Below are 461,373 nucleotides of genomic sequence, written 5' to 3'. Positions count from 1 at the left end.
AAAATTGATTTATTTAAATAACTTATCTATTTTAACAAAAAATATGAAAAAAAACCAATACCCATCAATTTTTTAATAATTTTCTATTTTTGAGGCTTATTTTTGATACGTAAATTGCGATGAATTGAATTGCTGACAATAATAAAATAGACATTAATAAAGTATCAAACCAACTTAAATCTCCAATTATATATTTAAAATTAATTGACTTAAACGTAATATAATTAAAAATTTCTCCCTGAACTAGACCAATTGTTATATAACGAATTTTGTCATAATAGGATTTACTTAAAAAGAAAGTAAGTAGTAATACTAAAAATGAACTAATTATTCTCTCATCAATAAAAAAGCTTGCAGGATCATAAATCGATAGCAGTGTAACTACACTATATGTCATTCCTATAATCAAGCCTTTAAAGAAATGAACTATTTGATCAATTAATTTTAATAAACTAATAAAGTAGCTTATGATAAAAATTATAATGATATATGAAAGATTTATTTCAATTGAAAATAGATCAATTGTATAAGCTGAACAACTAATTAATATAAGCACTCCAGATAAATACAAGAAATTCTTCTTAGTTCGATCCCGATTAAGCAAAAGAAATAAAACAATAATCCAAGAAGTAATGATAAATAAACTACCTTGCACACGAAAACCTCCTAATAGTACTAGTATGAACAATTCATATGCAAAAATAAGCAAATAGAAAAGAAAGTGTATAAGAAGTTGCATTTAAAACGAATCTATAAATGAGATTTTTTTGGAGGTGAAACGAGTGGGAAAAGATCGTCAAGAAAAGAAACTTAAACAATCTAGAAGAGTTGAATCTGATCGAGATCAAAGCATACATTACAAAGGTGCTACACGTTTGGACACGCCTGAAGAAGCAAGAGCAGAAAATCAGCATAACTAAAGTGTTCTAAATAAAAATCCTTCAGCAAATGGCTGAAGGATTTTTTATTATTTTTTAAATTTATTTAACTTATCACCAAGAAGTTCGCTTAATTGGAAACCACTTTCACTTGGTTGAACGTATTTAGCAATATCCTCTTGAAGTTCAGCTTCACCAGCTTCTTTAATGCTTAATGATAAGCGTTTTTCAGTAGGATTAATATCTAAAACTTTAACTTTAACTTTTTGACCAACTGTTAGGACTTCGTTTGGATTTTTAATATGTTTATCAGCAATTTGGGAAACATGAACTAATCCTTCAATTCCATTTTGTACTTCTACAAATGCACCAAAGTTTGTAAGACGTTTTACAGTCCCCTCAACAACTGCCTCTGCTTTAATGCTTGGATTTAATTGATCCCATGGTCCTGGCTGTATTGCTTTCATTGATAAAGCAATACGGTTTGTATCTGAGTCAATTGAAAGAACTTGAACTTTCACAGTATCTCCCACAGATACAATCTCTTCAGGTTTTGTAACTCGTTTATGAGACATTTGAGATACATGGACTAGCCCATCGACTCCACCAATATTTACAAAAGCACCGAAATTTGTTAATCGTTCTACTTTACCTTCAACGATTTGCCCAACTTTAATAGAAGAGTATGCTTGACGGCGATTTTCAACTTCATTTAATTGCTCAACTGCTTTATGAGATAAGATTACTCGATTTTTTTCGCGATCTAGTTCTTCTATCACTACTTCAAGCGATTGACCAACAAAGCTTCCTAAATCTTCAACGAATTTTTTTGAAACAAGTGAAGCCGGAATAAATCCACGAACGCCTACGTCTGCAATTAGTCCACCATTTACTTGCTCTGTAACGATCACTTCAAAAACTTCTTTACTAGCTAATTTCCCTTCTAATTGTTCCCAAGCTTTAACTGAATCTACGGCACGTTTAGAAAAAACAACTGCATCTTCCTCAACTTTAATAACCTTTAATTCAATTTCTTGTCCAACAGTTAGCGCGTCATTTACATTTTCAATATGTACGTTTGAAATTTCTTTTATTGGAAGAATACCATCTGTTTTTCCACCGAAACCTACGATTGCTTGCTTATCTTCAATTTGTTCTACTACACATGAGATAATTTCCCCAACTTCTGGCATTACTTTTTCAACCATGTCATATTCCTCCTTATGTTTTAAAAATGGATAGACCAATTATGTATTATCCTCTTTTACCTTCTAATAAATAAGCAAAAAAGTCAAGAAATCTGATGACTAATTCTTCTAAATATTTTTTATTTTCCCTTCGACAATCGTTAATATTTCATTTACGACATCATCAATGTTTTTTGAAGTAGTATCTAATGAGATTGCATCATCAGCTTTTTTCAATGGTGAAACTTCTCTTTCCGAGTCAATTCTGTCTCTTGTTGCTATTTCTATTTTTAATTGCTCTAAATCACTTTCAAAACCGTTTTTGACATTTTCGATATGTCTTCTTTGAGCTCGTTCATCTACAGAAGCAATCATGAAGATCTTAACTTCTGCACCAACTAATACATGAGTTCCAATATCTCTTCCATCCATTACAACCCCACCATTTACGGCATATTGACGTTGTAAATCGACCATTTTTTCACGAACTAAACTATGTTTTGCAACATATGATACGTTTCTAGTTACTTCTGGTGTTCTTATTGGCTCTGAAACATCTACATCATCAATGAAAACTTTTTGAGTCCCTTCTTCCGGGATTAACTTGATCGTAATATTTGAAAGTAAGTTACTTAAATCCATCTCGTTATTGACATCAATATTGTTTTGGATTGCTTTAAAGGTTAGAGCACGGTACATTGCACCAGTATCTATATATACATATCCTAATTTTTTTGCAACAATCTTTGCAACTGTACTTTTACCAGCAGCTGCCGGTCCATCTATTGCTATACTAATTTTTTTACTCATAAGTCCTCCTACATAAAAAAAGTGCTACTTCAATAGCAACCTTTAATCTTATCATGTCCTAAAAAAATAAAAACAAATAAAAATAAAGCAGGCTAGCCTGCTTTAATTAATATTACCATATGATTCCGACGAATTCACCTATTTACCAATATGATTAGATACTTCTCTCGTTACGTCCTTAGCTTTTTGCGTAACGCCTTCATACAATTCAATTTTCGTTAAATAGACAGAAAGACTAGGGAATGATAAGACGTATTGACTTATGACTAAACAAAATAATTGAATAATAATTAATTTAAATAAAATTCGCTCGATTCTTTTCATTTAAGATCATACCTTTTTTATTACCAGTATGATTAGATTCAAATAATTTTATACACAATTTTGAATTTAATTTTTAATTCATCTATCTTTTAACAGTGTTAAATTAAAAAAAACGTGCTAAGCACGTTTTTGAGAAATGTATAAACAAATAAAAATTATTTAGAAAATCCCTCAAGAATATGATCCTCTTCGGATGCTAACATTACAGTTAATTTAATTCTTGCCTTTTTACTATCATAATCTTTACCTAAAATAACACCTTTATTAACTAAATCATAGGCACTTCCGTAATAATCATACGTCGGATATACTTCGCCTTCTTCAGAACTTGTTGTGATGACTACTTTAATGCCATCTATAACAGCTTTTTCAATTTCTTCGGTCATATGTGGAGAAACTTGTCCTCTTCCAACGCCTTCAAGGACAATTCCTTTAGCACCATTTTCTACAGCTGCTTTAATTAAATATCCTTTTGCCTCAATATAACATTTAATTATATCAACTTGAGGTAACTCACTTGTAATTTTGTATTTATCCTTTAATACCGGTTTTTGATAGATATGTACTTTATCGTTATCGATAATCCCTAGGTATCCGAATCCAAATACGTTAAACCCTTGAATATTAGATGCATGTTCTTTTTTAACATATTTTGCAGTAAAAATACGTTCATTAAAGACAACAACTGTACCAATATTTCGAGCAGATTCGTCAGATGCAGTATAAATAGCATGTCTTAAATTGATAAATGCATCAGTACCTAATTCACCTGGTGATCTTTGAGAGCCAGTAATAACAACTGGACGATCATCGTCAATTGTTAAATCTAAAAAATAAGCCGTTTCTTCTAACGTATCAGTTCCATGGGTAACGACAACCCCATCTATTGTTTCATCTTGATAATATTCTTCAATTTTATTCTTTAACAACATCCAATGTTCGAAGCCAATGTGCATACTTGGAACTTGGAAAAAAGAATCAACAATTACATTTATATCTTTTGGTAAATTGAGCATTTCTGCAATTTCTTGACCTGACAATGCCCCAGAATCTAACTTACCTGATTCTGCATTTGGTTTACTAGCAATCGTTCCACCCGTTGTTATTAATACTACTTTTTTCATTTTCAGCACCTCATTTCACAAGAAATTATAACATTTTAAAATTCTTTAAGTAAACAGAAAACGGCTTGAAAATATTTAATAAAAAAAACGTAGCATCGCTACGTTTTTAGTTTATTTAAAATTATTCATTACTAGCTAAGTGGGAAACTATTAAGTCACCGTGAAAGCGACCATTTTCTATAAAAATTTCGTTTGCATTGTTTCCTGCGGCAATTACCCCAGCAATATATATGCCTTCAATATTTGTTTCCATCGTTTCTGGATTAAATAACGGTCTTCCTGTTGTATCATCAACTTTTACGCCCATACTTTTAATTAGTGTATGATCAGGATGGTAACCTGTCATGGCATAGACAAAGTCATTCTCAATCTCAGCTATTTGCCCTTCTTTTTCGTATACTACTGATGATTCTTTTATTTCAAGTAGATTTGCGTTAAATTCCATTTTAATTGTTTCAGAACGGACAAGTGCCTCGAATTCTGGTAGAACCCATGGTTTAATACTTGGTGAATAAGAGCTACCTCTATAAAGTACAGTTACATCCGCTCCACACTTTTCTAATTCTAGTGCTGCGTCAACACTTGAGTTTTTACCACCAATAACGACAACCTTCTGATTAAAATGTTTATGACCTTCAAAAAAGTAATGTGAAACTTTATTAAGCTGTTCACCAGGCGTTGATAAATAGTTTGGTTGGTCATAATACCCAGTTGCTACAATAACTGCTTTTGCTTCATAGCGTTTTTCTTCACCGTTTATTGTAACTGATTCGATGATAAAACCATTTTTCTTACTAACCGTTTTTACCTCTTCATATGCATTAATTTTAATTTTATTTCGTTTAACAACGTCACGGTAATATGCTAGAGCCTGGTGTTTTTTTGGTTTTCTACCTTCAATTATAAATGGAATATTTCCCACTTCTAATTTTTCACTTGTACTAAAAAATGTTTGATGCGTTGGAAAACGACTGAGGGTATGAACTATATTTCCTTTTTCAATTATTAATGCAGATATCCCCTTATTTTTTAAAGCTAGATAAGCTGCAATACCACAGGGTCCTCCGCCAATGATCAGAACTTCAACTTTTTCCATTTGAAACATCTCCAATAAACTAGAGTCTTAGATTTATTTACTATTTCTATTTTACGTAAAATATTCAATTTGTCTAATAATAGCTAATCAAAAAAAACAAGATGGATATTTTCCACCTTGTTTTTAACCCCGAATATAATCTTATACCCAACCTCTAAATCGGCTAGCTTCAGCCATTTTACGCGCACCAACCATATAAGCAGCTAATCGCATATTTACTTTTCTATTTAAACTTGTTTCATAAATATTATTAAATGAACGTACCATAACTTTTTCTAATCGATCTTCTACTTCTTCTTCAGTCCAGTAGTAACCTTGGTTATTCTGTACCCATTCAAAGTAAGAAACAGTTACGCCACCTGCACTAGCTAATACGTCTGGAACTAATAAAATACCGCGCTCTGTTAAAATCTTAGTAGCTTCAAGAGTTGTTGGTCCGTTAGCAGCTTCAACTACAATATTTGCTTTAATATTATGAGCATTATCTTTTGTAATTTGATTTTCAATCGCTGCTGGAACTAAGATATCACAATCTAATTCTAATAATTCTTTATTTGAAATTGTATTATTAAATAGTTTAGTAATTGTACCAAAGCTATCTCTACGATCTAATAAATAATCAATGTCTAAGCCGTTTGGATCATGAAGTGCACCATAAGCATCTGAAATACCAATAACTTTAGCACCAGCATCATGCATAAATTTCGCTAAGAAGCTACCTGCATTACCAAATCCTTGGATAACAACTCGTGCACCTTCTATGTTAATACCTCTACGCTTTGCTGCTTCACGAATGACAATCGTTACACCTTTAGCAGTAGCTGTTTCACGGCCGTGAGATCCACCTAGTACTAATGGTTTACCAGTAATAAAACCAGGTGAGTTAAATTCATCTATTCTAGAATATTCATCCATCATCCAAGCCATAATTTGTGAGTTTGTAAATACGTCTGGAGCTGGAATATCTTTAGTTGGTCCTACGATTTGGCTAATTGCACGAACATAACCGCGGCTAAGTCTTTCTAACTCACGGAATGACATATCACGTGGATCACAAACGATTCCACCTTTACCTCCACCATATGGTAAATCTACAATTCCACATTTTAAGCTCATCCAGATTGAAAGGGCTTTTACTTCATTTTCTGTTACATTTGGATGGAAACGGATACCACCTTTAGTTGGTCCTACTGCATCATTATGTTGAGCTCTGTAACCAGTGAAAATTTTCACTTGTCCATCATCCATGCGAACCGGAATTTTTACAGTCATCATACGAACTGGTTCTTTTAAAAGTTCATACATTTCATTTGAATATCCTAATTTTTCTAACGCTTCTTTAATAACTACTTGTGTAGGCGCTAGTACATCTAACTGTTCTTCTGTGTTGCTATTTTTCTCTGTAGATTTCTCGGCAACCATTGTAAACCCCCTAGAAATTTGAACTATGAAAAGATTCATTCATTCTGAAATTAGTATACAACTTTCCATCCCATTTTGAAAGTTATAAACACATAGAAAACAAAATATAATATCCGTTTAATGTAAGCGTTTTCTAAGGTCATTATACTCCTATTTCCAAAATTTGAAAAGAAAAGAATATGAAGAAATACAATATATTAATAAAAATTTACAAAAGTAAAACCTCTCGTAATAAATTACTGAGAGGCTTTATTTTTAACGAAATAAAAATGCAGTTGTTCAATAGCATTTTCCGAGATAAGTTCTTTACCATATTCAATAATACGGTAAATTGTTCTTGTGGAAGGATTACCATATTCAGCTAATATCGCATAAAATGTTTCACGATCTAGTCTTCCTATTTCATTCTCTTCGAACTTTAAGTAAAACGTATTTTCAAAAGAGAATAATCTCCCACCTAAAGCATCACATGAAACCAACTTTTCAGAAAGTAGGATTAGATCATCTAAAGTAGAAAACTCGTACAATATATGTTCACTTTCATCTAGGATTACTTCCATCGAGATAAAATCGTCTTGAAATTCATCTTCCTCTTCTTCAATATCATCGGATTTTGTTACAATAACAACCATTCCTTGAGCTTGAAGAGAGAAAACTTCAACGGATACTTTTCCATCTACTTCGAAACCTAGTTCTACGCTAGCTTCATGCATCATATCTTGAAAAAGCTGTTGAACTTTTGGTGCATTGTACCATAAGTCTTCTTTTGTCAGACCACGTTCAGATAAATCATCAGATGTAAGAAAAACTTTTATTTTATTGTAGTTCAACCGTTCCAACCTCATGAACTAGCCTCCTTGCTGCATTTACCATAGTACAGTTTATGTTTTTATATAATTTTGGTGATTCTAAAGTCAAAATTCATTTATAATTAAAATTCTGCTTTAACCATTCATCCCAGTTCGATTGCTGACTACCTATATAAAATTCCTGAAGGGAATCCATAATTGGGCTCTCACAAGTTGAAACTGCGTGACCACCAATTCCAATAATGATATCAGGTTTAAATTTTTTGATTATGATGGCTAGATCAATTGTTTTCTTTAAATTTTCTCTTAAAGTACAAGTCATGATAAATCCAGCAGGGTTCACTTCATTAATTACTTGTTCAACATCATTTGAATCGATTGATGCGCCTAAATAAATAACTTGAAAACCAATTCTTCTTAAGTAGATCGTAAATATTAATAAACCTAGTTCGTGCTTTTCTTCTGGTCCACAAACCGCGATTAACTTTGGCAAATGTTTATTGTTAGGTAAATTTTGATAAATCATCCCTAATCTCGTTCTCAAAAAAGATGTTGCAAAATGTTCATGGGCACTTGTAATTTCACCATTACGACATTTATCACCAATTAATATGAAAACCTTAGAAATAATTTTAAATAATACTTTATCAATAGAAAAAAGACTAAAAGCGTCATTCACATAATTGTGGGCTTCACTTTCTTCAAAAGATAATAATGAAGAAACAATTCGATTTACTAGAGCATCTGATTGTAAATTTTCAGTAAGAGAGCTGTCATTAGACGACTTATGCTCTTTTGCTTCATATAAATTAATTGCTTGTCCAATTGTAAACCCTTCATTAACTTTTTGAACGAGCCATTTTAAAATATAAACATGTTCTTCTGTATATAGTCGATGGCCAGCATCATTTCGTACAGGACTAATGATATTATATCTTCTTTCCCATGCTCTTAATGTGCCTGGTAATATCCCAACAATGTTAGAAATTGCTTTAATATTGTACTTTCCTATTTGGGCCAATTTTCTTTCCTCCTGCATGTAAACAAGAAACACTTATTTCATAACTTCAAAATTTAAAACAGTTATTGTGTTTTGTTTTCGAATTCCTTTATTGTTATGTAGCTCCAAATATACCGTTTTCTGATTTCGATTTACATTTAATTGACTTCTTTCAAACAGATAAACTTGAATACTTTCAAAATTACTACTTTTACTATCCATGACTTCAGTATAGCTTGTTAAAATACTAAGATCGTCTTCATATCGCTCTTCAAGCGCAAAGTTTAAATCATCTCTTTTTGTTTTCACATCATCTAAACCAACAATTGAAAACTTAGTCCCATTTTCAGTCTCAAATGAAGCACTTTTATTTTCTAAAATTGTAACTTTACAATCTAGTAATAATGCATTTAGATCTCTATAGTTGCCACTATAATCAAGATCATTCCACAAAAAATAGACTGGAGCCAAAGATGATAAATAGTGGATGTTTTCATTATTATATTTCTTTGATTTCTTTTTTGAGTAACCGCTTAAGAGAATTAATGTATTATGATTGCAAATTTTTTCAATCTCACTCAATTTAAAAGAAATATCGCCTATATTTGGAATCCATATAAGCTGAATTGACTGTAATGAATTATCTAAATGCTTAATTTTAATTTTTTTATTAATAATTTCGAGTTTACTTTTTCGATTAAGCAATAGAATAATTGCTACTATTAATACGAATCCGATCAATGATAATAATTTTATTTTAATTTCCCCCTTGTAACTTAACCCATCAACAAAGTAAATGTCAGCTTGTTTCTCTGATTTTACTTCATTCTAAAATATCAACTTTATTTAGTTCTTTTTGTTACAGTTCAAAGTGCCTTTATTTATTATACAAAAACTAGTAGAAATTGAAAAATTTTAAACAACAAAAAAACTTATATCCATTGATACAAAATGGGCATAAGTTTTTAATTTCAGTGAAATATCGTTTAATTGTCTATTTTCGTATACGTAAAAAACTATAATTTATCAATTTTTAGTTCCGAGAAACTGCGAAACTAAAATAATATTATTTGTGTTTAACTGTAGAATTTTCTTATTCATTTGTAACAGATACGATTCTTAGACCAAGTTCTTCAAATTTACGTAAAATTTTATCGACATTTTTATTATCATCTATTTTCAAGACAATTCTTCTTAATAAATGATCTTTTGAATCAAAAGTTACAAGCGAAATAATATTAATCTTTAAATGGTGAAGATAGTCAAGTAATCTTGCTAATTGCCCTTCCTTCTCCATACTTGTCATTGAAATTCTTATTCCTCGACAGTCCTTTCCAAGTACTTCTTGAAAAATCTCAATTACGTCATATCTTATAACTAGTCCAACAAAATTTCTCTCATCATCAACTACCGCAATTGATGGATATTTTTTTAACGAGTTCATTGTATCTTCAAACGGCTCTTCCGATTTAACACAGATTGTTTGATGTGTTGCGATTTCACCTACTTTTAGATTCTTAATGTATTCGTCTTTTTGTAATTCACTAAAAAAGCATCTTCTAAAAATCTCTGCTTGCGAAATCATTCCAACATATTTATTTCCTGATAATACAGGTACACTATCAATTTGCTTTTCCAATAAGAGATTAATTGCACACTCTACAGTATCACTAGATTGGATCGTAATTACTTGATGGTTTTGAAGCATTCTATGCTTTGCTAACATACTATAACACTCCCCTTCCCTCTATTTATAACATAGATAGGAAGCATCAAATCAAAGCGAATTTGTCTAGATTTTGAATTTCAATTTCATTGCCTTTTATGTATTTCTTAACCTTATTTATCCACATCGACATTTAATGGGATTTTTAATATCTGGCCGGGCGTCACTTCGATCCCATTTAAATGATTTGCATCTTGAATAATTTCTTCGCCATCACGATTACCGTAATATTTCATTGAAATAGTAAATAATGTTTCTCCTCTTTTGACTTCGTGATTAATTTCTTTCACTCCAATAGTTTCACTTGAATCTGTTGGAGGTTTAACTACATTTTTTATCTCTTTTTTGATTGGAGCTTTTCTCTGAGTTTCATTCTTTTTTTGTTTTTTAACATGATTGGTAGTAGCTAATTCAACTTTTTCAAATTTATTTGAAGGAATGATTAAACTTCCCTTTTCAGTAAAAATCTTATCGTATTTACTATGTACAAACTTAACTACTCCAAATGGTAGCAAGATAAAAATTATGACTAAAGCAGTGATTAAAGGATATTTTATTTTCCACCAAGGTCTTCGTTGATCCTCTTTTATTTTCATTGTTTCACTTCTTGGTGGTAAATTTAACAGATCAACAGCTTTTTTATGATTATTTATTTTTTTATTTTTTAATTTCTTATTTTTTTTCTTTCGACTTAAGTCGGCAATACTATTATTCTGAAGCTCATTTTTCATTCTTTGTCTTCACTTTCCAAACTTAATTTCATATACATTCCTAAAACATAATCTAAGATAAAATGTGCGATAAATACTATTACTATATTATTTGTTTTCAAATATAAGTAACCTAAGAAAAAACTTTCAATTAATACAATCGTAAGTAAAATCGGTTTTTTCACATAGCGAAAATGAACTAAAGCGAAAACAACTGATGCAATAATTAGTCCAAATTTAGCTTGAAGAAATCCTCTAAAAAATAATTCTTCTGATAATGCGATCAAAATACAAAGTATTGTCATTTCAGGAACTGAAAGTGACGTAAAGAATCTTTTATTAAATCCGCCATCATCCAACAAACGCTCCGGAATCGTATAATTTAATAAAATATTAAATAGGACGAGTGAAAATCCAGCACCGAATCCATATAAATATGTTTTATAACTTTTAAATAAATATAAATCATCTATAAATTTTTCTGTACCAATAAAAAAGGCAATACATAAAATAGCGATCACTAAAATGATTAACTGCGTACCATACACGCTTTTCTTCAAATAGTTAACAGGAATTTCTTGTCGGTTTAATTCGCTTTCCATATAGATTCCTCACAGCCCCAATTTATTTCTTAATTCTTGTTCCCATGAAAGTACGGTAGTATTTTCATAATTATCATGATCATTTGAACAATACTCATCAAACGATATACCACAAATGTTACAGCAATTTATTGGTCTCTGTACTATCATTTCATCAAAAAGTAAAAGATATTTTTCGCGATAACAAGTGGATGAAGATAGAAAATCAATCATCGCTTTGAGTTTTAAATATTTTACTTTTTTTCTCTCGGAAATTAACTCTTTAATCGATTCTAATAAGCCATAATTTATTTTTTCTAAATACAAGTGTTCATTTTCGATTACATTAAATTTGACCATTTCAGAATGAAGCGTTGTCCACTGTATTTCACTAAATTGAAATACTGATTTCCAATTAGACACAAGCGTTTCAGTCAATTTGATCGGATTTTCTTCTAATCTTTTTAAATACGCTAGAAAAGACTCAACTTGATTTACAGAAAGGATTTCGTCATCAATTAGCCTTAATGGTAACTCATGATCTTCTTCACATATGATTAGTATTGCTATACTTGGCTCACCATCTCGTCCTGCACGTCCAATTTCTTGAAGATAATTCTCAATGTTTGACGGATACTGATAATGAATCACAAACCTTACATTTGGCTTATTAATTCCCATACCGAAAGCACTTGTACAAACGATGATATCTATTTGATTTTGAATAAATTGTTGTTGAATTAAAATTCTTTGTTCATGCTCCATTCCACCATGATAATAAGCAACTTTGCAATTTAACTTTTCTCTTATGGTATGTGAAATTTTCTCGCAAGTAGCTCTTGTACCACAATAGACAATGCCTGGACCTGTTAATTTAGAAAGATGGTCAGTTAATGACTTGAGCTTTTCTATTTCCGAATCTACTTTTTCAACTTGAATTGCTATATTCTCTCTATTAACTGAATTGATATATTTTTGAACATTTTTTAATTGTAAAGTTTCGATTATTTCTTCCCGCACATTTTTGCTAGCTGTAGCGGTTAAAGCTAAAACCGTTGGATTATTTAATTTCCGTTTTATTTCCCCTAAAGTTTTATATTCTGGCCTAAAATCATGCCCCCACTGTGATATACAATGTGCTTCATCAACAACAAATAAAGAAATCCTAGACGAAGAAAGCTTTTGAATTAAAAATTGATTTTGTAACATTTCTGGCGAAACAAAAATAAACTTATAGCTGCTAATATTATTAAATAAATATTTTTTTTGCTCAAAACTTCTAAAGCTATTTAGTGCAATGACTCGTTTATCTCCAAATGCTTTAATTTGTTCTACCTGATCTTCCATAAGGGAAAGTAATGGTGAAACAATTACAACAACGCCAGGCAATAGTAGCCCTGTTAATTGGTATAATAATGACTTCCCCCCACCTGTAGGGAGCATTGCTAAAACGTCTTTCGAGTTTAACAAGTCATTTATAATTTCTTTTTGGTTATTTCGAAAACTTGAATAACCAAATTTTTCGTATAGAACTTTATTTAGGTCCATGTAAATCACCCATTCTTGCAAGAGTAATACGAATTTGAAAATATGTTACCTCATTTAATAAAGCTTCTTTAATAATTTTTAATTTCCTTGTATTTAGTTCGATAATTTTATTTTTTATTAAAGTAAATTGTTTTGACGTAATAAACTGATTAATCGGAATTAAATTATCACCTAATACACACTCAACAATATGATCCTCTATTGTACTAATCTTTAAATTACGAATCGCAGCAATTTCTTGAATTGTTTTACCTTCAGTAAATAATCTCTTCGTTTCAATAGAAGTATTCGTAATATTAGTACTTTTATCTCCTTTAACAAATTTACTTAAAAAAGGATAATTATTTTTAGGTTCAACTAAAATGGTGATCATATGATGCAAAGTATTTATCGATTTGAGATAAATTTTTTCAACACTCAATTTTTGTTCAGATGCAATCTGTTCTAAAGTCATGCCATAAGCATTTGCTCCAGATAATCTTTTCACAAATAGTAATGCGTCTTCGTCACTTAAATTTTCTAAAATTGTATGTAATTCATTGTAAAACTGATTAACTAATTCGTTTTTATTCCCAGTAAAATTTAGAATCTCATTTTTTACCCATTCTTGTATATCTTGCTCTTGAATTACTGCCCTAAAATATTTTAAATTCATATTCAGATTGGAAACTGTTTGAAAGAACAATGAAAATCTTTTCCAAAATATCTTTTGAATACTAGAAAATCTTAGACCGTTTATATATGTAAATTCCACAAACTGTAATTTTTGATTTGCTAGATAAGCATGACCATTTTTATTTAACAAATAGATATTTTTATTTTCAGTTTGACTAATATACCCTTTAACCTCTAACCCATTTATAATTTCTTGCATAATCTGATGAGTGAGGAAATGAAAAAGTCCGAAAAATGATGTGACATGATAAAAATGAGAATCTTGAATAATTTGAGCACTTTGTTTACCTTTTAATAAATACATTATACCTTGGATCGTTCGTTCACCTTTATATCGATGAAGTAAAAAAAGGAAGATTTCTTCCAATATTGATAGTTTAGACATCATAAACCTCTCAAATAAAATTATTCCATTAATATATTTGAATATTTTTTCGAATAATAATTAGTAGTACAAAAATATTTGTGCATTTTTTCTAAATAGTTTTTATTTCTTCTAGCTTATCATATGTATCAATAACCAAACCATTTTAAACATATAAAAATCATTATTTATTTTATTTGAGATTTCATCATTTCTCGTTTTTTTCAAAACCTTGTACAATTATATTGAAAAGTTTTGGAAACCGTTTTAAAATGTTTACAGGTACATTACAAAAATAGTATCTGTAACATAAACAGGGAATAATTTGGGAGGTCAATACAATGGCAAAATATACAATCGTTGATAAAGACACTTGTATCGCATGTGGCGCTTGTGGCGCAGCTGCACCTGATATCTATGACTATGATGATGAAGGGATCGCATACGTTACTCTAGATGATAACCAAGGAATCGTTGAAATTCCAGACGTTTTAGTTGATGACATGATGGATGCATTTGAAGGATGCCCTACAGACTCAATCAAAGTTGCTGACGAATCATTCGATGGCGACGCTTTAAAATTCGAATAGTAAAAACTGCGGCGAAGTTATTTCGTCGCTTTTTTTATTTTTTCAAATTAAAAACACGAGCTATCCGTATCTCCCCTTATATTTGTTCATAAGAAAGAAAAATAAGCCATAGAAACATCCCGTTTTATCTTCTGTTTCGAATGAATGAATCAGCTAAAGGATGAACTATTTCTATTTAGTTGACGATATCCCCTTTTAAAACATCCCTATTTTTACTGTTCTGGGCTTCCCTTTCAAAGTCACTCACTATACAAAAATCTGGATCTAACCTTCTTTATTTTATTCAAACAATGGTCATCGTATATAATCAATACTCCTTTCTTAATTATTTCCTTATTTTACATATTCAGAATAATCTAATAACTTGTTATAATAAACAAAACATCAAGAGAGGATGAACAGCATGGAACAGATGACTATTACCGAGAAAAAAACATTTTTAAACAAGTTCTTAGAGAAAAATCAGGTAAAAAAAGACATCGAATTGATTTTACAATATCTCCTTGCTGTTGATGAAGTACTAACAAACATCTCGTTTGTAGAAGATGCAAAGAGTACACCAAATGGCATTGTAATTAATTTTCGAAAGGATAACGACTCTAACTACTCGTACCCTCAGGTTTCGTATTACGAATTTAGTAAGAAGGTCGAAATGTCGCCGGAATCGATTTACCATAAACTTCGATTACACGGGAAGGAAACAACGTTTTATCTTGAGTTGTTATTTGATGTAATGCCGATCGAGTACGCTTTGATTTTAGATACCAATCCATTTTCGACAACTAATTTTGAAGCAAACGAAGAAGTGCAAGCAGAAATCGATGCGTTTCTTTCGTCGCTTATAGCTCAAACTTCACACACACTTCTTCTTCGTCAAATTGACAAAGCATTAGATGAGAGGAATGAACAACAATTTCTTTTGCTATCTTCTCAGCTGATAATCTAACAAATAAACCATCTATCGTTCGATAGATGGTTCTCTTTTTTAATATATCGATCAAAATCTAACGCCGTTTTTCATTAGAAATTAATCTGCTAATTAATTTAAATAGAGTTTAAAAAAACAAAAAAGTGTCTACCAAAATTTAGTAGACACTTTCATTTATTTATACGTTATGGACATTCATTCTTTGAGTTAACCAAACCTTTAATTTAGGGTAGATTACTAAGAATAGGATCATGATTAAAAGACCTTTAATTGCATTAAATGGCATAATTGATGCAACAATTACTTCATTTGGCAGGTTAAAATTCATGAAATGTGCATATGCAGGTAATAACACAAAATAATTTAAAAGACTTAATATTCCAGTCATCACTACTGTACCAGCGATTAATCCAAGAGTTAAACCTTTTACTGAACGATATTTTCTAAAGAAATACGACGCAGGTAAAATGTATAATACTCCCGCACTAAAATTAGCAAATTCTCCAATTGGTACACCAGTCATACTACCATTAATAACATAATGAAGGATGTTTTTTATTAACTCTATTCCTACTCCTGCTACAGGACCAAAAACAATCGCTCCTATTAACGCTGGTACGTCACTAAAATCAATTGTAAGCCATACTGGAAATGCAGGTAGTGGAAAGTACAGCATCATCAGTACGTAAGAAATACTGCTAAGCATTGCTACTACTACCATTTTATTTACTTTGTTGCGTTGTTGCATAATACCTCTCTCCTTTTTCCCGATCATATCAAGAAAAATGAAAGGTTCGCTTAAGTAGCGATATTATTTGCACATATTATAATAAGTCCGATTTAAAAAATGAAAAATAGTATAAAATTATGCAAATAAAATAAAATCCCCTATTTTTTGAAATAGGGGAGAATTTTCAGCACGCCAAATAAGCGTTCAAAAAGAAAAATTTTTTGAACTTGCGAACCTCCATCTTCTCCCATCCAGACTATACTGTCGGCTCTAGAATCGCACTAGATCCTGCCCAAAAAATCAGGCTCGCGGGCTTATAAGCAATGCTTAATTACCGCCGGTGGGGAATTTCGCCCCGCCCCGAAGATAGATCGTTTATTAAATTACAGTTTAATGTTACTAAATTAAATACAGTTTGTAAATAAAAATCTCCCATTAATCATTTAGAGCATTACTTAAGTTTTCTTGACAAAAACTTACTAACGAATCATCCTTTTGATCGTTCGCATATAACAACAGCACAACTGTTGTAAAGACTGCTTTAAATTGTGCTAATTTCTTTGACGCTTCCGATACATTACCATAAATCTCAAAAAATGCACCTCTCATATCGTTCGGAATTAGACTATAAATTATAGACAAATCTAATTCACGATTGCCGATATGAGCATCACCCCAATCAATAATACCTTCAAGTTTGTTTTGTTCATTAACAATCATATTCTTAAAATGTAAATCACCATGAACAAGAACTAATGGTGTCTCACTTTTAATTTCAACTAAGCTTTCAATATAATGATTAATTTTCTGTTCATCTTCAATGAGTTTCTTCTGTATTGCTTGTTGTATATATTTTTTAGCCTGAGGTTTACGGAAGTTTATATCTAATCTCCTCAACTCATCAAACGGTAATTTAATCCCCTTTAATTCATGGAATTTTATTGAATGCAAATTTTTCAAGAAATTTGCGATTGGTTCAATCATTAAAATCCTCTCAGTTCTATTTAAATAAATTGGAGGCTTTCCCGCAATAAAATTATATCCTAAAAATGGCCAAGGAAATAATTCAGATGGTTTTCCATCAATTATTGGTACCGTTGTCTTTAATTCAAAATGATTGTAAATAATTGGGAGTAAATTTCTTTCAACGTTTAAAATTGCTACAGCTATTTCTCTTCGCGGAAATCTTAGTAAAATTTCATCATTTAAACAAAAAACAGTATTGTCAAATCCTTCACCAATTTTTTTAATTACGTTTATATTTATTTCAGGGAATTGTATCCTCACTATTTCTTTCACTAGTCCCTCTTCCATTACAATTGCTGGATCCCATATATTAGACATTTCTTTCTCCTTAAAATCAAAAAATAGAACTTCACATATAAATGTACTTTACCAAATTTAGAAGTAAATTACATTTAATATGGAAGTTCTTAAAACAGTCGGTCTTTTCGACACAAATTATTAAACTAATAGTCCAAATATACGGCTAAGGATTTGAAACTATTTTTAATTCATGAAAATTTTTATCTAATATTATTTCCTTTAATTTCTCTCGATTCCCTCCGATAAATAAAAGACCAATCGTTAAAACAAAAACAACAATCAACAAACATCTCCTAAGAAAATCAAACATTATTTTCCTCCTACTAAAGAAATGTGGAAAGTGTTTAATCAGCCCAAAGGCTCGTGGACTGACAACTGGTAATTCATTAAAAAATAGACGAGACGCTTAAATCACTTCAAATCCTTAACTCTTTTTTTATGTATATTACTTAAGAAGTATTGAGCAAATGGATATTGTAAACGCCAAGAAGTAGTTTTACTAAAACATACGCTCAATCATTCTATGATAGAAAAAAATTATTTATACAAAAAAATAGCGATTGATAGAAAAATTTAACTATTCAACCGCTACTTTTCTTATTTATTTTTTATCAGTTCGAAATACGATTGAACCTCGTTCGTATTCAACATCCTTAATATTTAAACGTGTGTTGATTACCCTTGCAAGTGCAAAGAAGTAATCAGATAATCGATTCAAATATAAAAATACAGGAAGATGAATGTTTTCTTGCTTCATTAATGTTACGACCGTTCTTTCTGCACGTCTCGTTACCGCTCTTGCTTGATGAATGATTGCAGCAGGTTTTGACCCACCAGGTAAAATAAAACGCTGTAATGGGGGAGTTGCTTCCATATATTCATCAATTAATGTTTCAAGCTCTTCAACCATTTTCTCTGTCGTTTTAAAAGGGATGCTATCTTTTACTACTGCCAAATCTCCACCACAGTCAAATAGTTCATGTTGGATCTTTTGAAGTGCATTGTAAATATCTCTCGTATCCTCTTGATCTAAATATGTCATTGCGTACCCAACGATTGTATTTACTTCGTCAATTGTACCGTATGACTCTACTCTTAAATCATCTTTATCTACTCGTTTACCTACTAAACTAGTCTGACCTTTATCCCCAGTTTTTGTATAAATTTTCATGAAAAACCTCTCCTTTTTTCAATTTTAATTTACAATACATTACTTTTATAAATAATGACCTTTTTATTTGTTTCGGGATTATCTAAAATTTGAAAAGATGTGTCATATAAACCTTTTAATAAATTTTCACTCAAAACTGAGTCTGTTTTTCCTTCGATATAAATTTTCCCGTCCTTTAATCCTAATAATCGATCACAGTAAAGACTTGCTAAATTTAGGTCATGAAAAACAGTTACAATTGTTTTATTCTCTTCTTTTTGTAATTCCTTTAAAACGTCTAAAATTTTAATTGTGTGCATTAAATCTAAATGGTTACTTGGTTCGTCTAAAAAAATATATGGTGTTTCCTGAGCGAAGCATTGAGCAAGGAAGACTCTTTGACGCTCACCACCACTAATTTCATTAATGAAACTTTTTTCCATCTTCTTAGTACCAGTCATCATCATTGCATTATTGACCGCAGTTTCATCGATTGTGGACCAGCTAGGAAAAAAGGAAGACGAATGAGCAAGACGTCCAAGTTTAACTGTTTCTTTTACCTCATAAGAATATGTATAGGAATTTTGTTGTGATAAAACAGCAATCTTTTTTGCTATTTGTTTATTTGACATACTAGAAACTAATTCTCCATCCAACATTACATTTCCTTTAGACGGCTTAAAAAGTCCACAAAGAATATTTAAAAACGTTGACTTGCCACTCCCATTTGGACCGATAATTCCTAGCCATTCTCCTTGATTAATAGAATAAGACAGTTCATCCAAATCAGTATGAATTCCATCATAAGAATATGAGATATCTTGACATTTGATCATACTTTTCCCCTATTTCTTTTCAAAGATAGTAATATAAAAGCAAATATTGGAGCACCAATTAGTGAAGTAATTACCCCTATTGGTAACTCTCTTGGGGCTAAAACAACTCTCGATAATATGTCAGACCCGATTAAAAAAATTGCTCCATTGATCATCGATAAAGGAAGTAATTTTTTATGTAATGGCCCTACAAGTATTCTAGTATAATGCGGAACAACTAAGCCTACAAATCCAATTGTTCCAGAAACGGCTACTGCTGCACCAGATAAAATACTTCCTGTTAACAAAATTAAATAAGTAGATTTTTTCACATCAATTCCGATATGTTTTGCATTTGTGCTACCAAATGTCATCGCATCTAACTGCCTATTTTGACTAAATAATATTAAGAAAGAAATGATTAAAAACGGTAATAAACTTAGAGAGTACTGAATGCCTCTCCCACCAATATTACCCATTAACCATCCAATTACTGCACGTAATTCATTATTTGAAAAAGTTATAAATAATGACAACAATGCAGAACAAAATGAACTTATGATAATTCCACCTAAAATAATTGTCTCTACATTAAGTGATCGATCCAGTTTTCTAACAAATAGTAATAATAAAATAAGTGTACCAAATCCAAATAAGATACTAACTACTGGTAATGTAAAATAAGTAACAAAAGGTAAGCTTATTTGAAAAAACAATACAAACACTGCACCTACAGAGGCGCCTGAAGAAACACCTAATGTAAAAGGATCAGCTAAAGGATTTTTAAGTATTCCTTGAAACGCAACACCTGCCAATGAAAGGCATGCACCGACTAATCCAGCTAACATAATCCTTGGCACTCGTATATTCATGACAATTGTTTGAATATCAGCTGGAACATAATCTGTTTTAAATAGAGCATCTGAAAAGCTAGAAATAATAGAAGAAAAGGGAATCGATGTAGACCCTATCGAAACCCCTAAAATAAATAAAAAAATTAATAAGATAATTGGAATGAAAAAGATTAAATATGTATTATTTATAAAGCTCTGGGTAAACCGCCTTTGCAATTGCTTCGACTCCCTCTGCAAGTCTTGGACCAGGTCTAGATGTTGTATCTGAATTAACATCATATACACGGTGATTTTTAATTGCGTTTACTGTTTGCCAGTTTTTCCTAGCCATTACAGTTTTTTCTAAATTTGGAACATAATATCCATAAGTTGTTAAAATCACATCAGGATTCGCTTTAATTGCTGATTCCTCACTATACTTTACCCAACCTTTTTCACTTTCAGCTACGTTTTTAGCATTAACAATCGAAAGCATTTCATCTAAGAAAGTACCTTTACCTGCTGTATATATTTCTGGCGGACCTGATATTTCAAGCCAAACCTTTGGATTTGTAGTTGCTTTAGCTGTTTTTTTGCTAATTTCATCTAATTTTGTTTTCATACCAGTTACAACTTTTTTCGATTGCTCGGTTTTTCCAGTTATTTCTCCAACTTGTTGAATTGTATCATACACATCATTAATAGTTGCAGCATTTTTTACGACAAAAACATTAATCCCAGCTTGTTTTATCTGTTCTAAACCGTCAGCAGAAATACCTAAACTAGATTCATGTGCTAAAACTAAATCAGGTTTCAATGAAATAATTTTTTCAACATTATATGTCATATCGGCATTACTTCCGCCAACTTTATCAATTGATTTTACTTCTTTTGGATAATTGTCAAAATCTGTTACCCCTACTACATCCTTGCCATCACCAATAGAAAACAAGATTTCAGTATTACTTGGAATAAGTGATACTATTCTTTTAGGTGCCTCTTTAAAACTAATTTCTTTGTTCGTAGCATCTTTAACCGTCATTGGAAAAGTTGCTTGTTCTGTTTTACTTACATTCGATTTTTTTTGTGTCGTATCATTATTACAACCAAATAATCCTAAACACAATAACATAATAATAAAACTTGATAAAAACTTCTTCATTTAAATCCTCCTAAATAATTGAAATGCATAAAAAAAACCCCATCCATTTTGAACGGGGCTGAAACAACATATAAATACAAGAAGTCTTGCAACTGCTGCTTCAAATCCTTACTCCCCGAAGAATTGAACAAGGATGAATTTAGCAGGTCTACTGACTTTGTTTCAACCTACTCCGACCTTCCCATTCTTTCGAACAGTGGCTATTCGTTTCGTCCACATTACAGTTGCGGGGACAGTTCTGGATTATACCAGATTCCCTTTTAAGCAATACTTGCACTAAACTCATCAATATTTCATTAATTCAATCGTAAGATAAATTGGGTAAGAATTCAATTATTTTATTTATAAGTTTATGATTTTACTAACATTTTATCTGTTTTTTGTGTGTTTTGTAGAAATTTCTTCTCTAAATAGATGGGAAATATGTTTTATATGAAACAAGATTACTCTACATCTTTTTCGTTCATTCGTAAATTATGCGGTATTTTAACTTTAAATGTCGTTCCCTGTCCTACTTCACTATAGACCTGGATAGATCCACCATGTGCTGTAACAATATTTTTAACGATGGATAATCCTAAACCGGTTCCACTTCTACCTCTTGTACGAGCTTTATCTGCCTTATAAAAACGTTCAAAAACAAATGGTAAATCTTCATTTGAAATCCCTGCACCTGAATCAATAAAATTAAATGTAGTTGATCTTTCATTTTGATTTACTGAAACAATTATTCTTCCATTTTCATTCGTATGTCTTATTGCATTATCAATTAAATTTGTAAAAACCTGTTCCATTCGATCCTCATCTATGTAGATATTCAAATGCGAAACATTGTCGATTTCACCAAATAGCTTAATATTTTTATCCTTTGCTAGACCTTTAAACTTACGTAAAATTCGATCCACAAATTGTACTAGAGGAACGAACTCTCTATTTAATTCAGTAAAACCGTTCTCCATTCTTGCTAAATCTAACAGATCATTTACTAAACGCCCCATTCTAAGAGACTCATCATAAATGATTTGTGACAATTCTTGCATTTCTTCTTTGGATTCTGCTACCCCATCAACAATCGCTTCGCTATAACCTTGTAATAAAGAAATAGGCGTACGTAGTTCATGAGAAACATGCGCTATAAAATCTTTTCGCATTTTTTCTAAACGTCTTTGTTCTGTAACATCCCGAATCACCGCTACAACGCCTCTTATATTTGTTTGATTATAAAGGGGCGACATTAAAACTTGCCAATTGCCTTGATCGAAATGTAATTCAATAAATTGCTTTTTCTCACTTTCGACTACTAATACAAATAAATCTAATAATTCCTTCGTTAAAACTAGTGAAGTGGGTTCTTCATACTGATCATCATTAAGCATTTTCAAAAAGCGTTCAGCTGGTGGATTTGATGTCACGATTTGACCTTCTTTATCAATCGAAATTACACCATCTACCATACTTGTAATAATGTTAGAAACTTTCTCCTTCTCTTGCTTTAATGCATTCATATTAAAATTTAATTGTTTACTCATCTTGTTAAATGAATACGCAAGCTCTCCAATTTCATCACTTGAATGGATCGGTACTTTCACATTAAAATTTCCTGAAGTCATACTACTTACAACTTCTTTCATTTTTCTAAGAGGTGCTGTAATTTTAGAAGAAAGAAAGAATGAGAAAAATGTTGTTAATACGATTCCGATTGATGCTGCGAGCAAAACAAAATTAGTCGTTTGATGAATCATCACTTTTACAGGTTGTAATGTTTGGTATATAAATACAGCTCCATTATTTGTGGTTGTATGTAATGGAACACCCACTACTAATTTTTCTCTCTCACTATTTTCACCATAAACAAGTCTTTTACTGACCTCTTTATGATCAGTTAACGTTTTATTTAAGATTTCATCATTTTTTATTTCTTTAAAAGGTAGATCCTGTATTCCATAAGTATTATTTGAATACCATGGCTCTTGATCGTCAATAGAAATGATTACTCTTGAATATCGACTAACAATATTATTTGACAAATACTCAATATTTGAGAGTGGTTGACCATTATCTATTAATTGTGCAATTTTCGTTGCATCATCTTTCATATTTTGTACTTGAAGGTCAATGTAAAATTTTTCAAAAAAACCTATTAAGACAAAGGTCAAAAATGATAATACAAGAGAGACTAGTAAGATAATTGTCAGCCAAAGCTTTCCAACTAAACTTCTTACGATCATTACTCCTGACCTACTTCAAATTTATAACCTACACCCCAAACGGTGACAATCATTTTCGCAGCATCCTCAGAGCTTTTACTTAGTTTTTCACGCAGTCGTTTTACATGTGTGTCTACGGTACGTAAATCTCCGAAAAAATCATATTGCCAAACTGATTTTAATAATGTTTCACGATCAAATACTTTGTCAGGAGCCTTAGCTAAAAACAACAGTAGTTCGTATTCTTTTGGTGTTAAACTGATCTCTTCCCCTTCAACAATTACTTTATGAGCGTCATTATCAATCGTTAGATGCGGAAACACAACGATATCCTTTGCTGAAGAATTGTCTGAAGTAAATACTGGTACAGGTGAAGAACGTCTTAATAGAGCTTTAACTCGAAGAACTACTTCACGCGGACTAAATGGCTTAACGATATAATCATCGGTACCTACTTCAAAACCTTGAACTCGGTTTGTTTCTTCACCTTTTGCCGTTAACATAATCACTGGCGTTGTTTTTGTTTTTCGTAATTCCCTACAAACTTCAATTCCATCAATTTTAGGCATCATCAAATCTAGTACGATTAAGGAATATTCATTCTTCAATGCTAAATTTAAAGCATCCTCACCATTCTCAGCTTCGTCAATACTATAACCATCACGTTCCAAATACATTTTTAATAATCGTCTAATACGATCTTCATCATCTGCTATTAATATTTTTATATTTTGATCCATAATTTCGACCCCCTCTTCATAATTTTACATAATAAAAATTGGATATTCTAGTATAATTTGTGAACATTTTTACATAATTCTTAGAATTTATTATTTCCATAAAATAGTGAAAAAAAACTAGGAAGCAAGAGTCCGATTTCTAGGAAACCAAATTTAAGTAAATGTGGACAGAAATAAAAATTAGAAAAAAAAAAGCCCTGTAAAGGTTTATTCCTTTACAAGGCTAATTATTAATTACGCATATGAGTGTAAACCAGCAATGATTAAGTTAACTGCAATTAAGTTAAACATAATAATTGCAAATCCTAGTACGGCTAACCAAGCAGAATTTTCACCTTGCCAATTTCGTTTGAAACGAAGATGTAAAAACACTGCATAGAATAACCATGTTATTAATGCCCAATCTTCTTTTGGATCCCAGCTCCAGAACTTTGTCCAAGCAATTTGAGCCCAAATCATCGCAAAGATTAGTCCACCAAGTGTAAATACCGGAAAACCAATTGCTACAGCACGGTATCCGATTTCGTCTAATAATTCACTATCGACTTTTTGTACAAATGGTTGTAAAAATGCGCCAATTCTTTTTCTTATAATTAAACGAATGATTGCATATAATGCTGCTCCAGCAAAAACTGACCAAATTACAGTGTTCAATTTTTTAGCATTAACCATTGCTGGCATTTCTGCAAGGGCTTCAAATTTATCTTTTGTTGTCAATTCGCCTTTATGTGGACCAACAATTGATGGAAGATTATAGACCATTTCTTCTTGTAATTTATCTTTATTAATCCAATTATATTTTGCTTCGTATCCAGATGCATTAAATGCTGTAGAAATAATAACGAAACCAACAACAGTTACTAAGAAATATAAAACTGCTTCTAGCCAAAAAGTTTTCTTTGTTGATACTTTTTGATCGATATTTTTAATTAAATAAATTAGTCCTGTAATAAAGCTAATCGCTAAAATAGCTTCCCCTAAAGCTGCTGTTGTTACATGGATATGTAACCAATAGCTTTTTAAAGATGGAACTAATGGTTTGATTTCATGTGGAAATACTGATGCATAAGCAATGATGATTATTGACAACGGTAATGCGAATAAACCAATTATATTTAAGCGATACATAAAATAAATCATAATAAACGCAAAAATTAACATCATTCCAAAGAAAGTAATAAATTCAAATAGATTACTTACAGGTGCATGTCCAGCAGCAATCCATCTTAAAATAAAATAAGTAATTTGCGATAAGAATCCAATTAATGTAATCGAAATACCAATAGTACCCCATCTATTAGGACCATTATCATTTGTTTTCATCGAGCCGCCAAAAAAGAAAGTAGCTACTATATAACAAATAAACGCGATAAATAAAAAATTACTACTTAGCTCGTACATATTTTCCCCCTAGTTAAACGCTATTCTTTAGCTTGTTGATCGATCGGCAATTCAATTTTTGTGTCTACAAACACTTTCTTTAATTCCATCTTTAAACCATAATAGTTTTTATTTGTAAATGCCGCAACCCAAACTTCCCCATCTTGATTCTGTATCCAAACGCGTCGGTGATACCAATACATACCTTGAATTACACCGATCATAAAGATTGCTCCTCCAAGTCCTAGTAACCAAAGAGTTAAATCTTTACGTACTGTTAAACCTGTTGAATCTTTTGTTTCAATCCCTGCAAATGACATTTTATATTTGTTTTCACCATTTGGTTCAATATTTTGTTTAATTGCAACAAATGCTACTTCCCCTTTTGGTGTTTTTGGTGTAGTCATTTTAAATACAAACGCTGGATTGTTTGGTTTTCTTGTTTTTGTATCAGGTTGACCATCAGAGTTAAAATAGAAATCTGGAAAATAATTTTTTAGTTCTACTTTATATCCATTTTTCAAGTCATATACTTCTTTAGGATTTTGTAAATCTACTGTGATTGGCCCTAATTTTTCACCCGTTTGTTTATTTTGTAATGTAAATAAGAATGCACTAAATTCACCAATTCGGTAATCTACTTGATATAGAGCGAAGTTTTGGAACTTTAAAGGTTCATTAACTTTAATACTATAATCTTTTACTTTTTTAAGTTTTGGATCTTCTCCTGGTATTAAATTTCCTTCGCGTTTATACAACGTCACATCGGCTTGATAGTTTTTAGGTATTTTATCATTTCCAAAGCGCTCAATCGCTTTTTTATAAACTTTACCCTCTTTATCTTTATCATACGTTTCCATATGGAAATCATTTAATTTAATATAATAGTTTTGGTTTGTACCAACGACAGGTTTTAATTCGCCTTCTTGAACCCAAAGAGCCTTATCCATATACATTCCTGGTACATATCTCATCATTACCCCAATAAGGAAGATAATTAACCCTATATGGTTTACATATGGACCCCAACGAGAGAAACGACCTTTTTCTGCTAAGATATTGCCGTTTTCTTCACGAATCTTATAACCTCTTTTACGTAAATTAACTTTAGCTTTTTCTATTTCGTCTGGAATATGATCAACTCTACTAATTCCGAACATTTTTTGTCTTTTTAAAAAGTTTGGATGTCTAGTAACAGTTTGTTTGTTTAGAGCTTTATAGAGTGGTAAAATTCGATCTAAACTACAAATTACTAGTGAGATCCCAATCGATGAAACAAGTAACATGAACCACCAAGAGTTAAACGTATTATCTAAACCGATTGCATCGTATATTTTACCAAAGATTCCATATTCATCTTGATAAAACGTTGCAGGATTCGCAGTAGGCGGTAGTAAATCTCTTTGCGGAAAAATAGTACCTAATGCTGCTGCTACTAGCGTAATTAGAATGATTACAACAGCTACTTTTACAGATGAAAAAAACGTCCATATTTTATCTATATAAGTTTGATTATTAACGATTGATCTTCTAGCAGTCCCTTCATAGCGCATATCAAGTATTTCTGTTGCTTTTTCATCTTGAGGTTTACCACATGACTCACATATTTCAGTACCTACATGATTAAGATGACCACATTCACATTTAAAAGTCTCCATTTTATTTCCCCTTACTAATGTACACTCATCATTTTGGTAATATTTCTTTAATATAACTTTCAAAAGAATCTGGTGTCATTTGACCTGTTACGATTCTCTTTATTGTTCCATCCGGACTTACAAAAAACGTAGTTGGTAAAGGGTTAACACCATACGTATTTAAAACCTCTTGATCTTTATCTATTCCGACTGGAAATTTAAGTTTATAATCGCTTACAAATCTTTCTACTGAAAATTTCGATTCATCTGCATTCATTGCAAGTAACTCGATTCCTTTTCCCTTATATTTCGAATAGATTTCATTCATAAAAGGCATTTCTCGCTTACATGGTTCACACCAAGTACCCCAAAAATTAACAATTACGCCTTTTCCCTTTTCACCTGAAAGAGTATATTTTTTACCAGTATTCAGCTCCGTCATAGCAAAGTTTGGCGCTTTACTTCCTTTAGTAATAACTTCATCTTTCTTAAAGAAATTTATGTAAAAAGTATAACCAATTGCACAAACCAAAACTAATAGGATAATTGTTCGAATTAACGTTCTATTTTTCTTCATATATGCAGTTCCTCCCATATGATAGAATATCATTATTTCCTATTCTTGAATAGAATTTTGATACGTTTCAAAAAAGACTAAATTTTCAATCTTTTATCCTGGAATATTAAATGTTTAATGCAAAGAAAAAACTCGGTATTTACCGAGTCGTAGTGAAAAAATAGGATATCAGACTGCATTAAAACACATTTTCTAAAAATGTTAACCGGATTATAAAAAAGTACTGAATATAGGTTAGGTAACTAAGTAAGAAAGCAGTGATCAACAGTCTGACTTATCATTAGCGTGGCTTTGCTGTAGCCATTGCTCTCAGTTTTTTCACTTCATGAGGTGATAGTTCTCTTGCATCACCAGGAGTTAAACCACTCAAATCTAAAAACGCATATCGTTCACGTTTTAACTTCACAACTGGAGTACCAATCGCCTCAAGCATTCTCTTAACTTGACGGTTTCTCCCTTCATGAATGATTAGTCTTATAATTGCAGTATTTTTGCTTTTATCAAGTGAAATCATTTTAACTTGAGCTGGAGCCGTTTTCCCATCCTCAAGCACAATTCCTCTTTCTAATTTACGTAACTGCTCTTTAGTTGGAATCCCTTTTACTTTTGCGATATATTCTTTATCTATTTCATATTTTGGATGTTGAAGTTGATTTGAAAATTCGCCATCATTTGTTAGTAGAATAATACCCGATGTATCAAAATCCAATCTACCAATTGGATAAATACGTTGTTTAATCATTGGAAAAAAGTCTGTTACAACTTTTCTACCTTTATCATCTGAAACACTTGAAATTACACCTGATGGTTTATATAAAAGGAAGTAAACTGGTTCTTCTTTATCAATCGGAATCTCTTCCACTTCAACACGATCGTTACCACTTACTTTAACACCTAACTCAGTAACAACCTGACCATTTACTTTCACTTTTCCTTCTTTAATTAACTCTTCTGCTTTACGACGAGAAGCAATTCCCGCTCTAGCAATAACTTTCTGTAATCTTTCCATTCGATCATTTCACCTCTTCAACCATCATACAGATTTATACAATTGAAAACAAGTAGCAGCTACAAGGTTTTTATGAATAAAGTGAGTTAATCACCAAATCTAAACTTTAATTTCATTTTTCAAGTCGTGCCCATCGCCATTCTTCCACTTAATCCCTTGTCCCTTAATCCCTCTCTCAATATCATATTTTTAAAAATCTATCATATAATTTACTAGATTTGCAGAAATGAGGTAATAGATATGAATTTAACTTTAAAACACTCCTCAGCCTTTGACCGTTCTAAAATTATTACGCCAGGTAGTGTGCTTATTTCTAAAAAGAATGAAACAATCTATATGCTTGTTTATGAAGAAAATGAAGATGATTTCCCATATGTACTTGTCTCATTAACCGATGCAAGACTAGTCCAAAATTATGATATTATGCCAACCCTAGGAGATATTGAAGATTGGATTGGTGAAGTCACGATGGTAACTCAGAAAAACAAATTATCTATTACAATTCAAGCAAATTACTAGTTTGCTGTTTAATCTATTAAGAACCCGTCAATAATATAATAAGTAAAATGAAAAAGGAGCTTACTATATGAATTATTCTTTTAATCCAGCAGTAAAATATAATTCAGTTGGTTCGTTTAAATTAGGCGATGTATTTTTCACTTCCGATAAACCTTCAAAAGCATACAAATTAATCTATGACTCTACAGAAACTAATTTCCCCTATATTTTATTATGCTTAGATGATGCCATTTCAATTCAAAGCTTTGATGATATTCCAACAATTGAAGATATTGAAGAAAATATCGGAGAAATTAAATTCACCGTTCCAAAAGAGAAATTACTTCTTGTAATCAATTAAGCTTTTTTAAATTTTGTTGCTTTAAAACGCCATCAAAATTAGGATGACGTTTTTTTCATTCTGTTGAAAAACGATTTTGCCAATTTAGGAGCCTGCATGAGCTTGATTTCCACTACGAGATGTCCACCTTCCTTAGGGCGAGATTGATTTATTTTTTATCTTTTTTAATTGATATTATTTTGATTTGTTGAATTCTCAATCCATTTTACAATTAGTCCTCGAGATTCATATGGGTTTCGCTCAAATTTATGAATGATTCGTGGTCTTATTTGCAGTTTACTTAATTTTAATTGTAGTTTTGACTTTTTTATTTGCAGTTTTGACTTATTTAATTGCAGATTTGCTCTTTTTATTTGCAGTTCCCCATTTTCTATATTCCTACAAAATATAAAAAACGTCATCCATTAAGATGACGTTTTTCAATATTAAGCAAATACACTTTCTAACGTTTCGTCTGTTTGCTCGCTCCAATATTTTAACCATTTTTTTGCGCCTTCAAGGTCGTGAAGTTTTGCTTGGCCGCATTGAAGCTCATTTGCAGCAGGTACTACTTCAACTTGCAGTCCAAGTTCAGCTGTTTTACGTAATAATGTGATTACTTCTGAAATAGAAGGTGTGCCAGCGATTATTAAATAAAATCCTGTTTGGCATCCCATTGGTGATAAATCAATAATTTTAAAAGGATCACCAGCAGGTACTGCTTCACGAACGTTCAAAGCCAATAAATGTTCTAAAGTGTGAATTGTATCCGGCTTCAATGCTTGCTTATTTGGTTGGCAAAAACGAATATCATATTTTGTAACAACTCCGTCTGTACCAACTGCATGAGTACCACAATGTCTAACGTAAGGAGCAACAACTTTTGTGTGATCTAATTCAAAACTTTCAACTGATGGCATATTTAATTTCCTCCTAAATTACTTCTCTCTATTTTTTTGTAGCTACAACGATCCATACAAAATCATTATATTGTTCGAATTTCACATCAAAACCATTTTTTTCAAAATGTGATTGAACAACTGGAATTAATGGATAATATTCTCTAATTAAATCATCTCTTAGATTGATATAATTTGCATTTTCAGCTTTTGTAATTTCATTCTTATATTCGTTTTCTGTTAAAAACATTGTATCTGCAAATACGATTTTCCCATGTGAGTTCAATAATGAGCTATATATTTTAATAGCTTCATATTTTTCTTGATCAGTTAAATGATGAAAAACGTATGAACTTACAATTGTATCGATCTCGGCCTGTGGTTTTGGAAAATCAATTAAATCTCCGTCGTGAATCGTAATATTCTCGCCCAATTTCTTTGAGGCAATCATTCTCATCTCAGGAGATGGCTCGATTGGAAATACAGTTTTTCCTTTATCAAGAAGTAACTTTGTTAAATTCCCTGTACCAATTCCAAATTCAAGGACGCTGTTTCCACTTCTATTAACAATTTCTTTTAGAATTTCATCATAACGTCGAAATGCTTCTTTATATTCTGGGTCATGGCCTTGAACAAAAGAATCGTAACTTTCTGCCCAACCAGTAAAAACGTCTAAAAACTCTCTACCCATTTATCTCACCTTTGATGTTTGAAATATTAATGCTTGTTCTAGGTCTTCGATTAAATCTTCTAAATCTTCTAGACCGACCGATAATCGAATTAATTCATCAGAAATTCCGGATGCAATTCGTTTTTCCCTTGGAATCGAAGCATGCGTCATTTTTGAAGGGATCCCTACAAGACTTTCAACTGCTCCTAAACTTTCAGCTAATGTGAACCACTTTAATTTGCCTACAAATTCTTCTGGATCTAATCCTTCTTTTAATTCAAAAGATAACATGCCACCAAATCCACTGCTTTGTTGTTTTGCTAATTCATGATTTGGGTGTGTCGATAATCCAGGATAGAAAACTTTATTTACATTTGGATGATTCGATAAGAATGTTACAATTTCATGCGTATTTCTTTCATGCTCTTCCATTCTTATCCCAAGTGTTTTAATACCACGTTGTAATAACCAACTATCGTTTGGTCCTAAAACTCCACCAATCGAGTTTTGATAAAACGCTAAATCTTCAGCTAACTCTTCTTTATTCGTTACAACAATTCCAGCTACTACGTCACTATGTCCTCCAAGGTATTTAGTTCCACTATGAACGACGATATCAGCACCTAGTGTAAGAGGTTGTTGCCAGTATGGAGTAGCAAAAGTATTATCAACAATCGTTAATAAGTCATATTCATTTGCTAGTTTTGCAATTGCTTTAATATTAGTAATTTTTAATAATGGATTACTAGGTGACTCAATAAAAATTGCTTTTGTATTTGGTGAAATAACATTTTCAACTAATGTAATATTACTTGTATCAACAAATGTAGTTGTTATGCCTAAATTTGATAACACTCTTGTAAGTAATCTGTAAGTACCACCATAAACATCATCGCCGACTACGATATGGTCACCAGTCTTGAATAAACTAAAAACAGTATGAATAGCTGCCATTCCAGATGCAAATGCAAATCCTGCAACACCGTGTTCAATATCTTTCATTAACTCTTCAAGAGCATGTCGTGTCGGATTGCCTGTTCTGGAATATTCAAATCCCCTATGTTTGCCAACAGCATCTTGTTTATACGTACTAGTTTGATAAATTGGGACACTAACCGCACCAGTTGTTTCATCTCTACTAATTCCCCCGTGTATTAACGCCGTCTTTTTCTTCATATTTTATCCCTCACTATATATGTTTTTACTTAAGTATCTTTCACTACTATCTGGGAAAATCGTTACGATTGTACTCCCTGGTTTTGCTTTTTTTGCTTCTAATAAACTTGCATATAACGCAGCTCCTGAGGAACTCCCTACTAAAAGTCCTTCTTTCGTTGCTAGCTCTTTGACTAAACGAAATGCGTCTGAATCAAGTACTGTATGAATATCATCAAATAAGTTTGTATCTACAAAGGCAGGAATGAATTCCATTCCAATTCCTTCTGTATCATGTGAACCTGGCTTTCCGCCATTTAATATTGATCCTTCTGGTTCAACTATCACTGTTTTTACATTTTGTAATTTATCTTTTAAATACTGAGCTGTTCCAGTAAATGTTCCTCCACTACCAGCTCCAGCAACAAATACATCTATTTTTCCATCGAGTTGGTCAACTAACTCTGGACCTAATGTTTTGTAATACGTTCTTGGATTCGCTTCATTACTAAATTGTGAAGGTACAAATGAATTCGGTATTTCTTTTGATAGCTCATTCGCTTTTTTAATTGCACCTGTCATGCCATCTTCGGTAGGTGTGTTCACAATTTTTGCTCCAAGTGCTTTCATCAATGTTTGTTTTTCAATACTGAATTTTTCAGGAACAACAAATAGAACATTTACGCCATATTTTATAGCTGCTAGTGCTAAACCAATTCCTGTATTTCCGGCGGTTGGTTCAATCACTGTTCCACCTTTTTCTAATTTACCTTCGTTAAGTGCAGTTTCTAATAATTCCATTCCAAGTCGATCTTTTACACTTCCACCCGGGTTACAGAATTCTAATTTTGCAAATAGTCTTGTTCCTTTTGGTAAAGGGAATGTTGTAATTTCAAGCAATGGTGTTGATCCGATCAGCTCGTGTACTGATTTTACAACTTTCATAATTTCAAGCTCCTTTATGTCACAAAAAGGTTAGTTTCTTCCAATCCATTATATGCAACATGGGTAAAATTGAATGTTGTCTTAATACCAACTATTCTTATTGGTATTATAAGATATTAATTTTAAATGCGCAATAAAAAAGTACTTTTATCCTAAAATAAAAGTACTTTTTCAATGATTCAAATCATATGGGTTGAGTTAAGAAAAGAACATCGTTACAAAAATGATTGAAAAAATAATACTGATTGCATCTGCAATTAAACCTACTTTTAATGCATCACCCATTTTACGAATACCTACCGCTCCAAAATACACCGTTAAAACATATAGCGTTGTATCTGTACTACCTTGCATAGTTGAAGCTAGCCTTCCGATAAACGAATCAGGTCCATATGTTTTAATTAAATCCGAAGTAATCCCTAAAGCAGCCGAACCAGAAATAGGTCGAATAATTGCCAGCGGAAAAACTTCTGCAGGTATACCTAGCGAACTTAATAATGGTCGCATAAGTTCTACACAAAACTCTAGTGCACCTGACGCTCTAAAGATCGAGATGGATACTAGCATACCAACTAAAAATGGAATTAATTGCACTGCAATTGTTACACCCTCTTTTCCACCTTCTACAAATGATTCATACGTCGGCACCTTTTTCCAAGTTCCATGTATTAATATGACAGCGATAATAAATGGAATGATATAAAGTGATATAGTATTCATATATCCCATTTATTTTCTCCCCTTTCGATTTCGCCTACTTGCAAAAAAACTATTTACCGCGAGTCCCCCAATGAATGAAACGATCTGTGCAAGAATTGTAACACCTACTATTTCAGTCGGATTGGAAGAATGATAAGACATTCTAACTCCTATCACTGTTGTAGGAATTAAAGTGATTGCACTTGTATTTAAAGTTAAAAATGTAATCATGTCATCACTTGCTTCAATACTATTTCTATTTAATACTTTTAGTTGTTCCATAGCCTTTATACCTAATGGTGTTGCAGCATTTCCTAAACCGAATAAATTGGCAACCATATTTGACATAATATAACCAAGTGCTGGATGGTCTTTAGGGATTCTCGGAAATAAGAAAGAAAGGAATGGTTGAAATAATTTCGAAAGAATTTTTAATAATCCAGATTCTTCTGCTATTCGCATTAAACCTAACCAAAAAACAAGAACACTAACTAGTCCAATAATAATGGTAATTGCTTGCTTTCCTCCGTCAAATACTGCTTTATTTACTTCATCCATGGTGCCATTAATCATCGCAAAAACAAAACCAATTATTGTAAGAGCAACCCAAATGATATTAACCACCAGAGTGCTCTCCCATTAAGTTTAATAGAACTTGTTTTCCATTTTGGATTATTTCTTTCGTAAATACTTTGACCTTACTTTCGCTATAAAAAATATTTCTAAATCCAATTTGTTCACCTTCTAGTTCGATAATCGCTTTACCAACAATTGCATCATTAGCGATTTTTTTCTTGGTCGGCTTTTGCATTTCAATCGTGATTCTTACTTGATCACGCTCTTTTTTATCTAATGGATAAGAGAAGTCATTTTTCATATAAACATGTCCTTTATATTTTTTATCTGTGACCTCTTTAATTCCTCCTTTACTTAAAACTTTCGTTAAAGGATAGTTACTGAAACCATATTCGAATAGTGACATATGATCTTGCCAATCTTGCCCATCATTTAGTGTTACAACAATTAAATCCATTCCATTTTTCGAAGCTGTTGATACAAGCGTTCTTTTTGCTTTTTTAGTGAATCCAGTTTTACCTCCAGTACTATACTTGTACATGAAAGTAAGCAATTTGTTTTTATTCTTCCACACATAATCCCAAGATTCTGCCGTATTGGGGGCACGATGTACTTTTGTCCCTGCAATTTTTGCATATTTAGGATTTTCCATAGCGTATCTCGTTAATAACGCCATATCATAAGCAGATGAGTAATGCTCTTTTCCTTGCTGATCAAGTCCTGATGGATTGCTAAAATATGTATTACTCATTCCGATTTCTTTTGCTTTTTCGTTCATCATATAAACAAAACCTTCGATGCTACCACCTACTGCCTCGGCAATTGCATTAGCCGCATCATTCCCAGACCTAAGCATTAAACCATAAACTAAATCTTCCAGCTTAATTTTTTGTCCAGGTTTTAAATAAATGGATGACCCTTCTGTTTGTACTGCTCTTGAACTAATTGTTATCGTGTTTTGCATTTTACCAGATTCTACAGCAAGTATTGCAGTCATTATTTTTGTAATGCTGGCGATTCTTTCAGAGTCATGCATTGCTTTACCATACAAGATTCGTCCAGTTTTTTGATCCATCAAAACTGCATTTCTAGCACTAACTCCTCCAAATGCTTCAACATTATTCGTCGGAATAATAATTCCGATTAAAAATAAGCCAATGATTCCGATTACTAGCCATTTTTTCATCTTTCGCATCAACTCCACAGTTAGTCCTAATTAGTACAAGTTTACGAAATACATTATAAAAAAATGACTTTTTTTAAGAAAAAAAGTGCTGAAATTGTTCAGATATACAACCTGAGCAATTCCAGCACCTACTATTTTTCGCTAATTAATAAAATGGTTGCCATTTTAATTGACTAGCATAATTATATCGATAATTTACATCCGGCCAATTAACTATGTTCCAAAAATTTGTAATATACGCGTCTTTATCAAATTTATACTGTAAATAATAAGCGTGCTCCCAAACATCCAAAACTAGCAATGGAATTGTATCCCATTGCGTAAAGAATTGATGTTTTTCAGTTTGAAGAATCTCCAAACGATTCGCTCTTGGAACCCAAACTAAGATCGCCCAACCGACACCTTCCACTTTTTTAGCAGCTTGTGTAAAATGCTCTTTAAAGTCTTCATAACTTCCGAAGTCGTCTTCAATTTGTTTTAAAAGAGCCCCATGAGGTTGCCCTCCACCTGATTTACTTAAATTATTCCAAAATATAGTATGCAAATAATGACCCGACCCATGAAATGCAAGCTCTCTTTCCCAATGTTTTAATAAATCGTATGCCTTATTCTTTCTTGCCTTTTCTAATTCAATCTCAGCTTTATTTAAACCATCTACATAACTTTTATGGTGCTTATCATGATGTAGCATCATAATTTCTTTTGATATATATGGCTCGAGTGCATTATAGGGGTAAGGTAAAGGTGGAAGCTCATGTTTACCAATCCCAACTCTCTCTTCGACTTCTATTACCCGATACGCATAGCTATCATCATATTCCTCTTCATTTAAAATTGAAATTAATCGTTCTTGGATATCATCCACATCCATACTAATTTCATCTAAAAAGGAATTTTGATCTACATAATGACCTTTTGTCCCCATTCTGTTTAATAATAGTTTAACTTTATATTCTAATAGTTCTTTTTCTTGAATATGGTCAAATCTTTCAGACAGCAACTGTAATACATTCGCACACCAGATTTCTACCTCCTGAAAGTAAGTGACGAGTTCAGATTGATTTAACATCATACACCTCCATCAGAGAAAATAAATTTCTCATCTACTTTCTATTGTATGATATTAAATTTATAGCTATTACCGGTATTCATCTGATTCACGCGATTAATGGAATTAACCTATTTAAGATGTTAATTCCACATGCTCTTATATAAAATGATTAGGTAAGTTTCTCTAAAACGGTCTGATTTTCTGAGTAAAACTCCATTTTTAATGAGATCACTTTTTCCAATTCGTAAACAATCATCATTAAACTAGCTCTAGTCTCAAATTCATCTCTTGATTCAGGCAATGGCATCTTTCTAAAATCATTCATCATATGACTAAATTCCCCTAATAATTCAATCCCCGTAGATTTTTCTTTTAAGTAAACACCTGTATCCTCAAAGAATTCTGCAATAATTTTTGAATGCGGATAATTTAACGCAACTTTTTTTAATAAAGGGATGATTTGATTCGATATGATTTCAAATTGACGTTCTCTCATTTCAAAATAATTAATATAATATAAATTTGATTTTATAAAACTATTTTCAACTTGCCTGTAAGCTAATGTTTTCGCCGTTTGTAAAAGTATTTTTGTTTCATAAATTAAATCAATTTGTGAATCTTCATCCTTACCCTTCATTTTTAAAGCAATACCTAGAAGTAGCATTTTAAAATTTTGCTCGATTTTCTTTTGAGATTCAATCATCTTCTTCTCAATACTTGGCATATATGTATTCATTATTAATGCAATTAAGATTCCAACCGCCAAAATTTCAACTTGATTAAATAAGAAAGATATTGATTTATTGTTACTAACATAGATTTGTAAAACAATCACTGAGCTTGGAATGATTCCCTCTTGTAACTTCAATGTGACTAATAAGGGTATAGTTAAAAGAAAGTAAATGACAACTGTTAATGGGGTATAGCTTAAAAATTCAAACATCATCCATCCAATTAACATTGCAATAACTGATGCAACAAATCTTTGAATTGCAACAATAAATGATCTGCGTTTTGTATTTTGAATACTTAATAGCGTAACGACAGCAGCAGTACTATAATTTTGTAAATGTAGAGCTTCTGCGATTAATAGGGATATACCACTTCCGATTGCTGTTTTGATTGTCCTTTGTCCAATCGAATACATTTGTTTCATTTTTTATCCTCTTCTCTTACAAAGAAATTTCTATAGTATTGTAACGTATCTTAGATAAAAATTACTAGATATATCCAATTTTTTTTGGTTTTGTACAAAATGAAAAGACTAGATATTTTCTAGTCTTTTTCTCTTAACCTTACTATTTACATTTAACTATTTTCTAATTACTGTTTGTATTGTTGCATAAGTTTTGTTGAATAATCTGTTTCATAATACTCAAGTTCTTCTCGCATTTGTTGAAAAACTTTTTCTAATGACGAAAATAGGTCTTGGATAGTACCTGGTACAACTTTATAGAATGTAATTGCTTGATTACCTGTGTATGCTGCACGACTATTTTCATACCATGCATCGTTTTTAGGAGAGAAGAATTCAGCGATACATCTGTGATAAATTTTATGTAAAGTATCTTCAGCTGTTGCTTTATGGAACTGTCCACTTAAAATTTTCTCACAAACTTCTTTAGCATCCTCACAATATACTGTAATTCTACGTAATGAAGAAAGTATTTTTTCTAAGTAGTTAGTATCCACTGCTTGGTTTTCATGTTGAAATGACGGTAAAGAATTCTTATTTAAAAACAAATTACACTCTAGACCAACAATCCCTAATTGATTACCAACAATTTTTAATTGATGCTCTACCATCTTATTCGACATTTTTTTCCCTCCGTTAAATTAGATCGATATTTCTATTTTATTTGAATTTTGTTTAATACTTCTCGCATATCCTACCAATTTATCAAAATCAACACCTTGAAGCTCTTTTACAAATTGATCTAATTCATTAATATATATTCGCTTTCTTCCACGATAATCAGGATTTTTAATAATTAGCGCAAGTGCCACTAGATCACGAAAATCTACTGATTGATCGCCATTTTCATATAATTTAGTTGTTTTTAAATCACTTACTTCAGAAAGTTGTTCTTCAAAAAAACGAACATATAAGACAGAAGTTACAATTTTATGACCATTATATTCATATTCAACTTCAGAACGATTAAAAAAATCTTCCGAAGTATTTGGTTGAGCCTTTACTAATTCATACCCGTGACAATTATAAATTAACAATTCTTTCACCCTCCAAGATTTCCATAGTATTAGTTTAACATAGGATACATACAGATTTGCAGAATTTTTTAACTAATCTTATTTTTCAAATTTGCTAAAAAATAAATCTGCTTCTTCTTCAACTTCTTCCATTTTTAAATCTTGTGGTAGTGGAGGTAATTCTTTAATGTTTTTTAGACCAAAATAATCTAAAAACTCAGAAGTAGTACCATATAAAATTGCACGTCCAGTCCCTTCAGCCCGCCCAACTTCTTTAATTAAATATTTCGAGACAAGAGTTTGGATTGGTTTTTCAGTCTTAACTCCACGAATATCTTCAATTTCTGTCCTCGTAATTGGTTGTTGGTATGCAACAATCGCTAAAGTTTCTAATGCTGCTTGTGACAACGAAGAGTTCGATGGGCTTTCAACTAATTTTTTGAAAAACTCACCATGTTCCCTCTTTGAAGTAAGTTTATATCTGTTAGCTAGAATTCTAATTTGTAAGCCTCTGTTAGGATTTTCATATTCTTTTTTTAGATTCTCAATTAATTCTAGAACATCGGTTTGACTTAGTTCTAAAGCCTCAGATAGCTCGACAATTGATATTCCTTCATCGCCAGCTACAAATAAAAGTCCTTCTAGAACTCCTACTAAATTTTTTTCCTGTTCCATTACAAGTACACCTCAGCTTGCTTATCTTCAAAAACCTCCCGTGATGTAAGAAAAATTTCTGAAAAGTTTTGTTCCTGTTCTACTACAATGTCTTTTGTTTTCATTAATTCCAAAATCGCTAAAAAAGTAACTACAATACTTTCTTTATCACTATATGGAAATAAACTGATAAAATTAGTTCTCTTTTTTATACTTTTTAAGTAGGTAATAATTTCACCCATTCTTTTTTCGATCGATATTTCTTCACGAACAATTTTAGTTTGAAGTGGTTCTTGTAGCTTTTTACGTTTAAATAGCTTTTGAAGTGCACCAAACATATCGTAAATTGTAACATCAGTCGGCATGACAATATCTTCTGGTCTCGGTCCATATTCGGACAAATCAACAGGATTTCGAGTAAAAATCATCGCACGTTCAGATTCTTTTTCCTGAAATAATATCGCCGCTTCCTTAAATTGCTTATATATAATTAATCGATTCATTAATTCTTCTCTAGGGTCTTCTTCAAGAATTGCATCCCAATCAGCTTGTTCTTCATGGTTAGGTAAAATACTTTTACTTTTCATCGCAAGTAATTCAGCTGCCATCACTAAATATTCACTTGCAATATCCAATTCTAATTCTTTCATTGTATGAATAAATGAAACATATTGATCTGTTATTTCAGATACAGGTATATCATAAATATCAATTTCAAATCGTTGAATTAAATGAAGTAATAAATCTAATGGCCCTTCAAATGCATCAATTTTAACTTCATATTGCTTCACAAACTACTCACCAACTTACTTTAAAATAAAAATATACTCTATAACAGTATAAAGTATTATTTCATAAAACTATATAACAGAAAAGGATTTTTCATCGATGAAGTTACTTTGTTCCTAAATTTTTAGTTTTACGCCTATACCATTTTCTAAAATTTTTCATAAGATATCAGTGCAAGAGTAATTTTTTTTTGGGTAAGGAGGTTATTTCATGAGTAAAGGTGCTGTTTCTCCAGAGTTCGGCGGTTTCGGCCACGGCAGAGGCTTTGCTTTAATCGTAGTATTATTTATTTTATTAATCATCGTTGGATGTGCTTTCGTCTGTTAATTTAACCCCGTGAATAAACAAAACGTGAAAGTCTAGACATTGCTCTAGGCTTTCTTCTTTTTAAATTATTCCATTTCTGATAAAATTTTAGTAATAAAGAGGTGAAAAACTTGGTCCATTACAATAAAAACGAGCGATACATAAAATATTTATGTCATTTCCATTTTGATCAAGATTTTTTTGAATGTCATGAAATTCTTGAGGAACAATGGAAACTTGAATTAAATCATCATTATAAAAAGGTCTGGTTAGGTTTAATAAGATTATCGGTAGTGTTATATCATTATAGAAGAAGAAACTTTACTGGTGCTAAAAAATTATTTCGACACGTCATTACCTTTTCAAATGATTCTAATTTATTGGAAATGGCTGGAATTGATCATTTGCGCTTTCATCAAATCATATCAGATTTACAGTTAAAACTTCAAAATGAAACGGAATATCACCATTTCGACCTCCCATTAAATGACCAAGAATTGATTGAAAGATATCAAAATCAAAAAGAATATTACTCGTCATTTACGGAAGATTTAATTAATAAACATTCTACAAGAGATCGAACAGATGTCATTTCGGAAAGATTAAAGCAATTAGAATTACGAAGAAAAATATAGAGGAAAGGTGCTCAATAAATTGGGCACCTTTTTCATGTTATTGAAAAATTGAGATTGGCAACTAATCCGTTACTTCTCTGTTTTTTTATAGTTCAATTTACTAAGGTTATACATTACTAAAAAAGTATCTGTAAGTTGATTTCCACTACAGGATGCTCGCTTTCCATGGATCATGAACTGAGCCTCCTCGTTCCTGCGGGGACTCAGCCTTCCTACATATCCCATAGGAGTCGAGCACCCTTCCGTTCAAATCAACATATCTATCAAAAGAAGGTTACATTTAAAAATTTAGAATATGTGGTCATAATAAGTTAAATCATAAAAGTTCAAACTGCAAATAAATCTGTGCAAGTGCAAATAAAAAGTCCAAACTACAAATAAATCACCGACCATCCAATAAAAAAAGCCAAATCTAATCCAACTTTATCCATATAGTTCACTTAATTATTTCTCAATATTGGCTACTAGATATTTCAATTACGCAAAAAAAAGTGCTCAAAAATAGAGCACTTTTTTTCTATAATACTTTCAAACTAACATGACAATGTTCAATAAATGAAGCTACTTCTTGCGTTGTTACGATTGTATAGTCTGTATACTGAGATCTAATAGCATCGTAAAGTGAAGTTGCAATACCTTGATTTCGGAATGAAGGGTTTACACTTAAATGTTTAATCATAATAACCTTATCTGGTAGTAGTTGTATTCCAATAATCCCAACAATATCGTCTAATTTCCAAAGGAATAAATGATTATCATCTTTAGTTTCATAATCTTTAATCGTATTTACTAAGCTCTTCACATTCTTTTCATTCGGCATAAACGAAAGCAGGCCCATTGCAATTTTCTCATATGTTTTCTTATACCTAATTAACATGTTAACCCCTCTTAAAAATTATTAAAACTCTAATTAGCTTCTAAACCAATACATAATATATGATTGATTTTCCCTCTATAGTACGATAAATATAAAAATACGTTCCAAATATATCAATATTTCAAATATATAATTCTCACATTTTTCTGTCAAGTCAGAAAACCAGGGAGATGGAAAAACGGGATATATGATATAGGTGAGAATTTAAAATGATTTAATGTACTAGTCATGTATTCTTCTTGCCCATCCAACCTTATAGGCTTTTGTCACCAATTAGATAAATTTGAATACAGTAAATTTTAGTTAGAGTTATATAAAAGGGTGATCATTATGAGGTTGGATTTAGATTATACATCGCCAAATATTCAATTTACTTATGATATAAATAAAAATCATGCATTTGTAAAGGATCGTCAAAACTTTATCAATCAATTAAGTGTTAATGATTTGAATACTTTAGATAATTTGTCTTTATTGGATATTTTTTTAAGTATAAATAATGTTGTAGAGCCACATTATCATCAAAACTCATCAGAATTAGTATATTGTATTTCTGGTGCGGCAGTTGTATCAATCTTAAATCCTTATACAAAGCAACTATTAAATTTCCCAATTACTCCTGGTCAAGTTGCAAACGTACCACAAGGCTGGTGGCATTATGAAATTGCAACTGTTGACAATACTCATTTATTAGCAATATTTAATGCACCTTCCCCAGACGTAATATTATTCTCTGATTTAATGAAATTTACACCTTCAAATATTGTCTCACATACTTACTGTCTTGATGAAAACCAATGGAAAAATGCAAAAGCAAATTTACAACCTTCTATATTTTTAGGACCACCAAAAAACTGTAATCGTCAAGTTCAAAACGAGCTTGAATTTGCAAATCAGCAGAATCAAAATTATTATCAAAATTCCTATTACAACCAGAATTATTATCAACAGCGTTTTTAATTGCAAGATTCAAGGTGAAATAGTATGTGCAATTAAAAAAGTCAAAACTGCAATTAAATTTGGCAAATCTGCAATTAAAAAAGTCTTAGCTGCAATAAAAACTAATAAAGCAGCAAATAAGACTATGAATTATGTGGAAAGAGATTATGAGAATCAAGAATATAGAAGAAATAACATGAATAGACTCTGAAACAATTAAAACTAAACATATTTCAATAAAAAACAAAATAAATCTTCTAATTTAACCTTAAATAAATAGTCCGGACTATTAACAAATAATTTCACTGTTTAATTAACCAAGAACATGTTAAAAAACCACAAGGAAAAATTTTTCCCTTGTGGCTTTTTTCATTTGAAGTCTAATTAGAATGACCTCTTAATGGTTTGACTATTCTTCGTCCCAAACCTTAACTTCTTGCATAACATCGCCATTACGCATTCTTAAAACTGTATCCATACCTTCGATTACTTGACCAAATACTGTATGTACTCCATCTAAATGTGGTTGTGGCTCGTGAACGATAAAGAATTGGCTACCACCAGTATCTTTTCCAGCATGTGCCATTGATAAAGATCCAGCTTTATGTTTTAATGGGTTACCAACAGTTTCACATTTAATTTTGTATCCTGGGCCACCTGTTCCATTACCGTTTGGATCTCCACCTTGAGATACGAATCCAGGAATTACACGGTGGAATGTTAATCCATTGTAGAAACCTTCACGAATTAATTTTTCAAAGTTTTCAACTGTTCCTGGTGCATGCTCTGGGAATAATTCGATTAAGATTTGTTCGCCATTTTCAAATGTAATACTTGCTTTTTTCATAATAAAAATCCTCCTTATGTATGTACAACTTTATAAGACTTAATTGTCCTATATTTTTTCATTACTGAATAAATTAGTAACGCTGATATTATCATACAAAAAACAAAAAGTAATGACAAGTTTTCGAAAAGTACTATAATAGTTTTGTAAGATGTAAAATTTGGATTATTGTAAAGGGAGTGTCTCTTTGTTAAAACGAAAGTTATTAGCGTTCACCTTATCAATGGGATTAGTAGCTATGCCTTTATCGGTATTTGCTGATGCTGTTCCAGGTGAAACGATTGTTACTCTTGGGCAAAATTTATCTGAAACGCAAAAGAAATCATTATTAGCTGAAATGGGTGCGCCATCTGATGCTAAAATTGTGACTGTTTCAAATCAAGAGGAACATAAATATTTAGATGGTACAGTACCTAGTGCTCAAATCGGTACTCGAGCTCTTTCATCTGCTATGATTACAATCGGTGAAAAAAATACTGGCATCGTCGTTCAATCAAATAATATTTCATGGGTTACTAACTCAATGTATACAAATGCTTTAATCACGGCTGGATTAAAGGATGCAAATATTGTAATTACCGCTCCATTTGAAGTATCAGGTACTGCTGCTTTAACTGGAATTATGAAGGCATATGAGCTAAGTTCAGGTCAAGTTATACCTGACGATGTTAAAAAAGTAGCAAATGAAGAAATGGTTAAAACTGCCGAACTTGGTGATTCAGTAGGTAATGAAAAAGCTGTACAACTTGTCACTAAAGTGAAAGAAGAGCTAGCTAAAAATCCAAACATGTCAACCGATGAATTAAAATCATTAATTGATCGATTAGCAAAGGATCTTGGTATTACATTAACTGCTGATCAAAAGGCTAGTTTGATGTCTTTATTTGAAAAAATGAAAGATTTAAATATTAATTGGGATCAAGTAGGAAACCAATTAACTAAAGCTAAAAATAAAATCTCGGAATATCTAAATTCTAAAGAAGGTCAATCTTTTATTCAAAAACTTAAAGATTTCTTCTCCGCATTATTTGATGCGATTGTTTCATTCTTTAAATAATTATGAAAGAAACCCGGTTACTAAAAAAAGTAACCGGGTTTCTTTCTGTTAAAAGGAAGTTGTCAATTAAGAAAACGTATTCCTGGTTGATTTCATGTAGTATACTCGTTTTCCATGGGGTGTGATCTGATCCCTCGCATATTAAGTCAAGCATCAAGCTGCAAATAAGGATTCGGTCTATGCAAATAAACGATGAAATGTTGCAATTAAATCGTGGGGTGCAAATAAAATCTGAAAATCGAAATTAAAATTGGTAAAACTGCAATTAAAATTTGAGAATCGCAAATAAATTTAACAAAACTGCAATTAAATTCGATAGAATCGCAATTAAAAACAAAAGTTACCCATACCAGTAAAGGTATTATGAGCGAAAAAAATTGTACAATATCAGACCCTTATATATGGAGCGCTCTAATTCTTTTCTATTTCCAATAAAAACTTGATAAAAATTTGGTTAATTTCATAAAAAAGTTCTATTCTATTAACTACAAATGAAAAGCGCTGTTGAGATTCCTCCCTTGAGCTAGTACATTTTTTAAAATTAAAATGAGGGCGCCTATTTGTCAGTTAATCTGACTCTTAGGACAGCCCCCTTCATTTATTTCATCAGCAATATGAGACCTACCAGATTAAATGGTAGCGTCACCGATTGTTTTTCCACCTTTTTTATGTTGACTTTCACTAGCTTTTGTTCGGACAACTAAGTGCCAGAAGGCTCTACCATCGAATGGAATAAATGGCCAGAAATAAGGTGTATTTAATGTGTTTAAGCTTGCTAAGAAGAGAATTAAAAATGTTGATCCAATCATAAAGCCTTTAATTCCTAATATGGCTGTTAATATTAATATGAAAAATTTGGCCATTTTATTTGCAAGTGCTAGCTCATAACTTGGAGTAGCATAGGATCCAATCATTGACACAGCCGTATATAATACTACTTCCGGTTGGAATAGACCAACGTCAATTGCGACTTGTCCAATTAATACGGCTGCAATAATCCCCATCGAGGTTGATACGGCATTTGGTGTATGTATACTTGCCATTCTGAGGAATTCAATCCCCGTGTCAGCAATAATTAATTGTAAATAAATTGGAATGTTGCTTGTTTCCTTTGGACCAATATAACTTAAAGATTTTGGTAAGATCTCTGGAAAATTACATAAGAGCAACCAAAATGGAAGCATGAATACTGACAAAAAAATCCCAATAAATCGAACCCATCGAAAAAATGTTCCGATTGCAGGCGTTTGTCTGAACTCTTCGGCATGTTGAATATGATGATAATATGTTGCAGGCGTAATGATTACACTTGGAGATGTATCGACAATAATACAAACATGTCCTTCTAAAATATGGTTTGCAATTACATCAGGTCTTTCTGAATATCTAACTAAAGGAAATGGATTATACCCTTGCTTTAATATAAATTCCTCTAATTTCTTATCTGTCATTGTAAGACCATCAACGTGAATACCTGTAATTCGATCGCGAATTTCTTTAACAAGTTCCGCGTGTGCTAAACCTTCTATATACGATAAACAAACATCTGTCTTTGAACTTTCACCTACTTGAAGAATTTCATTTCTTAAATTTTCATCGCGAATACGTCTTCTTATTAGGCCAGTATTATTAATGATGTTTTCAGTAAAACCATCTCGTGAACCACGTACTACTCGCTCGGTATCTGGTTCAGTTGGACCACGTCCAGGATAACTCCTAACATCGACTGCGAGTCCTTTATCTTCTCCATCAACTAATACTACAATCAAACCAGATAATACTTTCTTTATCACATCTTCAAATGTTAAAACGATTTCTACAGATTGATGAACTATCGTATCTTCAATATTTTTAAACATTGACTTATTTTTCTCGACTTTTTCTAGTCCAATTAAGTCATCTAAGAATCTTTGAATAAAACTTGTATCCGTTAATCCGTTAACATAATAAAGATTAACTTCAACTTTTTTTACAAAAATCACACGTTTTCCAATATCAAAACTTACTCCATAACCTATTCGTTCACTTATTGTATGAGCATTTGTAACTAGTTTATTTGTTAGTTTTGTTGGCTCTTTTTTCGTGGTCATTGGAGTTCACTCCTCTCGAGGATATATTCAATTGCTTTTCGTGTAATGGGTGAGCCGATCTCAATATCATCTCTTCCACCCATTTTTCCAATATCTCCTATTCCTAATATGAAGGGGATATTTAGTTGATCTAAATTATATACGGTGTCTCCATTTATTCTTCCTATTTCAATATCAGGTACCCCATACTTATCAACACCGTATTCAGTTAAATTCCCTTCGTTATCAATGCTTACATCTACATTTGTCCATTCTTGATGATGTGTATTTGATGCTACTGCTAATGCAGCAATCACTTCAATATGTTTATCACTCGCTACATATTTTAAAGCCTTTTCTCCAGGACCTTCTCCCATAAAGCCACTGTCATCAAACAATACAAATACCGGTTCTTTTTGTGCTTGCATAATGATTTCAACCATTCTCTTTCCAGAGAACTTAGTGGGATTACCTTGCGATTGTGATATTGTGCATCCGCCAAATTGTTTTGCCAAATACTCAATACTCCGATGTGCATAAACATCTCCGTCGGTTACGATAATGATCCTTTTCTTTTTCATAAGTTAACCTTTTGGCTTAAAAATTAGAGCAATTATAAATGAGAATAAAATTGCTGCCGAAATTCCAGATGAAGTTAGTGAAAAGATCCCCATTCCAATACCAATGAAGCCGTGGTCATTTGCTTCTGCCATCGCTCCGTGTAATAAAGAATGGCCAAAACTAGTAATTGGAACGGTTGCACCCGCACCAGCAAATTTTATAAGCTTATCGTAAATGCCAAACCCATCTAAAATTGACCCAATTACAACAAAAATACACATTACATGACCTGGTGTTAATTTTGTGAAATCAAAAAGTAACTGGCCAACTACACAAATTAGACCCCCTACTATAAAAGCATTAACAAAATCCATCTGAACACCTCCTAACAGCTTTCGAAAACGACAGCATGTGAAATAGTTGGAATTGATTCTTTCTGTTGAATCATTGTTGGGCTTAAAAGAGCGCCGGTTGCCGCTACTAAAATTCGTTTATAAGTACCTTTATTTAACTCTTGAAATAAATGACCGTATGTTACGACCGCTGAACAAGCACATCCACTTCCACCAGCAAAAACTTCCTGATTTTCTCGATCATAGATTAGCAATCCACAATCATTGTATTTTCCTGCCATATCATATCCTTCTTCTCTAACAAGTTGTTCACAAATTGGTGCACCAACAGCTGAGAGATCACCAGTTACGATAAAATCATAATCATTAGGTGTCGTATTTGTGTCTTTAAAGTGTTGCACGATTGTATAAGCTGCTGCTGGTGCCATCGCAGAACCCATGTCAAATGGATCTGTCAAACCTAAATCCTGAACTGTACCAATTGTGGCGCATTTTACTTTTATTCTGCTTTTTTTATTTGAAAGGAGAACACTTCCCGCTCCAGTTACTGTAAAAGTTGCAGAATCAGGTTTTTGTCCACCGTATTCTGTAGGATATCTATATTGTCTTTCAGCAGTAGCATTATGGCTACTTGTTGCTGCCAATGCCATTTTTGCATAACCACTATCGATTAACTGTGCACCAAGTGCAGCCGTTTCCATTGAAGTTGAGCACGCTCCAAACATACATAAAAAAGGAAGTTGCAATTCTCTTGCCATAAAGTTTGCAGTAACATTTTGATTTAATAAATCACCTGCTAAAAATACATCGATATCTTCTACAGTTTTGTTTGCTTTTTTTAGTACAACTGAAATTGCATTTCTCATTAATGCTCTTTCCGCTAATTCCCAATTATCTTCATTACAATGAAGATCTTCATATGCATAATCAAATTTGCCAGCTAACAGTCCCAAGTTTTCTCTTGGTCCAACAGCGGTTCCAGATGCTTGGACATATACACCATTTTGAAATTCCCAAGTTTGTTTACCGACTAAAGCCATAAATACTCACCTCCTATAAGAATACTTTAAATGCGTATCGTATCATTCCAACGACGTATGCCGAAACAACTCCATAAACAATTACACAGCCAGCTAGTTTAAACATATTTGTTGCAACTCCTAGAACTAGACCTTCACTTCTATGTTCCATAGCAGCACTCGTCATAGAGTTGGCAAAACCTGTTACAGGAACAGCAGATCCTGCACCTGCAAATTGTCCAATTTTGTCATATATACCTAACCCTGTAAGTAAGCTAGAAATTAAAACAAGTGTAGCTACTGTTGGATCACCTACATTTTTATCAGTAAAGTTAAAATAGTTAATATAGATTTTTGTAATACACTCACCTAAAAAACAGATAAATCCCCCAACTAAAAATGCTTTGATACAATTTTTTAATACTGGCTTTTTCGGTTGGTATGGTTTTATATTTTCTTTATAATTAGCTTTTAATTTCCCGCTCATTTCATCCATCCTTTACTCTATAAAATAAATCCAATGAAATAACGACCCAAAAACTTTACCTAGTGCGATTGCCATTAATAAGTACACAATTTTCTTTTGAATGCCTATTCGTTTTGCTAAAATTGGAAAAACGTTTAAAACCTCGGTTAGTGCGGCAGCTAACATTCCAATAAAAATACCTGCTAACAGCCCAATAAAAACTGAAAATATATTTGGCAAATTAAATACGGTATTTCGCAAACTAATCCAGCAACCAAAAATTGCTCCTAAAATAACTGAAAACTCATAAGCACGAATCTTTTTAATCGTTTTTGTTAACTGTGTTAGTCTCGGAATAATTCCAATAACCGATAAAAATGCTACAAAGCCCGTACCAACAGCAATACCTCCTGAAAACCCTACAAACACTATGAACAAATCTCTAATCATCGGTATTTACACTTTTGTTTGGCTTTTTATTTTCGTTTACTAACACATATTCATCCATTGAGCGTTGATACTGAAACATTTCTACTTCAAGAGGACTCGGCTCTTCGTTTAATCTAGTCTTAAACCATTGATTAAAAAATAAAATCATCCCAATTCCTAGTCCAAAAGAATATGGTACTTGAAGTAATAAAGGTTTATGATTATGTTCTCCTGTAATCATATAGTAAATTCGTTGTTGAACCTGCTGCATGCTAACATCTTCATGGAAATAAATGATTGCTAATGAAGAACCCGTAAATAACAAGATCCAAACGAAACAAAACAGAAAGAAACGATCCTTTGAAACTTCATTTTTAAGTTCTATTATGCACATCGTCACTCCAACGAGCTCAAACGAAATATCAGGTTCAATTTCTTGAATTAATGGCAAAAGATCGAGAATATCAATAACTGTATGTGTACCATCCTCCTTTTTTGATTCATGTACAATGATTTTTTTAATTTGGGCTAAATCAACATTACTCCCTTGTAATCGTGCAATCTCTTCTAGATGTACACGTTTACCTACTTGTACAACAATCCGATTAAGTAATTTAATATATAACACCTTATTCATACTTTCCCCTCAGTTTCAAAGCTTTATGAATTCAATTACAACTAGTATGTGAAAACTTCCCAAAAATATAAGTCCAGGAAGCTTGAACTAAGTAGTTCGGTAAGTAAAAATAGGAAATGTTAGGCGTCATCCCTATCGAAAAATGCAGCTGGTAGATGAATTCGAAGATGATTCATCTATTTTGAAACGGTATTTTCAGCAAAAGACAAAATAAAAAAGCTGAAAAATCGTTTTGTATTCACTACGATTCTTCAGCTTTTTCAGCTCATGATTTTATTTAATTTTGTCTTTCATTTGTTGGAGAATTTTTTTCTCTAGCCTTGAAACTTGTACTTGAGAAATTCCTAATCGTTCAGCAACTTCTGATTGAGTTTGATCTTTATAATATCTTAAATAGACAATTAATCGCTCTCGATCATCTAGTTGTTTTATCGCTTCTTTTAATGCAAATTTTTCAAACCAATTCGTTTCATGGTTATCAGCAATTTGATCTAACAATGTAATTGGATCACCATCATTTTCGTACACCGTTTCATGAATTGATGAAGGAGCTCTACTAGCTTCTTGCGCAAGTACAACATCCTCTGGTGTAATTTCCATATGAGTAGCAATCTCGTTAATTGTAGGCATTCTTCCAAGCGTTTTACTTAATTCTTCTTTTGCTTTTCGAATCTTATTATTCGTTTCCTTTAATGAACGACTCACTTTAACTGTTCCGTCGTCTCGAATAAATCGTTGGATTTCTCCGATAATCATTGGAACAGCGTATGTAGAAAATCGTACATCATAAGAGAGATCAAATTTATCTACCGATTTCAATAAACCGATACATCCAATCTGAAATAAATCATCTGGTTCATATCCACGGTTAATAAAGCGCTGAACAACTGACCATACCAGTCTCATGTTGTGCCCGACGATGCTGTCTCTAGCCAATTGATCTCCAGCCTGACTACGCTTAATTAACTCTTTTAATTCATGATCCTTTAACTGCGCACGGGGTTGATCTTGCTTGACTTCTACGTCCATAGGCGATTCTCCTTAATTACTTAAAACATTGCTATTTGATAAGTACTTTTTAACCGTGATCGTTGTACCAACATTAATAGTGGACACAACTTCACATTGATCCATGAAATTCTCCATAATCGTAAATCCCATGCCGGATCTTTCTAAATCTGGTTTTGAAGTATATAAAGGTTGCATTGCTTCATCTAAATCAGCAATACCAATCCCTTCATCTCGAATTGTTAAAGTTACTGTTTGATCTTCAAGTAAAACTGAAATGAATACGATCCCTTCAGGATTATTTTCATAACCATGAATAATCGCATTTGTAACAGCCTCAGATACTACAGTTTTAATTTCAGTTAATTCATCTAAAGTAGGATCTAGCTGGGTAATAAATGCAGCTACAGTTACACGAGCGAATGATTCATTTTGACTTAATGCAGAAAATTGAAGGTTCATCTCATTTCGCATTATGCCACCCCCAATACATTAAGTCCATTTGACTCATCATCAGCTAAATGAACGATCTTAAATAAACCAGACATATCAAATAACCGTTTAATTGATGGAGAAATTGAACAGACAACCATTTCCCCACCTTTATTTCGAATAACTTTATATCTACCTAAAATGACACCTAAACCAGAACTATCCATAAATGTTAAATGCTCAAGATTTAATAAAATATGTTTGATAGTCCGTGACTCTAATACCTCATTTACTTGTAAACGTAAATCCTCAGCAGTGTGATGATCTAATTCCCCTGCAAGTCTTACACAAAGGATTGCATTTTTCACTTCAAGTTCAATATTAAGACTCACTACAATAACCTCCTTATTTGACGGTTACTGAAAGTTTCGTTAAAACTAAACCGAATTCCTTCACGCATGACAAAACTAGTGGTAAAACGCCAAATCTTTTAGGAATACTCGAAATTAGTCGGAAAAAATCAGTTGAATCCACCAACAGTACGCTTAAATAAATCATACCAATTAGCTTTACTTACCGATTTATTCGCCACTAAGTCTGTTTTAGATAAAACTTTACTACCTTGTTTTAAGACTAAAACTCCGACAACTTCCCCTTTTTTAATTGGTGCTTGAATATTTTTGTTAAGCTTAATATCTTTCGTAATTTTATTCAGCGCCTCACCCTTCTTCAATACAACTGAAACTGGGCTTTTTGTGATAACATTTACACCTTTAGACTTACCTTTGCTAATACTAAGTCTTTCGATATTCTCACCTTGTTTAATTAATTGCTTTACTTGATATTGATTAAATGCATAATCAAGCATATTTGTCATTTGTGCATTTCTTTCTTTAGAAGTAGGCGCACCCATAATTACGCTAACTACTCTCATGTTGTTCTTCTTAGCAGTTGCTGTTAAACAATATTTTGCTTCTGCAGTAAATCCAGTTTTCAATCCATCCGCTCCTGGATAAAAACGAACTAGTTTATTCGTATTTACTAACCAAAATTGTTTTTCAGTATCTTTTCTCAAGTAATCTTCATAAGTACCAGTAAACTTTGTGATTAATGGATATTTTAAAAGCTCTCTTCCCATGATTGCCATATCATACGCCGATGAATAATGACCAGGTGCAGGTAGCCCAGTTGGATTTTCAAAATGTGTATTTTTTAATCCTAACTGTTTTACTTTTTTATTCATTAAAGCGACAAATGCCTCTTCTGTACCCGCAATTTTCTCTGCCATTGCAACTGATGCATCATTTCCCGATGCGATTGCAATCCCTTTTAGCATTTCTTTTACTGTCATCTCTTCGCCAGGTTCTAAAAAGATTTGTGATCCACCCATTGACGCAGCATGTTCACTAGTCATTACTTTATCATCTAGCCTAAGTTTTCCTTTATTGATTTCTTCCATAATAATAAGCATTGTCATGATCTTAGTCATACTTGCTGGTGGAAGCTCTTTTCTAGCATCTTTTTCATATAAGATTTTCCCAGTATCTTGTTCAATAATTACGGAAGATAATGCATTTTTTGCCAAACTTACATCATTATTTTGTGTCTCTCTTGCATTTACTTTAGGTAGTGATAAAGAAAAGATCATAACACTACTTAAAAGAGTTAGTAATACCCTTTTCATCTATAACCCTCCATTCTTTTCATACATATTTTTTCCAAATATAAGTAGTTTAAACAAGCACAGAAGAAAATATTAGAAAGAATGGAACTATTTACATACATGAGAACATATGATATAAGTAAAGTGTATTAATTATACTCATACACTTAATACACTCCATACACTAAAGAAAACATTTGAGGTGGTGATCTCTTGATTATTATTTTAGACCCAAGAAGCCATTTACCCCTTTGGGAGCAAATTGTTCTACAAACAAAAGAACAAATGCTAAGAAAGATATTGGTAAATGGAGATAAACTTCCGTCCGTACGTGAATTAGCAACTACATTAGTAATCAATCCAAATACTGTTAGTAGAGCCTATCAAGAACTAGAGCGCACTGGAGTCATCGAAACAATAAGGGGTAAAGGAACATTTGTAATTGGTTTAACAAAAGAGACTGTTTCAACAGATACCCTTTTAAAATATAAAAATAAACTTTCCAATTTATTAATTGATTGTTTAACAGATGGCGTAAAAGAGGAAGAAATAATGAATTGGGTTAAAGAGTTTTATTCTAATAAAGGAGCTGAATAGTTTGCTGAAAATCCATCATTTAAGTAAAAAACTCGATGAACAAGAAGTTTTAAAAAATCTAAACTTTCAAATAGAAAAAGGTAAAATCACAGGCTTAATCGGTAGAAATGGAGCTGGTAAAACGACTCTTTTAAGGACGATCGTTGGCATTCTATCTCCAGACGAAGGCTCAATACTAATTGACGATGAAGAGATTAACGAGTCACCTCTTACTAGAAGACAAATTGCATATATGAGTGATTCTACAAATTTCATTAATCAATATAGTGTAAAAGAACTGATTACGATCTATGAAAATTCATATCCAAACTTCAATAAACACAAATTTTTAGAAGCATTAAATAAATATAAATTACCTAATACATCTCTACGTAAATACTCAAAAGGGATGAAAACTCTTATCTATTTATTATTAACCTTTTCGACAGATGCAAAATATGTCATTTTAGACGAACCAACTAACGGTTTAGACCCAGTCGTTAAACGGACTGTTTTGCAATTAATAATTGAATATGCAAGCACAAACTCAGTTGGAGTTATTATTTCATCACATCATCTTGCTGAGCTCGAAAAAATAATTGATCAATATTTATTTATTAAGGATGGGAGAATTAATTCAATCTCTACAATGGAAGAAAGTACGAATCAATTTTATAAATTACAAGTAGCATTTGAAAATGGTTTACCTAAACTATTTGAAGATGACCCGTCTATTTCTGTCTTCTCAAAAACCGGCAAGGTAGCAATTATCATTATTAATGGAAATAAGGACGAGTATATAAAACGAATGGAAAATGATAATCCGCTTCTTTTAGAAGAACTTCCATTGACATTAGAGGATTTATTTTTCATAAACGATGGAGGGGACTTGTATGTTTAGTAAAGCATTGTGGCTAATAAATTCTAAACAATCTAGGCTTGCACTTATTTTATTATATCTTGTCTATCTAATTATTCTTCCATTTAGCTATTACAATAACACTGATGAATTAAATCGAGCATTACTAACTAACCCTAGTGCGTACCTTTATATATCTGATTTTAGTATGCTAGCATTTATTTCACCGATTATTGTATTAATATTAAGTATTTTATTAATAGGAATTGGACGAAATACAGGAGGAATTGATTTCCAATTTTCGCTTCCTTACTCACCTAGACAACTTTATTTATCAAAATGGCTGTTTGGAATTGCTCATATTTTTATGGCGACTGTTGGATTAATTATTTTAACTCTATTAATCCATTACAATACTAATCTACACAAATATATTGATGCTTCATCATTTGTAACCATTTTTACTGTCATATTCTTATTTACGATTGCTTTTTTTACAATTGGTCTATCGATTGGAACAATTACAGGTCATTATTTTTCTCAAACACTTTTCACTATTTTTACGATTTTCTCACCTAGTATTATCTATTTTAGTATTTATTCAAACTTAAATGGGATCTTTAACTATAAATTACCTGACAATAGCTTTGAAAAAATGATTACTAGTTGGTCTATTCCATATCAAACAGGCCCACTATCAATTTCAAAGGAGTTTAATGAACAAATCGTTCATTATCCAACTGTAGACTATGGAAATTTAACGATCATTATCCTTTATATCGTTGCATTTTTAATAATTGGTTTATTATGTTATAACAGACATGCAAATGTCAATAATGGCAAATTATTCGTATATAAAAAATTCGGGTTGTTCGTAAACGTCTTATTTGTATATCTTGCAGCGACATTAATCGCTTTATTAACATCTACAATTGCAAATGGAAATAACACGATTATTTACTTGATTGGATTAATAATAGGTACCGTTGTTGGCTATTTCTTCTATAAACGATTAAATAAATTTTTTGATTAATGTTTTTTAAAATCTAAATTTCATAGAACAACAAAAAAAAGCGCTGGTTCTCAGTAGAGAAATCAGCGCTTTTTTTTATGTGATAAAGTTCAATGCAAAACGTACAAAGAATAATGCTGAAATTGCCACCATATATGGTGTGATTTCAGTTTTCTTACCTGCTGCCATTTTAACTAATGGATAAGCAATAAAACCGAATGCAATTCCGTCAATAATACTATATGTTAAAGGGATGAATGCTAAAATTAAGAAGGCTGGTATTGCCTCAGTAGGATCATCCAATTGAATATCTGTAATGTGTTTAACCATTAACGAACCGATTATGATTAAAATTGGTGCAATCGCAGATGTTGGAATATATGCTATTAATGGCATAAAGAGTAAACATCCTAAAAATAAAAACCCAGTTACAACAGAAGTAAGACCTGTTCTACCACCAGAACTAATACCTGCACTACCTTCAACAGCAATAACTGTTGGACTAGTTCCAAGTAAACCGGATAAAATAATACCAAACGCAGTTCCTTGTATAACCTTTTGTTGCTTGTGCTCTTGGTTCATCATGCTTAATTGACCATGAATAATACCGATTGATTCAAATAATACAACCATCGTTAACGAAAATACTGCAATCCAAAATGGAAAACTCAATATATGAGTAAAGGTCAGTTGTCCGACAACTTCACTAGCAGATTTCATCGTAATTTTTGATGTATCATGTGCTTTTTCTATTCCACCATGTAAAATGAATGAAATGATTGTACCTAAAATAACCGTAATTAAAAAGTTTGCAGGTACATTTTTAATAAAAAGATAAATCGCAATACCTAGTGTAATAACTGTTGCTAAAACATCAACGTTTGTAAAATTTGCGATCGATACAAACGTACTTTCATTTTTTACAACAATCCCACCAGCTTGAAGACCGATAAATGTTAAGAAAAATCCAATTCCAACTGTAATTGCACTTTTTAGTGATAATGGAATTGCAGTTGTTAATTTCTTAATTAATTTTGTGAATGATAAAATTGATAATAAGATTCCACTTACAGTTACAACAGCAAGTGCTTCTTTCCAATTCATTCCCATTTCTCCAACCATTGTATAAGTAAACAATGCGTTGATGCCCATTCCTGGAACTAATACTAAAGGTGAATTACTCCATAATCCCATCATAACGCTTCCAAAGAAAGCTGACAGAATTGTAGCAATCATTGCACCTTGGAACGGTATACCTGCATCATGCAAAATTGTACTATTAACGGACAAAATATAGACAAGTGTTAAAAAAGAAACTGCACCTGCAATCAACTCCGTTTTAATGGTCGTACCGCTACCTTCAAGATTAAATTGTTTGTTCAATAAATTTTTCAAAGAAATTCCTCTCTTTTAGTGTCTCCCTCTCCCACCCATGCAACAAGGCACGATTACAATTATACTAAATTTTATCAAATAATTAAACAAGAAAATAATTTTCTTTAGAGTTTCATTTATTTAAACTTTTTTTGATGAATCAGTTGATCGGAACGAAAACAGTGCCGGGACCTCATGTTGTTGGGCAAGAGCTCGGGTCCCTGCTGCCTTAAATGAATGCGAACAAGTTTAGTGGAAATCCCCGTATTGTAAACAATAATCATTAGGCATTTCCATAATAATCAGCTACATAGATGAAACCTTTTTTTCGTAGTATATAATTTTCTTCATTTAAAGAAAAACACTTTGCGTGTTCTTTTTTTAGGAATCCCTTGTCCCCCTGATTATGTTCTTGGTCATCTACAATTGCAGACTTTACAGCTAAAATAGGATGACCATTAAAAAAAACATGAGTCCTAAGTGCAATTGATGGTGAAGAATGTAACACAAAAAATAAAATTATAGGTATTACTATTACCGGACTAAACATCAGAATTATTTCTTTCCACGTCGTTTGCCTCATCTTTACACCTCTTATTTCAAAAATAATACCTAAGCATCATTCTTTTTGCTTATTTAATAAACTTACTTTATGAGATAATTCCATTTGCTTATGTAGACTTGTTTTCAAGAACTTCAACTAATTTGTCTAATTTCATTTCAATATTTTGTAGTAATTGTCTGTCTTTAGCTTGTTTTTCAATTCTTCTTTTAAAAAGTAATCCTAAAGCAGCTATAATAGCAATCAGTATGATCCAAAAAGCAATTGGAGCAAAAGAAAGCAAGGGATTGTAAATTTCTTTTGTTTCTGTAATTGTGCTATTTCCTGATAAGAAATACATATTTTCCTCCTATTAATTTTTCTTGATAATGTGATAATTCGCTAAAAGCTTTTTAACTCCTTTTGTTCGACAATCACCCTCTATTTGATGAAAACCGATTATGAATGATCATATAAGGATTCAATAATTTCTCCTATATATTTTTTTAGTTTCATTTCGTAAGATAAAACAAGAGAATTAAATTAGGAGTGTTTATTTTAAAAGAACTATTTAAGAAAGTGTCTGCAGCAATTGGTTTTACACTGCTAGTTACAAGTCCCATCATCTTTCCAATGTTGTTTTTTTTATTTGGAATGTCTGCTGACGCTGATGGTACTGAGGCTGGTAGGGAATTATCAGGATCCTTTTATTTTACAATTTATTTGTTAGGATATTTTATTGCCATCATACTGATTACATCTATTATTACTAAATTAATAATCAATAAAAGTACAGTATTTAAGCTTATTAGCTGTATTGGCTTATTGTTTTTACCCTTTATTTTACAGAGATTTTCATTCACTGACATGTATGGCTTTCTATTCATTCCAATAGGGGTTATCTTAATAATCACTATAGCAATCTATGACAAACTCGATAAATGGAAAAAGCCTTTTGTATGGTTTTTAATCCTGTTTCCATATTTCATTTTCGTACTTATGTTATTTGGAAGTTTAAGTATTTAAAAGAGATATAAATTTTACAATAAACAAAATCAAACAACCCCTTCCATAATATGGTGGGGTTCATTTTTTTCTTTTCATTCCTAGAAAACAAACATCATTACTTGTTATCCTACTGAGGAATTGAAATTATGTAGCTGTTACAGTCAACTTACCATAGATAGTAAAAAGAGATCGTCCCAAGAGTAGGCCTCCAATAGCAAATATTATTGACAACCATATTCCACTTTCGCTCAATGCTAAATACGATGGAATCAAAATATTTAAAGAAACTTTAAGTGAAATTAATATAATGATTGATCCAATCACCCAGAGCTTCCTTTTTCCAGAACCGATTTCCCCTCGTTTTTCTCGAGCGATTGCCCACCCTTGAATGATTCCTGTTAAGATACCGAAAATGATACCTGAGAGTAATAACAACCATTCAATTGCACCAATTTTATTCATCTTATAAGCCCATATTACGCCTAAAATCAGCATTAAGATCCCAATGAAAAAGAGCGTATTAAACTTTTTCAACTCTCTTCCCTCCTTTGCGAGATTTAAATTACGTTAAATTAATTATACTGACATTTAAAATTTATTTAATACGTCCTCAGGCTGAATTATAGAGAGAAATAAGTTTTTTTATAATGAAAATTACTTTTGTTTATTTAAAAATCTTAATGAAAAACTACCATTTACCTCAAACTAAAAAAAACTGCATTTATGCAGTTTATGAACTTCGACGATCCTATGTCGAACCTCTAAAGTTCGAATCAAATAAAAAATAAATATTCTCTTTTAAATTTTCGATTTAGAATTTCTCCCCAGTCATAACCGACATAAAATCCTTATAAAACCCTTCATAATCTAAACCTACTGCGATATGTTGTTGCGGCCTTCCATCAAATTTCTCAGGCGTATCTGTTACTCGAAAATCCGCAATACTTTGACCTCTAGCCACATCGGTTGAATCAATTACAACAGCAGATTGATAGAATTTAAATAGATCGCTACGTATGACTGCCATGAGAGTTACTGCATCATGAACTGGACTCCCCTTTATGCCAGGTACCTTCTTTTGATAAAAGTTAAAATAATAGAAATCTAGTAATGGTTTTACAAGTTCAGTTTTCCCTTTAGAATGAATATAATTGGCCATTGCAGGAGTAACTATGGCATTTTGCGTTACATTTAATGGAAAAATATATGCACCTTTTACATACTTCATAACGATATTAGCTGCGATCGGATCTCCATGAAAATTCGCTTCTGCAATTGGTGTAACATTTCCAGGATATAGAAATGCGCCACCCATGATATAGTAAGAATTCACCGTTTTCATCAGATCTTCGTATAAGATAAATAAGGTGGCTAGCGAGGTTAACCTTCCAGTATTCACAATAATTAGTTCATGCTTATACTGCTCAATCAACTTGATAACTTCATAAAAGTTTTCTAAGTTCTCGAACTTTAAACCTGGATCGATTGGACCTAAACCGAACGGACCATGTATATCAAGGTAATAGGTTGGGATTTCTCCCGTCATTGGTTTCTCAGCACCACCATAGACTTTAACATATTCTTTTCCTGACCTTTTAAGTAAAAACCGAACATTCCTAGTCGTTTCTTTTTTAGATACATTGCCATAATCCGCCACAATCCCAATTATATCAATGTCTTCTTTAAATCTTGCATAAACCAAAGCGATCGCATCATCAATTCCTACATCACCGAAGAATAACACTTTCTTTCCCATCAACTTAGCTCCCTTTATATCAAAACTTCGGAACATTTCTTTTATTATTTATTCCTTTGATATAATGGTATGTTGTTATCGATTTGAAAAGTATAAAAAACATCCTATATATTTCAATCATCGGGATTTATATATTTTCATTTTTTAACAGTTCAATTTTTCATGATAGTCATAACACTTTTTTATTTAAGTGAGTTTATCTACTTCTAATAAAACCTTGATATCTTGTGTCTTGAAATGTAAGCTCTCCATCATCACCTTCAACAATCATTCCGTATTCAGTATCCTTTACCTTGAATTCTAACCGATCTCCACTTTCTACTTCGAACGTCACAAAATAATTACTATATGACGAATGTTCCCTACTCCCATAAGGATAATTATACAATATAGAACTACTACTGTAATTTGGGGTAATTTCGCCTTTTTGACACAAAAATTGAACTATTCTTATTCAAACTAATCTGCCATTTACTTGAATGTCTATCAAACAAGTAAGCAATCTTGGTCTTTTCGAATCGAGGTTGGTACGATCCTTAGACTGGTAAAGTAAACAGCTTTATCGAGGTAGATTTAATTCTAAACTCAGGGCACCAGAAGAAATGATAAAGGTAAAGAATAAAATAGTGATCCCTTCCATTCAATTAACATCTATTAAAGTGAGGATTAATTGATCAAATCCGATGAAAGAATCAACTCCACTAAAAGTTTCTAAAACAAAAAAACAAACTTGGACAGTTGAAGAAGTAAAATTTTTTTTAGAAGTTAGATTACTAGAAGATTATTTAATTCCTTTTCAATTAGTTATTTTTACTGGAATGCGACGCGGAGAAATTTTAGCTCTATGATGGCGAAATGTTGATCATTTAGCATTAAATTAAGGTGTATGGTATTTTTGATTTTAAAATACGACGAATCTCTGTCGAGAAGATTCTCCACAAATTAGGCGCGATGATCGAAGATGAACGCGCGTGCCTATTCCAAGGTTTAGGGCAGGTTGTAGAGAAAAAATAATATGCGATGCACATCTTGTCAAATGGTTCAATTAATGTTAGGATTGTGTTGCTGTAAAAATAAATCGTAATGAGGTGAGGATAACAATGAAAACAAAAAAATATATGTCTTATCCTCATATTGCTATTTAGTTTGTTAGTTTTATATAAATACATTAATTAAGCTCTGAGGGTAGGATTCACTCTCAGGGCTTTTATATTTTTAGGCAGAAGGACCGTTCAAGCTTTCTTGCCGATCTATTCTATGACAGCCACTTACTGAGTGGCTGTTATTTTTTTACGCGAAAAGGTTGTTCAAGGTAACAATATTGGTTTTATTTTGAAATTGGTTAGGATTTAATCGTTTGTCATACAAATTGATCTGAACTCTATTAGGGGGATATTTATTGAATTACTCAGGATGGAATTCATTTTCCACGGAAAATTTCAAAAAGTGCTGGTTTATGTTTGAACAGGCTATTTGGAGATTAGGAGCCGAACCGATTAGTTATTACCTTGTTCCAAAGGATAAGGGACCACCTAATTGAGATATCGTTTCAACCTAGAAAATTAATTTTCTTTATTCACAGCTTTCCAAAAATGAAAGGATGATGCTTTATTAAAAGACTCGCTCAATTTTTTCGTTCATTACAATCCGGACAATCATCTTACAGTATGATTTATGAAGACCCAACCTACTGGAATAATGATGTTGCTTACTACATTGAAAGAACACATAAACTCACACTGGATAAACCATGTATCACCATAAAAATACCTTTTGACCGTCTCGACTTAGATGAAAATATGAATCAAATTGTTCTCTCGGATTTTGCATTAAGAGAATGGGTTGATCATATTGAGGCATTAAATGAAGTGATTTATAACCGGTCACGTTCTGATAAAGAAAACGGTGCTTTTTATTGTTTTCGACCAACCAATGTGTTGATGCAACGTAATGCATCCTTTGTCGAATTCATCTCAGGAAAATGGTATTTATGTATAATGATCACAGTTCAACTTCCATTCAAGGATAATAATAAAGCAATGCGGATGCTCTGCAAAATGCTTCCAAAAGAAGTGGAGAAATTTATTGCCAAGTTTGATCTCATCAGATTAAATGCTGCTTTTGAATTGGCAAAAAAACAAAATATGATTCGCGAATGGCTAAAATCCAATGGTTATTGTGCGTTTATTGGGAATGGCAGCATTTTGCCAAGAAATAAAGACAATAGCGGCCCGCTAGAGGGTGCCTTGCCTTTTACATCCCCGAAAGATGTTGAAGTAGAAATTTGTGGTATGCGCGGTATGGGAATAAAACATGGTGTGACGGTCATCACCGGCGGTGGTTATTCGGGTAAAAGCACATTGCTGGATGCACTGAATTCGGGGATTTACAATCACATCAAAGGCGACGGACGAGAATTTGTGATTACAGATCAAAGTGCAATGGAAATATCTGCAGAGGAAGGCCGTTCCATAAAAAATATCAATATTACGCCTTTCATAAAATGGATACCCCATAGTTCGGCCGAACAGTTTTCGACTGACTACGCCTCTGGTTCCACATCTCAAGCTGCAAATATTATGGAGGCAATCAACTACGGGTGTAAGCTTCTTCTTATTGATGAAGACAGAAGTGCGACCAATTTTATGATTCAAGACATCAAAATGCGTTCATTAATCAAGCGTGAACCCATTACACCTTTTACGGAACGTGTCAGGGAGCTTCATGAGACTGTTGGCGTATCTTCCATTCTTGTTATTGGTGGTAGCAGTGAATTTTTAGCTGTAGCCGATCAAATCATCCTGATGGACAATTTTGTACCAAAAAACGTAACCCAGGAAGCAAATAATTTATGTGAACTCGAAAAACCTCGAGAGCGTATCCCACATACAAAATGGGAGATAGAAAGAAATATAACTACCGATCACTTTTCGAGCTATCCACAGGGCAGTGGTACAGAGAAGCTGATCGTTTCAAACTTGGGATACATGATGATAGGTGATGAACAAATTGATATCAGAGGGCTTTACAATATCACATCACACGCACAGCTTGCAGCGATTGCTTTTTTAATTCGAAAAATAGCTATAAGAAATCAGGATCGCACCATCTTTCTTCATGAAAAAATCAAAAAAGCTCTCGAAGAAATGGAGAGAGATGGAGTGGATATTGTATTTTCTTCCTTTTTTCCTGGTTTCGAAAGATGGCTTGAATTACCTAGAATTAATGAAGTACTTTCTGTCATAAACCGAATGAAACATTTGAATTTTATTCAAACAGAGCCATCTGAAAATCTCTAATTACGACATAAATATTAATTATCTTGATAATCAAATAGTTAAATTAATAAATTGTATTGAAGAGTCTCAGATCTCGCCTCTTTAAAAGCAACAAGTGAACAAAATAAAAAAGCTATTCTCATCTCTTGAGAATAGCTTTAAAAAATATTTAAGCTTCCATAATTAAATCATAAACTAATGTAGGTTCTTCTACTTTTTCAGCAGAAATTTTAATGTTTTCTAGTAAGTCTTTTTCAACTTCACTAATATCTTCTGTGTTTGAATAAACAGTAACTAAAGAATCGCCTTTTTTAACTGCTTCGCCTACTTTTTTGTTTAGCATTAATCCAACAGCTAAGTCAATAACTGATTCTTTTGTTGCACGTCCTGCGCCTAATTTCATAGCAGCCGTTCCAACAGCATCAGCAACGATTTGTGATACATAACCGTCTTTTTCAGCAACTACTTCTTTTACATATTTAGCTTGAGGCATTTTTGATGGATCATCTACTATTGAACCGTCTCCACCTTGAGCTACTAAAAATGCTTTAAATACTTCTAAAGCTTTTCCGTTTTTCATATTTTCTAGAAGTTTAGCTCTAGCTTCTTCTAATGTTTCAGCTTTTTTAGCTAATACAACCATTTGGCTACCTAATACTAAGCATAATTCTTCTAAATCTTTTGGCCCTTCACCTTTAAGTGTGTCAATTGCTTCTTTCACTTCTAATGCGTTTCCAATCGCAAAACCTAATGGCTGGCTCATATCAGAAATTACTGCAACTGTTTGTCTTCCAACGTTGTTTCCAATCTTAACCATCGCTTTAGCTAAATCGCGTGCATCATCAATATTTTTCATAAATGCACCGGCACCAGTTTTAACATCTAAAACAATTGCGTCTGCACCAGCGGCGATTTTTTTACTCATAATTGAACTTGAAATTAATGGGATTGAGTTAACAGTTGCTGTTACATCACGTAGTGCATATAACTTTTTGTCAGCAGGTGTTAAATCTCCTGTTTGTCCGATAACGGCTAATTTAATATCATTTACTTGTTTAGTAAATTCTTCTTCTGTTAATTCAACATGGAAACCTTCTACAGCTTCTAATTTATCAATTGTACCTCCAGTGTGACCTAAACCACGTCCGCTCATTTTGGCTACTGGAATATCTAAAGAAGCTACTAATGGACCTAATACAAGTGTAGTTGTATCACCTACTCCACCAGTTGAATGCTTATCAACTTTGATTCCTTCAATATTTGAAAGATCAATTGTATCACCCGAGTGTACCATAGCCATTGTTAAATCACTGTATTCTTTCTCAGTCATTCCCTTTAAGAAAACTGCCATTGCAAAAGCACTCATTTGATAATCAGGTACACTACCATCTGTGAAACCTTTGATTACAAAATTAACTTCTTCAGTTGTTAATGTTTTTCCGTCACGTTTTTTTTCTATTAAATCTACCATTCTCATTTTGGAACGCCTCTTTCTAATTTGTGTATATTATTTCTAATGAAAAGTGACTTCCACATAATGTAGAAGTCCTTTATATTTTCGTTAAGTTTTGAATTAACCGATTTTACGAATAATCTCTTTTACTAAAGATAAAAAGGAAGCTCTTACTCTTTGTGTTGTTTCAATAACTTCTTCATGGTTTAGAGGTTGATCTAAAATTCCCGCTGCCATGTTTGAAATACATGAAATACCAAGTACTCTTATTTCAGCATGACGTGCCACAATTACTTCAGATACAGTTGACATCCCTACTGCATCAGCACCTAATGTTCTAAACATGCGAATTTCAGCTGGTGTTTCATAAGATGGTCCTGTTAGCGCAGCGTAAACTCCTTCTTGAAGTTTTACATCTACTTCACTAGCGGCATTTTTTGCAAGTTCTCTTAATTCACGGTCATACGGATAAGACATATCTACAAAACGAACGCCTAGCTCAGGGTTATTTGGTCCAATTAGTGGACTAGTACCAGTAAAATTAATATGGTCTGTAATTAACATTAAATCACCAGGTTCGTATGAAGTATTAACTCCACCTGCTGCATTCGTTACAATTAATTTTTCAACACCTAATTCTTTCATGATACGGACAGGGAATGTCACTTTTTCCATGCTATAACCTTCGTAGTAATGTACTCTTCCTTGCATTGCTACTACTTCAATACCATGAATCGTTCCAAAAACTAGCTGTCCTTCATGTCCTTCAACTGTTGATGTTGGATACTCAGGAATTGTATGATACGGAATTTTTTCTTGGTTTTCAATTTCATCAACAAGAATTCCTAAGCCAGATCCTAAAATCAATCCAATTTTAGGCTGTCTGTCAACTTTACTTTTAATAAAATCAGCGGCTTTATCGATATTTTCCTTATTCATATGTAACTCCACCTTATTTCAATTTTTCAAAAAAACTTGATCCATGTGATGGCATTGTAACTTTAAAGTTTTCTGCAATGGTTGCTCCAATATCAGCAAACGTTTTTGGAATTTCTAATTCTTTACCTTCTGAAAACTGTTTACTATAAACTAGTAACGGAACATATTCTCTTGTATGATCTGTACCTGTATAAGTCGGATCATTTCCATGATCGGCAGTAATCATCAATAAATCGTCTTCTTTTAATAAATCAAACACTTCAGGTAATCGTGCATCGTATTCCTCTAATGCTTTTCCGTAACCAAGTGGATCTCTTCTATGACCGTATACAGCATCAAAATCAACCAGATTTAGGAAGCTTATACCTGTGAAGTCCATTTTTAATGTTTCAACTAATTTGTCCATACCATCCATATTAGAAACAGTACGTAGTGCTTTCGTAATTCCTTCACCATCAAAGATATCAGCAATTTTACCGATCGAAATCACATCAAAATTCGCATCTTTTAACTCATTCATAACAGTACGTCCAAATGGTTTTAATGCATAGTCATGACGATTCGGTGTGCGTTTAAAGTTTCCAGGCTCACCTACAAATGGTCTCGCGATTACACGACCAATCATGTATGGATCATCTAATGTTAATTTACGTGCAATTTCACAATAACGATATAAATCTTCTAAAGGAACAACTTCTTCATGAGCTGCAATTTGTAAAACAGAATCAGCAGACGTATAAACAATTAGATCGCCTGTTTTCATATGCTGCTCACCAAGTTCAACTAATATTTCAGTTCCAGAAGCAGGTTTATTTCCAATTATTTTGCGATCAAAATGGGTTTCTAATTCGCTTATTAATTCTTTAGGGAATCCATCTGCAAAAACTTTAAATGGCTTATCAATGTGAAGACCCATGATTTCCCAATGTCCGGTCATCGTATCTTTTCCAACTGATGACTCTTCCATTTTTGTATAATAAGCAAGTGGCTTATCGGCCTTTGGAACCCCTTTCAATTCTCTTATATTACTTAAACCTAGTTTTGCCATGTTCGGCATATGTAATCCATTCATTTCTTCAGCAATATGGCCTAGTGTATCTGAACCAACATCATTAAATTTTTCTGCATCAGGAGCTTCTCCGATCCCTACAGAATCCATAACAACGAGGAACACTCTATTAAATTTTCTATTCATTTGTTTTCCTCCTAACTCAATCGAAACAAACTGAAACTTAAGATAGCGTCAGATGTCTGACAACTAAAGTATACTTATTGTCCTAATTCTTTTCAAGAAATATATTTTCCAATTTGTGTCTATTGATACTATATTTCCCCAGAATCATAATAAATTGACATAAATAATTCATAAATACATTCTTTTTTATCAAGTTGCTAATAATGATGATATGTAAAATCACACTCTTCCATACATAATGCAAAAAGAAAAAGCCCAAGCTTTTTTAGCTGGGCCTTTTAAAGTATTATGCTGTTTGATTTTGTGAATTTGCAACTTGATGTTTTTGTGCTTTTCTTCTAGCAACAATTGTACCAGCTCCAATTACGATTGCAGTCATGACAATTTTGAACGCTAAAGCAATATATTGATTTTCAAAAGCATCGTGAATCATCTTTTCATGAGTAATCATACCAGCTGCCGTCCAAGCTAAAATACCTGAACCAATTGTTGTAATAATTGGGAATTTGTTCATAACTTTCATTAATAATGAGCTTCCACCAACAATAATTGGGATTGAAATTAAAATACCAATTACGATTGCAATTAAGTTACCGTGTGATACACCAGCTAGAGCTAAAACATTATCAAGGCTCATTAACGCATCAGCAATGATGATCGTTCTAACTGCTCCCCATAATGTTGCACCACTTTTAACTTCGCCGTGTCCAGAGTCATCGACTAATAATTTAAAGGCAATCCATAATAACATTAAACCACCGATTGCATAAATAAAAGGAATTTTTAATAAATACACGATTACTGCTGCAAATACGACACGAAGTACAATTGCACCCATTGTACCGAAAAATACTGCTTTTTTCTTTTGTTCTGCTGGTAAATTTTTCGCTGCTAATGCGATTAAAATAGCATTGTCACCACTTAATAACAGGTCGATAAAAATTACATTCAATAGTACGCCAATACTTAATCCACCTAATAAATCCATGACTCTTCCCCCTTTTAGATCTAAGATTAATTAAACAACCTGTACCCGTGACTACAAAATAAAAAGACCTTTGCCTATAGTTGTAGTACTACGGCAAAGGTCTTGCTGAGCATACAAAAGTATGCCAACAAAGCCGATGAGAATTTCTCCTCATGTAATGACGACTTTGTTTCAGGATCTCTCCTGACGCTACTCCCCTTTGGAGTATTCGATTGTTTATTAATAATATAATAGTATTCTAGCTAGTCCATTATGTCAATAGATTTTTAAGAGGTTTTTAATTATTAGCTTTATCTTTTTATAGGTAAATTATTATTTTTTATACTTTCATTATCAATGTTATTAATTTACTGCACAATTATTGCTTCGTCAAAATTTTAGGTCCATTACTTGTGATTGCTAATGTATGTTCATATTGCGCAGAGTTTTTTCGATCTCTTGTTCTTGCGGTCCAGCCATTTGAATCCATTGCTGAATGCCATGACCCTAAATTAATCATCGGTTCGATCGTAATAACCATACCTTCACGCAGTCTTAATCCTTTTCCTGCCAAACCGAAATGAGGAACATATGGTTCTTCATGAAGTGTTGGTCCAATTCCATGACCTGTGAAATCGCGTACTACAGAATAACCTAATGATTCAGCATAAGATTGAATCGCAAAACCAATATCACCTATACGATTTCCTACTACAGCCTGTTCTATGCCTTTATAAAGGCATTCTTCAGTTACTTTTAATAAGTCTTTATTTTCTTTTGAAATATTTCCTACACCGTATGTCCAAGCTGAATCAGCAAGTGCGCCATTTAAATTTACAACCATATCAATCGTTACAATATCTCCATCTTTTAATGGTTTTTTACGAGGAAATCCGTGGCAAATCTCATCATTAATTGATGCGCATGTTGCATATTCATATCCTCGGTAACCTTTTTGCTCCGGTTTCGCACCATTTTCTGCTAAAAATTTTTCAACAAATTGATCGATTTCCCAAGTTGTAATCCCTGGCTTAATCATTTTTGCAATTTCCTTATGTGTAGCAGCTAATAATGTACCTGCCTCATTCATTAAGTTAATCTCACGTTCAGTCTTAATCGTAATCATTTTTTTCATCCTCTCAAGTCAACTTAGTTCATATATGATTAATTTAATATATTATGCTTTTCACATTATAACAATAATTTCCCAAGAAAAAAGAGCTTAATTTAAGCTCTTTAGTGTGTAGACAAAGTTCTAAAAATCTGAAATTCAGACTCATTGCAAGCGTTTGGCAGGCAGTTTGAAATTAAGCTCTTGGATGAAACTCTTTATAAACATCCTTAAGTCTATTTTTCGTAACATGCGTATAAATTTGAGTTGTAGATATATCTGCATGTCCTAGCATTTCTTGAACTGATCTTAAATCAGCGCCATTTTCTAATAAGTGCGTTGCAAATGAATGACGTAAAGTATGCGGTGTTAATTCATGTTGAATATTTGCTTTTTCAGCTTGTTTTTTTAAGTTTTTCCAAAATCCTTGTCTAGACATTCTATTTCCATGATGATTTAAGAAAAATGCATCATTATTTTTTTTACCCTTTAATTCGTTTCTTGCTAATTTTAAATAATTTTCAATTGATTCAATCGCAAGTTTACCTAAAGGAATAATTCTTTCTTTGCTACCTTTACCTAAACATCGTACAAATCCCATTGTTAAATTAATGTCAGATAGATTTAATGATAATAACTCTGTCACCCGCATGCCAGTAGCATATAGCAATTCTAACATTGCCTTATCTCTTAAACCAAATGTAGAATGATCAGGTACTTCTAATAAAGCCTCTACTTCCTGTAGTGATAAAACCTTAGGAAGTACTTTTGGGGCTTTTGGAATTTCTATTAATAGTGAAGGATCGTCTTTCATCCCATCAACCTCACGAATTAAAAATTGATGAAATGAGCGAATTGTTGCTAATTGACGAGCCATTGTTCGTGCCGTTAAATCTCTTTCTTTTAAATATTTTAAATAACTAATAATATGTAACCTAGTTATATTTGCGAGACCATTTATATTTTCAACAACGTCCAAATATTTTCCGTAGCTTTCTAAATCCTTACCATATGATAGAATTGTATTTTTAGATAAACCTTTTTCAACTTGGATAAAATGGATAAAATCCTCAGTTGCAAAATCAAATTCTTTTTTAAAAGGTGTTTTATCAGTCGTTGTCACATTTCATTACTCCCCGTTTTGATAAAACCGTACCAATTGGTTAAAAGCACCATCCTTTTGATGAGTGTCCACCTTTAACATTGAGCCTTCTGGTCGGTCATATCGATGCATATTTTCATATTCAGAATGAATCCATTGAATAGCAAAATAAAATAAAATTGTACATGTAATGAATAAAATTGTAACTTTTATTACATTAAAAACAATACTTGCTCTTTTTTTCATATGACCACCACCTTTTGCTAGAAGTAAAGACATCATTACTACATACTATGCAAAAATAGGACAAATCATACTTCAAAAAATCAACATTAATCATTACCAGTGTTATTTTTAGGACATGAAAAAGAGCAGACTCTTTTTATTGAACTGCTCCGTCTTTTAAGAATCAAAAATAAAATGATTTTAATTAAATTAAAATCATTTTACTACTCTTCGTTTTGATCATGGCAACGATGACATACACCATGAAATGATAATCGATGATCTTTAATTTTAAAATTCCAACGTTCTTCAACTGTTTTTTCAACTTCACTTAATAGATTTTCATGAATTTCATCTACTGCTCCGCAAACCGTGCAAATTAAATGATGGTGAAAATGTTGTGCACCTTCATGTCTTAAGTCGTATCTTGAAACCCCATCACCAAAATTTATTTTATCAACAATTGTTAACTCAGTTAGTAATTCTAACGTACGATAAACAGTAGCAAGTCCAATTTCTGGCGATTTTTCTTTCACTAGGAGGTAAACATCTTCTGCACTTAGGTGATCTTCTTCGTTTTCTAATAAAACACGAACAGTGGATTCCCGTTGTGGTGTTAATTTGTATCCTGCTAAATGTAGTTGTTTCTTTATTCGTTCAACTCGTTCTTCCATTCTTTTCACTCCCTCGCCACTTGATAATAATTATAACAAAGAAAGAGAAAGTGTCAAAAATTATTTGTTAATTTTTTGAAACAATTATTTCTGAGATGGCTTTTAAAAAATAAGTTGAACCATATGCCTCAATAATACTTGCCATACTTAAGCAAATAGCAACAATTCCAAAAACAATAGAATACGAGACTAACTGTTTCATAATTGGTTCATTATCATTTTTAATAAATTGCTTTCGAATCATTCGAATGGACAGCTGAACTGCTAAAACTGTTAATAGGATATATAATGGTAGAACGATAACATTTTGTGGAAAGACAGAAGAAAATGCTAATAAAATACCATGCCAACCTAATTGATTGACTAAAAATCCAACTGTAAATCCAACTACCAATCCTTTCATAAATAATAAAATAAGGATGATTGGTAATCCGATGATTGAGATCCCTAAAACCCAAATCAATGCTAAAAACTTTAAATGAGAAGAATAGCTGGAAAGGAACACTTCATTTCCGCTTATATAATCCCCATTATTAACTTGTCCAAAAAAATGTGTAATGAAGGATAGAATATCCTGCTTTTGACTCACATTCATACTATTTACGATGACTGCTCCAAATACTACACCAAAAAGTAAAATCACACTAACAAAAATATAGAGTGACAAATAATCTTTAACATGTTTTTTCATCGTTGATTTGACTGAGCTTCTTGTCATGATATCATCTCCTGCACTATATTCTCTCTTCATTTTATGAATGGACAAGTAATTTATTCTATTAATTTATAAAAGTTGGAAAATTAGTCATAAAGTATTCATGAACATTTGAATGCCAATTTGAATTATTTCAACAAAAATTTTGAAATAATATTAAAAGCTGTTAAAGTCAGGCACGACTTCAACAGCTTTTTTTAATTTAATAATTCAATTTGTTTTTTTATGATTTGACCGATCGATTTAGCGTTTTCTTCATTATTTCCATAAATAGTAGAATGTGTGTAGCCTTCTAATGTTTGACGGTTACCTTGATTCGTTGTTTCACAATATTCATTATGATATTTTTCAACTTTATGTAGTAATTCCTTTTTTTTCTTCAGGTTAAGCTGTAAGCCACTTTGATTAGAAGCTGTTAATACTAGTAAAGGAATATTCATTTTTATTTTCAATGCGTCCTTTATACGTAAGTTACTATAATGTAGGTTTTTCCACTCACTGACAACTGTCTTCCAATGCTTATAGCTCTTAATTGCGCTAATCATCTCGAACTGATTATCGGGGGCAGTTTTCATTATTTTATTAATTAGTTTATTTGGAATTGCCTTAGTAAGATGAAATTGGTTCGCTTTCTTCATCATTAACGCAAATTGATATAGTAACTTATCATATAATTTCTGCTCATGTTCCTCTAGAGTCGGATGTGTGGGATCGAGTAAAATCATTGATTGGAAAGCATTTGGAAAAAGCCGAGACAATTGGAATACAATATATGCTCCTAGAGAATGTCCGACAGCAATTAATGGACTTTTAATATTTAATGCTAATAAAATATCATAACATTCAAAAGCTTGTTGCTCAGTTGATCGTTCTGTCGTCCATATTCCACTTTTTCCATAACCTAAGCGATCGTACGTTATAACTTTGGCATATTTACTCAACTCTTCTTGTAAATACTTCCATTGATGAAGAGTATGCATCATTCCACATTCTAAAAGAACTGTGACTTTGCCATCCCCTTTTACTCGAACGTGATATGTGCCAAGCTCACCATTAACTAACAATATTCTCACCTTCATTGTATTTGATTAGTTTTCTTATTGTATTCATTTTTCCTGTTTTCTATTTTATCTTTAATTCTTTAATTTTTGCTTAATAAAAATGCTGTTTTTCGATATAGACAGTAGTAAGTCATAAAAAAAAGACGTTAAAAAATTAACGTCTTTAGTCTTAAGATTTTTAAATCGTTTCATTTTTTGCTTCGTAAGCTTCTTTTACTACTGCATAAAATTGAGCCTGAGAAGTATAAAAGTATGGTGCTACATAAAACAAAGCAAGCCCAAAAGTGATGACAACTAATAGACCCCAACCGATGAATGAAAGCCCTAGTAAAAAGAATTTCCATTTATACCCATCCATCATTCTTCTACTTAAAGTAATTGCATCTAGAGCATTCATTTCTGGATAATCTTTTAAAATATACCCAACTTGTGAATAAGCGATCGATTTGATAATTCCAGGAATGATTAATAAAAGAGTCCATAATACTGTAAATAAAGTTACTAAAAATCCAACGATTATTCCTCTTATAAATTGGTGCCCACTTTTAAAATAGAAAAATATGTCCGATATGCTTTTTTCCTCATCACGAATCAACTTTAAAAAGTAAACAAGTAATCCATAACCTAGTAGAGTATTTAAGATTGCAGTAATAATTTCGATTACGGTTTGGATTCCACCAGGGACTAAATCTTGTTGATCCAAATCTAAAAATATACTCCCTGTATAATGATAGTTGACTGGCCCATTAAGTAACATATAAATAAGTCCTTGTAATACACCAAAAACTACGAGTGTTAAAATCGCTTTACCCCAATTACCAGATAGACGACTTTTAGCTGTTTTTTTAATTGACGAAATTCTCATCTACTCATCCTCTCAAAAAATGTCACTTTATTTTACCATGTTTATTACCATAATTTGAGATTAATTTTTAATTTCATTTTAATTTTTTTGTAATAATTGTAAATATTGGACTGCAAAACATGTTTTCGCATCATGGATCGAACCTTTTTTAAGCTCTTCTAGACACTCGTCTAATGTTAGCTCAAAAATTTCGACAAATTCATCTTCGTCTAAAGCAGCACTATTTTCTAATTTCTTTAAACCTTTTGCTACATATATATGTATGTATTCGTCTGCAAACCCTGGTGAAGTATAAAAAGATTGTATATGCTCCCACTCGGCTGCTTCATAACCAGTCTCTTCTTCTAGCTCTCGTTTAGCCGTTACAAGAGGCTCTTCGCCTTTTTCTAATTTTCCTGCTGGAATTTCTAAAAGACTTCTTTCTAGCGCTTTTCGATACTGCTCTACAAATACTATTTTGCCTTCGCTTGTAATCGGAATTACAGCTACTGCGCCGGGATGCTTTACGATTTCACGCGTACTTGTATTTCCATTCGGTAATTCTACTTTTTGATGATAAAGAGAGATAACTCTTCCTGTGAATATTTTTTCTTCTGCTAGTGTTTTTTCTTCAAATTTTTTCATTTTTTTCATCACCTTGTTCTAATTTATATGGTTGTCACATACATTTTATCATTTATTTCATTAAAATACTTTCTGAAATGAGGTAGTCTGATGAAAATGTGTATGACGGAAAATTCTGTTGTCCTTGTAGGCTCTAAAACAGAAATTTTAAAAACCCTCGAAGTTATTGGTATGCAATATAAAACCGTTCAAGAATGGATTCAAAACTCGAATGGCAAGCTTCTCTATGTTGTAAAATAATTCTATTTTCCCTACAATTAAATTTGGAGGGATTTAGATGAAAAAACGTAAGCTTGGTTCTACTTTATTAGAAATATCCGAAATTGGTTTAGGTTGTATGTCTCTTGGGACAGAAGAAAATGAGGCGTTTTCTACAATTCATGCTGCAATCGATGCTGGTATTAATTACTTTGATACTGCTGATTTATATGATTTCGGTAAAAATGAAGAAATCGTTGGAAAAGCTTTAAAAGGTCGTAGAGATCAAGTGGTTATTGCAACGAAGGTCGGAAACCGTTGGAATAATTCAAATGATAATAAGTGGTATTGGGATCCATCTAGAACATATATTAAAGAAGCTGTAAAAGACAGTTTGCGTAGACTAAATACAGATTATATCGATTATTATCAACTTCACGGCGGTACAATCGAGGATCAATATGAAGAAACTATTTTTACTTTTGATGAACTAGTAAATGAAGGCTTAATTCGCCATTATGGAATCTCTTCAATTCGTCCGAATGTTATTAATCGATTTGTAAATCATTCATCTATACAAGGTGTTATGATGCAATATAATGTACTAGAGCGTAGACCTGAAGAATTTTTTCCGCTTTTCGAAAAAAATAATATTTCCGTCATTGCACGTGGTTCCGTAGCAAAAGGGCTATTAACAAGTAAATGGGAAAAGAAACTATCTAACAAGGGCTATATGTCATATTCGGAACAAGAATGTAATGAAACAATCCAAAAACTTCTCCCACTTCTCGATGAAGAACAATCCTTACATAGCTTAGCTTTACAATATGTTCTTTCTCATAAAGCAGTTTCATCATTAGCTGTTGGAGCTAGAAATAAAGAACAATTACTAGAAAATATTAACGCTTACTTTGCAAAACCATTAAATTCACAACAAATCGCCCAAATAAAAGAAATTTCACTACTTACGAATTATGAGGAACATCGTTAAGCCACTCCTTCCTTCTATGGAAGGAGTGTTATTTCTTCCATTTACTTGCTTTTCTATCGATTTCATCTAAAAATTCTTCTTTTCGTCCTCTTTTATATTCTGATTTGTTTGTAGCAAGTTCTTTTTTTAATTTTATATATTCCATTGCTTGATCAGTATGTGCGATCATATATTCCCTAAATGCAATATTTCGTTCAACAGCAGCATTTCCTTTTGCGTATACTTGAATATGGAAACTACAATTATCATCACATTTTATAAAAAATCTTCTGTCTTGTTTAGATTGATCCCCCAATTGTTCGTAACCTAAGGTTTTTAGAACATCACTAAATTCATCAAACTTTTTTAAGCATGTTACCACGATCATTAAGTCAATGATTGGCATCGCAAACATATTCGGAATTGAAGTACTCCCTATATGATAAATCGCTGCTTTTTCTGGTAATAATTGATCAATTGCCTTTTTTTCAGACTGAAAATCTTCTTCCCAGGAAGTACGATAAGGTACAATATCAATATTCTTTTTCATTTAGAACACCTACACTTTTTTCATTAACTTCCTTTTATAGCATTCGTTAAAGGACACTTAATTATTGAAAAAATAAATTGGAGAAGTAAGTGCATAAAAAGATCTTATACCCTTATGACTTTTTACCTATCTCCTAATCCCTATAATTAAACTATTTCAATTTATATTACCTAATCCCTTTTACCCTTAGTCATACTTAAAAAATGTTCAAAAATCATAATTTAATACTAGATTAAATTTTGGTTAAAATACTCACAATTTCTACTTTAATTGGTTTCTTTGAATTATAATTATTTTAGTTACTAAGATATTTAGTTACGTTAACTTTTTTGTACTTCCTATATTTTAAGGAGAGAATGAAATGTCAGAAAACCCAATTATTCGAAGTGAATTTATTCCGTCTCTAATAATGGAATTTAGAAAATTTAGCACTTCAATCGTTCTTTTTAACGAAGGTCTTGCCTCAAACCTTCATTTAAATGCGACCGATTTACGATGTCGAGAGTTACTTTGCCATACTGGTCCAATAACAGCTGGAAAGTTATCTCAATTAACACATCTTACTACTGGTGCTATAACAGGCGTTATTGACCGACTTGAAAAAGTTAACCTTGTTGAACGAATTCAAGATCCTAATGACCGTAGACGAGTAATTATTCAACCCGTGTATGAACGTGAAGATGAATTAGCAAAACTTTTTAAACCATTATCTGACTCTCTTTCTAATATTTTTAACCAGTATGATGACAAAGAGTTAACACTATTATTTAAATTTTGGAATGATATTAATGAGTTGATTCCAAAAGAGACTAAAGAATTAAATAAGGGGGAAACTTAATGGTTTCAAAAGACAGCAAGGTTGGCTTTGTCGTAGCAGGTCTATTATTAGGAATGCTAATGGCGGCTATGGATAACACAATTGTTTCAGCTTCAATGCCGACAATTGTTGGAGAACTAGGTGGATTAGACCAATTTATTTGGGTAACCTCTGCATATTTGGTAGCTACTATGGCAAGTATGCCGATTTTTGGTAAGTTATCAGATATGTATGGACGTAAACGATTTTATTTATTAGGACTTATCATTTTCTTAATTGGTTCCGCATTATGTGGAACAGCAAATAGCATTGTTCAATTAAGTATTTATCGTGCGATTCAAGGAATTGGTGGAGGTTCACTAATGCCAATCGCTTTTACAATTATTTTCGATATTTTCCCTCCAGAAAAACGAGGAAAAATGACAGGTTTATTTGGTGCAGTTTTTGGTCTTTCTAGTGTATTTGGACCACTTTTAGGAGCCTATATTACTGATCAAATTGATTGGCGCTGGATTTTCTACATCAACTTACCATTAGGTATTATTTCTTTATATTTAATTTCACAATTTTATAAAGAAAATCTGCAGCTTAGAAAACTTAAAATCGACTGGTTTGGTGCGATTACACTTGTTGGTTCAGTTGTCAGTTTAATGTTTGCGCTTGAACTAGGTGGAAATGAGTACGATTGGAATTCTGCTCCAATTATTTCCTTATTTGCAATCTTTGCAGTATTGTTTATCGCATTTATTCTAATCGAAAGAAAAGTTGAAGAGCCAATTATTTCATTTAGCTTATTTAAAAAGCAACTATTTGCGGCAACCCAAGGTGTTGCATTTTTCTACGGTTCTGCTTTCATTATTACGACTGTATTAATTCCACTCTTTGTTCAATCAGTTTTTGGTGGTACAGCTACAAATTCTGGTATCATTCTAATTCCGATGATGCTTGGTTCAGTTGTAGGTAGCCAAGTAGCAGGTCAATCAGTACGTAAATTTAGTTATCGAGGCATCATGTTAGTTTCAGTTGTTTTATTCTTTATTGGAATGTATTTATTAAGTACTTTAGGTACTGATACAGCTCGCTCAACAGTAACTTTCTACATGATTATCGCTGGTCTTGGAATGGGTTGTTCATTCTCTTTACTAAGTATGGCAACTCAACACAAAATCGAACCTCAAAAACGAGGCATCGCTACATCAACAAATACTTTCTTTAGAACATTAGGTATGACCATTGGTGTAACGATTTTTGGTACAATTCAAAACCACGTATTTAAAAATAAATTAAGTGATTTACTAGGTAATATGGGTGCATTTGGCGGAAAAGTTGATTCACGTGCACTATTATCCGCTGATGCAAGAGCTAAAATTCCACCAGAAGTACTTCACAAAATCTCAGAAGCAATGGCACATTCAGTTGCAACTACTTTCAAATGGACACTAATACCGATTACTTTAGGTTTTATCGCGATTATCTTAATGGGTAAAGAAAAATTAACATTTGAAGTAAAAGAAAATAGAGCGAAAAAAGCTCAATAAAAATAAAGCCAAATCCGATTTAATATGGATTTGGCTTATTTTTTTCTCTAAAAAACTAATTATTTTTACATTTTTCAACATTTATTTACTTTTATTTATTATTTTAATCATTTGAACTTTAAATTTGTCATCTATTCTTATAGAGTAATAGATTTATTTGAGGAGATGATTAAAATTGAATAGGAAAAAGTTAATTTTAGCAGCAATGACAACACTAATGGTATATTCAGGATTTAGCCAAGTTTCAGCACAAACAACTTCTGCGAACCAGAATACGTTTAAGTCATTTGGACCAAAAGGATTTGACCTTCAAGCACACCGTGGAGGACTGGGACTTACAGTTGAGTCAACTATAGCTTCATTCTCTCATGCACTTGAACTCGGTGTAAGTACCCTTGAGCTTGACGTACAAATAACTAAGGATCATCAAGCTGTAATTACGCACGATCGTAAGATTACAGGTACAAAATGCTCTGACACGAAACCAGCATTCGTTGGTGATTCGGAGTACCCATACGTTGGGAAATACATAAAAGACTTAACGCTAGCTCAAGTAAGAACGCTCGATTGTGGTTCAAAAAGTCTACCCCAATTCCCTGGCCAGCAACTAAGTCCTGGTGCTCGTATGCCATTGTTATCTGAGGTATTTGATCTTGTAAAGAAATACAAAGCTAAAAAAGTATGGATGAATATCGAAACGAAAGTTGAAGCTGGAGCACCAGAACAAACAGCTCCTCGCGAAGAATTTGTTCAAATCGTTGCCAAACAAGTACGTGAAGCTGGCATGTTGAACCAAGTGTCTATTCAAAGTTTTGACTGGGGTTCACTCAAGCTTATGAATGAAGTTGAACCACGATTGCCCCTTGTTGCGCTAACGAACGGCCCTGAATTTCTACAACCTGGCAAACCTGGTAAATCACCTTGGTTAGGTGGAATCGATATTGATGATTTTGATGGGAATCTCGTTGCTGCGGCTCATTCATTAGGTGTAGATGCAATTTCCCCAGTCCATGGGTTCCCACAGGATGGCAAAATTACTGATGCGAATTACACGCCTTATATTACTAAAGGTATGGTTCAAGAAGCTCACCAGTACGGTATGAAAGTTATTCCATGGACAGTTGACGACCAACCAACAATGCAAAAGCTTATTGATGATGGTGTTGATGGAATCATAACAGATTACCCTGACCGACTACGTGATGTGATGAATCAGAATCATTTTAAGTTACCTAAAAGCTATTCTGCTAAGTAGTCATTAATTTAAATTTACTCTAGTATTCTCTCACTATATAAATTTTTTAAAATCAATCATATGCTTTGTTAAATCTACATGTTGATTTTTGAAAAAAAAAAGGCTGTCTATTTAGACACCCTTTTTTTAATTAGAAGTGATATTTATTCCCAACTCTCTACTTTGTTTTTCTATGAATCTTATTTAATTTTATCTTTTTTTTATTTGAAATAATTTATTTATTAGATTAAGGATTTCATGTGATTTAAGTCACAAACAATGATTATATCCCGCCATATAATAAGTTTATTCAAATTGTTAGGGGGATGAATGATGTTTTGTAACCAATGTGAACAAACTCCAGTTGGTGGTTGTAAGATTGTAGGTGTATGTGGAAAAGATGAAACAATTGCAAGTTTACAAGATACGATGGTTTATGGGTTAAAAGGAATTGCAGCTTATCGAACACATGCAGCTCAATTAGGGTATACTGATCCATTTGTTGACCAAGTAACTCATGAAGCTCTATATATGACTTTAACAAATTCTAATTTTAACTTACACGAACACATTGATATGGCTATGAAAGTAGGTAAAGCCGCAATTCGTGTAATGGAGCTATTAGATGAAGCTCATACAAAACATTTTGGAATTCCTGAACCTGTTCAAGTTTCTTCTAATAAAATCGAAGGAAAATGCATTGTTGTAACTGGACACAATTTATTTGCATTAGAAGAATTGTTAAAGCAAACAGAGGGTATAGGTATAAATATTTACACTCACTCTGAAATGCTACCGGCACACGGTTATCCAGCATTGAAAAAATATACACATTTAAAGGGTAACATTGGAAAAGCTTGGTTTGACCAACGTCGTTTATTTGAAAAGTTCCCTGGAGCGATTTTAGCAACCACAAACTGTGTGATGCCAATAAAGGGAAGTTATGCAGATCGCTTCTTCTCATATGAAGTGGCGGGATTAGAAGGAGTAACAAAGATTATAGAGGAAGATTTTTCGCCATTAATTCAACGTGCATTAGAACTACCAGAAGCAAATATAGAATCAGAAGAAGTAATGACTACTGGTTACCATCACGAAACAGTTTTGTCTATTGCGCCTGAAATTGTAGAAGCTGTAAAAAATGGTAAGATTCAACGCTTCTTTGTTGTAGCAGGTTGTGACGCCCCAGGAAAAGGTGGAGAATATTATCGTGAGCTTGTAACTTCTTTACCAAATGATACAGTAGTTTTAACAACATCTTGCGGTAAATTTCGCTTTAATGATGTAGACTACGGTACTGTAACTGGTACAAACATTCCTAGATTTATAGATTTAGGGCAATGCAATAATTCAATTTCAACAATAAAAATTGCGGCTGCATTAGCCGATGCATTTAATTGTAGTGTCAATGAATTGCCAGTCAGTATTATACTTTCTTGGTTTGAGCAAAAAGCCGTGGCCATTTTATTAGGATTATTTAGCCTTGGAATCCAAGATATTCGAATCGGACCAAAAGCACCTGACTTTATTAATGAAGGCGTATTAAATGTATTAGTTGATACATTTGGCTTAAAATTAATTACAAATGCACAAGATGATTTGAAAACAATTTTACAAGGAACAATATTACAAGGATAAAACCCTAAATGAACAAAAAACTTCTCTTAAATGAGAAGTTTTTTATTATGTTTGTTTCGGCAGAGCCGCAATACACAATTAATGGATTATCCCTTAATTTTCTTCCTCTTCCACATAATCTACATAACAATTAATTTTAATATAAATAAATTGAGTAATCCTTCTCTACTATATCTACGTCAAATTTTTACAAAATTAGCGGATTCTAATATAAATGGATGAATCAGAGACGAACAATAAAAAAACAACTATAAAATAATAGTTGTTTTTTTATCCACCAATATAAGACATTTCAATTTTGCGATATTTATGACTTTCTTCTGTACGGATCTCAGAGTATCTGTCATCTCTTTTTTCCCATATTGATTGAATTGTTGCTGAAATGTATTTATCTGTATCCCCAGTGCGCAACATTTTCCTTAAGTCATACCCTTCTGAAGCGAATAAACAGGTGTATAGCTTTCCATCTGTAGATAGGCGGGCTCTCGTACATGAACCGCAGAAAGTTTCTGTAACTGATGAGATAAATCCGACCTCAGTATTCGTTCCTTTATATCGATAGCGTTTTGCTACCTCGCCAATGAAATCCTGCCCTACTGGCTCCAACTTATATTGTTCATGGATCATATCGTATAATTGCTTCTTCGAGATAACGTCTTTAAAATTCCATCCATTTGTACATCCTACATCCATATATTCTATAAATCGTAATGTAATATTTTTCTCTTTAAAAAAACGCACCATTGGTAATACTTCAGTATCATTTAAACCTTTCTTTACTACCATATTTACTTTGACTTCTAGTCCTGCTTCCCTAGCTGCAAAAATTCCGTTTAAAACTGTGGCAACACTCGTATTCATATTATTTATCTTCATGAAAACTTTATCATCCAGTGAATCTAAGCTCACATTTACACGGCAAATTCCGGCTTCTTTAAGTGCTTTGGCGTTTTTTGCCAAAAATACACCATTTGTTGTTAACGTCACATATTTAATTCCTTCAATTTTTGAAAGACGCTTAACTAGAATTGGTAGATCTTTTCTTAAAAGAGGTTCCCCCCCTGTTAAACGAATTTTTTCCACACCTATTTTTGCAAATAAATTTGCTAATCGAACAATTTCCTCAAAGGAAAGGATTTCATCTTTACTCATAAAGGGATAGTCAACTCCAAATATCTCTTTAGGCATACAGTAGCTGCATCTAAAGTTACAACGGTCGGTTACGGATATTCTTAAATCACGTAATGGTCGATTGCGGGTATCGAGAATATTCGTCATTTTTTTCGCCCCCCTTCATCTTTTGTACGATTTTTAGTTTATATTAGCATACAAAATTATTTCACCGTATGATGTATGTCACAAACTTGTTGTTTAAACTAATCAGTATTTATGTTCCAGAATAATTTTTTGGAGGAGTTACTTATCCATTTGCCACATGCAAATTTAACCTACTAACGTCAATCTTTTCAAATTCTATCTCCTTAGAGTTCTATGCTATTCAATAGAATGGTATTATAATAATAAATGTAATACATAAAATACTTGTTTTCTTGATAAATACATAAAAACATGGTGTTCAACTTTAACGGAGCGGAGATACTTTAATGGAAAAAAATAATAATAGAAAAAGTGACCTTTCAATCGTTTCTGAAGATTTGGCTTCCTTATTACAGTCAATCGGATCAACTCGTCCAGTAAAAAAAGGCACCTTCTTATTTCAAGAAGGTGAAGATGCTAAAGAATTGTATCTAATTAAATCAGGAATGATCCAAATAAGTAAGCTGACTCTATATGGTGATGAATTAAATCTTCGCATTTGTAAAAAAGATGACTTAATTGGTGAATTGACTCTCTTTTCAGAGGATGCAAATTATATGCTTAGCGCTTACGCATTAGAAGCAGCAGAAGTGCAGGTCATTCCGAAAGATATTTTGGAGGAAAAACTAATTAACCATGCTCCATTGACATTTGAATTTATGAAATGGATTTCTACTCATCTCAGAAAAAATCAAACAAAGATTCGAGACTTAGTATTAAGTGGTAAAAAAGGCGCACTTTACTCTACACTCATCCGTATATCGAACTCTTACGGGGAATTAATAGAAAACGGAATTCTTCTTAATATTCATCTTACCAATCAAGAATTAGCTAAGTTTTGTGCCGCTACTAGAGAAAGTGTTAATCGGATGTTAAGTGATTTAAAGAAAAAAAATGTTATTAGTTATTCGCCTGATGGAAAAATTATCATCAAAGACTTACAATTTCTTAAAAATGAAATCGGCTGTGATAACTGCCCAAAAGATATATGTAACATAGATTAGTTCTCTATAAGACTATTTAAGTATTAAGCTGATTAAATTTGTCTTTACATAACATAATTAAATGCTTGATATTAAGTAACCTTAACTTAGGCACTAAATAGTTAAGGTTATTTATTTTTTATTTACTTGTATTTCTCTTTAAGATAGTTTGATCCGCAAAATCCCCCCTTTCCCATCTATCTTACTGATTTCACAACATCTGATTGCTATTATTTTAGCTATATGTGTGAAAAGAGTCACAGTTTGGTTCAAATCGTTTTTATATAATGATGAAAATATACGTTCTTGTAATATAGGGAGAGAAAAAAATGTATAAATCTGATTATTTACTTTATTTGAAAAGCCTCTGTTTGTTTCAAGATATCAATCATAAACTCTTAAGAAAAATAGTTGATGCTTCCCATCTATACTTTAGAGAAACAAATGAAAATATACCTATTCGCAGTGAACAGAATATGATTATCATTTTAACCGGAAAGGTAAATGTTCATATGAGAGAATCGAGTGGCCTTCAATATAAAATTGGTTACTTAAAATCAAGTGATGTTTGCTTACCTAGTATTTTTCTGCATACTCATGTTAACAATTCTATTATTCTTGAAGTTACCCAGTCTTCGACATATTTAGAAGTCCCATATTTATTTATAAAAAGCTTGTCTATTAAAGAGCCTGTTTTAAAACGTAATATTTTGCGCTCTTTACATAAAAACCTTCAAAGTACTTACGAAGAAATTTTCAATATGATGAGTTAACGAATAATTTAAAATATCTTCTTCATCCTTGCCTCATTTGTGTGATATACTTCACAACGTTTCTTTCGATTGATTGGTAATATTTAGTTAGTAAATTTTATTATTGATCCATTGAAAGGGGCATCATTATATGAAAAGTTCTAAAATCCAATTACCTCTTCAAACATCAAGTCTCATCGTAGGGTTCATGGTATGGGTAATCATTTCTTCACTCATGCCAAATATTCGCCAAGATATTGAATTAACAAATGGTCAAGTCTCTTTAGTCACTGCTATCCCTGTAATTTTAGGAAGCATCCTCCGTATTCCAATCGGGTATTACACAAATCGATTTGGAGCTAGACCTATTTTCACCATCTGTTTTCTTGCACTTTTATTTCCTGTATTTTTCATTAGTCATGCTGATTCACTTTTAGATTTAGTTATTGGAGGATTGTTTGTTGGTATAGGTGGTGCAATCTTTTCAATCGGAGTAACTTCACTACCAAAGTATTACTCTTCAAATAAACATGGTTTTGTGAATGGAATCTACGGATCTGGTAATATCGGTACAGCCATTACTGCATTTTCCGCACCTGTTTTAGCTAAATCATTTGGTTGGGAAACAACAGTCAGATTTTATTTAGTATTACTAATTGCGTTTGCCCTATTAAATTTTATCTTTGGTGATAAAAATGAGAAGAAAGTAAATGTTCCGATTGTAAAGCAGGTAAAAGAGGTTTATCGTAATTCTACTTTATGGTCACTTAATTTATTCTATTTCATTACTTTCGGGTCGTTTGTTGCATTTACAATCTATTTACCAAATTTCTTAGTTAATAATTTTAATTTAAGTCCTGTTGATGCTGGTATACGTACGGCTGGATTCATTGCTCTAGCAACATTTTTCCGACCAATCGGTGGTCTTCTTTCAGATAAATTCAATCCTTTCAATATTTTATTATTTGTCTTTGGTGGACTAACATTCTCAGGCGTTCTATTATCTTTTTCTCCTACTATTAAACTATACACAGTTGGGGTTTTATTAGTAGCAGTTTGTGCAGGGATCGGAAACGGTACAATCTTTAAATTAGTGCCACTTTATTTTACAAAACAAGCTGGAATTGTAAATGGCTTAGTTGCTGCTATGGGAGGTTTGGGAGGCTTCTTCCCACCATTAATTTTAACAACTGTGTTTAGCTTGACAGGACATTATGCGATTGGATTTATGGCATTATCTGAGTTTGCGCTTCTTAGTTTTGTTATTGTCGTATGGATGACTTTCCGTGAAAAATTAAAAACGGAATATAAAATATTAGAAAATACAGCCCAAGCAATGATGGTTACAAATGAACAAGGCATAATTCAAAAAGTAAATCCTTTCTTCACTAAAGTAACAGGCTACAAAAAAGAAGAAGTCTTTGGGAAAAAGCCAAGTATCCTTCAATCTGGACATCACAACAAAGCATTTTATTCACAACTTTGGAAACAGCTCAAAGATCAAGGTAATTGGCAAGGTGAAATTTGGAACAAGCGTAAAAATGGTGAAGTTTATTTAGAATGGCTGACGATCACTCAAGTGTGTAACGATAATGGGAAAGTGATTTATTATATTGGTCAATTTAGTGATCTATCTACAAGTAAGAGTAAAATAAACTAACTTAAAATGTAGTTTATCCTATATCTATAACTTGTCAAAAACATCACTGAAGCAGATAAAAGAAACCGTCTATTTAGTTTTCCAAAAATCCATCCCCATTTCAAATGTGAGTAGAATCACATTACTGTTAGTCAATATTTTATATTATTAAGTTAGTGAATTACTCTATTTGGAGGAAAAAAATATGTTTGAATGTCATAATATGATTGGAAATAATAATCAAGTAGAATTATGTGAAGCCTTACAGTTACTTAAGGATGAACATGCTGGATTAAATGTTTAGAAGTTGGATTTATTTGAAAGCTCAAATGCATTGATAAATGAAAGTTTGCTAGAAAATAAATTAAAAAAACTAGAAGAACTACGCTCCAAAGTCATGACATTTATAGCCAAACTAGATCTTCACTCACAAAAAGAAGAAAATCATTTATTTGAACTAATAGCTAAACATATTGGAAGGGAAATGGCCCTATTGCAGTAATGGAAATGGAACATGATCAGGCGAAATATTTAATCAGACAGTTCCTCGCTAAAACTGAGGACATAAGTATTAACATTAACTTTGATGAAATTTGTAATCTAGTAATTGAAGCTTATCATGTTTTAACTTCACATTTTATGAAAGAAGAACAGGTGTTGTTTCCTATGTCTCAAAACATTCTATCTGAAAGTGAAAAAAATAATTTAGTAGGCGTTATAAAAGACTGAATCTAATGGTTTGGTGCGACCTGATGCTTTAATAATAAACACATAAGGTGGTCCTAGTAATTGGGACCACTTTCTTTTTATGTGATTAACTATGTTTATCATACGTATCCCCCACTTACCTGTAATAAATGTCACAGGAGCTTTCTTCGTTATCTTCTATAATAAGAAATGAATCGAACGTAAGAGATAAAGTCACAGGAGGAGATATTCATCATGTTAACTGTTGAATTACACGCTATTAGCCCCGATAAATCTATAGAGCATACTCTACATATGGAAGGGTTTAGAATACAAGATGGAACGTATTTTTACACTAACAGTAACATTAAATTAGAAGGAGTCATAGAATCAAATAAAAGATCTTTAAATATCAATTTCTCCCCACAATTAAATCTAAAACAATATACAATCGTACACCACATTATTAAGAATCTTATTCTAGTGCTTAAAGCTGAATATAATGATTCTCAAAGTTTATTAGGCTACTTAACAAATGGAGAAGGAGCATATATCATTACAAATTGGGACTATTGGGTCGCCTTTCTTCAAAAGGCTAAACTACGTACTTTAGAAGGAAAAAAAGTACGAGTATTCGATGAAACAAACAAAGAAATTGCCTCTGGTATGTTTATTAGCTACAAGATGGTTGATCAGTTATCAAATATTACAGAATGTACATTGATTACACATTTTGGTGAGAGATCCATTAAAGGAAGCAATTTATTAATTGAAGCAACAAACGAGTGGTAACTGAAAATACTTAATATATTTTAAAGCCCAAACTCTATTATTGATTTGTTTTTTGTATATCGTAAAATCCACAAAAATAATCCCCCAGTTATTTTTAACCGGGGGATTTTTATTACTACTTTCCTGCATACACTCGATCTGTTAACCTTGATTATTTTCGATATTCTTTCTTTCTCCATTCTAAGTAAGTAAGAAAGCAAACGATAGCAGAAAGAACTCCTATAACAGAAAATAACCTAACATGTTCATAATTTTCACCATAAAAAGACTCAATCGTCCATTGAAGCATCACTACATTAACAATTAAAGTTATAAATATGATTATCCAATATTTTTTATGAACCATGACGGACTTTCCTTCCGACTGCATAAACAACTCCATTTTTTACTTCTAACTCAATCAGTGGTAATTCACGCTGAGGTGGACCAGCTAGAGGCTGACCATTGTCCACGCTAAAGAATCCTCGGTGACAAGGGCACAATAGCTTGGATTCTTCCTTATCATAAAAAACAGGGCATTGTAAATGAGTGCATTTATTATTATAGGCCTTTAGATTACCATCTTTTGTGTATACTAGTATCGCAGGTTCATCTACTGTTGGATAATGAAAGTTTATTGAACTATCTTTTGGTAAGTCTTTCAAACTGATAATCTTTTGTCTGTTTAAATCTTCTTTCTTGTTATTAAGGGCAATAGCTGAAAATGGAACAGTTGCTAATCCAAGAGCCATAGAAGCACCTACAACGGACTTTAGAAAAGATCTTCTGTTTAATTTTAAATCATCATCCCTGTTCAAGTTATCGATTAAGTTAATCATATCATCATTTGATTCTCTTACATTTCGTTTACTTTTATTTTCTTGAGACATATGTACGTCTCCTTTCGCCTTATTGTTCTTATTTACGTATAGACTCCAAAGAATTCTGGAACGTATTCCCACTTATTTCCTTCCTGTGGTTTTTTACCTTCAACGAGATTCATCTGAGTTCTTTTTCTACGTAGCTGCTGCATTTCATCAAAGTCAATAAAACGAATCGCATCACTAGGACATACAGAAGCACACATTGGTGCAATATCGTATTTTGAGCGATCGTAGCACATGTCACATTTGTACATTTTATTTTCTTCAAAATCGAACTTAGGAATACCGAACGGACAGCCAAAAGTACAATTTCTGCATCCTATACATTTCTCTTCCATAGCTGAAAGAACTACACCTTCTTCTGTTATTTGAATGGCATTCGCGGGACAAACACGTGCACAGGCTGGATCTTTACATTGCATACAAAGCATCGGATAGGTTTGACGACTTTCCATGAAATCAACATATTCTACATAGTTTCTTTCTTTGGCGTCATGATCACCGCATTCTCGGCAAGCTGCTTGACAAGAACGACATCCAATACATCGCTCAAATTCTAAATACATGATTTTATTCATCGATCCCGACCCCTTTCAAAAGTTATTTATATTTCTCAATCTTCAGTGAGCATACTTTAAATTCTGGCATTCTCGAAATTGGATCTAAACATGGATTGGTTAACTGATTGACCGCTAATTCTTTTCCCCAATGATATGGAACAAACACCGTATCTCTTCTCGTTGCTTTTGTTAATTTCGTTTTAACAAGCATATGGGAACGCGGTGTGATCAACTTTACAAGGTCTCCATTTTCTAATCCATATTGGCTTGCAAGTGCTGGATGCATCTCAGCAAATGGCTCAGGACATTGTTCCATAAGAAACTTGACTCTTCTTGTTTGAGCTCCAGATAAATAGTGAAACACTACCCTTCCTGTTGTTAAGAACAAAGGATATTCCTTCGTTGGAGTTTCACCTGCTTCTTTCCATTCAACACTTGGGAGGTTAGCTTTACCATCTGGCGTTCCAAACTTGTCTATAAACATCGTTGGAGTTCCTGGATGGTCTTCAGAAGGACAAGGCCAAAACACTCCGTCTTCTTTATCAATTCGATCCCATGTTATTCCGTAGTAGTCTGCCTTCCCACCTTTTGTGGCTAAGCGAAACTCTTCAAAAACTTCTTCAGCATTTTTATATGGAAAATATTTACCTTTGCCCATTCGTTCTGCAATTAAGCTAACAATCTCCCAATCTGGCTTTGATTCACCTAAAGGTTCACGTACTTTACGGATTCGGATCACTCGGCCTTCAAGGTTTGTTGTTGTTCCTTCATCCTCTGCCCAAGTAGTGGCTGGTAATACTACATCAGCAAACTCTGCTGTTTCAGATAAGAAGAAATCACTGACAACTAAGAAATCAAGCTTCCTAAACCCGTTCCAAATATGTTCGAGATTCGGTGCAGAGACTGCAGGATTACTACAAATAACATGCATACCACGAATGTTACCATTTTGAATTTCATCGAACATTTCATAAGCAGAAACACCTGGCTTTGGCATTTCGCTTGGATCAATCCCCCATACTTTTGATACATACTTCACCGCTTCTGGATCTGTTAGCTTTCTATATCCTGGTAAAAGGTCGGCTTTTTGCCCGTGCTCTCTTCCTCCTTGACCATTTCCCTGACCCGTAAAAGTAGCAACACCAGAAGCAAATTTACCTATTTGTCCCCTAAGCAGTGCCATCGATGTATAAAGTGAAACGTTATCTACACCTTTTGACTGTTGCTCTACACCTCTCGCAAACATAACAACTGATTTTTGAGATAGTCCATAAATATGAGCAGCTTTTAAGATTTTTCCAATCGACACGCCTGTTATCTTTGAAGTATATTCGGGTGTAAACTTTTCAACTGTTTTCTTCAGTTCTTCAAAATTATTACATCTTTCATTTACATAGTCTTGATCTACATAGTCATTTTTAATGAGTAGATGAAGCATTCCGTTCGCCAATGCAGAATCTGTACCCGGCTTAAGATCCAAGTGTACATCTGCAACACGCGCTGTTGGAGTCTCTCGCGGATCTGCCACAATCAGTTTAGCTCCCTTGTCCTTTGCTCTCCACAACCATTGAATGCTCGTAGGATGACATTCCGCTGTATTTGAACCAGCGATAAAGAAACAATCCGTATGTTCTAATTCAGGCCACGGAAGGGTTGAACCTCTGTCAGTTCCGAGTGTCTTAAGGAATCCACCAGCAGCAGAGCTCATACAGAATCGACCATTGTAATCGATAAACCTTGTACCAATACCAACTCTCGCATATTTACCTACTAAATAGCATTTTTCATTCGTCATAGATACGCCACCAAAAACAGATAAAGCGTCTTTTCCATTTTCTTTTTGGATCCGTTTAAAGTTTTCTTCTATAAGGTCTAGCGCTTCTTTCCAAGTGGCTTTAACAAATTCGCCGTTTTTCTTAATAAGTGGAGTAAGAATTCTTTCTTCGTGCTCAACAGTTTGGTAGGCGGTTACTCCTTTTGGACACATTTTCCCTCTTGTAACTGGCCAATCATACCTTGGCTCTACCCCAACTACCTTTCCCGACTTCTCATTCACACGTATATGCATACCACACTGCATTCCACAGTAACAGCAATGGGTAGTAATTAATTTTTCTCCTGGTTTATGAAGGTTCTTAACACCTTCTTTGACAATGTATTGGCTCATTTTTCACGATCCCCTTTGTTAGATTGATTAATATCTCTTTGTACTTCCTCTGGAAAATGATAATAGTCATCAGATCTCTTTTTGCTAAATCCAGACATTTGAATTCCATTTAGAGTAGATATTGGATTATTGCTCTTAAGATGTGGCTCTGAATTTAGCTGTTTCATGACTCTAATTCTTCTTCGACACGGTAAACAATAGTCTGAGAGATAACTTCTATCTTCTAGTTGTAGATCAAAACTTTGAGCAGCTAATATATCTTTTACATCGCTAATTTGATCATCAGAACTATATAGTGTCCCACATCTTTTACATGGCCTCGTATCTACCCTAATTTCTTGTTGATAGTTCATTGGAACTGCTGTTGCTAATGGACGGATCGGTAAATGAAATAACTTTCCGAATGGAAAATAGATTAGTAAAATTACGACTGTCAATTGGTGAATAAGTGTTAAGTAATGATGCATCCAACCGTCTAAAAGTACATATGAAACAGTTAATAGAAGTCCTGTCACTGTTACAGCTAGTAGTAAATATAAAGGTAATAAATCAAATTCTGCTCGTTGTGTCACCTTCACATCTTGACTCACAATTCTTCTTACGATTGCCATGATTACACCAATAAGTACCATACAAGCTGTAATGTTTAACCCGTTGTAAACCATTTCAGCGAATATACCATGTGCTGCCATTGTAATGGTATCTACACCCATAACGACAATCGTGTAAGTATTGGGATCAACAAGCTCAAAGTGCATCCAGCCAAATGTCAAACCAAAAGTGATTGCAAAGGAACCAATGCATCCCCAAGAAATTAGTAAATGTTGTACACCTCTGTAAATACCCCTTTTAAAGATAAATTTTTGTAAAAAAATATTTTCAAGTGCTGTTTTGATGATCGATACTAAATTACGTTTTTTTCTAGAATTTTCTTTTAAATTTTTCAAACTACGCTTTATGACCTGGTGTGTTGCCGGCCTGATCAGCCACGCAGACATCCTGATTGTTAAGCCTACTGCAAAAATGAGCGAAGAAATAAAATAACCCATTAATGCCATATCGAAGTGTAAAAACCGGTCCGTTCCAACCCACGTTGTAAAGAGTAGAAGCAAAATAATAAAAAATGAATACATACTGCTTTTTGAGTAAAATGAGCGTTCGAAGGATTTTCTCATCTCATGTTCAACCTCCATGTGACTTTTTTAACATCGAAGTGCCTGATAAATTGATAAAATTGGGTACATGATGAAGTCTTCTTCTTTGTCATAATTGTACAGAAAGACTATTTCCAAGACTGTGAAGTACATCACACAAATGACACTTAAAATTTAAAAGAGGTGTGAACATGTTATCAGGTAATGTAATCGCTATAACAAGTGGAAAAGGTGGGGTAGGTAAGTCAACCGTAGCGACAAATCTTGCAGTTTCACTTGCAAGACAAGGAAAAAGAGTTGCTTTAATTGACTTAGATATTTATGGATTTAGCATTCCTAAAATGATGGAAATCGACATCATGCCAAAAACCTTTAACGGAAAAATCATCCCTGTGGAGTCACACGGAGTAAAAATTATATCGATGGGTTTTTTTATCAAAAATAACGATCCGGTTGTTTGGAGAGGACCTATGCTAGGAAAAATGGTTGAGCATTTCAGTAAAGATGTCATTTGGGGAGAATTAGACTATTGCATTCTAGACATGCCACCAGGGACTGGTGATATTGCACTCGATATGCATCACACCATTCCTCAATGTAAAGAAATTATTGTCACTACCCCTCATCAAACAGCATCAATTGTTGCACAGAGAGCAGGAACGATGGCCATAAAAGCAAATCATGATATTCTTGGTGTGGTTGAAAATATGTCTTACTTCCAACCTAAAGGCACCAACGAAAAGTACTTCATTTTTGGAAAAGGTGGAGGCGATTTGTTAGCCGATCGATTAGAAACGAAGGTACTTGCCAAACTTCCGATTGAGGAAGTGATCGAGAATTCAGACACTCCGTCCATTTATGATGAGGATACTAGTTTGTTTCACCATTATAATGAGTTAGCTACTACAATTAATCTGAAATTTAACGCATTAAATGCTGTTATAAGGAATTGAACTATACTAAAATAGCGACTTCACTTATCTGAAGTCGCTTTTGTATATTGATACTTTGCAGTAAAAATGAGCAGTATCTACTAAAACAGAAAACTAGTTACCACTAAGAATATGACAGAATTGATAATCTCAATGATTCCCAATTGCATAATAGTAAGTTTTTTATTGTACAAGGAAATTGCTCTTATCAAACTAGGAGCAAAAGGGAGAATCCAAAGCCAAGACTCTTTTAAAGTAAAAATAAATAATAGAACAATAAAATGGTATCCCCACGAATACCAACGGAATCTCTTATTCTTTTTTTCTCGAATCATTGATTTCACAAAAAATGTACTACCTAAAAAGAACAAAAAACCGAAGAGTGCTACACTCCAGCCTTCGCTTGTAAGTCCCCCCTTCCCTATATAAAAACTAGCCAATCCACCTATACAAAAAACGCCAATCGCAACAATGTCATTCGTAAAGGCTCGTTCATTTTTTCTCTTAACGAAGTATATGTTTAATAAAAATAATGGAATCATAGCTAAACCGAAGTAAATCAATCTCCACTCAGCAATCAACACGGGTGTTAAAAATACGAATGAAATAAAAAAATAACCTAACGCCCAATTAATATAAAATGACACTTGTTTCCCTTTAATTACCATAATTAAAGGATAGGTTGCAAGGTATAGAAAAAACCAACCTATAAATAAAGGGATATGTATGAAACGAAATGAACTCGCGGCAACTCCAAGTATATATGGAATTAAAAGCTGTGATCAGTGTTGAATGTTCGAACCTATTCTGTTCATTCGTCTTTCTTCAGCAATCAAAAGATGTGTCCAATCAAAGGAGTAACTCTAAGTAATCAAGATAAACCTCTTGTTCTGGAGTAACAGTTTTTAATGTAAAAACATGAATAAGTCCATTAATCATATCCATTGACTCTCCTATGTTTTCTTCATTAAATACATATAGAAAATTTGTTACGCCCTGTTGGATCTTAATTTAAATCGTTGCTAGTAAAATTCCTGTGATTGGTACGGACAGTAAAAATAATCATAAATAAAGTTACGCTTTTTGGAATTCTGTAGTTTGATCGGAATAGTGGCGGAGGGTACAGGATTCGAACCTGTGTGGCACTTCAATGCCAACTTCTTTAGCAAAGAAGCACAATAGACCGCTCTGACACCCTCCAATAATCACGGTTTTTTTTAAGCAGAGACCCATGAATCTCCCTTCCCTTCAATTTTAAAGTCTTAGGGAACCGGACTCAGCGATCTAAAACAAGTATCTATAAACGCAGAAGATAAATACTTGCCCTCCTTCATGAAATGGAGGTTAGTGGGAATAGACTTCGCAGATCCCTTTGGTTGTATCCCTTCAAGTCGCGTTCTTGACTTGTGTAACGGCTTAATCCAGCGCATAAATAATAATAAAATTGATAGTTATTGTTGTTTACTAATGACAGTCTGACTAGTAATGGTTAATTTGGTCAAGCATCCAGTATGCAAAACTCTTATCGGGGGTGGCGACTAATAACTATTACAGTCAGACAGAATTTAGTACCAGAAAGCAAGTATCCTATTAAGTGTCTGTATCCGATGAACGCTGAATATATCGTTTTTCACAATACGGCTAATGACGCTTCAAGCAATGCTGAAGTACGTTATATGGTAGGAAAAAACAATTCAGTATCATTTCAATAAAGCACCCACTTTCCTTATTATTCTTACATCATACTGAAACAATTGTGGGTTTTCTGTGATTAAGTTCACAATCCTTTTTATGTTTGAGAATTTCATAAAGCCCCATTTACTTTAATAGAGCCTAAAATATAAAACTATTCTCAACAAAAAAAAAGCCCCTTAAAAAAGGGACTTTTATTACTCATCCTTTGCAACTCCACCAACAGACCAATTTTCTTTTTCGAATTCGTTTATTAAAATTCTTACCTGTGCTGGCTGTACATCCAATGTACGACAAACAACTTCATTCATTTCTCTCATTAATTGTTTTTTTAATTCTGGACTTCTTCCTTCAATCAATTGAATTTGAATGATTGGCATATTGTATTACCTCGTTACCTGTAGTTCCATTGTCTCGATTCCATCAAAACGTGCTTCTACAATATCGCCCTCTTCAACATGGATCGCTTCTGTAATACCACCCGTTAAGATAATCATCCCTGGTTCAATTTGTTCGCCGTTTTTACTTAGCATCTGCACCAACTTTACGACGGATTCTACAGGATGATCTAGTACATCAGAACTTATACCACTTTGTACTTTTACGCCATTTTTATATAATTCAACATTAATTTCATCCCAAGAAGTATATGTAGGTGAATATTGTTGTTTACCAATGATAAATTTTGATGAAGATGCATTATCTGCTACTACATCTGTTAGCGTAAATGAGAAATTTTTATATCGACTATCAATTACTTCTAATGCAGGTACAATATACTCAGTTGCTTCCCATACATCTTTTGCTGTTACATCATGTCCAAATAATGGCTTGTTAATCATAAATGCAATTTCTGGCTCAACCCTTGGATGGATTAAACCTTCCATCTTTAAATCATTTTCTTCTAATTCCATCGATTTTGTTAAGCGTCCATAAATCGGCTCATCAACATTAACAGATTTTTGTTTAGCAATACTTGTTAGTCCCATTTTCCAGCCAATTAATGGATCACCATTTTTAATTGCATTATCAATACTTAATTTTTGAATTTCATAAGCATTATTAACGTTTAATTCTGGATGTTCAATCGTAATTTTATCCATTTCTAGGCCGTTTTTTTGGTGCATATATATTTTATTCGCGATTTCAGTTATCATAAAACTCGTCTCCTCTCAAAAAACAGATAATTTTTTATTTGCTAACATACAAGCAACTTCTTGAATCATGTCCTCTTGCCCACCGACTACTTTTTGTTTTCCTAATTCAATTAAGATATCTCTTGCATCAACATTCCATTTTTTAGCTGCTCGATTTGCATGTAATAGAAAACTAGAATACACTCCTGCATAGCCTAAAATTAGACTACCTTTTGTAATCTCTTGTGGTGTTTGAAGAATTGGTGCAACGATTTCTTCTGCTAAGTCCATCATTTTATAGAAATCAATTCCTGTCTTGATTCCTAATCGTTCTAATACACCAATTAACACTTCAGTTTGTGTATTTCCCGCTCCAGCACCTAAGCAACGTGCACTGCCATCAATTCTAGTAGCGCCTTCTTCAATCGCTACTAATGTATTTGCCATCGCTAGAGAAAGATTATTATGTGCATGGAATCCAACTTCAATATCAAGGGACCCTCGTAAAGCAGCAATACGTTCTTTTACTTCATGAGGAAGAAACGCTCCTGCAGAGTCAACCATATATACGACATCCGCACCATAACTTTCCATCAATTTAGCTTGTTCTAGTAATTTTTCAACAGGTGCCATATGGGACATCATTAAAAATCCGACAGTTTCTAATCCAAGCTCTTTAGACATAGAAATATGTTGTTTCGAAACATCAGCTTCAGTAACATGTGTAGCTATTCTAGCCATTTTTGCTCCGATTTTTGCTGCCGTTTTTAATTCTTTTACTGTTCCAATACCAGGTAATAGTAAGACAGCAATCTTTGAATGATTACATGAATTTACCGCTGCTTCGATCAATTCAAATTCATTTGTTGTTGATAAACCATATTGTAGTGAAGAACCCCCTAAACCATCTCCATGTGATACTTCAATAAAAGGCATTTTTGCATCATCAAGAGCCTTCGCAATTCGAACGACTTGATCTACTGTATAAGAATGAGCAATTGCATGACTTCCATCTCGAAGTGCTACTTCAGTTACAATGACTTCTTTTCCGAACATTGCACTCCCTCACTTTCTTTAGGTACTTTTTTAAACAGTTTTTACAACTTCATATTGTGCAATCTCTTCTGCTACTTTTACTGCTGATGCAGTCATAATATCTAAGTTTCCTGCATAGCTAGGTAAGTAGTCCCCTGATCCTTGAACTTCTAAATAAACAGTTATAGTTGAACCATCTATGATTGGATCCATTCTTAATCGGTATCCTGGAACATACGCTTGAACCTTTTTCACCATTTGCTTAATGGAATGAATCATGCTTTCATGGCTAAAATCTTCATTCGTAACTTTACAATAAACTGTATCTCTCATCATAATTGGCGGTTCTGCAGGATTTAAAATAATGATCGCTTTTCCTTTTTTAGCTCCACCAATTTCTTCAAGTCCTCGAGCCGTTGTTACAGTAAACTCATCGATATTAGCACGTGTACCAGGACCGGCACTTCTTGAGCTAATTGTTGCAACGATTTCTGCGTATTCAACTTCTACAATTTGACCTACCGCATGAACGATTGGGATCGTTGCTTGCCCACCACATGTTATTAAATTGACATTGCTTTCGACTATATGTGAACCTAAATTTACAGGTGGTACGACAAATGGCCCAATTGCCGCTGGCGTTAAATCAATCACACGCTTCTTTAATTCACCAAGTACTTTTGCATGATGAAAATGAGCTTTTGCGGAAGTCGCATCAAACAATAAATCAGCCAGTTCTTTTCGTTCAATTAATCCTTGAATACCATTATCGATTACTTCAATTCCTAATTCCTTAGCACGGTTTAACCCATCAGATTCTGGATCAATTCCGATCATCGTTGTTAATTCTAGAAACGGATTATTCTGTAATTTCATCATTAAATCTGTTCCAATATTCCCCGAACCAATGATTCCGACTTTTAATTTATTCATAATTTCCACCTCATTTATTTAAATGAAATCGAGACTTCACCTAATAATGGAAACTTCGCAGTAAATAAGTCCCCAGCATTTGCATTAATTGCAGCTGATAAAGCTCCTGATAAAATAATTTCTCCTGCATTTAGCGAGATTCCAAATTCACTTAATTTATTGGCTAACCATGCTACACAATGAATTGGGTTTCCTAACACTGCTTCTCCCTTACCCGAATTCATCAATTCTTCGTTACGATATAATTCCATCGTTACATTCGGTAAGTCAATTTCCTTTACATCGAAACGCTCATTGCCAAGAACAAATAAGCATGATGAAGCGTTATCGGCTACTGTATCCTCTAATCGAATTTTCCAATTTTCGATTCTACTATCAACTACCTCTAATGCAGGCACAATATAATCTGTTGCATTAACTACATCCTCAAATGTAATATTTGGCCCAATTAAATCCTTTTTTAACACAAATGCAATTTCAGCTTCTACTTTTGGTAAAATCATATTTGCAACTTGAACTTCACCGAAATTAGGAATATTCATATCTGTTAGTAAGTGACCGTAATCTGGTTCATCTACCCCTAATAACTCCTGCATAGCAATCGAAGTTAATCCAATTTTTTTACCGATAATTTTCTGCCCTTTTTTCAATTTTTCTTCGACATTTGTTAATTGAATTTGATAGGCTTCCTTTTCAGTTAATCCAGGAAAAATCTCAGTTAAAGCTTTTATACTAACTCCACTCTCTTCTGCTTCTTGTAGCAGAATCGTAAGCTCGTCTACACTAGTAATCTTCACTTTCTTTAGCCCCCTTTTTAATTCTTATAATTTGATCGTGATATTCGATAATTCACTATAAAACTCAAAGCTATGAATTCCACCTTCACGACCTAAACCGCTTTGCTTCATTCCTCCAAATGGTGTACGTAAATCTCTTAAATACCAAGTGTTTACCCAAATAATTCCAGCCTCAATTTGATGAGCAACACGGTGAGCTCTGCGTAAATCATTTGTCCAAATTGTAGCTCCTAAACCATAATGAGTATCATTTGCCCATTCAATCACTTCTTCTTCCGAATCAAAAGGCATAACTGTTACGACTGGACCAAATATTTCTTCTCTTACACATCTAGAATCACGGTTTAATCCTGTAATGATTGTCGGTGAGATAAAGCATCCTTTTTCAATTGATGCTGGTCTACTGCCACCCGTTAAAATAGTTCCGCCTTCTTCTTTTGCAATCTCGATATAAGATAATACTTTTTCGTAATGTTCTTTACTAATTACCGCACCTACTTTTGTGCCTTCTTCAAACGGATCGCCAATTTTTAATTCCTTTGTTTTCGCGACAAATTTATCAATAAATTCATCGAAGATTGATCTCTGAACATAAATTCTAGATCCACATAAACAAACTTCTCCTTGATTCATAAAAGATGATTTTAAAGTTGTTTCAATCACTTCGTCTAAATCAGAATCAGCAAAGATAATGTTTGGATTTTTTCCTCCAAGCTCAAACGATAATTTTTTTAACGTTGGAGCTGCTGCCTTCATAATTGCTGTACCTGTTTTTGTTTCACCAGTAAATGTGATGGCATCAACATCGCTGTGTTCTGTTAATGCTGAGCCTGCTGCATTTGCTCCAAATCCGTGTACAACATTCACAACTCCGTCAGGTACGCCTGCATCTTTACAAATTTCAGCTAAAACTGTAGCTGTCATTGGTGTCCATTCTGCTGGCTTCATAACTGCTGTATTGCCAGCCGCTAAACAAGGTGCAAGCTTCCATGTTAATAGTAATAAAGGTAGATTCCATGGGTTAATCATTCCGACTACACCAACTGGCCTACGATATGTATAATGTAAGGCAGTTTGATCTTGCATATGAGATTCAGAGCTTAAAGTTGTAATATAATCAGCGAAAAAATAAAAATTGTGAGCCGATCTAGTAATATCAACCTCTAAAGCAAGATCATATGGCTTTCCAGTATCCATTGCCTCTAAAGCCGCTAATTCTTCTTTTCGAGCTAATATTCCGTCGCCGATATTTCTTAATACTGCCGCTCTTTGATTGCTAGTTAATTGTTTCCAATCACCTTTTAGCGCTCGTTTTGCTGCTTTTACTGCTAAATCAATTTCTAACTCGCCACCTTCAGAAACAGAACCTAACACTTCTTCAGTCGCAGGATTAATATTTAAAAATGTTTTTTGATTAAAAGAAGGAATAGATTGTCCATCAATAAAGTGCTTACAATCGATCGGTAATGTTTTATTTTTCTTCTCTGTAACTTGCATAATAGGCACCTACCATTCTAATAGAATAAAAGGTGACACGAGTGCCACCAAATTTTTCAATCCTCTATTTCTACTACCATTTCAATTTCGATCGCTGTATTATGTGGAAGCTGTGCCATCCCAACAGCTGACCTAGCATGTTTTCCTCTTTCACCAAACACTTCTACTAAAAGGTCAGAAGCTCCATTCATCACTTTCGGATGATCATAGAAATCTTCTGTACTATTTACGAAGCCTAATATTTTTACAATTCGTTTTACTTTCGAAAGTTCACCTAATTCGTACTTTAATACACTAATTAAATTTAACATTGACTCTCTAGAAGCAGCATACCCTTCCTCGAGCGTTAATTCTCGTCCAACTTTACCATGGTATTCATCTACACCTTGACCAGATGTAAATAGTAGATTACCAGTACGAACAGCTTTCACATAATTACCTGAAGCCGGTCTTATTGGTTTAAGTGCATAACCTAAACTTATTAATCTATCTTCTGGAGTCAATACTTTGTTTTCCATGAAGTAAATCAGCCTCCTTAATATTTAAAAATTTCAGGGCATTTTTGCCTAAAATAGCATCTTTCATTTCTTTATTAATATCCATTTGGTTAATGACTCTTCCAGGTGGCGTTTCTCTTAATAAGAAAGGATAATCCGAGCCCATTACAATTTTGTCATAGCCAAATCGGTTAATTAAAAATTGAATATTGATAGGATCATAGTGAAGAGAATCAAAATAGAAATTACTTACATAATGACTTGGTGGATAGGCAGTTTTCCGCAAATGCGGCCATACCTTCCATCCTTGATCTAATCTAGGTAGAATAAATGGGAATGAACCACCGCCATGTGCAAAACAAATCTTTAATTTTGGATATTTTTCAATCACTCCACCAAATGTTAAGCTAGCAGCAGCTAAAGCTGTTTCACTCGGCATTCCAACCGTGTACATAAAGTTATGATCCGGTGTACGATCCTTCGCTAATGTTTCCCACGGATGAATAAACAATGGGACATTCCATTTTTCAGCCATTTCAAAAAATGGACTAAATTCATCACTGTCTAAATTTGTTCCATTTACATTTGTACCAATTTCCAGTCCACTTAATCCAAGTGTATGAATACAGCGATCCATTTCTTGAATAGCTATTTCAGCGTTCTGCATTGGTACTGTCCCTAATCCAATAAACTTTGTAGGGTTCTTTTTAACTGTATTTGCAATGAAATCATTTTGAATTTGAGCCATTTCCAATGCAGCTGGAGCTGGTGCCCAATACGAAAATGTAACTGGAATTGGCGACAGCACTTGCATTGTTACATCTTCATTATTCATGTCCTCAATTCTCTTTTCAGGACTCCAAACTTGATCAGTTACTTCCCTAAATACTTTTCCAGCAACCATAATATTGGCACCACATGAACATGTCGGTTGTAAAATTGGCCATCTTTCATGACCATATTTTTCAAAAAAATTCGGTAAATCCTCAGGAATGATGTGTGTATGAAAGTCTATACGCATACCCATTCATCCGCTTCCTCTTTCATGACATGACCACAGTTTTTACATGTTCTTAATTCAAGGCTTGCATTGAATTGTTCAATCGCTTCTTTTACTTGCGTACCAATATCCGTTAATTGAACTGTCTTTTTATGCATTTCTTCATTACACTCATCACAGAACCAAACAAAGCTTTCTAATTCACCTTCTGCTCTTTTTCGTTCAAGCACAATTCCATATGAATCTTTTACTCTATGAGGTGAATGTGGAACAAAGGAAGGAAGCATAAAAATTTCACCTTCTCCAACTGTTACAACTTCACGCTTACCATCTGGCGTAATACACTCAACATAGCAATTGCCTTTAATTTGATAGAAAAATTCATCTGCAGGATCGATATGGAAGTCTCTACGTTTATTTGGTCCTCCAATGATCATTGCAGCATACTCCGAATCTTCCCAAATAACTTTATTATTAACTGGTGGTTTTAATAGCTCTTTATTATCCTCAATCAATTTGAAAATATTAAAAACTCGACTTTTAAGATTCATCTCTACTCCTCCAATTAATTCATTTTTATTTGAACTTAAGTAAGCGCTATCATTACGCATTAATATAACCAAGCTGATTTGAGACTGTTTTAGCACTTTTCACAACATCCTGAATCATTCGACCAATGTCTTGGCTCATCATATACGAAACTGGTCCAACCATATTTAATGCTGCAAAAGTTTGACCAGTATATGTTTGAATTGGAGCTGCAATTCCGAATAATCCTAGATCATTTTCATTGTTGCTAATGCTATATCCATTCTCTTTAATCGCAGTCATTTCTTTTTTTAATGCATCAATATTCGTAATTGTATTTGTTGTATAAGCTTTAAAGCCTTTTTCAATCGTTGTTTTTAAGTATGCTGGATTATATGATAGTAGAATTTTACCAGTACTCGTACAATATGCAGGTCGTTTAGCACCTATAAATGTCGGGACAGGTATCGAATGTTTAGAGGAAACTTTTAAGACAAATCTGACGTCCCCTTTATCAAACATTCCGATATGAACGGTACTATCATAATTTTTTAGTAAATTTTCTAATAACGGAATGGCTTCACTATATATGTCTTGTTGATACATAACGTGATTACTCCATTCAAGCAGCTTCCAACCAAGTCGATACTTTTTCTTACTATCCTGAATTAAAATCCCTTCAGCACAAAGAGTTCGAACTAAATGATGGACCGAGCTTGCATTCATATTTAACTTTTCAGCTATTTCTAAATTTCCTAGGACTGGTTCTTCTTCTGTAAAGCAATCTAATATTCTAGAAATCTTTTGAACTGAAGAGATCACTAGATCCCTCCTCTTTGATGCTAAAAAATTTCATAAAACCCCTGCTTTCTAAAATTAATCAGTTAACTTTAGAATTCGCTAGATTAGTCGATACTCCTTTTAAGTTTTTTGCACCGTTTAATGCATCGTCCACCATACTAAATGTTTTCTTACGTTTCATTTGGTTATAATAAATTGCTCTTTTTCGAATTGGATCACCAGTATAATATCTTTCATATTGAAGTGCTCTTTGTCCAAAAGCTTCTCCACATAAATCCCATGCAAGTTTGAATAATTGAACTCGTTCTAAAGAGGATACACCTTCACGTCCAACATAGTATTTATCCATTGCATCTCTTAGCTCAGGATGTTCAAAGTCTGCTTCTGTTGGTGACATTAATAAGCCGCCTGCACCAATTGTTTGAATCACTTCAATTGCTCTTGGGTACATAGTTGGGAGCAAGCCACGAATTGTCTCAAGTGGTTCCCATGCCGGTCTTACTTCGCCTGAAGGTAATGTCTCATACTCTGTTTCAGAAACTCGAAGTAAAGCACGAATTGTTTCAACTGATTGTAGTAGTTCACCTAAGTCATTTTGGACATTTAAATAAACATCTACTCCAATTGAATCAGCTAATTTGCAAGCTACCTCTACTGCAAAAGCTAATTTTACATAGCCTCTTACGCCAGACTGGTGAGCAGGCTGTTGTGCAATACCTGTTTTTGGATATAGATTATTTGCAGCTTCAACATTATTATGAATAAATACACGATTCCAAGGAATTAACACATCCTCAAATACAAGGACAGCATCCATCTCTTCGAATCTAGATGCTAATGGATGATCAAAAAATGATCTTTTACCATCTTGCATTTGCTCTCTACATAAAACTTTTAATCCCGGCGTATCAATCGGAAGTGCAAATGCTAAAGCATATCGCTCATCGCCTTGGTGGAATCCAGGGAATGAATAAATAATGACTTCATCTGTAATTGGTGCTAATGTTGCAAGCATTTTAGCCCCTCTAACGACTAATCCATCAACCGTTTCTTCAACAGCACCTAAATGAGTAAATAGATCTTTTTGTTCATAAGATGGCTTGCTACGATCATTTTGTGGATTAATAATTGCGTGCGTTAAGAAGATGTCGTTATCACGAACAAATTTGAAATAATTTTGGACATTTTTTGACCACTCTGGATTATATTTATCTAAAAACCATGAATTACTTGCCATTGAAGTTAAGACAATGTTCAAGAAATCTGGTGTTCTTCCCATTAAACCAAATGTTGACTTTGCATATGCTTCGAACAAATCTCCACGTTTTTTAATATCTTCAGATGACTTAGGCACTAAAAATGCATTTGAAATTCGCTCACCAGTTTCTTCACAAATATGTGTGATTTTATCTTGATAAGCTGGATCGAACTGCATATCATATAGTTTTGCAATCTCTAGAATCGGTTGTTTGAAAACTGGATGGTTTACGATATCTTCTACCTTTTCACCACCTAGCCATACCTCTGGCTTTCTAGATTTTAGTCCATCAATATATTGCGCTCCTGTACGAATACCCATTTAATAATTCCTCCACTCCGATATTTAATTTTTTATCATTTGTTTTTTAAATCGAATTCGGAAATTTTTTAAAGCGCTTTCAAAAAGATCAATTTCACTATCTTAAATTATTTACACCACCTACTACCTTTTAATTAACTTAATTTCACTATAAAAAATTATAAAATTTTGAACAATCAAAAAATTTCATAATGTGAAATCTCTTATAAAAAAATGATTAAATTAATTCTTTACACGTGAAAAAAAAAATAAGACACCATTTGGGGCTGTTGACAAATTAAATAGGAATATGTAAACCTGTGTAGAAATTAGTCTATACAGGTTTTTTTATTGGGGGAATTCTTATGATGGGTCGAAAAAAAGATAGTCAAAATAAATTAGAGTTTATCGATTTAAATGATTTTGTACCTAATAACCATATTTTACGTCAAATTAAAGACAAAATAGATTTCACTTTTATCTACGAGAAAATGGAAAAGTACTATTCAAAATTAGGAAGAAAATCATTAGATCCTGTCCTTTTATTTAAAATGTTATTACTTGGCTACCTATTTAATATCGAATCAGAACGTGAACTGGAACAGGAAGTCATTTTAAATATCGCTTATCGCTGGTTTTTAGGTTTAGACTTATCTGATCCAGTGCCAGACCATTCAACATTTAGCCAAAATAGACGTAGAAGATTCAAAGATAGTATGGTATTTCAAGAAATTTTTGACCATATTATTAAACTTTGTATTGAAAAAGGATTCGTTACTGGTGATGTGATCGTGACAGATTCAACTCATATAAAAGCTGTAATAAATTAAGTAAAATATCGGGATGAGACTAGGCAGAAAATGATGAAATAGTCCAAAAAAGACAAAATGGGAAAGGAGATTTAGCTCCTTTCCCATTTTGTCAACAGCCCCATTTGGCGTCTTATTTAAAGTCCTTCCAAGAGATATTACTCTCGTTTAATAACTCTTCGAATGATTTATTTTTCTCACGTAATCTCTTTTCTTCACGAATACGTGCTTCTTCTTCCTCTTTTTGCTGCGTTTCATTTTCTTGCAATTGTTTTTTTGTATTTTTTAATTTTTGAAGAATTTCTTCATTCATTAATGATCCTAATGATATTTTTTCTTTCTGTTCGTACGTCGGTTTTACAGGCTGCTGTGGTTTTCTTTTTTTCATTTTATATCACCTTCCATTTCCATTATTTTATCATTTATTTATAGTAGAAAGAGAAGTATTTCATCTTTGCTTATATTATAAAACTACTATTTCATTTTTTTCAAATGCTAAAACTTATATTCTTTTATCGTTTTAAAATGTTGATCTGAATGATCGTGCTTCATAAAAACAATAGGATGCCGCAGCATCCTATTGTCCATTTTTATATTTAAAAATCTGCATTTCCTGGTGTACGTGGGAATGGTATTACATCACGGATGTTCTTCATTCCTGTTAAATACATAACAAGTCGTTCAAATCCAATTCCATAACCAGAATGTTTTGTACCGCCGTATTTTCTAAGCTCCAAATACCACCAGTAATCTTCTTCATTCATACCAAGTTCTTTGATTCGCTCTACAAGGACGTCTTCTCTTTCTTCACGTTGACTTCCTCCGATTAACTCGCCAATACCAGGAACTAGTAAGTCTGTCGCAGCTACTGTCTTGCCATCCTCATTTGCTCTCATATAAAATGCTTTAATTTCTTTCGGATAGTCAGTTACGTATACAGGACGCTTGTAAATTTCCTCACTTAGGTAACGTTCATGTTCAGTTTGTAAATCTGTTCCCCATTCAACAGGGTAATCAAACTTTTTACCAGAGTTCTGTAATAATTCAACAGCTTCAGTATAAGAAACTCTACCAAAGTCAGATTCTAATGCATTCTTTAATCTTTCAATAAGTGTTTTATCAATAAAGCTATTAAAGAAGTCCATTTCTTCAGGTGCTTGTTCAAATATGTAATTAATGACATATTTGATCATATCTTCACCCAGGTCCATGATATCCGGTAATTCTGCAAAGGCAACTTCTGGCTCGACCATCCAGAATTCAGCGGCATGACGTGCAGTATTTGAATTTTCTGCTCTAAATGTTGGACCAAATGTATACACATTACGGAAAGCAAGGGCATAAGCTTCTCCATTTAATTGGCCACTTACTGTTAAGTTAGATTCTTTACCGAAGAAATCTGCACTTTCATCAACTTTTCCGTCTTGAGTTTTTGGAAGTTGGTTTAAATCCATTGTTGTAACACGGAACATTTCTCCTGCGCCTTCTGTATCACTTCCCGTAATAATCGGTGTATGTACATAGACAAAACCTTTTTCTTGGAAGAATTTATGAATTGCATATGATGCAAGAGATCTTACTCTGAAAACCGCTGAGTAAGCATTCGTTCTTGGACGTAAATGAGCAATTGTTCTTAAATATTCAAGAGAATGTCTCTTTTTTTGTAATGGAAAATCTGCATCTGATAATCCTTCAACAACTATTTTAGTCGCTTTAATTTCAAAAGGTTGTTTCATTTCCGGAGTTGGAATAAATTCACCTTCTATTAAAACAGTAGAGCTAATCGGTAACTTTGTAATTTCTTTGAAGTTATCAAGATTGTCCTCAAATACTATTTGTACACTCTTAAAGAATGTACCGTCGTTTAACTCCATAAAACCAATTGTTTTAGAATCACGAAGAGTGCGAATCCATCCTGAAATTTGAACGGTTTTGTCTTTAAAATTTTCTTGATTTCTGTATAAATCTTTTACTACAGTCTTTATCATAATTAGCCTCCTTATGTTAATTTCCCAATAAAAAAAGCCTTCTATCCCTATAAAAGGGACGAAAGACTAACTTCCGCGGTACCACCCAAATTGTCATAATATGACCAACTTTAAAGCTAACACTGCTTATCCCAGTTAATAACGTGCTGGTAACGTCTAAGCCTACTTAAGGGATCCCTTTCGGTTAGAACTCAAAGGTGTTCTTCATTCATGCTTCATCACTAGGCTTCCACCGTCCCTAGCTCGCTATCGAATATAGCAAAAACTACTTTCCTTTTCATCGATTTAAAATATGTAGTTTTTAAAGGAATTTTTCTTGTATAATTTATCATAAATCATAATCTCTTGTCTAGTTGTCCACCAAAATATATTCATTGGTATCTCTACTTTTAAACACTTTAACTTAATTGAATCTATTTGATACACAAACATTTTCCACTTAGAGGCTTTACAAACCCTTTTTACTTACTCATAAACACCTTATGGGTAATCAAACTCCATTACTCATGAATCTTGTTATATCATAGGAGGTTTATTTATGAACATTAAGCGACAATGTTCAATTTTCAAACTTGTCATTCTTGATTTAATTGTCAAAATCCCTTTATTAAATTTTCTTTTTCCTATGATACACTTTACTAAAAAGGAGGGTTTTTATTTATGGCTAGAGCAGAAGAATTGTTAAAGGATAAATTTGTTTGTTCGAAATGTAAACATACACACGCTAAAACTAAAGAAGTATCAATGTCCGGCTCAGGTTTAAGTAAGTTACTAGATATTGATTATAATCATTTTTTATTTGTTTCTTGTTTAAATTGCGGTTTTGTTGAAGTTTATAATCCTTCAATTTTAGAAGGTAAAACCCGTGGTGAGTTAACTACAATTCTTGATATTCTTTTTGGATAGAGAGTGATGGTTCTATTATGATGATTTGGCTTGTTGTAGCTGTACTTTTTCTCATTTATTTTATTGGAGTTGGCTACTATTTTACGCAGCAAGTTTTGTTTATGAAAACAAATTCACTTGAGTTTATTTATCAGCGCGAGTTGGAAAATTTCCGATTTGATGAAGGATTGTATCGATCTGTTCAAAAACAACCCTTTTCTATTCAATCTCGTTATGGATATGAATTAAAGGGATACTTGTTTGAGGCCTTTGATACAAATAATTGGGTCATTATTACCCATGGTGTAACGGTTAATAAGAATAACTCAATTAAATATGCTGAGCTATTTTTAAGGCTTGGCTTTAATGTACTTACTTACGATCATAGGCGACATGGGGAGTCAGGTGGTCATACAACTAGCTATGGATATTATGAGAAATATGACTTACAATCTGTTGTTCAATATTTAAAAGATTTAAAAGGTGAGATTGTTCTTGGCATTCATGGAGAGTCAATGGGAGCATGTACAATGCTACAATATGCTGGTTTTGTTGAGGATTCTGCAGCTTTCTATATTTCAGACTGCGCGTTCTCTACATTTGAGGAACAGCTTACATATCGTTTGAAAATGGATTATAAACTTCCTAAATGGGCAATCCTTCCAGTCTCTAGCATTTGGTTAAAGCTTCGGAATGGATTTTTTATTAAAGATATTTCCCCTTTACTGGCAACACATAATATTAAAAATCCTGTTTTATTTGTTCATAGTAAACTAGACCCTTATATTCCATTTACACATACACTTAAATTATTTGAAGCAAAAAATCAAAATAAGAGAGAACTATTCATTGCCGAAAATGGTGCCCACGCTATGAGTTTGAATGAAAACAAAGATGATTACTATTCAATTGTTTCTTCTTTTTTAACTAATATTGGCGTTAACCATCATTCAATATAAAAACTGGACAGAGTTTTTCTCTGCCCAGTTTTGGTTCTATTAAAGAGCTGCCTCTAAAATTTTCAATGCATCTTCTTGGTCTAATTTTTTAAAGTTACCAAACGGACCATATTTAACCGTTTTAGCAGCCATTTCAGGTAGTTGTTCTTTTGTAATACCGTACTCACTTAAACGACTTGGTGCACCTACCTGATTCCAGAATGTGCGTAATGCTTTAATACCAGCTAATGCCCATTCTTCTTTTGACATTGATTCTTGCCTAATATCAAATACTCTAGCTGCAAATTGACAGAAACGATCAACATTTTCGCTCATTACATATTCCATCCAATGTGGGAAAATAATTGCTAATCCTCCGCCGTGTGGAATATCTGTTACTGCAGAAACTGCATGCTCTATATTATGTGTAGCCCAATCACCTTGGACACCCATACTTAAGATTCCATTTAATGCCATCGTTCCACTATATAATAGCGTTTCACGCGCTTCATAATCATCCAATTTCTCTACTGCGATCGGAGCAGTTTCAATAACTGTTTTTAAGATCCCTTCACAGAAACGATCTTGAATTTTTGTATTCGTTCCATGGTGGAAATATGACTCAATAACATGTGACATTATATCCACTGATCCATAAACTGTTTGATCACGAGGAACTGTAAATGTATTTTGAGGATCTAGTATTGAAAACGTTGGGTAACTAAATTTACTTCCCCAACCTAATTTTTCATTTGTTTCCCAATTTGTAATAACTGACCCAGCGTTCATTTCTGAACCAGTTGCTGCAAGCGTTAATACTGTTCCAAATTTTAATGCATCTGTTGGGAATGCTTTACGTGTAATAATATCCCAAATCTCACCATCAAATTTCGCACCAACTGCAATAGCTTTTGTACAGTCGATTACAGAACCACCACCAACAGCTAAAACAAAGTCAATATTTTCGTCTTTACAAATCTGTATACCTTTATGAACTGTTGATAATTTCGGATTTGGTTCAACCCCGCTAAGTTCATAAACTGTTTTATCGGCTTCTTTAAGAATACCTACTATTTGATCGTATAGGCCATTTCTCTTAATACTTCCACCACCGTATACAAGTAAAACATTCTTTCCAAAGCTAGCAGCTTTTTCTTTTAACTTTTGTACACTATCTTTACCAAATATTAATTCTGTTGGATTTGCGAATGTAAAAAAATTCATATGTATCCCTCCTATTGTTCAAACTTAATTTTAACTTAAACAATCGAAAGGATGCATCTTAAACGACTTTTGTTTCGAATATTTTTTTATTTATTGGGAACACTAAATAATCGTACGAATGATTCATTATAAATCTAACTTTCTCATATTTAAATCCCACTTTTTCATATAATCGGCGAGCAGTAGGTTTGTCTTGATCAACATTTAATGAAACACGTGCAATTCCTTTGTTTTTGGCAAAAGAAAGTAATCCTTCTAATAATTCAGTTCCAATTCCTTTGCCTTGATAATCTGGATGCACTGACAATGTATCAATATAAAAATCTTCATCATCTGCTTCCTTATCTACTTTAACATGTTGGATATTTAAATTACGACTTATTATTTCAAGCATTTCACGATCAAGTACTGATAATTCCAAGGAATGGTAGGCTATAATCACCCCTACAATTTTTCCTTCAATTTCTTTAACTAAACAATTATGGTAACTTAGTCGATTTTGTTCAGATTGAACATAATATTCTAAAATTGGGGTTGCTTGTTCGTATGATGTTGTCCCTGTTAACATAAATACAATATCTTCAATCGCTTGTACAATTAGAGGGACAATTTGTTTGGCATCTTCTTTTTTTGCTATTCGAATCATGAATTGTCACTCCTTAACTTAAATTTTCACTTAGTTATCTTTAACATTTTTTTAGTAAAAAAAAATAACCTTTTCATTTTATACTAAATTCATGTTAATTTCATGTTAAAAATTAATACTTTATTAAAACACCCCATTTATTTTAACATAAATTTAATATATAATAACTTTAAGATGTGTAGGAGGAAATTTAATATGTCTGATGTTCAAATTAAGGTTTTAGATAATGGTCCTTTACGTGTCACTGGAACTGTTGATTTAGTTGATGCTGAAGGGAATACATATCCGCAAAAAGCAGCTTTCTCATTATGTCGATGCGGTATGTCAAGTAAATTACCATATTGTGACGGTACTCATAAAGGAAAATTCGAATCTGTCGTTCGAGCTCCTAAAGAATCAGAATAATTTTATTTTTCTGGCGCCGATTATTGAGCAATTCTAAATAATCGGCTTTCTTATGCCCTCATACCTTTATTATATTTGAATCATTCATAAAACTGATCTAATCACATTTTATATTTAGGGAATGCACTATTTAGGGGGAAACAATATGAAAAAGGTATTAGCTTCAGTCGTTTTATCTGCAGCATTAGTAGTACCAGGGGTAACTGCATATGCAGCGCCAAATGCAAATGAATTAAAATCTTATTTAGTTAGTATCAACCTAACTCAAAAACAATTAGAGGATTATTTAAATTCTTACTACGATGAGTCGATCTCGGATTTCGATTCAGTTGATGAGTTAAAAGATACTTTAGGTGAAAGACTTACACAAAAAACTTTAGACGCTCTTCTAGATGAGTACGGTTACACTGAAGATGAAATTATCGATCTAGCAGTCAACTATGATGATATGGACAAAAATGCATCATTACTAGATACGTATTATTTTACTTCTGATATCGAAAACTTAATTTATTTAGATGAAGATGAGTCAGGTAGTGTAGAAGATGAATTCCCTTCTATGGAAGATATTTCTTCTGCTCTTTCAGAGTTTGGAATTACTGAAGCAGAGATTAATAAACTATCTGCATACTTAGAAAAAGTTGTAAATGATGACCCTGCTGTTGAAGCTAAATTAGAAGCATTAGGAGAACGTGCATCTGCTTTAGAAGAAAATTATCCTGAAATTTTCTCAATGGATTCTGAGGCTGCTCCAAAAGAATTACCTGCTGAATTAAAAGTAGAATTAATGAATATCGTAAAAGAGCTTCAATCTACTTTAAAAATTGATATTAAAGTTGCAATTGAACAAAATGGCGTTAAAACTCCTTTAACTTTTGCTAAATTACTTACTATGGATGATTCTATGGATTCTATGGAAAATATAAAAGTATATTTAGAGATTTATGATAATGCTGGTAATCTATTATTAGACGCTGTATTTTCACCAGATGAACTTTTAGGTGATGATCAGTTAGTAGATATCGTTAAAGATACTCAAAAAGCAATTAAAAACCCAAAACCAACTGTTACAGTAAGAACGGAAAATGGCGGTAAACTTCCTACTACTGCAACTCATACAACTGAATGGACAATGGTTGGTATGTTAATGATGTTAGCTGCTGTTGTTTTACGTAAAAAGGTAATTGTTAAACGATAAGCTATGAATCGTAAACGAAAAGTTCTACTTATTTTTTCAGCACTCCTTTTTATTGTCGGATTATTTTTTGCTACAACAAATGCTTATTCTTTAATTAAAACCTATGTACTGTATAAACAGTCTAAGGATGATTTCAAAAAAGAAATCAAAACAGAAACAGCAACTAAATTGAAGCAAATTAAAAGAGATGAACCGCTTTACAAGACTTATCCTAAATTTGGCGATGAAATGGGTACATTAACGATTCCTCGACTTCAAGCAACTCTACCAATCTTCCACGGGACAGATGAGGATGAGCTTGCAAAAGGAATAGGTCATTACGCTAAATCTGTGATGCCAGGGGAAAGAGATAATAGTGTTCTTGCTGGACATCGAGATACTGTATTTCGTGGGCTCGGTAAAGTAAAAGTGGGCGATCCGTTAATTGTTAAAACTTCGGCTGGCACATTTACTTACAAGGTTCATAAAATTCGTATCGTTGATAAAGATGATCGCACTGTTATTATCCCAAAACTAAGACCAACTTTAACGGTAAGCACTTGTTATCCGTTTAATTTTATTGGACATGCGCCACAGCGTTATATACTTGTAGCTGGTTTAGTCAAATCAGAAGTAAATAAATAAACAAAAAAATGCTTACTATTCAATAGTGAGCATTTTTTAATTAGTAGTTTTATATTTTTCATTAATTTTCTAGTGCAGCCCAAAATTTTTCGTTATTTAAATTGCGCACACTCCATTGGTAGTGTCCATCACTGCAAGTTTCCGAAAAGAAATTTGCCGAATAAATACTATAAAATAGAACGTATAAATGGATTGTACTTCTAACCTCTTCTCCTAATCGATCAACTACTTTATTTAAATATTTTGCTAGCTTTATTTCACCCAATTCATCATATAAATCAAATAAAATCCAGCTTAATGCAACATCAAATAACGGGTCTCCATATAACGTCATTAATCCGAAATCAATTACACCATTAATTTGTCCATCTGAATTTACTAATAGATTTGATGGATAATAATCACCATGTACTAATGCATATTCCCCTTCATACCCAACTGAAAATGCATCTATTAATCGTTTTAATTTCACTTCGTAATCTGATACATCCCTTTTCAAATAATAATCTACTTCTATATTCTTTCTTAGTAACGATTGCTTTAAAAAATCGTTCCAATCCTTTGAAGAAACTTCTTCATAATCACTTAATAATTTAATGCCTTTAAATTGCTTTTCTAATTCAATCCTTTGAATACTTAATATTGTAGATAGATAGTTTTCAAAGAAAGAATCTAATACTCGCTCATCATAATTTGATAAATCCTTTTGGATATTTCTGCCTTCAATTCGTTTTTCAATTGTTAAAACAACGTCTTTCTCTTTTATAATCTCGTGAATTTTAGGTAATTCAAAATTTGCATCACTAGAATTCATTGATTCATAAAATTGCTTTAATATTTCTAGCTTTGAATAGGCTGTTGGTTTATATAATTTTAAGACTCTCTTTTGATCATATGAGTAAACTTCTGCTTCTTGTCCCTTTCCTAAAAAACCCGCTTCGCTTATATTGTACTTTTTCAAAATGTAATCCCTAACATTTTGTGTGATCATCTTTTGTTCCCCATTTTCCCTTATTTATCTTTTTTTCAATTCTATTTCCATCTATTCCTACTTCTTCCAAAATAGCTTACTCTTTCTTATACGGCAATACAAATTATTTAATGATTTTTCTGTTTATATCCGTATTATCTTTCTACTCTTCTTTTGATACCCATGAACCTTGTGCTTTTCGTATGTAGAGGATTTGCCCGATATGATAAGCATTATGAGTACATAAATTAGATAATGCTCCCCACCAGACTGCATCTACTGGAAAATTTGGAATTTGTTCATTAAGCCTTGATTCATCTGCTTCTTTTACAGCTTGCTGCCAATTCGCTAAATTCTCATCTAACTGTTCAACTAGCTCCTGCCAATCTTCCCTCGTTAAATTTTCCAACTCTCGAAAAGTTGAAGCATTACTTTCGATCACTTCAGTTGGTGTCTCTCCTTTAAATCTTTTCAACCACCGTTCATTATAGAAATACAGGTGGTATACGATTTCACCGATCGTATGAGTAAAATCATTTTGTCTCCAACTTATATCCTCTAAACTTAAATTTTCCAATGCTACATTTAAAGGTTGAATCCAACTTTCAACATTACGACAGACTTCCAATTGATCTAATAGAAGCTCTTTTTTACTCATAGATCATTCTCCCTTGTTAATTTTATACTTTACGATATGTACTTTCGTGGTTATTACTAGATTCCCCTTTACTACTTTATGATTTTAACTTATAAAAAAATGCACTACTTTTTAAAAAGCAGTGCATTCTTGTAACGGAATAGGGAATCTTTTGAAGCGTAACGATAAAATCTTATATTAATGAACTCTGAATATATTAATTGTTGCTCCAGCACCTTGTAACAGCTTAACATCTCCAACAAAGTCAAACAATTGAAGTGAAATTGTATCTCCAGCCTCTAATGGTAAGATCATTTGACTACCGTAAATGGATCTATTCACTTCATTTACGATTGCTGATGCATTAATAGGTCTACCATTTATTAATATTCTTGTAGATACAGCTAAAAGTGCATTTAAATTCACAGTGTAAGTAATAAAATAATTACCTGGTGCCTCAACTGTTAGTCGATCATTTGCTCGATCAATTATAACTCCTTCACCTAAAAACTGAAATGATGGAAAAGTTGCAATTGTACCTTCTTTTATTACTGAAATTGTTCCACCACTATTTGTAACAAATGCAAAGCTTTCGCCAGGAGGCACTGGTGGAAAATGATGTCTTGGCGGTCTTGAATGTCTCATACTATCACCTTTTCTTATTATTAGACATAAATCCTCTTAGGAGTAACATATTAAAGGCTTGTCTATATTGTTGATATATTTTATTAATATGAAAGTTTTTTCTTTTCGTTACAGCATGTCCACTAGTTTTTTTATTTTTTTTCAATTTTAATAGAATAAAAAAACTTAGTCATCATCGGACTAAGTTCTTTTAAATCATATAGTATTGCGAAAGTCTATGACCTCTCTAGTACATTTACAATCCGATTTAATAGTTCATTTTGCTTCTTTAATTCCTCGTTTCGAATTTTAAATAATTTATAGAAGTAGGAGATTACTACTATAAGACCTACAGGAATTGCAATGTAAAAAAGCATAATAATGATTGGAAATATACCTAAGGCTACATCCATTTTAACACTCCACATCCTTTATAGTTTATATTTAGATTATGTTAGCCTATACAATCTTTATGTCTTCAAATTAGGTCAAAGGAATAAGAAGTGTCTACAAAGTATAGAAAGAATGCAAAAAGGAACTATTTTAAATATTAGAAAATCAGCAACACTTTCCATAAAAAAAGAGAGTCTCAAAAGTACTTTGACTTTTGAGACTCCCTTTTGCCGGTCTACAAACTGAATTTAATTAACTTTGCTTCAATTTTTGTTTTTGATCTAAAAAATGATAGATTGCATGGGCTACGCCTGCTTCTTCATTTGTTTTTGTAACAAATGTACAGTAGCCTTTTAGTTCTTCTTTCGCATTTCCCATAGCTACTGGAAAACCTACTCGATTAAACATAGAGATATCATTAAAACTATCTCCAATTGCCATGCTCTCATTTAAATCTACTCCAAGGATTGGTGCAAGCTTTAATAATGCCGCTCCTTTACTTACATTTGCTGCATTAATTTCAACGTTATTTGAGCCTGACGAAGTAATTAGTAGTCCCTCTTCTTGCATTAGTTTTAGACGAATGCGACTAATAACCTCTTCATTCTTGGAAAGAAATAATATTTTATATACATCAAGATCATTAAAATCTTCAATAGAAGAGTAAGTTCGAACCTTTCTTAAAGTAGCTGTCACTTTGTGTGTCTTGCCAGTTTGCTTATCAGTAAAAAATTCATCATATAATGTATCTCGACATTTTGTAAATGAACCTTCACTAGTACTAATAATAAATGTTTTATTTTCTGCTTCACATATGCTTAAGGCTTTCGCAAAAATTTCTTTATCCATTGAATCATTGTGCAAAATTTTTGCCTCATAGTCATATATTTGAGAGCCATTTAAACAGACAATCGGACAAGTTAGACCCGCTTCATCTAATACTTCCTTTGCACTTTCATACATTCTACCTGTAGAAATGACAACATGGATTCCTTCCTTTTGTGCTGCCCGGATGCTTTCAATATTTTCCATTGGTATTCCATTCTTACCATTTACCAGTGTACCATCCATATCAATTGCAATTAATGCCATGTCGTTCTCTCCTTTTCTACTATTCTCTTATAATCTGAATGCTAACTATTCACTAATTCTATTAAAGCATTCTTATTACAATTTAACTATTTTCTATTTTATGATTTCATTCTTTATTATTATAACGCAAAAAAAGACCTTCTGCATTTCAGAAGGTCTTTAGAGACTGTCAGAAAAAGAAGTCGTCAATAAAATAAGTAATATCATGTTGATTTCCACTACAGGATGCTCGCTTTCCGTGGGGCGAGACCTGAGCCTCCTCGTCACGTCCGTTCCTGCGGGGTCTCAGCCTTCCCGCTAATCCCACAGGAGTCGAGCCCCCTTTCGTTCCAATCAACTTATTCATTAAAAGAAGAATACATAAAAAATCTCTAAAATATCCACTTGTTTTTAAAATTCTTCATATTTAACAATTTACAAGCCAAAATTCGTTCGAACACCGGCTACACATCCTAAAAAGTCTTGTAGTCTTCATTAAATTTAAACACAAAAAAGAGTAAGTAATTAATTGATGGAAAAAAGATTTATGCTTGGGGAGTACCAGGTGACATAAAAAAAGCCCCTCTAATAGGGGATTATACTTTGCCTTTTCTTTCAACTGCTGCTCTGATAGGTAAACATAGAAACCATCTAAATCAGATTTATGTACTGCACTAAATCTAATTTTTATATTTTCTTCTTTTGATTCAATTACAAGTTCAGTTGAAAGCGTACCTGAGTTTACTTCGATATTTTCTATCTTATTATGTGGTATTGTTTTCATTTTAGTTTTGGTTAATTTACTACCTATGTGAAGTGTTCTTTTATTTGTTACAAGATAGAGATTTGCATCGTATCCATCTATTCGTGCGATAAAATAAGAATGGATCACTTTTTCATCTGGTAACAATCTTTTTTCCGCTATATCCCTTGTTATGACTACTCCTGAATAATCACCAGGATAAGCATCGTGGGCCCCTTTGTATTTAATATATAATTCTGGATTATTTACCTTAAATTGTTGTAACTCGCTCCTATCAGCTTGCCCCATTATAACAAGAACTGCGATAATAAGAGCCGCAATACCAAGTAGTGAAAGAATTACCATTACCATCCTCTCCAATCTATAAATCTATTAATATTATTTTAACATCTATTTTATTAAAAAATTATCGTTTTTCTTAATAAAGAACGAAAAGGATCGCCGATATTGGCAGTCCTCATAAATTTCTTTCTTTCAATTCTTCAAGCCATTTGCTTTTTGCTTGTTAAACAGCAACTTTCATAAGATCACATAACTCTTCATATGCGACATTAATATTTGTCATTAGTTCTTCTGTTCCTTTGTTTAAATCTGGGTGATATTTTTTAGCAAGTTTCTTATATTGATTCTTGATCGCATTCATATCTCTTGTATCAGTTTGCTAATTAATTTTACATCAGCTAAATTCACACTTTTATCAAATAAATAGAAGCGTTCACAGTATTCCGGTATTGACTCATGTATATTTCACACTATAAAAGACCTTCTGCAATTTCAGAAGGTCTTTGGACTGACTGCCTACAAAACTCATTTTCTAACCTTAATAAATCCTATAACTCTATCTCAATAATCTCTTTACCAACCAAGCGTGCTCCTTGTTTTGCTACGACAATTCCACTTGTAGAAGTGAATACGTTGTTTACTACAATTTTATCCATTACTTGATTGATTAATGTTGGATTAACTGGAATGGTTGGATTGTCTACTGTTAGCGTAACGACCTTTTCGTTTTCATTTAAAAATTTAAGTTCTAATGTTTGAATCATATCGCTTTCCTCCTTTTTTATAGACTGTTTAAAAGTAGTCCATTGCTTAATACTTCTAGCTCTACTAATGGTAGATCTTGCAATGATGCTAAAGCATTGCCAATTTCACTTAGCTTCACTAAATCAACATCAACTCGGACATTTTTATATGCCTTCCTTTTGATAATGATTTTTCCTTGTGCATCTTTTCCTGCATGTAAATTTACATACAATGTTAGTTGTTGAGTAGCAATTTGTGCCATTTTCAACTCCCCCTTTCGATGTATATGTACTTAAAAAAGGGGGAGTTTTCGTTAATGGTTCATTATTTTTTTTTGATTTTCAAAATCCAATTTTCACGTCTACAATATCACTTAATAACAGCTCCATATATCCAGCTTGTTCTTCATAAATGGATAGCCTATTTTGGTGTAAATTAATTTTCCCTATTTTTCCTTTTACATTATGGTGATAGTGATCTTTATAATAAGTAATTTGTACACTTTCATCTTCGTGAATTGCCTGTTGAAGATGACGGTTCATTTCCTCTAATAGTTGTTCATCTACATCTTTTTGTTGTTCATAATTTTGTGATACTTTCCAATCACGAAGCATTTTTACATGTTCTGGTAACATCATTGACGTCCATTTAATCGTGCCACGGTCACGAATCATCGGCATTCTTCTCCTTTTCTTCTCTTTTTACCTTAGGTAGAACTAGTGGCTTTCACTTGCAGGGCGGAAAAGGTCAAAAGGAAATTTTTTAACATAATCAGGCAAGAAGTCTCCTTCCTCAAGCGTGTGAAGGACTTTAGTCCAACGGTAGGTGGGAGATGAATTGCCTTTTTTCGACAGAAAAAACATATGGTTATATGCTATGATTTTCTTATGAATTGCTCTTTGATAAGTAGTTATATAAGGTTGAGTGGACAAATAAGACATAGTGCGAAAACCAAGCCCGTCACCCTTCCACTCGTAAAATAACTAAGGTAACGAAAGAACCTCCATTCGTTGGACATCTACCGCAGGAACTGTGGAAAGTAACGCTCGTGGAGATGAAAGGTTGCTTTCGTCATGGAATCGAGAAGCCCCCACTTCAAGCGTTAGCTATGTGGTGGGAGTGGTTCACCCTTTATGTCCACCTACTAGCTTGCTTCGGGCAAGTGCTGTTCCTCCTTCCGCATAAGAAACAGCCCAGAGGAGCGAAGATGATCCGTATTTTTTTCGGACTGCGTCCATCACATATCCTAAGTTACGCTTTTGAGGTTTTTTCTGGTCAAACAAATTTAACTGCATGATTTCGTCACTTACAATATTCGAAAGAGAAATGAGAATTTGCCGAACTGTCTTCCCTTCATAATATCGATCAAATAATTTTGTACAGATTTCATACAAATCCGAAGTAATATTTGTAGGTTCATCCATTGTAAAAGCATGGGAAAATCCTCCGCCGAATTCTTCACGACTATATCCAATTCCTAATGTAATCGTACGTCCTGCCTTCTTAGCATTACGAGTTCGACGTGCAACCTCTTCACACATTTCACGAATAACAAACTTAATTTCTTCGACTTTCGTATAATCTCTCATTAATATTTGGCTTTTACCAAAACTAATCTGTCCATTCATTATTGGCGCACCTAGCTCAGACAAATCTACTCCCCACGCATGATGATATAGTTGATTTCCCATCACTCCGAATTTCTTCTCCAGCAAATGAAGAGGATATTTGGCTAGCTGTCCTACTGTAAAAATACCCATTGTATTTAAAGTTCGTTCGGTTCTTTTACCAATTCCCCACATTTCACTAAGAGGACTCACCTGCCATAGTTTTTTTTCTACATCCTCATATGTCCACTCCGCTATCCCATCTTTTTTTCCTTCTAAATCTAAGCAGAGCTTCGACAAAAGCATGTTCGGTCCAATCCCAATCGAACAAGGTAATTGAAATCGCGCCATAATCTCAGTACGAATTTTTTCGGCAATCTCCCATGCATCACCCCATAATCTCTTCACTCCATCCACCTTTAAAAAACATTCATCAACACTGTATACATGTAAATCCTCTAAGGGTGCAAATTCATTTAATAACTTTACTATGTTTGTTGAGATTTCTAGATATTTTGACATTGAAGGATTTACAATTTTAATTCGCGGATCTTTTGGTATTTCAAAAACCCTTGATCCTGTTTTAATCCCAAATTCCTTTTTTAATCGTGGGGAAGCTGCAAGTACGATACTTCCTTCTCTCTCCACATCTCCAACAACTGCTAAATAACATTCTAATGGATCTAATTCGAGCATGACCGCAGAACAACTTGCATAAAAGCTCTTCATATCGATGCATAATATCCGATGATGTGGTAACTCTTCATAACAAATGCTCATACATATCACTCCGATTTTCCAAAAAATAGCAGAACTAATGTTCTTATTTTTATTATAAACATATATTAAACGAATATACGTTCGATTTCAATAAAATTTTTTCATTAGGAACAATACAAAATTTTAGCTATACTAAAATTAGCTTAAGGGAGGAAACTAAAAGTGGATGGACAGTTTGTAAAGCAGATGATTAAACGAGCGTTAATGCAATATAGAGGAGAACACGAACAGTGGATTACAGCTGATATGCTAGATAAACTGTACGATCAAATCGTTACCGAACAATTAAATGATGATCGTGAATTATATGAATTAGTACAAGATATTGTTTACGAATACGTATCGAATTATGCCTAAGCAATCGAAAAAACCCGAGAAAGAACGTCTAGTTCTCTCTCGGGTTTTATGAATAGATAAATGATATTTCACTCGTAATTCCATCTTCTTCATCAAAACCAATAATGATTTCCATTGCATAGGATGAAAAACGATGAATCTCTTCTAAGTAAAAACCAATTGCGTCTGATATTTGTTGCTCATCATACAATACGTTCCGATGATTGGCCGAAACTTGACAGCTTACCCCAGCATCTTCATCAAATTGAAACTCAATTTGCACACTTTCTGGGCGTATTCCTTCTAAATCAGCCGCATATACACAAATTGCATTGGCAACATCTTGTTCAGCAAAATAGATTTTCACAAGTCACCTCGAGGGGAAAATTAATATCGGTTTCTACGAAAGATTTTCTTAATAAACCAAATAATCACGACTATTACTAAAAAATCTAATAGTAATCCAAAAAATGAAAAACCAAAGTGCTGACCACCATAGTAGCCACCAAACGGGTTTAGCATCGAGCCAAAAAGAGAGCCTAACCCAAATGCACCTGCATACCCTAAAAAATTCCTTCCAGGACTTCTATAAGATCGATAACTAGACCTAGGTGCTGTTGGTCGATAACTTCTATTAGAACGATACGATCTCCTAATTGCAAGATGCGTTGATGGTTGTTTGCTAGAAACAAAGGAATTAGTATTCACCTTAATACGTTGATGGCTATATGAATGACTACTTGCATCAACCGGGATTGACAAAGCAAGCATAAAAAACAAAATCCACATTGATATTAGAGAATTTATTTTTTTCAATATTGACCCCTCTTTCATCATCACATCTTTCTTAGTATGGATTATTTTAATAAAAAAATGTGATAATTAAAGAGGTCTATAACCACTTAATACTTTGTTTTGTAAACAACTGATCCGCTAATAGGTGAGAAAAATAACCGACTGTACCAGCTAACCATAATCCATTTATCATTAAGTCTTTTTGCAGCAAATAACAAATTCCACACCAAAAAGCTAAAAAGTAAAGGGAATGAGTTGGTCCACGATGCTTTAATCTCGAAGAAACAGCGACAAATAATCCAAGCGCAAAGATTGACCAATAACCATAAAAGAAAAACCAACCAATAACCGCAATTAATATGCCTGTTAACATTAATATTGTTTTTAAATTCCGTAACCAGCTAACACAAACTATAAATAATATGAGAATACCTACTGCATAAATCCATGATCCAGAATAAATTAACTTCCCCGTTTTCACAACAATAAATAATGTAACTGCTAAAAATAACAAGCTGAAAAGAACTTTTAGCGGCATTGAAACTTTTTTTGTTAATGAACTATTATGATGATCTAAATCAGGAGCCAAACTACTGATTGCACCAACTATAAGTGGGACGGTCATAGAATCATTTTTTGTTGCATACATTGTGACACCAGTTGCAAATAATCCTACTATTACATGACTTTTTCCATCCAAAACACATACCTTCCTTATCCTTCATACTCATACTTTTATTATAGTCGGATAAGGTTAGTTTTCATATGAATATATTAGCAAATGATGGTAATTTAAGAATAATTAATGTCTTTATATTCATTGACGATTGTTCTTTTTTCTGACAAAATATAGGAAGCTCAATATTATAGAAAACTAGTCGATTTGCGAGCCTTTTAGGCGAAGACTAAAGACGTAGTTTCACTTACACTTTATACCTAGAATTGGCTACTACATCAGGTAATCGACATCGCTAGCCATTTTATACTTTTTAAAGTGTAATAAAATACTTTCACAGTTTGCTTTGGGGGAAATTATGCAAGAAAAAGAAATGAGTGTCATTGACCATTTAGATGAGCTTCGAAATCGAATAATAAAAGTTATTGTTGCATTCGTTATTTTTTTAGGGATTGGATTATATTATACGAAAGCCATATTCAATTTCCTTGTTCAAGATTTGCATGGAAAGCTTCTAGCGCTTGGTCCAAGTGATGTCCTTTGGATTTATCTAATGATTGGTGGAGTGTTCGCAATCGCGTGTAGTATCCCTGTCATAGCTTACCAAATATGGGCGTTTGTAAAGCCAGCCTTGCATGTAAAAGAACGAAAAAGCACAATGCTTTACATACCAGCTTTATTCATATTGTTCGTTTGTGGATTAGCATTTGGCTATTATTTCATCTTTCCAAACGTTTTAAAATTTTTACAGGACATCGGAGAAGACTTAGTAACAGTTACATTCACAGCTGAACGCTATTTTAGCTTCTTATTTAACTTAGTTGTTCCTTTTGCGTTTTTCTTTGATTTACCAGTCATAATACTATTTTTAACAAGTATCGGAATCGTATCACCAGCATTTTTAAGAAAATCTCGACGATTTGCATATTTTATCCTTATTATTATCGGAACAGCAATTTCACCGCCTGATTTTGTATCTGATATGATGACAAGCTTACCACTGTTAGTTATATACGAATTAAGTATTCTTGTTTCATCAATTGCATATAGAAGACGTATTAAACGCCTACAACATGAATCAGAATAAAAAACAAAAAATGGACAGCAATTAGCATGCTTGTCCATTTTTTTTCGACTATTCCTCATAATAAAATATGTGATGTATACAAAGTAACAACCAAACCTGAAAAACTATAAATTAACGATGCTTTAATAGCAATTTTTCTTTGAAAATCTTTATGTAAATCATTAAATTCTAATCCAGCAGCACGCAACCATTGATACTGCTGCAGGGGAGTATAACTTACTTTTTTAGCTGTTTTCCAATAAAGGAAGACCGTCGTAACGAATCCTACCATAATAGCAATATTACTAGCCGATGAATCCGAGAGAACACTAACAAGGAACGTCAAAATTACTTGTACAATTAAAATAGCAAAAACGTAAATGAACTTTTTCATGTTAATCCTCCTTATTTAAGCTTATTTAAATTATATCAAAGATGCATTTTTCAGAATAGTAAAAATTTTGTAGAAATCATGGGTAATTAGAACTAAATAGACAACAAAAGGATAAGAGAATGAGTCTGTTTATAAGAGAAACATTTAAAAGATACTAAAAATCCCTATTCCCTTCTTCCTATTTAAGTTCGTACGTTCGAATTTAAACTTGAATAAAACGAACATTAGTTCTATAATGAATCTAGAAAAAAGATTCCCACATATATGAGAATCTTTTAGTTTAATTAGTTGTTAGTTTGAGCTGATATCATCTTTCGATTTCGGCACGATGATGATTGTTTCTCCTTTTTTAGAGAACATGTATTGATCACGAGCATAGTTTGCTATGAAATCCGGATCATTTAATAGTCTAATCTGTCTGTTTAAATCTTTTTCAGTTTTAGCCACTTTCTTTTGTTCGACATGTAATGTTGAAAGTTCATGTTGCTTTTCCGAAGCGATCTTGTTTTGACTAAACATATATATTCCAGACACGACAATGAAAGACAAAAATAATATTGTCAAAATGATTCGATGGATTCTTATTGTTTTTCTTTTTTGAGTTTGCGGAAATTGATTACGAGAAGGCTTGTTTAATTCTTCTCTTTGTGGATTATATAATTTTCGCGCTTCTGCCTTCACGTTAAAAACCTCCCTTTAAAAATATTATTCTACTCTAGTTTAACAATTAATATCTTTTTAGAAAAGAAAAAAAAGGTAAAACAAGTAAAAATTTGACTATTTTACACAAAAACTCGTCTTTTTTGTCGAGTTCTCGTCAAGTATATTACCAATAAAAAGATACCATTAATTACCTTAATTTCTTATTTTTTGAATATTTTAAATTTTTTTAACAAAAGTGGTTGACGAATATTTTCCCATCATGTATATTAAATATAAATTAACTGAATATTTAAACAGTTAAATTTTAGTAATCATGTTATACACATCCCCCCAATCCCTATCACCCAATTAGATAGGGATCTTTTTATGTTCAAAATCACAAGCCAACAAATTACCAATTTAGGGAAAGTTGGATTATAATACTTTTTAAAGGAGGTACGAGAAAATGCAAAAATTAGAAATTGGTGCTGCCCAAGACGCACTTCAAAATTATATAAATCAAACAGTCTATTTACATTTAGAAACTACAAATGGTGCATATGCTAATCACTTTAATGAAAAAGTAATGACAGTAAATGCCTTTATCAGAAATACAAAAGTAGTCATTAGCCGTGCTACAATCACAGGCAAATACCCATACCGTGTCGGATTAAAGCTTGAAGAAGGCTGGGTTGTAGCAGAAGGATTAACGGATTTTGAAGTTGATGACCAAGGTCGCCTCCTACTAGCAGGTCATAATGAGGATGGAAAGCTAGCAATCGCAATACATTTAAGCTATACGCCATTTTAAGAGAGGAGCACTAAAAATGAGTCAAAAACAAGAAAAAGTATTACTTGTGTTCCCTCACCCTGATGATGAAGCTTTTGGGGCTGCTGGAACGATTTCTAAATTTACAAATAAGGGGATTCCGGTTACATACGCTTGTTTAACTTTAGGAGAAATGGGACGAAATATGGGAAATCCATTTTTCGCAACAAGAGAATCACTTCCTACAATACGTAAAAACGAATTAATCGACGCTTGTAGAGAAATGGGAATCCAAGATTTAAGAATGCTAGGATTCCATGATAAAACAATTGAATTCGAAAACCCTGAGGATGTAATTAATCCAATAAAGGAAATCATCGACGAGATTCAGCCAACATTATTAATTACTTTTTATCCAGAACATGGTGTCCACCCAGACCATGATGCAACTGCAAGAGCAGCTGTTGAAGCAGTTCGACGAATGGATGAAGAAGATCGTCCAACAGTATGGTGTATTGCAATTACAAAAGAACGCTTTGAAGTTTTAGGGAAACCAGATATCGTGAATGATGTAATGGATGTAGCAACCCAGAAACTAAGAACAATGAAAGCACATCGTTCTCAAACAGAAGCGATGCTAAAAGACGTTGTAAAAATCGAAAAATTTGAGGATATACCTGATGATCGATTAAAATCATTTTTTGCGAAGGAATCGTTCTATACTTATCAGTTTGAATAAGAACTTGTCAAAACCAATGTAAGAAGGTAAAAACCATATACATGTAGAAAGAAAAAAATAGAGATTAAACTATTCTGGAGGTTAATGAAATGTTGAAAATGAGGTATTTAATTTTATATGTTTCAAGTCTTGAAAAATCTCTTACTTTCTATACCGAGTCTTTAGGCCTTCCTATTCGTGGAAATCATGGTACGTATGTAGAATTAGATACTGGCAATACTGTACTTGCTATGATTGAACGTGGCAATGTTCAAGAGCTTACTGGATTAAATTATAAACATACTGAGGCATCCTCTCAAACTTTTGAAATCGGATTTGTAACTGATGATGTGAATTCTACAATAGAAGATTTACGAACAAAAGGTGTAAACATCATCAAAGAACCAATTACAAAGCCATGGGGTCAAACAGTAGCATATGTGGCTGATCCAGATGGTCATTTTATTGAAATTTGTAGTTCAATGGACTAATAAAATAGCTAAAAAATCCATCTCTTAAAAAGAGATGGATTTTTTATTGATTACACAAAATTTCTAGTAGAGCTATTACGACTAAACTTATAAATAGCAATTAAGAAAAATGCAGCCGCAAAAACTAGAAGGATTAAAATGTTTAAATATAAGCTTCCTAAACTACTTCCTTGTTGCAACTTCGCCAATGTCTCTAACGTCCATCTTTGAGGAAGAAAATCCGCAATTCTTTGTACTGATGATGGCATAATCTCAATTGGCCAGAAACAACCGGAGATCATGACAGTTGGAACAACGATTAAGTTCTGCAATGCTCCAGATGATTTTGAACTATTAGAGAACGCCACAATCATTAATGAGATCCCTACTGAGATCAAAGCAAAAAGCATCATAACAATTGCCGCTTCCCAAAACGGAATATGAATATCGATATGAAACACTTTAGTCATAAAGAGGAGCGTAATAATTACTTGAATAGTCATTACAATCATATTTACTACAACATTTGAGAAAATATATTTTCTAGCATTAATAGGTGCTGACAAAAGTCTGTAGTAAATTCGATTTTCTTTTTCCTTTAAAATAATTTCAGAAAGATTCCCTGCAGACATTAACATAATCATAATCAAAAAGCCTAAACTATATGTCGTCATATTTTCAGACTGAGATGAATCTGATAATGTTTTTGTTGCTACCTTGAAGCTTGCGTTTTGGTAGTTGGAATACATTTGATCAAATTTATTTTGGTCTGTTTTTGCCACTTTACTAATTGCTGAAACATTGTCGATATAATTGTATAAATAAGATTTTACAAAGCTCGTAATTTGAGCACCTTTTATAGAAGATATTTGAATATGATCTGGATTACCAGAGCGTACACTATCTGTAAAACCATCATGGAACGAAATAACACAATCAAGTGATCCTGAAGCGAGCTTATCATTGGCACCAGTAGTATTTATTATTTCAATACGAACGTTATCTAAGTGTTCTAAAAACTTAATCGTATCATTTGCAATATATTGATGATCCTCATTGACAACTCCAACGTGAACAATCGTTTTATTTGAACCACCATAAGCTAGAAAGGAAATAAAAATACCAATTAGAGGTACTAAAATATACATAATAACATTTTTCTTATTTTTAAAAGTAGCTCTTAAAGTATTCGAAATTAGCCAAAAAACTGTCTGCATCCTACAGTCCCTCCCTTCTTTGTAGAGAAATAGATGCAAGAAATAGGAATAGCAAAGAAAAACCTATATTAAAGACAAGCGCAGGGATCGCAGCTGACAAGTCGTTTGCATAAATAATTTTTGTAATTGCAGTATTAACCCATGTAAGTGGGGAAAAATGTGTAATGATTTTTAAAAACCCGCTAGTATCGTCCAATTTAAAGTAAGCTCCACCAAAGAATGAAGATAACTGCACAACAATCATGATGATTGCTCTAGATGATGCATTTGATTTCGTTATATAGCTTACAACCAATCCTAAACTAATTGATAGAAGGACTTCCGTTAGTAAAACAATAAAAACTAGTAATAGATGGCTACCCCAGTTGGCTTTAAAAAAGAATTTACTGAAATAGACAACTACAATAATGCACAGAAAGTTAGCAACTAAACTTCCAAGTATTTTTCCTATAAAAATCTCAAATTTAGAAATAGGAGAAACGATTAATCGATCAGCAGTTTTTCTCATTCTTTCTCCAGTAATCAACTTACTTGCAGACATTGCTGCATAAAGAGCAATCATAGTCGTCATTGCAATCGCATAATAATCCATCGAACCTGGCTGTTTATTTGAGGCAATCGACGTATCCTTAATATAATCATCATGAGAATTAGCTAAAAAGACTTCTTTAACTTGAGTTGGGTCAATTTTTGCAACTTCAACTCCAACATTATATTTATCTACAAATGAAGTTAACATTCCTTGAATAACGCTACCTTCAACACTGTTTCCTTCATTTATATAAAGCTTAATTCCGTTATCTTGAATAGAAATATAGCCATCATAATGATTTCGTTTAACTTCTTTCTCACCATTTGTATTACTCGCAGCTTTTTTAAAATGAATGCCAGACTTTTTCGTACCTTTAATTAATCCGTTAAAATACTTCGAAAACTCACCAGTTGTCGATTGATCTTTATATAAAACATGCACATCCTTAATCGGGACGGATGTTGTAAAAGCATTTGAAAGTGAAGTACCTAAAACAAGCATTAAAATGATTGGAAAAGCTAACATAAAAAATAAGGTCCTTACATCTCGAAAGTCGCGCTTAATTTCCATGAAAGCAATATTAAAAATGTTCAAGTCAATTGCCTCCTTGTTAAATAATTTTTCATGAAGTTAATCACGCAAATTTCGACCAGTTAATGTAAGGAAAACAGTTTCTAAGTTAGGAGCATTTTCCTGTAATGAACTGATTTCAATTTCATTATTTATAAAATGCTGAATGATTTTATTTAGATTATTCACACCATTATCTGAAGTAATCGTAATAACATTATCTAAAATATGAACATTCTCTACGCCATTAATCGCTTTTAGCTCAGTAACATCAATGTTTTCAGTCGTTTTAACTTCAATTCGAATATCCTTTGTATTCGTAATAATCGATTTAAGCTGTTCTTTCGTTCCTTCAGCGATGATTTTCCCATGGTCAATAATCGAAATTCGTGAGCATATTTCTTCAACTTCTTCCATATAATGGCTCGTATAAATGATTGTACAGCCCATTTCATTAAGCTTACGTACACTATTAAGAATATAATTTCGGGAATGTGGATCAATCCCAACAGTTGGTTCATCCATAATAATAAGCTTAGGTCGGTGTGCAATCGCACAAGCAATATTTAATCTTCTCTTCATTCCACCAGAGAAATTTTTTGGATATTCCTTAAATTTATCTTCTAATCCTACAAATTGTAATGCTTCTTCTACTCTTTCATTTAATTCCGAACCTCTTAAACCATAAAGTCCAGCGAAAAATCTAACATTTTCATAGGCAGTTAAATCTTCATAAATTGCTAAGTCCTGAGGTACCATTCCAATATTCATTTTTGCGAACTTACTATTCTTCTTACTGTTTTTACCTAGGATTTCTACAGTACCTTGATTACTTCGAAGTAGCCCTGAAATAATATTAATTGTCGTACTTTTTCCCGCTCCATTTGCTCCAAGAAATCCAAAAATTTCTCCTTCTTCAATTGATAAAGACATATTATCTACTGCTATAAAATCCCCAAACTTTTTAGTTAAATTTTTTATCTCTAAAACTTTCATCCTCTCACCTCTTAAGCTTTGTGTATGATGCTATTATAAGCAAAAGGGTGAACTAATATCAGTGTATTAGTTCACCCTTTTCACATGAGATTATTCATGTTTTTATTTAGGCAAAATCATGATGGACTTAATAGAAATTCATATCACATGATGAAATTATTGGATTGGAAGCAAAGTTGTAACTGAAAAACCATCATGACCATCAACTATTATTTTCCCGTTTATAGCCGCTGTTCTCTCTTCCATTCCAATGATGCCTAAACCTTTTTTAATTTTCACTTTCCCTTTACCATTGTCTTTTACATTTGTTTTTATCATTTTATTCATGACATGTATTTCAATGGAAACCTCTGTAGCATCTGCATATTTCATCGTATTTGTTAAAGCCTCTACTACATTTTCTTGAATTACTTTCCATTGAATTGGTGTAATAAGGTCGAGGTTTCCTTTATAGACAAACAATGTTTTTAAATCATGCTTAGCAGAAAATTCATCTATGAATAATTTCATATGATGAATCCCCATTTGTTCAGTTGGGGGTTTCATATTTTTTAAAGTGAGTCTTATGTTTTCAATTCCATCCTTTGAAATATTAATCGAATTTTGAAGCAATTCTAATGCTTTATCTTGATTAGTACTCATTAAATGTTTAGCTGCTTCCATTTGATATAGCGCACCTGTCATTGAATGCCCTATTTTATCATGTATTTCTTGAGAAATACGATTTCTCTCCTCTAATTTAAAGGTATATTCGGATTGCTCAATAAACTCATTATGGTTATTTATCTTTTTTGAAAGCTTTTGAATTGTACCCCTCATCTTGTCAATTTGATCTTCTTTAAACTGTAATCTGGTGTTATACAAATTAACAATCGAAAAGACGATAAAACTAAATAATGAAATTAATCCATAAATAGGCTGTAAAGAATTTGGTAAGTAGAAAATTGGCAGTAGTGCAAGAAAACAACCAATCCATTTTTTCGAAGTAAAAAAAGAAACGAGCTCTAAGATTGACACTGGCAGTAGTAAAAGAAATAATGGCTGAATCTTTAAATTGGAATAGACAATTAAACAAATTGATAAGATTAATAAAAATTTTATCAACGATCTATTTTTTATTAAATAAAGACTAATATTTAAACAAAAATAAACAAGTAATGCAAAAAGTACCCAAGAGAAATTAGGAATTTCATTTTGAATACAAATTAAAGCTATATATAAGATAACAGAGAGCTTATTTAAAATAATCCAACGCTCCATATGTAACTCCTTCGCGTTAGTCTACTTTCCCAGTAATATAGAAAATAGCAATTTGTGTTCGATGTTCTAGCCCTGTTTTTCCGAGAATTGAAGTAATATAATTAGCAACTGTTCCTTCAGAAATAAAAATTTGCTTAGAAATTTCCTTATTCGAAAACCCTTTTGCAATTAAAGCCATTACATCTAACTCTCTTTGGGTAAAGAAACTCGTATCTATTTTCGTATCTGCTGTATTCACATTGCTTGATAAATTCGTTCTAATTTTATCTAGTACTAAATCTTGCATGACTGTATTTCCATGATAAACACTTTTGATCGCTTCTCGAATTCGTTCTGGTTCATTATTTTTTAATAAATAGCCCTTTGCGCCATTTTTCACAGCATCAATAATGTACTCATCATCATCAAAAGTCGTTAAAATAAGTGGCTTCGTTTTAGTTTGCTCGGAAATATGCTTCGTAGCTTCTACACCATTCATATTTGGCATTCGAACATCTAAAAGCGCAACATCTACTTCATTATTTTGACAATATTTTAACGCTTCATTCCCATCATTTACGGTTTCTAATACTTCAAACTCTTCATAAGAACTCAATATGATTTTAAGCCCTTCTCTAATAAATGAATTATCATCAGCAATAATTAATTTTATTTTCATCTGAATAGAGGGAGAAAATTTCTACCTCGTTTTCACATCCTTTATTCCACGAATTATATTTCCATTATATACCACTATTGACTAAATACCATGAGAAGAAAAAGATTAACTCATTGATTTCAAAAATAAATGCCTTCATTACATAAGTTTATTGTTTTAAAACGATCAGCTTTCCGTATTCATTAATAAAAAGGTAAAGTAAAACACATGAACTCTATTTTTGTGATAAGGTTTCACACTTTATTCAATTGTTGAAGTAAAATTTCTCAAAATATTTAGTAAAATTTAAGTGAGCGCTCTGTTAAATTTTGCTAAAAAATATTTACCCTTTAACTTATTTGTTTATACTTCTACTGTTTCCAAAAAAGTCCAAATAAGTTAACACTTTAATTAACGCCGGCAAAATGAAAAGGTAACTTATTCCCTTATTAAGTTAGTAAATAGTAAACATTACAAATCTTATTACAGGAGAAAAATAAGTACATGAAAAAATTTAATACGATAAAAATACTCATTACATTTATATTGGTGTTTCTAACTAGTAGTTGTAATTCCTCTAATAAAACATTTTTATTGAGAGGTACATTTGCATGCAAAGAACTGCCTTTTGAATCAATCGTCTTTGATCCAGAAAATGATTATACATTTTATTATTATTACGAAGATTTACAAGGTAATGGAAAATTAGATAAAGGAACATTTTTAAGAAAATCTGAATCCCAATATATTATAAAAAGTTCGATTTTTAAGAACATAGAAGTCACTTATAAAAATAGTGGTTTCCATATTATGATAAATGAAAAGACGTATTACTTTAAACAAATTGAAGCAAACCCAAGTATCCAAACAAATTATGAAAGTAGGGAGTTTGATTATGAAAAAAATAGTAAGTTTACTAGTCTTTTTAAGCATCTTAATACCTTCAACCTCAATTAATGCACAAGAAATTAGAAGCTTTTGTAATACCTGTACCTCAAGAAGAAATTGACAGAGAAGAACAACAACAATTAAAACAACAAAATAGTAAAGGAAGAACTCCTTTGTATGAGTATAAAAATGAACTAGCGGGAACTCAAATAGCAAAAAAGGTCAAAATTGGTTATGCTGAAGGTCAACCAGCAAAGGGGACTATATTTCATTCACCAGGAAGTTTTTATTGGTCAGATGGTGGAAGTAAAGTTACAGTTACAATAACAGTTGCATATGGTGCTTACTCCCTTGGAGTAACTCCGGGAACTGTTAATGGAACTGGGGTTGTAGTAAAATCTCCATATACGGGACAAGCCGTTAAACTGTTAATTCATAAAGATATCGAAGTTAAAAAATATAAGCAATATAGAAAAGCTGTTATAGGTAGCGGACCATGGGAATATGTAGGTGACGTATATACAAAGGTACCTGTATTAAATCATTTTACAGTCGTAAAAGTATAAATCATAATTAAAACTAATCTCCACAATAAAGATAAAAATATAGCTCTAAAAACTAGAATGCTCAGAAATCTGGGCTTTTTTTAATTAATTGGTGCGATTCTGTGTGCAAAATCCAAAAATATCTAAATTGCTATTTGAGATTTGAACAAAATAACTTAAATACTTAGTCACATTACTAAGACCTGCAATCATTCAAAAATTATTTTTAAAAAAATCCCCATGCATATGCAAAAGGGATTTAGGTAACATTACTTATTTTCAATTAATACTTTACCAAATTGCACTTCATTATTTTCAAAGTAATCATGAGCGTCCTTCACTTGATCAAATGTAAAAGATTTTGGATTAATCAACGGTTTTAGCTTTCCTTCTTCAACTAAAGTAGCAATTTTATTTAAAATAGCACTATGTTCTTTACGCCCTTCCTCAGTTTTTTGAGTAAGCAGAATAAAAATTACATGTAAAGATAATGATTTGCTATGTAAAAGTGTTAAATCATGCGTCGAACGTGCTGCGATTGCTAAAACAGTACCTTTTGGTTTAACTGCAATAAATGATTTATCTAGGTTTTCTTTGCCGACAGTATCAAAAACAAGATCAAAGCCTTGCCCATCCGTTAGGCGGTTAACATATTCTTGGACGGTCTCTTCCTTGTAATTAATGACGTGGTCTGCACCTAGATTTTTAACTAAATCAGCCTTTTCTTTCGATGAAACTGTTGTCGTAACAGTAGCTCCAAAAGCTTTCGCCAACTGGATAGCTAGATGACCAACACCACCTGCCCCGCCATGAATTAAAATATGATCACCTTGTTTTAAATTACCTCTTTCAAAAAGTGCCTCCCATGCAGTAATAGCTGTTAAGGGTAAACTTGCTGCTTCTTGAACTGGTAAATTCTTTGGAGCTTTAGCAATTACTGATTCTTCTATTAAAAAATAATCTGAAAGAGTACCAGTAAAGACATTTAAACCGAAAACAAAATCTCCAACTGAAAAACGTGAAACATTTTCACCAACTTCAACAACTTCACCAGAAAAATCACTATGTAAAATCATCGGAAAATTAGGATGGAACGCATTTGGTACAATCCCTTTTCTAATCTTTGTATCAATTGGATTGATACTAGTCGCAGAAACCTTAACTAAAACTTGATGACCAGATGGCTTCGGTATTGAAAGTTCAACATTTTTAAACTCAGTGCTATCTCCATATTGATGAATGACAATTGCTTTCATAATAGCCTCCTATACAAAATAGAAAATATTTTTAAGTCATTGTAGCATAGATCAGATCGAAAACAATACAATTTTAACCTCAAATTAAATCATAAGGTTTTGATTATAATGGTTAAAAATTTATAATTTATATTGTTTTTTCACGTTGATTCAGTATAATCAATATTAATCTTTTAATCTTAATTCATGGAGGAAAATGACTATGGTAAACAAATTAGAGGAATTAAATGAGAGAAATACGTTAAACCATAGAAATATTGTAAAGTATGTAAAACACGTCTTTGATGAGTTAGACTTAAAAGTTAAAAAATTTCGCGATGAAACAGCAATCAAGGCAGCCCATCATGCAAAACCAGATTTAGAAGAAGAAAAAGTATTTTATAACAATATTCACCATATGAAGACGTTACTAATTGACGTATTAGAACGTACTACTGAAGATCTTGAACATATGGGAGATAAAAACTGGAATAAAAACTTTAAAGACGGCGTAAACGCATAATTTTAAATAAAAACGTATTTTCTCTATAAATAAGGATAGGAGGGTAATTAAACCTTCCTATCCTTTTAATTATCGCTTTATATCCGGCTTCAAATTTCTTACATAATTTTTCAATACAAAAAGTACACTTTCATCAATTGGAATATTTATACCAAATCCATCACTTTTTTCAAGCGAAACAAAGCCATGTAGCAAACTTCTTAAACCTCTTACTGCATGAATAAGTTCAATATCAGTTAAATTATACGGCTTCAGTACTTCGTATATTAAGTTCAATATTTTATTACCAGTTAAACGATACTCATCTCCTGGTGTTTGATACGGAGATAAGGTAGCTTTATATAAACCTGGATGAATTCTAGCATAATCAAGATAAGCAAAAGCTAATGCAAAAATTGCTTTCTCATTATTCTTACCTTCAACTGATTCACGAAGTTTTTCATAAAGTTGTGTAATCCCATGTAATGCAACACTATTTTTTAGTTCATCCAAATTCTTAATATGATTATAAATCGATGGTGGTTGAATCGTTAGCTTCTTTGCAAGATAACTAATCGTTAAAGCCTCCCACCCTTCTGTATCAACAATTTTAATTGAAGTTCTCAGTAATTCATTAAAATTCAATCCAATTCTTGGTGACATTACGAATTCCCCTTCACTTACTGCTTTTTAAGAGCACGGTCAATTGCTTCTTGTGGATGACTTAACATCGTACCATGACCGACTGCTAATAATGCAGGTTTTAATTCACTAATTTTCTTAGCACTATTTAAAGCAGTATCTTTATTCCATGTTGCCATTGATGGAAAAGGAAATAAAATTCTTAATTGACCAGAAATCGCAAAACCACCTCTTAATGAAAAAGCATCACCAGCGATAATGGCATTTGTACGTTGATCTAAAAATGCCATTGAACCAGGTGTATGACCGGGAACCTCAACTGCTATTAAAGACCCAATAGTGTCTCCTTCCTGTAATAACCGATCCGGAATTGTTTGGATATTTTTAGGAACGCCACCTTTTATAGGAGTATTTGGCTCACTAGCTTCTAAACTAGTGTCTCCTTTTAATAATTTTGAATCTCGTTTTGAAATGGAAACAACTGCATCAGGAAGTAGTGATTTTAATTGATCAAGCGATCCTACGTGGTCGCCGTGAGCATGTGTTAAAACGATATTCGTTATTTTTTTGCCTATATGATTAGCTGTTTCAATAATTTTAGTCGCACTAAAGGATAGTGCTGTATCAATTAACGTAAGTTCATTTTCTTCTTCAACTAAAAAACAATTTACAGGAAAGAAATTGGGTAAAAAGCTCAACTCATAAAGATAATTTTTTTTCGTAATCTTCATTTTATACCCTCCTAATAATAAAAACTAATACCTTTAGTTTTATAATACTAAAGGTATTAGTTTTTGTGAACAAAAATTCCAAATTTATATAAAAATCGTTAAAATAACTAAAAAACCCTTCCATCAAAGATGAAAGGGTTATATTTTATACTTATTTTCTAGATAAGTCCATCTCTTTATAAGAAACAACTTTCGTTTTATGTTTAAATTTATAACCTAGCCAAACAATTAAAAACACAGGAATTCCAATGTATGAAACAAGTACACTTTGCCAATCAATTGCATTCCCGGTGAAAGCTTGCCAGTTTTGAGCTAGTACAATAAATAAACAAGCTAAAAATGCTAAGATTGGACCTAGTGGGAACCATTTTGCGCGATAAGGTAAATCTTTTAAATCCTTCCCTTGAGCAACATAAGCCTTACGGAAACGGTAGTGAGAAATCGCAATACCTAACCAAGCAAGGAAACCTGATAATCCTGATAAGTTTAATAACCAAGTATACACTTGACCTTCACCGAAGAATGAAGATAAACAAGCTAATGAACCAACTGCAAGTGTTACATATAAAGCATTTGTAGGAACACCATTTTTATTTACTTTTGTTAAGAATTTAGGAGCTTTTCCTTCTATTGCTAGAGTATATAACATACGAGTCGAAGCGTAAGTTCCACTATTACCTGCAGATAAAACTGATGTTAATATAACTGCATTCATAACAGAGGCTGCAAATGCAACACCTAATTTTTCAAATACTAGAGTAAATGGACTAACAGCCACGTCATTTTTTATTAGACCAGGATCTGTATAAGGAATTAATAAACCAATTACGATAATAGCTAAAACATAAAATAAAAGGATACGCCAGAAAATTTGACGGATAGCTTTTGGAACATTTTTTTCTGGATGTTCTGTCTCACCTGCTGCAACACCGATTAACTCTGTACCTTGGAATGAGAAACCTGCAACAATAAAGATTGATAATACACCTAAAAATCCATTATGAAACGGAGCATCTCCAACAGTAAAGTTTTTGAAACCTGCATGATGTCCACTGATAATGCCAAAAATCATTGCAATACCAACAACTAAAAAGACAATTACAGTTACAACTTTAATTAATGAAAACCAAAACTCTGATTCACCGTAACCTTTAACTGAAAGTAAATTTAAACCTAATATAATCACTAAAAAGATTCCGCTCCATAATACTGCTGGAGAATGAGGGAACCAATATTTCATCAGCATTGCTGAAGCTAATAATTCAAATGCTAAAGTGATTGCCCAGTTATACCAATAATTCCAACCCATAGCAAAACCAAATGCTGGATCAACATAGCGAGATCCATAAGTACTAAATGAACCAGAAACTGGCAAATAAGTCGCCATTTCACCTAAACTAGTCATTAAGAAATAAACCATAATACCAATTAGTCCGTAAGCTAAAACAGATCCACCAGGACCAGCTTCACTAATTGAAGTTCCACTAGCTAAAAACAAACCTGTCCCAATTGAACCACCAATTGAAATCATCGTTAAATGTCTTGCTTTAAGGCCCCTTTTTAAAGAACCATCGTGAGTATTCGATACTACTTTATCATTTTTAGGGTTTTTTTGTCCCATCTTATTGCCTCCTCTTGATTCTTGCAATCTTATCTTCACGCGAGAAAATGGGACGGTATAAAAGTGTTGTATGATGTTTATTTTACTCAGTATTTTCGTCAATATGTAAAGAATGGAAAATCTGGTAAAATACAAAAAAACACGTGAAGCAATGTTCACGTGTTTAAGACTCAATTATATGTGTCAAACAGCATCAACATCTCTTCAATAGCCCTCCACAAGAAATCTTGTGACAGTCCTATGCTTATTCAGCAATAGGCCCAATAATAAATTTAAATGGTAAATTTATTACTTCGGCAGTTTCACCTTTTATTACTTTTCACAGGTACCATAAACCTCAAAGTAACGACTAATCAAAACTGCGCCTCTATCCAGACGAGATAAAGATCATATTAAATTAATTTTTATAAACTCAATATACAATCTATTAATCTAGTTTGTCAATAGATTTTTCGACAAAAATAGACTCTACTTAAAAGATGTATTTCTTTATTTTCGCTTCAGGATACTCATGTCTTGTACGTAGCACATATGTTTTTGTATAATAATTCTATGTAATTCAAAGGAGGAATTTTTCACATGACAATTTATAAAGCATTGACACTTGCGGGATCTGACAGTAGTGGTGGAGCTGGATTACAAGCTGATATTAAAACATTTCAGGAACGTAATGTTTATGGCATGAGTGCAATTACAACTCTAGTAGCGATGGATCCACATAATCATTGGCATCATCAAGTATTTCCAATTGATATAGATACAATTGCAGCACAATTAGAAACAATCGTTGTTGGCGTTGGTATTCAAGCAATGAAAACAGGTATGCTTGGTTCAACTGAAATAATTGAGTTAGCTGCAAAAACAATAAAAAAACATAATATAGATCGAGTTGTTGTAGATCCAGTTATGATTTGTAAAGGAAATGACGAGGCTCTACATCCTGAGACGAATGATGCATTAAGAGAAGTTTTAGTGCCACTTTCAACAGTTGTAACACCAAATTTATTTGAGGCAGCTCAATTAGCTAAAATGCCGCCAATCTGCACTGTTGAACAAATGGAAGAAGCAGCACGCATAATCCATGAATTAGGGGCTAAATATGTTTTAGTTAAAGGTGGAAGCAAAATTCAGCATGAAAATGCAATAGATGTATTATTCGACGGTGAAAAAATAGAGCACCTAGAATCTGACAGAATTGAAACTACATATACACACGGTGCAGGCTGTACTTACTCTGCAGCGATTTGTGCAGAGCTTGCTAAAGGAGCAGAACCAAGAGAAGCAATCTACACTGCAAAGAAATTCATTACTGAAGCAATTCGTCATTCATTCCCACTTAATCAATACGTTGGTCCAACAAACCACATGGCTTATCGATTACATGGTGAAGGCTAATAACAAATAATGGGGCTGTCTCATAAGTCAGATTAACTGACGAATGGGGCGCCCTTTTTTTACATTGTAAAAAAGGGAATGTACTGACGCTGGTGGGGGATATCTCAACAGTGCTTTAGCTTGAAGCTGATATGATTGATCTTTTTAGATAAATAGCAGATTTTTACCAAGTTTTTATTCGATTTGGAACAGAAATATGAAAAAGGGCAATGGTTTCCCAATCCCCTATGTTCATACTTTTCACTTGGCGATTCCCTTAATTGCCTTAAATACAGTTCTTCCTTTGAAATAAATGAATCTTTCCCATTTAGCTAATAAGCCATTTCCATTTTCACCATTTTCAATCTGAAGCGCGTGCTGTTTATGAAACTCAGCAACTCGTTCATTATGTTTTGTATGCAAAGTGTTTAAACGCTTATGAAGATGTAGTGCATGTTTGTTTTGTCCCATGTGATTCCCTCCTCCTTTATAGTTAATTCCAGCTTAAATAACTCATAAATAACTAGAGCATACACGTTTAATTTTTTCTATTAATTTCTATTCTACTTCCTATATACTTTTACCTTTCGATAATTTAGAACACCAAGCTAAAATACCATGATTTAACATTTTTTTATGTATTGCATGTTATTATATATAGTAAGGGAGTGGATTTTATGAGAAAAATTTTTTTCATATTAATGATAACATTTATGCTTCTTTCTGTAATTGGTTGTGAAAAAATAATGACGAAAATATCCAAGGGATTGCATATGCTAGCCTAACAAGAACTGAACAGGCAGCGTTAAGTGATAAACATGGGGTCGTTAAAAAAGTGGAATCAATACCTAATAATGCTACAATATTTAATAAAAACTATCATAAAGATAAGCTATATTCTGTTACTTTTAATGGAGATCATCCTGAAGAGAAGATCGTTATCTATATAGATACAGAGACAAACAAAAAAGTCGGCATGATTGGTGAGAATTAATTTTTTGATCCATTCAGACTGTTGACAAACGCTCGCTTTCTTCGTTGCTTCGCCTGCTGAGCGGTGCTCATTACCGTCTAGGGTAATTCCGCTCCTCAGGCTTCGCGCCTCGAAAGACAAGCGCTTGCAATCAGTCTGAAAATCAAGTTTTTTGTACTTGTCTACACTCTGAAAGAGCCATATTAATCGCTCTTTATTTTTTTTATTGTTTTTAATAAAACTAATCATTTAATCCTTTTCCATCGAGAATTTGAACAATGTATTTTTCAACCCTAGACGTACGAGTTTTCGATTGTTTTGGTTGAGAAAAATAATAAATATAAGCTCTTTGACGTCCTGGTGTTAATGCTTCAAAAGCTGTTTTTAAGGCCGGGTTTTCATCTAATTTAAGTTGTAATTCTTCAGGAACTTCATAATCTGAAGTCTTTTTTAATTCTACTTGCAAACCTGCTTTTTCCACTTCAATTGCTTCTTTAATATAGTCCTTCAAAACGCTTTCCATTTCAATTATTTCCTGAATATTGGTGAACCGTATCTGACGTGCTGATTGTACATTTTCTGTTTGTTGAATCAGAATGCCTTTTGGATCTTTTAACAACGCACCTTTGTGAAATAGAAGTGCACAATATTCTTTAAAACCATGAATTAAAACGATATTTTTATTATCAAGTGTGTAGCAAGGATGCATCCATTTAAAATCTTCAGTCAGTTCACAGTCAATGACGATTTCTCTTAACTTATAAAATTCCTCTTGCCACTTTTTAGCTCTCAATAAAAATGCTTCAACTTTAGGATGCATATTACTATTTGTCATCGATAAACACCTCACATTAATTCTTCCAGACACTTTTTTTGCGTTTACTTAAATATAAATTAACTTAAGAATTTTCTTCTCAATACTATTATTTTAGTAAATTTTACTATACATGTTTTTATAATACCACTCGGATTGTCTCATTCACTTTATTGTTGTACAGTCATCCCACTTGTTCAACTTATTTATAGCTAGTTTGATGGAGAATTAGTTCTCTCCAAAAATTTATTCTTTAAACGGATGCAAATTTCCTTCATACAAAAAAAGAACAGGTCCAAGGTTTCCCTTATCCCTGCTCTTCATACTCTTCTAAGTAATTAGTACTGCTCCCAAGCAACAACTTCATCTAAAGTTAAACGAACTTTTTCGAAGCCTGCTTTGATTCCTTTACCAACTGAGATTAACATAACTGGTTTGAAGTTTGCTGGTACATTGAATACTTCCACGAACTTTGCTTGGTCAAATCCACCCATTGGAACTGTATCTAAACCTTTTGCTTTTGCTGCAAGCATAAATTGCATTGAAACTAATCCACCATCAACCATAGCAATTTTTGTTGCAATTTCTTCTGGTAAACCACCGTAGTTTTTCACGATTGATCCTACGTAGAAGTCTTTCACTTCCTGAGTCATCATACCTTTTTCAACTAATTCATCATAAATACGATCGGCATTTTTGTATGCTTCTGTATCACCTAAAACAGCGATTACGGCAGAAGCATCTACAACTTGTTGTTGATTATTCGCGATTGATAATAATTTTTGTTTAGTATCTTGGTCCTTAATAACAAGGAATCTCCATGGTTGTAAATTTGAAGAAGATGGAGCTTGAACTGCAATTTCTAGTAATTCCTTAATTTCATCATCAGACATTTGAAAGCTTGGATCGTAGTGACGAACTGATCTTCTTTCCTTTGCTACAGTGAAGAAATCCGTACTATCAAGTTCTTTTGGCGCTTCTTTACCAAAATCAATTTCATTTACTTTATTTAAATACTCTTCTTTTTCAGATTTAACTTTAGACATTTTAATCTCTCCTTAATTAACTGTATTCTATACAAATACAGTATATGGCTTTAACTGTATAAAAGTCAACTACAGTTTATAAAAAAATAAAATCGAAACAACTTAGTTTCGATTTTATTTTACCCATTATCCTTTGGTAATAAGTCTGAAATTGTTTTCTTTGCAAGACCTTCTACAAGCCAGCTTTCCATCTCATCTTTTAAATCATACAAAGCAGATCGTGTAGATGGTGTAAAACATTCCTTACTATTTACATCTAAGAAGCCTTTTGAATATGGATCTGATCTCATCGCATCATAAACATCTTTTAAAGTAATTTCATTAGCACCTCTGGCTAAATAATATCCACCATCTCGTCCTTCTTTAGCTGAAATAATGCCTGCCTTAACTAAATTAGCAAGAATTTTTCTTAAAAAAGTAGATTGTGCTTCAAGTTTTTGAGCTAATACTGCGCTTGGACAGATTCCGTCTTGCTCCGCTAAAACTAGTAGAGATTGCAGTGCTAGTCCAAACCATTTCGTACTAGAAACCTTATCTTTCAAGATCATTCACCTCAGTTACTAGTCTAAACTATTTTTAGAAAAAGACAACCTTATCTAAATTATTAAGAGATAATGTTATAGCGTGATGAAAAAAATAAAGCGAAAATAGAAAAGCCCTACGTCTTTCCTAAATTCACTTTTAATAAATGTAATAATCATTTCTTTTGACATTTCACCATCGTAAATTTAAACGGAGGTTTATTTTCCATATTCTTATGTGGCTCAAGAATTTCAGAAACTTCGATCAGTCCATAGCCTCCAAATTCTTGTTTGATTGAGTCAGAATCATAAAAGAACATTTTTATCCCTTCCATTATTTCGAAGTAATCTTTATCCAGCTGTTTGCCCTTTCCGAACATTGGTGCATCTTTTGAAATCGTAGTAAATACCATATAGCCATTCGGTTTTAACTGATTATAGCAATCTTTAATAAACTTATCTCTCTCATGTTTATTCAATAAGTGAATAAGTGCGTAACAAAATATACCGTCATACAGTTTTTGATCAAAAGGCATGTCGGTTACTGAACCATGAAAAATAGGAAAATTAATCCCATTTTGTCTTGCCAATTCAATCGCTGTTTTTGATATTTCAATACCTGTAACGTTTATTCCGTTGTCAGTAAAAATCTTTGCGTTTCTACCATATCCAATCCCTGGAATCAATACATCCTTAACATTCTTTTCAAGGAAATAGTCCTTTGTTAAAATTGCGGAGTCTGAAGGTTCATATCCCCACATCGCTTGATGATCTATAAAACTCGATTCCCAAAATTCTGTCATATCTAAATCCCCTTTCAAAATCTTCAATCTACTTACCACTTGAGCTATATTATTGTGTTCAAAAAAAGAAAGACCAAAGGTCTTTCTTTTTTATTTCTATTTATGACGCATTGCTCTTAGCCATTTCTTTATCTGATAAACGCTCGTTACCCATTAAGAAAATTGAAATCAATGCTAATCCTACAGGAACTAATGTCCAAAGGAATGTATGAGCAATTGATGTTGAAAACACGTCAGTAATTTTTGTCAGTATTGGTGCAGGAATCAATTTGGCAGCTTCAGGAGTAAAGGCTTGATTAATATTAGAGAAATTCTGTGGTGCGCCACTTTTCGCAAATGCATCAGCAATTTTATCTGTAAATACATTTCGTTGAATAACACCAAAAACAGTAATACCAACCGTCATTCCTAAAGCACGAAGGAATGCGTTAGTTGAACTTGCTGAACCACGATTTTCATTATCAAAATGATGCATCGCAGACATACCAAGAACTGAGAACGATGCCCCTACACCAAATCCAACAATGATCATATAAACGATCACTTGGAATTTAGACGTATCAGGTGTTAAAGTACCTAGACAAATAATACCTGCTAATAAAAGTACAACCGAACCAACCATGATATTACGATAACTAGTTTTATTTGCTAAAGCTCCACCAAATGCGGCAGAAATACTTACACTCACCATCATTGGTAATAAAACTAAACCAGAATTCGTAGCTGTTCCACCTTGAACAAACTGGATAAAGATTGGAATATAAATTGTTGCAGCGATGAATGCCGCTCCATAAAATAATCCAACAAAGTTACTTGCAGCAAAAAGACGATATTTAAACATGCTAAACGAAATAATCGGTTCAGCTGCTTTACGTTCAATAATTAAAAAGACAATAAGGAAAACAGCAAATCCAGCAAATAAACCTAAAGTTTGAACTGAATCCCAAGCATATTCTTTTCCACCTAGCTCAAGTGCAAACATTAAACAGATGATACTAATAACAAATGTTGTAGCACCCCACCAGTCGATTTGTTGCTTTGTGTGGTTTTTTGACTCGACATAAAAATAACTAATTAGTCCAAGTGTTAAAAGTCCAAAAGGAATATTAATATAGAAAATATATCTCCAGTTAATATAATCCGTAATATAAGCACCAATTAAAGGTCCAAGAACACTTGATAACCCAAAAACAGCACCGAAAATACCACTCATTTTACCACGCTTTTCAACAGGAAACACATCCCATATAATTGAAAAAGCAATTGGCATTAAAGCACTTCCACCAATACCTTGAATCGCACGGTAAATACTAAGCTGAATAATAGAATTCGCTGTTCCACAAAGAACTGAACCTAAAATGAATAATATAATTCCTAACATAAAAAATCTTTTTCTACCGTACATATCAGAAAGTTTACCAAAAATTGGCATCCCAGCCATTTCTGTAACTAAGTAAGCAGAGGTTACCCAAACAAATTTATCATAACCTCCTAAATCCTTTAAAATTGTAGGCATCGCCGTAGAAACGATTGTGTTATCAAGGGAAGCGAAAAATATCCCAAGTAATAACGCAATCATAACAGGAACCAATTTAGTTTCCCTTTTTTGCATGACCATCTCTCCTTTAACATTTCAAGCATAAAATTTAATTTCAATTTGGTATTCATGACCTAACTTAAGGATCTGACTGACTAAAAAATCGGGGCACTTAGCCTGATGACAAGCTAAAGTAACCTTGGCGATCATTAGAATAGCAGTCAAAATCAGTCTTTATTAATGTATAAAATAGCATTACTTAATAGACCAAAACCTATTCCAATTCCAAAACCAAGAAATCCTCCTACGATTAAATGTGAAGTAAAATAACCGACACCTAAACCAATCGTTAATCCTAAAATTACAAAAGCAGCATAAAAAATCCCTACAGCTTCCTCATGTCTCATAATATATAATCATTCCTTCCATACAATTTAACTTCACATAAAGTATGAATGTCTCCATAAATACTTTATTTAATTTAAAGTTAATATAACATTGTTTCGTTACTTAGACAATATATAAATTTAAATTTATTGTTTTATTTTTAATAAAAACAGTACTTTATATGTAAAGGAAGCCACTTGTTCATTAACTTTACTGTATAAAAAGGAATATAACAACGTTACGCACAAAAACAATCAACAAAAAACAAAACATTGTTGTGTTACCCTGGATTTAAATAATAAACTTCATAACTTAGAATCAGACAATACTTTTAAAAAACATTCAACTAGTCTGCCCCTTGCTCATTATCATTTTATAACAAAGACCGAGTGCACTTATAAAGAAAAGCCAAGCCGCTAAATGAAACATAAATTGAATGTCAATTGATTCAAGTAAAGTTCCTACACCTATAATACAAATAGCTGTTACAAAAGATGTCCAAAATAAGTAACTTCTATAAAAATCAGATGAAGCGTTCATAAATAATTTCTTTTCAGCGATCTTGAATAACGCAGTAAATCCACCAAATAAAACTTGCCCAATATAGACAATTTTTATATTATCAATCAAAGGCAGTGAAAAAAACAATAAACAGCAAAATAATGAATGGAATATCATTAATAAAAATGGTGAAACTCGGTCAACAAATCGACCACCAAAGTATACGACCACACTCAAACTTAATGAAAAGAGTCCATATAATAAGCTAAATACATCATACGCATCTCCTATATTCCTTAAGAAGAGGACATAATATGGAAATACTAAGGAGCTACTAAATCCAATAATACTAAGTAATGCAATTAAAAAACGGTTCATAGGATTACTCCCCATAATTTTCATAAAAAGTATTCATAAATACACCATTTGGATCAAACTCTCTTTTCTTATTGAAAAAATCTTGCGTTTTTGGATATGCAGTTACCATTTGTTGCTTCGACTGATATGGATAATAAGGTAAATAATAAGTTCCGCGATGCTCCAAAGTTATATCAGTCCACTTTTGAATTACCTCTTTTGCATATTGAACCGAATCTTTATCTTTACCATGTTGAATCAAAACAACGAATGCAAACATATCATCTTTCGCATAATTCATGACTGTTTCATCATCTTTTTCAACGTAACGAATCGTTATATTTAATATATTTAAATTTTCATATTGTAAATAGTCTCTAACATCATCAATGTAACGAGCAAATTCATTTACAGGTACAAAAAATTCCTGTAAAACTTGTGTATCTTGGCGGTCATCGAATTCCATAAACTTACTTTCAGAACGCATGACATTATTACGAGTTTCATAGTTTCCATTTAAGGAGTGAATAAAGCGATATTGAAAATCCCAAAAAAGATCTTTACCAATGTCCGAAGTTCTGGACATACCTAGTGCAAACTTCGGTAAAAAAGCGGAATGATCTTCCTTCAGCTCTTGATCTGAATCGGACATTTTACGGGATGTTGCCATATAATTAATTGCATAAACCTTATCTAAAAAGCTATCTGGTGCTACAGAAATTCTAGCAATATGCATTCTTGCATTTTCGTTTTCTAAAACGTTCTTGTTAAAATAATTTGGATACTTCTTATAGTCCATCGTTTTTGTTTCTATTCGATATAATTCATTATCTGTTAGTTGAAACTCTACTTCTAAAATAATTCCAAATAATCCATATCCACCTAATACATAAGGGAATAATTCTTTATTCTCTGTGCGGCTTACTTTAATTACTTTCCCTTCAGGTGTTAATAATGTAAACCAATTAACCGTACTAGCTAATGAGTGATTCCGAATATCACGACCATGTGCGTTCACACTTAATGAACCACCTACCGAGAAAATCTCTTGTGACTGAGTTACCTTTAGTGCAAGATGATAAGGATTAATCGCTTTTTGTATATCTCCCCATGTTGCACCACTTTGAACAATCACTGTCTTCTGAACGGGATCCACTTTTTCAACCTTATTAAATGTTTTTAAATCGATCACCACACCATCTTTATAATATGTATGACCACCTTGACTATGACGCTCCCCTGCAATTGAAACTGTCTTCCCTTGTTTTTTTGCATCGATTACAATTTTCTTTAATTGATCTACTTCCTTTCCTTTGACAATCCGATCAATTTTAGTAGGAAGAAGATGGCCAACATCATCAATTACTCCATGCCTTAATGGTGCAGGTTTATTCCACAGCGTATGTAAAACTGTAACAAACACGGTTAAGAGGAGTATTCCTACAAATATTCGTTTCCCCAAGTTCTTTTCCTCCTAATAGAAAAAATAAATTTAAGCGTTAAAAAAAGACGTGCTTACACTAATGTATACACGTCTTCATTTAAAAATAATGTACAATATGTTAATACTAAAATATTTATTAACTAAACCAACCAATCATTCGATTAACGTCTTTTTCATCTAAATGTCTTACTTGATAAGTACGGCCAAATTGGCTTGAAAGAATCGTAATGTAGATCGATTTTAGTTTTACTCTTTTTTGAAGGAAACTTTGTTCACCGATCAATACTTGTATTCGCTCTTTTGGTAAAATCGCAGTTGTTCTTGAGAAATAACCAGACTGAATGATCACAGTTCGATCTAATAATGTATAGCCTGCATTTCTAAATCCTAATTCCCCAATAAATATACCGATTAAAACAATGCCATAAGCCCAGAAATGAACAAATGGAAGTAATACAATTCCACTTGCTATTAGAAGAAAAGTAATAATCATTCTTGAATAATACGTTTTTCGAGCTCTTTTTGGTGCTCGGTTTGATATTTCATCATAGTTAATAGAAGGAATAAAATTTTTTAGGAATAAGTGGACATCCTTCGTTTTAATAAATGGATGTAGAACATGTCTACCTTGTTCCTGCTTATCCCCCATGCCAACAGCTTCGACGTAAACTGTAGAATAGCCAAATAATTGACGAAGGATCCCTTCTTTTACAACTACTCCTTGAATTCGTTTTAACGACACCGTAAATTCATTTTTTTCGAATAACCCTCTTGTAATAATAATTCGATCATCTCTTCTTTGGACAGTAAAGTTTGCAAATTTTAATATGTATCGAATGGTTGAAAAAATTAGGGAAAGTAATAAACTAGCCAAAAATACAATAAAAAACATCATGTAAGTGAATGTTTGTATTTGATTATATATTGCCACATAAATACTATGTGGGAGTAAATCCTCAATTTGAGAAAATAATGATGCTAAAACGGCAAAAGCTAGTCCAACTTCAAAAGAAGTGATTCCAGCTAAAAAAAGTTTTCTCGTTTCAATTGTTAAACTTATATCAACTAATGGCACTGCTTGTACACTATTTTCCTCAGCTACAACCAAACCTACTTTTTTCTTTTTAGAGTTTAATACTTCATTTTTTAATGAAAGTGCCACTTCCTTAGGTATTGCATTTAATATACCTTCAGCTTTTTTTCCACCAGCTGTTTCAATTCGTACGCTCACCACATTAAAAAGCTGTTGAATAAATCCAGCATTAATTGAAAAAGACTGAATACGTTCTTTTTGGATAAATGTATTTTCGATTACAAATAATCCCGAACGAATTCTAAATTCATCTTCAGTTATATAGTAGGTAAATCGATACCATTTTATGATTGCTGAAGCAACTGGAAAAACAATCAGAACAGCAGCAAACAAATATTGAAACATAGACCCTTTACCACCTGAAACTAAAAGTATAATAAGTGGTATTAGTACGTTTTTAATTTGCTCTAAAAATACGGTAAGTATATAAGCTGGATGTTGTCTTTTTGGCTCATACATCTTCATCACTTATCCTTGCTAAGTAGATAATTTTATCTCTAAGCCTCTCAGCGATATGGTGTTCTAAGCCTTCAATTTCATGTGTGGTGGCTGCCGTGGAAATATTCACTGTAGATAAACCGTATCGACGCAGTATTGGTCCTACTTCTGTCGTAACGTGTTGAACTCTGACCATAGGAATTACAATTCGTTTAATTACAAATATTCCTTTTTGAATTTCTAACTCATTTTCATAAATCTCATATGCGGTATATTTCAATTTAAGTGTTGGTAAAAATAAAGTTAAAAAAATAATTAACGCTATAACGACACCTATAATAATCATCAGAACAAAGAAGGGAAGTGAAAAATATCTCATAAGAAAATAATAGATAATTGGTAATGCAACTAAAGAGATACTACTAAATAGTGATGTAATTCTCCATACTGACCTCATTTTAGGTGATGGTCTTTGTGATGGATTTGCTCTCATTTAATCACCTTTTCTATCTCATTAATCTATCACTTACTATATCATACCATGAGACAAACTATTCACAAACCTCCTATTTATCGACAAAGTTAAAAAAAGGTAATTTTCCCCATGGCAAAAGAATAAATTAATCATTTAACTAAGCAATATAAAGCAATTTCGTTATAGATCGAATGTCTTTAAGCTGATTAATCAATAAAAAAAAGGTTATCTCATAAAGTCTAACGTACAAAGACTTATGAGAAACCCCTCATTCAATCGTTATAAATAGTCTCTGATTCTCTAAAATTTACAATTACTTTAGCTTGTCCTTCTACAAGCTTAGTAAATTCATCCATTGTAGTGTCATATTTAATATAGATTCTAGGTAAAAGATAGACTTCATTATTAGTACCTTTTTCTACAAAATATTTCGGATCTGTCGCCACTGCAAAAGTATAGTACTTTTTTGTATCCTCAATAACTTTATCATTATGATAACCATAAGGATACGAGAGAGCGATCACGGCTTTTCCAGTAATTGATTGGATCTTATCTTTTGAATCTTTCAATTCATGCTTATAGTCATCTATCTTCCTTAAATCTGGATGGGTTGCAGTGTGCGATTGGATTGAAAACATCCCTGAATCAGACATCTTTTTTAAATCCGTGCTTGAAAGACGATCCGGCCATCCAATATAGTCGGAAATCGCAAATATAGTTGCTTTTGGTGTAAACGTATCCGATTTCAATTTTTGAAAGATTTTTACTACATTTAAATTATTTTTATAACCGTCATCAATCGTAATAAAGATCGGTTTCTTTACTTTATTACGGTCTCCCCATTGTTCAAAAGTTAAAAGCATGAATCCATGATCACGTAAATAAATCATTTGTTTTTCGAAATTCTCTGGTGAAACAAATAAATCCCTTACTCCATGACCTGTAAACTCATCAATATTATGATAAATTAAAATTGGAATTTTCTCTGAAGCATGTGTCTTGCCTGGAAACTGCATCCACAAAAATAGACATAGAAAAAATAAAGTTATTTTTCGCATAAAAATCCTCCCTTTATCTTTTTTCTATTAGTGTTCCAAATTCACTCCCTTGTATAATAAATTCTCTTACAAAATAAAAAAGACTCGTAAATAACCGAGTCCTCATCCATTTATTATTATAATGTCAACATCTTGATCATGGCAGTACTTAAGATTTTAACGCCGTTTGACAGAGAATCTAGATTAAAACTCATATTCGGGTGATGCAAGCCTGGCTTCAAATCTGTTCCTAAGCCAACCATTGTTGTTTGTATATGAGGGAAATTTGTTTTGTAAAAATGAAAGTCCTCTCCTCCAGGAGTAATAACCGCTGGTGCCAAGCTTTCATCTCCGATCGCTTCCACGATCGCCGCTTTTACAACCTCTTCCATAAGGTGACTCTTTTCTGCAGCCACCATTTCTGCAATGGTATCCATAGAAACTTCTGCATGATTGGCTGTTCCAGCTGCAAAAACCGCTTGTTCAATATCTTTAATTAGCTCTTTCATGATATCATTTCGTTCTGCTCGAACATCAATTCCGAACTCAGCAAAGTCTGGGATGATATTTACAAAATCTCCACCGGCCTTAACCATAGTCACCTTTGCAGATGCAGAAACAGATGGGTCTACCTTTACCGCATTGACTGCTTGAATGATTGCTCCAAGTGAATCGACTACATTTATACCAAGATTGGGTCTAGCGGCGTGAGCCTGTAGTCCTTTAATGGTCCCTTTTAATAAAGTAGTAGCCCCATGATAGATAGCAGGTGCCGCTTCTCCAAATTTCAATTCTTGAACAGGACGTACATGAAGACCGAGTAAGAGCTTCACGTCATTTAGAACCCCTTTTTCGATTATTGCTTTTGCACCTTTCCCAGTTTCCTCTGCTGGTTGAAAGATTATTTTTATTAATCCTTTAGGTTCATAACCAATTTCCTTCAAACAAGTAATGGCATAAAGGACCATGGTCATATGAGCATCATGGCCACAAGAATGATTCGCTTTCCATTCTCCATCCACTAGCTGCCACAAAGCATCCATATCTGATCTAATCCCGATTGTTGGTCCTTCATTTTTATTTCCCCAGTATCCAACGACACCCGTTATGTCCTCAAACGTTTCGTAGGGAATATCCAATTTTTCTAATTGTTTACATAAGTACTTAGTTGTCTCAACCTCTTTCCAGCTAATTTCAGCCTGTTTATGAAGGTAATGATAAGTGGATTTTATGGATTCTTCATGCTTAGAAACCCATGTATTTATCTTATTCATAATTAGCCAATCTCCCTTTTGCAATTTATTCTGGTAAATGTGAGGTTACAAAATCTAGAATGGCTTCTAACCTTTCAATTCGCAGCGCAGGTTTCCCTGTTTGAAGGAGTGAATGGCTTGAGTTCGGTATCCGAGTAAATTGAACCTCTCCTCCCCTACGCTTTATTTGTGAGTAAAACTGTTCAGCCTGTTCTATAGGACACCTCAAATCGCTCTCATTATGAAGAAGCAAAAGTGGCGTATTCACATTTTCCACATAAGCAAGTGGAGAACGTTTCCAAAGTGATTCCACATCCGTTTTCCCAAGAAATTCTACATCAACAAATTCAGGGGCGATGTCACTAGTCCCATACATTGACACCCAGTTAGAAATACAGCCTTCTGATACGGCAGCAAAAAATTGATCGGTATGGGTAATTAGCCAATTCACCATAAATCCACCATAACTAATGCCATTGACTGCTACCTTGTTTTTATCAAGAAAATCAAAACGACGTAAGGCCTCGTTTAACCCATGAAAAAGGTCCTTCATATCCTTCCCGCCAAAATCACCACACACTGCATTCGTAAAATCTTCACCAAACCCAGAAGTCCCTCGAGGATTAAGGTAGACAACAGCAAAACCCTTTGCAGATAATAGTTGCATTTGGTGAAAATAAGTATAGCCAAACGAGGAATGGGGACCACCATGAATATCTAATAATACGGGGTATTTTTTCCCTTCTTCAAAATTAGCTGGCTTAAGAACAAATCCTTGAATCTGCCAATCATCCTCTGAAAGATACGAAAAGACTTCTGGTTTAACAACCTTTATCTCAGATAATAAGGCATCATTACAGTGATCTAAACGTACTTCGTTTGTCGAAAAGGATGGTACTTCTGAAATAGAAAGATCTTCAATTGGTTCTCTCTTTTTATAATGATATCCTGTATCTTTCTCAACATTAACCACAGCAATTTTCCCAGGGTGTTCAACAGACGAATAGGCTACAACAAACGTTTGATCCCCATTGTAAGAGAAATGAAAAATAGTTCTGTCCCCACCAGCTACAATCAGCCCTCTTCCATCTGAATCTACCACAGCAAATCGGACAATTTCATTTCTCCCTTCACGTGTTCCAAGGGCAAAAACGTACTTTCCATTTTGGGACCACTGAGGTTTTAAAGGACTTTTCAAAAAGCGCATATCAGTAAAAATCATATCATTTAGCGTATCATGATATTGTTTGCTTAAACATCTTACATCTCCTCCATCAGCTGGAATAAGGAATAATTGAATTTGATTATGACGGTATGAAAAAAACGCAATCCACTTTCCATCAGGTGAATACGATGGCGTATGCGCATTTGCTTTTGGATACACTAACTTTTCTTCTCCACCACAAGTGGGTATAGAGTAGATTCTTCCCCCATAAAGACCACTATCTCCATCATTTAAGGAAGTAAAAGAAATATATTGCCCATCCGATGAAATAGCAGGATTTGATATATGATTTTGCCTATTCGTTAATTGTTTGAACTCACCAGTTTTAACATTGATCGAAACAAGTTGGCGAATGAATAGCGTTTGTAGTCCAATCCCATCATTTTTGTAATAGAGCTTATTGAAATGTTTTGAACCTTCTAGCCACAGCTTTTTTCGAGCATTGATTTCATCACTGGCTTGGGTTTCACTTATATTTTCATCAAACACTTCTACTTCTCCGTCTTGCGCTACTGGCACTAAACCATAAATTAGATCACTATTTGGTGACCAAACAATTGAGCTAATGCCATGTTTAAATTTAGTTAGACAGGTCTCCTGCCTATTGTCTAAAGATAAAACCCAAATTTGCGAACCATAACTACAATTAGATAGATATGCAATGGTGTTTCCTTTTGGCGACCATATAGGATACGTATTACTTGTCCCGTTAGTCGTTAGTTGCTGATCCGTTTTTCCATCTATATTAGATAAGAACAAATGGGTTTCATAATCATTTTCATTATGACGTGCTTTCGTTTTTTCATAGATTACTTGTTTCCCATCAGGTGAAATCACGGGATTACTAGGCCATTCAAAGCGATAAATATCTTCTGGTATAGTCAGTCTTAAACTCATTTACATCTCCTCCAAAATGAAGATAGTGAATCCAAATAATTGGCTTCACTATCCGTTAATCATCCTTAATTCTCTTCATTATATAAATGACAAGCAACTCTTATTCCTTCTACTTCTTTCATTTGAGGCTTAACCGTTTTACAGGAATCCATGGCATGGATGCATCGTTGATGAAAAGAACATCCACTTGGAGGGTTGTCTAGGGATGGTAACTCCCCATTAAGAATGACACGCTCTTTCTGTTCGTCTGGATCCGTCTTTGGTATAGCAGAGATTAATGCTTGCGTATATGGGTGCAGAGGCTTTTTAAATAATTGTTCCTTATCTGCAATTTCTACGATTTCCCCTAGATACATCACACCAACTCGATGTGCGATATGTTCTACTACACTCAAATCATGTGAAATGAATAAATATGAAAGACCTAGTTCTTCTTGTAAATCTTGTAACAAATTAAGAATTTGAGACTGAACTGAAACATCCAATGCTGAAACGGGTTCATCAAGAATTACTACCTTTGGTCTTATAATAATCGCTCTTGCAATCCCAATACGTTGGCGTTGTCCACCAGAAAGTTCATGTGGATATCTTGATAAATAGCTTTCAGATAGTTCTACTAAACTAAGAGTATCTTTAATTAAATCATCATGTTCTTTCCTTGGAACACGATTGGCTATTAATGGTTCAGATAAAACTTCTCTCACTGTCAGTTTTGGATTTAAGGAAGCCATTGGATCTTGAAATACCATCTGAATATCCTTACGAAATTTATTCATTTCTTTTTTACTAAGTTTAGTGATATCTGTTCCTTGAAAAATTACTTCCCCACTTGTGGGTTCAATAAGGCGTAATAAGCATCTGCCAGTTGTTGATTTTCCACAACCGGATTCTCCAACGATCCCGAGGGTTTCCTCCTGATTTAGATTCAAGCTAACACCATTTACTGCACGTACATATTGAGGAGGCTTAAACAAGGATTTATTGGTCTTAAACTTTTTTTCTAACTGCTTCACTTGTAAGAGGGGGGCTGTCATACGAACGTCTCCTTTTGTTGTAACAACCAACATCTACAAGATGTTTGATCATCAACTTCGATAAGTGGTGGAAGGCTATTTCTGCATATTCCTAACACCTTTGGACATCTGTCAGCAAAACGACAACCTTTTGGATAGTTGTCAGGAGTTGGAACTTGACCTGGAATCGATTTAAGACGTTTCTCGCCTTTAGATTGATGAGGAGTGGATTGAATCAAACCGATTGTATAAGGATGCCTAGGATTACGCAAAAGTGTTCTTGTATCCGTTGTTTCCACAACCTGTCCAGCGTACATAACCACTACTCGATCACACATCTCTGCTACTACTCCAAGATCATGTGTAATAAGCAAAATCGACATATGTAAGTCATCTTTTAGGGATTTAAGTAAAGCTAATATTTGAGCTTGAATTGTTACATCAAGTGCAGTGGTTGGTTCATCAGCAATTAAAAGTGATGGATTACAAGATATAGCCATGGCAATCATGACACGTTGCTTCATTCCTCCCGATAAACGGTGTGGGTATTCGTGATAGATGGCTTCTGGACGTGGTATTCCAACTAATTGTAATAAATGTACAACCTTTTCCTTCAAATTTGATCCAGTTAATTTTTGATGCTTTTGAATCACTTCGCCTATTTGGATTCCAATCGTTAAAACAGGATTAAGAGATGTCATAGGATCTTGAAAAATCATAGATATTTCGTTACCTCTTATTTTCCTCATATCTTTTTCAGTTTTATCTACTAAGTTACTATTATTAAATGTAACGCTGCCACTAGCAATTTTAGCCTTTTTATCTAATAGCTGAAGGATCGAAAGTGAAGTCACACTCTTTCCACAGCCCGATTCCCCAACTATACCTAGTATCTCGCCTTTTTTTACAGTAAGGTCAATGTTTTCAATAATCTTAAGCGAACCATGCTCACTTTTAAATTCCGTGGTAAGGCCTCTTACTTCTAGTACATTAGACATAATCGCCCGCTCCTTCTCGTTACCTTGATGCTTTTGGATCAAATACATCTCTCAAAACATCACCTAAAAAATTAACAGAAAACACAACTGCTGTAATCGCTAGACCAGGAAATGTAGCTAACCACCAAGCGTCATTAATATATTGTTTCCCCTCACTGAGCATGGTTCCCCATTCAGGAGTCGGCGGTTGGGCACCGAGTCCAATGAAACTAAGTCCAGCTGTATCTAAAATGGCAACTCCGATAAATAAAGTTGTATAAACAAGTAGAACCCCAAAAATATTGGGTAAAATTTGTCTTCTCAAAATCCAGCTATTTGAGCTTCCTATCGAACGACTTGCTTCGACAAAATCAGAAAATTTCACTGTCAATACAGCACCTCTAGTTAATCTAGCAAAGCCCGGTATTGAAGCGATTCCAACAGCAATCATAGCATTTGTAAGGCTTGGGCCTAATATCGCAACGATGGCAAGAGCTAAAACAATACTCGGCAAAGCTAACAATACATCCATGATCCGCATTAAAATATTATCAACAAGCCCTCCAATATATGCACTAATTAACCCTATAAACGTACCAGCCACTAAAGTGATACCTAAAGCCAGTGTGGATACAGTTAAAGTAACGCGAACTCCATAAACTAGCCGCGAAAATACATCCCTTCCTAAAGAATCCGTTCCAAAAATGTGCTCCTTATTTGGGGCTTGTAAAATGGCATCATAGAAAGGCTTCTCAGGATTAAACGGTGCAATGAATGGAGCAAAAATGCCAATTAAAACAATTAATAGTAAGAAAATTAGACAGTATTTGGCCCGCTTATAGCTAAGAACTTTATGGAAAGTTGTGAGTTTAATAAGTTTAGGTTTCCTACGTAGAGTGGGAGCCTCAATTGGTTTATATGCCTCACTCAATTTCGCCATTACCCTTCACCCTTTTCATTCAATTTAACACGTGGATCGATTAAACTGTAAACGATGTCTACTAATATATTAACGCTAACGTAAACAGCTCCCATAAATAAGACAGTCCCCTGAATCATCGGAAAATCCCTCGACATAATCGCACCAATGGAAAGTGTACCTAAACCTGGCCAATTAAAGACTTGTTCGATAATCACCGTACCACCAAGCAGTGCTGCTATTTGCAATCCAATGACAGTAATGATTGGAATAAGCACATTTCTAAAGGCATGGCGAAATAATATATGACGTTCCTCTAGACCTTTCGATCGTGCAGTACGAATAAAGTCATTTGATAAAACCTCCACCATGCCATTTCTAGTTAATCTACTAATCATAGTAGACATGACTACTCCTAAAGTAATAGCAGGTAGAATGAGTGATCTGAGTCCAGTTCCATCAGCTATAGGAAACCAGCTTAATTTCACCGAAAATACTAAAATTAATAAGATTCCTAACCAAAAGCTCGGAATAGATACGCCTAATGTTGCTAGGCCGGTACAAAATGTATCGATTATCGTATCTTTGTATTTCGCTGCTAAAATACCCAACGCGATTCCAATAATGATGGCAAATCCCATCCCAGTTGCTGCTAACTTTAATGTTTCAGGGAAACGATCTAAGATTTCAGTCAATACCGGTCTACCGGTTTTCAAGGATGTCCCAAAATCGCCGTGAAAAACATTACTAATGTATTGTAAATATTGAACCAAAAGGGGCTTATCCAGCCCCAAATGGTGTGTTAGTTTTGCTACTTGTTCCGGTGATGCATTTAAACCGAGCATTATTTTGACTGGATCTCCAGGTATCAAGTGTATTAGAAAAAATGAGAGGATCGAGATACCAAAAATAACAATGATGGCTGAAATGATCCGGTTTAGAATGTATTGAGTCATTACTTACTCACCCAACTGTCATTTAAAAGTATATTCGTTGACTGAAGTTTTATATCATGTACTCTCTTATTGACAATATAAAACAATTTAGGAGAATAGACTGGCACCCAGTAGGCATTTTCAACAATCAACTTTTGAGCGTCAGCATAAATTTGCTTTCTTTCCTCAGCATTGGTAGTTGTTCTGCCTTTTTCTAATAAAGCATCAAGCTCTGGATTTTTCACTCGAATGTGATTTAATCCACCAATTTGACTTGAATGGAATAGCATATACAGAATGTCAGGATCAGAATAAGAATAACTTAAGAAAGAAAGATCAAATTCACCTTTAGATGCTTTTTGGATTAGGGTTGCTGTTTCCATTTGCTTAATATTAATGTTAACGCCTATATCCTTTAACATCGCTTGAACGATTTGTGCAGCTTGACTTTGTGTACTGTAGACTGAAAGGTCAAACTCTAGTTTCTTTCCGTTTTTCTCCATAATACCTTGACTATTTTTACTCCAGCCTGAGCTTTCTAATAGTTTGATAGCTTCGTCTTTATTGTATTTAATGCCATATTCTTTCACATTCGGATCATATCCAAAAATAGAAGATGAAAGTGGTCCATATGCTGCTGTTCCTTCACCATTAAGGGCTGCTTTAATGATGGCATCTTTGTTAATTGCCATATTCAATGCTGTTCTCACATTTTTATCCTTTAACAATTCGTTATCAAGATTCATCTCTAAGAATAATCCTAGCCCTTGTTGATCAGCATCGAGGACTTGGAACTTATCATTCTTGCGATATCTTTCAGCATCTTTTGGAGCTGCATTTACTAGGACATCAATCGAGCCACTATCAAGAGCAGCAAGCATCGTTTGTGGATCCGTAATAAATTTATAAACTAATTTATCTGGGTAAGCCTTTCCTTTATTTGCAAAAAAGGATGGCGCCCAATTATAATCACTATTTCGATCTAATGTAACAGATTGTCCCGTTGTCCATTTCTCAAACTTCCAAGGACCAACTCCGACAGGGTTCCTTCCATAATTAGCTCCATCCTTATTGATAGCGGATACAGATAATGGCTGTAAAAACCCAGTTGTTAAGTTATTTAAAAAAGGTGCCGATGGTTGTGTCAAATCAACGACTAGTGTTTGATCGTCTGGAGTCGAAACTGATTTTACTCCTGCTAAAAAGCTAACTAATGGTGCACCAGTGGCAGGATTTAACATACGGTCAAATGTTTCTTTAAATGACTTTGATGTTAAAGGCGACCCATCATGGAATGTAACACCTTGACGAATTTTAAACGAAATCGTTTTACCACCATTTGATACTTGGTAGCTTTCTGCAAGACCTGGAGCTATTTCATTGGTTTTTGGGTCAAGAGTTAAAAGTGTATTTCCTAAACGATTTGAAATTTCATCTGCTGTACTCATTGCTGTTTTTTGAATATCAAGAGTATCTGGTTCTTGCGAAAGCCCCACTGTAATCGTTCCACCTGTTTGTGGTGCAACTGAAGTGTTTGTCGTATTTTTCTTATTATTCGTTGATGCTTGGTCAGTAGAATTACATGCAGTCATTGCAAAAATAGTAAGAACGCTCACTGATAACAGTGCGAATCTTGGGAATATTTTACGTGCAGTTTTTGTACGCAATCGACTAGCCTCCTTATTCCGTTTTTACTAATTGTCTGAATCCAAATACACAACGAATAATTTTTCCTTCTTCGTCTCTTTTAAATTGAATAGAATATTCATCTTCTCTCATTTCAAATAAGAACCAATCTTCCTCAATCGGTTTTACGAGCGAGTCTACCATCCCTTCCATTTGAGCGCAAAGTTTTCCTTCATCATTGATAGAAAACTCAACCTTACCTCCCTCACCTGAAACATATTTCCCTACATATTCTTGTAATTGATCTACATTTAAATGTATTTCCGACATGTTTAAGTGTGAAGATCTTAATGGTTTTTCCAAATAATCTGCAAAGGCACTATTTAAAAGTTTCTTAGAAGGAACGCCTATTAAATTAGCATTAGAAAAACCAGTTAAACCTAACTCAGGGATAATATTCAGTTGAGCTGATACCCCTTTAATAGAACCACCATGTTCAACAAGTTTATATCCATAGAAATCTGGATGAATCATTACTCCGTAACCATAGAATTCAGTATATCCGCATTGGATATAAGGAGTAGTCATGGCTTCAACACTCTCAGGAGTCAAAATTTGAGCATCTCCTACTTTGCCTTCATTTCGGAAGATTTCTGCATATTTCAGCATATCGTTCACGGTTGATTTTAAGAATCCTGCTGCACGCATCGATGGTGCATCCCATGGGTTATTTGACTCAAATACAATCGTCTCATCATCTTTTTTTCTAGAAGCATATAAATTTGAAATATCTTCGTGCCCTTCCAATTCATGAAGATGGAAGACACTATTCTTCATACCAGCAGGATCTAATATAAAATCCTTCATGTACTGCTCATAAGTTAATCCGCTGACTCTTTCCACAACAGCTCCGAGTAAAGCATAACAGTCATTAGAATAACTAAATTCAGTACCTGGAGCACCAAGCAGTGTATATTCTCCCTTAGCAATCGATTCCATTAATTCCTCGTATGTAGCAATGAATGGAACTTCAGGAGACTTTTCTTCCGTTTTCTCGTCATCAAATTTCGGATCTAATGCTAGCGTTTTACTCATAGCACCATAAAGACTTGGAATTGGAGGAAGCCCTGCTGAATGCGTCATAAAATGGTGGAGAGTCATCTGTTTTGTATATTCATCATTGCTTGTTTTAAACTCTGGTAAATATTTAATAATAGGATCCTGAACTGATAATTTCCCTGCCTCTTGTAATTGGAGAATTGCTACACAAGTAAAAGATTTAGTTACAGAGCCAATTCCAAGTACTGTGTCAGAGGAAAGGGCTAATTCATTTTCTTTATCACGGTAACCGAAACCGCTTTCATAGAAAAGTTCACCATTTTTTGCTAGACCAATAGCATACCCAGGAATTTGATACTTCTCTACTATTTCATTACAATAACCTTCAAATTCTTTTACTTTTTTCAAAACATTGTGTCCCATTACAGCACTCTCCCTTAATATTTTATTAAACCTAAAATTGGTTAACTTTAGGTGTGACTACTAGAATTTAAGTTACTCTATGCTGGTGATCGATTTTCAAATGAAAGGGTAGGAACATTACATTTACTAAAGTAAGATTTTTTAGGGGGTGGATTAGTTGATATGTTAGATTAGATGATTAGTTGAAGATTCAAGTTGTATGATCAAAAGCTGATTAAACCTGTAAGTATTTCTTTAAAAAAGTAAACACTTCATTTTTACAAATTATAAAGTATTTCCTTTTGACCTATTATATAATTACTTAGAATTTCTAGTCAATTATATTTTCTGACTTTTCGAAATTTTAAGTTTCCACTTTATAATTCGATTCTTGAAATACATTTTTTTCGACGCAATAGTAATCTAACGCCTCTCGATTAATGTCATAACCGATACCAAATTTCTGTGGTATATGAATAACTCCCTTGTCTACGATTACCTCAGGATCAATAATATCTCGCTCCCAGTAACTTGCTGAAGCAGCCGTATCTCCTGGTAAAATAAACTGATTTAATGAGGTTAAGGCAATATTATGGGCACGTCCAATGCCTGCTTCAAGCATACCTCCACACCAAACGGGAATTCCTTTCATTAAACAATAATCGTGTATCCTTTTGGCTTCAGTCAGTCCGCCAACACGCCCAATTTTAATATTAATAATTCGGCAGCTACCTAATTCTATTGCTTTTCTAGCATCTTCCAGTGAATGGATACTTTCATCCAAACAAATTGGCGTTCCTAGTTGTTGCTGCAATTTGGCATGGTCAATAATATCATCATGACTTAACGGCTGTTCAATCATCGTTAAATTAAATTCATCAAGTTTTTTTAATGTCTCTATATCAGATAAAGTATAAGCAGAATTTGCATCAGCCATCATTGGAATATTTGGAAATTCCCTTCTTACTTCTTTTAACATATCGTAATCGGAACCCGGTTTTATTTTTAATTTTATCCGTTTGTAACCAGACTCGACATGAGACTCCACCAATTGAAGAAGCCCTTTTACTGTTGGCTGTAGACCGATACTAATTCCAACATCGATTTGCTCCTTATTTCCACCAAGTGCTTTATAGAGCGGTAATTTTTGTCGTTTAGCATATAGATCCCAAACTGCTCCTTCTAATCCAGCCTTTGCCATATTATTTTTTCTAATGGGTTGGAAACGTTCAGATACTTCATCAGGATGATGAATAGGTGCCTCAAATAATAATGGAATGAGAAAATCTTCCATAATATGTTTATTCGTTTTAACCGTTTCCTCACTGTACCAAGGACTCGAAAAGGCCACAGATTCTCCAAATCCAATGTTCCCTTCCTCATCCTCCACTTCAATGATATAAAACTCTTTATCCTGAAAGGTACCAAAGCTCGTGGTGAATGGAGCATTTAACTTCATGTTTAATCGGTTCAGCGTAATTTGCCGAATTGAAATTGGACTATAAGTCATTCTAAAACCTCCTATGAAAGTGAACTGGTTTGTAAAACCCTTTCACTTTGTTAATAAATTCTTCTAAAATTACCTCCTAATATCGCTTTGATTTCGACTTCCTTATACCCTCGATTCATTAGCTCTTCGATAAAAAGAGGTAATTGGTCATGTCCATCGATCACATCAAAGGGCACTCTTGGCAAACTTGCTAAATCATCTGGTGATAGGTATTTCATAAAGTCATTACAAAGGTCTAACCCTATTCCAACATGTTCAATTCCGGCTACATCCACAAGATGATCTAAATGATTAACGAGCTGCACAATGTTACTCTTAGAATCTTCTTCCGAAACTAGCATACTAGCAGCATTAAGCCCAATTACGCCATTTGTGGAAGCAATTGCCATCATTTGTTCATCCGTCAAATTTCTCATTGTTGAACAAACCGAACGTGCGTTGGAATGGGAAGCAATAACTGGCGTTTCACAAATTTCAATGACATCCCAAAAGCCTTCATCATTTAAGTGCGATACATCAATTGATATACCTAGTCTTTCTGCCTCTTTAATCACCTTAACTCCAAAGCTTGAAATCCCCCCCTTTCTTCCTTCAGGGACCGGCTGAAAGAAACTCCCATCCCCTACTGCATTTCTCCTGCTCCAAACCAGTCCCAGATTGCGAACCCCTAATTCATAAAAAACTCGTAATAAACTAAGATCTGTTCCGATTGGTTCTGCTCCTTCAAGGGAAAGTAAGAAACCAATCTTTCCTTGTTCCTTTGCACGATCCATGTCAGCTCCGTTATAACAGATCATTAATTTATCAGGAGACTCTTTCACTTCTTCATAAAGCGCACTTACTTGACTTAGTGCTTTGCGAAGTGCCATTTCTGGTAAAAATACACTGTCTATAAAAATGGAAGCGATAATGACATTGATCCCGCCTTTTACAAATCTAGGGTAATAATCTGTTTCAATTACTTTCTTTCTTCCCTTTTCCCGTTGGATCTGAACATCCATTAAAATATCAAAGTGCCCATCAATTGTTAATGCACTATTTCGAAAATTAACCACAAAAAATCTCTCCTTCTGAAAAGAGTTTGAAAGCTTAAATTGATAAATTTCCACGTTTTTCAAAAATATAATAACTTACTCTTGCGTCTGGATTTCGGATAACATCACTAGCAGCAAAGTCATTTTCACACAAGATTTGGAACCATTTTCTTGTTTTATACCGCCACTCCTTCGCAAGCTCAGGTTGTTTATTTTTTATTTGTTGAAAGTCTTCAGGTATTGGAACAACATAAATATCTTCCGTTAAATTGATTTCATATTCCCTACTAATTGTCGGAAAACCAAAGTTATCAAGCTTTGTTTCTACTAATGGTTTGTACCCTTGTACGTCCACCCTACTTGGGGCCTTACATACATGATCACTACGAATCCACCACTCTACTAAAAAACGATCAGTAGGCAGTCCTTTGTTTAGTGAGTCAGTCATCTCGCCATAATGATTTTCGATGTAGGTAGCACCAATCCCCTTTAGCTTATTTAGGTTTAAGTAGGCATTAACACTCTCTAATGGATCAAATGTCCAAACAATCAATGAATAGCCCATTTCTAAGGCATACTTCCGCTGTGCCTCTTTCAATTTTTTACCTAATCCACTTTTTTGATAGGTAGGTAAAACCCCTAGCATATGGGAGCATAAATAGGATCTACCATCCATATACCCTGGAAAGCTATATTGAAACCCTATTAATTGATTTTCATGAAAAGCTCCTAAAATCAACCCACCATTATGAGATGCTGTGTACGTTTGATGGATGGGTATTGGTGACATATTCCACACTTCTTTTTCAATTTGTTGAATGGATTCTATTTCAGTAATATCCTCCAATCGTTTAATTTGAAACATTTTCATACCCACTTTCTTTATAAAATTAAGAGGAAGGTGAAGGTACATCTAATAAAAAGATAGCCTTTATTCCCCAAAGAAATGGTGCAAATGAAAATTCTCATATTCCTTTGTACGCTTCATAAACTGATCAGAATTTTTCACTACTACTCCTCCAAGTAAGGAATTCATAAGAGAAAAAACAGCCGGACTAACATCCAGAGTTGACTTGATCGGTAGCTGCACTGTAAATAATACATCAGTATACTCTCGAATTGGTGCAACCTCTGAATCCGTAAAACTAATCACAAACGCACCTCGCAACTTCGCCTCCCTAGCCATATTAATTGTTTCTAATGCGTACCGATGGAAAGAAAATGCCACGAATGTACTATTTTCATTCATTTCACCCATGCGTAAAACAATATCATCCGTATCTGGTCTAAACATCCTAACATTCCCTCGAATGAGTTCAAGCGCAAACGAAAACCAATGTGCCATTGCATGGGAAGAACGGGTACCAGAAACAAGGATTCTTTCAGCTTGACTTAATCGTCCTACTGCCAAATTAAAATCCTCTTCGTTTAGTCCTTCTGCAGTTTGCAAGATTAATTCTGCGTCCTTATGCATCATTTTCCTAGAAAAATCTCGATCCATATCCATCTTGTTTTTCACGGAATGATATTCGACTAAACTGCTTTTACGATTCAACAGTCGGCTCTGGATATCCCTTTGTAATGGACTAAAGCCACTATAGCCTAGAGCATGACAAAATCGAATAACAGTTGTTTCACTTACATTAATCTTCTGCCCAACTTGAACACCTGAGTCCATCGCGAAGTCTTCTGGGTTTGCTAAGAAATATTTCGCGACCTTTTTTAATCCCTTCGAAAAGTTATCAAACTCATCTTGAACTTTTTGTTTTAATTCTTCCATTACTAATCTCCCATTCATTTATGAAGGATATCCTTTTTTTTTATTATATTAAAGCTTATTCTTTTATTCAAGATAAAATTCTAAATTTTCAAATAAATATACCATTGCTATCTTTGGAACAATTCTAGTTGTCTACGATAGGTTAAAATAATCCATTTAATTTATTACTCTAGTGAAGTTCTATCAACAATTACCTATCATTTTGTTAAATCTCAAAAAAGCTCAACTCTTTTTGGTTAGAAATGAGCGTTTAACAATTTCTGATTATATAACAGTATGATTAGAACAAAAAAGGACTAACCAAAAGTTAGCCCTCAACATTATATTGCTATTTTTACAGCCAGATCATCCATAATATTTAGTATAAAAACTCATATTATTTCCGTGAAAATATTTTGAGACTTGTTTTGATAAAATACTTCATTTTTCATCTACTCCACACCAATCTAGTAAAGTGTGGGCAATTACCTCCGCACAACGAAATAATTCATCTAAATCAATGTATTCATTTGGATAATGTGCAACCTTCGTTTCCCCTGGTCCAAACACAATAGTAGGTATTTGTTTTATTTGTGTAAATAATCCGCCGTCCGTCCCCCATGGAGAGGCTTCAATAATCGGTTCATTTTTATAAACATTTTGATAGGATTTCTTCAGCGATTCCATAAATGGATGACCAAGATCGATACTACCTGGTAACCATCTTGCTCCGAAAAATTCAATCTCAACCGGATTTTCAATAAACCAATCATCCATTAATGAGAGTGTTTTAAGCCACCTCGTTATTTCAAGTTTAGCTTCTTCGATTGTTTCATTTGGTGAAACACCTAGCCTGCCCTCAAGAGTAACTAAATCTGAGACAGAGGAGGGCCAAGTACCCCCATTTATTTTTCCGATATTAATTGGAATTGGAATTGGCACATTTTTGTATAGTGGATCATCTAGTAATCTTGTATTTCGAACTTTTTCTAATTGATTTATATGATTAATAACCATTATACTTTTTTCAATTGCACTAACACCTTCATACCTCGTTCCACCGTGGGCAACTTTACCTTTTACTTTTACTCGAAACCAAACACTGCCTTGTTGTTTCGGAAATATTTTCATTTTAGTTGGTTCTGGAATAAGGACAGCATCTGCTTCGTATCCTCGTAATATTGTTGCTAGCGTACCTGCCCCTCCACTTTCTTCCTCAATAACACTTTCAAAATAGAGATCGCCTTTAAGTGGAATATTACATTTTTTTATTGCCTCAATCGCAAATAATGCAGCAACATTTCCGCCCTTCATATCTGTAGTTCCCCTACCATATAATCGGTTGCCTATGATTTCACCGCTATACGGATGGCGCTCCCAACTACTTATTTCACCTTCAGGAACTACATCAATATGTCCATTTAATATAATCGATCTTCCATTTCCTGTTCCCTTTAAAATTGCAACTATATTCGGACTGTCTTCAAATGAAGTTCGTTCTGAAATAAAATAGGATGATTTAGTTAATTCCTCAATTGACGGCTCAAAGCGATCAATCACTAATCCAAGATTCTGTAAATAATTTGTGATAATTTTTTGTGCACCAGCTTCATTTCCTGAAACACTTTTTTCCCGAACAAGATTCTGAAGTAATTCAATTGCTTTGTTCTTATTTTTATGAATGTAGTCATTAATTTTAGTTTTCAAATCCAATTTTGATCACTCCCAACGATGAACAATAACATTTGGGTTCACAAATAGTGGGGCACCAGTTTTCTCAATCACATCGCTGACTAAATATGGAGACATTACTTCATTTAACCAAAGTTCTCCACTTTCTTTTTTAACTTCAATTACGGCCATTTCAGTAATGATTAAATCTACGCAACTTGGAGATGTAAGAGGAAGTGTACATTCAGAGACTATTTTAGGGTCACCATTTTTATTAGTATGGTTCATTAAAACAATTACTTTTTTTGATTTTTGGGCTAAGTCCATTGCTCCACCAATTCCTGGCACTCTTTTACCAGGAACAATCCAATTTGCTAAATCACCACTTTTACTGACTTCGAGAGCACCCAGTACAGTTAAATCTAATAAACCTTTTCGAATAATTGCAAAGGCTATGCTACTATCAAAATAACTGGAACCTGGAATTAGTGTTACAGGTAATCCTGCAGCATTACATAAATTCTCGTCTTCTTCACCTTTTTGTGGAGTTGGCCCTAAACCTAACACGCCATTTTCTGCATGAAACATTACTTGGCAATCATCTGGTAAGTAATTTGGGATCAGTGAAGGAATTCCAATCCCAAGATTCACAATCATACCGCTCTTTACTTCTTTTGCTGCACGTTTTGCCATCATTTCCCTAGGATTTATTTTTCCCAAACCCACTTCCAATTCACCCCTTCCGATTGAACGATGTGGTTAACGAAAGCGCCAGATACGATAATTTCTTCAGGTTCTAATGCGCCTAAAGGAACAATTTCATCAACTTCTGCAATTGTAATTTTCCCGGCCATTGCTACATAAGGATTCGTATTGCGAGCACTTTTATCAAAAACTAAATTCCCAAAAGGATCTGCTTTCTTCGCATATACAATTGAAACATCTGAAATGAGAGGAGTTTCAACTAAATACTCTTTTCCAAATACATTCACTCTCTGTTTATCAACATCTATTACACTATCAATCCCAATATCTACTAAAACGCCACCTAATCCAACTCCACCCGCTCGAATTCGTTCGATAAATGTACCTTGAGGACTAAACTCTATTTCTAACGTACCATCAGTCATTTGCTTTCCAGCATTCGGATTTGATCCAATATGCGTTGTAATCATTTTTTTTACTCTTTTAGCCGTCACTAATTGTCCGATCCCAACATCAGGAAAACCCGTATCATTTCCAATTAGAGTAAGATCTTTCACACCTTTTTCTAAAATGCTCCTTATTAATGTTGGTGGGTTACCGATTCCTCCAAACCCACCGAACATTAACACCATATCATCTTTAAAATAAAGCAAAGCTTCTTCAATACTAATGATTTTCCCGAAAGTATTGATTGCCATTATTCGATCTCCTTCGCTTCTTGATTTAGCTCATTAAATACTTCCTTTAATAAAGTTAGCAATTCATTTACTTGCGCATCAGTAATGACTAAAGGTGGAGAAAGCAAGAAACTATTTTCAGATCTTCCATACGGACCACTAACAGATGGATAGAGTAATAATCCATGATTTTTAGCGATCTCAATTACACGATTTGTTACACTTTTACAATCAAAGAAATCTTCATTTATTTCTATACCGATCAGTAGTCCTTCACCCCTGATATCGAATAGAAAAGGATACTCTTTCTGCCATTCTCGTAATTTTAATTTAATCTTTTCACCTTGTATTTTAGAATTTTGTACTAATCCATTTTTTTCGACATAGTTTAAAACAGCTAAAGCTATACTTGCAGAGAGAGGATTCGCACTAAACGTATGTCCACTCATAACAAGTCGACTGCCTTCTAAAATAGGTTGCATTACACGATCACTTGCGATTGCTGCAGCAATTGGCGTATAACCAGCAGCTAATCCCTTACCGAGGACTAATAAATCGGGCACACAATTCCAATGATTCATTCCAAACATTTCTCCAGTTCTACCTATTCCCGTCATTACTTCGTCGGCAATAAGTAGCACATCGTGTTTATCACAAATTTCTCTAATTTTTTCATAATATCCTTTTGGAGGAGTTAACCCAGCACCTGCCGCACCAACAATCGGTTCAGCTATAAACGCCGCTACATTTTCAGAACCTAATTTCTGAATTGTACGATCAAGTGCAGTCGCACAAAGTAAACCACAATTTCCAGACTCTAATTCAAATGGGCACCTTTTACAATACGGCGCTTCAACCATTGGGTAATCCTCTAGTAAACTAGTAAAACGTTTCCTCCTAAAAGGATGCCCTGACATAGATAAGGCTCCGATGGTGATGCCATGATAGCTCATGCTTCTTGATATAATCTTCGTTTTCGTATGAATGCCTCTTTCTTGAAAATGCTGTATTGCCATTTTCATAGCTGTTTCAGTTGCTTCAGTCCCACTATTAACAAAAAAACTCCAGTTTAAATCTCCAGGTGCTAGCTGACCTATTTTTTCAGCTAATTGTTCTGCTGCCTCACTCGTAAACTGTGATCTATAAACAAACGCCACTTTAGACGCTTGCTTTACCATTTCATCAATTATTTCCTTTACACCATGACCAATACTTGCCGCAACTGCACCCGAAGAACCATCAATATATTTCTTTCCTTGCTTGTCCCATAGGTAGATAGTTTCTCCTCGATCAATTGTTGGATAACGATCGCCTACAAGCGGTTTTATTAAATAATCTCTTTTAGTCATACTACCCCACCATCTTTCACTTAAATCTCATTACTATATATATAGTTGAAAGCCCATGAAGTTAGACTAATGAAAAAACAATAGGGTTTACTTCGAATAAAAGAATGAGCTGTATGGATGAAAGATTGAATAGAATAAGGGGCGCAAAAACAGGTTAGTATGACGTTTTAAATTGACTAGCAAAATGTTGATTGCAACTGAAAAAGACCACAAAAATGTGGTCTTAATTTTTCTTTATGCAGCGAACGAATACATTAGTTTACAACGAAGCTATTAATCTATGTTAAAGGATTAAAAATTACAGGAACATCTAATTCAATTTGAACTTTTTTTGCCAATAATGCTCCCGTTTGATTATGTTTAAGTTTCTTATCCTCTGGTAGTGAAGGTGCCTTAAATAAATCTACTGAATTTTGATATTCAAGTACCCATGATCTTAATTCTCTAGCTAACTCTTCAGAAATTTGGAAGTCATCAATATCAAAATTCCAATTACACTTTGCACACCAAATAGGGTCAGCAAAATCTGCTTCTACTCTATATAATTCATTATGACTACATTTACTTTTACAAATAAGAAATATCTCCTTTTATCTTTAACTTTAAAATTTCTATTTATATTCGATTCTTTGTAATATTTAGTGCTGAAATTATCGCTTTTTTATAGCTTTGATCATCGAAGTAAAATGGACCTAAATCTATCTTTCTTTCATAATCATTAAGACAATCACCCAAATAAAAATCTTTCCAAATAACTTTGTTATCAAGTAAATCTATTTATCCACAGTCTAAGTCCCCACAATCTGGACAAATTAAGATTGGAATGCGATACCATAAAAGTTGATGTGGTTTTTCAAGTAAAAAGTACTTGATCATATCTCTTTGAAATTCAACTCACTCCCCAACCTAAACTTGGTATGAATTTATATTTAATTAATTTTTGATAAAAAGAAATACCATCAATGATTAGATCATTAAATTCAACTTCTTTGTCATTAATTATTTCTTTTCGATTTTTAATTTCTAAAATGTTTAATTTATTCATCATTACACCACGGTTTAAATCTATTTTTTATAATATCTCCAATTCCTGTGTAGGGATTATCATGTTTCCGACCTTCGATCAAAGTATGCATAGATGAAACTATGAATTTTATCAAGTATTTAAAAAACTTTATTCTACAGTCCTAAATAAAAAAAGCTTTGAGAAAATTCCTCTCTTAGCTCTTTTTTCTATAATCATCTAAGCTGTCTCTATGAACAGCTTCTGTTATTTTTTATTTCCGAATTTCATCATAAAATAATAACTAGCTCTAGGGAATACAGAGTAAATTTTTGCTCCAAATCCCATCCATGAAGGTAGATCGATTTCATGTACATTATTTCCAATTAAAGAAATAACTTTCGAAGCAACTTTTTCAGGGTCCAGCATCATTTTACGAACGGACTTAGCATACGATCCTGACTCATCTGCGATATCAAAAAACGGTGTATCCATCGGACCTGGATTTATATTCGTAATATAGATACCGTCTTTTTCAACTTCCTGTCTCAAAGCGTTACTAAATCCTAGTACTGCATGCTTAGAGCCTGCATATGCTGCAGCCTTCGAAGTTGCAATCTTACCAGCTAAAGAAGCGATATTAATTATATGTCCCTTCCCTTTTAGCTTCATAGACGTCAGGGCAAGCTTTGAACAAATCATAACTCCAAATACATTCACATCAAACATTTGCTTCATATCTTGAAGTGACATTTGTTCAACTGTTTGAAATAGACCATACCCTGCATTATTTATTAAAACATCAATTCCATCAAATTGCTCCTCGATTTGGTGAAATGCATCGTATACTGCATTTTCATCTGTCACATCGACAACAAAATAATGACATTTAACTGGAAAATCTTCTTGTATTTTTGCCTTTAAGTTTTTTAGCTCTGTTTCTCTTCTAGCAATTAGGACGATATTAGCGCCTTCCTTTGCTGCCGATAAAGCTAAATCTTTCCCAAGGCCACTCGAAGCACCTGTTATTACTACCGTTTGGTTACTTAACCTCAAAAATTCCCACCTCTATTATTGGCTGACTGAATGCTCATTCGTTTTATACTCAAGTATACCATCATTTCGTTCATTTAAACTAATAAAACCTAAGTTTTCCAGGTAGTCTAATTGACCAATTGTTTCAGATAAAGTAAGTGAAAGTTGCTTTTGATAAACCTTTGGAAATAACATTTGGCAAACTTCATATGCAGTTAACGGTTGTTTTTTTATCATTTCATATACTTTTTCAGCTCTAGTCTTTTGCTTTTCTAATCTACTTTTTACTAATCCTTTAATATCTGTAACTGGCTCACCATGTCCAGTATATAATTTTGTAATCGGTAGTTCTGCTATTCTTTGTAAAGAGTGATTGTATTGTAGTAATGGCTTTACACGTTCAGTTTCACCATTTAATGGAGGCTCAATGATTGGGTTAGACGAAACCTTATCTAATAATAAATCTCCACCGAATGCAATGCCATCATCCTCACTAATTAAAGAAATGTGAGAAGTTGCATGACCAGGTGTGTACAATACTTTCAATCCAAAAATACTATCAATTATATCGCCTTCATCTATAATATGTGTTAATGAACGCTTACTAGTATATGGCATTTTCTCAGTCGTACGTGGCATTCTTTGAACATATTCCGCTGGAACACCGTATAATATTGCATTTTCAATAAAATACTCATTATAGTAATTTAGGAATGATTGTTCCTGAGTTAAATACGGAATATTTCGTTCATGGCCTAAAATTTTCACATCTTCATTAAACTCTTCCAATAATCCTGCATGGTCTGGATGATGATGAGTTAAAATGACTTGTTCAATATCTTCTAGTTTATAACCTATTTTATTTAATTCACCTTTAAGTGCATCTAATGTATCTGGTGTATTCGTTCCCGTATCAATTAATGTCAATAAATCTCCTTCAACTAAAAAAACATTTACTGTATTCATAGCATAAGGTACCGGGAGTGTAATTTGGTAAATCTTATCTTCAGGGATCATGTTTATTCCTCCTTATCTGAATCTTCTTACAGTTAATTCTAATATACATTTTAAAAAATACAAACAAAGATGTATTAGAATTTTACATTAACGTAAAATCAGAATCTAGAAATCACAAAAGAACACGGGGATCCGTAAAGGTATTAATCGTTACAAAACTAAAAAAACTTCCCAATTATTTCCTTTATTCTTAAAATTTTGCCTGTACCTAAAAATTATTTAAAAATATTTTTAATAAAATATATAAAAGCAATATGTCAACAAGGAATATAGCATTTATTTCTCTAATATAAATATCTATTACAATAGAGGTGAGGTGAATGTAATGTTTCTAGGAAAAGTTGCGTTTATTGGTGCAGGTAGTATCGCAGAAGCATTAATTGCAGGATTAATTGATAGTGGGTATATTGAGAGTGATCAAATTGCAATCACTAATAGGGAGGATTTGGAGCGTTTAGATAGTTTACATACGAAATACGGTGTATTAGCTACTACTAACCGTCAGCTAGCAATCTCTGGTTCAAGTGTTATTTTTTTAGCGATTAAGCCTAAAGATGTTGCAGTCGCTCTTGATCAAATTAAACATTTTTTCAATGAAAAACAATTAATTATTTCCTTAGTTGCAGGTGTTTCAATCAGTACAATTAAGCAGTTACTAGACAATGAAAATCTAAATATTGTTCGTGCAATGCCAACTACGTCTTCACTCGTCAGAAAATCTGCTACAGCACTTGCTTATCCAGATGAAGTTCCTTTTGAAAAAGTGCAAACAGCAAAAAGATTATTTGAGCGTGTTGGTATTGTCGCTAAAGTTGAAGAAGATGAATTACATGCAATGACTGGATTATTTGGTAGTGGTCCAGCCTATATATATTATGTCATTGAACAATTTGAACGAGCTGCAATGGCACTAGGGATCCATCGTGATATTGCCAAACCATTTATTCAACAAACTTTAATGGGTTCGATTTCAATGCTTCAAGAAACGAATAAATCTCCATTGACATTGAGGAAGAAAGTTACAAGTCCAAATGGTACTACTCAAGCTGGAATATCGGTGCTTGAAGACCGTGAAGTTGCTAATTCATTTTTAAATTGCTTTATTGAAGCAACTGTTCGATCACGTGAGATCCAAGAGGAATATGAAAAAATTAATAAAATTTAATCAGCTTGTCATGACTCTCTTCTTTAGGTAATAAAATGATACAGGTAACTGTGTTGTCCTAAGGGGGAGAGTTTTCTGATGAAAATAACAAACAGTAGAGTATTACGAGCAAGTATTAAGCGTATTCTCATCACAATTGCTTTAATCGTCACATTAGTATTAATTGTTGGCTTTCTAACAATCAGTTATGTTGTTGGCAACTCAATGGTAGAAGCAAAGGGCAATCCACTTAGCTACCCTCAAAAAGTATCAACTCTCCTACTATTAAAATTCGATTCATTAAAGAAAGATAAAGAATCAAATCATGAAGTACATAAAAAGCTAAATTAAGGGTTTAACTACGTCCAAGGGTATCAAATAGTACAAAACAAATTAAAAATAAGCTTATTAAATAAAAGAGCAAGGGACAGTATATTGATCCCCGCTCTTCTTTTTAATCATTTTTGAGTAGCATGACTTGTTGCAACTTCTTCATGCATAATATGAAACTCTTTTTTAATGATTTCTTTCTTCAACTTAATATAGTCGTCTTCGCTAATAGTTGGTGGTAGCGTAATTAATATTCTTCTATAAACCGAATCACTATCTAGTGTAATACAACTCTTCAAATTAGAATATTTATTTACAAGCTTAGCTAATCTTGCTAATGCACCTTCATGTTCCATCGTACTAACAGTTAATGAGTAACCGCCATCCTTCATTCCCCATGCTTCTTCTAATAATTCAAAAACTGTTTTATGCGTTAAAATTCCTACAAATTCATTTAGATCGTTTACTACTGCTAAATATGGAAAACGTTTAATCGTAAAGAATATTTTGAAAAATGGTGAATCCTCCTGTATAGGTGGACATTCTTTACGAACAAAATCATTTACTGTTTTGCCTTGCAAAGAATCGTTATCTACTAAATACTCAGCTAAATCAACACGATAAAGATTTCCAACATACTCTTTATCGTTTTCACTTAAAACTGGAATACATCGATATTTTGTTTTCTTTAAAAGATCCCATGCAAACTGCGCCTCAGTCGAAACCATACAATGAACTACATCATGTTTTTTTACGATATTTCCTTTAATTCTCAATAATAACCCTACTTTCAAAATTTATTTTACTAATCAATCTTAATTTTTCTCTTTTAATAACACATTTACTAGAGATAAAAACTCCATTAAGTCGCATGATTTGATTAAAAGCATTGTTAACATAAATAGATTCGATTCAAGCCCTTCATCCCAAAGATTGAATTCTAAAAACCTCCTTATACGCTCCTCAGTGTTGATCTTTTGATGTTTATTTATGGGGGAATCTTACGGAACTTACGTTAATAATTAACAATGTCTTTTAAAACGATCTCGAAGCCTTTCATAATAAATAAATTCGCCCTTTCTCAAAATGTACCTTTTTTTGTTTCATTAACTAATTCAAAATTTTCAAATAATTTCACAATACTATTTAAAGTCAACATCATATCTATATTTTTAAAAGAGAAATCCATTCCAAAATAATCAAAAAAAGATGACAAAAAATTTGGTTCATGAGTAACTTATAATGTTTTTCTTGTATTTTACTTACTCATAACAAGTTCATGAGTAACTTATAATGCTTTTTCTTGTATTTTACTTACTCATAACAGGTTCATGAGTAACTTAAGAAGCCTTTTCTTGTATTTTACTTACTCATAACAGGTTCATGAGTAACTTAAATAGCCTTTTTTTGTATTTTACTTACTCATAACAGGTTCATGAGTAACTTAAATAGCCCTTCATTCGTTCAATTGACTCTTCTTTTGTTATTAAGATTATTATTTCTTAATATAATTGACAAATTCTTTTTCAACAGCATGAAAAAAAGAAGAGAATTACATCTCTTCTTTTTTCGAAACGATTATGCTTCTTGCTTTACTTTATTTGTTAGTTCTTTTTTTAATAAATCAATTTTGTAATCAAATGATTGAAGATCAAATTCTGAACGAACTCTTAGTTCTAAATCACGAATTTGTTTTTCAAAGTAGTTAAAGTCAATTGACGGCATTTTACTATTAAGTAAATGGTGAGTTTCATTTATTTTTTTTGTCGCGTGAGCCATGTTTTGACGAGACATTAAGTCATATTTTTTCGTATGAAGCTCTTTTAACTTTTTTTCAATTTGATTAACTTGCTCATGCATAAAGCTAATTTCTTCTTCTGTTTTAGCGATTAACGTAACAAACTTTTCTGCTTGTTCTTTATAAAAAGCTAGATCTTCAGTTGCACGTTTAATTAGCTCTTCTGCACCTGCTTCATTTGCAACCTTTAATTGCTCTTCACGTTTTTGCACCATTTGAAGTGCTGCCTCACGTTCGACTTGGAATTTCGTACGTAATGAATAATGTCTTTCAAGTAATCCCCTTACTTTTCCTAATTCACTTTCAGATTGTTTAATGAAGTAATTCAATTGTGAGATAGGATTTTGTTGTTCTTTCTCATCTAATAAACCATGTAAATCCGCTGAGATTTGATTTTTAATACGAGTAAATAAGTTTTTCATTGTCATACACTCCTCTTATTTTATAGGGTTGAAATTTTCATCATAAATATTAAATTCATCATCTTTAAGTTTTTTTTGATTTTTATAATCTTTATATAGGTAATAAAGCAAAATTGCTGCTGCTGCACCTATTAAAGAAGGAAGACCACTTATTGCAATCGATAAACCGATTAATCCAATAATTGTCCAGATGATTTTCATAAAAATCGAATCTGTTTTCATAAACTTTTTAAAACCGAAATATGTGATTACTAACCCAAGTGCTAAAGTAATCAAGCCACCTAAATTCGCTAAAGCAACTCCAATTAATATTAGTACGAGGATAAAAGTTAAGAACTTCTTCATGACCTCGTCGCCTCCTTTCAACTTATACTCTTATCTTATACAAGTTTTTACATTGGAATAATGGCCTGAGGAATGGTTTTATATCAGACTTAAGAAGTAGAAAAGCAAGACAAACAAAAAACCAGATCAATTTGGATAATCCATTGATCTGGTTTTGACTAAAAATTAGGAAGTTTAACTCCAGCTTTTAGTTGTAATAGTTGTGATACGGTTACAAACTGATAGCCTTGCTTTTGAAGTGCCGGTAAGATTTGTTTCAGTGCTGCGATTGTTTGACTACGGTCCCCTCCGTGATCATGAAAAAGAACAATATCTCCTTTTCTAGTATCTTTTAATACATTTGATACGATTTTGTATACTCCAGGATTTTTCCAATCAAATGTATCCTGATGCCAGGACCACATAACGGTTAAATAGCCAAGATCGTGCACGGTATTTATCGAACGCTCACTATAGTAACCAAATGGAGGTCTAAATAGTACAGGTTCTACATGAGTTGCCGCAATAATTGCATCATGAGTTTTATGTAATTGATCTCTTATTTGTTCATCAGTTAAATACTGAAGTCTAGCATGCGTAAATGTATGATTCGCAACTTCATGTCCTTCTTCTATTTCTCTCAATGCAACTTCAGGAAATTTCGCAACTCTCTCACCGACTAAAAAAAATGTAGCTTTAGCATTATACTTCTTTAATAAATCTAAAACTTCTGGGGTATATTCATCATTCGGCCCATCATCAAATGTAATTGCTATTACTTTCTCTTTTACAGGTACCTCCCAAATAGCAGTACCTTGCTTTTCGTAGTAATATCGATTTTTACTTTCAGCTGATGCATTAATAGAACTGTAAAAAATAAATTGGAAACTAAAAATAAATAAAAGGATAACTTTTAACTGTTTCAAAGCCATGACCTTCCTTTTACACAGAATACTTATATCATGTCTCTAAACAATTCTTTTATGTACACTTCACAACTTTTTAAAAGTACTGCATCTTAAATGAAAATTTCATTTGTATTTTATCAATCGTTTCTGGTGATTTCGTATTCATCAAAATCATTCACTATATATGTATGATCAAAGATTTCACGTGCTTCGTCTAATAATTTTTTTGAAGCTTCCCCTTGATATCTTGCACTTATATGTGTTAAATAGAGAGTTTTAATTCCCTCACTTTTAGCAACATTTGCAATTTGAGTACTTGTAGTATGGAAATAATCATATGCATGGGTTGTTTCATCATCTGCAAAGGTTGATTCATGTACTAATACATCCATACCTCTTGCAAGTAGATTACTTTTATCAGTTATACGAGTATCCCCTGCTATTGCAATGCGTCGACCTTTTTTTGAAGGCCCAATAAAATCCTTGCCATTTAAAATTCTTCCATCTTCTAAAGTTACTGTTTTCCCTTCTTTTAGGAATTTATAAACTGGCCCTGGTTTTACACCAATGTTCTTCAATTCCTCTACGTTCAATTCTCCAGGTAAATCCTTTTCAATCATTTGATAACCAAATGATTGAATTCCATGTTCAAGTTCAACTGCTTGAACAATAAATTGGTCATCTTCAAAAACAATACCTTCAGAAGTTTCAACATAATGAATCGGATATTTTAAATAAGTACCACTAATCTTAAAGCTAGTCTCTACATACTCCTTTATTCCTTTAGGTCCATAAATTGTTAATAAATCTTCTCCACCTAAAAAAGTTCTACTACTTAATAATCCAGGCAAGCCAAAGATATGATCACCATGGCAATGAGTAATAAAAATTTTCTCAATTCGCCGTGGCCGAATTGACGTATGTAATATTTGATGCTGTGTTGCTTCACCACAATCGAAAAGCCAAGTCGCCCCTCTTTCTTCTAAAAGCTGTAATGCAATACTTGTTACATTCCTACCTTTTGATGGCATTCCTGCTCCCGTTCCTAAAAATACAAGCTTCACGTTAATGCCTCCATCTTAATCATTTCTAATTGTTACAGTACCACTTGTATATTAAATTGCCAACACTTTAAAGAATGATTTATGAATTGATTGGGAAATTTACACAATAGAGCTTAGTTTTTTAAAAATAATATATGGAGGAAAACAATGCGAAGACGTTTTTTCCAAATCGCCACAATATCACTAATTGCTAGCCTTACTTTGACCAGCTGTGCTAATCGAAATAATAATATAAGTGCATCAGAGAAAGAAAAAGATTTTAAAATTGGAATTGTTATGGGTAAAACTGAAATTCACGATAAAGGATTTAACCAAGCAGTTTGGGATGGAATTATAGAAACTGGAAAGAAACATGGTTGGAAGGAAAATAAAAATTATGTAAAAACTGATGCCCCTACAGACAAAGCAGCAAAAAAAGAATTGATGAAGTATGCAAATAAAAAATATGATTTAACATTTGGAATTGGCTATTCATTTCAAAAAGCCATCTCTGAAGTCGCAAGTAAAGAAAAGAAATCAGACTTTGTCATAATTGACGGGATTGTTGAAAAACCAAATGTCGTAAGTGTTACCTATCGTGAAGAGCAATCAGCATTCCTCGCTGGTATTGCAGCAGCGATGAACACTAAAACGCATAAGATTGGATTTATCGGTGGTACAAAAGATCCATTTATAAAAAGGTTTGAGTACGGATTTAAAGCAGGTGTTATGTCCGTCGATGCAAAAATAAAAGTATTGACAGAATTTGCAAATTCATTTGATAAACCTGCAGATGGAAGTAAATTAGCAAAATCCTTATACAATGATAAAGGTGTAGATATAATTTTCCAAGTAGCAGGAAAAACAGGATTAGGTGTATTTACTGAAGCTAAAAAATTAAAGAAAAATGGTAAAAAGGTTTGGGTAATTGGTGTTGACCGGGATCAATATAAACTAGGATTACCGGAAAATGTCACTCTAACATCAGCGATTAAACGAATTGATAAAGGCGTAGATGAAGTAATCACAAAGAAATTAAAAGGGAACTTTCAAGGTGGACGCATTTTGAGATGGGGCATAAAAGAAAATGGCGTTGACCTTGCAAAAACAGATAAGAATTTAAATAAAGACACAAAAGAACAAGTTGATTTATATAAAGCAAATATAAGAACAGGACATATCGAGGTACCACAAACAAAAAAAGATTTTGACAACTTCTCTCCTACAAAGCCTGAAAAAGCAGAAATAAAAAAGAAAAAAGTAAAAATTGGTAAATAAAAAAATCTTGTCCAATTATATGAATATTCTGCATATAGTATAGTACCAACAAAAAAAGAAAAAGTTAGGTGTGATACTATGTCAATTCGAGATTTCATATTACTCTTCTATTGTTTTATCATCTTTTTATCTGTACCAATCGGATATAGGTATGTTTCAAAGAAAACAAAAGAAACTGGACAATTTTTACCGTTTTTAGTAGTATCGCTTGCCATTGTTTTAGCAGACGGAATCCTTTCAATTTTAGTTTGGTCACTATTTACATCACAAATGGATACATTCATGTATATAGGTGGATTGCTTACTGGAATGATTTTCACATCAATCTGTGGCCTATTACTATTATCCGTTTTACTTTTAAGAAGAAAATATTTTTTAAACTCATTTGTTGATCTTAACACTGCTAGAATCGAAACGAATCCACCACCTGATGATCATTCTAACAATGATTTTAAGAAATAGAGCTCTTATGCTCTATTTCTTTTTTACTTGTAGAACAGTTATTTCCCTAAAAAATTTCGTAATCCGAAGCTAATAATTTGAGATTTAGTTCTAATTTTGTTTATACTTTCTTTAATTGATTTAGGAGGTTTCATAATGAAAGTTACAATTTATTCGGACTATGTATGTCCGTTTTGCTATTTAGGAAAAAAACCACTTGAGGATGCTCTTAAAGAAGTTAACGATGTAGAGCTTGAATGGAAACCATTCCAATTAAGACCTGAGGGAGCTGAACCATTAAGTCCAAATAGTTCTTATATCCAACAAGGATGGAAATTCGGTGTTCAACCACTTGCGCAAAAACTTGGTGTTGAGATGATTTTACCAACTATGGATCCCCATCCTTCAACTAAAAAAGCTCATAGAGGCTTTTTATTCGCAGAGGAAAATGGAAAAGGTGCTGTATATGCTCAAGCAGTTTTAGCAGACTTTTGGACAGAAGGCAAAGAAATTGGTGATGTAAACGTACTTGCAGATATCGCAGAAAAACTTGGCTTAGACCGTTCTCAATTCATAGAAGCAGTTTCAAATACAAAGTACGACTCATCGATCCAAAATCCTAATTTTATTAATGCAGTACCAACCTTCATAATTGGTGATCAAGTTTTACAAGGTGTTCAAAGTAAAGAAGCATTTATACAAGCTTTAAACAACCAGAAACTAGTTGAGCAATCTTCATTAAGTTGCGACATTGATGGAAACTGTTAATAATCTTTAATCAAAAAGGATATCCCTTAAGTTTGTTTTAATTACAAACATATGGGACATCCTTTTTAATTTTAATAAATCAACTGGGTTAAACAATTTTTTGATTCATGATTCATTCTCAATTAAGAACAAACAAACACAAATAACAAATCATTTCCCAGCTACATTAACTTGACTCCAATCAATCACAAATGGATTACCAGTTAAATTTTTTCTTACTTCCGTAACAATACTCGTTTGCTTTTTTACAACTTCTGTTTGAATTAATTTTTCTCCATCCCCACTACCATCATAATACAACGGCTTCTTCTCCATGATGTCACCCCCATTACTTATCAATGAATTATATTCTCTTTCCGTATCGAACATCCCTTTTTGAACTTGATAATTCCTAAAACTTTTTACTCAAAAATTAATTTTCAATGAGTAATTTATAGCATCTCAGACTTCTTAAGCTAAGAACATCGTATCTATTTCTTTAATTATTTAATTTTTCTTACTATAATTACAATATAAATCTATTTTGAAAGGTGTTTTTCTCATGATAAAAGTTGGTATTATTGGTCTTGGCGCAATTGGCCAAAGATTAATTCCTTTATTTTCAAACCACCAAGAAACAAAAATAGTAGCAATATGTGACACATTAGAAGAAAGAGTTCAAGTAACAAGTAGCCAATTAGAATCAGTTTTAACCTTTACAAATCATCTTGAGATGCTTGAAAATGTTGAACTTGATCTCGTTTATGTTACTGTACCTCCAAAATATCACTATTCAGTAGTATCTGATGTAATCGCAAAAGGAATTAATGTGCTTTGTGAAAAGCCCTTGGCAAATTCAACAGAGGAAGCTCTTGGACTTTATACTCTAGCTAAAGAAAAGGGTATTTTTCATGCTATGAACTTTCCATTAAACTACAATGTTGGTAGTAAGTCTTTTGCTAGCCTTATTCGATCAGGATATGTTGGTGACTTAAGAAGAATCGAATTAAAGATGCGTTTTCCTAATTGGCCGCGACTATGGCAACAAAATGAATGGGTTGCTACAAAAGAACAAGGAGGTTACGTGCTAGAGGTTGGTGTGCATTATATTCAACAAATTCAAAAGATTTTTGGTAACATGAAAGTCAATACGAAACATATGCAATATCCCGCTGACCCTCTTGCATCTGAAAATGGAATTATCGCCTTTTTAGAATTAGAAGATGGTACTCCTGTATTAATAGATGGCTTAAGCCAAATTGCAGGTGAAGAAGAAATTAAATTTACAGCATACGGTACGAAAGGAGCTCTTTCTTTAGTGAACTGGGCTAATTTAGAAGGAGGAAAAATCGGCGAGCCAATTCAACAAATTGAAGCCGATCAATCTTTAGCTGATACATTAATTAATCATTTAGTAAAAGCTCTAAAAGGTGAAGAAGCAACAATCATAGATTTCTCAGAAGGCTACAAAGCACAAGTAGTATTAGAAGCACTAAGAGGATAAATTAATACATAAAGATAAAGGTGCTTCTCTTAATTGAGAAGCACCTTTCAGACTATTGATAAGCGCTTGCAATCAGTCTGATAATCAAGTTTTTAGGATTTGGCAACAAACTTAAAGGTGCTCACTTAATTGAGAAGCACCTTTTATAACGCTTTAAAAGATCGTTTTTATTTTACCGGAATCCAAATTTCAGTATAATAATCTTCACTAAATGGATTTCCTTCTGGATAAAGTTCAAATTCCGGGATTCCTGCATGTGAATAGCCGCTTGAAGGAAACCATTCCGAAAAAATTTTCTTCCATGCCGATTGCATTGCATGCGGCATTGCTCCGTGAACACCAAATACAGCCCATTTTGATGCAGGAATCTCATGATGATAAAAATCTTTTGGTGCATCTCCTTCGTATTCGGTTGCAACCCAATATTCTAGTAGATTTTTTGATTTTTGCTCCTCGCTCATCATACACACACCTAAAACACCTTTAATATCACCATTGTTAATTTCGTACAACCGGTCACTTGTACCATTTTCATTAACCTCATCCCACATTTTAGGAATCAGTTGCTGTTGTTGATCGTTCAAATAAGAAAACTCTTTTTTCACTCCAACTACTTGAAAAGCACTTTTTTCAACAATATTAAATTGCATTGGTTCTGCTCCCTTCAAACTCACCTGAATAACGAGGCGGTTATATGATTTTAAATTACCAATAAACTTTCTTGCTTCACTTGGTGTTACACCATGCTGCCTTCGAAACGCTTTTGCAAAAGCCTCAGGAGAGTCATACCTATATTTCAAGGCAATGTCGATTATTTTAAGATCAGTAGTTGTTAATTCATTAGCTGCTAGTGTCAATCTTCTTCGTCTTATATATTCAGCTATATTAATATCAGTTAAAATTGAAAATGTTCGCTGAAAATGAAAAACAGATGAATTAGCTTGTTTAGAAATTTCTTCAATTGTTAAGTCGTTTAATAAATTGTCCTCAATATAATCAATTGCCTTTTGTAATGATTCAATCCAAGCCATATGACTCCTCCCTTAATTACATCCTAACAAGTTAAAATTATTCAGTCCTGTCTTTTTATGCTCTTATATGACAGCTAATATTCATTTAGCCTCTTTTCGATCAGCCATTGATAAAATGACAATTGTACTAATAATACATAGGCTACCAATCCAATCTAGCATTTCAAAATTTACTCTTAACCAAATTACAGATAATACAGCTGCAGATAATGGTTCCACACATGCAAGTAAACTAGATTCAGAAGCATTAATATACTTTAAACTCTCTAAATAGCAATAAAAAGCAATTAACGTTCCAAATATAACAATAAAAATTACTGCGAAATATGCACTCATCGACCAATGACCTTGGAAATTAAAAGGTGAATGTATGAAGCTAAAACAAATTCCACCGATTAGCATTCCCCAACCTACTACGATTGTCGACCCAAATTTTTTCAAAAGATTTTGAGGCTGTATTGAATAAAATGCTAAAGCGAAAGCTGAAGCTAGACCCCAAAATAATGCCCATCCAGTAATAGACAATCCTTTCATAGTTCCATGTGTTACCAACAAAAATGTCCCTGCAAGCGCTAATATGACAGCTAGTACCTCTTTTCTAGTTGGTACTTTTTTGAAACGCATTGCAAAAAAGCATGTAATGATAACAGGTGCCAAATATTGTAAAATTGTCGCTGTAGCTGCATTTGAAGCTTTTATTGCAGCGAAGTATGTATATTGAACTGCTAACATCCCAAGAATACTAAATAACAATAAACTTAAAACATCCTTCTTATTCTTCCAAATTTCTGTTATATCCCTCTTTTCTTTCAGACTAGCAAAAATAAGTAGGATGATACCAGAAAACAATAATCGAATAACGACTAACCATTCTGGACTAAAATGATTTCTTTGAAATACAAACTGTGCTACAGTTCCTGATATCCCCCATAATATTGCCGCAGTTAATACGAGAATAATTCCCTTCGTTCTAGAATTTGATAGGGCAATCTTATCTGCACTCATTTTTACTCCCTCCACTAAAAACAACAAATCAAATTAAGTTAATAGAAGAATCGTACCTAAATATTCAGAATATATCAATCAAAAATCTTTTAATTTTCAACAATTAGATTAATTGTGTTTAGAAATTGCTTAATTGGAAAAATTGAACATATATGATTTTGTATTAATTGATTTAGGAGACAAGTCTATGAATGAGTTATATGAATGTATCATAGTAGGGGGCGGTTTCGCAGGTTTACAGGCATCAATTCAGCTTGGTCGATACCAAAGGAGTGTACTCGTAATTGACTCAAATTATGGGCGTTCAACATTATGTAAAACATATCGTAATATTTTAGGTTGGCCAAATAGTATAAGTGGACAAAAGCTAAGACAACTAGGAAGAAATCATGCTGAAGATTACGGTGTATTATTCACCCAAGATAAAGTAATAAGTATACAAAACGTAAACAATCAATTCTTATTAGAGACAAAAGCAGGAAAATCTTATTCTGCAAAAACAGTCTTACTAGCAACTGGACTAATCGATCGAATTCCCCAAATTAAAAACCTAGTCGACTGTCTTGGATCGACAATTTTTGTTTGTCCAGATTGTGATGGGTATGAAATTTTAAATAAAAGTGTTTTAATACTTGGATCTGGAAATGTTGGTGCAAATCTTGCAATAACATTAGCTTATTGGTCAAAACAAATAACTTATATTAATCACGAAGGAAATGACCTTGATTCCAAATTAAATGACCAACTACAGAATATTGGAATTCACTATCGAAAAGAAAAAATTAAGAAAGTTCTAAAAGAAGACGATTCCACTTTTAAAGGAATTTGTTTACAAAGTGGTGAAATAATTTATGGGGACCGAGCTTTTATTGGTTTTAGTGGAAATGAAGTACAAAATAATCTTGCTATTCAGCTAGGAGTAAATCTTTTAAATAATAAGCATGTTATTGTAGACCCACGGACAAAGGAGACTAATGTTCCAAATGTATGGGCAGCTGGCGATTTAGTAGCCCATTCCCAACAAGTCACAATCGCAATGGGCGATGGTACCCAAGCAGCTGTTTGGATTCAAAAAAGATTATTAGAAATGAGTGTAAAGGATTCATAAATAACTTTTAATGACAAGCGATTTGATCCCCCATCTTTTAGAAAACTTTCCTACCCACCCTATCCATTCTCTAACAAAGTTACTATATAAATTTAATAAAAAAAGTATTACATCATTTAATGAAGTAATACTTTTTGGTTGTTTTCGCTTAACGACGTTTTATAAAAATACTTTTATTAGTGTATACATAGTGACGATTGCTAAAATAAACACTAAAATTGGTATTAATATTCGGATAAAAGTTGAAGGCATTCGATATCTTCTATAAGTATCCTCTATACAAATAATACATAGTAAATAGATTAATCCTGATATGATTGCTCTAGCTAAATCAAAATTCCCAATTGATTTAATGGTGTGATTAACATGCTGAAATATATAAAATTGTACAAGATTAAAAATTAAAAATAATAAAAAATAATAAAATACACTTAAAATATAAGTACTAAATTTTATTTTTTCACGCTCAATATTTTGACGCTTTCTAATAAAGCGCTTCTTATGTCGCTCTTTCCTCGGTATAAATTGTTGTTCCATTTTAGTACATCCTTAGTTTAAAAATTGAATTATTTAAATCAAATTCTTACCTATATTGTACATAAACATTCCATTATTTAAAAATTTATCATACTTCTCTACAAAATTTATCTCAAATTAATTAATCATAAAAATAATTATACCAAATTTCGTTGAATACACTTACTATTTTTTTCCAAAAAAATATAAAAAAAGTGCACTTAGATCGAATCTAAGTACACTTTTTCACGCTGTTGAAAAACAACCTTGTCAATTAAATTACCAAATTTTCGTAAAAGGAGTAGAGTGATGTTGATTTCCATGGGGAGAGATTCTTGAGCCTCCTCTCGGCGAGCCTGCGGGGTCTTAGCCTTCCTGCATATCTTATAGGTGTCTTAGGAGTATGACAACATCTTCATTTTGCAGTTTTACATCTCATAAACCTTTTATGAGTATGGTATTTTCTTATTTTTGCTGGTTTACCTCCTCATGAACCCATCATGAGTATCCTTATTCCTTATTTTTGCTGTTTTATTTCCTCGTGAATCCTTCATGAGTCACCTTTTTCCTTATTTTTGCTGTTTTACTTCCTCATGAAACCCATGAGTAATCTATTATTTTCTTTTTGCTGTTTCAATTACTCTTGAACCTTTCATAAGTTCATAAAGAAAGTGTACTAAGAACTAGTCTAAGTACACCCTCTCTATCTTATTTTTTATACTGCGTGTAAATATGAATTGCATCTCTTAAAAATTCAGCAGTTCCAGGTTGTTCTTTATCGTAATGTGCTCTAAAGCGCTCATCGTCTACATACATTTGTGCTAAACCCGCGTGCGCTTCCTTACTATATTTACTCCAATAAAATGTTAACCATTGTTTATGCAATTCAGCTGCTTTTTGTGCAATTTCACTAGATGGATCACCCGTTTTAAATGCTTCAGCTAATGTTTTTGCTAATTCTTCAGCAAGTCGTGTTACTTCTTTATGATCTTCTTCTGACATATTCATTACTTTTTGATTTGCTTTATTAACAGCTTCATCTCCATATTTTTCACGTGCTTCTTTTCCATATTTCTTTTCATTTTCTTCGATCATATCTTTCTTAAAGCCTTCAAATTTTTCTATATTTGACATTGTCATTCTCCCCTCTGCTAGAGCAATTGACTTTTCAACATTTGAAATTAATATTTCTAATTGCTTTCTTTTATCAAGAAGCTGCTCACGATGCTCGTTTAATGCCTTGGCACTATTAAAATCAGGTGATGTAATAATTTCTTTAATGTTTTCTAAATTCATACCTAGTTCTCTATAAAATAAGATTTGTTGTAAGCGATCTACTTCCGCTTGACCATAAATCCGATATCCTGATGAGTTAATTCTTGCCGGCTTAAGAATCCCAATCTCATCATAATATCTTAAAGTCCTAGTACTGATTCCTGCTAGAAGTCCAAGCTTTTGTACTGTATATTCCACTGCGATTACCTCCTGACATCTTTACAATACACCTTTACGCAACGTTAAAGTCAATTCTATTATTTATATTTTATTTGAATTTTTTTAAAGAGTAAGTTATTCATTTCAAGGGCACAAAAAAATCCCCTCTTCTATAGGGGATTACAGCGTGTAGACAAACTACAAAATAATTATTTGCCTGTAAATACTTTCATACCATTTATACCATCAAATGGTTTTCCACCAGGTGCGTGTAAATGACGAACCGCTAGTTTAAATCGCTTATTTGAAGGTATTTCTTGTTTAAAAGTTAACAAGAATGAATTGTTATCTCCTTGTACCTTTGTAATTGTAACTTGGTTATTTGATAATGCATTCCTTGCATTAAATTGGCTCTTGCTTCCTAGTGATGCAATGCCGGTAGGGATTTTATCAGATAAACTTTGAATCCAATATACGGATGCGTTTGTTCCTAAATTAATATCAACTTGTGAATCAAACGTTACTAGGATTTGATTCGTTGAAACCTGAAAAATATCAGTTAGTTTAGGAATTTGTTTAACAGTGTGATTTGGCTTATATCCTTCAATTTGTAGAAAGTCCTTTTTGGTAGTAGCATTTACTTGCTTATTACCTGGAAGAATAGAAGACATTACAATCAATAAAATCACAATCTTATAAAAAAATTTCATTATATTCTGCCTCCCTATATATGTATAACAATTTTATAATTTGATGTTTTGGCAAAATATATACTTAGATTTTTTTAATTTTATCAGTTTTTCTTCAAATAGTAGTTACACTTTTTTAGGTTGAAAAAGAGACGCACTTTTATGTGAATAACGCTAATTTGATAAAAAAATTGATTTATATCTAAAATAGTGGCAAACTATCTATAAGACTTAAGAGAGAATTATAGGTGTAATTATGATTGAAATTAAAACTTCTACGTTGAGTGACGGTGAATTTAATCGAGGTGTCTTTGCAACAAGAGATATTGCAAAAGGTGAGCTAATACATGAGGCGCCTGTTATTTCTTACCCGAACGAGGAACATGAGCATATCGAGAAAACTTTATTAGCAGACTATTCATTTGAATATGGTATTAATCATTCAGCTATTCTTCTAGGATACGGAATGCTATTCAACCATTCTTATGATGCAAATGCAACTTACGATATTAACTTTGATAATCACACATTTGATTTTTTCGCTTACAAAGACATTAAGGCTGGCGAGGAAATTTTGATTAATTATAATGGTGAAGTGGATAATATGGATCCGCTTTGGTTTAATAAAGATTATGAAGAAGTTATGAGCAAACAAAAAGAAGAAGAAGAAAAAGAAAAAGAAACCAATTAATTCAATTGAATTAGTTGGTTTCTTTTCTTTTTTATATTAAAGATTAATTGCCCCATAAATTAATGTACCAAGAACTACAAAAGCCGGATGAATTTTAAATTTTTCCATTAAGAAAAATGTACAAACTGCAATAAAAATAACTTGGAAAGCTCCAATATCATGAAACGAATCAGAAAATGATTGATATGTAAGTAAGCCTAATAGTACTACAATTGTCGGTTTTACATAGGCTGTCATCCTCTTCACTCGAATTGAGTCTCGATTTTTATGAAGTAACCCAATTAACAGGATCATTAGTAATAAAGAAGGGACTACCGTTGCAAAGACTGCGATAAAAGAACCAAAAACTCCTCCAATTTTATATCCTATATATCCGGCCATTTTAGTTGCGATTGGTCCAGGTAATGCATTCCCCATTGCAAATGTTTCATGAAATTCTTGTTGAGTTAACCAATGTTTTTGATTAACAACTTCATTTTGAATTAATGGGATCGTAGCTGGTCCCCCACCATATCCTAAAAGATTCGTTATGAGAAATGAAAGAAATAGTTTCCAATAAATCATTCGTTTGTACTCCCCTTCCTCGTCTGATGGTCATTTGAGGAAGTTGCCTTTACTGGCTGGCAGATTGCAAATACTAGTAAACCACCAATTATGATCGCTGGGTGTATGTGTAAAAATTGAATTAGAAACAATCCAACAACTAAATGTATTAATATGGTTGGTGTTTTCAATCCTTTTTTTGAACTTTGATAAAATTGCCATGTTAATACACCTAACATTACCCCTACGACAGGTACAATTGATTCCTTCATCCCATTAACCCATTTAATATCTTTAAAAGACGATAATGATGTTAAAAGTATAATCATTAAAAGAATTGTCGGTAAGATCGTTGCAATAATCGCATTAAGCATTCCGATTATCCCACCAATACGATAACCGATATAACCTGCTAATTTTGTATTGATTGGACCTGGGAGCATATTCCCTATTGCTAATATTTCAGAAAACTCTTCGTCTTTCATCCATTTATATGTATCGACAACTTCTTTATAAACGAGAGGAATCGTAGATGGTCCTCCACCATATCCTAAAATACTACTTCGAAAAAACGCGATGAATATATCCAATTGTTTCATTAAATCAATTCCTTTTCATATTTACCAACTTGCTATACAACCGTCCGTTCTTGATTCTGTACCACCCATTAAAACGCCAGAATCTTCATTTCTCCAAATAATTTGGCCACGTCCGAAACTTCCAGTATCCTTTGCAACCTTAATTTCATGACCTTTAGCCTGTAACTCTTTTATAATCTCTTGAGGAAAACTAGGTTCGACTTCAACTATTTTCCCTTCAATCCATTGCCATCTAGGAGCATCTAAGGCTTCTTGTGGATTTAAATGAAAATCAATGCTATTCATGATTACTTGAACATGACCTTGAGGCTGCATATAACCACCCATTACACCGAATGGTCCAATTGCTTTATTATTTTTTGTTAAAAATGCCGGAATAATCGTATGATATGATTTTTTCCCACCAATTAAAGCATTAGCATGTATTTCATTTAAACTAAAATCATAACCCCTATTTTGCAATCCAATCCCAGTTCCAGGAATGACAATACCTGACCCAAAACCCATATAATTACTTTGAATAAAGGAAACCATATTTCCATCTGCATCAGCTGTTGCTAAATAAACAGTGCCTCCACTAGGTGGTCTTCCTGGTAATGGTGTATGAGCAGTTTCCGTGATCCCTAAAAAGCGTTCTTTTCCATATTGATCACTTAATAGACTTTCAACTGAAGTCTTCATAAACTTTCGATCTGTTACATATTCCTTCCCGCAAGCAAAAGCTAACTTCATGGCTTCAAATTGATTATGATATGTCATTACGTTCTCTTTGTCATCGAACAGATCATTTTTCAATATATTTAAAGCCATTAGTGCGACAATTCCTTGACCATTAGGTGGAATTTCCCATACATCATAGCCTCTGTAATTTATACTAATTGGATTTACCCATTCCGGTTTAAAAGACTCTAAATCTTCTTTAGTTAAAAAACCACCATATTGATTTGAAGAAGCAATAATTTTATCTGCAATTTCACCTTTATAAAAATCTTTTCCATTTGTTTCAGCTATTTTTTCTAAAGTTATTGCATGATCCAGTGACGACCAAATTTCTCCGACTTCAGGAGCTCTTCCTTTTGGAGCAAACGTATCAAACCAAGCAGCAAACTCCTCAGAGTTTAACTCCTTTTTGTATATTTCATAAGCCTTTTTCCAAAACTTACCTAAAGTTGGTGAAATCGGAAAACCTTCACGAGCATATTCAATTGCCGGTTGTAGCACTTCCTTTAACGAAAGCCTTCCAAACCGATTCGATAATTCTATCCAAGCAGCAGGAGCACCAGGGACAGTTATTGGTATCCAGCCATATTTAGGCATTTTTTCATACCCTAAATTTTTTACTTTTTCAATCGATATATTTTTAGGTGCTGGTCCACTTGAATCTAAACCGTATAACTTTTCGTTCATCCAAACTAATGCAAAAGCATCTCCACCAATGCCGTTTGAAGTAGGCTCTACTACTGTGAGACATGCAGCTGTAGCGATTGCAGCATCTACTGCATTACCACCCTTTTTTAAAATATCTAGGCCCGCTTGTGCAGCCAATGGTTGGGAAGTAGCGACCATTCCATTTCTAGCATACACCACATTACGATGTGATGAATAAACGTGTTCATTCGTTTTCATTTTTGTATACATTTACTTTCCTCCTTGGCTTTTGGCAATAGTTACAATGGATAACAAAATAACTTATTTTTTAAATTCGACAATATTCTAGTATTCCCCTACTTAACTATCAATCTAATTAAAAGAATCTATTAGAATGAATGTCTAATTCAACTAAATGTCTTAAATTTGGTTATATACATTAGATGCTTGTCCATTTCACAAAAGTCTACCTTGAATACTTTATCATTAGGAAGGTCAGTAGCAGATAAAACGCAATAAATTTCTGTAAAACTTCTAAAACTTTATAAAAGAAAGGAGGGAACGTTGCCTAATTGTTTGCTAAGAAACAGTAAATTCATGATATAATTATTATACCTACTATGAATCTAGGATGCTCGCGAAAGTGACCTCGGCATTGGGTAGAACCATGAGAGTGAGTAGGCTTGATAACAGACGAAAACCAAGTCAATCATTAAAAAAGTTGAGAATAATCACATAAACGATATCTCAACTATGTAGGATTCGTTGTATCCGAATTTACGCCCTTGGAGTGTTAGACCAAACGAGAGTAGCTTCTGCAAAATCGGACACGTAGAACAGGGAAGCAAACATCAATTTATAGATTTTTATAGATTGTGGCAACGGATTAGTTTAATGTTGAAACTTTATTTAGATCCAGGGCATGGTGGCTCTGATTCAGGTGCAGTAGGAAATGGTTTAAAGGAAAAAGACCTAACTTTGGATATCGCATTAAGAATAAGAGATTTATTGAATAACTATAATGACGTTGAGGTTAGAATGAGCAGATCTACCGACACTGATCGTTCTTTATCTGAACGTACTAACGATGCAAACTCATGGGGCGCCAGCTACTTTTTATCTGTTCATATTAATTCATTTAATACATCAGCGTCTGGCTACGAGGATTATATATACGATGGTTTGTCAGATACGTCTACTTCAGCTCAATATCAAAACGTTTTACATCCAGAAATCGTAAAGGTAAATGGTCTAACTGATCGTGGTAAAAAGAAAGCTAATTTCCATGTATTACGTGAATCAAATATGCCAGCGACTCTTACTGAAAATGGATTCATTGATAATGCAAGTGATGCTGCAAAACTGAGAGACCCAAATTGGCGTCAAAAAGTAGCTCAAGGGCATGTAAATGGATTAGTAAAAGCATTTAACTTAACACTTAAAGCTAAGTCTGAAATGCATAGAGTAATCGTCGACGGAGTACAAGTCGGAGCTTATCAAGATGATCAAAATGTACTAAATGCAGTAGAACAATATCTTCCAACAGCAACTAAAATTATTATTGAGAAAGTATAAGTTACATTAACTATTTGAAGACTGTCTAATTAATAGACCGTCTTTTTTTCGTTCAAAAACGAATATTATTTTTGGCAACTGAAAACGACCTCCGATTGAAAGTCCAGAAACTGTTTACTCTGTAGATTTCAATATATCTAATATATTGTTTGAGTCAATTTTCTTTTTTTGTCTACCTAAACTAATTACTTGTTCTCCGTATTTATCTTGCAATTTATGTAATGTATTAAATAATGGTTCTTGTTTGGCATCCTTTTCAAAAGAAAATAGGTCCAATTGCTTTGATATTTCATCTTTTTGATTTAATTGTGAAGCAGTTACGCCAATTAAACGTAATGGTTCTCCGTTCCAATTTCTTTTCCATAAATCAAATGCTTCTTTAAAGATTTCATTAGCTTGTTGTACAGGTGTAGACAGTTTTTTACTACGATTTATTGTTTTTCGGTCACTAAATCGTAGTGTAATTGTCACAGTGTCTGCAACTAAACCTTTCTTCATTAAACGTTCAGCTACCCGTTTAGATAGAGCTTCAAATTTTTCTGCAATCATAGGTTCCTCAATAACATCAAATGAAAATGTCGTTGATTGGCCAATTGTCTTATGTGAAAGCATACGACTAGGATCGACTTCTCTCTCATCTATTCCATTGGCCTTATTTCTTAAAGATTTACCGTTTATACCTAATAATTCTTGTACTTGTTTTTCATTACTTTTTGCTAAATCTTCTATTGTAATAATGCCAATTTCATTTAACTTTTCTTCAGTTTTCTTACCAACACCATGCATCTCTCCAACTTTTCTTGGCCATAAAATAGTAGGAACATCTCTTTTACGAAGAACAGTAATTCCAAGTGGTTTTTTCATATCTGAAGCTGTTTTCGCAAGAAATTTATTTGGACCAATACCGATACTGCATGGCATATCTAGATCTTCTAACAACATTGACTGGATCAATTCAGCTATTTTAATTGGATGACCTAATTTTTCATCGCAATCTGTTATATCAATATATCCTTCATCAATTGATGCCACTTCAATTTTAGGACTTATTGCACCTAATTTTTCAAATATTTGCCTTGAGACTTTTCGGTAAGCTTCAAAATTTGGAGTTTTCACAATCATCTCAGGACATTTTTTTCGCGCTTCCCATAATGGCATTGTTGCCCGAATTCCATAAGCTCGAGCTTCATAGCTTGCAGTTACGATAATTCCTCTGCGCTCTTTTTCATTGCCGGCCACAACTACTGGTTTACCTTTTAATGATGGATCATTCGCTATTTCAACTGAAGCAAAAAATGAATTCATATCAACATGTAAAATTACTCTTCCGCTCTTTGGTGCCCATTGATTCATTGCTACACCTCCTATGCTAGTATAATATCATTTTTTTATATTTCCTATTTACGTGTATTAATGTTGAATATAGTTAAAACTTATAAAGTTTGAATCAAAATCTAAACTAATATCTAATTATTATAAACGTTTTTGTAATAAAGGAGAAAAGCTATGCAAAGTAAAATTCAAAAAATATCTACAAATTTATGGTTTGATACACAAGCCGAAGATGCTGTAAATTATTACACTACTATATTTAAGAATTCAAAAATTGAAAGAATCACACGTTATGGAAAAGAAAGACATGACCCAAATAGTATGGAGGAAGGATCTGTTATGACCATCCAATTTAGCTTAGAAGGACTAGATTTTGTTGCATTAAACGGTGGACCTCACTTTAAATTTACAGAAGCAATTTCATTCATCGTTCATTGTGACTCCCAAGAAGAATTAGATTATTATTGGGAAAAGCTATCAAAGGATGGAGATAAAAATGCACAAGCATGTGGTTGGTTAAAAGATCAATTTGGCGTCTCATGGCAAATTGTTCCGACCATCTTACCCGAACTATTAAATGACTCCAATCCAGAAAAATCTGAACGAGTAATGAAAGCAATTCTCCAAACTAAGAATAAAATCAATATAAACAACTTAATTGAAGCTTATGAAGGAAACCCCTCTTCTAATTAGAATAGGGGTTTTAATAATAAATTACATTACCCTTAAGGTGCCAATTTACTTCTCATAAAGTCCAAAAAGAGATAAAATAAACCTATCTATATTGTATTTTTTGAAATTAATGGAGGTATATTCTTTTGAGTAACGAAAATCAATCAATGTATGATTATATAGGGAAAGAAAAATTAGAAGAGCTAGTGGATACTTTTTATTCTTATGTTTCAAAGCATGAGAGACTTTCACCAATATTTCCTGGTGACTGGGAGGAAACAGCACGTAAACAAAAGCTATTTTTAACACAGTTTTTAGGTGGACCACAATATTATAGTATGGAACGTGGTCATCCAAGAATGCGCGCGCGTCATTTACCATTTCCAATTACAATTGAATTAGCTCATGACTGGTTGGATTGTATGGGAAAAGCTATGGATGATGTCGATTTAGATGAAGAAATTAAAGAGCCATTATTACAACATTTAAGAAATGTTGCTTATCACATGGTGAACCAAGAATAATCTGTAGGGGATATAGTATGAGCGAGAGGCCAATTATTTTATTTGATGGTGAATGTATTTTATGCAATGGAGCAGTTCAATTTATTATTAAGCACGACCAAAAAGGTTATTTTCATTTTGCCGCACTACAATCCGCATTTGGCGAAAAGCTTAAGAAGGATCACCCCGAACTTTGTTCAATTGATTCAATTATTCTTGTGCAAAATGGAAAAATAAAAATTGAGTCTTCTGCTGCACTTTCTATTGCTAAAAATTTAGAAGGTTGGCCTAAATTTTGCTATGCCTTTATGATAATCCCAACAACAATACGTGACTATTTATATAGACTGATCGCAAGAAATCGTTTTAAATTCTTTGGAAAAAATGAATCGTGTATGATTCCATCAAAAGAAATTAGGGATCGATTTTATTTATAATTAACAATTTGAAAGAACCACAAAGGTTAATATTTCCCACTTGTGGTTCTTTTTAGTTTCCTTTTTTAATTATATAAATTACCCCAAGATCCAGAATTAACTTTTTATTAGAAATCTTGTTAAAGCGAGCCCTATAAATCCAGCACCCATCCCAATTAACCAACCTGAATGTGGATCATGTAACAAACTTCCAATTCCTCCGCCTAGAAACATACAGCCTACAAAAACGATTCCTCCAATACCAGCACCTCTATTACTCAATATCTGACCATCCTCTCCAAATAAATATTTCCTCTATATTTGTGATTAGATATCTTTTTGTATTTCTCTATTCTTTATTTAGGTTTCCCCTAAAAAATTCCAGTAATATTTACCAATTTACTAATTTATTAGAATTTTATTACTATTTAACAACAAATTTTATATAATAATAATCAGATGTTAAGAATTTTTTTGAAATCATTTATACCTTTTTAATAGCAGTTTTTAACGTCAGACAATTATGTTAAATCTTACCCTGAGCGTGATTAAATTTGCAGAAGCACAGACGTAGAAACACACCAGCATTTACTGTTTTGGCATACTTTACATTAGTTGCAGGAGTATTTTTGTTTTGTATCGGACTTTACAATGCAGATATGGAATTAAACGAAAAAGGTTATTATATTGCAGTTATGCTGTTAGTAGCAGTAGGCTCAATTTTAACCCAAAAGGTTGTTCGTGATAATGCCGAAGATGATGATATTATCGCTGAGCAAGAAGTTCAATTAAAGATGAAATTAGATAGTTCAACAAAGAAAGAAACAACTAATTTATAAAAACAAAAAGGGATTACAAAAAGTACAATTACTTTTGTGATCCCCTTTTTTATGATTATAAAGTTTTTTTTATTCCCAAACTCGTTTTAATTTAAAGAATTCTTGAATATAGCCATAAAGTGAAACTGGTGACATAATCATTTGATAGCATAGTAGGAAGAAAATAAATCCTATACGATTATTTCTTATTCTTAAATTCAAATTACGGAAAACATAGTTTTTCTGGTAAAAATAAAGGATTGAATAGCTAATAAATGTTAATGGGAGAACTAATAAAGTCATTGGACCAACAATCATGTTGATTCCAAAAAACGCTAAAATCAATCCAGGAATCCAACATAAAGTGTAAATAAAATCTAAGTAAACCATCATGAGATTAATACCAGTTAAATACTTTGTATAAACTTGTGGTTGTTGCCACGGTTTTATTTCAATCAGTCCTTCAACCATACCTCTTGCCCATCTTGATCTTTGTTTAGCAAAATGACCAAATGTTGTAGGTGCATCGGTAAATGCTACTGCTAATGGTTCAAAGTATACCTTCCATTGCTTCTGTAAAAGTCTCCATGTTAATACGATATCTTCTCCAATCGCATCTGGCCAACCTCTAACTTCCTTTACACAATCAGTTTTATATAAACTAAAAGCCCCTTGTGCAACAAGTGTTCCTTGATATAATCCCTGAAGTCTTTTTATTGAAGAAATTCCTAAAAAGTAGTCCCACTCTTGAATCTTAGTCCAAAATGTTTCACGACTATTACGAACTAACATTGAGCCAGCAACAGCAGAAACATCGGAAGGGCTACTTTTTATTCTTGAAACTAAGTATCTTACTGCAGAAGGATGAATTAATGTATCTGCATCTAGTGTAATGACATATGGTGTTTTTACATACTCCAAGCCCAAATTAAGCGCATGAAACTTACCGGGTTTTGGTTGATGTAATAAAGTAATATTAGAATTTAACTCTTTTTTCGCCCTCATTACTTCACGATCTGTACCATCGGTTGAATTATTATTAATAACGATAACGTTTATTTCACCAGTATAGTCTTGATCTGAAATATATTTTAACGTATTAAAAATAGCGCCTTCTTCATTATAAGCAGCCACTAATACAGTTACCGAATCATTTGGAAATTCATTTTTAAAATTCGGTTGTTTATCGAGTAGTAAACTTATAACTAAAAAAGTGCTCATATAGCCTGGTACATAGGCAATACCACCTATTATGATGATTGCTACTGGCGTAGTAACAATGTCAGATAAATCGTTTACCCAAGGAACTGATAAATAAATTGAAAAAAGTAACCAAGAAAATGAAATAAAATGACTAAACCAAAATTTCCTATTTACGGTAAAATAATAACGGGTTTCTTTTTTTTGTATAGGAGACAAGTTTGGTTTCAATAGTCTCCCCCCTTTTTTATGAAATTTAGACGATAAAAATCATTATATCACTATAATATGCATTAATATCCTAGAAAATTTTAGTAAAAATGAATAACTAAAAGACACTTTAATTACTTAAAGAAAACCAAATAAAAAAGAACTGAAATTAGATCAGTTCGTTTTCATATAAGTATTATTTTTTAAAAGTTAATCCTTTCTCTTCCAATGCATTTTTAATTGTCGTAATCGCCTTAGGTCCCATCCCGTGTAATTTTAATACTTCCGCCTCGCTTAATTGTATGAATTGCTCCAGATGTAAGTAACCTGCTGAAGTTAATGCTCTAATAGCAGCAGGTTTAGCTAATCCATTTGGTAGTGAATTTTCACTCATATTAAAACTCCTCCTATTTATAATTTTTATCAAGCCAATTCAATAGGTCATTTTTCATACAATTTGTGATTGTATGATTTACATCCTTATATTTAAGAAAATCTATATAATCATTATGTTTTGTTGCTAAAAAATCGAGTTGTCCACCAATTGGAATAACCAAATCTTGTTCTCAGTGTAAGAATAAAATAGGCTTTCTTATAGTACGATATTTAAATTTAGGATCATATTTTAAAAACGTTTCCAATTCCTTATCATTTAATGGTACTCTTCTATCTTTTTTACGAAAATCCTTCTCAGAATAAATATAAGAACTTGATCCATTAATATTAATTAATCCAGCATAACTAGTATTTGAAAAAAACATTCCACTTGCAATAAAACCACCCATTGAACTTCCTTTTCCAAAAATATGTTTGTAAAATTTTTTGATCAAAATGGTTATTTAGAGCTTCTCTCGAATCATGGTATTTAATTTCGGGAATAACAACTTTAAATCCTAAATCAGATAGCTCTTTACCAAGTTGGATTTGTAATTCAATCGTTGAACCCCAACCATGAAACATTATGATGGTTTCTTTTCTTCTAAATATATTTGGAGCTATTTCATAATAATTAATCATTTTTCTCCCTAAATTACTTTATTTTCTAAGTATTATTAAATCATTCTAATAATAACAAAATTATTTGAATTTTGAATTGCCATATTAAAGAAAATGCTATAAAATATTTTTGTTTGTATACAATGATATTATCTATTAAAAAATTTTAGCCTATCTACTTTACGCGGAAAAAATCGAGGATGTGTATGCTCAATGGTTCATCATTTAAACGTATTAATTAGTCACTATGGTTATATAGGCATCATTTTAGCATTAATCGGAGGAATAATTGGATTGCCATTACCAGATGAAATTCTTTTAACATACATAGGTTATAATGTATTTCAAGGTAGGTTATCATATTTACCTTCTCTAGCTTGTGCTATTATCGGAATCATTTGTGGAATCTCTTTAAGTTATTTACTCGGATACATATTTGGTTTACCTTTATTAAAAAAATACGGACCAAAAGTTCATATTACAGAGAAAAAAATTGATATCACAAAAAACTTATTCTCAAAATTTGGACCGTATATTCTTATTATAGGATTTTTTATACCTGGAATCAGACATTTAACTGCTTATTTTGCAGCCATTAATAAATATTCCTATAGAAAATTTGCAACGTTTGGATTTGTTGGAGCAATCCTTTGGGGTTTCACTTTTGTAACACTAGGAAAAATTTTGGGTGAACAGTGGGATAAAGTCGCTTCTATATTTACAAAGTATAGTTTAGTCATATTTCCTACTGCATTGTTAATCGCAATTTTATTCTTTTTCATTTGGAAAAAACGCCTAACTACAAATTAAGGCGTCTTCAATGAAAAAATAACCATGAAAAAAGACGAGACACTTGTATGTCTCGTCTTTTTACTTACATTATTTTGCAACTTCTTCTACAATTGCAATGACCATTTCAGCAGTTTTTACTAACTCTTTAATTGGCATTCTTTCATTTGTAGTGTGGATTTCTTCATAACCGATTGCTAAGTTTACAATTGGGAAACCGTGACCTGCGAATACGTTCGCATCAGATCCTCCACCACTTTGTTGTAATGCAGGAGTACGACCAATTTTTTCTGCTGCACGTTTTGCAACTTCAACAACGTGGTCTCCCTCACCAAATTTAAATCCTGGGTACATAATTTGAACTTCTACTTCAGCACGTCCACCCATTTCAGTAGCTGCTTCTTCAAAAGCAGCTTTCATTTTAGCTACTTGAGCTTCCATTTTTTCACCGATTAATGAACGAGCTTCAGCTAAAATATGTACTTGATCACATACGATATTTGTTGCACTACCACCTTCGAAACGTCCAATATTAGCAGTTGTTTCTTCGTCGATGCGACCAAGTGGCATTCTTGCAATTGCTTTAGAAGCAATCGTAATCGCTGAAACGCCTTTTTCAGGTGCAACACCTGCATGTGCTGTTTTACCATAAATAGTAGCAATTACTTTAGCTTGAGTTGGAGCTGCTACGATAATGTTACCTACTTCTTCATCACTATCTAATGCATATCCAAATTTAGTAGTGATTAATTTTGGATCCATTGCTTTAGCACCATGTAATCCAGATTCTTCACCAACTGAGATAATGAATTGGATTTCACCATGCTCAATATTTTGTTCATTAATGATTTTTACAGCTTCTAAAAATGCTGCGATACCAGCTTTATCATCTGCACCTAGAATTGTAGTTCCATCAGTAACGATATATCCATCTTTGATTGATGGTTTGATTCCTTTACCTGGAGTTACTGTATCCATATGACAAGAGAAGAAAATACCGTCAACGCCTTCTTTAGTAGCAGGAATTGTAGCAACAATATTTCCAGCACCGTGACCTGTAACACCCATCGTGTCGTCTTCAAAAACATTCATTCCAAGAGCTTCTAATTTTTGTTTTAAAACCTTTGCAATTTCAGCTTCAAACTTAGTTTCAGAGTCTACTTGTACTAATTCTAAAAATTCTTCGACTATACGTTGTTCATTAATCATTTCTGTCATGCCTCCAAATTGTATATGTAAAAAAATGTCTACAAAGGTATATTACCATGTTTTTTAGCTGGGCGCTTTTCATTTTTGTTTTTTAATACTTCCAAAGATTGAATAAGCTTTTTTCTAGTCATCCTTGGATCGATAACATCATCAACTAAACCGTATTTTGCAGCAACGTAAGGATTAGAAAATTTCTCTTTATATTGATTCATCCATTCTGATCTTAACTCATCTGGTCGATTACTTTGAGAGATTTCTTTTCCGTATAAGATATTTACAGCACCTGCAGCACCCATTACAGCGATTTCAGCGTTTGGCCATGCAAATACTAAATCCGCTCCAATCGATTTACTATTTAATGCAACATATGCTCCACCAAATGCTTTTCTCGTAATGACTGTTACTTTTGGCACTGTTGCCTCAGAGTACGCATATAAAAGCTTAGCACCATGCCTTATTATACCTCCATGCTCCTGTTTTACACCAGGAAAAAACCCTGTCACATCAACAAACGTGATGATTGGTATATTAAAACTATCACAAAAACGAATAAATCTTGCCCCTTTATCAGCTGAATGTAAATCTAGTCCTCCAGCCATAAATTTAGGTTGATTACAAACGAGTCCAACTACTTCACCATTTAATCTAGCAAATCCCACAACCAAATTTTTAGCAAAATATTTTTGAACCTCAAAAAATGAATCATCGTCTACAATCATTTCTACTATTTTTTTAACATCATAAGGTCGACTACTTTCATCTGGTATAAGCTCCAGTAAATCATCTAGATCTTTTTCGGTTTTCATTTTAGTAGGTGCTTTTTCTTCCCAATGAGCCGGTAAATACTCCATTAAATTTCGAACGATTTTAAGGGCTTCTTCTTCCGACTCAGCTTGGAAATGTGCATTTCCACTGATCTCATTATGGACTTTAGCTCCACCTAAATCCTCTGCAGAGATTTTTTCACCTGTTACACTTTCAATTACCTTAGGTCCAGTAATAAACATTTGGCTAGTTCCATTAACCATAATAACAAAGTCAGTAATTGCTGGAGAATAGACAGCACCACCTGCACAGGGTCCCATAATAACTGAAATTTGTGGTACTACCCCAGAATAAATCGTATTTCGATAAAATACATGTCCATAACCATCTAAAGAAAGGACACCTTCTTGGATTCTCGCACCACCTGAATCATTTAATCCAATAATTGGGGCCTTACACTGTACTGCCATGTCCATTAATTGACTTATTTTTTTCGCATGCATTTCACCCAATGCACCACCGAACACAGTAAAATCTTGTGAAAAGACAAAGACCGTTCGATCGTTTATTTTTCCGTAACCTGTGACAACTCCATCACATGCACCATTTTGTTCATCCATTCCAAAATCTGAACAACGGTGCTGGACGAAACTAAATAACTCAACAAAACTACCTTCATCTAATAGCATGTCTATTCTTTCTCGTGCTGTAAACTTTCCACGTTCATGTTGTTTCTCAATCCGTTCAAATCCTCCACCTTGCTCTATTTCAGATTTCTTTTCATATAGTTTATATAAATCATCATACTTGCTCATTAAACTCCCCCCTTTTTTGAACAATTTCGATTAATACTCCGAATTGTTTAGGGTGTATAAAGGCAACTTTTGAACCATCACTCCTACTACGTGGTGAGTGATGGATTAATTTGAATTGGCGTTTTTTTAGTTCTAATAGTGATTTTTCGATGTCATCTACTTGAAAAGCAATATGGTGCAATCCTTCCCCTTTTTTTTCAATATATTTATGTACAGGATTCGTTGTTGTAAGTGGTTGGATTAATTCGATATTAATTTTATTTGTTTTAAAAAACGCGACTTCTACATCTTGGTCATCTACTATTTCACGATATGAATATGATAATCCTAAATCACCCTCATACTTTTTAATACTCTCGTTTAAATTTTTTACACAGATTGCCATATGATCTATATTTGTGAACATTTTTTTGCCCTCTCCTTCAAATCAATGCTTTTTTTAGAAACATATGAGATTTTTTATGTACTGTTATCTGTTCAAAAGTACATAAGCTATTATTTAAACAATATTCAAGAAAGTGGACAAACATGATTAAAACCGTAGCTATAACAATGATGAAGTGATTTTGAATCATAGAACAACGATCATATCCCGCTCCTTTAAAAAGGAAGAAACACACCATGATTTAAGCAAAATACCAAAATTATATGTATTAGAAAAAGTTCGACGGCATTCTCCTCACTTTTCTCCTTTGTTAAAACAATATGACTACTTAACAATCGAGAGGTTAAATAGACACGATATAAAAGATTTATTTTTTCAAAAAAAAAGTGCAATTAATGCAGTTTTTTGTAGTTTGTAAACCTACTAGATTACATGATACGATTAGCTCGTTATCACTATTTGTTAACTAGGGAGGAATTTAAGTGAACAAAAAAGTTTTAGCAGTTGGGTTATCTTTAGGTTTAGCAGCAAGTAGTTTTTCAGTAACAAATACATATGCTGCATCAAAAAATGTGTTATCTAGCTACAAGTATAATGAATCTGTAGGATCTCCTGAATTTGTTTCAGGTCAGCTGACAAAGTCATCAACTCAAAGTCCCGAGAGCATTGTACTCGGTTATGTCAATGCTAACAAAGATAAATTCAAACTCGGTTCGAAATCCTCTGAAGAATCATTCATCATTAAGTCTAGCAATAAAGATATGTTAGGCACCGCACTTAGACTGCAACAAGTTTATAATGGCGTACCTGTTTGGGGTTCTACTCAAACTGCATTGGTTGCGAACGATGGTGTTTTAACAGTTTTCTCTGGTACGGTAGCTCCTAATCTTGATACGAAAAAAGGACTTAAATCTGAAAAGAAAGTAAATGCCAACAAATCAATTAAAATTGCAGAAGCCAACCTTGGTTATACTCCTATCTATGAAAAAGACCCTACAGCTGATCTAGTAGTTTACACAAATGGTGATGAAGCTACTTACGCTTACCTTGTAAACTTAAACTTCCTTTCTCCTAAACCTGGGAACTTTAATTATTTCATTGATGCATCAACAGGAAAAATATTAAATAGCTATAATAATTTAGATGAAGCAGATAGTAGTGCCCCTGCTGCAAAACCGGGCGGCACATCAAAAAGTACGAATACAACTGGAACAGGAGTTGGCGTACTTGGTGATACAAAAACACTAAACATGACCTTATCAGGTTCAACTTATTATTTACAAGATAATACTAGAGCCTTAGGTGGGATTTTCACTTATGATGCGGCTAACAAAACACGTCTTGCAGGTACACTTTGGACAAGTCCAGATAACCTTCTAAATAGTACTTATGATGCCGCTGCAGTAGATGCACATTATTTTGCTGGATTAACATTTGATTATTATAAAAATGTTTTTGGACGTAATTCCTATGATAATAAAGGCGGTGCACTAAAATCGAGTGTCCATTATGGCCGTAATTACAACAACGCGTTTTGGAACGGTACGCAAATGGTTTATGGCGATGGTGATGGTACAACATTTATTCCATTATCAGGAGGGATTGACGTAGTAGCACATGAGTTAACTCACGCAGTAACAGAAAAGAGCTCAAATTTAACTTATCAGAATGAATCTGGTGCACTAAACGAAGCCATTTCTGATATTTTTGGTACATTAATAGAGTTCTATAATAATAAAAACCCTGATTACGAGATTGGTGAAGATATTTATACGCCAAAAATTGCAGGTGATGCACTTCGTTCGATGAGTGATCCAACTAAATATGGAGATCCAGATAACTATTCAAAACGTTACACTGGAACATCTGACAATGGAGGAGTTCATACAAATAGCGGTATTATTAATAAAGCAGCTTATTTAATTGCTCAAGGTGGAACTGCATACGGCGTGTCTGTTACAGGGATCGGGAATGATAAACTTGCTTCTATTTTTTATCGTGCAAATACAGTTTACTTAACAGCTTCCTCTACTTTCAGTCAAGCACGTGCGGCATGCGTTAAAGCAGCTACTGACCTTTACGGTATAAGCTCCGCTGAAGTAACTACCGTAAATAAAGCATTTGATGCGGTTGGAGTTAAGTAAAATTCCAATTAAAAAGGGATATCTCGTAAGCTATAAATGCTTATGAGACCCTTTTTTTATTTGGATAAAAGTGTGATTTTCGTTGATCTATTGCTAATACTGTAAAAAAAATCATACATATGCTAAAATAGGACACACTTGTATTATTCTTATAAATAATGATTAATAAATAGTAATTCTTTCATATAAGGTGGTAATCACATGAGAAAAAAAACACAAAAAGTAGTCGTTATGATTATGTTAATTTCAATGCTTGCTACTACTTTACTTGCAGGTATCGCTGCTATGTTATAAAAGGAAAAAGAATATGTAAAATGAGGATTCATCATCAAGATCTTGAGATTTTGATGGTGAATCCTCTTTATTATTTGATCGCACCTTGCTTTCGAGCTAGTTGTTCAAATGAACTTGTAGATGTTGTGATTAATACTTTCGTTCCATATGGAATTTTATCAAAAAGTTCATTCACATCATTTGTGTACATTCTTACACAACCATTTGATATATATTTACCAATTGTTGAAGGGTCATTATTTCCATGAATACCATAAATTGAACCATCTGTACCTAATGCGTCAAAACCAATCCATCTAGTTCCTAAAGGATTTTTAGGATCCCCTCCTGGAATATTCTTTTTGCGCCAATATGGATTTTTGGCTTTATATGTAATATTAAAAATACCTTCAGGAGTTAACTCCGCTGTTTTTCCGGTAGCAATTCGATAAATCCTTAGGACTTTACCATCTTCTATATATGCTAAATTATTTATTTCTTTGTTAATGATAATAAATGGTTCGCCTACCCTCGGGTTTTGCCCAAGTGGCCATACTGGACCAATTACTAAAAGTAGTGATAGAACTAGTTTAAGCAAATAAAGCAACTCCTTTTTAATTTCACTTAACGTATTTTCCTTTAACCTTTGATTTCATAATCAAAAAACTTTCCATTTCATTAATGATTGTTAAAACCGCTGCTCTAGTTTCAAAATCATCAGATGTTTGTGGGAGTGGCATTTCACGAAACATATGATAGATTTCTTCTAACTGATGTAAGCATATAACGCCACTTATAATTGGATTTATTGAAAAACTTAAATCATTAAAAAATTTGGATAAAATATGAGATTGTTCGTTACTCACTTTAATGTCACAAACCGTGTCAATAATACGGTGAATAAGTTCAAGTTGCCGTTCTCTTAATAAAAAGTATTCATAATCTTCATCATTCGAAGATTTAAAATAATGATTATCGATTTCTAATTTAGAAATTCTTTTCGCTTCTTGAAGCAATTTTACTGTTTCATCATATTCTTCTAAAAAACACTTATTAGCTGGTTCTTTTAAATAAATAGAAATCTTCTCAAAAATAAAACAAAATTTAGAATCAATTTGTACTTTATAGTTTTTTATTTGATCATCTAAACTAGGCATATATAAATTACAAAGTAAAGCTACACCAATGCCTATTACAATTACAGTTATTTCATCTACTATGATCGGAACTGTAATTTTTTTTAGGCCATATAGATGTAGCATGATAACCGTACTAGAAATGACTCCTTCTTGAATTTTAAGTTTTACTAAGCTTGGAATAAAAAATAAAAGTAATAATCCAATCGCAAAAGGTGTATAACCAAAAATATGAAAGAAAAAAACACAAAAAAGTATGATCAATAAGCATGCAGAAAACCTTCTCAATGCTGTATCTAATGAACGCTTTTTAGTTGTTTGTATACATAATATTGTTAATGTTCCAGCAGACGCGTAAAAATGAACTCCCACCGATTGTGCAATAAAAATTGCTACCGCACTCCCTAACGCCGTTTTAACAATCCTCGAACCAATTCTATACATAATATCACCTATTATTAGGTTTTACTTTATGAGCTATTTGATTCGTTGAATAGAATAAAGTTAAGAAAAGATAAAAAAATAAGATCAGGATTTATAAAAAATACCGTTGCCTAAGCTCCACTAAAGCGTACGTTCAACCTTTACGATCATAGGTCACATTCTCAAATATATCTAATGAAAATATTTCATCTCATATTTACGCTTAATAATAAATAGATTGGTAAAAATATCATTATTCTAATAAAAGGTGTGAATTTATGAGTTCAAAATATTGCCATGAATCACGTTCAGCTTTAACTGTTCGAGTTTTCCCTACTGACTTAAACAATCACCAAACTTTATTTGGTGGTAAAATTCTTGCTGACATGGATATGACTGCTTCAATTACTGCTTCTAAACATTCAAGATTGAAATGTGTAACTGCTTCAATCGACCATGTAGACTTCTTACACCCAGTTACAGAAGAGGATTGTATCTCTTATGAATCCTTCGTTGTAGTTACAGGAACCTCATCGATCGTCATTTTCGTAAAAGCGATTGCAGAGAACTTAATTACAGGCATTCGCCGGGTTGCTGCTACTTCATTTTTAACTTTTGTTGGAATGAAGGATAATAAAACTGTACCAGTTCCATCTATCATTCTTGAAACTGATGAAGAACGAGAACTTGCTGAAATAGCAAAAGCAAGAATTGAAAATCGTAAAAATAATAAATTAATCAGTAAAAACATCGAAACGATTATCTCTACGAAACCTTTAAAGTTAAAACAAAATGATGAGTAAATAAAATTGTTTCCTTCTAAAAACTGACAAATAAATTTTCCCCTAAAAAAAGAAACTGAGAAAATTCTTCAGTTTCTTTTTTCTACTTATGATTAATGCGTAGAAATACCAGATACGCCATGGCCGGTATTTGACTTCACGAGAATTTCATCAAATTTAGCGTCATTTTCTTTTTTGCTTGAAAGGATTGTACCTAAATAAGCAGCTATGAATCCTAAAGGAATCGATATAATTCCTGGATTCGTTAAATTTATTAATGGATCCCCAACAAAAATGGCTTTTCCTTCAATTGGGTTCCAAATATTTGGACTTATTGCTACTAATATGATTGCAGATATTAATCCAGTTAACATACCAGTAATTGCGCCTGTCGTATTAAAACGTTTCCAATAGATTGTAAAGAGAATGACTGGTAAGTTCGCACTTGCAGCAACTGCAAATGCTAAGGATACTAAAAAGGCAACATTTAATGTTTGTGCAAATATTGCAAGTAAGATTGAGATTAAAGCAACCCCAATCGAGGCATATCTAGCCATTGAAACTTGCTCTTTTTCAGTTGCTTTACCTTGTTTTAAGATTTCATTATAAAAATCATGTGCAAAGGCAGATGCGGCTGTTAATACTAGCCCTGCTACTACTGCAAGAATAGTTGCAAATGCTACAGCTGAAACAAAAGCAAATAAATAGTTACCACCTAATACTTCAGCTAAAAGTGGCGCCGCCATATTTCCTGCTGGATTTGCTTTTATAATCTCAGAATTTCCAACAAATGCAGCTGCCCCAAATCCAAGGAAAATTGTCATGATATAAAATGCTCCAATTAACCAAGTTGCAAATACGACAGATTTTCGTGCCGTTTTCGCATCACGTACTGTAAAGAAACGGACCAATATATGAGGTAATCCAGCTGTTCCAAGAACAAGTGCTAAATTAAGTGAAATTGTGTCTAATCCGTTTGTGTATTTTACACCTGGATTTAAAAACGAGTCCTTTAGAGGTGTTGCCGTTCTCATTTGGCTAAACATTTCATTAATGTTGAAATTAAATTTAGCAAATACGATGATTGAAATGACTAATGTTCCAAGCATAAGAAGTATTGCCTTTACGATTTGAACCCAACTAGTAGCCCTCATACCTCCAAATATTACATAAACAGTCATTAATATACCTACTATTAAAACTGCAGTCGTATAATCAATTCCTAGTAATAATTTAATCAGTGCACCAGCACCAACTAGTTGTGCAATCATATAAAAAATTGAAATCGTCATTGTGTTTAACGCGGCTACCCCTCTTACTTTTCTTTGATCAAATCGCGCTGCAATCATATCTGCTAATGTGTATTTTCCAAGATTTCGTAAAGGCTCTGCTACTAAATATAAAACGACTAAATATGCAACTAAAAATCCGATGCTATAGAAAAATCCATCGAATCCAGTTAAAGCGATCGCACCTGCAATTCCTAAAAAGGATGCTGCTGACATATAGTCACCTGCAATTGCAAATCCATTTTGCCATCCAGTCAATCCACCGCCTGCTGTATAAAAATCTTTCGCATCTTTTGTTTTTTTAGAAGCGTAATATGTAATAACTAGCGTTCCTAGTACGATAATTAAAAATAATGTAAATGCCGTTGTATTCAAATTTCCTCCCCTCCTTTATTTAATTTTTCCAATACTCCATCTGCCATTTTGTCAAAGGATTCAGCTTTCTTACTGTAAATCATACATAATACCCATGTCATAACAAATTGAGCGAATGCAAATATCCAAGCCCATGTGACCTCTCCAATTGCTTTTGTATTAAGTGCTTTAGAATAAGAAGTCATTAAAGGTAATGCAATGTAAAAACAAAAAAAGAATAAAGACATTGGTAGGATAAACTTTCTTTTAACTTTCAGTAACTGTTTAAACTCATGAGATTTTGCAACTTCCGAGTATTTGCTTTGACTCGTAATAGAGTTTTGGTCCAATTCCATCATCATACTCTCCTTTCAAGTTTTTATTTCTTGAAAAATTTGAAGATATTATTGCTAAAATAAATGAAAGAATTTTCAGAAACTAAGATAATTGTATTTCATTTAGATACACTTTAATAAATGTTTTCGATAGACAAGAATTAACAAGTTCTAATTTTTGAATTATTTTTTGTAGAATTAGAATTCGCGATCAACTTGAAATACAAAAAACATCCGCTGACTTACAAACCGAATACATCATTAGACAAGTTAAATCTAAATCAAAGAAATTTTTGTCAATAAAAAAATCCCTCTTTTCAGATGAAAAGTAGGGATCTTCACATTATAAGTGATTAAATGACTTATAAAACTTTCTCTAGGAATAACTTTGCACGATTCGTTTTAGGTCTTGTAAATAATTCGACTGGAGTTGCATCTTCAACTAGATTTCCTTCGTCTAAGAATAGAATTCGATCTGCAACTTCCTTTGCAAAACCCATTTCATGTGTAACGATGACCATTGTCATTCCTGTATGAGCTAATGATTTCATAACTTCAAGTACTTCTTTTACCATCTCTGGATCTAAAGCTGATGTTGGTTCATCAAATAGCATTACTTTAGGTTCCATTGCAAGTGCTCTTGCTATAGCTACACGTTGTTTTTGACCACCTGAAAGTTTAGGAGGATATACGTTTGCTTTTTCAAGAAGTCCAACTTTTTCAAGAAGTGCATTTGCATTTTCTTCTGCCTTAGCCTTACTCATACCTTTTACATTAATCGGAGCATACGTAATATTTTCTAGAACTGTCATATGTGGGAACAAATGAAAATGTTGGAATACCATACCTACATCTTCACGAATTTTCATTATATTACTTTTAGGATTTGTAATTTCAATATCATCCATCCAAATTTCACCATTTGAAGGAGTTTCTAATAAATTCATACAACGTAAAAATGTAGACTTTCCAGAACCAGATGGACCAATTACAGCAACAACAGATCCTTGTTCAATTATAGTTGTTATTCCTTTTAATACATGAACATTTCCAAAGCTTTTATTTAAATTCGTAATTCTAATCATTTGTACGCATTCTCCTTTCAACAGATTTACCTAGAAGTGATAGGATCATAATGATAATGTAATAGATTGCAGCTACAAAAATAAGTGGTTCCATAAATGAGTAAGTCTCTCCACCTACTAAGAATGCTCTTCTCATTAAATCAGATGCACCAATTACTGTTACCATTGCTGATTCCTTTGTTAACGTAATAAACTCATTCATCAAAGCTGGTAAAATATTTTTAAATGCTTGAGGTAAAATAATTTTTGACATCATTTTACGGTAAGGGATTCCTAAAGCTGAAGCAGCTTCTTGTTGCCCTTTATCTACTGCTAGTATACCTGCACGGATGATCTCTGATACATAAGCTCCTGAATTCAATCCAAAGGCCAATACCGCTGCTGGAAACTTTTCGATATCGACACCAATTAATTGTGGTAAACCATAATAAATGATCATTAATTGCAAAACCATCGGTGTTCCACGAAAAATTGATGTATAAAAATCAGCTATTACAACTAACCATTTTGCACGGCTAATTTTCATTAATGCAAGTAATATTGCTAAAACAAGACCTAATAAAATTGAACAAACAACTACTAGTAGTGTTAATTTTAATCCGGCCAATATATATGGAATTGAAGGGACAATTTGAGAAAAATCTAAGTTCATATTGTAGTGCTCCTTTACTATTCGTCTTTTAAATTGCAAAGTATATTCGACAAAGTCTGTTTAGATAAAGAGCACTGGTTTAGAAACCAATGCCCTTTGTTTCAAATAATTCATATCCAATGGATTGCTCATATTCTGTTAATGCTTCATCTAAGATTGCTAACCCATCATCGATTTGATTCTTCGTAACTGTTAATGGTGGAATCATTCGAATTACTTCACTGTTGTTACCACAGAAGTAGAATAAAACACCTTTTTCCAAAGCAAGATCAAGAATTTTAAATAATCCATCACCGTTTGGTTCTTTTGTAGCTGGATTAATAATTTCAATGCCGATCATTAAACCAATTGAGCGAATGCTTCCAATTACCGGATGCCTTTCTTTTAATGCATTCAGTTTTTCTACTGCGTAAGCTCCAACTTCTTTCGTATTTTCTAAAAGCTTTTCTTCCTTAATAATTTCTAAAACAGCCAGTGCAGCTGAACAAGCTATTGGATTTCCTCCAAATGTTGTTCCATGACTACCTAGTGGCCACTGTTTCATTAGTTCATTTGATGCTACAGTCGCACTTAAAGGAATTCCATTTGCAATACCTTTTGCAATTGCCATAATATCTGGCGTCACATCAAAAGTATGTGCAGCAAACCAATCTCCTGTACGGCCAAATCCAGTTTGAACTTCATCAAAAATTAGTAAAATATTATTTTTATCACAGATTTCTCTTATTTTCTTTAACCATGCTTTAGGTGGTACTATATATCCACCTTCACCTAGAACTGGCTCTACAATAACTGCAGCTACTTCTTCTGGTGTTACTTGATGATTAAATAAACGTTTAAAATCTTTTTCTAATTGCTCTACTACATATTGTTCTTCATCATAACCTTCAGGGCATTCTGAAACATTTGCATAAGGTATTTGATAAGAGCCTGTTGGTTGTAAAAATTTTCGATACTTACTTTTTGATGTCGTAACGCTTAATGCTCCCATAGAACGGCCATGGAAACAACCAATAAATGAAACAATATATGGACGTTTAGTAGCATGCTTAGCTAGCTTAATAGCACCTTCAATCGCTTCAGTTCCACTATTACCAAAAAAGAAAGTATCTAAATTACCAGGAAGAATTTCAGCCAACTCATCTGCTAGCTTTAAAATCGATTCGTAAATAATAACACCCGACGGACCATGTGCTAAAGAATCAGCGCCATCTTTAATTGCCTGTACTACCTTTGGATGACGATGTCCAACATTTGTAGTAGCAATGCCAGATGTAAAGTCTAAGTACTCTTTACCATCTACACCATAGTAGTAACAGCCTTCTTCCTTTACAACCGGTAAGTTAGGATGATCCTTTGCCATGCTTGGCGCAAGACGTAAAGGCATTTTTTCTAATAAGTGACTCCAATCTCTCTCCATCAATAATTCCTCCCCTGATTACAACAAAACTTATCATTTTCTATATCTTCTGCCATACCCTATAGGTTTATCTTATAATCTATTAAAATCTTACGTATTACTTCAATTCACCGAACCATTTTTTAACTAATTTATCAACAGTTCCATCTTCTTTTAATTCAGCTAGTGCTTTATCAAATTTAGGTGTTAATTTACTACCTTTTGGAAGAGCTACAGCTGAACCAGATTGTTCAAAGAAATCTTGCATTAATTCACCTTGCATTTCAGGTAATTTATTTAGATAGCCACTTGCTACAGATTGTTCGATCACAACAGCATCAAATCTTCCAGCTTTTAATTCTTCTACCATCTCTGGAATACGGTTACGGTTTTCAACTTTAAATCCATACTTTTTAGAAACTTCAATTGCTTTTGTTTCTTGAATTGAACCAGCTTGTACACCGACTGTTTTTCCTTTTAAATCTTTAACACTTTTAATGTTTGAATCTTTATTTACAACTATTTCATTTTGATCAGTGAAATATGGTTCAGTGAAATCTGCATTTTTCGCACGCTCAGGTGTCTTTTTCATACCGGCCATAATAAAATCTACTTTATCTGCGTTCATCGCAGTAATTAATGAATTAAAATCAATATCTTTAACTTTAATAGTGTATCCAGTTTTTTTACCAAGCGCTTTAGCTAAATCAACATCAAACCCGACAATTTTGTCATTTTTTGTGTCAATAAATTCATAAGGCTTATAATCCGCACTTGTTCCTAAGATTAAGGTTTTATCATCTGACTTGTTACAAGCAGATAACATTCCAATTGATAATGCTGATGCAGCTAAAACTCCGACTAATTTTTTCATTAATGCTTCCCCCTAATTTTTTAAAAATTCAAACTTATTATTTATATTATCTTTTTAGTATTCTATTAAACAACCATTTTTTTCGAATGAATAATTATTCCACAAAATGAATTTTAACACATACTAATAATTATGCAACTATATTTTTCAGGTTTTCGACAAAAAAATTAGATACAGCCTAATTTTACAAGGATATTATTAAAAAAATTTTTTCATTAATATTCATTATATTTATATATTTATTCACTGAAGTGAATGAGCGTATTGTTATCGCACTTTTCAAATCTTTCAAAAAGTTTTCGACAAATCTCGCAAATCACTACATTTTTCAATACCGAACACTTATATTCCCCCAAATTTAAGCGTTTTCACGCTTATTCATAAAAAAAATACCATTGCGGAAATGGTATTTTCATAAAAATGATTACATTATTCATTTATAAATTATTTTATTATATTAAAACTTCCTCTTCTATTACTACATCAGCAACTCTATTCTCCTTATAATAAAACGAAAAATGATGATTCCGCTCGTTTTTTAATAGTATAGGAAGAAAATATGGAATACACTCTCCTACTCCTTGATTTTTTTCATCTATTACCCAATCAATTTTTTTCCAATCTAAAATTCCTTCATCTGTTTTTAAAGGCGTATCATATTTTAGGTTATTAGAAACCTCGGCCAGAAATACATACATACCTCCGAAATCCGCATCTTCTTCATGCCAGGTCACTTTACCTTTATAAGTAATATCTTTCAACTCAATATGTATTCCGGTTTCTTCTGCAATCTCTCTTTGCACTGATTTTTCGATTGCTTCCCCTTTTTCTATTTTTCCACCAACACCATTCCAAATTCCCATTGTAGGAGCGTTTATACGATTTAACATTAATAGTTCATCATTTCGTTTGATAAAGCATAAAGTATATTTCACAAATTCCCACTAACCTTTCAAGGATTTTAGTAAATTTTATTTCTATTAATTATGGCATAATTTGCTATTAATTTGTTTACAAAACAACTTTACTAATTTTTTAGAATATTTTAAAATTTAATTAATATATTAGTACTACAAAGGAGAGGTGTGTTGTGGATCAATCAAATATTATCGATTTAAACCAATATAGAAAATCCAAAAAACATAGATTAGAATCTTTCGCTTTTCGAGTAAAATATGATGAAACAGCATATAAAGATGCATTAATGTTATTAATATTTACATGCTCTTTAGCTGCATTATCTTTCTTTTTTATTCTTTATTTTATTTACAAAATAACAATTAATTAGAACGCTTCATATTAAATACAGTTTACATAATAATATTATGCACAAAAAAAGTACAAAAATTTATGGATTTCCCTCCATAAATTTTTGTACTTTTTTATTTAAATTTCTTCACAAAATTGATCGAAGTAATTTTGAAGTTTTTGAATAACTTGCATTGGATCATGGCCTTCGATTTCATGTCGCTCAACCATCGCAACAAGTTCACCGTCTTTTAAAAGTGCAAATGACGGAGATGATGGTGCTTTACCAGTAAAATATTCACGAGCTTTCGTAGTAGCTTCTTTATCTTGTCCTGCAAACACAGTTACTAATTGGTCAGGTCTTGCATCATAGTGCACTGAATGTGCTGCTGCAGGACGAGCAATACCACCAGCACAACCACATACTGAGTTTACCATTACAAGTGTAGTGCCTTTCTTTTCTAATGCTTGCTCGACTTCCTCTGGTGTTTTTAACTCTGCATAACCAGCCGCTACGATCTCTTGACGTGCAGTATGGACAACATCATTCATAAAGAAATTAAAATTCATATTCATTTCATCTACCCCTTACATGCTTTTTATCATCTTACCAATTTAGCGGCTATTAATTCAAGCTTTTGAACCTGCTAGTTTATTTTTAAATCAATCTTTTATCAAATTAGTCATTCATTCACTAACTCAACGATTACATTCGGTAAATGAGCTAATGTAGATATGGCGTATTGGTAATCTTCATTTAATTCTTCAACAACTCGTATGACGGTCACGAATGGATTTTTTATGACAAACTGATCAATCTTTTCCACATCTCCCGCAATAAATAAAACTTTTGCATCAATTTTATTTTTTAATCCGACTGAATGTAATGTAGATAATACATTTATCATTAGTTCTTCTTCTTGCTCACTAGCACCTTCTAATATTATACAGTCCCAACTTAAAAACTTAAGCTGATCAAAAAGAAGTTCGTCCATATCTCTCCCTCCATATCGCTTGTTTATACAAATATATGAGGAAATGAACGAAAGCATACTTTTTTAGTATGAAATGAAAAAACTCTAATATTTAAGCTTCTCCAATACCGAACGCCAATATTAAAAAGAAGAAGAAAACAAAGGTGATAATATTTAAGAATACACCAAGAATGATATTTGTTATTTTTTTTGAAAAGATTGCAAATATAACACCTGTTATTGATAAGATGCTGAAAAATACAAGGAATAGACCCAGGTATTTAGTGTGTTCATTGATTAAAAGAGCTATAACAATACTAATACCAACCGTCATTAAAGAAAGCCAACCAAATTTATTCAATATAATCGCCTCCAACATTGCTATTATTTTTCTTATATTAAATGTATCACACACAACAGATGGAAATGAATGGAAAAAAGAGAATGACAACTTTACGCTCTGAAAGAAAAAAAGAACGCTTTTAAAGCGTTCTTTTAAGAATTAACCGTTAATTTTGTATCCGATTCAACCTTGACTTCATTTCTTTTCTGAAAAAGTCGATTTACAAAATACATCATTGGAAAACTTATAAAAGCGATTGCACTAATAATAACAAATCCACGGCCACCATTTTCATATCCGAAGTAAGCTAATAAACTTCCACCAAGCGCTGGACCGAAAACGAAACCGAGTTTTGAGAATCCCATTGCCCCAAAATAAGTTCCCTTTAATTCTTCAGGAGCAAGCTGATCGACAAATACATCTGTAAATGTAAATGCAAATATTTCTCCTACAGTTAACACAATCATTACGATTGCTAATAAGAAAAAGTTAGTAAATAACCCAAATCCAGCAACAGCTAAACTAACAATCACATTTCCAATCATCATAGATACAGTTGGTGAAAAATTCTTCATTCTACTTACTATTGGGAATTGAAGTATTACTACAGTTACTGCGTTGATTGTTGTTAAATACGCATACAGTTTAACTCCATTATGAAACTGTGGTGCATTCGCAAAATATTGAGACATTGTTGAAAAGCTTTGTGAATAACCAAGACCATAAAAACAGATTGTTAGAATCGTTAAAGCAAAGATGATGTCCTTACGTAAAATTGAAAACGACGCCTTCATCGAAACTTTGTTAGTTGTTGAAGCAGACTTTCCTTCTCCAATTTTATACTTCGATAACATATATAATAATGTTAAACCATAAAAAAAGTACACAATTCCAGATAATACAAATGGCAATGTGCTTTTAGAGCTTCCTAGATATAAACCAACTAAAGGACCTACTGCAACTCCAACATTAATAGCAGCATACCGCAAATTAAAGACTAACAGTTTTGATTTCTCGTCGGTTAAATCAGAAAGTAATGCTCTAGACGAAGGTTCGAAAAATGATGAACAAATATTTAAGATCGAGTTCAGCACGAAAAACCAGGCGAAAGAATCTCCTAGTCCAAAACCAACTAATGTGATAGACCATAAGAAAATACTCGATAATAAAATGGTTTTCCTTCCAATACGATCAGAAAGAGTTCCTCCAATAAAACTGAAAAATACCCCTAAAAAAGATGAAACCGTTAACATGATCCCAACCATTGCAGGTGAGATATGTTTAACCGAAGTTAAATAAATAGCTAAAAACGGCATACTTACTGTGCTAGCAAACCTAACGAATAAAGTTCCAATAACGATATTCCAAGCAACAGGATGTACCGCAGATAAATTTTTAAACATCTTATCCCCCCTATTTCTCTAAGATGTCACATATTTGTAAATTATCTTACAAATGTTACAGTTTGTAAAGGTTTTAGTTCGGGGATCTAAAGGTGAACTGGAGGTTGCTTAAAGGATTTAGGAAAAGGATTAAAGCATTGAATAAAGCCAATGCTAGAGGTATTTTAGGAAATGGTATAGCATGAAGGCATGAAATAAAAGAGGGCTATAGAGAAGAGGAATGGCATCCTATTCCCTATTGTTTTTTATATCCTGATAAAGATTGTCTTTTAATATTGCCATAAATCGGTTTTTACTATGATCAATCACTTCGAAGCCGTATTTGCGGTATAAGTTGTGAGCATCTCTTGTGCCAAGCATGAATGTGCGTACAGTTGATAGTTTTTCATAACTCATGATTTGTTCCATTAGCCATTTTGATAATCCTTGTTTACGATATTCTGGGAGAATAAATACGTCTGCTAAATAAGCAAATGTGACGCCATCTGATACTACTCTTGCAAAGCCTACTTGGGTTGGTTCTATTTCTGGATTCCCCTTGTAAACACCAAAACAGAAAGATCCTTTGATAAATCGCTCAATGTACTCAAAAGGAATTTCATTCGCCCAATATGAATCTTTATCTAAAAAGTTATAAATAACTTTTCTGTTTAAAAATTCTTTATTAGTTGATATGTAATAGCCATTTTGTTCAACTAGCATAAATTCCACCCCTTTTTTACAAAATACAGAATTTTATAATTATTTAATTTTATCACAAGTCACTAAAAAATTCAGGATAGAGAAGACACATATACTCCTTTTTTTATCGATAAAATAACTCATTTTATTACTCTTAGTATGGTTGAGAGGTATCTCGGTGCGTTTTTCATTATGTGTGATTTTATGTGGTCATTTTTATAGATAATTAACGTAATTCATCACTATTTTTGTCTATAAAGAAAGAACTTGTTAGTCTTCTAATTGAAAGGGTCTACTTTTAACTATTATTAAGTCAAAATACTATAACCGATATGGGTAATAACTGGCTTATTTAGGATACTAAAGGATTTAATTGCAGATTTACTAATTTTAATTGTAGTTTTGCTAATTTTATTTGCGGTTTTGCTACTTTTATTTGCAGATTCACTATTTTTAGACTTTATAATTGATATTACTGATTTCTCATTGCACGTTTCACTATTTTATTTACACTTCAATTTTAATTTTCACTACCTCAGCATTTCAACTACTCTATTTTTAAATCGTATTTTTACAAAATAACATAAAAAAGAGGTTGCCACCTTAAGACAACCTCTTTCGTTTAAAAATTAATATACGTTTGTATTTTCTTTTGTTGTATTTTCTAGGATTTCTTTTACTCTTCCTAAGAATTTACCACAAATGAACCCGTCAAGTACACGGTGATCAAGTGATAAGCATAGGTTAACCATATCGCGAACACCAATCATTCCGTTTACAACAGCTGGACGTTTTACGATGCTTTCAATTTGTAAAATTGCAGCTTGTGGGAAGTTAATGATACCCGCACTTTGAACACTACCAAATGATCCAGTGTTATTTACTGTGAATGTGCCACCTTGCATTTCGTCTGATTTTAATTTACCAGTACGAACTTTTGTAGCTAATTCTGTAATTTCACGTGCAATACCTTTGATTGTTTTCTCATCAGCATTTTTAATTACTGGAACAAATAATGCATCGTCTGTTGCAACAGCGATTGATAAGTTAATATCTTTCTTTTGGATGATTTTGTCTCCAGCCCACATTGAATTAATCATTGGGTATTCTTTAAGTGCTTGCGCTACAGCTTTAACAAAGAATGCGAAGAATGTTAAAGAGAAACCTTCTTTTTTCTTGAAAGAATCTTTAAGGCTGTTTCTGTAATTTACTAAGTTTGTAACATCTACTTCGATCATCATCCAAGCATGCGGAGCTTCATGTTTACTACGTAACATATTTGAAGCAATTGCTTTACGTACACCTGTAACTGGAATTTCAATATCACCAACTGCTGTAGGAATAACAGGTGCTGGTGCTCCAGCAGGTGCTTTAGCTACTTGGGCAGCAGGAGCAGTTTGTGCTACAACTGGTTGAGCAGGAGTTTCAACTGCAACAGGTGCTGGTGCCGCTTGAGGTACACCATTTGCGATTGCATTTAAAACGTCTTTTCGAGTAACTCGATCATTATTTCCTGTACCAGGAATTAATGAAAGATCAAGATTATTTTCTTGTGCTAAACGAAGTACAGCTGGAGAAAAACGTACTTTACCAGACTCATCAGTTTTAGCAATAGTTTGAACCGGTGCAGCAGCTACAGGAGTTTGTGCCTGTGCTACAGGTGCAGCTTTTTCAACTGGTTTTTCTTCGATTGTTGTTGCAGCTACTTCACCAGAAGCTCCTTCAACTTCAATCGTACAAATGATTTCACCAACAGCTAAAGTTTCACCTTCACCTGCGATTAATTCCTTAATTACACCAGAAAATGAAGATGGTACTTCAGCATTAACTTTATCTGTCATAACTTCAGCAAGTGGATCGTATTTATTTACATGATCTCCTACTTTTACTAACCAAGTACTGATTGTACCTTCTGTTACACTTTCACCTAATTGAGGCATTTTAATATTTTCGATCATCATTATGTCCCCCTTTTTCAAACAGTGCCATTAAAATGCTGCAAGTTCTCTAGCCGCTTTTTCTACTTTATCTGGATTAACCATGAAGAATTTTTCCATTGTTGGAGAATAAGGCATTGCCGGAACATCCGGGCCAGCAAGGCGTGCGATTGGCGCATCTAATTCAAATAAGCAATTTTCAGCAATAATTGCTGCAACTTCGCTCATGATACTTCCTTCTTTATTATCTTCAGTTACTAATAACACTTTTCCTGTTTTAGAAGCAGCTTCGATAATAGATTCTTTATCTAATGGATAAATTGTACGTAAGTCTAACACATGTACAGAAATGCCATCTTGTGCTAACTTTTCAGCAGCTTGAAGTGCAAAGTGTACACATAATCCGTAAGTGATGATTGTGATATCTTCTCCTTCACGTTTTACATCAGCTTTACCAATTGGAAGTACATAATCAGTTTCAGGTACTTCACCTTTAATTAATCGATAAGCACGTTTATGCTCAAAGAAAATTACTGGGTCATTATCACGAATTGCTGCTTTTAATAATCCTTTAACATCATAAGGAGTAGAAGGCATTACAATTTTTAAACCTGGTTGACCTGCAAACACCTTCTCAACAGATTGAGAGTGATAAAGTGCACCGTGTACACCGCCTCCATAAGGAGCACGAATCGTAATAGGACAAGTCCAGTCATTGTTTGAACGATAACGAATTCTTGATGCCTCAGAAATAATTTGGTTTACTGCAGGCATAATGAAATCAGCAAATTGCATTTCAGCTACTGGTCTAAGGCCGTACATTGCAGCACCAATACCTACACCCGCAATTGCAGATTCTGCAAGTGGTGTATCTAATACACGATCCTCACCAAATTGATCATACAGACCATGAGTCGCTTTAAATACTCCACCTTTTAATCCAACGTCTTCCCCTAATACAAATACCTTTGGATCGCGTTCCATTTCCTCTTTTAACGCTAAAGTTACTGCATCTATATAAGAAATTACTGCCATATTGTCCTACCCCCTCTTATTCTTCGTAAACAAACTTCAATGCATGCTCAGGTGCTGCATATGGAGCGTTTTCTGCGTAGTCAGTTGCTTCATCAACGATCGCACGAATTTTTGTATCTAATTCTTTTTCTATTTCTTCTGTTAACACACCAACTTCATGAAGGTATTTAGCAAATGTAAATAAGCAATCTTTGCTTTTTGCTTCTTCTACTTCTTCACGAGAACGGTAAATACGATCATCATCATCACTAGAGTGTGCAGTTAATCGATAAGATACAGCTTCGATTAGTGTTGGACCTTCTCCACGACGAGCACGGTCAACTGCTTCTTTTGTTACACGATAAACTTCTAAAGGATCATTTCCATCAACAGTGAAACCAGGCATTCCGTATCCAATTGCACGATCAGATACTTTTTCACATGCTAATTGCTTTTCAATCGGTACTGAGATAGCATATTTGTTATTTTCACACATGAAAATTACTGGTAACTTATGTACACCAGCAAAGTTTGCGCCTTCATGGAAATCACCTTGGTTAGAAGAACCTTCACCAAATGAAACCCAAGAAACGATATCTTTACCTTCCATTTTTGCAGCTAGTGAAACACCAACAGCGTGAGGAACTTGAGTCGTAACTGGAGATGAACCTGTAACGATACGATTTTTCTTTTGTCCAAAATGACCTGGCATTTGACGTCCACCAGAGTTTGGATCTTCTGCTTTTGCAAAACCAGAAAGCATTAATTCTTTTGCTGTCATTCCGAATTGTAAAACAACACCCATATCACGGTAGTATGGTAATACGTAATCTTTTGTATTATCTAATGCGTACACTGATCCAACTTGAGCTGCTTCTTGACCTTGACAAGAAATAACGAACGGAATTTTACCAGCACGATTTAATAACCACATACGCTCATCAATACGACGTGCCATTAGCATTGTTTCATACATACTAAGAACGTCATCATTTGATAAACCAAGCTGTTCATGACGGTTTGAAGTTGTAACCTTTTCCATAAATATCCCCCTTTTACCACATACGTTGTGGAAGCGTTTTAAATCAATATAGTGATGAAATGTAGAGATTTACTCTCTACATTTCATTATTTTAAATTAAGAGTGAATTGCTAATCCTTCTACTGCAAGTGCTGCTTCACCAATTGCTTCTGATAATGAAGGATGTGGATGAATTGTATGAGAAATTTCCCAAGCTGTTGCATCTAATACTCGTGCTAAACCAGCTTCAGAAATCATATCAGTTACATGAGGTCCAATCATATGGACACCAAGAAGATCATTTGTCTCTTCATCAACAATTATTTTAACAAAACCATCATGCTCACCGTAAACTAAAGCTTTACCGATTGCACGGAACGAGAATTTTCCTTTTTTAACTGTGTAACCTTTTTCTTTTGCTTCACGCTCAGTTAAACCAACAGATGCAACTTCTGGATTACTATAAACACACTTACTAACCATTGTTGGATCTAATGGAAGTGGTGAATTACCTGCAATATGCTCAACTGCAATTGTACCTTCTCTTGAAGCAACATGTGCTAATTGTAAGCCACCAATTACATCACCAATCGCATACATATGTGATTCTTTAGTTTGGTAATTAGCATTTGTTTGGATAAAACCATTTTCAACTACGATGTCAGTATTTTCTAATCCGATTCCTTCAACATTCGCTTGACGACCAACAGATACTAACATTTTTTCAGCAGTGAAAGATTTCTCAGTATCTTTATGAAGTGCATTAATCCTTACACCATTATCGATTACTAAAGTTTCAGCTAAAACCTTCGCATCAGTAACTAATTTAATACCTTTTTTCTTTAATAATCTAGTCATTTCTTTAGAAATTTCTTCGTCTTCTAAAGGTAAAATTGTTTTACTATACTCGATTACTGTTACCTCAACACCAAAATCTGCTAACATAGAAGCCCACTCAATACCGATTACACCGCCACCAACGATAATAATTGACTCAGGAAGAGACTCCATTTTTAACGCCTCATCAGATGACATTACATGCTCACCATCAATAGTTAATCCAGGTAAAGACTTTGGTCTTGAACCAGTTGCGACTAAAACGTTCTTAGGAATTAACATTTCGTTCTCGCTACCATCGTTCATTTCTACAGAAATTGTTCCTGGCATTGGAGAGAAGATTGAAGGACCTAAAATACGTCCTAAACCGTCGTATACATCAATTTTCCCTTGTTTCATTAAGTGTTCAACACCTTTATGAAGCCCGGCAACGATATTTTCTTTTCTTTGTTGTACTTTGCTAAAATTTAATGTTACGCCTGATGTTTCAACACCAAACTCTTCACTTTTCTTAGCAGTTGAAAAAACTTCTGCACTACGTAATAATGCTTTACTTGGGATACAGCCTGCATGTAAGCAAGTTCCGCCTAGTTTATTTTTTTCTACTACCGCTACTTTTAATCCTAATTGAGAAGCACGAATAGCAGCTACATAGCCACCTGTACCGCCACCGAGTACGACTAAATCATATTCTGTTGCCATGATGAAATTCTCCTCACATTTATACTAAAGATTTAACTGCAAATTCTCCAGGATAGATTTTTGCTTCTTCTTCTTCTCGAAGTACGCGAAGTGCACCTTCACAAAGAGCTTGAAGCTCATTTTCACCTGGTAAAACAATTACACGTGCCATCCATTTAACTCTTTTTGTTATTTCATTAACAATAAAATCACTATAAGCAATTCCACCTGTTAATATAATTGCATCAATATTGCCTTCAAGAACAGCAGCCGCACTTCCAATTTCTTTTGCGACTTGGTAAGCCATTGCTTCATATACTAAAGCAGCTTTTTCGTCACCATCTTCAATCATGTTTTCGACTTTTATTGCATCAGCCGTTCCAAGATAGCTAACTAATCCACCTTGACCAACCATCATTTTTTGAACTTCGTTAATATAGTAGTCACCAGAGTAACAAAGTTTTATTAAATCACCAATTGGTACAGTTCCAGCTCGCTCTGGACTGAAAGGTCCTTCACCATCTAAACCGTTATTTACGTCAATTACGCGTCCTTTTTTATGAGCACCAACACTCACACCTCCACCCATATGGGCGATAATAAGGTTTAAATCGTTATATGACTGTTCTAACTGTTTTGACACTTTTCGTGCTACAGCTTTTTGGTTTAAAGCATGGAAAACACTTCTTCTTTCCATAAGTGATTGTCCGCTGATTCTTGCAACTGGATCTAATTCATCAACAACTACTGGATCAACGATAAATGCTGGGATGTTTAATCCTTGTGCAATCTCATTAGCAATGATCCCACCAAGATTTGAAGCATGCTGACCACTATAACCAACTTTCAAATCTTCTAACATGATTTCATTTACTGCATAAGTTCCACCTTCGATTGGTCTAAGTAGTCCACCTCGACCACATACAGCACTTAATTTAGAAATGTTAATGCCTTCTTTGTGTAATACCTCTAAAATAACATTTTTTCTAAATTCATATTGTTCAATTATTGTTTTGTATTTATTTAATTCTTCATCATCATGGCGTATTGTTTGTTCAAAAATTGGTTTTTCATCATCAAATACGCCAACCTTTGTGGATGTGCTGCCAGGATTAATTACTAAAATACGATGCATTGTCAACACTCTCCCTTCTAAGTTTACCTTACCTTTATAACTAGAAAGAAAGAGTTACTATTACTTCACTCTTTCTTTCCATCTAAAAAATAAAGGAATTTTAAATAAAATTTATTTAGTCAATTATCTTCTACTTAAGATGTTGTGACCATTTGATAAGAATTGGCTACGAGATTTTGCCATTGTAGCAATACGCTCTTCAGCTAAACGGTCTGCAGCTAAATATGTTGGAATTCCGTCACGTTTTGAAATCTCGATAACTTTTGCAATATTATCGTATAAACCTTCAACTTTTTTCATTGCACGGTCGTAGTTATATCCGTATAACTCATCTGCAACGTTGATTACTCCACCAGAATTGATTACATAGTCAGGAGCATAAACGATACCTAATTCATGGATTAAATCACCATGACGAGTTTCTTTTAATTGGTTATTTGCAGAACCTGCAATAACTCTCGCTTTTAATTGCGGGATTGTTTTATCGTTAATTGTTGCACCTAATGCACATGGTGCGTAAATATCACATTCTACTCCATAAATATCATCTGGATCTACTGCTGTAGCACCAAATGCTTCTACTGCACGTTGTACAGCTTCTTTATTAATATCCGTTACGATTAATTGAGCACCTTCTTCATGTAAGTACTCGCAAAGGCTGTAAGCAACATTACCAACACCTTGGATTGCAATTTTTTTACCTTCTAAGCTGTCAGTACCAAATGCTTCTTTTGCAGCAGCTTTCATACCACGGTATACACCAAATGCAGTAACTGGAGATGGATTACCTGAAGAACCGAATGATGGTGAAATACCAGTAACATAGTCAGTTTCTTCATGGATTAAATCCATATCTGCTACAGTAGTACCTACGTCCTCAGCAGTAATATATCGACCATTTAAGCCTTGGATATAACGACCAAATGCACGGAACATTGCTTCGTTTTTATCTTTACGTGGATCACCGATGATTACAGTTTTTCCTCCACCTAGGTTTAAGCCAGCAGCAGCATTTTTATAAGTCATACCTTTTGCTAAACGTAGAGCATCTTCAATTGCAGCTTCTTCTGATTCGTAAGTCCACATTCTTGTTCCACCTAAAGCTGGACCTAATGTAGTATCGTGGATCGCAATAATTGCTTTTAATCCTGATTCTTTATCTTGGCAGAAAACAACTTGCTCATAATCATAAGTTTCTAAGTATTTGAAGATTTCCATGTAATAACAGCTCCCTTAAATTGTGTAAGTTTAGTTTTTAGAATTACATATAGCTAATGCTAATGAATATAATTTTGTCATTGCAGAGTCAGAACGCGATGTTAAAACAATCGGTGCCTTAGCTCCAGCAATGAGTGCAGCCACTTCTGAGTTCGCCATAAAGACTAAAGATTTATATAAAATATTTCCAGTTTCTATTGTAGGTACTAATAAAATATCAGCTTGCCCAGCAACTTCTCCAGTTAAGCCTTTATGTTTTGCTGCTTCAACAGAAATGGCATTATCAAGCGCTAATGGTCCATCAACAATACAATTTTTAATTTGTCCTCTTGTATTCATGACAGTTAGTGTTGCTGCATCTAGTGTTGCTTGCATTGCAGGATTCACTACTTCAACAGCTGCCAGTACAGCAACTTTAGGGGTTTCTAATCCTACTTTCCTTGCAATGTCAACACTGTTTTCAATAATTTTCACCTTTTGATCTAACGTAGGTGCTATGTTCATCGCAGCATCCGTTACGATTACTGCATTTTCTCTACCTGGTACGTCGAATATTGCAACATGTGATAAAACACTTTTATCTCTTAAACCATATTCTTTGTTCAATACTTCTTTTAGAAGAACTGACGATGAAAGATTACCTTTCATTACAATTGAAGCTTCACCAGAGCGAACAGCTACAACTGCATTTTTAGCAGCCTCTTTGTTTGAATGAGAATGAACAATTTTTATTCTTTCTGCAAATTGTTCGTTTTTTAATAAATCTTCATACATTTCATAGATAGCTTGCTCATTTCCGAAAAGTAAAAAATTTGCTAAATCATTATCTAATGCTATTGAAACTGCTTCTTTTACTTCGAAGTCCTCAGCAACAGCTACAGCAACAGTTTGCCTAGAATGATTTTTCGCGCGTAACATTATATCTGTTAAATTCATTGAAAGCCCTTCCTTTCATCCCCCTGCACTATATAAAGCAATTAGCGTGCCAACTTTCTAAAAAGGATAAAACTATTTTAAAAATAGTTGAAAAGCCTTACATTACCAACATTCTAGTACCAGGTACTAGTAACACCAACAAATCTATTCTACAACAATATTTTGAAAAATGACAGTAATTGTATGCAAAAATATTCATAGCACGCAAATTATTGCGTGCTATTTTTTGCAGTGTGGTATTTTTCCAATTTATAATACAAATTCCTTACTGATATTCCAAGCTCTTTTGCTGACCTTGTTTTATTACCATTATTTTTCATTAATATCTTTTCAATAATTTCACCTTCATAATTTATAACCATTTCATCAAGGGAGCTTATTTCTTCAGTATGAACATCGTTTTGATTAACAGATTGTTCTTGCTTAACTTGTACAATCGCTGATAAATGCTCAGGTAAGATTTGTTTTTCATTAAATTTCATAAATATGACAGCTCTTCCTAGCACATTTTCCAATTCCCTAACATTACCAGGCCAATTGTAACTTTTTAATTTATTTAATGCTGATAATGAGATTCCCTCAACATTTCGACCGTAGTCTTGATTAATTTTTGCTAATAATCTTTCGCCAATCGGTAAAATATCTTCAATTCGATCCTTTAGTGCAGGAATAATAATAGGAAGTTTATTTAATCGATAATAAAGATCTTCTCGAAACTTCCCTTCAATGATTGCTTCCTCCAGATGAACATGCGTCGCAGCAATCACTCGCACATTTATAGGAATAGACTTTGTCCCACCAACTCGTCTAATTTCTTTCTCTTGTAGGACCCTTAATAGTTTGGCTTGCATCGCAGGTGATAATTCTCCAATTTCATCTAAGAAAATACTACCATTATTAGCTTCCTCAAAAAGCCCTCTTTTCCCACCACGTTTTGCGCCAGAAAAAGCACCTTCTTCATAACCAAATAATTCACTTTCCAATAAAGTTTCAGAAATCGCTGCACAATTCACTCGAACGAATTTATTATATTTGCGATCGCTTTCATTATGAATCGCATGAGCAAACAATTCCTTACCAGTTCCAGATTCCCCACGAAGCAATACGGTAGCAGGAGTGCTCGCAGCTAATTTAGCCTGCATGATTGCTAAACTGATTCCTTCAGATTCACCAGCTATATCCTCGAATGAATATTTCGCCTCTAATGTTCTAATGATTTGACGTGCTCGATGTAGTTCATTCGTTAACTGTGAAATTTCAGAAACATCATGGATTACCCCAACACTGCCTTTTAATTTTCCGTCTACGATAACAGGAGCTACATTTACTAGTACATCACGATTTTGCTTTCCGACTTTCATGCGTACTCCACGAACTGCTTGTTTTGTTTTCAACACTTTTAAATGAACACTTTCACCTTCATTAATATCAATCGTTGCATGTTTACCAAGAACTTGTTCACTCGATAATCCAGTCAATCTTGTGTATGCCGGATTAATAATAATGCCATTACCTTTTTCATCTACAACTGAAATTGCTTCATCCGAACTTTGAATGACTGCTTCAAGCATGCTATAAACTTCTTTTAAATTCGTAACCTCTTCTGCTAAATCGATTACCTCAGTATCATCTTTAAAAACAGAAATTGCACCTTCAAGTTCACCATCTTCTCGAAAGATTGGAATACGCGTCGTAAAAATCTTACTTCCATTAATTAATATATGTTCCTGATTAATTTCCTTCTTTTTCGTTTGAAGAACTCGAGGTAATTTACTAGTTGGGACAACATCCAATATATACCTACCAATCGCAGCATCTTTATCAGTATGTAGCATACTTTCTGCAGAGCGATTAAATAAAAGAATTTTTCCCCATTTGTCAACGACAATCATTCCATCGTGAGTGTTGTCCAAAATTAGTTCCTGTTGTCTTTTTTTATTATTGATTAAATTAAAAAGCGATTCTTTTTCTTGAACAAGATCAGATATCATTTTTGCAACCGAACCCGGAATTACTATAGTATGCTTGGCTTTATACCCGTTTATTTCCTGGTATATAGTTTCATCTCCAGTAGTATTTATGACTACATCAATCTCATCGTTTAAATTCGACTTCCAATCCTTTAGAATTGGAATGTGTAAGCTTTTAGCAAATTCTAATCCTTTAGCCTCTTTTATCATATCTACTACTGCAACAACATTAAATAAATCAGAATGTGATAGAAGTTTTAATACAGCTGTGCCTCCCGTTCCCATTCCGACGATCATTACGTTTTGTTTCATCTTAGTTCACCTACTAATTTCAACAAATTATTAAACACATTAGACTATTATATATATAAAGTCATTCTTTCGTCTATTTCAAATGTTTTATAAGTCTTGACAACACTATACTTGTATATGATTATGAAGAAAGAGAATTACGTAATTTTATAATTTATTGTTACTTTTATCGGAGGAATTAATTAACATGAAAGAATCATTTACACGTATGTTAGCATTCGTTGTGATTGTTGTACCAATAGCTTTAGCAGTTATCGGAATTAAATTACTTCGTGATACGGTATTTCTAATCCATTCTTTTGGCATTCCAAATCTTCCATTGCAATTATTAATCGGACTTGTTTCATTAGGTGTCGGTTTTTATTTAGTCGGAAGCTTTGTGTTATTTAGAGATCGTAAACGAAACAAAGTTCAAGGTAGATTTTTAAAAAGATAATTTTTGTGGGCGTATAGCTAGCTTCTTCGTCACATTCGCTTATGTGGGGATTCATTAAAACCACCAAAAGATAAATAACAAAACAAAAAAAGTGCTAATGAAAGCACTTTTTTTATTTACTAAGAAATTGGCTTCTGACTTGAAAAGCTAGCTCTGGATAGTCAGTAATAATCGCCGTACATTTAACTTCAACTAATCGTCTCATAACATCCGGTTCATTAATCGTATAAGGTCTCACGGCTAGTCGATGTTCCATCGTTTTTACAATTTGTTCATCAGTAATAATACGATAATTTGGATGAATTCCATTTGCTTTATAGTCTTCAGCAATTTCCCATGGTTCTTTACTTCTTCTATTAAATAGAACTGCAGTTTCAATATCCGGCGCCATTAAGTGGAATTTAAGCATACTTTTATGATTAAAGGAAGATAAAACGATTCTTTTTTCATATTCATATGAACGGATTAAATTTATTACTCGTTCCTCAAGTCCATGATATTCGATTTTATCGTTTTTGAGTTCAACATTGATACTAAAGCTATTTCCTTTTGCCCATTCAAATACTTCTTTTAAGGTTGGAATCGTGCACCCTTTAAATTGGCGTTTAAATCGATAACTAGCATCAAATTGCTTTAATTCAGCTAAAGTATAATCTTTCACGAAACCTTTACCATTAGTTGTACGATTTATTGTTTCATCATGAATAACAACGATTTCACCATCTTTTGATAAGTGTACATCTAATTCTATTCCGTCTGCCCCTAAATCTTCACATGCCATAAAAGAAACCATGGTATTTTCTGGGTAGGTTCCTGCAGCACCTCTATGACCAATAATATCGACCACTCAAATTCCCCCCTATGTGAGAAAATATGTACTTTCTTCTTTTTCTTATTGTATACTAATTTTACGAAACTAAGGAGGATTATTATGCGACCATTGCAAATTTCGCCCGAAACGGCAATTTTACTTTCTAAGAAATTAAACGTTCCTTTAGAACAAGTTATGCATATGCCACAGCATATATTAATGAAAAAGTTGATGGAATTGGATTTGACTAAAAGCGAAGAAGCTTCTAAGGATACTAAATAATTAAACAAGTAAAAATAATTTTAAGTAGAGCGATAAAGTATTTATATTTCATTCAAAAGGTAATTCTATTCAATTTAGAATTACCTTTTTTATTTCAAAGCACATCTCCAGTTAATGTATCTTTTTTTCAACACTAACCTTGCTTAGATTACAAATCCAAAAGTTTAAAACGTCCATCTTTACAGCATGTCTAATATGTTTTAATGCATTCTCATCATTTTCCATAAAGATAAGTGCATTGACAATGTTTTTTAAAAGATACTTCTTAAGATCGTCTATATTAAATGAATTTCTTTTACCAGTAATTATTTCCTGTTGAATAAGATTAACCTTTCTGTCAATCTCAGCCCATGATAATTGAATCAACTCAACCGGGATCTCTATAAACATACAAAATTCCGCAAACCATTCAGGTAATGATTGTTTATCTTGTTGTTTCTCATCATATTTGACTAATTTATTCGTGCTTGTAAAATTCATTTCGTCAAATGATTTATTGCTACCCATTATCTATTCGACTCCTTTTAGTAAAATTCAATTAAATCTTTTTAAAATTGAGTTTACATTGTATACAAAAATATTATAACAAAACTAAAGTATAACCCCTCTAACCATTTGTGAACGTTTTGTTAGGAGTTTATTGTTCTTTTTTTGAGTCCTCCTTATTAGAACTCTTTTGAAAGTTATGATATTTTCGAAGTTAATCTTCTTCTATTTGAATTCTAATTTATTTAAAAGAATTACATTTTTATGTAAAATTGTACAAATAATTAACAATTATGAGCTAATTTTAATTTAAACTTCCTTTCATATTAATTAGTTTTCAAGTAAAATGTAATGTATTGTGTATATTTTATAACGAAAAGTATTTATGGAGGTATTTTTAAATGTTACCTGATTGGTTAATTGGTTTGATCATGGGGATGGTAGAAGGACTAACAGAATTTTTACCTGTTTCTTCTACGGGTCATATGATTTTAGTTGCTGATTTATTAAACTTTACAGGCGAGAAGGCTTCATTTTTTGAAGTAATCGTTCAACTTGGTTCTATTCTAGCAGTAGTGGTTGTTTTTTGGAAACGACTATGGTCAGTACTAGGAGTTAAATCAGATGGTTATAGACAAACGAACCTCAACTTAATTCATATTATTATCGGTGCTATTCCAGCCGGGATTGTGGGGCTTATATTCCATGATTTCATTAAAGATGTTTTATTCTCACCTAAAACTGTTGTAATCGGATTAATAGCTGGCGGTATTTTATTAATTTTTGCTGAAAAAGTATCTAAACATCCTAAATCATCCGATTTAGATCACATCTCATATAAACAAGCTTTTATTATTGGATGCTTTCAAATGTTAGCTCTATGGCCAGGATTTTCACGATCAGGCTCTACAATAGCTGGGGGATTATTATTTGGTTTAGATCGAAAAACTTCTGCAGAATTTACTTTTATTTTAGCAGTACCGATGATGATTGCTGCTAGTGGATTAGATTTAATTAAAAATATCGATATTTTAAGTGCTTCAGATTTACCATTATTCGCAACTGGATTCATCACTGCATTCATAGTTGCATTACTTGCGATCGTTTCCTTCCTAAAATTATTAGAGAAAGTAAAACTAACAGGTTTTGCAGTTTATCGTTTTATTGTAGCGATTGTTTTCACGATTGTATTTATATTCTAATTAAAGACTATAAAAAAATAGGACAACCGTATTGGTATGTCCTATTTTTTTATTTCTGTATACAACATTACTCTAGTCTCCATTTTAATCGGTTTATTTTACAAATGGAAAAAGGCTATTCGTACAACGTATACGAATAGCCTTTGTAATATATATGTTAGTTATTTAAATTTAAAATTGTTGTCTATTGGCGAAAGCCCTACCTCTCTTTCGCAATTCGGCTCCAGGGCCGTTCCATTAGGCAGCTTGTTTCACAACAATCTTCACTAACAGACACTACTACTAATTTTAAATAAGGTTGAAATAGCTGACGTGTCATGGAATACGTCCAATTTTCTTCCAAATTTCGTAATAATAATATCGTTTTTCTAAATATTTCAGTGGCGCAATTAATATTATAGCATACTACAATTTATTTCGCAAACCAATTTTTATTAAATAGAAAATCAACGGACACATACTTTACATTGCTCCAAAGTAAAATTTTGAATTTCGTTGTTATAGCGCTTATTGAACTAACTCCTTTTACGAAAATTTCGTAATAAATTGATAAACATATTTTCAACAGCAAAAGAAAACGTTGTCTACCATAGACAACGTTTTCATATTACATATATAATTGCTAATGCGAAAAAATACCGAAGATCTCGTAAGAAGTTAATTCGCTAAGAGAAATGTCTGTGGAATCACTGTCAGAAGCTAATCGGAATTGAATTTTTCTTGAGTAATTAATAATAAAAATAAATTAAGAAGCTTTATGCTCTAAACGTAATTTATCAGCTACCATTGCAATAAATTCTGAATTTGTTGGTTTTGCCTTTGACATTGAAATTGTATAACCAAATAATGTAGAAATACTATCGATATTTCCACGGCTCCATGCTACTTCAATCGCATGTCGAATTGCACGTTCAACTCGGCTAGCTGTTGTATTAAACTTTTTAGCGATATCTGGATATAAAACTTTTGTAATTGAACCTAGAAGCTCAATATCGTTGTATACCATCGAAATCGCTTCACGTAAGTACATATATCCTTTAATATGTGCAGGTACCCCGATTTCATGGATGATACTTGTGATACTAGCATCTAAGTTACGTGGCTTACTTTCGTAATTTGAAACTAGAGAAGGTGCATTACGTTTAGTTACCGAACTACCCTTTCCAACTACTTGACGGATATTGCTGATTAAATGCTCCATATCAAATGGTTTTAAGATAAAATATGATGCACCAAGATCAACAGCTTTTTTAGTAACATCTTCTTGACCAAATGCAGTTAGCATAATAACGTTTGGAATTTTTTCAACTAAGCCAGCGCGTAAGCGATCTAAAACCGCTAATCCATCTAAATGAGGCATAATAATATCTAAGACTAATACATCTGGCTTTTTATCCTTCACTAGAGGTAAGCAGTCTTGTCCATTAAACGCAACCCCAACCACTTCCATATCTGTTTGTGCGTTAATGTAGTTTTCTAACATAATAACAAGTTCTTTATTATCATCAACTAATAATACTTTAATTTTCTCCACGCCCGTTCCTCCCTACATCCTCTATAGTGAATTTTCATTACTTATTACCGATAATTTCGACAATAAAAATTTATTTCCTGTTTTTATTATAAATTCTGAATATTTTTATTAATATAGATAGTTTTCTTCAATTTCTTCTAGCATTCGACGATTGGGTTAAAAACTACTATGTATTAAGTCGAATTATACATATAATTCATTATATAAAAAATGAAATAGTATGTAAATTTATAATTTTTAATATAAATTTACAATTCTGTAACATTAGCCGTCATATCAATCATCCTCTACATTAAATTTTTTTTAATCTTTCGTTGTTGCTAATAGTATATTACCATTTTTTTCCTATTTTGACTTAATTTTAACTAAATACACCACAAAATTTAATATGTGTATTTTTCAGTATTGAAATATTAATTGCGATCTTAGCTATAAACCAATTCACTAAAGGGTAATTACTTTGAACAAAGGATTAACACCTATAGGAGTTGCAAGAGAGGCCTCCTGTGCCCCCTCAGTAAGAAATTATCGTCTCACGGTAATCAATCATCCTGTAGGGGAAATAAACTAAAGCACATGAAAAATACACCTACATAATTTGATAGGTGTATTTTTTAAATCAAGAAGCTTTTTTATTTTGATAATCATAAATCGGTACCTTAGCCTCATCAAGCATCCACTCAATATGAACTCCATATCCACTAGTCGAATCATTTACAAAAACATGTGTAACTGCTCCGATTAACTTTCCATTTTGAATGATTGGCGAGCCGCTCATTCCTTGTACAATCCCGCCTGTTTCTTTAAGTAAACGTTTATCAGTAACCTTTAAAATGATCCCTTTAGTTGATGGGAATTTTTGTTGAATACTACTTACTATTTCTATGTCAAATGCTTCTACTTTATTATCATGTATTACGGTAAGTATTTTAGCAGGACCTTTTTTCACTTCGTTTGATAATGCAATTGGTAATGGTTGAGACATGATTCCATTGTCAATTTTATTGTTAACCTTACCGAATATGCCAAATGGACTATTTGAAGTGATATTACCAATTGTTCCACGATCTAGTGCAAAATGCGCTATTTTTTCTCCTGGTGAACCATCTGCACCTTTTTCAATTGCAGTAACTGTTGAATAGACTATATGCCCATCTTCAACTTCAATGGCTTTTCTCGTATCGCTATCAGAGATAACATGTCCTAGTGCACCATATTTTAATGAATTAGGTTCAATAAATGTCATCGTACCAATACCAGAAGCTGAATCTCTTATATATAATCCAATTCGATAGCTATTATGACCTTGGTCACGAATAGGTTGTAACATTTTTGTGTAATACTTACCCTCGCGTTTTACAGTGATTTTTATAGGCTTTCCATACTTTCCTGCTTTTTGAATAAACGGTAATACATCTGACATTTTTTCGATTTGTTTACCATTCATTTTTATAATCATGTCTCCAACTTTAATACCGGCTATTTCACCTGGAGACTTTTGTCCTGAATTAGTATTTACTAAATGATGTCCAACTACTAAGACACCTACTGAGTTAAGTTTTACTCCTATTGATTGTCCCCCTGGTATTATTCTTAAACTGTTTAATACTTTAACATCTACCTTACTTGGTAATTCATTCATACCAAGTGCCACATTAACAATTTCTTGTTGATCCTTATTTTTTATGGTAGATGAAAACACATTATTTTGATTTATATTAAACACGCCAATACCAACTATAAATAAAAGGAGAAGAATTTTTATTATTCGTTGAACATTTATATTTTTCACAAGCGAATCACTCTCCTTAGCGCCAAATTTCATTTTTTTAATTCGTGGCTATGTAGTTAATGTTAGCTTTGTAAAAGCAAAATATGATTGTAAAAATATGATAGATTCTTTAACGTATAATGTTGTATTAGTATGTTTCATTTAGCATTTTCCAATTACTAATTTATCAATAATTCCCATAAAAAAAAGAGAATATTTAATGTATAGAAAAAAATTTCTATCATCAAACATTCTCTTTAAGTTCATTGAGATTGATATTTTGCAGAAGCTGCCTGATCGATCAATTCTTTTGCGTGTTGAATCGTTACATCTGTAATTTCAACTCCAGCGATCATTCGTGCAATTTCATTAATTTTTTGATCATTTCGTAATGGTGTAACAGAAGTTTTCGTTCGATTTCCATCAATTAATTTGGCGATAAATAAGTGCGTATCTGCCATAGAAGCAACTTGTGGTAAGTGAGTTATACAAAGTACTTGAGAATCTATAGATACCTTGTGTATTTTTTCCGCTATTGCTTGTGCTACCCTTCCGCTAACCCCTGTATCAACTTCATCAAATATAATTGACGTAATCCCTTGATGCTTCGTGAAAATGCTCTTTAATGCTAGGAACATCCTTGAAAGTTCTCCACCAGAAGCTACCTTTGCTAATGGCTTTAAAGGCTCACCTGGGTTTGTTGAAATATAAAACTCAACAAAATCAAATCCATCTTTTTTAAATCTTATATGTTTTTCATCTACAATCGGATCTGATTCTTGTCCTTCTTCAACATTAAACATAATTTCAAAGGTTGTTTTATCCATATATAGCTCTTTTAATTCTTTATGTATATCAGCAGTCAATTTGATTGCTAATTCTTTTCTTTTATTTGAAAGAGTCTTACCAGCTTTAATTAGCTTGATTATTACATTATCTAAGTCTTTTTGTAACTTCTCTATATGCATATCTTTATGTTGAATAGTATCCAACTCTTGTTCGATATTTTCTGCGTATTTTAAGATATCAGCAACACTGTGCCCATACTTCTTTTTTAACATAGAAATCTCACTTAAACGAGTTTCAATTTCGTTTAATCTATTTGGATCATATTCCATTTGTTCAATGGAATCACGTAATCGATACGATATATCCTCTAATAAGTAATAACTACTACTGATTCCTTCATGCATTTCTTTAATGTCATTATCAATATTCGTTACTGACTCTAAAGAATACATACTGGACCTGACCGAATCTAACCCTGATCCATCCTGGGATAAACCTTGATATGCTTCAACTAAAGATTTATAAATGCGTTCAAAATTAGAAATTTTGAGTCTTTCTTCCATCAATTGATCGTCTTCATTTTCTTGCAAATTCGCACTTTGTATTTCTGTTAACTGAAATTGAATTAAATCTAACCGATGAGCCATTTGTTGTTCGTTTTCAGTTAATTGCTTTAACTGTTTTTTTAAGTCTGTATAGTTATTAAATATATTTTGATATTCAGTAAACAAAGGAGCAATTGCTTTTTCATCATATTGTTGTAACATCGGTAAATGATGCTCTTGGTCCATTAAATCCTGGCTCTCATGTTGCCCATGAATATCAACGAGTAAACCACCAATTTCCTTAAGTATAGAAGTTGTCACTAATTTCCCATTGATACGGCATACACTTTTACCAGATGAAGTAATATCTCTTTTTAAGATGATCATTTCATCTTCAATGTCAAAGCCTAATTCTCTGCATCTAGAATAAATTAGATGATTCTCATTTTCGATATGAAATAAGCCTTCAATTTCTGCTTTTTCAGTATCATATCTTACGAATTCTGCAGATCCACGACCACCAAGTAACAGACCGATGGCGTCAATAATGATCGACTTCCCCGCGCCTGTTTCACCACTTAGTACAGTTAAACCCTTTTCAAATGAAATGGCAACTTCCTCAATGATTGCAAAATTTTTAATGATAATTTCAGATAACAATGAGTTTCTCTCCTCTTTTTAAAACCATTCTCCTATTGAAGCATGTCAATAAATTTTTCTTTTAAATCATCAGCATCTACTGGTGTACGACAAATGATTAAGATCGTATCATCACCACAGATTGTACCCATAATTTCTGACCAATCTAAATGATCAATTAATGCACCAACTGCATTTGCATTACCTGGCAAAGTTTTCATTACAATTAAATGACTTGAACTGTCAATTTTAATAAATGAATCAATTAAAAGTCTTTTTAATTTTTGTAACGGATTAAATCGTTGATCTGCAGGTAGGCTATATTTATATCGACCATCAGATAACGGTACTTTTACTAGATGTAGTTCTTTTATATCACGTGAAATCGTTGCTTGGGTTACTTTAAACCCTAAATCTCTTAGTGATTGTACTAATTCGTCTTGTGTTTCGACTTCATTTTTCGCGATAATTTCTCGTATTTTAATATGACGCTGACCTTTATTCATAATACACCTCTTTGCAAATTCCGACAAATATCTTACTTAAAGATTATATTATCTAATCTACTGGTTATTGTATATATTTTTTTAAACGTTTTCATAAAATGCATTTTTTGAGCATAATTTATTCTTTTCTTTTTTATCACATTTCGAATCCTATCAGATTAATTACTTAATTTGAAAAAGGAGAAAAGGAAACCTAATTGGTTTCCTTTTATTATTTTACCTTCTTTAATTCACTATGTGCTTCATTTACAATTTCCATTGGTAATCGATTTAATTCGCTATTTCCAATTTCCTTTGAACCTTCCCAATGAAGGTGAATTAAAAATTCAATATTGCCGTCTCCACCAGTTATAGGAGAAAAAGTTAATGCTTTTATATCATATCCTTGGCGAAGCGCGAAATCGATCATCATTTCGATAACTTGTTCATGCACTTTTGGATCGCGTACAATACCTTTTTTACCAACTTGCTCTCTACCAGCTTCAAATTGGGGTTTAATTAACGCGACAACATCACTTGAAGGTACTAATAATGTTTTTAGGACTGGTAAAATCAAACGTAACGAAATAAAGGATACGTCAATTGAAGCAAATTGAGGTAACCCTTCAATTAAATCTTCTGGTTTAACATAACGAAAATTTGTTCGTTCCATTACAATAACACGTTCATCCTGCCTTAATTTCCAAGCAAGTTGATTGTATCCAACATCAAGTGCATATGATTTTTTTGCCCCATTTTGAAGGGCACAATCCGTAAATCCACCTGTTGAAGATCCAATATCAATCATAATTTTATCTTTAACTGATAGATCAAATGTGTTTATTGCTTTTTCTAATTTATACCCTCCACGGCTCACATAAGGCATAACTTCACCTTTAATTTGTAAAGGGAGTTCCATATCTATTTTTTCTCCAGGCTTATCTAATCTTTGTTCGTTTGTATAGACAAGTCCTGCCATAATTGCTCGTTTAGCTTTTTCACGTGTTTCGATTAAACCACGATCTACTAAAAGTACGTCTACTCGTTCCTTTTTTGCCATTTAAATGTCATCCTCTTATTTATTACAAATCATTTCACGGATTTTCTTAACCGATTCATCTTTTGTTAAATGAATTTCATCAAGTAATTTATCAACATCACCATGTTCAACAAATAAATCCGGTATACCTATACGTTCTACGCGGACGTTTTGAAAATTATTTGAACTTGCAAATTCTAAAACAGCACTTCCAAAACCACCTTGTAATACTGCTTCTTCAATCGTTAAAATCGGTTTTCCGTCCTTAAAGATATCATTTAACATTGCAGTATCCATCGGTTTAATAAATCTTGCGTTTACAACTTTAACAGAGATATTTTCCTTCTCTAACTCACCCGCTGCATCTAGTGCCATTTTTATTGTTGTACCAAAAGTTAAGATAACTGCATCAGAACCTTCTTTTAATACTTCCCATGATCCAATCGGAATTTCTTTTAATTGCTCATCCATTGGTACGCCTATACCATTCCCCCTAGGGAAACGGAGGGCAATTGGACCATCTTCATATTGAATTGCAGTGTTTACCATATGTTGGCCTTCATTCTCATCTTTAGGCATCATTAAAACTAAGTTTGGTATATGACGTAGGAAGGCAATATCAAACACACCTTGATGAGTTTCACCATCAGCACCTACTAATCCTGCACGATCGATTCCAATGAATACATTTAAATTTTGTCTACAAATATCATGTAATACTTGGTCGTATGCTCTTTGAAGGAATGTTGAATAAATTGCTAAAAACGGCTTCATTCCTTGCGTTGCTAAACCAGCTGCTACTGTTGCCGCATGTTGCTCTGCAATACCGACATCAAAAATTCGGCCAGGTAATTGCGCTTGGAAATTTTCCAATTTTGAACCGACTGGCATTGCAGGAGTAATCGCTACGATTCGCTCATCTTTTAAAGCTAATTTTAATACAGTATCACTAACAAGTTTACTCCATGCAGGTGGTGCTTTATCCGGCTTAATTAACTTACCAGATTCTACTTTATAAGGACCTGTGCCATGCCAAGTTCCAATATCATCACTTTCTGCTGGCTTATATCCTTTTCCTTTTTTCGTTAGTACATGTACTAATACCGGGCCTTTAGTTTTCTTAGCATATTCAAGGGATTCAAATAAGTCTTCAAAATTATGACCATCAACTGGTCCAAAATAAGTGAATCCCATTTCCTCAAAAAACATCCCTTGTGTAACTAAGTATTTAAGACTATCTTTTAATTTTTTTGATGTACTTGATAGTTTGTCTCCGATTCCAGGAATTTTTTTGATCACACCTTCAAGTTCACCTTTAGCCCAACGGTATTTCCCAGTAGTTCTCAGTCTTCCTAAAATGCTATGTAAAGCACCTACGTTCGGAGCTATAGACATTTCATTATCATTTAAAATAACGATGACATTTTTTTGCTCATGACCAATATGGTTCATTGCTTCAAGTGCCATCCCACCAGTTAATGCACCATCTCCGATAATCGGAATAATGTATTCACCAGTTTTTTTTATATCTCTAGCAATAGCCATCCCCATTGCCGCAGATAGTGAAGTCGAGCTGTGTCCGGTTTCCCATACATCATGCTCACTTTCATTACGTTTAGGAAAGCCACATAATCCTTTAAATTGTCTTAGTGTTGTAAATTCTTTCGCTCGACCAGTTAATATTTTATGAACATATGATTGATGTCCTACATCCCATAAAAATTTGTCTTTAGGCGAATCAAAGACTTTATGTAATGCAATCGTTAATTCAACAACTCCTAAATTTGGCGCAATATGGCCCCCAGTCTCAGAAAGCTGTTGAATAAGAAATTTACGAATTTCTTCACTTAATACCTCTAATTCACCGTTCGTTTTATTTTTTAAAAAGCACGGATTTTTAATTGTCGTAAGATCCATCTTGGATCACTCACCTTCCTAGATGTTAAATCTATATAAATAATTCATTATTATGTAATTTTATCTATAAAATGATTTTACCATACTTGTAGTTAAACGCTAGTTTCTTAAATGACTAACTCTTAACACCATGTATCATAATACCATTTTTATTAAAATCTGTTTAATGTTTTTTATTTTTATAGAATAAAATTATAGATATTTTTCCTCAAAATGAAAAGAAAGCCGCTAGCACATATGTGTTAACGGCCTACATTTCTGTATATTTGATTAACAACATTAACACGTTTATAAAGTAGTTACATTATACATAAATGAATAAATCTATTCAATGGACATGGAATTAATTACATAATCAAAGATTAAAAACTGCGATTTTCAACAAAATCACAAATTGAGATTAAATAGTCATCTTTAATCCCACATGCTCGAACATGTTGTTTAGCCTCAGTAATAAATGTATGAAGCCTTTCTTTAGCACCTTCGACTGAATATAACTTAACATAAGTAGTTTTATCATTTTCTATATCACTACCAACTGGCTTACCAAGTACTTCTTCATCACCTATTACGTCTAAAATATCATCTTGTATTTGAAATGCGATACCAAGTTTATAAGCAAATTGCGTTAGGTGAGATAATTGTTCGGCTGTTGCTTTTGAAATAATTGCACCTGCAATTACTGGATACATTAGCATCTTACCCGTTTTTCTTTCATGGATATATTGCAATTCTTCTCCACTAAGCTCTTTACTTTCACCTTCCATATCTGCTACCTGACCGGCAACCATACCTTCAGGACCTGCAGCAATCGCTAACTCACTAATTAATTGTAGTTTCACTTGATCAGACACATGAAAATCATTCATTTCCGTAATTAATTTAAATGCGTATGTCAATAGGCCATCACCTGCTAATACCGCAAGATCTTCGCCAAATACTTTATGATTTGTCGGTTTTCCTCTTCGAAAATCATCATCATCCATACATGGTAAATCATCATGAATTAATGAATAAGTATGAATCATTTCTAAAGCACATGCAGGTTTTATCCCTATTAATGGGTCATTACCAAATGCATCTAGAGTTGCGAAAAGTAAAAGAGGTCTAATTCTTTTCCCTCCACCTTGCAATGAATAGGACATAGATTCTTTTAATATTTCCGGTGCTTTTAATCTTTCAACCGATTTAATCATTTCATCATTTACTATTCTACTGGAATACTCCATAAAATCTTTGAAAGTGTTCATATTATTCCTCCTCAACAGTAAAAGGAGTTTGTTCACCCTGTTCATTTAATATAGAAGTCATTTGTTTTTCAACTTTTGTAAGCTTCTCTTGACAAATTTGAGATAGTTTTATACCTTCTTGAAAGTATTCGATCGCTTTTTCAAGTGGTACGTCACCTTGCTCTAATTTTTGTACGATCAGTTCAATTTCTTTTATTGCTTCTTCAAAAGAACGTTCATTTTGTGACAATTGATTCACTCTCCTTTTACTTCAAGTACTTCACAATTTAATTTCCCATCGGTCATTTGTAATTGGAATCGGTCTCCGCTTTTTGCCTGTTTAACCGATTTCATCAATTCGTTATCATTTTTATATGCTAATGAATAACCTCTGGCCATAACTTTTAATGGACTAAGTGCATCAAGTGTATGAAGTATTCTTTCCATTTCAAATTTCTTTTGGGTGATTAGGCGATTAAATTCTTTTTGCAAAGCCATATGTAATTGCTGGTGCTTTTGCTTTTCAAACTGAACTCTATTACTTGGATGATGTATTAGTAGTGACGAATTTAGTTCTTTATGCTTGTTTATTTTAGACTTAACAATTTCATTTATTGATGTATGTAAACGCTCATTAATCCGGTCAAATTGCTCTTGTTTTGGATGGAATAGTGAATTAGGATATCTAAAAACATAAGCATCTTGAACTGCCTTTAGTTGCGCTTGTTTTCGTTCAATAATCGTATCCATCGCTTTATTGAGTCTTGTTTTTCGAACAGTAAATTGCTCAAGTATTTCTCTTTGGCTTAACGAAACTAATTCTGCTGCAGCCGTTGGTGTAGGTGCCCTCAGATCAGCGACATAATCCGCAATTGTCGTATCCGTCTCGTGACCCACTGCGGAAATGATTGGAATTTTTGATTCAAAGATCGCTCTCGCTACTTTTTCTTCGTTAAAGGCCCAAAGTTCCTCAATTGATCCTCCGCCTCGTCCGACTATTAACACATCTATTTCTTTCATTCTACCTGCTGTTTCAATTGATTTCACAATCGATGCTTTCGCACCTTCACCTTGTACAAGAGTCGGAATGACAACTATTTTCCCAATCGGGTATCTTCGTTGAATCGTTGTAATAATATCTCGAACTGCCGCACCAGTTGGTGAAGTAACAACCCCGATTACACTAGGAAAAGAAGGAATCTTTTTCTTGAATTTCTGATCAAAGAGTCCTTCTTCTAATAGTTTTTTCTTCAATTGTTCATAAGCTACAAAGAGACCGCCAACACCATCGGGTTGCATGTCTCTTATGTAGATTTGATAGCTACCTGATCCTGGGTATACATTTATTTCACCTTGTACAATAACCTGCATACCATCGGTTGGTTGAAATGCGATATTTGCATTAAAGGATTGAAACATGACCGCTGCAATTCTAGCACCATCATCTTTTAACGTAAAATAATAATGACCGCTAGATGAATGACGTTTAAAATTTGAGATTTCTCCACGGAGAAGTATATTTTGCAAATTACGATCCGCTTGAAATTTTGCTTTTAAATATTTAGTTAATGCGGTAACAGTAACTGGTAGCTTTTCCGTCATGCATAGCCCTTCTTTCATTCTTACAAAGCAATATGATTAAAGTTTAGTACTCAAATTTAATTTATGATCAATTTGAGAAGCTGCTTTTAACGTATTATGAAGTAGCATTGTAATAGTCATTGGTCCTACTCCACCTGGTACCGGAGTAATATAACCAGCAATATTTTTTACATCCTCAAAATTTACGTCTCCACATAATTTGCCATTTTCGTCTCTATTCATGCCGACGTCAATTACAATAGCACCCTCTTTAACATAATCAGCTGTAATTAATTTTGCTACACCAATCGCAACAATTAAAATATCAGCTTGCTTTGTAATATTTTTTAGATTAGTTGTACGTGAATGTGTATAAGTAACCGTTGCATTTTCGTTTAAGAATAGTTGTCCAACTGGTTTCCCTACAATATTACTACGTCCAATAACAACGACATGTTTACCACTAATCGGAATATTTGTATTTTCTATTAATTTTAATATACCAAAAGGAGTACAAGGTAGTAATGAATCTTGATTCGTCATCATTCTTCCAATATTAATTGGATGAAATCCATCAACATCTTTTAATGGAGAAATTGTTTCAATTACTTTCTTTTCTGAGATATGAGCAGGTAATGGCAACTGAACTAAAATACCATGAATTGACTGATCATCGTTTAATTTGTTTACAACGGATAATAACTCATCTTCAGTAACTGTTTCAGGTAATTCAATTACTTCAGAATACATTCCTAATTCATTACATGCTTTATGCTTCGAATTCACATATGTTCTTGAAGCAGAATTATTTCCAACTAAAACAACTGCTAAACCTGGTGTAACACCTTGATTTTTTAATTCTGAAACACCATTCTTTAATTCCTCACGAATTGATACTGAAACTTCTTTACCATTAATTAATGTTGCTACCATTTTAGTTTCCCCCTATGCATATAAACAATCTATCTATTTAGAATTTTGATAATACCGCATTGATAAATTTACTAGAATCATCATCACCGTAAACTTTTGCAATTTCAATCGCTTCATTGATTGCTACACTTTTTGGAACATCCTCTAGGTAACTAATTTCTACTAGAGCGATTCTAAGGATATTGCGATCAACGTTGCCTAAACGATCAATCGTCCAGCTTTCGATATTTGAAGCTAATTGTTCGTCAATCACTTCTTTATGACTAACAAAGTTTGTTACAATTGCCTCTAAAAAAGCATCTTGTTTTTCTTCAGCTTCTTCTAATACATGCTCTAATGCATCTGAAGCATTTGCTTCACTTAAATCCATTTGGAATAATGTTTGTAATGCAAGTTCCCTTGCTTTTCTACGTTTCATCAAAATAATAAACTCCTTTAAGCTAAATTCATCATTCGTTGCATAGGTAATAACGAATTCTAATTTTGTATAGTAACACGTTATTTTACCATTTTTTTTAATAAGTTCCAACGACTGTCTGTATTAACTCTAATTTTTATTATTATTAACGTTTCTAAGCAAACTCAATACTTTAAACTGTTTTCTACATTTTAACTTAAAATCCAATAAAATAACAGACTAATGTTTGTGTTTTTTTAAAAAATATTCCTTTTTTTTACTTTAAAATAATATTTATATGCCAAAACACGAACATTCAAAAAGAAAGTTTAAGAAAATACGGGATTAATGGGATTGTAAAAGATTTAAAGAAAATAAAAAAACTTTCTAACTATTACCAGATTTTATTGTCTTTCCTGTCCTTCCTGACTCCCAAGCCATTCATGTTCCAGTATGCTGTATAAAAAAGTGTCTCTCCAGCCGTCTCTTAATAATAAATCTTCACGCATTTTACCTTCTAAATTTAGGCCACATTTTTCAAGTACTTTTGCTGATGCAATATTTCTAACATCACATGTCGCAAAAATTCGATGAAGCTTAAAATTTTTAAATCCAAATGAAATTACTTTTTTAGTAGCTTCACTAGCAAACCCCATGCCCCAATAGTTCGGATGAATTATATACCCTATTTCACCTATTTGATTTATTTCATCCCTAATATTAAACTCAATCGATCCGATTAATTCACCAGATTCCTTTTCTATTATTGCAAATGCAAATCTAGTTCTATTTATTTGTTTCATATCTCCTAGTATGGTTTGAATGAATTCCTTAGTCTCACTTTCAGTATTCGGTCCCCATGGCTGAAATTGACATACAACTAATTGTGATGCATATTTATGTACTTGCTGCCAATCACTTTCAACAAATTCACGTAAGTTTGTTCTATTTGTGCTCAAATTTAAGATCATATTGTCACCTATTTCTATTTCATTTATAAATAAATTTTAACACATTTCAAAATATTTCCATAAAAGCAGTTACATAAGAACTGGAATAAATGAAAGAACTGCATAAAACTTTAAAGACTGTCCTTACTTCTTATCTAGCAAAACAAAAAAAGAGCCTCTATTAGATAGAGACTCTTTTTATACTATTAAAGTTCAATTGGAGCTTCTTGCTCAGGTTTCGTATCGAATTGAACTCCTACTACGTGAACATTTACTTCAGATAATTCAAGACCTGTCATCGTTAATAATGCTTGACGAATATTGTCTTGTACATTACCTGCTACAGTTGGGATTGACTTACCAAATTTAACTAGAATGTATACATCGATTGTAATTCGTTCTTCTGATAAATCAACTCGGACACCTTTACCGTGATATTTCTTACCGATAATTTCAGAAATACCAGATGCTAGGTTTCCACGCATGCTTGAAACACCTTCAACTTCAGCAGCTGCAATACCAGCAATTACTTCGATTACTTCAGGTGCGATTTCTACTCGACCTAATGTCGCAGTACCCATTTCTAAAATTTGATTTTCGTTCATACAGATCCCTCCACTTTATCCTTTAACAAGCGCATGCTCCTCAAGGAATTTAGTATTATACTTCCCTTTTACGAAGATTTCATTTTGCAATAAATTTAAATGGAATGGAATTGTTGTGTAAATTCCTTCTACCACAAATTCTTCAAGTGCTCTTATCATTATAGCAATTGCTTCATCTCTTGTCTTGCCATGCACGATAACTTTCGCAATCATTGAATCATAATATGGCGGAATTGTGTACCCGCTATATACAGCAGAATCAACACGAACATTCGGGCCACCCGGTGGTAAATACGTAATGACTTTACCAGGAGACGGCATAAAGTTCTTATCTGGATTTTCAGCATTAATACGACATTCAATTGACCAACCTTTTAAAGATACGTCTGATTGAGTTATTTTTAACGGATGACCTTTAGCAATTAATAATTGTTGCTTAATAAGATCAATACCAGAAATATATTCAGTAACAGGATGCTCAACCTGAATACGTGTGTTCATCTCCATAAAGAAGAAGTTTTTAGTATGTGGTTCATAAATAAACTCAACAGTACCAGCACCCCAGTAATTTACCGCTTCAGCTGCACGAACAGCTGCTGTACCCATTTTTTGACGAGTTTCTTCGTCTAAAACAGGTGATGGTGCTTCTTCTACTAATTTTTGAAGACGACGCTGAATTGTGCAATCACGTTCTCCAAGATGAATCGTATTACCATGCTCATCTGCTAAAACTTGAATTTCAACATGTCTAAAATCTGTTATATATCTTTCAAGATACACACCCGGATTACCGAAAGCTGTTTGAGCTTCTTGTTGAGTAATTTGTATACCTTTTTCAAGTTCGTTTTCATCTTTTGCTACACGGATTCCTTTACCTCCGCCACCTGCTGTAGCTTTGATAATAACCGGATAGCCGATTTCTGCAGCAATCTTTTTACCATCTTCTATACTTTGAATAATACCTTGTGAACCAGGTACGACTGGTACACCTGCTTCTTTCATTGTTTCACGAGCAACGTCTTTTGTACCCATTTTAGAAATAGAATCAGCCGTTGGTCCAATGAATTTCACATTGCACTCTGTACATAATTCTGCAAAACTAGCATTTTCTGATAAGAAACCATAACCAGGATGGATTCCGTCGCAACCAGTTAATTTTGCAATACTAATGATATTAGTCATATTTAAATAACTATCTTTTGATAATTTAGGACCGACACAATAAGCTTCATCTGCCATTTGAACATGTAATGCTTCTTTATCTCCTTCAGAGTAAATAGCAACTGTTTCAATATTTAATTCTTTACATGCTCGAATAATACGAATGGCGATTTCTCCTCGATTCGCTATTAAAACCTTTTTCATTTCTTCACCTTCTCTAGTAAAGTACTGTTAATTTTGTAGATACTTAGGCCTTTACCAAGAATAATGGTTGACCGTATTCTACTAATTGACCATTTTTAGCAAGTACTTCAACGATTTCGCCTTCAATTTCAGCTTCAATTTCATTAAAAAGCTTCATTGCTTCAACGATACAAACGATTGAATCATTTTTAATACGATCGCCGATTGATACGTATTCTTTTGCATCAGGAGATGGAGATGCGTAGAATGTACCTACCATCGGTGATGTAATCTTATGTAAGTTACTTGTATCTTCTTTTTCCACTACAGGTGCAGCAACTTCTGCAGCAACTGGTCTTTCTAAAGTTGCAACTGGAGCAGATGTAACTACAGGAGCTACCTCTTGGTGTAAAACAGGAGCAGATGTAACTACAGTTGTTTGTCCACCTTTTTTAATTTTAACGATAGCACCATTATCCTCAAATTCGAATTCATTTATTGTTGATTGATCGATTAACTTAATTAACTCTCTAATTTCATGAATTTTCATTCTGTTCACCCCTTAAGACATATAGTCTAATCTTATAACCTAATACTAAACTTTTCAACAAATTATTTTAACCAAAGTATTTCCTAATTATTTTTAGCTATTTTACAAGGAATATTTATATATTATTCCTTACCAAAAATAATTCAATATAAACTATTATAACAGGGAAAACCAAAGACAGAAAGTGCATAGGAATTAGGAATAATCCTAAAATTCACATTAATTATTTATAAGCATATTAAAAAAAATGAAGAGCCAGCAGAATAGTACCACTGGCAACAAACTATTTAAACAGAGGACAGCCCTTTATTTTAGCAATAACATACACATTGTTCTACTAAATAAGTACTTAGTCGATTTCCATATCAGGTTGGAAATCCACCTCACGCAGGCTTCATTTTTTGTGAAAAATCTGGTCTAACTGACAACTTGTTTTTATACAGAATGATAGCCAGTAGAATCACTTCTACTGGCTTTGTTCATATAATTATTTAACTTGGAATTTTACAACTACTAGTTTTTCACCTAAGACACTTCTTGTCATTTGAATAATGTCATTCGCTGCTTTTCTGCTTGGTTTTGCTGACGTTACATCTACTTTTACTTCATCTTTGTCAGAACGAACTAGTGCATCTTTATAGCCAGCTTCTTTAATCATAGTTTCTACATCTGATTCTAATGCAGTTAATTTTTGAAGTTCATTCATATTAGTGAATGCATCACTCTTCTCTTTTGCTGATGCAGTTGCTGAATCAACAGTAGATTTATATTCATCAATTAATTGACTTCTTTGATCTTCTTGTTCCATACGTTGTTTTAAGAATACTTCACTAGTAGAATTTTCTTGAGAAGCTGTTTCTTTATCGTTTTGTTTAGAAGTATTTGTTTTAGAAGTATTTGTTTTAGAATCAGTTTTAGAATCTGTATTAGAATCTGTCTTCTTAGTATCTTTAGGAGTTGAGTCTAATGAATCTGTATTTGTATTGTTATTCATGTTCATAAAACTTGTTGTTTTTAAATTATCAGGTGTCGTAACATAATAAACTGATAATACAACAACTAAACTTAACATTGTTAATAACCAAATCGTTTGTTTTTTCATTTAAATTTTACCTTCTTCCTCTTATTTTTTTGGTTGTACAGAGACACGATAGCTTGGTACATCAAGTAATCGCGTTACAGCTTCTCGAATCATTTGCTTTACTTCAAGGTTTTCTGCGCCTTTTGCAATAATGAGTACACCTCTAATTCTTGGCATTTGAGTTTCGGCTACAACAGGTTCTTGTTTATCACCGTTATCAATAATGACTACTTGCTCTTCTTGTGATTGATCATCAATATTTCGTTTCCCACCTTGTTTATCTGTTTCCTCAGTTTCTTGAGAACGATTCGTTTTATTTGTTTGATAAACGTTCTTTCCACTACCTTCAAGATTTACTACTACTTTTACATTACTTACACCAGCCATATTATTTAAAGTCTCTGTTAGCTGCTGCTCGTATTTTGTTTCATATTCTTCCATTTTGTTTGATGATGATTTTCCACCATCACTTCCAAGAGTCTCAACAGCTTTATCATTATTTTTTGGTGTTCCACTCGTTTCTGTCGAAATAGGTGAAAGCATTGAATTCGTTTTTTGATTTGTATTAGCAAATAGACTGCTAGCAATCATCCAACAAATCCCGAGTCCGAGTAGAGCTAGTACATATTTTCTCGTCAGTTTAAATGGACTTTTTTCTTTGTCAGAAGAGGTTTTGTCATCGCCATTTCCTTTTAGAAAGTCTGCTAATTTTATTGGTGGAAGCTTTTTCTTCATTTGTCATTACTCCCCTCCTTCCATTTTGACTTCGATTTGCTTGTCCTCAAGCTCCCATTTATTTGCTAAAAAAGTTTGTAACTCTTGTTGTTTAATTTTTTCATCGTCTGTCTGAACAGGCTGATCGGTATTAATTGATACTTCTTGAACAGGCTCTACATTGCTTGTCTCATCTTTTTTAGGGCCTACGTAAACGATTACTTTAGAAAGATCATGTGCTGTTTTTACTGTAGTAACTCCATCTTTAACTTGTAAATCCACATTTGTAATGACCTGTTCAAATTCTTTTGAAAAGCTTTTTTCAACGTCCTTTTTCATTTGGACAGCCATTTGTTTTAATATATATGCACGTTCTGCTTCTTGTATTTCATTTTTCTTATTATTTATTTCATTTTTTATTTCGCCATTTGCTTCATACGTTTTAGACTGGTACCCAGCTAACACTTCTTGTATATTTACTCTGAATAATTGAAAAATTGGTTGGAGCATCATGACAATTAATAATAGACTCGCTACAAATCGTACATATTTTGCTAAGCCGGTATTTGGAATTAACATCATAATGACGGTTGCAACTAATATATAGACGATAATATTTGAAACCCAGTGTATAAAGAATTCCATTTTTTCACCTACCTAAACATGACGACAATGTTTCCTGCCGCTATTATTAAAGTCATACTTAAGAAAAACATTAATGAAACGATTGATAAACAAACAAATAAATAAGTTACACTTTTTCCGATCGTATCAATCGTGCTAATGATATTTTTGCTTCCAACTGGTTGTAAGATCGCCGCTGAGAATTTATAAATTAAAGCTAAAACTAATATTTTAATAGCTGGGAATACAACGATTGCTAATAAAGTAACTAAACCTACAATCCCAACTGTATTTTTTAATAATAAAGATGCACTAATAACTGTATCTGTAACGTCTGCAAAAACTTTACCAACAACCGGAATAAAATTACTTGTCACAAATTTAGCTGTTTTTACTGCTACCCCATCCGTTACTGCAGTCGTCAAACCTTGTACACTTAAAACCCCTAAAAAAATAGTTAAAAAGATTCCTAGTACACCTACAGCAACATTTCTTATTAAAGAAGCTAATTTTGTTACCTTCAACTCATCATTAATAATGCTTACAATACTTAAAATTGTAGATACAAGAATTAAAGGTAGTACAAAATACGTCACTAGTAATCCGCTTGTATGCATTAAAAATATTAAGATTGGATGGAAAACGCCAACAGATATGACACCACCTGAAGTCGCAATCAAAGCAAGTAAAATCGGTATTAATGCTCGTAAAAAATCAATCATGACTGTAATTGCATCTTGAGTGGCCTGCGTGGCAATATAGAAACTATTTAATGCAAAAACTACCAATACTAGAAAAACAACATTATCAGCAATCTTACTGACCGTACTCTTCTCAAATGCATTTTGTAATGATTGGAGTAAAGAACTAAAAATTACTAACATAATTAAGATCCCTAATATTTTTCCATTACTTAATAACTCAAAAAATATATATTTAGCAAATGCAATAAACCATTCTTGCAATGAAAATTTCTTTTCTCCCTTAATAAATTGGATAAAGTCCCCTTTTTGACTTTCTGGTAAAAAACCACCATATTGATGAACAACTTCATCCCAATATTGTTGAACTTCATCGATCCCTAACTTTTGTATTTGTTCATTTACAATTTCAGCAGGTGGAGGAGCAGCTTGTACAATTCTTGGTACTAAAAAAAAGAGAGCAAAGAAAAGAAGAAAAACTTTCATCCTTTTTGACATAATGTCCTCCTTTCCTTACATCTAAGAAATTTTTGGTAAAAAACTTAAAATTGTTTCGATTAAAGCTGTTAAAATCGGTACTGCAAGAACCAAAATGAGTACTTTCCCCCCTAATTCAATCTTGGAAGCAATTGCTCCTTGGCCTGCATCTTTCGTAATTTGAACTCCAAATTCAGCTATGTATGCGATCCCAATTATTTTTAATAAAGTTTCAACATACACATTTTTAATACTCGCCTGATTTGCTAGCTTTTGAATTTGATCCAATAAGAATTGCACCTTATCTAATAAAAATAGAAATAATACACAGCTTATAAAAACAGTTATTGCTAAAGTAAAATTATTCATTTTAAATTGATTTAATAAAAGAATGACAAATGTGGCGGCTAAACCAATACCGACAATTTGGATGATTTCCAAAGACTCTCACCCCTAATCTAATGAAATAGAAATACATCCCGAACTTTATTAAATAGATCACCAGCTTTTGTGATAACTTGAAGAAATACGATAATGAATGCAGTTATAATCGTCCATGTAGCAAACTCTTCCTGTCCGGCTTTTTTTAAGACCGCATGGATAATTGCAGCAATTACTCCAATCCCAGCTATTTGAAACATCAGTGCATAATTTGTAATCAATTTAAACCCCTCCTACAAGAGTAATATAACGATTAATATTCCACTTAAAACTCCTAGCATTTTAGACATTCGTTCATAACTGCCCTGCGAATCGATTGCTTCTTGCTCTTCTCTTTCCAAATGTTTTAATGCTAAAATGATTTGTTTTTGTTGTGAATATTTATCATGCATACCAATCGTCTCACCAAACTGTAATAATACTTGTATATCAGACTCTTTAATCGAGACAGTTTTAGCATATTTCATTAATGAATTTTCCCAGGCTTCTTTCGCAGAAAATGCACTCGTTTCAAGTTGAATTGCAAAATCCTGTAAACAACTATTAATCGGTCCTTTTAATTGACTCGAAATTCTTCTAAACGCTTCTTGCAGTGGCAATTGACTATACATTACCTCTGCCTCAAGAGATTGGAGAGCCAACTTCCATCCCCGTAATTCTTTTGTCCGTTCTGATAATCTACCTGCAAAATAAAATCCAAGCCAGCTTGTTGAAAAAATAATAATAAGTGCTCCAATCCACCTCATTTAAAACACCGCCCTTGGATGAAATAAACTAGAGCAATCCTTATTTTTAATGTCTGTAACAGTACCAGGTGAAGGAAAACTTGAAATTTCAATAAACCGTTCAAATGTCCCATTTTGAAACAATGGCAAAAGAGAAGGGCGTTTTCTTATTTCCTCTAATGAATAGCCATGGACGGTCACTATTAATTGAACACCGGCAAAGATCGCTTCTAAAATTGCATCTACATCTTCCTTTTTTCCAATTTCGTCTACAAGAATGACATGAGGACTCATCGACCTTACAAGCATCATCATTCCTTCTGCTTTTGGACATGCATCTAACACATCGATTCTTTCACCAAATGTATATTGAGGTACCCCTTTAACTGAACCTGCTATCTCAGATCGCTCGTCAACAATGCCAACCTTCCCAGGCCTTATTCCCCTCATGGCATCACCTTGACTCACCACTCTAGCAAAATCCCTAAGTAATGTTGTTTTCCCCGCTTGTGGCGGGCCAATCAGCATAGTGTTTTTCCATCTTCCTTCATAAACATACTTTACAAATGGACTAGCTATTCCTACTTTTTCCTTTGCAATACGAAAATTATAAGAACTAATATCCCGAATCATTTTAACCATTCCGTTTTCAGTTACAACGCGACCAGCTAGCCCGACTCGATGGCCACCTTTGATCGTGATATAGCCTTTTTTCAATTCTTCCTCAATCGTATAAATTGAAAATTGACTTAGCTTTCCAAGAATCTGCCCGCCTTCTTCTTCTGTTAAGATATAAGGTATAAAATTTGACTGATTATTAGAAATCACTTCAACTGGTCGTCCGATTCTTAACCTTAATTCCTCTACTTGTTGTAGGTCTCCATATGAACGCTGTAGCTTTTCTTTAATTAATGTAGGCAATACGTTGAAAACCTCTTCCATAAAAGGTCACATCCTATCATTTAAAAACTGCCAACAATATTAAAAACACTCCACAAACTACTAAAACTAATCGAATAGGATCTAATTTAGATGCAACACCTATAATCCCAATAGCCATTGTTGAAATGAGGATAATAGGTCCGACAGTTGCCAAAACACTATTTACTGCTAAAGCCTTCTTAATGTCGTTTAAATATAAAATTGTAAAAGCAGCAATTAATTCTACACTTCCACCAAAAACTCTGAGCATTCCCATACTTAGTACTGCTCGATCCATTGAATCAATCCAATCCTTCATAGCTCCACACCTTTTTTCATTCTTTTTTATTACTAATATGCTGAATATGTCCATTTCAGAAGACAAACATTAATTAGAAGGCACAAAAAAGAGAGAAGTCGTATAACTTCTCTCTTTAGCATGTTGATATAAGACATAGTCAATATTGAAAAAAGGTGGCATGAGGTACTTTTAAAGCAAGATAATTTGGTTTTATGATTAATTTATCTATTTGAATAAGTTGATTGGAATGAATGTTGCTCGAATCCTATGGGAGATGCCGGAAGCCTAAAGACCCCGCAGGAACGAGGAGGCTCAGGTTCGGCCCCATGGAAAGCGAGCATCCTGTAATGGAAATCAACATGATAATACTTACTTTGAAACAAACTACTTTCTTCGTTGATTAAATATGAGATTTTAAAACCAAATTAAAATATAATATAAACAAAAAAGATTATAACCATAATAACTTGCAATACCGCTTTTGCTAATGAGCTACTAATAAATGAGACAACTGTCGCCCATGCTGATTTTATCGACTCTTTTGTATTCTTCCCTTGTAATTTCTCTGCTATAAAAACAGAAATGAATGGGACAATAATTAAGCCGAAGGGAGGAAAAACAAACGAGCCAACGATTACAGCTATACAACCTACTCTTTCACCAGTTTTTGTACTGCCGTATTTTTTAAGAAAATATTTATTAGCCAGAATATCCGCTAGAAAAATAACAGCTGTAAAAATCAGCATAATAATCCAAAACGACATATTTAAATTACTTTTATTAATACCAAAGTAATAAATTAAAAATCCTACCCATAATACTGGTACACCTGGAATTATTGGTTTGATTAGCGCAATAAACGCCAATGCAAAACAAATGATAATCAATGTCCAAAGTACGATTGATGTAACCATTTAATCACCCTTACTTATTTAAATTTGTTAATAAGAAAAAGAGACACTCTTTAAATAAGTGCCTCCATTTTTTACATTTAATTAAGCTTTTGAACGTGAAACGTAACTAGCTTCAGTTGTGTTAATAATTAATAATTCGCCTTCATTAATGAAGATTGGTACTTGTACTACTAAACCAGTTTCCATTGTAGCTGGTTTTGTAACGTTAGAAGCAGTATCACCTTTAATACCTGGTTCAGTTTCAACTACTTTTAGATCAACAGTGTTTGGTAATTCAACACCTAAAATTTCACTTTCAAAAGTCATGATATAAACTTCCATATTTTCTTTAAGGAACTTTAATTCACGTTCAATATTTGCTTCCGGTAATTCAATTTGCTCATAAGACTCATTGTCCATGAATACATGTTGGTTACCATTAGCATATAAATATTGCATTTTACGGTTTTGAATATGTGCTTTTGCTACTTTCTCACCAGCACGGAATGTTTTTTCTTGTACAGCACCTGTACGTAGGTTACGAAGTTTTGAACGTACGAATGCAGCACCTTTTCCCGGTTTAACGTGTTGGAAATCGATTACTTGCCAAAGTCCACCGTCAGTTTCAATTGTTAAACCTGTACGAAAATCGTTTACTGAAATCATTAAATATCCTCCTAAAAAATGAAATGGTTCTATAAGTATGTATTGTGTAAAAAAGAACCATTACTCTTACCATGAATTTCTTTTACAACTTTATATCATAAAGTAAAATACGCTTTTTGTGTAGTTCTATTTTCTAATCTAATGAAAACTTATAAAATGATTAGATTTTTTGGTGAAGACATTAAGTTTTCGTTACCACCAGTTTTAACGATTAAATCATCTTCTATACGAACTCCACCTAGATTTGGAATATAAATACCTGGTTCACAAGTTACGATCATATTTGGCTCTAATACTGTATCAGAACGGAATGATACGCCAGGTCCCTCATGTACTTCTAAACCAATACCATGGCCAGTTCCGTGTCCGTAATATTCTCCATAACCTTTTTCCGTAATATAATCACGAGTTAAAGCATCAGCTTCTTTACCAGTAATTCCTGCTTTAATTCCGTTAACACCACGTAATTGAGCTTCAAGAACGATATCGTAAATTTTCTTCAAATCAGAATGAGGCTCACCAACAGAAACTGTTCTCGTCATATCTGATACATACCCTTTATAGTATGCACCAAAATCTAACGTTACAAAATCACCCGTTTCAATTACTTTTTCAGATGCCACACCGTGCGGAAGAGCAGAACGAGTACCAGAAGCAACGATTGTATCAAATGATGATGAGGTAGCACCTAATTTACGCATAAAAAATTCTAACTCATTAGATACTTCTAATTCAGTAACACCTGGACGGATAAATCCTAAAATATGATTAAAAGCAGATTCCGCAATTTTAGCAGCTTCCTTAATGATTGAAATCTCTGCATCTGTTTTAATTAAGCGTAATTTTTCAATTAATCCACTTACAGGAACTAATTCTGCTTTTGCTACTTTGCGGTAAGAACCAAATTCTGTAAACGTAACATGATCTTGTTCAAACCCAAGTTTTGATACGCCAAGTTTCTCTGTTAAAGCTGCAACTTCAGCTGGAATTGAACCTTCATGCTTAACAATCTCATAACCTTCACATTGGCTAGTAGCTTGTTCAATATAGCGGAAATCAGTAATGAATAAAGCTTTGTCCTGAGTAATTAAAGCAACACCAGCAGAACCTGTGAAGTTCGTCATGTAACGTCTGTTGTATGTACTAGTTACTAATAATGCATCTAATCCTTTTTCTACTAAAGCTTCACGTAACTTTTTAATTTTTTCCATTGTTTTTCTCTCCCCTACTTATCTTTTTTAACGCACTTAAACCTAAATCATATCCATACACACCTAAACCAACGATTTGTCCTACAGTTACCGCAGCTAAAACTGAAGTATGTCTGAACTCTTCTCTTTTATGTATATTTGAAATGTGTACTTCAATAGTTGGTACGGTAATACTTGCAATTGCATCACGAATTGCATAACTGTAATGAGTAAATGCGCCGGGATTAAACAGAATCCCATCATAGACATTATTTGCCGCATGCAGTTTATCGATTAATTCACCTTCATGATTCGATTGAAAGCAATCAATCGTATCCCCATCTTCATGTGCAAGCGATGATAAATGATCCTCAATATCCTTTAATGTAGTCGAACCATAGATAGAAACTTCTCTCTGACCGAGCATATTTAGATTAGGTCCATTCAATAATAAAAACTTAGCCATTTTAAAAGTCTCCATCCATCATTTTTTGCATATTTATCCCAAACACACATATCTTGGAATACCCAAGGTTTATTTTATCATAGGCCAGACTATTTTGAATAGCCACGCAAATATGCCTTTTGCTCTTGAAATGCAAAAGAAACAGAATATGCAATAAAAGTTCCGTATAAAATGAATAAACAGATTGTAGTAACTGTCGTATCAGACGAATAATTCTTAATTGCTTTTAAATCGAATGCTAGTTTACCAAGAACAATAAAAACAATAACCCAAAGGAGTAATCCAAAAAATATGCCTGGCAGAACCCCGTTAAATTTTCTACCTATAAAATAAAATACAAATGCAATAATGATTGAAATAATGCCTATACCGACTATAGAAATTAAGTTTTCAATATAACCATTTGCCCATTTTCCAAGTTTGATTCTTTCTAAAACAAAATTTGGACCAATTTGAGTAAAATCAAAATAACTAAGAACTAACAAAACAATAGACCAAAATATACCACCGAAAAACCCAATACTAGCAATCTTATTAAAGTTTCTATTTGCTTTTGAATCACTATCGCCACCTTGCACTAGGTATTCATTTTGATTTTCACTTTGACTCTGATTTTGATCTTGGTTCTGATTTTGATCTTGGTTCTGATCTTGGTTTTGATTTTGGTTTTGATTGTTTTCTTGACCCTGCATTTCCTTTTCTTGTTCTTTATCTTTGTCCGGCATATATCATTTCCCTTTCCATACATCGCTAAATATCTCTGAGTATTATGTCCAACAAAGAAATTTTTAATGTGATTCTAAATTTTTATTAGAAAATTAAAAATATTGAGATTATTATTATATTTTCCTACTTCTTACTTGCACCATTATTATGCTTACATTTACAATAGATAGTAATAGATAAAAAACAAGTTTAGGTTGGTGCAACATGAGAGAGAAAAATAAAGCAGTTTATGGGGGGCAAGCAATCGTAGAGGGCGTTATGTTTGGTGGCAAAACACATACAGTCTCTGCAATCCGCAGGTCAAATGAAGAAATACAATATTATGAAGAACCGATACATATAAATCGGACAATGCAAAAATTAAAGAAAATTCCTTTTGTCCGTGGTGTAGTCGCGATTATACAAGCAAGCATTAATGGATCCAAGCATTTAAACTACTCAACTGAAAGATACGGGATTGATCCAAAAGATGATGAGGAAATTGCAATTGAGCGTGAAAAACAAAAAGGTACGCTTGCAACTTATCTCGGACTTTCATTACTAGCCGTTTTATCATTTTTAGTTGGTAAAGTTATTTTTACACTTGTACCAGTTCTACTGGCAGCAACATTGAAACCAATTTTTGAAACCGATTTTCAACAAGTCGTAATAGAAAGTGTCTTAAAACTAGGTTTTTTATTAATTTATATTTACTTAGTTTCCTTGACTCCATTTATAAAAAGAGTATTTATGTATCACGGTGCCGAGCATAAAGTGATAAATGCATATGAAAACAATATTCCTTTAACGATCGAAGGAGTCCAATCACAATCTCGACTACATTATCGTTGTGGAAGTAGCTTTATCCTATTTACTGTAATTGTTGGTATGTTCATATACTTCTTAGTTCCAACAAGCCCACTTTGGTTAAGAATTGTGGACCGACTTTTATTAATTCCAGTCGTTATAGGCGTTTCGTTTGAAGTTTTACAATTAACAAATAAAGTTCGAAATATTCCTATTTTAAGATGGGTAGGTTACCCGGGATTGTGGCTTCAATTATTAACAACTAAAGAGCCGTCTGATGATCAAGTTGAAGTATCAATCGCTTCATTTAACCGACTTTTAGAAGTGGAAAAAAATAACAAGATTTAATTGACAGAATTTTGTAAAAAATATCAACTTATTGGATAAAATGTAATAAACTATAAGAAACAATATTTTTCTAATACATTTAATAACTAATTTACTCTTCACTTAGGAGGTGCTTAAAGTGAATCAAAAAGTGTACTCATCAATATTTTATGGAATAATAGCATTAGCACTTTTTGGCTTAATTGCTCAGTTGATAAACGATCCAGCAAAATTATTACAACGATTTTTGTTTATTGGATTAATCCTTTTAATTATTTATTTTATTTATAGAGTTTTTTCATCTTCAAACAATCAAAGAAGCCAACAAGACTCCTATCGTAAGGCTGCAAAACAAACTATAAAAAAATATAACACTCAAAAATCTAGCTCGTTAAAAAAATCGATTAACAAATCAAAGCCCACTTCAAGAAAAAGTACCTCCACGCCTTTGTTAAAAAAACGAACAAAGGATGCAAGTCACCTAACTGTGATTGAGGGTGAAAAGGGCAAAAAGAAAGACCGTGCTTCCTACTAAGCACGGTCTTTTTAATTATTCGAATTCGATTGGGCTTCATTCGACTTTTGAATATTTTTTAATTCTTCGATTCGATTTTTATCTTCTTCAAAGTACTGTACTAGTTCTCCAATTCGATCAATCGCTTCCCAACTCATATGATGTTCCATTCCTTCAACATCTTGATAAATTAAGTTTTCATCTACACCAATAATTCTTAAGAATTGCTCAAGTAATACATGGCGATAGACAAGTCTTTTTCCCATCTTTTTACCTTTTTGTGTTAGGATTAATCCTCTATATTTTTCATAAATTAAGTAATCGTCTTTATCTAGTTTTTGCACCATTTTGGTCACTGACGATGGGTGTACAGATAATGCTTCGGCAATATCAGATACGCGAGCATACCCTTTATCTTCAATTAAAAGGTAAATTTGTTCAATATAATCTTCCATACTTGGTGTGGGCATGTTCTTCCTCCAATACAGTCTTTCAAACTTTATTCCGTCACAATAAGCATCAAATAAAATGATACAACACATAAACCAAAAGTGCAATTAAGGTGAACTCATTTAAATGATAATAGATCGTCATTCTGTATAAGAGTATGATGAAAATAATAAGAGTGTACCTATAAAATAGATACACATCATTATGTAAAATATTGAATTTCTCCATTAGGAAAATATTTTTTTATATAACCCGAAATTGTTTCTTCAATTGAAGCAGCTTCTTCTTTTTGATAAACATATTTTCCAATTCCATATTTTCCCCATTTATATTTTCTTTTTTCTTCATCCATTTCAAGTTTAGTATTAGGATACCTCTCTAGAATCACCTTTTTGGCAGGCTTAGTAAAACGATGTTGTATAAGTTCAAACGTCATCTTCTCATTTGCCAATTCACCTAATGCATCCTTTAATCGAATAAAAAGCTCCTCATAGCCCTCTTCCCAATCTTCATGCATATAAATTGGTGCAACAATAAAGCCAAATGGATATCCTGCATATGCAACTTTTTTTGCGGCTTCTATTCTCTCATCAAATGAACCAGTTCCAGGTTCGAAGTTTTTGATAACATATCTAGAATTTATACTGAATCTAAATGTTGTTTTCCCATTATGTTTTGCATCAAGTAAATGATCTACATGGGGAAATTTCGTTACGAATCGCAAACGACCATATTCTGTTTCACCAATGAATTCAATCGTTTTCTTAAGCGAATGTGTCAAATAATCTATGCCAACTATATCAGAAGTACAAGCAGCTTCAAACCTTGTAATCTCTGGCTCGCGTTCGTTCATATACTTTTTGGCTTGTGCAAAAATCTCTTCTAAATTTACATATACTCGAATATATGGCTTGGAACCTAGGGTTGTTTGCAAGTAGCAATAGTGGCAATGCCCCATACAGCCTGTAGCAAGAGGAATTGCATATTCCGCTGAAGGTTTAGATGTTTCAAACTTTAAAGTCTTACGCAACCCAACTACTAAAGTTGACTTGGCAATCCGGTATTTTTCCACATCATTTTCTCCAGGTAAATTTCGAATTTGATTATGGGATGTTGTTTCTCTTATTTCCAAACCCATCTGCTCAAATTTCTCCTTTAATTGCTTCCCTAACGGATACTCTAAAGCTTGAGGCTCAAAATAAACAAGCTTTGGTATAAAAGGCTTCATTTAATCTACTCCTTCTCCACTTTTTGATTAGTATTAACTACGATCTAAATTAATACAGTGGAAAAGGTAGGAAGTTCTATTGTGATGTAAATTGAGGTTTTTCATTGATGCCTAAAATAGACCTGATTGAGGGTATTTTATTGCTTGTTCTGCAATTTTCAAATGGATTTATTTAAAAAGTATTAATTTTTTATGGTATTACGCTACATTTCGGCGGTTCCATTAAAATTTTACGTTCAATATGACTTATATTATACCTGTACCCCGCTGGGATACCCCTAGCCGTATTGGTATCTTTTTGATTTATTTGCGTTTTTCCTATTTTTATTTGTGTTTTTCGTATTTTAATTGCACTTTTACCTTTTTTATTTGCACTTCCACATTTATTTGCACTCTTTCGACCTTTATTTGCGCCTCTCAGTTTTTATTTGCACTCTTTCTTCCTTTATTCGTCCTCCTCAATGCAAAAAAAAAGAAAGCCAAAAAGGCTTTCAATAAAAAACTACTTACGTAAATTCCATTCCTCAGTATTATATTTAGTAGCAGCTAATTCCTGTACTTCCTTCTCTTGAGCCTCTGTTAATTCATAAGGCACCAACTCGATATCTAAGCCAATTTCGAAGCCTTTTTCAAATGCTTCATACAAGTCAGCCATTGTTTTAGGAGTAGTACTTTCTGCATTGATCCATGTTGCACGATCTAAGAATCGTTTTTTCATTCTCTCTCTCACTGCGTCTGAAGAGAAAATATATAAGTCATATAGCATATCAACATCAATATTTAAAGGAATTGAACCGTGCTGAAGAATTGAGCCCTTTTGTCTCGTTTGAGCACTTCCAGCAATTTTTTTATCATTTACAACAACTTCGTACCATGATGGAGCATCAAAGCAAACGGCACTTGCTGGGTTTTTTAATTGATTTTTTTCTTCAGCAGTTTTTGGTACAGAAAAAGAAGCATCTAAACCAAGTAGCTTGTACCCTTCTAAAATTCCCATTGAAATAACTCGATATGCTTCTGTAACTGATACCGGCATATTTGGGTAGCTTTCTGGGACAATTACGCTATAAGTTAATTCATCGTGATGAAGTACACTTCTTCCACCAGTTTGGCGTCTTACGAAATCACCGTTGTATTTTTTTAATGCTTCTAAACTTATTTCTTGGTTTTTTTGGAAATATCCGATTGTTACAGTAGGATTTTCCCATTCATAGAAACGCAGTGTTGGAAGAAAACCTTCTTCACTTTGCCACTTGATTAAGCATTCATCAAGAGCCATATTATAGCTACCTGATTTTACTCCGCTATTAATAAAATACCACTTTGTCTTTGTCATGTTGAAAATCTCCTCATTTTTCGATTAAATTTTTACTTTTTTAATGAAAGTTTCTTGCACATTCCTACTAGAGAATTATAATAAGATAAGTAGGTAATTGAAAGGTGTTGAAAAATTTGAGTCAGTTTTTACCAATAATTTTTGTCGTACTAGGTATCATTGTATACTCAACAGTTATGTATTTCTACCAAAAACGTTTAATTAAAACGTTAACTGAGGAAGAATTTCGTGCTGGCTACCGTAAAGCTCAGCTAATTGACTTACGTGATCAAGAAGATTTTAAGAACGGCCATATATTAGGTGCTCGTAATATTCCGTTCGCACAATTAAAAACGCGTTCAAAAGAAATCCGTAAAGATCAGGCAGTCTATTTATATGATCAAATGGGCGTTCGTCCTGGACAAGCTGCACGTATTTTACGTAAACAAGGTGTAACGGAACTTTACCAACTTAAAGGCGGCTACAAACTTTGGTCTGGTAAAATAAAAAAAGGTTTATAATCCACATTTAATTTAAATGAAAAAACTACTTCATTTTTGTGAAGTAGTTTTTTGCGTTTTATGTAGAAGTCATAAAGACCAAAAACTCATTATTCTTTATGAGTTTTTGGTTTAGCGTATTTCTCGCCTTTTGTATCTACCTTTATGGACTCGATGATGACTGGAGTAACAGGTTTTTCCATTGAATCCACTTCAACTGCGTCAATCTTCTTAACAATATCGATTCCTTCTGTTACTTTACCAAATGAAGCATATTGCCCATCAAGGTCAGGTGTATCGTTTGCCATTATGAAAAATTGACTTCCAGCACTATTTGGATCACCAGTTCTTGCCATAGATAGTACACCTGTTGTATGTTTTAAGTTGTTTTTAAAGCCGTTTGATGTAAATTCGCCATCAATTGCATATCCTGGACCACCGCCACCAGTTCCCTGAGGATCGCCACCTTGAATTACGAAGTCTCTAACAACTCGATGGAATGTTAATCCATTATAAAAACCTTTGTTTGCTAGTGAAATAAAATTATCTACTGTGTTTGGTGCAATATTAGGATATAATTCAGCTTTAATAACACCATAATCCTTTACCTTTATTGTTGCTATTGGTAATTTTCCATGTTTTTTACCATTTGCAGATTTTTCATTATTGTTACCACATGCTGCTAATAAGCTGATAGTTAATACAATACAGCTTATTAAAATTGCTCTAATCGATCTTTTTAACATTTTTACTTCTCCCCCTCTTTCATTTTTTAGTTTACCAAATTTGACCATGCATTTTCTATAGTTTCGAAAAATTGGGAATTTTTACACAGACCGAATTATATCACTTAAATATAAAAAACTGCTATTCAAATATGAACTGAATAACAGTTTCCTTTAATTGATTTACCCAACTCGTTTAGATGGTTCTTCGATTTTATTTTTTGCAAATGGAAACCACCAATTCCATTTTCCAAATAACTGCATTAAGCTTGGAACTAAAACTAAGCGAACGATTGTAGCATCCAAGAAAATGGCTATAGCAATCCCGATTCCCATCTGTTTAACAGGTACCATATCTGTAAATGCAAATGCTCCTGTAATAACAATCATAATGGATGCTGCTGATGTGATGATTCGGCTCGTTGATACTAATCCTTCTCTTGTTGAATAAGTATTATCTCCCGATTCATAATATAGCTCTTGCATTCTCGACATTAAAAATACTTCATAGTCCATACTTAAACCGAAAACTAATCCAAAGACAAACACTGGCAAAATCAACATGATATCAGATTGAGGTAAGCCAAAATTACCACCTTGGAATAGCCAAGTAATGATTCCAAACGTTGCACTTAAAGATAATACATTCATTAATATCGCTTTGATTGGAATGATAATGGACCTAAATGCAATCATTAATATGATAAAAGTACTAACCATAATCACAAGTAAACCGTATACAATATTATCTGTAATCTCATCAAATAATTCTTGTTCAAATTTCACTTGGCCACCGACAGTATAATCAAGTCCCTCAATTTTCCCATTATATTTATCTTCAAAATCTCTTACCCATTGCTTTCCTTTTTCTGATTTAGGATCAGAATTCAAGAATACTTGAATATAAGTTTTATTCTTTTTAATATAGGCATCAATCGCAGGCTGAATTTTTGATGCGTTTGGAGATTTTAAAGCAGGTAATAATTGCTGAGCGTTTAAATTAACTGAATTCAACACACTTTTAACTTCATAAACATTTTTGTCATCTTCAAGCTTTTTCTGTATCTTATCTAATGCGTTTACATTATTTTGTTTTAAAAAATCAGAATTGGATTCTAAAACAATTGAGACTGTGCCGTGTTTTTGAGCTTCCGGAAGAAAAGCTTTTTGATATTTTTCATAATTAATTCTTGACGTTGCATCTTTTGGTAATGCATCAATTGTAGGTATATTTAAGTGCACATCCCTGATTGGAATGACGAATAGTCCTAAAATGATTAATGATGTTAGTGCCATGATGATTGGTCTTTTCATTACGAAATTTGCAAATTTTCTCCAAACTGCTTGTTGTTGGTCTTGGCTTCGATTCGCAATCGATTTTAACGTACCTTTATTAATATTTTTACCAAGAGCTGAAAGTACTGCTGGTAGTAGAGTTAATGATAAAAACAAACTAACTAAGACTACAATAGCACCACTTATTGCAACACTTCTAAATAGATCAATATTTATGAAGTACAGGGCTGATAATCCAATAAATACACAAATACCAGAAAAAATAATCGCTCTTCCTGCAGTTGCAAACGTTACACTAATTGCTTCTTTCACTGTTGAATGATTTTGTAATTCAGTTTTATAACGGCTTACGAATAATAACGCAAAATCGATTGATAATGCTAATCCAATCATCGGTGCAACATTTAAGACAAAGATTGATAAATCAACATGCTTACCTATAAAGAATAAAATTCCAAAGGTACTTAAAATACTGATCATACCGATTATGATTGGAATAGCAGATGCAACTAAACTTCCAAATGCAAAAAATAGAACGATAAACGCAATTGGTACACCGATCATTTCTGCTTTCTTTAAGTCTTCTTGACTAGTTTTATTCATTACATCACTAATGATTGTAAATCCCGTTGTTCCTACCTTTACCTTATCATCTGAAAATGACTCTACTTTTTTTGCAAATTTATTGTTTAGATCAACAAGCTTATCGTGATCCTTCTCATTGAATAAAAGAGATAAGTAAGCAATATTATCTTTTTTCATACCCGGATTCGTTAGAGGGTGATGAAATTGTTGTATATTCTTTTCTTTTTGAACTTCCTTCACAATCCGTTCAATATCAGATTGGAATTCGACGCTTGTGGCACCCTTTTTTCGCTCAAGTAAAATGATGAGTGAATCTGGCGATTGTTCAAATTCTTTTTCTAATACATTCTTAGCTTTTTCATATTCTCCAGGTGTTCTAAAACCATCACCATCTAAAATGCCAGGTAAATGCTTCGAATAAATACCTAGAACGATTGAAAATACAGCTAAAATTGCAATAACAATATATCGGAATTGATAAATCGATCGACCCACCTTTTTCCAAGCACTATTTTCACTTACTGTACTTTTCATTTTTCCACTCCTTATTTACATATCCTACCAATATCTTATCAAACTGATGTAAATTCGCCTATTGATTTATATTTTGAGTCAAAAATAAAGAAAGAAAATACTTAATTCCGAACATTGGCCACCACGTCGAATTAACTATCTCGATGCCAATTTATCTTTTCTTAATATGTAAAAAAACGCCCATAATATAAATCAATTTGATTTATATTAGAGCGTTAAAATTTTGAAACTATGATTGCGATGATGATTCCAATTAATGCTCCAACAACAACTTCATATGAAGTATGACCTACTAGTTCATTTAATGCTTTGTAATTTTTAATTCTTCCATGAAAAAAATCATTTAATAACTTTGCATGTTTACTAACTGCCAATCTTACACCTGAAGCATCATACATAATAATCGTAGCAAAAATTGCTGAGATTGCGAAAGTAACATTTTCAAATCCTTCTGTTAATCCAACACTTAACGCTAATCCAGTAACTGTTGAGGAATGTGAACTTGGCATACCACCAGAAGCAAAAAACTTAGATATATCAAATTCTTTTTCTTTAAATAAATGGATAATGACCTTTAAAAACTGCGCAATAAACCACGCTATTACGGCTGAAATTAATGGTTCGTTATGAAGTATCGTCAAAACGTGCCTCCTTTAGGTGTAAATAATTGTTATTCCATTATTATCTTTCTTAAATAATTGTATATTCATTTATAGCTCATAAGAACAAAATAATTTTTGTTAAATATTAAATTGCAAAACAGAGTTTTACTTTTGTACCAATATTATTAGTTCACTGATTTATTTATCATAATGGATTTTACTAATAATTTCCATATATTTGACATATATGGAAGAACTTCAATCACTTAATACAAAATTAAGAAATATATAAATTTTAAATAAATTATCATTTTTGAAATTGACAATCCATATAATTCTGATAGACTTAGTTGTAATTAAATTCTAGGAGGAAGCTCATGAGCCAAACCAACGACTTAAAACCCATCATTGAGGTCGTGGAATCGTTACTTAATGGTTTAAGATTTGGAACAATCACATTAGTCGTTCAAGATGGGAGAATTATTCAAGTAGAAAAGCAAGAAAAAATACGATTAAAGTAAATAAGTTCCTGCTGACTAGAAAAACTAGAGGCAGCTCAAGTCTACGTATGAAAATGTAGATTTGAGCTGCCTTTTCTTTTTAGGATAACTTGGCTTCTATAGTCAATTGGAGGAAAGAAAATGAGATTTGAAAATTGGAACGTGAAAAGCATTCCTGACTTTTCGATTGATAATGAAACAAAAGGTGCACTTGAAGTACTCGAGTGGGCTTACAAAACCTATGGTGATGACCTAGTTTATGCTTGCAGCTTTGGAGTTGAGGGAATCTTATTAATTGATTTAATTTCAAAAGTAAAACCTGATGCAAAGGTTGTTTTCTTAGAGACCGGACTACATTTCAAGGAAACTTATGAATTAATCGACCGCGTGCAAGCTAAATATCCAAGCTTACAAATAGAAAAGAAAACACCAAGTCTGACTTTAGAAGAGCAAGCAAGTATTCATGGAGATGAGTTATGGAAACGTGAACCAAATAAATGCTGTAATATTCGCAAAATCCTACCACTTCAAGAAGCTCTAAAGGGTGCCCCAGCATGGGTGTCAGGCTTAAGAAGGGAACAATCTCCTTCACGACAAAAAACAGAATTTCTTAATCTAGATCATAAGTTTAACCTGGTTAAAGTTTGTCCCTTAATCCATTGGACTTGGAAGGAAGTTTGGCGATATGTATATTACAAAAATGTCCCATACAATCCATTACACGATATAGGGTACCCGAGTATTGGTTGTGAGGTATGTACATTACCTGCTTCAAATTCTTCAGATAGTCGCTCTGGTCGTTGGTCTGGATCACAAAAAACTGAATGTGGGTTACATGATTAGTTGTCTATATTAGATGCTAAAAAATGAAAGTTTATTCTTACAAACTATTAATATAGGAAAATTTAAGGAGTGTTTAGAAATGAGTTTAGACCCTCATGGCGGAGTCTTAATTAATCGGTTTAATCCAGAAGTTACTGTTAAAGATGGTTTGAAGGAAATTCCTTTAGATTTAATTGCGTTAAGTGATCTAGAGTTAATTGGAAATGGAGCTTATAGTCCCCTTACTGGTTATTTAGGAAAAGATGATTATGAGCAAGTCGTAAGCACATTGAGATTAAAAGACGGGACTGTGTGGAGTATTCCAATAACCCTTCCTGTAAGTGGACAATTAGCTAGCAATCTAAAACTAGGAGAACTAGTTAAACTGACTTGGGAAAATAATGTATTTGGTTTATTAAAGATTGATGATATTTATACACCTAACAAATTACTTGAGGCACAGTTTGTTTATGGTACAACTGACACAAACCACCCTGGAGTAGCAAAAATGTATTCTCGTGGTGATGTTTATTTAGGTGGAGAAGTAACTGTTATTAGACAAATTAATCGTACTCAATTCACTGAACATTATTTAAGTCCAAAAGAAACAAGAGAAAAATTTGCATCATTAAATTGGAAGAAAATAGTTGGGTTTCAAACTCGTAATCCAGTTCATCGTGCCCATGAATATATTCAGAAAACCGCACTTGAAATTGTGGATGGTTTGTTCTTAAATCCATTAGTTGGAGAGACAAAATCGGACGATATTCCTGCAGAAGTCCGAATGAAAAGCTATAAAGTATTACTCCAAAACTATTATCCAACAGATCGTGTATTTTTAGCAGTATTCCCTGCCGCAATGCGATATGCAGGACCAAGAGAAGCTGTATTCCATTCGATTGTTAGAAAAAATTACGGCTGCACACATTTTATTGTTGGTCGTGATCATGCTGGTGTTGGTAATTATTATGGAACTTATGATGCACAAAAAATCTTTCAAAAGTTTTCACAAGATGAAATAGGAATCTCTCTCCTATTCTTTGAAAATAGTTTCTATTGCTCAAAGTGCGAAAATATGGCATCCACCAAAACATGCCCGCATAGTAGCGAACATCACGTAACGTTATCCGGTACGAAGGTTCGTGAAATGCTAAAAAAAGGTGAAATTCCTCCTTCTGCTTTTAGTAGAAAAGAAGTTGTTGAAGTACTTATTGAAGGTTTGAAAGAACCTGAATCAATTTCTGTAGAATAGGAGTAAAGTTAAATGTCTAAAAATATCGTTTGGCATCAGGCTAGTATTTCAAAAGAAGACCGTCGTCAAAAAAACAATCACCACAGCTGTATTTTATGGTTTACTGGTTTATCTGCTTCAGGTAAATCGACGATTGCTAACGAGGTTGCAAAAGCATTATTCCATCTTAATGTTCAACAATACGTATTAGATGGTGATAACATTCGTCACGGTTTAAACAAAGATCTAGGATTCACTGATTATGATCGAACTGAAAACATAAGACGAATTGGTGAAGTAGCAAAACTCTTTGTTGATAACGGGCAAATTGTCTTAACGGCTTTTATCTCCCCATTTATTGCTGATCGAAATATAGTTCGATCATTAGTCGAACAAAACGAGTTTTTTGAAGTTTACGTAGAATGCTCCGTTGAAACTTGTGAAAGTAGAGATCCGAAAGGACTTTATAAAAAAGCAAAAAATGGTGAAATTCAAAACTTTACGGGCATTAGCTCTCCGTATGAGGCACCAATAAATCCAGAAATTACATTAAATACTGATAAGCAATCTGTACAAGAATGTGTTGAAACAATACTGCAATTTTTAAAGAGTAAAAATTATATTGGGTAAGGTGATGTTCGATGGCATTTGAAAAAATTTGGAAAGACAATCTTAAGCTAAATGAAACTGAAAAAAAGAAACTCGTTAAGGATGGACTTAAAATTTATGATGACATCCCCTACTATGCTAAAAATGGGTTTGAATCAATTCCAAAAGATCAATGGGATTTATTCAAGTGGGCTGGATGCTATTTACAAAAACCAAAAGAAGCCGGATATTTTATGATGCGAGTGAATGTTCCGTCTGGCATATTAACACATGAACAGCTTATAACATTAGCAGAAATCGCTCGTGATTATGGTCGAGATGTATATGATATTACAACTCGACAAGCGATCCAATTTCATTGGTTAACTATAGAACAAATACCAGATATTTTCACTCGTTTAGAAAAAGTAGGTCTATCTAGTGCTGGTGCATGTGGTGATATTACACGTAATATCGTTGGAAATCCACTTGCAGGGATCGATCCAAATGAATTATTTGATACTACACCTATTGTGAAGGAAGTTTATGAATTCTTTCAGTTTAATGAAGAATTCTCTAATCTGCCTAGAAAATATAAAATGTCGATCAGTACAAATAAAAATAATGCATCGAATGCAGAAATTAACTGCATTTCATTTATTCCAGCTATTAAAGAAATTAACGGCAAGGAAACTTCTGGTTTCCATTTAAAAGTTGGTGGTGGTCTATCTTCCGCTCCACATTTAGCTCAAGAACTGGATGTATTCTTGTTACCAAATCAAGTGAAAGAAGTTGCAATCGCCGTTACAACAATCTTTAGAGATTATGGCTACCGTGAGAAACGCCATCACTCTCGTTTAAAGTTTTTAGTCGCTGATTGGGGCGTTGAAAAGTTTAAAGAAGTTTTAGAAGGATATACAGGTAAGCTATTAACAAAAGGAACTGGCTATGAAGAGTCATGGAATGCAGGATATTTTTATGGTGTTCATCCACAAAAGCAAGAAGGACTAAGTTATGTTGGATTAAGTATACCTGTTGGAAGATTGCATTCTAAGGAAGTTTTTGAGTTAGCTAGAATTGTAAAAAAATACGGTAATGGTGAAATACGTAATTGTAATTCACAAAATTTAATTTTGCCAAATATTCCAGCAGAAAATATTGATGAATTATTGAAAGAACCAATACTTGAAAAATTCACACCAATACCGCCAAAAATTATTGGTTATTCTGTTGCTTGTACAGGAAGTGAATACTGCAATTTAGCTTTAGTAGAAACGAAAGCTCGCATGAAAGAAACAGCTTCTTATTTAGATGAAAAAATTACTTTAGATGTACCTGTTAGAATTCATATGGTTGGCTGCCCTAACTCTTGTGGTCAAAGAGCAATCGCTGATATAGGACTTCAAGGAATCAAGGCTCGTAATCAGAAAAAAGAATTAGTAGAGGCTTTTGAGATCTATGTAGGTGGTACATTAGCCAACGGTGGTAAATTAAATGAAAAATTAAAAGGGAAGGTTGAATCCCCTGCCCTTCACCTAGTATTAGAAAAATTCTTACAGCACTTTAGTGAAAATAAACTACCTTCAGAAACCTTTTTAGATTATGTATCAAGAGTTGGAATTGAAGAATTACAATCCTATTTAACTTCCATTCTTGAAACTGTTAATGCATCTTAAAGAAAGTCGGTGACATATGTTTTTATATCGATTTGAAGCATCAATCGAAAGCCGTATCGTTCCTATTGTTATATTAGCAAGTGATGATGAAAAAGCATTTAAGCTTGTTGATACAGAACTTGAAAAGTTTTATGTTAAAAAACCGGACGTTAAAGAACTACTAATGTATGAAAAAAAGAAAGTTAGTCAAAGTGGTGGATTTGTATTAGATTTAGAAGTTTTAAGTAAACGATGATGATGAGGTGTGTGGAATGATTGGAAAAGTTTATTTAGTTGGTGCTGGACCAGGGGATGTTGATCTAATTACAGTAAAAGGACTAAAGTGCATTCAAAATGCAGATGTCATTATATATGACCGACTAGTTAATAAGGAACTATTAGAGTATGCAAAAGAATCTGTCGAGTTAATATACGCTGGTAAACTCCCAAACTACCATGCATTAAAACAAGAAACAATAAATGCTTTCTTAGTGAAGTATGCAAAAAAAGGAAAAAACGTAGTTCGATTAAAAGGTGGAGATCCTTTCATTTTTGGTCGTGGTGGTGAAGAAGCAACTTATCTTGTAGAACGTGGTGTCTCCTTTGAAATCGTTCCTGGCATTACATCAGGTATAGCAGCTCCAGCTTATGCTGGTATACCTGTCACCCATCGTGATTATAGTAGTTCCTTTGCTTTTGTAACAGGTCACTGCAAAGAAGAGGATACAGTTAAATGGGCCTCTTTAGCAAAAGGCATCGACACACTAGCAATTTATATGGGAGTTAATAACTTACCATATATTCGTCATCAACTAATATCAAATGGAAAACATCAAGACACCCCCGTTGCGCTGATACATTATGGTACTACTGAACAACAGCGAACGATCATTAGTACATTGAAAAATGTAATATCAGACGTTGAAAAAGAAAAAATAACCAATCCTAGTATGATTATCGTAGGAGAAGTAGTTAATTTACACCATCAATTACAATGGTTTGAGACTAATTATAATTCTATGAATGAACATAGAAACGTTAATTATTCTTCTCTTTAAATTCTCACCTAGAATAAAATGAGGTGATTTAGAATGGATGCAATCTTATATATTTGTCATGGAAGCCGTGTAAAATCGGCTGTCCATTCAGCCATACAATTTGTTAAAAAAATACAAAAACAAATTGATTACCCTATTCAAGAAATTAGTTTTATTGAACTCGCAGAACCATCAATTTCAGTAGGATTAGAGAATTGTTTGCGTAAAGGAGCAAAATCGGTAACTGTATTGCCGGTTTTACTCCTTTCTGCAAATCATGCAAAGGTGGATATTCCTCTTGAAATCGCGAAATTTCAAAAGGAATATCCACAAATAGAAATAAAAATTGCCACTCCAATCGGAATTCACAAAAACATGATCGAATTAATTCAAAAAAGAATAAATGAAAAGGTTAAGCATTTAATAAAGCCAACTAAAATTCTGCTAGTTGGTCGTGGAAGTAGTGATCCATTAACGATAGATGATTTCAATACAATCGTTAAACTTCTTGAAACAAATTTAAAACATCCTGTTCTCCCCGCTTTTATGGCAGTTTCAAAGCCGTCGATTCAAGATGCTTGGAATCAACTATTGACTGAAAAAAATCATCAAGTAATAATCGTTCCGTATTTATTTTTTTCAGGAACTCTTATGAATGAATTAAAAGATAAAATAAAATCGCTACCTGTAGAATTGCAAAATAACTGGATATTATGTGAAACCTTAGGATACGATCACTTAATTACATCAATTTTTACTGAAAGATTACTTGAAGCTCAAACAAAGGAATTATATGCTGCAATTAAATAAAAGCTCTTGTTCCCTCAATTAGAGAACAAGAGCTTTATTTTTAGTTTATTTACTAGCAACTTTAATAAAATTTGTTGGTTGGTAAGTTGGAAGAGTTTGTAAAAATCGATTAATCCTTTTTGTAGCTTCAATTAATTGATTTAATGAAGTTGCATAAGAACATCGAATATACCCTTCACCACAATCTCCAAAAACATTTCCCGGGACGACCGCTACTCTCTCTTTTAATAATAATTGTTCAGCAAACTCCTCTGATGTTAAGCCAGTATTCTGTATTGATGGGAATACATAAAAAGCTCCACCTGGAAGATGACATGATAATCCAATTTCTTGAAGAGATTGCACTAGGAAATTACGACGTTGCATATAACTGCGTCTCATTTCTTCTACATCATGATCTCCATTTCGAAGTGCTTCAACCGCTGCATGCTGTGACATAGTAGGTGCACACATAATTGCATATTGATGAACTTTAAGCATATGGGAAATAATGTCCGAAGGTGCTGCAACAATTCCAAGTCGCCATCCTGTCATTGCAAATGTTTTAGAAAATCCTGAAATTAAAATTGTATGGTCTCGCATTCCATCGATATTTGCAAAACTTGTATATTCGCCATCATAAACAAGTTCAGCATAAATTTCATCAGAAATAACAATTAAATTATGTTTTTTAACAAATACGGCTAAATCCTCTAATAATTCTTTTTCCAGTAAAGTACCAGTTGGATTATTAGGATTACAAAGTAAGATCGCTTTTGTTTTCGGTGTAAGTTTCTTTTTCAACGCTTGAAGATTGATTTTAAACTCTTCTTCTCCTGTCGTTGCTAAATGAACTGGTACACCGCCTGCTAGTGAAACTAAAGGAGCATACGAAACAAAGCACGGATCAATAACAATTACTTCGTCTCCAGGATTTAGAATTGTTCTTAAAGCAATATCAATCCCTTGACTTGCCCCTACAGTTATAATTATTTCATCTTCTGGACTATAATGCACATCAAATTTCTTAGCAAAATAACGACTTACTTCCTGACGTAATTCTAGCAGTCCAGCATTTGAAGTGTATGCCGTATGTCCTGTTTCTAACGAATAAATACTTGCTTCTCTCACATTCCAAGGCGTGACAAAATCAGGTTCACCTACCCCAAGTGAAATGACATTATCCATACTAGCCGCTAAATCAAAAAACTTTCGAATCCCTGATGGTTGTAGTGTAGTTACTGTATTTGATAAATTAAATTTACTCATGGTGTGATCACCATACGCTTATCACTTTGTTTTTGACCGTATACGATACTATCATGTTTATAACGTTTTAAAATAAAATGGGTAGTCGTTGATAATATAGATTCTAAAGTCGATAGTTTTTGGGATACAAATGAAGCAATTGATGTCATTGTTTTTCCTTCAACTACAACAGATAAGTCATATGTACCTGACATTAAATAAACTGATTTTACTTCTGGGTATAAATAGATCTTTTCAGCAATCTCATCAAACCCTACCCCACGTTTTGGAGCTACTTTTACATCAATCATAGCAGTTATACTTTCTTGAACTGGCACTTTCCTCCAATCAATAAGCGTAATGTATTGAAGAATAATACGATCGTTTTCAAATTTTGTTAATATATCAGCTACCTCTTCTTCTGTAGCTCCAATCATTTTTGCTATTACGTCATTACTTAAGCGTCCATTTTGTTCAATACACTGAAGTAATTGTATTTCTTTTTCTGTCATATTCTTATACTCCTTATGTATTCCATTTTCAGGAATTACGTTAGATGTTCATTCTATTCATCTATATTTTATTAATTTAGTTAGATGACACTTTTGAGAAGAATTCTTCATAAATAACTTGTACTGCTTTTTTCTCGTCGTATGATTTTACTCCAAACATCATACTTACTTCTGAAGAACCTTGGTTGATCATTTCAATATTTATTCTCGCATTTGCTAACGCTTTACTTGCTCTTGCAGTAGTACCAACATTATGACGCATCCCCTCACCTACTAACATAATCAAAGCAAGGTCTCTTTCAACGACCACATGGTCTGCATCTAATTCATCTTGGATCCGTTTAATAATTTGAAATTCTAATTCAACTGGTAATTGATTTTGGCGAATAATAATTGAAATGTCATCGATTCCGCTTGGCTGATGCTCATATGAAATCTGATAATCCTCAAGTATTTGCAATAATTTACGCCCAAATCCTATTTCTCTGTTCATTAAATACTTGCTTATATAAATACTACAAAATCCATTATCACTCGCGATTCCAATTAAAGGACCGTTTGATAACGTACGTTCCTTAACTATGCGTGAACCAGGAGCAGTTGGATTATTCGTATTTTTAATGTTCACTGGAATTCCAGCTTGAAAGGCAGGTATCAATGCTTCGTCATGAAATACGTTAAAGCCTGCATAAGATAACTCTCTCATTTCTCGATAAGTTAATTCTTTAATTTCCTTTGGATTATGAATAATCGCAGGATTTACAGAAAAAACTGCATCAACATCAGTAAAGTTTTCATATAAAGTAGCTTTAACTCCGTTGGCAACAACAGAACCAGTAATATCTGAGCCACTGCGAGAAAATGTAACGATATGTCCTTCTTCTGAATATCCAAAAAATCCTGGGAAAATAAGAATGCCAGATTTTTTTCTCAATTCAAATAAGTTCTCATAGCTTTTCGCTAAAACTTGGGCATGTCCGGGTTCATTTGTTACAAATAAACCTGCTTCTTTTGGATTAATATAACTTGCTTCAAGTTCTTTTAACTGAAAATATGACGCTACTAATCTAGCACAATTATCTTCCCCACATGCCATAACAGCATCCATATATCTTGCAGGATGATCTTTTTTACTACTGATCGAAAGTGCGATACCCAGTGAAATTTCACTCATAATATCCTCAGATAAACCTAATCCATTTGCAATTTCAGAATACCTTTGAATAATTTGATTGAATTCTTTCGAATAATCCTTTCCTGCTAGGGCAAGTTGTGCGCAACTAATTAGTAAATCGGTAACTTTGATATCATCTGGAAATCTTTTGCCTGGTGCAGATACAACGATAATTTTACGTTCAACATCTGATGTAACAATCTGAAATACTTTTTCAATTTGTTCCGAAGTGGCTAATGAAGACCCACCAAATTTTACGATTTTCATTTTTATTACCCCTAATTTAGTTAATTTTCAGTTAAAAATAATGTTACAATTATCCTCCTTATGTGAGAAAAAATCAACACCAATTAATAAGTTTTTTTGGGAAATTTTAGTATTTTACAAAAAGAATTTGAAGTTGTTGTGGGTATTTATTCAATCCAGTGAAAGGAATAGCGCTAAGAACGTGTAGATTCTTTAGAGCAGAGTTTAGGTTTATATGAGCAAGGGGTTATATAAGATATGGAGAAAGCATGAGCAAAGGTATACTAGTAGATTTTAAAGTCTTTAATTACCGTTAGTCCCTCCTGCTCTCCCCGTTTTATGTTTTGTATAAAAATGCAATTAAAAATAATTTTAAAAATATTGAATAAATAACCCAAATAACGAGCAATAAACAGCTATAATCATCTATAAATTTTTACTGCTCCATTAAAAAACTCCCTATTTTAGAAAACAAGGAGCTGATTATGTAGATAAGGTCCCTAAAATTTGATTTTACTTTTAGCTAACCATTGACTAACGTAGCTTGGTTATAAAGCTCTGCTCAATACTAGTAAGCTTTCTAAGGAGCGTAATCATTTATATACTAACCTTGCTTTTTATAGTCTGTTTACAAATTTAACTGAAAATTCACACTAAAGTAAAGAAGCTTTAACAATCCTTCCCTATGCTTAGTAAGTAACCTACTAGCGAATTAGGAGGGAGAATATATTGAACTAGAACGCATTGAAAAAAGCAGTTCTTGCTTTTGTTCTTACGACTACATTGTCTGCAGGAGTATTTATGGTTTCTGGTAATCCGGCTGCTAGAAACATTCCTATTAACACCAAGAAAGATAAGAACCGTTTCATTCAAGTACAATTACTTGGCATTAATGATTTTCATGGACAATTAGATACGACCCGAAAATTTAACGGCAGGAATGTTGGCGGAGTAGAATATCTTTCCGCATATTTGAATCAAAAGAAAAAGGAAAACAAAAATACTATTTTAGTTCATGCTGGTGACATGGTTGGTGGAAGTCCTCCAATATCTTCATTTCTTCAGGATGAGCCTACAATTGAAGTATTAAACAAGATGGGTTTTGACTATGGGACTCTAGGGAATCATGAATTCGATCGTGGTGTGAATGAAATGATGAGGTTGATCCAAGGTGGAAATAATCAAAAAACTGGTTACTTTAAGGGGGCAAATTTCCCATATATATGTGCCAACGTAATCGACAATAAAACTGGTAAGACCATTCTACCTCCATACAGTATAAAAAATATTAATGACGTTCCGATTGGATTTATCGGTGTCGTTATAAAAGATACTCCGAAGATTGCACCACCAAACAAAACAGATGGCGTAAGGTTTATTGATGAAGTAAAAGCAATCAATAATTCAGTTAAAACACTTAAAAAACAAGGTGTAAAAACAATCGTGGTGCTGGCACATAATGGCGGAAATCAGTCCAAAGCAAATGGAAATGCGACAGGTGAAATCGTTAGAATGGCCAAAAAAATGGATGATGAAGTTGACGTAATAATTTCTGGACATACACATACTTTTCTTAACAAAGAAGTGGACGGAAAGCTCATTGTCCAATCCTACTCTTATGGAATATCTTTCTCCGACATTCAGTTAAAAATTGATCCATATACGAAAGATATCGTAGGCAAAAAGGCAAGTATAAAGATGGTCTACCAAGATGATATTAGACCAGATCCTGAAATAAAGAATTTGATACAAAATTATGAATCTAAAATTGAACCGATTGTAAATAAAGTCGTTGGAAAAGCAGCAAACGACATTTTAAGTAAGAAGAATCATAACGGAGAATCTAGTTTAGGAAATATGATTGCAGATTCACAACGAATTGCAATGAAGTCCGATTTCGCATTTATGAACTTTAGTGGAATACGTGCTGATCTTCCAAAAGGGGATGTAACTTTGGATGAATTGTTCACGATCCAACCATTTAAAATTAATCTCGTTAAAATGACATTATTTGGTGAACAAATTCGGAAACTCCTCAATCAGCAATGGCAGGAACATGGAAGTGTTCGAATGCTACAAATATCAGGTTTAAAATACACTTGGGATAGTACGAAAGATTCTGGTCAAAAAGTTATTAATATCATGCGAACAGATGGTACTCTAATTAATCCACAAACTAGTTATACTGTCACTACAAATAGCTATCTTGCAAATGGCGGTGACAATTTCTCGGTATTACTAACAGGGAAAAATAAAGTGGAAGGTCCAACAGATTTTGATGCATTTGAAGATTATGTGAAGGAACAAAAGAAACCATTGGTTCAGGCATTTGATGGTCGGATTAATCGGATTAAATAGATTTTTAGAAGGTCCAAAAACACGATTTTCATTTTGATAAGATTCTATCATACTACTCAGAAATTTGACCATAAAAAAAGTTCTCTTCGATGTTTTATTAAAAGTCAAGAAAATTTTTAAGTTTATTTATAAGTAGAAGATTTTATATAATGTCACACATTATATTGTCGATAAAAAGAAGGATAGGACAGCAGATTTATTAACTGCTATTTCTATCCTTTTTTTGTACTACAAATGACCTGATTTACTACAACAACATTTTTAGACTTTACTAATCTAAAGCATGCGTAAATTATATAAAAACTTTTACATTTTTTAGTTTAAAATAACCTCTCAACCATCTTGCCAATGATAAAAAGTATTAAATAAAAGGCAGCAGTATTTATGGCTTTTCCCTTTGTCCATTCGTTATTTTTATAACGAAAAGAACCTCACAACGAATGTTGTGAGGTTTGCTATTCATGTGTGCTTTTTTGTAATCGAGATAACCAGAAGAGAAGTGGAATTTACATTCGATCAACATTTAAGATGTGTACCTTGAAATGTGGTTTGATGTTCATTTTAGGATAATCCGCTTTCCAATTTAACTTTTTCCACATTTTCGGGTGAAACGCCTTAATCCTTTCACCGATTCCAAGCAAATCACAATTCGCTTTTTGCAGGGTTTGAATGGTCTCTAACGCTTTTTTGTCTAATTGTTTACCTAGTTCTTTTTCGGTTTTATTCACATATTTTGCATTAAGCTCGTGATAGGATGTTCCTAATTTGATGACAACGATTTCGATGTTAGCATTGATATTCACTTTTGGTGGTCTTTTTGATTGAGGTATCACACGAATCGTTGAAGTTCCTTTTTTAAATGAAAAGCTGAAACTTCGATATTCTTTTTTTTCTTCGCTAACTTTCTCTAATTTACCACTAAATCTTTGTCTGCCTTTTGCTTTTCCGGTAAGTAACCTCATGATACGCAATTGTTCATTATTAAGTTCTACATCTGTATTCTTCCCGTGGCTAAATAATAGCGCACCAACTAATTCTGTACCTTTCTCATTTTGTTTCATAACTGGAATCGCAAGATTTGATAACTCCTCTTCTTTTGATTCTAATAATTGCATCATCGTCACACTTTTAATGATATTATTTTGTTCTAATGCCCTGTTAAACCTAAAAAAATTACCAGCGAATTTTCCATTCTGTTTTGGAGCGGTCTTTAAAAAAGTTACTAAGTCCCCTTTGAATATGACAACGGGTGCGTTAATAGACGCATACGGTGCATGTAATAAAAAATCCAGTTGTAAAGTTGGATTGGTATTCACAAAAGATTCACTCATCAAATAAGTCCCTGTGTTGATACCTAAAAATGGCGCTTGATCGATATACTCTCCTTGAGTAACGGCTTCAACAACATTCGGTCCTTTTAATACAATCGTCTCAGAAACTGGTTCACCTGAACCTGGACCAGTACTTTTTATGTTGGTGAAGACATAATCTAATTCGACTTCACGATTCTTTTCATTCCAATTGAGTCCTGCTAGATCGACAAATTGTAAATTTCTTAAAGGTAAGCGATCCCAACAGCCTGTTAAAAGTGGTAACAACAACAACAGTAAAATGGTAACTTTTCTCATCCTTTCGCCACCTTTTCTCTTAAAATTGAACCAAGCAAAAGAGCTGTTGGTAGCACGACGATCATGATAAAAGAAAGTACGTTGTGGACTTCTGAATATCGAAACATTCTTTGTCGATCAACGAAAAAGCAAGAAACGACAAAGCCTAAACCTGCGAGCAACCAAACCAATAAAGAATGACGATTGATTTCTTTTTTTCGTATACTTGCCATATACCGTGCAGACAAAAACAAATACATATAAACGGTTGCCGTTGTGATTAATAACCACATCGTGATAAAGACGATATCTAAACTTTGCACGACAGGCCATCTAAATTTACGAAGGATGAACACTATCGGTTCAGTGATCGTATCCAATTGGTTTTCGCTAAAATTATAGGTGGCGATGACACATACCAATAAATAAAAGAATGTCGTCAAACTGTTTGCTAAAGACATGGCAAAGAATATGTCAATCTTTTTTTTGCACTGTACAAATGGAAAAACATATAGAAGTAATTCGAATCCAGTATACGCCCAAAAAATTGGAATCGAGTCTTTTAGAACCGCCACGATTCCATGGGTGCCAATTGGTAAGAAGTGAAGCCAACTCCCTTTTCCCATCCCACTTATGATGATGATCACTGTACAAATGACTAACACTGTGATGACAGATTGCGAGACGGTTGAAAGACTTCTTAAAGAAGATGATGCGGTGTAGGCTGCAATCGCAAACGAAAAACCGACAATCACAATCCATGGTGTTTCATATAGCACCCACCGATGAAGGATATCGGCAAAAGAAATCACAACAATGATACAATTCTGTGTGCAAAAAAGGGCAAGCAAAATGTTTATAATGACACCAATTGGCCTTCCAACAATCTGATAGAGATACTGTTGAAATGTGTATGTAGGATATCGCTTACCAAGTTGATAAATGACAAGGATCACGACTTGAGCGAAAACACCTCCAGCCAAAACAGGCATCCATGAATCATGTCCTGTATGGCGAGATTCTGTGTATGGGATCGACAAAACGTGTGCACCAATTTGTGTTGTAATCACAAGGCAGATTAGTTGGTTAATGGATATTTTTTTTAGATGGATCATCGTCAACTACCCCTTTGGATTATTTAATCTCGTTAGATCTTTTGCGACACTTTCCATTGGTCGCTTTTTTAGCCATTTGATTGGTGCTCTAAATAAGGTATCTTTGATCGCATCTTTGGTAAACCACGCATAAAAATAAGGAATACCAATCGTGTGAATCCTAGATAAATGAGTCAATAACAAAAAGAAACTAATCTCTAAACCGATTAATCCAAAAATAGACGCCATCACTAAGAAAGGATAAGTGATGATTCGTGCGACATTACTCATCTCGTAGGAAGGTATAATAAATGAAGATACACCCGTGAGCGCAGTCACAACGACCATCATATTTGAAATCAGATTCGTTTGAACGACGACTGTCCCAATGACAATTCCACCAACCACCCCAATGGTTTGACCAATTGGACTTGGTAGTCGAATGGCTGATTCGCGTAGGATTTCAAGCGTAACAAGCATGATGATTGCTTCTAAAATCGGAGGTAAAGCAACCAATTGCATTGAATTCTTAAGTGTTAAGGCAATTTCTAATGGAATAATTCGTGGATCGAATGTTACGAGCGCTACATACAATCCTGGTAATGAAACGGCAAAGACGAAACAAATAATTCGAAGGAAACGAAACATACTACCGACGATCCAACCAACTTGATAATCATCTGGTGTTTGAAAGAAGGACCAAAATGAGACTGGCAAAATCACACAATTCGGCGACCCATCAGTTAAAATACCCATTTTCCCATCCATTAGATAAGAACGGATACGGTCTGACCGTTCAGAAATGAGAAATTTCGGAAATAGAGAAAATTTATCATCATTTATCAATTCCTCTATAAAACCAGGTGACTCGACATAATCGATATCGATACTTTCGATTTTTTTCTCCAATTCCATTAAGACGACTTCGTTTGCTAATGAATTCAGGTATAAAACAGATACTTTTGTACTTGAACGCCGCCCCAGTGAGTAACTCTTCACGATTAAATCTGGTGTTTCAATTAATTTGCGCAACATGTTTATATTTGTATCGATATTTTCGTTTAGTGCTTTATGAGAACCACGTAACACACGCTCATTCATCGGAATGGAAATGGAACGATCATTTGTTTTTTCGGTTTCTAATAGATAACAAACGGTTTCTCCATTTCTTTGAAGCACTGTTTTCCCTGTGATTAATGCTTTTGATACATCTGATAACGATTCTGTTTCTTGATATTTTAGAATGTTGACCGCTTCACGAATACTCGTGTAATGAGTATGAAGCAATGGGCTGATGATGTGTTCTTGGACGATAGATAACTCAACCATCGTATCTAAGTAATATAGACGGTACCATTGTTCGCCAACTCGAATATCGTTTGTTTTAAAATCGGAGGTATGACATAACATCTCTCTGATTTTTTTTTCGTTTACATCTAGAAGTGATTCCGTTTTCATGAAGAACCCCCTATTCAAAAGTTAAGCTAGTTTCCATTTCTTTTGTTTTTATTACTACCCAATGAATGTTAATTTTGGATAAAAACACCACAACTACTTCAAATAGTATGAACCAAATCCATCAAATTAATGTAGGTCTAAGGTGTTTTTCTCTCTATTGGTTGCTTCAGATCATTCAAAAACGCCTCTACGCTTCGTTCAAATAGAAAAAAGGTGTGCATTTTCTGCACACCTTTTTCGCTGTTAAGGATTGTGAATAGAAGAGGATTCTGTTCAATGATCGCATGCGATGCCGTCTTTATCTCGATCTAACTTCGTACTATAACCAGGGTCACCTTTATACAGCGGTGCCTTTCCGACTGCTTTTACTTCTTTGCAACTTTTATAGTAGACTTCCGTTTCCCTTTCTTCAGGTTGGTCATTTTCTTCTGGTTCTTTATTTACTTCGGGTGTCGGAGGTGGAGTGGTGCTTTTTCACTTTCTTCTGCTCTTTCTTTAACTCCTCCGATTCTTCTATTATAGCTATATTATTATTCAACTAATCTGCCAGGTAGTTGAATAAGAAATACAGGGGAAGATTAAAATAATCATTACTTAAACATTTCAAAATGATTAGCCACCCATTTTGTATTGTTGTTGGCAATATACTGTTCCGCAAGGATCCGACGTTGGATAAGTTCTTTTTTAGACAACTTCATGTATGTTCTTTGTGTATTCTCAACACTTCGACTTGGTTTTAATTTACGAAAATCTATATCATCCAGATTGGCATTTTGGTTCGGCTTGGTATTTTTGCTATTCTCTTTTTATTTATACGTTAGACTATGTTGTTTGTAATACTCTAATAACTGTTCATTTGTCCGAATAGTGTTTTGATGAATCCCTTTACCTTCTGTATCAATTTCTTTTGAATAATTAGCTATGTTTGTATAAGTGACGGGAATCCTTTTTTCAATTAAGAGGTCAATCGTTTGTTTCCCCAATTCAACAGAACGGTTACTACGTTTTTGATGACTATCTTTTAGCCACAATCTATCGTTTGTGGAATTTAATACCTGGCTCATATTGTTGTTCCTCCGATATTTTTCAATGAGCTCAATTTCTTTTAATTCAGCTTGAGCATGTTTACGAGATATACGAAAATCTTTAGCTGCAACTTCTAAACCTTGAGATTTGAACCTTTTCTCTGAATCCTTAGTCCAATTAATATAATCTAGTAATTCGTGTTTTTTTTCAGGTTCTGGAATTTTAGCGGCGCAACCAACACATTGCATTTTTACCGGACATACAGAATTTGTTACACATGTTCCTCCTAAAACATTATTAAATACTCCAACTTTTTCTTTATATTTTTCAAGCTCTTTTTCAAGTTCTGCTGGATTTCGCAATACAGCTTCATCTACATCTACATAATTCGATATAATATCATGTAAATCACTAACTGATTGAGCCACTTGGCTTGGTGTAGGTTCTGAATAGTATTCTGTAACCTGTATCACGTTGATGAAGGATCTTTGCTACAATGTCAATTGGCAACTTTTGTCGTTGAACGCTACTTCTCTAACTGTGTATTCTTTCAAAAAAATACCTCCGAGAAATTAAAAGTTGTACGAAATGACGTTCTTAATTTACCACAACAGTTTGTAAGTTATTTATGGAAAAAAAGTTTTTTTGTTGTTGTAGTAAATGAGGTCATTAAGAGGTCTTAAAAAAAAGTACACCACTATTTATAAGTGATGTACTTAAATCAATATAATGTGTAACATTAAAGACAGTTTACTACTCTTATAATCAGAAAGTACATTCACTTGTTTTTAATTTTACAAAGTAAGGGAACTTTTTGAATTATGCTTTAATATAACGTAATACAGGTTTACGAGCTGCTAAAGTTTCGTCAAGACGACTTACAACAGTTGTATGTGGAGCCTCTTGTACGATTTCTGGATTTTCTTCAGCTTCTTTAGCAATTGTAATCATTGTATCGATAAATGAATCTAATGTTTCTTTTGATTCAGTTTCAGTTGGTTCAATCATAATACACTCTTCCACGTTTAATGGGAAGTAAATTGTTGGTGGGTGGTAACCAAAGTCTAATAGGCGTTTAGCGATATCTAATGTACGAACACCTAATTTCTTTTGACGTTTTCCACTTAATACGAACTCATGTTTACAATGACGATCGAATGGTAGGTCAAAATGTGGTTCTAAACGACGCATCATATAGTTAGCATTTAAAACCGCATCTTCTGTTACTTGTTTTAAACCTTCTGGTCCCATTGAACGAATGTAAGTATATGCACGAACATTAATTCCAAAGTTTCCAAAGAAAGGTTTTACACGACCGATTGACTCTGGACAATCGAAATTTAAAACATATTCTTCTCCAACTTTTTCAACGATTGGTGCTGGTAAGTATGGAATTAAATCTGCTTTAACCCCTACAGGACCAGAACCAGGGCCACCGCCACCGTGTGGACCAGTGAATGTTTTATGAAGATTTAAATGAACTACATCAAATCCCATGTCTCCAGGGCGTGCTTTACTTAATACAGCATTTAAGTTAGCTCCATCATAATAAACTTTACCACCTGCAGCATGGATGATCTCAGAAATTTCATAAATATCTTCTTCAAAAAGACCTAATGTATTAGGGTTTGTAAGCATTAAAGCTGCAACATTTTCATCAACTACACGACGTAAATCATCTAAGTCAACTAAGCCTTTTTCATTTGATTTAACCGTGATTGTTTCGAAACCTGCAACAGTTGCTGATGCTGGGTTTGTACCGTGAGCAGAGTCAGGTACGATTACTTTAGTACGGTTGAAGTCACCGCGGCTTTCGTGATAAGCACGGATAATCATTAATCCAGTCCACTCACCATGAGCACCTGCAGCTGGTTGTAAAGTTACTTCATCCATACCAGTAATTTCTTTTAATTCTTGTTGAAGCTCATGCATTAATTCTAAAGCGCCTTGGACAGAATACTCATCTTGTAGTGGATGAACATGTGCAAAACCAGCTATACGAGCTACAGCTTCATTAATTTTTGGATTGTATTTCATTGTACAAGAGCCAAGTGGATAGAAACCAGAGTCTAAACCATGATTTCTTTTTGATAGTGCTGTATAATGACGCATTAAATCTAATTCAGATACTTCTGGTAAATTCGCTTTTACTTTACGTACATAAGTCGCCGGAATTACTTCTTCAATATCGAATTCCTCAACGTCCATCGTTGGAAGACTATATGCGATACGACCTTCTTTACTCATCTCAAAAACTAACGGTTGATCCTTCAGCATGTTGCATCCCCTTTCCGTCTACTAATAAAGCTAGCTCTTCTACAAATGTATCAATATGTTGTTTAGAACGTAATTCTGTTACTGCGATTAACATATGATTTTCCATAGCAGGTTCAACTTTTGCTAGGTCATAACCACCGATAATTTTCTTTGTAAATAAATGTTTATTAATTTCAGAAACATTTTGTTTTACATCAATTACTAGTTCATTAAATGCTGCGCCACCGAATACTACTGAGATACCGTTTTCAGTTAATTTCTTTTTCATATATTGAGTACGTTGAATATTTTGAGTTGCCATTTCAACTGCACCATTTTTCCCAAGAGCTGTCATCGCAACAGAAGCTGCTAATGCATTTAATGCTTGGTTTGAACAAATATTTGAAGTCGCTTTGTCACGACGAATATGTTGCTCACGCGCTTGTAATGTTAATACGAAACCACGACGACCTTCGCCATCAACAGTTTGACCAACTAAGCGACCTGGCATTTTTCGCATTAATTTGCTTGTAGTTGTAAAGTAACCGCAGTGAGGTCCACCAAACTGAGTAGGAATACCAAAAGTTTGTGCATCACCAGCAACGATATCAGCTCCGAATTCTCCAGGAGGAGTTAAAGCCGCTAATGCTAATGGATTACTTGAAACTACGAATAAGCTCTTTCCTGTGTGGGCAATTGGCTCGATTTGATCTAATTCTTCAATTTGTCCATAGAAGTTAGGGTATTGAACAACAACACAAGCAACATTATCGTTCATTTCATTTTTAAGCTCTTCTAAATCAGTTTTTCCATCTTTTAGTCCAATTTCAACAACCTCTAAATGTTGACCTTTAGCATAAGATAAAATAACTTCACGTGATTGTGGGTGAACAGCTTTAGAAACTAAAATGCGCTTTTTACCAGTATGACCAGCTGCTAAAGTAGTTGCTTCAGCAAGTGAAGTACCTCCGTCATACATTGAAGAGTTTGCTACATCCATTCCAGTTAATTCACAAATCATTGTTTGGAATTCAAAAATTGCTTGAAGTTCACCTTGTGAAATCTCTGGTTGGTATGGTGTATAAGCAGTATAAAACTCTGAACGTGAAATCACATGATCTACAACTGTTGGTAAGTAATGATCATAAACACCAGCACCTAAGAAAGACACATACTCTCTTAAGTTAGCATTTTTTTTCGCTAATTCGCTTAACTCCTGAATTAAATCAGTTTCAGATTTTGCTTTTTTAATGTTTAATAAGCCATTAAAACGAACTTTTTCAGGAATATCACTAAATAATTCATCTACTGATGAAACACCTACTACTTTTAACATCTCTTGACGATCTTGCTCTGTCATTGGTAAATAACGATGCATTAAGGTAATCCCCTTTCTCCCCCTAGTTACTTCTTCTCTCTTTTGTAAAATGGTTTTGAAACTACAACTGCTTTTAATTTTTTATTTCGAATTTCAACTTCAAGTTCAGTACCTAAAGCAGAAAATTCAGATTTGATTAATGCAAGTCCAATATTTTTCTTTAATGTTGGAGATTGCGTACCACTTGTTACTTCACCAATTACTTCCCCATTTACATATACAGGGTAGTGAGTTCTTGGAATACCTTTGTCGATCATTTCAATTCCAACAAGTTTACGAGGTACACCTTGCTCTTTTTGATTTTTCAGAATTTCTTTACCGAAGAAATCTTCTTCTTTATTTAATTTCACAGCAAAGCCGATACCAGCTTCTAATGGAGTAATGTCTTTTGTTAGTTCTTGACCATATAATGCTAGAGCTGCTTCGAAACGAAGTGTATCACGGGCACCTAATCCACATGGTTTTAAACCGTCTTCCTTACCTGCTTCTAAAAGTAAAGCCCAAAGCTTAGACGCATCTTCAGCAGCTAAGTATAGCTCGTATCCATCTTCACCAGTGTAACCTGTGCGTGAAACTAAAACCTTTAGATCACCAATTAATACATTATCTTTGAAAGTAAAATACTTAATATCAGAAACGTTCTCATTCGTTAAACGTTGTAAAATTGCAACAGATTTTGGCCCTTGAAGAGCTAATTGTGCAACTTCATTACTTTTATTAACTACTTTTACATCACCTTCAACATGTGAAATTAACCATGCGAAATCTTTTTCAATATTAGACGCATTTACAACTAATAAATAGTGTTCATCGTTATACTTATAAACTAGTAAGTCGTCTACCGTTCCAGCATTTTCATAGCACATTGCTGTATATAATGCGCCTTCTTCATTTAATTTAGAAATATCATTTGTCATCATTTTTTGTAAATATTTAAGACTATCTTTACCAGTTACTTCAATTTCTCCCATGTGAGAAACATCAAATAAACCAGCTGCTGTACGAACAGCTTCGTGTTCTTCTTTAATGCTCGAAAATTGTACAGGTAGCTCCCAGCCACCAAAATCAATTGTTTTACCACCTAACACTTTGTAATCTTCAAACAAAGGTGTGCGTAATAAAGTCGTCATGTAGCCATTTCCCCCTTATCTACATGCTAGCATGATGGAAAACTAAATTAATAGTTCGTCCAGCTAACCATTAAATAATTTACATATTTTGTATATTTTCGGAAAAACTAGTAGAAAACAAGAAATTATTATCAATCTATATTAATTAACTGTTTTTTCTTAACAATAAGAGTTTTTTGTTTAATAAAAGAATAATAAATTTTTACTTTTTTCTACACTATTATCCTAACATTAAACGACAAGTTTCAGCAATATCAAAGTGAATTTTTTTAAAAATAAAATAACGAACATTATAGCTGTTATTCCACTATAACGTTCATGATTATCCAATATAAAAATGAAATAGGTGAGATTTGAATGTCAATTGATATTAAATTCCATACAGAGTGGCAGGAAGAGTTCTTAGAGAAGCTTGAAAACGATGGACCATGGTCAAATTGGGAGAATTATAAGCTTGCCTATCATACTTCTACAAAATTAGCTATACCAACTTTTACAGGTATGATCGCTCCTACTCATTTACCAAATTTAACACCATTGCCTCATCAATTAGATGTAGCTACAACTGTAATTGAAAAAATGAATGGAAAAGCAATTTTAGCTGACGAAGTAGGATTAGGTAAAACAGTTGAGGCAGGTTTAATTTTAAAAGAATACATGATTCGTGGTTTAGTTAATAAAGTGCTTATACTCGTTCCAGCATCACTTGTATCACAGTGGACCTTTGAATTAAATACAAAATTCCATATTCCCGCAATCGCACAACAAAAAAAGAATTATGTTTGGGATAGCTGTGATGTTGTTGTATCATCTATCGATACTGCTAAAAGAGATCCCCATCGAGAAAAAATATTAAGTATCAATTATGATCTCGTCATTATCGATGAAGCTCATAAACTTAAAAATAATAAAACAAAAAACTATGAGTTTGTACAACATCTTAAAAAGAAATATTGTTTACTACTTACTGCTACACCAGTTCAAAATAACATAGAAGAAATTTTCCATTTAGTTTCTTTATTAAAACCTGGCCATTTAGGTAATAAATCTAGTTTTGAAGAATACTTTTCTGCTAAGAACCGCTCATTAGAGCATGAAGACTTATTGCGAGAACTAATCGGAAAAGTAATGGTTCGAAATCGTAGACAAGATACAGGCATTGAGTGGACAAAGCGAAAGGTAGAAACAGTACTAATTAATTTTAATGAGGAAGAACAAAAACTTTATGATTTAATCGATGAATGGCAGAAATCACAATATACTGGGGTAACCTCAGCATTCTCCTTTTTAACATTTAAGCGTGAAGCTTGTAGTAGTCGCGAAGCAGTTTATGTATCAATGAAAAAAATGCTTCAAAGATTTGAAAAAGAAAATATTGATATTAACGATCCTTATATCGAGAAAATTCTTCATCAAATTAATCAAATTACATCTAATTCAAAAGCAAATAAAGTAATTGAACTAATAAAAAAAATAAATGATAAAGTCATAATTTTTACTGAATATCGCGCAACACAGTTGTATTTACAATGGTTATTAAAACAAAACGGTATTACATCCGTACCATTTCGGGGTGGCTTTAAACGTGGTAAGAAAGACTGGATGAAAGAATTATTTAAAAATCGTGTACAGGTTCTAATCGCAACCGAAGCTGGTGGTGAGGGTATTAATCTACAATTTTGTTCAAACATGATTAATTATGACCTTCCATGGAATCCAATGAGACTAGAACAAAGAATAGGACGTATACATCGACTTGGACAAACTGAGGATGTAAGTATCTATAACTTTGCGACTGTTGGCTCAATTGAAGAACACATACTAAGACTACTTTATGAAAAAATCAATTTATTTGAGCGTGTGATTGGTGAACTGGATGATATTCTAACGAGAATTCCTTATAAGGATTTTGAAGCTCATATGAATGAAATATTCATTCACTCTAAAACTGAAGGCGAAATGAAAATTAAAATGGAAAATTTAACGTCCATCATTCAATTACAGCAAAGTAAACAAGCAGGTGATAGTTATGCAGCAACATGAAATCCATGATTATATCGAATACTTTTTCACACATAATGATTGTGAAATCATAAAGAAAACTCCGACATATCTAGAAATACAATTAACAATTGAGATGGATAAAAAATTAATGAATCGTCCTTTCTATTGGCATTATTTAGAAAAAACAGGCGGCATCCCAAATCCAATGAAGTTAACACTTATTACTGATAGTGATAATGCACCTGAAGATCTTAAAGGTGAACAAATTCATTTTGGTTCGCCACGTCTTCACCAAATTTTCTCAATCGTTAATGAACTAGGACAGTCAATTAGACTTTATGAAGACACAAAAGCACCTATGGGCCAACAAATTGCATTACACCCTTGGTTATCTGTTAATTATCAGGTTTCTTTTACTTGTGATCATAAAAAAGATTATTTATATTCGTTTGGAATCCATTTAATTTCCGGAAGGATTATTGAAGATTTTCATACAAAACTTGAAAAAACCCAGTTCAACTCTAAAATACCTGATTTTTGCTATTCCATGTCACCTATCATTAAACCAATAAGTGGTTTAAATCGAATGGAACAATTACTTCGAAACAAAATTGAAAAAGAAGATACTGTATGGGCTGAAGAAGCAAGGAATAGATGGCAACATGATTTAGATTTATTAAATCAATTTTATGAAGATGATGAAGAAAAACCTGAAAATTATCATGTAGAATTCAATGCACTTAAAGAACTTTATGAACCAATTATTCATGTTGATGCAATTAATGGTGGGCTTTTTTATCTATCACCAGACACAATGAATAAATTAAGCTAAATCTTTTAAGTGGGATTAGGAATGGAGGGAGATCTAAATTGGATTGTTCCTCTTTCCTGTTCTTCCTACTATTAAAAATTTTATAGCCAAAAAATAAAGACTGACTTCTTATTTGAAATCAGTCTTATTAACTAAATACTTTTCTTTTCTTTGTCTTTACGATTTTGAATTTTTTTCATAAATAAAGCTAGACTTAATGGTAACATTCCAAACATGTTAGTAGAAAATGGAGCTTTCAACTCTTCTTTTTCTTGTTTTATTGAATCACGTTTCTCTTTTGGTTGATCAATATAATTAATAAATTGTTCTGTCATATATTTTACATAATCATTTGTTTTCAATAGAAATCACCTTACTTTCTTATCACTTATTTCTACTATCTCCTCCTTTTGAATAATTTAAACAGTCAATGATTTCCAATGCAATTTCAATTGGCGTTAAATTATTCGTCGAAATTACATAATCTGCTTTTTTATATTGTGATTCTCTCCTTTGAAAAAGTTCCGTCAATTCTTCTACCGATCGATTTACAGCATTTGGTCGGTTAGAATCCAAATGGATTCTTTCATATATTATTTCAATTGGCGTTTCAAGATAAATTATTTTGCCAGTTTCTTTCATATACCTAATGTTTTCATCACGAAGAATGATTCCACCACCTGTTGAAGTAATCATTTTTTTTGATGGTAAATTTTTTAATATCTGCGTTTCTATATCGCGAAAACCGCTTTCACCAAACTCATTAAACAAATCTGGTATGCTTTTGTCTGTTTGATAGACAATTTCCTCATCTAAATCAATAAATTTTTTATTTACTCTTTTAGCTAATTCCTTTCCAACAGTCGTCTTACCACACCCCATAAATCCTACTAAATAAATTGATTCCATTTCATCCTCCAATTTAATCGATCCAATCAGATACTTGGTTTGTACTTTTTTTATATTTAAATTGAACTACATATTTTTTTATTTTTGAATTACTACTAGTTAAAGTTACATGATATTCATCATTTGTTATTAAAGAAGTATTCAATATAATTTTTGTCTTATTATAATACTTTATTGTATTTCCTTGAAGTGGTAAATTACCATGCTTTAAATCGTAAACTGCTTGTGAATGTACACGGTCTAGTTCGTTTTGATTTCTTGTATAAGAATAGAAGGTATTAAACGAATGAAAGATATCTATTTGTATTAGAAAAAAAATTAGTAAAACATTTATCATAAAGATCGTGTAAGGTAAATACATTCCATTTTCACCAAGTATTTTAAATTTAATGGATAAATATCCGAATAGTTTTTTCATAAATACCACCATTTAAATCGATTACTTTTACTAGGATTTGCCTTTCACTTATTTGTGCAAACTTTATATCCTTTATATTTTGAAGTACAATTTCATGCCCTAATCCAAGCCTTTGACGTCGAATAATCGTTGCGTATTTGCGATAACTAATCGTAACTTGATTAAACTCTTCAAAGAGAAGAAGGTCGGGATGAACTGTAAAACGTATACTCTTGTTTGCCTCTTTTTGAACTTCTTTTATAAAATTATCTAATTCTAACCTATTTACGGATTCAAAACTGTAATTACGTTTAACAAAACTTTTTAAACTTGAAGTCGATATAGAAATAATCATTAAAAATAAAACAAGTGAAAAAAGTGTTTCAAGTAAAGTAAAGCCTTTTTCATTCTGTAATTTCTTCACATATTTCACTTTCCTTATTTCGATCAGTCCAAATAACACAAATCGAATTAAAATTATTTCTAGAATTTATTTTTAATAAAAACTCTCTGCCATTCTTTGTATAGAAACCCTCTTTAAAATCTTCTCTGTTAATAAAATAAAGATGAACCATATCTGTTAATAAGTCATCCGCCATATTGTTAATCGTTAACTTATCTTTTTTTTGTAAAAATAATGACATGGAAGGAACGATCATAATACAAAAAATAATTAGTAAGTTTAAAGAAATAACCGCCTCGATAAATGTAAACCCTTTTTCATTTCCGATCATATTTAAATCGACCACTTCCTAAATAAAAAGTAACAATATATTCAGCTTTTTTATATTTAATTGAAATCGTTCCAGAACTTGAGATATTACCGTCGGAGTTAAATCTTAACGGAGGTTTTAAAGTAAGGTAAGTTATGTTAATTGATTTGTCAAAATTCCGAATAACTACAGGGGGATTTAGTAAATTATCTTCTATTTCGTATTTATTTTGATAAAAGATGATCCTAGTAGGAATTTGTTTTATTATTGCGTTCCTTTGTGTAAGAAAAATATCATTTTGAAGCATTTGAATAAATAATGTTAACTTTTGTTCATCTTCAATCTTCCTAACTTGATTGATCGGTAAAATTAATAACAATATCATAATTGAAAGGACTAATAACATCTCAACAAATGTAAAACCAAATGAATTACCCAACCTTTTTTTAAGGTATAGATACAGAACCAGTTGCTTTGTCATACGATAACTCAACTTTGTTATTGCATTTATATGTTGTTATATAGCCCTGTTCTTTTAAGACTGATAAACTTTCAGGTAATTGTTCATTTTCTAATCGATACGATTCAACACTTGACTGGACCATTTTTTGAAGTGCAGAACATCCTTTTGTTTGAATCGACTGTTGCTGCTTTCCTAAATTTGGTATCACTAGTAATAAAAGAAGTGAAATGATAAATAAAACAATTAACATCTCAATTAAAGTAAATCCTTTTTCATTCAAACTAACTCCTCCTAGATATTGTTCATTAATTGAAACATAGGAAACAGGATGGCTATATACAGTGATAGAATACTTGATGAAATTAGGATTAATATAATCGGCTGAATGATCCTTATCGATCGGTGAAAGTAAGCTTCAATACTCTCCTTTAAATAATCAGCATAATCAGCAAGTTCTTTACTAAGAGTACTATTGTTCATACCATGTTCAATCACAAATATAATATCCTTATGAAATGCACGTTCATTTTTAAATGCTTCCTGCATAGAAATTCCATTTAAAATTTGATTGTAAAAAACTACTGCTTTTTCTTTTATAAATGTCCTACTATCATTATTCTGCATCGTTTTTAGAGCATCAACTATGGGATATCCAGCATGTAATAATATACTTAACTGCATTGAAAATTCATAAGTATTCATTGTAATTAAATACTTACTAACTAACGGAATTTGAATTAATTTATCCATCCGTTCGATTGAATTTAATTTTTTAATTGCAAATAAGTATCCATAAGCAATCAATCCGATTAAGAAAAAAGAAGAAAATATAATTGAAGGTAATCTTTTTATAACTTGTAGATAGATGAAAATAAAGGAATTCTGATTGGAATGGAATGTAGAAAATAGCATTTCATATTGAGGAATGATTATATTTCTAAACAAAAATAAAATTAGCAACAATATTGTGATTAAAAAAATAGGATACCCCATGATTTTTCTTATGTAAGCTCTATGTTGAATCTTTTTTGTAAGCATAAAACTGCCTTCACCTAGCGCTAAGGACAAATCACCATGCTTTTCTGCATAATACAAGTAAACGAGTACATCTTGATGAAGACCAAGAATTTTAGCAAAATCGATAAATGATCTTCCTTCCACCAAAGCTATGTTAGCTTTATGAATGATTTCTTTTAGGTCATCTGGGAATTGAATCGTTAAAAATTCAATTGCTTGAATTAGAGGATAACCTTTTTGTAAAAGTTCTCCTAATATTTTTAATAGCTTAGCTTGTTCAATATAAGTTAATTTTCTTTTATTTAAAAATTTACCCATAGATCATACTTCGGTCCAAATGTTTGTTATCAATAAAACCTAAGGCATATCCCTTAATGAGTTGACTATTTAATGTAGATAATTGTACTTCTTCTTGAATCCCTCTAAATTCATTAATAACCGAATTTAAAGCATTACCATAAAGCAATTCATATACCCCTAATCTTCTGTGACTTCGATTAACAAAACAATTTGGTTTACATTCACCTTCACAAAAACGGCATTTTATTGGAACTAATCTTTGAGAAACGATTGCAACCATTGCCTGAAATAATTCCTCTTTTGGAATTCCAAGCTCTAACATTCGATATAATGCACCTTTTGTGTTGTTAGAATGAATTGTCGTTAAAACTAAATGACCGGTCAATGCTGCCCGGACGGCAATTTTCGCAGTCTCTTCATCCCTAATCTCTCCTACCATTACTATATCTGGATCAGATCGAAGAATAGCTTTTAATCCTGTTGCATATGTTAAGCCTGCTTTTTCATTAACTTGAACTTGAAAATATTCATCAGATTTCCTTTCAATCGGATCCTCTAAAGTGATAATATTTCTTGTTATGTCTTTTTTTGCTGACTGTAATAATGAATACAGAGTTGTCGTTTTCCCGCAGCCTGTTGGTCCTGTAAACATCATTAGCCCATGTGAATGATGTAATAAAGACAAAAGCTTACGAGTTGTAGATGGGAATAAGGAAAGACTTTCTATTGGAGCGATTTTTTGTTGGGGATGAATACGAATAACCATAGATTCATCAATAATCGTTGGTAAAGTCGCCAAACGAAGTGATAATAAAATTCCATTAATGTTAACAACTAAAATTCCAGTCTGTGGCCGTCTAATTTCTCCTATATCCATACTTCCTAAAAATTTTAAATGCATGATGATTCTCTTAGACTTCTCCTTATTTATTCGTTGAATAAGTTTTAACTCACCATCAACACGAAAAAAAATTTGTACATCATCCTTTTTTGGTAACAAATGTATATCCGATGCTCCAAAATAGCATGCTTTTTTTAAAAGTTCTTCCACCATTTTTTCTACTGATACCATTTTTCTTCCCCCTTTCTATACGAGCAATTATATTTCTGTTTCCCTCTTCTATCAAATCATGATATTTATGAAACCGAACGAAAATATTAAATTTAGCTAAACTTTTTTGACAAACTAAAGGTAATTTACCTAAATAACATACAAGAAAATCAAAAATATATCGTAAAACAAAAAGTATGTTTTCAAATCAATGTATAGAAAATCATTAAATAAGAAAAATAATATCAGATATAGTTAATTTCATTATCTCTTGAATCATTTTATAATTGTATTAATACATTGTTTACAATTGTAACTTTCTTATTTTATAATAATGAATGGGTAGAAATTTTTTATGGGGGGATTTAGGATGGATCGAATGTTCCGCGTTCTAGGATTCTGGACAGCAATATTTACGGTAATGTTCTTTGTTGGACATATGTCAGCAGCTGCACTTATTTTCGCATGTCAAACAGCATTTTTCGTAGTATTAGGCTATCTAAAGCTTTCTGAGCGTATGTACATCTATATCTTTGGCGCATACTTAACTGTGTTCTTTATTGGATTTACATATTATAGTACTTTCTTATTAGTACCAGGCTTTAGTGAATAATAGAAAAACCAGTCATATGACTGGTTTTTTTATTTGTATTCATTTAATGAAATCAATTCATTCAACTTTGTATGATCGTTTGTTGACATACCTTTTGTTTGTAATAGCCATTGAAATGAATCGCTTATTCCCCCTGGCATAATTAATGATTGCACAGCTCTATTTTGTTTATATTCACTTGAAAATGGATTTGATTGAGCATGCGGAATAAGCCAATTTAATATACCAAAATCTAATATTGCATCTCTTTGGCTAGAAAAGTATAGATTTTTGATATAATTCTGTAATCCGAGCTTTTTTAATTCATCCCAGTGAATATGAGTTGTAATGTCCATATGCCCTAAATTCTCTAGTATATTTGATTTCATTTCATGCTTGTAATACCCGCGCAAACTTCCCTTAATTCGATGGGGTGCATCCCATTCTTCCCTAGTAAAACCATAATCAACAGTTAAAATGATTCCTTTACTAATTTTCGATTGTAAAAGATCATAAACTTTTTCCATACCAACAGGAATTTCAACTCTTTGCCCATTTTTTCCTACAAAATTGTATCTACTTAAAAAATCACTGATTTCATTATCTTGTATTTTAACAAGATTTTCTTTCAGATTATTTAGTTCATCGATTAAAATTACTACCTCATGCCATTCGTTTTGATTAAATTCAACTACTCGAACAGGTAAAGCATCAAACAATTCGTTTGAAAATACCATTCCATTATTAATTTGCTCGATTTCTAATATATTTGAGAAGTATTTACAATTCAAATGGTTCGACAATAATTCTTTTTGTAATTTACGATGATATTGACTTGCATCAACCATATAGTAAGTTAAATTATGATATATTTCGGGTTCTTTTTTTTCACAGTACGAAAGAAAGGATGATGCGAATCTGCCATTTCCACCACCAACTTCAACAAAAAAAGGTTCGATTAGCTTATTCTTAACAAAACGACAAAATGAAGCTGCAATGACTTCTCCATATACTGAACCAACTGAGCTTGAAGTATAGAAATCACCTTTTCGTCCAATTTTTTCATTTTCCATTTGATAATAACCTTTTTCAAGATCATAAAGCACTAATGAAATAAATTGTTCGTATGTAATAAAACCTTCTATGCTATTATTTATCGCATTAATAATTATGTTTTTCATCATATTACCTTATTATAAAAATGGATTATGTCTTTTCTCATCACCAATCGTTGTAGTTTCTCCATGACCACTACATACAACGACATCATCAGGTAAAGAAAGAAGCTTACCTTTTATACTTTTGATCAACTGGTCATGATCCCCACCAGGTAAATCAGTTCGTCCAATGCTTCCTTCAAATAATGCATCACCAGAAAAAACTGTCTTTATTTCTTTACAATAAAATGAAACACTTCCCGGTGAATGACCTGGAGTTTCAAAAATTGAAAATAAGAAACGACCAATTTCCATTTTGCCTTCTTTTTCAATTAAGTGATCTGCTTCCCTTGCAAAAATTGACTGATTTCTCATAAATAATTCAGAACCATTTTTTTGTCCATCAGTTAACCAATCTGCTTCATATTTATGAATATAAACGGGTATATTATATTCATCACGTACATCATCAACAGCCCCAATATGATCAAAATGGGCGTGTGTTAAAAGAATAGCTAATGGCTTTAATTTATTTTCTTCAATAATATTAAAGATTACATCCGCTTCTTCGCCCGGATCAAAAATTACTGCTTCATTCATATCATTATTTAAGATATAGCAATTAGTTTGTAATGGACCTAATGGTAATTGAAAAACATTCATATTCATACCCTGCTTTCTTTTTTAATCTATATAATACTATATCATAATTTTGTTTCAGCACTTAATTTCAAATAGACAATTGTTCACAAAAGTTTTACAATAATAATGATGTGATAGCAAACAGGGGTTGCTTGACGAAATTTATAGGGGGTTTACAATGGGTACAGTTATTATTTTTATACTAGTAGCTATTCTAAGTGTTCCTGCTTTATTAGGATCATTAAAGAAGAAGAACTTTTTAGCCGTTTTTTGGTCTGGCGCTACATTAGTTTTATTTGGTTGGTTTGCCATTATGACAATTTTACATAACGGTTATCCACCAGCGCACTTATAATATTTATTTCTTTATGTAACGGACTATTTTCTACCTTTAGAAAACATGTTACTTAAATAAAAAAGCTGACAAAATTGTCAGCTTTTTTATTTTGTGAATAATTGGTTTTCTAAATTAAATAATGACGCTAACAGTATTGGGAACGTCTCTGAAAAAATGGATTCAAACATAGAGAGTGGCAATGGATTGATTCCTTTCCCCAATTCAAGTGTAAAACCTGGTTTCCTAAATTCTTGTATATACCAATCCTTATAACCTGCATGGCTATCAATTGTTTTTACTGCCTTATAGGGACTGATACTAGAAAAATAATTTGCATAGACTTCTGAGATAGGCAGTTCAAGATTGTCATACCCCCAATAAAATTCTTTACCTTGAGTATGCAAAGCCAAAATAAGATCAAACTTCCTTTCGATTGCTAAATTACTCATTGCAATTGTTTCTGGTTCAGTTAATGGTGCATCCCCCGGGAAGTCTCTAGGAGAGAATGTTTTTTGTTTCTTTCTTTCTTTTTCAAACTCCCAATTTGCAGGAAATTGATTGTTTAAATCAACTCCTCTAATATTCGCTTTCCATCCAGTAAAACCGTCATTTCCTTCGTTAATTTTGTGAACAAATTCCATATAATCACTTTGTTCAACAGCTTCATTTATAACTAAATTTACCCCATCAGGATTAACCATTGGAACAATCGACAAGGTATTTTCACTAAATAAAGCTAATAATTCTTTATGAAATGGCAACTCCTCAGTTGTTAAGGTGTTACATATCCAATAAAGCATTTTCATGATTACACAGGTTGTAATCCATTCATTTGCATGAAACGAACCATTCCAATGTACCTTTCTATTTCCATTTCCAATTTGAATCTCATATATAGGTTGATTTAATACGCTCCGCCCAATTGTATTTAAACGAAGAAAAGAAAATTCTTGAACTAATAAACTAATATCTTTCGAAAGTTCATTAAAATCGTATCTTCTTGGATGAAAGGATAAAGGTCGATTGTTTTTATACAAAATTTTCACCTCATCAGTTATTTTCTAGTTAATTGTATGTAATTAAAATAAAGAAAAGCACTTTCGTTTAGGAAGTGCTTTATTTAGCGTTTTAACATTGTCATATTGAATTATTAAAGCTTCGTGAATCTCGACTCCTATGGGATAAGCGGGAAGGCTGAGACCCCACAGGCTTGCCGAGGAGGCTCAAGAATCTCGCCCCATGGAAAGCGATCATCCTGCAATGGAAATCAACATCACTCTACTTCTTTTACGATAATTTGATCATTAATTGACAAGATTGTTTTCAATAATGTAAAAAAGCACTCCCATTCAGGAAGTGCTTCTCATGTTTATTCAAACTTCGTATCAGCTTTTTTATATTTAACTTCATAGAAACGAAGTAAATCTTTATAAATAATTGAGTTTGAATACTCAAGTGATTTATTAGCTTTTGCTAAGTCTTCTTTAGGTGGTTTTTGACCTTTTAATTCTTCACCAGTATTCGGATCATACATCTTCTCACCAGTGTAAATATATTTATCAGTAACAATGGTTCCATCACGGAAAACTACAAAGTTTTTGTGTTTAGGAGAGAAAATATCATTACCAAAGTTGATCGATGTTTTATTTGGGTCTTCACCTAATAAGTTTAAAATTGTAGGTTTAACATCAATTTGACCTGCAACTTTATGAACTGTTTCACCTTTAGTTTGTCCAGGTAAGTGGATAAAGAAAGGTACTTTTTGTAATTTAACATGTTCTGCAGGTGTAATGTCTTGTCCTAATACTTCACTCATTGCACGGTTATGGTTTTCAGAAATACCATAGTGGTCACCATACATAACAATGATTGTATTGTTATATAAACCTTTTGCTTTCATTTCTTCAATGAAATGCTTAATTGATTCATCTAAATAACGTACTGTTGTTACATAATTATCAACAGTTTGGTCTCCAGTTTTTAAACGTGGAATCATTAAATCCTCATCATTTAATTCGAATGGATAATGGTTAGTAAGTGTAATCATACGGTTGTAGAACGGTTTTGGTTCTGCTACCATTTTGTCTACTGCTTGTTCAACGAAATATTTATCTTTTAGTCCCCAGCCAATTGAAGTAGCTGCAGATACTTTAAAGTCAACTTCATTATAATAGCGATCGTAACCTAGACTTGGATACATCATATCTCGGTTCCAGAACGATTTATTATTTGAATGCATTACTGAAGTGTAATAATTTTGATCCTGTTTAAGAATCGCTGGTGTAGCAGTAAACGTATTACTACTGTTTGTAAAGTATACAGCACCACGATCTAATGGGAATAAACTATTATCAATTAAGAATTCAGCATCAGATGTTTTACCTTGTCCAGTTTGGTGGTAAAAATTATCAAAATAATAACTTTCTTTCGTAAATTTATTTAAGAAAGGAGTTATTTCTTGTCCATTAATTTTTCGTCCAATTACGAAATTTTGTAATGATTCTAATGAAACTACAACAACGTTTTTACCTTTATATTTACCATGTAATTGTGCATTCACACCTGTATCGTTAGCACGAATAAAGTTTTCGATTCCTGCTAATTGACTATCATCAGCCATCGCTTTTTGAGCAGATGTTTTTGATTGAATAACCATATCATATAAATGGTAATTGTATAATCCTAAGAATTTAACAATGTATTCTCTATCAAATGAACGCGTTAATAATTGTGGACGTTCAGTTTCTGCTAAACCAAGGTTAACTAAGAAAATAGCAACCGCTACTAAGAAATAAGCTGTTCTAGCTTTCCCTTTAATGTTACCAGTAGTAAAGAATTTTTTACCCCAGAAATAATTAACTGCAATTAAGATAAAAATATCTGAAAAGGCTAAGATTGTTTTATAGCTGATCATTGCTTTAACACTTGAACCTAGATCACCAAAGTTTCGTGTCATAAATAAAACTGGGATCGTTACGAAATCGTCAAAGAATGAATAATAAGCCGTATCGGCTACTAATATAAAGGACATGATAATAGTAATCCAAATAACTGCTCTATTTCGTTTTGGTCCTTTTGCAAAAAGAGATATACCTATAAATATTAATAATGAAGATATAGGAGCAATTATTAAAATAAATTCTTGCATTGAATTTTCAATTTCTAAATCAAAATAAAATTGGCTTAGAATCGTTGCTTTAATCCATAAAAGGAATACAGCAAGTAACGGGAATCCAAAGTTTTTAATAAACTTTTTCCACATATTCTGTTCCTCCTCTTGTTAAGACTATTAATCTATTTTATCTAATATAAAAACAATGTTTGGCATTTCACATATCTATTTTATTGGCATTTTAATACCAAGAATTTTTGAAATGATTCATACAATTATTAGCTACTAATGTATGGATCAAAAAAATTTTATCTGACGTACCTTAGGTTTTTTTCTAACGTCATTCAATTTATCATAAACTAGTTCCGTCGTCAAATAACTAATTTTTTTTTCAATTCAATACAATAAACATAATAAGGCACTTCAATTAGAAGCACCTTAAATTTAAGTTAAATTTCATTAGTAATAAATTTTTTTACTAAATATGCAGCTCCAATTGCTCCTGCATCGTTCCCTAACTTGGCAATTGAAAGTTTTGTCGAATCACGCACTGTAGTAAAAGCAAATTCGTCAAAATATTTCTTTAGTGGTCTTAATAGCAAATCACCTGCATTTGATACTCCGCCACCAATAATGATATTTTCAGGATTTAATGTATTTCCAACTCCGGCTAAAACTAAAGCAAGATATTTCATTACATGATTAACGATTTCTTCTGCAACTTCATCTCCATTTGAATAAGCTTCAAAAACATCCTTTGCTGTTAATGGCGAATCATTCGACATTTCTTTTAAAACTGTCTCTTTTGTCGTATTTTGTAACTTCTCATTTGCTATTCTTGCAATTCCTGTAGCTGAAGAAATTGTTTCTAAGCATCCCGTTTTTCCACAGTTACATAATACTCCATTTTCAAGTTGTACTGTTATATGGCCAATTTCACCTGCAGATCCACTAATTCCATGCGCAACATCACCATTTACAATTACGCCTCCGCCGACTCCTGTACCAAGTGTGACCATTACTACATCTTTTGCTCCATTCCCAGCACCTTTCCACATTTCGCCAACAGCTGCTATATTTGCATCATTATCAACGATTACTGGAATACCTGATTCTTTTTCGAGAATTTCCTTTAATGGATAGTTAACCCACCCTAAATTTACTGCTGCAAATATAAGTCCATCTTCTAATCGAACCGAACCTGGAGCTCCAATACCGATTCCAGCGATATCTTCTTTTGTTTTATCCATCTGATTAAGTTTTTCTTCAATTGCAATGGTAATTGTTTTAGGAATATGCTTACCACTATCAGATTTATCAGTTGGTACTTCCCACTTATCGATGAATTCCCCGTTATTTGTTAATAATGCTAATTTAATGCTTGTACCACCTAAATCTACACCTACAATCATTTTAGACATTATGCCTTCTCCCTTCGCAGTGAAATCGTTTGCAATAGATTCTAAAAAAAAACGATTTCTTCAAACCGTTTTATTTTTTACTTGATCCATTTCTTTCTTTAATATCATAGTAGCAATTTGTAAATCTTTACTTTCGAGTATATTCGCTAAAAATAATTCTTTTAGCTCATCTTGCATTAACATTAAGTCAGCTAATCGATCACCTGTATAAATAAAGGTGCCATAACTCTTTAGAAATTGTTGAATATCATATACGGATTTCATACTTAACTCCTATTATTTTATCTTTCTAAACATGTAATAAGTATAAGTTGGAAACGATTACTCGTCAATGTGAGATACCAAACAAACTATTAATTTTATGGGCATTTATAATTATTTTTTAGGCTTCATTACTTCCTCTAAAGCTAAATCATGTTTATAGAGATATGTAGCGTATTTTATTCCGATATATCTTATATGCCATGGTTCATAATTGTATTCTGTAATCTTTACTTTGTCCTCTGGATAACGAATGATAAATCCAAATTCATGTGCATGGTCTGCAAGCCAAGTTCCTTCTTTCGTTTCTCCAAATGCTTGTTCAAGCTTGTTACCGAAGTTTGGAGATGATACATCTATTGATAATCCAGTTTGATGTTCACTTGTACCAGGAACAGCACTAAAAGATTGCGTCCAATCTGCACCATGAATTTGTACATAATAATTATACAAGCTTTTTTGTCGATCAAAAGAGCGATATGCTGAAACTGGAGTAAGCTTTATGCCATCTTTTTCTGCTCTTTCAAATAATTTTTCTAAAGCATGAGCTGCCTCTTTCCTCATTAATGTCTTATCTTTGTTTACACCATGTAAAGGAACAATCGGATAAACTAAATCCGGTGGCTCATACCCATCTGGTAGCTTTCTTTCTTTATTAACTAATACTAAATTAGATGTAGGATTCTTTACAGCTAATAATCCATCCTCAACTTCTACTGCTGTATCATCGTAACTAGGAAATTTCAGCGATGTCTTCTGATTATTGAAGTAATTTTGATTTCTAAAAAATAGAGCTAGTCCAATAATAATTATGATAAATATTATTAAAACCCATGCGTACTTACCATTTATCTTTTTCAAAATTACCTCCTTAACATCTTTTTGTTACTTTAACAATATTAAAAAATGGCTTATTTTTCAAATAATCTATACACTAAGACCTCTTTCAATTAGAAAGAGGTCTTAGTTTTACAAGCTAAAAATAGGTTCCATCGTTTTTCTTAATGTGTCTACGGAGTTTTTAAACTGACGTTGCTCTAATTCATTTAAATCTAGTTCAATGATTTGTCGAATTCCACCACGATTAATTACTGCTGGAACGCCAATATATAGATCATGTTCTCCATATTGTCCATCTAAATATGCAGAAACCGTAATAATACTATTTTCATTTTTTAGAATCGCTTTTGTTAATCTAACTAAGCCCATTCCAATTCCATAGTATGTTGCACCTTTTTTCTTTATAATGTGATATGCAGCATCTCGTGTATTTAAAAAGATTTCATCAAGCTCTCTTTGACTGTATTGTGGATTTTTCTTTAATACGTGGTGTACTGGTGATGTACCAACAGTTGTTGTCGACCAAACTGGTAGTTCACTATCGCCATGTTCACCGATAATATAACCATGAATATTTCTTGCATCAACATTAAAATAATCACCCAGCATATATCTAAAACGTGCAGTATCTAAACTTGTACCAGAACCGATTACCCTTTCTTTAGGTAATCCTGAATATTTCCAAGTCGCATAAGTTAAAATATCTACTGGATTTGTAGCAATTAAAAAGATACCGTCAAATCCTGAAGCCATAATATCTCCAACGATTCCTTTAAAAATAGCGCAATTTTTTGCAACTAGATCTAACCGAGTCTCTCCTGGTTTTTGAGCTGCTCCAGCTGTAATGACGACTAAACTTGCATCTTTACAATCACTGTAATCTCCAGCCCAAATTTTTGTTCTAGAATCTACAAAAGGTAGACAATGGCTTAAATCCATTGCGTCTCCTTCCGCTTTATCCTTATTTAAATCAATCATAACTAATTCTTCCGCAACACCTTTATTTAACATACCAAAAGCATAGCTAGCTCCAACTGCGCCTGTTCCGATAAGTGCGACACGATTTACTTCTTTGTGTAACATAATATCCACCTCATTTGTGTTATAAAAGTGTAAGTAATTGGGACTTCTATATTATATATGTAAATCCGCTCAAAGTTTGTGAAACTTTTTACAAAATTGTTACAATTTCAGTCGCACACAAATTCATTGTGTACAAATTTGGTTTACCAATAAGACTCTAATTAAGTCTTACTTATTTTCAAACAAATCGTGTCACATTATGCACTTATTAAATCGCTTTTATGATTCTTGATTCTGTTAAAACCAACGGCATTTTAATGTCATGTTTTTCTGTCGGTAGTTCATCAATGATTTGGATGTCATAAGCTAAGGCTAAGAGTTGTTTATTATAATCTTCTAAGTAGCGGTCATAATAACCACCACCATATCCTAGTCGTTCACCATTTTTTGTATATGCTACGCCAGGAACAATTATTAAATCAATAAATTCTTTCCTTATTTTATCGCATTTTTCTTCAATTGGTTCCTGTATTCCAAAATAGCCCTTCTTTAAATCATCAAATGAATTGATTTTGTAAAAATGCATTTCTCTAGTTTCATGGTTGCATTTAGGTACAACAACTGATTTATTCATTTTCCAGCAAGTAGTTATTAAATACTTAGTATTTATTTCATGCTCCATTGGCATTGTTGTTGCTATTATATTTGCATTCTTCATTTGTTCTGTACTAAATAATTTTTCGATAATTTGTTTTGACTTTTCGTCTCTGTCCGATAATGAAACATTTTTCAAGTTTTTCATCATAGAATTTCTAATTTCTTTTTTTTCCATAATAATGTCCTCCTTAAGTCAGGATCAAGTTTTCAAGAGTTTAATAAAATGTATTCTAATTTAAATTATAAGTATTTAAATATAAAAAAAACAGTAGGAAAATTCCTACTGTTTACTTTGTTTCGCGATGAACTGTAACTTTTTTAAGTCTTGGGCAATATTTTTTAAGCTCAAGACGGTCTGGGTTATTACGTTTATTTTTAGTAGTGATGTAGTTACGATCTCCGCATTCTGTACATGCTAATGTAATATTTACGCGCATTTTATTTTCCCTCCTGACATAGTGACATAATCAGACTTGTATATAATAACATTCTTTCGCGATAATTTCCATAGTTTTTATTGATTCAATGTATTTCTTTTGAAATTTTTTTTATTGAATTATGTACAAACTTATTCTCATAATTCAGAGTATATTTTTGAAACACAGCTTGATGATGTAATACACTACCTTGATCGATTCGTATATTAGAACTAATCGACACATAAGGGCCAATTACACAGTTCTCTTCAATCGTAACATCATTCCCAATAATAACGGGAGAAACAATCTTAACATTATTATTTATCGTTACATGCTCACCTAAAAAGATTCTCGGTAATATTTGAACAGCAGGAATAGGTAAGTTTAATTTCTCTTCAATCCAATCTACATTCAACTTTGCAAACCTTCTAGGTGTCCCATAATCAATCCAATAACCTTCTAAATGAAAAGCATTTAAACCTATATTATATTTTAACAATAAAGGAATCAGATCATTACTAATGTCAAAATAACGATTTTCTGGAATTTGAATTAATAATTCAGGGTTCATAATATAAATTCCAGTATTAACTAATTTACTAATTTCACTACCTTCATTCGGCTTTTCAATAAAATCGATTATTTGTCCATTTTTTACTTTTACATTTCCGTATGATCCACATTTATCAACTTGTTTTACAAACATAGAAAATTTACTTTTACTTTCAAAATGAGTTTTTAATGCATCTCTAATATCACCGTCAAATAAAATATCACCATTCACTAATAGAAAGGGTTCATTAAGAAAATGCTTAGACAGTCTTAAACAACCAGCTGAACCTAAACTTTTTTCTTCTATAATATAATCAATTGAAACATTTTTTAATTTCATTGCATTGATCGTCTCGATTATAGCTTGGGACATATAATGAAGCTGAATGATAAATTCATTAAACCCAAGTCTTGTTAAATGTAATATTAAATGCTCAATTGCCGCTCTATTTGCGATTGGTAATAGTGGCTTAGGAATGTTGTTAGTAATCGGTAAAAGCCTTTGACCATATCCTCCAGCTAAAATAACAACCTTCATTTATTACCACCTCAATATCTTCTACTAGTTAAAGAAGTATGCTTTATATTACACAAATATGACAAAAGGGCATTCAGGTAAATTTTGTCTGAACACCCTTTTAACATATTTTACTGTTATAAACAATCGTCTTATATTTATTGATTTAATAAATAATGTTTCCCTTTAACTAAATAATAAATATTCTCTGCAATATTTGTTGCATAATCTGCAATTCTTTCAAGATATCTGCAAATAAATGCCATTTGCATGATATTTGATACATGCTCAGGTGAATTTGCAATACTTGTCATTAGAGTTCTAACAGTTGTTCCATATAGTTCATCAACGATATCGTCAATTTCACCAATCTCTTTAGCAGCTTGTAAATCTTCTGTTCGGTATGCTTCTGTAGCTTTTGTTAACATTTCTAAGCCAAGTTCATGCATTTTTTCTATATTCTCTAATGGTAAGTTTTCTTGACGACTACGAATACGAATTGTCGATTTTGCAATATTTACTGCATAATCTGCAACTCGTTCAAGATCATGAGCAATCTTAATAGCCGTTAAATTTCTTCTTAAGTCGACAGCAACTGGTTGTTGTCTTGTAATAATCACTAAAATTAATTCATTCACTTCTTTTTCTAATTTATTGATGCGATCATCTTCATCAATTACTTCTAAAGCTAGTTCAATATTTTCAGTACGAAATGCCTCCATACTTTTAATGACCGCTTTTTTTGTTTTCTCAGCCAATTCGATAATCATTTCTTGTAATGATTTTAAGTCTGCTTCAAATTGATTTCTCATCTCTTTTCACCTGTTCCCTTCTATTATCCGAATCGTCCAGTAATGTAGTCTTCAGTACGTTTATCTTTAGGTGTTGAGAACAGTTTATTTGTATCTGAGAACTCAACTACTTCACCGCTTAAAAAGAAAGCAGTTTTATCAGAAACACGAGCAGCTTGTTGCATATTATGCGTAACAATAATAATACTAAAATCTTTCTTTAAATCATGAATTAACTCTTCAACTTTTAAAGTTGAAATAGGATCAAGTGCTGAAGTAGGCTCATCCATTAAAATAACATCTGGCTCAATCGCAAGACAGCGCGCGATACATAATCGTTGTTGTTGCCCTCCTGAAAGACCAAAGGCATTCTCATGTAAACGATCTTTAACTTCATCCCAAATTGCTGCGCCTTTTAAACTTTTTTCAACAATCTGGTTTAATGTAGCTTTATCTTTAATTCCATGTATTTTTGGTCCATATGCAACATTTTCCCAGATTGATTTAGGGAATACGTTTGGTTTTTGAAATACCATTCCTACGTGCGTTCTTAATTCCTGAACAGGATAGTATTTATCGAAAATATCTTGTTCGCGGTAAAGAATCTTCCCTTCTGTACGAACTGAAGGAACTAATTCAACCATACGATTTAACGTTTTTAAATAAGTCGATTTACCACATCCACTAGGTCCAATAATTGCAGTAACTTCATTCTCATAAATACTTAAATTTATATTTTTTAATGCTTTATCTTGTCCATACCATAAATTCAAATCTTGAGTATCATAAACAATTGATTTTTTTACGTTTGTATTTGTCTCTTCAATATCATCGTTTTTAATTGTATTCTCTCTATTTAATGTCATTGTCATAACTTTCGATCTCCTCTCATCCTAAAGGAAGCTTTCTATTTTTGATAGATAAAATATTAACTAAACAATAGATAAAATTTATAATCGTTTAAATTCAGTAATACGTTACATGAATAATCATATGCTCAAACTATTAAACCTGTTTTAACCGAATGTAAAGTTTATGTAAATAAGTTAAAGAAGGTGAAGGAAGGATGTAGAAAGGAGTTTTCCAAATAAAAAAGAGAAGGGTTTAACCCCTTCTCTTCTTATTGATTATTATTTTGAGTATTTTGAGTATCTTGAGTGTCTTGATTATCTATATTGTCTTTTGGTTCGTCATTATAAATTGATTGTCTTTCTTTTTTCAATTTAAAGTATTCATCCATAATATCTCGGCCAATGTATTTATTTACTGGCGCTTGGTCAGTTTGTAACCAAGGAACTACTACTACAAATGCAATTTCAGGATTGTCATATGGAGCATATCCCATCAATGTTTCATTATAAGTTTTTTGTGGCCCATTGTATTTTTTACGATCTGGACCATCGTAAAATGATTGGGCTGTACCTGTTTTACCCGCTATTTTATAGTCTACACCTATGAAGTATTTTCGAGCAGTACCACCAGTCTCGTTATATACTTTTATAAAACCTTGTTTAACATGATCGATGTATGATTGTTTCATATCAATACGATTTAATACTTTAGGCTTAATTTCTTGTTTAATGACACCAGTATCATCGCCGATTGAAGGTTGTCTCAATTCTTTCGCAACATGTGGTTGAATTCTGTAACCTCCATTTGCAATTGTAGAAACATATTGAGCTAATTGAAGTGGCGTATAAGTGTCATACTGCCCAATTGCCATATCTAGTAGGAAACCTGGGTTTTTGTCTACACCTTTAAATCCAATTGCTTCATTTGGTAAATCAATTCCAGTTTTAACACCAAGTCCGAATTGACTGAAACTGTTTCGGAATGTATCAAACGCTTTAACGTCGATATCTAAAGGCTTATTCTCTACGTAATGTGCATGTCCAATAGCCATTGCCGTTCTAAACATATAAACGTTTGATGAGTACTTTAATGCATCTAAATCATTAATCCATCCAAAGTTTTTATATGACGCTTTTACTGGTGTACCTGCAATTTTAATCGGTGTATCGAATTGCCTTTGTCCTGGAGTAATTGCCCCAGTTTGATAACCAGTTAAAAGAGTAGCACCTTTTACTGTTGAACCCATCTCATAAGATGAAGTAAGATTTCCAGTTGCGTAATCTACAACTTTATTTTTTCCTGTCTTTTTGTCTTTAACAATCTGCTTTCCTGACATTGCTAAAACTTCACCCGTATTCGGGTTAATCATCGTAACAAATGCACGGTCCAAATATCGACCATTTGACGTTGCTTTAGCTTTTAAAAGCTCTCTTTTTACAATTTCATCAACCTTACCTTGAAGTTCAATATCAATTGATAGCATTAAATCACTTCCAGGTTCCCCTTCTGTAATCACTTTCGTATCAACAACATTACCATTTGAATCAATAACATTTTGTGCCTTACCTTTTGTACCACGTAAAACATCTTCATATTGTTTTTCGATATAACTTTTTCCTACACGATCATTACGATCATAACCACGTGCTAAATAATAATCTACATTTTGAGCAGGTAAACCTTCTTTTTCAGAAGTAATATTACCTAAAATTGTTCGGAATGTATCACCATAAACATATTTTCTTTCCCAATTTGTCGTTACATCTACACCTGGAAGCTCATCCAAATGTTCACTAACTGTTGCATATTCTTTTTCAGTAACTCCCTCACTTTTAATCGTTTGTGGAGTTAGTGCATACCCAGCACTCATTTGCTTGTAAATTGCAAGTATTTGCAGGTCATTTGCATTAAATGAATTGATTTCATCTGCTGTAATTTTATCAAGCTGTAAATTATAGTAAGCTTTATTGTAAGAAGCGTCATCATCTTTATATTGAGCTTTTAGTGTTTTATCTTCTTCTTTTGATACTAGATTTTTTGCATCTTCAGGATTGGTTAATAACCAAAAATCTTTTCGATCTCGTTCAGTTATTTTATTAGTTGGCATCTTAAGATAACTTTTTAACTTTGTAGCCATTGTTAATAATTCACCTGAAGTTGTCCCTTTTTTTCTTGTATACGTAATTGTACGTAAAGGCGTATTATCTACGACAACCTTTCCGTAACGATCTAAAATTTTTCCCCTTGGTACAGCTTGATCGACAGTCATATTTTCTGTACGTTCTAATTCTAATTTATAGTCTTCACCTTTAACAATTTGTACGACACCTAATCTTAGAATTAAAAAAGAAAATAAGACAAACACAAGAAAAAATAGTGTATTTAGTCGTGTGGGTAATGTGATTTTATATTTCTTAGGCTTATTCATTTTCTCTCCTCTTTTTTCTACAATTACTAATTCTACATATTAATATTTTAATGATTTGGAAAAAGAATCACTGCTAAGTTTTTGACAATTTAGTGACAATACTTAAGCATGCTTATATTCTAATTTCCTCATTACGAAATAGACCAAAAAGTGTCCTGCACCAAATATACACATTAATAAAGGAATAACTTGTTCTGGTGGAAATAATTTAGTACATACAATGAAAACTGCAATTGAAAACATTCTACCACTATTTAAATACACTTCACGTATTACGATATATTCCACTCTATATTCCCTAGCCTTATACGATTTTCCTATTATATCATATGTTAAAGATAAGTAAGGTACTAAAATGATTGGATATGCCAAAGAAATTATTGCTCCATAAATTATTAATAATGGAAAAGTAACTTTAAAAGCGATTACAAAAACAGCGCTGAATAAAAGTAAACCACCAATAAAGATCGCTTTCATTCTAAAATTTTCTTTTATAATTCTTGTAACAATATAATAGGTAATAAAGCTAATTAACGATGTAATTAATCCATATTTCCCTAATGCGAATTCACTCCCTGTAGATAAGAAAATATAAATCGAAATAACAAACATAAAAATCCCTTCACGAATCCCTTGAAAGAAATTAGCATGTGTAACTTTTCGCCAATTTTCATTTAGTTTTCTTTCTAGAATGACACGCTTAATATTGAACTCACTATCAAGTTCCCTTTTAACTAAAAAACAACTTAAGACAACTGCACATACAAATAAAATGACTGCAGCGAGGAACACAAAATGATAACCTTTGTTTCCAATCATTGAAGAAATAACCGCTCCAGCTATAAAAGGGCCAAGCATTCCCGTAAAAGAATTAATTAGACCTAAAAAACCATTAAAAAATTGTCTAGTTTCTGGTTCTGTTACTTCAAATGTTAATAAATTAAACGCTAAATAATAACAGCCATTCCCAATACCTAAAATTGCTCCAATCATAATTGTTGCTAATAATGTTTTCGTTTCAAATAGTAAAACGACTATATAGAATACTGCCAAAAAAGAAATACCTACTCTTAAAATGACAACTCGATCGATTGTTTTAGCTAATCTACCTGTAATTATGAATGTAAGAGCTTGAAAAAACGCAATCGAAAATTGATACGAAGCAATTGGTAAATAATTATTTGATTGCTTCCATAAATAAACATTTACAAATGTGCTAGATAAAGCTGTCGCTAAAGTAAACAATCCACCAACACTCAGTAAAAGAATTAAGTCTTTATTTAAATCTACGTCACCTAATAAAAATTTCCACTTACTCATCATAAACTCTCCTTTGTCTCATGAACTAGTTTTCCGAGTAAATGAAAATTTATCCTTTTTTTAAACATTAAAAAAAACACTACTTAAATAAATTAAGTAGTGTTCGTTTTTTATAAATTATTTAGAAGCTTGGTATAATTCTTCTACTTTTTCCCAGTTTACTACATTCCAGAATGCACCAACGTAGTCAGGGCGTTTGTTTTGGTAGTTTAAGTAGTAAGCATGCTCCCATACATCTAAACCTAAGATCGGAGTTTTGCCTTCCATTAATGGTGAATCTTGGTTAGCTGTGCTAGTCACTTCTAACTCACCATTGTTTACTACTAACCAAGCCCAACCAGAACCGAATCGAGTTAATGCAGCTTGAGTGAAAGCAGCTTTTAACTCATCTAAGCTACCGAATTTAGCGTTAATTGCTTCAGCAACTTCACCAACTGGTGTGCCAGTGCCTTCTGGAGTTAATAAAGTCCAGAATAAGCTATGGTTAGCATGTCCACCACCATTGTTACGTACAGCTGTACGGATACCTTCTGGAAGTGCATCTAAGTTTGAAATTAATTCTTCAATTGAAGAAGCAGCTACTTCTTTACCTTCTAAAGCAGCGTTTAAGTTCGTTACATATGTATTGTGGTGACGAGTGTGGTGAATATTCATTGTTTCTTTATCAAAGTGTGGCTCTAATGCATCATAAGCATAAGGTAATTGTGGTAATTCAAATTTTGACATTTTTATTTCCTCCCAAAGATAATAGTGAATTTCAATTTAAAGTTATCAAATAAACTGAAAGATTTCAATAGTAATGCTCAGAAAAGGGAAAGAAAGTAAAAAAGATTAATTTTTGGAAGAAAAATTAAGATTAGGCGAAGAGGATTTTAGAAGATTTAAACTCATCATTCGTTAATTTAATAACCACATCGAAAAAAGTCTCCAACATTATAGTTGAAGACTTTTTCACTAATTAAGGAGTAAGAGGGATTCGAACCCCCGCGGGCTGTTACACCCCTGTCGGTTTTCAAGACCGATCCCTTCAGCCGGACTTGGGTATTACTCCATAATAAAATATTGGTAGCGGCGGAGGGAGTCGAACCCACGACCTCACGGGTATGAACCGTACGCTCTAGCCAGCTGAGCTACACCGCCAAACTATATAAATGGCTCCGCAGGTAGGGTTCGAACCTACGACCACTCGGTTAACAGCCGAGTGCTCTACCACTGAGCTACTGCGGAATAATTCTTGTTGTCCTTAAGACAATATTTAATTTATCATGTTTCAAACTAAACGTCAACACTTTTTTTATTTTTTTCATTATTAATTTATATTAACTATTTTTTATTGAAAATAAATTGTTTTAACGATATTTAAAGCCAAACTTAAATTCAAACCTTAAACCATTGTTTTTCTCTTCTTATTTACTCTTATCATTTTAATTAAAGTTTAATATTCAATTTCCAAAAAAAGATTATAATATACAAAATAGCCCGAAAGTTACATAATAAATTTCGGGAAGTGAAATAACAATAATAAGAAAGGATGAGTTTATGAATATATTTAAACAATTTTGGTTTAGTTTATACTCTCCAAAAACAATATCAAGATATAGACTCCAAAAAATCGGTAAAACAATCTTTTTTCTTTTCCTACTAGCAATTTTATATACTCTTCCGGGATTCTTTTCATTAGTAAAAGATGTGAAGCTTCAGGTCAACAATGTTTCTGACTTGCTTAAAGATAATATTCAGTCGATTTCTTTAAACAAAGGATCTTTAACAATTAACGACAATACGCCGTTTGAACGAAATATCGGTGAATATAAATATGCTTTTTATCCAAATGAAACAGTTATACCTTCAAAATTAAAAAATGAACAGTATGCATTTGTTGTATTAAAAAATAGACTAGTTATTAAAAATGATAAAGGCGAACAAGATTATCCTTATCCTTCATTAAAATCTAAAGAAATACACAAAACGCAAGTTTCAAAATTTATTAAAAGTATAAAAGAAGCTCTTCCAGTATTCTTAATCGCATTATTTTTCCTATTTTATTTAGGTTCTTGTATCTTCATATTTATAGTTGCTACATTATTAGCGTTTTTAACAGCTTTATTTAAGTCGACTAAGCACTTGCCTTTTAGACAACGCTTTGCAATGGTTTCGTATAGCTTAACATTACCTACAGTTATCTATTTATTGCTAGGATTATTGAAAATAAATATCCCATTCCAAACTTTAATTTTTATTTTAATAACAGTTGGTATGTACACATTAACAATTAAAAATTTACCTTCTAAAAAATAATGTTTACTGAAGTGTGTTTCACACTTCTTTTTTTTGTTTGAAAATTTGTTAGTCAAAGCTCCTAATAGGAATATTCGTTGTGGACAAGCATATAGTCTACAAAAGGAGTGTTTATTAATGAAAAAAATAGCTTTTTTACTTGGTTCTTTATTGCTTGCATATATAATATTCTTTGACCTTCAAGTAGGGACGATCCCAACTAAACATATTGCTACAGTGGCAAAAGCAACAAAATCAGAAACAAAATCAACTTCACTTCCAAAATATGAAAAAATTCAAGTTAAAAACGGTGACACTGTTTTAGGAATTATCGAAAATCTGAACCCTGATTTTAACCAGCCAATCAGCCAAATTACAGAAGATTTTAGTGCGTTAAATGATGGACTTTCACCTACTAAAATTCAAAGTGGAAAATCATATAAATTCCCAATTTACTCTTCCAATAAGTAAAATTTGTGTTATATTTCTTTAGAACCAGTTGATAAAATGAGTAATCATGAAGAAAATATGATAATGTAGATTTATACAAAATAGAAATAAAGTTATTTTTGAAGGAGCGAGTTACTCGTGAACGAAATTACACATAGAAGTAAAACACGTGCAGTTAAAGTAGGTAATGTAGTTGTTGGTGGAGCAAATGAAATTTCAATCCAAAGTATGACAACAACAAAAACACACGATGTTGAAGCAACAGTTGCAGAAATTAAACGACTTGAAGAAGCTGGATGTCAGATTGTTCGAGTTGCAGTACCAGACGAAAGAGCTGCAAATGCAATCGCTGATATTAAAAAACAAATTAACATACCACTTGTTGCAGATATACACTTTGATTATAAATTAGCCTTAAAAGCAATTGAAGGCGGAGTAGATAAAATTAGAATTAATCCAGGTAATATTGGTCGTAAAGAAAAAGTTGAAGCAGTAGTAAATGCTGCTAAAGCTAAAGGAATTCCTATTCGTATCGGTGTTAATGCTGGTTCATTAGAAAAACGAATCTTAGAGAAATATGGTTACCCAACTGCTGATGGAATGGTTGAAAGTGCATTACATCACATTAAAATTCTTGAGGATTTAGATTTCCATGACATCATCGTATCGATGAAAGCATCAGATGTAAATCTAGCAATTGAGGCTTATGAAAAAGCTTCAAAAGCATTCAATTATCCTTTACATTTAGGTATTACTGAATCAGGTACTTTGTTTGCTGGTACAGTTAAGAGTGCCGCTGGTTTAGGGGCAATCATTAATAAAGGGATCGGAAATACAATGCGTATCTCATTAAGCGCAGATCCAGTTGAAGAAGTAAAAGTTGCAAGAGAATTACTTAAGTCTTTCGGTTTATCTTCAAACGCTGCAACATTAATTTCTTGCCCTACATGTGGCCGAATTGAAATTGACTTAATTAGTATTGCAAATGATGTTGAAGAATACATTTCAACACTAAAAGTACCAATTAAAGTTGCCGTACTAGGATGTGCAGTAAACGGTCCTGGTGAGGCACGTGAAGCAGACATCGGTATTGCTGGAGCACGTGGTGAAGGATTACTATTCCGCCATGGGGAAATCGTTCGTAAAGTACCAGAAGCAACTATGGTCGAAGAACTAAAACGCGAAATTGACATCATAGCAAAAGAAAAACTAGCTGAACTAGAAGCAGCAAAAGGTTAATAATAACAAAAAGGTTAAGGACACTGCTCCTTAACCTTTTTTATTCTTTTCCTATCTTGTCAAATCGAATAATCCTGAGGAATAAATACCTTCAATTCATTAGGACGAACAAATACCCTTTCTCCAAGTTGAATATTTAGTTCGTAGAATAATTCGTTCATGAGTTCGATTTCAACATAATCATTTGTATCCTCTCGAAGGACTTCCACATATACGATCGGTCCTACAGCATGAATATGGGTTACGATTGCACTGATCGAAGTTTGATTTGTTTCAAATTTTTCGATTGTAATTTGATGAGGACGAACATAACCCGTAACCTCTTTATGTTCTTTATGATCTTGTTCAACTAATTCTGGTAATGGGATTTCTAATCCTCCACTTATTAAGCTGCCCTTATTTATCCTTCCATGAAATAAATTTACTTTGCCAAGAAAATCATAAACAAACGGACTAGCTGGCGTATGATAAACTTCTTCAGGTGTTCCGATTTGTTCAATCATCCCGCCATTCATAATGACAACTCGATCTGCAACTTCAAGAGCTTCCTCTTGATCATGTGTTACAAATATACTAGTAATATGAATTTCATCATGGAGTTTACGTAACCATCTTCTTAAATCTTTTCGAACTTTTGCATCTAATGCTCCAAATGGCTCATCTAATAATAATACACTTGGTTCAACAGCCAATGCTCTAGCTAATGCAACACGTTGTCTTTGTCCACCAGATAATTGAGAAGGAAATCGATTAACAAAGCTTTCTAATTTTACTAATGAGAGCAATTCCATCACTTTCTCATTAATTGTTCTTTTTAAAGGACGTGTAGCTCTTGGTCTAACTTTTAAACCAAATGCAATATTATCAAAAACAGTCATGTGCTGAAATAAAGCATAGTGCTGGAATACAAATCCTACATTTCTTTCTTTCACTTGCACATTTGCTACATCCTGATCTTCAAAAAATATTTCACCCAAATCTGGATTTTCTAAACCTGCAATGATTCTCAACAATGTTGTTTTACCCGACCCAGATGGACCTAATAAAGCAACCAATTCCCCTTTTTTTATATTTAAATCAATTCCTTTTAAGGCAGTTTCATTATCATAGCTTTTTATTACATTTGAAACTTTAATTGACATACAATCCTCTCCTATTGTTTCTCTTCCTTTAGAACTTTCCATTCAATTATATTTTTAATAACTAATGTCAGAATCGCAAAAATGGACATAAGTGACGCAACTGTATATGCTTGTGAAAATTGGTACTCATTATATAAATTTTCAATATGCAGTGGCATTGTAATTGTTTCTCCGCGAATATGTCCAGATACAACTGAAACAGCACCAAATTCTCCAACCGCTCTTGCATTGCATAATATAACGCCATACAAAAGTCCCCATTTAATTTTCGGAAGTGTCACTTTCCAAAAAATATGCCATCCGTTCGCACCTAAAGTTAGTGCAGCCTCTTCTTCAGCACTCCCTGTTGCCTGCATAACCGCAATTAATTCTTTCGCTACAAAAGGCAATGTGACAAAAATTGTTGCTAAAACAATTCCTGGAGTTGAAAAAATGATTTTCAAATTATGTTCTTTTAACCAACCACCAAAAATCCCATTATTCGGACTAAATAAAAGAACAAATAAAAATCCTGCAACAACCGGTGACACTGCAAAAGGTAATTCAATTAAAGTTACTAATATATTTTTTCCCTTAAAATTAAATTTCGTTGTAGCCCACGCAATCGAAACGCCAAAAATCGCATTAAGCGGTAACGTAATAATCGTTACTAAAAACGTCAATTTAATTGCTGCTAATGTCTCATCATTTACAATCGTTTCTTTATAAACTCCAAAACCATCTTGTAAAGCCTTTATAAAAATTGAAACTAATGGAAGAAATAAAAATAGCGCTAAAAAAAGTATGACAATACTGATTAAAATGATTGGAATCGTATTGACGCTCAATTTTGCTCTTTTCTCAGTACTTGCACTCATTTCTATTTTTCTCTCAATCTTAAATTCTCTTTCCATTCTTAACCCTTACCCCCTTGAACAAAAGCACGATTTGCGTATCTCTGAAAAATACTAATGATCAATAAGAGTAAGAAAGAAGTTACTAATAATACTATTGCAAGTGCGGTTGCACCCGAGTAATCATATTGCTCCAATTTTGTCATAATTAACAAAGGTGTAATTTCAGTCTTCATAGGCATATTTCCCGAAATAAACACGACAGACCCATATTCCCCTAATGATCTTGCGAATGCTAAAGAAAATCCTGTCAATAATGCTGGTAAAATCCCTGGAAAAATTACCTTCCAAAAAATTTGAAAACGGTTTGCACCTAGACTTGCCGCTGCTTCCTCAACATCTTTTTGAAAATTTTCAAGAACAGGTTGAACCATTCTTACTACAAATGGTAACCCAATAAATGTAAGAGCTATAATAATCCCGAGTGGTGTATAAGCAATTTTGAAGGAGAAAAATTTTCCAACCCAACCATCAGGAGAATACAATGTTGTTAAAGTAATACCTGCAACTGCCGTCGGCAATGCAAAAGGTAAATCAATGAATGCATCTACAATTCGTTTTCCAGGAAAACGATAACGTACAAGCACCCAAGCTACTAATAAACCAAAAACAGCGTTAATAATCGCAGCAATAAAAGCAGTTCCAAAACTTACTTTATAAGACATTAGTACTCTATGTTCACTCACGATTTTTATAAATTTAGACCAACCTATATCGAAAGAATGTAAGAACAGCATCGATACCGGAAGAAAAATAAAAAAGCTTATATATAATATTGAAAATCCAAAGGTTAATCCAAATCCTGGTAGGATTCTTTTTCGCTTCTTAAACAATTATGTCAATCCTCCTTAAAATAAAAATCAAATAAAGAAGACTTGGCTTAAGCTCTAGTAAAACGCCCAATAAAGTCCAATGTCCTCTTTATTTTCCAATTACGTGATTATTGATAAATTTGGTCAAATACTCCACCATCGTCAAAGTGCTTCGATTGAGCTTTAGCCCATCCCCCGAAATCTTTATCAATTGTTAGCAATGGAAGGTTAGGATATTGTTTACTATATTTAGCGAGAATCTCTTTATCTCTCGGACGATAATAATTTTCGGCAATGATCTTTTGACCTTCTTTACTATAAAGATAAGATAAGTAGCCCTTCGCCACTGCTTCAGTTTTCTTTTCCTTCACATTTTTATCAACAACCGCAACAGGTGGTTCAGCTAGAATACTAATCGAAGGGTAAACAATTTTATATTTCCCCTCACCTAGTTCCTTCACTGAAAGTAATGCTTCATTTTCCCATGCTATTAATACATCTCCAATTCCTTTTTCAACAAATGTAGTTGTTGAACCACGTGCCCCAGTATCTAAAACCGGAACGTTTTTATATAATTTCTTCATAAATGCTTTTACTTTTTTCTCATCACCATTATATTTTTTGTCTGCATAGCCCCAAGCAGCCAAATAATTCCATCTTGCACCACCAGAAGTTTTTGGATTTGGAGTAATTACTTGAACTCCTTTTTTCGTTAAATCATCCCAATCCTTAATATTTTTCGGATTTCCTTTCCTCACTAAAAAAACAATTGTTGATGTATAAGGGGTTGAATTGTATTCAAATTCTTTTTGCCAATTAGGGGATAATAGTTGTGCCTTTTCATTGATCGAGTCAATATCATATCCAAGAGCTAGTGTAACTACATCAGCATCTAAACCGTCGATTACTGCCCTAGCTTGTTTTCCAGAACCACCATGTGACTGTTTAATTGTGACAGTTTGGTTATGTTCTTTTTCCCAATATTTACTAAATGCTTTATTATAATTTTCATATAATTCACGAGTTGGATCATAAGAAACATTTAACAATTCCACTTTTTTATTTGCTGCTTCAGTATTAGTTGCTTCAGATTTATCGTCTTTCAAGGTCGCATATAACACTCCCGAAACTGCTAATACAGCAACTACAGAGCTAATAATCCATTTCTTTGCCCCCATAATGATCTGCCCCTCTCAATTTCAATTTTCCGATTTTTATTTGTACCGATCTCTACACTTCAACACATTAAAATCTCCCCTTTAAGGCACAAATATAAAGAAAACTCGTCGGTTGCCTAGCCTTTTAGGCAAAGGCAGAGACGTAGTTGCACTTATACTTTATTCCTATAATTGACAGCTTCTCCGAGTACTCTTTCATCGCTGCCAATTTATCCTTTTTAAAGTGCAAAAAGACCCTTAACTAATGAAAATAGTTAAGGGCCTTTGGTCTTCCAATCAGCCATATTGATTTTTTATATAAGCTTAATAATAAACATACTATTCCTATGTGTCAACTATGATTTTAGAATTTTTTAAATTATTTCTCTTATTATTCACTTTTTATATATTCCTCATTGTATACTCATTATATTTACTAATTACATTACATTTTATGGAGGATTTCATGCTAATCGAGTCATATTTTAAACACATCCGTTTAAAACAAACCCAAACAATTTCATATTCCTCATTAAAACAAATTCATAAGCATCATTTACTTTCAATTCCATTTGAAAATATCGATATTATTTCTCTAATTCCGCTCTCAATGAATCCTTCTGAAATTATGAAAAAAATAGCTACAGGTAAACGGGGTGGGATTTGTTTTGAAACGAATTCATTACTTTTTTCAGTCTTACAGGAATTAGGTTTTAATGTATCATTTATTTCAACCAAATTTTGGAATGAAGAAAAACAGTGTTGGAATCCTGAATTCTCACATTTATCTATATTAGTAAAAATTGACGATCAAAACTATCTCGCAGACGTAGGAATTGGTGGAGGTTTTTTAGAACCTCTCTTGCTTCAAGACCATTATGAATACTCAGATCCAAATGGATCCTATCGAATGATTGAACAAGACAATTCGAACTTCATTCTTCAAAAATTCAATGAAAATTGGAAGGACTTATTATTCATTTCAATTATACCGAAACAGCTGAAACAATTCGAAGAACAATTTAAATACTTCCAAACTAGTAATGAAACAATTTTCACCCAATATAAAATCGTCAACTTATTAACGAAAGAAGGAAGAATTTCATTATCAGATCACCAATTAAAAGTAACTAAAAATCATAGAATCTGTATAACTGAAATAAAAAATCAAGATGAGTGGCAATCAATTTTTAATAATCTATTTAATCAAATAGCAGAAATAAAAGGCTAAACGATTTGGCCATGCCTTAAACTTTTGCCCCTCACCCCATTGCACCTCAAGCTTTAATAAATTAGTTAATTTTGCACAAATTAACTGTATTCGAAGAGAAAGGAGCAAATAATTTGAAAAATAATCGCGAAAAGCAAAACAGCATTATAAGTGAAAGAAGAGAAGACGAAATAAATAATGTAAATCAGAACCAAAAAAATAAGCAGCCACTTCCGCAGCCGAAGGATATTGAAGAAATAGAATACTAAAGAAAAATAAACCTTCTAATTTTTTGGAATTAGAAGGTTTTATTTTTATCATTTCATTTTACTAATCATATGAATCACTTCTTCTACTAGATAAGGCACTTCTTCAAATGCATTTCTCATATGTAATCTCTCAGTTAACTTATGAGCATCTTTTCCGAACGGTCCGATATTTAACACAGGGGCATTTAATTTTCCCATTAAACTAAAAGGTAAAGTATAACTGTCTCCCCATACCGGTGTGTTCAACTCGAATGCTGTCCATCCGCCAAGCGAATCACTGTAATTAACATAACTTAAGTCACTTATTCCATTAAAATAGTGAATACGTTTTACGGGTAAATTAAACTGATTACTAGCAAGCTCAGAAGAAAATTTAATACACTGTTCCACTAACTCATCTCCAGTAGAGTTTATTGCTGGATAATATGGTGGTGCAAATAAAATGATGATAGCAGGTGCAAGCTCCTGACATTCAATCATTAAATTGTCTGCAATTCTAAAGGACTTCTCACGATCATCCCACTCACCGTGCGAATGAATTTCTTTTTTAAGATTCAACACATAATCCTCGCCGAGCTTCCTGATAGCATATTGCTGCAAGTCTGTATATTGGATAACTTTTATTTTTCCAACCGGATTTACGTTATGTTTTTTACAAATCTTTTCATATTCAAAACTACATTCTTCAGCAGCTTCTTGTGCTATTTTTTCGAATAAATTAAAGACTTCAGTAGCATTTCTTTTCATTAAAAACACATTGTATAGCGCACATGAACGAAAAGGCGTTTGAGTCGAATACTCCATCCTCAAATCCTTCTGCTGTAATGTAACAGGTAAAGGAGTCTTCTCACCAAAATCAATCTCTTGAAACTCCTCATTCCACTCCATTTTTCTAGTTAAAAAGGATGCAATATATGGAGATGTTATGCCACTTAATGGTTCTCCAGCATGAGTTTCTTTCCCATAAAATAATGCTGCTGGCATTATTTTCCCAATTGTACCAGAGTAAATATAATACTTTGGATCCCCCGGTTCTTGTGAAAATACAGGCTCACCATTTAAAAATAATTTAAAATTTAAATCATATTCTTCCTGTAGATTTACAAGTGTCGAGACCGCATCACGCATTCCAGCCGAATTTACCTCTTCATCAGGAACGGTTAATAATAAAAGATTAATTGGCCATTCCTCAATACTGGCTTTCTCAATAATACTCATATGCATCGCAAGTCCCATTTTCATATCCATCGAACCACGACCAAATAAATATTCACCAGAATTCAAATCACTTTGAACTTCTTTTGATAATTCATTTAACCGTTCATAAAAAGCATTTGTTAAATCCTCTGTTTTTGTAGACAAATGTTCAAGCTCACCATATTCTTCTGTATTTACCGTATCAAAATGACTTATAAGACAAATCGTATCTTTTACATCTGGCCGTTTGTACAATGCAGTTAAAAATTTCCGACCTTTATCTGAATCATGTAACTTCAGTTGATCTGGTAAGTCTTTAAAATATTGTAAAGCAGATAGCTTTTTAAATAAATTAATAGGAAATTCCCGTTCTCCATCTGTTAGCGTTATACTTTTCCAGCTAACTAGTTCTGTAAGTAATTTTTTCAAGTTTTCAGGTGAATTCCATAACATCTTAATCATATTTGTCCCCCATAATCATTCTGTAGTTTAATTTTCAAGATCTCTAATTGTAAATGGGTAATTGGTTCAATAACTCCCCTATTCTAGAAATGTAACTGAATACCTTTTTTAAATAGTAGAAACGGTAAAAAATAAAAAACCATCTATTTCTAGATGGAAAAAATTGAATTAATAGTATCCTAAATTAATATTTAAAGTAGTCTTTAATTAATGTAGTCCTAAAAACTTGATTGTCAGATTGATTGCAAGCGCTTAGCAGGCAGTCTGACGCTTAATATTGAGCACCATTTATATTCCACACAATAAAAGTACACACAAAGATTAGTCCAAATAAGAACATCAATATAAATCCAGATAATTTTGCTAACCCTTTTTCTTCTTTTATAATTGCTATTACACCAGTAATCAAGCTTGCAAAAAGACAAATATAATAAATATAAAATGAGATAACTTTTATTGTATTTAAAGTTTCGATTGTAAATGCAAAAATTGCACTAATTAAACTACCTAAAACAAAAAAGTATGCTAACTTACCGATTTTTTGGCTAAACTTTATTACTCCATTTGTAATAATTCCAAAACAACTAATTAGAGAAAGCCAAAAAATACCTTCTAAGATTCTTCTACTAACAATTGGCAATGGCTTAGCAAAATGTCCTATAAATGAAATAAATATAACAAACAATAATAAGAAGACATTTCTTCTATATTTTTTGAGCTCCTGCAAACCACTCAGCCTCCTAGGCTATAAGTTTATTAAACATCTTGCCCTAATGCATATTATTCAACAATAGGGCGAATTCCCCTTTATTTAACGGAGAAATAAACATATAAAAAAAGAACAAAAGTTCCCGTTTTATGTCGAAAAAAATTTAAAATAGTCTTTATTGCAAACGTACGTTCTTTATTTTATAATTTAGATATGGATTGAATAGAATATGGTAATGGTTAGACAAGCGTTTTAAACTATTTAAGTCATATTTTTTTCAATTTAACAAATTAATTTTTAAACAAGGAGTGACGTGGACATGTCATTAGAATTAATCCCTTATTTAATCATGGATGGAAATGCTCAAGAAGCAATTAATTTTTATGAAAAAGCTCTTGATGCTAAGGTATTATTTAGTCAAACTTATGGAGAAGTTGGAGACGACACAGAAGGAAAAATACCATCTGATGCTAAGAATTTAATCATGCACGCAACGATCCAAATCGGAGAATCAGCACTAATGCTTTCAGATACTTATCCTGGTTATCCGTTCCAAAGTGGAAACCAAGTAACAATTTGTATTTCTACAAATGAAATTGAAATTTCAAAACGATTTTTTGAAGGCCTTTCAGATGGTGGGGAAGTAGAATTACCATTACAAGATACTGGATTTAGCCCATGTTATGGTAAAGTAGTCGACAAATTTGGCGTATTATTCCAAGTATTTACACACCCTGCCGGGCAGCAATAATCTATTAGTGAATACACTGCTTGTTTAATTTTACAAGTTCTAAACTTCCAGGTTCCAAAAAATTCTTAGTTAGAAATTCATACATAATTTAGCTGCAAAAAAAACGACTCGGTCAAATATGACTGAGTCGTTTAATAAATTATATTCTTCTTTGGATATACCTTACAACGTTCGTAACTAATTTTCTTGGCATGAATCGAACAGAATTTGCGAGTATTTTATTCGTCATTCCAGGAATCACAATTGTCTTTCCATCTTTAAATCCCCTATATGCTACCTTAGCAACATCTTTTACATTCCCTACACCACTTTGGAATAAATTTGATTCATGCATATTGGCACGTTTTCCAAAATCTGTTTCTGTTGCACCAGGACAAACAGCTGTTACTTTAACATTTGTTCCTTTCATTTCATTCGAAAGTGCTTCCGTAAAAGAAAGAACATATGACTTTGTAGCATAGTAAACTGCCATTAAAGGTCCAGGTTGAAAAGCTGCTGTAGAAGCAATATTCATCACCCCACCTTTATTTCGTTCAATCATCCCTTTTAAAAACAGTTTTGTAAGATGTGTAACTGTACGTATATTTAAATCAATCATGTTTAACTCTTCGTCTAAATTTGTAGTTGCAAACTCCCCAAATAATCCAAACCCAGCATTATTCACTAAATAATCAACTTGAATATTTTCAGCATTTAATTCCTTTTGTAAAGAAACTATTTCCTCTTCCTTTGATAAATCCTTTGAATATAGATGAATCTTTCCATTCGACATTGATTCAATTTCACTTTTTACTTTTACTAAATTATCAATTGATCTAGCTACTAAAACTAAATCGAATCCATCTATTGCAAATAAAATAGCTAATTCTTTACCAATTCCTCCAGACGCTCCTGTAATTAATACTGTCTCATTTGATTTCATCTTTTTTCTCCCTACTCTTCACACTTATATTATTTATCGTTTAATTCCAATTAAGGTTATACGTTTAAACATTTAAACGTATATGATGGAATTTACTATACCTTATAAATGAAAAAAAGACAATCATATATTGTCTTTAGAAACTTGGAATATAAGTCTACTAATCTTTTTTTATGTTTTCGTTTATTTTATCAAGCTTTGCCTCAAGTCTCTGCATTTGAAGCCTATATTTCCTAATAGATCGAAAAATAAATACACCAAAAATAATAATAGCAACTGGTATTAAAAATACAATCAACTGAAAGATTAAATCTCCTATAGCCATATTTTTACTCCTTTGTTTTATCAATGTGCATTAAATAATTCTTTACTTCTAATTAAAGTATATACGAAATTGGAAAATTATGTAATACATTCTAAAAAATTAGATTACTATCCCTAAAATAAAATAGAGAGTACTATTTGTACTCTCTAAAAGTGGTTGGAATTCAACTACATTCTGGACAAAGGCCGTATATTTCAAATTTATGACTTTGTACTGTATAACCAGGTAAATCTACAGATAAATTGTCCATAGGGCATCTATAAATACTTTTTGTATTTCCACAATCTAAACAAATAAAATGATGATGATGCTCTGATGAAGAGCACTTCGAACGAAAACGTTTTTCACCATCTAGTTCCGTAACTTCCACTACATCCACTTCAATAAATGTGGATAAATTGCGATAAATTGTATCAAAGCTAAGTCCTTTGTATTTATCTATTAATGCTTGTTGAATATCTCTTGCAGTTACATATTTATTTTGCCTAAAAATATATTCAAGCATATCATATCGTTTAGGCGTATTTTTGAAGCCTCTTTCTTTTAATAATTTTGATGCATCTGCTAATTTCATTTAATCACTACCTTTGACTTGTTCTTAACTTCTTCAAACCTAAAGTAAAAATAAGAATAAGGATTTGCAGGATCACAATCGTACCACCAGGCGCTAGATTTAAATTATAAGAAAGCAAAATACCTGCAACTACTGAAAACTCTCCGAAAATAATTGAAAAGATAATTGTTTGCTTAAAACCTTTCGAAATTCGTATGCTTGCTGCTACCGGTAAAGTCATTAGAGAAGAGACTAATAATACGCCTACAACTCTCATAGAAATGGATACTACTAAAGCTACTAATAAAATAAACAAATAATGTATCCATTTTGCATTAATTCCTGAAGCTACTGCATATTCTTCATCAAAAGATAATAGGAACAATTCTTTGTAAAGTACTATGATAGATATTACTACTAATACAGCTATAATTATGACAGTTATTAAATCTTCTTGTGAAACGGCACTTACACTACCGAATAAATAACTAAATAGATCAGTATTAAATCCATTAGCTAATGAAATTAATATGACACCTAACCCCATACCACCCGAAAGAATGATTGGAATTGCTAATTCTTGATAATGTTTATATACACTTCTTAATTTTTCAATTAAAAATGCACCTGCAACTGAAAATGTCATCCCCATAAATAAAGGGCTAATAAAACCAGAAGTAAAGAAATACTTTTCAAGTAAAAGACTTGCTGCAACACCTGATAATGTGACATGACTTAATGCATCAGAAATTAGTGATAATCTTCTAAATACAACGAATACACCTAATAATGGAGCCATAACCCCTATTATCATACCAGTGATTAATGTATTTCTAAGAAAGTCATAATGAAAAAAATCAATCATATTCGATCTCCCCCATTCTCGTGATTGTGAGATAGTACATGCACAGAATGGCCATATAGAAGAGACAAATCCTTCTCAGTAGCATCTTTAAACTTATCTCTACTACCATGGAAGTGTAGTCTTTTATTTAAACATGCAACATGTGATACTTTATCAGTAATAATGCCCATGTCATGTGAAACTAATAATAACGTAATTCCAAGGTTATTATTTAAATCACTAAGTAATTGATAAAAGCTTTCTACATTTTCAGCATCTACCCCAACTGTTGGTTCATCGAGTATTAATAGTTCAGGATTACTTACAAGTGCACGCGCTATAAAGACACGCTGTTGTTGGCCACCTGATAGTTCACCAATATTACGATTTGCAAATTCATACATTCCAACTGATTTTAAGGCTTCATTAATTTTTTGTTTATCCGAATTTTTAAAACCATGAAATAACCCTATTTTTGAAACAAGACCTAATGATACTACTTCGAAAACTGATGCTGGAAAACCAGAGTTAAAACTATTTGCTTTTTGAGATACATAACCAATTTTATCCCAACTTTTCATTTTTCGAATATCTGTTCCGAATAACTCTATTTTTCCTTCATCTGGTTGTTGGATACCTAGTATACATTTTAGTAAAGTTGATTTACCACTACCGTTTGGACCAACTAACCCTAAAAAGTCCCCTTTTTTTACTTGAAGATTAATATCTGTTAACACCTTTTGACGTTCATAGCTATAAGATAAATCTTCAATATTTATGATATTTTGACTCATTTATTAAAACACCTTCATCTATTTAGGAATAATTACGTTTTACTTCAAGTTCTTAGTATAAGAGAATAGTTCTTATTTGTAAACAAAGAAAACTCGGCAAAATTTTTATTCGTTTTTAATTTAAATTCATCTTTATCAAAACTTTAAATCCCTTAATTTTCTTTAGAAAATCTTTAATGTATTTTTAATAAATAAGACTTATCACTTTGTGACGAAAAATACAATGTGCTACAATTAACATATAAATATAGATAAAGAGGTGGTTTTTTGAACGCAATTACACATCGTAAGCTTTCAAACTTTAAGATTATTAGACGGGGGTTTTTTATTACATTAGGGGCTGCTCTGATGGCAGCTTGCTTAAAAGCATTCTTTATTCCAACTGATATCATTGATGGTGGAATCGTAGGTATCTCTTTGATCCTCTCCCATATTACTTCGATTAATCTCGGTATTTTTCTATTCTTGTTAAACTTACCTTTTGTAATAGTAGGTTATAAGCAAATCGGTAAAACATTCGCTATCTCAACTTTATTTGGTATCACTGTACTTTCAGTATTTACCTCTCTTTTTAAGGACATTCCTCATTTAACTAATGACCCTTTACTAGCTGCATTATTTGGTGGATTAGGTTTAGGAATTGGAGTAGGCTTAGTAATTCGTAATGGTGGCTCACTTGATGGGACAGAAATTATAGGAATACTTTTAACAAAATCATCACCTTTTTCAATTGGTGAGGTTGTTATGGCATTTAATGTATTTATTCTCGGAAGTGCAGGATTTGTATTTGGATGGGATAATGCTATGTATTCATTAATTGCCTATTATGTAGCATTTAAAACAATTGATTTAACAATTGAAGGATTTCAGGATACTAAATCTGTTTGGATCATTAGTGATAATGATAAAGAAATCGGTGATGCATTAAATGCCCGATTAGGTAGAGGAGTTACATATTTTCATGGCGAAGGTGGCTTTATGGGTGAAGATAAAAAAATCATCTTTACAGTCATTTCAAGACTTGAAGAAGCAAAATTAAAATCGATTGTTGAAGACTATGATGAAAATGCCTTTGTAGCAATCGGAAATATAGCTGATGTTAAGGGTGGCAAGTTTAAGAAGAAAGCAATCCATTAATAGTAAACAATTAAGCTTGAATTCTATCATGAATTCAAGCTTTTCTATTTTAATAGTTTAATTGAGTTGCTAATTTAAATCGCTTTTACGATTCATCAATCAAATACTTCAACGCCTCAATTATTTAGTTTTAGGATTTACTGCAAATCAGTTAGAAGGTAAAAATACAATTTGATTCTTTTAACATTGTTTAATGAGCTCCACACTTATTATGTAGCTTTTGTCTTTTCGAACGTCTGTTAGTTGCTTCTGAATCTCCAAGTGAAATCATAAAAATGTCACAGTTTTCTAACGCTCCCTCCCACTGTTTTTCATATTATTTTTGAAAAATTAATTGAGATTAGTGTCCTATGCACATTATTTATAATAACCTTTCATAAAATTTATTGATGAAATATTTCACCTAAGAGGAGGTTCAGAATGAATATTATCCAAACTCTCATAAATAAAAAGGTTAATAGCATAACACCAAAGGATTTATTAAAATTAAGTCAACAACATCAAGTGTATATTACTCCAGATCAAGCTAATAAAGTGGCTGCAATATTAAACGGGAAAAATTATAATATTTATGACGCTGAACATAAAAAACAAATTCTTTCCCAAATTGCAAATGTTACCTCTAAAGCTACTGCACAACAAGTTGATATTATTTTTCAAAAGCTAACTTAAGCTTGGTTAAAATGTTCATTAAAAAGCTTTAATTTATAACTCTACTCATTTCACAAATCATATAATGCTCATACAAAGAATCACCTAATTATTCCAAAACGAAATGAGAGGGATTAATATGGATTTGCATGAGCTACATTATGAAATAATTTATTTAGACAAAGAAACAGATGATGAAGTGAAATTCAAACACATGTTTCATATGGATGATTTAAGCCATAACTTAGCTCTTAATATCGCTAGTAGTTTAATCGAACGTGACAAGGCACATGTGGTCTATATTAAATTAATGCACTTAGACGAACATGATCACGAATTAGTTAGTAATGTTGTCACTGTGAAAAGAATTAAAGATGGAAAGATAATTGCTTCATATTTAGATAGTAAGTTAAAGAAGGTTGTAGAAATAGAATTATAAGGAAGAACGAATGGGGCTATCTCATAAGTCGGATTAACGACATATGAGTGCCCTTTTTTTATTACTTGCGCTACTGGGGAGTATCTCTACAGCGCTTTTTATTTGTAGCTAATAAAATCACTTGCAGTTTTGCTAAATTTATTTGCGATTTTCTAAATTTAATTGCAGTTTTACCAAAATTTAATTGCGATTTTCGGATTTTATTTGCAGTCCACTGTTTTTTTGCAATTTCATCATTTATTTGCACTGCTGGACTCCTTATTAGTAGCTTTATTTAACTTTATAGCGCCTTAAATCGATTTCGAACCTACTAGATCTTAATCGCTTAAGGACACCCTCTTTTTTAATTATATAAGGATTTAAACGCTATTCATTATTTTGAATTTAAATCTGTTAAATTGAGCGAAGATGGAGTTCGAACGATTGAATAAGAAAATAAAGAAAACCAGCCCATTATTTAAATTGGACTGGTTTCTTTGAATTAAGCTTTCAATAATTCTTGAATTAAGTTTTCATTGAATTCTTGATTGCGTAACATTTCTATTTCTAATTTATACGGTGGAACCTTGTTGTTTTTATCTTCACCAACATATGGAGTTTCTAAAATTTTAGGGACGTCCATTAGTTGTGGATGATGAACAATATAGTTTAATGCTTTAAATCCAATCGATCCAAAGCCAATGTTCTCATGTCGGTCTTTTCGACTTCCCATTGGATTCTTACTATCGTTAATGTGAAGTACTTTTATTTTTTCAATCCCGATTAAGTGATCGAATTGCTGTAAGACACCATCAAAGTCATTAACGATATCATATCCAGCGTCATTAATATGGCATGTATCAAAACAAACTGATAATTTATCGTTGTAGTGTACACCTTCCATAATTCTCGCTATTTCTTCGAATGATTTACCACATTCTGATCCTTTTCCAGCCATGGTTTCAAGCGCAATTTGTACTTGAGTTTCAGCTGTTAATACCTCATTTAAACCTTGAATAATTCTGTCGATACCAGCATCTTCACCTGCGCCTACGTGAGCACCAGGGTGTAATACGATTTGTTTTGCTCCTAATGCTGCTGTACGGTCTATTTCTTTTTGTAAAAATTCAACACCTAATTCATAGGTAGCTGGATTAGTCGTATTTCCAATATTGATAATATATGGTGCATGGACTACTATATCAGCAATTCCATTTTCAGCCATATGTTTTATACCCGCTTCAATATTTAAATCTTCAATTGCTTTACGTCGTGTATTTTGAGGCGCACCTGTATATACCATAAATGTATTAGCACCATAGCTTGCAGCTTCTTCACTTGCGGCTAAAAACATCTTTTTACCGCTCATTGAAACATGAGATCCAATTCGTAACATTCTTTCAGCTCCTACCTTAATTAATCATACTTACATTTTAACATGAAAATCAATCATGGTTAAATGGTTCGCCTGTTTATAAAGAAAACTTGCCGATTGGCAAGTCTTAGGCGAAGACAGAGGTTTAGTTGCACTTATACTTTATTCCTAAAATTGGCTACCACGTCGAATTAACTTCCTCGTTGCCAATTTATACTTTCTTAAAGTGTAAAAGAAAAAGAAAGGAATATTCTTCCTTTCTTTTTTCCAAACTATCTACTCGTTTTTCTTTTCACTTTATTTTTAAATGATTCTCTTTGTTCATTCAGTTTACGCTTATAGCCAGGTTTAACTTTAGATGGCTTTTTAATTGCTTTCCCAGCAGCTGCATCTAAACTTCGATCAGTTTTTTTACGTAGCTTACGTTTTGAGCGTGGTCCTAAATCAACCCATTCACCTTTTTTTAGTTCACGATGCTCAAATGTAATTCCACGATCTTGAAGTTTGTCTAATGCTTGTTCATCTTCTTGATCATAAATTGTAATGGCTGTTCCAGAGAAGTTTGCACGCCCTGTACGACCTACACGGTGGACATAAAAGTCTAAATCTGCTGGTAATTCAATATTTATTACATGACTTACCCCTTCAATATCGATGCCTCGGGAAGCTAAGTCAGTAGCAACAATATATTGGTACTCTAAATCTTGAATTTGCTTCATCATTTTTTTACGTTCACGAGGACTTAAATCTCCGTGAATTTGACCAACTTTTAAGCCATATGATGATAATTGAGACGCAACTTCTTCAGCCTTTTTCTTCGTATTTGTAAAGACAATTGCTAAATATGGCTGAAAACTTAATAAAATATCTTTAGCCATTTTAACTTTGTCTTTATGGCGGCTTGGAACAATGATATGTTCAATTTTCTGAGCTGAAAGTTGTTGCGGATTAATATGAATATGTTCAGGATTTTCCATATACTTTTTCAAAAACGGTTTCAGTTTCTCAGGTATTGTCGCTGAAAAAACAAGCATTTGTAATTTCTTTGGCATTTTTGATGCAACTTGGTCCACATCATGGATGAATCCCATATCTAACATTAAATCCGCTTCATCCACTACTAAATACTTCGTAGTATGAACTAATAATACATTATCATTTACTAAATCTTTAATACGTCCAGTAGTTCCGATTACGATATGTGGCTGTTTTTTTAGTTTTTCAACAGTACGTTTGTAGTCGGTTCCACCAACGAAGTTTTTTGCAGTTAGTTGCTCATCTTCTGGACAACATTCAATGATTGCTTGAACATCATTATAAATTTGAGTTGCTAATTCACGAGTTGGAGCAGTTATTACTAATTGCACTTGATCTAAAGATGGATCTAACGTATTAATTGTCGGAATTAGATATGCATGAGTCTTTCCTGACCCTGTTTGCGATTGACCGATTACACTACGTCCAGTTTTAACTTGAGGAATGATCTTTTGTTGAATTTCTGTTGGTTCTGCAAAGTGTTTCTTCTCTATCGCTTCCAAAATAAATGGTTTTAATTGAAAATTTTTAAATGAAATTGCCATATAACTCACCTTCTTAATTTAAACTTTCTATGTAATGAGGAATCTATCTCCTCTTACAAAATAGCTACAATTATCTATTATACAATAGATTTGCCCAATAAAGCTAATTCTAATTTTTCTTTCTTCTTTATTAGCATTTTAATTTTTATTCTGTCCTATACTAACCATTTCAAATTATGTGCATAGCCTAAGTAATAAAGAGCATTTTTGAAAGGAGGTATTAGATTGGGATTACTTGATAAATTTAAGAAAAAAAATAAACAGCCTTTTCCTATGAACGGTCCAAATAATTATACTAGTTATCAACAGCCTTATCAAAATTTACAAAATCCATACAGTGCAAGACCAAATTTTGATCAACGATATCCATATCCTCAATCACCACAGCAACCTTATCAGCAATTTCAACAACAGTTTTATCCACCTGTCCAACAAATTGTTGGGCAACAAGGTCATTATCAGCAACCAATTTCATATCAGCCACAATTAAACGCACATCAACAATATATAAGCCAAAATAAAATTTTACAACCTGTTCCTTTTCAAAATCAGCCAGTAATGCAGGCACAGGGCGGTAGTAATTATCAGCAACAGGGATCACAAAATCAATACCCAATGACTGGGCAACCACCCGAAAAAGAAGATGATGGCAGTCCAGGGTTTTTCTCGCGTTTAATGGGAGGAGACACTTCTATTACAGGTGTCATCGGTGGTATGCAAAAAGCTGTTCAAGCAGCACAACAAGTCACGCCAATGATTCAACAATACGCTCCTGCTATTAAAAATTTCCCTTCAATCTATAAAATATTTAAAGCAGTAAATACCGACGATCCGATCGACCCAAAAAAAAGTAAAAAAAATGATGCAAATGGAATAATTGATGTTGCGCAAACAGAGGAAACAAAACCAAAAAAAAGAAAAAAAGCTCCAATTAAGTCAGAAGTAGTAGAACCATCTCGTAATATTGAAGAAATTTCATCAAATGTAAATCCAAAACCAAAATTGTTTATGTAAATTTTCTTTTTCTTTGTATAGTAGCATCTCCCTCCTTTATAATAAAAAATGACAACAATATTATAAAGGAGGGGCTACTCCATGAAAGTTATTAAAGTTACCCCACGAGGCTATTGCTACGGAGTTGTAGATGCAATGGTCATTGCTAGAAATGCAGCTAAAGATCTATCATTACCAAGACCAATTTACATACTTGGTATGATTGTTCATAATAAACATGTTACAGACGCATTTGAAGAAGAAGGTATCATTACTTTAGATGGTCCAAGCAGATTAGATATTCTAGATAAGATTGAAAAAGGTACTGTTATTTTTACGGCTCACGGAGTTTCTCCAGAAGTAAAATCAAAAGCAATTAAAAAAGGGCTTACGACGATTGATGCGACTTGTCCAGATGTAACGAAAACACATGATTTAATCAAAGAACGAATGGCTGAAGGCTATCACTTTATTTATATTGGTAAAAAAGGACATCCGGAACCAGAGGGCGCAGTTGGAATCGCCCCTTCGATTGTTCACCTAATTCAAAATAAATCTGATATTGATGCTTTAGAAATTCCTACTGATAAAATTATCATTACAAATCAAACAACTATGAGCCAATGGGACGTAGTAGAATTAATTCAATTCGCAATTAAAAAATATCCGTCTGCTCATGTTCATAAAGAAATCTGTATGGCAACTCAAGTTCGTCAAGAAGCAATTGCTGATCAAGCAGGCCAAGCAGATCTAACAATTGTTGTAGGTGACCCGATGAGTAATAACTCAAATAGACTTGCACAAGTTTCGCATGAAATTGCAGGAACAAAGGCATTTCGTATTTCAGATATTACTGAACTTCAATTAAAATGGCTAAAGGGCGTTGAGACTGTAGCAGTTACGTCTGGAGCTTCAACTCCAACACCGATAACACGTGAGGTTATTGCATTTTTGGAGAAGTATGATCCAAACGATGAAAGCACTTGGGATACAAAATCAGGAGTAGAATTAAATAAAATACTACCTAAAGTTAGAATAAAAGACTAAACAAAAAGGACTTCTGGATTTTTAACCCGGAAGTCCTTTTTTAATTCATAAAAAACGTTTAAATAAATGTAAATGGATCAGTGTGGATCGTTGAAGCGACAATTTCACAAGCCATATTTTTTTCTTTTAATTTATTATCTAAAAGACGTTTAACACCTAATTTCATTACTTTTTCAATATTGTGACCTGCATCAACTATATTTAAATTAAGCATTTTCCAATCCTGTGCCACGTGGTAATAGATATCACCACTTAAATAAACATCTGCACCATTTCTTTTTGCATGATAGGCAAACTTATTTCCGTCTCCACCTACAATTGCAACCTTTTTTACTCGATCGCTTAAGTTCCCTACCACTCTTACACCTTGTAAATCTAATTTTTCTTTCACATAATGCGCAAATTCTTCTAATGAAATTTCTTCTTTAAGGCTCCCGATTCTTCCAATCCCGAATGTTTTGCCTTCATTTTCTAGTGTATATGTATCATATGCTACTTCTTCATACGGATGAGTTTTTTGCATCACTTTAAGCACTTGTTTTAACTTTAATTGTGGAACAACTGTTTCGAGCTTTACTTCATCAACTTCTTCTAATTGACCCTGTTGTCCAATAAATGGTGTTGTCCCCTTTAAAGGTATAAATGTCCCTGTTCCATTCGAACTAAAGGTACAATGGCTGTATTGACCAATATGACCTGCTCCAGCATCACAAATTGCATTTAATACAATTTCTGCATGTGTTTTCGGTACAAATACAACTAACTTAATTAATTTTTCTACATATGTAGGAGCGAGAACTTTCGTATTTTCTAATTGTAACGCTTCAGCTAAAAAATCACTCACACCGATTTCTGCAATATCAACATTTGTATGTGCTGCAAAAACGGCTATATCGTGTTTTATACAAAGTTCCACAATTTTACCCGGTTCACTGTCTGTCTCAATCTTTTTTAAAGGACGATAAATAATAGGATGGTGAGCAATAATTAGGTTCGCTCCTATTGAAATTGCCTCTTCTACCACCTCTTTTGTGACATCTAATGCAATTAATACCTTTGTCACTGGTTTTGATAATGTACCAATTTGAAGACCATTTGGATCACCTTCCTCAGCTAAATGCTTAGGGAATAGTTCTTCAAATTGCTGTACTACCTGAAAAGCATTTATCGATTTCATGAAAGCACCTCTTTTATCCACTCAAGTTTCTGTTCGACTTCTTTAATTTTCTGAACTGATTCCACTGTTTGTTTTGCTGATTCAAGTTGAGTTAAGATTCTTTCAAAATTATTTTTTTCATGTTCCCATTTCTTCTTAAATGCACCATTTTTGTTTTTTAATAAGTAAGGGCCTATAAATAACTCCATATCTTTCTTTTCACCGTATGCACTATTTAGATTTGATTTAGAAGCTACTAGAATTTCATAGATTTTTCCATCCTCTTCTAATATATCTTCTTCCACAAGAGAATATCCTTCTTTATCAAGCCAATTTCTAATTTGATTTGCACCAATATTTGGTTGTAAAACCAATGTTTCAACACCTTGAAGTTTTTCTTTACCATTTTCTAATATGCTAGAAATTAAAGAACCACCCATTCCAGCTATTGTTATGACATCTACTTCGTTTGGTACCAAAACCTCCAGCCCGTCTCCCATTCTCGCTTCAACAATTCCTTCTAGCCCACTTTGACGAATCGTAGAACGTGCTGAATTATATGGGCCTTCAGTAATTTCCCCTACAATTGCTGAGGTACATCTTTTATTTAAAACTGCATAACAAGGTAAATAAGCATGATCTGATCCAATATCAGCCATTTTTGTGCCCTCTGGTATGTAATCAAATACTCTTTTTAAACGCTTTGATAAATTAACTTCATTCATAACAAAATCACCATTTCATTTTATTTTCATAACTTCATTTTACACTATAGTAGTCAAGAAACCAAAATGACCTCTTCGTTAAGAAGAGGTCATTTTATATGCTTGCTTATTTTTTCTCAGATAACCATTTAGCAACAGCATCCAATTGTGGTCCTTGTAGTAAACCAGCTGGCATTCCGCCTTCTTTACCGTTTTTAAGAATGTTTTTGATTTGATCTTCTGAGTATCTTGAACCTACTTTAGTTAAGTTTGGTCCTACAACCCCTTGTAATTGATCACCATGACAGCTAACACATGTTTGAGCATATATTTCATCTGGCTTAGTTGATGCAGTTTGCGCCGGTTTTTTGTCACCGTTAGCAATTTCATCAGCCTGTTTTGCTCCTTTTAATGAAATAATTAGCATGACTGCGATTCCTAGTGCTGCAATTAGAGCAAAAGGAATTAATGGATTTCGTTTCATTATGATCCCCCTTATGTAACCCCTTAAAAAAATAAAATTAATTACTATAACATTATTATTGTATACGATTAAAAACAATAAAAAAAGTATTATATTGGATAAATTTAAAAATTGTTAAACGATTTCAAAATTATATAAACCTTCCTACTATAAAGAATTAAACTCGATCTAGCATATTTGCAAATTATATTTGTATAAACTCACCTCTTGATAAATGAAATAAGTAAGTTTTTTTAAGAAACCATTTAAAACCATCGTCACCCATTAAACTTTTAATTTGAATTTAATCTTTCTCACCAAAAAGCTTAAGCAAAAGATTTAGCCCATTCTATTATGAAATTCTAATAAATAATTGCTATTACAATATAGGTAATATGTCTTCAAACCATTTATTTTATATTTAGTAGTATTGAACTAATTATAAAAATTATTAAAAAAGTAGGGAAAATGAGTATTTGCAAATTTAAAGACAATTCTGTAAAATAAAGTAAATAGGTATCCAATTGTTTAAAATGATGGAATTACTACTAGCGTCTCCATAATTTATAATAACCATTTTTGCTTATATTATCCTTTGATTCATCTTTAGAATAAATAGTTAAAAGATCATTTTTAAAATTGTTCTAAGAGAATCGGATTTCCATCTCGATCATTGGTCATCCAGTTCAGTATTACTAGTATGTAGCATAGCACTACAATTATAGTTTTAGTACGGACATTCGATATATTTTGACAAATTTTTTATCGTGACATATTTACTAATTAAAACGTTTTCATTTTTTGTATTATAGATTGAAAATAAAAAAGTTTACCCAATAAAGGATAAACTCTTTTTAAATATTCTATTCTAAGAAGTCTTTTAGTCGTTTGCTACGGCTTGGATGACGTAATTTACGTAGAGCTTTTGCTTCAATTTGACGAATACGCTCACGTGTAACTCCAAATACTTTACCAACTTCTTCTAAAGTACGAGTACGTCCATCATCTAAACCAAATCGTAAACGTAAAACATTTTCTTCACGGTCTGTTAATGTATCAAGAACATCTTCTAATTGCTCTTTAAGCATTTCATAAGCTGCATGCTCAGCTGGAGAAGTTGCTTCAGAATCTTCAATGAAATCACCTAAATGTGAATCATCTTCTTCACCAATTGGTGTTTCTAATGATACTGGCTCTTGAGCAATTTTAAGGATTTCTCTAACTTTTTCTGGTGGTAAATCCATTTCTTCACCAATTTCTTCAGGAGCTGGCTCGCGACCTAGATCTTGAAGTAATTGACGTTGAACACGAATTAATTTGTTAATTGTTTCCACCATATGAACTGGAATACGGATTGTTCTTGCTTGGTCAGCAATTGCACGAGTAATCGCTTGACGAATCCACCAAGTCGCATATGTACTAAATTTATAACCTTTACGATAATCAAACTTTTCAACGGCTTTGATTAAACCCATATTACCTTCTTGAATTAGGTCTAGGAACAGCATACCGCGTCCTACATAACGTTTTGCAATACTTACTACTAATCGTAAGTTCGCTTCTGCTAGGCGTCGTTTCGCTTCCTCATCGCCTTCTTCAATACGTTTCGCTAAATTGATTTCATCTTGTCCAGAAAGTAAATCAACTCGGCCAATTTCTTTTAGATACATACGTACTGGGTCATTAATTTTTACTCCAGGAGGAACACTTAAATCATTTAAGTCAAATTCTTCTTCCTTCTCTAATTGAGTTCCTCTAGGTTCATCATCAGCGTCACCAACAATATCAATCCCTTGTTCACCTAGTTGCTCATAAAATTCTTCAAGTTGATCTGAATCAATTTCAAATCCGTTTAAACGATCTGCAATTTCTTCATATGTAATTACACCACGTTTTTTACCATTTTCAATTAATAATGCTTTTACTTGATCAAGTGTTACTTCTGTTTCCGTATCTTTAGAACGAGCCGATTTATCAGCCATCTGTTCCCCTCCTTCGAAAAGTTCGCGAATCATTTAACATATTTCATACTAGATCTTAGCTGTGTGATTTGTTGGAGAATCGTTGCAGCTTTTACAAAATCTCCTTCACGTTCAGCTTTTTTCAGATCTATTTCTTTTTCACGTATACGTTGTTGTTTATCATAGTTGTTTAATGCATCTAAATAATCCTTTAACTCTCGCTCTGTTAGTTCAGGTGCTATCTGTAAATTGACAATTTTTGAAACTACTTCAAGTAACCTTTTTGAAGGAAGGTAATTCATAAATTTACTAATATTAGACTCATTGCCCTCTTCATAATAAGCATAAAGATGGATTATAATCTCGGAATAATCATTATTGTAGAATAGACCCTGATATTGCTGTCTTACTTTTTCAGCCACGTCACTGCTATTTAACATATGAGCTAAAAGTAATTGTTCAGCTCGAACATGTGCAGGAAGAAGTGTCTTAGTAGTAATATCGCGTTTGATATCAGTTTTTACTTCTGTTACATTAGATATACGATTTGCCTGATTACTATATTGTCCAAATTCCTTCTTAAGTACTTCAATCGAGATAGAAAACTCTTTTGAGAGTTGATTTAAGTAATAATCTTGTTCAATCAGTTGACTTAGTTTAGCAATTTCTTGTAGCATTTCTTTTATATACTGAAATTTAACAGTTTCATCTAAAAGATTTTTTCCTTTTCGATGATATTGCATTTTAAAACTCATTAATGATACACTAGCTTCAATAATAGAGGTATTAAATTTTTCTGGACCAAATTGTCTTATATATTCATCGGGATCTAAGCCATCAGGCATTTGTGCAACTTTAATTGTAAATCCTTCTTTTTGAAGAACTTTAGCTGCTTTTTCAGTTGCGTTAATACCAGCTTGATCTGAATCATAGCATATGATAATTTGATCAACAGATGTTTTTAAGACCTTTGCTTGATCCTCTGTTAATGAAGTTCCCATGGTTGCAACTGCATCATGGACACCAGCTCTAAACGCAGAAATGACATCTGCAAAACCTTCCATTAAGATTGCCCGATTTTGCTTTCGCATGACATTCTTTGCTTGGTAAAATTGATATAATAATTTTCCTTTATGGAACATTGAAGATTCAGGACTATTTAAATATTTTGGTGATCCTTCACCCATTATTCTTCCACTGAATGCAACAATTTTCCCTTGATGGTTATGAATCGGAAAAATTAATCGATTTCGAAATCGATCATAGTAATTACCATCACGTTCACTTCGAACAACTAGACCAGCTTTCTCCATGACCGGCATTGGATAGCCACGTTTTTCTAACACCTTAGTAACAGCATCCCAAGAATCTAAAGCAACACCAAGCTCAAAGTGCTTTATTTCCTCTTTAGAAATCCCTCTGTTAAGTAGGTATTCTAACGCCTGTTTACCTTCTGTTGTGTTAACTAATAGATGATGATAGTACTTTTTGACAAACTCATGAGCTTCAAGCATAATGCCTTGCTCAGTAGATTGTGGATTATTGACTGTGTCAACTGTATCTGAAGGTAAAGTGATATTTGTCTTTTTTGCAAGCTGATGGACAGATTCTTGAAAGTTCAGTCCTTCAAGCTGCATAATGAAAGAAATCGCATTTCCTCCAGCACCGCATCCAAAACAATGAAAAATTTGTTTTTCAGGAGACACAGAAAAAGATGGTGTGCTTTCTCCATGAAAAGGACAAAGTCCAAAATAATTTCTTCCTTGTTTTTTCAGAGGAACATACTCACTTACTACATCAACTATGTCGACTGACTGACGAACCTGCTCGACAAGTTCATCGGGAATTCTGTTTCCCATATTGACAGCTCCATATACTATTTTATTCGATAAAACTCACTGTATTCCTTCATGATTCGACAAAAATATTTCCATATATTAAAACTTAAGTTAATTCACTCTATTAAGTCATATATGAATTAATAATTTTCTAAAAAAGAAGTGCTAAACAGTAGTTCATAAGCATTGCATTCAACTGCTAGTTCTGGTTTTCATTAACCCATTTATTTATCGCTTATGATTAATTTCTACACGTCTTTTGTAATTCCTTCAAAACATGTATCGATTTATGTAGTTTTATTTCCATCTTTCAATAAACTAGGAAGCACATATTCATAGTTTATTCGTAAGTATAAAAAGTTAAACCTATTATTAGTTCATTTCATACAATTTTTTATTATAATCTATTTTAATTAGGAAATCTAGCAATAAGCACTAAAGAATCTTAACTTTTACATACGATCCTAATTTATTGAAATTCCTATTTAAAAAAGATGAAAACACATTAGATTACTCTAATGTGTCTGTCTAACAAGATCAATCATCATTTATAATTTCTAAAAAATTATCTTATCTGCTTATTTTGATAATAATAATTTAAAATAACATTAGCGGATTCTTCTACTGCCTTACTTGAAACATCTACAACTTTACAGCCAATTTGTTTAACAACATTATTGAAATGTTTTAGTTCTTCTTCAATTCTTGAAATATTAGCATAACTAGCTCCGTCGTGCAGTCCTAATGAAATTAATCTTTCTTTTCGAATATGGTTTAACTTTTCTGGAGAAATCATTAACCCAATGCACTTTTCTTTTGGAACTTTAAGTAGTTGTTCTGGTGGATCTACTTCTGGAACTAAAGGCACATTGGCAACTTTAAATCCTTTATGAGCAAGATATTGTGATAAAGGAGTCTTTGATGTTCTAGATACACCGATTAAGACTATATCAGCTTTTTCAATACCTCTTGGGTCTCTTCCATCATCATATTTAACCGCAAATTCAATTGCCTCTATACGTTGGAAATAATCTTCATCTAGTTTGCGAACAACACCAGGTTCATTTCTAGGTTCAAGTTTATGAATCGTTGAAATTTTATCGATTAATGGACCGATTAAGTCATATACGATTACTCCAGCACTTTGCGCTTCTTCTAATAATTTCTTTCTCATATCAGGTTTTACTAATGTAAATACAATAATACCATTATTTTCTTTTGCTACTTGAACTATTTCAATTAATGTTGCATTATCTTCAACGTATGGTACACGTCTAATCTCGAATTTTTGATGAAATTGACTAATAGCCGCCTTTACGACATGCTCTGCTGTTTCACCAACAGAATCTGATACAACATAAACGATTGAATTGCCCATATGTTCACCTCTTAACTTTACTAAAACATATCATTGTTCATTAAGTCTACAATCGCACGAGTAAAATTTGTTTTTGTAAATCGACCAATTACCTCAAGTCCATGCTCACTTTCACGAACAACAGGGACAGCATCAATTTGTTTTTCAATTAAACTCTTAGCTACATTATGAATTGTATCATCTTTATAGCAAATTGTAATGTTTGGCATCCTCGTCATGATAATATCTACGGGTAATGTATGCAAATCTTTATTTCCTATACTTGCACGGAGTAAGTCTTTTCTCGAAAGTACTCCGGTTAAAACCGAATTTTGATCAACAACAAATAACGTTCCTACATCCTCAAGAAACATTGTAACGATCGCATCATACACTGATGAACTTCGATCTACTACAACAGGAATCGCCTGATATTCCTTTACAGTCAATTTTTTTATTCTGTCAATGACCTGTGCACCGCTTGTTCTTCCCGTGTAATAATATCCTACTCGTGGTCTTGCTTCTAAAAAACCAGTCATTGTAAGAATAGCTAAATCAGGGCGAAGCGTAGCTCTTGTAAGTGCTAGCTTATCAGCTATATGTTCACCTGTAATTGGTCCATTACTTTTTACTATTTCAAGTATTTGAGTTTGTCGCTTTGTCAGTTCGATTTCTCTCACCCCTAACTATCCAATATGTTATACTCTCTAATAAATATTATATACTATTTTTACAATTTAAAAAAGAAAGAAGGAAATAGGTAGCCTATTTCCTTCCTTAGGTTTCTGAATTTTTATCAGTTTTCAGAAAATTATCCATATTTTTTAATTGCTCTAAAAATTTGCGTGACTTTAAATAGATTCCACTATATTCATCATAATAAGAAAATAAAATTTGTTGTAAGTTTTTCTTTGTTGCTTCACTAACCTCAATTTTGCCAAGTCGATTTACATCAAAATGATAAAATAACCTCATTAACTTAACCGACTTTTCAGTAACTGAAAATGCATATGGATCAGTCCGTTTACAACGCTGACATAAAAACCCACCTTCTTTAACAGAAAAGGCTACAAATATATTTTCATTTGCACTACATCTACAATTTACGCATTGATCAAAAAATGGGTGATATCCTAATACAGGTATCATTTTCGTCATAAATAAATAAGTCAAAACTTCAGCGTCTGCACCTTCATTCATGTGCTGTAGTAATTGAAGGACTAATTCAAATAAATACGGATTATTTTTTTTCTCTTCAACAGCTTTATCTGTAAGTTCTACAACAATCGAAGCATACGCAGTTGCTACTAAATCACTTCTTAATTCACGATATGAATCAATTAGTTCTCCTTGACTTAATGTACCTAATCCAGATCCTTTTTGAATTAAAAACGACCCATATGTAAAGAGTTGTGTAACAGAAGCAAGTCGACTATTCGTCTTCTTTGCTCCTCTTGCCACAACTCCTATCTTACCTAATTCTCTTGTTAAAAGAGTAATAATAACATTTGATTCTCCATAAGCGTTTGCCCGTAATACAATTCCTTCTACACGCTGTAACATTTAACTCACCATCCAATTGGATGAAGGTTAAGTATGTAGGGAATCAATATCAGCTATTTCTTCATCAATGTAACTTTTCTGATCCACATGTTCCTGTTCAAGCTGCTTAAACAATAAATATGTCTCAACATTTCCAGTTTTAGAAAAGACATCCCAGGTAAAATTCAACATTGAGAAACCACCTTTCAAGAATAGCTACAACTCATTGCTCATTACCTATAGCCAATTACTTTCCCTGCTTACTTATAATGTGACCTTCTCTCCCGATTTTCATGTGTATAAAATTTATAAAAATAACAAATAAAAAGCTTGCAAATCCAAGAGAAATGTGGTGGGCTTTTTGAATAAATGGAAATATTACTAGACCCCTGATTCTAAGCCCAACCTCTTGATTTTTGCCTTTTAATACTCATCCTCACGGAAACCTAAATCTCTTAATTGAGACATACGATTACGCCAATCTTTTTGAACCTTAACCCATAACTCTAAGAATACTTTTGTATCAAGCAAGTTTTCTATATCTAAACGAGCACGCTTACCAACCTCTTTTAACATGCTACCTTGCTTACCGATAATGATTCCTTTTTGGGAAGATCTTTCAACCACAATTGTTGCATTCACGTATATTGCATTTCCTTCTGGTCTTCTTTCAATTTGCTCAATAATAACAGCAATTGAATGTGGAACCTCTTCTCTAGTCAAATGCAATACTTTTTCTCTTATTAATTCTGAAATGATAAATCTTTCAGGATGATCTGTTACTTGATTTGCTGGATAATATTGCGGACCTTCTGGTAAATAAGTTTTAATAACTTTTAATAAGCGATCGACATTATTCCCTTGTAATGCTGAGATTGGAACAATTTCAGCAAATTGGAATAAATCTTTGTATTTATTGATTAAATCAAATAGCTGTTCAGGATGAATTGTATCAATTTTATTAATGACTAAAATAACTGGACTACGACTTCCTTGCAGCTTCTCAATAATGAATTCATCTCCACGACCAAATCCTTCATTGGCATTTATCATAAATAACGTAGCATCAACATCCTTAATTGAATCTTGAGCTACCTTTACCATAAAATCACCAAGTTTGTGTTTTGGTTTATGGATTCCTGGCGTATCTATAAAGACAATTTGTGCATCATCTTCTGTAAAAACGCCTTGAATTTTATTACGAGTAGTTTGAGGCTTATCACTCATTATAGCTATTTTTTGACCAATTACTCGATTTAGGAATGTACTTTTCCCTACATTTGGTCTACCTATAATTGAGACAAAACCTGATTTATAACTTTCTTTATTCATTCAAATCCTCCGATGTAAATGCTCCTGGCAATAATTCTTTTACTGTTGTTTCTTGGATTACTCCATTTAAGTTCGATAAATATACGACTGTATCTGGACCAGCAAGTTCAAATAAAACTTGACGGCATGCCCCACATGGCGCAACTGGTCCCTCGGTATCAGCGACTACTGCCACTGCTGAAAACTCCGTAATGCCATTTGAATATGCTTTAAATAATGCAGTTCGTTCTGCACAATTTGTTAGACCATATGATGCATTTTCTATGTTACAACCACGAATAACTTGACCATCCTTTGTAAGCAATGCTGCACCAACTTGAAATTTCGAATATGGTACATATGCGTTTAATCTAGCTTTTATCGCTTCATTTATAGGTTGTTGTTTATCCATTTATGTAGCCTCCTATTATAAGCCCGAACACGAAAGTAGGGTCTTATTAACGTAGTATAGTAAAATACGGAAAAAATAGCAAAGCACCTATAATGATTGAAACAATTGCAGCGACTAAAACCGCACCAGCTGCCACATCCTTCGCTTTTTTTGCTAAAGGATGTTTATTAGGTGACGCTAAATCTACAACTGCTTCAATTGAAGAATTAACAAGCTCTAGCGAAATGACAATTGTAATAATAAGCAGAAGGATTAACCAATCTATTCGACTAATATGTAAATAAAACGCAAGGCCGATTGAAATGAGTGCTGCAAATAAGTGGATTTTTATATTTCTTTCATCCTTAATGACTTTAAAAATACCACTAAATGCAAAACCAAAAGATTTAAATAATGGCGCTCTTTTTTTAGAGTCTTTCAAGGCCATATTTTTCTAATATTTCCTTCTGTTTTGTAAACATCACTTTCTCATCGGCTTCATTCATATGATCATAACCTAGTAAATGTAAACATCCGTGCACTGCTAAAAAACCTAATTCACGGCGGAATGAATGACCATACTCCTCAGCTTGTCTCTTAGTAGTAGGAATTGAAATGACAATATCACCTAAAGTACGTGGTAAGTCAGCTCCGATTATTTCAATTTCGCCTTCTCCTAATTCTTCCATTGGAAATGAAATAACATCAGTAGCACGATCTTTCTCTCGATACTCTTTATTAATTTCATGAATTCTTTCATCATCTACAAATGAAACTGCAATTTCAACTTCACCAGTCACACCCTCATATTCAAGTGCACACTCTAGTAAACCCTTTATATCAGATTGCTGTTCGTTAGTCACTTCATTTGTTTCATCTATAAAATCAATTTCTAATTGAACCATTATCTCACCTTATCTTTCATCTGGATACTGTATTCTTGAATGGAAAGTTCCTTTTAAAGTCTCACACAATGATTTCTCAACAATATGTAATTCTTTTAAATTTAATTCACACATTGCAAACTGACCATCATTCAAACGATCATTCATAATGGAAGAAACTAATAACTCGATTTTTTGCATATCAGGATCTTTTAGCGAACGAACTGCTGCTTCAACACTATCAGCAATTCCTACAATTGCCGATTCCTTTGAATGTGCTTTTGGACCAGGATATCTAAAATCAATTTCTTTAACATCAGGGTTCGTCTCTTTTTCCTTATAGTAAAAATACTTTAATAAGGTTGTACCATGATGCTCCGCTGCAATATCAATAATATCTTTTGGCAAATTATATTTTTTTAGTATTTTTACACCATCACTTACATGCCTCAAAATGATATCTTTACTTTGAATCGGTTTAATACGATCATGAGGATTATGACCACCCATTTGATTTTCTATAAAGAATCCTGGATTATTCGTTTTACCTATATCATGATAATATGCTCCAACCCTAGCTAACAAACCATTTGCACCGATCGCTTCACAAGCACCTTCAGCTAAATTTGCAACCATAATACTATGATGATATGTACCCGGAGCCTCTAATAAAATTTTTCTTAATAAAGGATGATTTGGACTACCCAACTCAACAAGTTTAAATGAGGACACCATTCCAAACGAATCTTCTACAAAAGGTAAAATCCCCATCGTAATGACACTTGATAAAACTCCAGAAGTAAGTCCCATTAATAAATAAATCCCAACTTCGACTGATGAATATTGACCATTCCGAATTAAGATTAAAGAAAACAGAGTAGCAATATTAACAAGCGAAATTAAAAATCCAGCATGGAGAATCATTGAACGTTTATTTTTAACCTCATTTAAAAATAAAACGGTGATTGAACTAAATAAAATATAGATTCCAGTCGAGTAGTTAATTGCGCCATTTACATCTTCGTTAAACATTAAACTACCGCAAATAGAGAATATAATCGACGAAACCATTAAATATCGATTACCTAATAAAAACTTTATCAATAAAGTCCCTATCGCAACTGGAGCTACATAAACAAGCCCTGAAAACTCAACCTTTTGAAACAAGCTTACAATCTTCAAAATTAAGATTGTAAAAATTACAATGCTATAATATGTAACGATGTATATATTCCCTTTTTCTTTTAAAGATGCCGTTTGTTTCAATACGAAGTACGCCAATACTCCAATTAATAAAATTAATCCAATATACGGTTGAATTGACTGTTTGTTTTTTATTAAGCCAACTAATTTTAATTGATCATATTTTTCCTTTGTAATTGTTTCTCCTGCTTTTACTAAGACTTGTCCTTGTAAAATATAGACACTATCTACACTTTCACTTTCTAGACGTTTTCTCTCTTTTGTCTCCTCTGCATCAAAAAAGTAGTTTGGCACAATCGCAAATTCACCAATTGAGATCATCGCATCCTTTAGTGAAGGATTAACGCTTACATATGATAATTCATTTCTCAGCTTTCCACGAGATTCTTCGATTTGGCTCGTAGTAATTTCCTCAGACATTACATTATTAATGGCTGTATTTAACGAAGCTTTAGTAATATTTAACTGTTCATCTGACGATTTAACTAAAGTGCTAAATACACTATCTTCTAAGTTTTTACGAATATCGTCAGGCAGTTTTTTCTTTACATCACTTGTTTCTTTATCAATTAATGCTTGTCCTTTAAGATTATCACTCTTTGCATTTTCATTTTTTACTTCTGTTACAATATCAAAAATTGAATTGACTATGTCTATACGTTTTTGTGTATAACTTTCCTCATATTTATATACATCCTCAACTCTTGCTGCAGCCTCAAGTCGCTTTTTAGCAGTAGCTCCTTTATCCTCAATCGTGATAGGTGAATAAATATTATCATCAGCAATTGATAATAGCTGAATGTCGTATTTTACCGGTCTAACATGACTAACTAAAAGAAGAAAACTTAATAAGCCAAATGCAATGGTACATAGTAATATGACAAGAGTTTGATTCTTAAAACGCTGAATTAAGGCTTGCAAACTATTCATTGTTTCCCCTTTCTAGAAATGCACCTCATCATAAAAATACGAAATGACCCTATCAATGTAGGGTCACTACGAATCATTCATTTGCTAAATCATAAGCTTGAATAATCTTTTGTACTAGTGGGTGACGAACTACGTCAGTTTGTTCCAAGATCGTCATACCAATGCCCTCTACACCTTTAAGTGTATTTTGAGCTGATATTAAACCCGACTTTACTCCTTTAGGTAAATCAATTTGTGAAGGGTCACCTGTAATAACCATTTTAGAGCCAAATCCTAAACGGGTCAAAAACATCTTCATTTGAGCCATTGTCGTATTTTGAGCTTCATCCAAAATGACAAAGGCATCTTCTAAAGTACGTCCCCTCATATAAGCTAAAGGTGCAATTTCAATTGTTCCTCTTTCAATTAAACGCACAGTATGCTCTTGCCCTAAAACATCGTGTAGAGCATCATACAGTGGTCTTAAATATGGGTCAACCTTTTCCTTTAAATCTCCTGGTAAAAATCCTAAACTTTCTCCAGCTTCCACAGCAGGTCTTGTTAAAATAATTTTACTTACTTTATTATTTTTTAATGCTTGAACAGCCATGACAACTGCAAGATATGTTTTACCTGTACCAGCAGGTCCAATTCCAAATACCAAATCATTTGATTGAATTGCACGAAGATAATGTCTTTGTCCAAAAGTCTTAACTCGAATTGGTTTTCCTTTTGAATTCTTAATAATTTCTTCGTCATACAACCTAGCAAATGATGACAGCCTTCCTTCTTTAGCCATCTGGATTGAGTATGTAACATCCCTCGATGTAATACTCACTCCATTTCGAATAACCTCTAAAAGAGCTTGAATGATTTGCTCAACCGTTTTCACATCTTCATTCGTACCTGAAACTTGTACAGATTGACCACGTGACACAATCTTAACATCAAGCGAATTTTCAATTATTTCTAGATGCTTATCGTTTGTACCAAATAAGGCAATTGCTTCGTTTGGATCCTCTATTTGTTGATTAATCGTTAGTAGTTGTTCTGGCATTACTCAGTCCCCTTGAACAATAGTTTTCGTTTTTGTGATATCTTCTAAAACTTTATAATACATTCTTAAATTAACTTTACCATTGTCTATTGACTCGTGCAAAACTTTTTCTTGTAAAATCTTGGCATCTGGACTTAACTTTTTCATTAATTCCTTCTTACCAATTTGTTTTCCAAGTTGAGCAGCCTGAACTTTAGAGTATGTTCTAACATATTTTTCACTTTCGAGAATTGTTTTTTTACTAAAAAAGATCGGCAATTTCCATTTTATAAATTTAAATTGATACGAACTACTTTCATCTTCAAAAGACTTATATTTATTCTTATCAAAACCCCAAAATTTTATTTTATTTTCCTTAGTTCCAATATAATAACTAGTTTTTCTTTCTCCTGTAAGCACCGTAAAAGGAGTATCTAAAGAGACACTAATAATTTCCTCTCTCCAAACTTCCCCCATGATTTTGCCAACAGCTGGGACTAAAATAGGATGTTCTTCCGTACCGATTATTCCAGATACTAATATTTGACCTTTTTTCACAAAATCATTCTTTACTACAAGTGGTTTCCCTTTTTCAACAAACATGCTTGAAATAACAGCCTCTTCACTCGCAATAATATGACGCGGACTTAATGCCTTCTCAGGCTTAGGTATGTGCTTTTCAACTACCTCAAAATGGAAGGTAGTCCCATTTAATTGTACACCAATCCAGGTTAATGTCGGATTCTCATCTTGTAGCTTTTTCTGGATTGTTTGCATTCTAGGTAAAGTAAATTGAGATGCGCCAGTCTTAACGCCCATCGCAGTTAAATCTTTCCGAAGTTTATACTCAACTTCAGGTGAAGCACCTTTTATATCAATTCTCCAAACCATATTTGAAAGTAAAAATAAAACTAATAAAAAGCCAACAACACCTACAACAAATCCAAAATACTTCCAAGCTCGTCTAACTTCAAAAGGAAGCCCCTTCCGACCAATAAAATATACTTTATATTCTTTTTTCCGAGGAATATTTTTGATCCGTTTATAATCTTTCAACTCAATTGTAAACGTAATCGAATTTGTTCCACTTTTCTTCACATCACGAAGTGGAATCCCCTTACGCATACATTCATTTAAAAAACGTTCTGGTCCAAGCCCAATTACTTTTACTTGAACCATCCCTGTAAGATTTGAAGTCCATTGGTTTTTCATCCTAATCCCCCATGTTCATTAGACTGATCATGGTGTAAGTTCTAGATGCTATTCATTAATAAAATACACATGCTCAATTTCGCCTTCCAACAAAATCTCCTCAGGCAACATCGTCTTCAAAACAAAATCTTTCCCCTTAATCAACAACTGCCCCTGCTTCATTAACAAACGCAATTCATTGTCTGAGTACACAAGTAACCCTCTATGGTTTTCAATATAAATATGTAGTTGACCTAACATCGTAATACGTGGCAATTCCAATAGTACATCTGGTGGTAAGTCCATCTTACTTGACATCCATGTTTTTAAATTATGCGCTAATCTTTTCAAGATAGACTCCTCCCCCTTTCATATCATATTTATGATGATTTCTGAGAAGGTATGATATAAAAAGAAAAAGGTAAAGGAAATTTAAGATGAATATTTGGATTTTATAAAAGTGAGGTTTATTGATTTTAGATTACGGCGAGGAAGTTGAGATTTATGGGTACTGGCGTCTAGATGGGGTGCGGATAATCAATCAAATGATTAGGAAGCCGAATGTCCTCACCAAAAGCCCTCTCATAGTTAATTTTTTAGTTATGGCATAGAAGTTACAGCCAAATCTTTTGATACAAAAAAACCGAGAACAAATAACGATTCTCGGTTGAAATGCTTTATTTACGTTTTTACATTCTTCTTTGGATTGTAACATCTTGGTAAACATCTTGTTTTCCTTGTGAAGTCGTAACCCACCAAAGAACCCCTTGAGTGAGAAAGAACAGACTCCACATTACTACAAGACCGATTGAAGTTATATCACGAATTCCATCACCGTAAATCCCTTTGACTGTAACATAGGTGATGAGTACACTTACTATAATACCTAACGACTTAATTGGTAACGGCCTTTTAGCCATGGATGTATCCATTTGTGGCGTATCATATGTTTCTGTTATGAATGGTTTTTTATTTGTTCTAGCATAATCATGAACCCCTTGTTTAATCTCATCTTGTAGTCGTTCTTCGTCACCTATTGCCATCTCTTTCGTAATAAAGATTAATGTAAACGCGAATGGTACGACTATTATTAACCAACCTAATGCAAATGCTATTCCACCTAAATCATTATGTAAGTCCCCGAACGGTGTCATTATTCCCATCTCTCCTTTACAAGTGGACGATTAATAAATGCATTGTCCATCTAAATTCATCATAACGAATAAAATTAATTCTATATGTGATATAAATCACACACTCAGTTAAATTTTTTCACATTGACTTATATTGCAAAACAAACCTAGAACAAAAAGTTATTCTCGGTTGAGTTTTCTCTAGATTGGATTATGCAGATTTCAATAAAGAGTAGAAATTCACACTCAAATCAAATTGGTTAAGTGCGGTTCTTAATTAATTTAACTAGTCTATAACATAAACTGGATATGTGTGGAGCGCATTAAAGGATAAAGTTTACACCAAGTCTGAATATGGTGCAGATGTAGGTTTGTAGAGGAGAATACTTAACAGTTTTATAAGAAATTAGGTTGATTTTTTTTTTTGCAGTTCCGGAAATTTTATTTGCAGTTTTGATTTTTTATTTGCACTTTCGAAGATTTTATTTGCAGTTTCGTTAAATTTAATTGCACTTTTGAGGATTTTAATTGCAGTAACTCAAAAAACAAAAAAATAAACGTCTAAAAATAGACGTTTATTTTAACAGACTTGCTACAGCTTTATTCACAGAAGAGCCATCAGCTTGTCCTTTTACTTTAGGCATAACTGCACTCATTACTTTCCCCATGTCAGCTTTTGATGTAGCACCGACTTCTGAAATTGTAACGCGTACAATTTCAAGAAGTTCCTCTTCAGATAATTGTTGAGGCAAGTATTCGTTTAGAATCAGTAACTCTTGCTTTAATTTATCCACAAGGTCTTGACGACCAGCTTTTTCGAATTCCAGGAGGGAGTCTTTACGTTGTTTCACTTCACGAGTTAAAATTGTTAACTCTTGATCAGCTGACAATGTCACATTATTCCCTAAGCTAATTACTTCATTTTGTAATGATGCTTTCACCATTCGAATAACTGCTAACTTGTCTTTGTTTTTTTCCTTCATCGCTTGTTTCATATCTGAATTCAAACGTTCGAGAAGACTCATAGTAACACCCTCTCTTAGAATTTACGTTTTCTCGCTGCCTCTGATTTTTTCTTACGTTTTACACTTGGCTTTTCATAAAATTCGCGTTTTCTTGCTTCTTGTAGCGTACCAGTTTTAGAAACTGAACGTTTAAAACGACGAAGAGCATCTTCTAAAGATTCGTTTTTACGAACGACTGTTTTAGACATCTTACTTTTCCCTCCCTCCAAGCTACCACTTACAATCAATAAAACACTGTAAAAAAGAAACACTTTTCCACATGTCTTTTACGATTATAATACATAAACTATTGATAGGTCAACAGGTAAATGTCAAGTTTGAAACTTAACACCCTTTGCCATTAAAAGGAATCAATAGCCTTCTGTTGCTACGTTTCCTTGGACAATCGTGATTCCATTACTTGTACCGATTCGAGTTGCCCCGACTTTAACCATTTCATTTACACTTGCTATATCACGTACTCCTCCTGATGCTTTAACACCAATATCAGGTCCAACTGTTTTCCTCATTAAAGCTACATCCTCTACAGTTGCACCACCCGTTGAAAATCCTGTAGATGTTTTAACGAAATCTGCTCCGGCTTTTACAGAAAGTTTAGAAGCCATTTCTTTTTCTTCATTCGTTAACAGACTTGTTTCGATAATCACTTTTACTAATGCTTTACCTTTTGCTGCATTAACAACTGCTGCTATATCTTGTTCAACAGTATCATAGTCCTTATCTTTTAAAGCTCCGATATTGATAACCATATCGACTTCCCCGGCTCCATTTTCAATTGCATTCTTCGTTTCAAACGCTTTTGTTTCTTTTGTATTCGCGCCTAAAGGAAACCCAATTACAGTACAAACCAAAACTTCAGAGCCTTTTAACAAACTTGCACAATGACTGACCCAAGTTGGATTCACACAAACGGAAGCAAAATTATGTTCCTTTGCTTCTTGACATAATTTTTCAATTTGAGATTTAGTTGTTTCAGGTTTTAAAACTGTATGATCAATCAATTTGTTGATATTAGTTGTCATTTTGTAGTGCTCCTAACTTATGTTTTTTTCATAATTACTCTTTTAAAGACACTGAAATATCAGCATTCATTATTATTTGTTTTTTAATTTTAATTATGTGAATCGATTTAATAACTATAAAAAAATTCAAAGCATCAAATTTAAATAGATGCATTTGAATTTTTTTTGACTGTTTTATGATTGTCTTTTACTTTAAGCATCATGAAGAATGAAACTGTAATAAAGAAAAAACCGTACAAGAACATGAATTTGAATCCAATTTGATCCATAATTGCACCTAATAATGGTGGTGAGATAATATTAGCAATCGATGAAAATAAATAATATAAACCTGTGAAAGTTCCAATAAATCCAATCGGTGCCATCTCAGCTAAAAAAGGATATGAATTAATGTTTACTAATGCCCAAAAACATCCCATGACCAAAAAGACTATTCGAATGTATAATAAATCCTTTAAGAAAAATAAGACAATAAACCCAATCATGATTCCAAATATCCCAATTAATATGCTGCGTTTCTTACCAATTTTTGTTCCAATGAACCCGGCAGGAATTGCAAAGATTAAAAATGCTAATGATATGAAAGCAAATGAAAATGCCGCTGCACTAACTTTTACCCCTAAATAAACTTCTCCATAACGTGTAAAAAAGGTTTCAATTCCATTAAATCCCGTGAACCAACTCAGAATTGCTAACAATAGAAATAATGCACTTTTATTCTGAATGGCTGAACGGAAACCCTCTCTTAATTGTACCTTTTCTTCGGCATGCTCATAATTAAGAACATCTCTTTTTTCTCTAATAAAGAAAAAAAGAATTAGAAAGCTAAATAACATTAAAAATCCTGCCAAGTAAAAAGGAAATCCTTTATTTAGATCCCACAAAATTGAACCAATAAAGAATGCAATTAAAGCACCAATTCCCCCCATAAAATTAATGACGCTATTCGCCTTACTTCTTTGTTCAACTCTTGTTAAATCAGGCATAAGTGCTATAACTGGAGAACGGAAAATACTCATACTTAAATTCATAAACACAATAAAAAAGATTAACATAAAAAGTGTTTTATGCACTGGAATTAAAAAGGTAAATAATGCTGCAAGAGGCATACCGACCATTAGAAATGGTATTCTTCTACCAAATCGTGTATCTAAACGATCACTATACATTCCAACGGCAGGTTGTAAAAATAACGCAAAATAATTATCAAACGTCATAATAAATCCGATTAAAGCAGATGACTTTATATAATCGCTTAAAAGTTTTGGCATAAAAGCATTATAGACGGACCAAGTAAGACTGATTGCAAAAAATCCAAATCCTAAGAGCATAATTTTTTTGTAATTTAGTTTAGTCATTTGAATTTCTCTTTTCTTTTATCTGTCTAAAAACATTTTCTAATTGAGTTCGATCCAATGACACAATCATCCCCCCCCTTATTCTCAGTATAGTAGGCCATCCAATCAAATATTTACCGTTTTTTCAATTTTAATAAAATATTAATTTTTTAGTAAAAGTTCATTAAAATAGACTGATTCATAAAAAAAAGGTGTTTTAAACCGACAAAAAAACCTAGCGTAAACACTAGGCATTTTCTTTAATCATTTTAATAATATAAAACGTACAACCTGCAATAATGCCGTAACAACCACCAATTAAAAAAGATAATAAGTAAATCATTATTCCTCCAAGATAACTCTTTTATTTGCAGTTTACATTCTTTCTTCTAAGGCTTTCGCGGTATTACTTGTTACTACTTCCTTCTCATCCTTCAACGTACCAAAAATCCCATCAAAAATAGGTGTTGATACGCCATACCAAAAGTTTTCATTTTTAAAATGATGCAGAATATGCAGCTTTTTAATATGTCGTCCTACTTTCGTTATTGGTTTAATTGGCCTGTGAGCTACATAATGCTTCCATTCGTACACTAGTAACATTAAAACTAAACCTGAACCAAATGCGATCGTTTGTATTAGATCTCTAGATATCAAAAAATAAATGATACAAAGTGACCCTAAATTCGGAATGCTGTACCATATCGGTAAAAATAACAATTTCAAATCATCTGGATACGTATGATGATCATAATGAATTCTTTTCATAAATTTAAGAAATAGTTTATTTTTTGGTGCCTTTATGTGGAAAATGAAACGATGAGTTATATACTCACTAAACATAAAAAAGATTATTCCTATAATGAAAATTAAGACAGTAAGCCACGAAAAATGAAATCCTATACTATAAATAATTCCAACTAAAAAAAGCACCCCCATCACAATAATATCGAAATGAAGAAAAAATTCTCGATATAATCCCTTCATAAATTCCCCCCTTATCCATCCATAAATTATCTTAATATCAAATTTATATTTCAATATTATTTATGAAATTCCTTTTTAAGGTCTATTCCAGCTGATTATTAATTTTGAATAAAGCACTGGTCGGTGAAGATAATAAAAATGATAACCAAAAATACGTAAAAGGGAGATCTTTATGGAAAAAAGGAGATATTATGTATCCGTTCAAGCAAAAACAATTGTTCCAAATCAAGGGGACGCACCTTATGAGTTAGAAATCGATGCTACAATCGATGAAAAACATAGACTCGAAAGAATTTTCCATCAGATTGACAGTTATGATGAAGCAGCAGGTATTCAAACTGCTTTCATCATTCCAATTACAAATTGGAGCCAAGAAAACAACGATGGATATGATTATTTTTTAAAACAAGCCTATGCGATGATTTATGAATTAGGTACTGAAGAAACACGTGCCCATATACGCCAGATGAAGATTTTAAAATAAAAAGAAAGCTCAGAGAGCTTTCTTTTTATTTTAAACATCAATTACTTTTGTATTTGCAATTAAATCATGTAGAGTTCTTCGATCTGCAGAAAAAATGAAAAACGGATCAACAAATGCAACAAAACCTACAACTAACGAAAAATATGGTATTTTAATGTATCCTAAAACGAAAAAAATTTCTCTTATAAACATCGTCTTTAAATTTACTTCCTGATCATCGTTCTTAACGATTGCAATATTTAACCAACGCTTTCCTAATGTTTGCCCTTTCCAAACAAATGTAGGGATCAAAATATAAAATATAATGACACTAACAATGGATAGTAGAGAAGTCCAAATATCAAATTTATCTACTCTAGTAGGATTAAAGAATGTTGAAAACTTTGTCATCCCAGTAATAATAGAAATGGCAAAAATAAAAAGAAAACTTATAAATCCATCAACCAATATTGCTAATAACCTACTTGATCTACTTGCTAATTTAGAATATGATTCCAATAAAATCTCCACCTTTAGTTTCTAAGCTGTCCTTAACGACAGTTTAAATTATATCTTGAAGTAAAGGCCAATTATAGTAAAGAAAAATACCATTGTCTGTGAATAATTTGTGAAAACGTTCACTAAAATTTTACTTTTAATTTAACAAATCCCCTAAATAAACGAAATTTAATAGAATCAAAAATGATTTTTTCGTGAAACACTTCACATAAACTTATAAATTCTACTTCGAAAGTTCCAATTTCGCGATTAAAATTCACAACAAAAAAAGAAGCCCACTTAAATATAAGTAAACTTCTAAGTTAAAATTCAATTGAAAAATTACTAAAATTTAGGAATAAGGAAAATTAACTCTTTTTCTACTAACCCCAAATATTTGATACTCTTAAGCTTTCCTATTTACTATTAAGTGTTATTTCCCATTCGATCCCTGTATCAATTCCGTATTCATCAGTAAACGAGCCCTGATTTACAGCAACTGCCATTTGATCTAGACTGTTTGCATATAAGATTGGTTCTCCAATTGCTACATCAGCAAATGATTTTCCATATTTTACGGCTTGTTTGTATACTTTTCTTCCTTGGTATGTAATTAGTACTTCGACAAAGTCCCCATGTGAAACGCCTTGTTTGAGAAAATCTGTTCGACCAATATTCGTCCAAATACTACCATAACGAACATCAAGTATATCAATTGTTCCTGTTATCGAATTGTTTTCACTATGGCATTCTTTACTTGGTAATTTTATGTAAGAATTTGAATCTACCTCTGGACCAATATTTTCGAAGTCGATTATTCCTGAAGCTAATCTTGCACCTGTAAAAGCAAATATGTCTCTTCCATGGAAAGTATAAGATTCACTTGAATTTGGTAGTCTATTAATTTCTTCGTCAATAACTCTTAATTGGTTGATCCCATAAATTTTGCCAACATGTGTTAATGTTCCGTTATCAGGTGTTATAATGAAGTGATTCGTATTTGTGCGAGCCACTATACTTCTACGATCCGAGCCTACACCTGGGTCTACAACTGAAACAAATACTGTTCCAACTGGCCAGTAATTCATTGTTTGTACAAGTCGGTAAGAAGCTTCCCAAATATTGTATTGAGGTATATCATGGGTCAAGTCGTAAATCTTTATATCTTGATTTACATTACAAGAAACACCATACATAGCGCTAACTGCTCCATCTAGTAATCCAAAATCTGACTGAAACACTAATGCATTTCCCATCTAAGCACCCCTAATTATTTGAATATTTAAAATTAAATATAAATTCAATCTATTATTTAGTCAATGATATTATTCGTATTTTATTAATGAATTTAATTATACGTTTGAATTTATTCATTCATATCGTTCGAATTGTATAGTTTAGGTAAATTTTAATTCTTTTAACCTTAATGTTCGTTTCAACGTTTCCCTTAGACTTCAAAATAAAAAAGATATAGTCGTTAGATCCTATATCTATTAATAACATTAGTATTTAAATGTTATAAGTATATAGTTTTGGAATGCTGATATATCTACATTTATTACTACTATTAATGTCCCCTAGATTTGTATAATAATGTATTCTAAATCAAATAACTGGAGGACAATTTGGGGAACTTTTTATTTTAAGTGGACAGGCTTAATTAAAAATTTATCTAAAGACTTCTATATTAATAGGAGTCTTCCTTTTAAATGTTAGAGCTCATATTAGTGGGCTATTTTTTCTAGAAGAAAGTTTATTTTATTCTTTTGAAATCGGATTAGTAGGTATACATCATTTTTATCTACTGGTCTGATTTAGTTATTAACAGGGGGAATGTGACTTCCGCTAGTAAATTATTAATACCGAAAGTAATTAACTATTAGGTCTATTGGAGTTATTTTTTTTATGAAAATTTTACTATTTGTCCAAAAGATCCTGTACTGTTTATCCCTCCCATTTTTAATTTTTAAACAATAACAACTAAAGTTCTAAAAATAAATTGTTACATACAGGAAAATAGCACTCATTATTTCATTTTATGGAACACTCCTATACTTTAGTAATGGTTTACTTCACTTCAAAAAGGTAATTTAGTCCTCTATAACGAATATTTATTATGTGGCGAAATATAGGGAGGCAATCTATTGTACACGTTTATTGAATTTTTATGTCTTATAGGAATCCTATTTTTTATTATATTGGGGATTATCTCATTCTTTAAAATGAACGGAAAGTCTATAAAAAATTTTATTATTGCTGGGGCCTTATTTGTATTATTTATTTTTACCTCTTTTACAGATCCTTCAAATGAAGCAGAATATAAAGAAGCAACAGAAAATGACACAAGTACTAAACCAACCAAGATGGTTAATAAAACTGAACAGCCTAAACTAGAAACTAGTCAAAAAGAAAAACCAAAATTATCAAAACCTAAAAACAGTGATAACTTAAATAAATCCTGTAAGACTAATGTAGCATGTAAACCAAAATCTGAAAAAGCACCTATCATAGAAACTAAAAAAGGGAAAATAGAAATAGGAACATTTAGAATTGTTTTTATGGTATACGGGTTATTGTGATGCTCTAATATGTAACTGGGGGCTATATGTGAGGTTATAGTTACCTCCAATATAGCCCCCATATTTTATAGGTTATTTTAAAGGTGAATTATTTTGGAGTGAAGAGTTGAATTAATTCTGTGCAACTAATTTTCCTTAGTAGATCGAAACTTGCCCAACTACAAACACGATCCTCCCAAGCTACTAAGCAATGATTATCTTTAGTTTCCATAACCGTTCCCACAGCACCATCTAAGCTAAACATAACATAGTTGCCTATCGAGAACATTCCGATCACCCCAATCTAAATATAATTCCGTGCCCACCTTTCGGATATTCCCATTTAATATTTTGATGAGGACAGCCTATTCTACAGCTTCCACATTCATGACATCCCTCGTATCCAACATGCATTCGAATATTTTCCCATTTATAAACTTCTGCTGGACAAAATATCGTACAGATTTTATCGGGACATTTTGTCATACAAATATCGGAATCTAGTACAGTTAAGTGCGATTTTGTATCGGCATTAAAACGAACGAGATACTGCTTTTCTTCGATTGTACTTTCTTTTTTTGTCTCACTCATTTATTTCATCACCTTCCATGCTTTGTATACATCTTTCGCAAGCTTAAGTTTAGCCTTTGCTCCTCCTAAATTACTCATAATATTTTTTTGTTTTTCCCATTTAGATTTACCATCTACTGTAAACATTTGGCTGGCAGATTTATTTAATAGTGGAATATATTGCTCGAAATATTGAGGGAATTTTTCAAAATGATGTGTTGCATCTTTATATTTTTTCAAATCCTGTCCTACGAAGCTATTTAGTAATTTATCAGCATACGGTTTTAAAGCAACATCAGAGTAGTTATCAATCGCTTTTGCTTCGATAATGGTCTCTGCTGCTAATCTTCCAGATGTCATTGCCATATTTGAACCTTCACGATGAATTGCGTTTACTAACTGTGCTGCATCACCAATTACCAATACTCCGTTTCCTACCAATTTAGGAATCGATTTGTACCCACCTTCAGGAATTAAATGAGCAAGGTATTCTTGTGGTTCGCTTCCTTGAATATACGGTCTAATCATCGGATGATTCTTAACATATTCAAGTAAATCATACGGTTTCAATTTTTTTTCAATCATTCCTGATAATAATGTACCGACCCCAATACTAAGAGAATCTTTATTTGTATATAAAAATCCTGTGCCAACTATGCCCTTTGTCGCATCTCCAAATAGCTCGATTGCTACCCCTTGGTTACCTTCAAGACCAAATCGATCTTGAATTATTTTACTATCCAGCTTTAAAATTTCCATTGTAGCCAAAGCAACTTCATCTGGTCTCCATTCTTTATGGAAACCTAAAGATTTTCCTAATAGTGAATTTACGCCATCAGCCAGAACTACCACATCGGCATATAAATCACCATCTGGTCGATCCGTCCTTACCCCAACTACCATATCGTTTTCAACAATACACTCGAGAACAACTGTTTCATTGATTAATAATGCACCTTGTTCTACTGCTTTTTGAGCAAACCATTGATCAAACTTTGAGCGCAGAACAGTAAAATTATTATAAGGTTCTTCAGCAAATTCAAGACCTTTATATCCAAAGGTTGTAGCGGATTGTTTATCAAGCATCATAACTCGTTGCTCTACAATCACTCGCTCAATTGGTGCATCCTTCCAAAATTCAGGTATAACGTCCTCCATCATTTTACGATACAATACGCCACCCATAACATTTTTCGAACCAGGATACTCTCCTCTTTCGATAAGGACAACATTAACACCATTTTTTGCGAGTTCGTATGCACATGAAATTCCTGCTGGGCCTGCTCCAACGACAATTACATCAAATTTTTCCGGCATGATCGTGATTTTCCTCCTTTAAAGAAAAACTTTCTTGGAATTGGTTAATCAGCATTGGTACAATTTCAAATGCGTCTCCTACGATGCCGTAATGACAAGATTGAAAAATTGCCGCATTCGGATCTTTATTTATCGCAATAATGAGACCTGAATTTTGCATCCCAACAATATGTTGTATTGCGCCAGATATCCCAATTGCAAAATAAATTTTTGGTGTAACCGTTAAGCCAGTCTGACCAACTTGATGATGATGTTCAACCCAGCCAGCTTCAACTACATCACGACTTGCTCCAACAGCCGCTCCAATCGATTCAGCAAACATATGAATCAACTGAAATCCGTCTTTACTACCTAATCCTTTGCCGCCCGCTACGATGATATCTGCTTCATCAATGCGAACCTTCTTAGTTGTTGCACGTACAATCTCTAATACTTTTGTACGAATATCTTCTTCTTTTAAATCAATTTCCTCTTCGATCACAACTCCCTCAGCGCCAGGAATAGGAGCGAGCGCTTTCATTACCTTTGGACGAACTGTAGCCATTTGAGGTCTATATTTCTTACAAAGAATAGTTGCCATTATATTTCCACCAAAAGCAGGTCGACTAGCTAATAATAGCCCAGTATCTTCTTCAACATCTAATACCGTTGTATCGGCTGTTAAACCTGTAGGTAAGTCAGTTGCAACAGCACTTGCTAAATCCTTCCCTTTAGAAGTTGCACCATATAATAAGATTTCGGGCTTATATTTGTTACAACATTCAAGTACTGCTTTCATATAAGATTCAGTTCGGTAATCCTTAAAAATTGGGTCATCATATACATAAACGATGTCAGCACCGTATTCAAATAACGTAGGAGCTAACGATTTCACATTTTCTCCAATTAATAATCCTGCTAATTCGCAACCACGTTTTTCTGCTAATTCTTTACCAGCTCCAAGCAATTCAAGTGACACAGGTGCTATGACTTTATCGTTTTCTTCAATAAACACCCAAATACCTTTGTACTCTGAGAAATCCATTTATACCCCTCCTTTCACTTCAAATAACTCTTTCTTCTCATTTAAAATCTTCATCAGTTCATTTACTTTTTCTAATGAAGTTCCTTCAAAAACCGTTCCACCTTTAGCCTTTGGCGGAGCCCATACTTTCGATACAATTGTTGGTGAACCTTTTAAACCTAGTTGTTTAATATCAATATCTTCTAAATCCTTCACGGCCCATATTGTCGGGTTATACCTTGCAGCTTTTATCATATTTGTAAGTGATGAATACGGAACTTCATTTATTTCCTTCTCAACTGCAAATAAACAAGGTAAACTCGTTTTAATCACTTCATGGCCATCTTCTATTTTTCGATGAACAATTGCATATCCATCATCTTTATTAATTTCTTGAACCTTCTTAACTGATGTTAACGGTGGTATATCTAAACGACGTGCTATACCTGGTCCAACTTGTCCAGTATCACCGTCAATTGTCATCTTTCCACAAATGATTAAATCAATCGCTTGAATTTGTCCTATTTTCTCAATCGCCTTCGTCAAAGCATAGCTTGTCGCTAACGTATCTGCCCCAGCAAATGCACGGTCTGAAATCATATACCCTTCATCTGCACCGATTTCAATACATTTTCTTATGGCTTTTACAGCAGGTGGTGGCCCCATGGTAATAACCGAAACTGTTCCACCATATATATTCTTAATTCGAACAGCTTCCTCTACAGCATGAGCATCATACGGATTTAATATTGCTGGAGCGCTTGCACGGTCCATCGTATTCGTTTTAGGATTCATCTTAATGATCTTCGTATCTGGCACTTGTTTTATACAAACCACAATATGTAACACTTTTTCACTCTCCCTTTTTCTTCCCGTCTCCCATAGTTAGTAAATGTACATGTTGTTCAAATATATTATTTTTATTGAAAAAATATGATAGAATGCAACTAAAAAATGAGAAACGAAAAAAAGAGACATTCACAACATAGTAGTTGAAAATGTCTCTTTAGACTGCCCGCCAAACGCTCGATTTCTTCGTTGCTTCGCCTGTTGAGCGGTGCTCATAACCGTCTAGGGTAACTTCGCGCCTTGAAAGACAAGCGCTTGCAATCAGTCTGATACTCAAATTTTTTGTATATTTGTTTTTCATTAACCAACTAATAGTTGGATTGTTATGCCTGAAGGGTCCTTTGTGAATGTAACACCGTTTTCTTCAAAAACAAAAGCTCCCATATTCTTTAAACGGTTTACTACCACCGATTTTTCTTCCTCACTTGGATATAACAATGTAAAATTCTTTAACCCTGCACTGCTATCAGAAGGTGCAACTCCTCCTGCACTATGCCAAGTATTTAAACCGATGTGATGATGATAACGTCCAGTTGAAATAAATAATGCCTGGCTTCCATATTTCGTTACAACATCAAATCCAAGCCCCTCACAATAAAACTTCTCTGTGCTATTTAAATCAGAAACTTGTAAATGGATATGACCCATAATTGTTCCTGTTGGTAGACCAGTAAAAGCTTCACCCTCAGCAAGTGCTAAAAGCCCCTCTACATCTAATCGTTTACTATCCATAACGACATACTCATTATGCCATTGCCAATTCTCTGATGGACGATCTGCATAAATTTCGATACCATTCATATCTGGGTCCGCTAAATAGATCGCTTCACTAACTAAATGATCCGAACCACCTTGAAGTGGATTTCTAGTTTCAATCAGATGCTTAAGCACGATACCCAAATCTTTTCGAGTAGGTACTAATAACGCAAAATGATATAATCCTGTATTTTGCTCATTTCTAGGTGTAACATTGTCTGGTTGCACTAATTTAATTAATACATTTACCCCATCCGCTGTTAAACTAGCATTTGTAGTTGAATGTTCCAAAACTTTCAAACCAATAACCTCTTGATAAAACGCTAATGAACGCTCTAAATTTACAACTTTTAATTCAACCGTTGGAGCATAAACTTTCGGCTTTTGATGAAAATTCATTTTAATTTACCTCCTCTTGAAAATAATACAATTAATGTTAACACTAACAGAATGAATGGAGCCATTGCAACACTCATACCTTGACCCGCATGTAAATGAGTAAATACAGCACCTACCATAATAATTGCTAATCCAACTGAAGCAAGCTTACCTAATATCAACTTCCAATAACCAACTAATAAACCAATTGCACCTAACACCTCAAATGAACCAATCGTATACATCATCTCTTTTGAATAACCATATACCTCTTTAAAATCATGTAACATCTGAGTATTGCCACTTAATTTCACAAATCCAGACAGTAGAAATGCAATAATTAAAATCCCTTGAATAATTCGAGTAAACCATTTCATTTAAAAATCTCTCCCTTTTGTTGTTTGTTTTTTACTGAATTTATATTAAGTACAGTTAATTTTAGAGTTTTTTACTGTTCTCGATTCAGAAACAGTAATACTTAAAAAAATAGTGTGGTTGATATTAGTTGGTTACTTTTTGTAAGTGAATTTGATTTAAGTACAGTATATGCGATAACTGTTCTCATTTCAAGTGCATTTTTTGATTTTTGTTTAACCATGTACTCAAAGCTAAAATTTTGAGGCTTGTTAAACTCGCGATTTGAAGAAAGAAGCTTGTCAAAAAATTACTGTATCACTATTAGTTATTAATACCTCCTGTTTCCAGTTTCTTGTTTAAAATCATATAATCATTTCTGCTAAAAGAAATCGTTACTCTATCTAATCGATCTCCATTTGGATATAAAATTAATTGTTGATTAAACTTTATACCTAAGGGTACAACTGTTTGAACAATAAGATTTAATATTTTAAAGCTTTCTATATCTACTCCTTCTTTCAAATGATTTTTAACATGGATAATTACGAAATCATCAATGTTATCAAATCTAGGTTTTCGCGGAGAGATATTATTAGCTTTACAAAGCCCTTTTAATAAATTTTGAAAATAATCACTTTGATTCAAATAAAACACTTCACATTTATTCATAAATTAAGTCCAATCGATCATGAATCTGAACAAAATCACTTCAATTGCAAAAATTTGATATTTTCTCACGTAAATTATACTCTTTAATGTTTTATTTGCGATTTCGCTATTTTTATTTGTGATTCTCAAAATTTATTTGCGATGTCACTTTTTTTCTCTAAATTTTATTGCGATTCCAAATGTATTTGTGCTAGCCTTCAAAAAGTCCTCTATCCCCAACAAATAAAAATATCGTACATCCAAATGTACGATATTTTCAAAGTGATTCGATCGTTTTATGACTGGCACGTCTTACAAAATCCGCCAAAGTATAGTTACATAAAAAGCCAAGTAAGTGTTCTTCTGCTTCAATTGCAAAGTCTGAAAATACATTGTTCATTACACGTCCACTAGTACAGTCAGATGTGGATTCAATTAGTGCGGTTGATAGAGGTTCTGTCATTTGTAGTGCAATGTAGACTTGTTTTAAGGTAATTTCCTCAGGTGACTTAGCTAATAAATAGCCGCCATCTCGTCCTTCTCTTGCTTCTACTATTTTTTCTTTTACGAGGGGAGCCATGATTCTTCTCATAAATGAAACACCTGATCTAATATGTTTTGCGATTGCTTTACTTGGTGTAACCCCTTCTGTTGTTGCTAGTAAAACTAATGCCTGAATAGCAAATCCGAACCACTTAGGTGTAACGGAATTTTTACAACTTGACATATTTTATCACCATCCAGTGATATTATTATCCCCCGTTTTTGTATCCCTTGCAAGTATATAGTAGTTTTTAGTTTCGTTTAATGAAAGTAGATAACGTTTACTGGATGGTTAAAGTTTTTTTAGACAATAAAAAAAGGATAGAAAGTTTGCTTTCCATCCTCATTTTTTATTTAACGAGCATATCCGCCTAGGCTTTGTTCTGCCATTTGAACTAGACGCTTCGTAATTTCTCCACCAACTGAACCGTTAGCGCGTGAAGTTGTGTCTGGTCCTAAGTGCACTCCAAATTCAGAAGCTATTTCGAACTTCATTTGCTCAATTGCTGAATTTGCATTTGGTGAAGCATATTGATTTGAAGATCTTCTGTTTGCCATGTTGTCGACTCCTTTGTCTTTTGGATGCTCTGATGTTGTTTATCAGATTAAAGATAGTATGATTCTAAAAATTTATTCTATACATTTATTTACAATTTTTTTTCTTTTTACCAAAAGTACTTCTTGTTACCATATGAAGTTTTCTTGTATAAATATTTCCAAGTTCAAAAACTTGTATTATGTCTTTAGATTTTCTATAATCTTAGCATACTGTATATAATTAAAACACAGTTTATCAAATGAAAACGTCTCGTTATTTCCATATATTGAAAAATGTTTTTTAGGAGGAAAATTTTATGATGAATAATCGTTTCCAAGATAAAGTTGCTAAGAATTTAAGTGAAATACCTTTATCTGTATTAGACTTAGCACCGGTTGTTGAAGGAAGCACCCCTGCTGATGCTTTTAAAAATAGTCTTGATTTAGCACAGCATGCTGAAAAATGGGGATATCACCGTTACTGGTTTGCCGAGCATCATAATATGCCTGCAGTTGCAAGTTCAGCTACTTCAGTTGTAATTGGACATATTGCAAGTGGAACATCAACGATTCGAGTTGGCTCTGGAGGAATCATGTTACCAAATCATGCTCCATTAGTCATAGCAGAACAATTCGGTACATTAGAATCACTACATCCAGGTCGTGTTGATCTCGGATTAGGTCGTGCCCCTGGTAGTGATATGTCAACAACGAGAGCGTTACGTAGAGATTTACGCAGCCATGAAGACTTCCCTGCTCAATTAGAGGAATTACGTAATTACTTTAATCCGCCAGGTGGATTAGGCAGTTTAACGGTTCAAGCTGTGCCTGGTAAAGGTTTAAATATACCAATTTGGCTACTAGGATCAAGTGGCTTTAGTGCTCAGTTAGCTGCTGAATTAGGTTTACCATTTGCATTTGCAGCACACTTCGCACCAGACTATACAGTTCAAGCAATGCAGTTGTATCACAATAACTTTAAACCATCTGAAGTTTTAGATGAACCATATGCGATGATTGGCTTAAATGTTGTCGTTGCTAACACAGATCAAGAAGCAAAAAGACTTTTCACTACACAGCAACAATCATTTTTAAACTTAGTTCGAGGTGGTAAACCAGCTCTTTTAAAACCACCAGTTGACGATATGGATGAAATTTGGAGTCCATATGAAAAAGAAACACTTGAAAATCAAATGAAACTATCTGCTATTGGTACAATCGAAACCGTTACTGAAAAGCTACAAACAGTTTTAAATATGACAAAAGCTGATGAGATTATGGTAAATGGTTCTGTTTTCGATCATGCGGCGCGTTTATATTCATATGAATTATTAAGTAAAGTATCAAAAAAATAATAAAAAGGAGAGTATTAGATGCTCTCCTTTTTGTTTTATATAAGCTCCTATTAATCTTGCGCCTTTAAAGCTTCTTGTTCGACTCTTTGTAAAAAATCATGTACTGCCTTTAAATTATTCCCCTTTGGATTAGCTAGCTTTAACATAGCTCGTCCAATAAAATTTACTCCTGCATTCGTGCCTTCATAAATAAATTTTGTATGTGTATCGTCGATTTTTTCTAATATAAATGTCAGATTCGTTTCAAATGCATTTGCTAAAACAAAATGGATTTGCTTTTTTTTATATGATTCAGTATCCTCGTATGCTAAAGTTTCAACGATATAAGATTCTACACGCTTACCTTCTCTATAACTTTGCTGATGCTTTGCACCTACTTCGTTTTCATTTTTATCAATTAAATTATGTTCTTCAACTTTTGGCATTATTTTCTTAATATTTTTATCTAAAAATAGACTCCATATTTTTCCGATATTTTCATTTATAACAATGTCTTCTTTCCATTTAATCATTATTTTTATTCGTCCTTCCTGAAGCAATAAGTTTATTTATTTCGTTTAATTTTAAAGTCGTTTAAGTTTCTTTAAAAACCTTGGAGAACACCACAATCTCAAATACTATATCTATTATACAGAAATATGTTTTCATATCATAAAAAAAGCCCTCTCATTTAATGAGAAGACTCTGTTTTTTCGTTTAATTTACCTTAAGCTTTTTCTGTATTTATATTGGTTCCATTGAAAATGAATATAGCATCCAATGCAAAATCCATTGATTGCGATAAACGAAGCTAATGCGACCATAATTGAAAACACATAAAATAATACGTTCCAACCAACTAATGCACCAATAAATGCTAGAAATAAGCAGGTTACTGCAATTGTTTGATTAAAATTTTGTTGTCCTTTATCCTCTTGCGGATAGCTCGATGGTTTCTTTTTTAAAAAACGTTTAGCAAATTTTATGATTGGATGGAAATCAAAAAGTAATCCACTAAGTCCACTAATTAAAGGAATAAGTAGTAGCCAGTACTGAGCAGTGATCCAAGTTAATATAACAGAAATAAAGATCGTCCATTGATTTGTACGAACTAAAGGTAATGGAATTGTATTTATTTTTGGATTAGTCATACCAAAAACCAACCTTTCATATCGGAATAATTAAGTATAATCATAATATGATTTCAAAAACAATACAATCCATAAAATCTGAGAAAAATAAAATTATTATAAAAACAAAAAAAAAAACGATCTAAATGATCGTTTCAGTTTTAATTAATAGGTGCCCCATATTTAACAGGATATAAGCTTCCTTTAAAAGCGAAAGATATATTTCCTGTTTCTTCTGATACAACTAGAGCAAGTGCATCGCTTTGTTCTGAAATTCCAACTGCTGCTCGGTGCCTTGTTCCAAGTTTTTTATTATCGTATGTAATTTTAGATAGTGGAAGTACATTACCTGCTGAAATGATCATGTTATTTTCAACCAGTACTGCTCCGTCATGTAACGGGCTACCTGGATAAAAAATTGATTCTAATAATGCTGGAGATAGTTTTGCACTGACGTGAATCCCTGAACTCATCAATTCTTCAAGTGAGTCGTCTCTTTTAACTACAATTAATCCGCCATGTTTACGTTTTGATAAGTGTTGAACTGTAATTGCCAATTCATCAAAGATATCAGTATACGGAGATAGATATGAATTTAAATAAAATGAGGCTGCATCCATTTGTAAATTATTAAAGACGCTATGGATATTTTCAAATTCAGTTAATATGCCACATCCTTTATTTTCAATCCTTCCAATCATGCCTTCGATTTTCATATTAAGTTGAGTTAGTGTTTTTGTTATATTTTTTCTTACAGTGGGATTTAATTGAGACTCGAATTCTTCCATTTCAATTTTTCATCTCGCTTTCGAACCGAATTACCTCCACTTAAGTTTCCCAAATGTCGCTATGTTATACCAATCATTACCAATCCTTGGTTTTGAATCAATAACGATTGATGGTTCGTAACGAACTGAATTGATTATCTTGCTGCCCATGCTTCTATTTCTATTTTAATGTCTGGATTTGCAAAAGCTGATACATAAGCATAAGTTGTTGCAGGTGGGTTACCAGAATGAAATTGGCTCCAACAGTCTAGAAAGAATTGACGATCGATTTTCTCCGTTAGCCAAAAGTTTAGTTTAAAAAGATTATTAAGCTCGACTTTCTCACTCTCAAAAGATGTTTTTTATATTCTCAAGTGCATTGACAAATTGACTTTCGATATCATTTGGAAATACTCCGTTTTTGTCGTTTCCTACAGATTGTGGAAAATACAAAAAATTTAAGGCGTATAAATTTTGGAATAGTTCAACTATTAGTTATTTATACATGATATTATGAAAATGAAAGGTGGTGATATTGTGGTATGGTTTATTGTAATTGTAATTATAATAATTGGTATAATACTTAAAATGAATAGCACTTCTAGCCATAACGAAGAAAAACATTCTCCTGAAGAAATCATAGAAATTGCAGAATTCGAACTGAAATTTAGGTCAGAATTTGCAAAAAATAAAATGTTACTAAAGAGTGGTAAGATAACAGATAGACAATCAATGAAATGGTCAAAAAATTTATTGGAAGAACACAATGAAATTCAAAGAAGATACAATATAACAGAAGAAGAAATGTCTGAATACTATGAACTTGTATATTCTAAATCAAGCGTTTATCATAATTAAAATTATTTCAAATCCTTAGTAAAACTAGGGATTTTTTATAGTCCCTAAGTTCTGGACAAACTTGACCTGATCAAACTACTAGCTCTGCATGTCTTGGGACAATTGTGACATGACTATATTGGCCAACAGGTGCAGCAACAGATTCGGGGTTTACTTTTTTAATTTTCATTTTTATTTCCTCCTTTTTTCTTTCAAAAAACCTCAAATGTCTTAAACATTTGAGGTAGTCATTTTATGTATACATATTATCTTAATAATTCTATTACTCTAGCTAATCCTGTAGGTGTTATTGAAATATTAAATAATGAAGCATTTTCTTTTTGATCTATATCACTCTTAATCCAAGTTAAACCGTTTATAAATCCTTGCATTTCCAATTCAATTAATGCAGGTTCGACATCATCAATAGCTACTCCTACTTCATTATGAAGCCCTTTTTCAAAGTCTGGCTCTTTTTCTTGAAGTTCTTTAAAAATAGCCAATAGCATTAATCCTGCATCTGAAATCTTACTAGCCAGAAAGAACACCACCTTTTTAGACTATTTATTCGACAAAAGGTGGTAATTTCCTTTTTTTGGTATTTTTTCTATTTTTTTACTAATTCATTTGTTTTTTCAACGAGCTTTTGAAGATCCATCGGCTTTACTTGATTATTGTCTAGTTTATATTTTTGTTTTAGTAAAATGATTCGTTTTACACACTCGTTTATCCGTTCTTCTGAAATTGTTTTGTTTTTCACCGCTGTTTCAATTTCTTTATAAACAGCTTTTACTTTGTTAGGATCATGAGCAACCATAATGATATCACTTCCAGCTAAAATGGAAGTAATCGCTGCTTTTTCCAAATTATAATTTTTTCCAATTGCATCCATCGTCATATCATCCGTCATAACTACTCCATCGTAGTTTAAATCATTCCTTAACATTGATGTAATGACTTTTTTAGACATTGAAGCTGGATATTTAGGATCGATTTTTGGTAATAAAATATGTGCAATCATAACAGCATCTGCGTTTTGATTAATAGCGTCCTTAAACGGTATTAATTCTAACGATTTTAAATCAGTATACGATTTGTTTACAACAGGTAATTCTAAATGAGAATCAACCGAAGTATCACCATGGCCCGGAAAATGCTTTAGAACCGGAATGATTTTCTCTGATTGAATCCCTTTCATTGTTTGTATTCCTAATTTACTTACAGTTGCTGGATTATTACTAAATGAACGATCACCAATGACCGGATTTTTAGGATTACTATTTACATCTAAAACAGGTGCAAAGTCCATATTTAACCCAAAAGCTTGTAGCTGCTCTCCTAGTATTTGACCAATTTCATATGAGAACTGTCCATTATTTTTCTTTCCAATTATTTCATTTGACGGTATCTGACCAAGATTTCCTGGTAAACGTGATACCCTTCCGCCTTCTTGGTCAACTCCGAATAAGATTGGTAAATGATTATTTCGATTAGCAGCCTTTATTGAATTTACAAGTTTAACCGTTTGACTGTTATTCGTTAGATTTTCATTGTAAAAAATAAATCCACCAATATGATATTGTTCAACTAGTTCTTTTAAACTATTTGAGTAATTCGGCCCGTAAAAACCTGAGATAATCATTTGACCTATTTTTTCTTGAAGGGTCATCTCATTTAAAAGCTGATCTAGATTAGAGCCAGTACTAGGAATAAGCTGGTCAATCATTGCTACTGATGTATGATGCAAGGTTGGATTATTATTTTCACTTGTTGGTCTTGGTAAGATAAACTTCAGTTCAATGTGATTTGGCAGTTCATAAACTAAAATAATTTGATCAACTTGTTGATCTTTATAATATTTAATTTTACTTGGCTTTTTTAATTGTTTCATAATATCGTCATAGTGAACTTGTTGTAAATTAGAATCATATGATCTTACTTCATAAATTCGATTTTGATGATCATATCCTACAGCAAATCCCTGTTTTTGATAAGTTAAGAAAGTACCATTAGCAACCTCATCTTTTTGGGTAGATTCCCCAAACTGCTCCGTTAGATCTTTTAAGGAAGTCTTCCCTACTTCTATATTTTTTTGGTTTGGAATTTCTCCTTGTTTAGCGCTTGAGATTATATTATTTAAAACTTCTTCCGTTGAAAGTTGACTCGAATGATTAGTCTCCGTTTCAGTTTGATGATTTGTATTTTTATTTGGATTCGAATTTGATGAATCTTGGAAAACTTTATCTTTCACCGCAAAGTAAACACTTGTACAAACAATTAACAATAGTATTAATAAAATAACAGCTTTTTTGATAATATTCTCCTCCTAAAATATTATTTTCCCCTCTTTACTTACTTATATTTCCATTAGTTAAGTGGGCACCTTCTAACGAATAGGTGCATACGATGAGAAAGATTAACAAGGAGGGACTAATTAGCATGACCAGTAAAAAATCCCATGAAATGATTCAACCTATAAGCTACAGAAATCAAAATATGAATCCAAATCAGAATAATCCTTACTATGATTATCACCAATATTGGTATAACGAATATCAATCATATCCTATTCATCAACAGCATCATTCAATTGACCAATCTGACATTTTTTATCGTCAGCATGCTCAAAGCACTTTCGTTTTAGTTCACGGCTCATGGGTTGATCCATTCTTCTGGCACGGAATCACACGAGAACTACAAAAAATGGGACATATTGTTCACACACCACAGTTGCCTGGGCATGGTACAGATAAAGATAAAAATGTAAATCATGAGATGATTACAAACCAAGTAGTTCATTATATAACGTCTAATAAACTTAATAATATTATTTTGATAGGTCACAGTTTTGGTGGTACTGTCATTCAAAAAGTCGCCGAACAGCTTCACGACCGAATTAAACGATTAGTTTTTTGGAATGCTTTTGTTTTAAATGACGGTGAAAGCCTGACTGATCAATTTCCACCACAAGCCCAAAAATTCCTATTAGACTTAGCTGGGCAATCTTCTGATAATACAATTAAACTACCATTCCAATACTTCCGAGATCTATTTGTTAACTTGGCTGATTTACAAACGGCGCGGCAAATTTATAATGCGACAACACCTGAACCGGCAACTCCCCTTGTTGAAAAGCTAGATTTAAAAACGTTTTACCAATTATCTACACCGAGAAGCTTTATTAATTTACAAGAAGATACAGTAGTACCTGCAGGCGAAAATTCGGGTTGGTATCCTCATATAGCTAGTAGATTAGGAGTTTATCGTTTTATACAAGGAAGTGGCGATCATATGTCAACTGCAAAAATATACCCAAGAAGAATGGCACAGTTAATTGTAAATGCCTCTCGAGACTAAAAATAGATTTTACTAGTTTATGATTGTAACACTTAATTTATTTACCTTTAAGTGAAGTGAACTGGTATAACTTCATTTAAAGGTAATTTAAAACAGATTTAATCTTCTTAATATATATCTAATATTTTTGTAACATGTAATATACTAATAGTGTGAAAAATTTTAATAATATATTATTAGGAGAGCGAAATGAATAAATTTAAGAAAATCGCAACTATAGCAACTGCAACAACTCTATCAGCAGGTATTCTATTAGGTATGCTACCAACTGAAACCCAAGCTGCAACTAATACTAAAGTGGTCCAAGCTCAAAATGATTTAAAAAAACAAGTAAGCTCTTACATTAAAGTACTTAGCAACTTAAAAAGTGAAATCTATTATACAGATCAGGAAGTTTATGATTATTATAAAGAACTACAAACTGATGTAACTTTATTTAATAAATACGGATATACAGGAAAAGACGAACTAGCGAAAAAAACAGCGAGCTTTAAAACAAGAATTGATAAAGCGCGAAAAGACAATGCAGCAGTAGATATGAAAAAAGTAACAGCACAGTTTAATACATATATTAAAAAAGTAGATTCAAAGGGTGCCAAAACATACTTTACAACTCAAAAAAATAAATTGATGGCAATTAGAAATTACCAAAACCACACATATAATACGATTGATTCATATGTATACGATATCGAAGACCAAATTTATACTGAAAATGAAATTTATATTCGTAAAAAATTACCTGTTGAATATAAAAACTTTTTAACTGAAACTGACTTAGCAAAGCAGCATATTGATGGATTCAATAATAAAGAAGAAGAAATAATTAACTATGCATATGATGTTCTTAATATGGATTTCCCAACATACCATCAAATACAAACTGATGTTGAGAATATGATTGAGAAATATAATGATAATTATTATGATTATCCAGATGAGATTGATGAAAGAGATCAAGAGAAATTATATGATGCAATTGAAAAAAGAGATGATAAACTAGCTAAAACTGCTCTTGTTAATTCTACTGCAGCACTTAAAAAATTCAATGCAAAATATGATCAATTTGAAGTTGAGTACAACGCATATAAAACAAATCTAACAGTTAAATTCGCTAATAAAGTAAAAAAAGCGCCTGCTACACAACAATAAGATCAGCATCTAAATAAAAACAGTCCTTTGTCTGAAAATCATCTTTTCCAAAGGACTGTTTTTTATGCTTAACTTGATTTAATTTTTCTTGTTTCGTTTTTGTTCTACGCGTATTTAAATCTAACATCGCAAATGAACTTCTACTTAATTCTGGATTTCGTTTACCTTCTCTAACTAGTTTTTCTCTTAATTTTCTTGCTTTTGATTTGCTCATTCTTTCCACCTCTTCTAACTTTATTCTTTTATTATATACAAGCAATCAAAGTTTTCCACTAACACTTCGAATTTATTTTTTTGAAATTGGAATAAAGTGATTAAATAAACCGACCACTTTTATGTCCTTGTCTAAAGCCTTAACCTCGTAAACTGAAAAAAAGACATAATCTTTTTTAGTTGTAACCTTACTAATAAGTTTTTCCCCTAATAAGTCAATTCCAAAATCAATGTATTTATTTTTTGATTCCAATTTAAGCTGATCCTTTGCCCAAGTGACAAACTCTCCTTTTGATGGATTTGTTTGTGCAGAGATAATTAGACAGACTGCTAAAGCCCCGATTACAAGTAATTTTTTCATAAAGTCACCTTTTCATTATTTTTACTATTTATATGATAAAGGATATTACTGAATTGTCCAGAAAATATCCTCATTTATTAATAAAATGTCCAGAAAAAATAAAAAAGGGTCCTAATTGCGACCCCTGAAAGTAAGTACAAGTTCCGTTTGAAACCTATTTAATTACTGCACTCTTTACAATTTTTGAATCTAAAAATGGGATCACTGAAATAATCTCGTTAATGCCATGTTTTGATATAGCATCTACAGCAAGTTCATTAAGTAGGTCACCTTCAATAAAAGGACAGATCGGTGCTAATGACTTAATTCCATTTAATTCATAACTCTTTCTTGTGCATTCATTAATTATTTCATCACTTATAAATGGTGCCATCGATGCTAGTCCTTTTATACCATTTGTTTCAAACTCTTTTTTTGCACACTCATCGATTATTTCGTCACCGATAAATGCTGCCATTGATGTTATTTCTTTTATGCCATTTAGCTCAAACTCTTTCTTTGCACACTCATCGATGATCTCATCGCTAATAAATGGTGCCATCGATGCTAGTCCTTTTATACCATTTGTTTCAAACTCTTTCTTTGCACATTCATCAATGATCTCGTTACTGATAAATGGTGCCACCTGAGTTAATCCTTTTATACCACCCGTTTCAAACTCTTTCTTTGCGCAATCATTAATTACTTCTTCGCTGATAAATGGTGCCAAAGTTGTTAAAGCTTTTATACCATTCGTTTCAAACTCTTTCTTCGCTAATTTGTCAATTAATTCTGTACTAATAAACGGTGCAACCCGAGTTAATTCTTCAATCCCATTTGACTCAAACTCTTTCTTCGCGAATTCATCAATGACATCTTTACTAATATAAGGTGCCATGCGTGATAATTCTTTGATTCCATTCGAATTAAATTCTTTCTTTGCACATTCATCAATTATATCTTCACTAACAAATGGAGCAATTTCCGATGTATCAGTAATTGTAAGATCATTCTCAACGTTTTTAAAAACTAAGTCTGCTTGATCGATATTAAGAATCGGTGCAACATTTAAAAATTCTTCTTTTTCAACTTCTAACTCAATTGAAGAATCAGTAATATCCTTTTCAATTAAATTATTGATCAACTTAACACCTTTTTCGTTTCCTAAAATCTCATCAATGCTTACATTAAAAATCTCTGCAAGCTCAGGTAATTTAGAAATATCAGGCATTGTCTCTCCGCGTTCCCAGTTACTAATTGCTTGAAAGCTAACACCTAATTGGTCAGCTAGCTTCATCTGTGTAATCTTGTTTGCTTTTCTTAATTGAGCGATTTGTCTACCTACTTTTTTCATATCAAACATTACTATCACCTCTATTTAAAAGTTAATTTCATTGTATCTAGTTAATTGAATAGTTAAAATCAAGCGTTACTTGAATTGAGGAAAAATGGACTCAAGTAATACTTGAGTTTCTAGAAAGGCTGCCATTTTAGTAAAGTTTAGTATTTAAATTAAGATGTATCTTTCTGCCTTGAACTAAAACTAAATGCTCAATTTATTATAACAATTTTTATAAATATAAGTATTTGAATTTTCAAGTAATAAAAAAAACAACCCAAAATGAGTTGTCTTCAGAAATATCATTAAGATTACTCTTTTGTAGTCCATTCGTAAAGTGCTTCAAAATTTAATTTTTCTAACCAATGTCGTTCCGCTAAAATAACTGGGTGAATCAATATATCCTTCCGATTTGAGTCATCACAAAAATTAAATAATTTATCTTTATAAGGGTCTAGCAGGTCTAGAACTTCTTTTATTCGCCACTTAAATCGTTTGCTTGAACCCCAAGCTACTATAATAATGTCTGCGTTACTAATCGCTAATTTTATTGCTTCATCGTTATGTTCGCCAACTTCGCATTCTTTCCCTTTTAGCTTTGTTGAATCCGGTTCCATTAATGCAAAAAGATTTACTAGTTCTAGCGATCCGAAGTTACCTTTCTTATAATCTATAAAAAAGTTAAGACATCTCGCCAATATATAATCACTCTTTAGATGATCAGCTCGACAAGGATTAAGTAATACAAGCGTAGCTTTCTTTTTTGATTCATCCCAAGTTCTTGTAAGAGAATATCGCATTAATTTATTTTGTTTATCAAAGACCGCCTTCGAGTTAATTTGCATTGAATGACAGTTTACAAAATCCTCAAATGACATATACTCACTCTTTTCATCATTAATTAAAACAAAATCAACAAGTTATTATATTCCATTTAATCGTCATTTGTACTATATTATTAATCTAAAATAAATAATCATTAGATTGCATCTAAAAAAAAGTAAAATTTTAGTAGCTTTCTATTTACTAATTCATATTTTCCTAGTACGATAGTGGATAATTTATACAGTTCATATTTGGAAGGGGCAATTTTTTATGATTAAAGGAATCATATTTGATTTGGATGACACATTACTTTGGGATCAAAAAAGTGTTCAAGTTGCATTTGCAAATACATGTAAACTAGCTACAGAAAAATACGGTATTGATCCAACTGAATTTGAAAATGCCGTTCGTGACTCGGCTAGAAAGCTTTATGAATCATATGATACATACGAATTCACAAAATTAATTGGCATCAATCCATTCGAAGGACTATGGGGGAACTTTTTAGATGATCATGATCAATTTCCAAAAATGAGGGCGAATTCTCCTACCTATCGAAAAAATGCATGGACGCTTGGCTTAAAAGCATTTGGAATAGATGATCCAGAATTTGGTCATTTATTAGCCGAAACATTCCCTGAAGAACGAAAAGGAAACCCTTTTGTATACGATGAAACATTTAATGTGCTTGATCGATTAAATGGACAGTATAAACTACTCTTACTAACAAACGGCTCCCCTGATTTGCAACATACAAAGCTTTCAATTACACCAAAGATTAAAGAATACTTTGATCAAATACTAATTTCTGGAGACTTCGGAAAAGGTAAACCTGACCCAAGCATTTTTGAACATGCCTTATCATTAATGGAACTAGCAAAAGAAGAGGTCATTATGGTTGGAGATAATCTTATGACTGATATTTTAGGCTCAAGCAGAATTGGAATGAAAAACGTATGGATTAATAGGCATCATAAAGAACGAAATGAAGTTGTACCTACATATGAAATTACTCATTTAGAAGAGCTTTATCCGATAATTGATTCTTTGAATAAGTAGGTTTTGTTTAAAAATCTAGTGGTCCATTTTTATGGGGACTTGCTGGATTTTTTTTATTGATTTGGATATGGATTAAGTCGGAATTACACAAGCAAGTGCAATTAAATTCTCGGAATCGCAATTAAAATTGGCAAATCTGCAATTAAATTCACGGAATCGCAATTAAAAATTCTAGAAATGCAATTAAAAGTATGAAAAACGCAATTAAACTAGAAATATACCAATACTGCTATCCGTATATCGGGGTACTTTTCACCATAAACTGGTGCCTTTAAAGAATTTTTTTAGTCTAACCAGTCAATCCAGCAAAAAAATAAATCAAACATACAAATTCATATCGACATTGTTACATAAATATTACGATTTTGACTAGATATACCCCCTATTTATGTCAATGATCTGAAAAATCTTCCTTTTGAAAGACTGCTCGTCCTATAAATTTTTTTAACTAATGAAATTGGCCGTTTCGATGAGTAGGATTTGTTTCATAAAATGAAGTATTAAATTTATGGAGGTTAACGAATATTGTCGGAACAAAATGGAATTAGCATATCTAAAAGCACTTCACCGGAGAATAGAAGTTATATTTTAAAAAGAGCTAAGAAATTACTTGGTGAAAAGGTTTTTTTAGAGACATTTTTATTTAATTATAGAGGAAGATTAGTTTCAATTAATGAGGACCATTCATTAAATGTTATAATTTTGGCCTCTGATGAATTGTTTAGGCAAATTAGAATTGATTTAGGTTTGGTTATTGAGATTGGTAAATTATCTTGTAAAAGTGTTTCTTCAAGAAATGAAGATGGTGATTTTACAAGTGATGATTTATGGCGGGCGAAGAGACATTCTATAACGGTATCTGAAAGAACGTCTCCTCAAACACAAAAAAGGATTAATCGTCTTGCAAAAGAGTTTAAAGGTGAGGTAGTCATCGTAAAAACGCTAATTTATCATTATGTTGTTTGCATTAATAATCTACATGATTCATATATAACAGTCCACCAACTGATCGATTTTGACCCGCATTTTGCCATTGAGTTTAGGATTGATAAAAATATTATTTATGATATTGTTAATTTTCCAATTTAATTTTAGAGCTAAAATAAAAAGTACTTTCTAAGAAAAAAATAGAAAGTACTTTTTTTAAAAATCGAGATTAACATACTGTATTGCTACTAGATTTAAGTAAAGCTTGTTGTAAGTCCGCAACGATATCTTCCCATGCTTCTAAGCCAACTGACATGCGTAGCATATTTTCTGTTATGCCCATTTTTTCTCGTAACTCTTTTGGAACGACTGCATGTGTCATCGTCGCTGGATGCTGAACTAATGTTTCTGTATCACCTAGACTTACCGCTATTTTTATCATTTCCAAATGGTTAATAAATTCCTGTGTTTCTTCCTTTGTCCCGTCAAATGTAAATGCGAAGACTCCACCACCTTTTTTCATTTGCTTACTTGCAATAAAATAATTTTGATTTTTAAAATCTCCTGGGTAGAATACATCCTTTACCATTGGATGAGATTGTAAAAATGAAACGACCTTTTTTGCATTTTCACATTGACGGTCCATTCGAACTGCTAATGTCTTTAATCCTCGAAGCAACAGCCATGCATCAAATGGTGACATAATCGCACCTATATCTTTTCGGATAGGGGTCATTCGATCAGCTTGCTCTTTTGTTTTACAAACAACAATTCCTGCAACTACATCACCATGACCACTAATATATTTCGTTGCACTATGTAGCACAATGTCACAGCCTAGTGTTAATGGCTTTTGTAAATAAGGTGAGCAAAAAGTATTATCAACTACTACGGTAATATTATTTTTCTTCGCAACTTCGACAACCATTTCAATATCAATGACTTTCATTGTAGGGTTGATCGGTGTTTCAATAAATATAACTTTCGTATTTTCTTGGATTATGTTATGGATTTCTTCTTCAGTATCCATTTCGCAAAAGTTATGTTCAATTCCAAATTTGCTCTCCAGCATTTCTAAAAATCCATACGTACATCCGTATATGCCTTTTGAACATAAAATATGGTCTCCGGTGGAAATTAAAGAGAAAATTGTAGCAGATACAGCAGCCATTCCAGAACCAAATGCTAACGCTACTTCTCCTTTTTCTAACGCGGCCATTCGTTCTTCCAAAATTTGAACGGTTGGATTTCCTAACCTTGAGTAAATAAAGTCATCTCTCTCTCCAGCAAAGGACTGTTCTCCATGTTGTGCAGTTGGAAATGTATAGGTAGATGTATGAAATAATGGAGGAGTTAAACTCCCTTGATACTCACTAGTTTTGTAGCCTTCGTGAATCAACTTTGTATCAAACTGATTTTTCTTCATTTCTAATTAGCCTCCTTAATTAAGTGTGTGTTGGTCAAACGTTAATTAAAGCAAAAAAACAAAAATGAAAACCCTTACAAATTATTCACTTAGACTACTTCTATTTATGGGAAAGTAATACCTTTAAACAGGCCTTACTATAGGTAATATTACATAATTTTAAACCAGCATAATACTCAAATATAAAATAGAAAGAACCAAAATAATCTGTTTTATATTAGTTCTTTTTAATTATTTATTATAATTTTTCTACCTATCTTTTTCCCTATTACATTTCCGTCAGTAGAGCTTTTACATTACCTGATTTGATATTCCCAAATATTTAGACTAACATTTTCAAACAAAAAGGAATCAGCCTCTTTAATTAAGCTGATTCCTTTATCTTAATAGCTAATGTAAAAAAGTACTCTCTATAAAATTAGAAAGTACTTTTTTATTTTCAAATTAATTTCATTTCATTAATCTTCTAACCACTTAAGAATTTCATCAATTCCAATCGCTTCTTCAACTTCTGGAAATTTCTTAATAAAATTTAAATCGGTATCATTTGGAATCAATTCATCAAATTCGTTTGGGTCATGGACGCTCATTGAATACACCTCTTTAGTAAATTTTATTTAATTTTTGTATTGTTAACAAACATACTTAATAAAATACATATCCAATTTTTTATGAAGAAGTACTTCGATTAACTAAATGAATTAATAATAATAGTTCGTAGTGTTTTTATTTTTTCCTCTTTTTTTATCATAAAAAATCTTGTACAAAATAGTTCATCGACTAGAACAAACTCTTTCTTTTTACCATTTAATATTATATCTATTAAATTAGATGTATTTTATGATCACATTTATTACCGAGTCTATATAAAAAAGATCTTCTACAACATTTTATTACTGATTATAAAGTCATCCCTATAATTTCTTCTAGCCTAAATTTAATCTAAAATTAGCAAAATTCAATTCGAAACTTCTTTTCCTAAATTATCCTTTCCACTTTTTCCTCCGAATTGATTTTAAAAGTAATACAAGCCATTATGAAAAATTTCATTTATGTAGATTTCGGTCCAATTAAAGTAGGTGTTATCTCAGATAGAAATAACATCTACTTTTTATTTACATTCCTTGTTACTTCACCATTCCATTCCTAAGCGCCGTTACGACTACTTGTGTTCGATCTTCACAGCCAAATTTTTGTAATATACGATGGACATGTGATTTAACAGTACCTTCCGTTATAAATAATTTCTTACCGATTTGATCATTTCGAAGTCCATAGGCCATTTCCTGGAGGATTTCTTGTTCACGATCCGTTAGTTTTTCGATTAGTATTGATTCATCTTTTTTACCTGGGACAGCAAATCCAGAAACAATCGCTCTAGAAAGTGCATTTGCTGCAAGAGTTGTTTTAAAAATAGCTTCACCTCGATAGGCTGAGCGAATCGCATCAAGCATTTCCTCAACTTCAGCATCCTTTAATAAAAATCCTACAGCTCCTGATCGAATTCCTTGGTAAATATATTCTTGATCATCAAATGTAGTTAAAATAACAATTTTCGTCGTAGGTAATAGTTTCATTATTTCTTTTGTAGCATCTATTCCTGAAAGATTTGGCATCTGTATATCCATCAGAATGACATCTGGGAGTTTTTCTTTTGCTAACTTGATTGCTTCTAATCCGTCTGATGCCTCACCAATTAAGTTCATATCATCTTGTAGATTTATTACATAACGAAAGCCTTGCCTAATCATCGTTTGGTCATCAACTAGTAAGACCTTTATTTTTTCATATGACATATTTTCTCCCCCTTTCCTTCGTCACAATGGTATTTTTGCAACGATTTCAAAGCCATGTGGAAAAATAACTGAATAGGAAAGACTACCATCCATTTTCTCGAGTCTTTCTCTCATTGATTTTAATCCAAATCCTTCACTAATTTTTTGAGCATTTTCTAAATCCCCATTATCCCTAATGGTCATATTGATACCTTCAGATTCCTTTCGCAGGACAACGTCTAGTTTTGTAGCTTGAGAATGCCGTATAACATTTGTAATAGATTCTTGTAAAATTCTAAACAGTATTTTGTACACCTCGACGTCTAATTCAACATCACCAATTTCTGCCTTAAAGGAATATTTACTAGCTGATGAGGACTCCATATGTGTTAGTAAAGTTTCTAATGTGCCAATGGCAGATTGAGGAAAATCATCAGCAAGTGAATGAACCGATTTACGTATATCATCTAAACCTTTTCGAGCAACTACTAACATATCCTTTAAACTTTGTTCGGCTTGATTTGGATCCTTTTTTATCATATATTGTACAGCTTGCATTTGAACGATGATGGAAGTTAAACTATGTCCCATGGCATCATGAATATCCCTTGCAATTCGATTTCTTTCTTCTAGAATTGCATTTTGCATAGCAGTAGAAGACACTTCTTGTAGCTGACTGTACGCTTTTTCTAAATTAACGACATGTTGTTTATTCAATGCATACATTTCATTTCGCTGCATTCTACTTCGAATATTTAAATAAATAATAATTGAGATCAAAATATAGGTTAAAACGTTTAATAAATCTTGGTGTCCGAATCGCGTATAGATTAAAGCAATGACAATCATAACGATAATTGATGTAATCGGAGTCCTCGATAAAGATGACCGGATAATCGTTACATGAAACATAAATGCTAAAAAATACAACACATTTATTTCTTTAAACAAAATTAATCCGACCAATGCTTCAATCACCATAATACTAAGTGCAATAACTAAATTTACATTCGACCATTTATCTTTAGGAATCAGTAAAATACAAGTTAAAGTAACCCAAATAACTAAATAAAATGCCGTTTTAAGAGGTGGTCCACTAAATAATTTCCCTGTGCTCATGAAAATTAAAATAATAGTGGCACCTATAATTGGTCTTAATAAGAAGACATTGTTCTTCTTCAAAATAAACTTACTCCTCTCATTTCCCTTTAAAAAATTCACTCTTAATTTTAATCAATATTCTTCCTGTTTTCCTCTATCTCTAGTTATAGACTTTATGAATAAATTTCTATCAAATAGAAGTCGATTCAAAATAAATAAAAGAATATCATATGAACATACAATACAAATTAAGGAGAAAAACAATGAATCAACAATATATTTTTATCGGAATCATTATTTTACTTTTAGTTTATCGCATCTTTAAAAGGGTCCGTCGAAGTATCGGATGGCAGCAATTAAATAAGAAGAGAATGCGTATAAGTACAATTATCTTCTTTATAATTGGCGCATTAATACTATTTCAAGGTGGTATAAAACCAATTATTTTAACATCAGATGTTATTGGTATTTTAATTGGCATTGGGCTTGCTTATTTCGCTTCAATCAAAACAAATTTTGAAAATAGAAATGGAGCATGGTTCTATAATACAAATATTTGGATTAGCGGTTCTGTTACTCTACTATTCTTCGGTCGCTTAGTTTATCGAATTTATGATATTTATTCAATTGAAAAACTAAATGGATTACAAAATGATGTTTTATCTAACAGATTACAAAACATGGCTTCTGGCTGGTCTGCAGGGCTAATGCTAATCATGTTTGCCTATTATATTGTCTTTAATTTATACATGATTCGGAAAGAGAAAACACTTGCTCAAACAAACAACGATTTCCCTATTGAAGGTTAATTACTATACTCTCCGCTGAATTAGTTCGGTGTTGTAAAATATGAAAACCCGCAAGGAAATTTTATACCTTGCGGGTTTTCTTTTATTATTTAATACCTAAAGCAAAGTCCACAGCACTTTCAGCATGAATTCTTGTCGTATCAAAAACGGGGATACTGCAATTTCCCTGAGAGATTAACATCGTTATTTCAGTACATCCGAGAATAACTGCTTCAGCTCCTTGCCCTATTAAATGAGCGATTATGTTCAAATAAACTTGCTTAGATTCTTCTTTCACAATCCCAAGACACAGTTCCTCATAAATAATATTATGTACAAGTTTTCTTTCAGCTTCATTTGGGACAATAACATCTAAACCAAACTGCTCAATTAATCTTCCTTTATAAAAATCATGCTCCATTGTAAATGCTGTCCCTAACAAGGCAACTTTTTTAATTCCATTATTTACAATTTCTTTAGCAGTTGCATCAGCAATATGTAATAAAGGAATTTGGACCGATTCTTCAACCTCCTTTGCCATCTTATGCATTGTATTCGTACAAATTACAAGACACTCTGCTCCACAAGTCTCCAACTTTCTAGCAACTTCAACCATAATTTTCGTTAACTCATTCCATCGATTCTCAAACTGAAGCGTTTTAATTTCTTGAAAATCGACTGAATACAGTAAGCTTTTTGCGGAGTGATGGCCGCCAAGTTTTTCTTTCACTCGTTCGTTCATAATTTGATAATACAGTAATGAAGACTCCCAACTCATACCACCAATTAGCCCAATTGTTTTCATCATCATTCAACTCCAATTTCTTTAAAATTTTTACTCATTTGTTCATCAAAAAAATCAAGAAATGAATTAAAAGCTCCTATGTAAAATTAATACCTATTATTCTCTCTTAGTTTAACAAGGAAATTTAACGAGAACTATAGAATATTTAAGCACAATAAATAAGTTGTAGGAGTGAACACAAATGCATATTGAAAAAGAAAAAATATACCCTAATTGTCCATTTATCACTAGAATAGTAGAAGTTGGTGGACTTACGAAATCCCAGTTAATCGAGAAATTAAAACAATCCTCTATCGCGATGAATGAATATGGTGAGATGCTATTAAAAGATGATCACTTTACACTATCAAATACAAAGTACAGTCTTCAAACTATTGAAGTAAAGGTTAGCGATTTTGGATTTTTAGAAGGAGCAACAACACCTCAAATTTATAAAAAAGCAAAGGAACTAAATTTGGAATTGTGCCCTCTTGAGCTAGGACCTTATATAAGACTATCATATTTAGATCAGCCAGAAGGTTTTATAGGGATTTCTGTAAAACAACATCAAGCTCCATCCGGTTCAATTACAATTGCATCTGAGGCATTATCTGAAGATGAAGATTTTCCGAAAGGTTTTTACATTAGACGGATTAATGGTGTACTATGGCTTCGCGGATACCGTGCGGATCATCTCCACGTTTGGAATAACGATGATCATTTTATCTTTTGTCAAAATTAGTGATTATTTTGCTTTAGATAATTTATCAATCGCTTCTTGTTCTGATGAAACAAAAAATACATTATTCCCTTTATTACACTCATAAATGAAATCTTTTAGTGCCTTACTAGTATAACTAGAAAAGTCACCTATAATCGCAAACTTAATATTGTAGTTAACGAACTTTTGAAGCACCGCACCCGCAAGTTTCGTACTAAGATTGAAAAAATCTTCTGAAATTGCTTCTTTGTAAAGTGCTATACGATTACTTCTATGATCATAACTTATTGTCATAATCAAATCTAAAGCACTTTGTTCATCCATAAGTACTACTGAGTCTGCATTGGCGATTGCAATTATATGTCCGTTAGCTTTTGTTGTTCTAATATTCATCTACATATCTCCTTTTTAAAATTTTGATCATTTCTACTAGTTTAAAATAAAGATTGTGTAGCGTGAAGCGATACTTTTTTTATTCTTCTGGATGTTCATTAGATTACTGACTTTCTTGTGTGGCAGGATAGTTTAATAAGAAAAAAGGGATATAAATTTAAAAAGTTGAATTATTTTTAAAAAAACTATTAAAATCTAGTTGGGAGTTATCTAAATGATAAAGAATAAAATTTATAAAATAACATCACCAGAAATAAGTGAAATAAAAAAAGAAATGATACATGACCCTTCTTTATTTCTAGTTGAATTGGATGGAGAAAAAATCCACACCTGGGAGGAATATATCGTTCAAATTGAGAGGAAATTTGAATTTCCTACAACTTGTATAGATAGTATGGACAGATATCTAGATTGGATAAGGGATTTAGATTGGGTTGAAAAAGATAGTTTTGTAATTGTAATATACAACTATAATGATTTTTTAAGCTCTGAATTAGAGCTTAAGAACAAAATAATTAATGGATTTAAAGATACTATACTGCCTTTTTGGGAGGAAGAGGTGGAACGAGTTGTAGTTGTAGTTGAAGGTAAAGCTAAATCTTTTAAGGTTTATTTGGTTGAGTAAGAAAAATTTCACTATTAGTTATTCAACTAACGCAATACTTTAGTTGAATATGAATTTCTACTACTTTATTAAATTTCGATAGATACTTATACCACTTCTTATTCAACAAAGAGTAAACAGGAAAATAGGAGCCTCATTGGCTCCCATATGTTACGGAAATACTATTGATTCAAAGTTTAGGCTGGATATCCTCCTGTTGGTGGTGGCCAAGCACTAAATAATCTTCGTATTAATACGATTTCACCTAAATGATAAGAGTTGTGAGATGCAATATTTCGTAGTACTCCACCTGGTGATTCGCCCGGCCAATTTTCCAATGGTTTGTCCAATTGAACAGTTTGGGCAATCTTACATGCCTGTTCTATCCCCTGAAGAAAATATTGAATAACCTGTTTCCACTCTTCCTCATTACTTGGCCCCTCTTCAACAGGCCAGCTTTCTTTCACATCGGAAGGTATTTCAGGCTTCCCTCCTTGTGCGAATAATAAGAGAAATTCTTGCCAGTATGTCATATGTTTTACTAATTGATAAATAGTATAAGGTAGCTCTTCTATTCTTTTTCCTGCAAGATCCATGTTTATATCCAACAAAGCATTCTTGATAGGAAGATGACCTCGTTCTCCTCTTAATGATTTTATTAATGTGTCACTAAACGCTTTATTTGATTGCTCCATAAAACCGACTCCCAATATTTTTATTCTAATGTACTGAATTTATTATTCTTTATACTTTCTATTATCTGAATATATAATAGAAAAAATTAATAATCACATTAGTCAAATCGAATTTTCTATCAAAACCATATTACGATAAAGCTCCCAATCTTTAACTATTTTAGTAATTCTTCATTTCTGTTTTTAATTATACAGATTAGAGTAAACTCTAAGTCAATAGATAAATGAATGATTAAGAGCTTTTACATCTTCTTCAGCTACCATGGAAGTGTGATATAAACTTCCATTCACTGTGGTGAATCTGAGGATTCATGGTTGGCTAACGAATGCGTTAGTTGAACAACATGGTTGCTTTGGCACCTCTTTTTTTATTCAACAAAATGGCAGTTTAGTTGAACAAGGATTTCAGTAATTTATGTCGAATTAAATCTAAAAATAATGGTTTTCAAGAGAGAAGGATTAAATGAAAAATTTTTTATTTTCTTTTCTAGCATCGTTTTTTTCCTTTATTCTTATTAACTTAGTAATCGCATTATTTTATATTTTAAATGGTAGACATTACTCAGCCTCAGAATTAACTGATTTTGTAAGTGTATCCGTACTTGGAGCTTTATTCATATTAGTAGGATGTGCGTTGGGAGAAGGATTGTTCCGTATTCGAGTGAAACCAGCTAAACTTTATCATTTTATATTGTTAGGTTTGGTATATGGTGGAATTATATATGCACGTATTTTCTACGAGCCAAACTACGCAAGTTCTTCAGACATCATTTTTTTAATTGTGGTTTCATTGAGTGCCGCATTAGGCTCAGCAGTTTTTTATGTCTTTAGAAGAAAAGCTTTTATTTAGATAATATATGAACTTATGCAACTAACTGATGCTTTAGTTGTATTAGATCGTGCTTATTAGGAGGATTTAATGAAAAAATTACAACCCCTTCGAATTCAATCTGGATGGCAAGTATGCTACAACACATTTAAGGAATTAGATCCGCAAGAATTGAAAGATGAAAATGATGAAAACTGGTGGGATTTAAACGAGGATTTATTACAACTCAAAACAGTAGTAAGAATCTTATATTGGATTTAGGATGGTATGGGGGACATAATTTATATACTGGATTTTATAAATTATACTTAATTCAAAATTTAGATTGGGAAAATCCATTAGTAGAATTTATCTCAAAGGATAAAGATGAAGTCACAACTAAAATAGAAGAATTGTTAATTTCTTATTGAACGCATGCTTAAGTTGAATAGCAAGAACCATTTAAAGTGGTTCTTTTTTTGTTATTAAATGGCACATTGTTAATAACAATCGAGTTATTAAGGGAAGATAACACCAGAGGTGAGTAGAAAATGAAGATTAAAGTGATGATTTTTTTGTTCATTATGATGTTATCTTTCGGATCGATTGTAGGATACGCGCAACCTAAAAAGTGTCCTGTGTTAAGTGACTTAGACAAGATATCAATGAAGGATCAAAAAGAAGTAATTAAAGCCTTAGATACCTTAATACCAAAAACTTATGGTACAGGTTTAGAGGATCTTCCTGAAATTTATACGAAGTGGAATGTAGTTACGGCAAAGCCATTCCCTAAAACAGTTGGTGTGAAAGAAGAAGAAGATTATTTTGGAATGGCAAAATATTTTTGTGGGAAAGAAATTGCTGAAAAATCATGGCTTGTCCGTTTGGATTTCCCAAAAGCACCTGGAGCTAACTTAGCCCAAGGTCAAATATTTTTAGCTAAAAGTAAAGAAAAAGGATGGTTTGTTTGGTTTCGATACCACTAAAATGCTTATGCAACTACTATGGGGGTACGATATAAATTTCCATTCACTGTTGTGAATTTGAGGATTCATGAATGGCTAACGCAGTGCGTTAGTTGAATAAGGATGGACTGCTTCGGCGGTTCTTTTTGTTGCTCTAAATGGAAATGGCAGTTTAGTTGAATATGAAATGAAAAGACATTAATAAGAATAAACAAAAACAATCCCTAAAAAATAGGGATTGTTAGAAGACTCTGCTTTAGATTATTTAATCTTAAACATTTTATAAAGAATTTGGTCGAACATTCGATCAGATACTAATTTTCTCAACATCATCAAAGGTTTTGCAAACTGACCAGCTACATAACGAGTTCTTGGTTTCTTTGATTCAATCGCTTTTAAGACGATTTCTGCGATGACTTTAGGAGAAGTCGATTTAGGTGCAGTTTTTGACATATCTACGAAAGCTTTACTTATATTCGCATACGCGGTATTTCCAGATGTTTTTTGAACGTTATTTAATGTAATATCGTTCCATTCACTCTCAATTGATCCTGGCTCAATAACAATTACATCAATATTAAATTGAGCAACTTCAAATCGGAGGCAATCAGAATATCCTTCAAGTGCATGCTTTGTCGCATGATACCATGCACCTAATGGTGTATACACTTTTCCACCCATTGAGGAATTATTGATAATTTTTCCCGATTTTTGCTTTCTCATGTGTGGTAAGACTAATTGAGTTAAGCGACTAAGACCAAAAAGGTTCACTTCAAATTGTCTTCTTGCTTCTTCTATTGGCACATCTTCTACCGCACCATAGGAGCCATATCCTGCATTATTAAACAATACATCAATTCTCCCTTGTTCTTGAATAATTCTGTTCACACCATTTACCATAGAATGTTCATCTGTTACATCCATCGCTAAAATCTTAGCACCTTTTAATTCAAGGTCTTTCATCTTCTCTATACGTCTTGCGGCTCCATACACTATATATCCCTTTTCTAGTAGAAGTTCTGCTGTGGCTTTACCCATCCCCGCAGAAGCTCCCGTAATCAGAACAACGCCTCTTTTTTTCTCACTCACTTTTCTCACTCCTTCAATAATTATTCTTATATAAAATGTACCAATTGTGTCTAGATACACACTTGTGTCACTTGCTCAACTGAATTATAATGATAAATAGAAACTGAAGTCAATATGTTGAGCGTAAGTGATACAGATTTGAGAATTAGGGACATTTGTTTAAAAAGGAGTTAACCGCAATGAATAATGAAAAAAGCAATAATCCGATTTCGATTCGTTCGAGACAAATGATCATTCAATCACTGTTGAAAATAATGGAAGAAAAGCCTTATCAAAAGATATCAATTAAGGAAATTACGGATGCAGCAGGTTTAGTACGAAAAACATTTTATCGTAACTTCCTCTCTAAAGAGGAAGTGCTATATGAATACATTAGAGAGCTAATGCAAGAGGCTGATAAAGAATTTGAAGCTTTAAAATCGCTAACACCTTATTCAATGTCTTATCAATATTTTAAATTTTGGAATGAACACGTTCACTTTCTGAAACTTATTCATAAAAATGACCTTTTTATTATTTTGCTGAACCAATTGCAGGAATATGCACCTACCGTTTTTGTAAAGTTCAAAGCCGATTTAATGAACAATTTCGACGATACCTTTTTAACTTATTATACTGAATTCCATTCTGCTGGAATTTGGCACATGCTTGAAAAGTGGATTGATAGTGGTACAAAAGAAACACCTGAACAATTAGCTAAAATTTATTCTGATATAACATTAAACAATCCGCATTTAAAGAGTTAATTAATTTATGGAAAGAATTTTAGAGATTATAAAGAATATGTGAGGGGAAGAACATGCACGCATTATTATTAGGAGCAACGGGGGCTACGGGTAAAGACTTACTGAATTTATTGTTACAAGACGATACTTTCAACAGGTAGATATTTTTGTGAGGCGTGATCCAGGTATCCAACATACGAGTATCAGTTCCAGTTTGCTAAATTTGCTAGAGAAAACAATGTGAATAATTATGTATTGGTATCTTCCGGTTATTCGTCGCCAAATTCTCCCTTCTTTTATACAAGGATGAAGGGGCAGCTAGAAGATGCTATAAAATCTTTAGGGTTTCCCAAGTTGACAATTTTTAATCCCCCTCCGTGCACCCGTTATATGATAAGACCTAGGCTCGGCCGCACACGCATGTGTTAGTTGAAATGATTGTAGATATTTATAGATATTAGTTATTTCCCTCTTTTTTTTGCATAAAAAGAAAGCGACATTAAGTAGTCGCTTTCTGGAATGATGATAATTTGGCAACAAGCACATACCGCTTTGGCGCTGGTCCGATATAGTGGAACGGATAACATGTACTCACCGTGAGCGTTGGTTTGATCATGGGTACAATCACCGTTCGGTCCTCTTTGTCCACAATACGGATTTTATTCACCTTATACGTAAAAGTTCCAGCGCTTGTTTTGACGATGAGTGGATCACCGATTTTCACGGCACCAAGCTCTCTAAACACCGTGTCCCGATGACCAGCCAGAACGCTGTTGTCTCGTTCACCTGGTAGCACAGAATTGGCGTAATGGCCAATGCCTCGTGCGAGTTCATCTTCGTTTGTTCCTTCATAAATCGGTAGCGTTGCCTTGATTCGCGGAATGGATAAGGATCCCATTTCTTCACCTGTTTTCGGACGAGATGGGTATAAGACATTCTTTACACGCTTGGTCGCTTTTTCTTCGATTTGTTTGTGAAATGAGTCTTTTGACTGTTTATACAAAGCGTACGAAGTGAGCAGATGGAATCCGTTGGTTGAAAACAGGAACGCACCAACTGCGATTAAAACGACGCTTAAACTGGTCAGGATGGTTCGTTTTTTCATTGGAAACGTTTTTTACGAAGAACAAATCCAGCAGCCAGTAAGATAGCACCAACCATCGCCATTTCAGTTGTATCTGACGCTGTTTTTGGCAATTTGCCACCTTTTTCAGTATGGTGCGTTGTTGCTTTTTCACTTACTTTGTTGATGATGTCTTTTGAATCATTAATCAGACCATCTTCCATGTCACCTACATCCGCAAACATGTCATCAGATAGGTTCATGTCGAGTAATAAATTTCCATTCTCGTCAAGCACTCGTAACACATGACCATCAAGAGAAGTTAGCGCTAAGAAATCAAGCGGCTTCATGACATTACCTTTGCTGTCCGTTACTTTGAAATCGACTTTCATCGTTTGCTCTAATTCTTTCACCGTATTGATGTACAATGCCGTTTCAGCTGGTGTGAAATCTGTTGTATCTTTTTCACTTAATGATGCTATGTTGCCCATTAATTCGTCCATTTTATCAGCTGCTGTTGGGTCGTTTTCAAAGACTGTTTCTAAATGATTTGTGAGCGCATCTATTTCAGCTTGCGTGATCCCTATTTTTTCGAAATCAGAGAAATCACTCGCTAAACTAAGGTCGCCTGCATCATCTGATGAGTCTTCTGAAATCGCGATTAAGTACTCGATGTCACTTGTGAAAAGGTACGTATCAAGTAATGTAGAAGATGGGTCCATGTCATCTGATTCGATCGCTACTTTTGTGATTTCTGCTTCAGTTACGTGGTTTTTCGCTAAGATTGCCGCTAAATTTTTAGCCGTTAAACGATCGCCTAATGTTTCTTTTAATTCCGCTACTGTATCGTAATCATCTAATGAATCACCGTAGCTTTCTAAGTAGTTTTCTAACTGACTTTGTGTTAGGTGGATACTCGCTAAGTATGTATCTAAGTCAGATTGTTTTGGTGCTGCACTTGCAATTGCGCCTGGTGCAAGAAGAGCAGCCGTTAGAACGATGGATGCTGTGATCTTTTTCATTTCTATTTTCCCCTATCTTATTCCAATTTAATGTTTTTCACACAAAAATAAGTATAAAGGAAAAGCAAAAAAAGGAGAATCCTATTTTTTCAGAAGAAGAGAAATACTCCTCAGTTATTTGAAAGAGTCTCGTTTACAAAGGGGCTTATCGTTGAACAACATGATCGACTGTTTAGTCTATTTTTTTATCGTACTTAATGGCAGGTTTGTAGAAGAAGGATATTCCATTACAGAATAGAATATAAATAAAATGTTTAAGAAGGGGGAATGTAGTTGTCAATTTTAAAAGAAATGGGAAATTACGTTATTCGTACGGGAAAAATTGAAGATGCTGAAGTAATTTTAGACATACAAAAATCGGTAATTTGCGAAAGTGAATATCTTATTGCTTATCCAGAAGAGTTTACTAAAACTCCATCACAGCAGAGAGAATGGATACAGAGCAAATTAGAAAATGAAAATGAAACTATTATTGTTGCAGAAAAAGATGATGAAGTTATAGGGTGGATTGTATTTGAAAGTACCCAAAACAGGAAACGATTGTCACATACAGGTTATTTTGGAATGTTAATCAGAAACAATTTCAGAGGAATGGGAATTGGGAAAATGCTGCTCCAAACTTTATTAGAATGGGCAGAAAACAATCCTTTAATTGAAAAAGTAAGCTTAGGAGTCTTTTCAACTAATCATAGAGCAATTTCTTTGTATAAAAAAATGGGGTTCATTGAAGAGGGACGTAAAATTAACGAATTTAAATTTGGTGAAAATGAATATGTGGATGATATTCTTATGTATAAATTGGTTTAGTAGTTTAATGACACCAAAGAAAATAAGAAAAATATAGTAAGTTGTTCTCAAAGTTCAAGACTGTGAGGAAATGTACTCAAACTAGCGCATGCATTAATTGAACAACATGAGCCGCAAATAACATTTTTTTTATTCCAGTAAATAGCATAGTAGTTAAAGAAAGAACTGTTGTTAAATTTTACGCACCCCTTCCCTATCGTAGATTAAGGATTGGGCTCCTTAGATAGAAAGGCTAAGTATATTTTCACTGTTCTTTTTTCTGGAAATTTCAAAAAAGGAGGCTATACAATTGAGTAAAAAAGAAATCTTGCAAAATGGAGTCAAGCAAGTTTTTTACGAAGAAGAATGGTACCCACCGATTTCAGAAGCGTTAAAAAATCTAACCGCTGCACAAGCATGTTGGCAACCAGAAGGAAAGGCCAGTAATACAATTTGGGAAAATGCAAACCATTTACTAATCTTTAAAGAGCGCTTACTTTCCCGCATACATCAAGATAATAAATTTGTTGCTCCCCAAAATAACGATGACACATTTGTCCAAAGCGGACCTAATGATGATGATGCTTGGGAACAAACAGTGATGCGAACACTTCAAGTTCATGATGCCTTACAATCTACATTAGCCACCCTTCAAGAAGCAGAACTAGATCAACCATGCCCTTCTCTACCAGTTTGGCAGCAATATCAGAATATCCTTTTGCACGATGCTTATCATACTGGACAAATTATACAACTCCGCAAACTCCAAGGTTCATGGCCAGCTCATCGTTCATATTTATAAACGATGATTAAAATCGCCTGACTTTCACACCTAATGAAACAATTCAAATTAGCTTGCTACTACACAAATAAAAAACCAATTTTACAATTAAATTGAGAAATTGGTTTTTTGTCATTCACTTATGCTATTTTAAATTAAAATTTAATGACTAAACCCCAAACTGTTTTAAATGATGATCAAGATGCTTATAAATTCCTTTCCCCCATTCCTCGGAGCTAAATTTACCGAAAAAAGGATGTGGATGAGTTGTACATTTCTCTGGTCCATCATTTTGAAATGCAATAATTTTATGTTTCAGTTTTTCTCTTTCTGTTTCAAATTCTTTTTTATCTGTTATCAAAATGGTAGGAATAGTAGACATATTACGAGGTACCTGCTTATCATTATAAAAAATTGGTTTTGCATATCTTCCTACTAACCTTCCTAACCAACTTCTCGGGGGAAAAGAATTTCCCATTGCTATATCTTGAAATGATGAGCAATGAGCTAGCATTTGAGCAACATCCATTCTTCCCCATTGCGGTTGTATATTCGGTTTTAACTTGTCTATACGATTTAAAATTTCCTCTTTATGTGAATGATTAAAAATATTTTTCATAAGTGTATGCCCCTTTACATATTGCCTATTATTTATATTCCCCCTCATCTGCACTTAATCCTTGTTCAATTATCGCATTGCTTTAGTTGAACATCTCGAGTTACTAGCAGTTCGTTTTTTTATTTAAGTATATGCTAGGGATCGTTCAATAAAGTGTCATGTATGAATATAGAAAAAATCCATTTTAGGAATATATAGTTAATCTTACCTAAGCAAAAATCAGTTTATATACAGATAATTAATAAGCTCTTTTGTACACAAACCCTGTAAAATTAATAGTCTTTTTTTAAAAACCAAAAATCTTTATAGTAATGAGTAGTTAATCTAATAGATTTTAGTTTCATCCAACTTATTTAAAGAGAGGAATCACTATGAAAATCGATACACCTACTATCCCCAAAGAATTAATAGCTAGAAATTTTTATGACATTTTTTATGAAGAGGACCCAGAATTAGGTATGTGTGAGATCTCTGGCTCTGTTTTTGAAAATGAAGTTGTAGATCGAGTATATTTATATAAAGCGGTAATCAAGAATTGTAAATTTACGAATACAGATTTTAGAAATATCAGTATGACTGATGTATATTTTGAGGACTGTGATTTATCAAATTGCAATATGAGAAATTCTTCCATCCACAAAGTTGTCTTTAAAAATTGTAAATTATTAGGCACAAATTTTACGGAATCTAGCATTGGAAATGTACAGTTTGAAAATTCCGTTTTAAATTTGTCACTATTCGGAGATTCAAAACTAGAAAAAGTAATTTTTCGTGACTCTGTACTAAAAAGTACTGATTTTTATGATTGTAAATTCAAGAAAGTTGATTTTAATAGATGTGATATTGATGGAGCAAATTTTGAACAAACTTCTCTCAAAGGTATTGATATTAGTAGTTCTACTTTTAATGAATTAACAGTTTCAATTAGTAATTTAAACGGCTGTAAAGTTTCATCAAATCAAGCCATTCAATTTGCATCATTGATGGGGCTAATGATTGTAGATTAGAAGTTAAGTATTTGATTAAATCTAAAGTTTTTTAGTTAACATTACTATTTAAATCCTGTTAGTAATTGGAGTGATAAAAACATGGATTATACTTCCCCGAACGAAGCAGAGTTAAATGTGAAAACGTGGCCTAAAGATCCTATAGCAGCTGGTTATCGTCATACTGTCGGGCTTAAATCAGATGGTACTGTTATAGCTGTGGGTGATAATAAATATGGCAAACTAGAAGTAAACGATTGGCGCGAAATTGTGGCGGTTGCTACGGGTAACGCTCACACAGGTAATTCTCATACCGTTGGGCTTAAATCAGACGGTACTGTTGTGGCTGTCGGATGGAATAAGCATGAACAATGCAATGTAAGTGGCTGGTTTGATATTGTGGCGATTGCGGCGGGTTGGCGTCGTTCCGTCGGACTTAAATCAGATGGCACGGTTATTGCTGTAGGTCGAAACAACGATGGGCAATGCAATGTAAGTGATTGGCACAACATAGTGGCGATTGCGGCAGGTGATTGGCATACCGTCGGACTTAAATCGGATGGTACAGTTACAACTGTAGGTAACAATCGGTATGGTCAATGTAAAATAAGTGACTGGCATGATATTGTGGCGGTTTCTGCGGGTTATCTTCATACCGTTGGGCTAAAATCGAACGGCACGGTTGTTGCAGTAGGATTAAATAAGGATGGTCAATGCGATGTAAGCGAATGGCACGACATTGTAGCGATTTCGGCTGGTAGTAATCATACGATTGGACTAAAATCGGACGGCTCTGTTATGGCTACAGGGTTGAATAGGCATGGCCAATGTAATGTAAGTGACTGGTCCGATATTGTAGCGATTTCGGCGGGTTGCACACATACGCTCGGACTTAAATCAAATGGCACGGTTGTTGCTGCAGGTAGTAATGAATTCGGTCAATGTGATGTAAGCAGTTGGCACGGTATCCAACTGGCCGGAAAATAGTTTTTAATTACAACAAGCAAAAATTTTCTGAAAATAACCTTCTCCTCTACTGATAATAATGATATATTTTCTACTATAAGGTGTAAAAAATATCCATTTTTCTAAGGGGAGATTTATAAATGAGAAAAACAGCTCTTTTAGTCATTGATGTACAGGCTTTTATGTTCTCCGAATCTAATCCCGTATATAACGGGGAAACGTTATTAAACAATCTAAACAAATTGATCGATAAGGCAAGAGCTACGAATACTCCAATCTTTTATATACAGCATTCTGAAGAAGGTTCTCCACTTGAATATAGTACACCTGGTTGGGAAATTCAGTCAGATATTGCTCCAATTGATGGAGATATCATTATCCATAAAACAACACCAGACTCATTTTTTAAGACGAATTTAAAAGAAGAGCTAACAAAGCAGGAAATTAATCATTTAGTCATGGCGGGAATTCAAACGGAAATCTGTGTTGATACAACAACTAGAAACGCCTTTGGAAATGGCTATGAAGTTACACTTGTAACGGATGCTCACAGTACATGGAATTCAGATGAGCTTACGGCTGAGCAAATTATTAAACACCATAATCAGACATTGCGATGGTTAGCTGATCCTAAAACTACTAGTGAAGTTGAATTTTAAAAGGCAGGCAGCTAATAAGCTGCCTTTATTTTGTTAACAAACGCTCGCTTTCTTCTCTGCTTTATATATCTGCGGTACTCATTTACGTATTAGGCAAATTCGCACCTCATAAGGCAAACGCTTGCATTCAGTCTGAAAATTTTCTGAAGGAATGCCTTTATTTCCTTTAATTCTCAAGTATGCGAAACAATTATTTCACAATCTCCATCTAAAATAAATTCCCCAAATCCAAAAGGGATGATGAAGTTCGATCCTTTTGATAAACTATATTCTTCTCCGCTATGGATCAGTTTTCCATTACCGTTTATTACACTTAATAGTAAATATTGATCATTATAGGTTAAATAAGCTTTTCCAGTAATATCCCATTTATATACGGTGAAAAATTCCGAATCTACAAATGTATTAATCTTTATATTTTCTTTTGCTTCCGTCTTAAATTCCACTTCTGTTTCTTGATGAGGAACTGTTGTTACATCAATTGCTTTGTTTAAATGAAGCTCTCTTAAATTTCCTTCATGGTCTTTTCGATCATAATCGTATACCCGATAAGTTGTATCAGAGCTTTGTTGTGTTTCTAATACGAGAGTTCCTTCACATAATGCATGAATCGTTCCACTTGGGACATAGAAAAAATCACCTGGCTTAATCTTTACTCGGCGAAGTAAATCTGACCATTCTCCTTCTTTAATTTGGCTAATTAGTTCTTCTTTTGTTTTAGCATTATGGCCAAATATCATATGTGCGTCTTCTTTACAGTCAAGAATATACCAGCATTCTGTTTTTCCAAGATCACCATTTTCATTAACTTTTGCATAAGAATCTTCAGGATGTACTTGAACAGATAAATCCATATTTGCATCTAATATTTTCGTTAATAGTGGGAAAACTTCTTCCTTTGGGTGACCAAATAATTCCGGTTGCTTTTTCCACAATTCATTTAATGCAGTACCTGCAAATGGGCCATTTTCAATAATTGACGCCCCATTAGAATGAGCTGAGATTACCCAGCATTCACCTGTATTTTCATTTGGTATGTTATAGTTAAAATCTGATTTTAAAGCTGTTCCACCCCAAATTCGTTCTTTAAATACTGGTTTTAAAAATAAAGGTTGCATGCTAATTTCCTCCAATAGGCTATTTAAACTAGTGCATTCTTATTTAATGCATTTTGTGCAAGCATAAGAGCTCCAATAATTCCAGAGTTATTACCTAAACTTGGTGGCACAATATACTCATTCAATTCTGGTAAACTAACATAATCGCAAACTAGCTCATTCAAATATTTGTAAACACTTTCAAAAACTTGCATTTGATTCATTACGCCCCCACCAAGAATGATTTTCTTAGGCGAAAGAATTAATATGTATTGCATAAGTGCTTGGGCAATGTAATATCCTTCTAAATCCCAAACCTCTTTTCGATCGATCAGATTTGAACCTATTTTCTCCCATCGCGCTTCAATTGCAGGTCCAGAGGCTAAGCCTTCTAAACAATCACGATGGTATGGACAGTTCCCTACAAACTTATCATTCGGATGACGTCTCACTAATATATGTCCCATTTCAGGGTGTGTGATTCCTTGAAGTAAATTACCATTTACGACAGCTCCAGCTCCTATACCCGTACCAATTGTTATATATAAACAGCTATCTAACCCTTTTGCTGCACCAAAAGTAGCTTCACCTAGGGCAGCAGCATTCACATCTGTATTAAATCCAATTGGAACTGAAAAATGCTGATTAATTGCTTGTACGAAGGGAAAGTCTTGCCATGCCATTTTAGGGGTTGATGTAATCAATCCGTAAGTAGAGCTTGCTTCATTTACATCGATCGGCCCAAATGATCCAATACCAATTGCTTTTATGGGATAGTTCTTAAAGAATTCGATTACTTGTGAAATCGTTTCTTCTGGCACAGTTGTTGGAAATTGAATACGCTCAATTAAATTGCCATTTTCATCTCCAATAGCACATACAAACTTTGTTCCACCTGCTTCGATTGCACCTAACATTTGCCATTACCTCCAATTAAAATCAACTAGTTAAACCTTACATTATTTAAAGTAGTTAGAAGCTCGCCTTACTTTTTTTGTATATAGAAACATTTTTAAAGAGAAACCATGCGATTGTTTTCACATATTCTTTTGGACGAAATATATTTTTTTATCCATATATACTTATGAAAGCTATATAAAAAATAAGACTCTATTCAAGTAACAAAAAAAGAAGCCCCTCTCTCTCGAGCGACTTCCTTTTTCGTAAATTTAAAACTAAACTCCAAACGCCTATTTAACAGATTTCTGCAATCCTAAGCTAAATAAATCCATGGAATTGCAAAACATATTTATTAAAATCAAACACTTGTCCATTTCTTTTTGCTTGTCCAAACATAGGATATCGAGATGAAATTAAAGGAAAAGGTAGTGTTATAATGGGTTGCAATTGTAATAACGAAAGAAATAATGAAAGAAATAACGAAAGAAATAACGAAAGAAATAATAATAGAAATAATAGAAGAAATAACGAGGTTACATTTAATGCGAAAATCACGGTTGATAAAGAAGAATTCTGTCGTGCAGTAGATCGTTGCGACGAAGAAAGAAGCGATAATTCTGGTCGTCGTAGTGACAGATGGTGGAACTTTTAATTTCAAAAAACAGAAAGTTACTTATTTAAATTTATCAAATTAAGAATCCCCTATGAATGTCTAATTAGGCATTCTTTTTTAATTCAATGCTCTGTTAAATTAAAATGTTGATATTTGAACTAACAAAAGAGGTTGTCTAATTAGACAACCTTTTGGAACGCTTATGCAACTAAGCATGCTTTAGTTGTACAAGAGTATTTAACAACTAAATGATGGATAATGAGCGGCAAGTTTGCAACTTATTTAATTTATTTTATTTTTATCCTTACTATAAATAATAATTTCATATTTTTCATCACCTAATACAGATGAGATATCCTTTGATTTTAGAAACTCATTAATTTCTGTTTCGATTTCTTCTCCAAGATTTTTAGCTAATGGATTAGAACTTTTTATAGAAGTTCTGATAATAATTTTAAGTGGTTTACTTTTATAGCCGACTCCTGTAACCTTAAATTCTTTTTTTGACATCAGTCCTTCAGAAATTACAGGTACTATTAGACTACCTTTATCAGACTTACTAATTTCTACGGTTACTCTAGTTACTTTAATTTTATAGCCAGGATAATGATTTGTTTTAGCTGTTTCAAAAGCTACTTTCTGAACATCTTTTGTTACGTCTTTATAATAATCTTTTGAACCAACTATATTAATAAAAATGGACTTTTCCGTAGGATCAACAAATACGGAATCAAATGTATACTTCAATTGTTTTAATGTTTTTGTAACTTCACTTTCAAGTAAGCCTTTTTCTTTCTTTTCTTCTTCGTTTAACTCGTAATCTTTGAAGTCTTTTTGTTGAGTAATTTTGATGGCATATGAATCGTATCCTTTTGATTGCAAAACTTCATTCACCGTCTTTTTTACCTCGTTTTTTACCTCATCATAATATTGGTCAGAACCATCTAAGCTTATCTGAATTGATTTCTTTGGTGTATAACTAACCCCTACACTGCTTACTTTATAACTTTTTCCATTCAGCTTATCCCATATTATCATGTCTAAAGATTTAGATTTAAAAATAAGACTAAGATAAGGAATTTTAGAAACTACTTCCGCCATAGTAGGAGAAATAAATGCTGAGCTGACTAAAATACCAAACATTAATACAGCCGCACTACTAAAGTAAATAAACTGATGTCCACGCTTACTTTTTCTCTTTCCTTTCTTGAATCCAGCTTCGATTGCAGTATTTAATTTATCTTTGGGAACTTGAATGTTCTGAATTTCTTTTTTCAATTTAGATGAGAAATCATTCATTGGATATACTCCTCTCGCAGATCAATTTTTAATTTACTAAGTGCTCGATGTAAGTTTGTTTTTACAGTCCCCTCTGGACATTTCAGTGTTTCAGCAATTTGTTTAATCGTGTAATCATTGTAATACCGAAGAATAATCACTGTTTTATATCTTGGCTCTAGTTGATCTATTGCATGAAGAAGATCCATATTTTCTTCGTGTTGCTCTTCTCTGACAAGTGAAGAATTATCCAAACTATCAATTGGAATGAGCCTACTTTTTTTCTTCAAAAAATCAAGCGCATTATTAATTAAGATTCGAGTCAACCATGTTGAAAAATGCTGTACTTCTTTTACCTTTTTAATAGATATGTAAGCTTTATAAACAGTTTCTTGAACAATATCTAATGCATCATTTTCATCCTTTACATACAAATACGCAGTACGATATAGATTAGCTTTTTCTTCTTCGATTAACTCTTGAAATGCTATACTGTCTCCCTTTTTTGCTTTATTAATTTTATTTTGCAAAAACATATCACCCCTCCTATCCTTACAATAATTAGACTGTTAACTATCCTGAAACGTTTCAAAAAATCATAAAAATATTAAAAATACTTGAGCAAAAAAAAGAGCCTCCAGTAATTCTTACTCGAGGCCACTTTATAGACTTTATCGACATTAAAATTAAATCTTTTATTTTAATAAAACTTTTGCTACTTGTTGAACTAACGCACTGCGTTAGTTCAATAAAAATTTTCTTGTAACGAACCAACTTTTTTACTTAATATGTATTATTTAATATGGTGGTTTTGAACCTTCTTCAGTGTAATCATAAATGGAACTTGGTTGAACATAAACTGATATTTTCCGATAGTTCTCTTCGTTCCCTTTTTTCCAAATTTCAATAAATGTTACATGATATTCTTTTGTGTCCGACTTAACTGCATTTGTTTCATTTTTTACTTGGTATCCATTCAATTCGCCTTCCCATGTACCATTTTGTTTTGGTAATTGGTCTAGTTTTTTGTCATTCAAGAAGTCGTTAACTAACAGTGCGATAGCAGCTTTTTGTGTATATGAATCATTAGTTGCATACAAAGAAACCCAAATGGCACCGAAAGAAAGAATTGGTATAAGAAAAAACACAGCGAATGGTTTCTTTTTTACCATTCTATTTTTTAACCACTTATCAATCATTCCATAAAGTAAACTAAACGTAAAACCAATGAAACTAAACACCAAGCCAAATAATCCGAGAATGAAAATGTACAGCCAATTTTGCTGTTTAAACCATTTATTTTGTAATAATTCAACTACGACCGACACGATGTTTCCATAGACCAACGTTATTCCTCCACCATAGATCACATAAATTAAAAATGTTTGAATGTAGACAGTTTGTTGCTCAAAGTGTGAGCTAGCACCAGCTATACATGCAAACACAATCGAAAAAATCAAGGTCGTAAGAATGGTTGTAAGTAGTTTTCTTAATGCAATAGTTTCGATCGATGGTTCCAAGATATTTTCTCCTCATATTCTTTTATTTCATTATTTTACTATATTCCATTATGAAATTTAGTTTTTTCACAGGAGTGTTGTTATTGATGATTCCAATAATTCAACTATCGCACTGCCTTGGTTGTATAGCTAAATGGAAAACTTTTCCAATTAAATAGGCGAATTGTTAAAACAATTAATATTAATTTTTATATAATAATATTACATTTCTTGTTTTACTTTTTTACTAATATTTCACCCATTTTTAGAGAAACTCCTTCTCCTGTGAGTTTCTCTCTTTTTAGATTCTTATGTAACTAATGCATGCGTTGAATTAGTTATTAACTTTTTTCATCTACTTCAACATTATATGTTCCCTTTTTTAGTACCTTACGATTAATCATTGAAGTCAAAAGAATAAAAATATTAAAGCATATCGCAAGAAAACCAATTACCATAGGTGTATTGGTAATTGTCTGTGTTCCTTGAGTTGTAATTATATTTGTTGAAAATAGATTTTGACTAATCCCCTTAATCGTTTCTTCATTATCTTTTATAGTGTACAAAGCATTAGAAATATGATTTTGATACGATATAGATGATGAGTATATGAAAATTAAACTATTGATATTACCCCAAATTAACCAATTCCTTAGACTTTTCTTCAAAATTCCTTCTCTCCTTATTATTTAATTTCATATTACATTTAAAACAATGTTCTTCTAAATAAGTGAATAAGCGAATTTTCTAGCATACTCCCATTATACACTCTAAATCCTTAAGCAACTGAACTGCCAATTAGTTAAATAATGAATATGTTGCTTTGCAGTCTTTTTTATTTTTCTAACGGATTTTTATCTACAAAAAACCAACGTGATTTTTGAATTGATTTTATGGTTCTTAACGAGGTGATTTTTATTAAATCATGATCATTAGGAGGAAGGCAGAGTGTCAAATGAAATTAAGAGTTACATTGACTTTCAAATGGTAAAAATTCCAAGGGGAGATATAGAATTAAGAGACGATAGAATAAAAAGTAAATGGAAAACTGAAATAAGACCATTTCTTCTTGCCCAGTATCCTGTAACTAAGGGTTTATACAATACTATAACAAATAAATCACTTAATACTTTTGACAGAGATCTAAAACCAGTTGTGAATATTTCTTGGAATGATGCAATTTCTTTTTGTAATCTACTTTCACAGAAAGCAGGACTGCAAGAGTGTTATTCAATAAGTTATGATGGCGAAAGCATATTTTGTGATTGGGAATCAGATGGCTATAGACTTCCTACAGAAGCCGAGTGGCAATATGCGTGTAAAGCAGGGACGACTGGTTACAGATACGGTGAACTTGATAAAATTGCCTGGTATAATGAAAATTCTGGAGATAAAATCCATGAAGTAGGAAAAAAGGAACCGAATGCATGGGGTCTGTATGATATGTTAGGAAATGTTTGGGAGTGGTGTTGGGATTTATATGATGAACAAGTCTATGGGTCCTACCGAATTTTTCGAGGTGGTAGCTGGGCAGAGGTAGCTAGAGGTTGTGGTGCTTCATGTCGTCGTCGTAGCCACCCGTTATTTTGCATAGACGACCTTGGATTCCGTCTTGCCAGGTCTTTTTAATTTCCTCAACGGATGGGGCAGTTATTAGTCAATGCATAAACATTCATATTCAACGAAAGCTTGGGTTAGTTCAATAAAGTACTAAAAATGTTATTGTAGTTAATGAGGTAGTACAAAAAAGGATAGAAAATGAAGAAATTAATTCTTCTTTCCTATCCTTCTTTTTTGTCTAAAATGTATGACATTAAATAAAAACACTTCTATATAAATGGTTTTATTAATTACTTGACTTTAAAATTATTAAAAAAGGAACTTTTTTATGTAATATATTATTGTACAAACGAATTTTTAAAATTAATCTTCATTATTTTCACTTCTAAAAGACATTGTGGCAGTTTTTAAAGAAGAATAAGAACCGATAGCGGCATAGCCGTAAAACCAACCCATAAAAATACCAGCGAAAAGATGATGTCGATGGCTTATAAAAACTGAAATACATAATGCCAATACTAATGCTATTATCGGTACATACTTTCTTTTAATTTTTAAAAGTATTTTTAATAGTTGAGTTTAATCTTTGGACAATAACTAAAATCTATAAAATAACGGAACGTTACTGGAGAAAAATGTTAAGTAGTAGAAGTCAAAAGAGTTATATAACTTGGGAGAAATTTAACCAGATTAAATCGATTTTCCCTCTAGAGCGACCTAAACTTTCAATTCCATTTTTGGAATTGAAGATGTACGCAAAACTGTGAAGCAATTTCTGAAGAGCCCGGTGCGGGAAATCTGCACGCCGGGTTCTGTGGGGGTCTGGGTCGCTAATTGAGCGACCCTTCTACCCGGAGGAAGTCTCGTGAGAGATTTCCCTACTTTCTTGTTGCTCAAACTGGCAGAATATTAATAATGAACGAAACGGTAGTGTTTCGTTGTAATCAATACGTAGGTCACTCAGAGTAATATCGATAACAATTCGGTTCCTTCAAGGAATTCTTGAATTTCCGTATTCGAATATTTTTTTATTAAAAAGGCAACTAATCAAATTAGTTGCCCTGAATATTTATTTAATTTTTGTGTTTATAAACTCAAAATTTCTATTCAATCCATAAAATTTTAATGTTGTTTTTTTCTAAACGATTTAATTGTTCAACAATTTTTAAAACGTATTTATTCATTGATGCCAGTTTTAATCGTCGTTCCAACTCTGATTTTTTTTTGTTGTAGAATTTGCTTGCGATTGTCTATTAATGCCAAAATTAACGAATAGCCTTTTTAATATTTTATTTTATGCTTCCATAATTAAGTCATAAACTAATGTGGGTTCTTCTGCTTTTTTAGAAGTAATAATAATATTTTCTAATAAATCTTTTTCTACTTCATTAATATCATCCGTATTAGAATAAACTGTAACTAAAGAATCACCTTTCTTAACTGATTCGCCGACTTTCTTGTTAAGTATTAAACCAACAGCTAAATCAATAACAGATTCCTTCGTTGCACGCCCTGCACCTAATTTCATTGCTGCAGTACCTACAGCATCAGCAACGATTTGAGAAACAAAACCATCTTGTTGTGCAACAACTTCTTGTACAAATTTTGCTTGAGGTAGTTTTGATGGATCATCTACAATAGAGCCATCTCCACCTTGAGCTACTAAGAAAGCTTTAAATACTTCTAGAGCCTTACCATTTTTCATGTTATCAATAAGTTTTGCTCTTGCTTCTTCTAAAGTTTCAGCTTTTTTAGCTAAAACTACCATTTGGCTGCCTAAGATTAAGCATAGTTCTTCAAGATCTTTTGGACCTTTGCCTTTTAATGTGTCAATCGCTTCCTTAACTTCTAAAGCATTTCCAATTGCATTTCCTAAAGGCTGACTCATGTCAGAAATAACTGCTACAGTTTTTCTTCCAACATTATTTCCAATCTTAACCATTGCTCTAGCTAATTCACGTGCTTCCTCAATATCTTTCATAAATGCACCTGCACCAGTTTTAACATCTAAAACGATTGCATCAGCACCAGCTGCGATTTTCTTACTCATAATCGAGCTTGAAATTAATGGTATTGAATTTACAGTTGCTGTTACATCACGAAGTGCGTATAACTTTTTATCAGCTGGAGTTAAATCACCTGTTTGTCCAATAACTGCTAATTTAATATCATTTACTTGTTTTGTAAATTCTTCTTCAGTTAATTCAACGTGGAAACCAGCAACTGCCTCTAATTTATCGATTGTTCCCCCAGTATGTCCTAAGCCACGTCCACTCATTTTAGCAACAGGAATATCTAATGAAGCAACTAATGGTCCGAGAACAAGTGTAGTTGTATCACCAACACCACCTGTTGAATGTTTATCAACTTTAACTCCTTCAATATTAGAAAGATCAATTGTATCTCCAGAATGAACCATAGCCATTGTTAAATCACTATATTCTTTCTCTGTCATTCCTTTTAAAAATATTGTCATAGCGAAAGCACTCATTTGATAGTCAGGAACATTTCCATCAGTAAAGCCATTAATAACAAAATTAATCTCTTCTGTAGTTAATGTATTTCCATCACGTTTTTTTTCAATTAAGTCTACCATTCTCATATTTGAAACTCTCCATTCAAATTACATAGATTTAAAACCAAAGGTTTATACAAAAAGGGGATACTAAGCATAATACAGAACTTTTTTTATTTTTCATTACCCCATTTTACGAACAATCTCTTTTACTAATGATAAAAATTGTGTTCTCACTCTTTGGGTTGTTTCAATTACTTCTTCATGGTTTAATGGTTGATCTAAAATACCAGCTGCCATATTAGAAATACAAGAAATACCAATAACTCTTATTTCAGCGTGACGTGCAACAATTACTTCAGAAACAGTTGACATTCCTACTGCATCAGCACCTAAAGTTCTGAACATACGAATTTCAGCTGGTGTTTCATAAGAAGGTCCTGTTAATGCAACATAAACTCCTTCTTGAAGTTTAACATTTACATCTTTCGCTGCACTTTTTGCTAGTTCTTGAAGATCACGATCATATGGATAAGACATATCTACAAAACGAACACCTAATTCCGGATTGTTTGGTCCAATTAAAGGGTTAGTTCCTGTAAAGTTAATATGATCAGTTATCAACATTAAATCACCTGGCATGAATGATGTATTTACACCACCAGCTGCATTTGTAACGATTAGTATTTCAACACCTAACTCCTTCATAATACGGATTGGGAAAGTTACTTTTTCCATGCTGTAACCTTCATAAAAGTGAACTCTACCTTGCATTGCTACTACTTCTATATCGTGAATATTACCGAATACTAGTTGTCCTTCATGACCTTCTACAGTTGATGTAGCGAATTCAGGAATAGTATGAAAAGGTATTTTTTCTTGATTTTCGATTTCATCTACTAGAACGCCTAAACCTGATCCTAGAATCAATCCAATTTTAGGTTGTTTGTTAATTTTCTCTTTTATAAAAGATGCTGCTTTGTCGATATTTTGTTTATTCATTTCAATTCCACCTTATCTCATTTTCTTTAAAAAAACTTGTTAACCCTGAGGGCATTTTAATCTCAAAATTCTCAGAAAATGTGGCTCCTATATCAGCAAATTGTTTTTGGAATTTGATTTATTAAGAATAAGTGCAACAAATTGAAATACAATATTTAAAAAATTTCGTTGTAATAATTTCTACTAATTTAGCTCCGGAATATACACCAACGATACCCATAATTCCACTCAGTACTGGTGGAGCTGGAATTGGAAGTTTAATTAGAGTAAATAATGCTTCTACTATAACTCCTGCTAGTAAAGCCAATAATATTTCATGTATAATGATAGTTCTCCTTTTTTATAAAAATATTCCCACGATTGTCCCTGTCATAACTGAACCCATTGTTGCAACTAAAAGTACTTTTAAACCCATCTTAGCCATTACTTTAGACTGGTTACCATCGATAGCCTGTAAGCAACCTAAGATAATTCCGATTGAAGAGAAGTTTGCAAATGATACTAAGAATGCTGATACAATACCAACTGTTTTATGATCTAAACTAGGAATCATCTTCATGAAGTCTAACATTGCCACAAATTCATTTGCAGAAACTTTAGTCCCCATTACTGAACCTGCTCGTAAGATTTCACTCGAATCTATACCCATCATGTAAGCAATCGGTGCAAATATATAACCGATAAGCTCTTGGAATGTTAAACCAATAGTAGAGCTTAAGATGAAGTTAAGACCTGCTAATAAACCGATGTAAGTGATTAACATAGCACCTACGATTAACGCTGTTTTCCCTCCCAATAATGCCCAGTTGCCAATAGCTTCGAACAGAGATTTTTCGGGAATCATTTCTTTGATGTCAATTTCGTCTTCTTTCCCTTCAACTTTTACTGGCGTTACGATTGAACTCATAATCAGCCCAGAGAATACGTTGATTGGTAGTGCTACTAGAACGAACTCTGCAGGAATCATTTGCATGTATGCCCCTAAGATTGAGCATGATACTGCTACTAGCGAAGATGTTACGACGACAAATAATCGGTTTGGTGATAATTTGTGAACTTGAGATTGTACGGATAAGATGGCAGTTGTATCACCGAATACCATCGAGTTAACGGCTACGAATGATTCGATTTTTGGTAATCCTGTAATTTTTGATACGGCACCACCGATGTATTTAATTGCTAGTGGTAAGATTCTTGTATAGGTTGCAATTCCTAATAATGCTGTTACGAAAATAATCATCATTAAAACGTTTACAAAGAAATAACCTTTTGTTGATAAATCACCGAAAACAAATGAGATACCTTCATGTCCGAAAGATAAGATTTTGTTGAACACGTTCACTACTTTTTGTAAGACTGCTTTTCCGATGGATGTGTTAAGCATAAACCAAGCAATTCCTATCTGAATCCCAGCCATCACTACGATCCCACGATAGTTGATGTTTTTCTTATCATTTGACATTAAAAATGCAACGCCTAGTAACATTACAATTCCTAATATTGCGATTAGAATCGACATGTTGTTCCTCCTCTAAGTTGTTTTATCGTTGATATCTGATTTGTTCGTCTAATAATTCAACATGCTTTTCAATCTGATTGATTAAAGTTAAGATTGCATAAACTTGTTCTTGATCATGTTTCGTTTTCGCTCGTTTTAAAAGAACTTGTAGTGTTCCTTTATGAGTGATGTTCTCTTGTTTTATTTCATAAAGCGCTTTCTTGATCACTATTTATTCTCCCTATATAAACAACTGAACTAATTTCATTCCACCAAACACACCAACGATTCCGCAAATTGCACTGAATACTGGTGGTGCTGGTATTGGTAATTTTAATAATGTGAAAGCGATTCCACAAATTAATCCAGCGATTAAACTCATTAAAATCTCTTGCATAGCCGTAATACCTCCTAGATTTTTGTAATTTACTTCGGAATTTCGTTAATTGTTTGTGATATATTTCACATGAAGAGGTAAAAGATATTCACCTCAATGACTATATAGTAAATCCAAATTGAACAAATGTAAATATAGAAATGAAATTTTGTTCAATTCGAAAAATATAAAATTATTACTCAAATGAGTTAGGTATTGGCGGGTTAGCTTTACATAATTGGATGTCTAATGGAAGCGCAGAAACTGATAAAATATTTTCAAAAGGCGGAAAAATGCTTGGTTCCGTTATATGCGGCAGAAACACGTATGATTTATCTGTACCTTGGTGGAAAGACTACTCCTTAAAACGATTCATCCATTGACTTAAGCGTGCATGATAGCCATTTACATTTTGGATATGATAATTGGAGCACTTCCTGCGACTGTTACAGCTGCACTATGTGATACTTTTATATATATATGGCTCAGGTTTCATAATAATTCTACAGCCATAATGATCTCTCAAAATTTAGTTTTATTAAAAGAAAACATTAAGATATACAGAGCAACAAGATATACTTGAAAACTCTTAATTTGAGTAATAAAACATTTTCAAGTTTTGATAACAAAAATGGAATAATTCCTTACAATGTAATTAAAATTTCAGTTGGGGCAAATTCAGTTAAGAATACTAGTGTATTTGTAATTCCGCAACATCTCCAGTATTTATTAACTACGAAAACGCAATAGTCGAAGAAAATTCATACTATTTATATGAAAGCAAAAAACCAATTAATAAGAACGATTTTAGAATAGATGCATTTTTCGTTAATGCCAAACCCTTTAGGTTAAATAATAAAATTATTAAGAAAGGTTCTCAGACCTACCATTTTAAAGAAGATACAAAAGATAGAATCACAATTTCATCAGATTGATATGAATGATCGAAGACTAAAAAATATCAACAATTTAACAGAGCAATAACTTTTGTGAACTTTTTTCTATTTTTTTTTCTAAAGGAGTTTGATTATGAAAGCAGCAGTCGTAAAACAATTTAAAGAAAAACTGGAAGTAGAAGATGTTCCTAAACCAAAACCTGGTCCGAGAGAAATTCTTGTTCATATCCAAGCATGTGGAGTTTGTCATACGGATTTACATGCTGCTCATGGTGCCTGGCCGGTAAAACCCAAGCTCCCTCTTATTCCAGGACACGAAGGTGTAGGGATTGTAGAAGAAGTTGGCGTGGGAGTAACCCACCTGCAAGCTGGTGACCGAGTTGGAGTTCCATGGCTGTATTCTGCTTGTGGATACTGTGAGTGCTGTTTAACTGGTAGAGAAACGCTTTGTCTAGACCAACAAAACGCTGGATATTCTGTAGATGGTGGATATGCAGAATATTGTGTCGCAGCTGCTGATTATGTAGTGAAAATACTAGAAAATCTTAATTTTATAGAAGCAGCTCCACTATTTTGCGCAGGTGTGACAACATATAAGGCACTCAAAGTTTCAGAAGTAAAGCCCGGTGAATGGGTAGCAATTTTTGGTGTCGGCGGTTTAGGACATCTAGGTCTACAGTATGCGAAAGCAATGGGTATGAATTTTGTTGCAATTGATACTTCTGATGAAAAGATGGAATTAGCAAAATCACTCGGAGCTGATTTAGTCGTAAACGTATTAAAAGAAGATGCTGCAGATTTTATTCAACGAAAAATTGGTGGTGTACACGGAGTTGTTTGTACAGCTGTTGCTAAAAAGGCTTTTGACCAAGCGTATCGATCCATCCGACGAGGGGGTACATGTGTTATGGTTGGACTGCCACCAGAATCTATGGATGTTCCAATTTTTGATACAGTTTTAAATGGAACAAAGGTAGTTGGGTCAATTGTCGGTACTCGAAAAGATTTGCAGGAAACATTGCAGTTCACTGCTGAAGGAAAAGTTAAATGTATAATAGAAACACGTGCGTTAGAAAACATAAATGAAATATACGATGAAATGCTTGAAGGCAGATTCAATGGGCGAATTGTCATAGACATGAATAAATAAATGAAATAAAGTCATCTCCATAAAAAAACAAACACTAAAATAATTCCACTTGATTAATAAGTCGGATCTGATTATACAATTACGCTCAAAATGGTAATTAAACTTTCACATAATTAATAGAAAAAATAAAAAGTCGATCAATGAACTGCACCCCAATTGTTAGACACATCTAACAGATTGAAGGACCACCAACCTAGAATTTAAAAATTAGATTTTCTAAGTCTGTGAATGACAACTTTATAATAGTAGATATTTTTAGTTTCTAAAGAAAAGATAATGTCTTAAAAGCTTGGCACGAAGGCAAATAAATTAACAGTGATTTACAGTCTGATATGCGTGGGTACTATAACAGAGCATAATTAAAAAAAGCATTTTAATATAAAAAGAAGCCGCTCCAACTCAAGCGACTTCTAATTATAATAAAATATTAAACTAAACTCTCCAAACGCTTATTTAATCGAATTCTCCAATCCTCAGCTAACTCAGGAACTTCTAATATCGCTTTTATTCCTTCAATATTTTTTGGATTATGGAAATAAATCTCGTTGCAATAAAGAACCGAAACTTTATTTTTTTGAGTTTCGATTAATTCTATTTTCGAATCTTTTCTGATTGTTCCCTCTTTTAATACACGGCATAAGTAGCCTGTATAACCGGTTTCTACGATTCTCTTAAGAGCTACATTCGTTCTCCTTGTAATTGTGTCACAAGGTATTCTGCTTTGTGTAATTTGTATAATTGCATCGCCAATTTGGTAGACATCACCAATGCATACGTCTTTTTCTAACATATTTGTGACCGTAATATTTTCTCCGAATGCTGAAAGTGGCAAGTTAATATTAAATTCTTTTTCCCAAAGTGCGTAGTGTTCATATGGATACACACATACAGCTCGATCTGGTCCACCGTGATGTTTTAAGTCAGCTACTCCATCACCTTTAAAGCCTTCTTTTGATAAGTAAACTTCTTCTATTCCTTCTTTACAAATTCCCGTTATCATTTCTTTGTTTTCGCCGTATTCCATTTTACTCGGTAATCCTACTGCAAGATTAATTAACTCAACTTTATTTCCCATACCTTCCACCCTCTCTTTTTTAAGTTTTAATTGTAAAACTGGGTTTTATTTTATGTAAACTGAAATTTTGGAATAAAAAGGAAAAACACTCTACATACAGCATTATATACTATTTAAAGACAATAGAAATCTGCAAAATCATTTTTGTTTCAGTTGTACAACTAACAGCATAATAAAAGAAATTAAGACCATTGAAAGCACCCATAACCAAGCCATTTTCATATTTCCAGCATCAATAGCTAAATAAATTGCTGTAGGGACAGTTTGTGTTTTTCCTGGTATGTTTCCTGCAAACATTAGTGTAGCACCGAACTCACCTAGTACTCTTGCAACGCTTAATATACTTCCTGAGATAATAGCTTTTAATGAAAGTGGAATTGAAATCAAGAAAAAAACATTCCATTCACTTGCTCCACAAACTCGAGCTGCCTCTTCAATCTCATTGTCTACACCTTGAAATCCAGTTTTTGCAGATTGATACATAAGCGGAAATGCTACCACAATTGATGCAATTACAGCGCCCCACCAAGTAAAAACAATTGGCTGTTTAAATAACCATTCAATCATTTTTCCAACGAAGCTTTGTCTTCCGAAAATGACTAATAGTAAAAATCCTACAACTGTAGGAGGAAGAACTAAAGGTAACATTAAGATTGTTTCTAGAAGTGTCTTACCTTTAAATGATTTCATTGAGAGAATTCTTCCAGCTAGTGTCCCTAAAATAATAACGATAACTCCTGCCACAATCGTAACCTTAAGGGAAATCTTAAGGGGAATTAAAAACTCTTCTAACAATTAATCTCCTCATTTCAAAATCAACCATATATTCATCTATTTTTAATCTTCTATGAAATGACCTTTTGACATTTCATTCATCAAGAAATCTAAATAATTTTTTTCATCACAAAGATGGAAATATTGATAATCTTTCAATCTACCCTCTTCAATCTCAAAATGGCTGATCACACAAATAATATTCGTTAATGAATCGAGTAAATTTAAATCATCCTCACTTCTTATTAATACTACTTTTGGATAACTTTCCCTTTTATAACCTTCAATTAAAATAATATCAGTTGAAAAAAAGCGATATAATTCAATTGTTTTCGTTAAATCCCAATTGATAAAATTTGTTCTTAATTGTAAGACTCCATCACCTTCAACACTAGAAACGATTGCTCCAGCATCCAAGTGTCGACTACTGTCTTTACGATCTATTTCTAAATCAGGCGCACCGCCATGACCATGATGTTTTATAGTAGCAGCTAATAATCCTTGATGATTGGCCTGTTTAATGAGCTTTTCAGTAAGTGTTGTTTTCCCACTATTTTGATAGCCTACTATTTGCAAAATGGAATAGTTCTTTTTCATCGCTCTCATTTCCTTTTTATTAAATACTTTTATTATAAGGAGCCTACTGAAAAAACACCATTAATACAAAAATCAATTTAATAGATTCTTGTATTGATGGTGGAACAGATTATTTAAATGACTATTTTCACTTAATTTTACTTGCTTTAATTTAAATTTAGTAAAGTCCTTAAGAAAATGTTCACTAAAAGTTTTTTTCTTTAAATTTTCTGATCATTGTTTTATGATAAGAAAAACGAAAATTAAGTTAAGGGGTATATGTAATGTCTAAAGTCATCCATGAATTTAATGACTATATACGAAAACTGCGTAAAGAATTGTTTGGTAAAGGCCCTGAAAGAATCCATACTGTTTTTGTTGAAAATATGGCTGTTTCAACTTTGTATGGAAATCTTACACCTACTGAGCTATTTATCGCTCAAACTTCTGAAGGGCGTGATATCGTTCATAATGCTAGAACCAAGATGATTCAAGATGTCTATGCGAAAAATCATCCAGTTAAGTTAGAAGAAATCGTTGATGCAAAGTTTATGAATCTTTTCTCGGATATGAAAGTTGAAGAAGATATTGCGATTTCAGTTTTTGTGTTTGATAAAAAATTGGAAAACTTAATTGATTAGATCGTAGAGGCTACTAATCAATTAAGCTTATGTTCCAATCTTATTTATGGAAAAAGTCGCCGCTTTTACCACCTTTTTTTTGAACTAAAAACGTTTCTTTTATGACCATACTTTTATCAACGGCTTTGCACATATCGTAAAATGTAAGGCCAGCGATACTTACAGCTGTTAGTGCCTCCATTTCAACTCCAGTTTTCCCACTGCATTTCACTGTCGCACGAATGATTAAATCATATCCATTAGGTGCTTCTACATATTCGAATGTAAAGTCAGTTCCTGAAAGTGCAATTGGGTGACACATTGGAATAATGTCAGAAGTTTTTTTAGCTCCCATAATTCCAGCAATTTGTGCAACATTTAGTGGATCACCTTTTTTAATTAATCCATTTTGAATTGCTTCATATAATTCCGTTGAGATTGAAATTGTACTTTGCGCAATTGCAACTCTTGTAGTGATTTCTTTTTCTGATATATCGACCATTTTAGGTCTTCCTTCTTCATTCCAATGTGAAAATTCACTCATGGGAGTCCCTCCAGGTAAGTCTTAAATTTGAAAAATCAAATCCAGTCATGCGGACTATTGATATTCTTAAAGATGATATCGTCACTTGAAAATTGGACAGTCATTACATTCACTTCTTTGAATAATAACTGAACTTTTCGATTGTTTTTATCTAAAATCTCTTTCATTTTTTCGATACAATTTCGGTGATAGAGCGCAAATAGCGGTTGAAGTTTATCGGACTGGATTGGGACGATTGCATCAACATTCGTATTTGCTGCCCTTTCGATCATATTTTTTACAAAGTCAGCTGTAATAAAAGGTGTGTCGCAGGCTAAGATAAAATACCAGTCTTTATTCGGTATATTGGAAAATGCATTGTACATCGCATAAAGAGGTCCTTGGTATTCTTTGGCTTCTCCTTCAATGACAAAGTCTAGATCATTTTTATTAAAATACGGAACTAGTTTTTCGTTCGTTGAAATGATAATCGGTGAAATCGAATTTTCCTTTAAGGCTTCTACACTATATTCATACAATAATTTGTCTTTATACGTTTCAAACATTTTTGGTTTACCGTAACGGGATGACTTTCCCCCTGCTAAAACGATGCCAGCTATGTTCATTGTCTATTTAATTCTTCAACAAAATGTTGGCATGTCGGTAAAATTAGTTTTGTCATTGCTAGATTTACGGCGTTTTTTGAACCTGGAATTACGTAGATCGCTTTATCATGAAAGCTACCTGCGATTGCTCTACTAAACATAGCCTTTGGACCGATTTCTGTATAACTTAATGAACGGAACAGTTCTCCAAATCCTTGCATTTCTTTATCTAGCATTTTTGAAATTGCTTCATATGTAACATCTCTTTTCGTAAAACCAGTACCACCTGTTATGATCATAACTTGAATCGTTTCATCCTCGCTCCATGATCTAACAATCGAATCGATCAATGCTATTTCATCTTTTATGATTTTATAATCTTGGACGATATGATTTTGCTCGTCTAATAAAGCTTTAATTAGTTTACCGCTCTCGTCATTTTCAACAGTTCTAGTATCACTAACTGTTAAAACCGCTGCGTTAACAATCGCTTTTTCATTATGTTTATGCATCATTCTACCTACTTTCAAGCTTTATGAAATCCATCAGCCCCCACTTACTGGTGGAATAAATGCGACAGTATCTCCATCATTTACAATTTCTTCATCTGTTACAAATTCTTCATTTATTGCAGTCATAATCTGATTCAGTTGTGGTAAATCATAGTTATTCATTAGCAAGTCTTTTAACGCTTTTACGTTTATTCCATTTTTATCGGTCACTGTTAATTCATCCGTTCCGGCTTTCTCACGTAAATGAGCAAATAATAAAACTTTAATCATTTTGATTCCTCCACACTTGGTTTTCCTTCTTGGTATGGTGTATTTTCTAATTGATCACCGATCCACATCGTACCATCTTCCCAAAACTCTTTTTTCCAAATCGGAACAATTTGTTTAATTCGTTCGATTGCGTACTCATTTGCTTCATAAGCTACTTTACGGTGCGGAGAAGATACTGCAATAACAACGGCAATATCGCTGATTTCTAATCTTCCAACTCTATGAGTAATCGCAACAATTGCTTCTGGCCATTTTTGCTTGATTTCATCACCAATTTGGGCAAGTTTTTTTACGGCCATTGATTCATATGCTTGATACTCTAGCGACAAAGTCTTTTTTCCTTTTGTTAACTCTCTAACTGTACCAATAAAAACAGTAATTGCTCCTGCATTTCTACTTTTTACTTTATCTGAAACTTCCTCAACAACAATAGGTGTATCGACAATCTTAAATAATGTTTGTTCCAAGTAAACCACTTCACTTTTCTTAAATTAATAGAGTTCTATTTATTTACTTATATGAGGGTATGAAATCATACCAAGGCCATTTACTTCCTTCATGGTCTTCTAATAATAATAAGTCGACCGACATACCTTTTTCATATTTTCTAGTTCCTCCAGGTAAAACAATAAAAGCATCCGTATAAGCTAGTGAAGATACGGCGCTGGACTTATCAAAACCTGCTGGAATTGCTGTTAATTGACCTTCATTATAAACAATTTTACCTCTTACAAATCTTGTAAATGGATTTGGTTTTGGAAAGTTTTCTCCTAAAATTGCACTTACCCTTTTTAAATGTGGTGTTTCGTTAAATAAATAAGTTTGGATAATCGGTCTAACAAATAGCTCAAATCCAACAAAACAAGCGGATGGATTACCAGATAAACCGAATAATAATTTATTTTCAAAATGCGCTACTGTTGTTACACTTCCTGGACGCATTGCAATTTTATTAAATAAAACGGTAGCTCCTAATCTTGCGTAAATATCTGGTAAATAGTCATAATCACCAACAGATACACCACCAGTCGTAATTAGTATATCTACTTGCTCTAAGGCATTTTGAACTTCTGAAAAACAAGTATCTAAATCATCGCTAAACTTTCCTAAATATTTAGGGATTGCACCTGCTTTATGAATTTGAGCAAGAACCATATAAGAATTACTATTGCGAATTTTACCTGGTTCGAGCGGTTCATCGACATCTAAAAGCTCACTCCCTGTCGCAATGACTCCGATGACTGGCTTTTTCGCTACAGGAACTTGACTATATCCAAATGTAGCAAGTAAAGCGATCACACCTGGGCTAATTTCAGTTCCCTTTTTGACAAGAATATCTCCTTTATGCGTTTCTTCCCCTTGGAATGAAATATTATCGCCTTTTTGATAGGAACGTTTAATTTCAATAAAAGTTTTACCTTCAGTTTTAATCTCTTTCGCTAATTCAAGCATAACAACGGCTGAACAACCTTGAGGTATTTGAGCTCCTGTCATAATACGAACGGCATGCAATGGCGCTACTTCATTTGGAAAAACTGAGCCAGCTCCGATTTCTCCAACTACTTCAAAGATTGTTGGATTTTCATTGCTTGTAAGAATAGTATCTTCAGCCCGAATCGCAAAACCATCATATGGAGAGCGGTCAAAAGCAGGTATATCCTGATCAGCTTTTAGATCATCAGCTAATACTCGTCCATATGCTAAATCGATTGAAACCATTTCTTGTGATCCGTGTTTGGCAAAATTCATCACTTTACGAACTGCTTCTTCGATTGGTAGTGGTACTCGTTTTTCAACCATTCTATTCATCCTCTCTCTATTAACCTAATAAACGATAATATAGTTTTTTGGCTTCCTGTATATCATTTGTGCCATGAACAAAAACCCTACCATCTTGAAAAACAACAAATCGATAATCTTCTATCTGACAAGAGATCAAATAAGGATTTCGTTGAACTTTTCCGTGTTGTTTTAGTTGATTTTCTAGTTCATTAAAGTCATAACTTTTAGTCATTGAAGGTCTAATTTGAACCGTGTTTCGCCCACAAAGTGTACTTGTTTTCGTTTGATTTTCAAAGGCTAAATAAGGATACGTCCTATTTGTTCCACATGAAGGGCAATCATCTGATTTGAGTTTCGTCACTTTAAAGGAGAAATGCTGATTATTCCATAAATCAAATGTAAGGAATTTTGGATTAACCGCTGAATAATCCTCAACTAATAGTTTTAATACTTCAGCAACCTGGTATGCCGCCACTAATTGTACCGCAGGACTAATGACTCCGGCTGTGTCACATGTCACACCAGGTACTGGTAAACTTTTTAATATACAGTTTAAACAAGGAGTTTTACTGGGTAGAATCGTACAACACATACCAAGGCTCCCAACACAAGAGCCATAAACCCACGGAATTTCATATTTCTGTGATAAATCATTTATGATAAAACGAATATCAAAATTATCTGTTGCATCAATCATAACATCAGTGTCCTTCAAATGGACTTCCATATTATCCGCACTTGCATCCATTACTAGCGCACTTATGATCACATCTGAATTTATTTTTTGGAGACGCCCCTTAGCAGCAATTACTTTCGGCAATTTCTCAAATGCATCTTCTTCGGTATAAAGCTGTTGCCTTTGCAAATTACTCATTTCAACATAATCTCGGTCAATTAAAGTTAACTTTCCGATTCCAGCTCTAACAAGTGCCTCCGCGCTAGCACTTCCTAACGCACCTGCCCCAACAATTAAAACATGTTTCTTTCTAATTAATTCTTGTCCCTTTTCACCGATCGGAGTAAAAAGCTGCTGACGTGAATAACGTTCTGACATAAGATATCCTCCATTAAAGAGCAGGACCTAGCGAAAGAGATAAAAATTTTTTCTCCGGGTATCCTCACCAATTTTTCTGCTTTTCTATTTTTCCCTCTATTAAATAAAGCAGCATTAAGAAATCCTCATCATATAAGGAGTTCTGAATGCTGCTTAATTTCCCTGTTAAACGAACAGAGATACCAATCATCACTTTCTAATTTTTAGTTAGAGCGTTATACAGAAATTGCATAAACTCCACACCTTCTATTATTGGTAATGATTAACCACCTATATGGGACATTTCAATTTTATGTGATGATTTATCATTCATTTTTTTCGTATTACTTAATCGTTCATCTGAATAACGATCAGTTCGATTGCTCCATATCGAAAGAATCATTTCTTTTATTTGTTCATCATCTTGGTTAGTCCTTACTAATTCTTTTAGATCATAACCTTTCGTTGCAAATAAACAAGTATATAATTTTCCTTCTGCAGATATACGTGCTCTTGTGCATGTTGAACAAAATGAATCGGTCACTGATGAAATAATTCCAATTTCATCATCACTATCTTTGTAGCGATATCGATTAGCAACTTCTCCTACATAATTAGCTTTTGTAAATTCTAAAGGCATGACTTCATTGATCAGATCGATGATTGTTTGTTTTGCTACTACTTCATCAAGTCTCCAGCCGTTATAATTTCCAACATCCATATACTCAATAAAACGAAGTATATGTTTTTTCTCTTTAAAATATTGTGCCATCGGGATTATATCTTGTTCATTCTTACCTTTTTGAACAACCATATTGATTTTAACCTTCATTCCGATGTCAGAAGCAGCTTGTATTCCTTCAAGCACAGACTTTACATTTCCTCGATTACCAGTCATATAGGAAAATCGTTCTTCATCTAAAGAATCTATACTTACTGTCACTCTTCTTAAACCAGCTTCATATAAATCTTTTGCAAACTTTTTAAGTAAAGTACCGTTCGTTGTTAGTGCGATATCTTCAACACCATCTATTTTATTTAATCGTTCAATCAGTTTAGGTAAATTTTTACGTAATAAAGGTTCTCCACCAGTAATTCTAATTTTTCTTACACCTAAAGATACAAAAATACGCGTTAATCTTTCAATTTCATCAAAAGATAGTATTTTATCTTGTGATAAAAAAGAATAGTCCTGACCAAAAATTTCTTCTGGCATACAATAACGGCAACGAAAATTGCAGCGATCGGTAACAGATATACGTAAATCCTGTAAAGGTCGATGATGTTTATCCAATGCAACATTTTTCATAACCATTGCCTCACTTCTTTTTATTTCATAATCTGTTCAAGTTTTTATTTAACAATACGGTTTGAATGAGTATAAACATTAAGTGACTGATTTCGAATAAATCCAACGGTCGTAATACCTAACTCTTCAGCTAATTGAAGAGCTAATTCTGTTGGAGCTGATTTAGTCAAAATGACCTCACAACCAATTTTAGCTACTTTTAGTAAAATTTCAGAAGATAACCTTCCACTAAATACAATTATTTTATCTGAAATACGAATATTATTTTTAAGACAATAACCATAGATTTTATCTAATGCATTATGTCTGCCAATATCCATTCTATTCAAAACAATCCCATTTAAATCACATAAAGCAGCATTATGGACTCCGCCTGTTGCATGAAACAAAAATGCGGACTGTTGCATCTCATTCATTAATCGAAAACAATCTTGAAATGATAGTTGAACATTCACTTCTTTCATTTTTTTTGCAGTTAATGCATCATTTACAAAAACAAACCCTTGTCTACTCATTCCACAGCATGATGTAATATATCTTTTACTTTGAATATCTTTATAGTATGGATTAATATTCTTTGTTTTTACATGGACAAATCCTTCTTTTTCTTGGAACCATATGTTTTCAATATCCTCGTATTTTCGGATGACCCCTTCGGATGCTAGAAATCCTACGACCATATCCTCAATATATTCTGGAGTACTGACCATCGTAACAAATTCTTGTCCATTGATTTTTACCGTGACGGGAAATTCTGTGACAACGCTATCTTCAATATAATTTGTTTCACCATTTTCAAAGCGAAGAATTCTTCTTCTCACTTCAGTTGGTAGCATCGTATTAGATTCCCTTCTTTTTGAAATATTTTTAAAATGTTAAAAAAAATATTCATTAAGAGATAAACCTTTCAATTTGTTTTTTCATTAAAAGGTTCATCTCTTATTATTAATCTCTTTTCTATTAAATACAAATTGTTTTTTCTATTATTCTTTTAGTCCTTTTCCCATACCTTTTAGAAAATTAATACCAAAACCAACGGCACGATTTACATCGGGATCTTTTAAAACTTTTACTAAATCAAAAATCCCTACTTTATCATCCTTTTCAAGATGTTTATTTCCTTCATCGATTCCTTTAGTTACGGAATTGATTAGCTTTGTAGTTAACTCTGGGTCTACACTTGAAAGTGCTCCAGCAGCTCCCATAATGTTATTTATGATATTCGTTACTGGCTCTCGGTTCATTTGTCCTAAAGCAATTTTAGTAATTTGCTCTTTAGATTGTAGCATTGAATTTGCAGCTTCAAGGACACCCGTATCATTTAATTCAGAAACGATATTTAATATTTTATTTAAGGAATCTTCATTTTCTGCTAATAAAAGCTTCAAATCCTCAAGTTTCTGCTGGTTTTGCTCTTCTTTAGTTGGTTCGTATTTTTGAATCGTCGTGATTGGTTGTGCCATTTTTATTCCCCTTTATTTTGTCGTTAAGTGGACATATCCTTTTCGTTCCCATTTTCGCTGAACCTCAACTCCATTTTGAGGGTTGCGCTTTTTATTACGTGGGTTCGACTTTGGCAACGGACTTTCACCTTCTACACGTAATACTTCCATCCGTACTTTCGTTTGTTTATAAGCTGGTGTATTTGTACGGTGATCTTTAGCTGGACCAGTTAAGAAATTGATGGCAGATTCTTTACTTGTTGAATTCATCGGTAAGAACAACTCATTCTTTTGTACTCGATCCGTTACTAGTGCTGGTAATTTCAGCGCCCCATACGGCGATACTAATCGAACTAGTGAGCCATCTTTAATGCCACGTTCATTCGCAAGCTCTGGTGACACTTCTACAAAAATCTCAGGCACTTTTAACTGGATACCGTATGATTTATTCGTCATATTCCCTTCATGGAAATGCTCAAGCATACGACCATTATTAATTAATAGGTCAAACTCTTCAGGAAACTCAACAGGTTCCATCCAATCAGCTAAAACAAATCTTGCCTTTTTATCAGGGAAATTAAAACCATCCTCATAAAGCAGTGGCGTACTTGCTCCGTCTAAGCTTCCCCAAAGGAAACTATCCCAGCCTTCCATCACTTCGTAACTAGCTTGTGAGAATAGTGGCGCTAAACTTGCCATTTCAGCGAATATTTCACTTGGATGTTGATAGTTCCAATTTGCACCTAATCGGTTTGCAATTTCTTGGACAATCCACCAGTCAGCCTTCGATTCACCAAGAGTTGGTAATGCTTGATATAATCTTTGTACTCGACGCTCAGTATTTGTAAATGTTCCTTCTTTTTCAAGTGATGGCGCAGCAGGTAAAATAACATCCGCATATTGCGCTGTTTTTGAGAAGAAGAGATCTTGAACGACAAAGAAGTCCAAATCTGATAAAACTTCATGTACGTGGTTTGCATTACAATCGACAAGCGCCATATCTTCACCAACTAAGTACATAGCTTTCATTTCGCCTTTTTCGATTGATTGAAGCATTTGGATATTATCTAAACCAGGTTTTCCTCCAATTTCAACGCCCCAAGCTTTTTCAAACTTCATGCGGGCCGTGTCATCCGTTACATGTTGGTAACCAGGAAGCCAGCCAGGAAGAGTACCCATATCACAAGCACCTTGTACATTATTGTGACCACGAAGCGGATATGCACCAGCACCAGGGCGTCTATAGTTTCCTGTTGCAAGCAGTAAGTTCGAGATCGCAGCAGATGTATCAGAGCCACCAGTGTTTTGCGTCACGCCCATACCCCATAAAATACAGGTTCCATCAGCTTCATGAATCATTTCAGCTATTTGAATTAACGTATCCTTTGAAATTCCAGTTACACTTTCGGCATATTCAAGTGTATATTTCTCAAGAACAACTTTAAAATCCTCAAAGAAATGAACATTCTCATAGATGAATTTTAAGTCATGCCAGCCTTGGTCAATTATATATTTAGTTACAGCCATCAACCATACTTGGTCTGTACCTTGCTTTGGTCTAATAAAGATGTCAGAGCGTTCTGCCATTTCATTTTTACGAAGATCAGCAACAATTAGTTTTTGACCATGTAGTTTATGTGCTCGCTTAACTCTTGTCGCAAGTACAGGATGACCTTCTGCTGGATTCGCACCGACGATCATAACTAGTCCGGCTTTTGCGATATCCTTAATCGTTCCTGCATCTCCACCCATACCAACTGTGCGGAATAATCCATCTGTTGCTGGTGATTGACAGTAACGTGAGCAATTATCAACATTATTTGTTTCGAACACTTGTCGTGCCAACTTCTGAATTAAATAGTTTTCTTCATTCGTAATTTTCGAAGATGAAATAAATCCTACAGAACCTTTACCATACTCTTGTTTTATGGAACCAAGTTTACTTGCAACTAAATCAAGTACTTCATTCCAGCTCGCTTCAACAAATACGCCATTTTTTCGAATTAAAGGCTTTGTAATTCGCTCTTTGGAATTTACAAAATCCCAACCAAATTTACCTTTTACACAAGTTGAAATTGCATTGACTGGTGCATCAGAGCTTGGTTGAACTTTTAAGATTTTTCGATCCTTCGTCCAAACCTCGAAAGTACAACCAACACCACAGAATGTACAAACGGTTTTTGTCTTTTTCGTACGTGTTTCTCGCATTGCTGCTTCAACTTCTGAAACTGCAAAAATACCACTATATCCAGGCTCTACTTTTTTGACTAAATCGATCATTGGATCAAGTAATTCTTCATTCAATCCAGTCATAAAACCTGCTTCACCAAGCATTGATTTTTCCATTAATGCATTACAAGGACAAATTGTTACACATTGTCCACAACTTACACAAGAAGAATCATTAATCGAAACACCCTTGTCCCAAATGACACGTGGACGCTCAGCCTCCCAATCAATTGATAAAGTCTCATTTACTTGAAGATTTTGACATACTTCCACACATTGTCCGCATGCAATACATTGATTTGGATCATATCGATAAAAAGGATGTGTCAAGTCTACCTCACAAGAAGCAACCTTTGGCTGATAAGGATACTTTTGATGTTCAATGCCCATTTCTTCAACCGTATTATGTAGCTTACAATTTCCATTATTGTTATCACAAACTGTGCAATATAATAAATGATTTTCTAATAAACGATCCATTGCTTCAGTTTGAGCTTCCTTCGCTCTAGGTGAAGCCAATTGAATATTCATTCCGCTCATTGCTACAGTCGAACATGAGCGTTTTAGCTCACCATTAATTTCGACAATACAAGTATCACAAGTTTGAATTGGATCGACTTCAGGAACATAACAAATTTGTGGATGACTAATTTCATTTTGATTGATGATTTGTAAGATTGTAGAACCTTGCTCTGCGATTACTTCTTTCCCGTCAATCGTGATTGTAACCATGTTATTTTTCACGGTTTTTTCTCCCCTTTTTTTACATAAAGAAAACTCGCCGAATACTCCTTCATGCGGCCAATTTATCCTTTTTTCTCATAAAAAAATCCACCATGAAATACACATACCCGATAAATAGGTTTAATGTCTTCATGGTGGAATAGTTTATTAGCAAATCGTACTAACATACCAATCCATTTTTTTGTTTACTAAATTGATAGAGTCATAACATTTCCCCATACTATGATTCCATCTCAATATATTTATTATAATCTTAAAAAGATAATTAAACAATAGATTCACGATATGAAAGTAAAACGCTTACAATACTATTTACTTACCGTTGATTTTATTTTCTCAGCATTTTGATTTAGTTTATTAACTGCCGCACTATACTCTTCTTCCAGTTCATCTATAATGTCGGCAATTGAACTGATTTTTGTAATTGCCCCAACGCCATGACCAGCAGACCAAATTTCTTTCCAGGCCTTTTTATTCGATTCATTTTTCATTCCATCGAAATCGACTTTATCTTTCTTTTTCAATGTTTCAGGGTCAAGACCAGCCTTCACTATACTAGGAATTAACATATTTGCTTTAACGCCAGAAAATGCATCAGTCAGTACAATATCATCTTGCGTTGCATCAACTAACATTTGACGGTATTCATCATTCGCTAAGCTTTCCTTCGCAACAATGAAGCGTGTTCCCATATAAGCTAAATCAGCGCCCGCAGCTTGTGCAGCCAATATACTTTTACCAGTTGAAATACCACCTGCTAATACGATAATGCCGTCCCAGAACGTACGAACACTATCAACGAACGCAAATCCATTTAAATTTCCAGCATGACCACCAGCACCTGATGCAACTAAAATGAGTCCATCTACACCAGCCTCTGCTGCTTTTTTAGCAAACTTCATATCACTAACATCTGAGAATACTAGTCCGCCATAACTATGTACAATATCAACCACTACTTTTGGAGAACCTAATGAAGTTATGACAAGCTCAGGCTTATGTTTTTTCAACAGCTCAAGCTCTTCTTGTAATCTGCTATATGAGCTATGAACGACCATATTCATTGCCCATGGTGCAATTTTACGCTCCGGCTCATTTGCGCGTGCCAAAGCAAGATGATCATTTAATTGACCCATCCATTGATCAAGCACTTCAATCGGGCGAGCATTCGGTGCTGGAAACGACCCAATTACACCATTTAAACATGCTGCCTCTACTAGCTCAGGACCAGAAACTAAAAACATTGGTGCAGAAATAGCTGGCACCCTCAGTTGACTCCACCATTTTTCAGGAATTTGTTTACTCATTACCATGTCCCCCTTTTCTTTACGGAATATTCAGATTATTAATAATGATACATTAGTAAACTATTCTTTTCAACTCTGTCTCTTTCAAAAATGCTTTTTTGAAGGGTATATATAATAGGCAGGCTACTAAACTTAATATACAAATATAATATAGTAAATAATAATTAAAGAGTCTTTAAACTCAATCCACTAATAGATTCCTAAATCTAATCATCATATACTTTCAATAGTAGATAGAAAAATATTATTAGAATTACGGTGAACCATTATATTATAAATTTAAACTTTTTAGTCCAATACTTTCTCTTAGCATGTTCAAAATAAAAAAAGGAAAAAATTTCTACACCTAAACAAATTGTGACAGAGTTCGACCAAAGAAAATTGTAGAATAGTCACATATAAGTAAATAATGTAATATAATTGTAATATTCTAATCTGAATTTCAGTAAACATTGATAGATGGACTACTTGGTTATGGGAGGAATTGTTTTGGAAAGTACTTTAAATGTAAAAGGAAATAATATTCAACAAAGAAGATCATTTAAACGGTCTTTGCCTTGGCATTTCATTTTGATTGGCATCATTATTATTAGTACACTCATCATTGTGCTCAGCTATCGGGCTAACCATTTTAATGCTCAAATCAAGGTAAACGGCATAAATTTAGGTGGACTGAATGCTGACCAAGCACTAAAAAAATTAAAAACTAGCAAACTTAAAAACATCGTTTATGTTGGCGACCAGAAAATCTTAGATGGAAAAGATACAAAAATGAACTTTACGGAAAGTGATCTGCCGGCTATTAAAAAAATAGTAAAAAACCAGCGCACGTTTTTTCCTTCTTCAAAAGAAAAAAATTATTCTTTAATGCCGAGTAAACGAGATGAAGATCAAATTCACACAATGAAAAAACAGATTGAAGATAAGCTTCTCACTCTTAATAAGAGCTTAAAAGCTCCAAAAGATGCGACTGTTCAATTGAAACAAGGTAATATTATTGTCACTAAAAGCATTAGCGGTGAGCAATATGATGTAGATCGTCTATTAAATGATTATAAGGGACAAGAGTATACTAGTATAATCCGTCTAAAACCTGTATACATACAACCAATTAAAGAAGACAATCAAATTGTGAAAAATGAAAAGAAAAAACTGCAAGAACTACTAGGGCGTACAGTTCAGTATAAGGTTCAGGATAAAGTTTATTCTCTAAATGCGAGTGAATTAATTCAAAATGCTTCTGTGTCAAAAGATATGAAAGTTACGATCGACTCTAGTAATCTTAAAAACAAAATTGCGGAAGTAAATAATTCTCAATCTACATTAAATAAAAATTTTACATTTAAGACACATTCGGGATCAGTTATTTCGGTTAAAGGAGAAGGCTATGGCTGGGCATTAGATGTTGATAAAGAATCAACACTAGTTCAGCAGGCTTTTGAAACAGGAGAAAAATCTATCACTCCTACTCATATTATCGGAAATGGCTGGAACAATGAAGGCTATGGATATAATACGACTAAAAACAATGGTATAGGTGATACATATGCTGAAGTGTCGATTGGAGAACAGCGTATTTGGCTTTATAAAAATGGCAAATTGGTTATCACAACGAATGTCGTTACTGGTAAACACATCACTGGTGAGGATACTTCAAAAGGAGTTTGGTATATCCTTTATAAACGAACACCATCGATCCTCAGGGGCTCACATGTAGGTCTTGGTTCTTATGAAGTTAAGGTCGATTATTGGGCACCATTCACAAACAGTGGTCAAGGTTTCCACGATGCTAGCTGGCGAAGTAACTGGTCAAGCAATGCTTATCTAACTGCAGGATCGGGTGGTTGCGTTAACACTCCACCTAGTCTAATGAAAACCGTATATGATAATCTAAGCACATATGAACCGGTAGTTATCTACTAAAAAATAGCATAATCAAAAACACTGAAACCCTGTAAGGTTTCAGTGTTTTTTTTTATTAGTTTAATATCGTTACTTTTACTTGTTTTCTACCAAACTTAATCGCATCTTGCTTATTTGGTATAAATACATCGATTCGATTTCCCTTGATAGCTCCACCAGTATCTCCGGCAATTGCTACACCATAACCTTCTACATTCACTTTACTTCCAAGTGGGATTACACTTGGATCAACAGAAATGACTTTTGTATTTGGATTTTCTTTTAAGTTGATTCCAGTAGCCGTAATACCAGTACATCCTTTACAAGAAGCTGTATAAGCGGATGCTTCCATTGTTATTACTTTTAAACCAGCTGAATCATTTGTTTTAGATGCACTTTCTTTTGTTGTTGATGCATCTTCTTTTGTTGCTGGTACACTTTCTTTTGTTGTTGGTGTACTTTCTTTTGTTACTGGTGTACTTTCTTTTGCTGCTGGTACACTCTCTTTTGTTACTGGTGCACTCTCTTTTGCTGCTGGTACACTCTCTTTTGTTGTTGATGCACTTTCCTTTGTTTCTGGTACAATTTCCTTTGTTTTAGGAACATCTTCTCTTGATGCCGATGCAGTCTTTGGAGATTCTTGTACTGACTTCATTGTTGAAGTAGTTTTAGAATTTGCTGCAAGATTTGTATTTGTCATTTCTGAATGAGCTATATTTTTTACGCCTTCAAAAATTTTCAGGTTTAATCCAGGTTGAATTAGATCCGTATGTATATTGTTCCATTCTTGAATTTGCGATACTGTTACATCATGATTTTGTGCAATATCCCATAATGTATCACCTTTTATAACTTGATAATGTTTTTCTGGTGTAATGATTAGTTTATCACCAGGATGAATTAAGTCTCCAGTAAGCCCGTTTAACATTTTAGTATTTTCAACGGTTGTATTTTTTGCCCGTGATAGATCCCATAGATTATCACCTTTTTTTACTGTGACAGTAGCAGCTTGTACATTAGCACTTACAGATACTGAGAGTGCAGCAGCTGCTAAAATGGTTGTAACTTTAACTTTGTTAATCATTTCTTTTTCCCCTCCATGTTCCTTTATTTGCTAATTTAGAATAATCGTAACATAGATTTTTCTCAAAAAAAGTAACAGGGAGATGTTAAATCATTTCCTTTCATCGTATGTTTATTACAGGTATTTAACTAAAATTACTGAGCAAACAGCAAAAAAAGGTGCTTTTTCTCAAACTCTTTTCAAAGTAAATTGCCCGTATTACTTGGCATTTAGCCCTTCCTTTTATTCGTTAAAGACTATTACAAAATCTGACGAAGGAAATTACATAAATTACAATAGATAAACAATTTCAACAATGCTTTTTTCTCTAAGGGCTCTGTTAGAGTAGATTGTTGATTTTTTTATTCAGGTCAATGGCAGGTTAGTTACCTAAGAAATGTTATAATAATTCAGATATATCTATTTATTTAATGTTTGAAAGGATTACTAACATGTGGAAAAAATTAATTAATAAAATCTCAGAAGATCCGTTGTTTAATGAACCTGCGACTCAGGAACAGTTAGAAGAAATTAACGAAAAGTTTAATCTAGAAATTACAAATGAATTAGCTAATCTTTTAAAAGAAACAAATGGATTTGATAGTGGAGGCGTTAGATTTTGGCCTTCGAATGAAATAATAGAAGAAAATATTGAGCGAAGAACACTAGAAGTGTATAAAGATTGTTACATGACTTTCGATAGTTTATTATTTTTCGCAGACGCTGGTAATGGTGATTTTTTTGGATTTCCAATCATTAACGGTCACATACAAAAGGATGATATCTATGTATGGAATCATGAAGACGATAGTCGAACATGGATCGCACCATCATTAGAAGAGTTTTTTAATTGGTGGAATGATGGTTCAATTAGTATTTAATTTTTTTTAATAGAAAGACCTGTGAAAGGAATAGTTGCATTGAAGAGAATTATTGTTAGTGTATTACTTTTAATAATACTAGTGGTTGCATACGTTGTTTTAATAAAACAAAAACCGCCAATTGAAACGGGTAGAATCGTTCCGAGTGATAATGGAAAAGGAATAGCTATCGAAATTGGTAATATAGGTGTAAGTGATATTCATCTAAAGAAAATATTGATAAATAATAAAGAAGTTCCTAAGCGAACAAAGATTCGAGTTGGAGTTGGATTTCAAGAGTATGATAGCTCCGAGGTATTTGATTTTGAGAAACAACATACTAAAGTTCAATCGATCCTATTAAAGCCAGATATATCACCTAAAAACTTGATTAAGAAGCAAAATCAAGGTACGGAATCAGCAAAAGATAAAGTATACGAGCTAAGCATATTACATAGTAAAAAAATAAATAGAATTACTATTAAATATCGTTATCTAGGCGTTTCTTTTGAGCAAGTAATTAGATTAGTTTAAGATACTAACGTGCATTAGTTGAACAACCTAAAGCTGCTTCGGTGGCTTTTTTCTTATTCAAGTAAATGGTAGTTTAGTGGAATAAGGAATTGTAATTTTCATGAGTCTTTTGATTGATTAATACTTTTTGGCTTAATGATAATATAAGAATAAATTTACAAATTTAAATGAATTGTAGATTATTAAGAATAATCCAAAGCAGTTGTTCCAAGTGAGCAATGAAATTAAAAAACAGGATGTAATGAAGTTATTAGTAGGAGCGTGTCCTTCTTATAAAAAAAGATGGGAGGCATATCTAAAAGATAATTATGAACAAAATGAAGAACAATTATTGTATTTAGATATATCTGATTTTGCACGACATGTAGCTGAATTACATAAAAAAGGACAACATGATGAATTTCCAACTATATTTGAATTGGTAGAGCGATTGCACGTAAATGGAGATGAAGTGGTTAAAGAGGCTGCTACCGTTGGATTACTTGAAGATATACAACAGCACGCAGGGAATCACGATGGAATAAAAAAATTCCTACTTCCTGAATCATTAAAATGGTGGATTCATCTTGATGACTTTTGGAGTGGTAAAACAGAGTATGTTGGCGGACCAAAGAAATAATCTAATGCAACTAACGCAGTGCGATTCTTCAATAGAAGAACGCTTTTTTTATTCAACAAAATGGCAGGATAGTTTAATTTAGAAGCCGAATATACAATATCAATCTAATTTAAGGCCGAATATACAATATCAATCTAATTTAAGATAAATAAATCTGAAAAGAGGAATTGTTTAGTGAAAATACGATGGTTCGTCTATATTGTAATTGGGATTGTATTTGGGGTTTTTGATTTTTACTTTCATAGTTTTATTTCAAATGTGCTTGTTCAAGGAGAGCTTTTTTGGAAAGTGCTGACTTATGGTGTTTGGTTAGTACCAATTGTACCCATCGCTCTGAATGAAGCACGAACTTCCAAATCAAGATTGATGTCCGCTTTAGCAAGTAGCTCAACGTGGCTTGTTTCAATTATTTTTTATTATTTATCCAATGCTTTTCAGCTTGGGATTATCGGAATTTCAACTAGTCCAGAAATGCATATATCTAATCACAGAGACCGATTCTTCTGGGGAAATTGGAAAAGTGTATTTTGGGATGATATTGTAGGGGGAATTGTTGAATGGAGTGACCTTGCAGTAGTAGGTGGTTTCATTGTGGGTATATCGGTTAGCTTTATTTATCTTCGTCTTGGGAAACTCATAAAGTTAAAAAAGTCGACAAATGAGAATTTTTAAAATCAAAAGATGGCTTTCCAAGTTCCTAAAATGAATCTAAAAGATACTTACTTATTCAACTAAAGCAATGCATTAGTTGAACAACAAGATCGGCTGTTTCATCGATTTTTTTTATTCAACAAAATGGCAGTTCAGTTGCATAAGAAATTGCATTTTTATGAGTCGATTGATTGATTAAATTATTCTGGCGTAATGATAAAATAAACTTAGAAATAAACATTTGAATTAAATGTACTATAAGTGTAACTAACCCCATTATGAAGAAAAATTTTAGGAGAAAAAAATATGTACTTCTTATCAGCAAATATTTCACACACGGTAACAGATTCAAAAGATATTAACGCTTCTATAGCTGCTTTTATCCCAATTGTTTATTGGATATTTATAATTGGGATTATAACTGCAATAGTATTACTTTTTAAAAGAAGAAATAGAAATCAGGCTAAAAACAGACAATCATTACAAAATATAGAGGGTAAATTGGACAAATTAATTGAAGTTCTTGAAAAAAATTCTAATTAATATTGTACAACTAACTGATGCGTTAGTTCAATTTGGATCGGCTACTTCGGCGACGTGGTGCTCCGTTACACGCCTGTTCGTTAACTGCTTGGCTAATTACCGAGGCTTTTACGCTACATGAAAAACAAGGAGGATTTTCATGGATAACAATCTGAATCAATCGTTCGAAATAGCAATTACGCGTGTATTCGATGCCCCTCGCGAACTCGTATTTAAAGCATGGGCAGAGATCGGGCATTTCGCGAAATGGTGGGGACCAAAGGGGGGCACCCTCGAAATCGTTAAAATGGACGCTCGATCAGGTGGCGAGTTTTTAGGTATTCAGACGTCTCCTGACGGAAATCAGGTTCTGTGGGGAAAATTTACATACCAAGAGGTTGTCGAACCTGAGAAAGTGGTTTATATCCGATCCTTTTCTAATGAGCAAGGCAATACAGTCAGAGCGCCTTTTAGCGTGAGCTGGCCTCTTGAAATTATGAATATCATAACGCTAGAAGATGACGAAGGTAAAACTGTTTTAAAACTGATAGGTTGCCCTGTGAACGCTTCAGCTGAGGAACAAGAAACCTACAAAAGTATGGCACCAAAGCTTCAACAAGATCTTGAGGGTACTTTCGATAAACTTGCCGACTATCTTGTCTCCCTAAATTAGAATGTTTATGGGGGTTATGGTGGTGAAAATTCTGAAGGTATTTGGGAAAATGATCCTTACCAATCTAAGTGATTCTTTTCGTTTTTTGAGATGATGCAATTAAAGAATTATTAATCCTTATTGAGTCGAGTAGAAAGGAGTCTTTTTACCTTACGGTAAATCGAACTCCATCCCCTCCCAGAACCGTGCTTGCGCTATTAACGCACACGGCTCCTCCAACTTATCATTCACAGAACTTAACTAATTTCTATCAGACTTTATTCTGCTATCCTTAGTAGTTTTGTTTCCATTTATTCTACCTCTGTGTGTAGTAAATGTGTCCCTATTAAGGGTGATACTTTGGTAGCAGCCTTTCCTCCATCGGCATTACCCAACTTCATAGGTACTACGCTGCTATCCGACTCCCTACATCGGCATTTGGTTTCCTTACTTATTATCGCTTGTACACCATACTCTTCTATTAAATGAAAAGACCGGTAGGGTCTCCCGAGTTGCCGTATCATATCAATGTGTTACGGGCCAAGGTCTCTGACTCCGGAGAGGCTTTAGCCTTCTTGCCTTAACGAAAGGTAAAATGTTGCTTTCTGCTATGCGTAAGGCATCAGCCCTCTCGATTTACTAACATTTCGAAGCTCAATCCCTTCAACCATTTGGCTTTCGGCCCGCAACCTAGCTGTCTACGCTTAAAGATTAATGTTACCTTTAATCCTTCAAGACTCGCTACAAGTGAATGGCTAGTTCTTTCTCGACGGGAATCCCACCCGCTATATGATACGACCTAGGCTCGGCCGCACACGCATGCATTAGTTGAAGATCAAGAGCAGCCATTGGTTGCTTTTTTTACTTATGTATTTGACAAGTTTAGTTTAATAAGAAGTATGAAGTAATAGGTTATATTTGGTAAAATATTTAATAACGTTTTTACAAGCGAGGGGAAAGAAATGTTAATACATAAGGTTGATGAAGAAGTGTCTTTAAGAATGTTGAATATTGATGATGCTGAAGAATTTTATAATCTAACGATCAGTTCAAAGGCTTATTTAAAAAAATGGCTTGGGTGGTTAGATTACATTGAAAGTGTAGAGGATACTGCTCAAAATATTAATTCAAGGTTGAAATCATTTGTTGAAAATGGTGGAATACCAAGGTCATTTGCTATTATTTATAAAGGGGAAATTGCAGGTACAATTGGTTTTAACGACATTAATAAGTCAAATAAAATTGGAACAATTGGCTATTGGTTAGGGGAAAACTTCCAAGGTAAAGGAATTATGTCAAAGGCATTTAAATCTTTAATTGATTATGGATTTAATGATCTTGGATTGAATAAAATTGAAGTTAGTGTCGCTGTTGAAAATAACAAAAGTAGAGCACTTCCTGAAAGATATGGATTTGTTGAAGAAGGTAAAATCAGGCAAGCAGAGTGGTTGTATGACCATTATGTAGACCATATTATTTATGGTCTATTAGTAAATGAGTGGAATAAAAGATTAAACTGATTTTCCGGTCTTAAAGTTTGAATATGTTTCCAGATTGGCAGATGGAGGGGATAGTGTAGGTGGAAATCTGGCAACAGTAGTTACGATGATGGCGAGAGACAGAAAAGGTCCCGACATCACTGCTCAGGTTTTAATTTATCCTCCGACAAACCTTGAGTTCAATACGGAATCCCATCAAACATTTGCAAAAGGATTTGGTTTGGATAGAGAACAGCTGATTTGGTTCCGAAATCATTATTTAAGAAATGAAGAGAACAGGTGTAATGAGTACGCTTCTCCCTTGATCGCTGAAGATTTAAGTGGCCTCCCGCAAGCATTAGAAATCACTGCGGAAAATGATGTACTCCGTGATGGAGGAAGGGCTTACGCTGAACGGCTGAAAAAATTTGGTGTACAGGTTGAATATGCATGTGAACCCGGAATGATCCACGGCTTTTTTGCACACATGGCTATTTTTTCTAATAACATTGAATCAACTGTTTCTAAGATCAACAAATTCTTACGTACAGCAAATTATTCGATAAAAATTTAAATGAAACGAGCCTCATAAATTAATGAGGCTCATTTCATATAGATTTTTTTCCATACACTATTAATTTGTACTCTTTGAAACAGTTAAAAGTATCAACCAAATATTTTAGAAATAAACGGTATTTCCAATGCCGCCAGTTACCGGAATAACATCTCCAGTAATCGATGCCGACAAAGGAGAAGCTAGGAAGGTAACGACATAAGCAATTTCCTCTGGTGTAATCAAGCGCCCGAGGGAATTCAGTGATTCTGCCTGATGTATAGCTTCCTCATTAGTGACCTGCTCTCTAAACATTTCCGTATCAACAATCCCTGGATAAATAGCATTGACGTTAATTCCGTACTTTCCTAATTCCATTGATGCGGATTTTGTTAAATGGACAACAGATGCATTACGCGGCCCGGAACTAAAATAATTACCGCCAATCCTGGCAGCCAGTCCACTTATATTTATAATGCGTCCCCATTTATTTTCAATCATATAAGGAGCGACAGCGCGGATACAACGAAAATAGCCCATATACTTTTCTTCAAAATCTTTCAAAATAAGTTCTTCTTTAATACTGTAAAAATCCTCTGGCTCATGGCCGCCAACACGGGCTCCACTGTTAATTAATATATCTATGCTTCCCATTGCTGCTGCTGCTTTTTCAACTAGATATATGATAGAATTAGGATCAGTGGTATCTGCCACGATCGGATAGATATTTCGCTTCGTTTCTTGAGCCAATTCCTCTGCAGCAATCTTTAGAGTGGATTCGTTTCTTGAACAAATCGAACAATCTACACCTTCTAGAGCCAGCTGGCGGGCAATAGCTTTACCAATACCACGGCTTCCTCCAACAATAAGTGCCTTTTTTCCGGATAACTTTAAGTCCATAGTTCAACCTCCCGTTTTGACTCACTAGTAACACAAAAAAGTCAAAAGTGATTTTTTTTGAATATTAACTCGTTTCTATTTTAATTCTACCTTAAAATAATAATTATATAAAATTAAAGATTTTAATTTGTAATTTAGTTGTACTAATATAATATGATGTTGAAATTTCCCATTGGACATGGGTGTGCTTTTTTTAAAATATTAGTATTATTTACATTCAAGTTAATTTTTGAAACTCAATACAGTAAGTGCTATTTATGGGTTTATGGCGTTTATATTTATAGATTCGCTAATAAGTAGTGAACAGAACCACGAATTAACAGGCTAAAATACAAATTTAATATGGAGTGTTTTAATGGGAGTAGCAATAATACTGTTAATTGCATCGTTTGTTATTATTCCTTTGCTTACAAAAAAATGGTTAGAATGTAGACTTTGGTCTTTATTTTCCTCTGTTATGTGGTTTCCATATTTCGTTCTGTTCATTGTATTAACAGGATTTTTATTTCCAAACAATGATCTAGATGTTGATAATTTCGGAGCAGGCATAATAATGATGTTCTTTTTAATTTTGTATCCTGTTTATTTACTCATTACGACGTTTATTGGAACTAGACTTAAAAAAGCTACATGAAATTCTTATACAACTAACGAGCGCTTTAGTTGAAGTATGATCGACTGCTTCTGCGGTCTTTTTTTATTCAACAAAATGGCAGTTTAGTGCAAGAAGGATTACAGGAAATAATATACAACAGATAGAAATATTTAAAATAACAAACTAAGTGAGGAGATAATTCCTAATTTGAACATTCTAACTCTGATTTTAAGTTACTTAATAGGCTCAATTTCATTTGCTTTAATAATCGGTAAAGTGTTTTATAAGAAAGATATTCGTGATTATGGTAGTGGAAATCTTGGTGCAACTAATGCTTATAGGGTTCTTGGAAAGAAAGCAGGAGCAATTGTTGCAATTGCTGATATATTAAAAGGTACACTTGCTTGTATACTTCCACTAATACTTAGTTCTACGATTAACCCTATTGTTTGTGGTTTATTAGCTATATTAGGACACATATTTTCTGTATTTGCTAATTTTAAAGGTGGAAAAGCTGTTGCGACAACAACTGGAGTTTTTTTATTTTTGACACCTTTAGGTGTTTTGGTTGGTTTTGTTGTGTTTTTACTAACATTGTTATTTACTAAGTATGTATCACTAAGTTCAATGTTGGCGAGTATAGCATTATTTATTTACAGTCTAATATTTGAAGATAAAGTTATCATAACACTTTCGCTACTAATAAGCGTATTAATAATCATTCTTCATCGACAAAATATAAAGAGAATTCTAAATGGAACAGAGAACAAAATAATCTAAAAATATTGAGTATATTTGTTCAACTAACTAATGCTTTAGTTGAAGATGGAATATAAAGATTAAAAAAACATAATATTAAAAATTAAGTTATTCCAAGGAGGTTCTGATGAAAAAGTTCAACTTTGTTTGCTTATTTCTATGTACCCTCATTTTTCTGTCAGCTTGTAATAAAGATAATAATAAAATAGTAAAGTCAAAGGTATTAGTATTTCAAAAAGCAGACTCTATAAACAATTTGGGTGAACCCCAATTTGTTACAGATAAAAATAGAATACAAAATGTATCAAACATTCTTAAATCTTTAAAATGGGAAAAAAGAACTCCTGACACGACAAAATTAGTGAATTATTTCTTTTGGTTTGAAATAGAAAATAATGACGGAACCAAAGAAAAAATTTTAGATTACGATATTCGTATTAATTCTACTGGTCAATCTGAATTATCATATGAAAAAGGAACCACGCTATTAGACAAAAAAACAACGAATGAATTAATTAATTCATTTCAAAATAAATAAAAAAATTTCTTATACAACTACCATGGGAGTACAATATAAACTTCCATTCACTGTTGTGAATCTGAGGATTCATGGATGGCTAACGCATGCGTTAATTACATAAGCAGCAAAAAAAGATCTTCTATTGAAGACCTTTTTTTATTTAGAGAAGTGTAACTCGTCCCCACCAATGGGCAAGTTATTATAATGTATTCATAAATATAAGAATAATTCGACGTTTTTTTATGGTGATTTTTCACATTTTTCATTGCCGATATCAAAAGCTTTGTTAGTGACAAATATGGGTACTTTCTAATCTATATAATTTATGCTTTTAAAACATCTAAGTATACTACACTTTGATCTACATCATTATAAACTATAGTATTCTTAATTCGCTCTTCAGGTATAGAAGATAGCAGTTCCTTCATTTGAACTTTATCTCGATAAATAAGCCACCAGTCCATACATGCTTCCATATACCCTACGGTTTGGTGATTGGGAAGGAAATTAGCAATCAACATTCGTCCTCCAGGACTGAGTTTTTCAAATAAAATTCTAGTAAGGCTAATAGCAACGGGATCTTTTAAATAGTCATATAGACCAGCAGAATAAATTAAATCAAAATCTGAAAAGTTGAACTTTTCTAGCAAAATATCCTTTACGGAAGCATGTATTGGTTCCACTCCATAGGATGTGAATTTACTTTTAACACATTGAAGTGATTCCATATCCTGATCGAGCGCGATAAATCTTCCAATTCTTCCTTCCAAAACTGCTTTCGAGTTCTCTGCCTCACGAAGATGACCGCATGCAACTGATAAAATCCGTGGTCTATTAATTTTGGATGCTACCTCATCAAGAGTTTTTGCAATAAGTTGTTTTCTTGATAGTACTGCTTTACAAGCAGAAAATTGTAATACCTGAGAGTATAAATTTCTTCCAAATTCCGTTAAGCTGTTATCGGTTGATAAACCCAACTGACTTTCCGTAGCATAAACGAGATCCATCATTATCGCATCTCCAGCATATCCTCTTGGTTTTTGGAACGCTCTCCGTGTTAGCGGATCTTGAAAGAGAATTCTAGAGATAGAATGTTGAGGATAGCAATTGGAAATCATTTGTTTCCAGGAATCGAACGAAACTTTTCCGCGCAATTCGTTTAAACTCTTGCCAAGTAAATCTAACGCTTCACCAATTTTTTCTTTCGCTAATAATTTAAATTCCACATGGTCCAGCAATTCAGTCATTTCACTTTTGATAATTTCCATATAAAGCCCCCTCTTAATTGACTTTATTTTCATTGATTTCTTTCAGGTACTAAATAAATAATTGGGTAAATACTAATACTTAAATTATATTCTGAATTAAATATATATTCCTGTTGTTCTTAAAAATGAACAGTATCTTCGTTTTTAAGTTCTAGATCAATTGGCCCATAAATGCTTTTCGTAGTAAATTTTGGCCCGGAGGCATACTCGGTCCTTATGCAACTAAACGCTTGCTATAGTTACATAATAGTCCCTAAAGGTTGTCTGATAAGACAACCTTTTTTAGTTCAAAAATCAACATGTCAATTTAACAGACCCTCTCAAAAAAAGAAAAAGGACCTACAGTAGGTCCCTAACAAAATTAAACGCGATACTCATCTGCTCGCCAATTTTTAATATTTTGTTTAATCTCTTTCGAACTCAGTCCTTCATTTACTGCTTTTTCACTTAACGCTACAAATTCCTCATCACTTGAAAATCGTAATGCAATGATTTGCCCCATTGTTAATTGAGGATTTAACGGTTTACCAGTTAGTGTAAAGTGACGAAAATTTTCTTCCATTCGAATGACACGGTCTTGCACTTTGTTGGAATAAAGTCTTGTTAGAAAAAACGAAACAACTAATAAAAGCGAAGTAACTAAAATAAATACTGCTAACCAAATGTGATCGTTATTTTTTATCGCGCAACATAAGTTAACGATTGAACCAATGATTGTGATTAATGCTAATGGTGCTCCAAAAAAGTGAAAAACTGGATGATATCTAACGTGATGATCTAAGCTTTGCTGTTTCATATGTACATCTCTCCTCTAAATTTGTTTTATATGTCCTATTCTAACATTATTATTCTAACTGCTTTTTTATCATTAAAGAATTTTTATTTACAATAAAAAAATCTAATAAGTCAAAAGAGCTTACTAGATTCGAATCAAAATTATATCCTTTTTTCTGACACCGCTTCGCATATTACACTATACATGTTTTCAACACCTTCACTAGAAGAATCAAAAGTATAAGCATTTTCTTTTAAAATCCCTAGGCTACTGGCTTCTTTTGCTACATCAATATTTGCCCCCATAAAAATAAATTCCCAATTATACTTTTCTTGTTGGTGATGGATAAGATGTTTCACTTTACTATACGTAAATTCAACACTCGCATTCTCTAATCCATCAGTCGTAATAACAAAAATGACTTTACCGGGTCTTTCCATCTCGCTACTTAAAGACAATCTGTTACCTACATTTAAAATGGTTTTACCTACTGCATCTAAAAGTGCAGTAGTTCCCCTTACAAAATACTCATTTTCTGTTAATTTTACTTCATGTGCATTAATCCCGGTCCATAAGACTTCATATTGATCATCAAAAAGCACTGTTGTTACATTCGTTTCTCCATCAAAACTACTTTGTTTTTTAATAAATGCGTTAAATCCACCGATCGTATCACGTTCAAGTCCAGCCATTGAACCACTTCTATCGATTAAAAATATAATTTCTGTTTTATTATTGTTCATTCTAAATCAGCCCCTTATTTCTTGATGTTATAATAGTAACTGAATTAATTAGTAGGTAGGTCGCCTTAAAAGAGACATTTTGGAAGGGGTATTTTAAAATGCTTAACCAAGAATTTTTAATTGAATTACAAATATATGTAAAACGCCATTTAGATGGAGTAAAAATAGAAGAAATACATTTTAGTACGAATGAGATGTATGCAGCTGAGCCTTTAGAAAATATAGAGATTGAAGCATTTATTAAAAATAAACTGAAACCAACATTTAGAGAGCTATTATTTAACTTTATTGATAAAAAAAATGTAAGTGATCCATTAATTTATAAAAAGGCGGGAATTGACCGAAAACATTTTTCAAAAATCCGCTCCATTCCTAATTACATTCCAAAGAAAAATACAATAATTGCTTTATCACTAGCACTTGAATTAGATAAAATTGAAGTTAGCGAACTCTTAAGTTCTGCTGGCTATACATTATCAGACAGCAATTTAAATGATTTAGTCATAAAATTTTTCTTAGAGAAGAACATTTATGATATCGATTTAGTCAACGAAGCATTGAACCATTTTAATTTAAATCCACTAATAAAATAAAGTAGCAAAATAAAAAAACATCTTAAATCACCTTTTTCTGAAGTGATAAATAGATGTTTTTTCATTTAACAATATTCCATCTTTTAGCAACTCACTTGATCTCTTCCATTATGCTTTGATTTGTATAATGCCAGATCAGCTTGCTTCACTAACTTTAAGTAATCTTGTTCAGTTTCAGCAATCAATGATGCTACACCAATACTTAATGTAACTAATTTTTTCTCTGATTGCTCATGTTCAATCTTTAATTTTTTTATATTTTTACATAATCGATTACCTATTTTCATTGCATCATTCAGATCTGATTTCGGTAACAAGATTGAGAATTCCTCTCCACCATACCGTGCAACAATGCCTGATTCGCTTGTTGTCTCTAATTGTAAACTAGTTGCAACTTTTCTTAAACATTCATCACCTTTTGGGTGACCATATAGATCGTTATATTTTTTAAAATAATCCACGTCAATCATTAATAATGTCATTGGTATTGATGTGTCATAGGATTTGGAACATCCATTTAAAAGTTGTTTTTCAAAGTATCTACGATTATATAGTCCGGTTAGACTATCAACATTTGCGATATTTTCCATTTTCTTTAATTTTATTTCTGTATTACGTGTTTGATAGGCTATAAAGTAACTTAATAATAATGCTGGAACATACATTAAAATCCAAAACCCAATCGTTTGAAGTAACCTTCCTGAAACAATCTCACCAATCGGTGTTAGCACCCATTTTTCTATTAAATAAAAACCAATACATTTAAACAAAATGATCGTAGGGGTCAAAATAAAAATTCTTTTCTTTTCATCCCATTTTTGATAATTCATATAAAATCCAAAAAATAAAACAAACAATAGCAAAAGTGAATCAATTAAGTAAACATAGTTAAATCCATTAATAAAATAAAAAGCAATAAGATCGAAAAAAAACATTGTAACTAAGGTAATATTCCCAAAAAAGATTGCTGCAATTTCCATTCCAAGTGTTTTAATTTGAATATTTGTTCCATGATCTGTAAAAATCGGGAAATTTAATAATAAAATCGTTAATCCACTCAATAGAATCCCGATAAAAAATTCTTGTAATTTCGATCTCCCTGCAAACCTTTGTCTCGCTTCTCCCCATAAGATGTATGAGGTTAGATAAAAAAAACTAATGATGATTGTATGGGTTATGAAAATATTTTTTAAAAGCATAATCCCTCCAGGAATTACCTTAAAATAAATACAATTATTTTTAAAATATTAAAGAAACTAATCAATGCTTTAAATTATCTTATACTTAACTTTTCCGTTATATTATATTAACATACTTACCTGATTGTTTGTATACAATTTTCATACAATGTTCTTAGTACAAAAAAACGTCTATCTGTCAAACAATGACATTAAGACGCCCTTTTTTTAGTTCCATTCATGATTTAAATAGTACTTCTACTCATTCTAAACATGATCTATTCAACTATTCCCGTATGAAGTATATCTAAATTAACCTTTACTTTAATTTTTGCACTAGAATACTGTTTCCTCCATTTTTTCCCATCAAAGTCCCTTTGTTGTGCTTCTAATTTTGAGCCGAAACCAATTGGGTCTACATTATTTTTTTGAAGGAGTGACATAAGCTCCTGTGCATTTTTTTCGATATCCCTCTCAATTGCTTTACTAATTTCTTTAATATGTTTTGGAAATGATATTGGTTTATCACCAGTGTATTCTTGAATTCTGGCATTCATCTTCAAATGAACTGTAAACTCTGGTTTTCCTTTTTTTATTTTGATAACATATGTACTTTTAGATGCTATATTATCAATTGCTACATACTCTCCATCAATTTTGAACTGATGTAATCCTTGTTTATAATTTTCTTTCATCCCTTTAAAAATGAAAGCATATTTCCATGGAATAATTGTGATAAGTTTATCACTTTTGAAAGTTGCAATGCCATTTATTTTAATCTTGTCATTCACTATTTTTAAAACCGGTAAATATGGATCCTGCCCAACTTCAAAATATTGATAGACAAACGTTGAGAAATCGGTATAGGGAAATGGTCCAGTTTCTGAATTGTGTACAAGCTGATCGTAAAGATATAAAGCGATGTTTTCATTTTTATACTGTTTTAATGAAAGTAAATCACTTGTTTCACCATCAACGATCGCTAATTGTATGATATTCCCTACGGCCGGGTCCCGATTAAACGTATCAACAATTGAAAAAAAACCTTTTTTGGCTAAGTCAAGACTGAATGTAACAACTCGCATCTGGCCTGACATTAACCGATACCTCATTTGACTATCTAATCTTTCCCTTACTTTTTTTATTGTTTCTCCATTTGCAGAAGACACTTTAAAATCGATTTGTCCAGATGGTCGAAACACAGGAAAAACAACAGTCCCTTTCAGTTGTTTCGGTTTTGGAAGGTCGAACCCAGCTGCTCCTATAATATTTAGTTCATTAACATTCGCAGACGGTACAAATGCACAACCATTTAAAGATAACGCAATACAAATAATAAAAAATAGAAGATATTTTTTCATTTTGCTTTCCCAGACTTCATTATCATAAAAACAATTGAAAAAATTGGTATATAAACATAAAAAATATATAGAGAAATTCTACTCGTATAATCTGCGAATGCATTAATTTGATATCGAGTTTCAAGTAATTGACAAACGATAAAACTAATTACACTAATAAATATTAATGTATACTTTTGCTTCCATTTAAAAATTAACTTTAAGCCTCTGCTTGAACTCCATAATAAGAGAGCTAAAATTGAAATAACCTTTATTAAAAAACTAGAAATTAGTATATATTCAAATCTTTCTAAAAATGGAAAATGAACTAATTTCGCTATATAGATTCTCGCCCAGATTACATGTTCAATTTGTTTTTCACTTAAAAGTAAAAATGTTGTAAAAGCTGATAAAGTGAAGACTAAAGTTGAAAAAGCAACTCCCCATTGAGCAAACTTTTGAGAAGAATTTCCATTCCGAATAAATGGGAAAACCATTAGTAATATTTCAAACCCCGCCATTGTATAGATTGAATTTTTTGCAGACAATAACAAATCTTTAAACGAATGATCAAAAATAGGTAAAATATTATCCATATGAATATATTTATGTGGCAAATGAAATAACAAAGCCCAAAGCAACGCCGTAAAGAGTCCAGATAAAAATGCTATTCCGACTACTACACGAAACCCACCTGATACGATGTAATAGCATAATAATAAAATGATAATCGATAAAAGCCACGTTGATATAGATGGAAACATCCAAACTTGAACGATTTCAATATATAATCTTAAAACAGAGATACTTGCTATTACATAATAGATTAGAATAAGTAAACTTAAAGCTGAACCAACTATATTACCAAAAAATTTCTTATGGGCATCAATAATGTCCCCTTGCGCATTCATTAACAATTTATACATAAACCATACAACTATATTAACGACTAACCCAGCAATTATGACACTAATCCATGCATCATAACCAGCATCTTTTGAGATAATTCGTTGAAACCCTAAAACACCTACCCCTATTTGAGAGCTTGTAATAATAAAAAATAGGAGATACGGTGAAACTTGTTGTCTTCTATACGATGCCATTAGTAAATCTCCCCTTTTTTATTCATCAAAATCACTCGGTGGACCAGGACGTTTTATATCATTTGTTGATCGAAAAAGTGCTGCTGGTCTTAAATTCGTAGGTCTTTTTTTCTGGTTTGCAAATGGTAATCTGATCCACAAATCATTAAATGACGTTTTCCTAAACGGATACAATCCAATATACGGTCTCCCTAAAGAGGTTAATCGAAGCAAATGCGTCATTAAATAGATAAATCCCATAAAAATCCCTAAAAGCCCAATTAGCTGAGCCATTATGATTACTGGAAACTTTATAAATCGAATTGTATTGTTAAATTTATAGATTGCAGATGTGTAGGATGCAAGTGTACCAAGCCCTACTAAGATTAAGAGAATATTACTCGTAAGCTTAGCTTCTACAACAGCTTGCCCAATTACAATACCACCAACAATACCAAGCGTCTGTCCAATTTTTGAAGGTAATCGAAGTCCAGCTTCCTTTACTAACTCGATCGTAATTTCTAAAAATAACACCTCAAAAATTGGAGGAAATGGTACAGATGCTCTAGATATTACTAATGATTCAAGTAAGCGAGGTGGAATGAGCTCATAATGATAAGTCAAAATTGCAACATAAAAAGGCGTTATAAAAATCGAAAGTGCAAAACCAAACATTCTAAGGAGTCGGAAAAATGTAGCGAGTACCCAATTGACATAATAGTCTTCCATCGCTATAAAAGTCTCATCTATTAAAGCCGGTGTAAGAAGAACATTTGGAGAACCGTCCACAACAATGACTATTTTCCCTTCAGTTAAACCTCCGATTGTACGATCAAGTCTTTCAGTTGGAATCGATTGTGGAAAAATAGAATGCGTGTTATCTCCGATCATAGACGAGATAAATGAACTATCCGGAATATGATCATATTGGATATCTTTTATCCTCTGTGTAACTGTATTAACATTTTCACCATCAGCAATTCCACTTATATAGATCACAGCAACACTGGTCTTCGATAACTTCCCAACTACCAATTCATCCACATGAAGATCAGAAATTGGTAATTTTTTTCGAATTAAATTGATGTTTACATCCATATCTTCTACAAATCCAACCTGTGGACCTAAAGTAGTAGCTTCCATAATCGGAGGACCAATCGTTCTTGAAATATTATTTGCAATATTAACAAGTAAACAATCAGTTTTATTCTCACCATACTGAATTGCCATATAACCTTGTAGAAGTTTACTTTTGATTTTAGAACCATCTGAAGTAATCGTAAGTTGTTGGACAGGAAGCTGAGACATCAATTCTTCAAGAGTATAATTCTTTGTCAAATAAGGAAGAACTTGATCATGCATGATCTCAGACCTAATTAACGTTCGATAAAAATAAATACTATAGTAACTGTCATTCTCAAGATCACTTGAAGTTTTAAATTTAATAAAATCATTGGATTTCGATAATTCATCAATCCAATTTTCTTTTGAGGAATCTTTTTTCATCCCATCTTTATAAGTTCTCATACCGTTCCCCTATTTTGATTTTATTTTATGATTTGAAAAGGAGATGGAAATTATTCTAATTAATGGAAGAAAATACATCGTCTAATTAATTGAACATTAAAAAGTTGATATTTAAATTCAGATAATAATCAACCTATAAATATTAAAATTCACCTATATTCCATTATAAAAAATTGAAATATTTTTTTCGAAAGCTTATCAATTGGATTTTTAATGTATACTATTAGAGATTAAATAAGAAGATCTTTATGAACTAGTTAAAACATTTATAATAGGAGAATAAAATGGCAAAAGAGAAAACTTTAGAACAAATTGCATATGAAAAATTAAAAAGTTTGATCCATTCAGGTGAGTATCAAACTGGTATGCATTTGAAAGAAACTGCACTTGTAACTGAATTACAAATGAGCAGAACACCGATTAGAAGAGCACTTGGAAGACTTGTATCCGAAGGGTTGTTATCACATAATAACTTTCATGGAACGACTGTTACATATACTCATTTTACTTTACACGAAATAATAAATATGATTGAAATTCAATGGTGCTTTGCAGTATTTTGTGTAGAAAAATCCCAAAGGAAGCATACTCCATTTAATGTAAAACTCCTTAGAGAAATCACTGCCTCTATGGAAAAAGCATACACTCAAGATGATGCCCTTAATTATCATAGAGCGCTGACAGAGTTTTATAAAACATTCTTACTAAATTCTCAAAACAATTTAATCATCGAAATGCTTGATCATCTATGGAAGAGATTTACTGAAGAAGCAACGTCATCTAATGTATTTAATGTAAGAAAAAATAGAATTCCACAGACATTAGAATTATATAATTCTCTTATTGATTGTGTGGAAAAATCTGAATTTGATAAAGCAACTGAAATTTTAACTCAACTTAAAGAAGAAGCATTTATGGATTTAATGTTTTAATCTAAATTCAATAAAAAACATCTAAACCATTTAAGGATTTAGATGTTTTTTTATTGATTATATAGAATTAACTAATAAGGATATTTTTGTATACAATTTTTATACTAAAATCATTATAAATTTAACTTATTTACTTCAGAATTCTTTAAACATCCTCTTACTTCATTTATCACTTTGATTAATCCGATTAGATATTTCCCTTTATTACCATATAATTGAAACAATTATTTTTCTATACTATTTAGTCAATTTTATTGTATACTTTGTGTATTATATTGGTTTTATTCAAACAATTTTTCTTTTCTTTGATCTCAAAGAAATTGCTAAAAGCTGTTTGAAAATCCATTAGATTTGTTAGTATAGTGAGTGGATTTATAAAAAATCCCACTCTTGTTTAGCAGCGCATTAAAATAACACTAGAAAGTAGGATGGTGAAATACTTGCCAAATAATATAACACTAGAACAAAAAGCATATGAAGAAATCAAAAAATTTATAATACAAGGTAAATATTCTCCTGGAACATATATAACTGAAGCATCACTTGTAAATGATTTGAACATGAGTAGAACCCCTATCCGCAGGGCACTTGTCAAATTGGAATCACTTGGTTTGGTTAAACATTTTAAAAACCAGGGCTCAATGGTGCAAAATATTCATATTACAATGATTGATATCGTTAATTTTTTAGAATGTCGTTTATTTTTAGGCATTGGGAGCATTGAAAAAGCTAAAAGGAAAATGCTTGATTTTCCAATACATGAAATGAATGAATGCATTCAGTTATTGAAAAACGCGGTTGCTGATGAAGAGCATGATTTATATTTCGAAGAAGCAAATCACTATCATAATCTTATTTTACAAACAAGCCAAAATGATTTAATGATGGAAACAATCGAAAATTTACAAAATAAATTTGAGATTATTGCAAGTAAATATTATTCCTATAGAAGAAGTTCAGTTGAAAATCATATTAAGAAGTACGAAGAATTAACTAAATTTTTTGAAGAAAAAGAGTATGACCAAGCATTGAACCTGTATAATGAAATGATGAAAGAAAAAATACAATCATTATTTTAGAAATAAAAAAACCTTATTCAATTAGAATAAGGTTTTTTATGAAATTAGTACTCAAAAAGAACACTCTAACAACTTAAGCTGTTACATCTCGTTTTGAAAATACTACTAATGATAATCCAAGGAAAATAACAAAATAGACTATTAATACAATTACTGAAAATGTCATTGTCATTCCTTCAACTGGTGGATTACCATTGACGTACTGCATTAAATTTGTATTGGCAAATAAGATAAACTTTGTCCAGTCAAAGAATCCAGCCAAAATAACTGTTACCGTATTTCCGACTGTTAATAGTAAAATTGAGATACCGATTGCAATTGTATTGTTCCTAAATACCGTTGAAACCATAAACGCCATCGTAGCAAGCATAAATGTTTCGATGAAACTCATTACGTAAAGCTTTGCAGAATAGATCAGTCTACTTTGCTCTTCAACATGGCCATCAACATATGCTAAGTATGAAGTATTTCCACTTCCTGTACCAAAAAGTGCTAAACCTAGAAGATTCGAAACTACAAATAATATAAATAACATAGCAAAACCAAATAGAATACTAGTTAAATACTTTGACATAATTATTTTTTTTCTAGAAAACGGACGGATTAGTAATAGCTTAATCGTACCCCAATTAAATTCACTCGCCACTATATTGGCAGAAACGATAATCGTAAATAGTCCTACTAAAATAATTAAACTTGATGAAACATCCATAAAAGTCCAAACATTCGTCTTTTCATTTGGTGATATATTATGCTCTATTCTGTACTCATTAATTGCAATTGATCGTTCTAAAAATGTTCTTTCAGGGTCATTTTTATCACTTATACTTTTTAATTGTTTTTTATCTTCTGCTGTTTGTACTTGTAAAGATTGCTTCCAATTTTTATCTACATTTTGCTCTTTTTTATGTTCATTATATTTTACAAATGAACCCATAGCTCCAACAAGTAAAATAATAAGAGCAACCATCACTATTGTACCTGGTCTTTTAATAATCTTTATCCATTCATTTTGAATCAATTTTAACATGATTTAAGTTCCTTTCTTTTTGAAATTCTAAAGCATCAACAAACTAAAGAGACTTCTGTTAAACATTCGTAATTTCTAAGAAACGATCTTCCAATGTTTTTGCATTTGCTTTAAATCCATATACGCGAATGCGATTTTCGACTAATAACTCAATTACATTCGGTACATCTTCTCTCGTTAATTCAATATGTATTTCTCCATCAACTAATTGAGCATTATGTTTAGATAATACTTTAAGTGCAGTTTCATTATTATTCACTTCAATTGAATACGTTTGGACATCTTCAGTTGTAAGCTCTGTTACAGTTTGTACATCTACAAGCTTACCTTGTTGAATAATGCCGATTCGATCACACATCATTTCCATTTCTGCTAATAAGTGACTCGATACAATGATGGCCATTCCTTTTTTCTTCGTAAGCAGTTGCAAATGATCTCTCATTTCACGGATACCCGCTGGATCAAGTCCATTCGTAGGCTCATCAAGAATTAATACCTTCGGGTCATGTAATAAACATTGAGCTAGACCAAGACGTTGTCTCATACCAAGAGAATACGTTTTAACTTTTTGACGAATAGCACCAGTTAAACCTACTAGTTCTACAACTTCATCAATTTTCTCTTTTGATACATTCTTATCCATACGAGCATATTGCAGTAAATTATCATAACCACTTAGAAATTTATACAATTCTGGATTCTCTACAATTGCCCCTACATTCTTAATTGCATCTTCAAAGTTGGACTTAATGCTATGGCCATTAATGACAACGTCACCTTCAGAAATATTCATCAAACCAACCATCATCCTGATCGTCGTCGTCTTACCAGCTCCATTTGGGCCTAAAAATCCAAAAACTTCTCCTTCAAAAATATCAAAGCTTAAATCAGAAACAATCTTCTTCCCTTTTATTACCTTTGATAAGTTCTTAATTTGTACAATTGCCTTTTTCATTTCGTCCTCCTTATTTCCAATATTTTCTAAATCTAATTCTATTTTAACAATTTAAGATATTGAAAAAAACGGTCTAAAGACTGAGTTTATTAAAAAACGTAATGTATTATTACTAGATTATGATAAATATTACAATTTTCTGTTTTTTCGCTGTTTATTGAAATCTAAACTTTTAGCGTGTTAAATGAATTAAGTGGTGTGTTTATATATAGTCATTTGGGTGATAAATCGAGAAGTAGACTTATATTATATTAAAATTATGTGGCATCAATATGTATCCATGTATGATATGTATGATCGATTGTAATAAAAGTGGTAATTTCCGATTAGTTCCTTAGTCCCTCCTAAAATAAAAAAAAGCAGTTTCTCCCTGCTCTAGAACTAATCTACTATTCCCATTAATTAATCCTTATTTTTCATGCAACTTTTTCAGATTAATTTCATAGTCACTGTTAATCTCAAAGTATGAAGCAATTTGTTAGGAAGAAATATGCCTACAGAATCCAAATAATATAAAAAAAAATAGCCTTATCCCTTTAATGCGGGCTAAGGCTATTTTCTAGGAAATTAAGTTTGATTAACTTTTTGCAATAGGAGCTAAAATTTTATACTTTTTATGATTGATTACAGTGTGATCATGTTCGTAATAATTTCGATGGTTACGATCATTTCTCATATCTACAATCACAGAGTTTGAAAGAACTTTTGTTACAACTCCTTTTACAAAATTCGGTCTGATTTCTTTTACTTTATCCTCTTTTGGCATAAATTCGATTTCGTCACCTGGTCTTACATAATATTTATTCATAGTTATGATTGTTTTATTATTTTTGCACATATGTTTATCACCTTTTTATTTACTTTTATTTAATATTACAAAAATATCTGAATATTCAAAAGAGAACAGGATACTAGATTTCATCGTGACCCTGTACCTAAAAATCAGTGTATAAACAGTGCTGGATAACTAATGTCTTATTTTTTATTTGGAACATTAGATGAAAACAAAACCCACCATCTATGGTGGGTTCGATCATATTATTTACCAACGTTTACTGTTAGCTTAATCTTTTTTATCGTCATACCAATTTGATAATAAAATGAAATTAATTTGCTGTACCGCTCAATTCTTCACGAAGTCCGTTGCTAGCTAATTTATCCATATTTAGAAGCAGCGTTTTAACTTGTACAAAATCATCAGCACTTCCTAGTTCAAAGATTGCTACTAGATTGTTGTTATTGTCTTTAGAAACCTTCATTTTGTATTTACGTTTACGGAATAGTCGTTCAACCTTTGTTCCACGAGCTACAGAAATTCTGTAGGTGTCATTATTATAGACTGTCCCCGCATCAAATCCATTATATGAAAAATTTGTAAAATCCTCATTAGGTATAGATACATCGATGTCTAATTCTTTGTTAACAATAAAATCTTTCAGTAGGTCTAGTTTAGTCATTTTCAATTCCTCCTTAGCCACGGGTGGCTTCTCTTGTAGTCGGAAAGTCAACCTCTGAAATATTAAAGGTCAGAGCTTTTATAGATTGCTCTTCTTCCTATTCGAATGATCATTTACCTCAGAATGAACTTGAATACAATTAATTTTATCATAATAGTCAAAAAACATATAATAGTACCTTTTTTTTTTATAATAACATTCCCCATAACTTCATTTACTTTCAATTAATTTGACAAGATTTTTTAGAAAAAGGCAGCCTTTTTTGGACATTAAATTGAAAATTATGCAGTTATGTCCCTTTTTGAGAATACAACTAAAAAATTTCAAAAAGACTATTATATGTTCCTTTCTGCTAAACATAATCACAGGAGAAGTGTAGGAAATTGATAAACAGTAAGTAAATGGTTTCTATACGAAAATTATAGTTTGTGTAATATTAAATATTCCTAGGAAAATAGGTATTAAAGTAAGATAGCATTTTTTTCCTTTTACATTTATATAAACTGCATAAAAATAAGTCGTAATCCCGATGCCAATTAGGCCTAATGATGCATGTAATGCTATGTTTTCAGAACCTGGACCACCTAGTAGTAAATACAATAAATATCCAGCGAATACTCCCCAAACATTGAAACATGTTAACTTAATTAATCTATGCATGATACACCTTCATAAAGTATTTCCTATATTAAAAGACACTTCATTCTTGAAAAATTATACAAAAATAGATTTTTTTATGAAAAGTTGTTTTTTTATATCTTAAAAATATAAAAGCCGTTACCAAAATGGCAACGACTTTTAATATTAATTAAAATCTATGTATTATTTTATATTAGATTTCTTTCAACTCTTTCCTCATTAAAAAGCACTATTTAAAAATTAATCGTTATATTTCATATTTAGCTGATTTTGTTTGAGAAGAAATCGAATGAGTTGAGATGATTCCATCTTTATTAACCTTAATCCCATGTAAAATTCCACCATATGCAGCTGCCCCATCGATACAAATTTTCGTCTTACAAGGTGAATACCAAATATCGAATTTACCTTCAGTTTTGTGAAGGATTGATGTTGGAGTATGGCCGAAAATAAATGTTTTATATGTTTCGTTTTTTCCGTAATGGAACTGATCGCGAATCCAATAAAATTCCTTGTCAGTCGTTTCTTTCCAATCTTCAAGATTAAGATCAACTCCAGCATGAACGAATACATAATTTTCCCATTCAAAATACAATGGTCTAGATTTAATAAATTGAAGTTCAGATTCAAATTGCTCTTTCATTAATTGTGCTACTTCATTAGGACCTCTTTTATTTGTAATTTCAAATTTAAAAAATGAATTTATTGTTTCTAAACCACCTTGTCCGTAATAATACGTTTGTTTAATCTCAGGTTGCTCAAGCCAGTCCAATAACATTTGTTCATGATTTCCTAGTATAACAACAGCTCCGAATTCTTTTTCTAATTGTTGCGCTCTTATCAAAACCTCGTATGGATTCTCACCACGATCGACTAAATCACCTAGTAGTACTAGCCTTTCATGATCTGGATTCCATTGTTTAAGTAATTTTTCTAATTCATTTATACTGCCATGAATATCTCCAATTGCAAATACCGTATCCTTATCCATTCATCCAACCCTTTCTGTCTGTAAACCTATTATTCCCACTAAATTATTTAAATAATATAAATAGTTTAACAAATATAAATTACGAAAGTAAGTTATCCGTCTTCCTGCTTTTTTACGTAAGAAAATTTTATTTAATTGTCCGATTATAGCAAGGATATTTTTTTTACCACAGGGAATAATGAAAAGGTAAAATTTTGGTAAAGGGGATTTTTGAAATGAGTAATGAGAATAAAGATTTAAATAACAATGACTTTTTTATTGCAGATTTAACTAGTGATGCGAAGAGTAAGATTGAGACTTTGGAAGAGGAATTGGCTATTACTTTGGTTGCTTATGATTGTAAGAAGTGAGTTTTCTAAGGGTGCTCTCTATGGGTGCTCTTTTTTTCTATTTTTGTGTTATTAAATTTATAAAAAATAACACTCACTTAAGTGAATGTCTCAAGTAATTAAATTATTTAAATTTTAATTTTAAACTCTCCCTTTCAAAGCGGATCTACTGTTTCATCTGAATCTAATAACCATGGACTATTTTCAGTTTCTTTAATCACAATCATTAGTCTATAATTTATTCCAATTATCATAGGTACTAATTCGGGATTATTTACTTCAATATATATTTTTGCATAGTATGCTTTAACCGCATAATATTGTTCCTGAATAGGACTTAACCTAAATTTGTGTGTACTTGAAATATCTTTGTATTCTAGAAAAGTTGTGTATTTTAAATTTTCAAGATAAATTCTTGAAGAAGGATCACCATAAAACGCAAGAGTTGGACCGAGTAACTTTATTGCAGCATCGAATTTTTTTTCGTTTAAAAATTTATAATAAAGTTTTGGTACTTGCTCTGCTTCGGCAAACGATTCTCTTTCAATATTATATTTAATGTTATTTGTCTTTAAACTATTATTATTTGTAATTTCATTTGACTTTTCTAATTTATTTGAGTTTTTAACATCCTTATTATTCGATGTACATCCAGTTAAAATATTAATGATCATCATCAATATTATAAGTTTACCAATAGATCGTTTAATATCCATTGCCAGTTACCAAAGATGTTCCAGGATAGTAATATGACGCCATATATTTAAAATCTTTTCCTTGTTTAGCCCAATATTGAGTACCATTTTGATAAACAT

509 protein-coding genes, 4 tRNA genes, 5 pseudogenes, 3 riboswitches and 1 other annotated feature (1 of these 522 running past the window's edge) are annotated in these 461,373 nt (G+C 32.9%); of the genes and pseudogenes, 131 read left to right on the top strand and 387 right to left on the bottom strand.

Annotated elements, in window-relative coordinates; genetic code table 11:
• Window positions 1–64: 64 nt before the first annotated feature.
• Window positions 65–655 (bottom strand): YphA family membrane protein, encoded by a 591-nt coding sequence (locus ACFVR2_RS04800; RefSeq protein WP_387359361.1) that lies wholly within the window; start codon window positions 653–655, stop codon window positions 65–67.
• A gap of 127 nt (window positions 656–782) precedes the next feature.
• On the opposite strand from ACFVR2_RS04800, the gene ACFVR2_RS04795 reads away from it, so the two are divergent.
• Window positions 783–920, top strand: coding sequence for a YpzI family protein (locus tag ACFVR2_RS04795; RefSeq protein ID WP_082459340.1), 138 nt, complete (start codon window positions 783–785; stop codon window positions 918–920).
• A 47-nt stretch (window positions 921–967) separates the two neighbouring features.
• Here the strand turns inward: ACFVR2_RS04795 and rpsA are convergent, their stop codons facing one another.
• The 14 genes from rpsA to ACFVR2_RS04725 form a co-directional block, all read right to left on the bottom strand.
• Window positions 968–2,086, bottom strand: a complete 1,119-nt coding sequence (rpsA, locus tag ACFVR2_RS04790) for a 30S ribosomal protein S1 (RefSeq protein ID WP_387359359.1) — start codon at window positions 2,084–2,086, stop codon at window positions 968–970.
• A 108-nt stretch (window positions 2,087–2,194) separates the two neighbouring features.
• The gene (gene cmk / locus ACFVR2_RS04785; RefSeq protein WP_387359357.1) at window positions 2,195–2,875 is read right to left on the bottom strand and encodes a (d)CMP kinase; all 681 of its coding nucleotides are present in this window, start codon (window positions 2,873–2,875) and stop codon (window positions 2,195–2,197) included.
• A gap of 138 nt (window positions 2,876–3,013) precedes the next feature.
• Entirely contained in the window at window positions 3,014–3,199 is a 186-nt protein-coding gene (locus tag ACFVR2_RS04780) for a DUF5359 family protein (RefSeq protein WP_387359355.1), read from the bottom strand.
• A gap of 155 nt (window positions 3,200–3,354) precedes the next feature.
• Complete coding sequence (locus ACFVR2_RS04775; RefSeq protein ID WP_387359353.1) at window positions 3,355–4,323, bottom strand: asparaginase; 969 nt, start codon at window positions 4,321–4,323, stop codon at window positions 3,355–3,357.
• A gap of 121 nt (window positions 4,324–4,444) precedes the next feature.
• Window positions 4,445–5,419 carry a YpdA family putative bacillithiol disulfide reductase gene (locus ACFVR2_RS04770; protein WP_387359351.1) on the bottom strand — a complete coding sequence of 325 codons (975 nt, stop codon included), beginning with the start codon at window positions 5,417–5,419 and terminating at the stop codon, window positions 4,445–4,447.
• Window positions 5,420–5,560: 141 nt separating this feature from the next.
• On the bottom strand, window positions 5,561–6,841 hold the full coding sequence (locus ACFVR2_RS04765) for a Glu/Leu/Phe/Val family dehydrogenase (RefSeq protein WP_387359349.1): 1,281 nt from the start codon (window positions 6,839–6,841) through the stop codon (window positions 5,561–5,563).
• A gap of 236 nt (window positions 6,842–7,077) precedes the next feature.
• Window positions 7,078–7,686: a genetic competence negative regulator gene (locus tag ACFVR2_RS04760; RefSeq protein ID WP_387359347.1), complete on the bottom strand. Its 609-nt coding sequence runs from the start codon at window positions 7,684–7,686 to the stop codon at window positions 7,078–7,080.
• 76 nt (window positions 7,687–7,762) lie between these two features.
• The gene (locus ACFVR2_RS04755; protein ID WP_387359345.1) at window positions 7,763–8,671 is read right to left on the bottom strand and encodes a MerR family transcriptional regulator; all 909 of its coding nucleotides are present in this window, start codon (window positions 8,669–8,671) and stop codon (window positions 7,763–7,765) included.
• A 33-nt stretch (window positions 8,672–8,704) separates the two neighbouring features.
• Window positions 8,705–9,355 carry a hypothetical protein gene (locus ACFVR2_RS04750; RefSeq protein ID WP_387359343.1) on the bottom strand — a complete coding sequence of 217 codons (651 nt, stop codon included), beginning with the start codon at window positions 9,353–9,355 and terminating at the stop codon, window positions 8,705–8,707.
• Between the two features lie 388 nt (window positions 9,356–9,743).
• Window positions 9,744–10,376, bottom strand: a complete 633-nt coding sequence (locus ACFVR2_RS04745) for a CBS domain-containing protein (protein WP_387359341.1) — start codon at window positions 10,374–10,376, stop codon at window positions 9,744–9,746.
• A 113-nt stretch (window positions 10,377–10,489) separates the two neighbouring features.
• On the bottom strand, window positions 10,490–11,107 hold the full coding sequence (locus ACFVR2_RS04740) for a LysM peptidoglycan-binding domain-containing protein (protein WP_387359339.1): 618 nt from the start codon (window positions 11,105–11,107) through the stop codon (window positions 10,490–10,492).
• The gene (locus ACFVR2_RS04735; RefSeq protein ID WP_387359337.1) at window positions 11,104–11,688 is read right to left on the bottom strand and encodes a CPBP family intramembrane glutamic endopeptidase; all 585 of its coding nucleotides are present in this window, start codon (window positions 11,686–11,688) and stop codon (window positions 11,104–11,106) included. The genes ACFVR2_RS04740 and ACFVR2_RS04735 overlap by 4 nt, the downstream gene beginning before the upstream one ends.
• A gap of 9 nt (window positions 11,689–11,697) precedes the next feature.
• A complete protein-coding gene (locus ACFVR2_RS04730; protein ID WP_387359335.1) occupies window positions 11,698–13,215 on the bottom strand; it encodes a RecQ family ATP-dependent DNA helicase in 1,518 nt (505 codons plus the stop codon).
• Window positions 13,202–14,275: a YpbB family protein gene (locus tag ACFVR2_RS04725; protein ID WP_387359333.1), complete on the bottom strand. Its 1,074-nt coding sequence runs from the start codon at window positions 14,273–14,275 to the stop codon at window positions 13,202–13,204. Before ACFVR2_RS04725 ends, ACFVR2_RS04730 begins: the two co-directional genes overlap by 14 nt.
• A 320-nt stretch (window positions 14,276–14,595) precedes the next feature.
• On the opposite strand from ACFVR2_RS04725, the gene ACFVR2_RS04720 reads away from it, so the two are divergent.
• On the top strand, window positions 14,596–14,844 hold the full coding sequence (locus ACFVR2_RS04720) for a ferredoxin (protein WP_056466764.1): 249 nt from the start codon (window positions 14,596–14,598) through the stop codon (window positions 14,842–14,844).
• 403 nt (window positions 14,845–15,247) lie between these two features.
• Window positions 15,248–15,790, top strand: a complete 543-nt coding sequence (locus tag ACFVR2_RS04715) for a YpiB family protein (protein ID WP_387359331.1) — start codon at window positions 15,248–15,250, stop codon at window positions 15,788–15,790.
• 160 nt (window positions 15,791–15,950) lie between these two features.
• On the opposite strand, the gene ACFVR2_RS04710 is transcribed toward ACFVR2_RS04715, so the two are convergent.
• From ACFVR2_RS04710 to rluB, 13 genes are all read right to left on the bottom strand, one after another.
• Entirely contained in the window at window positions 15,951–16,520 is a 570-nt protein-coding gene (locus ACFVR2_RS04710; protein ID WP_387359329.1) for an ECF transporter S component, read from the bottom strand.
• A gap of 217 nt (window positions 16,521–16,737) precedes the next feature.
• Window positions 16,738–16,874, bottom strand: a riboswitch (FMN riboswitch).
• Window positions 16,875–16,937: 63 nt separating this feature from the next.
• Window positions 16,938–17,846, bottom strand: a complete 909-nt coding sequence (locus ACFVR2_RS04705) for a phosphotransferase (protein ID WP_387359327.1) — start codon at window positions 17,844–17,846, stop codon at window positions 16,938–16,940.
• Window positions 17,847–17,991: 145 nt separating this feature from the next.
• Entirely contained in the window at window positions 17,992–18,138 is a 147-nt protein-coding gene (locus ACFVR2_RS04700) for a hypothetical protein (protein ID WP_335408062.1), read from the bottom strand.
• Window positions 18,139–18,429: 291 nt separating this feature from the next.
• The gene (locus ACFVR2_RS04695) at window positions 18,430–18,999 is read right to left on the bottom strand and encodes a cob(I)yrinic acid a,c-diamide adenosyltransferase (protein WP_056466779.1); all 570 of its coding nucleotides are present in this window, start codon (window positions 18,997–18,999) and stop codon (window positions 18,430–18,432) included.
• A 29-nt stretch (window positions 19,000–19,028) separates the two neighbouring features.
• Window positions 19,029–19,814, bottom strand: coding sequence for an ABC transporter ATP-binding protein (locus tag ACFVR2_RS04690; RefSeq protein ID WP_387359324.1), 786 nt, complete (start codon window positions 19,812–19,814; stop codon window positions 19,029–19,031).
• Window positions 19,811–20,863: a FecCD family ABC transporter permease gene (locus ACFVR2_RS04685; protein ID WP_387359322.1), complete on the bottom strand. Its 1,053-nt coding sequence runs from the start codon at window positions 20,861–20,863 to the stop codon at window positions 19,811–19,813. The genes ACFVR2_RS04690 and ACFVR2_RS04685 overlap by 4 nt, the downstream gene beginning before the upstream one ends.
• Window positions 20,829–21,788 carry an ABC transporter substrate-binding protein gene (locus tag ACFVR2_RS04680; RefSeq protein ID WP_387359320.1) on the bottom strand — a complete coding sequence of 320 codons (960 nt, stop codon included), beginning with the start codon at window positions 21,786–21,788 and terminating at the stop codon, window positions 20,829–20,831. The genes ACFVR2_RS04685 and ACFVR2_RS04680 overlap by 35 nt, the downstream gene beginning before the upstream one ends.
• Before the next feature lie 124 nt (window positions 21,789–21,912).
• A riboswitch (cobalamin riboswitch) is annotated at window positions 21,913–22,084 on the bottom strand.
• Between the two features lie 147 nt (window positions 22,085–22,231).
• Window positions 22,232–24,016: an ATP-binding protein gene (locus tag ACFVR2_RS04675; RefSeq protein WP_387359318.1), complete on the bottom strand. Its 1,785-nt coding sequence runs from the start codon at window positions 24,014–24,016 to the stop codon at window positions 22,232–22,234.
• The gene (locus ACFVR2_RS04670; protein ID WP_025672290.1) at window positions 24,016–24,735 is read right to left on the bottom strand and encodes a response regulator transcription factor; all 720 of its coding nucleotides are present in this window, start codon (window positions 24,733–24,735) and stop codon (window positions 24,016–24,018) included. The genes ACFVR2_RS04675 and ACFVR2_RS04670 overlap by 1 nt, the downstream gene beginning before the upstream one ends.
• 234 nt (window positions 24,736–24,969) lie before the next feature.
• Window positions 24,970–26,136, bottom strand: a complete 1,167-nt coding sequence (gene ccsB, locus ACFVR2_RS04665) for a c-type cytochrome biogenesis protein CcsB (RefSeq protein ID WP_387359316.1) — start codon at window positions 26,134–26,136, stop codon at window positions 24,970–24,972.
• Window positions 26,137–26,156: 20 nt separating this feature from the next.
• Window positions 26,157–27,773 carry a cytochrome c biogenesis protein ResB gene (resB, locus tag ACFVR2_RS04660; RefSeq protein WP_387359314.1) on the bottom strand — a complete coding sequence of 539 codons (1,617 nt, stop codon included), beginning with the start codon at window positions 27,771–27,773 and terminating at the stop codon, window positions 26,157–26,159.
• Between the two features lie 28 nt (window positions 27,774–27,801).
• Complete coding sequence (gene resA, locus ACFVR2_RS04655; RefSeq protein WP_335408068.1) at window positions 27,802–28,329, bottom strand: thiol-disulfide oxidoreductase ResA; 528 nt, start codon at window positions 28,327–28,329, stop codon at window positions 27,802–27,804.
• Between the two features lie 280 nt (window positions 28,330–28,609).
• A complete protein-coding gene (gene rluB / locus ACFVR2_RS04650; protein WP_335408069.1) occupies window positions 28,610–29,338 on the bottom strand; it encodes a 23S rRNA pseudouridine(2605) synthase RluB in 729 nt (242 codons plus the stop codon).
• A gap of 240 nt (window positions 29,339–29,578) precedes the next feature.
• On the opposite strand from rluB, the gene ACFVR2_RS04645 reads away from it, so the two are divergent.
• Window positions 29,579–29,857: a hypothetical protein gene (locus ACFVR2_RS04645; protein ID WP_387359311.1), complete on the top strand. Its 279-nt coding sequence runs from the start codon at window positions 29,579–29,581 to the stop codon at window positions 29,855–29,857.
• 67 nt (window positions 29,858–29,924) lie between these two features.
• On the top strand, window positions 29,925–30,197 hold the full coding sequence (locus tag ACFVR2_RS04640; protein ID WP_088010721.1) for a hypothetical protein: 273 nt from the start codon (window positions 29,925–29,927) through the stop codon (window positions 30,195–30,197).
• A gap of 425 nt (window positions 30,198–30,622) precedes the next feature.
• Here ACFVR2_RS04640 and ACFVR2_RS04635 read toward each other — a convergent pair whose 3' ends face one another.
• The 13 genes from ACFVR2_RS04635 to ACFVR2_RS04575 form a co-directional block, all read right to left on the bottom strand.
• Window positions 30,623–31,096: an S-ribosylhomocysteine lyase gene (locus ACFVR2_RS04635; RefSeq protein ID WP_387359308.1), complete on the bottom strand. Its 474-nt coding sequence runs from the start codon at window positions 31,094–31,096 to the stop codon at window positions 30,623–30,625.
• 28 nt (window positions 31,097–31,124) lie between these two features.
• On the bottom strand, window positions 31,125–31,766 hold the full coding sequence (locus tag ACFVR2_RS04630) for a class I SAM-dependent DNA methyltransferase (protein ID WP_387359306.1): 642 nt from the start codon (window positions 31,764–31,766) through the stop codon (window positions 31,125–31,127).
• Window positions 31,767–32,921, bottom strand: coding sequence for a bifunctional cystathionine gamma-lyase/homocysteine desulfhydrase (locus tag ACFVR2_RS04625; RefSeq protein WP_387359304.1), 1,155 nt, complete (start codon window positions 32,919–32,921; stop codon window positions 31,767–31,769).
• A 3-nt stretch (window positions 32,922–32,924) separates the two neighbouring features.
• Window positions 32,925–33,845: a PLP-dependent cysteine synthase family protein gene (locus ACFVR2_RS04620; RefSeq protein WP_387359302.1), complete on the bottom strand. Its 921-nt coding sequence runs from the start codon at window positions 33,843–33,845 to the stop codon at window positions 32,925–32,927.
• A gap of 198 nt (window positions 33,846–34,043) precedes the next feature.
• Complete coding sequence (locus ACFVR2_RS04615) at window positions 34,044–34,574, bottom strand: spore maturation protein (protein ID WP_056466828.1); 531 nt, start codon at window positions 34,572–34,574, stop codon at window positions 34,044–34,046.
• Window positions 34,575–35,168 (bottom strand): nucleoside recognition domain-containing protein, encoded by a 594-nt coding sequence (locus ACFVR2_RS04610; RefSeq protein ID WP_387359300.1) that lies wholly within the window; start codon window positions 35,166–35,168, stop codon window positions 34,575–34,577. It lies immediately after the preceding gene.
• Window positions 35,161–36,315: a D-alanyl-D-alanine carboxypeptidase family protein gene (locus ACFVR2_RS04605; protein ID WP_483867288.1), complete on the bottom strand. Its 1,155-nt coding sequence runs from the start codon at window positions 36,313–36,315 to the stop codon at window positions 35,161–35,163. The genes ACFVR2_RS04610 and ACFVR2_RS04605 overlap by 8 nt, the downstream gene beginning before the upstream one ends.
• A gap of 136 nt (window positions 36,316–36,451) precedes the next feature.
• Entirely contained in the window at window positions 36,452–37,375 is a 924-nt protein-coding gene (locus ACFVR2_RS04600) for a superoxide dismutase (RefSeq protein ID WP_387359296.1), read from the bottom strand.
• 151 nt (window positions 37,376–37,526) lie between these two features.
• Window positions 37,527–38,513 carry an aromatic acid exporter family protein gene (locus ACFVR2_RS04595; protein ID WP_387359294.1) on the bottom strand — a complete coding sequence of 329 codons (987 nt, stop codon included), beginning with the start codon at window positions 38,511–38,513 and terminating at the stop codon, window positions 37,527–37,529.
• A 167-nt stretch (window positions 38,514–38,680) separates the two neighbouring features.
• Window positions 38,681–39,175 carry a DUF3907 family protein gene (locus ACFVR2_RS04590; protein WP_387359292.1) on the bottom strand — a complete coding sequence of 165 codons (495 nt, stop codon included), beginning with the start codon at window positions 39,173–39,175 and terminating at the stop codon, window positions 38,681–38,683.
• Window positions 39,176–39,193: 18 nt separating this feature from the next.
• Complete coding sequence (locus ACFVR2_RS04585) at window positions 39,194–39,589, bottom strand: hypothetical protein (RefSeq protein ID WP_387359290.1); 396 nt, start codon at window positions 39,587–39,589, stop codon at window positions 39,194–39,196.
• Between the two features lie 78 nt (window positions 39,590–39,667).
• Complete coding sequence (gene scpB, locus ACFVR2_RS04580; protein ID WP_387359288.1) at window positions 39,668–40,243, bottom strand: SMC-Scp complex subunit ScpB; 576 nt, start codon at window positions 40,241–40,243, stop codon at window positions 39,668–39,670.
• Complete coding sequence (locus ACFVR2_RS04575; RefSeq protein ID WP_387359286.1) at window positions 40,243–41,013, bottom strand: segregation/condensation protein A; 771 nt, start codon at window positions 41,011–41,013, stop codon at window positions 40,243–40,245. Before ACFVR2_RS04575 ends, scpB begins: the two co-directional genes overlap by 1 nt.
• 208 nt (window positions 41,014–41,221) lie before the next feature.
• On the opposite strand from ACFVR2_RS04575, the gene ACFVR2_RS04570 reads away from it, so the two are divergent.
• Both ACFVR2_RS04570 and ACFVR2_RS04565 read left to right on the top strand, forming a co-directional pair.
• Complete coding sequence (locus ACFVR2_RS04570) at window positions 41,222–41,338, top strand: YjcZ family sporulation protein (RefSeq protein WP_084006686.1); 117 nt, start codon at window positions 41,222–41,224, stop codon at window positions 41,336–41,338.
• A gap of 110 nt (window positions 41,339–41,448) precedes the next feature.
• Window positions 41,449–41,952 carry a DUF309 domain-containing protein gene (locus ACFVR2_RS04565; protein WP_387359284.1) on the top strand — a complete coding sequence of 168 codons (504 nt, stop codon included), beginning with the start codon at window positions 41,449–41,451 and terminating at the stop codon, window positions 41,950–41,952.
• 517 nt (window positions 41,953–42,469) lie between these two features.
• Here ACFVR2_RS04565 and ACFVR2_RS04560 read toward each other — a convergent pair.
• Window positions 42,470–42,829: a GNAT family N-acetyltransferase gene (locus ACFVR2_RS04560; protein ID WP_025672354.1), complete on the bottom strand. Its 360-nt coding sequence runs from the start codon at window positions 42,827–42,829 to the stop codon at window positions 42,470–42,472.
• Between the two features lie 330 nt (window positions 42,830–43,159).
• On the opposite strand from ACFVR2_RS04560, the gene ACFVR2_RS04555 reads away from it, so the two are divergent.
• Window positions 43,160–43,789 carry a cupin domain-containing protein gene (locus ACFVR2_RS04555; RefSeq protein ID WP_387359282.1) on the top strand — a complete coding sequence of 210 codons (630 nt, stop codon included), beginning with the start codon at window positions 43,160–43,162 and terminating at the stop codon, window positions 43,787–43,789.
• Window positions 43,790–44,177: 388 nt separating this feature from the next.
• Here the strand turns inward: ACFVR2_RS04555 and ACFVR2_RS04550 are convergent, their stop codons facing one another.
• On the bottom strand, window positions 44,178–44,615 hold the full coding sequence (locus ACFVR2_RS04550; RefSeq protein ID WP_056466860.1) for a peptidylprolyl isomerase: 438 nt from the start codon (window positions 44,613–44,615) through the stop codon (window positions 44,178–44,180).
• 223 nt (window positions 44,616–44,838) lie between these two features.
• Here ACFVR2_RS04550 and ACFVR2_RS04545 point away from each other — a divergent pair, with 223 nt between their 5' ends.
• Window positions 44,839–45,672, top strand: a complete 834-nt coding sequence (locus tag ACFVR2_RS04545) for a DUF1002 domain-containing protein (protein WP_387360446.1) — start codon at window positions 44,839–44,841, stop codon at window positions 45,670–45,672.
• A 629-nt stretch (window positions 45,673–46,301) separates the two neighbouring features.
• Here the strand turns inward: ACFVR2_RS04545 and ACFVR2_RS04540 are convergent.
• The 11 genes from ACFVR2_RS04540 to ACFVR2_RS04490 all read right to left on the bottom strand — a co-directional run bounded on the left by ACFVR2_RS04540 (window position 46,302) and on the right by ACFVR2_RS04490 (window position 54,330).
• On the bottom strand, window positions 46,302–47,762 hold the full coding sequence (locus ACFVR2_RS04540) for a spore germination protein (RefSeq protein WP_387359280.1): 1,461 nt from the start codon (window positions 47,760–47,762) through the stop codon (window positions 46,302–46,304).
• Complete coding sequence (gene spoVAEA / locus ACFVR2_RS04535; protein WP_387359278.1) at window positions 47,759–48,322, bottom strand: stage V sporulation protein SpoVABEA; 564 nt, start codon at window positions 48,320–48,322, stop codon at window positions 47,759–47,761. The genes ACFVR2_RS04540 and spoVAEA overlap by 4 nt, the downstream gene beginning before the upstream one ends.
• 3 nt (window positions 48,323–48,325) lie before the next feature.
• A complete protein-coding gene (spoVAE, locus tag ACFVR2_RS04530) occupies window positions 48,326–48,676 on the bottom strand; it encodes a stage V sporulation protein AE (protein WP_056466865.1) in 351 nt (116 codons plus the stop codon).
• 11 nt (window positions 48,677–48,687) lie between these two features.
• A complete protein-coding gene (spoVAD, locus tag ACFVR2_RS04525) occupies window positions 48,688–49,695 on the bottom strand; it encodes a stage V sporulation protein AD (protein ID WP_387359275.1) in 1,008 nt (335 codons plus the stop codon).
• 13 nt (window positions 49,696–49,708) lie between these two features.
• Complete coding sequence (gene spoVAC, locus ACFVR2_RS04520) at window positions 49,709–50,161, bottom strand: stage V sporulation protein AC (RefSeq protein ID WP_056466871.1); 453 nt, start codon at window positions 50,159–50,161, stop codon at window positions 49,709–49,711.
• Window positions 50,162–50,173: 12 nt separating this feature from the next.
• Window positions 50,174–50,590: a stage V sporulation protein AB gene (locus ACFVR2_RS04515; RefSeq protein ID WP_056466874.1), complete on the bottom strand. Its 417-nt coding sequence runs from the start codon at window positions 50,588–50,590 to the stop codon at window positions 50,174–50,176.
• Window positions 50,583–51,206, bottom strand: a complete 624-nt coding sequence (locus tag ACFVR2_RS04510) for a stage V sporulation protein AA (protein ID WP_387359271.1) — start codon at window positions 51,204–51,206, stop codon at window positions 50,583–50,585. Before ACFVR2_RS04510 ends, ACFVR2_RS04515 begins: the two co-directional genes overlap by 8 nt.
• A 273-nt stretch (window positions 51,207–51,479) precedes the next feature.
• On the bottom strand, window positions 51,480–52,235 hold the full coding sequence (sigF, locus tag ACFVR2_RS04505; protein WP_056466881.1) for an RNA polymerase sporulation sigma factor SigF: 756 nt from the start codon (window positions 52,233–52,235) through the stop codon (window positions 51,480–51,482).
• Window positions 52,236–52,247: 12 nt separating this feature from the next.
• Window positions 52,248–52,688, bottom strand: a complete 441-nt coding sequence (gene spoIIAB, locus ACFVR2_RS04500; protein ID WP_025672021.1) for an anti-sigma F factor — start codon at window positions 52,686–52,688, stop codon at window positions 52,248–52,250.
• Window positions 52,688–53,038, bottom strand: coding sequence for an anti-sigma F factor antagonist (gene spoIIAA, locus ACFVR2_RS04495; RefSeq protein WP_025672020.1), 351 nt, complete (start codon window positions 53,036–53,038; stop codon window positions 52,688–52,690). Before spoIIAA ends, spoIIAB begins: the two co-directional genes overlap by 1 nt.
• 128 nt (window positions 53,039–53,166) lie before the next feature.
• Window positions 53,167–54,330, bottom strand: coding sequence for a D-alanyl-D-alanine carboxypeptidase family protein (locus tag ACFVR2_RS04490; RefSeq protein WP_387359269.1), 1,164 nt, complete (start codon window positions 54,328–54,330; stop codon window positions 53,167–53,169).
• Between the two features lie 192 nt (window positions 54,331–54,522).
• Here ACFVR2_RS04490 and ACFVR2_RS04485 point away from each other — a divergent pair, with 192 nt between their 5' ends.
• From ACFVR2_RS04485 to ACFVR2_RS04475, 3 genes are read left to right on the top strand one after another with little or no spacing between them, the layout of a single operon-like run.
• On the top strand, window positions 54,523–54,906 hold the full coding sequence (locus ACFVR2_RS04485) for a GntR family transcriptional regulator (protein ID WP_098429710.1): 384 nt from the start codon (window positions 54,523–54,525) through the stop codon (window positions 54,904–54,906).
• 1 nt (window position 54,907) lies between these two features.
• On the top strand, window positions 54,908–55,786 hold the full coding sequence (locus ACFVR2_RS04480) for an ABC transporter ATP-binding protein (RefSeq protein ID WP_387359267.1): 879 nt from the start codon (window positions 54,908–54,910) through the stop codon (window positions 55,784–55,786).
• Window positions 55,779–56,777: an ABC transporter permease subunit gene (locus tag ACFVR2_RS04475; RefSeq protein WP_387359265.1), complete on the top strand. Its 999-nt coding sequence runs from the start codon at window positions 55,779–55,781 to the stop codon at window positions 56,775–56,777. The genes ACFVR2_RS04480 and ACFVR2_RS04475 overlap by 8 nt, the downstream gene beginning before the upstream one ends.
• A gap of 75 nt (window positions 56,778–56,852) precedes the next feature.
• Here ACFVR2_RS04475 and ACFVR2_RS04470 read toward each other — a convergent pair whose 3' ends face one another.
• From ACFVR2_RS04470 to ACFVR2_RS04460, 3 genes are all read right to left on the bottom strand, one after another.
• Complete coding sequence (locus ACFVR2_RS04470; protein WP_387359263.1) at window positions 56,853–58,151, bottom strand: NCS2 family permease; 1,299 nt, start codon at window positions 58,149–58,151, stop codon at window positions 56,853–56,855.
• Between the two features lie 262 nt (window positions 58,152–58,413).
• Window positions 58,414–58,713 (bottom strand): hypothetical protein, encoded by a 300-nt coding sequence (locus ACFVR2_RS04465; protein ID WP_387359261.1) that lies wholly within the window; start codon window positions 58,711–58,713, stop codon window positions 58,414–58,416.
• Window positions 58,714–58,801: 88 nt separating this feature from the next.
• The gene (locus ACFVR2_RS04460; protein WP_387359259.1) at window positions 58,802–59,032 is read right to left on the bottom strand and encodes a hypothetical protein; all 231 of its coding nucleotides are present in this window, start codon (window positions 59,030–59,032) and stop codon (window positions 58,802–58,804) included.
• A gap of 188 nt (window positions 59,033–59,220) precedes the next feature.
• On the opposite strand from ACFVR2_RS04460, the gene ACFVR2_RS04455 reads away from it, so the two are divergent.
• Window positions 59,221–59,697, top strand: a complete 477-nt coding sequence (locus ACFVR2_RS04455) for a hypothetical protein (RefSeq protein WP_387359257.1) — start codon at window positions 59,221–59,223, stop codon at window positions 59,695–59,697.
• Between the two features lie 126 nt (window positions 59,698–59,823).
• Here the strand turns inward: ACFVR2_RS04455 and ACFVR2_RS04450 are convergent, their stop codons facing one another.
• The 3 genes and pseudogenes from ACFVR2_RS04450 to ACFVR2_RS04440 form a co-directional block, all read right to left on the bottom strand.
• Window positions 59,824–60,213 carry a hypothetical protein gene (locus ACFVR2_RS04450; protein ID WP_387359255.1) on the bottom strand — a complete coding sequence of 130 codons (390 nt, stop codon included), beginning with the start codon at window positions 60,211–60,213 and terminating at the stop codon, window positions 59,824–59,826.
• Window positions 60,214–60,490: 277 nt separating this feature from the next.
• On the bottom strand, window positions 60,491–61,435 hold the full coding sequence (locus ACFVR2_RS04445; protein ID WP_387359253.1) for a nucleoside hydrolase: 945 nt from the start codon (window positions 61,433–61,435) through the stop codon (window positions 60,491–60,493).
• A gap of 196 nt (window positions 61,436–61,631) precedes the next feature.
• Window positions 61,632–61,790, bottom strand: a pseudogene (locus ACFVR2_RS04440) (DUF2500 domain-containing protein); the annotation flags it as partial.
• 328 nt (window positions 61,791–62,118) lie between these two features.
• Between ACFVR2_RS04440 and ACFVR2_RS04435 the strand changes: the two are divergent.
• Window positions 62,119–62,283, top strand: coding sequence for a hypothetical protein (locus ACFVR2_RS04435; protein WP_387359251.1), 165 nt, complete (start codon window positions 62,119–62,121; stop codon window positions 62,281–62,283).
• A gap of 819 nt (window positions 62,284–63,102) precedes the next feature.
• Window positions 63,103–64,734, top strand: coding sequence for a P-loop domain-containing protein (locus ACFVR2_RS04430; protein WP_387359249.1), 1,632 nt, complete (start codon window positions 63,103–63,105; stop codon window positions 64,732–64,734).
• Between the two features lie 148 nt (window positions 64,735–64,882).
• Here the strand turns inward: ACFVR2_RS04430 and ACFVR2_RS04425 are convergent, their stop codons facing one another.
• From ACFVR2_RS04425 to ACFVR2_RS04370, 12 genes are all read right to left on the bottom strand, one after another.
• Window positions 64,883–66,190: a pyrimidine-nucleoside phosphorylase gene (locus ACFVR2_RS04425; protein WP_387359247.1), complete on the bottom strand. Its 1,308-nt coding sequence runs from the start codon at window positions 66,188–66,190 to the stop codon at window positions 64,883–64,885.
• 96 nt (window positions 66,191–66,286) lie between these two features.
• Window positions 66,287–67,105 carry a purine-nucleoside phosphorylase gene (locus ACFVR2_RS04420; protein WP_387359245.1) on the bottom strand — a complete coding sequence of 273 codons (819 nt, stop codon included), beginning with the start codon at window positions 67,103–67,105 and terminating at the stop codon, window positions 66,287–66,289.
• Between the two features lie 13 nt (window positions 67,106–67,118).
• The gene (gene deoB, locus ACFVR2_RS04415; protein WP_335409629.1) at window positions 67,119–68,300 is read right to left on the bottom strand and encodes a phosphopentomutase; all 1,182 of its coding nucleotides are present in this window, start codon (window positions 68,298–68,300) and stop codon (window positions 67,119–67,121) included.
• Between the two features lie 286 nt (window positions 68,301–68,586).
• Window positions 68,587–69,288 carry a TerC family protein gene (locus ACFVR2_RS04410; protein ID WP_387359243.1) on the bottom strand — a complete coding sequence of 234 codons (702 nt, stop codon included), beginning with the start codon at window positions 69,286–69,288 and terminating at the stop codon, window positions 68,587–68,589.
• 358 nt (window positions 69,289–69,646) lie between these two features.
• Window positions 69,647–70,393, bottom strand: a complete 747-nt coding sequence (gene map, locus ACFVR2_RS04405; RefSeq protein ID WP_387359241.1) for a type I methionyl aminopeptidase — start codon at window positions 70,391–70,393, stop codon at window positions 69,647–69,649.
• A gap of 181 nt (window positions 70,394–70,574) precedes the next feature.
• Window positions 70,575–71,501 carry a site-specific tyrosine recombinase XerD gene (gene xerD / locus ACFVR2_RS04400; protein ID WP_387359239.1) on the bottom strand — a complete coding sequence of 309 codons (927 nt, stop codon included), beginning with the start codon at window positions 71,499–71,501 and terminating at the stop codon, window positions 70,575–70,577.
• 6 nt (window positions 71,502–71,507) lie between these two features.
• On the bottom strand, window positions 71,508–71,726 hold the full coding sequence (locus ACFVR2_RS04395) for a YqzK family protein (protein ID WP_331221952.1): 219 nt from the start codon (window positions 71,724–71,726) through the stop codon (window positions 71,508–71,510).
• A gap of 203 nt (window positions 71,727–71,929) precedes the next feature.
• Window positions 71,930–72,379, bottom strand: coding sequence for a ferric iron uptake transcriptional regulator (gene fur / locus ACFVR2_RS04390; RefSeq protein ID WP_056466931.1), 450 nt, complete (start codon window positions 72,377–72,379; stop codon window positions 71,930–71,932).
• A 67-nt stretch (window positions 72,380–72,446) separates the two neighbouring features.
• Window positions 72,447–73,097, bottom strand: coding sequence for a stage II sporulation protein M (spoIIM, locus tag ACFVR2_RS04385; protein ID WP_387359236.1), 651 nt, complete (start codon window positions 73,095–73,097; stop codon window positions 72,447–72,449).
• 194 nt (window positions 73,098–73,291) lie between these two features.
• Complete coding sequence (locus tag ACFVR2_RS04380) at window positions 73,292–74,158, bottom strand: alpha/beta fold hydrolase (protein ID WP_387359234.1); 867 nt, start codon at window positions 74,156–74,158, stop codon at window positions 73,292–73,294.
• A gap of 175 nt (window positions 74,159–74,333) precedes the next feature.
• Window positions 74,334–75,020, bottom strand: coding sequence for a DUF975 family protein (locus tag ACFVR2_RS04375; RefSeq protein WP_387359233.1), 687 nt, complete (start codon window positions 75,018–75,020; stop codon window positions 74,334–74,336).
• A gap of 78 nt (window positions 75,021–75,098) precedes the next feature.
• Entirely contained in the window at window positions 75,099–75,644 is a 546-nt protein-coding gene (locus ACFVR2_RS04370) for an NUDIX domain-containing protein (protein WP_335473694.1), read from the bottom strand.
• Window positions 75,645–75,734: 90 nt separating this feature from the next.
• Between ACFVR2_RS04370 and mciZ the strand changes: the two genes are divergently transcribed.
• Both mciZ and ACFVR2_RS04360 read left to right on the top strand, forming a co-directional pair.
• Window positions 75,735–75,884 (top strand): Z-ring formation inhibitor MciZ, encoded by a 150-nt coding sequence (gene mciZ, locus ACFVR2_RS04365; RefSeq protein ID WP_129688645.1) that lies wholly within the window; start codon window positions 75,735–75,737, stop codon window positions 75,882–75,884.
• Between the two features lie 37 nt (window positions 75,885–75,921).
• Window positions 75,922–76,833 carry an aldo/keto reductase gene (locus ACFVR2_RS04360; protein ID WP_387359232.1) on the top strand — a complete coding sequence of 304 codons (912 nt, stop codon included), beginning with the start codon at window positions 75,922–75,924 and terminating at the stop codon, window positions 76,831–76,833.
• A gap of 28 nt (window positions 76,834–76,861) precedes the next feature.
• On the opposite strand, the gene ACFVR2_RS04355 is transcribed toward ACFVR2_RS04360, so the two are convergent.
• A complete protein-coding gene (locus ACFVR2_RS04355) occupies window positions 76,862–77,362 on the bottom strand; it encodes a GrpB family protein (RefSeq protein ID WP_387359231.1) in 501 nt (166 codons plus the stop codon).
• A gap of 361 nt (window positions 77,363–77,723) precedes the next feature.
• On the opposite strand from ACFVR2_RS04355, the gene ACFVR2_RS04350 reads away from it, so the two are divergent.
• The 4 genes from ACFVR2_RS04350 (at window position 77,724) to hcp (ending at window position 82,589) form a co-directional block, all read left to right on the top strand.
• A complete protein-coding gene (locus ACFVR2_RS04350) occupies window positions 77,724–78,200 on the top strand; it encodes a MarR family winged helix-turn-helix transcriptional regulator (protein ID WP_387359229.1) in 477 nt (158 codons plus the stop codon).
• Entirely contained in the window at window positions 78,200–79,717 is a 1,518-nt protein-coding gene (locus ACFVR2_RS04345) for an MDR family MFS transporter (RefSeq protein ID WP_387359227.1), read from the top strand. Before ACFVR2_RS04350 ends, ACFVR2_RS04345 begins: the two co-directional genes overlap by 1 nt.
• Before the next feature lie 175 nt (window positions 79,718–79,892).
• Complete coding sequence (locus ACFVR2_RS04340; RefSeq protein WP_387359225.1) at window positions 79,893–80,972, top strand: glycerophosphodiester phosphodiesterase; 1,080 nt, start codon at window positions 79,893–79,895, stop codon at window positions 80,970–80,972.
• A gap of 312 nt (window positions 80,973–81,284) precedes the next feature.
• Window positions 81,285–82,589, top strand: a complete 1,305-nt coding sequence (gene hcp / locus ACFVR2_RS04335; RefSeq protein WP_387359223.1) for a hydroxylamine reductase — start codon at window positions 81,285–81,287, stop codon at window positions 82,587–82,589.
• Window positions 82,590–82,859: 270 nt separating this feature from the next.
• On the opposite strand, the gene moaA (ACFVR2_RS04330) is transcribed toward hcp, so the two are convergent.
• A complete protein-coding gene (gene moaA / locus ACFVR2_RS04330; RefSeq protein ID WP_387359221.1) occupies window positions 82,860–83,867 on the bottom strand; it encodes a GTP 3',8-cyclase MoaA in 1,008 nt (335 codons plus the stop codon).
• Between the two features lie 326 nt (window positions 83,868–84,193).
• Between moaA (ACFVR2_RS04330) and ACFVR2_RS04325 the strand changes: the two genes are divergently transcribed.
• The 5 genes from ACFVR2_RS04325 (at window position 84,194) to ACFVR2_RS04305 (ending at window position 88,759) form a co-directional block, all read left to right on the top strand.
• Entirely contained in the window at window positions 84,194–84,910 is a 717-nt protein-coding gene (locus ACFVR2_RS04325; RefSeq protein WP_387359219.1) for a Crp/Fnr family transcriptional regulator, read from the top strand.
• Between the two features lie 308 nt (window positions 84,911–85,218).
• Window positions 85,219–85,662: a cyclic nucleotide-binding domain-containing protein gene (locus tag ACFVR2_RS04320; protein WP_387359217.1), complete on the top strand. Its 444-nt coding sequence runs from the start codon at window positions 85,219–85,221 to the stop codon at window positions 85,660–85,662.
• Between the two features lie 130 nt (window positions 85,663–85,792).
• Complete coding sequence (locus ACFVR2_RS04315; protein ID WP_387359215.1) at window positions 85,793–87,301, top strand: nitrate/nitrite transporter; 1,509 nt, start codon at window positions 85,793–85,795, stop codon at window positions 87,299–87,301.
• A gap of 471 nt (window positions 87,302–87,772) precedes the next feature.
• Window positions 87,773–88,009, top strand: coding sequence for a hemerythrin domain-containing protein (locus tag ACFVR2_RS04310; RefSeq protein WP_387360444.1), 237 nt, complete (start codon window positions 87,773–87,775; stop codon window positions 88,007–88,009).
• A gap of 213 nt (window positions 88,010–88,222) precedes the next feature.
• Window positions 88,223–88,759 (top strand): hypothetical protein, encoded by a 537-nt coding sequence (locus ACFVR2_RS04305; RefSeq protein WP_387359213.1) that lies wholly within the window; start codon window positions 88,223–88,225, stop codon window positions 88,757–88,759.
• A 151-nt stretch (window positions 88,760–88,910) separates the two neighbouring features.
• Here the strand turns inward: ACFVR2_RS04305 and ACFVR2_RS04300 are convergent, their stop codons facing one another.
• From ACFVR2_RS04300 to ACFVR2_RS04280, 5 genes are read right to left on the bottom strand one after another with little or no spacing between them, the layout of a single operon-like run.
• Window positions 88,911–89,105, bottom strand: a complete 195-nt coding sequence (locus ACFVR2_RS04300) for a hypothetical protein (protein ID WP_387359211.1) — start codon at window positions 89,103–89,105, stop codon at window positions 88,911–88,913.
• Entirely contained in the window at window positions 89,095–89,628 is a 534-nt protein-coding gene (locus tag ACFVR2_RS04295) for a QcrA and Rieske domain-containing protein (protein WP_387359209.1), read from the bottom strand. The genes ACFVR2_RS04300 and ACFVR2_RS04295 overlap by 11 nt, the downstream gene beginning before the upstream one ends.
• Before the next feature lie 32 nt (window positions 89,629–89,660).
• Window positions 89,661–90,200, bottom strand: a complete 540-nt coding sequence (locus tag ACFVR2_RS04290) for a 4Fe-4S dicluster domain-containing protein (RefSeq protein WP_387359207.1) — start codon at window positions 90,198–90,200, stop codon at window positions 89,661–89,663.
• 22 nt (window positions 90,201–90,222) lie between these two features.
• Entirely contained in the window at window positions 90,223–92,349 is a 2,127-nt protein-coding gene (gene fdhF, locus ACFVR2_RS04285) for a formate dehydrogenase subunit alpha (RefSeq protein WP_387359205.1), read from the bottom strand.
• Window positions 92,346–93,524 carry an MFS transporter gene (locus ACFVR2_RS04280; protein ID WP_387359202.1) on the bottom strand — a complete coding sequence of 393 codons (1,179 nt, stop codon included), beginning with the start codon at window positions 93,522–93,524 and terminating at the stop codon, window positions 92,346–92,348. Before ACFVR2_RS04280 ends, fdhF (ACFVR2_RS04285) begins: the two co-directional genes overlap by 4 nt.
• 170 nt (window positions 93,525–93,694) lie before the next feature.
• Between ACFVR2_RS04280 and ACFVR2_RS04275 the strand changes: the two genes are divergently transcribed.
• Window positions 93,695–94,456, top strand: a complete 762-nt coding sequence (locus ACFVR2_RS04275) for an Mrp/NBP35 family ATP-binding protein (protein WP_387359200.1) — start codon at window positions 93,695–93,697, stop codon at window positions 94,454–94,456.
• A gap of 80 nt (window positions 94,457–94,536) precedes the next feature.
• Here ACFVR2_RS04275 and ACFVR2_RS04270 read toward each other — a convergent pair whose 3' ends face one another.
• The 13 genes from ACFVR2_RS04270 to ACFVR2_RS04210 all read right to left on the bottom strand — a co-directional run bounded on the left by ACFVR2_RS04270 (window position 94,537) and on the right by ACFVR2_RS04210 (window position 105,930).
• Window positions 94,537–95,205 (bottom strand): YwiC-like family protein, encoded by a 669-nt coding sequence (locus tag ACFVR2_RS04270; RefSeq protein ID WP_387360442.1) that lies wholly within the window; start codon window positions 95,203–95,205, stop codon window positions 94,537–94,539.
• 341 nt (window positions 95,206–95,546) lie between these two features.
• Window positions 95,547–95,635, bottom strand: a tRNA-Ser gene (locus ACFVR2_RS04265).
• Window positions 95,636–96,324: 689 nt separating this feature from the next.
• Entirely contained in the window at window positions 96,325–96,507 is a 183-nt protein-coding gene (locus ACFVR2_RS04260; RefSeq protein WP_335409687.1) for a tautomerase family protein, read from the bottom strand.
• 6 nt (window positions 96,508–96,513) lie between these two features.
• Window positions 96,514–97,284 carry a 2-keto-4-pentenoate hydratase gene (locus ACFVR2_RS04255; RefSeq protein WP_387359198.1) on the bottom strand — a complete coding sequence of 257 codons (771 nt, stop codon included), beginning with the start codon at window positions 97,282–97,284 and terminating at the stop codon, window positions 96,514–96,516.
• Window positions 97,285–97,299: 15 nt separating this feature from the next.
• On the bottom strand, window positions 97,300–98,319 hold the full coding sequence (gene dmpG / locus ACFVR2_RS04250; RefSeq protein ID WP_387359196.1) for a 4-hydroxy-2-oxovalerate aldolase: 1,020 nt from the start codon (window positions 98,317–98,319) through the stop codon (window positions 97,300–97,302).
• 30 nt (window positions 98,320–98,349) lie between these two features.
• Window positions 98,350–99,231, bottom strand: coding sequence for an acetaldehyde dehydrogenase (acetylating) (locus ACFVR2_RS04245; protein ID WP_387359194.1), 882 nt, complete (start codon window positions 99,229–99,231; stop codon window positions 98,350–98,352).
• 14 nt (window positions 99,232–99,245) lie between these two features.
• Window positions 99,246–100,022: a 2-keto-4-pentenoate hydratase gene (locus ACFVR2_RS04240; RefSeq protein ID WP_387360440.1), complete on the bottom strand. Its 777-nt coding sequence runs from the start codon at window positions 100,020–100,022 to the stop codon at window positions 99,246–99,248.
• A 30-nt stretch (window positions 100,023–100,052) separates the two neighbouring features.
• Complete coding sequence (locus ACFVR2_RS04235; protein ID WP_387359192.1) at window positions 100,053–101,525, bottom strand: aldehyde dehydrogenase; 1,473 nt, start codon at window positions 101,523–101,525, stop codon at window positions 100,053–100,055.
• A 56-nt stretch (window positions 101,526–101,581) separates the two neighbouring features.
• Window positions 101,582–102,043 (bottom strand): RidA family protein, encoded by a 462-nt coding sequence (locus tag ACFVR2_RS04230; protein ID WP_387359190.1) that lies wholly within the window; start codon window positions 102,041–102,043, stop codon window positions 101,582–101,584.
• The gene (locus ACFVR2_RS04225) at window positions 102,012–103,049 is read right to left on the bottom strand and encodes an amidohydrolase family protein (protein WP_387359188.1); all 1,038 of its coding nucleotides are present in this window, start codon (window positions 103,047–103,049) and stop codon (window positions 102,012–102,014) included. The genes ACFVR2_RS04230 and ACFVR2_RS04225 overlap by 32 nt, the downstream gene beginning before the upstream one ends.
• A complete protein-coding gene (locus ACFVR2_RS04220) occupies window positions 103,034–103,573 on the bottom strand; it encodes a 3-hydroxyanthranilate 3,4-dioxygenase (protein WP_114343061.1) in 540 nt (179 codons plus the stop codon). Before ACFVR2_RS04220 ends, ACFVR2_RS04225 begins: the two co-directional genes overlap by 16 nt.
• 52 nt (window positions 103,574–103,625) lie before the next feature.
• Window positions 103,626–104,372 (bottom strand): IclR family transcriptional regulator, encoded by a 747-nt coding sequence (locus ACFVR2_RS04215; protein WP_387359186.1) that lies wholly within the window; start codon window positions 104,370–104,372, stop codon window positions 103,626–103,628.
• Between the two features lie 58 nt (window positions 104,373–104,430).
• A complete protein-coding gene (locus ACFVR2_RS04210) occupies window positions 104,431–105,930 on the bottom strand; it encodes a 4-hydroxyphenylacetate 3-hydroxylase family protein (protein WP_387359184.1) in 1,500 nt (499 codons plus the stop codon).
• Window positions 105,931–106,274: 344 nt separating this feature from the next.
• Between ACFVR2_RS04210 and ACFVR2_RS04205 the strand changes: the two genes are divergently transcribed.
• Window positions 106,275–106,739, top strand: a complete 465-nt coding sequence (locus ACFVR2_RS04205) for a transposase (RefSeq protein WP_387359182.1) — start codon at window positions 106,275–106,277, stop codon at window positions 106,737–106,739.
• Between the two features lie 112 nt (window positions 106,740–106,851).
• On the opposite strand, the gene ACFVR2_RS04200 is transcribed toward ACFVR2_RS04205, so the two are convergent.
• On the bottom strand, window positions 106,852–107,106 hold the full coding sequence (locus ACFVR2_RS04200; protein ID WP_387359180.1) for a YqkE family protein: 255 nt from the start codon (window positions 107,104–107,106) through the stop codon (window positions 106,852–106,854).
• Window positions 107,107–107,314: 208 nt separating this feature from the next.
• Entirely contained in the window at window positions 107,315–108,706 is a 1,392-nt protein-coding gene (gene asnS / locus ACFVR2_RS04195; protein ID WP_387359178.1) for an asparagine--tRNA ligase, read from the bottom strand.
• A gap of 51 nt (window positions 108,707–108,757) precedes the next feature.
• Window positions 108,758–108,996 (bottom strand) — a binding site (T-box leader).
• A 370-nt stretch (window positions 108,997–109,366) separates the two neighbouring features.
• On the opposite strand from asnS, the gene ACFVR2_RS04190 reads away from it, so the two are divergent.
• Both ACFVR2_RS04190 and ACFVR2_RS04185 read left to right on the top strand, forming a co-directional pair.
• The gene (locus ACFVR2_RS04190) at window positions 109,367–109,612 is read left to right on the top strand and encodes a zinc ribbon domain-containing protein (RefSeq protein WP_097974694.1); all 246 of its coding nucleotides are present in this window, start codon (window positions 109,367–109,369) and stop codon (window positions 109,610–109,612) included.
• Window positions 109,613–109,629: 17 nt separating this feature from the next.
• On the top strand, window positions 109,630–110,550 hold the full coding sequence (locus ACFVR2_RS04185; RefSeq protein ID WP_387359176.1) for an alpha/beta hydrolase: 921 nt from the start codon (window positions 109,630–109,632) through the stop codon (window positions 110,548–110,550).
• 39 nt (window positions 110,551–110,589) lie between these two features.
• On the opposite strand, the gene ACFVR2_RS04180 is transcribed toward ACFVR2_RS04185, so the two are convergent.
• On the bottom strand, window positions 110,590–111,753 hold the full coding sequence (locus ACFVR2_RS04180; protein ID WP_387359174.1) for an iron-containing alcohol dehydrogenase: 1,164 nt from the start codon (window positions 111,751–111,753) through the stop codon (window positions 110,590–110,592).
• Window positions 111,754–111,811: 58 nt separating this feature from the next.
• Window positions 111,812–112,399, bottom strand: a complete 588-nt coding sequence (locus ACFVR2_RS04175) for a GNAT family N-acetyltransferase (RefSeq protein WP_387359172.1) — start codon at window positions 112,397–112,399, stop codon at window positions 111,812–111,814.
• A gap of 195 nt (window positions 112,400–112,594) precedes the next feature.
• Here ACFVR2_RS04175 and ACFVR2_RS04170 point away from each other — a divergent pair, with 195 nt between their 5' ends.
• The 3 genes from ACFVR2_RS04170 to ACFVR2_RS04160 all read left to right on the top strand — a co-directional run bounded on the left by ACFVR2_RS04170 (window position 112,595) and on the right by ACFVR2_RS04160 (window position 114,626).
• Window positions 112,595–112,804, top strand: a complete 210-nt coding sequence (locus tag ACFVR2_RS04170) for a CDGSH iron-sulfur domain-containing protein (protein WP_056475552.1) — start codon at window positions 112,595–112,597, stop codon at window positions 112,802–112,804.
• A gap of 145 nt (window positions 112,805–112,949) precedes the next feature.
• Complete coding sequence (locus tag ACFVR2_RS04165; protein WP_387359170.1) at window positions 112,950–114,002, top strand: processed acidic surface protein; 1,053 nt, start codon at window positions 112,950–112,952, stop codon at window positions 114,000–114,002.
• A gap of 3 nt (window positions 114,003–114,005) precedes the next feature.
• Complete coding sequence (locus tag ACFVR2_RS04160; RefSeq protein WP_335409718.1) at window positions 114,006–114,626, top strand: class D sortase; 621 nt, start codon at window positions 114,006–114,008, stop codon at window positions 114,624–114,626.
• 61 nt (window positions 114,627–114,687) lie between these two features.
• Here the strand turns inward: ACFVR2_RS04160 and ACFVR2_RS04155 are convergent, their stop codons facing one another.
• From ACFVR2_RS04155 to ACFVR2_RS04105, 11 genes are all read right to left on the bottom strand, one after another.
• Window positions 114,688–115,617 carry a phosphotransferase family protein gene (locus tag ACFVR2_RS04155; protein WP_387359168.1) on the bottom strand — a complete coding sequence of 310 codons (930 nt, stop codon included), beginning with the start codon at window positions 115,615–115,617 and terminating at the stop codon, window positions 114,688–114,690.
• Between the two features lie 142 nt (window positions 115,618–115,759).
• Window positions 115,760–116,254, bottom strand: a complete 495-nt coding sequence (locus ACFVR2_RS04150) for a DinB family protein (protein WP_387359166.1) — start codon at window positions 116,252–116,254, stop codon at window positions 115,760–115,762.
• A gap of 177 nt (window positions 116,255–116,431) precedes the next feature.
• The gene (locus tag ACFVR2_RS04145) at window positions 116,432–116,878 is read right to left on the bottom strand and encodes a BclA C-terminal domain-containing protein (RefSeq protein ID WP_387359164.1); all 447 of its coding nucleotides are present in this window, start codon (window positions 116,876–116,878) and stop codon (window positions 116,432–116,434) included.
• Between the two features lie 215 nt (window positions 116,879–117,093).
• Window positions 117,094–117,270, bottom strand: coding sequence for a hypothetical protein (locus ACFVR2_RS04140; RefSeq protein ID WP_335473710.1), 177 nt, complete (start codon window positions 117,268–117,270; stop codon window positions 117,094–117,096).
• A 232-nt stretch (window positions 117,271–117,502) separates the two neighbouring features.
• Window positions 117,503–118,342 (bottom strand): Cof-type HAD-IIB family hydrolase, encoded by an 840-nt coding sequence (locus ACFVR2_RS04135; protein WP_387359162.1) that lies wholly within the window; start codon window positions 118,340–118,342, stop codon window positions 117,503–117,505.
• 406 nt (window positions 118,343–118,748) lie between these two features.
• Window positions 118,749–119,429 carry a PH domain-containing protein gene (locus ACFVR2_RS04130; protein WP_387359160.1) on the bottom strand — a complete coding sequence of 227 codons (681 nt, stop codon included), beginning with the start codon at window positions 119,427–119,429 and terminating at the stop codon, window positions 118,749–118,751.
• Window positions 119,430–119,589: 160 nt separating this feature from the next.
• A complete protein-coding gene (locus ACFVR2_RS04125; protein ID WP_387359158.1) occupies window positions 119,590–119,727 on the bottom strand; it encodes a DnaJ domain-containing protein in 138 nt (45 codons plus the stop codon).
• 187 nt (window positions 119,728–119,914) lie between these two features.
• Entirely contained in the window at window positions 119,915–120,130 is a 216-nt protein-coding gene (locus ACFVR2_RS04120; RefSeq protein WP_387359156.1) for a DUF2922 domain-containing protein, read from the bottom strand.
• A 17-nt stretch (window positions 120,131–120,147) separates the two neighbouring features.
• Window positions 120,148–120,372: a DUF1659 domain-containing protein gene (locus ACFVR2_RS04115; RefSeq protein WP_098234305.1), complete on the bottom strand. Its 225-nt coding sequence runs from the start codon at window positions 120,370–120,372 to the stop codon at window positions 120,148–120,150.
• A gap of 79 nt (window positions 120,373–120,451) precedes the next feature.
• The gene (locus ACFVR2_RS04110; RefSeq protein ID WP_387359154.1) at window positions 120,452–120,784 is read right to left on the bottom strand and encodes a YolD-like family protein; all 333 of its coding nucleotides are present in this window, start codon (window positions 120,782–120,784) and stop codon (window positions 120,452–120,454) included.
• 450 nt (window positions 120,785–121,234) lie between these two features.
• Window positions 121,235–122,497, bottom strand: coding sequence for a Y-family DNA polymerase (locus ACFVR2_RS04105; protein ID WP_387359152.1), 1,263 nt, complete (start codon window positions 122,495–122,497; stop codon window positions 121,235–121,237).
• A gap of 162 nt (window positions 122,498–122,659) precedes the next feature.
• Between ACFVR2_RS04105 and ACFVR2_RS04100 the strand changes: the two genes are divergently transcribed.
• On the top strand, window positions 122,660–122,854 hold the full coding sequence (locus ACFVR2_RS04100) for a YqzH family protein (protein ID WP_387359150.1): 195 nt from the start codon (window positions 122,660–122,662) through the stop codon (window positions 122,852–122,854).
• 46 nt (window positions 122,855–122,900) lie between these two features.
• On the opposite strand, the gene ACFVR2_RS04095 is transcribed toward ACFVR2_RS04100, so the two are convergent.
• From ACFVR2_RS04095 to ACFVR2_RS04085, 3 genes are all read right to left on the bottom strand, one after another.
• Window positions 122,901–123,200 carry a DUF2653 family protein gene (locus ACFVR2_RS04095; protein ID WP_387359148.1) on the bottom strand — a complete coding sequence of 100 codons (300 nt, stop codon included), beginning with the start codon at window positions 123,198–123,200 and terminating at the stop codon, window positions 122,901–122,903.
• 20 nt (window positions 123,201–123,220) lie between these two features.
• Complete coding sequence (locus ACFVR2_RS04090; protein ID WP_387359146.1) at window positions 123,221–123,649, bottom strand: hypothetical protein; 429 nt, start codon at window positions 123,647–123,649, stop codon at window positions 123,221–123,223.
• Between the two features lie 76 nt (window positions 123,650–123,725).
• Window positions 123,726–124,328 carry a metal-dependent hydrolase gene (locus ACFVR2_RS04085; RefSeq protein ID WP_387359144.1) on the bottom strand — a complete coding sequence of 201 codons (603 nt, stop codon included), beginning with the start codon at window positions 124,326–124,328 and terminating at the stop codon, window positions 123,726–123,728.
• Between the two features lie 334 nt (window positions 124,329–124,662).
• Here ACFVR2_RS04085 and tatC point away from each other — a divergent pair, with 334 nt between their 5' ends.
• A complete protein-coding gene (gene tatC, locus ACFVR2_RS04080; RefSeq protein WP_129688601.1) occupies window positions 124,663–125,391 on the top strand; it encodes a twin-arginine translocase subunit TatC in 729 nt (242 codons plus the stop codon).
• Between the two features lie 55 nt (window positions 125,392–125,446).
• Here tatC and ACFVR2_RS04075 read toward each other — a convergent pair whose 3' ends face one another.
• Complete coding sequence (locus ACFVR2_RS04075; RefSeq protein WP_129688600.1) at window positions 125,447–125,764, bottom strand: hypothetical protein; 318 nt, start codon at window positions 125,762–125,764, stop codon at window positions 125,447–125,449.
• A 291-nt stretch (window positions 125,765–126,055) separates the two neighbouring features.
• Entirely contained in the window at window positions 126,056–126,445 is a 390-nt protein-coding gene (locus ACFVR2_RS04070; protein ID WP_387359141.1) for an FtsB family cell division protein, read from the bottom strand.
• Between the two features lie 427 nt (window positions 126,446–126,872).
• On the opposite strand from ACFVR2_RS04070, the gene ACFVR2_RS04065 reads away from it, so the two are divergent.
• From ACFVR2_RS04065 to ACFVR2_RS04055, 3 genes are all read left to right on the top strand, one after another.
• Window positions 126,873–127,217 carry a YojF family protein gene (locus ACFVR2_RS04065; protein ID WP_088010818.1) on the top strand — a complete coding sequence of 115 codons (345 nt, stop codon included), beginning with the start codon at window positions 126,873–126,875 and terminating at the stop codon, window positions 127,215–127,217.
• A 16-nt stretch (window positions 127,218–127,233) separates the two neighbouring features.
• Window positions 127,234–127,914: a bacillithiol biosynthesis deacetylase BshB2 gene (bshB2, locus tag ACFVR2_RS04060; RefSeq protein WP_056475496.1), complete on the top strand. Its 681-nt coding sequence runs from the start codon at window positions 127,234–127,236 to the stop codon at window positions 127,912–127,914.
• Between the two features lie 89 nt (window positions 127,915–128,003).
• Complete coding sequence (locus ACFVR2_RS04055; RefSeq protein ID WP_387359138.1) at window positions 128,004–128,384, top strand: VOC family protein; 381 nt, start codon at window positions 128,004–128,006, stop codon at window positions 128,382–128,384.
• A gap of 50 nt (window positions 128,385–128,434) precedes the next feature.
• Here ACFVR2_RS04055 and ACFVR2_RS04050 read toward each other — a convergent pair whose 3' ends face one another.
• From ACFVR2_RS04050 to ACFVR2_RS04030, 5 genes are all read right to left on the bottom strand, one after another.
• On the bottom strand, window positions 128,435–129,580 hold the full coding sequence (locus ACFVR2_RS04050; RefSeq protein WP_387359136.1) for an ABC transporter permease: 1,146 nt from the start codon (window positions 129,578–129,580) through the stop codon (window positions 128,435–128,437).
• Window position 129,581: 1 nt separating this feature from the next.
• Window positions 129,582–130,706, bottom strand: coding sequence for an ABC transporter permease (locus ACFVR2_RS04045; RefSeq protein ID WP_387359134.1), 1,125 nt, complete (start codon window positions 130,704–130,706; stop codon window positions 129,582–129,584).
• Between the two features lie 36 nt (window positions 130,707–130,742).
• The gene (locus ACFVR2_RS04040; protein ID WP_129688594.1) at window positions 130,743–131,678 is read right to left on the bottom strand and encodes an ABC transporter ATP-binding protein; all 936 of its coding nucleotides are present in this window, start codon (window positions 131,676–131,678) and stop codon (window positions 130,743–130,745) included.
• 156 nt (window positions 131,679–131,834) lie between these two features.
• Complete coding sequence (locus ACFVR2_RS04035; protein ID WP_387359132.1) at window positions 131,835–132,938, bottom strand: sensor histidine kinase; 1,104 nt, start codon at window positions 132,936–132,938, stop codon at window positions 131,835–131,837.
• 16 nt (window positions 132,939–132,954) lie between these two features.
• Entirely contained in the window at window positions 132,955–133,596 is a 642-nt protein-coding gene (locus ACFVR2_RS04030; protein ID WP_387359130.1) for a response regulator transcription factor, read from the bottom strand.
• Window positions 133,597–134,079: 483 nt separating this feature from the next.
• Here ACFVR2_RS04030 and ACFVR2_RS04025 point away from each other — a divergent pair, with 483 nt between their 5' ends.
• Together ACFVR2_RS04025 and ACFVR2_RS04020 are read left to right on the top strand one after the other, a co-directional pair.
• Complete coding sequence (locus ACFVR2_RS04025; RefSeq protein ID WP_387359128.1) at window positions 134,080–134,532, top strand: hypothetical protein; 453 nt, start codon at window positions 134,080–134,082, stop codon at window positions 134,530–134,532.
• Window positions 134,532–135,029 (top strand): hypothetical protein, encoded by a 498-nt coding sequence (locus ACFVR2_RS04020; RefSeq protein ID WP_387359126.1) that lies wholly within the window; start codon window positions 134,532–134,534, stop codon window positions 135,027–135,029. Before ACFVR2_RS04025 ends, ACFVR2_RS04020 begins: the two co-directional genes overlap by 1 nt.
• 248 nt (window positions 135,030–135,277) lie before the next feature.
• Here the strand turns inward: ACFVR2_RS04020 and ACFVR2_RS04015 are convergent, their stop codons facing one another.
• On the bottom strand, window positions 135,278–136,264 hold the full coding sequence (locus tag ACFVR2_RS04015; RefSeq protein ID WP_387359124.1) for a zinc-dependent alcohol dehydrogenase family protein: 987 nt from the start codon (window positions 136,262–136,264) through the stop codon (window positions 135,278–135,280).
• 202 nt (window positions 136,265–136,466) lie between these two features.
• On the opposite strand from ACFVR2_RS04015, the gene ACFVR2_RS04010 reads away from it, so the two are divergent.
• Window positions 136,467–136,766, top strand: coding sequence for a hypothetical protein (locus ACFVR2_RS04010; protein WP_387359122.1), 300 nt, complete (start codon window positions 136,467–136,469; stop codon window positions 136,764–136,766).
• Between the two features lie 69 nt (window positions 136,767–136,835).
• Here ACFVR2_RS04010 and ACFVR2_RS04005 read toward each other — a convergent pair whose 3' ends face one another.
• From ACFVR2_RS04005 to ACFVR2_RS03995, 3 genes are all read right to left on the bottom strand, one after another.
• Complete coding sequence (locus ACFVR2_RS04005) at window positions 136,836–137,408, bottom strand: TetR/AcrR family transcriptional regulator (RefSeq protein ID WP_387359120.1); 573 nt, start codon at window positions 137,406–137,408, stop codon at window positions 136,836–136,838.
• A 17-nt stretch (window positions 137,409–137,425) separates the two neighbouring features.
• Window positions 137,426–138,118, bottom strand: coding sequence for an MBL fold metallo-hydrolase (locus tag ACFVR2_RS04000; protein ID WP_387359118.1), 693 nt, complete (start codon window positions 138,116–138,118; stop codon window positions 137,426–137,428).
• Window positions 138,119–138,269: 151 nt separating this feature from the next.
• Complete coding sequence (locus ACFVR2_RS03995) at window positions 138,270–139,739, bottom strand: amino acid permease (RefSeq protein ID WP_387359116.1); 1,470 nt, start codon at window positions 139,737–139,739, stop codon at window positions 138,270–138,272.
• Between the two features lie 200 nt (window positions 139,740–139,939).
• Window positions 139,940–140,117, bottom strand: a riboswitch (Lysine riboswitch).
• Window positions 140,118–140,318: 201 nt separating this feature from the next.
• Here ACFVR2_RS03995 and pdxK point away from each other — a divergent pair.
• Window positions 140,319–141,134 carry a pyridoxine/pyridoxal/pyridoxamine kinase gene (gene pdxK / locus ACFVR2_RS03990; RefSeq protein WP_387359114.1) on the top strand — a complete coding sequence of 272 codons (816 nt, stop codon included), beginning with the start codon at window positions 140,319–140,321 and terminating at the stop codon, window positions 141,132–141,134.
• Between the two features lie 240 nt (window positions 141,135–141,374).
• Here pdxK and ACFVR2_RS03985 read toward each other — a convergent pair whose 3' ends face one another.
• Complete coding sequence (locus ACFVR2_RS03985; protein WP_387359112.1) at window positions 141,375–141,584, bottom strand: hypothetical protein; 210 nt, start codon at window positions 141,582–141,584, stop codon at window positions 141,375–141,377.
• A gap of 364 nt (window positions 141,585–141,948) precedes the next feature.
• Here ACFVR2_RS03985 and ACFVR2_RS03980 point away from each other — a divergent pair, with 364 nt between their 5' ends.
• Complete coding sequence (locus ACFVR2_RS03980) at window positions 141,949–142,107, top strand: hypothetical protein (protein ID WP_387359110.1); 159 nt, start codon at window positions 141,949–141,951, stop codon at window positions 142,105–142,107.
• Window positions 142,108–142,327: 220 nt separating this feature from the next.
• Here the strand turns inward: ACFVR2_RS03980 and ACFVR2_RS03975 are convergent, their stop codons facing one another.
• From ACFVR2_RS03975 to ACFVR2_RS03830, 30 genes are all read right to left on the bottom strand, one after another.
• Complete coding sequence (locus ACFVR2_RS03975) at window positions 142,328–142,921, bottom strand: YdeI/OmpD-associated family protein (protein ID WP_387359108.1); 594 nt, start codon at window positions 142,919–142,921, stop codon at window positions 142,328–142,330.
• A 317-nt stretch (window positions 142,922–143,238) separates the two neighbouring features.
• The gene (locus ACFVR2_RS03970) at window positions 143,239–143,946 is read right to left on the bottom strand and encodes a nitroreductase family protein (protein ID WP_387359106.1); all 708 of its coding nucleotides are present in this window, start codon (window positions 143,944–143,946) and stop codon (window positions 143,239–143,241) included.
• A gap of 119 nt (window positions 143,947–144,065) precedes the next feature.
• Window positions 144,066–144,488, bottom strand: coding sequence for an RrF2 family transcriptional regulator (locus tag ACFVR2_RS03965; RefSeq protein ID WP_387359104.1), 423 nt, complete (start codon window positions 144,486–144,488; stop codon window positions 144,066–144,068).
• A gap of 155 nt (window positions 144,489–144,643) precedes the next feature.
• Window positions 144,644–145,270 carry a class I SAM-dependent methyltransferase gene (locus ACFVR2_RS03960; protein ID WP_387359102.1) on the bottom strand — a complete coding sequence of 209 codons (627 nt, stop codon included), beginning with the start codon at window positions 145,268–145,270 and terminating at the stop codon, window positions 144,644–144,646.
• A 100-nt stretch (window positions 145,271–145,370) separates the two neighbouring features.
• The gene (locus ACFVR2_RS03955) at window positions 145,371–146,882 is read right to left on the bottom strand and encodes an MDR family MFS transporter (RefSeq protein ID WP_387359100.1); all 1,512 of its coding nucleotides are present in this window, start codon (window positions 146,880–146,882) and stop codon (window positions 145,371–145,373) included.
• A 152-nt stretch (window positions 146,883–147,034) separates the two neighbouring features.
• Complete coding sequence (locus ACFVR2_RS03950) at window positions 147,035–147,214, bottom strand: hypothetical protein (RefSeq protein WP_387359098.1); 180 nt, start codon at window positions 147,212–147,214, stop codon at window positions 147,035–147,037.
• 322 nt (window positions 147,215–147,536) lie between these two features.
• Entirely contained in the window at window positions 147,537–148,073 is a 537-nt protein-coding gene (locus ACFVR2_RS03945) for an MFS transporter (RefSeq protein WP_387359096.1), read from the bottom strand.
• Between the two features lie 4 nt (window positions 148,074–148,077).
• Complete coding sequence (locus tag ACFVR2_RS03940; protein ID WP_387359094.1) at window positions 148,078–149,514, bottom strand: FAD-binding oxidoreductase; 1,437 nt, start codon at window positions 149,512–149,514, stop codon at window positions 148,078–148,080.
• 118 nt (window positions 149,515–149,632) lie between these two features.
• Window positions 149,633–151,048 carry a PH domain-containing protein gene (locus tag ACFVR2_RS03935; RefSeq protein WP_387359092.1) on the bottom strand — a complete coding sequence of 472 codons (1,416 nt, stop codon included), beginning with the start codon at window positions 151,046–151,048 and terminating at the stop codon, window positions 149,633–149,635.
• Window positions 151,041–151,520: a PH domain-containing protein gene (locus ACFVR2_RS03930; protein ID WP_387359090.1), complete on the bottom strand. Its 480-nt coding sequence runs from the start codon at window positions 151,518–151,520 to the stop codon at window positions 151,041–151,043. Before ACFVR2_RS03930 ends, ACFVR2_RS03935 begins: the two co-directional genes overlap by 8 nt.
• 254 nt (window positions 151,521–151,774) lie before the next feature.
• Window positions 151,775–152,560, bottom strand: a complete 786-nt coding sequence (locus tag ACFVR2_RS03925; protein WP_387359088.1) for a polysaccharide deacetylase family protein — start codon at window positions 152,558–152,560, stop codon at window positions 151,775–151,777.
• A gap of 116 nt (window positions 152,561–152,676) precedes the next feature.
• Complete coding sequence (locus ACFVR2_RS03920; protein WP_387359086.1) at window positions 152,677–153,813, bottom strand: M20 peptidase aminoacylase family protein; 1,137 nt, start codon at window positions 153,811–153,813, stop codon at window positions 152,677–152,679.
• A 25-nt stretch (window positions 153,814–153,838) separates the two neighbouring features.
• Complete coding sequence (locus ACFVR2_RS03915) at window positions 153,839–155,914, bottom strand: prolyl oligopeptidase family serine peptidase (RefSeq protein WP_387359084.1); 2,076 nt, start codon at window positions 155,912–155,914, stop codon at window positions 153,839–153,841.
• Between the two features lie 65 nt (window positions 155,915–155,979).
• Window positions 155,980–156,948, bottom strand: coding sequence for an ABC transporter ATP-binding protein (locus ACFVR2_RS03910; protein WP_387359082.1), 969 nt, complete (start codon window positions 156,946–156,948; stop codon window positions 155,980–155,982).
• On the bottom strand, window positions 156,945–157,925 hold the full coding sequence (locus ACFVR2_RS03905; protein ID WP_387359080.1) for an ABC transporter ATP-binding protein: 981 nt from the start codon (window positions 157,923–157,925) through the stop codon (window positions 156,945–156,947). Before ACFVR2_RS03905 ends, ACFVR2_RS03910 begins: the two co-directional genes overlap by 4 nt.
• A 19-nt stretch (window positions 157,926–157,944) precedes the next feature.
• The gene (locus ACFVR2_RS03900) at window positions 157,945–158,844 is read right to left on the bottom strand and encodes an ABC transporter permease (protein WP_387359078.1); all 900 of its coding nucleotides are present in this window, start codon (window positions 158,842–158,844) and stop codon (window positions 157,945–157,947) included.
• The gene (gene nikB / locus ACFVR2_RS03895; RefSeq protein ID WP_387359076.1) at window positions 158,844–159,779 is read right to left on the bottom strand and encodes a nickel ABC transporter permease; all 936 of its coding nucleotides are present in this window, start codon (window positions 159,777–159,779) and stop codon (window positions 158,844–158,846) included. The genes ACFVR2_RS03900 and nikB overlap by 1 nt, the downstream gene beginning before the upstream one ends.
• Window positions 159,779–161,425 (bottom strand): ABC transporter substrate-binding protein, encoded by a 1,647-nt coding sequence (locus ACFVR2_RS03890; RefSeq protein ID WP_387359074.1) that lies wholly within the window; start codon window positions 161,423–161,425, stop codon window positions 159,779–159,781. Before ACFVR2_RS03890 ends, nikB begins: the two co-directional genes overlap by 1 nt.
• Window positions 161,426–161,438: 13 nt before the next feature.
• Window positions 161,439–162,866, bottom strand: coding sequence for a serine hydrolase domain-containing protein (locus ACFVR2_RS03885; RefSeq protein ID WP_387359072.1), 1,428 nt, complete (start codon window positions 162,864–162,866; stop codon window positions 161,439–161,441).
• Window positions 162,867–163,209: 343 nt separating this feature from the next.
• Window positions 163,210–164,355, bottom strand: a complete 1,146-nt coding sequence (menC, locus tag ACFVR2_RS03880) for an o-succinylbenzoate synthase (protein ID WP_387359070.1) — start codon at window positions 164,353–164,355, stop codon at window positions 163,210–163,212.
• A gap of 50 nt (window positions 164,356–164,405) precedes the next feature.
• Window positions 164,406–165,410, bottom strand: a complete 1,005-nt coding sequence (locus tag ACFVR2_RS03875; RefSeq protein WP_387359068.1) for a dipeptidase — start codon at window positions 165,408–165,410, stop codon at window positions 164,406–164,408.
• 34 nt (window positions 165,411–165,444) lie between these two features.
• On the bottom strand, window positions 165,445–166,254 hold the full coding sequence (locus ACFVR2_RS03870) for a GNAT family N-acetyltransferase (RefSeq protein WP_387359066.1): 810 nt from the start codon (window positions 166,252–166,254) through the stop codon (window positions 165,445–165,447).
• 66 nt (window positions 166,255–166,320) lie between these two features.
• Entirely contained in the window at window positions 166,321–167,169 is an 849-nt protein-coding gene (locus ACFVR2_RS03865; protein WP_387359064.1) for a MurR/RpiR family transcriptional regulator, read from the bottom strand.
• A gap of 420 nt (window positions 167,170–167,589) precedes the next feature.
• Entirely contained in the window at window positions 167,590–168,861 is a 1,272-nt protein-coding gene (locus ACFVR2_RS03860; RefSeq protein ID WP_387359062.1) for a peptidase, read from the bottom strand.
• Between the two features lie 6 nt (window positions 168,862–168,867).
• A complete protein-coding gene (locus ACFVR2_RS03855) occupies window positions 168,868–169,515 on the bottom strand; it encodes a 3-oxoacid CoA-transferase subunit B (RefSeq protein ID WP_387360438.1) in 648 nt (215 codons plus the stop codon).
• An 11-nt stretch (window positions 169,516–169,526) separates the two neighbouring features.
• Window positions 169,527–170,222, bottom strand: a complete 696-nt coding sequence (locus tag ACFVR2_RS03850; RefSeq protein ID WP_387359060.1) for a CoA transferase subunit A — start codon at window positions 170,220–170,222, stop codon at window positions 169,527–169,529.
• A complete protein-coding gene (locus tag ACFVR2_RS03845; protein ID WP_387359058.1) occupies window positions 170,222–171,550 on the bottom strand; it encodes an aspartate aminotransferase family protein in 1,329 nt (442 codons plus the stop codon). Before ACFVR2_RS03845 ends, ACFVR2_RS03850 begins: the two co-directional genes overlap by 1 nt.
• Window positions 171,551–172,439: 889 nt before the next feature.
• Entirely contained in the window at window positions 172,440–172,595 is a 156-nt protein-coding gene (locus ACFVR2_RS03840; RefSeq protein WP_387359056.1) for a hypothetical protein, read from the bottom strand.
• A gap of 225 nt (window positions 172,596–172,820) precedes the next feature.
• On the bottom strand, window positions 172,821–173,609 hold the full coding sequence (locus ACFVR2_RS03835; protein WP_387359054.1) for an SDR family NAD(P)-dependent oxidoreductase: 789 nt from the start codon (window positions 173,607–173,609) through the stop codon (window positions 172,821–172,823).
• Between the two features lie 15 nt (window positions 173,610–173,624).
• The gene (locus ACFVR2_RS03830) at window positions 173,625–174,605 is read right to left on the bottom strand and encodes an MBL fold metallo-hydrolase (RefSeq protein WP_387359052.1); all 981 of its coding nucleotides are present in this window, start codon (window positions 174,603–174,605) and stop codon (window positions 173,625–173,627) included.
• A gap of 325 nt (window positions 174,606–174,930) precedes the next feature.
• Here ACFVR2_RS03830 and proC point away from each other — a divergent pair, with 325 nt between their 5' ends.
• Window positions 174,931–175,770 carry a pyrroline-5-carboxylate reductase gene (proC, locus tag ACFVR2_RS03825; protein ID WP_387359050.1) on the top strand — a complete coding sequence of 280 codons (840 nt, stop codon included), beginning with the start codon at window positions 174,931–174,933 and terminating at the stop codon, window positions 175,768–175,770.
• Between the two features lie 78 nt (window positions 175,771–175,848).
• Complete coding sequence (locus ACFVR2_RS03820) at window positions 175,849–176,100, top strand: hypothetical protein (protein ID WP_387359048.1); 252 nt, start codon at window positions 175,849–175,851, stop codon at window positions 176,098–176,100.
• A gap of 107 nt (window positions 176,101–176,207) precedes the next feature.
• Here ACFVR2_RS03820 and cbpA read toward each other — a convergent pair whose 3' ends face one another.
• The 5 genes from cbpA to rnz form a co-directional block, all read right to left on the bottom strand.
• On the bottom strand, window positions 176,208–176,855 hold the full coding sequence (gene cbpA / locus ACFVR2_RS03815; protein ID WP_387359046.1) for a cyclic di-AMP binding protein CbpA: 648 nt from the start codon (window positions 176,853–176,855) through the stop codon (window positions 176,208–176,210).
• Between the two features lie 802 nt (window positions 176,856–177,657).
• Window positions 177,658–178,299: a PspA/IM30 family protein gene (locus tag ACFVR2_RS03810; RefSeq protein WP_387359044.1), complete on the bottom strand. Its 642-nt coding sequence runs from the start codon at window positions 178,297–178,299 to the stop codon at window positions 177,658–177,660.
• 15 nt (window positions 178,300–178,314) lie between these two features.
• The gene (locus ACFVR2_RS03805) at window positions 178,315–178,644 is read right to left on the bottom strand and encodes a lmo0954 family membrane protein (RefSeq protein ID WP_129688549.1); all 330 of its coding nucleotides are present in this window, start codon (window positions 178,642–178,644) and stop codon (window positions 178,315–178,317) included.
• A gap of 158 nt (window positions 178,645–178,802) precedes the next feature.
• Complete coding sequence (locus ACFVR2_RS03800; RefSeq protein WP_387359042.1) at window positions 178,803–179,549, bottom strand: polysaccharide deacetylase family protein; 747 nt, start codon at window positions 179,547–179,549, stop codon at window positions 178,803–178,805.
• 119 nt (window positions 179,550–179,668) lie between these two features.
• The gene (gene rnz / locus ACFVR2_RS03795) at window positions 179,669–180,595 is read right to left on the bottom strand and encodes a ribonuclease Z (protein WP_387359040.1); all 927 of its coding nucleotides are present in this window, start codon (window positions 180,593–180,595) and stop codon (window positions 179,669–179,671) included.
• A 147-nt stretch (window positions 180,596–180,742) separates the two neighbouring features.
• Between rnz and ACFVR2_RS03790 the strand changes: the two genes are divergently transcribed.
• From ACFVR2_RS03790 to ACFVR2_RS03780, 3 genes are all read left to right on the top strand, one after another.
• On the top strand, window positions 180,743–181,852 hold the full coding sequence (locus ACFVR2_RS03790; protein ID WP_387359038.1) for a BMP family lipoprotein: 1,110 nt from the start codon (window positions 180,743–180,745) through the stop codon (window positions 181,850–181,852).
• 78 nt (window positions 181,853–181,930) lie between these two features.
• Window positions 181,931–182,314, top strand: coding sequence for a hypothetical protein (locus ACFVR2_RS03785; RefSeq protein WP_387359036.1), 384 nt, complete (start codon window positions 181,931–181,933; stop codon window positions 182,312–182,314).
• 135 nt (window positions 182,315–182,449) lie between these two features.
• Window positions 182,450–183,061, top strand: coding sequence for a DsbA family oxidoreductase (locus tag ACFVR2_RS03780; RefSeq protein ID WP_387359034.1), 612 nt, complete (start codon window positions 182,450–182,452; stop codon window positions 183,059–183,061).
• A 150-nt stretch (window positions 183,062–183,211) separates the two neighbouring features.
• Here the strand turns inward: ACFVR2_RS03780 and ACFVR2_RS03775 are convergent, their stop codons facing one another.
• Window positions 183,212–183,376, bottom strand: a complete 165-nt coding sequence (locus ACFVR2_RS03775) for a hypothetical protein (RefSeq protein WP_387359032.1) — start codon at window positions 183,374–183,376, stop codon at window positions 183,212–183,214.
• A gap of 226 nt (window positions 183,377–183,602) precedes the next feature.
• Between ACFVR2_RS03775 and ACFVR2_RS03770 the strand changes: the two genes are divergently transcribed.
• Window positions 183,603–184,544: a Gfo/Idh/MocA family protein gene (locus ACFVR2_RS03770; protein ID WP_387359030.1), complete on the top strand. Its 942-nt coding sequence runs from the start codon at window positions 183,603–183,605 to the stop codon at window positions 184,542–184,544.
• Between the two features lie 167 nt (window positions 184,545–184,711).
• Here ACFVR2_RS03770 and ACFVR2_RS03765 read toward each other — a convergent pair whose 3' ends face one another.
• Both ACFVR2_RS03765 and ACFVR2_RS03760 read right to left on the bottom strand, forming a co-directional pair.
• Complete coding sequence (locus ACFVR2_RS03765) at window positions 184,712–185,575, bottom strand: AraC family transcriptional regulator (protein WP_387359028.1); 864 nt, start codon at window positions 185,573–185,575, stop codon at window positions 184,712–184,714.
• An 81-nt stretch (window positions 185,576–185,656) separates the two neighbouring features.
• A complete protein-coding gene (locus tag ACFVR2_RS03760) occupies window positions 185,657–186,580 on the bottom strand; it encodes a DMT family transporter (protein WP_387359026.1) in 924 nt (307 codons plus the stop codon).
• A 187-nt stretch (window positions 186,581–186,767) separates the two neighbouring features.
• Here ACFVR2_RS03760 and ACFVR2_RS03755 point away from each other — a divergent pair, with 187 nt between their 5' ends.
• Window positions 186,768–187,688 (top strand): NAD(P)/FAD-dependent oxidoreductase, encoded by a 921-nt coding sequence (locus ACFVR2_RS03755; protein WP_387359024.1) that lies wholly within the window; start codon window positions 186,768–186,770, stop codon window positions 187,686–187,688.
• A gap of 159 nt (window positions 187,689–187,847) precedes the next feature.
• Here ACFVR2_RS03755 and ACFVR2_RS03750 read toward each other — a convergent pair whose 3' ends face one another.
• The 3 genes from ACFVR2_RS03750 to ACFVR2_RS03740 all read right to left on the bottom strand — a co-directional run bounded on the left by ACFVR2_RS03750 (window position 187,848) and on the right by ACFVR2_RS03740 (window position 190,348).
• Window positions 187,848–188,225, bottom strand: a complete 378-nt coding sequence (locus ACFVR2_RS03750; protein WP_387359022.1) for a hypothetical protein — start codon at window positions 188,223–188,225, stop codon at window positions 187,848–187,850.
• Between the two features lie 687 nt (window positions 188,226–188,912).
• Entirely contained in the window at window positions 188,913–189,677 is a 765-nt protein-coding gene (locus ACFVR2_RS03745) for a MerR family transcriptional regulator (protein WP_387359020.1), read from the bottom strand.
• A 170-nt stretch (window positions 189,678–189,847) separates the two neighbouring features.
• Window positions 189,848–190,348, bottom strand: coding sequence for a hypothetical protein (locus tag ACFVR2_RS03740; RefSeq protein WP_387359018.1), 501 nt, complete (start codon window positions 190,346–190,348; stop codon window positions 189,848–189,850).
• 235 nt (window positions 190,349–190,583) lie between these two features.
• Between ACFVR2_RS03740 and ACFVR2_RS03735 the strand changes: the two genes are divergently transcribed.
• Entirely contained in the window at window positions 190,584–191,018 is a 435-nt protein-coding gene (locus ACFVR2_RS03735) for an SET domain-containing protein (RefSeq protein ID WP_387359016.1), read from the top strand.
• 36 nt (window positions 191,019–191,054) lie between these two features.
• Here ACFVR2_RS03735 and ACFVR2_RS03730 read toward each other — a convergent pair whose 3' ends face one another.
• The 3 genes from ACFVR2_RS03730 to ACFVR2_RS03720 are packed head-to-tail and all read right to left on the bottom strand — an operon-like array spanning window position 191,055 to window position 193,798.
• Window positions 191,055–191,582: a chromate transporter gene (locus ACFVR2_RS03730; RefSeq protein WP_387359014.1), complete on the bottom strand. Its 528-nt coding sequence runs from the start codon at window positions 191,580–191,582 to the stop codon at window positions 191,055–191,057.
• Complete coding sequence (locus ACFVR2_RS03725) at window positions 191,579–192,160, bottom strand: chromate transporter (protein ID WP_387359012.1); 582 nt, start codon at window positions 192,158–192,160, stop codon at window positions 191,579–191,581. Before ACFVR2_RS03725 ends, ACFVR2_RS03730 begins: the two co-directional genes overlap by 4 nt.
• Window positions 192,161–192,181: 21 nt before the next feature.
• On the bottom strand, window positions 192,182–193,798 hold the full coding sequence (locus ACFVR2_RS03720) for a gamma-glutamyltransferase family protein (protein ID WP_387359010.1): 1,617 nt from the start codon (window positions 193,796–193,798) through the stop codon (window positions 192,182–192,184).
• 624 nt (window positions 193,799–194,422) lie between these two features.
• On the opposite strand from ACFVR2_RS03720, the gene ACFVR2_RS03715 reads away from it, so the two are divergent.
• Complete coding sequence (locus ACFVR2_RS03715) at window positions 194,423–195,103, top strand: N-acetylmuramoyl-L-alanine amidase family protein (protein WP_387359008.1); 681 nt, start codon at window positions 194,423–194,425, stop codon at window positions 195,101–195,103.
• Window positions 195,104–195,217: 114 nt separating this feature from the next.
• On the opposite strand, the gene ACFVR2_RS03710 is transcribed toward ACFVR2_RS03715, so the two are convergent.
• Window positions 195,218–196,456: a DNA polymerase IV gene (locus tag ACFVR2_RS03710; RefSeq protein WP_387359006.1), complete on the bottom strand. Its 1,239-nt coding sequence runs from the start codon at window positions 196,454–196,456 to the stop codon at window positions 195,218–195,220.
• A gap of 153 nt (window positions 196,457–196,609) precedes the next feature.
• Between ACFVR2_RS03710 and ACFVR2_RS03705 the strand changes: the two genes are divergently transcribed.
• From ACFVR2_RS03705 to ACFVR2_RS03695, 3 genes are all read left to right on the top strand, one after another.
• Window positions 196,610–197,128: a VOC family protein gene (locus ACFVR2_RS03705; RefSeq protein WP_387359004.1), complete on the top strand. Its 519-nt coding sequence runs from the start codon at window positions 196,610–196,612 to the stop codon at window positions 197,126–197,128.
• Between the two features lie 125 nt (window positions 197,129–197,253).
• On the top strand, window positions 197,254–197,631 hold the full coding sequence (locus tag ACFVR2_RS03700) for a globin domain-containing protein (RefSeq protein WP_025672250.1): 378 nt from the start codon (window positions 197,254–197,256) through the stop codon (window positions 197,629–197,631).
• A 17-nt stretch (window positions 197,632–197,648) separates the two neighbouring features.
• Entirely contained in the window at window positions 197,649–198,047 is a 399-nt protein-coding gene (locus tag ACFVR2_RS03695; protein WP_387359002.1) for a thiol-disulfide oxidoreductase DCC family protein, read from the top strand.
• 96 nt (window positions 198,048–198,143) lie between these two features.
• Here the strand turns inward: ACFVR2_RS03695 and ACFVR2_RS03690 are convergent, their stop codons facing one another.
• Window positions 198,144–198,308 (bottom strand): hypothetical protein, encoded by a 165-nt coding sequence (locus tag ACFVR2_RS03690; protein WP_387360490.1) that lies wholly within the window; start codon window positions 198,306–198,308, stop codon window positions 198,144–198,146.
• A 272-nt stretch (window positions 198,309–198,580) separates the two neighbouring features.
• Here ACFVR2_RS03690 and ACFVR2_RS03685 point away from each other — a divergent pair, with 272 nt between their 5' ends.
• Window positions 198,581–198,865, top strand: a complete 285-nt coding sequence (locus tag ACFVR2_RS03685; RefSeq protein ID WP_056475296.1) for a YiaA/YiaB family inner membrane protein — start codon at window positions 198,581–198,583, stop codon at window positions 198,863–198,865.
• Between the two features lie 69 nt (window positions 198,866–198,934).
• On the opposite strand, the gene ACFVR2_RS03680 is transcribed toward ACFVR2_RS03685, so the two are convergent.
• The 3 genes from ACFVR2_RS03680 to ACFVR2_RS03670 form a co-directional block, all read right to left on the bottom strand.
• Window positions 198,935–200,275 carry a glycosyltransferase family 2 protein gene (locus ACFVR2_RS03680; RefSeq protein WP_387359000.1) on the bottom strand — a complete coding sequence of 447 codons (1,341 nt, stop codon included), beginning with the start codon at window positions 200,273–200,275 and terminating at the stop codon, window positions 198,935–198,937.
• Between the two features lie 175 nt (window positions 200,276–200,450).
• On the bottom strand, window positions 200,451–200,648 hold the full coding sequence (locus tag ACFVR2_RS03675; protein ID WP_387358998.1) for a helix-hairpin-helix domain-containing protein: 198 nt from the start codon (window positions 200,646–200,648) through the stop codon (window positions 200,451–200,453).
• 172 nt (window positions 200,649–200,820) lie between these two features.
• The gene (locus ACFVR2_RS03670) at window positions 200,821–201,039 is read right to left on the bottom strand and encodes an alpha/beta hydrolase (protein ID WP_387358996.1); all 219 of its coding nucleotides are present in this window, start codon (window positions 201,037–201,039) and stop codon (window positions 200,821–200,823) included.
• Window positions 201,040–201,463: 424 nt separating this feature from the next.
• Between ACFVR2_RS03670 and ACFVR2_RS03665 the strand changes: the two genes are divergently transcribed.
• On the top strand, window positions 201,464–202,060 hold the full coding sequence (locus ACFVR2_RS03665) for a DedA family protein (RefSeq protein WP_387358994.1): 597 nt from the start codon (window positions 201,464–201,466) through the stop codon (window positions 202,058–202,060).
• A 69-nt stretch (window positions 202,061–202,129) separates the two neighbouring features.
• Here the strand turns inward: ACFVR2_RS03665 and ACFVR2_RS03660 are convergent, their stop codons facing one another.
• From ACFVR2_RS03660 to mce, 3 genes are read right to left on the bottom strand one after another with little or no spacing between them, the layout of a single operon-like run.
• Entirely contained in the window at window positions 202,130–203,248 is a 1,119-nt protein-coding gene (locus tag ACFVR2_RS03660; RefSeq protein WP_387358992.1) for a M20/M25/M40 family metallo-hydrolase, read from the bottom strand.
• A 38-nt stretch (window positions 203,249–203,286) separates the two neighbouring features.
• Window positions 203,287–204,828: an acyl-CoA carboxylase subunit beta gene (locus ACFVR2_RS03655; RefSeq protein WP_387358990.1), complete on the bottom strand. Its 1,542-nt coding sequence runs from the start codon at window positions 204,826–204,828 to the stop codon at window positions 203,287–203,289.
• A complete protein-coding gene (gene mce / locus ACFVR2_RS03650; RefSeq protein WP_387358988.1) occupies window positions 204,815–205,234 on the bottom strand; it encodes a methylmalonyl-CoA epimerase in 420 nt (139 codons plus the stop codon). The genes ACFVR2_RS03655 and mce overlap by 14 nt, the downstream gene beginning before the upstream one ends.
• Before the next feature lie 461 nt (window positions 205,235–205,695).
• Between mce and ACFVR2_RS03645 the strand changes: the two genes are divergently transcribed.
• Together ACFVR2_RS03645 and prli42 are read left to right on the top strand one after the other, a co-directional pair.
• On the top strand, window positions 205,696–207,357 hold the full coding sequence (locus ACFVR2_RS03645) for a M4 family metallopeptidase (protein WP_387358986.1): 1,662 nt from the start codon (window positions 205,696–205,698) through the stop codon (window positions 207,355–207,357).
• Window positions 207,358–207,558: 201 nt separating this feature from the next.
• Window positions 207,559–207,651: a stressosome-associated protein Prli42 gene (prli42, locus tag ACFVR2_RS03640; RefSeq protein ID WP_156339731.1), complete on the top strand. Its 93-nt coding sequence runs from the start codon at window positions 207,559–207,561 to the stop codon at window positions 207,649–207,651.
• 70 nt (window positions 207,652–207,721) lie between these two features.
• Here the strand turns inward: prli42 and ACFVR2_RS03635 are convergent, their stop codons facing one another.
• Window positions 207,722–208,237: a L,D-transpeptidase gene (locus ACFVR2_RS03635; RefSeq protein ID WP_387358984.1), complete on the bottom strand. Its 516-nt coding sequence runs from the start codon at window positions 208,235–208,237 to the stop codon at window positions 207,722–207,724.
• A gap of 13 nt (window positions 208,238–208,250) precedes the next feature.
• Window positions 208,251–209,210 (bottom strand): aromatic acid exporter family protein, encoded by a 960-nt coding sequence (locus ACFVR2_RS03630; RefSeq protein WP_387358982.1) that lies wholly within the window; start codon window positions 209,208–209,210, stop codon window positions 208,251–208,253.
• 257 nt (window positions 209,211–209,467) lie between these two features.
• On the opposite strand from ACFVR2_RS03630, the gene ACFVR2_RS03625 reads away from it, so the two are divergent.
• The gene (locus tag ACFVR2_RS03625; RefSeq protein WP_387358980.1) at window positions 209,468–209,992 is read left to right on the top strand and encodes an acyl-CoA thioesterase; all 525 of its coding nucleotides are present in this window, start codon (window positions 209,468–209,470) and stop codon (window positions 209,990–209,992) included.
• 92 nt (window positions 209,993–210,084) lie between these two features.
• Here the strand turns inward: ACFVR2_RS03625 and ACFVR2_RS03620 are convergent, their stop codons facing one another.
• From ACFVR2_RS03620 to ACFVR2_RS03590, 7 genes are all read right to left on the bottom strand, one after another.
• Window positions 210,085–211,635, bottom strand: coding sequence for a solute symporter family protein (locus ACFVR2_RS03620; RefSeq protein WP_387358978.1), 1,551 nt, complete (start codon window positions 211,633–211,635; stop codon window positions 210,085–210,087).
• Window positions 211,632–211,970, bottom strand: coding sequence for a DUF485 domain-containing protein (locus ACFVR2_RS03615; protein ID WP_387358976.1), 339 nt, complete (start codon window positions 211,968–211,970; stop codon window positions 211,632–211,634). The genes ACFVR2_RS03620 and ACFVR2_RS03615 overlap by 4 nt, the downstream gene beginning before the upstream one ends.
• Window positions 211,971–212,311: 341 nt before the next feature.
• On the bottom strand, window positions 212,312–213,034 hold the full coding sequence (locus ACFVR2_RS03610) for an amino acid ABC transporter ATP-binding protein (protein ID WP_387358974.1): 723 nt from the start codon (window positions 213,032–213,034) through the stop codon (window positions 212,312–212,314).
• A complete protein-coding gene (locus ACFVR2_RS03605; protein ID WP_056475253.1) occupies window positions 213,027–213,686 on the bottom strand; it encodes an amino acid ABC transporter permease in 660 nt (219 codons plus the stop codon). The genes ACFVR2_RS03610 and ACFVR2_RS03605 overlap by 8 nt, the downstream gene beginning before the upstream one ends.
• A gap of 79 nt (window positions 213,687–213,765) precedes the next feature.
• Window positions 213,766–215,106 (bottom strand): aspartate aminotransferase family protein, encoded by a 1,341-nt coding sequence (locus ACFVR2_RS03600; protein WP_387358972.1) that lies wholly within the window; start codon window positions 215,104–215,106, stop codon window positions 213,766–213,768.
• 97 nt (window positions 215,107–215,203) lie between these two features.
• A complete protein-coding gene (locus ACFVR2_RS03595; protein ID WP_387358970.1) occupies window positions 215,204–215,959 on the bottom strand; it encodes a transporter substrate-binding domain-containing protein in 756 nt (251 codons plus the stop codon).
• Between the two features lie 452 nt (window positions 215,960–216,411).
• On the bottom strand, window positions 216,412–216,894 hold the full coding sequence (locus ACFVR2_RS03590; RefSeq protein WP_387358968.1) for an NUDIX hydrolase: 483 nt from the start codon (window positions 216,892–216,894) through the stop codon (window positions 216,412–216,414).
• A gap of 155 nt (window positions 216,895–217,049) precedes the next feature.
• Between ACFVR2_RS03590 and ACFVR2_RS03585 the strand changes: the two genes are divergently transcribed.
• Window positions 217,050–217,247 (top strand): hypothetical protein, encoded by a 198-nt coding sequence (locus ACFVR2_RS03585; RefSeq protein ID WP_387358966.1) that lies wholly within the window; start codon window positions 217,050–217,052, stop codon window positions 217,245–217,247.
• A 98-nt stretch (window positions 217,248–217,345) separates the two neighbouring features.
• Here the strand turns inward: ACFVR2_RS03585 and ACFVR2_RS03580 are convergent, their stop codons facing one another.
• The 13 genes from ACFVR2_RS03580 to ACFVR2_RS03520 form a co-directional block, all read right to left on the bottom strand.
• Window positions 217,346–217,783: a BrxA/BrxB family bacilliredoxin gene (locus ACFVR2_RS03580; protein ID WP_387358964.1), complete on the bottom strand. Its 438-nt coding sequence runs from the start codon at window positions 217,781–217,783 to the stop codon at window positions 217,346–217,348.
• 107 nt (window positions 217,784–217,890) lie between these two features.
• Window positions 217,891–218,202 carry a hypothetical protein gene (locus ACFVR2_RS03575; RefSeq protein ID WP_387358962.1) on the bottom strand — a complete coding sequence of 104 codons (312 nt, stop codon included), beginning with the start codon at window positions 218,200–218,202 and terminating at the stop codon, window positions 217,891–217,893.
• 91 nt (window positions 218,203–218,293) lie between these two features.
• On the bottom strand, window positions 218,294–218,542 hold the full coding sequence (locus tag ACFVR2_RS03570; RefSeq protein ID WP_387358960.1) for a hypothetical protein: 249 nt from the start codon (window positions 218,540–218,542) through the stop codon (window positions 218,294–218,296).
• Between the two features lie 134 nt (window positions 218,543–218,676).
• Window positions 218,677–219,927: an MDR family MFS transporter gene (locus ACFVR2_RS03565; protein ID WP_387358958.1), complete on the bottom strand. Its 1,251-nt coding sequence runs from the start codon at window positions 219,925–219,927 to the stop codon at window positions 218,677–218,679.
• Window positions 219,928–220,155: 228 nt separating this feature from the next.
• On the bottom strand, window positions 220,156–220,629 hold the full coding sequence (locus tag ACFVR2_RS03560) for a GNAT family N-acetyltransferase (RefSeq protein WP_387358956.1): 474 nt from the start codon (window positions 220,627–220,629) through the stop codon (window positions 220,156–220,158).
• 608 nt (window positions 220,630–221,237) lie between these two features.
• Complete coding sequence (locus ACFVR2_RS03555) at window positions 221,238–222,569, bottom strand: dihydrolipoamide acetyltransferase family protein (RefSeq protein ID WP_387358954.1); 1,332 nt, start codon at window positions 222,567–222,569, stop codon at window positions 221,238–221,240.
• A gap of 27 nt (window positions 222,570–222,596) precedes the next feature.
• Window positions 222,597–223,580, bottom strand: a complete 984-nt coding sequence (locus ACFVR2_RS03550) for an alpha-ketoacid dehydrogenase subunit beta (protein ID WP_098844809.1) — start codon at window positions 223,578–223,580, stop codon at window positions 222,597–222,599.
• A 16-nt stretch (window positions 223,581–223,596) separates the two neighbouring features.
• Window positions 223,597–224,601 carry a thiamine pyrophosphate-dependent dehydrogenase E1 component subunit alpha gene (locus ACFVR2_RS03545; protein ID WP_098428781.1) on the bottom strand — a complete coding sequence of 335 codons (1,005 nt, stop codon included), beginning with the start codon at window positions 224,599–224,601 and terminating at the stop codon, window positions 223,597–223,599.
• Between the two features lie 96 nt (window positions 224,602–224,697).
• Window positions 224,698–226,119, bottom strand: a complete 1,422-nt coding sequence (lpdA, locus tag ACFVR2_RS03540; protein WP_387358952.1) for a dihydrolipoyl dehydrogenase — start codon at window positions 226,117–226,119, stop codon at window positions 224,698–224,700.
• Window positions 226,120–226,138: 19 nt separating this feature from the next.
• Window positions 226,139–227,239 (bottom strand): butyrate kinase, encoded by a 1,101-nt coding sequence (gene buk, locus ACFVR2_RS03535; protein WP_387358950.1) that lies wholly within the window; start codon window positions 227,237–227,239, stop codon window positions 226,139–226,141.
• A 117-nt stretch (window positions 227,240–227,356) separates the two neighbouring features.
• A complete protein-coding gene (bcd, locus tag ACFVR2_RS03530; RefSeq protein ID WP_056475213.1) occupies window positions 227,357–228,451 on the bottom strand; it encodes a branched-chain amino acid dehydrogenase in 1,095 nt (364 codons plus the stop codon).
• A gap of 30 nt (window positions 228,452–228,481) precedes the next feature.
• Window positions 228,482–229,387 (bottom strand): phosphate butyryltransferase, encoded by a 906-nt coding sequence (yqiS, locus tag ACFVR2_RS03525; protein WP_387358947.1) that lies wholly within the window; start codon window positions 229,385–229,387, stop codon window positions 228,482–228,484.
• A 209-nt stretch (window positions 229,388–229,596) separates the two neighbouring features.
• Window positions 229,597–231,669 carry a sigma 54-interacting transcriptional regulator gene (locus ACFVR2_RS03520; RefSeq protein ID WP_387358945.1) on the bottom strand — a complete coding sequence of 691 codons (2,073 nt, stop codon included), beginning with the start codon at window positions 231,667–231,669 and terminating at the stop codon, window positions 229,597–229,599.
• A gap of 187 nt (window positions 231,670–231,856) precedes the next feature.
• Here ACFVR2_RS03520 and ACFVR2_RS03515 point away from each other — a divergent pair, with 187 nt between their 5' ends.
• A complete protein-coding gene (locus ACFVR2_RS03515; protein ID WP_069034062.1) occupies window positions 231,857–232,105 on the top strand; it encodes a DUF2627 domain-containing protein in 249 nt (82 codons plus the stop codon).
• A 112-nt stretch (window positions 232,106–232,217) separates the two neighbouring features.
• On the opposite strand, the gene ACFVR2_RS03510 is transcribed toward ACFVR2_RS03515, so the two are convergent.
• Window positions 232,218–232,952 (bottom strand): glycerophosphodiester phosphodiesterase, encoded by a 735-nt coding sequence (locus ACFVR2_RS03510; protein ID WP_387358943.1) that lies wholly within the window; start codon window positions 232,950–232,952, stop codon window positions 232,218–232,220.
• 84 nt (window positions 232,953–233,036) lie between these two features.
• On the opposite strand from ACFVR2_RS03510, the gene ACFVR2_RS03505 reads away from it, so the two are divergent.
• Window positions 233,037–233,198: a YycC family protein gene (locus ACFVR2_RS03505; RefSeq protein WP_387358941.1), complete on the top strand. Its 162-nt coding sequence runs from the start codon at window positions 233,037–233,039 to the stop codon at window positions 233,196–233,198.
• A gap of 111 nt (window positions 233,199–233,309) precedes the next feature.
• On the opposite strand, the gene ACFVR2_RS03500 is transcribed toward ACFVR2_RS03505, so the two are convergent.
• Window positions 233,310–233,705: a hypothetical protein gene (locus ACFVR2_RS03500; RefSeq protein WP_387358939.1), complete on the bottom strand. Its 396-nt coding sequence runs from the start codon at window positions 233,703–233,705 to the stop codon at window positions 233,310–233,312.
• A 380-nt stretch (window positions 233,706–234,085) separates the two neighbouring features.
• On the opposite strand from ACFVR2_RS03500, the gene bacA reads away from it, so the two are divergent.
• Window positions 234,086–234,886 (top strand): undecaprenyl-diphosphate phosphatase, encoded by an 801-nt coding sequence (bacA, locus tag ACFVR2_RS03495; RefSeq protein WP_387358937.1) that lies wholly within the window; start codon window positions 234,086–234,088, stop codon window positions 234,884–234,886.
• A 745-nt stretch (window positions 234,887–235,631) separates the two neighbouring features.
• On the opposite strand, the gene spo0A is transcribed toward bacA, so the two are convergent.
• The 29 genes and pseudogenes from spo0A to ACFVR2_RS03350 all read right to left on the bottom strand — a co-directional run bounded on the left by spo0A (window position 235,632) and on the right by ACFVR2_RS03350 (window position 261,119).
• Window positions 235,632–236,420: a sporulation transcription factor Spo0A gene (spo0A, locus tag ACFVR2_RS03490; protein WP_098862442.1), complete on the bottom strand. Its 789-nt coding sequence runs from the start codon at window positions 236,418–236,420 to the stop codon at window positions 235,632–235,634.
• Window positions 236,421–237,039: 619 nt separating this feature from the next.
• Window positions 237,040–238,146 (bottom strand): annotated as a pseudogene (gene spoIVB, locus ACFVR2_RS03485) (SpoIVB peptidase); the annotation flags it as partial.
• A 308-nt stretch (window positions 238,147–238,454) separates the two neighbouring features.
• Window positions 238,455–240,185, bottom strand: a complete 1,731-nt coding sequence (gene recN / locus ACFVR2_RS03480; protein ID WP_387358934.1) for a DNA repair protein RecN — start codon at window positions 240,183–240,185, stop codon at window positions 238,455–238,457.
• A 32-nt stretch (window positions 240,186–240,217) separates the two neighbouring features.
• On the bottom strand, window positions 240,218–240,670 hold the full coding sequence (ahrC, locus tag ACFVR2_RS03475) for a transcriptional regulator AhrC/ArgR (protein ID WP_056475186.1): 453 nt from the start codon (window positions 240,668–240,670) through the stop codon (window positions 240,218–240,220).
• Between the two features lie 211 nt (window positions 240,671–240,881).
• Window positions 240,882–241,709, bottom strand: coding sequence for a TlyA family RNA methyltransferase (locus tag ACFVR2_RS03470; RefSeq protein WP_387358930.1), 828 nt, complete (start codon window positions 241,707–241,709; stop codon window positions 240,882–240,884).
• Between the two features lie 15 nt (window positions 241,710–241,724).
• A complete protein-coding gene (gene dxs, locus ACFVR2_RS03465) occupies window positions 241,725–243,605 on the bottom strand; it encodes a 1-deoxy-D-xylulose-5-phosphate synthase (protein WP_387358928.1) in 1,881 nt (626 codons plus the stop codon).
• 362 nt (window positions 243,606–243,967) lie between these two features.
• A complete protein-coding gene (locus ACFVR2_RS03460) occupies window positions 243,968–244,855 on the bottom strand; it encodes a polyprenyl synthetase family protein (protein WP_387358926.1) in 888 nt (295 codons plus the stop codon).
• Window position 244,856: 1 nt separating this feature from the next.
• A complete protein-coding gene (locus ACFVR2_RS03455; RefSeq protein WP_387358924.1) occupies window positions 244,857–245,084 on the bottom strand; it encodes an exodeoxyribonuclease VII small subunit in 228 nt (75 codons plus the stop codon).
• A gap of 5 nt (window positions 245,085–245,089) precedes the next feature.
• Window positions 245,090–246,436 carry an exodeoxyribonuclease VII large subunit gene (gene xseA, locus ACFVR2_RS03450; protein WP_387358922.1) on the bottom strand — a complete coding sequence of 449 codons (1,347 nt, stop codon included), beginning with the start codon at window positions 246,434–246,436 and terminating at the stop codon, window positions 245,090–245,092.
• 36 nt (window positions 246,437–246,472) lie between these two features.
• Window positions 246,473–247,348 carry a bifunctional methylenetetrahydrofolate dehydrogenase/methenyltetrahydrofolate cyclohydrolase FolD gene (gene folD / locus ACFVR2_RS03445; protein WP_387358920.1) on the bottom strand — a complete coding sequence of 292 codons (876 nt, stop codon included), beginning with the start codon at window positions 247,346–247,348 and terminating at the stop codon, window positions 246,473–246,475.
• A gap of 37 nt (window positions 247,349–247,385) precedes the next feature.
• Complete coding sequence (gene nusB / locus ACFVR2_RS03440; protein WP_387360436.1) at window positions 247,386–247,766, bottom strand: transcription antitermination factor NusB; 381 nt, start codon at window positions 247,764–247,766, stop codon at window positions 247,386–247,388.
• Window positions 247,767–248,149: 383 nt separating this feature from the next.
• Window positions 248,150–248,716, bottom strand: a complete 567-nt coding sequence (locus tag ACFVR2_RS03435; RefSeq protein ID WP_387358918.1) for a GNAT family N-acetyltransferase — start codon at window positions 248,714–248,716, stop codon at window positions 248,150–248,152.
• 185 nt (window positions 248,717–248,901) lie between these two features.
• Window positions 248,902–249,300: an Asp23/Gls24 family envelope stress response protein gene (locus ACFVR2_RS03430; RefSeq protein WP_387358916.1), complete on the bottom strand. Its 399-nt coding sequence runs from the start codon at window positions 249,298–249,300 to the stop codon at window positions 248,902–248,904.
• Window positions 249,301–249,315: 15 nt separating this feature from the next.
• A complete protein-coding gene (gene accC / locus ACFVR2_RS03425; protein WP_387358914.1) occupies window positions 249,316–250,665 on the bottom strand; it encodes an acetyl-CoA carboxylase biotin carboxylase subunit in 1,350 nt (449 codons plus the stop codon).
• Between the two features lie 43 nt (window positions 250,666–250,708).
• Entirely contained in the window at window positions 250,709–251,194 is a 486-nt protein-coding gene (gene accB / locus ACFVR2_RS03420; RefSeq protein WP_387358912.1) for an acetyl-CoA carboxylase biotin carboxyl carrier protein, read from the bottom strand.
• A 487-nt stretch (window positions 251,195–251,681) separates the two neighbouring features.
• Complete coding sequence (locus tag ACFVR2_RS03415; protein ID WP_335409530.1) at window positions 251,682–252,296, bottom strand: SpoIIIAH-like family protein; 615 nt, start codon at window positions 252,294–252,296, stop codon at window positions 251,682–251,684.
• Between the two features lie 21 nt (window positions 252,297–252,317).
• Complete coding sequence (spoIIIAG, locus tag ACFVR2_RS03410) at window positions 252,318–253,010, bottom strand: stage III sporulation protein AG (RefSeq protein ID WP_387358909.1); 693 nt, start codon at window positions 253,008–253,010, stop codon at window positions 252,318–252,320.
• Between the two features lie 6 nt (window positions 253,011–253,016).
• The gene (gene spoIIIAF / locus ACFVR2_RS03405; RefSeq protein ID WP_387358907.1) at window positions 253,017–253,634 is read right to left on the bottom strand and encodes a stage III sporulation protein AF; all 618 of its coding nucleotides are present in this window, start codon (window positions 253,632–253,634) and stop codon (window positions 253,017–253,019) included.
• Between the two features lie 8 nt (window positions 253,635–253,642).
• On the bottom strand, window positions 253,643–254,812 hold the full coding sequence (gene spoIIIAE, locus ACFVR2_RS03400) for a stage III sporulation protein AE (RefSeq protein ID WP_387358905.1): 1,170 nt from the start codon (window positions 254,810–254,812) through the stop codon (window positions 253,643–253,645).
• Between the two features lie 21 nt (window positions 254,813–254,833).
• Window positions 254,834–255,223, bottom strand: coding sequence for a stage III sporulation protein AD (spoIIIAD, locus tag ACFVR2_RS03395; protein ID WP_069034314.1), 390 nt, complete (start codon window positions 255,221–255,223; stop codon window positions 254,834–254,836).
• Between the two features lie 26 nt (window positions 255,224–255,249).
• Window positions 255,250–255,453, bottom strand: a complete 204-nt coding sequence (gene spoIIIAC / locus ACFVR2_RS03390; RefSeq protein ID WP_088072847.1) for a stage III sporulation protein AC — start codon at window positions 255,451–255,453, stop codon at window positions 255,250–255,252.
• Window positions 255,454–255,465: 12 nt separating this feature from the next.
• Entirely contained in the window at window positions 255,466–255,978 is a 513-nt protein-coding gene (gene spoIIIAB, locus ACFVR2_RS03385; protein WP_387358903.1) for a stage III sporulation protein SpoIIIAB, read from the bottom strand.
• A complete protein-coding gene (spoIIIAA, locus tag ACFVR2_RS03380) occupies window positions 255,979–256,899 on the bottom strand; it encodes a stage III sporulation protein AA (protein ID WP_387358901.1) in 921 nt (306 codons plus the stop codon).
• Between the two features lie 16 nt (window positions 256,900–256,915).
• A complete protein-coding gene (locus ACFVR2_RS03375; protein ID WP_025672203.1) occupies window positions 256,916–257,197 on the bottom strand; it encodes a YqhV family protein in 282 nt (93 codons plus the stop codon).
• A 407-nt stretch (window positions 257,198–257,604) separates the two neighbouring features.
• On the bottom strand, window positions 257,605–258,093 hold the full coding sequence (locus tag ACFVR2_RS03370) for a DUF456 domain-containing protein (RefSeq protein ID WP_387358899.1): 489 nt from the start codon (window positions 258,091–258,093) through the stop codon (window positions 257,605–257,607).
• An 81-nt stretch (window positions 258,094–258,174) separates the two neighbouring features.
• Window positions 258,175–258,738, bottom strand: a complete 564-nt coding sequence (gene efp, locus ACFVR2_RS03365; RefSeq protein WP_098120069.1) for an elongation factor P — start codon at window positions 258,736–258,738, stop codon at window positions 258,175–258,177.
• Between the two features lie 149 nt (window positions 258,739–258,887).
• Entirely contained in the window at window positions 258,888–259,949 is a 1,062-nt protein-coding gene (locus ACFVR2_RS03360) for a M24 family metallopeptidase (RefSeq protein ID WP_387358897.1), read from the bottom strand.
• Window positions 259,936–260,394: a type II 3-dehydroquinate dehydratase gene (aroQ, locus tag ACFVR2_RS03355; RefSeq protein WP_387358895.1), complete on the bottom strand. Its 459-nt coding sequence runs from the start codon at window positions 260,392–260,394 to the stop codon at window positions 259,936–259,938. Before aroQ ends, ACFVR2_RS03360 begins: the two co-directional genes overlap by 14 nt.
• Window positions 260,395–260,483: 89 nt before the next feature.
• A complete protein-coding gene (locus ACFVR2_RS03350) occupies window positions 260,484–261,119 on the bottom strand; it encodes a YqhR family membrane protein (protein WP_387358893.1) in 636 nt (211 codons plus the stop codon).
• 205 nt (window positions 261,120–261,324) lie between these two features.
• Here ACFVR2_RS03350 and ACFVR2_RS03345 point away from each other — a divergent pair, with 205 nt between their 5' ends.
• Together ACFVR2_RS03345 and ACFVR2_RS03340 are read left to right on the top strand one after the other, a co-directional pair.
• Entirely contained in the window at window positions 261,325–262,254 is a 930-nt protein-coding gene (locus tag ACFVR2_RS03345) for a DUF1385 domain-containing protein (protein WP_387358891.1), read from the top strand.
• Between the two features lie 118 nt (window positions 262,255–262,372).
• Window positions 262,373–262,768, top strand: coding sequence for an SA1362 family protein (locus ACFVR2_RS03340; RefSeq protein ID WP_387358889.1), 396 nt, complete (start codon window positions 262,373–262,375; stop codon window positions 262,766–262,768).
• Window positions 262,769–262,779: 11 nt separating this feature from the next.
• Here the strand turns inward: ACFVR2_RS03340 and mntR are convergent, their stop codons facing one another.
• The 3 genes from mntR to ACFVR2_RS03325 form a co-directional block, all read right to left on the bottom strand.
• Entirely contained in the window at window positions 262,780–263,217 is a 438-nt protein-coding gene (mntR, locus tag ACFVR2_RS03335; protein WP_387358887.1) for a transcriptional regulator MntR, read from the bottom strand.
• Between the two features lie 182 nt (window positions 263,218–263,399).
• On the bottom strand, window positions 263,400–264,425 hold the full coding sequence (gene splB / locus ACFVR2_RS03330) for a spore photoproduct lyase (protein WP_387358885.1): 1,026 nt from the start codon (window positions 264,423–264,425) through the stop codon (window positions 263,400–263,402).
• A 502-nt stretch (window positions 264,426–264,927) separates the two neighbouring features.
• Window positions 264,928–265,761 (bottom strand): lipoate--protein ligase family protein, encoded by an 834-nt coding sequence (locus tag ACFVR2_RS03325; protein WP_335475207.1) that lies wholly within the window; start codon window positions 265,759–265,761, stop codon window positions 264,928–264,930.
• A gap of 176 nt (window positions 265,762–265,937) precedes the next feature.
• Between ACFVR2_RS03325 and ACFVR2_RS03320 the strand changes: the two genes are divergently transcribed.
• Window positions 265,938–266,261: a rhodanese-like domain-containing protein gene (locus tag ACFVR2_RS03320; RefSeq protein WP_084006937.1), complete on the top strand. Its 324-nt coding sequence runs from the start codon at window positions 265,938–265,940 to the stop codon at window positions 266,259–266,261.
• Window positions 266,262–266,350: 89 nt separating this feature from the next.
• On the opposite strand, the gene ACFVR2_RS03315 is transcribed toward ACFVR2_RS03320, so the two are convergent.
• The 3 genes from ACFVR2_RS03315 to ACFVR2_RS03305 all read right to left on the bottom strand — a co-directional run bounded on the left by ACFVR2_RS03315 (window position 266,351) and on the right by ACFVR2_RS03305 (window position 270,021).
• The gene (locus ACFVR2_RS03315; protein ID WP_387358882.1) at window positions 266,351–266,986 is read right to left on the bottom strand and encodes a peptidylprolyl isomerase; all 636 of its coding nucleotides are present in this window, start codon (window positions 266,984–266,986) and stop codon (window positions 266,351–266,353) included.
• A 162-nt stretch (window positions 266,987–267,148) separates the two neighbouring features.
• Complete coding sequence (locus ACFVR2_RS03310; protein ID WP_387358880.1) at window positions 267,149–269,380, bottom strand: MMPL family transporter; 2,232 nt, start codon at window positions 269,378–269,380, stop codon at window positions 267,149–267,151.
• Between the two features lie 215 nt (window positions 269,381–269,595).
• Entirely contained in the window at window positions 269,596–270,021 is a 426-nt protein-coding gene (locus tag ACFVR2_RS03305) for a divergent PAP2 family protein (protein ID WP_387358878.1), read from the bottom strand.
• 338 nt (window positions 270,022–270,359) lie between these two features.
• On the opposite strand from ACFVR2_RS03305, the gene ACFVR2_RS03300 reads away from it, so the two are divergent.
• The 8 genes from ACFVR2_RS03300 (at window position 270,360) to ACFVR2_RS03265 (ending at window position 276,625) form a co-directional block, all read left to right on the top strand.
• Window positions 270,360–270,503 carry a YezD family protein gene (locus ACFVR2_RS03300; protein ID WP_056475111.1) on the top strand — a complete coding sequence of 48 codons (144 nt, stop codon included), beginning with the start codon at window positions 270,360–270,362 and terminating at the stop codon, window positions 270,501–270,503.
• Between the two features lie 120 nt (window positions 270,504–270,623).
• Window positions 270,624–271,325: a phosphoadenylyl-sulfate reductase gene (locus ACFVR2_RS03295; RefSeq protein ID WP_387358876.1), complete on the top strand. Its 702-nt coding sequence runs from the start codon at window positions 270,624–270,626 to the stop codon at window positions 271,323–271,325.
• Between the two features lie 79 nt (window positions 271,326–271,404).
• On the top strand, window positions 271,405–272,556 hold the full coding sequence (sat, locus tag ACFVR2_RS03290; protein ID WP_387358874.1) for a sulfate adenylyltransferase: 1,152 nt from the start codon (window positions 271,405–271,407) through the stop codon (window positions 272,554–272,556).
• A 12-nt stretch (window positions 272,557–272,568) separates the two neighbouring features.
• Entirely contained in the window at window positions 272,569–273,165 is a 597-nt protein-coding gene (cysC, locus tag ACFVR2_RS03285; RefSeq protein WP_387358872.1) for an adenylyl-sulfate kinase, read from the top strand.
• 11 nt (window positions 273,166–273,176) lie between these two features.
• The gene (locus ACFVR2_RS03280) at window positions 273,177–274,799 is read left to right on the top strand and encodes a nitrite/sulfite reductase (protein ID WP_387358870.1); all 1,623 of its coding nucleotides are present in this window, start codon (window positions 273,177–273,179) and stop codon (window positions 274,797–274,799) included.
• A gap of 16 nt (window positions 274,800–274,815) precedes the next feature.
• A complete protein-coding gene (locus ACFVR2_RS03275; RefSeq protein ID WP_098428819.1) occupies window positions 274,816–275,034 on the top strand; it encodes a DUF3906 family protein in 219 nt (72 codons plus the stop codon).
• Between the two features lie 16 nt (window positions 275,035–275,050).
• Window positions 275,051–275,836, top strand: coding sequence for a uroporphyrinogen-III C-methyltransferase (cobA, locus tag ACFVR2_RS03270; protein WP_387358868.1), 786 nt, complete (start codon window positions 275,051–275,053; stop codon window positions 275,834–275,836).
• A 33-nt stretch (window positions 275,837–275,869) separates the two neighbouring features.
• Entirely contained in the window at window positions 275,870–276,625 is a 756-nt protein-coding gene (locus tag ACFVR2_RS03265; RefSeq protein WP_387358866.1) for a sirohydrochlorin chelatase, read from the top strand.
• 45 nt (window positions 276,626–276,670) lie between these two features.
• Here the strand turns inward: ACFVR2_RS03265 and ACFVR2_RS03260 are convergent, their stop codons facing one another.
• The 3 genes from ACFVR2_RS03260 to ACFVR2_RS03250 all read right to left on the bottom strand — a co-directional run bounded on the left by ACFVR2_RS03260 (window position 276,671) and on the right by ACFVR2_RS03250 (window position 279,805).
• Window positions 276,671–277,873 carry an aminotransferase gene (locus tag ACFVR2_RS03260; RefSeq protein ID WP_387358864.1) on the bottom strand — a complete coding sequence of 401 codons (1,203 nt, stop codon included), beginning with the start codon at window positions 277,871–277,873 and terminating at the stop codon, window positions 276,671–276,673.
• A complete protein-coding gene (locus ACFVR2_RS03255) occupies window positions 277,870–278,364 on the bottom strand; it encodes an Lrp/AsnC family transcriptional regulator (RefSeq protein ID WP_387358862.1) in 495 nt (164 codons plus the stop codon). The genes ACFVR2_RS03260 and ACFVR2_RS03255 overlap by 4 nt, the downstream gene beginning before the upstream one ends.
• Window positions 278,365–278,440: 76 nt before the next feature.
• The gene (locus tag ACFVR2_RS03250; protein ID WP_387358860.1) at window positions 278,441–279,805 is read right to left on the bottom strand and encodes an aspartate kinase; all 1,365 of its coding nucleotides are present in this window, start codon (window positions 279,803–279,805) and stop codon (window positions 278,441–278,443) included.
• Between the two features lie 780 nt (window positions 279,806–280,585).
• Here ACFVR2_RS03250 and ACFVR2_RS03245 point away from each other — a divergent pair.
• On the top strand, window positions 280,586–282,142 hold the full coding sequence (locus ACFVR2_RS03245; protein ID WP_387358858.1) for a bifunctional metallophosphatase/5'-nucleotidase: 1,557 nt from the start codon (window positions 280,586–280,588) through the stop codon (window positions 282,140–282,142).
• A gap of 506 nt (window positions 282,143–282,648) precedes the next feature.
• Here ACFVR2_RS03245 and ACFVR2_RS03240 read toward each other — a convergent pair.
• From ACFVR2_RS03240 to gcvT, 9 genes and pseudogenes are all read right to left on the bottom strand, one after another.
• On the bottom strand, window positions 282,649–283,770 hold the full coding sequence (locus ACFVR2_RS03240) for a Ger(x)C family spore germination C-terminal domain-containing protein (RefSeq protein WP_387358856.1): 1,122 nt from the start codon (window positions 283,768–283,770) through the stop codon (window positions 282,649–282,651).
• Window positions 283,767–284,864, bottom strand: a complete 1,098-nt coding sequence (locus tag ACFVR2_RS03235; RefSeq protein WP_387358854.1) for a GerAB/ArcD/ProY family transporter — start codon at window positions 284,862–284,864, stop codon at window positions 283,767–283,769. The genes ACFVR2_RS03240 and ACFVR2_RS03235 overlap by 4 nt, the downstream gene beginning before the upstream one ends.
• A gap of 6 nt (window positions 284,865–284,870) precedes the next feature.
• Window positions 284,871–286,301: a spore germination protein gene (locus ACFVR2_RS03230; protein WP_387358852.1), complete on the bottom strand. Its 1,431-nt coding sequence runs from the start codon at window positions 286,299–286,301 to the stop codon at window positions 284,871–284,873.
• A 273-nt stretch (window positions 286,302–286,574) separates the two neighbouring features.
• Window positions 286,575–286,694 (bottom strand): annotated as a pseudogene (locus tag ACFVR2_RS03225) (excalibur calcium-binding domain-containing protein); the annotation flags it as partial.
• 413 nt (window positions 286,695–287,107) lie between these two features.
• Complete coding sequence (locus ACFVR2_RS03220) at window positions 287,108–287,365, bottom strand: hypothetical protein (protein ID WP_387358850.1); 258 nt, start codon at window positions 287,363–287,365, stop codon at window positions 287,108–287,110.
• A pseudogene (locus ACFVR2_RS03215) lies at window positions 287,334–287,855 on the bottom strand (site-specific integrase); the annotation flags it as partial. The pseudogene ACFVR2_RS03215 and the gene ACFVR2_RS03220, both read right to left, overlap by 32 nt.
• Window positions 287,856–288,146: 291 nt before the next feature.
• On the bottom strand, window positions 288,147–289,604 hold the full coding sequence (gene gcvPB / locus ACFVR2_RS03210) for an aminomethyl-transferring glycine dehydrogenase subunit GcvPB (RefSeq protein WP_387358848.1): 1,458 nt from the start codon (window positions 289,602–289,604) through the stop codon (window positions 288,147–288,149).
• Complete coding sequence (gene gcvPA / locus ACFVR2_RS03205; protein WP_387358846.1) at window positions 289,576–290,961, bottom strand: aminomethyl-transferring glycine dehydrogenase subunit GcvPA; 1,386 nt, start codon at window positions 290,959–290,961, stop codon at window positions 289,576–289,578. Before gcvPA ends, gcvPB begins: the two co-directional genes overlap by 29 nt.
• A gap of 26 nt (window positions 290,962–290,987) precedes the next feature.
• A complete protein-coding gene (gene gcvT / locus ACFVR2_RS03200) occupies window positions 290,988–292,091 on the bottom strand; it encodes a glycine cleavage system aminomethyltransferase GcvT (RefSeq protein ID WP_387358844.1) in 1,104 nt (367 codons plus the stop codon).
• Window positions 292,092–292,448: 357 nt separating this feature from the next.
• Here gcvT and ACFVR2_RS03195 point away from each other — a divergent pair, with 357 nt between their 5' ends.
• Window positions 292,449–294,134: a DEAD/DEAH box helicase gene (locus tag ACFVR2_RS03195; protein WP_387358842.1), complete on the top strand. Its 1,686-nt coding sequence runs from the start codon at window positions 292,449–292,451 to the stop codon at window positions 294,132–294,134.
• The gene (locus ACFVR2_RS03190; protein WP_387358840.1) at window positions 294,121–294,927 is read left to right on the top strand and encodes a YqhG family protein; all 807 of its coding nucleotides are present in this window, start codon (window positions 294,121–294,123) and stop codon (window positions 294,925–294,927) included. Before ACFVR2_RS03195 ends, ACFVR2_RS03190 begins: the two co-directional genes overlap by 14 nt.
• A gap of 131 nt (window positions 294,928–295,058) precedes the next feature.
• Here ACFVR2_RS03190 and ACFVR2_RS03185 read toward each other — a convergent pair whose 3' ends face one another.
• The 9 genes from ACFVR2_RS03185 to comGA are packed head-to-tail and all read right to left on the bottom strand — an operon-like array spanning window position 295,059 to window position 299,777.
• On the bottom strand, window positions 295,059–295,268 hold the full coding sequence (locus ACFVR2_RS03185) for a YqzE family protein (protein ID WP_098428829.1): 210 nt from the start codon (window positions 295,266–295,268) through the stop codon (window positions 295,059–295,061).
• Window positions 295,269–295,290: 22 nt separating this feature from the next.
• A complete protein-coding gene (locus tag ACFVR2_RS03180) occupies window positions 295,291–295,815 on the bottom strand; it encodes a shikimate kinase (RefSeq protein WP_387358838.1) in 525 nt (174 codons plus the stop codon).
• Window positions 295,816–295,828: 13 nt separating this feature from the next.
• On the bottom strand, window positions 295,829–296,233 hold the full coding sequence (locus ACFVR2_RS03175; protein WP_387358836.1) for a hypothetical protein: 405 nt from the start codon (window positions 296,231–296,233) through the stop codon (window positions 295,829–295,831).
• Complete coding sequence (gene comGF / locus ACFVR2_RS03170; RefSeq protein ID WP_387358834.1) at window positions 296,202–296,636, bottom strand: competence type IV pilus minor pilin ComGF; 435 nt, start codon at window positions 296,634–296,636, stop codon at window positions 296,202–296,204. Before comGF ends, ACFVR2_RS03175 begins: the two co-directional genes overlap by 32 nt.
• Window positions 296,617–296,946, bottom strand: a complete 330-nt coding sequence (locus ACFVR2_RS03165; RefSeq protein ID WP_387358832.1) for a pilus assembly FimT family protein — start codon at window positions 296,944–296,946, stop codon at window positions 296,617–296,619. Before ACFVR2_RS03165 ends, comGF begins: the two co-directional genes overlap by 20 nt.
• A complete protein-coding gene (gene comGD / locus ACFVR2_RS03160; RefSeq protein ID WP_387358830.1) occupies window positions 296,933–297,406 on the bottom strand; it encodes a competence type IV pilus minor pilin ComGD in 474 nt (157 codons plus the stop codon). The genes ACFVR2_RS03165 and comGD overlap by 14 nt, the downstream gene beginning before the upstream one ends.
• Entirely contained in the window at window positions 297,372–297,668 is a 297-nt protein-coding gene (comGC, locus tag ACFVR2_RS03155) for a competence type IV pilus major pilin ComGC (RefSeq protein WP_082459599.1), read from the bottom strand. The genes comGD and comGC overlap by 35 nt, the downstream gene beginning before the upstream one ends.
• A gap of 11 nt (window positions 297,669–297,679) precedes the next feature.
• Entirely contained in the window at window positions 297,680–298,723 is a 1,044-nt protein-coding gene (gene comGB, locus ACFVR2_RS03150) for a competence type IV pilus assembly protein ComGB (RefSeq protein ID WP_387358828.1), read from the bottom strand.
• Entirely contained in the window at window positions 298,716–299,777 is a 1,062-nt protein-coding gene (gene comGA / locus ACFVR2_RS03145) for a competence type IV pilus ATPase ComGA (protein ID WP_387358826.1), read from the bottom strand. The genes comGB and comGA overlap by 8 nt, the downstream gene beginning before the upstream one ends.
• A gap of 349 nt (window positions 299,778–300,126) precedes the next feature.
• Here comGA and ACFVR2_RS03140 point away from each other — a divergent pair, with 349 nt between their 5' ends.
• Window positions 300,127–300,369 (top strand): DUF2626 domain-containing protein, encoded by a 243-nt coding sequence (locus tag ACFVR2_RS03140; protein ID WP_056475051.1) that lies wholly within the window; start codon window positions 300,127–300,129, stop codon window positions 300,367–300,369.
• Window positions 300,370–300,398: 29 nt separating this feature from the next.
• On the opposite strand, the gene ACFVR2_RS03135 is transcribed toward ACFVR2_RS03140, so the two are convergent.
• Window positions 300,399–301,529 carry an SAM-dependent methyltransferase gene (locus ACFVR2_RS03135; protein ID WP_387358824.1) on the bottom strand — a complete coding sequence of 377 codons (1,131 nt, stop codon included), beginning with the start codon at window positions 301,527–301,529 and terminating at the stop codon, window positions 300,399–300,401.
• Between the two features lie 12 nt (window positions 301,530–301,541).
• Window positions 301,542–302,168 carry an MBL fold metallo-hydrolase gene (locus ACFVR2_RS03130; protein ID WP_387358822.1) on the bottom strand — a complete coding sequence of 209 codons (627 nt, stop codon included), beginning with the start codon at window positions 302,166–302,168 and terminating at the stop codon, window positions 301,542–301,544.
• Between the two features lie 157 nt (window positions 302,169–302,325).
• Between ACFVR2_RS03130 and ACFVR2_RS03125 the strand changes: the two genes are divergently transcribed.
• On the top strand, window positions 302,326–302,502 hold the full coding sequence (locus tag ACFVR2_RS03125; protein WP_098428838.1) for a DUF2759 domain-containing protein: 177 nt from the start codon (window positions 302,326–302,328) through the stop codon (window positions 302,500–302,502).
• A gap of 86 nt (window positions 302,503–302,588) precedes the next feature.
• Here ACFVR2_RS03125 and ACFVR2_RS03120 read toward each other — a convergent pair whose 3' ends face one another.
• The 17 genes from ACFVR2_RS03120 to ACFVR2_RS03040 all read right to left on the bottom strand — a co-directional run bounded on the left by ACFVR2_RS03120 (window position 302,589) and on the right by ACFVR2_RS03040 (window position 317,904).
• Window positions 302,589–303,521, bottom strand: a complete 933-nt coding sequence (locus ACFVR2_RS03120; protein WP_387358820.1) for a M14 family metallopeptidase — start codon at window positions 303,519–303,521, stop codon at window positions 302,589–302,591.
• Window positions 303,522–303,853: 332 nt separating this feature from the next.
• The gene (locus ACFVR2_RS03115) at window positions 303,854–305,746 is read right to left on the bottom strand and encodes an LTA synthase family protein (protein WP_387358818.1); all 1,893 of its coding nucleotides are present in this window, start codon (window positions 305,744–305,746) and stop codon (window positions 303,854–303,856) included.
• 299 nt (window positions 305,747–306,045) lie between these two features.
• Window positions 306,046–307,020, bottom strand: a complete 975-nt coding sequence (locus tag ACFVR2_RS03110) for an ROK family glucokinase (RefSeq protein WP_387360433.1) — start codon at window positions 307,018–307,020, stop codon at window positions 306,046–306,048.
• A 57-nt stretch (window positions 307,021–307,077) separates the two neighbouring features.
• A complete protein-coding gene (locus ACFVR2_RS03105) occupies window positions 307,078–307,281 on the bottom strand; it encodes a YqgQ family protein (RefSeq protein WP_335408122.1) in 204 nt (67 codons plus the stop codon).
• Between the two features lie 111 nt (window positions 307,282–307,392).
• On the bottom strand, window positions 307,393–308,139 hold the full coding sequence (locus ACFVR2_RS03100) for a M15 family metallopeptidase (RefSeq protein ID WP_387358816.1): 747 nt from the start codon (window positions 308,137–308,139) through the stop codon (window positions 307,393–307,395).
• 108 nt (window positions 308,140–308,247) lie between these two features.
• Entirely contained in the window at window positions 308,248–309,201 is a 954-nt protein-coding gene (locus tag ACFVR2_RS03095) for an L-lactate dehydrogenase (protein WP_387358814.1), read from the bottom strand.
• Window positions 309,202–309,409: 208 nt separating this feature from the next.
• Window positions 309,410–309,973, bottom strand: coding sequence for a 5-formyltetrahydrofolate cyclo-ligase (locus ACFVR2_RS03090; protein ID WP_387358812.1), 564 nt, complete (start codon window positions 309,971–309,973; stop codon window positions 309,410–309,412).
• 112 nt (window positions 309,974–310,085) lie between these two features.
• Window positions 310,086–310,235 (bottom strand): 50S ribosomal protein L33, encoded by a 150-nt coding sequence (gene rpmG, locus ACFVR2_RS03085; RefSeq protein WP_056475024.1) that lies wholly within the window; start codon window positions 310,233–310,235, stop codon window positions 310,086–310,088.
• An 85-nt stretch (window positions 310,236–310,320) separates the two neighbouring features.
• Window positions 310,321–311,307: a nucleotidyltransferase family protein gene (locus tag ACFVR2_RS03080; protein ID WP_387358810.1), complete on the bottom strand. Its 987-nt coding sequence runs from the start codon at window positions 311,305–311,307 to the stop codon at window positions 310,321–310,323.
• A 137-nt stretch (window positions 311,308–311,444) separates the two neighbouring features.
• A complete protein-coding gene (gene phoU / locus ACFVR2_RS03075) occupies window positions 311,445–312,098 on the bottom strand; it encodes a phosphate signaling complex protein PhoU (protein WP_387358808.1) in 654 nt (217 codons plus the stop codon).
• A 23-nt stretch (window positions 312,099–312,121) separates the two neighbouring features.
• The gene (gene pstB / locus ACFVR2_RS03070; protein WP_387358806.1) at window positions 312,122–312,949 is read right to left on the bottom strand and encodes a phosphate ABC transporter ATP-binding protein PstB; all 828 of its coding nucleotides are present in this window, start codon (window positions 312,947–312,949) and stop codon (window positions 312,122–312,124) included.
• A 248-nt stretch (window positions 312,950–313,197) separates the two neighbouring features.
• Window positions 313,198–315,357 (bottom strand): peptidoglycan D,D-transpeptidase FtsI family protein, encoded by a 2,160-nt coding sequence (locus ACFVR2_RS03065; RefSeq protein ID WP_387358804.1) that lies wholly within the window; start codon window positions 315,355–315,357, stop codon window positions 313,198–313,200.
• 102 nt (window positions 315,358–315,459) lie between these two features.
• Window positions 315,460–316,677: an MFS transporter gene (locus ACFVR2_RS03060; RefSeq protein WP_387358802.1), complete on the bottom strand. Its 1,218-nt coding sequence runs from the start codon at window positions 316,675–316,677 to the stop codon at window positions 315,460–315,462.
• Window positions 316,678–316,794: 117 nt separating this feature from the next.
• Window positions 316,795–317,403: a superoxide dismutase gene (locus tag ACFVR2_RS03055; RefSeq protein ID WP_387358800.1), complete on the bottom strand. Its 609-nt coding sequence runs from the start codon at window positions 317,401–317,403 to the stop codon at window positions 316,795–316,797.
• Window positions 317,404–317,638: 235 nt separating this feature from the next.
• Window positions 317,639–317,728: transfer RNA gene (locus ACFVR2_RS03050), tRNA-Ser, on the bottom strand.
• A gap of 12 nt (window positions 317,729–317,740) precedes the next feature.
• Window positions 317,741–317,817, bottom strand: a tRNA-Met gene (locus tag ACFVR2_RS03045).
• A gap of 12 nt (window positions 317,818–317,829) precedes the next feature.
• Window positions 317,830–317,904 (bottom strand) — tRNA-Asn (locus tag ACFVR2_RS03040).
• Window positions 317,905–318,216: 312 nt separating this feature from the next.
• Here ACFVR2_RS03040 and ACFVR2_RS03035 point away from each other — a divergent pair.
• The 3 genes from ACFVR2_RS03035 (at window position 318,217) to ispG (ending at window position 320,643) form a co-directional block, all read left to right on the top strand.
• Window positions 318,217–318,975 (top strand): DUF1189 domain-containing protein, encoded by a 759-nt coding sequence (locus ACFVR2_RS03035; RefSeq protein ID WP_387358798.1) that lies wholly within the window; start codon window positions 318,217–318,219, stop codon window positions 318,973–318,975.
• A gap of 117 nt (window positions 318,976–319,092) precedes the next feature.
• Complete coding sequence (locus tag ACFVR2_RS03030; protein WP_387358796.1) at window positions 319,093–319,425, top strand: hypothetical protein; 333 nt, start codon at window positions 319,093–319,095, stop codon at window positions 319,423–319,425.
• A 126-nt stretch (window positions 319,426–319,551) separates the two neighbouring features.
• On the top strand, window positions 319,552–320,643 hold the full coding sequence (gene ispG, locus ACFVR2_RS03025; RefSeq protein WP_387360431.1) for a flavodoxin-dependent (E)-4-hydroxy-3-methylbut-2-enyl-diphosphate synthase: 1,092 nt from the start codon (window positions 319,552–319,554) through the stop codon (window positions 320,641–320,643).
• A 59-nt stretch (window positions 320,644–320,702) separates the two neighbouring features.
• Here the strand turns inward: ispG and ACFVR2_RS03020 are convergent, their stop codons facing one another.
• The 4 genes from ACFVR2_RS03020 to ACFVR2_RS03005 form a co-directional block, all read right to left on the bottom strand.
• The gene (locus ACFVR2_RS03020; RefSeq protein WP_387358794.1) at window positions 320,703–321,785 is read right to left on the bottom strand and encodes a sulfate/molybdate ABC transporter ATP-binding protein; all 1,083 of its coding nucleotides are present in this window, start codon (window positions 321,783–321,785) and stop codon (window positions 320,703–320,705) included.
• An 11-nt stretch (window positions 321,786–321,796) separates the two neighbouring features.
• Window positions 321,797–322,678, bottom strand: a complete 882-nt coding sequence (gene cysW, locus ACFVR2_RS03015; protein ID WP_387358792.1) for a sulfate ABC transporter permease subunit CysW — start codon at window positions 322,676–322,678, stop codon at window positions 321,797–321,799.
• 2 nt (window positions 322,679–322,680) lie between these two features.
• Window positions 322,681–323,511, bottom strand: a complete 831-nt coding sequence (gene cysT, locus ACFVR2_RS03010) for a sulfate ABC transporter permease subunit CysT (protein WP_387358790.1) — start codon at window positions 323,509–323,511, stop codon at window positions 322,681–322,683.
• A gap of 107 nt (window positions 323,512–323,618) precedes the next feature.
• A complete protein-coding gene (locus ACFVR2_RS03005; protein ID WP_387358788.1) occupies window positions 323,619–324,668 on the bottom strand; it encodes a sulfate ABC transporter substrate-binding protein in 1,050 nt (349 codons plus the stop codon).
• A gap of 445 nt (window positions 324,669–325,113) precedes the next feature.
• On the opposite strand from ACFVR2_RS03005, the gene ACFVR2_RS03000 reads away from it, so the two are divergent.
• The gene (locus ACFVR2_RS03000) at window positions 325,114–325,878 is read left to right on the top strand and encodes an arylamine N-acetyltransferase family protein (protein WP_387358786.1); all 765 of its coding nucleotides are present in this window, start codon (window positions 325,114–325,116) and stop codon (window positions 325,876–325,878) included.
• Window positions 325,879–325,991: 113 nt separating this feature from the next.
• Window positions 325,992–326,126 (top strand): hypothetical protein, encoded by a 135-nt coding sequence (locus ACFVR2_RS02995; protein ID WP_387358784.1) that lies wholly within the window; start codon window positions 325,992–325,994, stop codon window positions 326,124–326,126.
• Window positions 326,127–326,174: 48 nt separating this feature from the next.
• Here ACFVR2_RS02995 and ACFVR2_RS02990 read toward each other — a convergent pair whose 3' ends face one another.
• On the bottom strand, window positions 326,175–327,785 hold the full coding sequence (locus ACFVR2_RS02990) for a M20/M25/M40 family metallo-hydrolase (RefSeq protein WP_387358782.1): 1,611 nt from the start codon (window positions 327,783–327,785) through the stop codon (window positions 326,175–326,177).
• A 271-nt stretch (window positions 327,786–328,056) separates the two neighbouring features.
• Window positions 328,057–328,512, bottom strand: a complete 456-nt coding sequence (locus ACFVR2_RS02985) for a hypothetical protein (RefSeq protein WP_387358780.1) — start codon at window positions 328,510–328,512, stop codon at window positions 328,057–328,059.
• Between the two features lie 301 nt (window positions 328,513–328,813).
• On the opposite strand from ACFVR2_RS02985, the gene ACFVR2_RS02980 reads away from it, so the two are divergent.
• Window positions 328,814–329,245, top strand: coding sequence for a VOC family protein (locus ACFVR2_RS02980; protein WP_387358778.1), 432 nt, complete (start codon window positions 328,814–328,816; stop codon window positions 329,243–329,245).
• A gap of 139 nt (window positions 329,246–329,384) precedes the next feature.
• On the opposite strand, the gene ACFVR2_RS02975 is transcribed toward ACFVR2_RS02980, so the two are convergent.
• The 5 genes from ACFVR2_RS02975 to ACFVR2_RS02955 form a co-directional block, all read right to left on the bottom strand.
• Window positions 329,385–330,167 (bottom strand): SDR family NAD(P)-dependent oxidoreductase, encoded by a 783-nt coding sequence (locus ACFVR2_RS02975; RefSeq protein WP_387358776.1) that lies wholly within the window; start codon window positions 330,165–330,167, stop codon window positions 329,385–329,387.
• A 160-nt stretch (window positions 330,168–330,327) separates the two neighbouring features.
• On the bottom strand, window positions 330,328–330,492 hold the full coding sequence (locus tag ACFVR2_RS02970) for a DUF4083 family protein (RefSeq protein ID WP_387358774.1): 165 nt from the start codon (window positions 330,490–330,492) through the stop codon (window positions 330,328–330,330).
• Between the two features lie 163 nt (window positions 330,493–330,655).
• A complete protein-coding gene (locus ACFVR2_RS02965; protein ID WP_387358772.1) occupies window positions 330,656–331,066 on the bottom strand; it encodes a Fur family transcriptional regulator in 411 nt (136 codons plus the stop codon).
• 7 nt (window positions 331,067–331,073) lie between these two features.
• A complete protein-coding gene (locus ACFVR2_RS02960) occupies window positions 331,074–331,910 on the bottom strand; it encodes a metal ABC transporter permease (protein WP_387358770.1) in 837 nt (278 codons plus the stop codon).
• Window positions 331,907–332,683, bottom strand: coding sequence for a metal ABC transporter ATP-binding protein (locus ACFVR2_RS02955; protein ID WP_387358768.1), 777 nt, complete (start codon window positions 332,681–332,683; stop codon window positions 331,907–331,909). Before ACFVR2_RS02955 ends, ACFVR2_RS02960 begins: the two co-directional genes overlap by 4 nt.
• A 267-nt stretch (window positions 332,684–332,950) precedes the next feature.
• Here ACFVR2_RS02955 and ACFVR2_RS02950 point away from each other — a divergent pair, with 267 nt between their 5' ends.
• The 3 genes from ACFVR2_RS02950 to ACFVR2_RS02940 all read left to right on the top strand — a co-directional run bounded on the left by ACFVR2_RS02950 (window position 332,951) and on the right by ACFVR2_RS02940 (window position 334,910).
• Entirely contained in the window at window positions 332,951–333,820 is an 870-nt protein-coding gene (locus tag ACFVR2_RS02950) for a YitT family protein (protein ID WP_069034159.1), read from the top strand.
• 420 nt (window positions 333,821–334,240) lie between these two features.
• A complete protein-coding gene (locus ACFVR2_RS02945) occupies window positions 334,241–334,492 on the top strand; it encodes a DUF2624 family protein (RefSeq protein ID WP_387358766.1) in 252 nt (83 codons plus the stop codon).
• A gap of 118 nt (window positions 334,493–334,610) precedes the next feature.
• Entirely contained in the window at window positions 334,611–334,910 is a 300-nt protein-coding gene (locus ACFVR2_RS02940; RefSeq protein WP_129688419.1) for a hypothetical protein, read from the top strand.
• A 70-nt stretch (window positions 334,911–334,980) separates the two neighbouring features.
• On the opposite strand, the gene ACFVR2_RS02935 is transcribed toward ACFVR2_RS02940, so the two are convergent.
• From ACFVR2_RS02935 to ACFVR2_RS02925, 3 genes are all read right to left on the bottom strand, one after another.
• The gene (locus ACFVR2_RS02935; RefSeq protein WP_387358764.1) at window positions 334,981–335,157 is read right to left on the bottom strand and encodes a hypothetical protein; all 177 of its coding nucleotides are present in this window, start codon (window positions 335,155–335,157) and stop codon (window positions 334,981–334,983) included.
• A gap of 234 nt (window positions 335,158–335,391) precedes the next feature.
• Window positions 335,392–336,285, bottom strand: coding sequence for a deoxyribonuclease IV (locus ACFVR2_RS02930; protein WP_387358762.1), 894 nt, complete (start codon window positions 336,283–336,285; stop codon window positions 335,392–335,394).
• 251 nt (window positions 336,286–336,536) lie between these two features.
• Complete coding sequence (locus ACFVR2_RS02925) at window positions 336,537–337,844, bottom strand: DEAD/DEAH box helicase (RefSeq protein ID WP_387358760.1); 1,308 nt, start codon at window positions 337,842–337,844, stop codon at window positions 336,537–336,539.
• Window positions 337,845–338,069: 225 nt separating this feature from the next.
• Between ACFVR2_RS02925 and vrrA the strand changes: the two genes are divergently transcribed.
• Together vrrA and ACFVR2_RS02915 are read left to right on the top strand one after the other, a co-directional pair.
• The gene (gene vrrA, locus ACFVR2_RS02920) at window positions 338,070–338,858 is read left to right on the top strand and encodes a VrrA/YqfQ family protein (protein ID WP_387358758.1); all 789 of its coding nucleotides are present in this window, start codon (window positions 338,070–338,072) and stop codon (window positions 338,856–338,858) included.
• Window positions 338,859–338,939: 81 nt separating this feature from the next.
• Complete coding sequence (locus tag ACFVR2_RS02915; RefSeq protein WP_387358756.1) at window positions 338,940–339,884, top strand: 4-hydroxy-3-methylbut-2-enyl diphosphate reductase; 945 nt, start codon at window positions 338,940–338,942, stop codon at window positions 339,882–339,884.
• Window positions 339,885–339,942: 58 nt separating this feature from the next.
• Here the strand turns inward: ACFVR2_RS02915 and ACFVR2_RS02910 are convergent, their stop codons facing one another.
• The 23 genes from ACFVR2_RS02910 to ACFVR2_RS02800 all read right to left on the bottom strand — a co-directional run bounded on the left by ACFVR2_RS02910 (window position 339,943) and on the right by ACFVR2_RS02800 (window position 361,334).
• Window positions 339,943–341,061 (bottom strand): Nif3-like dinuclear metal center hexameric protein, encoded by a 1,119-nt coding sequence (locus tag ACFVR2_RS02910; RefSeq protein ID WP_387358754.1) that lies wholly within the window; start codon window positions 341,059–341,061, stop codon window positions 339,943–339,945.
• Window positions 341,058–341,765, bottom strand: coding sequence for a tRNA (adenine(22)-N(1))-methyltransferase (locus tag ACFVR2_RS02905; RefSeq protein WP_387358751.1), 708 nt, complete (start codon window positions 341,763–341,765; stop codon window positions 341,058–341,060). The genes ACFVR2_RS02910 and ACFVR2_RS02905 overlap by 4 nt, the downstream gene beginning before the upstream one ends.
• A 106-nt stretch (window positions 341,766–341,871) precedes the next feature.
• Window positions 341,872–342,228, bottom strand: a complete 357-nt coding sequence (gene cccA, locus ACFVR2_RS02900; protein ID WP_025671599.1) for a cytochrome c550 — start codon at window positions 342,226–342,228, stop codon at window positions 341,872–341,874.
• 842 nt (window positions 342,229–343,070) lie between these two features.
• Window positions 343,071–344,189: an RNA polymerase sigma factor RpoD gene (gene rpoD, locus ACFVR2_RS02895; protein ID WP_387358749.1), complete on the bottom strand. Its 1,119-nt coding sequence runs from the start codon at window positions 344,187–344,189 to the stop codon at window positions 343,071–343,073.
• 29 nt (window positions 344,190–344,218) lie between these two features.
• Window positions 344,219–346,027, bottom strand: coding sequence for a DNA primase (dnaG, locus tag ACFVR2_RS02890; RefSeq protein ID WP_387358747.1), 1,809 nt, complete (start codon window positions 346,025–346,027; stop codon window positions 344,219–344,221).
• A gap of 544 nt (window positions 346,028–346,571) precedes the next feature.
• Window positions 346,572–347,384, bottom strand: coding sequence for a pyruvate, water dikinase regulatory protein (locus ACFVR2_RS02885; protein WP_335474492.1), 813 nt, complete (start codon window positions 347,382–347,384; stop codon window positions 346,572–346,574).
• 20 nt (window positions 347,385–347,404) lie between these two features.
• Window positions 347,405–348,043: a transcriptional regulator CcpN gene (gene ccpN / locus ACFVR2_RS02880; RefSeq protein ID WP_387358744.1), complete on the bottom strand. Its 639-nt coding sequence runs from the start codon at window positions 348,041–348,043 to the stop codon at window positions 347,405–347,407.
• A 97-nt stretch (window positions 348,044–348,140) separates the two neighbouring features.
• On the bottom strand, window positions 348,141–348,926 hold the full coding sequence (gene recO / locus ACFVR2_RS02875; RefSeq protein WP_387358742.1) for a DNA repair protein RecO: 786 nt from the start codon (window positions 348,924–348,926) through the stop codon (window positions 348,141–348,143).
• A gap of 27 nt (window positions 348,927–348,953) precedes the next feature.
• Window positions 348,954–349,097, bottom strand: coding sequence for a YqzL family protein (locus tag ACFVR2_RS02870; protein WP_069034173.1), 144 nt, complete (start codon window positions 349,095–349,097; stop codon window positions 348,954–348,956).
• Between the two features lie 231 nt (window positions 349,098–349,328).
• A complete protein-coding gene (era, locus tag ACFVR2_RS02865) occupies window positions 349,329–350,237 on the bottom strand; it encodes a GTPase Era (RefSeq protein WP_098860846.1) in 909 nt (302 codons plus the stop codon).
• Complete coding sequence (locus ACFVR2_RS02860; protein ID WP_387358740.1) at window positions 350,230–350,628, bottom strand: cytidine deaminase; 399 nt, start codon at window positions 350,626–350,628, stop codon at window positions 350,230–350,232. The genes era and ACFVR2_RS02860 overlap by 8 nt, the downstream gene beginning before the upstream one ends.
• Window positions 350,629–350,674: 46 nt before the next feature.
• Entirely contained in the window at window positions 350,675–351,055 is a 381-nt protein-coding gene (locus tag ACFVR2_RS02855; RefSeq protein ID WP_129688407.1) for a diacylglycerol kinase family protein, read from the bottom strand.
• Window positions 351,036–351,512 (bottom strand): rRNA maturation RNase YbeY, encoded by a 477-nt coding sequence (gene ybeY / locus ACFVR2_RS02850; protein ID WP_387358738.1) that lies wholly within the window; start codon window positions 351,510–351,512, stop codon window positions 351,036–351,038. Before ybeY ends, ACFVR2_RS02855 begins: the two co-directional genes overlap by 20 nt.
• Window positions 351,513–351,521: 9 nt before the next feature.
• The gene (locus ACFVR2_RS02845) at window positions 351,522–353,624 is read right to left on the bottom strand and encodes an HD family phosphohydrolase (RefSeq protein WP_387358736.1); all 2,103 of its coding nucleotides are present in this window, start codon (window positions 353,622–353,624) and stop codon (window positions 351,522–351,524) included.
• Between the two features lie 73 nt (window positions 353,625–353,697).
• Entirely contained in the window at window positions 353,698–354,660 is a 963-nt protein-coding gene (locus ACFVR2_RS02840; RefSeq protein WP_387358734.1) for a PhoH family protein, read from the bottom strand.
• Window positions 354,661–354,663: 3 nt separating this feature from the next.
• Entirely contained in the window at window positions 354,664–355,851 is a 1,188-nt protein-coding gene (gene yqfD / locus ACFVR2_RS02835) for a sporulation protein YqfD (protein ID WP_387358732.1), read from the bottom strand.
• Window positions 355,852–355,899: 48 nt separating this feature from the next.
• A complete protein-coding gene (gene yqfC, locus ACFVR2_RS02830) occupies window positions 355,900–356,148 on the bottom strand; it encodes a sporulation protein YqfC (RefSeq protein WP_088011443.1) in 249 nt (82 codons plus the stop codon).
• Between the two features lie 371 nt (window positions 356,149–356,519).
• Window positions 356,520–356,984 carry a hypothetical protein gene (locus ACFVR2_RS02825; RefSeq protein ID WP_387358730.1) on the bottom strand — a complete coding sequence of 155 codons (465 nt, stop codon included), beginning with the start codon at window positions 356,982–356,984 and terminating at the stop codon, window positions 356,520–356,522.
• A 554-nt stretch (window positions 356,985–357,538) separates the two neighbouring features.
• The gene (locus ACFVR2_RS02820) at window positions 357,539–357,988 is read right to left on the bottom strand and encodes a GatB/YqeY domain-containing protein (protein WP_387358728.1); all 450 of its coding nucleotides are present in this window, start codon (window positions 357,986–357,988) and stop codon (window positions 357,539–357,541) included.
• Between the two features lie 14 nt (window positions 357,989–358,002).
• The gene (gene rpsU, locus ACFVR2_RS02815; protein ID WP_003152957.1) at window positions 358,003–358,176 is read right to left on the bottom strand and encodes a 30S ribosomal protein S21; all 174 of its coding nucleotides are present in this window, start codon (window positions 358,174–358,176) and stop codon (window positions 358,003–358,005) included.
• Between the two features lie 162 nt (window positions 358,177–358,338).
• Window positions 358,339–359,010, bottom strand: a complete 672-nt coding sequence (gene deoC / locus ACFVR2_RS02810; protein WP_387358726.1) for a deoxyribose-phosphate aldolase — start codon at window positions 359,008–359,010, stop codon at window positions 358,339–358,341.
• A gap of 140 nt (window positions 359,011–359,150) precedes the next feature.
• Window positions 359,151–360,368: an MFS transporter gene (locus tag ACFVR2_RS02805; RefSeq protein WP_387358724.1), complete on the bottom strand. Its 1,218-nt coding sequence runs from the start codon at window positions 360,366–360,368 to the stop codon at window positions 359,151–359,153.
• A 354-nt stretch (window positions 360,369–360,722) separates the two neighbouring features.
• Window positions 360,723–361,334, bottom strand: a complete 612-nt coding sequence (locus tag ACFVR2_RS02800) for a sterol desaturase family protein (protein ID WP_387358722.1) — start codon at window positions 361,332–361,334, stop codon at window positions 360,723–360,725.
• Between the two features lie 172 nt (window positions 361,335–361,506).
• Between ACFVR2_RS02800 and ACFVR2_RS02795 the strand changes: the two genes are divergently transcribed.
• Window positions 361,507–361,818 carry a hypothetical protein gene (locus tag ACFVR2_RS02795; RefSeq protein ID WP_098233197.1) on the top strand — a complete coding sequence of 104 codons (312 nt, stop codon included), beginning with the start codon at window positions 361,507–361,509 and terminating at the stop codon, window positions 361,816–361,818.
• Window positions 361,819–361,848: 30 nt separating this feature from the next.
• On the opposite strand, the gene ACFVR2_RS02790 is transcribed toward ACFVR2_RS02795, so the two are convergent.
• A complete protein-coding gene (locus tag ACFVR2_RS02790; RefSeq protein ID WP_387358720.1) occupies window positions 361,849–362,316 on the bottom strand; it encodes an RDD family protein in 468 nt (155 codons plus the stop codon).
• A 395-nt stretch (window positions 362,317–362,711) separates the two neighbouring features.
• Entirely contained in the window at window positions 362,712–363,551 is an 840-nt protein-coding gene (locus tag ACFVR2_RS02785; protein ID WP_387358718.1) for an SAM hydrolase/SAM-dependent halogenase family protein, read from the bottom strand.
• Window positions 363,552–364,439: 888 nt separating this feature from the next.
• Between ACFVR2_RS02785 and ACFVR2_RS02780 the strand changes: the two genes are divergently transcribed.
• On the top strand, window positions 364,440–364,874 hold the full coding sequence (locus ACFVR2_RS02780; RefSeq protein ID WP_387358716.1) for a hypothetical protein: 435 nt from the start codon (window positions 364,440–364,442) through the stop codon (window positions 364,872–364,874).
• A gap of 88 nt (window positions 364,875–364,962) precedes the next feature.
• Here the strand turns inward: ACFVR2_RS02780 and ACFVR2_RS02775 are convergent, their stop codons facing one another.
• From ACFVR2_RS02775 to ACFVR2_RS02730, 10 genes are all read right to left on the bottom strand, one after another.
• Window positions 364,963–365,142 carry a tudor domain-containing protein gene (locus ACFVR2_RS02775; RefSeq protein ID WP_129688397.1) on the bottom strand — a complete coding sequence of 60 codons (180 nt, stop codon included), beginning with the start codon at window positions 365,140–365,142 and terminating at the stop codon, window positions 364,963–364,965.
• Between the two features lie 5 nt (window positions 365,143–365,147).
• Window positions 365,148–365,444 carry a ferredoxin family protein gene (locus ACFVR2_RS02770; RefSeq protein WP_025568180.1) on the bottom strand — a complete coding sequence of 99 codons (297 nt, stop codon included), beginning with the start codon at window positions 365,442–365,444 and terminating at the stop codon, window positions 365,148–365,150.
• Window positions 365,445–366,740, bottom strand: a complete 1,296-nt coding sequence (locus tag ACFVR2_RS02765) for an FAD-dependent oxidoreductase (protein WP_387358714.1) — start codon at window positions 366,738–366,740, stop codon at window positions 365,445–365,447. It lies immediately after the preceding gene.
• Complete coding sequence (locus ACFVR2_RS02760; protein ID WP_098428894.1) at window positions 366,724–367,764, bottom strand: electron transfer flavoprotein subunit alpha/FixB family protein; 1,041 nt, start codon at window positions 367,762–367,764, stop codon at window positions 366,724–366,726. Before ACFVR2_RS02760 ends, ACFVR2_RS02765 begins: the two co-directional genes overlap by 17 nt.
• A complete protein-coding gene (locus tag ACFVR2_RS02755) occupies window positions 367,765–368,592 on the bottom strand; it encodes an electron transfer flavoprotein subunit beta/FixA family protein (RefSeq protein ID WP_387358712.1) in 828 nt (275 codons plus the stop codon).
• Between the two features lie 300 nt (window positions 368,593–368,892).
• The gene (locus ACFVR2_RS02750; protein WP_387358710.1) at window positions 368,893–369,747 is read right to left on the bottom strand and encodes a VOC family protein; all 855 of its coding nucleotides are present in this window, start codon (window positions 369,745–369,747) and stop codon (window positions 368,893–368,895) included.
• The gene (locus ACFVR2_RS02745; protein WP_387358708.1) at window positions 369,744–370,103 is read right to left on the bottom strand and encodes a DoxX family protein; all 360 of its coding nucleotides are present in this window, start codon (window positions 370,101–370,103) and stop codon (window positions 369,744–369,746) included. The genes ACFVR2_RS02750 and ACFVR2_RS02745 overlap by 4 nt, the downstream gene beginning before the upstream one ends.
• 301 nt (window positions 370,104–370,404) lie before the next feature.
• Window positions 370,405–370,728, bottom strand: a complete 324-nt coding sequence (locus ACFVR2_RS02740; protein ID WP_387358706.1) for a hypothetical protein — start codon at window positions 370,726–370,728, stop codon at window positions 370,405–370,407.
• 280 nt (window positions 370,729–371,008) lie between these two features.
• Window positions 371,009–371,458 carry an RrF2 family transcriptional regulator gene (locus ACFVR2_RS02735; RefSeq protein WP_025568186.1) on the bottom strand — a complete coding sequence of 150 codons (450 nt, stop codon included), beginning with the start codon at window positions 371,456–371,458 and terminating at the stop codon, window positions 371,009–371,011.
• A 170-nt stretch (window positions 371,459–371,628) separates the two neighbouring features.
• Window positions 371,629–371,832, bottom strand: coding sequence for an alpha/beta-type small acid-soluble spore protein (locus tag ACFVR2_RS02730; protein WP_056474875.1), 204 nt, complete (start codon window positions 371,830–371,832; stop codon window positions 371,629–371,631).
• Between the two features lie 296 nt (window positions 371,833–372,128).
• Here ACFVR2_RS02730 and ACFVR2_RS02725 point away from each other — a divergent pair, with 296 nt between their 5' ends.
• The gene (locus ACFVR2_RS02725; RefSeq protein WP_387358704.1) at window positions 372,129–373,166 is read left to right on the top strand and encodes an LLM class flavin-dependent oxidoreductase; all 1,038 of its coding nucleotides are present in this window, start codon (window positions 372,129–372,131) and stop codon (window positions 373,164–373,166) included.
• 50 nt (window positions 373,167–373,216) lie between these two features.
• On the opposite strand, the gene ACFVR2_RS02720 is transcribed toward ACFVR2_RS02725, so the two are convergent.
• From ACFVR2_RS02720 to cdaS, 3 genes are all read right to left on the bottom strand, one after another.
• Window positions 373,217–373,678, bottom strand: a complete 462-nt coding sequence (locus ACFVR2_RS02720) for an SRPBCC family protein (RefSeq protein ID WP_387358702.1) — start codon at window positions 373,676–373,678, stop codon at window positions 373,217–373,219.
• Window positions 373,679–373,867: 189 nt separating this feature from the next.
• Window positions 373,868–374,296: a DUF4395 domain-containing protein gene (locus ACFVR2_RS02715; protein ID WP_387358700.1), complete on the bottom strand. Its 429-nt coding sequence runs from the start codon at window positions 374,294–374,296 to the stop codon at window positions 373,868–373,870.
• A gap of 140 nt (window positions 374,297–374,436) precedes the next feature.
• Window positions 374,437–375,063, bottom strand: coding sequence for a sporulation-specific diadenylate cyclase CdaS (cdaS, locus tag ACFVR2_RS02710; protein WP_387358698.1), 627 nt, complete (start codon window positions 375,061–375,063; stop codon window positions 374,437–374,439).
• 516 nt (window positions 375,064–375,579) lie between these two features.
• Between cdaS and ACFVR2_RS02705 the strand changes: the two genes are divergently transcribed.
• Window positions 375,580–375,900, top strand: coding sequence for a hypothetical protein (locus ACFVR2_RS02705; RefSeq protein ID WP_387358696.1), 321 nt, complete (start codon window positions 375,580–375,582; stop codon window positions 375,898–375,900).
• A gap of 245 nt (window positions 375,901–376,145) precedes the next feature.
• Here ACFVR2_RS02705 and ACFVR2_RS02700 read toward each other — a convergent pair whose 3' ends face one another.
• Window positions 376,146–376,382 carry a hypothetical protein gene (locus ACFVR2_RS02700; protein ID WP_387358694.1) on the bottom strand — a complete coding sequence of 79 codons (237 nt, stop codon included), beginning with the start codon at window positions 376,380–376,382 and terminating at the stop codon, window positions 376,146–376,148.
• A 104-nt stretch (window positions 376,383–376,486) separates the two neighbouring features.
• Complete coding sequence (nagZ, locus tag ACFVR2_RS02695; RefSeq protein ID WP_387358693.1) at window positions 376,487–378,130, bottom strand: beta-N-acetylhexosaminidase; 1,644 nt, start codon at window positions 378,128–378,130, stop codon at window positions 376,487–376,489.
• Window positions 378,131–378,318: 188 nt separating this feature from the next.
• Between nagZ and ACFVR2_RS02690 the strand changes: the two genes are divergently transcribed.
• The gene (locus ACFVR2_RS02690; protein WP_387358691.1) at window positions 378,319–379,236 is read left to right on the top strand and encodes an alpha/beta hydrolase; all 918 of its coding nucleotides are present in this window, start codon (window positions 378,319–378,321) and stop codon (window positions 379,234–379,236) included.
• 189 nt (window positions 379,237–379,425) lie between these two features.
• Window positions 379,426–380,388 (top strand): hypothetical protein, encoded by a 963-nt coding sequence (locus tag ACFVR2_RS02685; RefSeq protein WP_387358689.1) that lies wholly within the window; start codon window positions 379,426–379,428, stop codon window positions 380,386–380,388.
• On the opposite strand, the gene ACFVR2_RS02680 is transcribed toward ACFVR2_RS02685, so the two are convergent.
• From ACFVR2_RS02680 to ACFVR2_RS02665, 4 genes are all read right to left on the bottom strand, one after another.
• Window positions 380,375–380,602 (bottom strand): hypothetical protein, encoded by a 228-nt coding sequence (locus tag ACFVR2_RS02680; protein ID WP_387358687.1) that lies wholly within the window; start codon window positions 380,600–380,602, stop codon window positions 380,375–380,377. The genes ACFVR2_RS02685 and ACFVR2_RS02680 overlap by 14 nt on opposite strands.
• Before the next feature lie 72 nt (window positions 380,603–380,674).
• On the bottom strand, window positions 380,675–380,962 hold the full coding sequence (locus tag ACFVR2_RS02675) for a hypothetical protein (protein WP_387358685.1): 288 nt from the start codon (window positions 380,960–380,962) through the stop codon (window positions 380,675–380,677).
• Window positions 380,963–381,116: 154 nt separating this feature from the next.
• Window positions 381,117–382,304: a helix-turn-helix domain-containing protein gene (locus tag ACFVR2_RS02670; RefSeq protein ID WP_387358683.1), complete on the bottom strand. Its 1,188-nt coding sequence runs from the start codon at window positions 382,302–382,304 to the stop codon at window positions 381,117–381,119.
• A gap of 287 nt (window positions 382,305–382,591) precedes the next feature.
• Entirely contained in the window at window positions 382,592–383,158 is a 567-nt protein-coding gene (locus tag ACFVR2_RS02665; RefSeq protein WP_387358681.1) for a DUF1643 domain-containing protein, read from the bottom strand.
• Between the two features lie 217 nt (window positions 383,159–383,375).
• Here ACFVR2_RS02665 and ACFVR2_RS02660 point away from each other — a divergent pair, with 217 nt between their 5' ends.
• Both ACFVR2_RS02660 and ACFVR2_RS02655 read left to right on the top strand, forming a co-directional pair.
• On the top strand, window positions 383,376–384,164 hold the full coding sequence (locus ACFVR2_RS02660; protein ID WP_387358679.1) for an HAD family hydrolase: 789 nt from the start codon (window positions 383,376–383,378) through the stop codon (window positions 384,162–384,164).
• Between the two features lie 525 nt (window positions 384,165–384,689).
• The gene (locus tag ACFVR2_RS02655; RefSeq protein ID WP_387358677.1) at window positions 384,690–385,253 is read left to right on the top strand and encodes a hypothetical protein; all 564 of its coding nucleotides are present in this window, start codon (window positions 384,690–384,692) and stop codon (window positions 385,251–385,253) included.
• 67 nt (window positions 385,254–385,320) lie between these two features.
• On the opposite strand, the gene megL is transcribed toward ACFVR2_RS02655, so the two are convergent.
• The 4 genes from megL to ACFVR2_RS02635 all read right to left on the bottom strand — a co-directional run bounded on the left by megL (window position 385,321) and on the right by ACFVR2_RS02635 (window position 389,474).
• Window positions 385,321–386,517 carry a methionine gamma-lyase gene (gene megL, locus ACFVR2_RS02650; protein ID WP_387358675.1) on the bottom strand — a complete coding sequence of 399 codons (1,197 nt, stop codon included), beginning with the start codon at window positions 386,515–386,517 and terminating at the stop codon, window positions 385,321–385,323.
• A 458-nt stretch (window positions 386,518–386,975) separates the two neighbouring features.
• Window positions 386,976–387,107 carry a hypothetical protein gene (locus ACFVR2_RS02645; protein ID WP_268875886.1) on the bottom strand — a complete coding sequence of 44 codons (132 nt, stop codon included), beginning with the start codon at window positions 387,105–387,107 and terminating at the stop codon, window positions 386,976–386,978.
• Between the two features lie 537 nt (window positions 387,108–387,644).
• The gene (locus ACFVR2_RS02640; RefSeq protein WP_387358673.1) at window positions 387,645–388,313 is read right to left on the bottom strand and encodes a response regulator transcription factor; all 669 of its coding nucleotides are present in this window, start codon (window positions 388,311–388,313) and stop codon (window positions 387,645–387,647) included.
• A gap of 21 nt (window positions 388,314–388,334) precedes the next feature.
• A complete protein-coding gene (locus ACFVR2_RS02635) occupies window positions 388,335–389,474 on the bottom strand; it encodes a sensor histidine kinase (RefSeq protein ID WP_387358671.1) in 1,140 nt (379 codons plus the stop codon).
• Between the two features lie 182 nt (window positions 389,475–389,656).
• Between ACFVR2_RS02635 and ACFVR2_RS02630 the strand changes: the two genes are divergently transcribed.
• Window positions 389,657–390,202: a CcdC protein domain-containing protein gene (locus ACFVR2_RS02630; RefSeq protein WP_387358669.1), complete on the top strand. Its 546-nt coding sequence runs from the start codon at window positions 389,657–389,659 to the stop codon at window positions 390,200–390,202.
• Window positions 390,203–390,287: 85 nt separating this feature from the next.
• Here ACFVR2_RS02630 and ACFVR2_RS02625 read toward each other — a convergent pair whose 3' ends face one another.
• Window positions 390,288–390,986, bottom strand: a complete 699-nt coding sequence (locus ACFVR2_RS02625) for an aspartate/glutamate racemase family protein (protein ID WP_387360429.1) — start codon at window positions 390,984–390,986, stop codon at window positions 390,288–390,290.
• Window positions 390,987–391,167: 181 nt separating this feature from the next.
• On the opposite strand from ACFVR2_RS02625, the gene ACFVR2_RS02620 reads away from it, so the two are divergent.
• The gene (locus ACFVR2_RS02620) at window positions 391,168–391,707 is read left to right on the top strand and encodes a helicase (protein ID WP_387358667.1); all 540 of its coding nucleotides are present in this window, start codon (window positions 391,168–391,170) and stop codon (window positions 391,705–391,707) included.
• A 3-nt stretch (window positions 391,708–391,710) separates the two neighbouring features.
• Here ACFVR2_RS02620 and ACFVR2_RS02615 read toward each other — a convergent pair whose 3' ends face one another.
• Window positions 391,711–392,079 (bottom strand): DUF4180 domain-containing protein, encoded by a 369-nt coding sequence (locus ACFVR2_RS02615; RefSeq protein ID WP_387358665.1) that lies wholly within the window; start codon window positions 392,077–392,079, stop codon window positions 391,711–391,713.
• A 214-nt stretch (window positions 392,080–392,293) separates the two neighbouring features.
• On the opposite strand from ACFVR2_RS02615, the gene ACFVR2_RS02610 reads away from it, so the two are divergent.
• Entirely contained in the window at window positions 392,294–392,704 is a 411-nt protein-coding gene (locus ACFVR2_RS02610) for a barstar family protein (RefSeq protein ID WP_387358663.1), read from the top strand.
• 176 nt (window positions 392,705–392,880) lie between these two features.
• On the opposite strand, the gene ACFVR2_RS02605 is transcribed toward ACFVR2_RS02610, so the two are convergent.
• Window positions 392,881–393,378, bottom strand: coding sequence for a DinB family protein (locus tag ACFVR2_RS02605; RefSeq protein ID WP_387358661.1), 498 nt, complete (start codon window positions 393,376–393,378; stop codon window positions 392,881–392,883).
• 463 nt (window positions 393,379–393,841) lie between these two features.
• Between ACFVR2_RS02605 and ACFVR2_RS02600 the strand changes: the two genes are divergently transcribed.
• The 3 genes from ACFVR2_RS02600 (at window position 393,842) to ACFVR2_RS02590 (ending at window position 395,172) form a co-directional block, all read left to right on the top strand.
• Window positions 393,842–394,228: a hypothetical protein gene (locus ACFVR2_RS02600; protein WP_387358659.1), complete on the top strand. Its 387-nt coding sequence runs from the start codon at window positions 393,842–393,844 to the stop codon at window positions 394,226–394,228.
• 69 nt (window positions 394,229–394,297) lie between these two features.
• The gene (locus ACFVR2_RS02595) at window positions 394,298–394,468 is read left to right on the top strand and encodes a hypothetical protein (RefSeq protein WP_387358657.1); all 171 of its coding nucleotides are present in this window, start codon (window positions 394,298–394,300) and stop codon (window positions 394,466–394,468) included.
• A 269-nt stretch (window positions 394,469–394,737) separates the two neighbouring features.
• Entirely contained in the window at window positions 394,738–395,172 is a 435-nt protein-coding gene (locus ACFVR2_RS02590; protein WP_387358655.1) for a hypothetical protein, read from the top strand.
• 240 nt (window positions 395,173–395,412) lie between these two features.
• On the opposite strand, the gene ACFVR2_RS02585 is transcribed toward ACFVR2_RS02590, so the two are convergent.
• A complete protein-coding gene (locus tag ACFVR2_RS02585) occupies window positions 395,413–396,240 on the bottom strand; it encodes an oxidoreductase (RefSeq protein WP_387358653.1) in 828 nt (275 codons plus the stop codon).
• Window positions 396,241–396,419: 179 nt separating this feature from the next.
• Between ACFVR2_RS02585 and ACFVR2_RS02580 the strand changes: the two genes are divergently transcribed.
• A complete protein-coding gene (locus ACFVR2_RS02580; RefSeq protein ID WP_387358651.1) occupies window positions 396,420–396,986 on the top strand; it encodes a TetR/AcrR family transcriptional regulator in 567 nt (188 codons plus the stop codon).
• Between the two features lie 478 nt (window positions 396,987–397,464).
• Here ACFVR2_RS02580 and ACFVR2_RS02575 read toward each other — a convergent pair whose 3' ends face one another.
• A complete protein-coding gene (locus ACFVR2_RS02575) occupies window positions 397,465–398,070 on the bottom strand; it encodes a class D sortase (protein ID WP_387358649.1) in 606 nt (201 codons plus the stop codon).
• Window positions 398,067–399,050, bottom strand: coding sequence for a processed acidic surface protein (locus tag ACFVR2_RS02570; RefSeq protein WP_387358647.1), 984 nt, complete (start codon window positions 399,048–399,050; stop codon window positions 398,067–398,069). Before ACFVR2_RS02570 ends, ACFVR2_RS02575 begins: the two co-directional genes overlap by 4 nt.
• Before the next feature lie 291 nt (window positions 399,051–399,341).
• Between ACFVR2_RS02570 and ACFVR2_RS02565 the strand changes: the two genes are divergently transcribed.
• Both ACFVR2_RS02565 and ACFVR2_RS02560 read left to right on the top strand, forming a co-directional pair.
• Window positions 399,342–399,857, top strand: a complete 516-nt coding sequence (locus ACFVR2_RS02565; protein WP_387360427.1) for a GNAT family N-acetyltransferase — start codon at window positions 399,342–399,344, stop codon at window positions 399,855–399,857.
• Window positions 399,858–400,146: 289 nt separating this feature from the next.
• Window positions 400,147–400,638 (top strand): DinB family protein, encoded by a 492-nt coding sequence (locus ACFVR2_RS02560; RefSeq protein WP_387358645.1) that lies wholly within the window; start codon window positions 400,147–400,149, stop codon window positions 400,636–400,638.
• 148 nt (window positions 400,639–400,786) lie between these two features.
• Here the strand turns inward: ACFVR2_RS02560 and ACFVR2_RS02555 are convergent, their stop codons facing one another.
• Window positions 400,787–401,236, bottom strand: a complete 450-nt coding sequence (locus ACFVR2_RS02555; RefSeq protein ID WP_387358643.1) for a DUF1569 domain-containing protein — start codon at window positions 401,234–401,236, stop codon at window positions 400,787–400,789.
• A gap of 371 nt (window positions 401,237–401,607) precedes the next feature.
• Here ACFVR2_RS02555 and ACFVR2_RS02550 point away from each other — a divergent pair, with 371 nt between their 5' ends.
• The 3 genes from ACFVR2_RS02550 (at window position 401,608) to ACFVR2_RS02540 (ending at window position 403,847) form a co-directional block, all read left to right on the top strand.
• Window positions 401,608–402,243: a pentapeptide repeat-containing protein gene (locus ACFVR2_RS02550; RefSeq protein ID WP_387358641.1), complete on the top strand. Its 636-nt coding sequence runs from the start codon at window positions 401,608–401,610 to the stop codon at window positions 402,241–402,243.
• Between the two features lie 81 nt (window positions 402,244–402,324).
• Window positions 402,325–403,209, top strand: a complete 885-nt coding sequence (locus ACFVR2_RS02545) for an RCC1 domain-containing protein (protein ID WP_387358639.1) — start codon at window positions 402,325–402,327, stop codon at window positions 403,207–403,209.
• A gap of 119 nt (window positions 403,210–403,328) precedes the next feature.
• Window positions 403,329–403,847, top strand: coding sequence for a cysteine hydrolase family protein (locus tag ACFVR2_RS02540; RefSeq protein ID WP_387358638.1), 519 nt, complete (start codon window positions 403,329–403,331; stop codon window positions 403,845–403,847).
• A gap of 173 nt (window positions 403,848–404,020) precedes the next feature.
• Here the strand turns inward: ACFVR2_RS02540 and manA are convergent, their stop codons facing one another.
• Together manA and ACFVR2_RS02530 are read right to left on the bottom strand one after the other, a co-directional pair.
• The gene (gene manA / locus ACFVR2_RS02535) at window positions 404,021–404,965 is read right to left on the bottom strand and encodes a mannose-6-phosphate isomerase, class I (protein ID WP_387358636.1); all 945 of its coding nucleotides are present in this window, start codon (window positions 404,963–404,965) and stop codon (window positions 404,021–404,023) included.
• A gap of 23 nt (window positions 404,966–404,988) precedes the next feature.
• Window positions 404,989–405,861 (bottom strand): ROK family protein, encoded by an 873-nt coding sequence (locus tag ACFVR2_RS02530; protein ID WP_387358634.1) that lies wholly within the window; start codon window positions 405,859–405,861, stop codon window positions 404,989–404,991.
• A 419-nt stretch (window positions 405,862–406,280) separates the two neighbouring features.
• Between ACFVR2_RS02530 and ACFVR2_RS02525 the strand changes: the two genes are divergently transcribed.
• Entirely contained in the window at window positions 406,281–406,496 is a 216-nt protein-coding gene (locus ACFVR2_RS02525; RefSeq protein ID WP_387358632.1) for a hypothetical protein, read from the top strand.
• Window positions 406,497–406,739: 243 nt separating this feature from the next.
• Here the strand turns inward: ACFVR2_RS02525 and ACFVR2_RS02520 are convergent, their stop codons facing one another.
• The 4 genes from ACFVR2_RS02520 to ACFVR2_RS02505 all read right to left on the bottom strand — a co-directional run bounded on the left by ACFVR2_RS02520 (window position 406,740) and on the right by ACFVR2_RS02505 (window position 409,902).
• Complete coding sequence (locus ACFVR2_RS02520; RefSeq protein ID WP_387358630.1) at window positions 406,740–407,756, bottom strand: DUF4030 domain-containing protein; 1,017 nt, start codon at window positions 407,754–407,756, stop codon at window positions 406,740–406,742.
• The gene (locus ACFVR2_RS02515) at window positions 407,753–408,271 is read right to left on the bottom strand and encodes a sigma-70 family RNA polymerase sigma factor (protein WP_387358628.1); all 519 of its coding nucleotides are present in this window, start codon (window positions 408,269–408,271) and stop codon (window positions 407,753–407,755) included. Before ACFVR2_RS02515 ends, ACFVR2_RS02520 begins: the two co-directional genes overlap by 4 nt.
• Before the next feature lie 261 nt (window positions 408,272–408,532).
• The gene (locus ACFVR2_RS02510) at window positions 408,533–409,255 is read right to left on the bottom strand and encodes a hypothetical protein (protein ID WP_387358627.1); all 723 of its coding nucleotides are present in this window, start codon (window positions 409,253–409,255) and stop codon (window positions 408,533–408,535) included.
• Window positions 409,256–409,575: 320 nt separating this feature from the next.
• Window positions 409,576–409,902 (bottom strand): hypothetical protein, encoded by a 327-nt coding sequence (locus ACFVR2_RS02505; protein WP_387358625.1) that lies wholly within the window; start codon window positions 409,900–409,902, stop codon window positions 409,576–409,578.
• A 316-nt stretch (window positions 409,903–410,218) separates the two neighbouring features.
• Between ACFVR2_RS02505 and ACFVR2_RS02500 the strand changes: the two genes are divergently transcribed.
• Window positions 410,219–410,863 (top strand): formylglycine-generating enzyme family protein, encoded by a 645-nt coding sequence (locus ACFVR2_RS02500; protein WP_387360424.1) that lies wholly within the window; start codon window positions 410,219–410,221, stop codon window positions 410,861–410,863.
• A gap of 294 nt (window positions 410,864–411,157) precedes the next feature.
• Here the strand turns inward: ACFVR2_RS02500 and ACFVR2_RS02495 are convergent.
• From ACFVR2_RS02495 to ACFVR2_RS02465, 7 genes and pseudogenes are all read right to left on the bottom strand, one after another.
• A pseudogene (locus tag ACFVR2_RS02495) lies at window positions 411,158–411,373 on the bottom strand (hypothetical protein); the annotation flags it as partial.
• Between the two features lie 715 nt (window positions 411,374–412,088).
• A complete protein-coding gene (locus ACFVR2_RS02490; RefSeq protein ID WP_387358623.1) occupies window positions 412,089–413,396 on the bottom strand; it encodes a pyrimidine-nucleoside phosphorylase in 1,308 nt (435 codons plus the stop codon).
• A 96-nt stretch (window positions 413,397–413,492) separates the two neighbouring features.
• Complete coding sequence (locus ACFVR2_RS02485) at window positions 413,493–414,311, bottom strand: purine-nucleoside phosphorylase (RefSeq protein ID WP_387358621.1); 819 nt, start codon at window positions 414,309–414,311, stop codon at window positions 413,493–413,495.
• 121 nt (window positions 414,312–414,432) lie between these two features.
• Window positions 414,433–414,618, bottom strand: coding sequence for a XapX domain-containing protein (locus ACFVR2_RS02480; protein ID WP_387358619.1), 186 nt, complete (start codon window positions 414,616–414,618; stop codon window positions 414,433–414,435).
• A gap of 33 nt (window positions 414,619–414,651) precedes the next feature.
• On the bottom strand, window positions 414,652–415,830 hold the full coding sequence (locus ACFVR2_RS02475; protein WP_387358617.1) for a NupC/NupG family nucleoside CNT transporter: 1,179 nt from the start codon (window positions 415,828–415,830) through the stop codon (window positions 414,652–414,654).
• Between the two features lie 22 nt (window positions 415,831–415,852).
• On the bottom strand, window positions 415,853–416,038 hold the full coding sequence (locus tag ACFVR2_RS02470; protein ID WP_387358615.1) for a hypothetical protein: 186 nt from the start codon (window positions 416,036–416,038) through the stop codon (window positions 415,853–415,855).
• A 12-nt stretch (window positions 416,039–416,050) separates the two neighbouring features.
• Window positions 416,051–416,206: a XapX domain-containing protein gene (locus ACFVR2_RS02465; protein WP_387358613.1), complete on the bottom strand. Its 156-nt coding sequence runs from the start codon at window positions 416,204–416,206 to the stop codon at window positions 416,051–416,053.
• A 1,008-nt stretch (window positions 416,207–417,214) separates the two neighbouring features.
• Between ACFVR2_RS02465 and adhP the strand changes: the two genes are divergently transcribed.
• Entirely contained in the window at window positions 417,215–418,231 is a 1,017-nt protein-coding gene (gene adhP / locus ACFVR2_RS02460) for an alcohol dehydrogenase AdhP (protein ID WP_387358611.1), read from the top strand.
• A gap of 427 nt (window positions 418,232–418,658) precedes the next feature.
• On the opposite strand, the gene ACFVR2_RS02455 is transcribed toward adhP, so the two are convergent.
• The 3 genes from ACFVR2_RS02455 to mobB all read right to left on the bottom strand — a co-directional run bounded on the left by ACFVR2_RS02455 (window position 418,659) and on the right by mobB (window position 420,677).
• Window positions 418,659–419,306 (bottom strand): MOSC domain-containing protein, encoded by a 648-nt coding sequence (locus tag ACFVR2_RS02455; RefSeq protein ID WP_387358609.1) that lies wholly within the window; start codon window positions 419,304–419,306, stop codon window positions 418,659–418,661.
• Between the two features lie 138 nt (window positions 419,307–419,444).
• A complete protein-coding gene (gene modB / locus ACFVR2_RS02450) occupies window positions 419,445–420,101 on the bottom strand; it encodes a molybdate ABC transporter permease subunit (protein WP_387358607.1) in 657 nt (218 codons plus the stop codon).
• Window positions 420,102–420,143: 42 nt separating this feature from the next.
• Window positions 420,144–420,677 (bottom strand): molybdopterin-guanine dinucleotide biosynthesis protein B, encoded by a 534-nt coding sequence (gene mobB, locus ACFVR2_RS02445; RefSeq protein ID WP_387358605.1) that lies wholly within the window; start codon window positions 420,675–420,677, stop codon window positions 420,144–420,146.
• Window positions 420,678–420,940: 263 nt separating this feature from the next.
• On the opposite strand from mobB, the gene ACFVR2_RS02440 reads away from it, so the two are divergent.
• Window positions 420,941–421,297 (top strand): Na-translocating system protein MpsC family protein, encoded by a 357-nt coding sequence (locus ACFVR2_RS02440; RefSeq protein WP_387358603.1) that lies wholly within the window; start codon window positions 420,941–420,943, stop codon window positions 421,295–421,297.
• 40 nt (window positions 421,298–421,337) lie between these two features.
• Here ACFVR2_RS02440 and moaC read toward each other — a convergent pair whose 3' ends face one another.
• The 12 genes from moaC to ACFVR2_RS02380 form a co-directional block, all read right to left on the bottom strand.
• A complete protein-coding gene (moaC, locus tag ACFVR2_RS02435) occupies window positions 421,338–421,820 on the bottom strand; it encodes a cyclic pyranopterin monophosphate synthase MoaC (RefSeq protein ID WP_335413623.1) in 483 nt (160 codons plus the stop codon).
• Between the two features lie 35 nt (window positions 421,821–421,855).
• Window positions 421,856–422,425: a molybdenum cofactor guanylyltransferase gene (locus tag ACFVR2_RS02430; protein WP_387358600.1), complete on the bottom strand. Its 570-nt coding sequence runs from the start codon at window positions 422,423–422,425 to the stop codon at window positions 421,856–421,858.
• Window positions 422,422–422,916, bottom strand: coding sequence for a MogA/MoaB family molybdenum cofactor biosynthesis protein (locus ACFVR2_RS02425; RefSeq protein WP_387358598.1), 495 nt, complete (start codon window positions 422,914–422,916; stop codon window positions 422,422–422,424). Before ACFVR2_RS02425 ends, ACFVR2_RS02430 begins: the two co-directional genes overlap by 4 nt.
• A gap of 33 nt (window positions 422,917–422,949) precedes the next feature.
• Window positions 422,950–423,186 carry a molybdopterin converting factor subunit 1 gene (gene moaD, locus ACFVR2_RS02420; protein ID WP_387358596.1) on the bottom strand — a complete coding sequence of 79 codons (237 nt, stop codon included), beginning with the start codon at window positions 423,184–423,186 and terminating at the stop codon, window positions 422,950–422,952.
• Complete coding sequence (locus tag ACFVR2_RS02415; protein WP_387358594.1) at window positions 423,183–423,653, bottom strand: molybdenum cofactor biosynthesis protein MoaE; 471 nt, start codon at window positions 423,651–423,653, stop codon at window positions 423,183–423,185. Before ACFVR2_RS02415 ends, moaD begins: the two co-directional genes overlap by 4 nt.
• Window positions 423,654–423,696: 43 nt before the next feature.
• Window positions 423,697–424,986, bottom strand: coding sequence for a molybdopterin molybdotransferase MoeA (locus ACFVR2_RS02410; RefSeq protein WP_387358592.1), 1,290 nt, complete (start codon window positions 424,984–424,986; stop codon window positions 423,697–423,699).
• A gap of 19 nt (window positions 424,987–425,005) precedes the next feature.
• A complete protein-coding gene (locus ACFVR2_RS02405; RefSeq protein WP_387358590.1) occupies window positions 425,006–426,022 on the bottom strand; it encodes a molybdopterin-synthase adenylyltransferase MoeB in 1,017 nt (338 codons plus the stop codon).
• Between the two features lie 262 nt (window positions 426,023–426,284).
• Window positions 426,285–427,310: a GTP 3',8-cyclase MoaA gene (moaA, locus tag ACFVR2_RS02400; RefSeq protein WP_387358588.1), complete on the bottom strand. Its 1,026-nt coding sequence runs from the start codon at window positions 427,308–427,310 to the stop codon at window positions 426,285–426,287.
• Window positions 427,311–427,354: 44 nt separating this feature from the next.
• Window positions 427,355–428,146, bottom strand: a complete 792-nt coding sequence (gene fdhD, locus ACFVR2_RS02395; protein ID WP_387358586.1) for a formate dehydrogenase accessory sulfurtransferase FdhD — start codon at window positions 428,144–428,146, stop codon at window positions 427,355–427,357.
• A gap of 147 nt (window positions 428,147–428,293) precedes the next feature.
• Complete coding sequence (locus tag ACFVR2_RS02390; protein ID WP_387358584.1) at window positions 428,294–428,773, bottom strand: helical membrane plugin domain-containing protein; 480 nt, start codon at window positions 428,771–428,773, stop codon at window positions 428,294–428,296.
• Between the two features lie 12 nt (window positions 428,774–428,785).
• Window positions 428,786–431,713 carry a formate dehydrogenase subunit alpha gene (gene fdhF, locus ACFVR2_RS02385; RefSeq protein WP_387360422.1) on the bottom strand — a complete coding sequence of 976 codons (2,928 nt, stop codon included), beginning with the start codon at window positions 431,711–431,713 and terminating at the stop codon, window positions 428,786–428,788.
• A gap of 320 nt (window positions 431,714–432,033) precedes the next feature.
• Window positions 432,034–433,032: an NAD(P)H-dependent flavin oxidoreductase gene (locus tag ACFVR2_RS02380; RefSeq protein ID WP_387358582.1), complete on the bottom strand. Its 999-nt coding sequence runs from the start codon at window positions 433,030–433,032 to the stop codon at window positions 432,034–432,036.
• Between the two features lie 459 nt (window positions 433,033–433,491).
• On the opposite strand from ACFVR2_RS02380, the gene ACFVR2_RS02375 reads away from it, so the two are divergent.
• Window positions 433,492–434,955: a L,D-transpeptidase family protein gene (locus ACFVR2_RS02375; protein WP_387358580.1), complete on the top strand. Its 1,464-nt coding sequence runs from the start codon at window positions 433,492–433,494 to the stop codon at window positions 434,953–434,955.
• Window positions 434,956–435,010: 55 nt separating this feature from the next.
• Here the strand turns inward: ACFVR2_RS02375 and ACFVR2_RS02370 are convergent, their stop codons facing one another.
• On the bottom strand, window positions 435,011–436,018 hold the full coding sequence (locus ACFVR2_RS02370) for a LysM peptidoglycan-binding domain-containing protein (protein ID WP_387358578.1): 1,008 nt from the start codon (window positions 436,016–436,018) through the stop codon (window positions 435,011–435,013).
• Window positions 436,019–436,449: 431 nt separating this feature from the next.
• Here ACFVR2_RS02370 and ACFVR2_RS02365 point away from each other — a divergent pair, with 431 nt between their 5' ends.
• The 8 genes from ACFVR2_RS02365 (at window position 436,450) to ACFVR2_RS02330 (ending at window position 441,887) form a co-directional block, all read left to right on the top strand.
• Window positions 436,450–436,878 carry an SMI1/KNR4 family protein gene (locus ACFVR2_RS02365; protein WP_387358576.1) on the top strand — a complete coding sequence of 143 codons (429 nt, stop codon included), beginning with the start codon at window positions 436,450–436,452 and terminating at the stop codon, window positions 436,876–436,878.
• Window positions 436,879–436,917: 39 nt separating this feature from the next.
• The gene (locus ACFVR2_RS02360) at window positions 436,918–437,391 is read left to right on the top strand and encodes a hypothetical protein (protein WP_387358574.1); all 474 of its coding nucleotides are present in this window, start codon (window positions 436,918–436,920) and stop codon (window positions 437,389–437,391) included.
• 211 nt (window positions 437,392–437,602) lie between these two features.
• Window positions 437,603–438,010 carry a DUF7674 family protein gene (locus ACFVR2_RS02355; protein ID WP_387358572.1) on the top strand — a complete coding sequence of 136 codons (408 nt, stop codon included), beginning with the start codon at window positions 437,603–437,605 and terminating at the stop codon, window positions 438,008–438,010.
• A 174-nt stretch (window positions 438,011–438,184) separates the two neighbouring features.
• Window positions 438,185–438,682, top strand: a complete 498-nt coding sequence (locus ACFVR2_RS02350) for a hypothetical protein (RefSeq protein WP_387358570.1) — start codon at window positions 438,185–438,187, stop codon at window positions 438,680–438,682.
• 285 nt (window positions 438,683–438,967) lie between these two features.
• Window positions 438,968–439,204 carry a DUF4083 family protein gene (locus ACFVR2_RS02345; RefSeq protein WP_387358568.1) on the top strand — a complete coding sequence of 79 codons (237 nt, stop codon included), beginning with the start codon at window positions 438,968–438,970 and terminating at the stop codon, window positions 439,202–439,204.
• A gap of 139 nt (window positions 439,205–439,343) precedes the next feature.
• Window positions 439,344–439,856: an SRPBCC domain-containing protein gene (locus ACFVR2_RS02340; protein WP_387358566.1), complete on the top strand. Its 513-nt coding sequence runs from the start codon at window positions 439,344–439,346 to the stop codon at window positions 439,854–439,856.
• A gap of 941 nt (window positions 439,857–440,797) precedes the next feature.
• A complete protein-coding gene (locus tag ACFVR2_RS02335; RefSeq protein ID WP_387358564.1) occupies window positions 440,798–441,355 on the top strand; it encodes a GNAT family N-acetyltransferase in 558 nt (185 codons plus the stop codon).
• 34 nt (window positions 441,356–441,389) lie between these two features.
• Complete coding sequence (locus tag ACFVR2_RS02330; RefSeq protein ID WP_387358562.1) at window positions 441,390–441,887, top strand: alpha/beta hydrolase; 498 nt, start codon at window positions 441,390–441,392, stop codon at window positions 441,885–441,887.
• 105 nt (window positions 441,888–441,992) lie between these two features.
• Here ACFVR2_RS02330 and ACFVR2_RS02325 read toward each other — a convergent pair whose 3' ends face one another.
• Complete coding sequence (locus tag ACFVR2_RS02325; RefSeq protein WP_387358560.1) at window positions 441,993–442,766, bottom strand: SDR family NAD(P)-dependent oxidoreductase; 774 nt, start codon at window positions 442,764–442,766, stop codon at window positions 441,993–441,995.
• A gap of 355 nt (window positions 442,767–443,121) precedes the next feature.
• Between ACFVR2_RS02325 and ACFVR2_RS02320 the strand changes: the two genes are divergently transcribed.
• The 3 genes from ACFVR2_RS02320 to ACFVR2_RS02310 all read left to right on the top strand — a co-directional run bounded on the left by ACFVR2_RS02320 (window position 443,122) and on the right by ACFVR2_RS02310 (window position 444,658).
• On the top strand, window positions 443,122–443,400 hold the full coding sequence (locus ACFVR2_RS02320) for a hypothetical protein (protein ID WP_387358558.1): 279 nt from the start codon (window positions 443,122–443,124) through the stop codon (window positions 443,398–443,400).
• 168 nt (window positions 443,401–443,568) lie between these two features.
• On the top strand, window positions 443,569–444,141 hold the full coding sequence (gene plsY, locus ACFVR2_RS02315; protein WP_387358556.1) for a glycerol-3-phosphate 1-O-acyltransferase PlsY: 573 nt from the start codon (window positions 443,569–443,571) through the stop codon (window positions 444,139–444,141).
• Between the two features lie 106 nt (window positions 444,142–444,247).
• Window positions 444,248–444,658, top strand: coding sequence for a hypothetical protein (locus ACFVR2_RS02310; RefSeq protein WP_387358554.1), 411 nt, complete (start codon window positions 444,248–444,250; stop codon window positions 444,656–444,658).
• Window positions 444,659–444,963: 305 nt separating this feature from the next.
• Here the strand turns inward: ACFVR2_RS02310 and ACFVR2_RS02305 are convergent, their stop codons facing one another.
• From ACFVR2_RS02305 to ACFVR2_RS02295, 3 genes are all read right to left on the bottom strand, one after another.
• Window positions 444,964–445,908: a hypothetical protein gene (locus tag ACFVR2_RS02305; protein ID WP_387358552.1), complete on the bottom strand. Its 945-nt coding sequence runs from the start codon at window positions 445,906–445,908 to the stop codon at window positions 444,964–444,966.
• 361 nt (window positions 445,909–446,269) lie between these two features.
• Window positions 446,270–446,704, bottom strand: coding sequence for a DUF6526 family protein (locus ACFVR2_RS02300; protein WP_387358550.1), 435 nt, complete (start codon window positions 446,702–446,704; stop codon window positions 446,270–446,272).
• Between the two features lie 140 nt (window positions 446,705–446,844).
• Complete coding sequence (locus ACFVR2_RS02295) at window positions 446,845–447,426, bottom strand: vWA domain-containing protein (protein WP_387358548.1); 582 nt, start codon at window positions 447,424–447,426, stop codon at window positions 446,845–446,847.
• Window positions 447,427–447,524: 98 nt separating this feature from the next.
• Here ACFVR2_RS02295 and ACFVR2_RS02290 point away from each other — a divergent pair, with 98 nt between their 5' ends.
• Window positions 447,525–448,019: a hypothetical protein gene (locus ACFVR2_RS02290; protein WP_387358546.1), complete on the top strand. Its 495-nt coding sequence runs from the start codon at window positions 447,525–447,527 to the stop codon at window positions 448,017–448,019.
• 83 nt (window positions 448,020–448,102) lie between these two features.
• On the opposite strand, the gene ACFVR2_RS02285 is transcribed toward ACFVR2_RS02290, so the two are convergent.
• From ACFVR2_RS02285 to ACFVR2_RS02270, 4 genes are all read right to left on the bottom strand, one after another.
• Window positions 448,103–449,218 carry a GGDEF domain-containing protein gene (locus ACFVR2_RS02285; RefSeq protein ID WP_387358544.1) on the bottom strand — a complete coding sequence of 372 codons (1,116 nt, stop codon included), beginning with the start codon at window positions 449,216–449,218 and terminating at the stop codon, window positions 448,103–448,105.
• A gap of 257 nt (window positions 449,219–449,475) precedes the next feature.
• Window positions 449,476–450,558, bottom strand: a complete 1,083-nt coding sequence (locus ACFVR2_RS02280) for a Ger(x)C family spore germination protein (RefSeq protein WP_387358542.1) — start codon at window positions 450,556–450,558, stop codon at window positions 449,476–449,478.
• Entirely contained in the window at window positions 450,555–451,640 is a 1,086-nt protein-coding gene (locus ACFVR2_RS02275; protein ID WP_387358540.1) for a GerAB/ArcD/ProY family transporter, read from the bottom strand. The genes ACFVR2_RS02280 and ACFVR2_RS02275 overlap by 4 nt, the downstream gene beginning before the upstream one ends.
• Window positions 451,641–451,658: 18 nt before the next feature.
• A complete protein-coding gene (locus ACFVR2_RS02270; protein WP_387358538.1) occupies window positions 451,659–453,146 on the bottom strand; it encodes a spore germination protein in 1,488 nt (495 codons plus the stop codon).
• 284 nt (window positions 453,147–453,430) lie between these two features.
• On the opposite strand from ACFVR2_RS02270, the gene ACFVR2_RS02265 reads away from it, so the two are divergent.
• Window positions 453,431–454,078: a GntR family transcriptional regulator gene (locus tag ACFVR2_RS02265; RefSeq protein WP_387358536.1), complete on the top strand. Its 648-nt coding sequence runs from the start codon at window positions 453,431–453,433 to the stop codon at window positions 454,076–454,078.
• A gap of 440 nt (window positions 454,079–454,518) precedes the next feature.
• Window positions 454,519–455,157, top strand: a complete 639-nt coding sequence (locus ACFVR2_RS02260; protein ID WP_387358534.1) for a GntR family transcriptional regulator — start codon at window positions 454,519–454,521, stop codon at window positions 455,155–455,157.
• 73 nt (window positions 455,158–455,230) lie between these two features.
• Here ACFVR2_RS02260 and ACFVR2_RS02255 read toward each other — a convergent pair whose 3' ends face one another.
• From ACFVR2_RS02255 to ACFVR2_RS02230, 6 genes are all read right to left on the bottom strand, one after another.
• Entirely contained in the window at window positions 455,231–456,187 is a 957-nt protein-coding gene (locus tag ACFVR2_RS02255; protein ID WP_387358532.1) for an ABC transporter permease, read from the bottom strand.
• A 58-nt stretch (window positions 456,188–456,245) separates the two neighbouring features.
• A complete protein-coding gene (locus tag ACFVR2_RS02250) occupies window positions 456,246–457,142 on the bottom strand; it encodes an ABC transporter ATP-binding protein (RefSeq protein WP_335474350.1) in 897 nt (298 codons plus the stop codon).
• Window positions 457,143–457,719: 577 nt separating this feature from the next.
• A complete protein-coding gene (locus tag ACFVR2_RS02245) occupies window positions 457,720–457,980 on the bottom strand; it encodes a DUF2187 family protein (RefSeq protein WP_335412285.1) in 261 nt (86 codons plus the stop codon).
• 268 nt (window positions 457,981–458,248) lie between these two features.
• The gene (locus tag ACFVR2_RS02240) at window positions 458,249–458,599 is read right to left on the bottom strand and encodes a hypothetical protein (RefSeq protein WP_387358529.1); all 351 of its coding nucleotides are present in this window, start codon (window positions 458,597–458,599) and stop codon (window positions 458,249–458,251) included.
• A 408-nt stretch (window positions 458,600–459,007) separates the two neighbouring features.
• On the bottom strand, window positions 459,008–459,259 hold the full coding sequence (locus ACFVR2_RS02235; protein ID WP_387358527.1) for a hypothetical protein: 252 nt from the start codon (window positions 459,257–459,259) through the stop codon (window positions 459,008–459,010).
• 226 nt (window positions 459,260–459,485) lie between these two features.
• Window positions 459,486–460,229 (bottom strand): metallophosphoesterase family protein, encoded by a 744-nt coding sequence (locus tag ACFVR2_RS02230; protein ID WP_387358525.1) that lies wholly within the window; start codon window positions 460,227–460,229, stop codon window positions 459,486–459,488.
• Window positions 460,230–460,444: 215 nt separating this feature from the next.
• Here ACFVR2_RS02230 and ACFVR2_RS02225 point away from each other — a divergent pair, with 215 nt between their 5' ends.
• A complete protein-coding gene (locus ACFVR2_RS02225) occupies window positions 460,445–460,579 on the top strand; it encodes a hypothetical protein (RefSeq protein ID WP_387358523.1) in 135 nt (44 codons plus the stop codon).
• Window positions 460,580–460,713: 134 nt separating this feature from the next.
• On the opposite strand, the gene ACFVR2_RS02220 is transcribed toward ACFVR2_RS02225, so the two are convergent.
• Window positions 460,714–461,274: a DUF4829 domain-containing protein gene (locus tag ACFVR2_RS02220; RefSeq protein ID WP_387358521.1), complete on the bottom strand. Its 561-nt coding sequence runs from the start codon at window positions 461,272–461,274 to the stop codon at window positions 460,714–460,716.
• On the bottom strand, window positions 461,264–461,373 hold the end of the coding sequence (locus ACFVR2_RS02215) for a SpoIID/LytB domain-containing protein (protein ID WP_387358519.1). It continues 685 nt past the right edge of the window; 110 of the gene's 795 nt are visible here — the last part of the coding sequence; the start codon falls outside the window, past its right edge; its stop codon occupies window positions 461,264–461,266. Before ACFVR2_RS02215 ends, ACFVR2_RS02220 begins: the two co-directional genes overlap by 11 nt.

It is taken from the genome of Gottfriedia sp. NPDC057991, assembly GCF_042886615.1.
Lineage (GTDB): Bacteria > Bacillota > Bacilli > Bacillales > Bacillaceae_G > Gottfriedia.
This window is presented reverse-complemented; position numbering and strand designations above follow the sequence as displayed.

What these genes read in the sequence shown, in the direction of transcription:
- rpsA (WP_387359359.1), bottom strand. Translation starts at nt 2,086, where the DNA reads ATGGTTGAAAAAGTAATGCCAGAAGTTGGGGAAATTATCTCATGTGTA.
- cmk (WP_387359357.1), bottom strand. Translation starts at nt 2,875, where the DNA reads ATGAGTAAAAAAATTAGTATAGCAATAGATGGACCGGCAGCTGCTGGT.
- ACFVR2_RS04780 (WP_387359355.1), bottom strand. Translation starts at nt 3,199, where the DNA reads ATGAAAAGAATCGAGCGAATTTTATTTAAATTAATTATTATTCAATTA.
- ACFVR2_RS04775 (WP_387359353.1), bottom strand. Translation starts at nt 4,323, where the DNA reads ATGAAAAAAGTAGTATTAATAACAACGGGTGGAACGATTGCTAGTAAA.
- ACFVR2_RS04770 (WP_387359351.1), bottom strand. Translation starts at nt 5,419, where the DNA reads ATGGAAAAAGTTGAAGTTCTGATCATTGGCGGAGGACCCTGTGGTATT.
- ACFVR2_RS04765 (WP_387359349.1), bottom strand. Translation starts at nt 6,841, where the DNA reads ATGGTTGCCGAGAAATCTACAGAGAAAAATAGCAACACAGAAGAACAG.
- ACFVR2_RS04760 (WP_387359347.1), bottom strand. Translation starts at nt 7,686, where the DNA reads ATGAGGTTGGAACGGTTGAACTACAATAAAATAAAAGTTTTTCTTACA.
- ACFVR2_RS04745 (WP_387359341.1), bottom strand. Translation starts at nt 10,376, where the DNA reads ATGTTAGCAAAGCATAGAATGCTTCAAAACCATCAAGTAATTACGATC.
- ACFVR2_RS04740 (WP_387359339.1), bottom strand. Translation starts at nt 11,107, where the DNA reads ATGAAAAATGAGCTTCAGAATAATAGTATTGCCGACTTAAGTCGAAAG.
- ACFVR2_RS04735 (WP_387359337.1), bottom strand. Translation starts at nt 11,688, where the DNA reads ATGGAAAGCGAATTAAACCGACAAGAAATTCCTGTTAACTATTTGAAG.
- ACFVR2_RS04730 (WP_387359335.1), bottom strand. Translation starts at nt 13,215, where the DNA reads ATGGACCTAAATAAAGTTCTATACGAAAAATTTGGTTATTCAAGTTTT.
- ACFVR2_RS04725 (WP_387359333.1), bottom strand. Translation starts at nt 14,275, where the DNA reads ATGTCTAAACTATCAATATTGGAAGAAATCTTCCTTTTTTTACTTCAT.
- ACFVR2_RS04720 (WP_056466764.1), top strand. Translation starts at nt 14,596, where the DNA reads ATGGCAAAATATACAATCGTTGATAAAGACACTTGTATCGCATGTGGC.
- ACFVR2_RS04715 (WP_387359331.1), top strand. Translation starts at nt 15,248, where the DNA reads ATGGAACAGATGACTATTACCGAGAAAAAAACATTTTTAAACAAGTTC.
- ACFVR2_RS04710 (WP_387359329.1), bottom strand. Translation starts at nt 16,520, where the DNA reads ATGCAACAACGCAACAAAGTAAATAAAATGGTAGTAGTAGCAATGCTT.
- ACFVR2_RS04705 (WP_387359327.1), bottom strand. Translation starts at nt 17,846, where the DNA reads ATGTCTAATATATGGGATCCAGCAATTGTAATGGAAGAGGGACTAGTG.
- ACFVR2_RS04700 (WP_335408062.1), bottom strand. Translation starts at nt 18,138, where the DNA reads ATGTTTGATTTTCTTAGGAGATGTTTGTTGATTGTTGTTTTTGTTTTA.
- ACFVR2_RS04695 (WP_056466779.1), bottom strand. Translation starts at nt 18,999, where the DNA reads ATGAAAATTTATACAAAAACTGGGGATAAAGGTCAGACTAGTTTAGTA.
- ACFVR2_RS04690 (WP_387359324.1), bottom strand. Translation starts at nt 19,814, where the DNA reads ATGATCAAATGTCAAGATATCTCATATTCTTATGATGGAATTCATACT.
- ACFVR2_RS04680 (WP_387359320.1), bottom strand. Translation starts at nt 21,788, where the DNA reads ATGAAGAAGTTTTTATCAAGTTTTATTATTATGTTATTGTGTTTAGGA.
- ACFVR2_RS04675 (WP_387359318.1), bottom strand. Translation starts at nt 24,016, where the DNA reads ATGATCGTAAGAAGTTTAGTTGGAAAGCTTTGGCTGACAATTATCTTA.
- ACFVR2_RS04670 (WP_025672290.1), bottom strand. Translation starts at nt 24,735, where the DNA reads ATGGATCAAAATATAAAAATATTAATAGCAGATGATGAAGATCGTATT.
- ccsB (WP_387359316.1), bottom strand. Translation starts at nt 26,136, where the DNA reads ATGTACGAGCTAAGTAGTAATTTTTTATTTATCGCGTTTATTTGTTAT.
- resB (WP_387359314.1), bottom strand. Translation starts at nt 27,773, where the DNA reads ATGGAGACTTTTAAATGTGAATGTGGTCATCTTAATCATGTAGGTACT.
- resA (WP_335408068.1), bottom strand. Translation starts at nt 28,329, where the DNA reads ATGAAGAAAAATAGAACGTTAATTCGAACAATTATCCTATTAGTTTTG.
- rluB (WP_335408069.1), bottom strand. Translation starts at nt 29,338, where the DNA reads ATGGAAAGATTACAGAAAGTTATTGCTAGAGCGGGAATTGCTTCTCGT.
- ACFVR2_RS04645 (WP_387359311.1), top strand. Translation starts at nt 29,579, where the DNA reads ATGAATTTAACTTTAAAACACTCCTCAGCCTTTGACCGTTCTAAAATT.
- ACFVR2_RS04640 (WP_088010721.1), top strand. Translation starts at nt 29,925, where the DNA reads ATGAATTATTCTTTTAATCCAGCAGTAAAATATAATTCAGTTGGTTCG.
- ACFVR2_RS04635 (WP_387359308.1), bottom strand. Translation starts at nt 31,096, where the DNA reads ATGCCATCAGTTGAAAGTTTTGAATTAGATCACACAAAAGTTGTTGCT.
- ACFVR2_RS04630 (WP_387359306.1), bottom strand. Translation starts at nt 31,766, where the DNA reads ATGGGTAGAGAGTTTTTAGACGTTTTTACTGGTTGGGCAGAAAGTTAC.
- ACFVR2_RS04625 (WP_387359304.1), bottom strand. Translation starts at nt 32,921, where the DNA reads ATGAAGAAAAAGACGGCGTTAATACACGGGGGAATTAGTAGAGATGAA.
- ACFVR2_RS04620 (WP_387359302.1), bottom strand. Translation starts at nt 33,845, where the DNA reads ATGAAAGTTGTAAAATCAGTACACGAGCTGATCGGATCAACACCATTG.
- ACFVR2_RS04615 (WP_056466828.1), bottom strand. Translation starts at nt 34,574, where the DNA reads ATGGGATATATGAATACTATATCACTTTATATCATTCCATTTATTATC.
- ACFVR2_RS04605 (WP_483867288.1), bottom strand. Translation starts at nt 36,315, where the DNA reads ATGCGAAAGATGAAAAAATGGCTAGTAATCGGAATCATTGGCTTATTT.
- ACFVR2_RS04600 (WP_387359296.1), bottom strand. Translation starts at nt 37,375, where the DNA reads ATGTTAAATCAATCTGAACTCGTCACTTACTTTCAGGAGGTAGAAATC.
- ACFVR2_RS04595 (WP_387359294.1), bottom strand. Translation starts at nt 38,513, where the DNA reads ATGAAACAAATGTATTCGATTGGACAAAGGACAATCAAAACAGCAATC.
- ACFVR2_RS04590 (WP_387359292.1), bottom strand. Translation starts at nt 39,175, where the DNA reads ATGTCGAATAAGATGGTAGAGCATCAATTAAAAATTGTTGGTAATCAA.
- scpB (WP_387359288.1), bottom strand. Translation starts at nt 40,243, where the DNA reads ATGGAACAGGAAAAAAATTTAGTAGGAGTTCTAGAAGGACTTTTATTT.
- ACFVR2_RS04570 (WP_084006686.1), top strand. Translation starts at nt 41,222, where the DNA reads ATGAGTAAAGGTGCTGTTTCTCCAGAGTTCGGCGGTTTCGGCCACGGC.
- ACFVR2_RS04560 (WP_025672354.1), bottom strand. Translation starts at nt 42,829, where the DNA reads ATGTTAATTAGGTATAAGAAAACATATGAGAAAATTGCAATGGGCCTG.
- ACFVR2_RS04555 (WP_387359282.1), top strand. Translation starts at nt 43,160, where the DNA reads ATGAGGTTGGATTTAGATTATACATCGCCAAATATTCAATTTACTTAT.
- ACFVR2_RS04550 (WP_056466860.1), bottom strand. Translation starts at nt 44,615, where the DNA reads ATGAAAAAAGCAAGTATTACATTTGAAAATGGCGAACAAATCTTAATC.
- ACFVR2_RS04545 (WP_387360446.1), top strand. Translation starts at nt 44,839, where the DNA reads ATGGGATTAGTAGCTATGCCTTTATCGGTATTTGCTGATGCTGTTCCA.
- ACFVR2_RS04540 (WP_387359280.1), bottom strand. Translation starts at nt 47,762, where the DNA reads ATGACCACGAAAAAAGAGCCAACAAAACTAACAAATAAACTAGTTACA.
- spoVAEA (WP_387359278.1), bottom strand. Translation starts at nt 48,322, where the DNA reads ATGAAAAAGAAAAGGATCATTATCGTAACCGACGGAGATGTTTATGCA.
- spoVAE (WP_056466865.1), bottom strand. Translation starts at nt 48,676, where the DNA reads ATGGATTTTGTTAATGCTTTTATAGTAGGGGGTCTAATTTGTGTAGTT.
- spoVAD (WP_387359275.1), bottom strand. Translation starts at nt 49,695, where the DNA reads ATGGCTTTAGTCGGTAAACAAACTTGGGAATTTCAAAATGGTGTATAT.
- spoVAC (WP_056466871.1), bottom strand. Translation starts at nt 50,161, where the DNA reads ATGAGCGGGAAATTAAAAGCTAATTATAAAGAAAATATAAAACCATAC.
- ACFVR2_RS04515 (WP_056466874.1), bottom strand. Translation starts at nt 50,590, where the DNA reads ATGATTAGAGATTTGTTCATAGTGTTTGTAGGGTTTTCAGGAGGTATT.
- ACFVR2_RS04510 (WP_387359271.1), bottom strand. Translation starts at nt 51,206, where the DNA reads ATGAATAAGGTGTTATATATTAAATTACTTAATCGGATTGTTGTACAA.
- sigF (WP_056466881.1), bottom strand. Translation starts at nt 52,235, where the DNA reads ATGGACGTAGAAGTCAAGCAAGATCAACCCCGTGCGCAGTTAAAGGAT.
- spoIIAB (WP_025672021.1), bottom strand. Translation starts at nt 52,688, where the DNA reads ATGCGAAATGAGATGAACCTTCAATTTTCTGCATTAAGTCAAAATGAA.
- ACFVR2_RS04490 (WP_387359269.1), bottom strand. Translation starts at nt 54,330, where the DNA reads ATGAAAAGGGTATTACTAACTCTTTTAAGTAGTGTTATGATCTTTTCT.
- ACFVR2_RS04475 (WP_387359265.1), top strand. Translation starts at nt 55,779, where the DNA reads ATGTTTAGTAAAGCATTGTGGCTAATAAATTCTAAACAATCTAGGCTT.
- ACFVR2_RS04465 (WP_387359261.1), bottom strand. Translation starts at nt 58,713, where the DNA reads ATGAGGCAAACGACGTGGAAAGAAATAATTCTGATGTTTAGTCCGGTA.
- ACFVR2_RS04460 (WP_387359259.1), bottom strand. Translation starts at nt 59,032, where the DNA reads ATGTATTTCTTATCAGGAAATAGCACAATTACAGAAACAAAAGAAATT.
- ACFVR2_RS04445 (WP_387359253.1), bottom strand. Translation starts at nt 61,435, where the DNA reads ATGGGAAAGAAAGTGTTATTCTTCGGTGATGTAGGAATTGATGATGCG.
- ACFVR2_RS04435 (WP_387359251.1), top strand. Translation starts at nt 62,119, where the DNA reads ATGAAAGAATCAACTCCACTAAAAGTTTCTAAAACAAAAAAACAAACT.
- ACFVR2_RS04430 (WP_387359249.1), top strand. Translation starts at nt 63,103, where the DNA reads ATGATTTATGAAGACCCAACCTACTGGAATAATGATGTTGCTTACTAC.
- ACFVR2_RS04425 (WP_387359247.1), bottom strand. Translation starts at nt 66,190, where the DNA reads ATGAGAATGGTAGATTTAATAGAAAAAAAACGTGACGGAAAAACATTA.
- ACFVR2_RS04420 (WP_387359245.1), bottom strand. Translation starts at nt 67,105, where the DNA reads ATGAATAAGGAAAATATCGATAAAGCCGCTGATTTTATTAAAAGTAAA.
- deoB (WP_335409629.1), bottom strand. Translation starts at nt 68,300, where the DNA reads ATGAATAGAAAATTTAATAGAGTGTTCCTCGTTGTTATGGATTCTGTA.
- ACFVR2_RS04410 (WP_387359243.1), bottom strand. Translation starts at nt 69,288, where the DNA reads ATGGATTTATTAGGTGGATTAAGTATTGGCGTACTATTGAATGTAATT.
- map (WP_387359241.1), bottom strand. Translation starts at nt 70,393, where the DNA reads ATGATTACGATTAAGACTGAACGTGAGATTAACTTAATGAATGAGGCA.
- ACFVR2_RS04395 (WP_331221952.1), bottom strand. Translation starts at nt 71,726, where the DNA reads ATGAAAAAAAGAGCAAGTATTGTTTTTAATGTAATAAAAGTTACAATT.
- fur (WP_056466931.1), bottom strand. Translation starts at nt 72,379, where the DNA reads ATGGAAGAACGAGTTGAACGAATAAAGAAACAACTACATTTAGCAGGA.
- spoIIM (WP_387359236.1), bottom strand. Translation starts at nt 73,097, where the DNA reads ATGACAAGAAGCTCAGTCAAATCAACGATGAAAAAACATGTTAAAGAT.
- ACFVR2_RS04375 (WP_387359233.1), bottom strand. Translation starts at nt 75,020, where the DNA reads ATGAGAATTTCGTCAATTAAAAAAACAGCTAAAAGTCGTCTATCTGGT.
- ACFVR2_RS04370 (WP_335473694.1), bottom strand. Translation starts at nt 75,644, where the DNA reads ATGAAAAAATTTGAAGAAAAAACACTAGCAGAAGAAAAAATATTCACA.
- mciZ (WP_129688645.1), top strand. Translation starts at nt 75,735, where the DNA reads ATGAAAATGTGTATGACGGAAAATTCTGTTGTCCTTGTAGGCTCTAAA.
- ACFVR2_RS04360 (WP_387359232.1), top strand. Translation starts at nt 75,922, where the DNA reads ATGAAAAAACGTAAGCTTGGTTCTACTTTATTAGAAATATCCGAAATT.
- ACFVR2_RS04355 (WP_387359231.1), bottom strand. Translation starts at nt 77,362, where the DNA reads ATGAAAAAGAATATTGATATTGTACCTTATCGTACTTCCTGGGAAGAA.
- ACFVR2_RS04350 (WP_387359229.1), top strand. Translation starts at nt 77,724, where the DNA reads ATGTCAGAAAACCCAATTATTCGAAGTGAATTTATTCCGTCTCTAATA.
- ACFVR2_RS04345 (WP_387359227.1), top strand. Translation starts at nt 78,200, where the DNA reads ATGGTTTCAAAAGACAGCAAGGTTGGCTTTGTCGTAGCAGGTCTATTA.
- hcp (WP_387359223.1), top strand. Translation starts at nt 81,285, where the DNA reads ATGTTTTGTAACCAATGTGAACAAACTCCAGTTGGTGGTTGTAAGATT.
- moaA (WP_387359221.1), bottom strand. Translation starts at nt 83,867, where the DNA reads ATGACGAATATTCTCGATACCCGCAATCGACCATTACGTGATTTAAGA.
- ACFVR2_RS04325 (WP_387359219.1), top strand. Translation starts at nt 84,194, where the DNA reads ATGGAAAAAAATAATAATAGAAAAAGTGACCTTTCAATCGTTTCTGAA.
- ACFVR2_RS04320 (WP_387359217.1), top strand. Translation starts at nt 85,219, where the DNA reads ATGTATAAATCTGATTATTTACTTTATTTGAAAAGCCTCTGTTTGTTT.
- ACFVR2_RS04315 (WP_387359215.1), top strand. Translation starts at nt 85,793, where the DNA reads ATGAAAAGTTCTAAAATCCAATTACCTCTTCAAACATCAAGTCTCATC.
- ACFVR2_RS04305 (WP_387359213.1), top strand. Translation starts at nt 88,223, where the DNA reads ATGTTAACTGTTGAATTACACGCTATTAGCCCCGATAAATCTATAGAG.
- ACFVR2_RS04300 (WP_387359211.1), bottom strand. Translation starts at nt 89,105, where the DNA reads ATGGTTCATAAAAAATATTGGATAATCATATTTATAACTTTAATTGTT.
- ACFVR2_RS04295 (WP_387359209.1), bottom strand. Translation starts at nt 89,628, where the DNA reads ATGTCTCAAGAAAATAAAAGTAAACGAAATGTAAGAGAATCAAATGAT.
- ACFVR2_RS04290 (WP_387359207.1), bottom strand. Translation starts at nt 90,200, where the DNA reads ATGAATAAAATCATGTATTTAGAATTTGAGCGATGTATTGGATGTCGT.
- fdhF (WP_387359205.1), bottom strand. Translation starts at nt 92,349, where the DNA reads ATGAGCCAATACATTGTCAAAGAAGGTGTTAAGAACCTTCATAAACCA.
- ACFVR2_RS04280 (WP_387359202.1), bottom strand. Translation starts at nt 93,524, where the DNA reads ATGAGAAAATCCTTCGAACGCTCATTTTACTCAAAAAGCAGTATGTAT.
- ACFVR2_RS04275 (WP_387359200.1), top strand. Translation starts at nt 93,695, where the DNA reads ATGTTATCAGGTAATGTAATCGCTATAACAAGTGGAAAAGGTGGGGTA.
- ACFVR2_RS04260 (WP_335409687.1), bottom strand. Translation starts at nt 96,507, where the DNA reads ATGCCAATCATTCAAATTCAATTGATTGAAGGAAGAAGTCCAGAATTA.
- ACFVR2_RS04255 (WP_387359198.1), bottom strand. Translation starts at nt 97,284, where the DNA reads ATGATAACTGAAATCGCGAATAAAATATATATGCACCAAAAAAACGGC.
- dmpG (WP_387359196.1), bottom strand. Translation starts at nt 98,319, where the DNA reads ATGTTCGGAAAAGAAGTCATTGTAACTGAAGTAGCACTTCGAGATGGA.
- ACFVR2_RS04245 (WP_387359194.1), bottom strand. Translation starts at nt 99,231, where the DNA reads ATGAATAAATTAAAAGTCGGAATCATTGGTTCGGGGAATATTGGAACA.
- ACFVR2_RS04235 (WP_387359192.1), bottom strand. Translation starts at nt 101,525, where the DNA reads ATGCAAGTTACAGAGAAGAAAAATAAAACATTACCGATCGATTGTAAG.
- ACFVR2_RS04230 (WP_387359190.1), bottom strand. Translation starts at nt 102,043, where the DNA reads ATGGAAAACAAAGTATTGACTCCAGAAGATAGATTAATAAGTTTAGGT.
- ACFVR2_RS04225 (WP_387359188.1), bottom strand. Translation starts at nt 103,049, where the DNA reads ATGGGTATGCGTATAGACTTTCATACACACATCATTCCTGAGGATTTA.
- ACFVR2_RS04220 (WP_114343061.1), bottom strand. Translation starts at nt 103,573, where the DNA reads ATGAATCTTAAAAGTCGAGTTTTTAATATTTTCAAATTGATTGAGGAT.
- ACFVR2_RS04210 (WP_387359184.1), bottom strand. Translation starts at nt 105,930, where the DNA reads ATGGGTATTCGTACAGGAGCGCAATATATTGATGGACTAAAATCTAGA.
- ACFVR2_RS04205 (WP_387359182.1), top strand. Translation starts at nt 106,275, where the DNA reads ATGATGGGTCGAAAAAAAGATAGTCAAAATAAATTAGAGTTTATCGAT.
- ACFVR2_RS04200 (WP_387359180.1), bottom strand. Translation starts at nt 107,106, where the DNA reads ATGAAAAAAAGAAAACCACAGCAGCCTGTAAAACCGACGTACGAACAG.
- asnS (WP_387359178.1), bottom strand. Translation starts at nt 108,706, where the DNA reads ATGATAAAGACTGTAGTAAAAGATTTATACAGAAATCAAGAAAATTTT.
- ACFVR2_RS04190 (WP_097974694.1), top strand. Translation starts at nt 109,367, where the DNA reads ATGGCTAGAGCAGAAGAATTGTTAAAGGATAAATTTGTTTGTTCGAAA.
- ACFVR2_RS04185 (WP_387359176.1), top strand. Translation starts at nt 109,630, where the DNA reads ATGATGATTTGGCTTGTTGTAGCTGTACTTTTTCTCATTTATTTTATT.
- ACFVR2_RS04180 (WP_387359174.1), bottom strand. Translation starts at nt 111,753, where the DNA reads ATGAATTTTTTTACATTCGCAAATCCAACAGAATTAATATTTGGTAAA.
- ACFVR2_RS04175 (WP_387359172.1), bottom strand. Translation starts at nt 112,399, where the DNA reads ATGATTCGAATAGCAAAAAAAGAAGATGCCAAACAAATTGTCCCTCTA.
- ACFVR2_RS04170 (WP_056475552.1), top strand. Translation starts at nt 112,595, where the DNA reads ATGTCTGATGTTCAAATTAAGGTTTTAGATAATGGTCCTTTACGTGTC.
- ACFVR2_RS04165 (WP_387359170.1), top strand. Translation starts at nt 112,950, where the DNA reads ATGAAAAAGGTATTAGCTTCAGTCGTTTTATCTGCAGCATTAGTAGTA.
- ACFVR2_RS04160 (WP_335409718.1), top strand. Translation starts at nt 114,006, where the DNA reads ATGAATCGTAAACGAAAAGTTCTACTTATTTTTTCAGCACTCCTTTTT.
- ACFVR2_RS04155 (WP_387359168.1), bottom strand. Translation starts at nt 115,617, where the DNA reads ATGATCACACAAAATGTTAGGGATTACATTTTGAAAAAGTACAATATA.
- ACFVR2_RS04150 (WP_387359166.1), bottom strand. Translation starts at nt 116,254, where the DNA reads ATGAGTAAAAAAGAGCTTCTATTAGATCAATTGGAAGTCTGTCGTAAT.
- ACFVR2_RS04145 (WP_387359164.1), bottom strand. Translation starts at nt 116,878, where the DNA reads ATGAGACATTCAAGACCGCCAAGACATCATTTTCCACCAGTGCCTCCT.
- ACFVR2_RS04140 (WP_335473710.1), bottom strand. Translation starts at nt 117,270, where the DNA reads ATGGATGTAGCCTTAGGTATATTTCCAATCATTATTATGCTTTTTTAC.
- ACFVR2_RS04135 (WP_387359162.1), bottom strand. Translation starts at nt 118,342, where the DNA reads ATGGCATTAATTGCAATTGATATGGATGGTACACTGGTAAATGGTAAG.
- ACFVR2_RS04130 (WP_387359160.1), bottom strand. Translation starts at nt 119,429, where the DNA reads ATGGTAATTCTTTCACTACTTGGTATTGCGGCTCTTATTATCGCAGTT.
- ACFVR2_RS04125 (WP_387359158.1), bottom strand. Translation starts at nt 119,727, where the DNA reads ATGAATGCGATCAAGAATCAATATAAGAAACTTGCTAAAAAATATCAC.
- ACFVR2_RS04120 (WP_387359156.1), bottom strand. Translation starts at nt 120,130, where the DNA reads ATGATTCAAACATTAGAACTTAAATTTTTAAATGAAAACGAAAAGGTC.
- ACFVR2_RS04115 (WP_098234305.1), bottom strand. Translation starts at nt 120,372, where the DNA reads ATGGCACAAATTGCTACTCAACAACTAACATTGTATGTAAATTTACAT.
- ACFVR2_RS04110 (WP_387359154.1), bottom strand. Translation starts at nt 120,784, where the DNA reads ATGATTCGTGACCGTGGCACGATTAAATGGACGTCAATGATGTTACCA.
- ACFVR2_RS04105 (WP_387359152.1), bottom strand. Translation starts at nt 122,497, where the DNA reads ATGAGCATTTGTTATGAAGAGTTACCACATCATCGGATATTATGCATC.
- tatC (WP_129688601.1), top strand. Translation starts at nt 124,663, where the DNA reads ATGCAAGAAAAAGAAATGAGTGTCATTGACCATTTAGATGAGCTTCGA.
- ACFVR2_RS04075 (WP_129688600.1), bottom strand. Translation starts at nt 125,764, where the DNA reads ATGAAAAAGTTCATTTACGTTTTTGCTATTTTAATTGTACAAGTAATT.
- ACFVR2_RS04065 (WP_088010818.1), top strand. Translation starts at nt 126,873, where the DNA reads ATGCAAAAATTAGAAATTGGTGCTGCCCAAGACGCACTTCAAAATTAT.
- bshB2 (WP_056475496.1), top strand. Translation starts at nt 127,234, where the DNA reads ATGAGTCAAAAACAAGAAAAAGTATTACTTGTGTTCCCTCACCCTGAT.
- ACFVR2_RS04055 (WP_387359138.1), top strand. Translation starts at nt 128,004, where the DNA reads ATGTTGAAAATGAGGTATTTAATTTTATATGTTTCAAGTCTTGAAAAA.
- ACFVR2_RS04050 (WP_387359136.1), bottom strand. Translation starts at nt 129,580, where the DNA reads ATGCAGACAGTTTTTTGGCTAATTTCGAATACTTTAAGAGCTACTTTT.
- ACFVR2_RS04040 (WP_129688594.1), bottom strand. Translation starts at nt 131,678, where the DNA reads ATGAAAGTTTTAGAGATAAAAAATTTAACTAAAAAGTTTGGGGATTTT.
- ACFVR2_RS04035 (WP_387359132.1), bottom strand. Translation starts at nt 132,938, where the DNA reads ATGGAGCGTTGGATTATTTTAAATAAGCTCTCTGTTATCTTATATATA.
- ACFVR2_RS04030 (WP_387359130.1), bottom strand. Translation starts at nt 133,596, where the DNA reads ATGAAAATAAAATTAATTATTGCTGATGATAATTCATTTATTAGAGAA.
- ACFVR2_RS04025 (WP_387359128.1), top strand. Translation starts at nt 134,080, where the DNA reads ATGAAAAAATTTAATACGATAAAAATACTCATTACATTTATATTGGTG.
- ACFVR2_RS04020 (WP_387359126.1), top strand. Translation starts at nt 134,532, where the DNA reads ATGCACAAGAAATTAGAAGCTTTTGTAATACCTGTACCTCAAGAAGAA.
- ACFVR2_RS04015 (WP_387359124.1), bottom strand. Translation starts at nt 136,264, where the DNA reads ATGAAAGCAATTGTCATTCATCAATATGGAGATAGCACTGAGTTTAAA.
- ACFVR2_RS04010 (WP_387359122.1), top strand. Translation starts at nt 136,467, where the DNA reads ATGGTAAACAAATTAGAGGAATTAAATGAGAGAAATACGTTAAACCAT.
- ACFVR2_RS04005 (WP_387359120.1), bottom strand. Translation starts at nt 137,408, where the DNA reads ATGTCACCAAGAATTGGATTGAATTTTAATGAATTACTGAGAACTTCA.
- ACFVR2_RS04000 (WP_387359118.1), bottom strand. Translation starts at nt 138,118, where the DNA reads ATGAAGATTACGAAAAAAAATTATCTTTATGAGTTGAGCTTTTTACCC.
- ACFVR2_RS03995 (WP_387359116.1), bottom strand. Translation starts at nt 139,739, where the DNA reads ATGGGACAAAAAAACCCTAAAAATGATAAAGTAGTATCGAATACTCAC.
- pdxK (WP_387359114.1), top strand. Translation starts at nt 140,319, where the DNA reads ATGACAATTTATAAAGCATTGACACTTGCGGGATCTGACAGTAGTGGT.
- ACFVR2_RS03985 (WP_387359112.1), bottom strand. Translation starts at nt 141,584, where the DNA reads ATGGGACAAAACAAACATGCACTACATCTTCATAAGCGTTTAAACACT.
- ACFVR2_RS03975 (WP_387359108.1), bottom strand. Translation starts at nt 142,921, where the DNA reads ATGACAAATAGTAATATGCATCCTAAAGTTGAAGCATTTTTATTGAGA.
- ACFVR2_RS03970 (WP_387359106.1), bottom strand. Translation starts at nt 143,946, where the DNA reads ATGTCTAAAGTTAAATCTGAAAAAGAAGAGTATTTAAATAAAGTAAAT.
- ACFVR2_RS03960 (WP_387359102.1), bottom strand. Translation starts at nt 145,270, where the DNA reads ATGACAGAATTTTGGGAATCGAGTTTTATAGATCATCAAGCGATGTGG.
- ACFVR2_RS03955 (WP_387359100.1), bottom strand. Translation starts at nt 146,882, where the DNA reads ATGCAAAAAAGGGAAACTAAATTGGTTCCTGTTATGATTGCGTTATTA.
- ACFVR2_RS03950 (WP_387359098.1), bottom strand. Translation starts at nt 147,214, where the DNA reads ATGAGACATGAGGAAGCTGTAGGGATTTTTTATGCTGCTTTTGTAATT.
- ACFVR2_RS03945 (WP_387359096.1), bottom strand. Translation starts at nt 148,073, where the DNA reads ATGAACCGTTTTTTAATTGCATTACTTAGTATTATTGGATTTAGTAGC.
- ACFVR2_RS03935 (WP_387359092.1), bottom strand. Translation starts at nt 151,048, where the DNA reads ATGTATGAGCCAAAAAGACAACATCCAGCTTATATACTTACCGTATTT.
- ACFVR2_RS03930 (WP_387359090.1), bottom strand. Translation starts at nt 151,520, where the DNA reads ATGAGAGCAAATCCATCACAAAGACCATCACCTAAAATGAGGTCAGTA.
- ACFVR2_RS03925 (WP_387359088.1), bottom strand. Translation starts at nt 152,560, where the DNA reads ATGCGAAAAATAACTTTATTTTTTCTATGTCTATTTTTGTGGATGCAG.
- ACFVR2_RS03920 (WP_387359086.1), bottom strand. Translation starts at nt 153,813, where the DNA reads ATGAATAAGATAAATACATGGGTTTCTAAGCATGAAGAATCCATAAAA.
- ACFVR2_RS03915 (WP_387359084.1), bottom strand. Translation starts at nt 155,914, where the DNA reads ATGAGTTTAAGACTGACTATACCAGAAGATATTTATCGCTTTGAATGG.
- ACFVR2_RS03910 (WP_387359082.1), bottom strand. Translation starts at nt 156,948, where the DNA reads ATGACAGCCCCCCTCTTACAAGTGAAGCAGTTAGAAAAAAAGTTTAAG.
- ACFVR2_RS03905 (WP_387359080.1), bottom strand. Translation starts at nt 157,925, where the DNA reads ATGTCTAATGTACTAGAAGTAAGAGGCCTTACCACGGAATTTAAAAGT.
- ACFVR2_RS03900 (WP_387359078.1), bottom strand. Translation starts at nt 158,844, where the DNA reads ATGGCGAAATTGAGTGAGGCATATAAACCAATTGAGGCTCCCACTCTA.
- nikB (WP_387359076.1), bottom strand. Translation starts at nt 159,779, where the DNA reads ATGACTCAATACATTCTAAACCGGATCATTTCAGCCATCATTGTTATT.
- ACFVR2_RS03885 (WP_387359072.1), bottom strand. Translation starts at nt 162,866, where the DNA reads ATGGGACACAATGTTTTGAAAAAAGTAAAAGAATTTGAAGGTTATTGT.
- menC (WP_387359070.1), bottom strand. Translation starts at nt 164,355, where the DNA reads ATGACTTATAGTCCAATTTCAATTCGGCAAATTACGCTGAACCGATTA.
- ACFVR2_RS03870 (WP_387359066.1), bottom strand. Translation starts at nt 166,254, where the DNA reads ATGTTTCAAATTAAACGATTGGAGGATATTACTGAAATAGAATCCATT.
- ACFVR2_RS03865 (WP_387359064.1), bottom strand. Translation starts at nt 167,169, where the DNA reads ATGGAAGAATTAAAACAAAAAGTTCAAGATGAGTTTGATAACTTTTCG.
- ACFVR2_RS03855 (WP_387360438.1), bottom strand. Translation starts at nt 169,515, where the DNA reads ATGATGGCAAAACGTGCAGCAAAAGAAGTAAAGAGCGGTATGATTGTG.
- ACFVR2_RS03850 (WP_387359060.1), bottom strand. Translation starts at nt 170,222, where the DNA reads ATGGCAATCAATACTTTCGGGAAAATCATTAGTATTGAAGAAGCTTTG.
- ACFVR2_RS03845 (WP_387359058.1), bottom strand. Translation starts at nt 171,550, where the DNA reads ATGACTAAAAGAGATTATTTAATAAAACCGCTTGTAGGCGATCGTTAT.
- ACFVR2_RS03840 (WP_387359056.1), bottom strand. Translation starts at nt 172,595, where the DNA reads ATGAATAAATTAAACATTTTAGAAATTAAAAATCGAAAAGAAATAATT.
- ACFVR2_RS03830 (WP_387359052.1), bottom strand. Translation starts at nt 174,605, where the DNA reads ATGATCCCTGAAGATAAGATTTACCAAATTACACTCCCGGTACCTTAT.
- proC (WP_387359050.1), top strand. Translation starts at nt 174,931, where the DNA reads ATGTTTCTAGGAAAAGTTGCGTTTATTGGTGCAGGTAGTATCGCAGAA.
- ACFVR2_RS03820 (WP_387359048.1), top strand. Translation starts at nt 175,849, where the DNA reads ATGAAAATAACAAACAGTAGAGTATTACGAGCAAGTATTAAGCGTATT.
- ACFVR2_RS03810 (WP_387359044.1), bottom strand. Translation starts at nt 178,299, where the DNA reads ATGAAAAACTTATTTACTCGTATTAAAAATCAAATCTCAGCGGATTTA.
- ACFVR2_RS03805 (WP_129688549.1), bottom strand. Translation starts at nt 178,644, where the DNA reads ATGAAGAAGTTCTTAACTTTTATCCTCGTACTAATATTAATTGGAGTT.
- ACFVR2_RS03790 (WP_387359038.1), top strand. Translation starts at nt 180,743, where the DNA reads ATGCGAAGACGTTTTTTCCAAATCGCCACAATATCACTAATTGCTAGC.
- ACFVR2_RS03785 (WP_387359036.1), top strand. Translation starts at nt 181,931, where the DNA reads ATGTCAATTCGAGATTTCATATTACTCTTCTATTGTTTTATCATCTTT.
- ACFVR2_RS03780 (WP_387359034.1), top strand. Translation starts at nt 182,450, where the DNA reads ATGAAAGTTACAATTTATTCGGACTATGTATGTCCGTTTTGCTATTTA.
- ACFVR2_RS03775 (WP_387359032.1), bottom strand. Translation starts at nt 183,376, where the DNA reads ATGGAGAAGAAGCCGTTGTATTATGATGGTAGTGGGGATGGAGAAAAA.
- ACFVR2_RS03770 (WP_387359030.1), top strand. Translation starts at nt 183,603, where the DNA reads ATGATAAAAGTTGGTATTATTGGTCTTGGCGCAATTGGCCAAAGATTA.
- ACFVR2_RS03765 (WP_387359028.1), bottom strand. Translation starts at nt 185,575, where the DNA reads ATGGCTTGGATTGAATCATTACAAAAGGCAATTGATTATATTGAGGAC.
- ACFVR2_RS03760 (WP_387359026.1), bottom strand. Translation starts at nt 186,580, where the DNA reads ATGAGTGCAGATAAGATTGCCCTATCAAATTCTAGAACGAAGGGAATT.
- ACFVR2_RS03755 (WP_387359024.1), top strand. Translation starts at nt 186,768, where the DNA reads ATGAATGAGTTATATGAATGTATCATAGTAGGGGGCGGTTTCGCAGGT.
- ACFVR2_RS03750 (WP_387359022.1), bottom strand. Translation starts at nt 188,225, where the DNA reads ATGGAACAACAATTTATACCGAGGAAAGAGCGACATAAGAAGCGCTTT.
- ACFVR2_RS03740 (WP_387359018.1), bottom strand. Translation starts at nt 190,348, where the DNA reads ATGAAATTTTTTTATAAGATTGTGATTTTATTGATTGTAATGTCTTCT.
- ACFVR2_RS03735 (WP_387359016.1), top strand. Translation starts at nt 190,584, where the DNA reads ATGATTGAAATTAAAACTTCTACGTTGAGTGACGGTGAATTTAATCGA.
- ACFVR2_RS03730 (WP_387359014.1), bottom strand. Translation starts at nt 191,582, where the DNA reads ATGATTTATTGGAAACTATTTCTTTCATTTCTCATAACGAATCTTTTA.
- ACFVR2_RS03725 (WP_387359012.1), bottom strand. Translation starts at nt 192,160, where the DNA reads ATGAAACAATTGGATATATTCATCGCGTTTTTTCGAAGTAGTATTTTA.
- ACFVR2_RS03720 (WP_387359010.1), bottom strand. Translation starts at nt 193,798, where the DNA reads ATGTATACAAAAATGAAAACGAATGAACACGTTTATTCATCACATCGT.
- ACFVR2_RS03715 (WP_387359008.1), top strand. Translation starts at nt 194,423, where the DNA reads ATGTTGAAACTTTATTTAGATCCAGGGCATGGTGGCTCTGATTCAGGT.
- ACFVR2_RS03710 (WP_387359006.1), bottom strand. Translation starts at nt 196,456, where the DNA reads ATGAATCAATGGGCACCAAAGAGCGGAAGAGTAATTTTACATGTTGAT.
- ACFVR2_RS03705 (WP_387359004.1), top strand. Translation starts at nt 196,610, where the DNA reads ATGCAAAGTAAAATTCAAAAAATATCTACAAATTTATGGTTTGATACA.
- ACFVR2_RS03695 (WP_387359002.1), top strand. Translation starts at nt 197,649, where the DNA reads ATGAGCGAGAGGCCAATTATTTTATTTGATGGTGAATGTATTTTATGC.
- ACFVR2_RS03675 (WP_387358998.1), bottom strand. Translation starts at nt 200,648, where the DNA reads ATGAGTGAAAATTCACTACCAAATGGATTAGCTAAACCTGCTGCTATT.
- ACFVR2_RS03670 (WP_387358996.1), bottom strand. Translation starts at nt 201,039, where the DNA reads ATGGGTGGTTTTATTGCAAGTGGAATGTTTTTTTCAAATACTAGTTAT.
- ACFVR2_RS03665 (WP_387358994.1), top strand. Translation starts at nt 201,464, where the DNA reads ATGGTTCATCATTTAAACGTATTAATTAGTCACTATGGTTATATAGGC.
- ACFVR2_RS03660 (WP_387358992.1), bottom strand. Translation starts at nt 203,248, where the DNA reads ATGATTAATGAACAACGTATAGTCGAAGAATTTTTAGAATTAGTACAA.
- ACFVR2_RS03655 (WP_387358990.1), bottom strand. Translation starts at nt 204,828, where the DNA reads ATGAGCAAGTATGATGATTTATATAAACTATATGAAAAGAAATCTGAA.
- mce (WP_387358988.1), bottom strand. Translation starts at nt 205,234, where the DNA reads ATGTTCACAAATATAGATCATATGGCAATCTGTGTAAAAAATTTAAAC.
- prli42 (WP_156339731.1), top strand. Translation starts at nt 207,559, where the DNA reads ATGAGAAAAAAAACACAAAAAGTAGTCGTTATGATTATGTTAATTTCA.
- ACFVR2_RS03630 (WP_387358982.1), bottom strand. Translation starts at nt 209,210, where the DNA reads ATGTATAGAATTGGTTCGAGGATTGTTAAAACGGCGTTAGGGAGTGCG.
- ACFVR2_RS03625 (WP_387358980.1), top strand. Translation starts at nt 209,468, where the DNA reads ATGAGTTCAAAATATTGCCATGAATCACGTTCAGCTTTAACTGTTCGA.
- ACFVR2_RS03615 (WP_387358976.1), bottom strand. Translation starts at nt 211,970, where the DNA reads ATGGAATTGGACCAAAACTCTATTACGAGTCAAAGCAAATACTCGGAA.
- ACFVR2_RS03610 (WP_387358974.1), bottom strand. Translation starts at nt 213,034, where the DNA reads ATGATTAGAATTACGAATTTAAATAAAAGCTTTGGAAATGTTCATGTA.
- ACFVR2_RS03605 (WP_056475253.1), bottom strand. Translation starts at nt 213,686, where the DNA reads ATGAACTTAGATTTTTCTCAAATTGTCCCTTCAATTCCATATATATTG.
- ACFVR2_RS03600 (WP_387358972.1), bottom strand. Translation starts at nt 215,106, where the DNA reads ATGGAGAGAGATTGGAGTCACTTATTAGAAAAAATGCCTTTACGTCTT.
- ACFVR2_RS03595 (WP_387358970.1), bottom strand. Translation starts at nt 215,959, where the DNA reads ATGAAAAAATTAGTCGGAGTTTTAGCTGCATCAGCATTATCAATTGGA.
- ACFVR2_RS03580 (WP_387358964.1), bottom strand. Translation starts at nt 217,783, where the DNA reads ATGAATATGAATTTTAATTTCTTTATGAATGATGTTGTCCATACTGCA.
- ACFVR2_RS03575 (WP_387358962.1), bottom strand. Translation starts at nt 218,202, where the DNA reads ATGGACGAACTTCTTTTTGATCAGCTTAAGTTTTTAAGTTGGGACTGT.
- ACFVR2_RS03565 (WP_387358958.1), bottom strand. Translation starts at nt 219,927, where the DNA reads ATGTTTAAAAATTTATCTGCGGTACATCCTGTTGCTTGGAATATCGTT.
- ACFVR2_RS03560 (WP_387358956.1), bottom strand. Translation starts at nt 220,629, where the DNA reads ATGCTAGTTGAACAAAATGGCTATTACATATCAACTAATAAAGAATTT.
- ACFVR2_RS03555 (WP_387358954.1), bottom strand. Translation starts at nt 222,569, where the DNA reads ATGATGATCGAAAATATTAAAATGCCTCAATTAGGTGAAAGTGTAACA.
- ACFVR2_RS03550 (WP_098844809.1), bottom strand. Translation starts at nt 223,580, where the DNA reads ATGGCAGTAATTTCTTATATAGATGCAGTAACTTTAGCGTTAAAAGAG.
- ACFVR2_RS03545 (WP_098428781.1), bottom strand. Translation starts at nt 224,601, where the DNA reads ATGGAAAAGGTTACAACTTCAAACCGTCATGAACAGCTTGGTTTATCA.
- lpdA (WP_387358952.1), bottom strand. Translation starts at nt 226,119, where the DNA reads ATGGCAACAGAATATGATTTAGTCGTACTCGGTGGCGGTACAGGTGGC.
- bcd (WP_056475213.1), bottom strand. Translation starts at nt 228,451, where the DNA reads ATGGAAATCTTCAAATACTTAGAAACTTATGATTATGAGCAAGTTGTT.
- yqiS (WP_387358947.1), bottom strand. Translation starts at nt 229,387, where the DNA reads ATGAATTTAACAGATATAATGTTACGCGCGAAAAATCATTCTAGGCAA.
- ACFVR2_RS03520 (WP_387358945.1), bottom strand. Translation starts at nt 231,669, where the DNA reads ATGAAACAAAACGTAATGATCGTCGGAATGGGAACGGGAGGCACAGCT.
- ACFVR2_RS03515 (WP_069034062.1), top strand. Translation starts at nt 231,857, where the DNA reads ATGAAAGAATCATTTACACGTATGTTAGCATTCGTTGTGATTGTTGTA.
- ACFVR2_RS03505 (WP_387358941.1), top strand. Translation starts at nt 233,037, where the DNA reads ATGCGACCATTGCAAATTTCGCCCGAAACGGCAATTTTACTTTCTAAG.
- ACFVR2_RS03500 (WP_387358939.1), bottom strand. Translation starts at nt 233,705, where the DNA reads ATGGGTAGCAATAAATCATTTGACGAAATGAATTTTACAAGCACGAAT.
- bacA (WP_387358937.1), top strand. Translation starts at nt 234,086, where the DNA reads ATGTTACCTGATTGGTTAATTGGTTTGATCATGGGGATGGTAGAAGGA.
- ahrC (WP_056475186.1), bottom strand. Translation starts at nt 240,670, where the DNA reads ATGAATAAAGGTCAGCGTCATATTAAAATACGAGAAATTATCGCGAAA.
- ACFVR2_RS03470 (WP_387358930.1), bottom strand. Translation starts at nt 241,709, where the DNA reads ATGGCAAAAAAGGAACGAGTAGACGTACTTTTAGTAGATCGTGGTTTA.
- dxs (WP_387358928.1), bottom strand. Translation starts at nt 243,605, where the DNA reads ATGGATCTTACGACAATTAAAAATCCGTGCTTTTTAAAAAATAAAACG.
- ACFVR2_RS03460 (WP_387358926.1), bottom strand. Translation starts at nt 244,855, where the DNA reads ATGAACACTTTCAAAGATTTTATGGAGTATTCCAGTAGAATAGTAAAT.
- xseA (WP_387358922.1), bottom strand. Translation starts at nt 246,436, where the DNA reads ATGACGGAAAAGCTACCAGTTACTGTTACCGCATTAACTAAATATTTA.
- folD (WP_387358920.1), bottom strand. Translation starts at nt 247,348, where the DNA reads ATGGTAGCAACATTAATTAATGGTAAAGAAGTTTCAGTATCAATTCGT.
- nusB (WP_387360436.1), bottom strand. Translation starts at nt 247,766, where the DNA reads ATGAAACGTAGAAAAGCAAGGGAACTTGCATTACAAACATTATTCCAA.
- ACFVR2_RS03435 (WP_387358918.1), bottom strand. Translation starts at nt 248,716, where the DNA reads ATGATCTTAAATTTGAGCACAAATAGAACAAACTTACGTGAATTTGTT.
- ACFVR2_RS03430 (WP_387358916.1), bottom strand. Translation starts at nt 249,300, where the DNA reads ATGAACGAAAATCAAATTTTAGAAATGGGTACTGCGACATTAGGTCGA.
- accC (WP_387358914.1), bottom strand. Translation starts at nt 250,665, where the DNA reads ATGAAAAAGGTTTTAATAGCGAATCGAGGAGAAATCGCCATTCGTATT.
- accB (WP_387358912.1), bottom strand. Translation starts at nt 251,194, where the DNA reads ATGAAAATTCATGAAATTAGAGAGTTAATTAAGTTAATCGATCAATCA.
- ACFVR2_RS03415 (WP_335409530.1), bottom strand. Translation starts at nt 252,296, where the DNA reads ATGAAAAAACAAACGATTTGGTTATTAACAATGTTAAGTTTAGTTGTT.
- spoIIIAG (WP_387358909.1), bottom strand. Translation starts at nt 253,010, where the DNA reads ATGAAGAAAAAGCTTCCACCAATAAAATTAGCAGACTTTCTAAAAGGA.
- spoIIIAF (WP_387358907.1), bottom strand. Translation starts at nt 253,634, where the DNA reads ATGGAATTCTTTATACACTGGGTTTCAAATATTATCGTCTATATATTA.
- spoIIIAE (WP_387358905.1), bottom strand. Translation starts at nt 254,812, where the DNA reads ATGTCAAAAAGGATGAAAGTTTTTCTTCTTTTCTTTGCTCTCTTTTTT.
- spoIIIAB (WP_387358903.1), bottom strand. Translation starts at nt 255,978, where the DNA reads ATGAGGTGGATTGGAGCACTTATTATTATTTTTTCAACAAGCTGGCTT.
- spoIIIAA (WP_387358901.1), bottom strand. Translation starts at nt 256,899, where the DNA reads ATGGAAGAGGTTTTCAACGTATTGCCTACATTAATTAAAGAAAAGCTA.
- ACFVR2_RS03375 (WP_025672203.1), bottom strand. Translation starts at nt 257,197, where the DNA reads ATGAAGGATTGGATTGATTCAATGGATCGAGCAGTACTAAGTATGGGA.
- ACFVR2_RS03370 (WP_387358899.1), bottom strand. Translation starts at nt 258,093, where the DNA reads ATGGTTACATCAATCGTACTTTGGACATTGATTATCATTTGTTTTGCA.
- efp (WP_098120069.1), bottom strand. Translation starts at nt 258,738, where the DNA reads ATGATTTCAGTAAACGATTTTCGTACAGGTTTAACAATTGAAACTGAC.
- ACFVR2_RS03360 (WP_387358897.1), bottom strand. Translation starts at nt 259,949, where the DNA reads ATGGAAAAAATTAAAAAGTTACGTGAAGCTTTAGTAGAAAAAGGATTA.
- aroQ (WP_387358895.1), bottom strand. Translation starts at nt 260,394, where the DNA reads ATGGCTAAGTTTTTATTATTGAATGGACCTAATCTAAATATGCTCGGT.
- ACFVR2_RS03350 (WP_387358893.1), bottom strand. Translation starts at nt 261,119, where the DNA reads ATGCCGGACAAAGATAAAGAACAAGAAAAGGAAATGCAGGGTCAAGAA.
- ACFVR2_RS03345 (WP_387358891.1), top strand. Translation starts at nt 261,325, where the DNA reads ATGAGAGAGAAAAATAAAGCAGTTTATGGGGGGCAAGCAATCGTAGAG.
- mntR (WP_387358887.1), bottom strand. Translation starts at nt 263,217, where the DNA reads ATGCCCACACCAAGTATGGAAGATTATATTGAACAAATTTACCTTTTA.
- splB (WP_387358885.1), bottom strand. Translation starts at nt 264,425, where the DNA reads ATGAAGCCTTTTATACCAAAGCTTGTTTATTTTGAGCCTCAAGCTTTA.
- ACFVR2_RS03325 (WP_335475207.1), bottom strand. Translation starts at nt 265,761, where the DNA reads ATGACAAAGACAAAGTGGTATTTTATTAATAGCGGAGTAAAATCAGGT.
- ACFVR2_RS03320 (WP_084006937.1), top strand. Translation starts at nt 265,938, where the DNA reads ATGTATTTCTACCAAAAACGTTTAATTAAAACGTTAACTGAGGAAGAA.
- ACFVR2_RS03315 (WP_387358882.1), bottom strand. Translation starts at nt 266,986, where the DNA reads ATGTTAAAAAGATCGATTAGAGCAATTTTAATAAGCTGTATTGTATTA.
- ACFVR2_RS03310 (WP_387358880.1), bottom strand. Translation starts at nt 269,380, where the DNA reads ATGAAAAGTACAGTAAGTGAAAATAGTGCTTGGAAAAAGGTGGGTCGA.
- ACFVR2_RS03300 (WP_056475111.1), top strand. Translation starts at nt 270,360, where the DNA reads ATGAGCCAAACCAACGACTTAAAACCCATCATTGAGGTCGTGGAATCG.
- ACFVR2_RS03295 (WP_387358876.1), top strand. Translation starts at nt 270,624, where the DNA reads ATGAGATTTGAAAATTGGAACGTGAAAAGCATTCCTGACTTTTCGATT.
- sat (WP_387358874.1), top strand. Translation starts at nt 271,405, where the DNA reads ATGAGTTTAGACCCTCATGGCGGAGTCTTAATTAATCGGTTTAATCCA.
- cysC (WP_387358872.1), top strand. Translation starts at nt 272,569, where the DNA reads ATGTCTAAAAATATCGTTTGGCATCAGGCTAGTATTTCAAAAGAAGAC.
- ACFVR2_RS03280 (WP_387358870.1), top strand. Translation starts at nt 273,177, where the DNA reads ATGGCATTTGAAAAAATTTGGAAAGACAATCTTAAGCTAAATGAAACT.
- ACFVR2_RS03275 (WP_098428819.1), top strand. Translation starts at nt 274,816, where the DNA reads ATGTTTTTATATCGATTTGAAGCATCAATCGAAAGCCGTATCGTTCCT.
- cobA (WP_387358868.1), top strand. Translation starts at nt 275,051, where the DNA reads ATGATTGGAAAAGTTTATTTAGTTGGTGCTGGACCAGGGGATGTTGAT.
- ACFVR2_RS03265 (WP_387358866.1), top strand. Translation starts at nt 275,870, where the DNA reads ATGGATGCAATCTTATATATTTGTCATGGAAGCCGTGTAAAATCGGCT.
- ACFVR2_RS03260 (WP_387358864.1), bottom strand. Translation starts at nt 277,873, where the DNA reads ATGAGTAAATTTAATTTATCAAATACAGTAACTACACTACAACCATCA.
- ACFVR2_RS03255 (WP_387358862.1), bottom strand. Translation starts at nt 278,364, where the DNA reads ATGACAGAAAAAGAAATACAATTACTTCAGTGTATTGAACAAAATGGA.
- ACFVR2_RS03250 (WP_387358860.1), bottom strand. Translation starts at nt 279,805, where the DNA reads ATGAAAATCGTAAAATTTGGTGGGTCTTCATTAGCCACTTCGGAACAA.
- ACFVR2_RS03245 (WP_387358858.1), top strand. Translation starts at nt 280,586, where the DNA reads ATGGTTTCTGGTAATCCGGCTGCTAGAAACATTCCTATTAACACCAAG.
- ACFVR2_RS03240 (WP_387358856.1), bottom strand. Translation starts at nt 283,770, where the DNA reads ATGAGAAAAGTTACCATTTTACTGTTGTTGTTGTTACCACTTTTAACA.
- ACFVR2_RS03235 (WP_387358854.1), bottom strand. Translation starts at nt 284,864, where the DNA reads ATGATCCATCTAAAAAAAATATCCATTAACCAACTAATCTGCCTTGTG.
- ACFVR2_RS03230 (WP_387358852.1), bottom strand. Translation starts at nt 286,301, where the DNA reads ATGAAAACGGAATCACTTCTAGATGTAAACGAAAAAAAAATCAGAGAG.
- ACFVR2_RS03220 (WP_387358850.1), bottom strand. Translation starts at nt 287,365, where the DNA reads ATGAGCCAGGTATTAAATTCCACAAACGATAGATTGTGGCTAAAAGAT.
- gcvPB (WP_387358848.1), bottom strand. Translation starts at nt 289,604, where the DNA reads ATGCTGAAGGATCAACCGTTAGTTTTTGAGATGAGTAAAGAAGGTCGT.
- gcvPA (WP_387358846.1), bottom strand. Translation starts at nt 290,961, where the DNA reads ATGCATCGTTATTTACCAATGACAGAGCAAGATCGTCAAGAGATGTTA.
- gcvT (WP_387358844.1), bottom strand. Translation starts at nt 292,091, where the DNA reads ATGACGACTTTATTACGCACACCTTTGTTTGAAGATTACAAAGTGTTA.
- ACFVR2_RS03195 (WP_387358842.1), top strand. Translation starts at nt 292,449, where the DNA reads ATGTCAATTGATATTAAATTCCATACAGAGTGGCAGGAAGAGTTCTTA.
- ACFVR2_RS03190 (WP_387358840.1), top strand. Translation starts at nt 294,121, where the DNA reads ATGCAGCAACATGAAATCCATGATTATATCGAATACTTTTTCACACAT.
- ACFVR2_RS03180 (WP_387358838.1), bottom strand. Translation starts at nt 295,815, where the DNA reads ATGGAATCAATTTATTTAGTAGGATTTATGGGGTGTGGTAAGACGACT.
- ACFVR2_RS03175 (WP_387358836.1), bottom strand. Translation starts at nt 296,233, where the DNA reads ATGAAAAAACTATTCGGATATTTATCCATTAAATTTAAAATACTTGGT.
- ACFVR2_RS03165 (WP_387358832.1), bottom strand. Translation starts at nt 296,946, where the DNA reads ATGATCGGAAATGAAAAAGGGTTTACATTTATCGAGGCGGTTATTTCT.
- comGD (WP_387358830.1), bottom strand. Translation starts at nt 297,406, where the DNA reads ATGACAAAGCAACTGGTTCTGTATCTATACCTTAAAAAAAGGTTGGGT.
- comGB (WP_387358828.1), bottom strand. Translation starts at nt 298,723, where the DNA reads ATGGGTAAATTTTTAAATAAAAGAAAATTAACTTATATTGAACAAGCT.
- comGA (WP_387358826.1), bottom strand. Translation starts at nt 299,777, where the DNA reads ATGGTATCAGTAGAAAAAATGGTGGAAGAACTTTTAAAAAAAGCATGC.
- ACFVR2_RS03140 (WP_056475051.1), top strand. Translation starts at nt 300,127, where the DNA reads ATGGATCGAATGTTCCGCGTTCTAGGATTCTGGACAGCAATATTTACG.
- ACFVR2_RS03135 (WP_387358824.1), bottom strand. Translation starts at nt 301,529, where the DNA reads ATGAAAAACATAATTATTAATGCGATAAATAATAGCATAGAAGGTTTT.
- ACFVR2_RS03130 (WP_387358822.1), bottom strand. Translation starts at nt 302,168, where the DNA reads ATGAATGTTTTTCAATTACCATTAGGTCCATTACAAACTAATTGCTAT.
- ACFVR2_RS03125 (WP_098428838.1), top strand. Translation starts at nt 302,326, where the DNA reads ATGGGTACAGTTATTATTTTTATACTAGTAGCTATTCTAAGTGTTCCT.
- ACFVR2_RS03115 (WP_387358818.1), bottom strand. Translation starts at nt 305,746, where the DNA reads ATGTGGAAAAAGTTTATTAAAAACTTTGGATTCCCGTTACTTGCTGTA.
- ACFVR2_RS03105 (WP_335408122.1), bottom strand. Translation starts at nt 307,281, where the DNA reads ATGAAATCCGTATATGATATTCAACAATTTCTAAAGAGTTATGGCACC.
- ACFVR2_RS03095 (WP_387358814.1), bottom strand. Translation starts at nt 309,201, where the DNA reads ATGTTACACAAAGAAGTAAATCGTGTCGCACTTATCGGAACAGGCGCA.
- ACFVR2_RS03090 (WP_387358812.1), bottom strand. Translation starts at nt 309,973, where the DNA reads ATGGAAAAAAAAGAAATTAGAAATTCTATGATGAAAAACTTGAAAAAT.
- rpmG (WP_056475024.1), bottom strand. Translation starts at nt 310,235, where the DNA reads ATGCGCGTAAATATTACATTAGCATGTACAGAATGCGGAGATCGTAAC.
- ACFVR2_RS03080 (WP_387358810.1), bottom strand. Translation starts at nt 311,307, where the DNA reads ATGAAGGTTGTTATTTTAGCTGGAGGATATGGTCAAAGGCTTTTACCG.
- phoU (WP_387358808.1), bottom strand. Translation starts at nt 312,098, where the DNA reads ATGAGAAATCAATTTGAAGCAGACTTAAAATCATTACAAGAAATGATT.
- pstB (WP_387358806.1), bottom strand. Translation starts at nt 312,949, where the DNA reads ATGACAATGACATTAAATAGAGAGAATACAATTAAAAACGATGATATT.
- ACFVR2_RS03065 (WP_387358804.1), bottom strand. Translation starts at nt 315,357, where the DNA reads ATGAATAAGCCTAAGAAATATAAAATCACATTACCCACACGACTAAAT.
- ACFVR2_RS03060 (WP_387358802.1), bottom strand. Translation starts at nt 316,677, where the DNA reads ATGAGTAAGTGGAAATTTTTATTAGGTGACGTAGATTTAAATAAAGAC.
- ACFVR2_RS03055 (WP_387358800.1), bottom strand. Translation starts at nt 317,403, where the DNA reads ATGTCAAAATTTGAATTACCACAATTACCTTATGCTTATGATGCATTA.
- ACFVR2_RS03035 (WP_387358798.1), top strand. Translation starts at nt 318,217, where the DNA reads ATGAATATATTTAAACAATTTTGGTTTAGTTTATACTCTCCAAAAACA.
- ACFVR2_RS03030 (WP_387358796.1), top strand. Translation starts at nt 319,093, where the DNA reads ATGAAAAAAATAGCTTTTTTACTTGGTTCTTTATTGCTTGCATATATA.
- ACFVR2_RS03020 (WP_387358794.1), bottom strand. Translation starts at nt 321,785, where the DNA reads ATGTCAATTAAAGTTTCAAATGTAATAAAAAGCTATGATAATGAAACT.
- cysW (WP_387358792.1), bottom strand. Translation starts at nt 322,678, where the DNA reads ATGGAAAGAGAATTTAAGATTGAGAGAAAAATAGAAATGAGTGCAAGT.
- ACFVR2_RS03005 (WP_387358788.1), bottom strand. Translation starts at nt 324,668, where the DNA reads ATGGGGGCAAAGAAATGGATTATTAGCTCTGTAGTTGCTGTATTAGCA.
- ACFVR2_RS03000 (WP_387358786.1), top strand. Translation starts at nt 325,114, where the DNA reads ATGCTAATCGAGTCATATTTTAAACACATCCGTTTAAAACAAACCCAA.
- ACFVR2_RS02990 (WP_387358782.1), bottom strand. Translation starts at nt 327,785, where the DNA reads ATGATTAAGATGTTATGGAATTCACCTGAAAACTTGAAAAAATTACTT.
- ACFVR2_RS02980 (WP_387358778.1), top strand. Translation starts at nt 328,814, where the DNA reads ATGTCATTAGAATTAATCCCTTATTTAATCATGGATGGAAATGCTCAA.
- ACFVR2_RS02975 (WP_387358776.1), bottom strand. Translation starts at nt 330,167, where the DNA reads ATGAAATCAAATGAGACAGTATTAATTACAGGAGCGTCTGGAGGAATT.
- ACFVR2_RS02970 (WP_387358774.1), bottom strand. Translation starts at nt 330,492, where the DNA reads ATGGCTATAGGAGATTTAATCTTTCAGTTGATTGTATTTTTAATACCA.
- ACFVR2_RS02965 (WP_387358772.1), bottom strand. Translation starts at nt 331,066, where the DNA reads ATGAAATTAGCAGATGCATCAAAATTATTAAAAGAAAGAGGCTTCAAA.
- ACFVR2_RS02960 (WP_387358770.1), bottom strand. Translation starts at nt 331,910, where the DNA reads ATGATTGATTTTTTTCATTATGACTTTCTTAGAAATACATTAATCACT.
- ACFVR2_RS02955 (WP_387358768.1), bottom strand. Translation starts at nt 332,683, where the DNA reads ATGAGTCAAAATATCATAAATATTGAAGATTTATCTTATAGCTATGAA.
- ACFVR2_RS02945 (WP_387358766.1), top strand. Translation starts at nt 334,241, where the DNA reads ATGAATATTATCCAAACTCTCATAAATAAAAAGGTTAATAGCATAACA.
- ACFVR2_RS02940 (WP_129688419.1), top strand. Translation starts at nt 334,611, where the DNA reads ATGGATTTGCATGAGCTACATTATGAAATAATTTATTTAGACAAAGAA.
- ACFVR2_RS02930 (WP_387358762.1), bottom strand. Translation starts at nt 336,285, where the DNA reads ATGTTACGAATTGGATCTCATGTTTCAATGAGCGGTAAAAAGATGTTT.
- ACFVR2_RS02925 (WP_387358760.1), bottom strand. Translation starts at nt 337,844, where the DNA reads ATGGCAATTTCATTTAAAAATTTTCAATTAAAACCATTTATTTTGGAA.
- ACFVR2_RS02915 (WP_387358756.1), top strand. Translation starts at nt 338,940, where the DNA reads ATGAAAGTTATTAAAGTTACCCCACGAGGCTATTGCTACGGAGTTGTA.
- ACFVR2_RS02910 (WP_387358754.1), bottom strand. Translation starts at nt 341,061, where the DNA reads ATGAAATCGATAAATGCTTTTCAGGTAGTACAGCAATTTGAAGAACTA.
- ACFVR2_RS02905 (WP_387358751.1), bottom strand. Translation starts at nt 341,765, where the DNA reads ATGAATGAAGTTAATTTATCAAAGCGTTTAAAAAGAGTATTTGATTAC.
- cccA (WP_025671599.1), bottom strand. Translation starts at nt 342,228, where the DNA reads ATGAAACGAAATCCATTAATTCCTTTTGCTCTAATTGCAGCACTAGGA.
- rpoD (WP_387358749.1), bottom strand. Translation starts at nt 344,189, where the DNA reads ATGGCTGATAAATCGGCTCGTTCTAAAGATACGGAAACAGAAGTAACA.
- dnaG (WP_387358747.1), bottom strand. Translation starts at nt 346,027, where the DNA reads ATGGGAAACAGAATTCCCGATGAACTTGTCGAGCAGGTTCGTCAGTCA.
- ACFVR2_RS02885 (WP_335474492.1), bottom strand. Translation starts at nt 347,384, where the DNA reads ATGGGCAATTCAATCGTTTATGTTGTATCAGATTCTGTTGGTGAAACA.
- recO (WP_387358742.1), bottom strand. Translation starts at nt 348,926, where the DNA reads ATGTTACAGCGTGTAGAAGGAATTGTATTACGGGCAAACGCTTATGGA.
- ACFVR2_RS02870 (WP_069034173.1), bottom strand. Translation starts at nt 349,097, where the DNA reads ATGTTGAATTTTACCTGGGATGTCTTTTCTAAAACTGGAAATGTTGAG.
- era (WP_098860846.1), bottom strand. Translation starts at nt 350,237, where the DNA reads ATGAATAAAGAAAGTTATAAATCAGGTTTTGTCTCAATTATAGGTAGA.
- ACFVR2_RS02860 (WP_387358740.1), bottom strand. Translation starts at nt 350,628, where the DNA reads ATGGATAAACAACAACCTATAAATGAAGCGATAAAAGCTAGATTAAAC.
- ACFVR2_RS02855 (WP_129688407.1), bottom strand. Translation starts at nt 351,055, where the DNA reads ATGGCCTTGAAAGACTCTAAAAAAAGAGCGCCATTATTTAAATCTTTT.
- ybeY (WP_387358738.1), bottom strand. Translation starts at nt 351,512, where the DNA reads ATGGTTCAATTAGAAATTGATTTTATAGATGAAACAAATGAAGTGACT.
- ACFVR2_RS02845 (WP_387358736.1), bottom strand. Translation starts at nt 353,624, where the DNA reads ATGAATAGTTTGCAAGCCTTAATTCAGCGTTTTAAGAATCAAACTCTT.
- ACFVR2_RS02840 (WP_387358734.1), bottom strand. Translation starts at nt 354,660, where the DNA reads ATGCCAGAACAACTACTAACGATTAATCAACAAATAGAGGATCCAAAC.
- yqfD (WP_387358732.1), bottom strand. Translation starts at nt 355,851, where the DNA reads ATGAAAAACCAATGGACTTCAAATCTTACAGGGATGGTTCAAGTAAAA.
- yqfC (WP_088011443.1), bottom strand. Translation starts at nt 356,148, where the DNA reads ATGTCAAGTAAGATGGACTTACCACCAGATGTACTATTGGAATTGCCA.
- ACFVR2_RS02825 (WP_387358730.1), bottom strand. Translation starts at nt 356,984, where the DNA reads ATGACACCGTTCGGGGACTTACATAATGATTTAGGTGGAATAGCATTT.
- ACFVR2_RS02820 (WP_387358728.1), bottom strand. Translation starts at nt 357,988, where the DNA reads ATGAGTCTTCTCGAACGTTTGAATTCAGATATGAAACAAGCGATGAAG.
- rpsU (WP_003152957.1), bottom strand. Translation starts at nt 358,176, where the DNA reads ATGTCTAAAACAGTCGTTCGTAAAAACGAATCTTTAGAAGATGCTCTT.
- deoC (WP_387358726.1), bottom strand. Translation starts at nt 359,010, where the DNA reads ATGACAACTAATATCAACAAATTGATTGATCATACAGTTTTAAAACCT.
- ACFVR2_RS02805 (WP_387358724.1), bottom strand. Translation starts at nt 360,368, where the DNA reads ATGACTAAACTAAATTACAAAAAAATTATGCTCTTAGGATTTGGATTT.
- ACFVR2_RS02800 (WP_387358722.1), bottom strand. Translation starts at nt 361,334, where the DNA reads ATGAAGGGATTATATCGAGAATTTTTTCTTCATTTCGATATTATTGTG.
- ACFVR2_RS02795 (WP_098233197.1), top strand. Translation starts at nt 361,507, where the DNA reads ATGGAAAAAAGGAGATATTATGTATCCGTTCAAGCAAAAACAATTGTT.
- ACFVR2_RS02785 (WP_387358718.1), bottom strand. Translation starts at nt 363,551, where the DNA reads ATGGGAAATGCATTAGTGTTTCAGTCAGATTTTGGATTACTAGATGGA.
- ACFVR2_RS02775 (WP_129688397.1), bottom strand. Translation starts at nt 365,142, where the DNA reads ATGTTCTCGATAGGCAACTATGTTATGTTTAGCTTAGATGGTGCTGTG.
- ACFVR2_RS02770 (WP_025568180.1), bottom strand. Translation starts at nt 365,444, where the DNA reads ATGAGTGAGACAAAAAAAGAAAGTACAATCGAAGAAAAGCAGTATCTC.
- ACFVR2_RS02765 (WP_387358714.1), bottom strand. Translation starts at nt 366,740, where the DNA reads ATGCCGGAAAAATTTGATGTAATTGTCGTTGGAGCAGGCCCAGCAGGA.
- ACFVR2_RS02760 (WP_098428894.1), bottom strand. Translation starts at nt 367,764, where the DNA reads ATGGATTTCTCAGAGTACAAAGGTATTTGGGTGTTTATTGAAGAAAAC.
- ACFVR2_RS02750 (WP_387358710.1), bottom strand. Translation starts at nt 369,747, where the DNA reads ATGAATTTTCATCAAAAGCCGAAAGTTTATGCTCCAACGGTTGAATTA.
- ACFVR2_RS02745 (WP_387358708.1), bottom strand. Translation starts at nt 370,103, where the DNA reads ATGAAATGGTTTACTCGAATTATTCAAGGGATTTTAATTATTGCATTT.
- ACFVR2_RS02735 (WP_025568186.1), bottom strand. Translation starts at nt 371,458, where the DNA reads ATGTCAAGTTGTAAAAATTCCGTTACACCTAAGTGGTTCGGATTTGCT.
- ACFVR2_RS02730 (WP_056474875.1), bottom strand. Translation starts at nt 371,832, where the DNA reads ATGGCAAACAGAAGATCTTCAAATCAATATGCTTCACCAAATGCAAAT.
- ACFVR2_RS02725 (WP_387358704.1), top strand. Translation starts at nt 372,129, where the DNA reads ATGATGAATAATCGTTTCCAAGATAAAGTTGCTAAGAATTTAAGTGAA.
- ACFVR2_RS02720 (WP_387358702.1), bottom strand. Translation starts at nt 373,678, where the DNA reads ATGATTAAATGGAAAGAAGACATTGTTATAAATGAAAATATCGGAAAA.
- ACFVR2_RS02715 (WP_387358700.1), bottom strand. Translation starts at nt 374,296, where the DNA reads ATGACTAATCCAAAAATAAATACAATTCCATTACCTTTAGTTCGTACA.
- cdaS (WP_387358698.1), bottom strand. Translation starts at nt 375,063, where the DNA reads ATGGAAGAATTCGAGTCTCAATTAAATCCCACTGTAAGAAAAAATATA.
- ACFVR2_RS02690 (WP_387358691.1), top strand. Translation starts at nt 378,319, where the DNA reads ATGACCAGTAAAAAATCCCATGAAATGATTCAACCTATAAGCTACAGA.
- ACFVR2_RS02685 (WP_387358689.1), top strand. Translation starts at nt 379,426, where the DNA reads ATGAATAAATTTAAGAAAATCGCAACTATAGCAACTGCAACAACTCTA.
- ACFVR2_RS02680 (WP_387358687.1), bottom strand. Translation starts at nt 380,602, where the DNA reads ATGAGCAAATCAAAAGCAAGAAAATTAAGAGAAAAACTAGTTAGAGAA.
- ACFVR2_RS02675 (WP_387358685.1), bottom strand. Translation starts at nt 380,962, where the DNA reads ATGAAAAAATTACTTGTAATCGGGGCTTTAGCAGTCTGTCTAATTATC.
- ACFVR2_RS02670 (WP_387358683.1), bottom strand. Translation starts at nt 382,304, where the DNA reads ATGTTTGATATGAAAAAAGTAGGTAGACAAATCGCTCAATTAAGAAAA.
- ACFVR2_RS02665 (WP_387358681.1), bottom strand. Translation starts at nt 383,158, where the DNA reads ATGTCATTTGAGGATTTTGTAAACTGTCATTCAATGCAAATTAACTCG.
- ACFVR2_RS02660 (WP_387358679.1), top strand. Translation starts at nt 383,376, where the DNA reads ATGATTAAAGGAATCATATTTGATTTGGATGACACATTACTTTGGGAT.
- megL (WP_387358675.1), bottom strand. Translation starts at nt 386,517, where the DNA reads ATGAAGAAAAATCAGTTTGATACAAAGTTGATTCACGAAGGCTACAAA.
- ACFVR2_RS02645 (WP_268875886.1), bottom strand. Translation starts at nt 387,107, where the DNA reads ATGAGCGTCCATGACCCAAACGAATTTGATGAATTGATTCCAAATGAT.
- ACFVR2_RS02640 (WP_387358673.1), bottom strand. Translation starts at nt 388,313, where the DNA reads ATGTCATATGAAAAAATAAAGGTCTTACTAGTTGATGACCAAACGATG.
- ACFVR2_RS02630 (WP_387358669.1), top strand. Translation starts at nt 389,657, where the DNA reads ATGAATCAACAATATATTTTTATCGGAATCATTATTTTACTTTTAGTT.
- ACFVR2_RS02625 (WP_387360429.1), bottom strand. Translation starts at nt 390,986, where the DNA reads ATGAAAACAATTGGGCTAATTGGTGGTATGAGTTGGGAGTCTTCATTA.
- ACFVR2_RS02620 (WP_387358667.1), top strand. Translation starts at nt 391,168, where the DNA reads ATGCATATTGAAAAAGAAAAAATATACCCTAATTGTCCATTTATCACT.
- ACFVR2_RS02615 (WP_387358665.1), bottom strand. Translation starts at nt 392,079, where the DNA reads ATGAATATTAGAACAACAAAAGCTAACGGACATATAATTGCAATCGCC.
- ACFVR2_RS02610 (WP_387358663.1), top strand. Translation starts at nt 392,294, where the DNA reads ATGATAAAGAATAAAATTTATAAAATAACATCACCAGAAATAAGTGAA.
- ACFVR2_RS02605 (WP_387358661.1), bottom strand. Translation starts at nt 393,378, where the DNA reads ATGGAGCAATCAAATAAAGCGTTTAGTGACACATTAATAAAATCATTA.
- ACFVR2_RS02600 (WP_387358659.1), top strand. Translation starts at nt 393,842, where the DNA reads ATGAAAAATTTTTTATTTTCTTTTCTAGCATCGTTTTTTTCCTTTATT.
- ACFVR2_RS02595 (WP_387358657.1), top strand. Translation starts at nt 394,298, where the DNA reads ATGAAAAAATTACAACCCCTTCGAATTCAATCTGGATGGCAAGTATGC.
- ACFVR2_RS02590 (WP_387358655.1), top strand. Translation starts at nt 394,738, where the DNA reads ATGAAGATTAAAGTGATGATTTTTTTGTTCATTATGATGTTATCTTTC.
- ACFVR2_RS02580 (WP_387358651.1), top strand. Translation starts at nt 396,420, where the DNA reads ATGAATAATGAAAAAAGCAATAATCCGATTTCGATTCGTTCGAGACAA.
- ACFVR2_RS02575 (WP_387358649.1), bottom strand. Translation starts at nt 398,070, where the DNA reads ATGAAAAAACGAACCATCCTGACCAGTTTAAGCGTCGTTTTAATCGCA.
- ACFVR2_RS02570 (WP_387358647.1), bottom strand. Translation starts at nt 399,050, where the DNA reads ATGAAAAAGATCACAGCATCCATCGTTCTAACGGCTGCTCTTCTTGCA.
- ACFVR2_RS02565 (WP_387360427.1), top strand. Translation starts at nt 399,342, where the DNA reads ATGGGAAATTACGTTATTCGTACGGGAAAAATTGAAGATGCTGAAGTA.
- ACFVR2_RS02555 (WP_387358643.1), bottom strand. Translation starts at nt 401,236, where the DNA reads ATGAAAAATATTTTTAATCATTCACATAAAGAGGAAATTTTAAATCGT.
- ACFVR2_RS02550 (WP_387358641.1), top strand. Translation starts at nt 401,608, where the DNA reads ATGAAAATCGATACACCTACTATCCCCAAAGAATTAATAGCTAGAAAT.
- ACFVR2_RS02545 (WP_387358639.1), top strand. Translation starts at nt 402,325, where the DNA reads ATGGATTATACTTCCCCGAACGAAGCAGAGTTAAATGTGAAAACGTGG.
- ACFVR2_RS02540 (WP_387358638.1), top strand. Translation starts at nt 403,329, where the DNA reads ATGAGAAAAACAGCTCTTTTAGTCATTGATGTACAGGCTTTTATGTTC.
- manA (WP_387358636.1), bottom strand. Translation starts at nt 404,965, where the DNA reads ATGCAACCTTTATTTTTAAAACCAGTATTTAAAGAACGAATTTGGGGT.
- ACFVR2_RS02530 (WP_387358634.1), bottom strand. Translation starts at nt 405,861, where the DNA reads ATGTTAGGTGCAATCGAAGCAGGTGGAACAAAGTTTGTATGTGCTATT.
- ACFVR2_RS02525 (WP_387358632.1), top strand. Translation starts at nt 406,281, where the DNA reads ATGGGTTGCAATTGTAATAACGAAAGAAATAATGAAAGAAATAACGAA.
- ACFVR2_RS02520 (WP_387358630.1), bottom strand. Translation starts at nt 407,756, where the DNA reads ATGAATGATTTCTCATCTAAATTGAAAAAAGAAATTCAGAACATTCAA.
- ACFVR2_RS02515 (WP_387358628.1), bottom strand. Translation starts at nt 408,271, where the DNA reads ATGTTTTTGCAAAATAAAATTAATAAAGCAAAAAAGGGAGACAGTATA.
- ACFVR2_RS02500 (WP_387360424.1), top strand. Translation starts at nt 410,219, where the DNA reads ATGGTAAAAATTCCAAGGGGAGATATAGAATTAAGAGACGATAGAATA.
- ACFVR2_RS02490 (WP_387358623.1), bottom strand. Translation starts at nt 413,396, where the DNA reads ATGAGAATGGTAGACTTAATTGAAAAAAAACGTGATGGAAATACATTA.
- ACFVR2_RS02485 (WP_387358621.1), bottom strand. Translation starts at nt 414,311, where the DNA reads ATGAATAAACAAAATATCGACAAAGCAGCATCTTTTATAAAAGAGAAA.
- ACFVR2_RS02475 (WP_387358617.1), bottom strand. Translation starts at nt 415,830, where the DNA reads ATGTCGATTCTAATCGCAATATTAGGAATTGTAATGTTACTAGGCGTT.
- ACFVR2_RS02465 (WP_387358613.1), bottom strand. Translation starts at nt 416,206, where the DNA reads ATGCAAGAGATTTTAATGAGTTTAATCGCTGGATTAATTTGTGGAATC.
- adhP (WP_387358611.1), top strand. Translation starts at nt 417,215, where the DNA reads ATGAAAGCAGCAGTCGTAAAACAATTTAAAGAAAAACTGGAAGTAGAA.
- ACFVR2_RS02455 (WP_387358609.1), bottom strand. Translation starts at nt 419,306, where the DNA reads ATGGGAAATAAAGTTGAGTTAATTAATCTTGCAGTAGGATTACCGAGT.
- mobB (WP_387358605.1), bottom strand. Translation starts at nt 420,677, where the DNA reads ATGAAAAAGAACTATTCCATTTTGCAAATAGTAGGCTATCAAAATAGT.
- ACFVR2_RS02440 (WP_387358603.1), top strand. Translation starts at nt 420,941, where the DNA reads ATGTCTAAAGTCATCCATGAATTTAATGACTATATACGAAAACTGCGT.
- moaC (WP_335413623.1), bottom strand. Translation starts at nt 421,820, where the DNA reads ATGAGTGAATTTTCACATTGGAATGAAGAAGGAAGACCTAAAATGGTC.
- ACFVR2_RS02430 (WP_387358600.1), bottom strand. Translation starts at nt 422,425, where the DNA reads ATGAACATAGCTGGCATCGTTTTAGCAGGGGGAAAGTCATCCCGTTAC.
- ACFVR2_RS02425 (WP_387358598.1), bottom strand. Translation starts at nt 422,916, where the DNA reads ATGCATAAACATAATGAAAAAGCGATTGTTAACGCAGCGGTTTTAACA.
- moaD (WP_387358596.1), bottom strand. Translation starts at nt 423,186, where the DNA reads ATGATTAAAGTTTTATTATTTGCTCATTTACGTGAGAAAGCCGGAACG.
- ACFVR2_RS02410 (WP_387358592.1), bottom strand. Translation starts at nt 424,986, where the DNA reads ATGGTTGAAAAACGAGTACCACTACCAATCGAAGAAGCAGTTCGTAAA.
- ACFVR2_RS02405 (WP_387358590.1), bottom strand. Translation starts at nt 426,022, where the DNA reads ATGTCAGAACGTTATTCACGTCAGCAGCTTTTTACTCCGATCGGTGAA.
- moaA (WP_387358588.1), bottom strand. Translation starts at nt 427,310, where the DNA reads ATGAAAAATGTTGCATTGGATAAACATCATCGACCTTTACAGGATTTA.
- fdhD (WP_387358586.1), bottom strand. Translation starts at nt 428,146, where the DNA reads ATGCTACCAACTGAAGTGAGAAGAAGAATTCTTCGCTTTGAAAATGGT.
- ACFVR2_RS02390 (WP_387358584.1), bottom strand. Translation starts at nt 428,773, where the DNA reads ATGGCACAACCAATCACGACGATTCAAAAATACGAACCAACTAAAGAA.
- fdhF (WP_387360422.1), bottom strand. Translation starts at nt 431,713, where the DNA reads ATGGTTACAATCACGATTGACGGGAAAGAAGTAATCGCAGAGCAAGGT.
- ACFVR2_RS02380 (WP_387358582.1), bottom strand. Translation starts at nt 433,032, where the DNA reads ATGAGTAAACAAATTCCTGAAAAATGGTGGAGTCAACTGAGGGTGCCA.
- ACFVR2_RS02375 (WP_387358580.1), top strand. Translation starts at nt 433,492, where the DNA reads ATGGACTACTTGGTTATGGGAGGAATTGTTTTGGAAAGTACTTTAAAT.
- ACFVR2_RS02370 (WP_387358578.1), bottom strand. Translation starts at nt 436,018, where the DNA reads ATGATTAACAAAGTTAAAGTTACAACCATTTTAGCAGCTGCTGCACTC.
- ACFVR2_RS02365 (WP_387358576.1), top strand. Translation starts at nt 436,450, where the DNA reads ATGTGGAAAAAATTAATTAATAAAATCTCAGAAGATCCGTTGTTTAAT.
- ACFVR2_RS02345 (WP_387358568.1), top strand. Translation starts at nt 438,968, where the DNA reads ATGTACTTCTTATCAGCAAATATTTCACACACGGTAACAGATTCAAAA.
- ACFVR2_RS02340 (WP_387358566.1), top strand. Translation starts at nt 439,344, where the DNA reads ATGGATAACAATCTGAATCAATCGTTCGAAATAGCAATTACGCGTGTA.
- ACFVR2_RS02335 (WP_387358564.1), top strand. Translation starts at nt 440,798, where the DNA reads ATGTTAATACATAAGGTTGATGAAGAAGTGTCTTTAAGAATGTTGAAT.
- ACFVR2_RS02325 (WP_387358560.1), bottom strand. Translation starts at nt 442,766, where the DNA reads ATGGACTTAAAGTTATCCGGAAAAAAGGCACTTATTGTTGGAGGAAGC.
- ACFVR2_RS02320 (WP_387358558.1), top strand. Translation starts at nt 443,122, where the DNA reads ATGGGAGTAGCAATAATACTGTTAATTGCATCGTTTGTTATTATTCCT.
- ACFVR2_RS02310 (WP_387358554.1), top strand. Translation starts at nt 444,248, where the DNA reads ATGAAAAAGTTCAACTTTGTTTGCTTATTTCTATGTACCCTCATTTTT.
- ACFVR2_RS02305 (WP_387358552.1), bottom strand. Translation starts at nt 445,908, where the DNA reads ATGGAAATTATCAAAAGTGAAATGACTGAATTGCTGGACCATGTGGAA.
- ACFVR2_RS02300 (WP_387358550.1), bottom strand. Translation starts at nt 446,704, where the DNA reads ATGAAACAGCAAAGCTTAGATCATCACGTTAGATATCATCCAGTTTTT.
- ACFVR2_RS02295 (WP_387358548.1), bottom strand. Translation starts at nt 447,426, where the DNA reads ATGAACAATAATAAAACAGAAATTATATTTTTAATCGATAGAAGTGGT.
- ACFVR2_RS02290 (WP_387358546.1), top strand. Translation starts at nt 447,525, where the DNA reads ATGCTTAACCAAGAATTTTTAATTGAATTACAAATATATGTAAAACGC.
- ACFVR2_RS02285 (WP_387358544.1), bottom strand. Translation starts at nt 449,218, where the DNA reads ATGCTTTTAAAAAATATTTTCATAACCCATACAATCATCATTAGTTTT.
- ACFVR2_RS02280 (WP_387358542.1), bottom strand. Translation starts at nt 450,558, where the DNA reads ATGAAAAAATATCTTCTATTTTTTATTATTTGTATTGCGTTATCTTTA.
- ACFVR2_RS02275 (WP_387358540.1), bottom strand. Translation starts at nt 451,640, where the DNA reads ATGGCATCGTATAGAAGACAACAAGTTTCACCGTATCTCCTATTTTTT.
- ACFVR2_RS02270 (WP_387358538.1), bottom strand. Translation starts at nt 453,146, where the DNA reads ATGAGAACTTATAAAGATGGGATGAAAAAAGATTCCTCAAAAGAAAAT.
- ACFVR2_RS02265 (WP_387358536.1), top strand. Translation starts at nt 453,431, where the DNA reads ATGGCAAAAGAGAAAACTTTAGAACAAATTGCATATGAAAAATTAAAA.
- ACFVR2_RS02255 (WP_387358532.1), bottom strand. Translation starts at nt 456,187, where the DNA reads ATGTTAAAATTGATTCAAAATGAATGGATAAAGATTATTAAAAGACCA.
- ACFVR2_RS02250 (WP_335474350.1), bottom strand. Translation starts at nt 457,142, where the DNA reads ATGAAAAAGGCAATTGTACAAATTAAGAACTTATCAAAGGTAATAAAA.
- ACFVR2_RS02245 (WP_335412285.1), bottom strand. Translation starts at nt 457,980, where the DNA reads ATGTGCAAAAATAATAAAACAATCATAACTATGAATAAATATTATGTA.
- ACFVR2_RS02240 (WP_387358529.1), bottom strand. Translation starts at nt 458,599, where the DNA reads ATGACTAAACTAGACCTACTGAAAGATTTTATTGTTAACAAAGAATTA.
- ACFVR2_RS02235 (WP_387358527.1), bottom strand. Translation starts at nt 459,259, where the DNA reads ATGCATAGATTAATTAAGTTAACATGTTTCAATGTTTGGGGAGTATTC.
- ACFVR2_RS02230 (WP_387358525.1), bottom strand. Translation starts at nt 460,229, where the DNA reads ATGGATAAGGATACGGTATTTGCAATTGGAGATATTCATGGCAGTATA.
- ACFVR2_RS02225 (WP_387358523.1), top strand. Translation starts at nt 460,445, where the DNA reads ATGAGTAATGAGAATAAAGATTTAAATAACAATGACTTTTTTATTGCA.
- ACFVR2_RS02220 (WP_387358521.1), bottom strand. Translation starts at nt 461,274, where the DNA reads ATGGATATTAAACGATCTATTGGTAAACTTATAATATTGATGATGATC.